346 protein-coding genes and 5 pseudogenes are annotated in these 404,347 nt (G+C 67.6%); 170 read left to right on the top strand and 181 right to left on the bottom strand.

Annotated features, from left to right (window positions below; genetic code table 11):
• Positions 1-334: 334 nt before the first annotated feature.
• Positions 335-1,807, bottom strand: coding sequence for a glycosyltransferase family 39 protein (locus tag G3I17_RS13750; protein ID WP_203590125.1), 1,473 nt, complete (start codon positions 1,805-1,807; stop codon positions 335-337).
• 188 nt (positions 1,808-1,995) lie between these two features.
• On the opposite strand from G3I17_RS13750, the gene G3I17_RS13745 reads away from it, so the two are divergent.
• The 4 genes from G3I17_RS13745 to G3I17_RS13730 all read left to right on the top strand — a co-directional run bounded on the left by G3I17_RS13745 (position 1,996) and on the right by G3I17_RS13730 (position 7,210).
• Positions 1,996-3,111: a GntR family transcriptional regulator gene (locus G3I17_RS13745; RefSeq protein WP_164596375.1), complete on the top strand. Its 1,116-nt coding sequence runs from the start codon at positions 1,996-1,998 to the stop codon at positions 3,109-3,111.
• Positions 3,112-3,175: 64 nt separating this feature from the next.
• Positions 3,176-4,783 carry a histidine kinase gene (locus G3I17_RS40710; protein WP_164596374.1) on the top strand — a complete coding sequence of 536 codons (1,608 nt, stop codon included), beginning with the start codon at positions 3,176-3,178 and terminating at the stop codon, positions 4,781-4,783.
• Positions 4,780-5,448 carry a response regulator transcription factor gene (locus tag G3I17_RS13735; RefSeq protein WP_164596373.1) on the top strand — a complete coding sequence of 223 codons (669 nt, stop codon included), beginning with the start codon at positions 4,780-4,782 and terminating at the stop codon, positions 5,446-5,448. The genes G3I17_RS40710 and G3I17_RS13735 overlap by 4 nt, the downstream gene beginning before the upstream one ends.
• Positions 5,449-5,665: 217 nt before the next feature.
• Positions 5,666-7,210, top strand: a complete 1,545-nt coding sequence (locus tag G3I17_RS13730) for an AAA family ATPase (protein WP_164596372.1) — start codon at positions 5,666-5,668, stop codon at positions 7,208-7,210.
• A 98-nt stretch (positions 7,211-7,308) separates the two neighbouring features.
• Here the strand turns inward: G3I17_RS13730 and G3I17_RS13725 are convergent, their stop codons facing one another.
• From G3I17_RS13725 to G3I17_RS13715, 3 genes are read right to left on the bottom strand one after another with little or no spacing between them, the layout of a single operon-like run.
• Positions 7,309-8,106, bottom strand: a complete 798-nt coding sequence (locus tag G3I17_RS13725) for an ABC transporter permease (protein ID WP_164596371.1) — start codon at positions 8,104-8,106, stop codon at positions 7,309-7,311.
• A complete protein-coding gene (locus tag G3I17_RS13720) occupies positions 8,103-8,750 on the bottom strand; it encodes a DedA family protein (protein ID WP_164596370.1) in 648 nt (215 codons plus the stop codon). The genes G3I17_RS13725 and G3I17_RS13720 overlap by 4 nt, the downstream gene beginning before the upstream one ends.
• The gene (locus G3I17_RS13715; RefSeq protein ID WP_164596369.1) at positions 8,747-9,661 is read right to left on the bottom strand and encodes an ATP-binding cassette domain-containing protein; all 915 of its coding nucleotides are present in this window, start codon (positions 9,659-9,661) and stop codon (positions 8,747-8,749) included. The genes G3I17_RS13720 and G3I17_RS13715 overlap by 4 nt, the downstream gene beginning before the upstream one ends.
• Before the next feature lie 223 nt (positions 9,662-9,884).
• Here G3I17_RS13715 and thrS (G3I17_RS13710) point away from each other — a divergent pair, with 223 nt between their 5' ends.
• Complete coding sequence (gene thrS, locus G3I17_RS13710; protein WP_164596368.1) at positions 9,885-11,909, top strand: threonine--tRNA ligase; 2,025 nt, start codon at positions 9,885-9,887, stop codon at positions 11,907-11,909.
• Positions 11,906-12,484 (top strand): HIT domain-containing protein, encoded by a 579-nt coding sequence (locus tag G3I17_RS13705; protein WP_164596367.1) that lies wholly within the window; start codon positions 11,906-11,908, stop codon positions 12,482-12,484. Before thrS (G3I17_RS13710) ends, G3I17_RS13705 begins: the two co-directional genes overlap by 4 nt.
• 89 nt (positions 12,485-12,573) lie before the next feature.
• Here the strand turns inward: G3I17_RS13705 and G3I17_RS13700 are convergent, their stop codons facing one another.
• Positions 12,574-13,503: a hypothetical protein gene (locus G3I17_RS13700; protein ID WP_203590123.1), complete on the bottom strand. Its 930-nt coding sequence runs from the start codon at positions 13,501-13,503 to the stop codon at positions 12,574-12,576.
• Between the two features lie 445 nt (positions 13,504-13,948).
• Here G3I17_RS13700 and pgsA point away from each other — a divergent pair, with 445 nt between their 5' ends.
• The 3 genes from pgsA to G3I17_RS13685 are packed head-to-tail and all read left to right on the top strand — an operon-like array spanning position 13,949 to position 16,744.
• Positions 13,949-14,776: a phosphatidylinositol phosphate synthase gene (gene pgsA, locus G3I17_RS13695; protein WP_164596366.1), complete on the top strand. Its 828-nt coding sequence runs from the start codon at positions 13,949-13,951 to the stop codon at positions 14,774-14,776.
• Positions 14,777-14,779: 3 nt separating this feature from the next.
• Positions 14,780-15,646: a phosphatidylinositol mannoside acyltransferase gene (locus G3I17_RS13690; protein WP_164596365.1), complete on the top strand. Its 867-nt coding sequence runs from the start codon at positions 14,780-14,782 to the stop codon at positions 15,644-15,646.
• On the top strand, positions 15,647-16,744 hold the full coding sequence (locus tag G3I17_RS13685) for a glycosyltransferase family 4 protein (protein WP_164596364.1): 1,098 nt from the start codon (positions 15,647-15,649) through the stop codon (positions 16,742-16,744).
• Positions 16,745-16,788: 44 nt separating this feature from the next.
• On the opposite strand, the gene G3I17_RS13680 is transcribed toward G3I17_RS13685, so the two are convergent.
• Positions 16,789-17,193, bottom strand: a complete 405-nt coding sequence (locus tag G3I17_RS13680; RefSeq protein ID WP_164596363.1) for an HIT domain-containing protein — start codon at positions 17,191-17,193, stop codon at positions 16,789-16,791.
• Between the two features lie 58 nt (positions 17,194-17,251).
• On the opposite strand from G3I17_RS13680, the gene G3I17_RS13675 reads away from it, so the two are divergent.
• From G3I17_RS13675 to G3I17_RS13665, 3 genes are read left to right on the top strand one after another with little or no spacing between them, the layout of a single operon-like run.
• Complete coding sequence (locus tag G3I17_RS13675; RefSeq protein ID WP_164596362.1) at positions 17,252-17,701, top strand: hypothetical protein; 450 nt, start codon at positions 17,252-17,254, stop codon at positions 17,699-17,701.
• On the top strand, positions 17,698-18,573 hold the full coding sequence (locus G3I17_RS13670; protein WP_164596361.1) for a tetratricopeptide repeat protein: 876 nt from the start codon (positions 17,698-17,700) through the stop codon (positions 18,571-18,573). Before G3I17_RS13675 ends, G3I17_RS13670 begins: the two co-directional genes overlap by 4 nt.
• Positions 18,570-19,814 carry an AAA family ATPase gene (locus G3I17_RS13665; RefSeq protein WP_164596360.1) on the top strand — a complete coding sequence of 415 codons (1,245 nt, stop codon included), beginning with the start codon at positions 18,570-18,572 and terminating at the stop codon, positions 19,812-19,814. The genes G3I17_RS13670 and G3I17_RS13665 overlap by 4 nt, the downstream gene beginning before the upstream one ends.
• On the opposite strand, the gene G3I17_RS13660 is transcribed toward G3I17_RS13665, so the two are convergent.
• Both G3I17_RS13660 and G3I17_RS13655 read right to left on the bottom strand, forming a co-directional pair.
• Positions 19,807-21,945, bottom strand: a complete 2,139-nt coding sequence (locus G3I17_RS13660) for an elongation factor G-like protein EF-G2 (RefSeq protein WP_164596359.1) — start codon at positions 21,943-21,945, stop codon at positions 19,807-19,809. The two genes, G3I17_RS13665 and G3I17_RS13660, sit on opposite strands and share 8 nt — an antisense overlap.
• A gap of 443 nt (positions 21,946-22,388) precedes the next feature.
• Complete coding sequence (locus G3I17_RS13655; protein ID WP_164596358.1) at positions 22,389-23,462, bottom strand: response regulator receiver protein; 1,074 nt, start codon at positions 23,460-23,462, stop codon at positions 22,389-22,391.
• A 149-nt stretch (positions 23,463-23,611) separates the two neighbouring features.
• Between G3I17_RS13655 and G3I17_RS13650 the strand changes: the two genes are divergently transcribed.
• Positions 23,612-24,871 carry a tyrosine-type recombinase/integrase gene (locus G3I17_RS13650; protein WP_164596357.1) on the top strand — a complete coding sequence of 420 codons (1,260 nt, stop codon included), beginning with the start codon at positions 23,612-23,614 and terminating at the stop codon, positions 24,869-24,871.
• Between the two features lie 59 nt (positions 24,872-24,930).
• The gene (locus tag G3I17_RS13645) at positions 24,931-26,832 is read left to right on the top strand and encodes a DUF2207 domain-containing protein (RefSeq protein ID WP_164596356.1); all 1,902 of its coding nucleotides are present in this window, start codon (positions 24,931-24,933) and stop codon (positions 26,830-26,832) included.
• A gap of 50 nt (positions 26,833-26,882) precedes the next feature.
• Here G3I17_RS13645 and G3I17_RS13640 read toward each other — a convergent pair whose 3' ends face one another.
• The 5 genes from G3I17_RS13640 to G3I17_RS13620 form a co-directional block, all read right to left on the bottom strand.
• Positions 26,883-29,243, bottom strand: a complete 2,361-nt coding sequence (locus G3I17_RS13640; protein ID WP_164596355.1) for a M4 family metallopeptidase — start codon at positions 29,241-29,243, stop codon at positions 26,883-26,885.
• 277 nt (positions 29,244-29,520) lie between these two features.
• Complete coding sequence (locus tag G3I17_RS13635; protein WP_164596354.1) at positions 29,521-30,048, bottom strand: ferritin; 528 nt, start codon at positions 30,046-30,048, stop codon at positions 29,521-29,523.
• A gap of 63 nt (positions 30,049-30,111) precedes the next feature.
• A complete protein-coding gene (locus G3I17_RS13630) occupies positions 30,112-30,534 on the bottom strand; it encodes a hypothetical protein (RefSeq protein WP_164596353.1) in 423 nt (140 codons plus the stop codon).
• A gap of 17 nt (positions 30,535-30,551) precedes the next feature.
• A complete protein-coding gene (locus G3I17_RS13625; protein ID WP_164596352.1) occupies positions 30,552-32,462 on the bottom strand; it encodes a DUF2264 domain-containing protein in 1,911 nt (636 codons plus the stop codon).
• A complete protein-coding gene (locus G3I17_RS13620; protein ID WP_343238295.1) occupies positions 32,459-33,535 on the bottom strand; it encodes a hydroxyacid dehydrogenase in 1,077 nt (358 codons plus the stop codon). The genes G3I17_RS13625 and G3I17_RS13620 overlap by 4 nt, the downstream gene beginning before the upstream one ends.
• 216 nt (positions 33,536-33,751) lie before the next feature.
• On the opposite strand from G3I17_RS13620, the gene G3I17_RS13615 reads away from it, so the two are divergent.
• Positions 33,752-34,666: a PAC2 family protein gene (locus tag G3I17_RS13615; protein ID WP_164596351.1), complete on the top strand. Its 915-nt coding sequence runs from the start codon at positions 33,752-33,754 to the stop codon at positions 34,664-34,666.
• Between the two features lie 61 nt (positions 34,667-34,727).
• Here the strand turns inward: G3I17_RS13615 and G3I17_RS13610 are convergent, their stop codons facing one another.
• Positions 34,728-35,186 carry a DoxX family protein gene (locus tag G3I17_RS13610; protein ID WP_203590122.1) on the bottom strand — a complete coding sequence of 153 codons (459 nt, stop codon included), beginning with the start codon at positions 35,184-35,186 and terminating at the stop codon, positions 34,728-34,730.
• Between the two features lie 155 nt (positions 35,187-35,341).
• Between G3I17_RS13610 and G3I17_RS13605 the strand changes: the two genes are divergently transcribed.
• The gene (locus G3I17_RS13605; RefSeq protein ID WP_164596350.1) at positions 35,342-36,190 is read left to right on the top strand and encodes an acyl-CoA thioesterase II; all 849 of its coding nucleotides are present in this window, start codon (positions 35,342-35,344) and stop codon (positions 36,188-36,190) included.
• 170 nt (positions 36,191-36,360) lie between these two features.
• On the top strand, positions 36,361-37,587 hold the full coding sequence (gene thrS / locus G3I17_RS13600) for a threonine--tRNA ligase (RefSeq protein WP_164596349.1): 1,227 nt from the start codon (positions 36,361-36,363) through the stop codon (positions 37,585-37,587).
• 147 nt (positions 37,588-37,734) lie between these two features.
• Here the strand turns inward: thrS (G3I17_RS13600) and G3I17_RS13595 are convergent, their stop codons facing one another.
• Genes G3I17_RS13595 through G3I17_RS40705 form a run of 4 tightly spaced genes read right to left on the bottom strand, consistent with a single transcriptional unit; the run spans position 37,735 to position 42,061 of the window.
• On the bottom strand, positions 37,735-38,592 hold the full coding sequence (locus tag G3I17_RS13595) for a MaoC/PaaZ C-terminal domain-containing protein (RefSeq protein ID WP_164596348.1): 858 nt from the start codon (positions 38,590-38,592) through the stop codon (positions 37,735-37,737).
• 1 nt (position 38,593) lies between these two features.
• Positions 38,594-39,937: a 3-oxoacyl-ACP reductase gene (locus G3I17_RS13590; protein WP_164596347.1), complete on the bottom strand. Its 1,344-nt coding sequence runs from the start codon at positions 39,935-39,937 to the stop codon at positions 38,594-38,596.
• Positions 39,938-39,965: 28 nt separating this feature from the next.
• On the bottom strand, positions 39,966-41,243 hold the full coding sequence (locus G3I17_RS13585; protein WP_164596346.1) for an acetyl-CoA C-acetyltransferase: 1,278 nt from the start codon (positions 41,241-41,243) through the stop codon (positions 39,966-39,968).
• A complete protein-coding gene (locus G3I17_RS40705; RefSeq protein ID WP_164596345.1) occupies positions 41,240-42,061 on the bottom strand; it encodes a TetR/AcrR family transcriptional regulator in 822 nt (273 codons plus the stop codon). The genes G3I17_RS13585 and G3I17_RS40705 overlap by 4 nt, the downstream gene beginning before the upstream one ends.
• Before the next feature lie 154 nt (positions 42,062-42,215).
• Between G3I17_RS40705 and G3I17_RS13575 the strand changes: the two genes are divergently transcribed.
• Entirely contained in the window at positions 42,216-43,499 is a 1,284-nt protein-coding gene (locus tag G3I17_RS13575; RefSeq protein WP_164596407.1) for an acyl-CoA dehydrogenase family protein, read from the top strand.
• A gap of 12 nt (positions 43,500-43,511) precedes the next feature.
• Here G3I17_RS13575 and G3I17_RS13570 read toward each other — a convergent pair whose 3' ends face one another.
• On the bottom strand, positions 43,512-44,336 hold the full coding sequence (locus G3I17_RS13570) for a hypothetical protein (protein ID WP_164596344.1): 825 nt from the start codon (positions 44,334-44,336) through the stop codon (positions 43,512-43,514).
• Between the two features lie 547 nt (positions 44,337-44,883).
• Here G3I17_RS13570 and G3I17_RS13565 point away from each other — a divergent pair.
• Positions 44,884-46,485 (top strand): hypothetical protein, encoded by a 1,602-nt coding sequence (locus G3I17_RS13565; protein WP_164596343.1) that lies wholly within the window; start codon positions 44,884-44,886, stop codon positions 46,483-46,485.
• Positions 46,486-46,770: 285 nt separating this feature from the next.
• Positions 46,771-47,820 carry a hypothetical protein gene (locus G3I17_RS13560; RefSeq protein WP_164596342.1) on the top strand — a complete coding sequence of 350 codons (1,050 nt, stop codon included), beginning with the start codon at positions 46,771-46,773 and terminating at the stop codon, positions 47,818-47,820.
• Between the two features lie 184 nt (positions 47,821-48,004).
• On the opposite strand, the gene G3I17_RS13555 is transcribed toward G3I17_RS13560, so the two are convergent.
• Together G3I17_RS13555 and G3I17_RS13550 are read right to left on the bottom strand one after the other, a co-directional pair.
• The gene (locus G3I17_RS13555; protein WP_164596341.1) at positions 48,005-48,265 is read right to left on the bottom strand and encodes a hypothetical protein; all 261 of its coding nucleotides are present in this window, start codon (positions 48,263-48,265) and stop codon (positions 48,005-48,007) included.
• A 914-nt stretch (positions 48,266-49,179) separates the two neighbouring features.
• The gene (locus G3I17_RS13550; protein WP_164596340.1) at positions 49,180-50,124 is read right to left on the bottom strand and encodes an alpha/beta hydrolase; all 945 of its coding nucleotides are present in this window, start codon (positions 50,122-50,124) and stop codon (positions 49,180-49,182) included.
• 188 nt (positions 50,125-50,312) lie between these two features.
• On the opposite strand from G3I17_RS13550, the gene G3I17_RS13545 reads away from it, so the two are divergent.
• Both G3I17_RS13545 and G3I17_RS13540 read left to right on the top strand, forming a co-directional pair.
• Positions 50,313-51,260: a WYL domain-containing protein gene (locus G3I17_RS13545; protein ID WP_164596339.1), complete on the top strand. Its 948-nt coding sequence runs from the start codon at positions 50,313-50,315 to the stop codon at positions 51,258-51,260.
• A 60-nt stretch (positions 51,261-51,320) separates the two neighbouring features.
• Positions 51,321-52,304 carry a serine hydrolase domain-containing protein gene (locus G3I17_RS13540; protein WP_164596338.1) on the top strand — a complete coding sequence of 328 codons (984 nt, stop codon included), beginning with the start codon at positions 51,321-51,323 and terminating at the stop codon, positions 52,302-52,304.
• 179 nt (positions 52,305-52,483) lie between these two features.
• Here the strand turns inward: G3I17_RS13540 and G3I17_RS13535 are convergent, their stop codons facing one another.
• Positions 52,484-53,764: an APC family permease gene (locus G3I17_RS13535; RefSeq protein WP_164596337.1), complete on the bottom strand. Its 1,281-nt coding sequence runs from the start codon at positions 53,762-53,764 to the stop codon at positions 52,484-52,486.
• A 130-nt stretch (positions 53,765-53,894) separates the two neighbouring features.
• Between G3I17_RS13535 and G3I17_RS13530 the strand changes: the two genes are divergently transcribed.
• From G3I17_RS13530 to G3I17_RS13515, 4 genes are read left to right on the top strand one after another with little or no spacing between them, the layout of a single operon-like run.
• Positions 53,895-54,842: a zinc ABC transporter substrate-binding protein gene (locus G3I17_RS13530; RefSeq protein WP_343238294.1), complete on the top strand. Its 948-nt coding sequence runs from the start codon at positions 53,895-53,897 to the stop codon at positions 54,840-54,842.
• Between the two features lie 4 nt (positions 54,843-54,846).
• A complete protein-coding gene (locus G3I17_RS13525; RefSeq protein WP_164596336.1) occupies positions 54,847-55,695 on the top strand; it encodes an ATP-binding cassette domain-containing protein in 849 nt (282 codons plus the stop codon).
• Complete coding sequence (locus G3I17_RS13520; RefSeq protein ID WP_164596335.1) at positions 55,692-56,576, top strand: metal ABC transporter permease; 885 nt, start codon at positions 55,692-55,694, stop codon at positions 56,574-56,576. The genes G3I17_RS13525 and G3I17_RS13520 overlap by 4 nt, the downstream gene beginning before the upstream one ends.
• Before the next feature lie 36 nt (positions 56,577-56,612).
• Entirely contained in the window at positions 56,613-57,191 is a 579-nt protein-coding gene (locus G3I17_RS13515) for a transcriptional repressor (protein WP_343238293.1), read from the top strand.
• Here the strand turns inward: G3I17_RS13515 and G3I17_RS13510 are convergent.
• From G3I17_RS13510 to G3I17_RS13480, 7 genes are all read right to left on the bottom strand, one after another.
• Complete coding sequence (locus G3I17_RS13510; RefSeq protein WP_164596334.1) at positions 57,161-57,760, bottom strand: hypothetical protein; 600 nt, start codon at positions 57,758-57,760, stop codon at positions 57,161-57,163. The genes G3I17_RS13515 and G3I17_RS13510 overlap by 31 nt on opposite strands.
• Positions 57,761-57,773: 13 nt before the next feature.
• Positions 57,774-59,534 (bottom strand): cytochrome c oxidase subunit I, encoded by a 1,761-nt coding sequence (gene ctaD / locus G3I17_RS13505; RefSeq protein WP_164596333.1) that lies wholly within the window; start codon positions 59,532-59,534, stop codon positions 57,774-57,776.
• Between the two features lie 35 nt (positions 59,535-59,569).
• Positions 59,570-60,355, bottom strand: a complete 786-nt coding sequence (locus G3I17_RS13500; protein WP_164596332.1) for an adenylate cyclase — start codon at positions 60,353-60,355, stop codon at positions 59,570-59,572.
• 83 nt (positions 60,356-60,438) lie between these two features.
• On the bottom strand, positions 60,439-62,271 hold the full coding sequence (locus G3I17_RS13495; RefSeq protein ID WP_343238292.1) for an amino acid permease: 1,833 nt from the start codon (positions 62,269-62,271) through the stop codon (positions 60,439-60,441).
• A gap of 107 nt (positions 62,272-62,378) precedes the next feature.
• Positions 62,379-63,545 (bottom strand): nitric oxide synthase oxygenase, encoded by a 1,167-nt coding sequence (locus tag G3I17_RS13490; RefSeq protein WP_239062525.1) that lies wholly within the window; start codon positions 63,543-63,545, stop codon positions 62,379-62,381.
• 82 nt (positions 63,546-63,627) lie between these two features.
• Positions 63,628-64,152, bottom strand: coding sequence for a hypothetical protein (locus G3I17_RS13485; RefSeq protein WP_164596330.1), 525 nt, complete (start codon positions 64,150-64,152; stop codon positions 63,628-63,630).
• Complete coding sequence (locus tag G3I17_RS13480; protein WP_164596329.1) at positions 64,100-65,401, bottom strand: globin domain-containing protein; 1,302 nt, start codon at positions 65,399-65,401, stop codon at positions 64,100-64,102. Before G3I17_RS13480 ends, G3I17_RS13485 begins: the two co-directional genes overlap by 53 nt.
• Positions 65,402-65,847: 446 nt before the next feature.
• On the opposite strand from G3I17_RS13480, the gene G3I17_RS13475 reads away from it, so the two are divergent.
• Together G3I17_RS13475 and G3I17_RS13470 are read left to right on the top strand one after the other, a co-directional pair.
• Positions 65,848-66,213, top strand: coding sequence for a DUF1003 domain-containing protein (locus G3I17_RS13475; protein ID WP_343238291.1), 366 nt, complete (start codon positions 65,848-65,850; stop codon positions 66,211-66,213).
• A 97-nt stretch (positions 66,214-66,310) separates the two neighbouring features.
• On the top strand, positions 66,311-66,739 hold the full coding sequence (locus G3I17_RS13470; RefSeq protein WP_164596327.1) for an FAD-binding protein: 429 nt from the start codon (positions 66,311-66,313) through the stop codon (positions 66,737-66,739).
• Positions 66,740-66,796: 57 nt separating this feature from the next.
• Here the strand turns inward: G3I17_RS13470 and G3I17_RS13465 are convergent, their stop codons facing one another.
• Positions 66,797-67,168 (bottom strand): hypothetical protein, encoded by a 372-nt coding sequence (locus G3I17_RS13465; protein WP_164596326.1) that lies wholly within the window; start codon positions 67,166-67,168, stop codon positions 66,797-66,799.
• A 302-nt stretch (positions 67,169-67,470) separates the two neighbouring features.
• On the opposite strand from G3I17_RS13465, the gene G3I17_RS13460 reads away from it, so the two are divergent.
• On the top strand, positions 67,471-68,151 hold the full coding sequence (locus G3I17_RS13460; protein ID WP_203590121.1) for an alpha/beta hydrolase: 681 nt from the start codon (positions 67,471-67,473) through the stop codon (positions 68,149-68,151).
• Positions 68,152-68,225: 74 nt separating this feature from the next.
• Here G3I17_RS13460 and G3I17_RS13455 read toward each other — a convergent pair whose 3' ends face one another.
• The 3 genes from G3I17_RS13455 to G3I17_RS13445 all read right to left on the bottom strand — a co-directional run bounded on the left by G3I17_RS13455 (position 68,226) and on the right by G3I17_RS13445 (position 72,173).
• The gene (locus G3I17_RS13455; protein ID WP_164596324.1) at positions 68,226-70,364 is read right to left on the bottom strand and encodes a DEAD/DEAH box helicase; all 2,139 of its coding nucleotides are present in this window, start codon (positions 70,362-70,364) and stop codon (positions 68,226-68,228) included.
• A gap of 414 nt (positions 70,365-70,778) precedes the next feature.
• Positions 70,779-71,543: a hypothetical protein gene (locus tag G3I17_RS13450; RefSeq protein ID WP_164596323.1), complete on the bottom strand. Its 765-nt coding sequence runs from the start codon at positions 71,541-71,543 to the stop codon at positions 70,779-70,781.
• 3 nt (positions 71,544-71,546) lie between these two features.
• On the bottom strand, positions 71,547-72,173 hold the full coding sequence (locus tag G3I17_RS13445) for a papain-like cysteine protease family protein (protein ID WP_164596322.1): 627 nt from the start codon (positions 72,171-72,173) through the stop codon (positions 71,547-71,549).
• 193 nt (positions 72,174-72,366) lie between these two features.
• Between G3I17_RS13445 and G3I17_RS13440 the strand changes: the two genes are divergently transcribed.
• Complete coding sequence (locus tag G3I17_RS13440) at positions 72,367-73,263, top strand: helix-turn-helix transcriptional regulator (protein WP_164596321.1); 897 nt, start codon at positions 72,367-72,369, stop codon at positions 73,261-73,263.
• Between the two features lie 3 nt (positions 73,264-73,266).
• On the opposite strand, the gene G3I17_RS13435 is transcribed toward G3I17_RS13440, so the two are convergent.
• The 4 genes from G3I17_RS13435 to G3I17_RS13420 form a co-directional block, all read right to left on the bottom strand.
• Positions 73,267-73,845 (bottom strand): maleylpyruvate isomerase family mycothiol-dependent enzyme, encoded by a 579-nt coding sequence (locus tag G3I17_RS13435; RefSeq protein WP_164596320.1) that lies wholly within the window; start codon positions 73,843-73,845, stop codon positions 73,267-73,269.
• Positions 73,846-73,908: 63 nt separating this feature from the next.
• Positions 73,909-75,120 (bottom strand): RNA polymerase sigma factor, encoded by a 1,212-nt coding sequence (locus G3I17_RS13430; protein ID WP_203590165.1) that lies wholly within the window; start codon positions 75,118-75,120, stop codon positions 73,909-73,911.
• A gap of 68 nt (positions 75,121-75,188) precedes the next feature.
• Entirely contained in the window at positions 75,189-75,530 is a 342-nt protein-coding gene (locus G3I17_RS13425) for a YciI family protein (RefSeq protein ID WP_164596318.1), read from the bottom strand.
• A 66-nt stretch (positions 75,531-75,596) separates the two neighbouring features.
• On the bottom strand, positions 75,597-76,466 hold the full coding sequence (locus G3I17_RS13420) for a helix-turn-helix transcriptional regulator (protein WP_164596317.1): 870 nt from the start codon (positions 76,464-76,466) through the stop codon (positions 75,597-75,599).
• 150 nt (positions 76,467-76,616) lie between these two features.
• On the opposite strand from G3I17_RS13420, the gene G3I17_RS13415 reads away from it, so the two are divergent.
• Positions 76,617-77,357 (top strand): aminoglycoside phosphotransferase family protein, encoded by a 741-nt coding sequence (locus G3I17_RS13415; protein WP_164596316.1) that lies wholly within the window; start codon positions 76,617-76,619, stop codon positions 77,355-77,357.
• 19 nt (positions 77,358-77,376) lie between these two features.
• Here G3I17_RS13415 and G3I17_RS13410 read toward each other — a convergent pair whose 3' ends face one another.
• The gene (locus G3I17_RS13410) at positions 77,377-78,012 is read right to left on the bottom strand and encodes a phosphotransferase (RefSeq protein WP_164596315.1); all 636 of its coding nucleotides are present in this window, start codon (positions 78,010-78,012) and stop codon (positions 77,377-77,379) included.
• Positions 78,013-78,078: 66 nt separating this feature from the next.
• Here G3I17_RS13410 and G3I17_RS13405 point away from each other — a divergent pair, with 66 nt between their 5' ends.
• On the top strand, positions 78,079-78,525 hold the full coding sequence (locus G3I17_RS13405) for a MarR family transcriptional regulator (protein WP_343238290.1): 447 nt from the start codon (positions 78,079-78,081) through the stop codon (positions 78,523-78,525).
• Positions 78,522-79,745 carry an epoxide hydrolase gene (locus G3I17_RS13400; RefSeq protein ID WP_164596314.1) on the top strand — a complete coding sequence of 408 codons (1,224 nt, stop codon included), beginning with the start codon at positions 78,522-78,524 and terminating at the stop codon, positions 79,743-79,745. The genes G3I17_RS13405 and G3I17_RS13400 overlap by 4 nt, the downstream gene beginning before the upstream one ends.
• An 83-nt stretch (positions 79,746-79,828) precedes the next feature.
• On the opposite strand, the gene G3I17_RS13395 is transcribed toward G3I17_RS13400, so the two are convergent.
• The 5 genes from G3I17_RS13395 to G3I17_RS13375 all read right to left on the bottom strand — a co-directional run bounded on the left by G3I17_RS13395 (position 79,829) and on the right by G3I17_RS13375 (position 85,942).
• A complete protein-coding gene (locus G3I17_RS13395; RefSeq protein WP_164596313.1) occupies positions 79,829-80,533 on the bottom strand; it encodes a class I SAM-dependent methyltransferase in 705 nt (234 codons plus the stop codon).
• On the bottom strand, positions 80,523-82,070 hold the full coding sequence (locus G3I17_RS13390; protein ID WP_164596312.1) for an ATP-dependent DNA ligase: 1,548 nt from the start codon (positions 82,068-82,070) through the stop codon (positions 80,523-80,525). Before G3I17_RS13390 ends, G3I17_RS13395 begins: the two co-directional genes overlap by 11 nt.
• 93 nt (positions 82,071-82,163) lie before the next feature.
• The gene (locus G3I17_RS13385; RefSeq protein WP_164596311.1) at positions 82,164-83,132 is read right to left on the bottom strand and encodes a Dyp-type peroxidase; all 969 of its coding nucleotides are present in this window, start codon (positions 83,130-83,132) and stop codon (positions 82,164-82,166) included.
• Positions 83,133-83,216: 84 nt separating this feature from the next.
• Positions 83,217-84,626 (bottom strand): aminotransferase class V-fold PLP-dependent enzyme, encoded by a 1,410-nt coding sequence (locus G3I17_RS13380; protein WP_164596310.1) that lies wholly within the window; start codon positions 84,624-84,626, stop codon positions 83,217-83,219.
• The gene (locus G3I17_RS13375) at positions 84,623-85,942 is read right to left on the bottom strand and encodes an MFS transporter (RefSeq protein WP_164596309.1); all 1,320 of its coding nucleotides are present in this window, start codon (positions 85,940-85,942) and stop codon (positions 84,623-84,625) included. Before G3I17_RS13375 ends, G3I17_RS13380 begins: the two co-directional genes overlap by 4 nt.
• Positions 85,943-86,359: 417 nt before the next feature.
• On the opposite strand from G3I17_RS13375, the gene G3I17_RS13370 reads away from it, so the two are divergent.
• Positions 86,360-87,319, top strand: coding sequence for a CPBP family intramembrane glutamic endopeptidase (locus G3I17_RS13370; protein ID WP_164596308.1), 960 nt, complete (start codon positions 86,360-86,362; stop codon positions 87,317-87,319).
• Positions 87,320-87,373: 54 nt separating this feature from the next.
• Positions 87,374-88,099, top strand: a complete 726-nt coding sequence (locus G3I17_RS13365) for an HAD family hydrolase (RefSeq protein WP_164596307.1) — start codon at positions 87,374-87,376, stop codon at positions 88,097-88,099.
• On the opposite strand, the gene G3I17_RS13360 is transcribed toward G3I17_RS13365, so the two are convergent.
• Entirely contained in the window at positions 88,091-89,548 is a 1,458-nt protein-coding gene (locus tag G3I17_RS13360) for a metallophosphoesterase (protein WP_164596306.1), read from the bottom strand. The genes G3I17_RS13365 and G3I17_RS13360 overlap by 9 nt on opposite strands.
• On the bottom strand, positions 89,541-90,638 hold the full coding sequence (locus G3I17_RS13355; RefSeq protein ID WP_164596305.1) for a hypothetical protein: 1,098 nt from the start codon (positions 90,636-90,638) through the stop codon (positions 89,541-89,543). The genes G3I17_RS13360 and G3I17_RS13355 overlap by 8 nt, the downstream gene beginning before the upstream one ends.
• A gap of 126 nt (positions 90,639-90,764) precedes the next feature.
• Between G3I17_RS13355 and G3I17_RS13350 the strand changes: the two genes are divergently transcribed.
• Positions 90,765-91,382 carry an SLATT domain-containing protein gene (locus tag G3I17_RS13350; RefSeq protein WP_164596304.1) on the top strand — a complete coding sequence of 206 codons (618 nt, stop codon included), beginning with the start codon at positions 90,765-90,767 and terminating at the stop codon, positions 91,380-91,382.
• Positions 91,383-91,459: 77 nt separating this feature from the next.
• Here the strand turns inward: G3I17_RS13350 and G3I17_RS13345 are convergent, their stop codons facing one another.
• From G3I17_RS13345 to G3I17_RS13330, 4 genes are all read right to left on the bottom strand, one after another.
• Positions 91,460-92,419 carry a sigma-70 family RNA polymerase sigma factor gene (locus G3I17_RS13345; protein ID WP_164596303.1) on the bottom strand — a complete coding sequence of 320 codons (960 nt, stop codon included), beginning with the start codon at positions 92,417-92,419 and terminating at the stop codon, positions 91,460-91,462.
• A gap of 363 nt (positions 92,420-92,782) precedes the next feature.
• On the bottom strand, positions 92,783-94,855 hold the full coding sequence (locus G3I17_RS13340; RefSeq protein WP_164596302.1) for a S9 family peptidase: 2,073 nt from the start codon (positions 94,853-94,855) through the stop codon (positions 92,783-92,785).
• Between the two features lie 76 nt (positions 94,856-94,931).
• Positions 94,932-95,735, bottom strand: coding sequence for an exodeoxyribonuclease III (gene xth / locus G3I17_RS13335; RefSeq protein ID WP_164596301.1), 804 nt, complete (start codon positions 95,733-95,735; stop codon positions 94,932-94,934).
• A gap of 20 nt (positions 95,736-95,755) precedes the next feature.
• Positions 95,756-96,223 carry a DUF2269 family protein gene (locus G3I17_RS13330; protein WP_164596300.1) on the bottom strand — a complete coding sequence of 156 codons (468 nt, stop codon included), beginning with the start codon at positions 96,221-96,223 and terminating at the stop codon, positions 95,756-95,758.
• An 84-nt stretch (positions 96,224-96,307) separates the two neighbouring features.
• Between G3I17_RS13330 and G3I17_RS13325 the strand changes: the two genes are divergently transcribed.
• A complete protein-coding gene (locus G3I17_RS13325) occupies positions 96,308-96,787 on the top strand; it encodes a MarR family transcriptional regulator (protein WP_343238289.1) in 480 nt (159 codons plus the stop codon).
• 1,167 nt (positions 96,788-97,954) lie between these two features.
• Here G3I17_RS13325 and G3I17_RS13320 read toward each other — a convergent pair.
• Positions 97,955-98,557 (bottom strand): TetR/AcrR family transcriptional regulator, encoded by a 603-nt coding sequence (locus G3I17_RS13320; protein ID WP_164596299.1) that lies wholly within the window; start codon positions 98,555-98,557, stop codon positions 97,955-97,957.
• 69 nt (positions 98,558-98,626) lie between these two features.
• On the opposite strand from G3I17_RS13320, the pseudogene G3I17_RS13315 reads away from it, so the two are divergent.
• The 5 genes and pseudogenes from G3I17_RS13315 to G3I17_RS13295 all read left to right on the top strand — a co-directional run.
• Positions 98,627-99,514: pseudogene (locus tag G3I17_RS13315) on the top strand (SDR family oxidoreductase); the annotation flags it as partial.
• A complete protein-coding gene (locus G3I17_RS13310; RefSeq protein ID WP_164596297.1) occupies positions 99,511-100,665 on the top strand; it encodes a saccharopine dehydrogenase NADP-binding domain-containing protein in 1,155 nt (384 codons plus the stop codon). The pseudogene G3I17_RS13315 and the gene G3I17_RS13310, both read left to right, overlap by 4 nt.
• A 4-nt stretch (positions 100,666-100,669) precedes the next feature.
• Positions 100,670-101,533, top strand: coding sequence for an alpha/beta fold hydrolase (locus G3I17_RS13305; protein WP_164596296.1), 864 nt, complete (start codon positions 100,670-100,672; stop codon positions 101,531-101,533).
• Positions 101,530-101,922 carry a YccF domain-containing protein gene (locus G3I17_RS13300; RefSeq protein ID WP_164596295.1) on the top strand — a complete coding sequence of 131 codons (393 nt, stop codon included), beginning with the start codon at positions 101,530-101,532 and terminating at the stop codon, positions 101,920-101,922. The genes G3I17_RS13305 and G3I17_RS13300 overlap by 4 nt, the downstream gene beginning before the upstream one ends.
• Positions 101,919-102,662: an MBL fold metallo-hydrolase gene (locus tag G3I17_RS13295; protein WP_343238288.1), complete on the top strand. Its 744-nt coding sequence runs from the start codon at positions 101,919-101,921 to the stop codon at positions 102,660-102,662. Before G3I17_RS13300 ends, G3I17_RS13295 begins: the two co-directional genes overlap by 4 nt.
• Here the strand turns inward: G3I17_RS13295 and G3I17_RS13290 are convergent.
• Together G3I17_RS13290 and G3I17_RS13285 are read right to left on the bottom strand one after the other, a co-directional pair.
• Positions 102,652-103,887: an MFS transporter gene (locus G3I17_RS13290; protein ID WP_164596294.1), complete on the bottom strand. Its 1,236-nt coding sequence runs from the start codon at positions 103,885-103,887 to the stop codon at positions 102,652-102,654. The two genes, G3I17_RS13295 and G3I17_RS13290, sit on opposite strands and share 11 nt — an antisense overlap.
• Positions 103,888-104,080: 193 nt before the next feature.
• Positions 104,081-104,602, bottom strand: coding sequence for a hemerythrin domain-containing protein (locus G3I17_RS13285; protein ID WP_203590118.1), 522 nt, complete (start codon positions 104,600-104,602; stop codon positions 104,081-104,083).
• 95 nt (positions 104,603-104,697) lie between these two features.
• Between G3I17_RS13285 and ddaH the strand changes: the two genes are divergently transcribed.
• On the top strand, positions 104,698-105,465 hold the full coding sequence (ddaH, locus tag G3I17_RS13280) for a dimethylargininase (RefSeq protein ID WP_164596293.1): 768 nt from the start codon (positions 104,698-104,700) through the stop codon (positions 105,463-105,465).
• Here ddaH and G3I17_RS13275 read toward each other — a convergent pair.
• Both G3I17_RS13275 and G3I17_RS13270 read right to left on the bottom strand, forming a co-directional pair.
• Complete coding sequence (locus G3I17_RS13275; RefSeq protein WP_164596292.1) at positions 105,445-106,404, bottom strand: tetratricopeptide repeat protein; 960 nt, start codon at positions 106,402-106,404, stop codon at positions 105,445-105,447. The genes ddaH and G3I17_RS13275 overlap by 21 nt on opposite strands.
• On the bottom strand, positions 106,397-107,767 hold the full coding sequence (locus tag G3I17_RS13270) for a DNA polymerase IV (RefSeq protein WP_164596291.1): 1,371 nt from the start codon (positions 107,765-107,767) through the stop codon (positions 106,397-106,399). The genes G3I17_RS13275 and G3I17_RS13270 overlap by 8 nt, the downstream gene beginning before the upstream one ends.
• A gap of 48 nt (positions 107,768-107,815) precedes the next feature.
• On the opposite strand from G3I17_RS13270, the gene G3I17_RS13265 reads away from it, so the two are divergent.
• From G3I17_RS13265 to ppk2, 10 genes are all read left to right on the top strand, one after another.
• Positions 107,816-108,619 (top strand): MBL fold metallo-hydrolase, encoded by an 804-nt coding sequence (locus tag G3I17_RS13265; protein ID WP_164596290.1) that lies wholly within the window; start codon positions 107,816-107,818, stop codon positions 108,617-108,619.
• A 106-nt stretch (positions 108,620-108,725) separates the two neighbouring features.
• A complete protein-coding gene (locus G3I17_RS13260; RefSeq protein ID WP_164596289.1) occupies positions 108,726-110,204 on the top strand; it encodes a glutamate--cysteine ligase in 1,479 nt (492 codons plus the stop codon).
• A 432-nt stretch (positions 110,205-110,636) separates the two neighbouring features.
• Positions 110,637-111,065, top strand: coding sequence for a universal stress protein (locus G3I17_RS13255; RefSeq protein ID WP_164596288.1), 429 nt, complete (start codon positions 110,637-110,639; stop codon positions 111,063-111,065).
• Between the two features lies 1 nt (position 111,066).
• Positions 111,067-111,684, top strand: a complete 618-nt coding sequence (locus G3I17_RS13250) for an HhH-GPD-type base excision DNA repair protein (RefSeq protein ID WP_164596287.1) — start codon at positions 111,067-111,069, stop codon at positions 111,682-111,684.
• 269 nt (positions 111,685-111,953) lie between these two features.
• The gene (locus G3I17_RS13245; RefSeq protein WP_343238287.1) at positions 111,954-113,204 is read left to right on the top strand and encodes an RNA polymerase sigma factor; all 1,251 of its coding nucleotides are present in this window, start codon (positions 111,954-111,956) and stop codon (positions 113,202-113,204) included.
• Positions 113,205-113,254: 50 nt separating this feature from the next.
• Positions 113,255-113,494 (top strand): DUF6412 domain-containing protein, encoded by a 240-nt coding sequence (locus G3I17_RS13240; protein ID WP_343238296.1) that lies wholly within the window; start codon positions 113,255-113,257, stop codon positions 113,492-113,494.
• Positions 113,495-113,560: 66 nt separating this feature from the next.
• A complete protein-coding gene (yidC, locus tag G3I17_RS13235) occupies positions 113,561-114,238 on the top strand; it encodes a membrane protein insertase YidC (RefSeq protein WP_164596284.1) in 678 nt (225 codons plus the stop codon).
• A 55-nt stretch (positions 114,239-114,293) separates the two neighbouring features.
• A complete protein-coding gene (locus G3I17_RS13230; RefSeq protein WP_164596283.1) occupies positions 114,294-115,244 on the top strand; it encodes a hypothetical protein in 951 nt (316 codons plus the stop codon).
• Positions 115,245-115,301: 57 nt separating this feature from the next.
• On the top strand, positions 115,302-115,946 hold the full coding sequence (locus G3I17_RS13225; RefSeq protein ID WP_164596282.1) for a class I SAM-dependent methyltransferase: 645 nt from the start codon (positions 115,302-115,304) through the stop codon (positions 115,944-115,946).
• Positions 115,947-116,033: 87 nt separating this feature from the next.
• Positions 116,034-116,942: a polyphosphate kinase 2 gene (ppk2, locus tag G3I17_RS13220; protein ID WP_164596281.1), complete on the top strand. Its 909-nt coding sequence runs from the start codon at positions 116,034-116,036 to the stop codon at positions 116,940-116,942.
• Here ppk2 and G3I17_RS13215 read toward each other — a convergent pair.
• From G3I17_RS13215 to G3I17_RS13200, 4 genes are all read right to left on the bottom strand, one after another.
• Positions 116,939-118,438, bottom strand: coding sequence for a HAMP domain-containing sensor histidine kinase (locus tag G3I17_RS13215; RefSeq protein WP_164596280.1), 1,500 nt, complete (start codon positions 118,436-118,438; stop codon positions 116,939-116,941). The genes ppk2 and G3I17_RS13215 overlap by 4 nt on opposite strands.
• Positions 118,438-119,139: a response regulator transcription factor gene (locus tag G3I17_RS13210; RefSeq protein ID WP_164596279.1), complete on the bottom strand. Its 702-nt coding sequence runs from the start codon at positions 119,137-119,139 to the stop codon at positions 118,438-118,440. Before G3I17_RS13210 ends, G3I17_RS13215 begins: the two co-directional genes overlap by 1 nt.
• An 84-nt stretch (positions 119,140-119,223) precedes the next feature.
• Complete coding sequence (locus tag G3I17_RS13205) at positions 119,224-119,772, bottom strand: hypothetical protein (protein ID WP_203590117.1); 549 nt, start codon at positions 119,770-119,772, stop codon at positions 119,224-119,226.
• Between the two features lie 155 nt (positions 119,773-119,927).
• On the bottom strand, positions 119,928-120,413 hold the full coding sequence (locus G3I17_RS13200; RefSeq protein WP_164596277.1) for a DUF456 domain-containing protein: 486 nt from the start codon (positions 120,411-120,413) through the stop codon (positions 119,928-119,930).
• 42 nt (positions 120,414-120,455) lie between these two features.
• Between G3I17_RS13200 and G3I17_RS13195 the strand changes: the two genes are divergently transcribed.
• Positions 120,456-122,438, top strand: a complete 1,983-nt coding sequence (locus tag G3I17_RS13195; RefSeq protein ID WP_164596276.1) for a glycogen debranching N-terminal domain-containing protein — start codon at positions 120,456-120,458, stop codon at positions 122,436-122,438.
• On the opposite strand, the gene G3I17_RS13190 is transcribed toward G3I17_RS13195, so the two are convergent.
• On the bottom strand, positions 122,435-123,064 hold the full coding sequence (locus tag G3I17_RS13190) for a LysE family translocator (RefSeq protein ID WP_164596275.1): 630 nt from the start codon (positions 123,062-123,064) through the stop codon (positions 122,435-122,437). The genes G3I17_RS13195 and G3I17_RS13190 overlap by 4 nt on opposite strands.
• Positions 123,065-123,152: 88 nt before the next feature.
• Here G3I17_RS13190 and G3I17_RS13185 point away from each other — a divergent pair, with 88 nt between their 5' ends.
• The gene (locus G3I17_RS13185) at positions 123,153-124,631 is read left to right on the top strand and encodes a PLP-dependent aminotransferase family protein (RefSeq protein WP_203590116.1); all 1,479 of its coding nucleotides are present in this window, start codon (positions 123,153-123,155) and stop codon (positions 124,629-124,631) included.
• 102 nt (positions 124,632-124,733) lie between these two features.
• Here G3I17_RS13185 and G3I17_RS13180 read toward each other — a convergent pair whose 3' ends face one another.
• A complete protein-coding gene (locus tag G3I17_RS13180; protein ID WP_164596274.1) occupies positions 124,734-124,970 on the bottom strand; it encodes a hypothetical protein in 237 nt (78 codons plus the stop codon).
• Positions 124,971-125,424: 454 nt separating this feature from the next.
• On the opposite strand from G3I17_RS13180, the gene G3I17_RS13175 reads away from it, so the two are divergent.
• Genes G3I17_RS13175 through G3I17_RS13165 form a run of 3 tightly spaced genes read left to right on the top strand, consistent with a single transcriptional unit; the run spans position 125,425 to position 128,659 of the window.
• Positions 125,425-127,509 (top strand): DNA topoisomerase IV subunit B, encoded by a 2,085-nt coding sequence (locus G3I17_RS13175; protein ID WP_164596273.1) that lies wholly within the window; start codon positions 125,425-125,427, stop codon positions 127,507-127,509.
• Positions 127,506-128,159 carry an HAD family hydrolase gene (locus G3I17_RS13170; protein WP_164596272.1) on the top strand — a complete coding sequence of 218 codons (654 nt, stop codon included), beginning with the start codon at positions 127,506-127,508 and terminating at the stop codon, positions 128,157-128,159. The genes G3I17_RS13175 and G3I17_RS13170 overlap by 4 nt, the downstream gene beginning before the upstream one ends.
• Before the next feature lie 41 nt (positions 128,160-128,200).
• Entirely contained in the window at positions 128,201-128,659 is a 459-nt protein-coding gene (locus G3I17_RS13165) for a VOC family protein (RefSeq protein ID WP_203590114.1), read from the top strand.
• A 16-nt stretch (positions 128,660-128,675) separates the two neighbouring features.
• On the opposite strand, the gene G3I17_RS13160 is transcribed toward G3I17_RS13165, so the two are convergent.
• The 6 genes from G3I17_RS13160 to G3I17_RS13135 form a co-directional block, all read right to left on the bottom strand.
• Positions 128,676-129,977, bottom strand: coding sequence for a hypothetical protein (locus tag G3I17_RS13160; RefSeq protein WP_164596270.1), 1,302 nt, complete (start codon positions 129,975-129,977; stop codon positions 128,676-128,678).
• A gap of 184 nt (positions 129,978-130,161) precedes the next feature.
• Positions 130,162-130,674, bottom strand: coding sequence for a carbonic anhydrase (locus tag G3I17_RS13155; protein ID WP_164596269.1), 513 nt, complete (start codon positions 130,672-130,674; stop codon positions 130,162-130,164).
• The gene (locus G3I17_RS42080; protein WP_203590113.1) at positions 130,671-131,612 is read right to left on the bottom strand and encodes a sucrase ferredoxin; all 942 of its coding nucleotides are present in this window, start codon (positions 131,610-131,612) and stop codon (positions 130,671-130,673) included. The genes G3I17_RS13155 and G3I17_RS42080 overlap by 4 nt, the downstream gene beginning before the upstream one ends.
• Before the next feature lie 45 nt (positions 131,613-131,657).
• Positions 131,658-133,334, bottom strand: a complete 1,677-nt coding sequence (locus G3I17_RS13145; RefSeq protein ID WP_164596268.1) for an MFS transporter — start codon at positions 133,332-133,334, stop codon at positions 131,658-131,660.
• Positions 133,331-134,041: an LppX_LprAFG lipoprotein gene (locus G3I17_RS13140; RefSeq protein ID WP_203590112.1), complete on the bottom strand. Its 711-nt coding sequence runs from the start codon at positions 134,039-134,041 to the stop codon at positions 133,331-133,333. The genes G3I17_RS13145 and G3I17_RS13140 overlap by 4 nt, the downstream gene beginning before the upstream one ends.
• A 4-nt stretch (positions 134,042-134,045) precedes the next feature.
• Complete coding sequence (locus G3I17_RS13135) at positions 134,046-137,759, bottom strand: DNA gyrase subunit A (RefSeq protein WP_164596266.1); 3,714 nt, start codon at positions 137,757-137,759, stop codon at positions 134,046-134,048.
• A 380-nt stretch (positions 137,760-138,139) separates the two neighbouring features.
• Here G3I17_RS13135 and G3I17_RS13130 point away from each other — a divergent pair, with 380 nt between their 5' ends.
• Both G3I17_RS13130 and G3I17_RS13125 read left to right on the top strand, forming a co-directional pair.
• On the top strand, positions 138,140-144,784 hold the full coding sequence (locus G3I17_RS13130; RefSeq protein ID WP_164596265.1) for a LamG domain-containing protein: 6,645 nt from the start codon (positions 138,140-138,142) through the stop codon (positions 144,782-144,784).
• A gap of 14 nt (positions 144,785-144,798) precedes the next feature.
• On the top strand, positions 144,799-150,501 hold the full coding sequence (locus tag G3I17_RS13125) for an RHS repeat-associated core domain-containing protein (RefSeq protein ID WP_164596264.1): 5,703 nt from the start codon (positions 144,799-144,801) through the stop codon (positions 150,499-150,501).
• A gap of 1 nt (position 150,502) precedes the next feature.
• Here G3I17_RS13125 and G3I17_RS13120 read toward each other — a convergent pair whose 3' ends face one another.
• Both G3I17_RS13120 and G3I17_RS13115 read right to left on the bottom strand, forming a co-directional pair.
• Entirely contained in the window at positions 150,503-152,479 is a 1,977-nt protein-coding gene (locus tag G3I17_RS13120; protein ID WP_164596263.1) for an FtsX-like permease family protein, read from the bottom strand.
• Positions 152,479-153,246, bottom strand: a complete 768-nt coding sequence (locus G3I17_RS13115) for an ABC transporter ATP-binding protein (protein ID WP_164596262.1) — start codon at positions 153,244-153,246, stop codon at positions 152,479-152,481. Before G3I17_RS13115 ends, G3I17_RS13120 begins: the two co-directional genes overlap by 1 nt.
• Before the next feature lie 109 nt (positions 153,247-153,355).
• Here G3I17_RS13115 and G3I17_RS13110 point away from each other — a divergent pair, with 109 nt between their 5' ends.
• Genes G3I17_RS13110 through G3I17_RS13095 form a run of 4 tightly spaced genes read left to right on the top strand, consistent with a single transcriptional unit; the run spans position 153,356 to position 156,189 of the window.
• Positions 153,356-154,660, top strand: a complete 1,305-nt coding sequence (locus tag G3I17_RS13110) for a sensor domain-containing protein (RefSeq protein ID WP_164596261.1) — start codon at positions 153,356-153,358, stop codon at positions 154,658-154,660.
• Positions 154,642-155,295, top strand: coding sequence for a response regulator transcription factor (locus G3I17_RS13105; protein WP_164596260.1), 654 nt, complete (start codon positions 154,642-154,644; stop codon positions 155,293-155,295). The genes G3I17_RS13110 and G3I17_RS13105 overlap by 19 nt, the downstream gene beginning before the upstream one ends.
• Before the next feature lie 26 nt (positions 155,296-155,321).
• Positions 155,322-155,735 (top strand): CoA-binding protein, encoded by a 414-nt coding sequence (locus tag G3I17_RS13100; RefSeq protein WP_164596259.1) that lies wholly within the window; start codon positions 155,322-155,324, stop codon positions 155,733-155,735.
• 31 nt (positions 155,736-155,766) lie between these two features.
• The gene (locus tag G3I17_RS13095; protein WP_164596258.1) at positions 155,767-156,189 is read left to right on the top strand and encodes a TIGR03667 family PPOX class F420-dependent oxidoreductase; all 423 of its coding nucleotides are present in this window, start codon (positions 155,767-155,769) and stop codon (positions 156,187-156,189) included.
• 45 nt (positions 156,190-156,234) lie between these two features.
• Here the strand turns inward: G3I17_RS13095 and G3I17_RS13090 are convergent, their stop codons facing one another.
• From G3I17_RS13090 to G3I17_RS13080, 3 genes are read right to left on the bottom strand one after another with little or no spacing between them, the layout of a single operon-like run.
• Positions 156,235-156,483 carry a DUF2630 family protein gene (locus G3I17_RS13090; RefSeq protein WP_164596257.1) on the bottom strand — a complete coding sequence of 83 codons (249 nt, stop codon included), beginning with the start codon at positions 156,481-156,483 and terminating at the stop codon, positions 156,235-156,237.
• Positions 156,480-157,247 carry an ABC transporter permease gene (locus G3I17_RS13085; RefSeq protein WP_164596256.1) on the bottom strand — a complete coding sequence of 256 codons (768 nt, stop codon included), beginning with the start codon at positions 157,245-157,247 and terminating at the stop codon, positions 156,480-156,482. Before G3I17_RS13085 ends, G3I17_RS13090 begins: the two co-directional genes overlap by 4 nt.
• A gap of 53 nt (positions 157,248-157,300) precedes the next feature.
• Complete coding sequence (locus G3I17_RS13080; protein ID WP_164596255.1) at positions 157,301-159,010, bottom strand: AMP-binding protein; 1,710 nt, start codon at positions 159,008-159,010, stop codon at positions 157,301-157,303.
• A 126-nt stretch (positions 159,011-159,136) separates the two neighbouring features.
• Between G3I17_RS13080 and G3I17_RS13075 the strand changes: the two genes are divergently transcribed.
• The gene (locus G3I17_RS13075; protein WP_164596254.1) at positions 159,137-159,715 is read left to right on the top strand and encodes a TetR/AcrR family transcriptional regulator; all 579 of its coding nucleotides are present in this window, start codon (positions 159,137-159,139) and stop codon (positions 159,713-159,715) included.
• A gap of 70 nt (positions 159,716-159,785) precedes the next feature.
• The gene (locus tag G3I17_RS13070; protein ID WP_164596253.1) at positions 159,786-160,565 is read left to right on the top strand and encodes an SDR family oxidoreductase; all 780 of its coding nucleotides are present in this window, start codon (positions 159,786-159,788) and stop codon (positions 160,563-160,565) included.
• Here the strand turns inward: G3I17_RS13070 and G3I17_RS13065 are convergent.
• Positions 160,552-161,859 carry an SLC13 family permease gene (locus tag G3I17_RS13065; protein WP_343238286.1) on the bottom strand — a complete coding sequence of 436 codons (1,308 nt, stop codon included), beginning with the start codon at positions 161,857-161,859 and terminating at the stop codon, positions 160,552-160,554. The two genes, G3I17_RS13070 and G3I17_RS13065, sit on opposite strands and share 14 nt — an antisense overlap.
• On the opposite strand from G3I17_RS13065, the gene G3I17_RS13060 reads away from it, so the two are divergent.
• Complete coding sequence (locus G3I17_RS13060) at positions 161,746-164,466, top strand: GNAT family N-acetyltransferase (RefSeq protein WP_164596251.1); 2,721 nt, start codon at positions 161,746-161,748, stop codon at positions 164,464-164,466. The two genes, G3I17_RS13065 and G3I17_RS13060, sit on opposite strands and share 114 nt — an antisense overlap.
• Before the next feature lie 117 nt (positions 164,467-164,583).
• On the opposite strand, the gene G3I17_RS13055 is transcribed toward G3I17_RS13060, so the two are convergent.
• Complete coding sequence (locus tag G3I17_RS13055; protein WP_164596250.1) at positions 164,584-165,096, bottom strand: DUF2087 domain-containing protein; 513 nt, start codon at positions 165,094-165,096, stop codon at positions 164,584-164,586.
• A 57-nt stretch (positions 165,097-165,153) separates the two neighbouring features.
• Here G3I17_RS13055 and G3I17_RS13050 point away from each other — a divergent pair, with 57 nt between their 5' ends.
• The 5 genes from G3I17_RS13050 to G3I17_RS13030 all read left to right on the top strand — a co-directional run bounded on the left by G3I17_RS13050 (position 165,154) and on the right by G3I17_RS13030 (position 170,909).
• Positions 165,154-166,230, top strand: a complete 1,077-nt coding sequence (locus G3I17_RS13050) for a P1 family peptidase (RefSeq protein ID WP_164596249.1) — start codon at positions 165,154-165,156, stop codon at positions 166,228-166,230.
• A 113-nt stretch (positions 166,231-166,343) separates the two neighbouring features.
• Positions 166,344-167,177: an ABC transporter ATP-binding protein gene (locus G3I17_RS13045; protein ID WP_203590111.1), complete on the top strand. Its 834-nt coding sequence runs from the start codon at positions 166,344-166,346 to the stop codon at positions 167,175-167,177.
• Positions 167,178-167,182: 5 nt separating this feature from the next.
• Complete coding sequence (locus tag G3I17_RS13040; RefSeq protein WP_203590110.1) at positions 167,183-169,081, top strand: FtsX-like permease family protein; 1,899 nt, start codon at positions 167,183-167,185, stop codon at positions 169,079-169,081.
• A gap of 72 nt (positions 169,082-169,153) precedes the next feature.
• On the top strand, positions 169,154-169,780 hold the full coding sequence (locus G3I17_RS13035) for a DUF5998 family protein (protein ID WP_164596247.1): 627 nt from the start codon (positions 169,154-169,156) through the stop codon (positions 169,778-169,780).
• A 4-nt stretch (positions 169,781-169,784) separates the two neighbouring features.
• A complete protein-coding gene (locus G3I17_RS13030; RefSeq protein WP_164596246.1) occupies positions 169,785-170,909 on the top strand; it encodes a nucleotide pyrophosphatase/phosphodiesterase family protein in 1,125 nt (374 codons plus the stop codon).
• Here G3I17_RS13030 and G3I17_RS13025 read toward each other — a convergent pair.
• Positions 170,906-172,408: a S8 family serine peptidase gene (locus G3I17_RS13025; RefSeq protein WP_239062512.1), complete on the bottom strand. Its 1,503-nt coding sequence runs from the start codon at positions 172,406-172,408 to the stop codon at positions 170,906-170,908. The two genes, G3I17_RS13030 and G3I17_RS13025, sit on opposite strands and share 4 nt — an antisense overlap.
• Before the next feature lie 234 nt (positions 172,409-172,642).
• Between G3I17_RS13025 and G3I17_RS13020 the strand changes: the two genes are divergently transcribed.
• Together G3I17_RS13020 and G3I17_RS13015 are read left to right on the top strand one after the other, a co-directional pair.
• A complete protein-coding gene (locus tag G3I17_RS13020) occupies positions 172,643-173,293 on the top strand; it encodes a thymidine kinase (RefSeq protein WP_164596244.1) in 651 nt (216 codons plus the stop codon).
• A complete protein-coding gene (locus tag G3I17_RS13015) occupies positions 173,290-174,132 on the top strand; it encodes a sulfurtransferase (protein WP_164596243.1) in 843 nt (280 codons plus the stop codon). Before G3I17_RS13020 ends, G3I17_RS13015 begins: the two co-directional genes overlap by 4 nt.
• 30 nt (positions 174,133-174,162) lie before the next feature.
• Here G3I17_RS13015 and G3I17_RS13010 read toward each other — a convergent pair whose 3' ends face one another.
• Positions 174,163-174,630, bottom strand: coding sequence for a GNAT family N-acetyltransferase (locus G3I17_RS13010; RefSeq protein WP_164596242.1), 468 nt, complete (start codon positions 174,628-174,630; stop codon positions 174,163-174,165).
• Between the two features lie 145 nt (positions 174,631-174,775).
• On the opposite strand from G3I17_RS13010, the gene G3I17_RS13005 reads away from it, so the two are divergent.
• Genes G3I17_RS13005 through G3I17_RS12970 form a run of 8 tightly spaced genes read left to right on the top strand, consistent with a single transcriptional unit; the run spans position 174,776 to position 182,952 of the window.
• On the top strand, positions 174,776-176,155 hold the full coding sequence (locus G3I17_RS13005; protein ID WP_164596241.1) for an extracellular solute-binding protein: 1,380 nt from the start codon (positions 174,776-174,778) through the stop codon (positions 176,153-176,155).
• Positions 176,156-176,161: 6 nt separating this feature from the next.
• Entirely contained in the window at positions 176,162-177,082 is a 921-nt protein-coding gene (locus G3I17_RS13000) for a sugar ABC transporter permease (protein ID WP_164596240.1), read from the top strand.
• Positions 177,079-178,044 (top strand): carbohydrate ABC transporter permease, encoded by a 966-nt coding sequence (locus tag G3I17_RS12995; protein WP_164596239.1) that lies wholly within the window; start codon positions 177,079-177,081, stop codon positions 178,042-178,044. Before G3I17_RS13000 ends, G3I17_RS12995 begins: the two co-directional genes overlap by 4 nt.
• On the top strand, positions 178,041-178,940 hold the full coding sequence (locus G3I17_RS12990) for an NAD(P)-dependent oxidoreductase (RefSeq protein ID WP_203590108.1): 900 nt from the start codon (positions 178,041-178,043) through the stop codon (positions 178,938-178,940). The genes G3I17_RS12995 and G3I17_RS12990 overlap by 4 nt, the downstream gene beginning before the upstream one ends.
• Positions 178,941-180,206, top strand: coding sequence for an enolase C-terminal domain-like protein (locus tag G3I17_RS12985; RefSeq protein WP_164596238.1), 1,266 nt, complete (start codon positions 178,941-178,943; stop codon positions 180,204-180,206). It begins immediately after the preceding gene.
• On the top strand, positions 180,203-181,066 hold the full coding sequence (locus G3I17_RS12980; protein ID WP_164596237.1) for a sugar phosphate isomerase/epimerase family protein: 864 nt from the start codon (positions 180,203-180,205) through the stop codon (positions 181,064-181,066). The genes G3I17_RS12985 and G3I17_RS12980 overlap by 4 nt, the downstream gene beginning before the upstream one ends.
• Before the next feature lie 54 nt (positions 181,067-181,120).
• Positions 181,121-182,395, top strand: coding sequence for an ROK family transcriptional regulator (locus G3I17_RS12975; protein WP_164596236.1), 1,275 nt, complete (start codon positions 181,121-181,123; stop codon positions 182,393-182,395).
• Positions 182,392-182,952, top strand: coding sequence for a GNAT family protein (locus G3I17_RS12970; RefSeq protein ID WP_343238285.1), 561 nt, complete (start codon positions 182,392-182,394; stop codon positions 182,950-182,952). Before G3I17_RS12975 ends, G3I17_RS12970 begins: the two co-directional genes overlap by 4 nt.
• A 1-nt stretch (position 182,953) precedes the next feature.
• Here the strand turns inward: G3I17_RS12970 and G3I17_RS12965 are convergent, their stop codons facing one another.
• Positions 182,954-184,048: a Gfo/Idh/MocA family oxidoreductase gene (locus G3I17_RS12965; RefSeq protein WP_164596235.1), complete on the bottom strand. Its 1,095-nt coding sequence runs from the start codon at positions 184,046-184,048 to the stop codon at positions 182,954-182,956.
• Between the two features lie 14 nt (positions 184,049-184,062).
• Positions 184,063-187,932 carry a glycosyl hydrolase family 28-related protein gene (locus G3I17_RS12960; protein ID WP_164596234.1) on the bottom strand — a complete coding sequence of 1,290 codons (3,870 nt, stop codon included), beginning with the start codon at positions 187,930-187,932 and terminating at the stop codon, positions 184,063-184,065.
• A gap of 110 nt (positions 187,933-188,042) precedes the next feature.
• On the opposite strand from G3I17_RS12960, the gene G3I17_RS12955 reads away from it, so the two are divergent.
• Both G3I17_RS12955 and G3I17_RS12950 read left to right on the top strand, forming a co-directional pair.
• Positions 188,043-189,323: an erythromycin esterase family protein gene (locus G3I17_RS12955; protein ID WP_164596233.1), complete on the top strand. Its 1,281-nt coding sequence runs from the start codon at positions 188,043-188,045 to the stop codon at positions 189,321-189,323.
• Between the two features lie 27 nt (positions 189,324-189,350).
• Positions 189,351-189,815 carry a GNAT family N-acetyltransferase gene (locus G3I17_RS12950; RefSeq protein ID WP_164596232.1) on the top strand — a complete coding sequence of 155 codons (465 nt, stop codon included), beginning with the start codon at positions 189,351-189,353 and terminating at the stop codon, positions 189,813-189,815.
• Here G3I17_RS12950 and G3I17_RS12945 read toward each other — a convergent pair.
• The 3 genes from G3I17_RS12945 to pepN form a co-directional block, all read right to left on the bottom strand.
• A complete protein-coding gene (locus G3I17_RS12945; protein ID WP_164596231.1) occupies positions 189,802-190,212 on the bottom strand; it encodes a hypothetical protein in 411 nt (136 codons plus the stop codon). The genes G3I17_RS12950 and G3I17_RS12945 overlap by 14 nt on opposite strands.
• A gap of 246 nt (positions 190,213-190,458) precedes the next feature.
• On the bottom strand, positions 190,459-191,895 hold the full coding sequence (gene sepH, locus G3I17_RS12940; RefSeq protein ID WP_164596230.1) for a septation protein SepH: 1,437 nt from the start codon (positions 191,893-191,895) through the stop codon (positions 190,459-190,461).
• A 212-nt stretch (positions 191,896-192,107) separates the two neighbouring features.
• Positions 192,108-194,564, bottom strand: coding sequence for an aminopeptidase N (gene pepN / locus G3I17_RS12935; protein ID WP_164596229.1), 2,457 nt, complete (start codon positions 194,562-194,564; stop codon positions 192,108-192,110).
• Positions 194,565-194,622: 58 nt separating this feature from the next.
• On the opposite strand from pepN, the gene G3I17_RS12930 reads away from it, so the two are divergent.
• Both G3I17_RS12930 and G3I17_RS12925 read left to right on the top strand, forming a co-directional pair.
• Entirely contained in the window at positions 194,623-195,567 is a 945-nt protein-coding gene (locus G3I17_RS12930; protein WP_164596228.1) for an aldo/keto reductase, read from the top strand.
• Positions 195,564-196,331, top strand: coding sequence for a peroxide stress protein YaaA (locus G3I17_RS12925; protein ID WP_164596227.1), 768 nt, complete (start codon positions 195,564-195,566; stop codon positions 196,329-196,331). The genes G3I17_RS12930 and G3I17_RS12925 overlap by 4 nt, the downstream gene beginning before the upstream one ends.
• Here the strand turns inward: G3I17_RS12925 and G3I17_RS12920 are convergent.
• Positions 196,328-197,293, bottom strand: coding sequence for a transcriptional regulator TrmB (locus G3I17_RS12920; RefSeq protein WP_164596226.1), 966 nt, complete (start codon positions 197,291-197,293; stop codon positions 196,328-196,330). The two genes, G3I17_RS12925 and G3I17_RS12920, sit on opposite strands and share 4 nt — an antisense overlap.
• Before the next feature lie 203 nt (positions 197,294-197,496).
• On the opposite strand from G3I17_RS12920, the gene G3I17_RS12915 reads away from it, so the two are divergent.
• Positions 197,497-198,909, top strand: a complete 1,413-nt coding sequence (locus G3I17_RS12915) for an APC family permease (protein WP_164596225.1) — start codon at positions 197,497-197,499, stop codon at positions 198,907-198,909.
• Positions 198,910-198,918: 9 nt separating this feature from the next.
• Here the strand turns inward: G3I17_RS12915 and G3I17_RS12910 are convergent, their stop codons facing one another.
• Entirely contained in the window at positions 198,919-200,133 is a 1,215-nt protein-coding gene (locus tag G3I17_RS12910; RefSeq protein ID WP_164596224.1) for a Cmx/CmrA family chloramphenicol efflux MFS transporter, read from the bottom strand.
• A 233-nt stretch (positions 200,134-200,366) separates the two neighbouring features.
• Here G3I17_RS12910 and G3I17_RS12905 point away from each other — a divergent pair, with 233 nt between their 5' ends.
• The gene (locus G3I17_RS12905) at positions 200,367-200,996 is read left to right on the top strand and encodes a rhomboid family intramembrane serine protease (RefSeq protein WP_164596223.1); all 630 of its coding nucleotides are present in this window, start codon (positions 200,367-200,369) and stop codon (positions 200,994-200,996) included.
• Between the two features lie 3 nt (positions 200,997-200,999).
• On the opposite strand, the gene G3I17_RS12900 is transcribed toward G3I17_RS12905, so the two are convergent.
• On the bottom strand, positions 201,000-201,923 hold the full coding sequence (locus G3I17_RS12900) for a threonine/serine dehydratase (RefSeq protein WP_164596222.1): 924 nt from the start codon (positions 201,921-201,923) through the stop codon (positions 201,000-201,002).
• A gap of 69 nt (positions 201,924-201,992) precedes the next feature.
• Here G3I17_RS12900 and G3I17_RS12895 point away from each other — a divergent pair, with 69 nt between their 5' ends.
• From G3I17_RS12895 to G3I17_RS12885, 3 genes are all read left to right on the top strand, one after another.
• Positions 201,993-203,873 carry a propionyl-CoA synthetase gene (locus G3I17_RS12895; RefSeq protein ID WP_164596221.1) on the top strand — a complete coding sequence of 627 codons (1,881 nt, stop codon included), beginning with the start codon at positions 201,993-201,995 and terminating at the stop codon, positions 203,871-203,873.
• Positions 203,874-203,938: 65 nt separating this feature from the next.
• The gene (locus G3I17_RS12890; protein ID WP_164596220.1) at positions 203,939-204,592 is read left to right on the top strand and encodes an SDR family oxidoreductase; all 654 of its coding nucleotides are present in this window, start codon (positions 203,939-203,941) and stop codon (positions 204,590-204,592) included.
• A 30-nt stretch (positions 204,593-204,622) separates the two neighbouring features.
• The gene (locus G3I17_RS12885; protein WP_164596219.1) at positions 204,623-205,057 is read left to right on the top strand and encodes an OsmC family protein; all 435 of its coding nucleotides are present in this window, start codon (positions 204,623-204,625) and stop codon (positions 205,055-205,057) included.
• 1 nt (position 205,058) lies between these two features.
• On the opposite strand, the gene G3I17_RS12880 is transcribed toward G3I17_RS12885, so the two are convergent.
• The gene (locus G3I17_RS12880) at positions 205,059-205,553 is read right to left on the bottom strand and encodes an Lrp/AsnC family transcriptional regulator (protein ID WP_239062475.1); all 495 of its coding nucleotides are present in this window, start codon (positions 205,551-205,553) and stop codon (positions 205,059-205,061) included.
• 93 nt (positions 205,554-205,646) lie between these two features.
• Between G3I17_RS12880 and G3I17_RS12875 the strand changes: the two genes are divergently transcribed.
• Together G3I17_RS12875 and G3I17_RS12870 are read left to right on the top strand one after the other, a co-directional pair.
• Entirely contained in the window at positions 205,647-206,501 is an 855-nt protein-coding gene (locus tag G3I17_RS12875) for an LLM class flavin-dependent oxidoreductase (protein WP_164596218.1), read from the top strand.
• Positions 206,498-206,923, top strand: a complete 426-nt coding sequence (locus G3I17_RS12870; protein WP_164596217.1) for a nucleoside deaminase — start codon at positions 206,498-206,500, stop codon at positions 206,921-206,923. The genes G3I17_RS12875 and G3I17_RS12870 overlap by 4 nt, the downstream gene beginning before the upstream one ends.
• Positions 206,924-206,973: 50 nt before the next feature.
• Here G3I17_RS12870 and G3I17_RS12865 read toward each other — a convergent pair whose 3' ends face one another.
• Complete coding sequence (locus G3I17_RS12865; protein ID WP_164596216.1) at positions 206,974-207,873, bottom strand: toxin-antitoxin system, toxin component; 900 nt, start codon at positions 207,871-207,873, stop codon at positions 206,974-206,976.
• A 156-nt stretch (positions 207,874-208,029) separates the two neighbouring features.
• Here G3I17_RS12865 and G3I17_RS12860 point away from each other — a divergent pair, with 156 nt between their 5' ends.
• Complete coding sequence (locus G3I17_RS12860; protein WP_164596215.1) at positions 208,030-208,479, top strand: GNAT family N-acetyltransferase; 450 nt, start codon at positions 208,030-208,032, stop codon at positions 208,477-208,479.
• Between the two features lie 8 nt (positions 208,480-208,487).
• Here G3I17_RS12860 and G3I17_RS12855 read toward each other — a convergent pair whose 3' ends face one another.
• Positions 208,488-209,438, bottom strand: coding sequence for a WYL domain-containing protein (locus G3I17_RS12855; protein WP_164596214.1), 951 nt, complete (start codon positions 209,436-209,438; stop codon positions 208,488-208,490).
• A gap of 113 nt (positions 209,439-209,551) precedes the next feature.
• Between G3I17_RS12855 and G3I17_RS12850 the strand changes: the two genes are divergently transcribed.
• The 3 genes and pseudogenes from G3I17_RS12850 (at position 209,552) to G3I17_RS12840 (ending at position 211,910) form a co-directional block, all read left to right on the top strand.
• Positions 209,552-210,127 (top strand): cysteine hydrolase family protein, encoded by a 576-nt coding sequence (locus G3I17_RS12850; protein ID WP_164596213.1) that lies wholly within the window; start codon positions 209,552-209,554, stop codon positions 210,125-210,127.
• A gap of 98 nt (positions 210,128-210,225) precedes the next feature.
• A complete protein-coding gene (locus G3I17_RS12845; RefSeq protein WP_164596212.1) occupies positions 210,226-211,056 on the top strand; it encodes an aminoglycoside phosphotransferase family protein in 831 nt (276 codons plus the stop codon).
• A 139-nt stretch (positions 211,057-211,195) separates the two neighbouring features.
• Positions 211,196-211,910, top strand: a pseudogene (locus tag G3I17_RS12840) (VOC family protein).
• A 24-nt stretch (positions 211,911-211,934) separates the two neighbouring features.
• Here G3I17_RS12840 and G3I17_RS12835 read toward each other — a convergent pair.
• The 5 genes from G3I17_RS12835 to G3I17_RS12815 all read right to left on the bottom strand — a co-directional run bounded on the left by G3I17_RS12835 (position 211,935) and on the right by G3I17_RS12815 (position 218,154).
• Complete coding sequence (locus tag G3I17_RS12835; protein ID WP_164596211.1) at positions 211,935-212,450, bottom strand: putative immunity protein; 516 nt, start codon at positions 212,448-212,450, stop codon at positions 211,935-211,937.
• 10 nt (positions 212,451-212,460) lie between these two features.
• Entirely contained in the window at positions 212,461-213,693 is a 1,233-nt protein-coding gene (locus G3I17_RS12830) for a DUF6596 domain-containing protein (RefSeq protein WP_164596210.1), read from the bottom strand.
• On the bottom strand, positions 213,690-214,016 hold the full coding sequence (locus tag G3I17_RS12825) for a YciI family protein (protein WP_164596209.1): 327 nt from the start codon (positions 214,014-214,016) through the stop codon (positions 213,690-213,692). The genes G3I17_RS12830 and G3I17_RS12825 overlap by 4 nt, the downstream gene beginning before the upstream one ends.
• Before the next feature lie 339 nt (positions 214,017-214,355).
• On the bottom strand, positions 214,356-215,045 hold the full coding sequence (locus G3I17_RS12820; RefSeq protein ID WP_203590107.1) for a hypothetical protein: 690 nt from the start codon (positions 215,043-215,045) through the stop codon (positions 214,356-214,358).
• 253 nt (positions 215,046-215,298) lie between these two features.
• On the bottom strand, positions 215,299-218,154 hold the full coding sequence (locus G3I17_RS12815; RefSeq protein WP_203590106.1) for a S8 family serine peptidase: 2,856 nt from the start codon (positions 218,152-218,154) through the stop codon (positions 215,299-215,301).
• 159 nt (positions 218,155-218,313) lie between these two features.
• Between G3I17_RS12815 and G3I17_RS12810 the strand changes: the two genes are divergently transcribed.
• From G3I17_RS12810 to G3I17_RS12800, 3 genes are all read left to right on the top strand, one after another.
• The gene (locus G3I17_RS12810; RefSeq protein ID WP_203590105.1) at positions 218,314-219,069 is read left to right on the top strand and encodes a class I SAM-dependent methyltransferase; all 756 of its coding nucleotides are present in this window, start codon (positions 218,314-218,316) and stop codon (positions 219,067-219,069) included.
• Positions 219,070-219,085: 16 nt separating this feature from the next.
• Positions 219,086-219,793: a VOC family protein gene (locus tag G3I17_RS12805; RefSeq protein ID WP_164596207.1), complete on the top strand. Its 708-nt coding sequence runs from the start codon at positions 219,086-219,088 to the stop codon at positions 219,791-219,793.
• An 88-nt stretch (positions 219,794-219,881) separates the two neighbouring features.
• Positions 219,882-220,259 (top strand): GNAT family N-acetyltransferase, encoded by a 378-nt coding sequence (locus G3I17_RS12800; protein WP_203590104.1) that lies wholly within the window; start codon positions 219,882-219,884, stop codon positions 220,257-220,259.
• Between the two features lie 271 nt (positions 220,260-220,530).
• Here G3I17_RS12800 and G3I17_RS12795 read toward each other — a convergent pair whose 3' ends face one another.
• The gene (locus tag G3I17_RS12795) at positions 220,531-221,664 is read right to left on the bottom strand and encodes a phosphotransferase (protein WP_164596206.1); all 1,134 of its coding nucleotides are present in this window, start codon (positions 221,662-221,664) and stop codon (positions 220,531-220,533) included.
• A 616-nt stretch (positions 221,665-222,280) separates the two neighbouring features.
• Here G3I17_RS12795 and G3I17_RS12790 point away from each other — a divergent pair.
• The 4 genes from G3I17_RS12790 to G3I17_RS12775 all read left to right on the top strand — a co-directional run bounded on the left by G3I17_RS12790 (position 222,281) and on the right by G3I17_RS12775 (position 226,872).
• Positions 222,281-223,276: a tyrosine-type recombinase/integrase gene (locus G3I17_RS12790; RefSeq protein ID WP_164596205.1), complete on the top strand. Its 996-nt coding sequence runs from the start codon at positions 222,281-222,283 to the stop codon at positions 223,274-223,276.
• Positions 223,277-223,330: 54 nt separating this feature from the next.
• The gene (locus tag G3I17_RS12785) at positions 223,331-223,969 is read left to right on the top strand and encodes a maleylpyruvate isomerase N-terminal domain-containing protein (RefSeq protein WP_164596204.1); all 639 of its coding nucleotides are present in this window, start codon (positions 223,331-223,333) and stop codon (positions 223,967-223,969) included.
• A 32-nt stretch (positions 223,970-224,001) separates the two neighbouring features.
• Positions 224,002-224,709 (top strand): UMP kinase, encoded by a 708-nt coding sequence (gene pyrH, locus G3I17_RS12780; RefSeq protein WP_164596203.1) that lies wholly within the window; start codon positions 224,002-224,004, stop codon positions 224,707-224,709.
• 177 nt (positions 224,710-224,886) lie between these two features.
• A complete protein-coding gene (locus G3I17_RS12775; RefSeq protein ID WP_164596202.1) occupies positions 224,887-226,872 on the top strand; it encodes a TetM/TetW/TetO/TetS family tetracycline resistance ribosomal protection protein in 1,986 nt (661 codons plus the stop codon).
• A gap of 41 nt (positions 226,873-226,913) precedes the next feature.
• On the opposite strand, the gene G3I17_RS12770 is transcribed toward G3I17_RS12775, so the two are convergent.
• From G3I17_RS12770 to G3I17_RS12755, 4 genes and pseudogenes are all read right to left on the bottom strand, one after another.
• Complete coding sequence (locus G3I17_RS12770) at positions 226,914-227,369, bottom strand: GNAT family N-acetyltransferase (protein ID WP_164596201.1); 456 nt, start codon at positions 227,367-227,369, stop codon at positions 226,914-226,916.
• A 3-nt stretch (positions 227,370-227,372) separates the two neighbouring features.
• A complete protein-coding gene (locus tag G3I17_RS12765) occupies positions 227,373-228,125 on the bottom strand; it encodes a putative protein N(5)-glutamine methyltransferase (RefSeq protein ID WP_203590103.1) in 753 nt (250 codons plus the stop codon).
• 36 nt (positions 228,126-228,161) lie between these two features.
• Positions 228,162-228,551, bottom strand: a pseudogene (locus G3I17_RS12760) (oxidoreductase); the annotation flags it as partial.
• A 97-nt stretch (positions 228,552-228,648) separates the two neighbouring features.
• Positions 228,649-229,539 carry a LysR substrate-binding domain-containing protein gene (locus G3I17_RS12755; RefSeq protein ID WP_164596200.1) on the bottom strand — a complete coding sequence of 297 codons (891 nt, stop codon included), beginning with the start codon at positions 229,537-229,539 and terminating at the stop codon, positions 228,649-228,651.
• Positions 229,540-229,651: 112 nt separating this feature from the next.
• Here G3I17_RS12755 and G3I17_RS12750 point away from each other — a divergent pair, with 112 nt between their 5' ends.
• The 4 genes and pseudogenes from G3I17_RS12750 to G3I17_RS40695 all read left to right on the top strand — a co-directional run.
• A complete protein-coding gene (locus G3I17_RS12750; RefSeq protein ID WP_164596199.1) occupies positions 229,652-230,638 on the top strand; it encodes a hydroxyacid dehydrogenase in 987 nt (328 codons plus the stop codon).
• Positions 230,635-231,789, top strand: coding sequence for an enolase C-terminal domain-like protein (locus G3I17_RS12745; RefSeq protein WP_164596198.1), 1,155 nt, complete (start codon positions 230,635-230,637; stop codon positions 231,787-231,789). Before G3I17_RS12750 ends, G3I17_RS12745 begins: the two co-directional genes overlap by 4 nt.
• A 9-nt stretch (positions 231,790-231,798) precedes the next feature.
• Complete coding sequence (locus tag G3I17_RS12740; RefSeq protein ID WP_164596197.1) at positions 231,799-232,605, top strand: TIM barrel protein; 807 nt, start codon at positions 231,799-231,801, stop codon at positions 232,603-232,605.
• A 2-nt stretch (positions 232,606-232,607) separates the two neighbouring features.
• Positions 232,608-232,790, top strand: a pseudogene (locus tag G3I17_RS40695) (carboxymuconolactone decarboxylase family protein); the annotation flags it as partial.
• A gap of 3 nt (positions 232,791-232,793) precedes the next feature.
• Here the strand turns inward: G3I17_RS40695 and G3I17_RS12730 are convergent.
• Positions 232,794-233,324 carry a TetR family transcriptional regulator gene (locus G3I17_RS12730; protein ID WP_164596195.1) on the bottom strand — a complete coding sequence of 177 codons (531 nt, stop codon included), beginning with the start codon at positions 233,322-233,324 and terminating at the stop codon, positions 232,794-232,796.
• On the opposite strand from G3I17_RS12730, the gene G3I17_RS12725 reads away from it, so the two are divergent.
• Entirely contained in the window at positions 233,298-233,666 is a 369-nt protein-coding gene (locus G3I17_RS12725) for an NAD(P)H-binding protein (RefSeq protein ID WP_343238284.1), read from the top strand. The two genes, G3I17_RS12730 and G3I17_RS12725, sit on opposite strands and share 27 nt — an antisense overlap.
• 686 nt (positions 233,667-234,352) lie before the next feature.
• Here G3I17_RS12725 and G3I17_RS12720 read toward each other — a convergent pair.
• The 3 genes and pseudogenes from G3I17_RS12720 to G3I17_RS12710 form a co-directional block, all read right to left on the bottom strand.
• A pseudogene (locus tag G3I17_RS12720) lies at positions 234,353-235,015 on the bottom strand (carbohydrate ABC transporter permease); the annotation flags it as partial.
• Between the two features lie 14 nt (positions 235,016-235,029).
• On the bottom strand, positions 235,030-236,079 hold the full coding sequence (locus G3I17_RS12715; protein WP_164596194.1) for a LacI family DNA-binding transcriptional regulator: 1,050 nt from the start codon (positions 236,077-236,079) through the stop codon (positions 235,030-235,032).
• 82 nt (positions 236,080-236,161) lie between these two features.
• The gene (locus tag G3I17_RS12710; protein WP_164596193.1) at positions 236,162-236,884 is read right to left on the bottom strand and encodes an SDR family oxidoreductase; all 723 of its coding nucleotides are present in this window, start codon (positions 236,882-236,884) and stop codon (positions 236,162-236,164) included.
• 53 nt (positions 236,885-236,937) lie between these two features.
• On the opposite strand from G3I17_RS12710, the gene G3I17_RS12705 reads away from it, so the two are divergent.
• On the top strand, positions 236,938-237,492 hold the full coding sequence (locus G3I17_RS12705; RefSeq protein ID WP_164596192.1) for a MarR family transcriptional regulator: 555 nt from the start codon (positions 236,938-236,940) through the stop codon (positions 237,490-237,492).
• Positions 237,493-237,575: 83 nt separating this feature from the next.
• Entirely contained in the window at positions 237,576-238,256 is a 681-nt protein-coding gene (locus G3I17_RS12700; protein WP_343238283.1) for an aminotransferase class V-fold PLP-dependent enzyme, read from the top strand.
• A 6-nt stretch (positions 238,257-238,262) separates the two neighbouring features.
• On the opposite strand, the gene G3I17_RS12695 is transcribed toward G3I17_RS12700, so the two are convergent.
• Entirely contained in the window at positions 238,263-239,720 is a 1,458-nt protein-coding gene (locus G3I17_RS12695) for an MFS transporter (RefSeq protein WP_343238282.1), read from the bottom strand.
• Positions 239,721-239,851: 131 nt separating this feature from the next.
• On the opposite strand from G3I17_RS12695, the gene G3I17_RS12690 reads away from it, so the two are divergent.
• Positions 239,852-240,502, top strand: coding sequence for a TetR family transcriptional regulator (locus tag G3I17_RS12690; RefSeq protein WP_164596190.1), 651 nt, complete (start codon positions 239,852-239,854; stop codon positions 240,500-240,502).
• Between the two features lie 115 nt (positions 240,503-240,617).
• On the top strand, positions 240,618-242,927 hold the full coding sequence (locus G3I17_RS12685) for an excinuclease ABC subunit UvrA (RefSeq protein WP_164596189.1): 2,310 nt from the start codon (positions 240,618-240,620) through the stop codon (positions 242,925-242,927).
• 54 nt (positions 242,928-242,981) lie between these two features.
• On the opposite strand, the gene G3I17_RS12680 is transcribed toward G3I17_RS12685, so the two are convergent.
• Together G3I17_RS12680 and G3I17_RS12675 are read right to left on the bottom strand one after the other, a co-directional pair.
• Positions 242,982-245,294: a M4 family metallopeptidase gene (locus tag G3I17_RS12680; RefSeq protein WP_164596188.1), complete on the bottom strand. Its 2,313-nt coding sequence runs from the start codon at positions 245,292-245,294 to the stop codon at positions 242,982-242,984.
• A gap of 302 nt (positions 245,295-245,596) precedes the next feature.
• The gene (locus tag G3I17_RS12675) at positions 245,597-246,397 is read right to left on the bottom strand and encodes an SGNH/GDSL hydrolase family protein (RefSeq protein ID WP_164596187.1); all 801 of its coding nucleotides are present in this window, start codon (positions 246,395-246,397) and stop codon (positions 245,597-245,599) included.
• Between the two features lie 233 nt (positions 246,398-246,630).
• Between G3I17_RS12675 and G3I17_RS12670 the strand changes: the two genes are divergently transcribed.
• Positions 246,631-247,773 carry an alpha/beta hydrolase gene (locus G3I17_RS12670; protein WP_239062474.1) on the top strand — a complete coding sequence of 381 codons (1,143 nt, stop codon included), beginning with the start codon at positions 246,631-246,633 and terminating at the stop codon, positions 247,771-247,773.
• Here the strand turns inward: G3I17_RS12670 and G3I17_RS41620 are convergent.
• The 6 genes from G3I17_RS41620 to G3I17_RS12645 are packed head-to-tail and all read right to left on the bottom strand — an operon-like array spanning position 247,770 to position 252,507.
• Positions 247,770-248,042 carry a DUF998 domain-containing protein gene (locus G3I17_RS41620; protein ID WP_203590101.1) on the bottom strand — a complete coding sequence of 91 codons (273 nt, stop codon included), beginning with the start codon at positions 248,040-248,042 and terminating at the stop codon, positions 247,770-247,772. The genes G3I17_RS12670 and G3I17_RS41620 overlap by 4 nt on opposite strands.
• Entirely contained in the window at positions 248,039-248,425 is a 387-nt protein-coding gene (locus G3I17_RS41615) for a DUF998 domain-containing protein (RefSeq protein WP_203590100.1), read from the bottom strand. Before G3I17_RS41615 ends, G3I17_RS41620 begins: the two co-directional genes overlap by 4 nt.
• Before the next feature lie 60 nt (positions 248,426-248,485).
• Positions 248,486-249,256, bottom strand: a complete 771-nt coding sequence (locus G3I17_RS12660) for an ATP-binding cassette domain-containing protein (protein WP_164596186.1) — start codon at positions 249,254-249,256, stop codon at positions 248,486-248,488.
• On the bottom strand, positions 249,253-250,020 hold the full coding sequence (gene cbiQ, locus G3I17_RS12655) for a cobalt ECF transporter T component CbiQ (protein WP_164596185.1): 768 nt from the start codon (positions 250,018-250,020) through the stop codon (positions 249,253-249,255). Before cbiQ ends, G3I17_RS12660 begins: the two co-directional genes overlap by 4 nt.
• 49 nt (positions 250,021-250,069) lie before the next feature.
• The gene (locus G3I17_RS12650) at positions 250,070-251,101 is read right to left on the bottom strand and encodes an energy-coupling factor ABC transporter permease (RefSeq protein ID WP_164596184.1); all 1,032 of its coding nucleotides are present in this window, start codon (positions 251,099-251,101) and stop codon (positions 250,070-250,072) included.
• 47 nt (positions 251,102-251,148) lie between these two features.
• Positions 251,149-252,507, bottom strand: coding sequence for an NAD(P)/FAD-dependent oxidoreductase (locus G3I17_RS12645; RefSeq protein ID WP_164596183.1), 1,359 nt, complete (start codon positions 252,505-252,507; stop codon positions 251,149-251,151).
• 181 nt (positions 252,508-252,688) lie between these two features.
• On the opposite strand from G3I17_RS12645, the gene G3I17_RS12640 reads away from it, so the two are divergent.
• Entirely contained in the window at positions 252,689-254,197 is a 1,509-nt protein-coding gene (locus G3I17_RS12640; protein ID WP_164596182.1) for a substrate-binding domain-containing protein, read from the top strand.
• 63 nt (positions 254,198-254,260) lie between these two features.
• Positions 254,261-255,007 carry a metallophosphoesterase gene (locus tag G3I17_RS12635; RefSeq protein ID WP_164596181.1) on the top strand — a complete coding sequence of 249 codons (747 nt, stop codon included), beginning with the start codon at positions 254,261-254,263 and terminating at the stop codon, positions 255,005-255,007.
• On the opposite strand, the gene G3I17_RS12630 is transcribed toward G3I17_RS12635, so the two are convergent.
• Genes G3I17_RS12630 through G3I17_RS12600 form a run of 7 tightly spaced genes read right to left on the bottom strand, consistent with a single transcriptional unit; the run spans position 254,999 to position 270,467 of the window.
• Positions 254,999-256,282: an MFS transporter gene (locus G3I17_RS12630; RefSeq protein ID WP_164596180.1), complete on the bottom strand. Its 1,284-nt coding sequence runs from the start codon at positions 256,280-256,282 to the stop codon at positions 254,999-255,001. The genes G3I17_RS12635 and G3I17_RS12630 overlap by 9 nt on opposite strands.
• Complete coding sequence (locus tag G3I17_RS12625; protein ID WP_164596179.1) at positions 256,279-257,793, bottom strand: amino acid adenylation domain-containing protein; 1,515 nt, start codon at positions 257,791-257,793, stop codon at positions 256,279-256,281. The genes G3I17_RS12630 and G3I17_RS12625 overlap by 4 nt, the downstream gene beginning before the upstream one ends.
• Complete coding sequence (locus G3I17_RS12620; RefSeq protein ID WP_164596178.1) at positions 257,783-258,565, bottom strand: GNAT family N-acetyltransferase; 783 nt, start codon at positions 258,563-258,565, stop codon at positions 257,783-257,785. The genes G3I17_RS12625 and G3I17_RS12620 overlap by 11 nt, the downstream gene beginning before the upstream one ends.
• Positions 258,566-258,618: 53 nt before the next feature.
• On the bottom strand, positions 258,619-259,590 hold the full coding sequence (locus G3I17_RS12615) for a TauD/TfdA family dioxygenase (protein ID WP_164596177.1): 972 nt from the start codon (positions 259,588-259,590) through the stop codon (positions 258,619-258,621).
• 32 nt (positions 259,591-259,622) lie between these two features.
• Positions 259,623-263,576: a non-ribosomal peptide synthetase gene (locus G3I17_RS12610; RefSeq protein WP_164596176.1), complete on the bottom strand. Its 3,954-nt coding sequence runs from the start codon at positions 263,574-263,576 to the stop codon at positions 259,623-259,625.
• 2 nt (positions 263,577-263,578) lie between these two features.
• A complete protein-coding gene (locus G3I17_RS12605) occupies positions 263,579-270,193 on the bottom strand; it encodes a non-ribosomal peptide synthetase (protein WP_164596175.1) in 6,615 nt (2,204 codons plus the stop codon).
• Positions 270,168-270,467, bottom strand: coding sequence for a hypothetical protein (locus G3I17_RS12600; protein WP_164596174.1), 300 nt, complete (start codon positions 270,465-270,467; stop codon positions 270,168-270,170). Before G3I17_RS12600 ends, G3I17_RS12605 begins: the two co-directional genes overlap by 26 nt.
• Here G3I17_RS12600 and G3I17_RS12595 point away from each other — a divergent pair.
• The 5 genes from G3I17_RS12595 to G3I17_RS12575 all read left to right on the top strand — a co-directional run bounded on the left by G3I17_RS12595 (position 270,351) and on the right by G3I17_RS12575 (position 279,757).
• On the top strand, positions 270,351-276,398 hold the full coding sequence (locus G3I17_RS12595; RefSeq protein ID WP_239062498.1) for a non-ribosomal peptide synthetase: 6,048 nt from the start codon (positions 270,351-270,353) through the stop codon (positions 276,396-276,398). The two genes, G3I17_RS12600 and G3I17_RS12595, sit on opposite strands and share 117 nt — an antisense overlap.
• A gap of 116 nt (positions 276,399-276,514) precedes the next feature.
• Positions 276,515-277,405 (top strand): M28 family peptidase, encoded by an 891-nt coding sequence (locus G3I17_RS12590; protein ID WP_164596172.1) that lies wholly within the window; start codon positions 276,515-276,517, stop codon positions 277,403-277,405.
• Complete coding sequence (locus G3I17_RS12585; protein ID WP_164596171.1) at positions 277,402-278,175, top strand: alpha/beta fold hydrolase; 774 nt, start codon at positions 277,402-277,404, stop codon at positions 278,173-278,175. The genes G3I17_RS12590 and G3I17_RS12585 overlap by 4 nt, the downstream gene beginning before the upstream one ends.
• Complete coding sequence (locus G3I17_RS12580; RefSeq protein ID WP_164596170.1) at positions 278,175-279,383, top strand: cytochrome P450; 1,209 nt, start codon at positions 278,175-278,177, stop codon at positions 279,381-279,383. The genes G3I17_RS12585 and G3I17_RS12580 overlap by 1 nt, the downstream gene beginning before the upstream one ends.
• Positions 279,380-279,757 (top strand): nuclear transport factor 2 family protein, encoded by a 378-nt coding sequence (locus tag G3I17_RS12575; protein ID WP_164596169.1) that lies wholly within the window; start codon positions 279,380-279,382, stop codon positions 279,755-279,757. The genes G3I17_RS12580 and G3I17_RS12575 overlap by 4 nt, the downstream gene beginning before the upstream one ends.
• 33 nt (positions 279,758-279,790) lie before the next feature.
• On the opposite strand, the gene G3I17_RS12570 is transcribed toward G3I17_RS12575, so the two are convergent.
• Together G3I17_RS12570 and lpdA are read right to left on the bottom strand one after the other, a co-directional pair.
• Positions 279,791-280,240 (bottom strand): group II truncated hemoglobin, encoded by a 450-nt coding sequence (locus G3I17_RS12570; RefSeq protein ID WP_164596168.1) that lies wholly within the window; start codon positions 280,238-280,240, stop codon positions 279,791-279,793.
• Positions 280,241-280,282: 42 nt separating this feature from the next.
• Positions 280,283-281,680, bottom strand: coding sequence for a dihydrolipoyl dehydrogenase (lpdA, locus tag G3I17_RS12565; protein WP_164596167.1), 1,398 nt, complete (start codon positions 281,678-281,680; stop codon positions 280,283-280,285).
• A gap of 253 nt (positions 281,681-281,933) precedes the next feature.
• On the opposite strand from lpdA, the gene G3I17_RS12560 reads away from it, so the two are divergent.
• Together G3I17_RS12560 and G3I17_RS40685 are read left to right on the top strand one after the other, a co-directional pair.
• Positions 281,934-284,060: a peptidoglycan DD-metalloendopeptidase family protein gene (locus tag G3I17_RS12560; RefSeq protein WP_164596166.1), complete on the top strand. Its 2,127-nt coding sequence runs from the start codon at positions 281,934-281,936 to the stop codon at positions 284,058-284,060.
• Positions 284,061-284,099: 39 nt separating this feature from the next.
• Positions 284,100-284,558: a PGPGW domain-containing protein gene (locus G3I17_RS40685; protein ID WP_164596165.1), complete on the top strand. Its 459-nt coding sequence runs from the start codon at positions 284,100-284,102 to the stop codon at positions 284,556-284,558.
• Here the strand turns inward: G3I17_RS40685 and G3I17_RS12550 are convergent.
• Positions 284,551-285,723, bottom strand: a complete 1,173-nt coding sequence (locus G3I17_RS12550; RefSeq protein WP_164596164.1) for an FAD-dependent monooxygenase — start codon at positions 285,721-285,723, stop codon at positions 284,551-284,553. The two genes, G3I17_RS40685 and G3I17_RS12550, sit on opposite strands and share 8 nt — an antisense overlap.
• Positions 285,724-285,821: 98 nt before the next feature.
• Between G3I17_RS12550 and G3I17_RS12545 the strand changes: the two genes are divergently transcribed.
• Entirely contained in the window at positions 285,822-286,505 is a 684-nt protein-coding gene (locus G3I17_RS12545; protein WP_164596163.1) for a TetR/AcrR family transcriptional regulator, read from the top strand.
• On the opposite strand, the gene G3I17_RS12540 is transcribed toward G3I17_RS12545, so the two are convergent.
• Positions 286,492-286,785: a helix-turn-helix transcriptional regulator gene (locus tag G3I17_RS12540; protein WP_203590099.1), complete on the bottom strand. Its 294-nt coding sequence runs from the start codon at positions 286,783-286,785 to the stop codon at positions 286,492-286,494. The two genes, G3I17_RS12545 and G3I17_RS12540, sit on opposite strands and share 14 nt — an antisense overlap.
• Here G3I17_RS12540 and G3I17_RS12535 point away from each other — a divergent pair.
• Positions 286,765-287,049: a hypothetical protein gene (locus G3I17_RS12535; protein ID WP_239062473.1), complete on the top strand. Its 285-nt coding sequence runs from the start codon at positions 286,765-286,767 to the stop codon at positions 287,047-287,049. The genes G3I17_RS12540 and G3I17_RS12535 overlap by 21 nt on opposite strands.
• A gap of 77 nt (positions 287,050-287,126) precedes the next feature.
• Here the strand turns inward: G3I17_RS12535 and G3I17_RS12530 are convergent, their stop codons facing one another.
• A complete protein-coding gene (locus G3I17_RS12530; RefSeq protein ID WP_203590098.1) occupies positions 287,127-288,266 on the bottom strand; it encodes an aminotransferase class V-fold PLP-dependent enzyme in 1,140 nt (379 codons plus the stop codon).
• Positions 288,267-288,292: 26 nt separating this feature from the next.
• Between G3I17_RS12530 and G3I17_RS12525 the strand changes: the two genes are divergently transcribed.
• Complete coding sequence (locus G3I17_RS12525; protein ID WP_164596161.1) at positions 288,293-289,051, top strand: glycerophosphodiester phosphodiesterase; 759 nt, start codon at positions 288,293-288,295, stop codon at positions 289,049-289,051.
• On the opposite strand, the gene G3I17_RS12520 is transcribed toward G3I17_RS12525, so the two are convergent.
• The gene (locus G3I17_RS12520; RefSeq protein ID WP_164596160.1) at positions 289,041-289,535 is read right to left on the bottom strand and encodes a GNAT family N-acetyltransferase; all 495 of its coding nucleotides are present in this window, start codon (positions 289,533-289,535) and stop codon (positions 289,041-289,043) included. The genes G3I17_RS12525 and G3I17_RS12520 overlap by 11 nt on opposite strands.
• A gap of 33 nt (positions 289,536-289,568) precedes the next feature.
• Between G3I17_RS12520 and G3I17_RS12515 the strand changes: the two genes are divergently transcribed.
• The gene (locus G3I17_RS12515; protein ID WP_164596159.1) at positions 289,569-290,945 is read left to right on the top strand and encodes an MFS transporter; all 1,377 of its coding nucleotides are present in this window, start codon (positions 289,569-289,571) and stop codon (positions 290,943-290,945) included.
• A 478-nt stretch (positions 290,946-291,423) separates the two neighbouring features.
• Here the strand turns inward: G3I17_RS12515 and G3I17_RS12510 are convergent, their stop codons facing one another.
• The 11 genes from G3I17_RS12510 to G3I17_RS12460 all read right to left on the bottom strand — a co-directional run bounded on the left by G3I17_RS12510 (position 291,424) and on the right by G3I17_RS12460 (position 303,787).
• The gene (locus tag G3I17_RS12510; protein ID WP_164596158.1) at positions 291,424-292,854 is read right to left on the bottom strand and encodes a polysaccharide lyase 6 family protein; all 1,431 of its coding nucleotides are present in this window, start codon (positions 292,852-292,854) and stop codon (positions 291,424-291,426) included.
• Between the two features lie 11 nt (positions 292,855-292,865).
• Positions 292,866-293,720: an AraC family transcriptional regulator gene (locus tag G3I17_RS12505; RefSeq protein WP_164596157.1), complete on the bottom strand. Its 855-nt coding sequence runs from the start codon at positions 293,718-293,720 to the stop codon at positions 292,866-292,868.
• The gene (locus G3I17_RS12500; RefSeq protein ID WP_164596156.1) at positions 293,717-295,150 is read right to left on the bottom strand and encodes a polysaccharide lyase 6 family protein; all 1,434 of its coding nucleotides are present in this window, start codon (positions 295,148-295,150) and stop codon (positions 293,717-293,719) included. Before G3I17_RS12500 ends, G3I17_RS12505 begins: the two co-directional genes overlap by 4 nt.
• Positions 295,151-295,164: 14 nt before the next feature.
• A complete protein-coding gene (locus G3I17_RS12495; protein WP_164596155.1) occupies positions 295,165-296,436 on the bottom strand; it encodes an alpha-L-fucosidase in 1,272 nt (423 codons plus the stop codon).
• A 5-nt stretch (positions 296,437-296,441) separates the two neighbouring features.
• Positions 296,442-297,308: a carbohydrate ABC transporter permease gene (locus G3I17_RS12490; RefSeq protein WP_164596154.1), complete on the bottom strand. Its 867-nt coding sequence runs from the start codon at positions 297,306-297,308 to the stop codon at positions 296,442-296,444.
• Positions 297,305-298,240, bottom strand: a complete 936-nt coding sequence (locus G3I17_RS12485; protein WP_343238280.1) for a sugar ABC transporter permease — start codon at positions 298,238-298,240, stop codon at positions 297,305-297,307. Before G3I17_RS12485 ends, G3I17_RS12490 begins: the two co-directional genes overlap by 4 nt.
• Before the next feature lie 2 nt (positions 298,241-298,242).
• Positions 298,243-299,568 (bottom strand): sugar ABC transporter substrate-binding protein, encoded by a 1,326-nt coding sequence (locus tag G3I17_RS12480; RefSeq protein WP_164596152.1) that lies wholly within the window; start codon positions 299,566-299,568, stop codon positions 298,243-298,245.
• Between the two features lie 378 nt (positions 299,569-299,946).
• Positions 299,947-300,501, bottom strand: coding sequence for a hypothetical protein (locus G3I17_RS12475; protein ID WP_164596151.1), 555 nt, complete (start codon positions 300,499-300,501; stop codon positions 299,947-299,949).
• A gap of 13 nt (positions 300,502-300,514) precedes the next feature.
• Complete coding sequence (locus G3I17_RS12470; RefSeq protein WP_164596150.1) at positions 300,515-301,744, bottom strand: ABC transporter permease; 1,230 nt, start codon at positions 301,742-301,744, stop codon at positions 300,515-300,517.
• Positions 301,744-302,436 (bottom strand): ABC transporter ATP-binding protein, encoded by a 693-nt coding sequence (locus G3I17_RS12465; protein WP_343238279.1) that lies wholly within the window; start codon positions 302,434-302,436, stop codon positions 301,744-301,746. Before G3I17_RS12465 ends, G3I17_RS12470 begins: the two co-directional genes overlap by 1 nt.
• Complete coding sequence (locus G3I17_RS12460) at positions 302,426-303,787, bottom strand: HlyD family efflux transporter periplasmic adaptor subunit (RefSeq protein ID WP_164596149.1); 1,362 nt, start codon at positions 303,785-303,787, stop codon at positions 302,426-302,428. The genes G3I17_RS12465 and G3I17_RS12460 overlap by 11 nt, the downstream gene beginning before the upstream one ends.
• A 236-nt stretch (positions 303,788-304,023) precedes the next feature.
• Between G3I17_RS12460 and G3I17_RS12455 the strand changes: the two genes are divergently transcribed.
• Positions 304,024-304,410 carry an RNA polymerase-binding protein RbpA gene (locus G3I17_RS12455; protein ID WP_164596148.1) on the top strand — a complete coding sequence of 129 codons (387 nt, stop codon included), beginning with the start codon at positions 304,024-304,026 and terminating at the stop codon, positions 304,408-304,410.
• Between the two features lie 88 nt (positions 304,411-304,498).
• On the opposite strand, the gene G3I17_RS12450 is transcribed toward G3I17_RS12455, so the two are convergent.
• Entirely contained in the window at positions 304,499-305,785 is a 1,287-nt protein-coding gene (locus tag G3I17_RS12450) for a cytochrome P450 (RefSeq protein WP_164596147.1), read from the bottom strand.
• A gap of 230 nt (positions 305,786-306,015) precedes the next feature.
• On the opposite strand from G3I17_RS12450, the gene G3I17_RS12445 reads away from it, so the two are divergent.
• Positions 306,016-307,362 (top strand): MFS transporter, encoded by a 1,347-nt coding sequence (locus G3I17_RS12445; protein ID WP_203590097.1) that lies wholly within the window; start codon positions 306,016-306,018, stop codon positions 307,360-307,362.
• A gap of 3 nt (positions 307,363-307,365) precedes the next feature.
• Here the strand turns inward: G3I17_RS12445 and G3I17_RS12440 are convergent, their stop codons facing one another.
• The 7 genes from G3I17_RS12440 to G3I17_RS12410 form a co-directional block, all read right to left on the bottom strand.
• On the bottom strand, positions 307,366-307,884 hold the full coding sequence (locus tag G3I17_RS12440) for an FxsA family protein (protein ID WP_164596146.1): 519 nt from the start codon (positions 307,882-307,884) through the stop codon (positions 307,366-307,368).
• Between the two features lie 73 nt (positions 307,885-307,957).
• Positions 307,958-309,523, bottom strand: a complete 1,566-nt coding sequence (gene lnt / locus G3I17_RS12435; RefSeq protein WP_164596145.1) for an apolipoprotein N-acyltransferase — start codon at positions 309,521-309,523, stop codon at positions 307,958-307,960.
• A gap of 541 nt (positions 309,524-310,064) precedes the next feature.
• Positions 310,065-310,466: a hotdog domain-containing protein gene (locus G3I17_RS12430; RefSeq protein WP_239062472.1), complete on the bottom strand. Its 402-nt coding sequence runs from the start codon at positions 310,464-310,466 to the stop codon at positions 310,065-310,067.
• The gene (locus G3I17_RS12425) at positions 310,463-311,221 is read right to left on the bottom strand and encodes an OAM dimerization domain-containing protein (protein WP_164596144.1); all 759 of its coding nucleotides are present in this window, start codon (positions 311,219-311,221) and stop codon (positions 310,463-310,465) included. The genes G3I17_RS12430 and G3I17_RS12425 overlap by 4 nt, the downstream gene beginning before the upstream one ends.
• A complete protein-coding gene (locus tag G3I17_RS12420; protein WP_164596143.1) occupies positions 311,218-312,801 on the bottom strand; it encodes a lysine 5,6-aminomutase subunit alpha in 1,584 nt (527 codons plus the stop codon). Before G3I17_RS12420 ends, G3I17_RS12425 begins: the two co-directional genes overlap by 4 nt.
• Positions 312,798-314,399, bottom strand: a complete 1,602-nt coding sequence (locus tag G3I17_RS12415; RefSeq protein WP_164596142.1) for an amidohydrolase — start codon at positions 314,397-314,399, stop codon at positions 312,798-312,800. Before G3I17_RS12415 ends, G3I17_RS12420 begins: the two co-directional genes overlap by 4 nt.
• 4 nt (positions 314,400-314,403) lie before the next feature.
• On the bottom strand, positions 314,404-315,519 hold the full coding sequence (locus G3I17_RS12410) for an L-erythro-3,5-diaminohexanoate dehydrogenase (RefSeq protein WP_164596141.1): 1,116 nt from the start codon (positions 315,517-315,519) through the stop codon (positions 314,404-314,406).
• Between the two features lie 144 nt (positions 315,520-315,663).
• Here G3I17_RS12410 and G3I17_RS12405 point away from each other — a divergent pair, with 144 nt between their 5' ends.
• Positions 315,664-317,133 (top strand): lysine 2,3-aminomutase, encoded by a 1,470-nt coding sequence (locus G3I17_RS12405; RefSeq protein ID WP_164596140.1) that lies wholly within the window; start codon positions 315,664-315,666, stop codon positions 317,131-317,133.
• 60 nt (positions 317,134-317,193) lie between these two features.
• On the opposite strand, the gene G3I17_RS12400 is transcribed toward G3I17_RS12405, so the two are convergent.
• Positions 317,194-317,988 carry a hypothetical protein gene (locus G3I17_RS12400; protein WP_164596139.1) on the bottom strand — a complete coding sequence of 265 codons (795 nt, stop codon included), beginning with the start codon at positions 317,986-317,988 and terminating at the stop codon, positions 317,194-317,196.
• Positions 317,985-318,545: a sigma-70 family RNA polymerase sigma factor gene (locus tag G3I17_RS12395; protein WP_164596138.1), complete on the bottom strand. Its 561-nt coding sequence runs from the start codon at positions 318,543-318,545 to the stop codon at positions 317,985-317,987. The genes G3I17_RS12400 and G3I17_RS12395 overlap by 4 nt, the downstream gene beginning before the upstream one ends.
• 130 nt (positions 318,546-318,675) lie before the next feature.
• Between G3I17_RS12395 and G3I17_RS12390 the strand changes: the two genes are divergently transcribed.
• A complete protein-coding gene (locus tag G3I17_RS12390) occupies positions 318,676-319,002 on the top strand; it encodes a DUF4288 domain-containing protein (protein WP_164596137.1) in 327 nt (108 codons plus the stop codon).
• Positions 319,003-319,049: 47 nt separating this feature from the next.
• Positions 319,050-319,403 (top strand): class I SAM-dependent methyltransferase, encoded by a 354-nt coding sequence (locus G3I17_RS12385; protein ID WP_343238278.1) that lies wholly within the window; start codon positions 319,050-319,052, stop codon positions 319,401-319,403.
• A gap of 120 nt (positions 319,404-319,523) precedes the next feature.
• Here the strand turns inward: G3I17_RS12385 and G3I17_RS12380 are convergent, their stop codons facing one another.
• The gene (locus tag G3I17_RS12380) at positions 319,524-319,964 is read right to left on the bottom strand and encodes an Lrp/AsnC family transcriptional regulator (protein WP_164596136.1); all 441 of its coding nucleotides are present in this window, start codon (positions 319,962-319,964) and stop codon (positions 319,524-319,526) included.
• Between the two features lie 266 nt (positions 319,965-320,230).
• On the opposite strand from G3I17_RS12380, the gene G3I17_RS12375 reads away from it, so the two are divergent.
• Positions 320,231-321,172, top strand: coding sequence for a 5'-3' exonuclease H3TH domain-containing protein (locus tag G3I17_RS12375; RefSeq protein ID WP_239062470.1), 942 nt, complete (start codon positions 320,231-320,233; stop codon positions 321,170-321,172).
• The gene (locus tag G3I17_RS12370; RefSeq protein WP_164596135.1) at positions 321,169-322,368 is read left to right on the top strand and encodes a M20 family metallopeptidase; all 1,200 of its coding nucleotides are present in this window, start codon (positions 321,169-321,171) and stop codon (positions 322,366-322,368) included. The genes G3I17_RS12375 and G3I17_RS12370 overlap by 4 nt, the downstream gene beginning before the upstream one ends.
• Before the next feature lie 38 nt (positions 322,369-322,406).
• Here the strand turns inward: G3I17_RS12370 and G3I17_RS12365 are convergent, their stop codons facing one another.
• From G3I17_RS12365 to G3I17_RS12350, 4 genes are all read right to left on the bottom strand, one after another.
• Positions 322,407-324,356 carry an ABC transporter ATP-binding protein gene (locus G3I17_RS12365; protein WP_275402449.1) on the bottom strand — a complete coding sequence of 650 codons (1,950 nt, stop codon included), beginning with the start codon at positions 324,354-324,356 and terminating at the stop codon, positions 322,407-322,409.
• Between the two features lie 122 nt (positions 324,357-324,478).
• A complete protein-coding gene (locus G3I17_RS12360) occupies positions 324,479-326,212 on the bottom strand; it encodes an ABC transporter ATP-binding protein (protein ID WP_164596133.1) in 1,734 nt (577 codons plus the stop codon).
• Complete coding sequence (locus G3I17_RS12355) at positions 326,212-326,814, bottom strand: TetR/AcrR family transcriptional regulator (RefSeq protein WP_203590096.1); 603 nt, start codon at positions 326,812-326,814, stop codon at positions 326,212-326,214. Before G3I17_RS12355 ends, G3I17_RS12360 begins: the two co-directional genes overlap by 1 nt.
• Before the next feature lie 42 nt (positions 326,815-326,856).
• On the bottom strand, positions 326,857-327,612 hold the full coding sequence (locus tag G3I17_RS12350; RefSeq protein ID WP_164596132.1) for a TetR/AcrR family transcriptional regulator: 756 nt from the start codon (positions 327,610-327,612) through the stop codon (positions 326,857-326,859).
• Positions 327,613-327,778: 166 nt separating this feature from the next.
• Here G3I17_RS12350 and G3I17_RS12345 point away from each other — a divergent pair, with 166 nt between their 5' ends.
• The 11 genes from G3I17_RS12345 (at position 327,779) to G3I17_RS12295 (ending at position 342,784) form a co-directional block, all read left to right on the top strand.
• On the top strand, positions 327,779-329,665 hold the full coding sequence (locus tag G3I17_RS12345; RefSeq protein WP_164596131.1) for an ABC transporter ATP-binding protein: 1,887 nt from the start codon (positions 327,779-327,781) through the stop codon (positions 329,663-329,665).
• 43 nt (positions 329,666-329,708) lie between these two features.
• Entirely contained in the window at positions 329,709-332,543 is a 2,835-nt protein-coding gene (locus tag G3I17_RS12340; RefSeq protein ID WP_164596130.1) for a DEAD/DEAH box helicase, read from the top strand.
• Positions 332,540-333,757: a hypothetical protein gene (locus G3I17_RS12335; protein WP_164596129.1), complete on the top strand. Its 1,218-nt coding sequence runs from the start codon at positions 332,540-332,542 to the stop codon at positions 333,755-333,757. Before G3I17_RS12340 ends, G3I17_RS12335 begins: the two co-directional genes overlap by 4 nt.
• 85 nt (positions 333,758-333,842) lie before the next feature.
• Positions 333,843-334,337, top strand: a complete 495-nt coding sequence (locus G3I17_RS12330) for a SigE family RNA polymerase sigma factor (protein ID WP_164596128.1) — start codon at positions 333,843-333,845, stop codon at positions 334,335-334,337.
• Positions 334,334-335,200, top strand: a complete 867-nt coding sequence (locus G3I17_RS12325; RefSeq protein WP_164596127.1) for a hypothetical protein — start codon at positions 334,334-334,336, stop codon at positions 335,198-335,200. Before G3I17_RS12330 ends, G3I17_RS12325 begins: the two co-directional genes overlap by 4 nt.
• A gap of 333 nt (positions 335,201-335,533) precedes the next feature.
• Positions 335,534-337,165, top strand: a complete 1,632-nt coding sequence (locus G3I17_RS12320) for an ABC transporter substrate-binding protein (protein ID WP_203590095.1) — start codon at positions 335,534-335,536, stop codon at positions 337,163-337,165.
• Positions 337,166-337,211: 46 nt separating this feature from the next.
• Complete coding sequence (locus tag G3I17_RS12315) at positions 337,212-338,165, top strand: ABC transporter permease (RefSeq protein ID WP_164596126.1); 954 nt, start codon at positions 337,212-337,214, stop codon at positions 338,163-338,165.
• Positions 338,165-339,043, top strand: a complete 879-nt coding sequence (locus G3I17_RS12310; RefSeq protein WP_164596125.1) for an ABC transporter permease — start codon at positions 338,165-338,167, stop codon at positions 339,041-339,043. Before G3I17_RS12315 ends, G3I17_RS12310 begins: the two co-directional genes overlap by 1 nt.
• Positions 339,040-339,999 (top strand): ABC transporter ATP-binding protein, encoded by a 960-nt coding sequence (locus G3I17_RS12305; protein ID WP_164596124.1) that lies wholly within the window; start codon positions 339,040-339,042, stop codon positions 339,997-339,999. Before G3I17_RS12310 ends, G3I17_RS12305 begins: the two co-directional genes overlap by 4 nt.
• Positions 339,996-341,018: an oligopeptide/dipeptide ABC transporter ATP-binding protein gene (locus G3I17_RS12300; RefSeq protein WP_164596123.1), complete on the top strand. Its 1,023-nt coding sequence runs from the start codon at positions 339,996-339,998 to the stop codon at positions 341,016-341,018. The genes G3I17_RS12305 and G3I17_RS12300 overlap by 4 nt, the downstream gene beginning before the upstream one ends.
• Positions 341,015-342,784: a gamma-glutamyltransferase family protein gene (locus G3I17_RS12295; RefSeq protein ID WP_164596122.1), complete on the top strand. Its 1,770-nt coding sequence runs from the start codon at positions 341,015-341,017 to the stop codon at positions 342,782-342,784. Before G3I17_RS12300 ends, G3I17_RS12295 begins: the two co-directional genes overlap by 4 nt.
• A gap of 32 nt (positions 342,785-342,816) precedes the next feature.
• Here G3I17_RS12295 and G3I17_RS12290 read toward each other — a convergent pair whose 3' ends face one another.
• The 3 genes from G3I17_RS12290 to G3I17_RS12280 form a co-directional block, all read right to left on the bottom strand.
• Positions 342,817-343,497: a GntR family transcriptional regulator gene (locus G3I17_RS12290; protein WP_164596121.1), complete on the bottom strand. Its 681-nt coding sequence runs from the start codon at positions 343,495-343,497 to the stop codon at positions 342,817-342,819.
• Between the two features lie 212 nt (positions 343,498-343,709).
• Positions 343,710-344,327, bottom strand: coding sequence for a class I SAM-dependent methyltransferase (locus G3I17_RS12285; protein WP_164596120.1), 618 nt, complete (start codon positions 344,325-344,327; stop codon positions 343,710-343,712).
• Positions 344,328-344,424: 97 nt separating this feature from the next.
• The gene (locus tag G3I17_RS12280) at positions 344,425-346,206 is read right to left on the bottom strand and encodes a M1 family metallopeptidase (RefSeq protein WP_164596119.1); all 1,782 of its coding nucleotides are present in this window, start codon (positions 346,204-346,206) and stop codon (positions 344,425-344,427) included.
• 134 nt (positions 346,207-346,340) lie between these two features.
• On the opposite strand from G3I17_RS12280, the gene G3I17_RS12275 reads away from it, so the two are divergent.
• Positions 346,341-347,894, top strand: coding sequence for an adenylate/guanylate cyclase domain-containing protein (locus G3I17_RS12275; RefSeq protein WP_164596118.1), 1,554 nt, complete (start codon positions 346,341-346,343; stop codon positions 347,892-347,894).
• On the opposite strand, the gene G3I17_RS12270 is transcribed toward G3I17_RS12275, so the two are convergent.
• Genes G3I17_RS12270 through G3I17_RS12260 form a run of 3 tightly spaced genes read right to left on the bottom strand, consistent with a single transcriptional unit; the run spans position 347,891 to position 350,179 of the window.
• On the bottom strand, positions 347,891-348,601 hold the full coding sequence (locus tag G3I17_RS12270; RefSeq protein ID WP_164596117.1) for a MerR family transcriptional regulator: 711 nt from the start codon (positions 348,599-348,601) through the stop codon (positions 347,891-347,893). The two genes, G3I17_RS12275 and G3I17_RS12270, sit on opposite strands and share 4 nt — an antisense overlap.
• Before the next feature lie 6 nt (positions 348,602-348,607).
• Positions 348,608-349,360, bottom strand: a complete 753-nt coding sequence (locus G3I17_RS12265; RefSeq protein WP_164596116.1) for an SDR family oxidoreductase — start codon at positions 349,358-349,360, stop codon at positions 348,608-348,610.
• A gap of 21 nt (positions 349,361-349,381) precedes the next feature.
• Positions 349,382-350,179 (bottom strand): GNAT family N-acetyltransferase, encoded by a 798-nt coding sequence (locus tag G3I17_RS12260; RefSeq protein ID WP_343238277.1) that lies wholly within the window; start codon positions 350,177-350,179, stop codon positions 349,382-349,384.
• Positions 350,180-350,302: 123 nt separating this feature from the next.
• On the opposite strand from G3I17_RS12260, the gene G3I17_RS12255 reads away from it, so the two are divergent.
• Positions 350,303-351,118, top strand: a complete 816-nt coding sequence (locus tag G3I17_RS12255; protein ID WP_164596115.1) for a metalloregulator ArsR/SmtB family transcription factor — start codon at positions 350,303-350,305, stop codon at positions 351,116-351,118.
• Between the two features lie 10 nt (positions 351,119-351,128).
• Positions 351,129-351,959 carry a helix-turn-helix transcriptional regulator gene (locus G3I17_RS12250; protein ID WP_164596114.1) on the top strand — a complete coding sequence of 277 codons (831 nt, stop codon included), beginning with the start codon at positions 351,129-351,131 and terminating at the stop codon, positions 351,957-351,959.
• A 29-nt stretch (positions 351,960-351,988) separates the two neighbouring features.
• Here the strand turns inward: G3I17_RS12250 and G3I17_RS12245 are convergent, their stop codons facing one another.
• From G3I17_RS12245 to G3I17_RS12235, 3 genes are all read right to left on the bottom strand, one after another.
• A complete protein-coding gene (locus G3I17_RS12245) occupies positions 351,989-354,103 on the bottom strand; it encodes a DEAD/DEAH box helicase (protein WP_164596113.1) in 2,115 nt (704 codons plus the stop codon).
• 152 nt (positions 354,104-354,255) lie between these two features.
• Complete coding sequence (gene soxR, locus G3I17_RS12240) at positions 354,256-354,735, bottom strand: redox-sensitive transcriptional activator SoxR (protein WP_164596112.1); 480 nt, start codon at positions 354,733-354,735, stop codon at positions 354,256-354,258.
• Positions 354,736-354,785: 50 nt separating this feature from the next.
• The gene (locus tag G3I17_RS12235; protein ID WP_343238276.1) at positions 354,786-356,063 is read right to left on the bottom strand and encodes an MFS transporter; all 1,278 of its coding nucleotides are present in this window, start codon (positions 356,061-356,063) and stop codon (positions 354,786-354,788) included.
• Positions 356,064-356,133: 70 nt separating this feature from the next.
• Between G3I17_RS12235 and G3I17_RS12230 the strand changes: the two genes are divergently transcribed.
• Positions 356,134-357,108, top strand: a complete 975-nt coding sequence (locus G3I17_RS12230) for a helix-turn-helix domain-containing protein (RefSeq protein WP_164596110.1) — start codon at positions 356,134-356,136, stop codon at positions 357,106-357,108.
• A gap of 36 nt (positions 357,109-357,144) precedes the next feature.
• On the opposite strand, the gene G3I17_RS12225 is transcribed toward G3I17_RS12230, so the two are convergent.
• Positions 357,145-358,272, bottom strand: coding sequence for a Xaa-Pro peptidase family protein (locus G3I17_RS12225; RefSeq protein ID WP_164596109.1), 1,128 nt, complete (start codon positions 358,270-358,272; stop codon positions 357,145-357,147).
• Here G3I17_RS12225 and G3I17_RS12220 point away from each other — a divergent pair.
• From G3I17_RS12220 to G3I17_RS12210, 3 genes are read left to right on the top strand one after another with little or no spacing between them, the layout of a single operon-like run.
• A complete protein-coding gene (locus G3I17_RS12220) occupies positions 358,271-359,107 on the top strand; it encodes an alpha/beta hydrolase (RefSeq protein ID WP_239062468.1) in 837 nt (278 codons plus the stop codon). The two genes, G3I17_RS12225 and G3I17_RS12220, sit on opposite strands and share 2 nt — an antisense overlap.
• A gap of 9 nt (positions 359,108-359,116) precedes the next feature.
• Positions 359,117-360,001 carry an SDR family NAD(P)-dependent oxidoreductase gene (locus G3I17_RS12215; RefSeq protein WP_164596108.1) on the top strand — a complete coding sequence of 295 codons (885 nt, stop codon included), beginning with the start codon at positions 359,117-359,119 and terminating at the stop codon, positions 359,999-360,001.
• 55 nt (positions 360,002-360,056) lie between these two features.
• Positions 360,057-361,661 carry an AMP-binding protein gene (locus tag G3I17_RS12210; protein ID WP_164596107.1) on the top strand — a complete coding sequence of 535 codons (1,605 nt, stop codon included), beginning with the start codon at positions 360,057-360,059 and terminating at the stop codon, positions 361,659-361,661.
• A 38-nt stretch (positions 361,662-361,699) separates the two neighbouring features.
• On the opposite strand, the gene G3I17_RS12205 is transcribed toward G3I17_RS12210, so the two are convergent.
• The 7 genes from G3I17_RS12205 to G3I17_RS12175 all read right to left on the bottom strand — a co-directional run bounded on the left by G3I17_RS12205 (position 361,700) and on the right by G3I17_RS12175 (position 367,872).
• Positions 361,700-362,884, bottom strand: a complete 1,185-nt coding sequence (locus tag G3I17_RS12205; RefSeq protein ID WP_164596381.1) for an FAD/NAD(P)-binding oxidoreductase — start codon at positions 362,882-362,884, stop codon at positions 361,700-361,702.
• A gap of 9 nt (positions 362,885-362,893) precedes the next feature.
• Positions 362,894-363,088: a ferredoxin gene (locus G3I17_RS12200; RefSeq protein ID WP_164596106.1), complete on the bottom strand. Its 195-nt coding sequence runs from the start codon at positions 363,086-363,088 to the stop codon at positions 362,894-362,896.
• Between the two features lie 19 nt (positions 363,089-363,107).
• Positions 363,108-364,322 carry a cytochrome P450 gene (locus G3I17_RS12195; RefSeq protein WP_164596105.1) on the bottom strand — a complete coding sequence of 405 codons (1,215 nt, stop codon included), beginning with the start codon at positions 364,320-364,322 and terminating at the stop codon, positions 363,108-363,110.
• A 110-nt stretch (positions 364,323-364,432) separates the two neighbouring features.
• A complete protein-coding gene (locus G3I17_RS12190) occupies positions 364,433-365,053 on the bottom strand; it encodes a TetR/AcrR family transcriptional regulator (protein WP_203590094.1) in 621 nt (206 codons plus the stop codon).
• A gap of 14 nt (positions 365,054-365,067) precedes the next feature.
• Positions 365,068-365,904: a citryl-CoA lyase gene (locus G3I17_RS12185; protein ID WP_164596104.1), complete on the bottom strand. Its 837-nt coding sequence runs from the start codon at positions 365,902-365,904 to the stop codon at positions 365,068-365,070.
• A complete protein-coding gene (locus G3I17_RS12180; protein WP_164596103.1) occupies positions 365,901-367,103 on the bottom strand; it encodes a CoA transferase in 1,203 nt (400 codons plus the stop codon). The genes G3I17_RS12185 and G3I17_RS12180 overlap by 4 nt, the downstream gene beginning before the upstream one ends.
• Positions 367,093-367,872: an IclR family transcriptional regulator gene (locus G3I17_RS12175; protein ID WP_164596102.1), complete on the bottom strand. Its 780-nt coding sequence runs from the start codon at positions 367,870-367,872 to the stop codon at positions 367,093-367,095. Before G3I17_RS12175 ends, G3I17_RS12180 begins: the two co-directional genes overlap by 11 nt.
• Before the next feature lie 129 nt (positions 367,873-368,001).
• Between G3I17_RS12175 and G3I17_RS12170 the strand changes: the two genes are divergently transcribed.
• The 5 genes from G3I17_RS12170 to hrpA all read left to right on the top strand — a co-directional run bounded on the left by G3I17_RS12170 (position 368,002) and on the right by hrpA (position 375,700).
• A complete protein-coding gene (locus G3I17_RS12170; RefSeq protein WP_164596101.1) occupies positions 368,002-368,997 on the top strand; it encodes a tripartite tricarboxylate transporter substrate binding protein in 996 nt (331 codons plus the stop codon).
• Positions 368,994-369,491 carry a tripartite tricarboxylate transporter TctB family protein gene (locus tag G3I17_RS12165; protein WP_164596100.1) on the top strand — a complete coding sequence of 166 codons (498 nt, stop codon included), beginning with the start codon at positions 368,994-368,996 and terminating at the stop codon, positions 369,489-369,491. The genes G3I17_RS12170 and G3I17_RS12165 overlap by 4 nt, the downstream gene beginning before the upstream one ends.
• Before the next feature lie 56 nt (positions 369,492-369,547).
• The gene (locus G3I17_RS12160) at positions 369,548-371,059 is read left to right on the top strand and encodes a tripartite tricarboxylate transporter permease (protein WP_203590129.1); all 1,512 of its coding nucleotides are present in this window, start codon (positions 369,548-369,550) and stop codon (positions 371,057-371,059) included.
• Between the two features lie 39 nt (positions 371,060-371,098).
• Positions 371,099-371,506, top strand: coding sequence for a universal stress protein (locus G3I17_RS12155; RefSeq protein ID WP_164596098.1), 408 nt, complete (start codon positions 371,099-371,101; stop codon positions 371,504-371,506).
• Between the two features lie 120 nt (positions 371,507-371,626).
• The gene (gene hrpA, locus G3I17_RS12150) at positions 371,627-375,700 is read left to right on the top strand and encodes an ATP-dependent RNA helicase HrpA (protein WP_203590093.1); all 4,074 of its coding nucleotides are present in this window, start codon (positions 371,627-371,629) and stop codon (positions 375,698-375,700) included.
• 44 nt (positions 375,701-375,744) lie between these two features.
• On the opposite strand, the gene G3I17_RS12145 is transcribed toward hrpA, so the two are convergent.
• From G3I17_RS12145 to G3I17_RS12130, 4 genes are all read right to left on the bottom strand, one after another.
• A complete protein-coding gene (locus G3I17_RS12145; RefSeq protein WP_164596097.1) occupies positions 375,745-378,396 on the bottom strand; it encodes a discoidin domain-containing protein in 2,652 nt (883 codons plus the stop codon).
• A gap of 183 nt (positions 378,397-378,579) precedes the next feature.
• On the bottom strand, positions 378,580-379,026 hold the full coding sequence (locus G3I17_RS12140; protein ID WP_164596096.1) for a helix-turn-helix domain-containing protein: 447 nt from the start codon (positions 379,024-379,026) through the stop codon (positions 378,580-378,582).
• A gap of 14 nt (positions 379,027-379,040) precedes the next feature.
• A complete protein-coding gene (locus G3I17_RS12135) occupies positions 379,041-379,667 on the bottom strand; it encodes a DJ-1/PfpI family protein (protein ID WP_164596095.1) in 627 nt (208 codons plus the stop codon).
• A 41-nt stretch (positions 379,668-379,708) separates the two neighbouring features.
• Entirely contained in the window at positions 379,709-380,560 is an 852-nt protein-coding gene (locus tag G3I17_RS12130; RefSeq protein WP_164596094.1) for an AraC family transcriptional regulator, read from the bottom strand.
• Positions 380,561-380,629: 69 nt separating this feature from the next.
• Here G3I17_RS12130 and G3I17_RS12125 point away from each other — a divergent pair, with 69 nt between their 5' ends.
• Positions 380,630-381,421 carry a phytanoyl-CoA dioxygenase family protein gene (locus G3I17_RS12125; protein WP_164596093.1) on the top strand — a complete coding sequence of 264 codons (792 nt, stop codon included), beginning with the start codon at positions 380,630-380,632 and terminating at the stop codon, positions 381,419-381,421.
• On the opposite strand, the gene G3I17_RS12120 is transcribed toward G3I17_RS12125, so the two are convergent.
• Complete coding sequence (locus G3I17_RS12120; protein WP_164596092.1) at positions 381,418-381,825, bottom strand: VOC family protein; 408 nt, start codon at positions 381,823-381,825, stop codon at positions 381,418-381,420. The two genes, G3I17_RS12125 and G3I17_RS12120, sit on opposite strands and share 4 nt — an antisense overlap.
• A gap of 273 nt (positions 381,826-382,098) precedes the next feature.
• On the opposite strand from G3I17_RS12120, the gene G3I17_RS12115 reads away from it, so the two are divergent.
• Positions 382,099-383,709: a family 20 glycosylhydrolase gene (locus G3I17_RS12115; protein ID WP_164596091.1), complete on the top strand. Its 1,611-nt coding sequence runs from the start codon at positions 382,099-382,101 to the stop codon at positions 383,707-383,709.
• A gap of 24 nt (positions 383,710-383,733) precedes the next feature.
• Here the strand turns inward: G3I17_RS12115 and G3I17_RS12110 are convergent, their stop codons facing one another.
• The gene (locus tag G3I17_RS12110) at positions 383,734-384,009 is read right to left on the bottom strand and encodes a protealysin inhibitor emfourin (RefSeq protein ID WP_203590092.1); all 276 of its coding nucleotides are present in this window, start codon (positions 384,007-384,009) and stop codon (positions 383,734-383,736) included.
• 448 nt (positions 384,010-384,457) lie between these two features.
• On the opposite strand from G3I17_RS12110, the gene G3I17_RS12105 reads away from it, so the two are divergent.
• Both G3I17_RS12105 and G3I17_RS12100 read left to right on the top strand, forming a co-directional pair.
• A complete protein-coding gene (locus G3I17_RS12105; protein WP_012921273.1) occupies positions 384,458-384,661 on the top strand; it encodes a cold-shock protein in 204 nt (67 codons plus the stop codon).
• Positions 384,662-384,753: 92 nt separating this feature from the next.
• Positions 384,754-385,257: a DUF6328 family protein gene (locus G3I17_RS12100; protein WP_203590091.1), complete on the top strand. Its 504-nt coding sequence runs from the start codon at positions 384,754-384,756 to the stop codon at positions 385,255-385,257.
• On the opposite strand, the gene G3I17_RS12095 is transcribed toward G3I17_RS12100, so the two are convergent.
• Entirely contained in the window at positions 385,238-386,092 is an 855-nt protein-coding gene (locus tag G3I17_RS12095) for an LLM class flavin-dependent oxidoreductase (RefSeq protein WP_164596089.1), read from the bottom strand. The two genes, G3I17_RS12100 and G3I17_RS12095, sit on opposite strands and share 20 nt — an antisense overlap.
• Before the next feature lie 256 nt (positions 386,093-386,348).
• On the opposite strand from G3I17_RS12095, the gene G3I17_RS12090 reads away from it, so the two are divergent.
• Entirely contained in the window at positions 386,349-387,140 is a 792-nt protein-coding gene (locus G3I17_RS12090; protein WP_164596088.1) for a class III extradiol ring-cleavage dioxygenase, read from the top strand.
• Positions 387,141-387,182: 42 nt separating this feature from the next.
• On the opposite strand, the gene G3I17_RS12085 is transcribed toward G3I17_RS12090, so the two are convergent.
• Entirely contained in the window at positions 387,183-388,169 is a 987-nt protein-coding gene (locus tag G3I17_RS12085) for an SMP-30/gluconolactonase/LRE family protein (protein ID WP_203590090.1), read from the bottom strand.
• Positions 388,170-388,289: 120 nt separating this feature from the next.
• On the opposite strand from G3I17_RS12085, the gene G3I17_RS12080 reads away from it, so the two are divergent.
• Positions 388,290-388,688, top strand: coding sequence for a hypothetical protein (locus G3I17_RS12080; protein WP_164596087.1), 399 nt, complete (start codon positions 388,290-388,292; stop codon positions 388,686-388,688).
• A 1-nt stretch (position 388,689) separates the two neighbouring features.
• Here the strand turns inward: G3I17_RS12080 and G3I17_RS12075 are convergent, their stop codons facing one another.
• Complete coding sequence (locus G3I17_RS12075; RefSeq protein ID WP_164596086.1) at positions 388,690-389,301, bottom strand: NAD(P)-binding domain-containing protein; 612 nt, start codon at positions 389,299-389,301, stop codon at positions 388,690-388,692.
• Between the two features lie 65 nt (positions 389,302-389,366).
• Here G3I17_RS12075 and G3I17_RS12070 point away from each other — a divergent pair, with 65 nt between their 5' ends.
• The gene (locus G3I17_RS12070; protein ID WP_164596085.1) at positions 389,367-389,717 is read left to right on the top strand and encodes a helix-turn-helix domain-containing protein; all 351 of its coding nucleotides are present in this window, start codon (positions 389,367-389,369) and stop codon (positions 389,715-389,717) included.
• Here G3I17_RS12070 and G3I17_RS12065 read toward each other — a convergent pair whose 3' ends face one another.
• Positions 389,718-390,221 carry a DinB family protein gene (locus G3I17_RS12065; RefSeq protein WP_164596084.1) on the bottom strand — a complete coding sequence of 168 codons (504 nt, stop codon included), beginning with the start codon at positions 390,219-390,221 and terminating at the stop codon, positions 389,718-389,720. It lies immediately after the preceding gene.
• Between the two features lie 103 nt (positions 390,222-390,324).
• On the opposite strand from G3I17_RS12065, the gene G3I17_RS12060 reads away from it, so the two are divergent.
• The 4 genes from G3I17_RS12060 to G3I17_RS12045 all read left to right on the top strand — a co-directional run bounded on the left by G3I17_RS12060 (position 390,325) and on the right by G3I17_RS12045 (position 394,195).
• Positions 390,325-391,137: an LLM class F420-dependent oxidoreductase gene (locus G3I17_RS12060; RefSeq protein WP_164596083.1), complete on the top strand. Its 813-nt coding sequence runs from the start codon at positions 390,325-390,327 to the stop codon at positions 391,135-391,137.
• Positions 391,138-391,224: 87 nt separating this feature from the next.
• Positions 391,225-391,836, top strand: coding sequence for a peptide deformylase (gene def / locus G3I17_RS12055; protein WP_164596082.1), 612 nt, complete (start codon positions 391,225-391,227; stop codon positions 391,834-391,836).
• A 53-nt stretch (positions 391,837-391,889) separates the two neighbouring features.
• Positions 391,890-392,999: an amidase gene (locus tag G3I17_RS40680; protein WP_343238275.1), complete on the top strand. Its 1,110-nt coding sequence runs from the start codon at positions 391,890-391,892 to the stop codon at positions 392,997-392,999.
• Positions 393,000-393,148: 149 nt separating this feature from the next.
• Positions 393,149-394,195, top strand: a complete 1,047-nt coding sequence (locus tag G3I17_RS12045) for a LacI family DNA-binding transcriptional regulator (RefSeq protein WP_164596376.1) — start codon at positions 393,149-393,151, stop codon at positions 394,193-394,195.
• Between the two features lie 343 nt (positions 394,196-394,538).
• Here G3I17_RS12045 and G3I17_RS12040 read toward each other — a convergent pair whose 3' ends face one another.
• Positions 394,539-394,919 (bottom strand): nuclear transport factor 2 family protein, encoded by a 381-nt coding sequence (locus G3I17_RS12040; protein WP_164596081.1) that lies wholly within the window; start codon positions 394,917-394,919, stop codon positions 394,539-394,541.
• A gap of 88 nt (positions 394,920-395,007) precedes the next feature.
• Here G3I17_RS12040 and G3I17_RS12035 point away from each other — a divergent pair, with 88 nt between their 5' ends.
• On the top strand, positions 395,008-395,778 hold the full coding sequence (locus G3I17_RS12035; protein ID WP_164596080.1) for a helix-turn-helix transcriptional regulator: 771 nt from the start codon (positions 395,008-395,010) through the stop codon (positions 395,776-395,778).
• Here G3I17_RS12035 and G3I17_RS12030 read toward each other — a convergent pair.
• From G3I17_RS12030 to G3I17_RS12010, 5 genes are all read right to left on the bottom strand, one after another.
• Entirely contained in the window at positions 395,768-396,610 is an 843-nt protein-coding gene (locus G3I17_RS12030; protein ID WP_164596079.1) for a carbohydrate ABC transporter permease, read from the bottom strand. The two genes, G3I17_RS12035 and G3I17_RS12030, sit on opposite strands and share 11 nt — an antisense overlap.
• Positions 396,607-397,524 carry a sugar ABC transporter permease gene (locus G3I17_RS12025; RefSeq protein WP_164596078.1) on the bottom strand — a complete coding sequence of 306 codons (918 nt, stop codon included), beginning with the start codon at positions 397,522-397,524 and terminating at the stop codon, positions 396,607-396,609. The genes G3I17_RS12030 and G3I17_RS12025 overlap by 4 nt, the downstream gene beginning before the upstream one ends.
• 10 nt (positions 397,525-397,534) lie before the next feature.
• Positions 397,535-398,854 carry an extracellular solute-binding protein gene (locus G3I17_RS12020; RefSeq protein ID WP_164596077.1) on the bottom strand — a complete coding sequence of 440 codons (1,320 nt, stop codon included), beginning with the start codon at positions 398,852-398,854 and terminating at the stop codon, positions 397,535-397,537.
• Between the two features lie 11 nt (positions 398,855-398,865).
• The gene (locus G3I17_RS12015; RefSeq protein ID WP_164596076.1) at positions 398,866-400,299 is read right to left on the bottom strand and encodes an aldehyde dehydrogenase family protein; all 1,434 of its coding nucleotides are present in this window, start codon (positions 400,297-400,299) and stop codon (positions 398,866-398,868) included.
• Between the two features lie 288 nt (positions 400,300-400,587).
• Positions 400,588-401,142 (bottom strand): TIGR03086 family metal-binding protein, encoded by a 555-nt coding sequence (locus tag G3I17_RS12010; RefSeq protein WP_164596075.1) that lies wholly within the window; start codon positions 401,140-401,142, stop codon positions 400,588-400,590.
• Positions 401,143-402,675: 1,533 nt separating this feature from the next.
• On the opposite strand from G3I17_RS12010, the gene G3I17_RS12005 reads away from it, so the two are divergent.
• Positions 402,676-403,602: a hypothetical protein gene (locus G3I17_RS12005; protein ID WP_164596074.1), complete on the top strand. Its 927-nt coding sequence runs from the start codon at positions 402,676-402,678 to the stop codon at positions 403,600-403,602.
• Positions 403,603-404,347 lie beyond the last annotated feature (745 nt).

Raw genomic sequence — 404,347 nt, 5'->3', positions numbered from 1 at the left:
TTCCATCGGCTTATGGCCCTGACTCAACAAGTCCAGCACCAACCGCCGACGCTCCGGCGACAACTTCGATCTCCCCACAACAGCCCTCCAACTCTGAAAGGCGTTGCGACAATCCCCTGACACCAGGGTCGCCAGGTGCAAGTTTGTTTCCACCTAAACCCTTCTTTCAAAGGGAACCTGGCTCGACTGGCGGGTTGTTCGGCGGCTGGCGAGCTGTGGCCGGCTTTGGGATGGGGGGGTGATCAATTCGCGGTGGTCAGTCAGACGTGCGGCTAGGGCAGCATGGCGCTGTTCACCGAAGGCGGTGAGGGTGCAGGGGGCGGGGTCAGGTTTGTTAGTAGTACCGGCGTAGGGCTGGCCAGGTCTCTGACCAGGGGGCTTTCGTGCCGGTGCAGAGGACTAGGGCTGTTCCCTGTTCTTCGTTGTCTGCGCTGATGCCGTTGTCCACTCGGGCTACTTGGGTGCAGTTGGTGAAGTTTGCTTCGTAGGTGGGGTTTCGTTCTTGCTCTATCAGGAGGACTGGGCCGTCTTGCATGTCGGAGGGGTGGGACCAGTCGTGGAAGCTCATGTGGCCGGAGTAGGGCTGGGGCAGGCCTTGGTCTGGGCCGTATTTGGCTAGGGCGCCTGCTTGGCCGTAGTTGCCGGCTAGGAGGACTGCGCGGGCTTGCTGGGCTTCGGGGATTTGGTTCCAGGCGTCGGCTACCGCGGTGGTGAGTTGGGGCCAGCCGATCTGTTCGCCTTGTTCGGCGTTGACGGGGATGACGAAGTTGACTGCTGAGGCCGGTAGGACGGGCAGGGTGAAGAGGGCTGAGGTTAAGGCGGTCAGTACTAGGCCGGCTGTCAGGGAGATGCGGCGGCGTCGGGTTGTTAGCCAGTCGAGGGTTGGTTGGCTACCGGCTGCGACTAGTACCAGGAGTAGAGGTAGGGCGTAGTAGGACTTGCCGCCGAGAGCCAGTACTACGACGCAAAGCACTGGGTAGGCGAGGGCGATGGCGCGGGCCCAGTGGAGGGAGCGCCAGAGGTGGAGGAAGCCGGCTATCCAGATCGGCACCAGGAAGGGGGATAGCTGGAGGAGTTGGAGGGGGACGAACATGATGCGGTTCTCGGTGCCGTCGTCTTCGCTGATGCCGCTGGCGACGGTTAGTTGGGGCCAGTCGTGGGTTGCCTGCCAGATCAGATTGGGGGCGGCGATGATGCCGGCGACGGCTAGGCCGACCAGGAGCCACGGGCTTCGTAGTACGGCGCGGGGGCCGGTGATGAGCACTGCGATCAGGAGTGCGGCCAGGGGTAGTACGACCAGGTACTTGTTCTCCAAGGCGATTCCGGTGGCCAGGCCGATGGCTACCCACCAGCGGCCGTTGCCGGTGCGGAGGAGTTTGATCGCGAGCAGGGCGATGGCCATCCAGGCGAGCAGGTCGTAGGTCGCGGTCGAGGCCAGGTGGCCGACGCCCATCACGAAGCCTGAGACCGCGGCGAAGGTGGCCGCGAGGATCTGGGCCCGGCGGGTGGCGTCGAATTCGCGGGCGATCAACGCCACTACGACGACCGTCAGCGCGCTGGTGATCGTCGAGAGCACTCGCAGGCCCATCGGGGTGGCGCCGAAGATGTCGGTGGACAGTCGCACGAGCAAAGGCGTCAGGGGTGGTTGGTCGACGTAGCCCCAGGCCAGGTGGTCGGCTGCGACCAGGAAGTACAGCTCGTCGCGATGGAATCCGTAGCGCCCCGACAAAGCTGTCAGTACTACGGCCAGCGCGGCCGCGATCGCGGCCACCGGCCGAGTCGCGAAACCCTCCCCAGCACGAATCATGGCGGCATGCTGTCAGTCCGCTGGGGGCACCGGGAAGCCTTCGCCGTCAGTCAAAAGGTGGTGATCGCTTCGCGCGGTCGCGACCCCGACAGGTTGGTATAGGTCAGCTTGCGCGACAGCGGCACTTGCCCCAGGTGACCGTGGCTGGTTTGGTATATCAACCCGAGCGGCCAGGGAGGCGACGAACTGTGGTCCTGCTGTACGAGCAGATCAGCACGCATGTGCTCGAGGAGATCCGGAGTGGCGTGCTCGGGCCGGGGGACCGGGTCGCCTCCGAAATGGAGCTGGCTGCGCAGTTCGACGTCAGCCGGATCACGTCCAAGCGCGCTCTCGAGGTACTACGTGAGGCCGGCCTGATCGAGCGGATCCGGGGCAAGGGCTCGTTCGTCGTCAAGCACCTGCCCGACCTGGAGGGCGTGACCGCGCCGCTCAAGGGAGCGCTCCGCCCGGCCCGGCGCAACCAGGTGCCGGGGTCGATCGCCCTCGTCATACCGGATGTGTCCGAGGCGTACGGGCTGGAGTTGCTGCAGTCGATCGAGGAGCGATGCGCCGAAGCAGGCGCGAACTTGATCGTACGGCGGACGCGCGGGCGTCAGGCGGATGAGGAACGGGCGGTGGAGTCCCTGGTCGCGTCAGGGGAGGTGGACGGGCTGATCGTCTTCCCGGTGCACGGTGACTTCTACAACGCGAGCCTGTTGCGGCAGGTGCTGGACGGGTTCCCGCTGGTACTCGTCGACCGGCATCTGTCCGGGATCCCGGTGTCTGCCGTCCATACCGACAACGTCGCCGCCTCGCGTGCGCTGACCGAGCGGCTGCTCGATCGCGGGCATCGGCAGATCGCGTTCGTCTCGCCGCCACCGTTGAACACGTCGAGCATCGAGGACCGGCTGGAAGGGTTCCGGACGGCGTTCGCCGAGCGGGAGCCAGGCCGGTACCAGGCGCATCAGCTGACCGAGTTGCGGAGTACGTTGCCGGGCTCGTTCACGCCGGAGAGCGTTTCCTCCGATCTCGAACTGATCCGGGCGTTCCGGCGGCGCTTCCCCGAGGTGACGGCCTTCGTCGCCTGCGAGTACAACCTGGCCAGGATGCTCGACCGGGCACTCGGGCGGCCGCGCGATCTGGTGATCGGCTGCTTCGATTCGCCGGGCGATCCGATCGCCGGGCCGCCGTTCCTGCATGTCCGGCAGGATCAGCGGGAGATGGGCAGACAGGCGGTCGACCTGCTGCTCGCCCAGCTCCGCGGCGAGTCGGTGCCGAAGTTGTCCCTGGTCCCGTTCCGACTGGTCGATGCCGACCGCAATTGAGGTGGCACCACCCACTGACTTTCGGCAGTACTGCGGGGAGCGCTCTCCTGTGTAGCGTCGGACTGTGAACTGGACGCGCGCGGGAGACGTCGGCCTCTGGGCCGGGCTCTCGTTGCTGGTGCTCGGGGAGAGCGGTGCCCGGCACGACCCGCTCTGGATGCGGGCCGGCTGCCTCGTCGTACTGGCCGCCGCGGTCCTCCTGCGCCGGTCCCGGCCTGTGATCGGTCTGAGCCTCGTGATCGCCACCGAGGTGGTGATCCTGGCCGTCAGCCTCGGCACCACGATCGGCGTTCCGATCGCGCTGATCCCGGCGATCTCCTTGCTGAGCTACGTTTCCGGGCGTCGCGAGAGCCGGCTGCGGCCGTTCGTGATCATGGCGTGCGCTCAGCTGGCCGCGTTCCTGATCCTCAGCCTGGCCGTGCATCCCGACGTACCGGTCACCGAGGCCGTGCTCAGCTGGCTGCTGGTCCTGCTGCTCTCGCTCCTGGTCGTCGTGCTGCCCTGGCTGATCGGCCGGTACCGCGCACAGCAGGCCCTGCTCGCCACGGCCGGGTGGGATCGCGCTGAGCGGATCGAGCGCGAGCACCGGCTGGAGATCGCCCAGGAACGGCTCAGAGAGCGCTCCCGGATCGCCGAGGACATGCACGACTCGGTCGGCCACGAGCTGAGCCTGATCGCGTTGCGGGCCGCCGCGCTGGAGGTCGACGCGGACTTGCCCGAGCGTCATCGCCGCGCCGCCACCGAGCTGCGCGAAGCCGCCGCCACCGCGACGGAACGACTTGGCGAGATCATCGGCGTACTACGTGATGGCGAGGCGTCCGTGGTTCCGGCCCAGGAGACGGTGGCGGAGCTGGTCGAGCGGGCGGCCGCATCTGGGTTGGCCGTGAAGCTCGTCCAGGAAGAGACTTCCGAGTTGTCCGCGATGGTCGACCGCGCCGTTCATCGCGTCGTGCAGGAGTCGCTCACCAACGCCAGCAAGCACGCGCCCGGCGCCGAGGTGACCGTGACCGTCTCCCAGGTGGGCGACCAGGTCGAGGTACGGGTGGCGAACACCGCAGCTCAAGGAGTCGCCGCGAGTGCGTCCGGCGGTCGCGGGCTCGCCGGCCTGGCTGAGCGAGTGCGGCTCGTGGGTGGAACGTTGAGCGCCGAGCCCCGTAGTACCGGCGGTTTTGAGGTGGTGGCGCGGATCCCGCGGAGTGGCGGGCGGCCGGAGCCTGAAGCGCCGGCCGAGTCCGCGACCGCCGACGAGCGGGCGTCTGTACGGCGAAGCGCCCGGCGCGGGCTGATCACCGCCGTCGCCGCGCCGGTCGCGATCGGCGCGGTCGTCGGACTCGTTGCCTTCGGCTACTACTTGATCGTCGGCCACAGCTCGATCCTGCGGCCGGCCGACTACGACGCGATCCAGCTCGGCCAGACGGCTGAACAGGTCGAGGACCGGCTGCCCGCGATGCAGATGGTGGACCCGCCGAGCGACAGAGTGCAGCAACCGAAGGAATGGAACTGCCGCTTCTACCGGCCCGACGTACCGTTCTCGATCACCTACGCCTACCGGCTGTGCTTCCACCACGGCGTGCTGGTGGCCAAGGACGTCGTCGCGACCGGATCCGTGCGACCCACCCCCGAAGGACAGCCCACCACCGAAGGACAGCCCACGACCGAAGAGACGCCGTGACGATCAGGGTGCTGCTCGCCGACGACGAGACGATGGTTCGCGCCGGGGTCCGGGCGATCCTCGGCTCGGACGACACGATCGAGGTCGTCGCCGAGGCTGCCGACGGGCAGGAGGCCGTCGCACTCGCCCAGCGCCATCGACCCGACGTCGCCGTGCTTGACATCCGGATGCCACGGATGGACGGGCTGGCCGCCGGCGCCGAGATCAAGCGGACCGTTCCGGAGACCGCGGTGGTGATCCTGACCACCTTCTCCGAGGACGCCTATATCGCGAAGGCGCTCGGCGACGGCGCCAGCGGGTTCCTGCTCAAGTCGGGCGACCCGCATGAGCTGATCGCGGGGCTCAAGGCGGTCGCCGGCGGCGCGGCGTACCTGTCGCCGAAGGTGGCTCAACGGGTGATTGCTGAGCTGGGCGCCGGTACCGGTGGTGGCCGGATGGCGCGGGCAGCGGCGGCGAAGGAGCAGGTCGAGGTGCTCACTCCGCGCGAGCGCGAGGTACTGGCTCTGGTCGGTGCTGGGCTGTCGAATGCTGAGATCGCCGGCCGGCTGTTCCTCGTCGAGGGCACAGTGAAGGCCTACGTCAGCGCCGTCCTCACCCGGCTGGCTGTGAAGAACCGTGTCCAGGCCGCGATCGTTGCCTACGAAGCCGGTCTGGTCACCGATTGACCGCTACCGGTCAGAGGCGGTGGGCGAGGGCCTTCGGCGGGCAGTATCCGGGTGGCCTGCCGACGCTCCGGCGGGTGACATCGCCTCGACACCCGGTCATGGGATAGTGGACCTCCCGGGTGGACTGCGCCTGGGATATCCATGCAATACACCCCTTCATCAGCCCCAGGGGAGCGGCAGCCCCGCCCCCTCCTCACAGAATCGGGGGATCTAGGTCGTGACCGACTCGCACAACTCCGGACAGCACAAGGACCGGGAAGCGGCAGCGGCCGAGGTCCGGAGGATGTGGCAGCCGACCCCGTCCTGGACCCAGCCGGATCCCAACTCAGCTCCGACCACGCCGCCACCTCCGCCGGCCGAGAACCCGCCTGCCAGTACTCCGCCGCGGAGCAGCCAGGCGACTCCCGACCCGGACGAGGTCGAAGAGGAGACAGTAGTGGAGTCTGCGTCGGAGGACAGCCAGCTTGACGCGCTGTCCCAGGAGTTCCCCGGTGACTCGTGGTCGCAGCCGGCGGAGACGCCGAAGACCGCGACGGACCCGTGGACCAAGCCGCCGGCCGCAGAGCCCGCCGCTGACCCGTGGAGCAAGTCGGCCGGCCACGAGCAGCCGGCAGGGGAGTCGTGGAGCAAGCCCGTCACCCACGAGCCGGTGAGCGAGTCCTGGAGCAGGACCGGCGCTCCGGAGCCGGCCGCTGACCCGTGGAGCCAGCCCGCTCAGGAGCAGGTCGCTCCGCGTGACCTGCAGTCGCCTCAGCTGTCCCCGGCCGCCCAGCACTTCTTCCCGCAGGGCATTCCGGGCCAGCAGTCGCAGCAGCAGCCTGAGCGTCAGGTCTCGTACCGCGCGGACGAGTTGCTGCAGGCTCTCCCGTTGCCGCGGGAAGCTCCGGCCGAGAAGGGTGTGCGCAGCGTGCTGCGGCTCAGGCCCGGTACGGGTGAGCGGCTCGAGCGGATCGCACGGGCCACCGCGGCGACTGCCTTCCGGCGGCCGGTCACGGTGACGATCGCGAACCCCAAGGGCGGCTCTGGCAAGACGCCGACCACGCTGCTGCTGGCCGGCGCGCTCGGTCAGGCGCGCGGTGGCGGTGTAGTGGCTTGGGACAACAACGAGCTGCGCGGCAACATGCACCTTCGCACGCACGACACGAACAGCCGCTCGACCGTGACGGATCTGCTGAAGGCGATGCAGATGCTCACCCAGCCGGATGCCCGGCTCGGCGACGTCGGCGCCTACCTGCGTCATCAGGTGTCGGGGCAGTACGACGTACTGACGTCTGCGACCACGACGTACGCGCAGATCGAGGCGAAGGACTTCGACCAGATCCACCGGCTGCTGAGCCGCTTCTACAAGGTGCTGGTGATCGACACCGGTAACAACGAGGGCTCCAGCAACTGGCGCGAGGCGATGAAGGCGTCCGACGTACTGGTGATCCCGATCAAGTGGAAGAGCCTGTCCTGCGCTGCCGCCGTGCAGATGCTGGAGGAGCTCGACCACCAGGGTCCGGACGCGCAGCGGTTGATCCGGCGCGCGGTCATTGCGGTCAGCAACGGCCCTGGCGATGTCAACAAGGAGGTCGAGAAGCAGCTCCGCCCGTACTTCGAATCGCGCGCAGCCGCCGTCGTCGACATCCCGATGGACCAGCACATCGCCGCCGAAGGCCCGCTGGACCACTCGGCCCTGCAGCCGGCCACCCGCCGCGCAGCTCTCGAGCTGGCGGCCAAGGTCGCCGAGCAGATCACCATCGCACTGAACGTTCCACGCTGACCCAGCCCGTCGGCGAGAAGCTGCGAACACCAAACGGCGGCCTCGGACATTTCTTGTCCGAGGCCGCCGTTCGATGTGTTCAAGGTGCTGACTTCTGGTCAGGCGTCCCGGCGTTGGAGGACCGTGGCGCCGGCCCATAGGCCGCCTACTGCCCAGGCCACCAGGACGAAGAAGCTTGCGGTGGGGGACAGTGGGTCGGTGGTGCCGGTCAGGTAGTTCTGGCCGGCGCCGCCGGGGAGCAGGGCGGCTAGCCAGGTCAGGGCGCGGATGCTGCTTTGGGCGAGCATCAGGGGGATGACGATCAGCAGCAGGAAGGCGGCTGTCAGGGTGCCGGCGGTGCTTCTGATGATGAAGGCGATGCCTGCGGTGAAGAGGGCGGCCAGGGTCAGGTAGGCCGCGACCGAGAGCAGGTCGACCACCAGGGTGGTCAGGTCCCAGTCGGCCCATTCGCCCATGGTCAGGCCGCCGGTGATTGCGGCGACGGCACCGAGTACGAGGGCGTAGGCGAACAGGACCGGCGCGAGCACGATCGCCTTCGCGAGTACTACGTTCCGGCGTACCGGGGTCCATTGCAGTGTGGAGCGGATACTGCCGGTCGAGTACTCCGACGTCACCAGGAGCATCGCGAAGGCGGCCACGATCACCTGGACGATCGTCATCGTCGACACCGCGACGCCACCGACGGCCGCCTTCTCCGCGATCTCGCCGGGTGGGAGATGTGTGTTGTCGTAGGCCGTCGAGAAGCCGAACTGGATCGCCAGCAAGCCGGTGAGGACGACCGCGGCCGCGACGTTCAGCCAGCTCGACCGGACCGTCCACAGCTTCGTCCACTCCGAGGCGGCCGCGTTATGTAGCCCGCTCGACCTTCGCTGGACGGTGATGGTTGCCGTGCTCATCGTTCTCCTGCCTCTACCAATTGGGGCTCAGCCTCGACCTGAGGTTCAGGGGTACGCCGCTTGTGCCGAACCAGCTCGACGATCAACGTCACGCCGAGGGCCAGACCGATGCCGAGCGCGACGCCCTTGAGCGGGTTGTCCTCGAAGGCCTTGCCGCCGATGTAGCCGACCAGCGCGCAGTACAGGCCCCAACTGGACGCTGCGAGAGCGGCGAAGAGCGAGAAGTTGCGGAGCGGATAGCGGACCGCGCCCATCGTCAGCGTCACGGCGGTCCGGCCGCCGGGGATGTAGCGGGCGACGATCAGTACCAGTCCGCCGCGCTCCTCGAGCGCGTTGCGCGCCCACCGCGACATCTTGTGCCGCTTCGTCCCCGGTTCGAGGCGGTCGAGCAACCGGCCGCCTGCGCCGCGACCGAGAACGTAAGAGAGGTGGTCGCCGAGGAAGGCGCCGGCCGCCGCCATCGCGATCACGAGGAGCAGGTCGGGCTCGCCGGTGGAGGCGGCGAAGACGCCGGCCGTGACGACGAGCGTCTCGCTCGGGATCGCGGGGAAGAACCCGTCCAGCGCGGCGAAGCCGAACAGGGCCAGATAGATCCACCACGACGACATCAGTTCCTGGGTGAAGTGCAGGATCGAGTCGCTCATCCCGCCACCACGCCGTACTGGACGCTGTCCGCGGTGAGCTCCATGTAGGCCTCCTCGAGCGAGGCGCGCTCGGTATGCAGCTCATGCAGCCGTACGCCGAGCTCATGCGCGAGGTCACCGATCCGCTCAGCCGGCACGCCGGCCACGATCAGCTGGTTGGGTCCCTCATCGACCTGATCCGCCTCGCCGGCCAAGCTGTCTCGCAGCAGGGCAAGCTCGGCTGGAGCTGGGATTCGGATTCGCACGGTGGTACGGGATGAGCCTGCGATGACGTCCGCGATCGGTGCATCGGCGATCAAGCGGCCGCGGCCGATCACGATGAGCTGGTCGGCGGTCAGCTGCATCTCGCTCATCAGATGGCTGGAGACGAAAACGGTCCGGCCTTCCACGGCGAGCTTGCGCATCAGCCGGCGAACCCAGCGGACGCCGTCCGGGTCGAGACCGTTGACCGGTTCGTCGAACATCAGTACTTCGGGGTCCCCGAGCAGTGCGCCGGCGATCCCTAGTCGCTGGCCCATGCCCAGGGAGAACTGTCCGGCGCGCTTGCGGCCGACCTCGTCCAGGCCGACGATCGAGAGCACCTCGTCGACCCGGCTGACCGGGATGCCGTTGCTGCGGGCCATCGCGATCAGGTGATTGCGAGCGGTACGACGCGGGTGCAGCGCCTTGGCGTCGAGCAAGGCGCCGACCTTGGTCAACGGGACCGGCCAAGCGGCGTACGGGCGTCCGTCGACGAGCGCGCGGCCGTCGGTGGGGGTGTCGAGGCCGAGGATCATCCGCATCGTGGTCGACTTGCCGGCGCCGTTCGGGCCGAGGAAGCCGGTCACCCGGCCGGCGGAGACGGTCAGATCCAGCCCGTCGACGGCCGTCGTGTCGCCGTACCGTTTGCTCAGTGCTTCGAGGGTGATCACGCGGAGCCCTTCTGATTCGCCAGTGTCACTGCGTCACTACGAACCTAGGAATCCGCGGCCTGCGAAACATCGGACTATCGGATTCACCCACCCCTGACTTTCGTCAGGTTTCCGGCGGTTGGCGTCCCCCTGTGGATGGGCCGCAGCAGTCCGCGAGCCGAGTCGATACCATCTGCGATGTGACGGCCCGCGCACGGCGGGGCGGCGTACTCGAGGAGTGAACGTGTCCGAAGTCAAGGTCCATCTGATCGGCGTCGAGGGCGAGGCTGAGCGGAGTGTGACCGAGACGACGACCGTCGGAGAGCTGTTCGCCGAGATCTTCGGCCAGGACCGCTCCGCCATCGCCGCCAAGGTCAACGGGGAGCTGCGCGACCTGGCCCGGGTGGTCGCCGACGGCGACGAGATCGTGCCGGTGCTGGCGTCGTCCGCCGACGGGCTGGCCATCATCCGGCACTCGACCGCGCACGTGCTCGCGCAGGCCGTCCAGGACCTGTTCCCGGACGCCAAGCTGGGCATCGGCCCGCCGGTCGAGAACGGTTTCTACTACGACTTCGACGTGGCGACCCCGTTCACCCCGGAGGATCTGACCAAGCTCGAGAAGAAGATGCAGCAGATCATCAAGGAGCGGCAGCGGTTCAGCCGCCGGGTGGTCTCGGACGACGACGCGCGCAGCGAGCTGGCCGCAGAGCCGTACAAGCTGGAGCTGATCGGTATCAAGGGCTCGGCGTCGGCCGATGCCGCCGAGGGTGCTTCGGTCGAGGTCGGCGCGGGCGAGCTGACGATCTACGACAACATCCGGCGCGACGACAGCGTCGCCTGGAAGGATCTGTGCCGCGGGCCGCACGTGCCCGCAACCGGGTACTTGGGCAACTTCAAGCTGATGCGCGTCGCCGCGGCGTACTGGCGGGGGAGCGAGAAGAACCCGCAGCTGCAGCGTATCTACGGCACCGCGTGGGACACCCGCGACGAGCTCAAGGCGTACCTGAACCGCCTCGAAGAGGCCGCCAAGCGTGACCACCGCAAGCTCGGCACCGAGCTGGACCTGTTCAGCTTCCCGGACGAGATCGGCTCCGGTCTGGCCGTCTTCCACCCCAAGGGCGGCGTCCTCCGCAAGGTGATGGAGGACTACTCGCGCCAGCGGCACGTCGAAGACGGGTACGAGTTCGTCTACACGCCGCACATCACCAAGGCGCAGCTCTTCCAGACCTCGGGCCACCTGGACTGGTACGCCGACGGTATGTACCCGCCCATGCACCTGGACGAGGAGCGCGGGCCGGACGGCGAGATCCGCAAGCAGGGCCAGGACTACTACCTGAAGCCGATGAACTGCCCGATGCACAACCTGATCTTCGACTCGCGCGGCCGGTCCTACCGCGAGCTGCCGCTGCGGCTGTTCGAGTTCGGCACGGTGTACCGGCTGGAGAAGTCGGGCGTCATCCACGGTATGACCCGGGCGCGCGGCTTCACCCAGGACGACGCGCACATCTACTGCACCCGCGAGCAGATGCGTGACGAGCTGCGGGGGCTGCTGAACTTCGTCCTCGGGCTGCTGGCCGACTACGGCCTGGACGACTTCTACCTGGAGCTCTCGACCAGGAACCCGGAGAAGTCCGTCGGGTCCGACGAGGTCTGGGAGGAGGCCACCAACACCCTGCGTGAGGTGGCCGAGGGCTCGGGCCTGGAGCTGGTCCCGGATCCGGAGGGCGCCGCGTTCTACGGCCCGAAGATCTCGGTCCAGGCGCGGGACGCGATCGGCCGGACCTGGCAGATGTCGACGATCCAGCTGGACTTCAACCTGCCGGAGCGGTTCGAGCTGGAGTACACGGCACCCGACGGCTCGCGGCAGCGGCCGGTGATGATCCACCGCGCGCTGTTCGGCTCGATCGAGCGGTTCGTCGCCGTCCTGACCGAGCACTACGCCGGCGTCTTCCCGCCCTGGCTCGCGCCGGTCCAGGTGGTCGGCATCCCGATCACCGACGGCCACGTGGACTACCTGTTCGAGATCTCGAAGCAGCTCAAGGCGGCCGGGATCCGGATCGAGGTCGACGCCTCCGACGACCGGATGCAGAAGAAGATCCGCAACGCGCAGAAGTCGAAGGTGCCGTACATGCTGATCGCGGGTGACGAGGACATGGCGGCCGGTTCGGTCTCCTTCCGCTACCGCGACGGCTCCCAGAAGAACGGCGTCCCGATCGCCGACGCCATCGCCGAGATCGTCGAGGCCGTCGAGAAGCGCGTGCAGGTATGACCGATCTCCCCGGCGATACGCCGTACGAGCTCGATGGTGTGGAGGAGCAGGACGGGGTCGGCGTGCCGGATCCGTTCCTGCGGCTGTGGACTCCGCACCGGATGGCCTACATCGTCGGGGAGAACAAGCCGACCACGGGCGAGGCGGGGAACGGGTGCCCGTTCTGCCGGATGCCATCGCTGTCCGATGTGGACGGGCTGATCGTGCGGCGGTCGACGGCGGCGTACGCGGTACTGAATCTGTATCCGTACAACCCGGGGCATTTGATGGTCGTGCCCTATCGGCATGTCGCCGACTACACCGAGCTGACGCCGGACGAGGTCAGCGACGTCGCGACGCTGACGCAGCAGGCCATGCAGGCGGTGCGGATCGTGTCGGCTGCTCATGGCTTCAACATCGGGATGAATCAGGGCGAGATCGCCGGAGCCGGGATCGCGGCGCATCTGCATCAGCACGTGGTGCCGCGGTGGGGTGGCGATGCCAACTTCATGCCGGTGATCGCGCAGACGAAGGTGCTGCCGCAGTTGCTGTCGGAGACGCGCGCGCTACTCGCGAAGTCCTGGCCGACTGCCTGACTTCGCGAAGGTCTACCTGATGTTGCGCCACACCTGACGCTGCGTCATCTAGTGCTGCGCCATCTGATGCTGTGTCATCTGATGCTGTGTCATCTGATGAAGAGCGGCAGGAGTGGGGCGACCAGGTCGAGGAGCGTTTCGAGGGGGATCTCGCGGGAAGGGTTGGTCAGGCCGCTGACCCGGACGACGCGCTTGCCCTGGCGGAAGACGAGTTCGCCCTGGTCGGGGAGGTAGTAGCCGGGGCGGCCGATGGATGAGAGCCTCGGCGGTGGTGGGGTGCGCTTGGCTTCGGGGATCGTGTCTGGGTTGAACGACTCGACGATCGAGAAGGTCGCGTCGAAGCTGCCCCAGATGCAGGTCAGCGCGCCGTTCACCCGGTAGTCGCGCCGGAGTAGCACCATGGTGCCGATGAACCGCTGGGCGCTAGCGGCCGACAGCTGGCACGCCGAGTCCGTCTGGCGTGCGCTGCGGATCAGACTCGGTACGACGATGCGCACCGCCTGGCTGATCGCGACCGCCTTCGCGCGATCGATCCCGGTCGGGTAGCGGTCGATGCCGCCCGCCGAGAGCAGCCTGACCGCGCGGTCGTCGACGGGGAAGACCACTCGCGAGGGGCTGATCCGGGCATCGGGCCCGAGCTCGGGAAGCAGCTCCAACGTCCCGGAGCCCGCTGCCAGCCGCTCGAGCGAGTCAGGCTGCTTCGGCAGGGCGGTCACGCCGACCGTCACCGAGCGCCCGTCCAGTACCAAGGTGCACAGATCGAGCGCCGGTAGCCCACCGTCGTTCCACGAGAACGGCTTGGCTACCACCGATACCCCGAGCTGCTTGGTCAACGGCCAGGCGACCGCAACACAGACATTCACCCCCGCCTCGCCCGCAGTCCCGTCCAGCCCTTCAGCCTGCGGCGGCGCCACCACGGTCGGCACGACCACAGCCGGCACAGTCACCGGCGCCGACGGCGGAGCCTCATCAGCCCGCCGCGCCACCGAACACCCCGCTACCGCCCCAACAACCACCATCCCCACAACCACCCGCCAAAGCCAACCACCGCGATGCCCATTCCACCCCACCAGCGCCCGCCAAGAGTGCGCAGCGCGGCGGCCCTCCGACCCCACAACCACCCGCCAGGGGCGAGCACCGCGAGGCGCATCCCGCCCGGCCTTCATCCGCGGGAGTGCCGGGGCTCCACCACCCACCAAGCCGCTGGGCGGCGGGTTGGCTGCGCCTGGTTGCTGCGGGTGGCGGGGGGAGTTGGCGGGTTGGTGTGTCGTGCAGGTGCGCTCGTCCGCCGGGCTGGGGGTGGGCGGGCTCGGGCGTGCGACTGTGGGCCGGGGCTCGGTCATACGGACCTCCCGTCGGCGGGTGGGCGTGAGGCTATTTTGCGCCTGTTGGCGGGGTCCGGGGAAGCTCTTCGGGGTGGCGCGTCACCGGCCGGTGGCTGGGCTGGACTACGATCGCGTCGCCATGCTTAACAGATTCCGGCAGTTCTGGACCAAGGTGATCGCACCGATCGCCAACCTTCTGCTCAAGCTCGGCGTGAGCGCTGATGCGGTCACGCTGGTCGGCACCATCGGCGTCTGTGCCGGTGCGCTGATCTTCTTCCCGCGCGGCCACATCTGGCTGGGTGCGGTCGTGATCACGTGTTTCGTCTTCTCCGATCTCATCGACGGCTACATGGCCCGCACCTCGGGTACGTCGTCGAAGTGGGGGTCCTACCTGGACTCCACGCTGGACCGGCTGGGCGACGGCGCGATCTTCGGCGGCCTCGTCCTGTACTACGCGGGCAGCGCCGGCGACACCCCGTGGATGGCCGGCGTCACCCTCTGGGCGCTGGTGATGGGCGCGACCACGTCGTACGCGCGGGCGAAGGCCGAGAGCCTCGGCCTGCACGCGAGCGGCGGCCTGGCCGAGCGCTCGGACCGGCTCGTCGCGGTGCTGGTCGTCGGCTTCTTCTCCGACGTCCTCAACCTCCCGATCCTGCTCAAGATCGTCCTCTGCGCCCTGGCCGCCGCGAGCACCATCACGGTCGTCCAGCGCACTCTGTCGGTCCGCAAACAGGTCCTCGCCGACCCAGCCAACGCCGGCCTAGGCACCCCAGCCGGTACGCCCGCTGGCGCGGGGAGCGGAGCCGCAACGGCGCCGACTGGCCCGTCCGCGGGGAGCACCGTCGGTACTGCGCCGACCGCAGCAGAATCGGACGGGGTGGCGCCGAGTGATCTAGGTCTGGGTGAAGGTTCGGCGGATGGCGGGACGGCTGGTCCTGGGTCCGGCTTGCCGCCTAGCTCCAGCTGACCTGTGGAGGCATTGCGGCAGCGCGCCGTCGACTTGGCGTTCGCGCTGGCCTGGGCGCTGACCCGGCGGTTGCCGGAGTCGGTCGTCACGGCGGCCTTCCGGCGCATCGCGGACTTCGTCGTACGGCGGGACGGGCGGGGCGTCCAGCGCCTTCGATCCAACCTCGCCGTGGTCCGGCCGGGCGCGACGCCGGCTGAGCTGGACGCGCTGACCCGGGCCGGAATGCGGTCCTATCTCAGGTACTGGCAGGAAGCGTTCCGGCTGCCCGAGTGGGATGACGAGCGCATCGTCGGCCGGGTTCGGACGGTCAACGAGAAGTTCCTCCGCGACGCGCACGACGCGGGCAAGGGCGTGATCTGCGCGCTTCCACATCTGGCGAACTACGACCACGCCGGCGCCTGGGCCGGCCGAACCGGTATGCCCGTATCGACCGTGGCCGAGCGGTTGCGCCCCGAGTCCCTGTTCGACCGCTTCGTCGCCTACCGGGCCAAGCTCGGGATGGAGGTGCTTGCCCTGACGGGAAGCGACGAGCACGTGTTCGGAGTACTGGCCGAGCGGCTGCGGTCCGGCGGTTTCGTCTGCTTGGTCGCGGACCGGGACCTGTCGGAGCGAGGCGTCCCGGTGAACTTCTTCGGCCGGCAGTCCCGGATGCCCGCTGGCCCCGCGGCGCTGAGCGTGCGGACCGGCGCCCCGCTGATCCCAGCGACCCTGCACTACGACGGCCCGGATCTCGTCATCACCTTCCACGACCCGATCGACCGCGCCGGCGGCCCGGCGAAGATGACCCAGCGCTGCGCCGACGCCTTCGCCATCGGCATCGCCGAACACCCGCAGGACTGGCACATGCTGCAGCGAATCTTTCTGGACTGAATGAAGATCGGCCTGGTCTGCCCGTACTCGCTCGGTACACCGGGCGGGGTGCAGAACCACGTCCGCGACCTCGCTGAGGCATTGATTGCCCTCGGCCACGAAGTGTCGGTACTCGCACCGGTCGACGACCACAAGGTCCCGCCGTACGTCGTATCGGCAGGTCACGCCGTCGGGGTGCCCTACAACGGCTCGATCGCGCGGGTGACCTTCGGGCCGCGGACGGCCGCGCGGGTGCGGAGCTGGCTGGCTGAAGGTGGTTTCGACGTCGTCCACGTGCACGAGCCGACGACGCCGAGCGCCTCGATCATCGCGCTCTGGGCGGGCGAAGGTCCGTTCGTCGCCACCTTCCACACCTGGCAGGTCCGCTCGCGGGCGATGAGTGCAGCGGCCGGGCTGTTGCGGCCCGCGCTGGAGAAGCTCGACGCCAGGATCGCGGTCTCGGAGAACGCGCGCTCGATGATGGTGCAGCACATCGGTGGCGAGGCCGTGGTGATCCCGAACGGCCTCTACACGGCTCGTTTCGCCGGCCGGATCCGCCCCGAGTGGCAAGGCGCCCACGGCACGATCAGCTTTCTCGGCCGGATGGACGAGCCACGCAAAGGCCTCGGCGTACTGATGGCGGCGGTACCACGATTGGTGGCGGCGCGGCCGCGGGTACTGGTGTTGGTGGCCGGCACCGGACAGGCCGACGACGCGCGTCGCGCGCTACCGGAGCACTGTCGCGACAACGTGCTCTTCCTCGGCGCGATCGACGACATCGCCCGCGCGGACATGCTGGCCGGGTCGGACGTGTACGTCGCGCCGCATCTTGGTGGCGAGAGTTTCGGGATCGTGCTGCTGGAGGCAATGGCTGCGGGCGCACCCGTCCTGGCGAGCGATCTCGCCGCGTTCCGGCAAGTGCTGGACGGCGGTCGCTTGGGCGAACTGTTCGAGCCCGGCAATCCGGACGCGCTGGCCGCGCAGGCATCCCGGCTGCTGGGGTCGCCGGACGAGCGCGACAAACTGCGCGAGGCGGGGCGCGCCGCAGTACCGAGGTATGACTGGGGCAATCTGGTCGGTGAACTCGTCGCCGTCTACGAGCTGGTCGCGCGCCGATAGCAGTCGAGGCGCACCTATTGCGTCCGCGATCGGCGTTCTTCAGCTCAACGGAGTTCGGCCGCTGTCGTGGCGATGGCGTCGAAGTCGCCCGGGGTCGGGTGCCAGGGGAGTTGGAGCGGGTCGTTCTTGTAGCGGGGGATGACGTGCAGGTGAGTATGGAAGACCGACTGCCAGGCGTCGGCGCCGATGCAGCTGAGCAGGTTGGCGCCGTCGGCGTCGAGGCGGTCGATCACCCGGGTGACCAGCGACTGGGCCAGCAGCGTCGCGGCGATGAGATCCTCGGGAGCGCTCTCCCGCAGATCGGCGGAGTGTTCGCGCGGGATGACGAGCAGATGGCCGCGGGTGGCGGGGTTGATGTCCATGAAGGCGATCGCCCGGTCGTTCTCGGCAACCTGCTGGGACGGGATGGTGCCGGCCACGATCCCGCAGAAGAGGCAGTTCTCGGTCATCTGGCCAGGCTAAACTGCGCAGGCCCGCTCCGATTCATCAGTGCCCATAGGGGAGCCCATGCCGGACGACCTGCTGCGCCCAACCATCGGCGCGGACGTCGACCTGTCCGTGCGTCCCTGGCGGTTGATGTCGCAGGCCTATGTGGCGTTCTTCGGCGGGGTCATCGCGACCACCGTGATCGCGTCGCTGAACGCACGCCGCCTCGGCGTACCGGCGAGCGGACGGCGGCTGATCCTGCTGACCGGTTTTGCCGGGCTGGTGCTCGCCGCGGTCGCGATCGCGTTGTTGACCGATGAGGTGACGGCCTCGTCGGGGACGCGGGTGGTGATCCGGGTGATCGCGATCCTGACCTGCCTGGTCCAGTTGCGGTTCCAGCAGCCGATGGATCGCGCGTTCCAGTTGCGCGGTACGGAGTACAAGTCGCTGTGGGGACCAGGGCTCGCCGCGGTGATCGGTTGCGGTCTGCTCGAGGTCGTCCTACTCGCACTGGTGGTGATCGCGGTATGAACGAGCCGACCGAGGCCAGGCTCCAGATGGCCGGCCACTGGTTGCAGATCGGCCATCCTGAGCGGACTCTCACGGAGCTCCAGGGGCTGTGGGGTGACGCGGCGCTCGACTACCGCGCGTTCCTGTTCCGTGGCGCCGCGCTACACGCGCTTGATCGCAACGAGGAAGCGATCTCCGTACTACGTGACGGACTGTCGCACTATGGCCTGTCAGTGCCGCTGCTCCAATTGCTCGGCTCCGCACTGCGGGCAGCCGGACAGTTGCAGGAGGCGGAAGCGGTCTACCTGCAAGGCCTCAGCCTGAACCCGAACGAGGCAGACCTGCTGCTCGGCTACGCGATGGTCTGCCTTGCTGCGGGCCAGACGGAGAAGGCGGCCGCCCTCGTCGAGCGTGCTGCGTCGTTCGCGCCTGAGAGTGCGTCGGTTTCGTCAGCGCGTGCGCAGGTCGCCTTCGCGCAAGGCAGGCACGAGGACATGCGCAGGCACAGCCAGGAAGCGCTCTCTGCCGATCCCGAGGATCCGGGAGCGCAGGCCCTGCACGGTACGGCGTCCATGCTGACGGGTGATGCCAGGTCGGGATACCGCTCTCTCGCCTCGGCTGCCGCGGCCAACCCGGCCGATGGCGACCTGCGGGGAGCGGCTCGCGAAGCCAAGCTGATCAACCACCCGCTGTTGCTGCCGCTGCGACCTTTCCAGCGGTTCAACCCGCTAGTGGTCTGGATCTGCGCTGTCGCGATCATCTACGGGCTGAGTGCGGCCGGCTTCGGTGCCTTGTCAACGATCTTCGCGATCGGCTGGTTCGCGTTCTGCGTCTACTCATGGGTCGCGCCACCGCTGGTACGCCGCCTGATCAACCGGAAATGGGGAACATGACGAACGACCGGATCTCCGCGCTGCGCAAGGCGGTCGAGGCCAGCCCGGACGACGTCCTGCTCCGCCTCATCCTCGCCGAGACGCTCGTCGCCGCGGACGAGACCGAGTCGGCCCTCGACCAGTACGTCGTACTGCTCGATCAGCAAGGCCTTCCGGCCGACCAGCTGGTACCGGTCGGTGAATTGGCCGCGGCCAACGGGCGCCTCGCGTTGCTGCGGGGCTGCCTCGAGGCGGCGAGGCAGGCGGGAGTCGTCGAGGGGACCGGGCGGCTGCAGCAGTTGGTCGATGAGATGGTCACCGAGCGCAGCGGCGTACGGGTCAAGGTCGGGCCCGAGGACGAACCGGGCTTCACGAGTGACGCGGTTGGGGAGACCACGACCTTCGACCAGGTCGGTGGGATGGAGGAGATCAAGCGGGTGATCCACCGGATGGTGATCCTGCCGCTCAGCCGTCCGGAGCTCTACTCGAAGTACGGGCGGAGGTCGGGCGGAGGCGTGATGCTCTACGGGCCGCCCGGGTGCGGCAAGACGTTGCTCGCGCGGGCGACCGCGGGGGAGTGTGGGCTGCCGTTCGTCAACGTCCGGATCGAGGACGTGATGGACCCGTACCTCGGGGTGTCCGAGAAGAACCTGCACAAGGCCTTCGAGCGGGCGCGGGCGAATGCGCCGTGTGTGCTGTTCCTCGACGAGCTGGACGCGCTGGCCTTCGCGCGGCACAAGCACGGCGGGTCGGAGTCGCGGCGGCTGGTCGACATCCTGCTGCAGGAGATGGACGCGATCGGCTCCAACAACGATGGGCTGCTCGTCCTCGCCGCCACGAACGCGCCGTGGGACGTCGACGAGGCGATGCTGCGGCCGGGGCGTTTCGATCGAGTGATCTTCGTACCGCCGCCGGACGAGCCTGCTCGCGCCGACATCCTCTCGGTGGTGCTGAAGGACGTACCGACAACTGGCATCGACTTGAAAGAGCTCGCCGCGCAGACGCCGATGTTCAGTGGTGCCGACCTTCGCGCGCTGGTCGAACGCGGGGTGGATCACGTGATCGACGAGGCCCTGGCGAACGGTGGTGAGCCGCCGTTGTCGATGCAGCACGTGTCAGCCGCGCTGCCAACGGTGAAGCCGTCGACTCTGGACTGGCTGCACCGGGTTCGCTCCTACATCGAGTTCGCCAACCAGTCCGAGCGTTATGACGACGTGGCGACCTACCTCCAGTCCAAGGAGATCCGCCGCCGGCTCAGCTGACGCTCGCCTTCATCCGCTGGACTGCTGAGTCCGGCATCGCTTCGTAGCGGCTGAAGGCGCGGGTGAAGGACGCTGCGCCGTGGGACAGGGAGCGGAGGTCGATGGCATAGCGGGTGATCTCCACCTGCGGGACTTCGGCCTTCACCAGAGTGCGGTCCTCGCCGACGCGCTCGGTACCGAGTAGGCGGCCCCTTCGACCGGACAGGTCACTCATCACCGAGCCGACCAGTTCGTCGGGGGTCAGTACCGAGACGAGATCGACAGGCTCCAGCAGATTCACCTTCGTCGCGGTCGCCGCCTCGCGAAGCGCCAGCCCACCGGCCATCTGGAACGCCATGTCGGACGAGTCGACGCTGTGCGACTTCCCATCGAGCAGCGTCACCCGGATGTTGACCATCGGATACCCGGCGCCGACGCCCTTCTCCATCTGCGCCCGGATGCCCTTCTCCACACTCGGGATGAACTGCCGCGGCACGGACCCACCGACGACCTTGTCGACGAACTCGAACTCCGATCCCTGCGGCAACGGCTCAACCTCGATGTCGCACACGGCGTACTGCCCATGTCCGCCGGACTGCTTCACATGCCGCCCGTGCCCCTTCGCCTTGCCTCCGAAGGTCTCCCGCAGCGGCACCCGCAGCTCGACGGTGTCCACAGTCACGCCGTACCGGTTGGCCAAGGCATCCAGTACTACGTCCGAGTGCGCCTCGCCCATGCACCACAAGACGATCTGATGCGTCTCGGGGTTCTGCTCGATCCGTAGTGTCGGGTCCTCGGCAGCCAGCCGCTGCAACCCGACCGACAGCTTGTCCTCATCGGTCTTCGCATGCGCCTGTACTGCGATCGGTAGCAGCGGCTCGGGCATCGTCCACGGCTTGAGCAGCAACGGATCGGCCTTGTCGGAGAGCGTGTCCCCGGTCTCCGCATGGGTGAGCCGGCCGATCGCGCACAGATCACCAGCGACCACCGTGGTGGCCGGCCGCTGTTGCCTGCCGAGCGGGAACGAGAGGGTTCCGATCCGCTCGTCCTCGTCGTGGTCGGCGTGGCTGTTCGCGGCACCGAAGAAGGACGTGAAATGGCCCGACACGTGAACCGTCGTGTCGGGCCTGATGGTGCCGGAGAACACCCGCACCAGGCTGACCCTGCCGACGTACGGATCCGACGTCGTCTTCACCACCTCGGCCAGCAACGGCCCGTTCGGGTCGCAGTCGAGCTTATTGCGCGGTACGCCGTGCGGCGTGAACACCTCGGGCAGCGGGTGCTCGGGCGGCGACGGGAACCCACTCGTCGCGACCTCGAGCAGCTCCATCGTGCCGACGCCGGTCCCGCTGCAGACCGGGATGACGGGGAAGAACGACCCGCGAGCAACCGCTGCCTCGAGGTCCTCGACGAGTACGTCCTGGCCGATCTCCTCGCCACCGAGATAGCGCTCCATCAGCGACTCGTCCTCGGACTCCTCGATGATGCCCTCGATCAGCGTGCCACGGAGTTCTTCGAGCTGATCGGCGTACTGCGGGTCGGGCGCGCGCGTGCTGCGTTTGCCGCGGTCGTACTCGTATTGCGTCTGCGACAGCAGACCGACCAGCCCCGTGCCGGCGGGGAGGTAGAGCGGGAGGACCTTGTCACCGAAGGCGTCCTGGGCCGCGGAGAGCGCGTTCTCGTAGTTCGCCCGGGCGTGGTCGAGTTTGGTGATCACGACGGCGCGCGGCATGCCGACCCGGTCGCATTCCTGCCAGAGCGCCTTGGTCGGTTCGTCGATGCTCTCGTTCGCCGCGAGGACGAAGAGAGCGCAATCCGCCGCCCTGAGGCCGGCCCGGAGCTCGCCCACGAAATCGGCATACCCAGGGGTGTCGATCAGGTTGACCTTCACACCGTTGTGGGGGAGCGGGGCGAGCGCCAGCCCGACCGACCGCTGCTGCCGGATCTCCGCGTCGTCGCAGTCGCACACCGTCGTACCGTCGACGACGGTGCCCGGTCTGGACAGCACTCCGGAGGCGACCAGCAAGGCCTCGACGAGAGTGGTCTTGCCGGCACCCGACGGCCCGACGAGCACCACGTTACGGATGGCGGCCGGGCTGTCCGCGACGGGAGCAGCACCACCGCCCTGGGAACTACTCGCCTTGTCTGCCATGACGTCCCTCCTGGTCCACCCACCATTCCCCCAACCCCCCACCCAACACAAGACCAAGCCACCCCTTCACCCGCACCCACCAACCCCGCCCTCACCAACTTTGCGCACGACCAGAGCACCCAACCCCTACAAGCGCTCACCCGGACCACAAGCCGAGCCCGCCGGCAGCACGCGCGCGCAGCCGACGTCGGCCCGACCCGCCCAAGCCCGGCGACGGGCGCGACCCGCCCAGGCCCGACCCGACCCGCCCAGGCCGACCCGCCAGGCCCGACCCGGCCCGCCCAGGCCGGCCCGCCCGGGCCCGGTGACGGGCGCGACTTTGTGCATGACGTGAGTGTTCTGGGCGTCGGTTGTTGCTCAGGTCGTGCACAAAGTCGCGGTGGCGCCGGGCTGTGGTTGGCGCGGCGGCTGTGGGGGAGGCGTAGGTGAGAAGGGGGCGTTGGTTAGGGGGTGGGGGTTAGGGCGGTGAGCATTGCTTGGAGGTCTTCGGGGTGGAGGCGGGTGGGCTTGGTGGTCAGTTCGGTGCGGAGGTGGGAGAGTTCGGCGGTTGTCTGGGCGGTCAGCTGCTGTTGGTGGGCGAGTTCGGCTTCGGAGCGGGCCAGCGCGGCTCGGAGGTCAGTGGTGGCTTCCTGGTGGGCTGCTTCCGCTCGGGCGGATTCCCGGTAGGCGGCTTCCGAGCGGCTGGCGGCGGCCTCGGCGAGCTGGCGGGCGGCGTCTACTTCGGCGATGCGGTGGCGCTCGGCTGCCAGTTCGGCGCGGAGCGATTCCAGCTCTGCTCGGCGCTCTTGCTCGCCTCGGAGAGCGGTGTCTCGGTCCAGCGATGTCCGCTCCAGGGCAGCGGCTAGTTCCAGGCGGTCTCGCTCGCCGTCACGTACTCGCTGTTCCGTGGTGGCCAGTACTGCGGTCGCCGCCTCCGTCTGTTGCGCGGCGTGCTCTCGCGCCTGTACTGCGTCGTCTCGCGCGCCGATCGCGTCATGGGCCTGCTGCCGGGCTGCGCCGAGGGCCTCGGTGGCGTCGAGCGCTTGCCGGGCTGCTGCGCCGGCTCGGTCGACGGCTTCGGTGCGCTCCTTGGCGGCTCTCTCGGCGGATGCCGTGGCCTGGCGGGTCCGGTGCTCGGCGTTCTCGCGGGCTTCCTCGGCGGTCAGTCGCGCTCTCTCCGCCTCCGCGACCTGTGCGTGTGCCGTCTCGACGGAGGCGATGGCCGCAGCCTCCACCTCATCCAGGCGGGTGGTCACCGCCAGGAGCGCTGCCGTCAGGGCGTCCACTGGTCCGCGGATCGTCTCCAGGTGGTCCCGCAGGCGCTCAGCGTCCAGCCGGAAGGTGCTGCTGTCGGCATCCAGCCCAAGCCCCAGTGCGCCCAGTGCCTCCCGCTCCGCCCTCGCCATCTGCGCACAGGTCCGCCCACCTTCCCAGCGGGTATCCCGGCAGAAACTCCTCGGTCTCCCGCCCTGCATCCCCGGCGCCGGCAGTTCTTCCCGGCACTTGCTGTAACCGCAGCGCCCAGTGTCCTCACTCATGCCCGTCAGCGTAGAGGTTAGGAGTTAGTAAACCCGGTAACTGATTCAGAGTTTTGGTAACCAAACTAAAACCCCACGAAACCAGTGTTTTGTTGGCGCGTGCGGCGAGCCGACCGAGCTGGACTGGGGTGGCAGGAGAGGATCGGAGAATGCCCGCAGATTTGGACGCCCTGATCGTCCTGGAGACGCTCAGAGAGACCCCCGCTGCGGTCGAACCGGCAGTGGACTGGCCAGGCGTCGAAAACCCGGCGGAACTACAGGCACAGATCGCTGATTGGCTAACGCAGTACGCGAACGCAGGCACCCGCAAGACCTACGCCTACGCGCTGGGCCTGCCACCCGCCTGGGTGGAGGCCCTCGAAACTCCCGGTGGAGTGGTCGCGAGTGAGGATCAGACGAAGGCTGGGGGGCGGGCGTCGGTGGGGGGCGGGCGGCCGCCGGTTGGGCGGTTGGGGGTGCTGCACCAGCTTGCTTGGTTCAGGTGGTGTGCTGGGCGGGGGATGGATCCCCGGGCGGCTACTGGTGGTGATGTGAAGGCTTGGTTGCACCAGCTGGATGCGGCGGGGGCGGAGAAGCGGACGAGGCAGCGGATGCTCTCTACCTTGTCGGCGTTCTACGGGCACCTCACCGAAGCCGGCGTAGTACCGGCCAACCCGGCGGCGCTCAATCGCGCCCGCCTCGGCCTGGGGAGCACAGCCCGGGATGCCTCCCCGACCATCAGGCTCACGGCCGGCCAGCTGAGAGCGCTCCTCGACGCAGCAGCCCAGCTACCCAACCGCACGCGCTACCGAGAGCTCTACGCCCGGCGCGCAGTGGCAGTAGTCGGCCTCCTCACCCTCGGCCTTCGAGTCTCCGAGCTGGTTGGTCTGGATCGCGACAGCCTCGTCCTGTCCGGGGGAGAGCCCATGCTGCGAGTGCTGGGCAAGGGCGGTCACCACCGCGAGGTCTACCTGACCGACCTCGCCGAGAGAGCGCTCACCGACTACCTGACCGAGCGAGACCGCACAGCACAAGCCGCCACCCCAGCACTGCGCGGCAGAACCAGCGCCAACCGCTCACCGATGATCGCCACCAAGGAAGGCGGCCCCTGCTCCCGCTTCGACATCAACGCCCTGCTGCGGCGGATCGCAGTACAGGCCGGCCCTGCCTTGGCCGAGGTCGCCGACCGCATCCACCCCCACGCGCTCAGACACGCCTACGTGACCATCGCACTAGAGCAGGACGCCCGAATCCAGCACGTCCAGGCGGACGTCGGCCACGCGACCATCGCCACCACCCAGTACTACGACCGCGGCCGCCGCACCCGCGACACCACGGCCGCCGACCTGGTCGCCGCAGCCATCCAAGCCGCCGGCACCGAAGCCGCGGCCCCACCCAGAACCGAGGCGGCCGAGCCGGAGGGGCATTGACGCGGCGCACCGGCCAGTCGCGCGGACTGACGGACCCTTGCCGTCGGTACTGTCGCGACATGCGTAGGGGATTCTTCACAGCTGTCGCGGCAGCCTTTTCCGGCCTGGTCCTGGCCGGCTTCGTGAGCGCCGCTCCGGCCACGGCCGGCAGCAATGGCAGCACTGACGTCGGCGACGTCGTGACGAAGCTGCAGCTCGACTACACCGTGACAGCCGACGGCGTGCTGCAGGTCAAGGAGACGATCGACTACAGCTTCGGAAGCTCCGGCCGGCACGGCATCTACCGCAACCTGATCACGCGGGAGGTCTGGGCCGACGACAAGTCGAAGGACCAGAAGTACGAGATCTCCAACCTGACGGTGACCAGCCCGAACGCCCCGGCTGCCTTCACCAAGGAGACGGAGAAGTCCAACGGCCAGCGTGACCAGAGCATCCAGATCAAGATCGGCGAGGCGGACAAGACCGTCTCCGGCCGGAAGGCGACCTACGTCATCGAGTACGACGTCCGCGGCGCGCTGCGGCACTTCGACGACCACAGCGAGCTGTACTGGGACGCGACCGGCAACGGCTGGGACGCCGTACTGCAGAACGTCATCGTCAATGTCACGGTGCCCGCGCCCGGCGTGCAATGGGCGAAATGTGTGGCCGGCCCGCCGGACGAAGCGTGTGACGGCGCGACGGTCACCGCCGGCAAGGGGGCGTTCCAGCAATCCACCGTGAACCGGCGGCAGGAGGTCACCATCGTCGCCGGGATCAAGGCGGGCGTCGTCAGCAACGACAAGCCGATCGTGGTCGACCCGCCGAGTCTCCTGGACCGCGCCGGTGTGACTGCTCCCGGCCTGGCGGGCGCAGGCGCGGTGTCGGTGGGAGCCATCGGCGCCGCCATCGCGTACAGCAAACGGGGCAACAAGGACCAGCGCTTCTCCGGGATGCCGCCGGGCGCCTTCCCGCCGGACGGGATGGTCGCGGTGCCGATCAAGGACGACCTGAAGGAGAGCCAGCTTCCGGTCGCGTTCTCGCCACCGCGGATCCCGGTCGCCGAAGGCGGTCTGCTGATCGACGCGACGGCGAACACCACCGAGACGGCCGCGACCTTGATCGACCTCGCGGTCCGGGGCGGCATCCGGATCGACAACACCGGTAGCGAGCAGAAGGCCGTGCTGCTGAACCCCGCGGTGGCGACGGCCCCGCACGAGCAGTACCTGATGCAGGGCCTGTTCCCGGGCCTGCAGCCCGGTGCGGAGCTGGTGCTGGAACGCCGGGGCGTCGGTGACACCTCGATGAGGCAGGCGCACGATGCGATGATCGGGCAGCTCCGCGAGCAGATCAGGCAACGCAACTGGTACGTCCGGATGCCGCGCGCCGGTGGCGGGTCGGCCATCTCGGGAGGCGCCAGGATCGCCTGCCTGGGCATCATCGGCACGTGGGTCTTCGGCGGACTCATCGGCGGCACGGCGATCGGTGCGGCCACCGGCGGCCTCGGCAGAGCCCTCACCATCGGGATCCCGGCGCTGGCAGTCCTGATCGCGATCATGATCTGGTTCGGAGTCCGGGGCCGAGGGCAACGAAGTGCCGCCGGTCGCGCGGTGACGGACCAGTTGATCGGCTTCCGGACCTATCTCGCGACCGCCGAGGCGGATCAGCTGAAGTTCGAGGAGGGCGAGGACATCTTCAGCAGGTACTTACCGTGGGCCATCGCTTTCGGGCTGGCCGACCGCTGGCAGCGCGTCTGCGCCCAGCTCGTCGCAGCCGGCCGGATCCCAGCGGATCCCTACTGGTACACGGGTCCGTCCTACTACAGCTCAGGTTTCGCCGCCGGCAACATCAGCCAGACGGTGGCCAACACGTTCGACCCGCCGCCTGCTCCCGCGGGAAGCGGCGGTGGCGGCGGCAGCTCCTCCGGCTTCAGCGGCGGCTCATCCGGCGGCGGTGGAGGCGGTGGAGGCGGCGGCTCCTGGTAGTACCGGCGTCTGGGCGACGAATCGACTGATCCGCCGCCCAGACTCGATGCTCAGGAAGTACTGACCTGCCAGCTGGTCAGCGGGATCGGGTGCAGCCCTGTGGCGCCGTTGAAGAGGTACTGCGCCGGGTTGGTCGCGTTGACGATCTGGACTGCCGTGCTGGCGCCGGCCTGGGTGTCGACCAGGTACAGGTCATCCCGGCCGTCCGCGTTGTAGTCGCCGGTGGAGAACGCCCATCGGGTCAGTGAGGTGAACGCGGTCGGTGTCGCTGCATGGATGAGGAACTGCTGCAGGTTCGTGGCGTTCAGGACGTGGTACGCCGTTTTGCCGCTGCCGGCGTCTTGCGTGTTGACGGCGTACAGGTCGTCGCGGCCGTTGCCGTCGAAGTCGCCGGTCTGGAAGGACCACAGTGCCAGATCCGTCCGGTGCAGTCCGGTGCCGGACTGGTTCAGGTAGCCGGCAAAACCGTTGCCGTTGACAACATGGAGCGACGTCGTGTTGGTGTTGGTGTCCTGGCTGTCGACGGCGTAGAGGTCAGGCCGGCCGTCGCCGTTGTAGTCGCCGACCGCGAAGGCCCAGCGGGTCTTGCTCACCAGCGGCAGTGGCGTCGCCGCATGCACCAGGAAGGTGGTGAAGTTGGTCGCGGCATCCAGGATGTGTACTTCTGTGCGGCCGCTCCCCGTGTTGCCGTTGAAGATCACCCACAGGTCGGGGCGACCGTCGGCGTTGTAGTCCGAGGTCTCGAAGGTGGTCGTGGTCTGGTTGCTGGCGCCGAGCGCAGTCGCCGCGTGGATGCCGAAGGTGGCGAAGTTGGACGCCCTGGTCAGCGAGTGGACCTCCGTCTTACCGCTGCCACTCCCGCTGGCGATGACGGTGTACAGGTCGCCGCCGGCCGGTGGATTGCCGCAGACCGCCGTACCGGCCGGAACGGAGATGGCCGTGAAGGCCGCCTCGATCCCGCGGCACTGGGCGGATCCGGCACCGTACAGTTCGCGGGCGCTGGTGATGGCGCCGTTGCGGGCATCCGGGTAGGTACTGCCGGAAGAGAGCTTGGTGGTGAGCGTCCGGTACCAGACCTTGGCCACGACATCGCGGCCGATCCCGGTGAGGGTAGCGCCGTTGCACGCGGTGCTCGTGTGGGTCACGCCGCCGATGACCTTGCTGCCGGTGCCTTCGGAGGCCAGGTAGAACCAGTGGTTCAGCGGGCCGGACGAGTAGTGCGGATCGAGCCCGCCTGTACTGGTGCTCCAGCAGTCGACGCTTGCGCCATCTCTGGACGGCTTGTCCATGTACCGCAACGGGGTGCCGTTGCCGTTGATGTTGATCTTCTCGCCGATCAGGTAGTCACCCGGGTCGGACGTGTTGTTCGCGGAGAACTCGACCATCGTGCCGAAGATGTCGGAGGTGGACTCGTTCAGGCCACCGGCATCGCCGGAGTAGTTCAGGTTGGCGGTCGCCTGGGTGACGCCGTGGCTCATCTCGTGACCGGCCACGTCGATGGAAGTCAGTGGCCGGGCGTTGCCCGCGCCATCGCCATAGGTCATCTGGGTTCCATCCCAGAAGGCGTTGACGTATCCGTTGCCGTAGTGAACGCGCGAGCGCGCACCCTGACCGTTGTTGAAGATGCCGTTGCGGCCGTGGACGAACTTGTAGTAATCCCAGGTCAGCTGGGCGCCGAAGTGAGCGTCGACGCCGGCGGTCTGGCGATTCGAGGTGGCGCCGTTGCCCCACACGTCATCGGCATCGGTGAAGGTGCTGCCATTGCCGGAGCCGCCGCCCGCATCGGTCGTGTAGTTGCCGCCGCGGGTCGGGTCGCTCATCAGATAGTTGCCGGGGGTGCCGGAAGTGCCGATCGTGACGGTGCCGGAGTACATCGAGTTTCCGGTGCCGGCTTTGATCTCGTCGTCGGAGGCCAGCAAGGCGCCGGTCTTCGCATCGATGTAGGAGTGCAGCACCGACGGGGTCTGGTCGGCCTTCACACCGGTGGTGACCACGTCGTACGCCAGCACGGGTTTGGCCGGCGTGACGTACACGACCAGCTTGCCCCGGTTGGCGGTGACCTTGAAGCCTGCCGACTGCGCGCCCTTGGCCAGTGCCGCCGATTCTGGCAGCGTCGGCTTTGTCGAGGCGACGCCGACTGACGTGGCGCCCCGGTTGTAGCTCACCTGGCTGATCGAGTTGCGATCGCGCCGCACGATCAGGTCGCCACCGACCACGGGCAGGCCGGCGAAGGTACGGTCGTAGCGGAGGAACTCGGTGCCGTCGGGGTCTTTGACGACATCGCGGGCGACGAGTCGCTCGCCACTGCCCAGCCCGAGAGCCGCGACTGTCGCGGCGATGGGGTCCGGCCCGATCTGGGCGGCTCCTGCGGGTGGCATCGCCAAACCCGCGGCAGCGACGACGGCGGCCACCACTCCAACTGAAGTCGATCTTCTCAAGACAGCACACTCCTCACGATGGGACGGATCGCGGAGTGACACCGTGACTTCAGTCCGTCACGAACGCAAGGCCCGGCGCGCATCTGCCAGGAACTGCCTAGCAAGCACACGGGGCTGCCCTGACAAGGTCAGGACATTGCTGCCTGGGGCGAGCGTTTGATGATGCCTAGGGCAAGCGTTTGACCGGGTGCCGCCCGGCCGCCGTGCGCATGACGGCGGCCGTGAGCGTACGCCGGCCGGTGGTGCTGGGTCAGACCTTGCCGCCGGCCGCAGTCGGGGCGGTCGGGTCGGAGCCGTCGTTGCCGACGACCTCGCGGGCGAGGAAGTCCTCCAGGTGGAACAGGTTGTCGCCGGCCCGCTTCGCGACGTTGACGAGCGTCGTCATCGCGGAGACCTCCTCGATCTGTTCCTTGAGGAACCACTGCATGAACTGCTCGCCGATGTAGTCGCCGTCGTCGCGCGCCGTCCGGGCCAGCGTCTCGATCTGCTTGGTGACGGTGATCTCCTGCTGGAGCGCGAGTTCGAGCGGCTCCAGCGCGGTCTTGAAGTCGCCGATCACCTCGCCGACGCCCGGGATCTGCGGCCGGATGTCCATGTCCAGCAGGTACTGCACCATCATCATCGCGTGGTTGCGCTCTTCCAGGGACTGCTTGTAGAAGTGCGCCGCGAGCTGCGGGAGGTCCTGGTCGTCGAACCAGACGGCCACCGCGGTGTACTGGTGGGACGCCGTGAATTCGTTCCGAATTTGCTCTTGAAGAAGTTTCGCGTACGTGCTCATGCAAGCCAATGTAGTGTGCGCGGAGCCATTTCTCACCGTTGGCGAGGCTTCCCTAACGGCGTGTCAACCCCCAGCGCGGACATGCGACCTGATCGCGGGAAGGTTGCCCAGCGGCGCGAAGTAACCCGCGATCCCGTGGTCGAAGGTGATCGCCGCAATCCCTTGCTGCAACCAGATCGGGGCCTGCGCGACCGCGTCGTCGGGGGTCAGCGCGAGCACCAGCACCTCGGCGTCGGCCGGGCTCAGCCCGTTCTCGATCGCGAAGCCGCGGGCGCGTTGCGAGGACGTGAACGCCATCAGGAACGGCTGCTCCTGATGCACGCCGACGAACGGCTGCGGGTTGTCCGGCTCGCCGCGCTGGACGAACCACCAGCGCTCCAGCGCGAATGTTGCCGCCCACAACTTTTCCTGGTTGGCCGTACCGGGGTCGGCCGCCACCGCCGCCGACAACGCGTCGGTGACCGCGGGCTCGATCGTTTCCGTCATGCCCCCACGGTACGAGGTCAGCGGTTCCCCATTCGCACGATCTCCGTGTCGTCGCCTGGCAGTGTGAGAGTGATCTCGTAACCGTCGACGGTGACCTGGATGGCCTCCGCCAGCGCTTCAGGGCGGATCGCGTCACGGGTCAGCAACACCGCGTGCACGAGGACGAGCGGTTCGCCGGTGTGCGCGGCGGTCAGGTACGGCGTGGCCGAGTGCGGACCGAAGGGGTTCGCCCCGAGATCGCGGTGCACCCCCGCCTCGTCGTACCCGTGCAGGTTCACCACCGCCGACATCAGCCCGTCGGAGTTCCGCGCCAACGCCCGGGCCGGTCCCTCGCCGGTCGTTGCTGTCGGCAAGGAGTCGCCGGCCACCGCATACCCGCCACTACGCACCAGTACTCCGGCAGGCCCGTCCACCAACGAGCAACGGATCTCCCAACCCCCGTGTACCACCGAGGCGATCTCGATCGGCCACGGTCCATCACTGCCGACCCACGCCTTGTGCCACGACGCCGCCGACCGCGAACCCACCCCGAGCCGCCGGATCCGCCCGCGATGGCTCGACTTGCCGTGCTGGTCGACGAGCGAGGTGAGGTTGTCCACTCGCTGCAGCGAGGCGGCATCCGAGATCTCAGGCCCCGCGTGGTTGGCGAACGCCAGCCGGTCGTAGTGCGGATCGGCCGCCGGCTCGATCCCGGAAGGCTCTGTCAACGGTTCGTGATCCGAGCCGTGGTTGATCAGCCTGACCACCTGGTCGTGGCGGCTCGCGTGCACCAGCCAGCCAGGCGCAGGCATCGCCCGCACTTGGTCAGCCTCGTCGAGCGGCACCGTATCTTCCGGGTCGGACCACACCGGGTGCTCCGGCGGTAGCAGCAGCCCGATGAAGCCCTTCGACGCCCAGTACGGCGAGCCGGGCCCGGAGTACGACTGCGTGGTCGGCAGGAACGTGTCGTACCAGCCGAGCGTCAGCAGCCCGCGCTCATCCGGTACGCCGTGCTGCACGAAGTGGCGCGCGATCCCGGAGCACAACCGCCGAGTGGCCCCAGGGCTCAGTGGCGTCGCGTCGAGGATCTGTCCCATCCAGTACGGCGCGGCAGCCGCCATCCGGTAAGTCAGCGACCGTCCCTGGTAGACCGGCGCTCCGTCGTTGCCCACCAGGTGGATCGCGTCCTCCAGGAACAGGCTCAGCCGCTCCCGATAGACCTTCAGCCGATCGTCGTACTGCGCACCCGGGGTCGCCGCCGCCATCCGGGTCCAGATGCCCGGGTACAGGTGCATGGCCCAGCCGATGTAGTTGTCGAACTTCTGCCCGTCGCCGTCGGAGTACCAGCCGTCGCCGACGTACCAGTCCTCGATCCGGTCGAGCCCTCCGTCAATGTCCTCTTGCGAGTACGGGGCGCCGACCGAGGCGAGGAACTGCTCGCTGACGACCTGGAACAGCCGCCAGTTGTTGTCGTGCGTGGTGGAGCCGATGAAGCCGCCGAGCCATTCGGCGACGTGCTCCTGGGCGCGGGTGTCCAGGCGATCCCAGATCCACTCGCGGGACTCGTGCAGGGCGACGGCGATCGCGGCCGCCTCGACCATCTGCTGCGAGCGCGGGGTGAGCCGCAGCCACGCCTCGGGGTGGTCCGGGTTCGCGCCGTTGGCGACGCCTCGCGCATACCGCTCGATCAGCTTCTCGCACCCCTCGCCGCGCACGCCCGCGATCCGGAAGGCGGCGAGCATGAACGATCGGGCGAACCCCTCCAGCTCGTCTGACGCAGTACCGGATCGGCTGGGGCGGCCGGGCAGGACGACGCGGGCGTTGCCGGGGGAGAAGTACGGGATCAGCGAATCGAGCAGGTGGTCGGCCAGTGCCTCCCAGTGGGCCCGCACCCAGCCGGTCTGGCGGGACAGCACGCGGTCGGTGTCAGGTAGCACGAGGCGGGTCATGCGATTCTCCCGAGCTCGGCGGGGCTGATGGCGTGCCGCAACGGCGTACCGGCGGCGAAGCGTTCCACCTCGCTGACCGCGAGCTCGCCGAGCCGGGCGACCTCGTTGCCGACAGCACCGGCCAGATGCGGGGTCAGGAAGACGTTCGGGAGGTCGAGCAGCGGCGAGTCGGGGGGCAGCGGCTCGGGGTCGGTGACGTCGAGGACTGCGTCGAGGCGTCCTGAGCGGCACTCCTGCTCGAGCGCGGCGGCGTCGACGATCCGCCCGCGAGCGGTGTTGATCAGGACCGAGCCGTCCTTCAGCAGGCCGAGCAGGCGGGCGTCGACGAGCCCGATCGTCTCCGGCAGCAGCGGCGCATGCACGCTCAGGATGTCGCTGCGGGTGAACAGGTCATCCAGTTCGACCAACTCCGCACCGAGGTCAGCCGCCTCGGCAGCGGTCAGATACGGATCACTGATCAGTACTTCGAGATCGAACGCGCGCAACCGCTCCGCGACCATCCGGCCGATCCGGGAGGCGCCCAGCAGCCCGACGGAGCTGCCGTAGCTGCCTGGCACAGCACTCGGGTCCGGGCGATGCCTGCTGACCTTGTACTCCGCGCCGAGGCGGAACGCGCGCTTGCCGCTGAGCACGATCGTGGCCACGGTGAACTCGGCCACCGGCAGCGCGTTGGCCACCACGGCCGAGGAGACCTGGATGCCGCGCTCGAAGGCGGACGGGTCGACGAAACCCTTCACCGAACCGGCGGCGTGGATGATCGCCCTGAGCTTCGGCGCCGCGTCGAGCACCTCGGGGGTGATCGCGGGGCAACCCCAGCCGGTGAGCAGCGCGTCGGTGGTGCCCAGCGCGGCTCGGATGGCGGGGTCGGTGAGGAAGGGGTTGCCGGCGCCGCGGGAGCTGTTGGCCGGCCCGACCGGGAGGACGTCGGTGATCCGCTCGAGGCGCTCGCGGACGGCAGGAACCAGGACGCGGGCCCGGCTGGACTCATTCATCGCCAGCATGACCGTCGGCCGGGTGGTGACCCTGGGCGAGGGCGGGGCGGAGGTTGGGGTCGGCTCAGAATCGGTGCGCACAAGAGCACGCTAGCAAGCGCTTTCCCAAATTGCTCGTCCGCGGGCATGTCTGACCGGTTTTGGACACCTTTTGACGGCGACGGCGCAGCGGAGCGCAGTACGGGGTGAGAAAGATCCCAGCAGGCGGAATTCCAGCCCGGCGCGCTGACGTTATTGAGAGAGAAGGCAGGATAGAGGGGCCGACCGCCCTGAAGGCCACTGAGAAGGAGAACGACGATGCTGCGACCGGACGACCTCTACGAGATCGTCGACGAGTCGGTAGCCACCGGCCCGGCGGCTGCGCCGAAGGTGCTGGTGCATTCGCTCGACGGGTTCATGGACGCCGGCCAGGCCGGCCGGGCGACCGCTGACCACCTGCTCGAGGTGCTGGACAACCGGCTGCTCGCGCGGTTCGACGTCGACCTTCTGCACGACTACCGGGCCCGCCGTCCCGAGGTGACGTTCGCCGAGGACCGGTTCATCGACTACAGCCCGCCGCAGCTGTCGCTGCACCTGATGAAGGACGACGCGGGCGTCGAGTTCCTGCTGCTGGAGGGCGTCGAGCCCGACAACCACTGGAACCGCTTCGCCGGCGCCGTGCGCCAGCTGATCGAGATGTACAACGTGACGCTGACTGTCGGCGTGCACGGCATCCCGATGGGCGTGCCGCACACCCGGCCGCTGGGGCTGACGTCCCACGCGACCCGCCCTGAGCTGGTGACGCGCTCGAACATCTGGGACGGCGAGATGCGCCTCCCGGCCAGCGCCGCGACGATGCTGCAGGTCCGCCTGGGCGAGGCCGGCAAGGACGCGATGGGCTTCGCGGTCCACGTGCCGCACTACCTGGCCGAGAACCGCTTCCCGGGCGCAGCGCTGGCTCTGGTCCACGCCATCTCGGCGGCGACCGGCCTGCTGCTCCCTAGCAAGGCTCTACTCGACGAGGCTGCCGTGACCGGCCGCCTGGTCGACGAGCAGGTCGAGGCCTCGGATGACGCGTCCTCGGTAGTGAATGCTCTGGAGACCCAGTACGACGCCGCCGCCGGCTCCGTAAGCCGCGGCAGCCTCCTCGCCGGCTCCACCCCGTCGGCCGACGAGCTGGGCGCCGAGGTCGAGCAGTTCCTCGCCGAGCTGAACCGCGAGGACGACAAGTAGGTACTACGTCAAAGCGGCTGGCGCACTCGAGGTGCGCCAGCCGCTTTTGCGTTGCCAGGGGTCAAGCAGAGACGGTCGCGCGCCCCGCAGTACTGCGGGTGAGTGCGTTGTCGACCGAGAACCGGCCGGCGCCGACCGCTGCTATCGCGAGCGCGAACAGGCCGAGTACTACGACCAGCTCCCAACCGCCGTCCGCTACGAAGATGCCGTTGGACATGTGGACGAAGAGGAAGGCGCCGGCCATGTCGACGGCGAGGAGGACGCCGGCGACCGTGGTGAGGACGCCGAGGATGAGGGCTGCCCCGCCGATGAGTTCGGCGGCGGCTGCGTAGTAGGCCGAGAGGGTTGGCGCGGGGACTCCCAGCTGGTCGAAGCCGGCGGCGGTGCCGTCCAGGCCGTTGGTGCTGAATTTCTGCCAGCCGTGGGCGATGAAGACGACGCCGAGACCGACGCGGGCGATCAGCAGGACCAGATCGCGAGAGGCATGGACGGGCCGGGTCAGCATGCGGAGGGGGCTCACAGCTACTCCTGTCAGTCGTGCGTTTGATGGTTGAGTGTTCATCAACTTACCGGGTGCGACCGAAAGCTCACCGAAAACACCCGCGTGAGGGGCGACACACACCGACTGCGAACGCGGGCGGCCCGTAGTACCGGGAGAAGCTGTCAGGATGAGGCATGCCCGAGTCCCTGGAGGATCTGGTCGAGCTGCTCGACCTGGAGAAGATCGACGCCGACCTGTTCCGGGGGCGGCAGCCGCAGACGTCAGCCCAGCGGGTGTTCGGTGGGCAGGTGCTCGGCCAGGCGCTGGCCGCCGCGGTTCGCACGGTCGATCCGGATCGCGTCGTGCACTCGCTGCACGGGTACTTCCTGCGCCCGGGGGACACGTCCGTACCGATCGAGTACCACCCGGAGCTGATTCGCGACGGCCGCTCGTTCAGCAGCCGGCGGGTGGTCGCGTCGCAGCGGGGCAAGACGATCTTCTACATGTCGGCGTCGTTCCAGGTGCCCGAGCCGGGGCTGGATCACGCCGATCCGATGCCGGGCGACCTGGTCCCGCCGGACGAGGCGCCGACCCTCGCGTCGGTGTTCGAGGCGGCGAGCGGGCGCAAGGCCGAGGACTGGAACAAGGAGTGGGCGGCGCTCGACGTCCGGCTGGCCGGGCTGACCGGGCGGCAGTTCTGGATCAGGGCCTCGGGAAAGCTCGCCGACGATCAGGCCTTGCATGCTTGTGTCCTGGCCTATGCGAGTGACCTGACGTTGCTCGGGGCAAGCTTGTTGCCGCACGGCATCATCATCGGCGACCGGCGGATCCAGCCGGCCTCGATCGACCACGCGCTGTGGTTCCACCGTCCGTTCCGCGCCGACGAGTGGCTCCTGTACGACCAGGCGTCGCCGTCGGCATCGGGAGCACGCGGCTTCGCCACCGGACGTCTGTTCAGCGAGGACGGGCGGCTGGTCGCGTCGGTCGCGCAGGAAGGCCTGATCCGGCCGATCGGGTTGGATCTGGACGACGAAAACCTTTGACCGGGTCTGCTAGCGTTGGCCGTATGAATCAGCGCGCAGTGGTGACGACAACGCCGAGGAACGTCCCGGCGCGCTGACAGCTGACTGTCGAATTTCGAAGCCCCGGGGCGAGTGCCCCGGGGCTTCGCCATGTGGACACTCGCCTCACTCGTCAAAGAGGAGTCCACATCATGTACGACCATCGCAAGCTCGGCCGGGAGCTCGGCCTGTTCGACTCGGATCCGTTGATCGGTGCGGGCCTGCCGTACTGGCTGCCCGCGGGTGCCGCGATCCGGCAGGCGCTCGAGCGGTACATCGCCGATGTCGAGCGAAGAGCCGGCTATCAACAGGTCTATTCGCCAGTGCTCGGCAAGCGTGAGCTGTACGAGATCTCCGGGCACTGGTCGAAGTACAGCGAGGATATGTACCCACCGATGTCCATCGGGGGTGAAGAGGTCGTACTGCGGCCGAGCCTGTGCCCGCATCACGCGTTGATGTTCCGGTCGCGGGCGCACAGCTATCGCGAGCTGCCCCTGCGGATGTCGGAGCTCGGTGGGCAATACCGGTCGGAGTTGTCCGGCGCACTGGGCGGGCTGACCAGAGTTCGTGCGATGCAACTGAACGACGGGCACATCTTCTGCATGCTGGAGCAGGTCGCCGACGAGGCGCTGGCCGCGCTCGAGCTGATCAAGCAGGCGCATCGCGATCTCGGGATCAGCGCGTCGGGGTACGTGCTCTCGCTGCCTTCAGAGGACGCACACTTCGGCGATCCGTCGAGCAAGTACGTCGGCGACGCGGAGAGCTGGGCGCTGGCCGCCGATCTCCTGCGTGACGTGCTGGAGAAGGCGGGACTCGAATACTCCGAGGAGCCGGGGGAGGCGGCCTTCTACGGCCCGAAGATCGACATCCAGATAGAGGACTCGGCCGGCCGCGTTTCGACCCTGTCGACCATCCAGCTGGATTTCCACCAGCCGGCCGCGTTCGGGCTGGAGTACATCGGCGCCGATGGCAACAAGCATCGCCCGGTGATGGTGCACCGCGCGATCGTCGGCAGCATCGAGCGCGCCGTCGCCCACCTGATCGAGGTCCACGGCGGCGCCTTCCCCGCCTGGCTCGCGCCGGTGCAACTCGTAGTACTGCCGATCTCAGACGCCGAGGAGAAGCCAGCTCTCGAGGTCGCCCGCCGGGCGGCTGATCGCGGGCTCCGGGTCGAGGTCGCCCATGCCGACGAGGGCACCCTGGGCGCCCGGATCCGCGAGAATCGGCTGGCGCCGTACCAGGCCGTCATCGGCGCCCGGGAAGTCGGGGCCGGTGCCCTAGCCCTCCGCCTCCGAGACGGCAAGCAGTTGCCCCCAGCACCAATCGGCGACGCCCTCGACCAGCTCGCCGCCGACTGCAACCCACTCCGGCATGAGTGACGCTGCCAGGCCCGGGTAGCAGCGCCTTCCCGTCCCGAGCGACAGGACATAGTCGGTTGTTCGGCCGGGTGCCACGCTCACGGAGGCGGCGGCCGGCCGCAATACCGGCACTATGTCCTGTCGCTCGGGACGGGACCGGGCGGCAGCTCAGCGTGGCTGGAGTTGGCCGATCAGGTGGGTGACTGACTGGTCCTGGTTGTAGACGGCGAAGTCGACGGCTTCGCCGGTACGGCGGTGGGCGAAGGTGGAGCGGGAGGGGAGTAGGAGGGGTTTGCGGAAGTCGACGCGAACTGTGTAGGCGTCGGGCAGGCCGCCGGAGCGCTGGATCGAGGCCAGGGCTGCGGCCTTGGCCCACATGCCGTGGGCGATCTGGCGTGGGAAGCCGAAGGCCTGGGCGGTCAGCTTGAACAGGTGAATCGGGTTGCGGTCGCCGGACGCAGCGGCGTACCGGCGGCCGAGGTTGGCGCGCAGGTCCCAGACGGCGGTCGGCTCGATCGCCGGGTCGGGGAGCAGGTCGGCGTGCGCCGAAGGGGTGCCCGAGGAGCGGCTCAGCAGGGTGGTCGAGTCGGTCCAGACGACCTCGCCGTCCACGCTGACCGAGCTGAGGATGTCGAACACCGTGCCCTTCGGATGTGGCCGCTCGGGGCCGCTGTGCACGGTGATCGACAGCTCGGCGTGCATCGGCAGCGGCTTGAGCTGGGTGATCGTGTTCGCCAGATGGACGATGCCCATCGGCTTGTACGGGAACGACGGGTCCGACATCAGATCCAGGTGCAGCGGGAACGCGAGCACATGCGGATACGTGACCGGCAGCGCAGGCCCCGCGCTGAACCCCGTCACCTCCCTGTACGCCGTGAGGTGGTCCTGGTCGACCAGGGCGCTCGGCAGCTCCAGGGTGAGCCCGTCGTGGTCCGGCTCGTACTCCGCTTTGCGCAGCGTCGCCTTGACCGTCCGGGCGTAGAGCGACCCGAGTCCCGGCGAATCGTCGTACCGGCGGGTGGGCATCTCAGGCGCCGAGCATGCTCTGGCCGCAGACGCGGACCACGTTGCCGGTGACGCCCGCCGAGGCCGGGTCGGCGAACCAGGCGATCGTCTCGGCGACGTCGATCGGCAGCCCACCCTGCTGCAGCGAGTTGATCCGGCGTCCCACCTCGCGGATCGCGAACGGAACCTTCGCCGTCATCTCGGTCTCGATGAAACCGGGGGCGACCGCGTTGATCCGGATCTGCCGGTCGGTCAGCCGCGGCGCGAGCGCCTGGACCAGGCCGATCACGCCCGCCTTGGAAGTGGCGTAATTGGTCTGACCGTTATTGCCGGCGATCCCGGCGATCGAGGCGACGCCGATCACCGATGCGCCTTCGTTGAGGCCGCCCGCCTCGAGTAGATGCATGGTGATCCGCTCGGGCGCCCGCAGGTTGACGTCGAGGACGGCGTCCCAGGCGTCGGTGCGCATGTTCGCCAGGCGCTTGTCGCGGGTGATACCGGCGTTGTGGACGACGATGTCGAGCCCGCCGAGCTCCGCACCGGCGGCCGCGATCCGTTGTGGGGCGTCGATCGCGGTCACGTCGAGCAGCAGCTCGCTGCCGCCGATCTTGGTGATCACCTTGCGGAGATCGTTGGCGTTCTGCGGTACGTCGACGCCGAGCACGGTCGCGCCGTCGCGCGCCAGGGTCTGCGCGATCGCGGCGCCGATGCCCCGCGCTGCCCCGGTGACCAGCGCGACCTTGCCGGCCAGGGGAGCGGTCGGGTCGTTGCCGACCAGGGGACCTGTACCGATCCGGGCGACCTGGCCGTCGACGTACGCGGACTTGGTGGACAGGAAGAAGCGCAGCGTCGAGTCGAGCTGGTCGTGCGCGTCCGGTGCGACGTACACGAGGTTGACCGTGGCGCCGCGCTTGACCTCCTTGCCGAGGGACCGGGTGAAGCCTTCAAGTGCGCGCTGCGCGATCTGCTGCTCGGGCGTCGCGGACAGCTCCGGAGTACGGCCGACGACGATCACGCGGCCCGCAGCGCCGAGCTGGCGGATCACGGGGGAGAAGAACCGTTGCAGCGACGTGAGGTCGGCGGTCGAGGTCGCGCCGGTGGCGTCGAAGACGAGTGCCTTCGGGCGCAGGGTGCTCGACGCGACGCCTTCGGCCACCGTACTGAAGGAGGCCCCGATGTCGCGCAGCAAGGCCTGGATCGCCTTGCCTGTATCGGTTTCGGTGATCGCGCCGAAGACGACCTGGCCGTCGATCACGGCGTCGCCGTCGGTCCAGCGCGGCAACGGGGTCGGGTCGGGGAGGCCCAGGTTCTTGACCAGCGTGCGGCCCAGCGGCGTACGGGTGAAGGTCTGGTAGCGATCCGTCATCTTCGGTGTGCTCCTGGTCATTGAAAAGTCACCGTTCGAGGATGGCGACGACGCCCTGGCCACCGGCGGCGCAGATCGAGATCAGGCCGCGGCCGCCGCCGTTCTCGTCGAGCTGCTTGGCCAGCGCGGCGACGATCCGGCCGCCGGTCGCGGCGAACGGGTGCCCCGCCGCCAGCGAACTGCCGTTGACGTTCAGCTTGTCCCGGTCGACCTCGCCCAGCGGGGCGTCGAGGCCGAGCCGTTCCTTGCAGAAGATCGGGTCCTCCCACGCCTTGAGCGTGGCCAGCACCTGGGAGGCGAACGCCTCGTGGATCTCGTAGTAGTCGAAGTCCTGCAGGGTGAGCCCGGCCCTTTGGAGCATCCGCGGTACGGCGTAGGCCGGAGCCATCAGGAGGCCTTCTGCGCCTTTCACATAGTCGACTGCCGCCGTCTGCGAGTGCGTCAGGTAAGCGAGGGGCCGCAGGCCGTGCGCGGCGGCCCACTCGTCGGTCGACAGCAGGACCGCGGAGGCGCCGTCGGTCAGGGGAGTGGAGTTGCCGGCGGTCATCGTCGCGGTCTCGCCCTTGCCGTAGACGGTCTTGAGCTTGGCCAGCTTCTCCAGCGTGGTGTCGGCTCGGAGGTTCTGGTCCTTCTCGAGGCCGAGGTACGGCGTGATCAGGCTGTCCTGGAAACCGCGGTCGTACGCCTTGGCGAGGTTCACGTGCGAGCGGTAGGCGAGCTCGTCCTGCGCCTCGCGGGTGATACCCCATTCGAGCGCGGTGAGGGCAGCGTGGTCGCCCATCGACTTGCCGGTGCGCGGCTCCGCGTTGCGCGGGATCTCCGGTACTACGTCCTTCGGGCGGACGCGGGCGAGTGTCTTGAGGCGGTCCTGGAACGTCTTGGCCCGGTTGAGGTCGAGGAGGACGTTGCGGAGCGCGTTGTTGACGGCGATCGGCGCGTCACTCGCGGTGTCGACGCCACCGGCGATGCCTGCGTCGATCTGGCCGAGCGCGATCTTGTTGCCGACCAGGATCGCGGCCTCCAGCCCGGTGCCACAGGCCTGCTGGAGGTCGTACGCCGGGGTGGTGGGCGCGAGCTTCGAGCCGAGGACGACCTCGCGGACCATGTTCCAGTCGCGGGCGTGCTTGAGGACCGCGCCCGCGACGACCTCGCCGAGCTCCTGGCCACCGAGGCCGGTGCGATCGACCAGGCCGTTGAGGGCGGCCGTGAGCATGTCGGAGTTCGAGGCGTGCCGGTAGGTCTTGTCCTGCCGGGCGAACGGGATGCGGTTGCCGGCGACGACGGCCACCTTGCGGGTCTCGGTCACTGGTTCTCTCCTGCGGTACTTGAGGGTGAGCGCCTGGCGGTGGCCTTGCTGGTCTTGCTGGACTTCGCCGGGGTGCGGTTCGTAGTACCGGCTAGTGCTTTGCGGCCTACTGCTGTGGCGAGCGTCGCCGTGATGGCCGTCTCTCTGACGGTGGCGATGTCGGCGTGATGGACTACTGGATGGCCTGGTACTGAGTCCTTGCCGGGAGCTGAGTCCTTGCCTGGTACTTGCCGCGACACGATCAGGCCCATTCGCGCCATGTGCATGGCGCCGAGGGTCTGGGTGTAGAGGTGGTTGGCCAGGTAGTCGGTGTCGACCTCGTCGAACACGCCGGTCCGCTGGCCGGCCTTGAGGATGGTGGAGATCCGGTCGAGCGCGGCCGCCATCGCGTTGCCCAGCTTGATCATCACGGGCTCGGTGATCTCGCCGAACAGCTGCTCGCCGGTGCGTCTGAGGAGGCTCATCGCGCAGTCGGCGAAGGCTGGGTACTCGAGGCAGAAGTCGACGAAGACCTCGCTGAGTGCTTTGAGCCTGTTCATGGGCGCTTTGCGGGGCGCGTCGACCTGCTGCAGCCGCTCGTCGAGCTCAGTGAGGTAGTCGACCAGGGTGAGCGCGAACAGCTCTTCCTTACCCGCGAAGTGCCGGTAGATGAGCGCCTTGTTGATGCCGACGCGCTTGGCGATGTCGTCGATCTGGGCGTCGATGGTGCCGCGCTCGTCGAAGAGCTCGCGGGTGGCCCGGATGATGTCCCGCTCGCGGTCGCGCCGACGCTCCGCCGTGGTCCGGCGGCGTCCGATCGCGAGCAGCGCGGAGCTCATGTACTGATCTTAGTCATATCGGTACCCCTGGGTGCAAACGATAGTTACACTCGTGGGTAACATCACTTTGGTACGACCACCCCTGCAGTCTGCTCCGGAGGAATCGATGACCACTTCTTCACCCACCGAGTCGCCGGCTCTGTCTGCCGATGTGATGGGCCTGGCCGGCGAACTCGCGGCCGAGCGCTCGAAGCCGGAGTGGCAGACCTTCAACCTGAACCTCAACGAGGAGCAGGTCGAGATCCGTGACTGGGCGCACACCTTCGCCGCCGACGTGATCCGGCCGGCCGCCTCGGAGTGGGACGAGCGCGAGGCGACGCCGTGGCCGGTGATCCAGGAGGCCGCGAAGATCGGGCTGTATGGGATGGACGCCAGCATCAACCTGTTCATCGACCCGTCGGGCTTGCTGATGCCCCTGGTCCAGGAGGAGCTCTTCTGGGGTGACGCCGGTATCGGCATGTCGCTCGTCGGGACCGGGCTCGCCAGCTCGGCCGTCTTCTCCAACGGCACCCCCGAACAGTGGAGCCAATGGCTTCCGCGCTGTTACGGCACGCCTGACGACGTACAGGTTGCTGCTTTCTGTTCGTCCGAGCCGGGTGCCGGTTCCGACGTGTCGGCGATCCGCACGAAGGCGACGTACGACGAGAAGACCGACGAGTGGGTCATCAACGGCCAGAAGGCGTGGGCCACCAACGGCGGCATCGCCGACATCCACGTCGTGGTGGCGACCGTCGACCCGTCGCTCGGCAGCAGGGGGCAGGCGGCGTTCGTCGTACCGAAGTCCGAGGTGAAGGGGCTGGAGCAGGGCACCAAGCTGAAGAAGCACGGTCTGCGCGCCTCCCACACCGCGGACGTCTTCTTCGACAACGTGCGGGTCCCTGCCGCGAACGTCCTTGGTGGCAAGGAGAAGCTGGACGCCCGGCTGGCCAAGGCTCGTGAGAACAATGGCGAGAAGGCCCGCGGCAACGCGTCGATGGCGACCTTCGAGATCACCCGGCACATCGTCGGCTCCCAGGCGATCGGGATCGCGCGGGCGGCGTACGAGTTCGCCCTGGAGTACGCGAAGGGCCGCGAGCAGTTCGGCCGCCCGATCATCGACAACCAGGGCATCGCCTTCAAACTCGCCGACATGGCCACCGAGATCGACGCTGCCCGCCTGCTCGTCTGGCGCGCCGGCTTCATGTCCGCGGCCCTGATGCGCGGCCAGCAACCCGACTACCGCCACGGCGAAGGCTCAATGGCCAAACTGAAGGCCAGCGAAGTAGCCGTAAAAGTCACCGAAGAAGCCATCCAAATCCTCGGCGGCAACGGCTACACCCGCGAATACCCAGTAGAACGCATGCACCGAGACTCAAAGATCTACACCATCTTCGAAGGCACCAGTGAAATCCAGCGCCTGGTCATCTCCCGCGCCATCTCAGGCATGCGAATCCGCTGACGTTTCCGCAGGTCAGAGGCTGATTCCAGGCTCTCTAACTGGCAGGCCGCCGTCCGGCTCCCCCGAGGTACTGGGGGAGCGCACGGCGGCCTGCTCCGTTGCTGCTCCGTGAGACCTCAGAGAGAAGATCGCGACCAGTCGGTTGTCCACGGACTTGCGCGCTCGCTCGTGCGAGGAAGGGAGCATGTGGGGGTAGTGCCGAAGCGCGTGCATCCCGTTCTCTCGGCTGGATGGAAAATGCTTGCGCCCGCTGGCGTCTCTTGTCGGCTGACGGATTACTCCGGCGTGGAACAGAGCTGGTTTCCAAACGAGTTCGTCGTACGTCCGAGACCGGATGTGTTTGTCGTCAGTCCAACGGAAGAGAAGCTTGACGGTATGCGGTCCGCCGTCGACCCTCTCCCAGGGCAGCGTGTGCGGCCGCGGTCCAACAGCCTCGATGTGATCCTTCAGGATCAGTGCCGTCCCATCCGACATCGGGACAGTCCGCTCGGTGTCGTTCTTCGGCAGCGCGAAGACGAACTCTCTCCCGAGCCTCTTCACCTGCCGCCGGACGTGGATAACCATCGCGTCGAAGTCGATGTCCCCTTCCGCGAGCCCGAAGAGCTCACCTTGCCGCAGCCTGCACGCCGCCCCAACAGCCGCGATCGGCCTGTACTGCGACGCGTGCCCCTCGACAATCCTCAGCACGACGTCATCGCCCCAGGCAAGGACCTTGCCACCCTTCGACGCCGGCACCTTCACCACCCGGGCCTTGGCCGGATTCCGCTTGATCGTCTCGTCATCTACAGCCAAATCAAGGCTCCCGTGCAACACCAGGAACGCCGAGCGCGCGAGCACGGCCTTGATTTGCGGGCGGGTTCGGTTGGTCGAGCCAGCTCGTGGTGCGTGGTTGGCGTCGGGGCAGCGTGGCGGGGGTGACATGGACACCGGGCATGGTCCGGAAGTTGGGTGTGGTCCGGATTAGGTCTTGACCCGGACCACTTGTAGTGCCGCTCGGTGACGACGGCGCCGACCCGTTTGGCCACAAAGTCGGCCGTCGAGGCCGTGGCTGTCGTTGAAGAAGAACCGAGCCGTCGGCAAAGTCTTAGAGCGCTTAGATGTGTAACGCTTCAGGTTTCGGTCCCTGCGCAATCGTTTGATTCCGGATCGCAGAGGCCGCGCACCCTCACCGCAGCAGTCGAGGCACAGGCAATTTCGTGCGCAGTCGTCGATGATCCCGCCCTGGCGGCTAACCGGGCCGGCGGTTGCGCTCGACGCGCCATTGACCGCTCTTCGGAGCGGGAGCATCCTGACGAGGGGGGCAATTGATTCTGGGGTGCGTCCGCCGTCGCGGCCGCGGTGGCACTTGCGTTGCTTCCCTATTCGAGTGGGGAGGGGGCGCAACATGTCCATTGGGAGCCAGAAGGATCTCGACCTGACCGAGCGAGCTGGACTTGCTGGCGAGGCCACATCGCAGGAGGTAGTCGCCGGAGCCGCCGGGGACACGGCTGACGCTGAGGAACACGTCGGCAATCTTGGCTTGGTATTTGGGGTTGGATTTTGGATCGCCCTTGGGCTCGCGTTCGCACTCGGGAACGACCAATCGCGTGCCTGGATCAACCACAATCTCGCGTGGGTCGTGGGCACCAGCGTTGTCCTCATCGTGATAGCGGCCGTCGTGATTCTGACCGACTGGGTGAAAGATCGCGATACGACTGCTCGAGCAGCTGTTCTGGTTCTGATCAGCTTGCCAGTTCTCGCCTTGCTCACAGCGGGTGCGTTGTTCATGCTTCCAGCCCCATGGCAGTTGATCGCGACGCGGTCGGTAATGTTGGTTGTGTTGATTACGACACCCGCCGCTATGTGGTGGCTCTTCTTAGCGCAGCAGCGCGCTAGCTTGCTGAACGAGTTTCTTACGAACCTTCAGAGACTTGGGCTTCTGGAAACACAACGTGTTGAGACAGCCGAAGCGCGCTCGACGCGAGTTGGAAGTTACCTGCAAAAATTCGAGGCGGCTTATGGCCGCCTTCCGACCGGAGTGCATGAGGATGTTCAGAAGCGCCGGTTTGAGCAATATTCCCCTGAGGACATGGTGCGCGCCAAAGCTCCACTGGCGAGCTCAGCGGTGCCTATTTTCATGCTGATAGTCGTGCTCGCGATCGGGTGGCTAATAACGTTGCCGCCTCTTCATGACTTTCCGCGCAGTTCTGTGGAGCCGCGTTGGTTGCTCACACTGGCGCCGAATGTCACGCCGGTGACTGTCGCCTTCCTGGGGGCATACTTCTTCTCGTTACAGATGCTATTTCGTCGATATGTGAGGACAGATCTACGCGGCAGTGCCTATGTGGCCGTCCTTATGCGAATTCTGCTCGCCGTCATTGGAATATGGGTGATCGAAGCTGTGGCATCGGAGCTGGGATGGAGTGGCAGCGAGCTCCTAATTGTTGGATTCGTAGTGGGCGTCTTCCCCGTGGTCGTGTGGCAGGTTATTCGCAATGTGGCGATGAAGCTCTTCAAATTCGCACTTCCTACACTTGACTCAACTCTCGCGCTTGATCGCATAGATGGGCTAACCGTTTGGCATCAATCACGCCTCGAGGAGGAAGATATTGAGAACGTTCCGAATATGGCCACCGCTGACATTGTGGACCTTCTGGTGAATACACGCATCCCCGCCGGGCGGGTAGTCGATTGGGTGGATCAATCGATTCTCCTCACTCAACTGGGCGCCGAGGATGTGAATAGTGATGAATCAAATTCGACTCGACGGCAGTTGAGTCGGCACGGCATTCGAACTGCTAGCACATTACTTAAGACTGCGGACGACAAGCGTACAGTTGCCGAAATCGCAGCATTCCAAGAAATGGCGAAAGACGGCACGGGGCAATCGGTAGTGCCATCGCTGATCTCGGCAGTTCAAACAAGTAGCAACTTGGCGCTGATACTGCGCTGGAGGGGCCTCGACTGCCCTAATCCAATTGATACGTGGCGGCAGCGAATGGTGTGAATAATGTCTATATCGCTCTGTCTCGAGTCGGTGCTTAGAGCGTATTATTGAACAGAAGCCAGAGTCCAGCAGATTGAGGACGACCTCTGCACCCAGCGGGATCACGGGTCCGGGGGAACGACGCCCGGCTTGTCGCGCACGACGACGGAAACCGTCGAGCTGCACGGCGACGACCCTGGGGAAGGGCGCCAATTCCAACAGCCGGCCGACTCTCCGTCCGATGCCTGCCGGTGTGAGCTGTCCTGCCGACCGATGACGTCGCGGGTCATTAGCAAGGGGGAAGCCATGCAAACGTTCAAAGGTCGAGACGTGCCGCCGGCGCCGCGCGTCACGAACGACGGAGACGTCGAGGAGAGGACGTACAACTACCTGCGACTGTCGGTGGTAGCCGTGATTGTGGCCCTGGGGGTCGCGCTGGTGATTGAGTGGTTCTCGGCTGACTGGTGCTTCCAGAAGTCGATCAGCGCCTACTACTACACGCCGGTCCAATTGGTGTTCGTGGGTGCGCTCGTCGCCATCGGCGTGTGCATGGTGGCGCTCTGGGGTCGCAATGCCGCCGAGGACGCCTTCTTGAATCTCGCCGGCCTGCTTGCGCCGGTCGTCGCCTTCGTCCCCGCGTCCAGGGCGACCAGGTGCAGCGTTGTGAGCGACACGGGTACGAGGCCGACTGAAGGGCAAGCGGCGCCGGTCGACGACGATGTGATCAAGGCTGCTCATGAAGCGATCGACAACAATATGGGCGCCGTCCTTGTGGTGGTCCTGCTCGGGCTCGCGCTCACGGTTTTGTCCCGACGCATGCGCCCGTGGTCCTCGGGGCAGTCGAAGTCTGCCAAGGCGGCATATCTGTCCTCGTACCTCCTGGCGCTCGCGACGTGGCTCGTCGGTGTGATCGTGTTCTTCATGGACCCCGACCTTCTCTACCGACGCGCTCACTTTTCCGCTGCGATCCTGTTCTTCGCCTGCGTCATCGTTGTGGTGTTCGCAAGCGCCTACGAACGTACGCGCACCGATGAGGAGCGAACGCGGGGAGCACGAGTGAGGGCCGCCCTGAAAGATCGGGACGCAGTGGTTGGCTACGCCATGATCCTCTCGATTCCGGTGATCGCCGCGACGGGGAGCGACTACTGGGTCTTGCTGGTCGAGGGGACGTTGATCCTCCTGTTCGGCACGTTCTGGCTGCTGCAGACCTACGACCACTGGTCGTTGATGCCACCAGTTGCGCCCGCCGCCGGCTTGGACGGCGACGGCCGAGAAGCGGGGCCGGCCGGCGGCGGTCCAGGACCAGAGCCGGATGACAGCGAGGGTCGGCGAGAAGGAGTTGGCGCCCCGATGTAGTCGGTGGTTTCGTGGAGGCGCGCTAGCGACGCAGGGGTGCGGCGTACGTCGCGAGCGTGAAGCCTCGGATCCGGGCGTTGGCGGCTCGACCGTTGGGGAACAGGGTGCACTCCTGGACCCATCGGCGCCGCAGTTCGCCCTGGAACCTGGGTCGGGGCCAGTCGTCGCGCACCTTGTCCACCAGTCAGCGATCGAGATGCCGGACGTGATCGCCAATTGCGTCCAGCAACGAACCCGTCAGGAGGTACCCGCCGAGTCCGTTCCCAGGATGGATCGAGAGGTGGCTGGAGGTCGCCTGGGCAACGACCTTGGAACGGCGCTCGTCCAGGCCGGCCTCCTGCGCGGTGGACAGGGCGTTCGCGGCGCCCAGTACCGCGAAGTCCATCGTCCGGTCAGCAGCCCGGTGCCGCGCAGCAGTGAAGCGACGTAGAGGAGTCTGGTTCAAGTGTTTTGCTGTCACGAGCGGCGAGCGCGGTCGCAAACTGCCAGGTGCGTTCCGAGCGAGAGATCCACTGATCGTCGAGCTTCACGCAGGCGAGCTCGCGAGTAGCTCTAACGCATTCCGTCATGGGTGGATCCGGGAAAGGCTCACTCTGCATTGCCGGATGAGGGGCTCAGCAGACTTCGCAGGCGGTAGCCGACAAGATCCGAGGCATACCGGCCCTGCTTCTTCAGAATGTTGTCATGGCTTCGCCCCGTCTTCGCCAGGCTGCGAGTTCGACGTGCTGAGATCCCGGAGTGAGGCTGCACGAGCTGGATGGCCACGAGTGCCGTTCTGCCGCATCGAGCGCGTCGTTCCGGGCCGACGAGGTCACGGTTATCGATGATCCTGGGCAGTCGGTCGGCGGCATCGGAGCCGGCGCACAACTTGACCGGACCGTCGCGGCCGGGTGTCCACGCATCCTTCGCCTCTGCCGTAAAGACGTTCCATAACTGCCTCACCTAGGGTTTGATCGTTTCCTACATTGTCGCTCAAAGGTTGCTGTAGGCAAGTAGCTTCTCCGTTGCAGTTCCGTGAGACGATGACAAACGACGATTACGGCCGAGCAACGTTGAGAGATAGACGCGCAGGTCAGACGCGGATTCGGCGCCTTCGGCGCGAACCGTCCGCGAGGCTGGAGGAGATCTACACCATCTTCGAAGGCACCAGTGAAATCCAGCGCCTGGTCATCTCCCGCGCCATCTCAGGCATGCGAATCCGCTGACGTTTCCGCAGGCCAGAGACCAATTCCAGGCTCTCCGGCAGACAGGCCGCCGTCCGGCTCCCGCGAGGTAATGGGGGAGCGTACGGCGGCCTGCTCCGTGACTGCTATGTGAGATCTCAAAGAGAAGATTGCAGCCAGTCTGCTTGACGAGGTGCTAGGTGGCGTCCCGCTGGTCCAGCCACTTTAGGAGCGCTTGGTTTGTTTCTTCTGGCTTTTCTTGCTGGATCCAATGACCGCAATCCAGGGTGACCACTTCCACATTGGGTACGAACTCTGTCAGGTTTTCAGACCTCTGGATCGCATCCCGGTCGCCATAGATCATGAGTGCGGGCTGTTGGATGATCGGGTTCGCGTCCGCCAGCAAGCGCCAGTTGCGGTCAAGGTTCCGGTACCAGTTGATGCTGCCCGTGAATCCTGATGATTCGAAGGCGGAGACGAAAACAGCCAGTTCGCTGTCGCTCATCAAGGGCTCGCCCAGTGGTGTTTCTGCGTTGGCGAGATTGATCATCACCATTCCCGGTGCTGGCGCTCCGAGTGGCGCGTTTTTTCGGTACATGTTGTGGAGGAACCGGAACGTATTCTCTTCCAATACGGCGTCCGCGACGCCTGGCTGCCGATTGAAGTGGACAAAATAGAAGTCGCCGCCAAGTATTTCTTCCATGAATTCGATCCAGGGCTTTTCTCCGCGCTCTTGGTAAGGCAAGCTCAGGTTGATCACTGAATTCACACGGTGTGGATGCAGCAAGGTCAGTCCCCAGACGACCATTGCACCCCAATCATGACCGACGAAGGTGGCATCTTCGTATCCGTAGTGATCGAGAAGTGCGACGAGATCACCCGACAAGTGTTCGATGTCGTACGCCGTCACTTCGGCCGGCCGGGACGAGTTGCCATAACCCCGCTGATTCGGGACGATGACGTGATAACCCGCCGCGGCAAGGGCGGGCATCTGATGGCGCCAAGAAAAGGCATGTTCCGGCCAGCCGTGACAGAGCACAATGGGCTTTCCTGCATTTTCTCGGCCTGCTTCGAAGACTTCGAGTTCCACGCCGTTGACGGAAATTAGGGTGGGCTCGGGAAAATCGGCTGGATCAAACATCGTACTTCCTCTTTATCTATTTCGGGTGATCAGGCGACGAAGGTGCCCGAAGATGGCGTCGGCGCACTCCGGAGCGGCCGAGGGCCGATACGGTCGTGGGTAGTGGGACTCGTCGGTGAGGTCATGTCGCCATCTTGCCGACCGAAAGCGGTCACCCCATGACCGGTTTATCTGAAAATGTTGTCGGCATGCGAACCGACCGGCTGGTGGCGACCCTCCTCTTGCTGCAACGGCGCGAGCAGGTGACAGCAGTAGAGGTCGCCCGGGAGCTGGAGGTCTCCGAGCGCACCGCCCGCCGCGATCTCGATGCCCTGGCCATGGCCGGGGTGCCTGTGTATTCCATGCAGGGTCGAGGCGGCGGCTGGCGCCTCGTGGGCGGCGCCCGCACCGACCTGTCCGGGTTGACCGCGAGCGAGGCCCGCGCCCTGTTTCTGGTCGCTGGCCAGGCCTCGGCTGCGACTCCGGCCGTGAAAGCAGCTCTGCGCAAACTCGTCCATGCCCTGCCGGAGCCCTTCCGGGTGCAGGCCGAGGCAGCAGCGTCGTCCTTGGTCATGGACCCGCAACGATGGGGGTCGAGCCGGGTCGAGCCCCGACCACCGCGCTTCCTCGACGAACTCCAGGACGCGGTGATCCGCGGCGTCCAGGTGCGGCTCGGCTACGTTGACGGCAAAGGTGGGGAAACCGGGAGAACGGTCCACCCGCTGGGCATCGTCGCCAAAGGTCCGTCGTGGTACCTCGTCTCCAACACCGAGGCCGGCCGGCGGACCTTCCGGATCGACCGCGTGTCGTCCGCCGACCCGACCGACGATCCCGTGCACCGACCCGAGGACTTCGACCTTGCCGAGAGCTGGCGCGAGATCGCCGACGAGGTCGAGCGCAGGCGAACGCCCCTCGAGATCCAGGCGGTATGCGCGCCCGACGGGATGGGCCTGCTCCGGATGATGCTCGGCAGTCGGCTCGAGGTGGGAGGATCCACGACCGACGGCCGCATCGAGGTCGTGATCCGCGGTTACAACGAGTACGCGCTCGCCGGCGAGCTTGCCGGGCTGGTCGAATGGCTCGAGGTGACCGGCCCTCCGGGTGTGCGAGACCACCTGACCTCGATCGGCAACGCGCTCGTCGAGCGATACGGCTGAGACCGGCACGAGCGCATGGCTGTTCTGGCATTGGTGTGGGGCTGGGGTTAATCTGCGGGAATGGTGCAGGGGGAGATTGACAGGGTCGCTGAGGAGACCGGGTTTTCTGGGGTGGTCTGGATTGATCGGGGCGGTGAGGTCGAGTTCGCGAAGGCGTATGGACTGGCCAACCGTGCGTACCAGGTGCCGAACTCGCTGGATACCAGGTTCGGTATCGCTAGTGGCAGTAAGGGGTTTACCGCTCTGGCGGTGGTGTCGCTGGTGCAGGACGGTGTGCTGGAGCTGAGTACCACAGCCAGATCCCTGCTCGGCAAGGATCTGCCGCTGATCGCGGACGATGTGACCGTCGAACATCTACTCACGCATACCTCTGGTATCGGCGACTACTTGGACGAAGAGGCTGACGGCGAGATCACCGACTACTTCGTCGGAGCGGCGCAGGAGTTGACTACTACCGAGGCTTTCCTGCCCTTGCTGGACGGGCATCCCACCAAGTACCGGGCCGGCGAACGATTTGGCTATTGCAATGGTGGTTTCGTGGTCCTCGCCCTGCTGGCGGAGCGGGCCAGCGGCGTTGGGTACCACGACCTGGTCCGGCTACGGGTGCTCCGCCCCGCCGGCATGACCAGGACCGACTTCCTCCGTTCCGACGAGCTACCCGCTGACGTGGCTGTGGGCTACCTGCCATTAGACGGTTTGGACCGCTCGAACGTCTTCCACCTGCCGGTACTGGCCACTGGCGATGGTGGCATCCACACCACCGCCGCTGACATCTCCACCTTCTGGCGCGCGTTTTTCGCCGGCGACATCGTGGATTCCGTCGAAGAGGTCGTCCGGCCACGCTGCGACGTACCCGCCGAGGAATCCAGGCGCTACGGTCTCGGCTTCTGGCTGCACGAGAGCACCGACACGGCGATCCTGGTCGGGTACGACGCCGGCGCGTCATTCAAGTCCACGCACGACCCACACACCGGCACCACCTGCACCGTGCTTTCGAACACCTCACCCGGCGCCTGGCCCATCGCCAACGCCCTCACACCCTGAAGACCGACACAGACTTACCTCGTCCAACTTCGGTACCAGGTCCTGGTTGAACGATCAGTCGGGGCAGCCACCCTGCCCGCCGGCTGACCGATTGGGCGCGGCCGTGTCATACGGTCGCGCCCACGATCTCCCACATCGGGGCTGTCTCACGGCGGGGAACTGCCGCTCACTTCCAGGACCTAGCGACGGGTTCGCACCGCTTTGCGGAGGCCGTAGGTGGCTGCTCCGATTGCTAGTACGGCGGCTCCTGTCAGGACTGAGTTGAGGGGGAGCGCAAAGGCGAGGACCAGGCAGCCGAGTAGGCCGGCGGCGGGGATGAGGCGTAGTGGGCGTCCTTCGTCCGGCCGCAAGGTCCATGCGGAGGCGTTGGCGATCGCGTAGTACGCCAGTACTCCGAAGGAAGAGAAGCCGATCGCGCCGCGGACGTCAGTGACGGCTGCGAGTACGGCGACGACCGCGCCGACTGCCAGTTCGGCGTGGTGGGGGACTCCGGTGCGCGGGTGGATGGCGGCCAGTACGGGTGGCAGGTGCCGGTCACGGGCCATGGCCAGGGTGGTGCGGGAGACGCCGAGGATGAGCGCGAGCAACGAGCCGAGGGCAGCGATGGCAGCGCCACCGCGGACGATCGGGGCCAGGCCGGGGACGCCTGCGGCGCGGACTGCGTCGGACAGCGGTGCGGTTGCTGTCGCGAGGCCGTCGGTGCCGAGAACGGTCAGTACGGCGATGGCGACTGCGGCGTAGACGACGAGCGTGATGCCTAGCGCGAGGGGGATCGCTCGAGGGATGGTTCGCTCGGGGTCGCGGACCTCTTCGCCAAGGGTGGCGATGCGCGCGTAGCCGGCGAACGCGAAGAAGAGCAGACCGGCGGCCTGGAGTACTCCGCCTGGCGTTGCGTCTTGGCCGATGGCCAGACGGGCGGCGTCAGTGGTCTCGCCGGTCAGGCAGACGACAACCACCGCAACCAGAACTGCAAGGACGATGGCGACGATCAACCGAGTCAGCCAAGCGGCCTTCTGGATGCCGGCGTAGTTCACCACCGTGAGCGCCACGACCGCCGCGACGGCCACTGCGTGGGCCTGGCCTGGCCAGACGTAGGTGCCGACCGTGAGGGCCATCGCCGCGCAGGACGCGGTCTTGCCGACTACGAATCCCCAGCCGGCCAGGTAGCCCCAGAAGTCACCCAACCGCTCGCGGCCGTAGACATAGGTGCCGCCAGAAGCTGGATAGCGCGCTGCCAACCGGGCCGAGGAAGTTGCGTTGCAGTAGGCAACGACAGCCGCCACCGCCAGCCCGATGAGAAGGCCCGACCCGGCGGCGTGCGCGGCCGGGGCCAGAGCGGCGAAAATCCCAGCGCCGATCATCGATCCCAGTCCGATCACCACGGCGTCGAACACACCCAACCGCCGACTCAAGCCACCGCCGAACTCCTCCACTCCGCCGCCCCTGTCGTCAGCCGCCATGGGGAGAAGCTATCGCCTTGACTACCGATCGCCTGCTCCGTGCCAGCACCAGCGCCAGGAAGTGAGGTATATGATAATGATAACGGTTACCATTACCTAGTCCGCCTGAACCTGTCAGATTGGTCATGTCGTGAATCGCAGATTGCTCGTCCTGCCCGCTGCTGTCGCCGCCGTCACTATGGGACTGAGTGCCTGCTCGTCGGGCACCGACTCTCCCGCTTCGGCCTCCTCCGGGTCGCCGTCGTCGGTCGGATCATCCGCCGGAGCGCAGATCAAAGTGGTCGCCTCGACCGACGTCTGGGGCGATCTGGCCAGCAGTATCGGCGGCGACAAGGTGCAGGTGACATCGATCATCACCAGCCCGGACGCCGACCCGCACGAGTACGAGGCCAGCACGCGCAACCAGCTGTCGCTGGCCAAGGCCACGGTGGTGATCGAGAACGGCGGCGGCTATGACGACTTCATCGACCGGATGTTGAAGAGTGCCAAGAACCCCTCGGCGACGGTGCTGAACGCGGTCACCATCTCGGGCAAGAAGGCCGAAGGCGGCGGGGAGCTCAATGAACACGTCTGGTACGACTTCCCTACGGTCAAGAAGGTCGTCGATCAACTCGAGCTGGCGTACGCGAAGGCCGCACCAGAAGACGCGGCGACCTTTCAGCGCAATGCCGACGCCCTCACTCAGAAGATCGATGGACTGGCGCAGCAGGAGGCCACCCTCAGGCAGAAGTACGACGGTCAGCCGGTGGCGATCACCGAGCCCGTGCCGCTATACCTGCTCGACGCGATCGGCCTGCAGAACAAGACGCCGGAGGAGTTCAGCGAGGCCATCGAAGAAGACAGCGATGTGCCGGCCAAGGTCTTGAGCGAGACACTGGAGCTGTACAGCAAGCACCAGGTCAAGGTGCTCGCCTACAACGCTCAGACCACGGGGCCGGAGACCGAGAAGGTGCTGAACGCGGCCAAGCAGAACAACATCCCGGTTGTGCCGGTGACCGAGACGCTCCCGAGCGGCAAGGACTACGTCGGCTGGATGTCGGCCAACCTGGACGCGCTCGCCACCGCCCTCGGCCAGTAGCCCCATGAGTTCTCAGAACGGTGCTGACCAACTCCTCCTGACCCTGGATCGAGCCGCCCTCGGCTTCGGATCCCGGACCCTCTGGGAGGATCTCGATCTGGCGGTCCATGGCGGAGAGTTGATCGCCGTACTGGGTGCCAACGGGTCTGGTAAGTCGAGCCTGTTGAAGGTTGTCCTCGGCCAGTTGCGGCTGCGGTCCGGAACCGCGAAGTTCCTGGGCTCGCCGGTGCGCCGCGGTGACCGGCGCATCGGTTACATCCCGCAACAGCGGCTGTCCGAGGACGGGCTACCGCTCCGCGGCCGCGACCTGGTTGCGCTCGGCGTCGACGGACACCGGTGGGGCATCCCGTTTCCCTCGCATCGTCGCCGTGAGCGGGTGAACCAACTGCTGTCGTCGGTCGGAGCCGAGGCGTACGCGACCGCCCGGCTGTCCTCGCTGTCCGGCGGGGAACAGCAGCGGCTGCGGATCGCCCAGGCGCTGGCGGCCGAGCCGCGGCTGCTGCTCTGCGATGAACCGTTGTTGTCTTTGGACCTGCCGCACCAGCGCCTGGTCAGCGATCTGGTCGACGATGCGCGCCGGCGGCTCAACCTCGGCGTACTCTTCGTCACCCACGACATCAATCCGATCCTGGACAAGGTCGATCGGGTGCTCTACATCGCCAACCACCGCTTCCGGATCGGAACGCCGGACGAGGTGCTGACCACTCAGGTGCTGAGCGATCTGTTCGATGCGCCCGTCGAGGTGATCCGGCACAACGGACGGATCCTGGTGGTCGGCGTTCCTGATCTCGACCCGTATCACCATCCAGGCGATGCCGCCGCGGCCGTGGCCGGGGAGCAGGTGTTGCGATGATCAGCCTGGAAACTTTCGGCACGATCTGGTCGGAGATCTTCAACTTCTCCGACTACTCGCAACTACTGCCCCTGTTGAAGAACTCGATCATCGCCTGCGTCGTGCTCGGCGTCATGGGAGGCATGATCGGCGTGTTCGTGATGATGCGGGACATGGCCTTCGCGGTGCACGGCGTCAGCGAGCTGTCCTTCGCCGGCGCGGCGGTCAGCTTGCTGCTCGGTACCAGCGTGGTCACCGGCTCGCTGATCGGCTCCCTGATCGCCGCCCTGCTGATCGGCGCACTCGGCACCCGGGCGAGGGACCGGAACTCTGTGACCGCGGTGCTGATGCCCTTCGGGCTCGGTCTCGGCATCCTGTGTCTTGGCCTCTACCACGGCCGGGCGGCCAACAAGTTCGGCCTGCTCACCGGTCAGATCGTGGCGATCGACGATCCGCAGATCAAGTCCTTGATCATCATTTCCACCCTGGTGGCCGTCGGCCTGGTGCTGGTCTGGAGGCCTCTGCTGTTCGCCAGCACCGACACCGATGTGGCCGCTGCCCGCGGCGTCCCGGTGGGCGTGATGTCGATCGTCTTCATGATCCTGCTCGGCCTCGCGGTCGCCGTCTCGGTGCAGATTGTCGGGGCGCTCCTGGTGCTCTCGCTCTTGGTCACACCCGCGGCAGCGGCGCTCCGAGTCTCCGCCTCACCGGTGGGCGTGCCGCTGCTGAGCATCATCTTCGCCCTCACGGCGTCGGTCGGCGGCGTCCTGCTGGCTGCCGGCAGTTCGGTCCCGATCAGCCCCTACATCACCAGCATTTCGTTCGCCATCTACCTGATCTGCCGAATCATCACGGCACGCCGACCGATACAGCGCAGGAACGTACTGGTCGCCGCCTCGTAGCCGACTGGTTGCCGCGGCTCGCGGTGGTCAGTGTCCGTGGACGTGATCGACGTGGGAGATGTGGTGGGTGAGACGAGATCGGAGGGCATCGAGCCGCTGAGCGCCGCCGACATCGGGCTGCGCCGCACGCGTCAGCGCACCGCCGTGCTCGATGGCTTGGGGCGCTGCCAGGACTTCGTCAGCGCGGGTGAGTTGCACGCTTTGCTGGCCTCGGCCGGCGTCTCGATCGGCCTGACCACGGTGTACCGAGCCCTGCACGATCTTGAACGGGTTGAGTTGGTCGACGTCGTCCGGGACGAGGCGGGCGGACGGTACTACCGGTTGCGGCCGGCTGCCGGTCACCGGCACTACCTGATCTGCCGCTGCTGTGGTCTCAGCCAGCCGGTCGACACCGAGGTGGTCGAGCGCTGGGCCGAGCGTCTCGCGATCGACACGGGGTTCGTCGAGATTGAGCACACGCTCGAACTCGCGGGTGTCTGCACAGCGTGCCTGTCCACCGTCAGCAAAGGCGACCCCCCGTGTCGCCAGCCGCCACACGACCAAACCGATCGCCAGAGCTGTCCGGAATCCTCGGGCAGGAACGGTCAGCTGTCGGTGGGTGGGGCCTCTGATTGATGCATTCTGAGGAAGCGGCTGGGGTCGCCGGCGGCGCTGGCGGTGGAGCTGAGCCAGGCGTTCAGGCCGTCGGGGTCGCGGCGTTCCAGCTCGTCGAGGCAGCGTTGGCGGGCTGTCACGATGCGGAGGCGGGCTGCCGGCGTGGTCGCCTGGTGGAGGTCCTCGAAGGTGTCATGCCATTGCCGGCAGAGCTGGGCTGTGCTGGTCACCGACTCATCAAGTTCCCCCCTGTGGGAGTCGCCGTACCAGCGGACGGCAGGCGGTGAGGTGATAACCAGGGTCAGGACCAGCAGCAGTACTACGGTGCCGAGGGCTAAAGCGAGGCCCGCGAGAGCCAAGAGGCCCAAGAAGGGCAGCGCGGCGAGAAGGCCTGCCTGCCCGCGGGTTCGCCGTTCTTGCTGGTCGCCGGTGGTATTCGTCGTGTGACCGACAGCCGCGGTCAGGCCAACGACGATGGTCAGCAGGACGAACGGGATCAACAGGTCGAGTGGTAGGACGATCAGTCCCAGGGCGATCCCTAGACCGCCGATCACACCGCAGACTGCGCGCCAGGCGAAGCTGTAGGCCATCGTGTCGCCACCCTCAGGTGCCCTTATCGGTCCCGGCGTTGCGTTCGAGGTTCTCGACCCGGCCCTGGTCCTCGCCGGCGTCCAGCAGGTTGTCCTGAGGAGCGCCGCTGTCCGGGTACTCCATCAGTGCGATCTCGGGATGATGCAGGTCGAAGGCCGGGCTCTCCGACCTGATCCGCGGGAGCTTCTCGAAGTTGTGCCGCGGCGGCGGGGAACTGGTCGCCCACTCCAGCGAGCGGCCCCAGCCCCACGGGTCGTCGACGCCGACCAGCGGCGCCTTGCGGGACTTGTAGACGTTGTAGAAGAACGGCAGCATCGAGACGCCCAGCAGCATCGCGCCGACCGTCGATACCTGGTTGAGGGTGGTGAAGCCGTCGTTCGCCCCGTACGTCGCGTAGCGGCGCGGCATCCCCTCGACGCCCAGCCAGTGCTGCACCAGGAACGTCGTGTGGAAGCCGATGAACAGCAGCCAGAAGTGCAGTTTGCCGAGCTTCTCGTCGAGCATTCGGCCGGTCATCTTGGGCCACCAGAAGTAGAAGCCCGCGAACATCGCGAACACCACGGTGCCGAAGACGACGTAGTGGAAGTGCGCGACCACGAAGTACGAGTCGGACAGCTGGTAGTCCACCCCGGGCGACGCCAGGAGCACCCCGGTCAGGCCACCGAACAGGAAGGTCACCAGGAAGCCGACCGACCACAGCATCGGGGTGTCGAACGAGATCGAGCCGCCCCACATGGTGCCGATCCAGTTGAAGAACTTCACGCCCGTCGGCACCGCGATCAGGAACGTCATGAAGGAGAAGAACGGTAGGTTCACGGCGCCGGTGACGAACATGTGGTGGGCCCAGACCGCGATCGACAGGGCCCCGATGGAGAGGGTGGCCGCCACCAGGCCGACGTACCCGAAGATGGGCTTGCGGCTGAAGACCGGCAGGATCTCGGTGATGATGCCGAAGAACGGCAGCGCGATGATGTACACCTCGGGATGGCCGAAGAACCAGAACAGGTGTTGCCACAGCAGTGGCCCGCCGTTGGCCGCGTCGAAGACGTGAGCCCCCAAGGCTCGATCGGCCTCGAGCATCAGCAGCGTGGCGGCGAGGATCGGGAAGGCGATCAGGACCAGGATCGACGTCACCAGGATGTTCCAGGTGAAGATCGGCATCCGGAACATCGTCATCCCGGGTGCCCGCAGGGTGATGATCGTGGTGACGAAGTTGACCGCGCCCAAGATGGTGCCCAGGCCGGCCATCCACAGTCCCATGATCCACAGGTCTGCGCCGATGCCCGGTGAGCGCGTCCCGCCGGACAGCGGTGCGTAGCCGGTCCAGCCGAAATCCGCGGCCCCACCAGGCGCCAGGAACCCGGAGAGGGTGATCAGGCCGCCGAACAGGAACAGCCAGTAGCTGAACATGTTGAGCCGTGGGAAGGCGACGTCGGGGGCGCCGATCTGGACCGGCATGATCACGTTGGCGAAGCCGATGAACAGCGGCGTCGCGAACAGCAGCAGCATGATCGTGCCGTGCATGGTGAAGAGCTGGTTGTAGACCTCTTCGTTCACGATCTGCAGACCCGGCTCGGCGAGTTCCGCGCGGATCAGCAGCGCCATCACGCCGCCGATCAGGAAGAAGACGAACGAGGTGATCAGGTAGAGATGTCCGATCAGCTTGTGATCGGTGGTGGTCACCCACTTGCCAACCGCACTGCCCAGGCTTCTCCGGCGCGGGAGCGCAGTAACAGCCGTCCCAGCACTGATTCGCTCCGCTAAGTCAGCCATCTGCGTCTCCCCTTGCACGATCCCTCTCAGGACGCTCAGTGTCCAGTCGCAGGCCGCAAAGAAACGTAGCTGCTCCGTGGGACGGCCCGGGCAGGTGACTTGGAGAAGGCTTGCAGTGTGGCCAGGGTCTTGGTCACCTCGCTGCCGCCTGGGAGAAGGCGGTGCCTTTCGAGGAAGTCCCGCCAGTCGGCCATCGCGGCGAATGCCGCGTGTGGCGGCACCCGGGTCGAGATCTCGAGGAGGCGACTACCGGTGGGGTACGTCCACAGGTCCACGGTCAGCGGATAGGGCAGGCCCGGCATATTGTGCCGTTCCTTCAGCGCCAGAACTGGGCCTAGAACCGTCAGGTCGTCGAGGGCGAGTCCGGCCGGTGCGTGCGTACTGAAGAACTGACGCTGTTCGGCGGTGAAGAGGTCGCTCCAGGGGAGACGTCCGGCAATGGCCTGCGCGATCGCGCCGGCGGTGGGTCGGCTCTTCAACGAAGCCGAGCAGACGAATCGGTCAGGCATCACATCCACGTCGACCTTGAAGCCCTTCTGACGCCGCAGGTCGGCATCGAGCTGGCGAGGAGCGGCAGGTCGCAGTTTGATGACCGCGTCGTCCTTGAAGCGGTGGATCCGTCGGACTCGAACTATCAGTCCGGCCCGGCTGAGGGCCAGATCGGGCGTGTCCAGGTAGAAGATCCGCCGCGGTCGTGCGCTGCGCAGATCGATCCGCAGAGCGGTCGATGCCCGCCGGATCTGATCGTCGGCCAGACAGAACTTCAGTTCGACGCTGTCAGCCGCGCCGACAAGCTCACGCAACAGTTGTGGCGAGGGCATGGAACTCATTCCTCGTGGGGATTGGTGATAGGACCGCGAGATCTGGCGGTCAGCGACCGCGGTACGGGCCAGGCTCGCCCGGGTCAGCTTCGGCTGATGGAGACCAGGGTTGGTGGGGTTTCGGCCTTCGGGTCGTTGTCCAGGATCCGGAAGCGGAGCCGGCAGACGACGGCGTCGGTGTCCCTGCGCAGCGCGTGCGCCAGTAGGGCGCCGCGGTTGTTCTGCAGGAGCCGCTGCCAGAGATGTTCCGGCTCGATCTCGGGGATCACCACGAACACGGTATCGATCTCGAGGTGCCGGATGTAGGTGATGATCGGGGTGGTGATCCGCCGGCCTTCGTCGTACAGGGCGATCAGTGGGACTCCCGGGTGCCACTTGTCCCAGTCGTCGAGGAGTCGTACGAAGGCGGCGACGTCGTCCGGGTCGCTGGTGTTCACTGCGTGCACCGCGACGACATCGTGGCCGAGGCCCTTGGCGACGGACAGGGCTTCGCGGGTGAGCTTGCTGACGGCGTGTACCGGTACGACGATGCGCGACCGCCGAGTGCTGGGTTTGTCCGGGATCCGGCCCAGTTCGAGGCGTTGGCCGATCCGGCGGTAGCTGCGGTTCACCGCTTCCATCAGCAGGACGAGGAGTGGCAGGGCGACCACGATCAGCCAGGCGCCCGAGGTGAACTTGGTTGCTGTCACGACGACGGCGGCCACAGCGGTGAGCAGGGCTCCGAAGCCATTCAAGGCAAGCTTGAGCTGCCAGCCGTCGGGGCGTTTGCTCCACCAGTGCCGGACCATGCCGGCCTGGGACAGGGTGAAGCCGACAAAAACCCCGATCGCGAACAGCGGTACCAGAGTGTTCATGTCGCCGCGGGCCGCGATCAGCAGGATCGCCGAGACCACGGTCAGGAAGCCGATGCCGTAGCGGTAGACGCGACGCTGGGCGCGAAGCGTGAACACGTGCGGGAGGAAGTGGTCTTTCGCCAGCAACTGGGCCAGGACCGGCAGGCCGCCGTACGAGGTGTTCGCCGCCAGCGCCAGCAGGATCACGGTGGAGAACTGCACGATGAAGTAGCCGACGCCATGGCCGAGTGAGGCGTCGGCGAGCTGGGAGAGGACGGTGACGCCTTCGACCGGCTTGATCTCGAAACGCTTGATCAGGACGGCCAGTCCGATCAGCATCACCGCGAGCAGGACGCCGAGTGTCAGTTCGGCGCGTTGGGCCCGGACGACCCGGGGCTTGCGGAACGACGGGACCGCGTTGGCGATCGCCTCGACACCGGTGAGGGCCGCGCAGCCGTTGGCGAAGGCCTTCAGCAACAGCAAAAGTCCGATGGTATGAACCTGACCGGCCTGCTCCGCGCTTCCGGTGGCGACCGCCGCCGGGCCCTCGCGGAACAGACCGGCCAGGATCACGGTCAGGATGGCGGCCACGAAGACCGCGGTGGGAACGATGAACATCCGCGCGCTGTTGGCGACCCCACGCAGGTTCACCGCAGTGACAAGTGCCAGTACGCCGAGCGCCAGCCAGACCCGGTAGCCGTACAGGGCGGGAACGGCCGAGGTCAGTGCGGCCACCCCGGCGGCCACGGAGACGGCGACGTTCAGGACGTAGTCGATCACCAGCGACGCGCCGGCGACCAGGCTTGCCCGGCGGCCGAGGTACTTCTTCGCCACGCCGTACGCGCCGCCGCCCTCGGGGAAGGCGGCGATCACCTGCCGGTAGGACAGCACCAGGACGAGCAGCAGCACTGCGATGGCGATCGTGACCGGCAGAGTCAGACCGATCGCAGCCCCGCCGCCGAGTGCGAGCACGAGCACGATCGCCTCGGGCCCGTAGGCCACAGACGCCATCGCGTCCAGCGAGAGGGCCGCGAGGCCGCCCAGCACACCGAGCCGATGCCTGTCGTCCTCAGCGTCCGTCACGCATCCACTCTCAGCCCTGAGCCTGCCTCAGTCCGTAACCCTCACGGACTACTCACGCAAGGATCAGCAAGACAAACACCGTTCTGACAAGGGCGCACCGCACTGTTTCAGCGGAATGCGGGCGGACCGCCCTGGAGGGCTCGGTGGGTGGCTTCGGTGTCGGTGAAGAAGTTGGGGAGTTGGGGGGTGGTGTTGTAGTGGCGGTGGAAGACCGGGGTCTGCGAGCCGGACAGCGGTGGGACGATCCAGGTCCAGTCGGTGGGGCAGCGGCGGCCTGCTCGTTCTTCTCGTTCCAGGTGGGTGAGGAATCTGCGGGACTCGGTGTGGTGGTCGGTGATGCTCACGTTGTTCAGGTGGAACGAGTGCAGTACCGCACGGTTGATCTCGACCAGGGCCCGGTCTCGCCACAGGGTTGACTCGGTCGAGGTGTCGAGGCCCATCCGCTCCGCGACCTCGGGGACCAGGTCGTACCGGTCGTTGTCGGCCAGGTTGCGGGCGCCGATCTCCGTGCCCATGTACCAGCCGTTGAAGGGCGCAGTGGGGTAGGAGACGCCGCCGATCTCCAGCCGGTTGTTGCTGATCACCGGGACCGCGTGCCACCGCATGCCCAAGTCGGCGAACCACCCCAGCTCGGGGTGCTCGAGCGGGACCTCGTGTACCGCCTGGCCGGGGAGCTGGAACACCCGCGGTCCCTCCTCGACGGTCTCCACGACGAGCGGGAGCACATCGAAGGCTCCCGGGAGTTCGGGCGGCCGCCACCCGCGCTGGATGAGTTCGCTGGTGAAAGTTCGGTAGCGGGGGTCCCCGAGGACTCGACCGTCCGGCTGCTCGTACCCGGCGTACCGGATGAGTTGCTCGTTCCAGATCCTGGGGGCGGGCCTGGTCGGCGTCTCGGGGGAGAACACGCTGATCATCGGTCGGATCTTGCCGTCGTTGTGGGCTACGCGCAGGTGGTCGAAGCACTGCGCGGCGACGTCGCCGGCGTCGGAGACGGTCCTCAGATCGCGCACCTGCAGGCTGTGCCAGTACAGCCGTCCGATGCAGCGTGCGTTGTTGCGCCAGGCGACGCGGGCGCCGAAGGTCAGCTCGTCGGTGGTGTGCCAGTAGGTCCCGGTGCGGTCGATCTCGCGTCCCACCTCGGCGATCCGTGGCCCGATCGACCCGGCCTGGGGGTTCTCGGCATGGAAGAGTTTGAGGAACTGCTCGGCCGCGGCCCGAACCGGCTCCGTGTCGGCACTTCCGGTACTTCGTTCGGCAACGGGCCCGCCTACCAGGTGGTCGACCCTAGCCCGGACCCTCCCGGGACCTGGTGACGCCCGCCGGCCGGTCCGGGAGGTCCTGCGCCACGACCCCATGTCAGGCAGGCCCGATACCGAAACCGCTCGGCCACCCCTTGGGACGGTCGGACAAAGGGGCACCCGCCGAACCTGGTTCCTCGGCCAGGGGCGTGGAGCCGAGCTGGTCGACCTCGGTGGCGAACGAGTTCACGATCGACTGCATCTGCGCCTGGGCCGTCTGTGCGTACGAACGAACCTGCTGCCCGGCCGTGTCCATGGCCTCCGCGACGATCTGGCGTTCGTGGGCGCGCGCCTGGCCGATGCGCTCGCGAGCGTCCCGGCTGACGTCCTGGACCATCTCCTCGACCACGAGCTGTGCTTGGCTGAACATCTGGACGACCTGTTCGTTCACCCGGTCGCCGGCCTGCTCGTAGTGGTCAAGCTCCGCCTGCTTGCGCTGCAGCTCGGCCCGCCCGCGCTGCAGCTCGGCCTGGAGGCGTTCGTTCTTGGCCCTGCTCTCGTTGAGCTCTCGCTCCGTGGCCTGTACCTGGTCAGCGAGCAGATCGAGGTACCCGTAGACCTTGCCCGCGTCGAGGCCACGCATCCGCCGCCGGAAGGTCTCTTCCCGGATCGAGCGAGGTGTCTGATGTGGAGAGCGGTGTCGGCGGTTGGTGATCGTCACTTGCTGTCCCCTGACCTGGTAGCGCCGGCCCGGCGGCGTGCTCGCCCGCGGCTGCGTAGTAGAAGTGCTCGTACTTGATGTGCTCGGGGCGCATGCCGGCGGCGGCCAGCTGCTCCAGCGTGTGCGCGACCATCTGCGGGCCACCGCACACCATCGCCGTACGCCCGGACAGCACCTGCCGGGCTGCGACCGTACCGACCTTCCCGCGCGTCCCGGGATAGGACGGGTCGTCGGACACAACCTCCGTGTACTGGAACCAAGGCCGTTTCTTGGCCAGGTCTCGCAACCGCGGGCGGTCGTAGAGGTGCCAGGGCATCCGTACCCCGTGGAGCAGGTGGACCAGGGGGCCGATATGCAATCGTTGCCACTCTTGGTCGATCTGCTCCAGGACAGCCAGGAGCGGAGCGAGACCCGTTCCTCCGGCGACCAACAGCAACTCCCTCCGGTCGCCTTCCCGCCGGGTCAGCCGTTCGCCGACCGGCGCCCCCAGCTTCACGATGTCGCCGGCCCTCAGGGACCGCACCACCGTCGGACTCACCTGGCCGCCGTCGACCTGTTGCACCTGCAGATCGATAGTGCCGTCCTGGCGCGGAGCGTTGGCAGGGCTGAAGTATCGCCACTGCCGGGGGCGTTGGGGGATCTCCATGGACACCGACTGGCCAGGGCGGAACTGGAACGCGCGCCTGGGGCGGACCGTCAGCAGGGTGAGGTCCATGGTCCGCCGCTCGGCAAAGACCACGTCGGCATCCCACCAGTCAGGACTGGACTCGGAGGATGTCTCCGCCGCCTCGACCATGATCCGCGCGACCACCTGATAGGCCGCGGTCCAGTGCACGGCGAGCTCCTCGTCCCACTCGGAGCCGAGGAAATGCATCAGGGTTGCGCACAGCGAGGCGCCGACAGCGTTGTAATGGTCCGCGACGACGGCGTACTTGCGGTGGTCCCGGCCGAGGTGTTGCAGGAAGGCCGCATCCTTGTCGATCTGCTCGGCGTGGCTGACGATCCTGCCGAGCGCGCCGACGAACTTGTCCCGTTGGTTCGACATGGAGAGCGGGAACATCGGCCGAACCTCGGGATGGGACACGAAGAGGTGCGAGTAGAAGTACAGCGGGACCTTTTCGCCGTGCTCCGTGACCCGGTCCCAGCTGTGTTGCAGGGCGTGTGCATCCATCGGGCTTCGCTATCCGGCTCGGAAAGGCAGCTCCTCGAGGGAATCGGACCGCCCGTCAGCGGGCACCATGGGCAATCGGTCGTCGGCAGCTCGTGCCGACGGGTGAGGCGTTGACAAGGGTTCCCTCCCAGTCCAGTCCCCGAGTCCTTCAAATCCTCCGACTTCTCCCGACCTACCCCCGGCCCAACGCGTCGAAACCGGCAGAGCGGACTCAATCGTCTCGAAAAACCCGACGGGTGGCTTCAGTGCGAATTCGCTGCCTGGGAACGAACGTTTGATGGTTGCTCTTGGCAATTACCCGCACCGTCGTACTCGGCGGGGCCGCTGTGGCGCTACCGTCGGGTTCGAGCGTGGAATCCTTGCCTGTCCATGGCTGGAGGCCGCATCCGACGTGCTCTGGAGGTCCCGTGCAGTCCGAATCGACGAACAGTCGCCCGCATCACCCAGTGGTTCTGGCTCACGAGGCGGAGCGTGCCGCTGACGTGCAGGTGCGGATAGCGGACGCCATCACTGCTTTCGCCGGCTCGATGGGGTTCGTCTACGTCCACGTCGTGGTGTTCGCGGTCTGGATGCTGCTCATCGAGTCCAGTCCCTGGCCGACTTTGACCCTGATCGTTTCGCTCGAGGCGATCTTCTTGTCCACCTTCGTGATGATCGGGCAGAACCGGCAGGCCGCTTTCCAGCAAGCGAAGGCCGACCACGACTTCAACGAGACGGAACTGGAGCTCAAGACGAACACCCAGCTGACTCGCGAGATTCACGCCCTCACCACCGAGTTGCACCGACGGCTGGTCGACGAGCCGAAGGGATGAGGAGCAGCGCCTGAGGCTCGCCGTCTGGGTGAGGTCACAAATGGTGGGGCGGTTTCGTCGGGTGTGCGTCCGAGCATCGCGCGACGGGAGTAATGGTATGAGCTCACCAGTGGAGACACTTCGCCAGAGTTTCGGCGGCGACATCGTCGAACCGGGGGCGGCGGAGTACGAGTCGGTCAGTGGGTCGGTGTTGGTTTCGGGTAGTCCGGCCTATGTGCTGCGGCCCGAGAGTGTTGGGGACGTACAGGTTGGCGTCAGGTTTGCCGGCAGCGTGGAGTTGCCGTTGTCTGTACGAGGCGGAGGCCACGCGTTCGCGGGCTTCGGTACCAACGATGGTGGCGTCGTGATCGACCTCAGCAAGCTTGCGGACGTGGAAATCGTCGACAAGGAACAGCACGCCGTACGGGTCGGTGGGAGAGTCGCCACGATCTACCCACCTGAGACCTATCACCGCCTCGCGGCGATCAAGCACCAGTACGACCCCGGCAACCTGTTCGCCCGCAATCACAACATCCGCTCTAAATAGCGCTCAGCGGCCAGTGAATCAGCAGCCACGTCATCGAGGGCGAATCGTCAGTCGCGATTACTGGTAGGGAAGGCGTTCCAATTTGGCTTTCCACTCCGCGAATGGCTTGCCTTTGTTGCCGACGAAATAGCTGAGGGCCCGGTCGTAGACGAACTCGGCTCCCTCCTTCTTTCCTTGTGAATCCTCGGAGGACCAGGATCCGACCTCTTTGAAGGTGCCGTCAGGAAGGAGCACGGTCACAGCCTGCTCCCAGTACTCCTCGTGCCAGCCGGCGTGGCTCCCCTTCTCGGTGTTCTTGTTCCGGGAGTCCACCCGCCAGCCGGTATAGGGAACTCCGTTCACCTTAGGGCTGATCATGGCCTTATTCCGGGATTGCATGGCCCCTATGGTCTCCCGGATGGTGTTCTTGAAGTCTGCCTCGTAATCCATGGTCCCCCCACGGCTCGGTCTGGTCAGATCCCGGACTGTAGACGATTGAGGCGTCCGTTGGCGAGGGCTCACGCTAATGAATCAAGAGGCTGGGATGGTGGATTGTCGCGGCCATCCAATTTGCGAGAATGTCAGGCGGGGTGGTCTTTTAGTTGGCGGTGGGAGGTGATGGCATGCGGCCGGGGCTGGCCGGTAGCCGTTGGGACACTGTCGGTGACTCAGTCAGATGACGTAAGCGGTGAGCGGCGTTGCGAACCTACCTTCGAGGTACCGAGTTCCGGTTCATCGAAGGAGAAGTGATCATGACCATTCGCAACGTCGTCCTCGTCCACGGCGGCTTCGTCGACGGTTCGGGCTGGCAGGGTGTGTACGACCTGCTGGTCGAGGACGGCTACCACGTCAGCATCGTCCAGAACCCGACGCTGTCCCTGGCCGACGACGTCGCCGTCACCAACAGGGTGCTCGACAGCCAGGACGGCCCGACCCTGCTGGTCGGGCACTCGTACGGTGGCGCCGTCATCACCGAAGCGGGTACGCACGAGAAGGTCGCGGCCCTCGGCTATATCGCCGCGTTCGCGCCGGACAAGGGCGAGTCGGTCGGCACGCTGGTCTCCGACCCGGCGCCGGGCGCACCCGTCCCGCCGATCCTGCCGCCCGCGGACGGTTTCCTCTTCCTGGACCGCGACAAGTTCGCCGACTCCTTCGCCGCCGACCTGCCGAAGAACCTCGCCGCCTTCATGGCCGACGCCCAGGTCCCGTGGGGCGTGGACGCCCTCGGCGGAGCGATCAGCGAGCCGGCCTGGCGAGTCAAGCCGAGCTGGTACCTGGTCGCCACCGACGACCGGATGATTCCCCCGCCGGCCCAGCGCGCCATGTCAGAGCGCGCAGGCGCCACGGTCGTCGAAGCCGCCGGCAGCCACGCGATCTACGTCTCCCAGCCCCAGGTAGTCGCAGACCTCATCAAGCAGGCAGCCGGAAACTAGCCTCAGCTGGATGGCCAGAACGAGTCCTGCTGGATCTTGAGGTCACCCGCGAGGGGCGCCCGGGGATCACCGGCTCAGCCGGCGGATTCGAGGGCGTTGGTGAGCAGGGTGACCAGGGCTTCGAGTTGGAGGTCGGCCGATGAGGTGACTTCCTCGTCGGAGCCGTCGAGGGCTCGGGCTGCCAGGCCGGCCTTGGCGTCGATCAGGTCGGCGATCCTGGTGTCGATGGTCTGGGCTGCGATGATGCGCCAGGCCGTGACGGGCTCTTCCTGGCCGATCCGGTGGACCCGGTCGATCGCCTGGGTCTGCTCAGCGTTGGTCCAGGAGAGCTCGGCCAGCACCACGTTGGAGGCGACCTGCAGGTTGAGGCCCACGCCGGCGGTCAGCAGCGAGCAGACCGCGATGGAGACCTCGGGATCGTTGACGAAGGCGTCGATATTCGTCTGGCGCTTCTTCGGGGTCTGGTCGCCGCGGATCGAGGCGTAGCGGATGCCACGCTCGGCGAAGAGCGCCTCGGCGGTGTCCATCACCTCGATGTGCCGGGCGAAGAAGACGACCTTGCCGACGTTGTGCGCGAGCTGCGCGGCGTAGTCGGCGGCCAGGCCGGCCTTCGCCTCGCCGATCCGGCGGACCAGGCTGAAGATGTTGTCGCCGGTCTTCGCCTTCGCCTGCTCGGTCCGTTCCCAGCCGGCCACCGCGCGGACCAGGTCGTGGTCGATGCCCTCGACCGTTACCCCGGAGGTACGGGTCTGCAGAGCTGTCTCGTACCGCTTGACCAAGCGCTCGGCGAGCTCGCGCTCGGCCGCGCGGATCGAGCGGCCGGCAGCACCGTCGAGCTCGACCGGCAGGTCGGCGATCCGGCGGGCCGGGATGTCGGCGGCGACGTCGACCTTGCGGCGGCGGACGATACCCATGTCGATCACGCAGGACCGGGCCGACGCGTAGAAGCCGGGGTCGGCCGGCGTCAGGTCGGTCTCGTCGAGCTTGGCCATCAGCTCGGCGCGCGGCGCCTTCTCGTCGATCCAGCCGAGGTACTGCCAGATCGCCCGGAAGTCGTCGATGTCGTTGATCAGCGGCGTACCGGTCAGTGCCATCAGCAGCGGGCGCACGGTCCGGGACTGGATCCGCTCGGCCAGCTGCAGCACGTTGCGGGAGCGCTGGGACTTCTTGTTCTTGATGAAGTGCGCCTCGTCGACGACCATCCCGCGCATCCCGAGGTCGCCGAGCCAGCCGACGTGCCGGTCGAGCACCTCGTAGTTGACGATGACGATGTCGGCGAAGCCGTCGATCGTGTCGCCGTCGCCCTGGATCACCGTCGCGACCCGCTTCGGCGTCCAGATGCCCGCCTCGCGCGCCCAGTTCGTCTTCACGACACTCGGTACTACGACCAGCAACGGGTAAGCGTTGGCCGCCTGCGCGGCGAGCAGCGCTTGAGCCGTCTTGCCGAGGCCCGGCTCGTCGGCCAGCAGGAAGGTCCGATGCCCCTCAGCGGCAGAGGCGACGAGCTGTGCCTGGTGGGGCATCAGCTCCCGGCCGCCCGGCAACTGCAGCGAGGCGGGCTCGGGCAGCGACTTGCTCGCAGACGCAGCGGCGTACTCGAAGGACTTCAGGAGCGGGTTGATCAGCTCCCAGCCGGACAGGCGTCGGGCCTGCGGCTGCCGTGGGACGGAAGAGGCAGCGCTGAAGTCTGGCGCAAGGAAGGGATTGGCGAGCTGGCGCGAGACGACCGACTGCGGGACGACCTGGCGAGGCGGCGGCGCGGCTGCACTCTGCGGCTCGATGACCGTCGGCTCGACGGGCTCCGGCGGCTCTTCACCGGCGGCGAGCTGCATCTCGCGCTTGAGCGCCGCGGCGGCCTCGGAGATGACAGCGTCCTCGGCGAGCAGTATGAGCAGCGACGGCTCGAGGGCGGCACTCTTGGCGAGGATCGTCGCGAGCCCGTCGAGGCGGCGCAGTTGAGTCGCGCGGTAGGCGTCGGTGGCCTTCGTATCGCCGTTGACCCGGGCGCGCTCCTCGCGTACGAGCAGCGCGACGACCTGGAACTTCGTCCGTACCGACGGCTGCACGTTCGATCGCTCGACGGCCGCCTCGATCTCGCGGACGGCGCGGGCGAGCACCGGGATCAGGCCCTCGGCATCGCGGGCAGGACGCCGTTTGCGGGGTGCAGCAGCTGTACGCCGGGCGCCGGGCTGGCGCTGGCCTCGTCGGGCCAAACTCTCCTCCTCAGAACTGCCCCGGCGTGTTTGCCGTGGCGGTACGTCGGCACCGCACGCCCTCGCGCGGCCGACAAGACGTCGCAGCAGGTGGTCCGGGCCGACCGATTGACAAGGCGGCCCGGGTACACCGCTACTGCGAGCGGTCGAGAGGTCGGACTCCGGCGGGGCCGGCCACCGAGGTGGAACCGAAGCGGTCCCAGTCAGCAAGCGCGGCCATCACAAGGGTGATCGGCGACGCTAGAAGCATCGCCGAGGTTTGGTGCTGACTCCAGCTTAGCCGTAGGAGGGTCCCGTGGATATTTCAGGAGGCAGAAGTCTCGAGGTTGATGAAATTGACCATGATCTTGACCTGGCTCGACCGGCAGCCGCTTGCGCCCGAAGGAGGGGTCTTCGGGCGCAAGCGGTCCGGGGTCAGGCGGTGCGCCGGCGGCGGGTGATGAGGGTGACGACGCCGAGCGCGATAGCTGCAGCCGCACCGGCCGCGAGGATCAGCCAGGCACCGGGGGAGTTGCCAGTCGAGGCGCTGGCGGTGACGTCGTAGCCACCGGCCGTGCCGTTCTTGGCGTAGGTGCTGCCGGCCTGCTTGTCGGCGTACCGGTTGCTGACCTGCTGCTTGTACGCCGTCAGGCTGATCGGCGCGCTCCCGATGGCCTTGGTGGCCTCCGGGTTGAGAGCCCGCAGGGTGCTGCCGGTGACGGCGTACCAGGCTCCGAGTTGCGGCTCGGTGAGCAGCTTGGCGCCGCTGGCGGCCGCTGCCATCGTCGCCTCGGTGTTTCCGGTGGCAACGTTGACGGGGTGCCAGGCGCCGGCCTGGTCGGGCGCGGTGAAGACGGTGAGCAGGGTGTTGCCCTTGGCTGCCGGCGTCGCGACGTACCAGAGGGTGCCGACGTCACCGGCGCCGGTGCGGACGAAGTCGGCGCTCAGCGCGTACACCGGAATGGTGTCCTGGTAGACGGCGAGCTTCGCGCCGGCGGCGCTCTTGGCTGACGATCCCGTGCGCTGGGCAGCCTTGGCCAGCAGTTGGGTCGCCTCGGTCGAGTGAGCGGCGGTCTTGGCGGCCGAGAGGTCGGGGCCGGGGGCAGGGGCGGCCGAGGCGGTTCCGGCGAGGGAGAAGGCGAGGACGGTGCCGACCAGGCCGGCCGCCACGCGCAGTACGTGCTGCTTCAGAGGCGTCATGGCTCAGGCTCCGATCCGGTAGAGCGAGTGCGTCCAGGTGAACTGGGAGTTGTTCAGGTACCAGTTGTAGGTCGAGTAGTTGTACCGGGGATCGCTGCCCCACGGGTTGTAGTACTCGATCGAGGAGTCGGAGGTGTCGTACCCGATGATGTCCATCATGTGACCGCCGCCGGCCTTCCAGCCGATCCGCGTCATCACCGGGCGGTTGGCGTTGATCTCGGTCTGGAGGGAGCCGAAACTCAGTGTGCCGCTGATGTAGCTGCCCTGGCTGATCCCGATCGACCGGAACGCGCGCTGGTCGTTGGCGAGCGTCGCCTGGTCGTTGGGGCAGATGCCGTTCAGGCTGTAGCCGAAGGCCAGGTTGCAGAACTGATTCTGCGAGTAGTTCTTGCCGTAGAAGGCCGCGATGCTGTTGCCGGTGGCGGCCCAGCACCAGTTGGTCTTCTGCTGCGACTGACCGTTGACCTGCAGGTACCGGCTGGCCAGGACCTTCGCGGCGACGGGTGCGACAGGGGTGGCTGCGACGGTTGCCGCTGCGGCCGGGGCGGGGGCGAGCGGAAGCAGTGCTGCCAGGCCGACGACGGTTGCCGTGAGCCACGACCTCGTACGGGGCGTGCTGACCCTCCTCATAGGGGCCTCCTTCACTGGGGCGGTGAGGGCACTCATCGTGATCACTCGCTCACGTCCGGACAAGCGACAACTCGGGCGTCGTTCAGCGGTGTGAACGGCAGACACGAGGTGAACGGGAAGGGACCGGTAGCTGCTCGGCCCGGTTGTGAACGTTTACACTGACGCCGACCCGGCCTCGGCAAGGGAGCGGACGATGACGGAAGCGCGGACCCACGTCCCCGACGTCGGCCCCGAGGCGTCGTTCGCCGATGCACTCCGGGCGGCGATCGCGAATCGCGGGCTGGCGCTGAACCGCATCCAGGCCAGACTCGCCGACCGCGAACTGCACGTCGGCGTCGCCACCCTCAGCACCTGGCAGAACGGCAGCAGGCATCCGCGGCCAGGTTCGCTGGCGGTCGTCACGGCACTCGAGGAACTGCTGGACCTGCCGGCCGGCTGGCTCGCGGTCCGGATCCCGCCGACTGTCGATGCTCCCACCCGCCCGTACGCCGTGGTCGCGAACGGGTCGACCCTCATCCGCCTGCTGGACGAAGTACGCCGGGATGCCCACGGCCGGCTGCGCAGCGTCACGGTGGTCGAGGAGATCGGTATCGGCGTGGACCGCAGCATGACGTCGAAGCGGGTGATCCAGGCGCTGGTCGCGGTCAAGGATGTGGATCGCCTGATCGTCGTCCACCAGGGCGAGGCGGGCTGCGATGTGACCCACATCGTGCCGCGCGGGCTCGCCGGTTGCCGGACCGGCCGGGTGGCTCGCGATCCCGAGGACGGCGCCGTACTCGGTGAACTGCTCCTCGATCGCACGTTGCTGGTCGGGGACACAGCCGTCGTCCACTACGAGATCGCCGATCTCACCGGGATCCCGTCGACTCAGTACTTCCGGTTCCACGAGTGGGCCGGCACCCATCACGTCCTCGAGGTCCAGTTCCACCGGGAGGCGATGCCGGTGCGGGTGAGCGAGTTTCGCCGCCACAACTCCGGCGGGCCTGACGTCCTGCGGCGCGAACTGATGATGACGCCGGACGGCCGCGTGCACGTCGTCGTACCGGCCGCCGACCGTGGCGTCATCGGCATCGACTGGGAGTGGGACTAGCGGCTACGGGACCACCCGGCCGCAGACCTTGAGGAGCAGGTCCTGTGCTCGGCCCGTGATGACTTTGCCGCCGGTGCCGTAGGACCAGTCGAGGTCGGTGGCGCGGAGTTGGGTGCCGGTGAGGTCGACCCCGAAGTACTTGAGGTGCTTGTCGGACAGGCCGCCCAGAACGATACCCAGTCGTTCGGGCGGAACAGTGCGGTCGATGCCCAAGGCAACGGTGATGTCCAGGCCGTGGATCACGTCGTGCGACAAGGCTCCTTCGAAGCCGCCGCCCGGAGGCTTCCACGGGTGATGAACGTTGGCTGCAAGGCATTCGGTGAGTTCGGTGGGCGAGAGTTCGGCCGTGTCGCGGCGGGCGAGGCGGTCGGCCATCGGGTTGAAGCGGCCGCGTGATCTGAAGAGCTCCAGCAGGATGCGGGGTGTCGAGTAGCGGTAGGGCATCGTCACGTGCGCGACCACCTCGCGAACGCGCCAGCCTTCGCAGAGGGTCGGTGCGTCCCACTGGGTGGCGGGTAGCTCCTTGAGCAAGGTCGCCAGGTCGTGGCGTTCGGCGGCGATCAGCTGTCTGATCTCGGTCATGGTTTGCATCCCTTCATACGTCGGTCAACTCACCGACGAATGGTTTGGCGCTGGACGGACAGGTCAGGGAGCGGTTTCTTCGATTCTTCTTTGGAGGAAGGCGCGTTCGGCGTCGGTGGTCGCGTGGGTGAGGGCTTCGCGATAGGCGGTGGCAGCCTCGTCGAGGCGGCCGGCGCGGCGCAGCAGGTCGGCGCGGGTAGCCGACAGCAGGTGGTACTCCGACAGGGTGCCCGCGGCAATCAATTCCTCGACGAGCAGGAGTCCCGCCTCGGGGCCTTCGGCCAGGCCGATTGCGACTGCCTGGTTGAGCCTGACGACGGGTGACGGCAGATAGCGCGCCAGTTGGCCGTACAGGCCGGCGATCTGCGGCCAGTCGGTGTCTGTGGTGTTCTGCGCGGTCGCGTGACAGGCAGCGATGGCGGCCTGGATCTGGTACGGCCCGGGCTCGCGTCGCCGGAGAGCGTTCTCTAGTACTTCGATGCCGTCGGCAATCTTCGCCGTGTCCCAGCGGCTCCGATCCTGCTCCTCCAGAGGGATCAGCCGGCCATCGTCGTGTTGCCTGCTGACGCTTCGGGCGTCATGCAGCAGCATCAGCGCGAGCAGCCCGGACACCTCGGGCTCGTCCGGCATCAGGTGCGCGAGCACTCGGCCCAGGCGGATCGCCTCGGCGCTGAGGTTTCGGCGTACGAGGTCTGCGCCGGCCGTTGCGGTGTAGCCCTCGTTGAAGAGCAGGTAGAGCACGGCGAGCACCGCGGGAGTTCGCTCCGGCAGGAGTTGCGCGGGTGGTACGCGGTACGGGATAGCCGCGTTCTTGATCTTCTGCTTGGCCCGGCCGATGCGCTTCTGCATGGTCTGCTCGTTGACGAGGAATGCTCGCGCGATCTCCGCAGTACTGAGTCCGGCGAGGGTGCGGAGGGTGAGCGCGACCCGCGCCTCCAGTGCCAGCGCCGGGTGGCAGCAGGTGAACATCAGCCGCAACCGGTCGTCCGGCACGGTCTCGTCGTCCGGTGAAGCTTCCTGTACTGCGTCGTCCGCCATCGCGGCCACCTCTCGTAGCTTGGCAGCACCTACAGCGTCGCGGCGCAGCCGATCGATGGCGCGGTTGCGGGCCGTTGTCGTCAGCCAGGCGCCCGGCCGGGTCGGGATGCCGTCGCGGGGCCAGCGTTCCAAGGCGATGGCGAACGCATCCTGCGAGCACTCCTCGGCGAGATCCCAGTCGCCGGTCACCCGGATCAGGCTGGCAACGACCTGCCCCCACTCATCCCGAAACGCCAGCCCGACAGCTCGCTCAACCTCCCCGCCATCTCGACCGGCGGCTTCGCTCGACTCGCCGTCTGCTCGGGTCACTGGGTGTTCGGCGGTGGTCCGTCGAGTACTGGGCGGATCTCGATCGTGCCGTAGCCGGCTGCCGGATGCTTGGCCGCGATCTCGATCGCCTCGTCCAGGTCGGCGCACTCGATCATGACGAAGCCGCCGACCACTTCCTTGGTCTCGGCGAACGGGCCATCGCTCAGCAGCAACTCGTCGTGGCGAACGCGCACAGTGGTGGCGTCGGTGGCGGGCGCCAGCCCGGCCCCACCTCGCACCACGCCCCGACGCTCCATCTCCTCGGACCAGCCGCCGCAGCCGTCATTGGCGTGCTCGGCCGCGGACTCGTCGCCGCAGATCATCAGTAGGTACTTCATGAAAGTCCTCCCTATACCCGACCGACGAACGGAACCGGCCTAGACGGACAGACTGTCAGCAGAAATCTAGTCGAGCTGCCGGAGGATCGCCGTGAGCTGCTCCTCGGCCTGCTGTGGCGGGAGAGCGGACACGGTCAGGCTGTCGAGGACCTGCGTGTAGGCGTCGAGGTCGTCGGGCTTGTCGAGATACAGCGCGCTGGTCAGGTGCTCGAGGTAGACGACGTCCGGCAGATCCGCCTGCGGGAAGCGCAGCACGCTGAACGCGCCGGCAGTTGCCGGATGGCCCGCGGCGCCGAGCGGGATGATCTGCACGGTGACATTCGGCCGATGGATCGCCTCGAACAGCGCGGCCAGCTGATCGCGCAGCACGACCGGCCCGCCGATCGGCCGCCGGAGTGCGGACTCCTCGATCACCGCCCACAGTCGCAGTGGAGGATCCCGATCGAGCACGGCCTGCCGCGTCTTGCGCAACGCGACGACCCGGTCGAGCTCCACAGCGGGGCGCTCGGTGCCTGAGGTGAGCGCGGCGACGGCTCGGGTGTACTCCGGGGTTTGCAGCAACCCCGGCACGAATTGCACCTCATAAGTGCGGATGAGGTCAGCAGCGGCCTCCAGCCCGAGATAGGCGTCGAACCAGTCCGGGGTCACGTCGTGGTACCGGTGCCACCAGCCGCGGTTGTTCGCATCGCGGGCGAGCTGCACCAGCCGATCACGCTCCTCGGCGTCAGTGACGGAGTACAGGGTGAGTAGGTCCTCGATGTCACGCACCTTGAAGCCGACCCGGCCGAGCTCCATCCGGCTGATCTTCGACTCCGACGACCGGATCGCCCAGCCCGCCTCCGGCCGGGTCACCCCGGCACGCTCCCGCAACCGCCGCAGGTGCGCACCCAACATGATTCGCAACGCGGTGGGCCCCGCCTCACTCCGCCCAGCCATATCCAAACTCTACCTCAGGATCGAACAACTGTTCCCATATACTCCGAACTGATTTTCGGGGCATGACCTGGGGCGTCGTGGACTGTGTTCGCTGTTGCGGGCCTGATAATTCCGGTGACGTCGGTGGGCATCCCCGCGACAATGGCAGACGTGGAGAAGATCGAGGTCGTCGTTGCCCATAGCGAGCGGGTGACTCTGCGCGTCGGCGAGGTGTTCCTGAAGATCGACTCCGATCAGACGAACATCGATGTCGAGGTCGAGGCGATCGCGCTGGCGCCGGTCCCGACTCCGGAGATCCTGTGGCGGAAGCCGCCTGTGCTCGCGATCGGCGCCGTCCCCGGGACGGCACTCGGCCGGCTGGGGGAGCCGTCGCCCGCGTCGCCGGCGGCGTGGGCCGCGGCGGGTGCCGCGATTCGGAGGTTGCACGACGCGCCGCTGCCGCCATGGCCAGGCAAGAAGAGCCGCGATGAGCTCGCAGCGGACCTCGACACGGAATGCGAGTGGCTGATCACGAGCGGCGTCCTTCCCGCCGACCTGGTCACTCGTAACCGCGAGATCGCCGAGGCTGCGCTCCGGCCATGGACGCCGGTGTTCACGCACGGGGACCTGCAGATCACTCACGTCTTCGTCGAGGATGACCAGGTCACCGGCATCATCGACTGGTCCGAGGCGAGCCAGGGCGATGCGATGTACGACCTGGCCAGCTTGACGCTCGGACACGAGGAGCACCTCGCCGACGTCGCGGCCGGCTACGGCACCGGCGTCGACCTTGACGTGATCCGCGGGTGGTGGTCGCTCCGCAGCCTGCTGAACTCCCGCTGGCTGATTGAGAACGGCTTCGACCCGAACTCGCCAGGCTGCGAGTTCGACGTACTGAGATCCCGAATGTGAGGCTGCACCAGCCCCCTGGTCAGTAGTTGCCTGAGACGCCCAGGTTGGTGAAGTGGGTGAGGAGCGGATCGTCGGGGTTGCCGCCGGCCAGTACTACGAAGTCGCGCGCGGCCGATTGGCCGCCGTACTGGGGGTTGAGCGGACCGGCGAGACTCCTGTGCATCAAGGCGAAGTCGATGTACGGATCGCCCAGACCGAGGCGGCTGACGTCGAGGAGGCCGTTGAAGCGCAGGGTGGCCGGGTCGACGAAGACGTTCGGGGCGGTGTAATCGCCGTGCGTCACGGCTCCGCGTGAGCCTGGGTAGGGGGAGTCGAAGGGGCACTCGGTCAGTGCGTGCAGTTGCCGGATTCCGTCCGCGACCGCAGCCAGTACTGCGGGACGCTCCGAGGCTGACCAGGGCTGGGAGGCGTCTCGGCCGGCCAGTACTGAGGTGAGCATCCATTCCTCCCCTCGGTCGAGAATTCGCGGGCAGGGGATGTCGGTGGTGCCGAGCCAGCCGAGCCGGTCGGCTTCTGCGGTGGTACCGGGTCCTGCCTTGTAGTAGAGGACTTCGGTGCCGCGTTCTAGCCGGACGACGGTCGCGTCGGAGCAGCCGAGGTTGATCGGTTCGGCAGTGGTGGCGCCGAAGCGATCCTTCAGGGGCTGTAGATCCACCTGGCGAAGGGTACGGGCTGGGGCTTGGATGAGCGATTTATTTAAGTTGCTTATACAGTTGTGCGCGTGAAAGAGAAGCAGGATCTGAGTGTCGGTGAGCTGGTCGCGGTGATGGGGGCCTTCACTCGGATGAATATCCGGCTGCCGGCCGTGCAGCGGCTCAGCTTCACCACCCTGTCTGTGCTGCACACGTTGGCGCATTACGGGCCTAAGCGGCTTGGTGAGCTGACTGCGAGCGAGCAGGTGACACAGCCGGCCATCACGCAGATCGTGACCAGGCTGGAGCGCGACGGGCTGGTCGAGCGCCGGCCGGATCCCTCCGACGGGCGGGCGGTGCTCGTGCACATCACCGAGCAGGGCACCGCGATCGTGAGCGGACGACAGGCCGACCGGATGGCGCGATTGACCTCGCTCGCCGACCAGCTGACGGCTGCCGACCGTACCGCCATCGAGGCCGCGCTGCCCGCGCTGACCCGCCTGGTCGAACTCCATCAGACAGTGGGTGACAAATGAACGACTTCCCCTTGGAAGCAACGCCGATCCACGTGCCGGACGGCGTCCTCGACGATCTCCAGCAGCGGCTGGCGCTGACCCGCTGGCCTGACGATGTGGGCAACGAGGACTGGTACTACGGCGTGCGGCGCGAGTACCTGCAGGAGCTGGTCGAGTACTGGCGTACGGAGTACGACTGGCGCAAGGCCGAAGCGGCGATCAACAGGTATGAGCATTACCGCGTCGAGGTGGATGGCGTGCCGGTGCACTTCCTGCGCAAGGCCGGAGTCGGGCCGAACCCGGTGCCGTTGATCCTGACGCACGGCTGGCCATGGACGTTCTGGCACTGGTCGAGGGTGATCGACCCGCTCGCGGATCCGGGAGCATACGGCGGTGATCCGGCCGACGCGTTCGACGTGATCGTGCCGTCGTTGCCCGGTTTCGGATTCTCGACCCCGCTGCCCGACCATCCGGAGATGAACTTCTGGAAGGTGGCCGACCTCTGGCATTCGTTGATGACCGAGACGCTCGGCTACTCGAAGTACGCGGCCGCGGGCTGCGATGTCGGGGCGCTGGTGACCGGCCAGCTCGGGCACAAGTACGCCGATGAGCTGTACGCGATGCACATCGGCTCCGGGTTGAAGCTCGATCTCTTCACCGGTGATCGAGGCTGGGACCTTAGTGGCGGAAACCCCATCCCGGAGGGCCTGCCACCCGCCGTCCACGCGCGCATCGTCGAGCTGGAGAAGCGCTTCGCCGTGCATCTCGCCGTCCACGTCCTCGATCCGAGCACGCTCTCGTACGGTCTGTCCGACTCACCAGCCGGGATGCTCGCCTGGCTCCTGCAGCGCTGGCGCAGTTGGAGCGACAACGGCGGCGACCTGGAGACCGTCTTCAGCAAGGACGACCTGCTCACCCACGCGATGATCTTCTGGGTCAACAACGCGATCGGGACCTCGATCCGCACCTACGCCAACAACAACCGCTACCCGTGGAGCCCTTCGCACGATCGCCACCCGGCCATCGAAGCGCCCACCGGCATCACCTTCGTAGCCCACGAGAACCCACCGGGTATCAGCACCGATCGCCGGGTCCAGCACTTCCTCGACAGCGATCGAGCCGGTTGGTACAACCATGAGAACCTCACGGCTCACCCCGTCGGCGGCCACTTCATCCCGTGGGAGATCCCCGCCGAATGGACCGCCGACCTCCGCAGAACCTTCCGCCCGCACCGCCCTTGAGTCAGACGGTGAATCAGTCGCTGAATCGGGCCTGAATCGGGCGCTGACCCACCCGCTGACCCAGGCGCGACTCGGCCGAGCGGTCAGTCGCGCAGGTACTCGGCCTGCCAGCGGTAGTTGGTCGCGGCGCTGGGGCTGGGCGAGCGGTTGAGCTGGATGAGCTTGAGGTCCGGGCCGGTGAAGGCGTCGATGGCTGCCCGGGTCAGCGGCCAGGGCGGACCTTCGATCGCGTCATCGGGAGTGTCGTCGTCTCGGGCCGAGGCGATGACGACCAGGGTGCCGCCGGGGCGAACGAAATCGCCGACGTGAGCGGTTGCCTCGGGTTGCAGGGCGATCGGCAGGGCCTGGACGGTGAAGATCTCGACGACGAGGTCGAAGGCGCGGTGCCACTCGGCCGGCGGGTTCAGCAGGTCTGCCACCTCGTACGTCGCCTTGGAGTCCGGGTGGTTGCGTTCCGCCGTCTCGACGGCGCTGGGGGAGATGTCGAACGCGGTCGTGTCGTAGCCCTGGTCGGCGATGAGCTCCGCGTCCCAGCCCGTCCCGGCGCCGACGATGAGCGCTCGCAGCCCCGCTCCGCTCGGCTCGGCGGTGTCGACCCAATCGACCAGCAGGGGATTCGCCGTCCCGCGATCCCACGGGATGACGGCGTCGCCTTCCGATGCGGCGGAGTACAGGCGCTCGAACCAGCCGGTCGGGTCGTCCTGCCCGAGTGACTCGCGGGCCAGGCGGCGTGACACGACGGTGGGGTCGACGGGTTCAGCGGCGGAGTCGACGGGTTCACTCGTCATCGTTCAGTCCTTCGCTCGGTTGGTGGATCGCTCGGACGGCCTGGACAGTGTCGACCTGCGAGGGGGTCTTGTCCTCGCGATAGCGCAGCACCCGCGCGAACCGCAACGCCATCCCGCCCGGATACCGCGTCGAGGTCTGCACGCCGTCGAACGCGATCTCCACCACCACCTCCGGCCGCAGGTGCACCGTGTAGTCGTCGCGGCTGACCTCGATCTCCTGGAACTTCTCCGTCTGCCACCGCAACAGCTCGTCGGTCAATCCCTTGAACGTCTTGCCCAGCATCACGAACTCGCCGGTCTCCTCGTCCCGCGCGCCCAGATGCAGGTTCGACAGCCAGCCCGTACGCCGTCCATGCCCCCACTCCGCCGCGAGCACGATCAGATCGAGCGTGTGCGTCTGCTTCACCTTGACCCAGCCGGACCCGCGCCGGCCCGCTTCGTACGGCACTGACAACGACTTCACCATCACACCTTCGTGCCCGCGTTTTACCGCGTCGGTGAAGAACGCCTCACCCGCCTCGGGGTCCTCGGTCACGAACCGAGGGATCCGGCGCTCCTCGGGCACCACCGTGCTCAGCCACTCGTGCCGCTCGGTCGAGTCGAGCCCGAGCAGGTCATGCCCGTCGAGGTGCAGGATGTCGAAGAAGTACGGCGTCAGCGGAACCGTCTCGGGTCCGGTCGCGGCGCGCGTCGCAGTACGGGAACCGGTGACCTGGAAGGCCTCCGGCCGTCCGTCCGGCCGCAAGGCGATCAGCTCACCGTCGAGAACGAGCTTCTGGGCCTTGAGCGAGAGCACCGCGCTGACCACCTCGGGCACCCGGCCGGTGATGTCATCGAGCGTGCGCGTGTAGACGACGACGTGCTCGCCGTCGCGGTGCACCTGGATCCGGATCCCGTCGAGCTTCCACTCGATCGCCGCCGGCGAACCGGTCTTGGCAAGCGCCTCCGCGATGCTCGTCGCCGACTGCGCCAGCATCGGTTGCACCCCACGCCCGACCTCGAGCCCGAACTGGTCGAGCCCGGCCTCGCCCTCGGTCAGCACGGCGACCGCGACCGGCGCAGCCGAACCACGCAACATGGTCGCCGCGCGAATCTTCTCCAGCGGAATCCCGGTCGCCTTGCCGACCGCGTCGGCCATCACGCCATCCAGCGCACCTTGCCGCAGCTCGCCGCTGACCAGCAGCCGCAGGAACTGCTGCTCGGCCGAGGTCGCCCGGCCGAACAACGCCTCCACCGCCTCCCGCCGCTTCGCCTGCGATCCCGCGCCGGCGAACGCGGACAGCTCGGCGAAAGCCTCGTCGACCTCTTCGATGGTCAAGGAGGGCGCCGCGGCCGGCGCAGGCGCGTCGGCGAGCGTCCGCCAGCCAACACCAGTCCGCCGTTGGCGCAGCTCGCCGGACAGGTAGGTCACGACGATCTCGGTCTCCACCGCCTCGGTCGCGGTGGTGAGCAGAGTTGCGATGAGGTCGGCCTTGGCGCGGCGCGACCTGGTCTGACTCAGCGAGGTCGAGGTGGCGACCACATCAGCGAGCAACATAGATCCAGTCTCACCCACGGCACCGACAATTTCCGGTGGCCGCCAGGGAACGCCATCAGCGGCCGCCGCCGTACGTGGGGCTGCTGTTTGTTGTCAGGGTGCGGGTGGCAAGTCGTCGATGAAGTCGGCGGTCGGGGTGTAGAAGAGCGTGCCCGTGACCGCGGTGGAGAAGTCGAGGATGCGGTCGTAGTTGCCCTCGGGCTCGCCGAGGAACATCCGGCGCAGCATCAGCTCGGTGACGCCCGGGTCCTTGGCGTAGCCGATGAAGTAGGTGCCGAACTCCTGGCTGCCGATCGTGCCGAACGGCATGTTGTCGCGCAGGATCTGCTGCTCGTTGCCGTCCTCGTCCTCGATCACGTTGAGCGCGATATGCGAGTTCGTCGGCTTCTTGTCGTCGTGCAGCTCGATGTCCTCGAGTTTGGTCCGGCCGATCACCAGCTCCTGCTGCTCGACGCTCAGCCCGTTCCACGCCTTCATGTCATGCAGGTACTTCTGCACGATCACGTAACTGCCGCCGGCGAAATCCGGGTCCTCGGCGCCGACCAGGACCGCCTCGTCGGCCTCGATGCCGGTCGGGTTCTCGGTACCGTCGACGAAGCCGAGCAGATCGCGCATCTCGAAGTACTTGAAGCCGTGCACCTCGTCGATCACGGTCGCGGCGCCGTCGAGCTCCTTCATGATCTGCTGCGCGAGCTCGAAGCACATGTCCAGCTGGCCGGCGCGGATGTGGAACAGCAGGTCACCCGGCGTCGACACGGCCTTGTGCTTGGCGCCCAGCAGCTCGATGAACGGGTGCAACGCGGCTGGTCGCGGTCCGCTGAACAGGCGGTCCCAGGCTTCCGAGCCGATGCTGGTGACGCACGACAGATTGCCGGCCGGTACCCGGAAGCCCACCGCGCGGGTGAGTCCGGTGACGCGTTCGAGCAGGTCGCGGGCCTGCTCCTCGCCGCCGGGATCGACCCGCACCACGAGGAAGATCGCCGATCCGGTCAGCGGTGTCAGGACGGACTGCGGCAGGGCACGGGTCGACGCCGTCGGTCCAGCGGTCGGATCGGTCACCATCGAGGACTCCTTCGCGAGATTCACAAGCTCACAGACAGGCTGGCCGGGCGAGAGCCAGCATGCAACAACCGCCGTCGTGGCGGCTCAGGTGGGTCGCATCAGGCGGTCCAGGAAGGCAATGAGCAAAGCCTCCCGCAGGCGTGGGGGAGCGAGGTCGAGGAGTGCGTTCACCGCGCCCAGGCCGTCCGGGATGACGCCGCTCAGGTCCAGGCCTGCGAGTTGGAGCAGGCCGTCGAAGGTGGCGTCGTCGAGCAACTCCGGATCGACCGTCCGGACCGCCTCCGCCAGCTCGGGCGCGACCTGCACGGGACCCGCCGCCTGCGCTGCGGTCACCGCCTGTTGGAGGGCTTCGATCAGCTCATCGAGCCGCGGAGCTGTCGCGGGGCTCAGCGAGAGGTGCAGCGACGCAGGCTGGCCGCGGAAGCTGAGCTGCGGCTGGGCGAACCACCCTTGCGAGACAAACTCGTCAGCGATGGTGAAGACGTCTGCCCGTTCGTCGGTCCGCACCGCGATGAGCGTTGTCGCCGGAGGTGCGACCACGGTCAGACCATCGATCGCGCCGGCCGCGTCGGCCAGCCGCAGGGTCGCGTCGTAGGTAGTACGGGCTAGTCGTTGGTAGCCGTCGTCACCGATGTGCTGGACGACGGCCCACGCGGCGGCGAGTGGTGCGCCGGATTTGGTCGACTGCATCGTCGAGTTGAGCATCGTGTACCCAGGCCAGTCGGCGTGGGCGAAGTACTGCGGCCGTCGCAGCCCGGGTGTCCGATGCAGCAGGATCGACGCGCCCTTCGGCGTGTAGGCGTACTTGTGCAGATCGACCGAGATGCTCGTGACTCCCGGTACTGCGAAGTCGAACGGCGCGACCTCGATGCCATCGGCCCGCAGATAGGGGAGGATCCAGCCACCGATGCACGCGTCGACATGGCACCGGATGCCGCGGGCGCTTGCCAGCTCGGCGACCTCAGGGATCGGGTCGACGACCCCGTGCGCGTACGACGGCGCGCTGGCCACCACGAGCACGGTCGATTCGTCGCAGGCCGCTGCCATCGCCTCCGGGTCGGCTCTGTAGATCGTCGGGTCCACGTCGACCACGACTGCGCGGACGCCGAAGTAATGGGCGGCTTTGTGGAAGGCGGCATGCGCTGTGGACGGCAACACCATGGTCGGCTGACTGACCGCGGCCGACGCGTCGCGAGCGGTCTGTACGGCCAGGAGGATCGACTCGGTGCCACCTGAGGTGACCGTGCCGACCGCCTCGCTGCCTTGCAACAGGCGAGCGGCCCAGGCGACCAGGTCGTTCTCCAACGTACGAAGGCTGGGGAACGCAGTCGGATCGAGGCCGTTCGTCGCGCCGTACAGGGCGAGCGCTTGGCGGCCGATCTCGTCCGCCTCGGCCAGACCGGAGTCGTAGACGTAGGCGAGCAGGCGGCCGCCGTGGGTCGGCAGATCGGCTTGCTGTAGCTCGCGGAGCTGAGCCAGCACGTCGTCGGTCATCGGGCCTCCAGAACCTCGTCGGCGGTCAGCCGGTAACGCCGCAGGGCGAAGAAGCTGACAGCGATCAGCAAAGCAGGTACCACCGACATTCCGATCACGATCGCCGTCACGGCCGAACCCGGCTGGATAGCGTCGCGGTTGGTCGACGAGACATACCCGCCGGCGGCCAGCACCAACGCGTACAGACCTGGTCCGAGGGCGAGACCGAGCGTCTCGCCGGCCGTCCAGATGCCGGTGAAAACACCAGCACGCCGGATGCCGCTGCGGGCCGCGTCCACAGCCGCCACGTCGGGCAGCATGGCGAGCGGGAACACCTGTACGCCGGTGAAGCCGATCCCGACGATGGCGGTGGCGAGATAGACGCACCAGGTCGGCACGTGCTGAGCGGGGATCAGAGCGACCGCGCCGAGACCGAGCACGGCCGAGGCGAGGAGGAAGCCCGTCCTCTTGCCGAATTTGTTGCCGATGGCAAGCCAAAGCGGGCTGACCAGGAGCGCCGGGCCGACCACGCAGACGAAGCCGATGGTGGCGGCGCCCGGATTCCGCAGGACGTAGCGGGCGAGGTAGTCGATGCCGGCGAGCATCGAGCCGATCGCGAGCGCTTGCAGCACCAGCGTGATGAGCAGCCAGCGGAAGTCGGCGGAGCGGGCGACGACGCGGAGCTGCTCGCGCAAGGTGCCGGTGGTCTCGCGAGTACTGCCGATTGGGGCGGATCGCGTCCCGTAGTACGCGCCGAAGGTGCCGATGGCGAGCAGCAGCGCGACGGCCAGGCCCATCACGCGGTAACCGTCGCGGCCGCCGATCGCGTCGCGGATGGCGGGCGCGCTGCCGCCGCTGATCAGGATCGCGATCGTCAGCACCGCCACCCGCCAGCTCATCATCCGGGTGCGTTCGGCGTAGTCGTCGGTGATCTCGGCCGGCATCGCGACGTACGGGACTTGGAAGAACGCATACGCCGTCGCGCAACCGACGAACGCGAGCAGCACCCAGGCGGCGTCGAACACCTTCGAATCGAGATCCGGTACTGCGAAAAGCAACGCGAAGCAAGCCGCGAGCGAGAGCCCACCTCTGAGCAGGAACGGCCGCCGCGGCCCTTGTACCGACTGATGCCGGTCGGAGATCCGGCCCGCCACTGGGTTGAGCACCACGTCGAGTGCCTTCGGCAACAAGACGATCGCTCCGGCGACCGCGGCGGCGATGCCGAGCGTGTCGGTCAGATACGGCAACAGCAGCAACCCAGGCACCGTCCCGAACGACCCGGTCGCCACCGAGCCCAGTGAGTACCCCACCCGGACCCGCACCCCCACAACACCCATGCGCGAAGCATGCCAGCCAGTCGGGCAGTTCACCCCTCTCTCTCATAGAGTCTGCCCATGGATCCCCACCAGGACCCGCCCTCCGCGGACCAGCCCCCCACCCCACCTCCCGCGGAGCCGACCCCAGCTACTCCGCCCGACGAAGCCGCCCCCTGGCAGGCACCTGGGCAACCGCCGGTACAGCCAACTGGCTGGCAGCCACCGGTGGGATGGTCAGCACAGCAACCTCCGCCCTACGGCGCACCCCCGCCGTACCAGGGGACACCCGCCCCATACCCGGGCGCTCCGTCTTACCCGGGTGCGCCGCCGTACGGCTACCCGCAATCAGGGCCGCCTGGGCCGTACGGGCAAGGGATGTACCAGCCCTACCCGCAGCAGCCTTATCCGCAACATCAGTTCGGCGTTCAGGAGCCTCGGGTGGTGCCGGCCGCAGCCGGTACGCCGTTCCATCGGCTGGCGCGGACGCCGTTGCACCGGTGGTGGCGGCCGATCGTCGGGAGCATCGTCCTCGCGATCGCCGCGGTCATCGCGACGTTTCTGGTCGTGGGCATCTGGGCGCTCATCTCGCCCAACGACCTCGCGGGGGCCGACGCAGGGGACGCGCTCTTCGAGAACCCGACCGAAGACCTCGCGATCAACCTGGTGATGCTCGGCATCCTCACCCCGCTCGTGCTGCTGACCGTCCGCCTGATCCAACGCCGTCCGGCCTTCAGCGTCGCCTCGGTACTGCAGAAGATCCGCTGGCGCTGGCTGGCGCTCTGCTGCCTGCCGGGCCTCGGCTACCTGATCCTGAACATCGCCCTCGGCAACGCCTTCGAAGCGCTCTTCCCGAACGTCGACACCGGCCCCGACGTCGCCGACGACGGCTCGTTCGTCGGCTGGGGCCGCTTTGTCGTACCGGCGCTGGTGGTCCTGCTGCTCGTCCCGTTCCAGTCGGCCGCCGAGGAGTTCGTCTTCCGCGGCTGGCTGGTCCAGGCAGTCGGTGCCTACGGCCCGGACAACACCGACGGCAAGCCCTTCGTCCGGCTCCTCAAGCGACTCTTCCGCTCGCCGTGGCCCGCGCTGGTGGTGAGCAGCGTGGCGTTCGTCTTCGGGCACGGCTACACCGGCTGGGCGATGGCCGACATCTTCCTGTTCGCGATGACCATCGGCTGGCTGACGATCAGGACGGGCGGGCTGGAGACCGGTATCGCGCTGCACACGGTCAACAACGTGATCGCGTTCATGATCCCGGCCGCCCTCGGCCAGCTCGACACCTGGTCCGACCAGGGCGGTGCACCGTGGCCGGTGTTCGTGCTCGATCTCCCGTGCATCGCCTTGTACGCCGTCGGTGTGCTCTGGCTGGCCAAACGGAACAACATCGCCCGGGTCAGCTGACCGGCGCGGAAAACCGGGCGAGATCTGTCGGTGCCGTCTGGCAAGGTATCCGCCGTGACGAACGTGAAGAGTGAACCGATCGAGGCCGTCCTGTTCGACTGGGGCGGCACCCTCGCGACCTGGCACGACATCGACCTGTACGACGTCTGGCGCTCCATCGCCGCGCTGGTCGACGAACATCGGGCCGACGAGTTGGCGGCCCGCCTCGTCAAGGCCGAGAGCTCGGTCTGGGCGCGCTCGCGGGACGAGCACTTGAGCAGCACGCTCGAAGAGGTCTGCCTGCTCGCCGAGGTGGAGCTGACGCCGGCCGCGCTGACGGAGTACGACCTGCGCTGGCACCCGCACACCGAGCTGGAGCCGGACGCCGTGGAGACGCTGACATCGCTGCGCCAGCAAGGCCTGAAGATCGGCGTCCTGTCGAACACGATCTGGTCCCGCCGGCGGCACGAGGAGATCTTCGCCCGCGACGGCGTGCTCGAGCTGCTGGACGGCGCCGTCTACACGAGCGAGGTGCCCTGGACGAAACCGCACCCGGAAGCGTTCCTGGCGGCTATGAAGGCCGTCGGGGTGACGGATCCAGCCAGCTGCGTGTTCGTCGGTGACCGCCTGTTCGACGACGTCTGGGGCGCCCAGAACGTCGGCATGCGCGCTGTCCACATCCCGCACAGCAACATCCCCACCGCACAGCTCGGCCCGCTCGAGGGCGCACCCGAGGCGACGGTCGAGCGCCTCGCCGAGCTGGTCCCGCTGATCAAGAGCTGGCAGGTGAGCTCAGCCTGACCCAGCCAGCGGCAGCGAGAGCCGCAGTAGATCCTCGAACTGCACCCCGGGCGCGAACCGGAACATCCGCAGGTCGAGCTTGCCGTCGGCCGGCGTGTAGACGCCGAGCGAGTTGTCGCGCATCTGGTTCCACAACCGGCCGACCTTGACGCCGCAGCTGCCGCCGCCGACCACGTGGATCGGCCGGCCCAACTCCCAGTCGCCAGTCTTCAGGCGCCAGGAGCGAGCCGTGTTCCCGACGAACGGCACATGCTGGTGCCCGTGCAGGATCGCGTCGAAGCCGGCCCGCTGCAGATCCTCGATCAGCTGGCCCGCGTCCAGGGTGAGGCTGACTGGGCGCAGTTCGTCCGGGTCCTCGACCAGCGGTGTCGGCAGGACGTGATGATGCAGCACGGCCAGTGAGATCGGCGCAGGCCCGCCGGGCTTGCGGACTTCGTCTCGCAGTTGCTTCGCGCGCTCCAGGAGTGGCCCGTACAGGTCCCGGCCGACGTAGCCGTATTCCATCGTGCTCTTGGCCCGGGGCCGGACCGAGTTGAGCGCGAGGACGAAGATGTCCCGGCCGTCCTCGGCGCTGAACCAGGCGAGCCGGTTGAGCTCCAGATCGGCGTTGTTGTGGATCAGCTGGAGGAAGTCGCGGAACGGTTGCTCGGCGGCGTAGTTGCGGGTCGCCTTGGTGCTGTCCAGTTCGATGTCGTGGTTACCGGGCACCACGACGAGTTGCTCGGGCGTGAGCCGGAGCTTGTCGAGCAGCGCTGTCACGAAGGCCTTGGCCTCCTGGAATCCTTTGCCCTGGGTGGTGATGTCGCCCGAGATGACGACCAGGCCGACCTGGCCGACACCCATCTGTTCCAGCCCGTCGGCGATGGCTTCGTCGAGCGTCTGCTGCAAGGTCGGCACGTCCCGCGCCAGCAACGGGAAGGCGTAGTCGTCGCCGAAATGCAGATCCGAGAGGTGCAGGATCGCCGACGACTTCAGCCGGACCGGCTTAGCCGCATACCGGCGGTACAACTCCGCGCGGGCAGGATCTTCGGCTTCCTCCGGGATGAGGAACAGCGTCGGCTCGCCTGTCGGGACGCTGCCGAACCGCCGTTCCCATTCCGCCGGACCGACCTGCTCGATCTTCGACAGCAGAAACCAGGCCGGAAACTGGGCGCCGCGGTAGTACTCGGGCGTGCGGCTCGGCTCCGGACTGCTCAGCCGGGCACCGTCGGGGCTGAACACGATCCGCCCGCAGGTCGCGACGTACCGGGTGTCCCGCTCCCGGTTGACCAGGCCGACCTCCACCGGAACCAGTCCGGTGAGAGCGCGCAGCCCGTCCAGCTGGTCGGCTTCTGAATCCTTCTTCCACCACGCCCACCAGGTCGCCCCGGTCTGCCCGATCAACGCGTCGTGGACCTCGACGGTCTCGGCCTCGAAGTCCCGGAAGCGCAGCACAACGGTCTCAGTCATCCAGGAGCTCCAATAGCCTCAGCAACAGCGTGATGTCGGCGGTGTCCTCGACGAGCACCTTGCGGACCCGCTCGGGCAGCCCGTCGGACGGACCTTCGAGCGCGCCCAGAAGGCGGGCAACGAACGGGCGGTCGCTGACCTGGCCGACCAGGTTTCGTGACGTCCACAGGTCAACCGCGGCGCATCGTGGGTCTCGCCTGCTGACCGAGTCGAGCACCAGACCCTCGACACCGGGCACGGTGCCGATCGTGGGGCCGGCGGAGGTCCTCGGCGCAGGATCGGCGCGTAACTTCACCACCTGTGCACCGATGACGAAGGTGGACCACTCCTCGGCCGGACCCGCAGGCCGGGGAGTCTCCGGTACTACGGACAGTTGCTCGACCTCGACGACGGCGAGGTCCGCCCGGCGCCACGGTCCGGAGAGCTGGATCCCAGCTGCCTCCAACGCGCGCGCCTCGAAGAGCGGTACGTCGTACTCGACGAAGTCGTGCAGGACCTCCACCCGGCCCGCGCTCGCGAGGATCGCGAGGATTGCGCGGCGGTCATGGGCGGCGGTCGGCCGAGTGCCTTCGCCGAGCAAGGGCAGGCAGAGCCGCCCACTACCACCGAGGGCTTCGAAAGCGACGGCCAGCCAGTCTGCGAGCGCCGGCCAGTACCACGGTGGGTCGAGCAGCACTCTGGCGCTGGCGGGCACCCGGGTGGTGCGGTCGATGGTGGTGGCGATGACGTCGGCCGCCGAGATTCGCGGGAAGCGCTGCAGCACGAACGGACTCTGGTCGACCAGCGTGTATCGACCCGTAGGCAACTCGTTGGCGACAGTCGGCGAACCAAGCAAACAGATGTCCGAGTCACCGAGCAGCTCGGCCAACGCTCTGCTGGTTCGGGGGGTGAAGAACCACTCAGCATCGAGGAGGTGCAGCTCGGGGGTGTAGGACACCCCGCGATATCCGCCGGTAGTACCGGTCGGCAGCGGCTCCTGCTCCGGTACCAGGTCGACCGGATAGGCGCCGCGGGCTTCCCGGGCGGTGTTGGTGAGGGCCTCCGCCGGTGTTTCCGACCCGGCCGGACCTCCGCGTGGGGCATACGTCAACGGATTCCTCCCCACCGCCTGCCGCAGGAATTGCGTAGGGCGTTGGCGACCATCGTGATCCGGGCGAAGGCCGATTGCAACCATCACTGGACCGGCGCTTTCTGCCGTGCCACGGTTCACCCTGTGATGACGAAGCTGACGCTGCCGCGCCGCCGTAAACGCCGAGACCTTCGCCCGGTGGCCAGCCCGATCGTCCAGCCTGCCGACTGGGCGGAGCCGGAACCTGCTCTGCATCGGCTCTACGTACTGGCCGAAGGCGAGGCCTTGGACGCCATCGACTGGTATCTGGAGGACAAGCGGACGAAGCGACGGGCTTCCCGGTTGCTGCGCGCCCTGGCGATCGTGCTCGCCTCGGCCGGTGGGATCTACCCACTCGCCGTGCGTGCCGACGCCGACGTCGCCTGGGGTTATCTCCTGCTCGGCGCCGCCGGAGTCTGCCTCGCATTCGACCGGTTCTTCGGCTTGTCGTCGGCGTGGATGCGCGACATGGCGACCGTGAACCGGCTTCGTGGAACGTTGTTGCGGTTCCAGCACGAATGGGCCGCCGCCGCATTGGTCGCCGCGGCGGGGGCCGATGAGGCGTCGGTACGGATGCGCCTTGGGTTGCTGCAGGCGTTCGCGGTCGAAGTACCGGCTCAGATCCAGCAGGAGACCGAGAGCTGGCAAGGCGAGTTCGCCTCGCTGGTCGGGCAGTTGGACGTGACCGGCTCACACTCGCCGCGGCCGGGCACTGAGGCTTCCTGACCCGAGGTGTCAGATTTGAAGAACCCCCGAGCCGTCGTGCTGGCTCGGGGGTTCTGTGGGGGAGTTGGTGGTGGCTGTCAGGCGGCCAGGCTCGGGTCCGCCATCAGGCGGAGCCGGCCCAGGGCCTCGCGTTCGATCTGGCGGACGCGCTCGGCGGAGATGCCGTGCACGGCGCCGATGTCGGCGAGCTTGGCCTGGCGGCCGTCATGCAGCCCGTAGCGGCGCCGGATCACGTCGGCCGACCGGGGGTCGAGCTGGTCGACCAGGCTGAACAGTCCTGACCGGTCCGAGGCGTCGGCCACCAGCTGGTCGGGGCCCGGCGCGGTCTCGGCCGCGATCAGGTCGCCCAGCGAGGTCTCGCCCTCGTCGTCGATCGGGTTGTCCAGGCTGATGTGGTCCCGGCCGATCCGGATCAGGTCGGTCACCCGCTCCGGGGTCAGGTCCAGCTCTTCGGCGATCTCGGCGATCTCCGGCTCACGGCCGAGCTTGCGCTCCAGCGTGCGCCGGGCCGACCCGATCTGGTTCAGCTGCTCCACCACGTGCACCGGCAGCCGGACCACTCGGGCCTGCTGCGCGATTCCACGGGTGATGGCCTGCCGCACCCACCAGGTCGCATACGTCGAGAACTTGAAGCCCTTGCGGTAGTCGAACTTCTCCACCGCGCGGATCAGGCCCGTGTTGCCTTCCTGGACCAGGTCCAGGAGCGGCATCTGGGACCGTCCGTAGCGGCGGGCGATCGAGACCACCAGCCGGAGGTTCGCGGTCACGAACCGCTGCTGTGCGCGCTGGCCCTCTTCGGCCAGCCACTCGAGCTCTTCCTCCGTCGCATATTTGGGCGCTCCGCCCTTCTTGCGTCCAACCCGCCCCTCGGCCAGCAGTTGCTCCGCGAGCAGACCTGCCTCGACCGTCTCCGCGAGCTCGACTTCTTCTTCCGCGGTCAGCAAAGGAGTGCGAGCGATCTCTTCCAGGTAGAGACCGACGCTGTCCTTACCGTCGATTCCTTCGTCCGTTGAACGGACACGAGCCGTGCGAGCCACCGAAACTCCCTTCGTCGTTACATGGAGAGCAACGCTCGAGTGAGGTTCAAGATTCCACGATGAGTGTGTAAACAGCCTGAACGTTCCCTGAGATTTCCCGGCACCCACATGCACCCGAAACCACCCCCTGCTGCACGCTCGGTGCCCCGGTTCTGCGCACCGCACACATGCTGTGCGCACAATCGGCTTGATCTGTGGGGTTTCCGGGCCGGAATAGCGCCTTGAATAGTTCTCAGGTTTCTTGCCGCGCAGCCTCGAATGGCTGCTGAATCAGCCATTCGGGGCCGTCAGATGTGTTGCACAACACATCCATGTTGCTCTCACACATTTCCAACGCTGGAAGTCCTCGCAGCCTTCCCGGGGTCAGGCCAGGCCGAGAGTGTCCAGCTCCCAGGCGAGGGTGAAGGCGACCTCGCGCCAGGCGTCGTACCGGCCGCTGCGCCCGCCGTGGCCGGCGTCCATCTCGGTCTTCAGCAGGACGTTGACGTCGCCGCTGGCCGTCGCCCGCAGTTTCGCCACCCACTTGGCCGGCTCGACGAAGAAGACGCGGGTGTCGTTCAGGCTGGTGATCGCGAGGATGCGCGGGTACTGCTGGGCCGTGATGTTCTCGTACGGCGCGTAGGACTTCATGTACTGGTAGATCTCGGGGTCCTCGAGCGGGTTGCCCCACTCCTCCCACTCGATCACGGTCAGCGGCAGCGACGGGTCGAGGATGGTCGTCAGCGCGTCGACGAACGGGACCTCGGCGACGATGCCGCCGAACGCCTGCGGTGCCAGGTTGGCGACCGCGCCCATCAGCAGGCCGCCGGCGCTGCCGCCCTGCGCCACGATCCGCTCAGGGCGGCTCCAGCCACTCTTGACGAGGTGCTCGGCCGCCGCGATGAAGTCGGTGAACGTGTTCCGCTTGGTCAGCATCTTGCCGTCGTCGTACCAATGCCGCCCGAGCTCGCCACCGCCCCGCACGTGAGCGATCGCGAAGACCACACCGCGATCCAGCAGCGACAGCCGCGGAATCGAGAACCACGGATCCATCGAGCTCTCATAGGAGCCGTAGCCGTACAGCACGACGGGCGCGTTCCCGTCCTTGGCGACATCCTTGCGAGCTACCAGTGATACCGGCACCTGAGTGCCGTCCGGAGCCGTCGCCCACTCCCGGTACTGCGTGTAGGCGCTCAGATCGACCCCGCCGAGCACTGGCTGCTGCTTGAGCAGTCGCCGCTCACCCGTCACCACGTCCACGTCGTACGTCGTCCCAGGCGTCACCAGTGACGTGTAGCCGAACCTGTACCGGGTGTCGTGCCACTCGTCATTGCGGCTCGGCGACAAGGTGTAGATCGGCTCGTCGAAGGTCAGTGCCTCGGGCGATCCGAAGGTGCCGCCCTCGCGCCGCATGATCGCCAGCTCGGTGAGAGCGTCGCGGCGCCGGTACAGGATGACGTGGTCGGCGAAGGCGTCGACGCCGAGCAGCCGGCTCGACTCGTCGCCCTCGATCAGCGTGGTCCAGTCACCGGGGGAGTCCAGCGGCGCCGTGGCCAGCGAGAAGTTGGACGCGTCGGCGTTGTGCACGATCAGGAGCTGGTCGCCCGCATGCTCGACGTCGTATTCGACGCCCTCCCGCCGCCGCGCCACCAGAACGAGCTCGCCGGTCGGGTCGGCGGCGTCGAGCAGCCAGGCCTCGCTGGTGAGCTTGCTGCCGAGGGAGATCTGGATGGCCTGCTCGTTGCGGGTCAGGTCGACGCCGACCCAGAAGCGCTCGTCCGGCTCCTCCATCACCAGGACGTCCTCGGTCTGGCCGAGGGAGTGCCGCCAGACCTGGTGCGGCCGCCAGGCGTCGTCGACCTTCGTGTAGAAAATGGTCGTGCCGTCGGTGGACCAGGCGGAGCCGTAGTGCACGTCGGGCAGCTCGTCCGGCAGCAGCTCGCCGCTGTCGAGGTTCTTGATCCGGAGCGTGAACCGCTCGTCGCCGATGAGGTCGACGGAGTACGCGAGCAGCCGGCCGTCGGGGGAGACGTCGACCGTGCCGAGCGAGAAGAACTCGGAGTCGCCGGCCAGCTCGTTGCCGTCCAGCAGCACCTCTTCGCCGTCGATCTCGCCGTCGGTCGCGGGCGGCTCGTCACCGGTCGCCTTCACCCGGCAGCTCAGCGCGTACTGCTTGCCCTCGATCGTGCGGGCGTAGTACCAGAAGCCACCGCTGCGGGCCGGCACGCTCAGGTCGGTCTGCAGGGTCCGGTCCGAGATCTCCGAGAAGATTGCCTCACGCAACGATTCCAGGTGCTCGGTGCGCGCCTCGGTGTAGCTGTTCTCGGCGCGCAGGTAGTCCAGCACCTCAACGTTCGTCTTGTCCCGCAACCACTCGTAGTCGTCGACGAAAACGTCTCCGTGGTGACTGCGTTCGATCGGCTTGCGGGCGGCTACTGGCGGCTTCAACTCGGACATGCCGGGAGACTACCCCGCAGCGCCCTCCGGCGTACCCCGGGTTTCCACAGGGTCTGCCTGCAAAGGCAACCAGTGCTCAGATTTCGTACGTCGCGACGACCGGCGCGTGGTCGCTCCAGCGCTCGGCGTACGTCGGCGCGCGGTGGATCACGCAGCCGGTCGCCGCGTCCGCGAGCTCGGGGGAGGCGATCTGGTAGTCGATCCGCCAGCCGGCGTCGTTGTCGAAGGCTTTTCCGCGCCACGACCACCAGGAGTACGGCCCAGGTCCGTCGCCGCCGAAGCGCCGGCCGAGGTCGACCCAGCCGGCCTCGAACAAACGATCCATCCAGGCGCGCTCCTCGGGCAGAAAGCCGCTCTTCTTCCGGTTCGCCTTCCAGGCCTTCAGGTCGACCTCACGATGCGCGATGTTGAGATCGCCACAGACCAGCACGTGCCGGCCGTCAGCGCGCAGTACCGACAACCGCTCGGTGAAGGCGTCCAGGAAGGCGTACTTCTCGGCTTGCCGCGGCGGTGTTTCGAACTCGCCGGTGAAGACATAAGTGCTGATCGCGGTCAGCGTCGAGCCGTCGTCGAGGACGACGTCCGCCTCGACCCAGCGCCCACTCCCGCTGAATCGCTCCGGCCCGATCTCGGCGTTCTCCTGCTTGATCGGCCGACGGCTCGCGACGGCGACGCCCGCGCGGCCCTTGTGCCCCTCGCTGGCTGGCTCCGCGTGCGCGATCTGCCAGTCCCCACCGAGAAGATCCCGCAGTACTTCGTCCGTCGCCCGGACTTCCTGCAGCAGCAACAGATCCGGATCGTGCTCCTCGAGCCACCCCGCCATCCCTCGCCGGTACGCCGCTCTGATCCCGTTCACGTTCACCGTCGCAACCTTCAGCACCCCGGAACCTTAGCTGGCGATCACACCCCGGTCGTCGAGCCGGGCCGGACGATCATCAGCACGGTGACGCTCGCCCACAGCAATCCGAAGACCCCGGTCGTCATCGACAGCCTGCGCGCCCGGGGGATTAGGGCCGCGCGAGCTGTTCGATCCAGCCCGGCCGTGGCGATCACCTCGGCCTGCAGCGGCAGTACCGCGACCACGAGTACTCCGGCCGCGACGGCGGTCAGCGCCATCGAGATGATCAGCCAGATCTCGCCGAGAACCCCGAGACCGGCACCGACGGCGATACCGAAGACAGGCACGGCGATCCCGCCGATCGCGTAGATGTTGCTGATCCGGTGCAGCACGCGTAGTACCGCCGTTTCCGGCTGATCGGCGGCCAGTTCACGGCGTGCGACCGGCGGGAACATACTCGCCGCGACCGTCACCGGGCCGATGAAAATGATGGCGGCCAGTACGTGCACGCTGAGCAGGATCTTGTTCATTCGTTCTCCCTGGAGGCCTGAGTTTCAGGCAGACTGTAACTCAGGTATCAGGCAAGCTGAAACACGTCCTGCGATGATGTGCTCGTGACAGCTGATCCGGCCCCCAGTGGCCCACCCGGCGGCGCACCCGAGGGTGCGGCCGTGAGCCCGTCGCTGCTGCTGATGATGCTGGGCCGTCAGCTCCGGGAGCAGGCTGACGCCGAACTGCGCGCCCAGGGACTGTCGATGCGCCACTTATCCGCGCTCGGGCACCTGGCGCATCAGCCTGGGCTCTCCTACAGCGAGCTGGCGCGACGCGACGGGATCACGGCCCAGAGCATGCAGTCGACGCTCCGCCAACTGCAGGACCTCGGCGCCGTGGAGCTCCTCACCAAACCCGGCCGCGGCCGAACCGCCGATCTCCAGGTCACCGAGACTGGCCAGGAACTGCTCGAACGCGGCCGCGCGGTACTACGAGCCGCCGACCAACGCCTGCTTGATGCCATAGGCAACGAGAATCGCGAGGTGCTAGCGGGGTTCGCTCTGCGAGCACTCGTGGCATTGAAGGCCGGTACGGCGAAGTAGGGCCGGCCTCGGCTCACGCGAGGACTGTGGATTCGTGGTGCTCGGCGTGAGGCTGGTGTGGATGCGTGGTGCTGGGCGTGGGGGTTGGGGTGGATGCGTGGTGCTGGGCGTGGGGGTTGGGGTGGATTCGTGGTGCTGTCCCGAGGTGGGTGTGGTTCGCGGTCTCCGCTGCGGGAGTGTCCTAGTCGAGACGATGAGCGTCAAGAGCGCTTCGCGTCCCGTCGGGATCGAACGAGTTCGACTCTTGACCCTCATCGTCTCGACCAGGGAAGGACGCAGCTATGTGGATCCCGCGGAGAGGTGTGAGCCAGGGGCCATCTTGGGTCAGGCCGGCCGGGTTGCGGGGAAACGACGGTGAGGTCGGCCGGGTTGCGGGGTCGGGCGGGGGTGGGGGTGGGGGTTGAGTGGGTAACTTTTGGTCGCCAGGTGCAAGTTTGTTTCCACCGCCGCGGGGTTGCTGGGGGCGACGGGCTGCTGTGCACACCTAACCCGGTAGGCAAGCGCTTACCTCGGTGTGTCGGGGCGCTCGCGGCGAGTTGTGCGTGCGTGCCGGTCCCGGTCGGTCCCCTCGACCAAACGCGACAGGTGTGTCTGTCGGTGATGGTGCTGTTTTGGGCGGTTTTGGGGGCTGGGTTCGTGTTGGTGGGGGTCGGCTGGCGGGTTGTTGTACCGCTAGCGTCTTGTAGGGCGCTAGTGGTCGGATAACGCGCTAGTGGCTGAGGAATCGGGGTCGCCGGGCCCGCCCGCACGCCGCCCGGGCGCGGTGCGGCGGGGCGGGGGCGTCAGGGGGCACTCGGATGGTGCCTCGCCGGGTGGAATCTTGGGTGCCTATGGTGCCCGGATGGTGGCCGGCCTTGGGATGGTGGTGACTCATCCATTGTGGTCAGTCTTTCCAGCGGCTCCGGGATAGCTGCGTCTTTGCCTGGTCGTGGTGGTGGGTGTCAAGAGTCGAACTTGTTCGATCCCGAAGGGACGCGCAGCGCTCTTGACGCGCATCGCCGCGACTAGGACCATTTCGCAGCCCGGCGACGCAATCCACAGCACCCTTGGCACAGCACCCCGAATCCACAGCACCCTTCGCGACAGCACCACGAATCCACAGCCCCTTGGCGACAGCACCCCGCAACCACCCGACGCCTCTCCGTCAGTCGGCCACCCAGGCACCCCTCAGGAGGCGTTCGGGCGAGCCGTGCCGAGGATCGCGTCGAGCGAGCGCTCGCAAAGGTGTTCCAGCTCCTCCGGTGAAACCGTCGGATTGGAGATCCAGGTGAGCAGGGTTTGCTCGACGTAGCCCTGCCAGCCGTGGCAGGCGAGTTCGACTGTGGGGGTGACGGGGATGCCGCGCTGGGCGACCGCGTTGATGACCCATTGGCTGAAGAGTTGTCGCAACTCGGAGTGCAGGGCCCGGATTGCGGGGTCGCCGGCTGCTGACATCAGCAAGGTGGCTCGGTAGAGCTGGGGGGCTTCGAGGACCGCTCGGACGAAGGCGCGGATCCCGCTGCGGAGTTGCTCGGCCGGTGGCAGGGAGAGGTCGGGGGCGGTTCGGAGCATCACCTCGGCGGCGGCTGCCTCGATCACGGCGTACTGGAACTTCTTCTTGGAGCCGAAGTAGTGGAACAGCAGTGCGGGGGAGACGCCCGCTTCGGCGGCGACGAGCTCGACGCTCAGTTCGCGGTGCGGGTCGGCCTCGAGGACGCGGCGGGCGGCGTCGAGGATCTGGGTCCGGCGCTCCTCGGGCTGCAGCCGGGCGGACGACGAGGTGTGGCTCACGGGGCCAGTGTATTGAGTAATCGGTCAACAAGCACTTACTGTTGAGTATCCACTCAACAGTCGGAGGTCACGATGGCTGGCAAGGTCGTACTCATCACCGGCGCGTCCCGTGGGATCGGCGCGGCCGTCGCTCGCCGGCTGGCGGGCGAGGGCGACACGCTGGCGCTGGTGGGTCTGGAACCCGATGAGCTGAAGAAGGTCGCCGAGGACTGCGGCCCGGATGCCGGGTGGTGGGAGGCCGACGTCACGGACATCGACTCGCTCCGGACCGCGGTAGAGGCGATCGCCGAGCGCTACGGTCGCATCGACGTCGTCGTGGCCAACGCGGGCATCGCGGCGCCGGGCTTCACCCGCAGCATGGACCCTGCCGTGTGGGAGCGCGTTCTCGACGTCGACCTGTACGGCGTCTGGCGGACCGTGCGCCTGACCCTGCCGCACCTGCTGGAGAGCAAGGGCTACCTGCTGCTGGTGTCGTCGCTGGCCGCCATCGTGCACATCCCCGGTCTGGCGGCCTACAACGTCGCGAAGGCCGGCGTCGAAGCGATGGGCGACAGCCTCCGCGCCGAGTTGAAGCACCTCGGCGTGGACGTCGGCGTCGCGCACATGACCTTCGTCGACACCGACATGGTTCGCGGCGTCGACGAGCATCCGGTGTTCGGCAAGGTCCGTACCGGCATCCCGTTGGTCGGCAAGACATATCCGCTCGAGTTCGCGGTGGACAAGTTCGCCCAGGGGATCAGGAAGCGCTCTCGCGTCGTCCACGTTCCCGGCTGGATCGGCGTGCTGAAGATCTTCCGCTGGGTCTTCCCGCACGTGATCGAGTTCGGCGCGCGCTTCAACGTCCCGAAGGCCGACCGCGCCGCGCTGGCCGATATCGAGGCCCGTGGCGCCGCCGCCTCGTCCCGCGCTTCCGGCGCGGGTGGCAAGGCTGACGCCGATAAGGCGTCCAACCGATGAGTCGCGAGTATGACGTGGTCGTCTTCGGCGCGACCGGATTCACGGGAGCGCTCACCGCGCAGTACCTCGCGAAGAACGCGCCGCCGGAGCTCCGCTGGGCACTGGCCGGCCGCAATCGCGCCAAACTGGAGGCCGTCCGATCCAAGCTCGGCGTCGAGGTTGACCTGCTCATCGCCGACGTCGAGGACGCCGCCTCGCTGAAGGCCGTCGCCGAATCCACCCGGATCGTCGTCACCACGGTCGGCCCGTACGTCCGGTACGGCGAGCCGCTGGTGGCCGCGTGCGCGGAAGCGGGCACCGACTATCTCGACCTGACCGGCGAGCCGGAGTTCGTAGACCGGATGTACGTCGCCTACAACGCGAAGGCGATCGAGACCGGCGCGCGGATCATCCACTGCTGTGGCTTCGACTCGATCCCGTACGACCTGGGCGTGCAGTACACCGTCGAGCAGTTGCCGAAGAACGTCCCGCTGAAGGTCGACGGCCTCATCCGGGCCGGCGGCAAACCATCCGGCGGCACGCTGCACACCGCGATCACCGCGCTCTCCCGCGGCAAGCAGAACCTCGACGCTCACCGTGCCCGTCGCCGGGCCCAGCCGCGCCCGAAGGATCGCTCGGTGAAGGTCGTGACGGGCAAGATCCACCGCAGCCAGGGCTTCTGGGCCGTGCCGCTGCCGACCGTCGACCCGCAGATCGTGGCGAACTCGGCGGTCCTGCTCGACGAGTACGGCCCGGACTTCCGCTACTCCCACTACGCCGCGGTGAAGCAGTTGCCCGTGGTCGCGGGAGGCATCGCCGGCCTGGGCCTGCTGGCGGTCGCCGCGCAGATCCCGCCCGCCAGGAAGGCGCTGCTGAGCAGGATCAAAACGGGTGAGGGACCGAGCGAGGAGCGCCGGGCGAAGTCCTGGTTCAAGGCTCGCTTCGTCGGTGAGGGCGGTGGCAAACGGGTCGTCACCGAGGTCTCCGGCGGCGACCCGGGCTACGACGAGACCGCCAAGATGCTGAGCGAGTGCGCGCTCTCGCTGGCACTCGACACGCTTCCCGAGACCTCCGGGCAGGTCACCACGGCGTCCGCGATGGGTCCCGCGCTGCGCCGGCGATTGGTTGCTGCAGGCATCAAATTCGAGCTCCTCGACATCGAGGAGTACTGAGCCGATGCGCCGGGTGACCAGCGCTGACGGTACGCGGATCGCCGTCTACGAGTACGGCGAACCGACCGCGCCCGTGCTGATCGCGGTCCACGGCTACCCGGACAACGCCTCGCTCTGGGAGCCGGTCGCCACGCGGTTGACCGAGCACTTCCGGGTCATCACGTACGACGTCCGCGGCGCGGGGGAGTCGGACCACCCGCGCAAGCGGGCGGAGTACAAGTTGGAGCGGCTCGAGGAGGACTTCCTCGCGGTGCTTGACGCGGTCTCGCCTGACCAGCCGATCCAGCTGCTGGCGCACGACTGGGGATCGATCCAGGCCTGGCACTTCGTCACGAGCGAGCGGCTGCAAGGACGGATCGCGTCGTTCGTGTCGATCTCCGGGCCGTCGCTGGATCACGCGGGCTACTTCCTCCGGCGACGCGGGCTGTCGCGTGACGGTCTCAAGCAGCTGGTGCACTCCTGGTACGTCTTCTATTTCCAGCTTCCGTGGCTGCCCGAACGCGGCTGGCGGAAAGGCTGGGCGCATCGGGTCTTCGGGCGGCTCGAGCGCAGCGCCGAAGGGACGAGTCCGGACGCGGGGGAGCGCTCTGTGGCGGACTACGTCAACGGGCTCAACCTTTACCGAGCGAACGTCGTACCGAGGTTGTTGCGTCCGCAGGAGCGGCGTACCGGCGTACCGGTGCTGGCTGTTTCGCCGGACGGGGACGCGTTCGTGACGACGCCGCTGCAGACCGATATTGCGCGCTGGGCGCCGAACCTCAGCGTGCAGGTGGTCAGGGGTGGCCACTGGATGCCCCGGAATGATCCCGGACTGGTGGCCCGATTGACCCTCGAGCACACCCGGCGGGTGGCAGGCTGGAGGGTATGAGAACGATTCTGAACTTGATCTGGCTGGTGCTGGCCGGTTTCTGGCTGGCCGTCGGCTACGTCGTCGCGGGTCTGATCTGCTGCGTCCTGATCATCACCATCCCGTTCGGCATCGCGTCGTTCCGGATCGCCGGCTATGCGCTCTGGCCGTTCGGCCGGACCGTGGTCGACAAGCCCGGTGCGGGCGCCGGCTCGGTGCTCGGCAACGTGATCTGGGTGATCTTCGCGGGCTGGTGGCTGGCGCTGGGCCACCTGGTCACCGGAATCGCCCTGTGCGTCACGATCATCGGCATCCCGCTCGGCCTGGCGAACTTCAAGCTGATCCCGATCTCTTTACTGCCGCTCGGCAAGGAGATCGTCCCCAGCGACCTCGCCTTCGCCGCTAGGTGAGTCAACCGGCGAGATCACTGACCGTCCTCGGCTCCTGCGGCGCGTGGCCCGAACCGGGCCGTGCGTGCGCAGGCTTCCTGCTCGAGTACGACGGTTTCAAGGTCGTGCTCGACCTCGGCTATGCCGCGTTGCCCCAACTGCTGAAGCACTGCCCCGAGGGTGCGGTCGACGCGGTGATCGTGACCCACCAGCACCCGGACCACTGCGTCGACGTGAGCGCGCTCGCCCGAGTGCGCTACTACCTCGCACGGGAAGCCCCGCCGATCCCGCTCTACTGCCCGCCGGGCGTTCTCGACGTACTGCGAACGCTGGAGCCGCGACCCGACCCGGCAACCGTCTTCGAGGTACGAGACCTGGCGGAGGCAACCGAGATCGGGCCGTTCCGGCTGGAGATCGCTCTCTTGCCGCACTATGTGACCAACCTCGGTGTCCGGTTGATTGCGCCGGAGTTGACCGTGGCCTACACCGGCGACAGCGGACCCGGTCCGGAGGTCGCCGCGCTGGCCGTCGGGGCTGACCTGTTCATCTGTGACGCGACCCTGCAGGGGCCTTCCCCGGAGACCACCCCGCGCTATGTGATGACGGCGATCGAGGCGGCGACGGCAGCTACCGGTGCGGCCCGTTTGCTGTTGACTCATTTCTGGCCGGGCTCCGACCGTACTGTCTCGGTGGTCGAGGCCCGGCAGGTTTTCGCCGGCGAAGTCATTGCCGCGGAGGAGGGGCTTGTTCTCAGTCTGTGATTCGGGCGTGGCGGAAACGGGACACCTGTAGCAAGAGGGCCTGGGCGACCATGATGGCGATACCGATCCACAGGGCCGGGCGGATGCCGAGGCGGTCGGCGAGAATGCCGCCGAGTGGTGCGCCGATCACGATCATGCCGCGGTTCAGTGAGCGCAGCGTCGCGTTCAGCCGGCCGAGCAGTTCCGGTGGCGTGGCGGATTGACGGTAGCCCATCTCGATCGGGCCGTCGAGACCGAGCGAGAGGCCGAACAGCAACTGGCCGGCGCAGAGCAACACGATGCCGCCGGCCGAGTCGCCGGCCAGCGGGACGGTGGCGTAGGCGATCGGGCTCACCCAGCGGCAGGCGATGATCGCCGGCCCGACGCCGAACCGGCGGCCGAACCACTCCGAACCGGTCGATCCGAACACCGCGCCGAGCCCCGTGGCGGCGAAGATGATGCCCACCTGGAGGCCGTTGAGGTCCATCTCGTCCAGGAGCAGGGCCAGCATGAGCGTGGTGATCATCCCCTGGGCGAACATCCACAGGTGTGAGCTCAGCGCGAAGGGCCGGAACGTGCTGCCGTGGTAGACCCAGGCCAGGCCCTCGCGGATCTCCCGGCGCAGGTTCCGCGGCTGATCCTTGCCAATGGCAACTTCGGGATGGAGCGGCCGGACGGTGGCCAGCAACACTCCGGAGAACAGGTACGAGACCGCGTCCACCAGCATCGCGAGCGGCGCGCCGAGCAGCGTGATCACGCTGCCCGCCACCGGCGGAGCGCCCGTTGCGGAGACGGCGCCGGACTGCTCCAGCCGGGCCCAGGCCACGGTCAGCAGCGGCTTGGGCACCAAGGCGGGCGGGAACGACTGGTGGGCGGCGTCGTACAGCATGGACACCGCACCGAAGGCGAAGACGACGCCGAGCAGCACCGGCAGGGTCAGGGCGTCGAACGCGGCCGCGATCGGGACCACGGCGAGGATGATCGCCCGGGCGAGGTCGGCGCCGATCAGGATGGGCTGACGGCGGTGCCGGTCGACGTAGACACCGGCGAGCAGGCCGAACAGCAGATAAGGCAGCCAGCCGGCCCCGCGAAGGATCCCCAGCTCGGTGACGCTCACGTCCAGGGTCTTCTCCGCGATGAACGGGATGGCGAGCATCGTGAAGGAGGACCCCGCGACCGAGATCGCGTCCGCCGTCCAGAACCGCACATAGCCGGGGTATTGCAGCAACGGGAAGCGGCGGCCCATCCCCGAACCCTAGTTGTGGTCCAGTCCAGGCCGGATCCCGCACCCTTGGGCACGGGCCAGTCGCGCTGACGCCGATTCTGGCGACTGGCCCGTGCTCAAGGCCGCAGGCTCCACCGCAGGACCCCGCCGAGCCGGCGGTGGGCGGCCGACCGGTCCCGGCCAGCTGGCCCGGCCGATCAGTTCAGGGGCGCGGTCAATTCTTTTGTTTGGCGGCCTCGACCAGTTTGCGGACGCTCTCGATCGAGCCGCAGCCGTTCTCGATCAGCCGGGCACGCTCGGCTGCGAAGACCTCGCCGAGCTTGGCGCGGACGTCCTCGCCGACATCGGTCTTCGCGGGGTTGAGAACGTCGCGTTCCTCTTCGTCGAGGTGGTGCGTGAGCGCCTCGGACAGCTCGTGCGTCTTCTCGCTGAACTCCTCGCTCGCGGTGTCCTCGACCTCCATCAACGCGAGCAGCGCCTCGTTGCCCTCGGCGTGCTCGTGCTCGGAGTGCTCCACCTCGTCGTCGTCGATCGCGTCCCGCTTGTTCAACGCCGGGTAGACCTTCGACTCCTCGGCCTCCGCGTGGGCGATCAGCACGGTCGCCAGATCCGCGAGCACAGCGGCGCGGTCGGCCTCGACGTCGCGAAGCTCACGCAAAGCCTCCTCGAACCAGCGGTGGTCGGCCAGGATCACCTGGACCACGTCACCACCGGTCTGCTGCAGGATCTTCGGCATTTCCGTCCTCCATGTCCGGCCGCTCCAGCGTTTCACTCCGACCGCCTGGTACCCGGACCCGCCCTGCGCATGCATCCGCGAGCTAATCTGCGCTGATGGTCACCGTCCGTGCACTCGTCCGCCGCCCGAGCCCCCGCCTCGCCGAAGGCCTGCTCACCCACCTCGAACGCGTCCCCGTCGACGCGGACCTCGCCGTACGGCAATGGCGCCAGTACGTCGATGCGCTGGCCGAAGCCGGCTGGACCACCGTCGAGGTGCCCCCGATCGACGACTGCCCCGACGGCGTGTTCGTGGAGGACACGATGGTGGTGTTCGGCGACCTCGCGGTGATGGCCCGTGCGGGTGCCGACGAGCGGCGCCCCGAAGCCGCCGAGGCGGAACGGGCCGTCGCCGCACAGGGCTACCGGATCGCCAGGATCACCGAGCCGGGCACGATGGACGGCGGCGACATCCTCAAGGTCGGCGCCACCCTGTACGTCGGGCTGGGCGGCCGCACCAATCAGGCCGGGATCGACCAGTTGCGGCAACACTTCACGCCACTGGGCGCAGAGGTCGTCGCCGTACCGGTCCGCAAGGTGCTGCACCTGAAGTCGGCCGTGACCGCGTTGCCCGATGGAACGGTGATCGGGTACGAGCCGCTCACCGACAACCCGGCCGCCTTCGCGAAGTTCCTCGCAGTACCGGAGGAAGGCGGAGCGCATGTCGTGCTGCTGGGGGAGGACCGGCTCCTGATGGCGGCCTCCGCACCCAGGACCGCCGAGCTGTTCCGCGAGCGCGGCTACACGCCGGTGGTCGTCGACATCAGCGAGTTCGAGAAACTCGAAGGCTGCGTGACCTGCCTGTCAGTCCGCCTTCGGAGCTAGCGTCCACCGGTCCCGGGCCGCCGCTGACAGCTCACGATCCTTCTTCTTGCCGTGGTTGTCCGCGGCGTCGCACGCCTCCAGCAGCATGCCGCGGAAGATTTCGGTGTCCGGGTGATCGGCGCCGAGTCCTTCGATGCCGTCGGCAAGGGTCAGCTCGAGCACCTGCACCCCGGCACCGAGCTGACCGGCGAACATCGTCGCCCGGCCCAGCGCCGCGCGCGTCCGCAGGACCTTCGGGTGCTGCCCGCCGAGTGTTTTCTCGTCCTGATCGAGCAACTCGGTCAGCACCTTCATCTCGGCCCGCGGCCCGCCGACCATCAGCTGAGCACCGGTCTCGCCTTCGACGGCGATCCGGGTCAGGTCGTGCCCGGAACCGAAGACACGGATCAGTTGCGGCGTGATGAGCTCGAACCAGCCGATCGCCGAGGCGTAGTCGCCAGTCGCCAGCAGCACCTGCGCGACCCGGAGCCGGACCTGGAGAGTCGCCGGGTCATCAGCTTTGAGCACCTTCTCGCAGGCCGCGAGCGAGGTCTCGTACAACGGCAGAGCACCGGCCGAATCGCGCGCGGCCCAATGCGCCTCAGCCTGCTCGTACGTCGCGTCGACCAGCTCGGGATGGTCCTTGAACTCCGACGCCGGCGGCTCCTGCGACAACGAGGCGGGCACCGCGGCCGGACGATCGAGCAACCGTCGGCCGACATAGCTGCGGCCGCCCGTCTTGATGATCCGGAACCGCCCGCGGCGGGCGACCGGGATCAGCAGGAAGGTCGAGTAGAGCGTGCGGACGGACGAACCACAGTCCGGGCAGACGTCGACGTGGCCGTAGAACCGGTTGCCGATCCCGCTCAGCCGGGTGATCGAATCCGGTGCTCGCCAGGCGGTCGACGTCGTGGTGCAGGCTCGGCAGAACGGGTACACCCCACCGCGGACGTCAGTCATTCGGCCCATCTTGGCCGGTTTCGGCTGATTTGTCGTCTTCGCCGCCTGACGGGTCGCCTGAAAGGGCAAGTTTGGCCAATTCCGGGTCGGTGATCGCGAAGGTCCGGACCGGGCCGGCCGGCGTCTGCGCGGTCTCGAACCGGACGGTGACCCGGCCGCGCCCGGAACCCCAGACCCAGCCTTCGCCGTGCTGCGTGTGCACCACGTCCTGGCCTGGGTAGTACCCGACCAGGCGGTCGCGTGGCCGCTCGGGCAACTCGATCACCTCGACCGGCGCGTCCTCGTGCTCGCTCTCCGTGAACAGATCATCCTGGATCCAGTCGGCGAGCGAGGAGACGCCGACGCCGAGCAACCGGATGCCGCCCGAGACGTCGCTGTCCTCGAGCAACCGCTTCGCCACCCGGGCGATCACCCGTGGGTCGTCGGTCGGCCCGGCCAGCGTCGAAGAGCGGGTGTGGGTGGTGAAGTCGTGCATCCGCGTCTTCACCGTCACCGTCCGGCCGGACAGCTGCGCCTTCTGCAGCCGCTCGGAGACGCGATACGCCATCCGGTCACCGATGGCCGCGAGCAACGACCGGTCGATGATGTCGGTCTCGAAGGTGTCCTCGATGCTGATCGACTTGGTCTCGCGGTCGCTCACCACCGGCCGGTCGTCGGAGGCGGTCGCGAGCCGGTACAGGCTCGAGCCGTGCGCCGAACCGACCTGCCGGACCAGCTCGTCCTCGTTCAGTTGCTGCAGGTCGCCGACCGTGCGGACCCCGGCCATACTGAGCCGCTGCGCGGTCGCCGGGCCGACGCCGGGGATCACCGTCACCTGCATCGGCGCGAGGAACTCGGCCTCGGTGCCGGCCGGTACGACGACGACGCCGTCCGGTTTGTCGAGATCGCTCGCGATCTTCGCGATCAGCTTGGACGTCCCGGCCCCGACCGACGCGGTCAGCCCGCCGGTGGCCTCCTTGATCGCCGCCTTGAGATCGTTCGAGATCGCTTCGACGTCGTCGACGGTCAGGTTGCTCAGCCCGGCCGCCGCCAGATCCACGAACGCCTCGTCCAGCGAGAGCGGCTCGACCAGCGGTGACAACGCGCGCATCTGCGCCATCACCGCCCGGCTGACCACTCGATAGACCTCGAACCGCGGCCCCAGGTACGCCGCGTGCGGGCAGCGCGAGCGCGCCTCGGCGGTCGACATCGCCGAGCGGACGCCGTACTTGCGGGCCTCGTACGACGCCGTCGAGACGACTCCGCGCAGGCCGATGCCACCCACGACGACGGGCTTGCCGCGCAGGGAGGGCTTGTCCCGCTGCTCGACCGCTGCGAAGAACGCATCCAGGTCGACGTGCAGGACGGACGGATCGGTACGCACGGCCCCAGTCTCCCCGGCGCCACCGACAATTCCTGGCAGGATCGCTCCATGAGGACCTTCCCCGCCTGGGACGACGGCACGACGGCCACCGGGCTCCAAGCATCAAACGCACAGCATCAGGTGCACTGGTACGACGACCGCACCGCGATCATCCGGCAAGCCTTGCGGACCAATTTCGAGGGCCCGTTCATCTACTTGCTGCTCGGCACCGAGAAGGCGCTGCTGCTCGACACCGGCACCGGCCACGCGGACCTGCGCAAGGTCGTCGACGAGTTGCTCGCCGGCCGCGACCTGGAGCTCGTGGTCGCGCACACGCACGGCCACGGCGATCACGTCGGCGGTGACGCACAGTTCGATTCCGTCGTCGGCAAGTCGGCCGACGAAGTCGCGCAGTACTTCGGTGTCACCGCCTGGCCGGACCAGATCGTCCAGTTCGAGCTGGGCGAGCGGATCCTCGACGTGATCCCGATCCCCGGGCATCACCCGTCGCACGTGGCGTTCTACGACCGCTCGACGCGCCTGCTGCTGACCGGCGACTCGTTGTACGCGGGCAGGTTGTACGTCTTCGACTGGCCCGCCTTCCGGGCGAGCATCGCCCGGCTGGCCGCGTTCGTTGCCGCGGGCAATCCGGTGGAGCTGGCGCTCGGCGCGCATATCGAGATGACCCGGCAACCCGGTGCCGACTTCGGGATGGGGGCCGACCAGCACCCCGGCGAACACGAGCTGCAGCTGGACCCCGCAGTACTGACCGAGCTCGCCGATGTGATGGCCGCGGCGGGGGAGACGCCGCACCGGATCGTCCGGGATCACTTCATCGTGTTTCCGCTCTCGGCGACCGGGGAACCACTGTGACCAGCCGGATCGGCGTACCAGCGGGTGAACAGCGACGCGACTCGGCTCACGCAACCGGCCCGGGTCGGGCAGACTGAGGCCAAGTACCCGACAGGGGGAGGCGCTGATGGGCGAGGAAGTCGACCGGGTCGAATTCACCCGGGCGGATCGGACCGCGTTCCGCGACCAGGTCCATCGCAATCTGGACGCGTTCGCGCGGATGCTGCGCGAGTCGCGGTTCGATTCCGAGCGGCCGATGACCGGGATCGAGATCGAGCTGAACCTGGTCGACGAGAACTGCGACCCGGCGTTCAAGAACTCCGAGGTGCTGAGCGCGATCGAGGACGACGCGTTCCAGACCGAGCTCGGTCAGTTCAACGTCGAGATCAACGTTCCGCCCGGCCAGATCGACGGTGATGGTCTGGACCGGATGGAGAAGTCCATCCGGGCGAGCCTGAACGCCGCCGAGGAGAAGGCGCAGCGAACCGGCTCGTCGATGGTTGTCGTCGGCATCCTGCCGACGCTGCTGACCGAGCACATCCATCGCGAGGCGCTCAGCACCAACCCGCGGTACGCGCTGCTGAACGACCAGATCTTCGCCGCCCGCGGCGAGGACGTGCAGATCGCGATCGACGGGATCGAGCGGCTCCAGGTCACCGCCGACAGCATCGTGCCGGAAGCAGCCTGTACTTCGACGCAGTTCCACCTGCAGGTCACGCCCGAGGCGTTCCCGCGGTACTGGAATGCGGCCCAAGCGATCTCCGGCGTTCAGCTCGCGATCGGTGCCAACTCGCCGTTCCTGTTCGGCAAGGAGCTGATGCGGGAGACCCGGATCGCCTTGTTCGAGCAGGCCGCCGACACCCGCACCCACGAGCTGAAGACGCAGGGCGTCCGGCCGCGGGTCTGGTTCGGCGAACGCTGGATCACCTCGATCTTCGACCTGTTCGAGGAGAACTCCCGGTACTACCCGGCGCTGCTGCCGGTCACCTCCGCGGAAGATCCGATCGCGGTGCTGGATCGCGGTGACACCCCGGCTCTTTCGGAGTTACGCCTGCACAACGGGACGATCTATCGCTGGAACCGCCCCGTGTACGACGTTGTCCGGGAGAAGCCGCACCTGCGCGTGGAGAACCGGGTACTGCCGGCCGGCCCGACAGTCGTCGACACGATGGCCAACGGCGCCTTCTATTTCGGCCTGGTCCGTGCCCTCGCCGACGACGAACGGCCGATCTGGTCGCAGATGTCGTTCAGCGCCGCCGAGGAGAACTTCCACGAGGCGGCCCGGCAGGGCATCGACGCCGAGGTGTTCTGGCCAGGCGTCGGTACTGCCCGCGCAACCGAGCTGGTATTGCGCCGGCTGTTGCCGATGGCATCGCGAGGCCTGGACGCGTGGGGCGTCGACTCGGCGGTCCGGGATCGCCTGCTCGGGATCATCGAGCAGCGCTGCCTGACCAACCGCAACGGGGCTTCCTGGCAGGCCGACGAGTTCCACCGTCTGTATACAAAGGGCTCTCACGGTCGTAAGGACGCGTTGCGAGGCATGTTGCGCCGCTACCGCGACCACATGCACGAGAACCTCCCGGTTCACGAATGGCCGATCGACTGAGCCGCCGGCTCGCTGGTTAACCGAGTAAGTCCGCGCAGACAACGAAGGACAGCGCCGGAACCGGGGTCAGCCCGGTGGAACATCCACGCCCTTGCCCAGGGCAACGGCGTACGGAAGCCAGCCCTCGTTGACGCCCCGGCGGTGAACAGGGGGCTGGCGCGCCGGGTCGCAACCCTGCAAAGGTGTGCGCCACGAAGGTTAGACCGTGGCAGGGCGGGTATGGAGTCGTGAACCGTTGGGGGACGGGGACCGGCGCCTTTGGATCGGGTGACGGCCTAGCTGGCACGGCCGTGTTGCGGGCGCAATCGCTCAAGCGTCACGGTCGCGACACAGATCGTGCATTTCCGCAGATGCCGGAGCGGGTTCAGGGCAGTATCGTTCGGAACGGGTCGACCGTTTCAGGTGATGGACACCCGGAGGTGAGGCAAGTCGATGACGACCATCGTCGTGGGTTATGTGCCGAAGGCCGAAGGGCGCGCGGCGCTCCGGCGGGCGGCAGAGGAGGCGAAGCTGCGCGACGCCAAGCTGGTGGTGGTGAACTCGCACCGGGGCGGACGCAGTTTCGACAGCGACGAGGCCGCGGCGAGTGACGCCGCGTTGACAGAGGTACGGGAGCAGCTCGACTCGACCGGCGTGCCTTACGAGGTGCGGCAGTTGGTGCGTGGACTCGATCCGGCGGAGGACCTGGTGGCCGTCGCCGAGCAAGTCCATGCGGAGTTCATCGTGATCGGCCTGAGGCGCCGGTCCCCGGTCGGCAAGCTCATCCTCGGCAGCAATGCCCAGCGGGTGCTGCTCGACGCTCCGTGTCCGGTGCTGGCCGTGAAGGCCGACGCTGAGCTGACCGAAATAGGGGAGGACTGAGGTGACTTCGACACGCAGCAAGAAGCTGTGCCTCGCACAGCAGCCCGACGCCGACGAGATGCTCAGCAGAGACGCGTTCGCGTTGCTGGTCGGCATGTTGCTCGACCAGCAGATCCCGATGGAGCGCGCCTTCGCCGGTCCGGTTGCGATCGCGCAACGAATGGACGGCCCGTTCGATCCGTCCACGGTGGCCTCCTACGACCCCGACGGTTTTGTCGAGGTGGTGGCCGGCCCGCCGGCGGTGCACCGGTTCCCGACCGCGATGGCGGCCCGGATCCAGACGCTGGCCAAGCATCTGGACGAGGAGTACGGCGGTAACGCGTCGGCGGTCTGGGCCGATGTGAAGAGTGGCGACGACCTGCTGGCCAGGCTGTCGGCGCTGCCCGGGTTCGGTGCGCAGAAGGCGAAGATCTTCGTCGCGCTGCTGGGCAAGCAGCTCAAGGTCCGGCCGCGCGGCTGGCGCGAGGCGTCCGAACCGTACGGCGAGGACGGTGCGTACAAGTCGGTCGCGGACGTGATCGACGTGGCGTCCTTGGTCAAGGTGAGACAGTTCAAGCAGGAGCAGCAGGTCGAGAAGCGCGTCGTCGCCCGGCCGCTCCGGCAGACCAGGAACAGTTGAGCGCTGGATGAAGCCCTAGCCGGTACCAGTGCAGACGGTGGACTGGTACCGGTCAGGCGCGCCGTTGAGGGGGTCGTGGGACGCCCGGACTTGGTGGCCGGATTACAATGAAGTGTTGCTGCCGCCTGACCAGCGCGGGGCCACCGACTCGCAGTACCCGCAATGCCGTATTTGCTGTATCAGAAACCCTGCAGACTGAATCGTCAGACGAGAGGTAATTCGTGTCGTCCAGCTCGTCCGAGAATCTCCCCGACGAGTCAACTCGGGCGGTGGCCGCCACCGCCCGCAGTACGACTCAACGGACCACCGCCAGTGTGAAGAAGACTGCCGCTCCCGCCAAGAAGGCTGCTGTGTCCCCCAAGGAGGACGGTATTCCCGCGAAGAAGGCCGCCGCCAAGAAGGCGCCGGCGAAGAAGGCCGTGTCCGAGGCGGGTATCGCGATCGACCCGAAGACCGGTAAGCCGCGCGCGCTGGACGAGGTCGACGAGTCCGACTTCTCCGCCGACGCCGTCAAGCCGCTGGAGAAGGAGCTCACCGAGGACCAGGGCTTCATCGTCTCCGAGGCCGACGAGACCGATGAGCCCGAGCAGCAGGTGATGGTCGCCGGTGCCACTGCGGACCCGGTGAAGGACTACCTGAAGCAGATCGGCAAGGTCCCCCTGCTGAACGCCGAGCAGGAGGTCGAGCTCGCCAAGCGGATCGAGGCCGGCCTGTTCGCCGAGGAGCAGATCAGCGACGCCGAGACCAAGCTCAAGGAGAAGGTCAAGGACGAGTACGAGTGGATCTCGGAGGACGGCCGGCGCGCCAAGAACCACCTCCTCGAGGCCAACCTGCGACTCGTCGTCTCGCTGGCCAAGCGGTACACGGGCCGCGGCATGCTGTTCCTGGACCTGATCCAGGAGGGCAACCTGGGTCTGATCCGTGCGGTCGAGAAGTTCGACTACACCAAGGGTTACAAGTTCTCCACCTACGCGACCTGGTGGATCCGGCAGGCGATCACCCGCGCGATGGCCGACCAGGCCCGCACGATCCGCATCCCGGTGCACATGGTCGAGGTCATCAACAAGCTGGCCCGCGTCCAGCGCCAGATGCTGCAGGACCTGGGCCGCGAGCCCACTCCGGAGGAGCTCGCCAAGGAGCTCGACATGACCCCGGAGAAGGTCATCGAGGTGCAGAAGTACGGCCGTGAGCCGATCTCGCTGCACACTCCGCTCGGCGAGGACGGCGACTCCGAGTTCGGCGACCTGATCGAGGACTCCGAGGCGATCGTGCCGGCCGAGGCCGTCTCGTTCACCCTGCTGCAGGAGCAGTTGCACGCCGTCCTGGACACGCTGTCCGAGCGGGAGGCCGGCGTCGTCTCGATGCGCTTCGGCCTGACCGACGGCCAGCCGAAGACGCTGGACGAGATCGGCAAGGTCTACGGCGTGACCCGTGAGCGGATCCGCCAGATCGAGTCGAAGACGATGTCGAAGCTGCGGCACCCGTCGCGTTCCCAGGTGCTCCGCGACTACCTGGACTGATCCGGTGTCATAGTGGAGGCATGATCGAGAGGGCACTCGCCGGCATCTGGATGCTGGCGATGCCTGCCCTCGGTCCCGACTCCGGCTTACTGGCCGTCGCCGTGTTCACGGCGGCGGCCGTTTTGCTTGCCGTCGTCCAGCTCTCCCGTACTGCGGCGCAGCGCCCGCTCTCGTCGCCGCTGCCCGCGCGGGTCAGTGCCACCCGCGCCAACTCCCGCCGGACGGCCTATCTACTGCTCCGCGATCCTGACGCGGCCGGGCGACCGCGCCCACGAGCACCGGGAAGGTAGCGAGTTCTCTCGCTGCCTCCGTCTCTGTTTCGGCAGAGCCCCCTTTCTGACTCGTGGAGTTTCGCCATGCCTGCATTTCTCGACGCGCCCATCAACGCCGCCTACCACCTCGTCAACGGAATCGCCACGACGATCGAACCCGTCACCGGCCTGTACGCCGCTGCCGTGGCGATCGTTCTCTGTACGCTCGCCGTCCGTCTGCTGCTGCTCCCGCTCAGCCTCGCCGCGATCCGGGGTGAGAAGTCGCGGGCGGTGCTGATGCCGGAGATCCGCAAGATCAGCGAGCGGCACGCCAAGGATCCCGAGCGGGTCCAGCGTGAGGTGGCCAAGCTCCAGTCGGAGTCCGGGAGCACCCTGTTCGCCGGCTGCCTGCCGATGTTCGCGCAGCTCCCGTTCTTCTGGGTGATGTACACACTGTTCAGCACCGCCGTCGTGGCCGGCCAGTCGAACCAGTTGCTCGCGGGAACCATCTTCGGCGCCCCGCTCGGGGTCCACTGGCCGATGTTCGCGACCACCCCGGCGTACCTGGGACTGGCGCTGCTGCTCGCCGTCGTCGCGTTCTTCTCGTCCCGCCGGCAGCTGCGTCTACTGGATGAGACCGCTTCGCCGATGGCTCGCAGAATCGCCCGCTTCCTGCCCTACGGCACCCTCGCCACCGCCGCCTTCATCCCGATGGCGGCGGGCCTGTACCTCCTGACAACGACGGCCTGGACGCTGCTCGAACGAACCTTCCTGCAGCGCTAGTCGCCTCCTGGCTGAACTCCTCGGCTGAGCCGCTTCCCGCCTGTAGGTTGCTGCTGTGGAGGAGCTGCCGTTGGAGCCGTTGCCTGGATCGCCGGTGCCGGTCACACAGATGCCGAGCAAGCTCGACACCGACGCGGAGAACTCGGAACTGCTCGGTGTGGTGCCTGCGGAGCAGGCGCTGGCAGCGTGGCTGGAGACTTGCCGGGCGCTGCTCACCGAGTCGCCGGAGTTGATCGAGACCCTCCTGACGGCCTTCAGGGACGGCACGACCCCGGACAGCCCCGGTACTGCGGCCCTGCAACGGTTGGGAGCGGTGAAGGTCGAGGAGGGCCGGTTGTCGCTGACGCCGCTCGGAGTGCGCGGACTGTTCACGCGCGGGCGGTGGGCCGATCCGCAGTACTGGTTGCTCGAGCCGGGGGAGTGGTGGCTGGACCTGCGGCAGGAAGACGTAGTCGCGTTCGTGACTGCCGCGTCGAAACTGTGCCTGGTCGATCAGGCGTCGGCGGTGCAGCGCTGGTTCGACGCGGCGGATCCGCTGGAGTTCGCCTACCAGCTGGTCACGATCGGCCCGCAGGTCCACGGAGCCGTGCTGAACACGGTCTACGGCTACCTGTTGCGGATCGGGCTCGACGCGGCGCCGGCGGTCGAGGAGTGGCTGGTGGTGGAGGAGTTGTCCGGGCTGGGCTGGCGCTGGTTCGACGCGATCGGCGCACCCCAGCCCGGGATCCCGACCGAACATGCGCAGTACCTGGTGAAGACGGAGATGGTCCGATCGCTCGACGACCTCCGGGCACTGCTCGACCGGTACGCCGAGTACCCGCCGGAGCCGCCATTGCCCGGGACAACGATCGATGAGCTGAGCTTCAGCATCCCGCTGCGGATCAGGACTCCCCGGATCAACGAACTGCTGCAGCGGCTGCTGAACGCCGACCTCGCCGAGCAGCCCGGTGATCGTGCCGCACTCGACTCGGTCATCGAGAACGCCCGGCGGCACTTCCTGCGGTGAGTTGCCGGACCAGCAACAAAGTTTGTCGGATCCGGTCGTACTGCGGATGCTTGTCCCATGACTGCCGACAACCGAACCGCCGTTGAGTACTGGAACGACCGCTACCGCGAGAGCTCGCGGATCTGGAGCGGGAAACCCAATGTGGAGCTGGTCAACCAGGTCACCGACCTGAAGCCGGGCAGCGCACTCGACCTCGGGTGCGGTGAAGGCGCCGACGCGATCTGGCTGGCCGAGAAGGGCTGGCAGGTCACCGGCGTCGACGTCTCCTCGGTCGCCCTCGAGCGCGCCGCGAAGCATGCGGAGGAGGCCGAGGTGGCGCAGCAGATCGACTGGCAACGGCACGAGCTCGGCAAGACCTTTCCTCACGGGACCTTCGACCTGGTGTCGGCGCAGTTCCTGCACTCGACGGTCGTCCTGCCCCGCGAGGCGATCCTGCGCTCTGCCGCCGAGGCGGTGGCGCCCGGTGGCGTCCTGCTGATCGAGGGGCACCTTGATTGGCCCGATGCGGCCAAGCACGGGCAGCACGCTGATCACCCGGAGATCCACTTCCCGACACCGGCCGAGGTGATCACCGATCTGGAGCTGGACGACGGCCGCTGGGAGATCCTGGTCAGCCGCGATCACGGGCGCGAACAGGTCGTCGACGGCAAGCTGCTGAAGCGCCGCGACTGCACGGTCAAGGCGCGCAGGCTCACCGCCTGATCGCGGATCGCTGCCCCGGAAGGTGTTCATCGCGTGGACAGTCCATGTTCACCATCGACCAGCCTGGTCCAGCGAATCTTGGTCGCTATGAGCACCCCTGATCTGGTCCACGAGCTCGGCTTCCGCGTTCTCGACGAAGAGGACGACGATCCGGTCCTGCTGCGCGCCGACGGTTCGGCGGTCGACACCTGGCGCGAGGGCTACCCGTACGGCGAACGCCTCGCGCGCGAGGTCTACGACCGGGACAAGCGGCTGCTGCAGATCGAGTTGCTCAAGCTCCAGTACTGGGTGAAGCGCTCCAAGCAGAAGCTCGTGATCGTGTTCGAGGGCCGGGACGCGGCGGGCAAGGGCGGCACGATCAAGCGGTTCATGGAGCACCTGAACCCGCGCGGCGCCCGGATCGTCGCACTGGAGAAGCCGACCGACCGCGAGCAGACCCAGTGGTACTTCCAGCGGTACGTCGCGCACCTGCCGGCCGCCGGCGAACTGGTGCTGTTCGACCGGTCCTGGTACAACCGCGCGTGTGTCGAGCGCGTGATGGGGTTCTGCAGCGACGCGCAGTACGAGGAGTTCATGCGGCAGGCGCCGGAGTTCGAGCGGATGCTCGTGCGCTCGGACACCCACCTGGTGAAGCTGTGGTTCTCGGTGTCGCAGGCCGAGCAGCAGACCCGCTTCATGATCCGCCAGATCGACCCGGTCCGGCAGTGGAAGCTGTCGCCCACCGACCTGGCGTCGCTCGACAAGTGGAAGGACTACACCGAGGCGAAGGAGGCGATGTTCCACTACACCGACACGCCGCACGCCCCCTGGACCGTGGTCAAGAGCAACGACAAGAAGCGCGCCCGCCTCGAAGCGATGCGGCACGTCCTGAGCCTGTTCGAGTACGACAACAAGGACCACGAACTGGTGGCCCAGGCCGACTCCAAGATCCTCGGCCCGGCGGCCCAGGTCTTCGAGCAAGGCGAGTCGACCAACCGGCAGTTCCCAGTGCTTTAGACCGCTACGGGCAGATGCACGGTGAAGGTTGCGCCGTGCGGTGTGGTGTCGGTGACGGTGACCTTGCCGCCGTGCGCTGCCACCAGGGCGGCGACGATGGACAGGCCCAGGCCGGAGCCGCCGGTGGCGCGGGTCCGGGCGGAGTCGGCTCGGTAGAAGCGTTCGAAGACCTTGACCTTCTGCTCCTTGCTCAGCCCGGGGCCGGTGTCGGCGATCTCGACGATCGCCTCGCCGTCGCGGGTGCCGACCGAGATCGTGATCGGTGCGTCGACCGGCGTGTGGTGGAGCGCGTTGCTGACGAGGTTGCCGAGCACCTGCCGCAGGCGCGCCTCGTCGCCGCTGACGACGGGCGCTCCGGAGTCCGGCAGGATCTGCAGCTTCATCTCGCGGCCAGGCTGAACCGCCTGTACGTCGTGAACCGAGTCGCCCGCGAGCGTCAGGAGATCGACTGGCTGGTGCTGCAGCGGTCGCTGCTGGTCGAGGCGCGCGAGCAGCAGCAGGTCGTCGACGAGCAGTCCCATCCGCTTGGCCTCGTCCTCGATCCGCTTCATCGTGGCCGGATCGGCCGCCGCACCCTTCTGCCGGGTCAGCTCGGCGAACCCGCGGATGGAGGTCAACGGCGTCCGCAGCTCATGACTCGCGTCGGCGATGAACCGCCGCATCCGGTCCTCCGACTGGCGCGCATTCTCCTCGGACCGCTTGGCCGCGTCCTCTGACCTGCGGGCCGCAAACTCAGACGCAGTCCGCTGCGCAAACGCCCCTTCGATCTGCCCGAGCATCTGGTTCAGTGCCAGCGACAACCGCCCGACCTCCGTCCGCGGATCCCGCTGCGGGACCCGCCGACTCAAATCCCCACCAGCAATGGCCACCGCGGTGTGCTCGACATCCTCCAGCCCGCGCAAACTCCGCCGTACTACGTACGTCCCAACCCCAGCGAGCAGGATTAGCAGGATGACGCCGGCGGCCACCTGGATGCCGATCAGCTTCTGCAGGGTCTGGCTCATGTCTCCGAGACTCTGGGCAACCATCAGGTAGCCGGCCCCGTTGGGCAATGGAGCTGCGACTACCCGGAAGGTCTCATCGCCTGTGGCCGCCGGCACACTGAACACCTTGGTGCCCATCCCGACCACCTGCACAAGCGTCAGCGACGGTAACTTGGGCTGCGCTGCGGACTGGTCGAGTGGCTGCCTGAACGGCCCCTCGGTGCGATTCCCGGCCGTGTCGAAGCGCTGGACGATGAAGACGCTCGGGAGCTTCGGACCGCCGCCCCGGCCGGCGTCGGGTGGCTGTGAATCCGGCCAGTTGTCGCGCGGGATGGTCAGCTGCTTCGCCGCGTCCTGCAGTTGGCCGTCCACTCGATCGATCATGTAGCCCCGCATGATGGTCGTCGCGACCAGACCAGAGGCCAGCAGCGCCGCCGTCACCAGCGCCAGCAGCATCAGAACGATGGTGATCCGCAGTGGATAGCGGTCGGTGATACGGCGGTGGCCCTGCATTAGTTGGGGCCTCGGGGGGTGCGGAGGACGTAGCCGACGCCTCTGACTGTGTGGAGGAGTTTCTGGTCGCCGGTGTCGACCTTGCGGCGCAGGTACGACATGTACGACTCGACCACGCCGGCGTCGCCCGCGAAGTCGTAGTTCCAGACGGCCGACAGGATCTGCCCCTTCGACATCACCCGCTCTGCGTTCTCCAGCAGACAGCGCAGCAGCTTGAACTCGGTCAGTGAGAGTTGCACCGCCTCGCCGGCCTTGAACACCTCGTAGCTGTCCTCGTTCAGCTCCAGGTCCGCATACCGAAGTATCGCGGGCTCTGTCGCCGTCTGCTCGCGATGCCCCGAGCGGCGCAGGAGAGCGCGTACCCGGGCGACCAGCTCGTCCAGGCTGAACGGCTTGGTCACATAGTCGTCGCCGCCGGTGTGCAGGCCGAGGACCTTGTCCTCGACGGCGTCGCGGGCGGTGAGGAACAGCACCGGTACGTGCCGGTCCTCACCGCGCAGCCGGCGGACCACCTCGAAACCGTCCAGGCCGGGCATCATCACGTCCAGCACCACGAGGTCGGGTTCGACCTCGCGTGCCTTGCGCAACGCCTCGGCCCCGTGCGTCGCCGTGGTCACTTCGTACCCGGCGAAGCGCAGGCTCGCGGACAGCAGCTCGACGATGTTGGGCTCGTCGTCGACCACCAGTAAGTGCGGGCTCATGCTCCCAGTCTTACGCCAACACGTGTGTGATCCCTGGGAGGTTCCTGGCAATCGGCTGTGAGTGTCCGCCTGGAGCAGGCTCGATCAGCGGGGTCCGCCCCGGAACCCCCACTTCTTCTGCGCCGCGTCGCGCTGGGTTCCGTCGCTGACGCTGGTCGCGGTCGACTTGCCGTCGGCGACGACCGCCGAAACGGTCACCTTGTTGCCGACCTTGATGCTGGCGATCCCGTCACGGGTGGCGTTGACGAGGGTGTCGGCGGTGACCACGTACTCCTTGCTGTAGCCGTCCGCGCTCTTCACCGTGATCGCGTCCTTGCTGACCGCGGTCACGTCGCCGTTCTGGGTCGCGACGGTCTGGTACCCGCCGCCTTCCTTCTCGACGGTGAACTCGCCGTGGAGCGATCGACCCGGCCCGAACTCGCCATGCCGGCCGGGACCACCAGGGCCACCAGGTCCCTCGGGCTTGGCTGGGTCGGCGGAGTTGGGCGCCGACGGCGAGGCGGACGGACTCGGGGTCGGATCGGCGTTGGTGGTCGCCCAGGCGACTCCGCCGGCCCCAGTGGTGACGACGACCGCTGCCACGGTCCCGACCAGCCGCCAGCGTTTGTCGGTGAGCTTCTGCTTCGACGCCATGCTGTACTGCCTCCCGGTACTGCGTACCAGGCTGGTCACCTGGTACTGGTCATCCCACGATCCGCGCCAGACCTGAGACGAGCCTCCGCCGCGCCTGGCAAAACCCTGTCAACCCGGACGCCAGGCTGACCGAGATCGCGCCGGACTGCTGGGGTTCAGACCAGGAAGAGCACGGCGACGAGCCAGACCGCGGCGGCCAGGGCCGTACCGATGAGCTCGATCAGGATCGACAGGCCGGTCGCGCGCAGGGCGTGTTTGGTCGAGGTCCAGGCCTGGTCGTGCCGGCCGAGGCGCTGCCGCTCGGACAGGTAGACGCCGAGCGGGAAGCCCACGAACATGCCGACCACCGGGATCACGAAGAACCCGACGATGCCGAGCACGACGCCGAAGAACATCGATCTTCGCGGTACGCCGGACTCGCGTAGCCGCCGCTCCGGCACGATGTACTTGACCACCTGGCTGGCCCCGATCAGCACGACGGCCGCTGACAGCACGATCCAGCCCGTCGCGCTCTGCTCCTCCAGCGCCCAGACCAGGATCGCGGCCAGGCTGAGGATGGCGCCGGGCAGCACCGGGATGACGATGCCGAGAATGCCGACGAAGATCACCACACCGACCAGGACCGTCGCGACGCTGTTCACGGGTCACACTCTGCCGCAATTCGGCGGTCTTAGTGTGGACCTATGCCTGACCTTCACGATCTCGTCACCACACTCGCTGCTCCCTGGGTGGTGTTGTCGCCGCGATCGGGGCAACTGACCGGTACCGGCGCGGAGGGTGTCTATGCGCGCGACCGCCGGATCCTGTCCCGGCTGGAGGTGTCCGTCGACGGCCGGCCGCCCAAGGCTGTGCAGGTCGACGAGCCCGCCGGGGGCACCACCCGGTACGGCGCTGTGCTCGAGGGTCTCGGCGATGACGGCCACGACCCGACGGTGACTCTGAGGCGCACCCGGCAGGTGGACGGCGATGGCGTCACCGAGCGCATCACCCTCGTGAACCGCTCTCACGACACCGTCGACTGCGAGCTGATTGTTGCCCTGGGCACTGACCTGGCCGGTACCGCGGCAGTGCGCAGCGAAGCAGCCGCCGACCTCCCACCCGTCGAGCCGACCTCCGACGCAGACGGTCTGCACTGGGAGGACGGCTCCGGGCTGCGGGCAAGCATCACCTTCGACCCGGCCCCAGACCTCAACCAGAGCTGGAGGTTGAAGGTCGAGCCCGGCCAGGAGACAACCGTGACGCTCAGGCTGACCGCGAGCTTCCCACCGGCCGGCGGCTTCAGCATCGAGCCGCCCGCCGCCAGACCGGCGTACGACGGCATCGAACTCGAGTGCGACGACCAACGCGTCAGCCGCTGGGTCCGCCGATCGCTGGACGATGTCGCGGGCCTGCAGTTGTCGGCCGACGGGGGAGAGCGCTATCTCGGCGCCGGCCCGCCGTGGTACCTGACCCTCTTCGGCCGGGACTCACTCATCTCCGCCGGCATGCTGATCCCCGTCGACCCCCAACTCGCGGCCGGCACCTTGCGGGCGCTGGCCGCCCACCAAGGCACCCGGGTCGACCTCGCAGCCGCCGAGCAACCCGGCAAGATCCCGCACGAGTTGCGCTCCGAGGTCGCTGACCACGGTGGCGGCCTCGTGCTCCCAGCGGCGTACTACGGGACGCACGACGCGACCCAGCTCTGGATCACCACGCTGCACAAGGCCTGGCGCTGGGGGATGCCGGCGGACGAAGTACGGGCGTTGCTCCCGAACCTCCAGAGAGCGCTCACCTGGATCCGTGACTACGCGGATCCTGACGGCGATGGCTTGCTGGAGTACATCGACGAGTCCGGCCACGGCCTGGCCAACCAAGGCTGGAAAGACTCCCGCGACTCCGTCCAATGGCCCGATGGCACCCTCGCCGCCGCACCGATCGCCCTCTGCGAGGTCCAGGGCTACGCCTACGCCGCCGCAATCGCGGGCGCCGAGCTGCTGGAGGACTTCGAGCTGGAGGGCGGCGAGAGCTGGCGTGGATGGGCTGCCGGACTCAGAGAGCGCTTCCGTGCCAGCTTCTGGGTCGACGGCTATCCAGCGATCGCCCTCGACGGTTCGAAGCGACCTGTCGCCGGCCCGGCCTCGAACATGGGCCATCTGCTGGGCACCGGACTGCTGGACGAGTCGGAGGAAGCTGCGGTGGCCAAGGTCCTGGCATCAGCCGATCTCGACAGCGGCTTCGGCCTCAGAACGTTGTCGAAGGCAATGACCCACTTCAACCCGCTCGGCTATCACACGGGCAGCGTCTGGCCGCACGACACCGCCATGGCCATCCAAGGCCTGTACGCGGCCGGCCACCCGACCACCGCGACGTCGTACGTACAAGGTCTGATCGCCGCCGCCGAGGCCTTCGACTACCGGCTGCCTGAGCTGTACGGCGGCGAAGGCAGCGACCAGGAGAGCAGTCCAACCCCATATCCACTCTCCTGCCGCCCCCAAGCCTGGGCCGCGGCCTCGGCCATCGCCGTCGTGATCGCGGCCCTGGGCATTACCCCGAACGTCCCCGGCGGCACCCTCGACATCACTCCAGCAGCTGAGCTGCCCTGGCAGCGATTGAAGATCGGCGGGATCCGTGTTGGCGACCGCACTTTGTCCATCGAGTTCAGTGACGGCGTCCTGACTCTCAACTAGACGAGGACACCGGCCGCGGCAATTGCCGCGATCGTCAGGTAGATGCCGGCGACGACGTACTTGGTGAGGCCGTGGAAGCGACCCGCGGTTCTGAAGCGGCGCGCCAGGGCGTTGGCACCGAGGGCGTAGGAGAGATCCAGGAGCAAGCCGATCGCTAGGACGGCGAGGCCCAGGAGGAGCATCTCGTTGCGGACCTGGACGGTGCCGGCGCCGTGGCTGGTGAACTGGGGGAGGAAGGCGAGGAAGAAGAGGGCGGCCTTCGGGTTCAGCAGGTTGACCAGGACGCCTTCACGGAACACCCGGCCGAGGGTGGTGACCTGGATGCCGCCGACGCCGGCCGAGCCCGACGGGCGAAGCGATCGGATGCCGAGGTACGCGAGGTAGCCCGCGCCGGCCAGCGAGATGACGGTGAAGACGAGCGGTGACGCCTGCACGACCGCGGCCAGGCCGAGGGCGGCGAGCAGGATGTAGACGATCGAGCCGGTCTCGATGGCGAACGCGGAGACCACTCCCGCGCGACGCCCCTGGGTCAGGCTGCGGAGCGAGATGTAGATGTTGTTCGGCCCCGGCATCCCGACCAGTACCACGGTCGCCCCGACGAACCCGAACGCCTGCCCGATTCCCATTCCCTGCCTCAATCTCTCGAACTGGACTGCTTGCACGGACTAGCCTGGCCGGATTGGCAGCAGTCCACCCGAGCCAATAGGGGGAGAAGTGGACCGTTCTGGAGATCCGGCCGTCCTCGCGGACCTGATCGGCCACCACCTCACCGGCGGGTCCGGTGGGTTGTACCGGCGTCTGGCCGATGCGATCGCCGCCCTGATCGGCAATGCTGAGCTCCCCATCGGCTCCCGGCTGCCCGCCGAGCGTCCACTGGCGGAAGCGTTGGCGATCAGCCGTTCGACAGTCGTAGCGGCGTACGACGAGTTGCGTGGGCGGGGGCTGGTCGAGAGTCGCCGGGGGAGCGGTACGACGGTCGCGCAGCTCGCGGCCAAGGGGAGATCGGGTGCCGACAAGCGGATGCCCGCCGGGTACGGCGAATCGCTGTTCCACCGGATCGCGCACGGGCCGAGTGAAGTGATCGCGATGACGTACGCCGTCGACCCCGGTATCCCAGAGTTGGCGGCCGAGGTGGAGGACCTGGCCCGCACTGAGCTGCCGGTGCTCTTGCAAGGTGTCGGGTATCACCCCCGAGGCCTCGAGGTACTTCGTGAGCGGATCGCCGAGCACTTCGCTGACTCCGGCCTGCCGACCAGCCCGGACGAGATCGTGGTGACCAGCGGAGCTCATCAAGCGATCGCGCTGGCGACGCAGATGTACCTGCGGACGGGAGCCGCCGTCGTGATCGAGCAGCCGAGCTGGCCGGGTTGCTTCGACCTCTTCGGTGCCGCCGGCGGGCGCGTGGTCGGCGTACCGCTGGACGATGCCGGCGTACGGCCGGATCTGCTGGCCGCCGCGTTCCGGGAGCATCAGCCGGCGATGCTGTTCGTGATGCCGACCTTCCACAACCCCACCGGGCGCCTGATGTCGGCAGCGCGTCGCCGGCAGGTCGCGGAGCTGGCGGCCAAGCACAACGTCGTGGTCGTCGAGGACAACGCGTACTCCGCCTGGGACCCGGCCGGGCCCGACGTACCGGCGCCGCTGGCCGCCTACGCCCCGAAGGACGCCGAGGTCCTCACGATCGGGTCGGTGTCGAAAGCCGTCTGGGGAGGTCTGCGGATCGGCTGGGTCCGAGCGCCGCGACCGTTGGCCGAACGGCTCGCGCGGCACAAGGCACTCGCCGATCTCGGCAGCCCCGTGATCGACCAGGCACTGACCGCGCGATTGTTACCGCGATTGACCGAGCTGACCGCGGCCAGGGCGAAATTGGCGACAGCGAGAAAGCAGTTGATGGGTCAGTTGCTGACGCAGCGTCTACCGGAATGGCACTGGGAAGAACCGGTCGGCGGTTCCGCATTGTGGATCCGGTTGCCGGACACGGATGCGCGGGTTTTCGGTCAGGTCGCACTGCGCCATGGCGTCGAGGTCGTTGCAGGGCGCGCAATGGACCCGACGGGCGAGCACGACGATTATCTGCGGGTGCCGTTCAGCTACACCCCGGAGGTGATGTCGGAGGCGGTCGACCGGCTGGCGTCGGCGTGGCGCGAGTTGCGGCGACACGGGCCCGCGGACGTAGTACCGGAGATCGTCTGAGCGTCGTGGCCCGCACATGACGGATGGTGGCCACCTGAAGCAGGTGACCACCATCGAAGCGTTAGGTGTTGGAAGCGCCCTCGTTGGCGCCGCGAGGCCGGGTTACCGGTCGCCCTCCGCAGGGACCGACTCGGCGGGCTTGTCTTCGAGCTTGCCCGTCTCGTCGTGAATGGTGATCGCGATGTTGCGCAGCTTGTCCGCGTGCTCCCGTCCGTGGTGGGCGCAGAAAAGTAGCTCCCCACCGCTGGTCAAGGTCACACGGACGTAGGCCTGCGCGCCGCAGCGGTCACAACGGTCCGCAGCCGACAGGGTCGAACTCGGGGCGAGTGCTGTAGTCACTTGAGGCCTCATCTCATCTAGTTCCGTACTCACCAGATAGCAACATCCTGACATGCGGATCACTTCCCGGTAGGGCCAGCGTGTCCGAATGTGAGACGAACCACCTGTTCCCTTATGACGCATATTGACGGGGAATCGTTTCGGATTCGGGTGATCTGCTGTTTCCAACGGGTGTCGGGCGTGTCTTCTTTCACTGTGCGCTACATGTTCGTCACTGGGTGCGCACGAACGGAGTGTCGAAAAACACTGTGATCGAGTCCGGATCGATATCTGCTGGAACACCTTTCTGGAGCAACCGTATCCGGTCCTGGGTCAGTACCCAGGACCGTTGCCCGATACACCAGCCACAACCGGGTGGCCCTGCCGGAGTTTGGGGGTGCGGCTGCGTAGGCTGTTCGCGTGCGATGGTTCCGGCCGCGCACGTTGTCTGCTTGTGAACCAGTGAAGGAGCCCTGTGGCCGCCCCGACGCCTCGCAGTACCGAGCTCGACCCGACGTACAACGCCCGCAACCTGTTGGTCCTCGAAGGACTGGAGGCGGTCCGCAAGCGGCCGGGGATGTACATCGGCTCGACCGACAGCCGCGGCCTGATGCATTGCCTGTGGGAGATCATCGACAACGCCGTCGACGAGGCGCTGGCCGGTCACGGCGAGCGGATCGACGTCATCCTGCACCGCGACGGCTCGGTGGAGGTCCACGACAAGGCGCGCGGTATCCCGGTCGACATCGAGCCGAAGACCAAGCTCAGCGGTGTCGAAGTGGTCTTCACCAAACTGCACGCCGGCGGCAAGTTCGGCGGCGGCTCGTACAACGCCTCCGGTGGTCTGCACGGCGTCGGCGCCTCCGTCGTGAACGCGCTGTCCGCGCGGCTCGACGTCGAGGTCGACCGCGGTGGCGTGACCTGGACCACCTCGTTCCGGCGCGGTGTCGCCGGCGAGTTCGACACCGAGGGTGCGGACGCGAGCTTCACCCCGGCGGTCGGCCTGCGCAAGGCGGGCCGCGCGAAGAAGGGCATGACCGGCACCCGGATCCGCTACTGGGCGGATCGGCAGATCTTCACCAAGGACGCCGCCTTCAACTACGACGAGCTGGTCACCCGGGCGCGGCAGACGTCGTTCCTGGTGCCCGGCCTCGAGCTGGTCGTGCGCGACGAGCGCACCGACGAGCCGACCGTCGAGTCGTTCAAGCACGAGGGCGGGATCAGCGAGTTCTGCGAGTTCCTCGCGACCGACCAGAAGGTCACCGAGGTCGTCCGGCTGTCCGGAACCGGTCACTTCACCGAGACCGTGCCGATGCTCGACGACGCCGGCCACATGACGCCGACCGACGTCGAGCGCGATCTCGAGGTCGACATCGCGGTCCGCTGGGGTGACGGCTACGAGACCGAGCTGCGCTCGTTCGTGAACATCGTGGCGACGCCGAAGGGCGGCACCCACGTGGCCGGCTTCGAGCGCGCGCTGCCGAAGGTGTTCACCAGCGCGCTGACCGGCACCCGGCTGCTGAAGAGCGGCGAGGAGCTGATCAAGGACGACGTGCTCGAGGGCATGACGTCGGTGGTGACGGTCCGGCTGTCCGAGCCGCAGTTCGACGGCCAGACGAAGGAGGTGCTCGGAACTCCGGCCGCGTCGCGGATCGTCGCGAAGGTGGTGCAGACCGAGCTGGAGGCGTTCCTCGGCTCGACCAAGGGCGTTCTGAAGGCCCAGGCGCGCGCGGTGATGGAGAAGGTCGTCGCGGCCTCCCGGACTCGCGTGGCGGCCCGGCAACACCGGGAGCTGCAGCGCCGCAAGACGGCGCTGGAGTCGTCGGCGCTGCCGGCCAAGCTGGCCGACTGCCGCAGCAACGACGTCGACCGCTCCGAGCTGTTCATCGTCGAGGGTGATTCGGCGCTCGGTACGGCGAAGCTGGCCCGGAGCTCGGAGTTCCAGGCACTGCTGCCGATCCGGGGCAAGATCCTGAACGTGCAGAAGGCGTCCGTCGGCGACATGCTGAAGAACACCGAGTGCGCCTCGATCATCCAGGTGGTCGGCGCCGGCTCGGGCCGCACCTTCGATCTGGAGCAGGTGCGCTACGGCAAGATCATCTTCATGGCCGACGCCGACTCCGACGGCGCGCACATCCGCTGCCTGCTGGCGACGCTCTTCTTCCGGTACATGCGCCCCCTGGTCGACGCGGGCCGGGTCTACACCGCCGTACCGCCGCTGCACCGCTTCGAGTTGACGAACCCGAAGAAGGGGCAGGAGAAGTACATCTACACCTACAGCGACGCCGAGTACCAGCGGAAGTCGGCCGAGCTGATGAAGAAGGGCGTCAAGTGGAAAGAGCCCCCGCAGCGCTACAAGGGTCTCGGTGAGATGGACGCGGACCAGTTGGCGGAGACCACCGTCGACCCGCGCCACCGGACCCTGCGCCGGATGACCGTCGACGACGGCGAGGCCGCAGCAGGAGTCTTCGACCTCCTGATGGGCAACGACGTCGCCCCGCGCAAGGAGTTCATCGTCCAAGGCGCCTACGAGCTGGACGAGAGCCGCATCGACGCATGACGCCGCGGCTGGCCTGTTTCGATCTGGACAACACCTTGATCGATCGGGACGGCGCGTTCCTCGCGTGGGCTCAGTGGTGGGGCCGGCGTGAGGGACTCGGTGCGGATGGCGTCGAGTGGTTGCTCGCTCACGACCAAGGTGGGTTTCGGCCCCGGGCTGACTTGTTCGCCGGGGTCAAGGAGCGGTTCGGGCTCGCAGCCGACGTGACCACGATGGTCGACGCCTACGACCGCGAGCATCCGCCGTTCGTCTCGGTGGCGCGGGCGGTGGTGGCTGGGCTCGTGTCGCTTCGTACAGCGGGGTGGCGGGTCGCCGTGGTGACGAACGGTGGCGTCCTGCAGCAGTCGCTGAAGCTGGAGCGGACGGGAATCGGCGCGGTGGTGGACTACTGCTGCATCTCCGAGGCGGTCGGCGTTCGCAAACCTGACCCGCGGATCTTCAAGATCGCCGCTACCCAGACGGGCGCGACACTCATCGGTGGCTGGATGGTGGGGGACCACCCGGCGTACGACATCGCCGGTGGGATCGCCGCCGGGTTGTCGACCGTCCTCGTCGGCAACCACCACCCGACGGCCGCGACACCACGCCGCGCACCCACCCGCCACTTCGCATCGGTACTACAAGCCTTCCCAGCAATCCTCAACTCCTGACCCGTGGCTTTCACCGGCCCGCCTGGTACAGGATGACCGCCATGAGCTACCTACCGCCGCATGGTCGTGTGCTGACGCCGTATGTGTGTTGCCGTGATGCCGCCAAAGCGATCGACTGGTACGGCGAAGTGTTCGGTGCTCGTCCGACGGAGACGCCCTTCGTCGGTGCGGACGGGCGGATCGGGCATGCTGAGCTGGAGATCGACGGGACCGCCTTCATGCTGTCCGACGCCTATCCGGAGGCCGGCGTCGCAGCTCCGGCCGACGACGGCCTTCCGACGTACGCGATGAACCTGTATGTCCCGGACGTCGACGAGACGGTCGCGCTGGCGGAGAAGGCCGGGGCGACGATCGAGAAGCCCCTCGCCGACACCTTCTACGGAGCCCGCGCCGCGACCTTCCGTGACCCGTTCGGCGTCCGCTGGTCGGTCGCCACCCATCTGCGAGATGTCGGCGAAGCGGCCCTGGACGAAGCCAAGGCCGCCTTCAAAGGCGACTGAGCGCCGACAGCTGGGCTTAGCCCAGGGCGGTGCGCAGGACGGAGTGCGCGCCCTGGACGATCTGGTCGCGGTTGGCCTCGTACGTCGGGTCGGTGATCGCGGTCTTGTTGGCGACGTCGAACTGCAGGACCGGGACGTGCAGGTGGCCGGCCGGCATCGACAGGTCGCGGAGGAGGGTGTTGCGGTAGGCGACCTCGTTGCTGAGGTAGCCGCCGCCGGCGCCTTCGGACGCGATCGAGCCGGGCGTCGGCCCGTCAGGACGGCGTACCGGCAGGGTCTGGCCGGCGGGGATCTCGAGGACCGAGGTGTTCACGCGGGTGCGGAACTGGGCGGGAACAGTGGCGCCCGCCATCCGCGCCAGCGGCAGGCTGGACGTGATCCACTCCGGCCCGGCGGGCATGCTCGGTGAGACGACCGGCGCGTTGACGGTGCCGCCACCCCAGAGGTTGTTGTTGTCGCCGATCGAGCTGACCGAGCGACGGCGCCCGTTGAACGCCTCCAGGTCGAAGATCCCGACCCGGCCCTGGCTCACGGTCATCACCAGGTCAGCGTGCTGCGGGCCGCCCCGGTAGTGCGGCGCGAGCGCGTTCTCGACCATGCTCTCGTCGAAGTCGGTGTAGCGGACCGGGAAGACGACGGTCTGGATCTCGTACGTCTTGCCGTTCACCTTCCAGCGCTGACCGTCCAGGGTGAGCGCGTTGGCGCCCGACGGGTTGCCGATCCGGATGTCGGCGTCCAGCGTGAACGGGTCGAACCCGGTGACCAGGATCTTCTGTACGCCGGGGGAGTACCGCGTGCTCGTGATCCCGCGAGAGGAGTACTCGAGGCTGCGGATCAGCTCCGCGCGTTCCGCCGTACCGAGACCGAAGTGGGGGTGCCACTGGCGGAGCGCAAGGGCCATCGAGATGCGGGCCCAGTACAGGCCACGGTCGTCGGTGGACGGCAGAGCGGGGGCCGCCTGCGGGTGTTGCGCGCGGTAGGTGGCAGTGCGCCACAGCACCTCACCCTGGACCCGGACCAGAGCGCTGGCTGCTGCACGGTTCGGTACTGCGCAGAGCAGCTTGCCGAACAGGGCCACCTGGCGATCGAAACCGGACCGGGCCAGGATCTCGGCCGGCACCGACGGGCCGCCGGCGACGCCGTTGTCGAGACGCTGCTCCTCGACCGTCCCGGCGACACCGGCGTCGAAGCAGGTCGGCTTGGTGGACAGGTCTGGCAACGGTGAGGCAGTCGCCTGCGGGGTGGCCGTCAGGGCGGTGGCCAGCGCCAGTGCGCCGAGCAGGACGAAGCGTGGAAGAGAGCTTGGGCGGAGTCTCATACGCGATGTCTATCAGATCTCCGGCGTCAGACCGAGAGATTCGAACAGTCTGTCTATGGCGCTGTCCACAGCGTTAACCACAGCTGTGGGTAGCGCTGCCCTGACTGCCTGTGGATCAAACCAGCAACCCGTCACGCGTACTACGAACTGGACACTGGCAGGGCCATCGTCGGCTGACGCAGCATCAGCTGATCTGGGTCAGCAGCCCCGTGTCGACGTCGTACATGAAGCCGCCGACCAGGATGTCGTCGCCGATCAACGGGTGTTCGCGGACGGCCGCGACATCGTGGTGCAGCGCCTCGAGCTGATCGGGGATGACGTTGAGGGGCAGGTAACCGGCCGGTTTGCCGGCGGCCAGTTCGACCTTGGCGCGCATCTCGTCCTCGGTCATCGAGGCCATCGCGCAGCGGGTGTGCGGGACGATCATGATCCGCCGGACGCCGAGTAGCTGGACGCCGAGGATCAGGCCGGTCAGGGTCAGCTCGGTGACCCGGGCGCCGGCGCTGCGCAGTACCTTCGCGTCGCCCGGCTTGAGGCCGAGCAACTCCAGCGGCGGGATCCGCGAGTCCATACAGGTGACGAAGCCGATACCGGCGTGGGCGATCCCGTCGAAGCCGCTGTACTGGAAGTTCCGGCTGTAGTCGGCGTTGGCGGCGAGTAGGTCCTCGAACCCGGTGAACTGAGGATCAGCGGTCATCGCGGTGCTCCGGGGGTGACTTTTGCGGCACGCAGGATCGACATGGCGAAGGGTTCCTTTCCGCAGGACTCCGGGCGGGGTGGATCGGCGGACTCGCTGACCACCTCGACGGTCCACCGGCGGCCGTCGCGGTGCCCGACCGTCACGGTCTCCGGGTCCTCCGCCACGACGCTGAGGGCGTCGAGTCCGGCCTCGCCGATGAGGTTGCGGACGGTGATCTCGGCGAGCTGGCCGCGCTTGGTCCAGGTGGACCGGCCGCGCAGCTTCTCGAGGACGATCTCACCGCGGTCGGCCGCGGTGAGAATGGCTGCGGCCGTCTCCTCGTCGAGCTGGCCGTACATGATCCCTGCGGGCAGCAGAGTAGCGGTCGGCGCGAACCGGTGCCCGCCCAGGTGGTTCGCCTCCCACACCCGCCCGGGTGCCTGGGCGGCCAGTGCCTGGACGATCGGCCGGCCGAGGATGGCACAGCACTCGTCGCGCTTGCCGTTCGTACAGACCAGAAGTATCGCCTGGTTGACCGGGGCAAGCTCTGGCAGCGACCTGATGGCGGCTTCGCGATCGCCACGGCTGACTGCGTCGAGGTCCAGCGCGGTCAGCATCGCCGGGTCGGCGACACAGCCGCCCAGCAGCCACGTCCGGCCCGGGACGGTACTGGCGACGTACACCTGGTGTGATCGCGGTACTGCGTCGGCGTGCTTGCCGGGGGAGCGGATCAGCCCGAAGCGGAGGTCGGCCTTCTTCGCGTCGGCATCGATCTTGGCCCCGAACTCCGGATCGAGATGGCTCTGCGTGGGCGCCTTGTTCCCCCACGGGCCGGGCTGCTCGACGACGAGCCAGCCGGTGGCGACAACCGCCGTACCCGGCATCGGCTCCTGCAGTTCACGGCAGAAGGTCGAGCACAGGCCCGGTCTGCCGATCGCCTTGTTTGTTGCGCTCACAAGTATCACGGTACGCGAGCGAACACCCTGTCCCCATGACCGCCATCACCTGTGAACAAGGTCGCGCCCGGCGGGTTGCCGGCCGAGCAGCAGGACGGCCAGGACGGCCGCCGCGAAGGCGCAGAACGCCGCTCCGGCGAAGATCGTGTGAACTTGTGAAATGCCTGCGTCGCGAAGCGCGTCGATGAACGGCCGGCAGCGGGCCTCGCTCCCCGGGCAGAGCTCGTTCGGTGACGGGATGTCGTCGACGAGCGTGTAGTAGCGGCGCAGCCCGATCGCGGTCAGCGCGGAGACGCCGACGAGCATGCCGACCATCCGGGCGACCACGACGAGGGCGCTGACGAGCCCGTGGCTGTCCGGCCGGGTGGCGCCGAGGATCGCGGTGTTGACCGGCGACAGGGCGAGCCCGAAGCCGAAACCGCAGACGAGCAGCACGATGGTGGCCGGTGCGTGCTTGAGCGCGTCCTTGTCCCAGAGCGTCATCAGGACGAACATGGCGCCCGCTAGACCGAGCCCGGCGCCAGTGATGAGGCCCAGGCCGTAGCGGCGCGTCAGCCAGCCTCCGGCGACGGCACCGAGCGGCAGGGCGATCAGGAAGCGCACCAGCATGAGTGCAGCGGCAAGCTGGCCGCCGCCTTGGGTGGTACGGGCGAAGACGGGGACGTCGACGAGTGCTGCGATCAGGGCGGCTCCGACGAGGAAGCTGACCAGCAGCGATCCCCACGCCGGCTTGGCACCGAGCAGGCCGGGCGGGACGATCGCTTGCGCAGTACGGCGCTGCCAGAGAGCGAAGGCGATGGCGAAGACAGCAGCGCCGACCAGCAGCCAAGGCCCGGCTGGTGCCATCACCTCACGCTCGGGGTCAGCTGTCGCAAAGGCCAGTACTACGCCCGCCAAGGCCAAGGCGAGCAGGAGGGCGCCGAGCAGGTCGACCTTCTTCACCAGATCCGCAAGGCTCGCGCGGCTCTTGAAGAGGATCATCGCGAGCCAGAGCACCAGCAGCACGAGCGAGACGACACCGATCGGCGTCAGGAGCCGGGACTCGCCACTGAAGGGCACGAACGGCAGGCCGAGAGTGATGCCGCTGGCTAGTCGCTCTGGCGCCGTCAGGGTGAGTCCGAGCGCTATGCAGGCCAGCAACCCGACGGCGGCCGACAGTGGAGGTCGCTGCAGTCCGCGGAGGAGCAGGGCGAGGACGACGGCGACTGTGAGGTTCAGCCAGAAGATGTAGCGCCAGTCGGCGATCGCGAGCACGGCAGCGCCGAGTAGCGGGCCCAGGACAGAGCCGAGCTCCTGGACTGCTCCCACGATGCCTAGTGGGAGTCCTCGCCTGTCAGCGGGCCAGAGGTCGGCCACTAACGCAAGGGTTGCCGGGACGAGACCACCGCCGCCGACACCTTGCAGGAAGCGTCCGGTGACCACCAGCGAGAGGTCGTACGCGCTGGCGGTGATGAGCGAGCCCACTGCGAAGAGGAGCAGCGCACCGACCAGGACCGGCGTACGGCCGACGACGTCGGCGATGCGGCCGATCAGGGGGAGTACTGCGATGTAGCCGAGCAGGAACCCCGAGACGATCGGGGCGGCCCGCTGCAGCTGATCTGCGGACAGGCCGACCCCGGCCATCATGTCGGGTAGCGCGAGCACGACGACGTACGTGTCCGCCGCCGCGAAGGCGACCGCGACCGACGCCAGGGTCAGCCGCGCCCTGGGGCTCGCGCTCACGGCTTGGTGATCTCGACCTGTTCGCCGTACTTGTCGAACGTGATGTCGTAGCTGCTGGTGGCGCCGTCGTAGTACGGGCCGGTGATCGTTGCCGACACCAACTGCTTGGTGTCCTTGTCGATCTTGAAGCTGCTCGGGAAGCTCTGGTCGGCCGGCGCCTTCGGGAAGATGCCCTGCAGCGTCTTGCCCTCGACCGAGCCGGTGACCTCGGTCAGCACCTTCGAGCCGTCGCGCGTCTCGCCCTTGATCTTGGCGTCCTTCAACGTCGGCAGGACCGCCGTCAAACCCTTGGCCGGGTCGAGCAGGATCGCCGGGTCGGGTGCACCCAGGCCGGCCAGCTGCGAGGGCGGCAGTTCGAGGAACTTCGACGTGAACGGCAGCTTCGCGTAGACCTTGCTGCCGACCGCGACCACCTCGGCGTCGATCGGCGAACCGGCGGCCCGGACCGTCAGCTTGCCCTTGAACGCCGGGGCGTGGGTGGCGACGCCGTCACCGCTGGCGAGCACCTGACCGGAGCTCGGCAGGTCGCGGCCGGTGATCACGAGGTGCACGCTGGCGGCCTCGTCGATCGTCTTCTTGACCTCGGTCAACAGCGCCACCGGGTCGTCACCGGTCTTGGCTGCGGCGTCGTCCTTGTTGTTGTCGCTGCAACCGACCAGGGACGCCGACAGCGCCAGGGCCGCGCCGAACGCGACGAGTCTCTTCATGGGATCAGCCTGCCAGGTCTGCGGCGCATGCCGCGATGGGCTGAGCCACCGGTACGCCGGAACCATCGCGGCGGGGGTCCAGCGGGGGAAGATCGACCGGTACGCCTGTGCTGGCGCTGGCCTTGATCGGAGCCGCTCCGGCGAAGGCGAGCAGCAGCCCGTCCTCACCCTTGAGCAGCCGGTGACAGCGGACACCGCCGGTCGCCCGGCCCTTGGCCGGGTACTCACTGAAGGGCGTCACCTTGACCTGACCGACCTCGGTGCCCGGCAGCGCGGACGACGAGCCGGAGATGGTGACCAGGTGCGCCTCCTTGGAAGTGTCCACGGCGCCGAAGTAGACCACCTTCGCGCCGGCCGACAACCGGATGCCGGCCATACCGCCCGCGGTGCGGCCCTGCGGACGGACCGCGGAGGCGCTGTAGTGCAGCAGTTGCGCATCGTTGGCGACGAAGACGAGCTCTTCCTCGCCCGTGGTCAGCTCGACGGCACCGACGACCTCGTCGCCGTCGTTGAGCCGGATGATCTCCCACGAGTCGCGGTTGCTCAGGTGGTCCGGGGTGACCCGCTTGACGACGCCGGTCGCAGTACCGAGCGCGACGCCGATCGAATCCGGGTCCATCGTGGTGAGCGCCAGAGCCTTCTCGCCCGGCTCCAGCGAGATGAACTCGGCGACCGGCGCTCCGCCTTGCAGGTTCGGCGCGGAGGCGGTCGTCGGTACGGCGGGGAGGTCGAGCGACTCCAGCCGGATCAACCGGCCGGCGCTGGTGATGAGCCCGTACTGGCCGCGGGCCGTGCTCTTGATCGCCGAGATGATCGCGTCGTGCTTGGCGCGGTCCTCGCCTGCCCCGAACGGCTCGACGCCGTTGGTGCGGGCGAGCAGCCCGGTCGAACTCAACAGGACCCAGCACGGGTCGTCGGTGACCTCGAGCGGTACGGCGGCGGTCTTGGTCGCGCCGGACGACTCCAGCAGGACCGTCCGCCGCGGGGTGCCGTAGGTCTTCGCGACGTCGGCGAGCTCCTCGGAGACGGTCTTCTTCAGCAGCGTCTCGTCGTCGAGGATCGCGGACAGCTTCTCGATCTCGCGCTCGAGCTCGGCCTTCTCGGTCTCCAGCTCCAGCTTGGAGAACTTCGTCAGCCGGCGCAGCGGCATGTCCAGGATGTAGTTGGTCTGGACCTCGGACAGGTCGTAGATGTCCATCAACCGGGTCCGCGCGGCGGCCGCGTCGTCGCTGGACCGGATGATCTGGATGACCTCGTCGATGTCGAGGATCGCGACCAGTAGACCGTCGACGATGTGCAGCCGGTCCTGCGCCTTCTTCCGGCGGTACTCGGTGCGCCGGCGCGTCACGTCGTAGCGGTGCTTGAGGTAGACCTCGAGCAGTTCCTTCAGGCCGAGCGTGCGCGGCTGGCCGTCGACCAGGCAGACCGCGTTGATGGAGAACGAGTCCTCCAGCGGCGTCATCTTGTAGAGCTGCTCGAGCAGCGCCTCGGGGACGAAGCCGTTCTTGACCTCGATCACCAGCTGGGTGCCGTGGGTCCGGTCGGTCAGGTCCTTGACGTCGGCGATGCCCTGCAGCTTCTTGGCCTGGACCAGCGTCTTGATCTTCTCGATCACCTTCTCCGGGCCGACCGTGTAGGGCAGCTCGGTGACGACGATGCCCTTGCGTCGCGGGGTGACGTTCTCGATCCGGGCGGTGGCGCGCATCTTGAAGCTGCCACGGCCGGCCAGGTAGGCGTCCCTGATGCCTTCCAGGCCGACGATCTTGCCGCCGGTCGGCAGGTCCGGGCCGGGGATGAAGCGCATCAGGTCGTCGACGTCGGCGCCCGGCGACTTGATCAGGTGCCGCAGCGCCTGGATCACCTCGACCAGGTTGTGCGGGGCCATGTTGGTGGCCATCCCGACGGCGATCCCGGCGGCGCCGTTCACCAGCAGGTTCGGGAAGGCGGCCGGAAGTACCGACGGCTCTTCTTCCCGGCCGTCGTAGTTCGCCTTGTAGTCGACGACGTCCTCGTCCAGGCCGTTCGTCATCGCGACCGCGGACGGCGCCATCCGGCATTCCGTGTTGTGGTTGACGAAACCACCGGCTACGAAGGAGTGGTCATCGCTGTCGACCCGGATCGAGTACACCGTCTCCGGTGCGCAGTCCTCGACCTCTGCGACCTCAACGAAGCGGTAGCCCGAGTCCATGATCGGAGCGACCACCGCCAGGACCTCGGGATCCTTGAACTTGGTGACCAGCAGGCTTCGGTCCGTCTGCCAGCGCTCGAACCGATCGAAGTTGTGGTTGAGCAGCCAACTCTTGCCCGTGCCCCGCCCGGGCCCGAGCGATTCGCGCACGAAGTCCGTGACGTAGGGCGCGTAATCCTTGGTGAGGCGGTGAGTGTACCGATGGTTCCAGCGCAGCAGGTCCCGCAGCTTGCGGCGCTTGGCGGTGAGGAATCCGACCCGCTCGGCGAAGGCGTGAATGTTGTGCCGGCCCGAGATCACCAGGCGATATTCACCGCGGGTGTAGCGGGTGAGGTTGCTGTGAACGCCGAACTCGAGAAGTAGTTCCTGTAGCTCGGCCGCCAGGACCTGGCTATGAGTGGAGTACTGGACAGTGGTTGAAGAGTCGTTGGCCCGTCGGACTCCACCGTCGCCTTCATACAGGGCCATGATGAACGCCCGCTTCAGGCCGACTGATCCACGCCAGACAGTTTCGGGGATGCGCTTCTCGGCCGCCTTCAGACCGATCAGCTCGGCAAGCGGACTCTCGCGGAGTTCGGTGAGATTCTGGATATCCAGTTCGTGGATAGTCCGCTTGGCGCGACGGGTCTTCCTGGAGTACACGTACCGCCGGCCGCCGACAATTGCGTCGTACGCGGCCAGAACATACCGGAAGTACTCCTCGTCCGTGTTGTTGAAACCTGCTCGTTCAGCGGATGTGAAGCCCTCCGAGACCCAACCGCCGAGCAGAGTGCCAAGCATCATCTCGTGAGCCATCGGAATATCGGTAGTCCACGCGTTGCGGGCGAGGCAGACCACCGTCCCCGGTGTGATCTCGTCCAGTCGGAGCCACTGGAACATCGGCACACCCGCCACCGGAACCAGGCACAGCACCGGGTGGTTGTGACTACCGCGCAGCGCGTGTCCGCTCTTGGTGACCAGCTTCTTGACGGGGTGGACCCCCGAGTTGAAGAACTTGGTTGCGCGAACTGGCTTGCCGTCCTTGTCCAGGACTTCCAGATCGATATCAGCTTCGGAGTTGTCCGGTAGATCGACCAGTTCCCCGATCCGGACCGATGCGCCGTCAGCCAGCCGGAGTCGGGTGTCACCGGTCAGGCAGTAACGCATCGCCGCCGGACCATCGTCCAGAGAGCCGAAGTTTCCGTGGCCGTCGATCAGCGGCAGCCGCATCGACCAGGGCTGGGCGGTCCGGACCAGCGCGTCGTAGATCGCGCCGTCGCCGTGTGGGTGGTACTTACCCATCACTTCACCGACGACGCGGGCGCTCTTCACGTGCCCGCGGTCGGGGCGGATGTTGTTCTCCGCCATCGAGAACAGGATCCGGCGCTGGACCGGTTTGAGGCCGTCCCGGGCATCCGGCAGGGCCCGGGAGTAGATCACCGAGTAGGCGTACTCCAGGAAGCTGCTGCGCATCTCGTCGGAGACGTCGACATCGAGGATGTGCTCCTCGAAGTCCTCTGGTTCGGCGGTGCTGCTGGTACGGCGTGCCATGCGGGTCTGCGTGCTCCTCGGTGAGACAGCAACTCCGTCGAGCTGCTTGGCGGCTGGGGCCCATTGTCACTGCAGGGGCCACCGGAACCCAGCACCGACCCGGGTGTCCGGCCGATTTGCCCTCCCGACGTACGCCGTACGGGGGGAGCCGCCGACGCGATGGCCGTCGATTAGACCACCTTCGAACTGTTTGGACCGAAGCCTCCCGAGATGAGCTACTTCCGCCGTTGGGGTGGGCCTGCCGGCTCGTGCCAAGGGGAGAGTGGGGCGCGCTGAGCGCTGCCACCAGCGGACTGGGGAGGACGCGGATGCGTTCGTCATGGCTGTTCGGAAGCCGATGGGCACGGAGCCGATGGGCAAAGGGGTTCGCCGGATCGATCGTGATCTCACTGGCGGCGGCGACGCTGCCAGTGGGACTGACCGCCGGTACGCTGCCGGCCGCCGCGACCGTGATGCCGCCGGCTGCCAAGCCGCCGGCGCCGAAGGTCTCGGTCGCGCCGGACGTGACCAAGGCCCGGGCTGCCGCCGCGCGGCAGGGCACCCGGGTGGAGGTCACTGCTCTGCGCGGGGAGGCGCAGACGGTCTTCGCCGAGCCGACCGGCGAGATGAACCTCGAGCTCACCGCCGTGCCGGTCCGCGCCAAGAAGGGCGATGGCTGGGCCGCGCTCGACACCACCCTGGTCCGCCGCTCCGACGGCGGCTGGGCGCCGCGAACGGCGACGGTCGATCTCGCCTTCAGCGGTGGTGGATCCAAGACCCCCATGGTCAGCTACGGCAAGGACGGCAAGCGTCTCGCGCTGACCTGGCCCGGTGTGCTGCCGACGCCTGTGGTCGTCGGCAGCACCGCGACGTACGCCGAGGTCCTGCCGGGCACCGACCTGGTGCTGAAGGCCGGGGGCTCCGGCTACACCCAGCACCTGGTCGTCAAGACGGCCGCGGCGGCGAAGAACCCCGCCCTGACCAAGATCCGGCTCGGGCTGACCACCAAGGGGCTGCAGCTCCGGGTGACGGCCTCCGGTGCGTTGGAGGCCCATGACACCAAGGGCGCGTTGGTCTTCGCCGCGCCGCCCTCGGCGATGTGGGATGCCGCCAACGGCACCGGGGTGGCCGGGATCGAGCTGGCCGCGACCTCGCTGACGCTGGTCCCGGACCAGGCGCTGCTGCGTGGCCCGAAGACGGTCTACCCGGTGACGATCGACCCAAACTGGAACACCTACGAGAAGACCTTCTGGACCTCCGTGGTCTCCGGCCACCCGAACCAGACGTACCCGAACACCAGCGCGGGCGGCGACACGATCGCCCAGGTCGGGCTCTGCAACTTCACCGGTTGCAACGGCATCGGCACGGCTCGCTCGTACTTCCAGTTCGACACCGGCGCGTGGGGACTGCTGGCCGGCAAGCGGCTGATGGGCGCCTGGCTGGACACCGCGGTGACCCACAGCCCGAACTGCACCGACCGCGAGCAGCGGCTCTTCCGCAGCGGCCCGGTCGACGGCGGCACCACCTGGAACAACATGCCGCAGGGCGGGCAGATCGCCACCGCCGTCGCGCCTCGTGCCAACGACGCCGGGAACTGCGGTGGCTGGAAGCAGTTCTCGTTCGGAGTGCCCGTCGACCAGATCAACACCGGTGGCATCTCGACGTACTACATCGTGGCCGGCAGCGAGTCGGACGCCGCGTACTGGCGCAAGTACGACCCGGCCGCGACGAAGCTGCGAGTCCGTTTCAACTCGGCGCCCGTCACTCCGCAGTGGCTGGCGACCGACCCGGGCCTGCCGGCGCCGTGCAAGTGGTGCAACGGCACGCCGTTCTTCAGCGGCAACACGATCCGGTTACAGGCGACCTTGGCGGATCCCGACAACAACAGCGTGCTCCCGCAGTGGGACATCTACACGAATGGAGCGGTGGAGAACCGGTACGGCGGGCTGCAGGCCTCCGGCGCGCGGCATGACACCACTGTCACGTTGTCCGACGGCGCGTCGATGGACTGGTACGTCCGCGGCTGGGACACCGATGAGGACACCGGCAACTGGCTTGACGCCAGTCCGTTCCTGCGAGGCCCTGGGCCGTTCGTAGTCGACAAGACCGCGCCGAGCTCGGCGCCCAAGGTCACCGGCTCGCTTTACCAGGAGGACAACCGGTGGCACGGCGGCATCGGTGTCCCCGGCAAGTTCACCTTCGAGCGGACGGCGCTGCCGTTGCCCGACTCCGGCACGGCGGACGTCGACCACTACCTGTGGGGCACCGTCAACCCGCCCAACACTCCGGTGGATGCCTCGGCGCTCGGTGGTACGGCGAGTGTCGAGTTCACGCCGACCGTCGACGGGCCGCAGGACCTGTTCGTGCAGAGCGTCGACCGGGCTGGCAACAAGAGCCCGGTCCGGACTGTCCACTTCTACGTGCGGGCGGGTAACGGCGCGCTGACCCGCTACCCGTTCGACGGTAGCGCCCAGGACGAGGCATTCCTCGGGGATCGCGACGGGACGCTGCAGAGCAGCCCGACGTACGGAACCGGAGCGATCGGCAGCGCGCTGCAGCTCGACGGGCAGGATGACCACTTCACCGCACCGAGCGGCGCGCGGACCGACAACAGCTTCACGGTCTCCGCGTGGGTGAAGCCGGACGGTGGGGCCAACCAGCGGATGGCCATCGCCTCGCAGCAGGGCAACCGGAGCAGTGGCTTCTTGCTCAACTATCGCGGCGACACGAAGAAGACGACCTTCTCGCTGGCCGGCTCGGACAAGGACGATCCGGCCGTTCACCTGGCCGAAGGCCCTGCGTTGCAGAGCGGCGCGTGGACCAACGTGACCGGCGTCTACGACCGGTCGGCCAACCGCATCCGGCTGTACGTGAACGGCGCCAAGGTCGCTGACACCCAACTGCCCGCGAACTTCGTCCCTTGGCAGGCCGCGGGCCCGCTCACAGTCGGCCGGGAGAAGTGGAACGGCGTCCTCGCGAATCCATGGAAGGGCGCGATCGACGAGGTCCAGGTGTACGACCGGGTGCTCACCGACGCCGAGGTACGGGCCGGGGTCGGCCGTGACAACGTCCGCACCGGTCAGTGGAAGTTCGACGAGCTGAGCGGCACGACCGCGCGCAACGACCTGGACGGCGGCGCCGACCTCGTCCTCACCGGCAATGCGAGACTGACCGGCGCCTCGGGTGGAGCGATCGGCGGCGGGTTGTCGCTGCCCAACGGCGACGCGCGCGACTACGCCTCCGGCGGCCCCGTCGTACGGACCGATCAGAGCTACACGGTCGGCGCATGGGTCAACCTGAGCAATCTGCCGTCGGACGGTAATACCCGTACTGCGCTGTCGGCCGAGGGCGGCGTCAACAGCGCGTTCCTGCTGGGCTACCGGGCTGCCGAGGGTGGCAAGTGGGAGCTGCACGTGCCTTCCACGGACACCTTGAACCCGCGGCCCGGCGACAGTGCCGTGCGGTCCGACGTGGCCGCTCAACTGAACACGTGGACCCACCTGGCCGGTGTGTATGACGCCCAGGCACATCAGCTCAGGCTGTACGTGAACGGAAAGCTGGCCGGTACGACGGCGCAGAACGCGGGCTTCGACGCGACCGGCCCGCTGACCGTCGGCCGCGGCAAGTGGGACGGCATCCAGACCAATCCCTGGCAGGGTGTGATCGACGACGTCCGGGCCTACAACCGCGAACTGTCCGGCGCCGAGCTCGAAGGCATAGTTGCCCGGAGCAACATCACGGCGGGGTCCTGGAAGCTGGACGGCAACGCGGCCGACTCGTCCGGCCGCACACCGGCCCTGAACGGCACGCTGAACGGCCCGCTGGACTGGACCGGCGGCCAGACGAACGTCCCGGCTGCGACCGACCTCGCGCTGCACCTGGCCGGCAACGGCTCGCACGTCGCCGCGCCGGCCGCGGTGCCGGACCTGCGCAAGAGCTTCTCGGTCGCAGCCTGGGCCAAGCTCGACGTCGATGCGAAGCAGGCAGCGGTGGTCTCCCAGGACGCCAGCCGGATCAGCTCGTTCGACCTGCACGTCTCCTGGGACAAGCGCTGGGTGATCGCGGTCCGAAGCTGCGACGCGACCGGCTTCTGCCCGGAGACCAGAGCCGTCGGCCCAGCGCCGCAGGTAGGCGTCTGGACTCACCTGGCCGCCGTCTACGACGCGTCCGCTGGGCGGCTGTCCCTGTACGTCAACGGCGTCGTCGCCGCAACGCAGGCCTACACCTACACCTCTGAGCAGCCGAGTACGACGCTGCGGATCGGCCGCGCGACCTCGACGGCAGGGGAGGCGGTCGATCTGTTCCCCGGAGCCATCGATGACGTCTCCGTGTACAGCCGGGTGCTGTTCGCCGACGAGATCCGCGCGTTGGCCGGGCGCGACTTGTCGCTGGCGCACAACTGGCGGCTGGACGAACCGAGCGGGCCGACCGCGGCGGATGCCGTCGGCGCCCGGACCGGCGCCGTGACCGGACCCACCCGGGTGCCGGGCCGGCTCGGCAACGCGCTGTCGTTCAACGGGACGAACGACGTCGTCTCCACGTCCGGGATCGACGTGGACACCGCGAAGAGTTTCACTGTCGCGTCCTGGGTCAAGCTGCGCGAGCTGTGCGACCCGGGAGCCGAGTTCGCCTGCCGGACCACGGCCGTCAGCCTCGATGGCGGTGAGACCAGCAAGTTCCGGCTCGGGCACGTCCGCGACGTCGACAACAACCAGTTCGGCGCCTGGACGTTCGAGCTGCCCGAGGCCGACGGGACGGTGACGAAAGCGTCCGTATCCGCGATGGAATCGGACGTGAACCAGTGGGTGCACCTGGTCGGCGTATACGACGCGCAGGCGCACCAGCTGTGGCTGTACGTCAATGCCACCCGGCAGGACGACGGCACGCTGCAGACGCCTTGGGCGGCCTCCGGCGGGCTCCAGCTCGGCCGGGGGAGAGCAGCGAACGCGCCGGCGGAGTACTGGCCGGGTTCGATCGACGACGTCCGGCTCTACACCGGCGCATTGGACAAGTCGCGGATCGAGAGCCTGGTCGCGTCGTACCCGGGTCAGGGGGGTGGCACCCCGGCGCTGCCGACCGATCCGGCGGCGTACTGGAAATTCGACGAGAACACCGGCACCACGGGTGCCGATGCCTCCGGCAACGGCCGGACCGCGACGATGAAGGGCGGCAGCAGCTGGATCGGCGGCCGCACCGGACCAGGCGCCTGGTTCGACGGGGCCAGTGGGTACGCCGAGACGGCGGCTCCCGTGGTCGACACGAGCAAGAGCTTCTCGGCGGCGGCCTGGGTGTACCTGAGCCAGGCTGGTCAGGGCAACAAGACTGTGCTCGCGCAGGACGGTAACCGGGTCAGCAGCTTCCTGCTGCAGTACAACAGCCAGGCTGATCGGTGGGCGGTCCTCGTGCCGTCCGCGGACCAGGACAACCCGACCGGCAACGTGCTGCTCACGTCGGCGCTGCCGGCCAGGAGCAACCTGTGGACCCATCTGGCAGTGGTCTACGACGCTGCGCCCGGATCCAAGCAGCTCAAGCTCTACGTCAACGGGGTGCTGTCAGCCGCACAGGTCGGGGTGAACCCGGTGAAGGCGACCGGCCCGACCACGATCGGCAGGGCCAAGTGGAACGGCGGCCCGACCGAGTACTTCCCGAGGGGTGTCGACGACCTGCGGATGTTCGGCCGGGCGCTGTCCGACGGCGAGGTGCGCAAGGTGCACGACGACACGGACTCCCCGAACTTCGGCTTCTGGCGGTTCGACGACGACTCGGTCCGCGACTCGTCCTGGCGCAACAACGCGGGCACGGTCAGCGGCGCCGTGTCGTACCCGGCCAGTTCGATCGCCGGTAAGGCGTTGCAGCTCGACGGCGCCTCTGCCGTGACGTCGCAGTTCTGGGGCGCTCAGCCGCAGGACAGCTTCACCGTCGCCGCCTGGGCCAAGCTCGGCCGCACCGACAAGGTGGCGACCGTGTTCGGCCAGGACGGCGACCGGATGAGCGGGTTCGTCGTGCAGTACCGCCCGAGCCTCGGCAAGTGGGTGTTCGGGACGCCGGGGAGTGACCAGGACGGGGCGATGTCGCGCTACGCGGTGTCGGCCCAGCCGGCGGTCGCCAACCAGTGGACCCATCTGGCCGCGGTGCACGACTTCGCCGCTCGCCAGTTGAGGCTCTATCTGAACGGTGTGCTGTCGGGGACCCTGAACGACGCGGTGCTGCCGCAGAGCTGGGGGTCGATCAGCATCGGCCGGGCCAAGGTCAACGGCGCCGCTGCTGACTTCTTCACCGGTCAGATCGACGAGGTGCGCACCGACCAGGGCATGGTCGCCGAAAGCGAACTCGCTCTGCGGGCGGGCTACCCGAAGGCAGCTCCCGCGCAGCTGGGTCGCTTCCTCAACGACGCGACCGGCGAGCGGTACACCGCCAACACCACCGATGCCGTACGACCCGGCTACCGCTACGAGCGTTCGCTGGGCGCACCGGTGGCGGCGGGGCAGAACACCAAGCAGATCGGCGAGGGTGTCCTGGTCTACAGCGTCCGCCCGACCAACCTGCCGGTCCAGCCGCTGTACAGCTGCCGCCAGGGCACAGCCACCTTCGACTCACTGGATCAGGCCTGTGAAGGCGGGACCCAGCTCGAGGTCGCGGGCTATGCGCCGGCCTACGCGCGGCTGGCCCGCTACTACAGCCCGACCGCCTTCGATCACACGTCGACGCCGGACAACGCTCCGGCGGGCTATCGGATCGAGGGTGTCCAGGGCTGGCTGACGAAGGTGACCGGTACGCCGGGCACCCAACAGTTGCTGGCTTGCCGCGATGGCATCGACAACTTCGTGTCGAACCAGGCCGACTGCGAGGCCAAGACCGTGGTCGGCCCGCTCGGCAGCAGTTGGACCCAGGCGCCCGCAGGCCTGACCAGTGCGCCGATCTACCGCTGTGCGATCAACGGCCAGCGCTTCGTCTCGCTCTCGGCCACCTGCGAGGGGCAGACGGTCGAACGCGCCCTCGGCTACACCCTGACCTCCCTGCCCGCCGTCACTCCGACGTTCGCCTGAAGCCCGGAGGAACCATGCGTCACTCCCGATTCCTGCCTGCCCGCAAACCCGCCGCAGTACTGGCCGCTGTGGTGCTCACGGCGACCCTGACGACGGCGATCCCGCCGACGGTCGCGGTAGCGGCCGGCGGCCCGTCCGTGCAGTTGCCCAACAGCACCTCGGTGCCTGCGACCCCGACGCCGATGACTCCGCGCCCGGCGGATGAGGCGACCACCCGCTCACTGCAGGGGAACCAGCCTGCTGCAGGCGCACCGCAGGACGGTTCAGGGACCTCCGCTGCCACCTCCCTGTCGCAGTCGGCAACGTGGTCGGTCTCGGCCCAGTCCGGTGACTTCAGCTGGTCGTACCCCCTGCGGGTGCCGCCCGTACCGGGCGGGCTGCAGCCGAAGCTCGCGTTGTCCTACTCGTCGTCGGCAGTGGACGGCCGGACCAGCGCGACGAACAACCAGGCCTCCTGGGCCGGCGATGGCTGGTCCCTCGACCCGGGGTTCATCGAGCGGTCGTACACCGGCTGCGCCGATGACAAAGAGGGCAGCACCAACGGCCAGAACACACCCGACCTGTGCTGGCGCTCCGACAATGCCACTGCCGCGTACGGCGGGGGCGGCGGCGCACTGATCCTCGGCGCGAACGGCTGGCGAGCCAAGCAGGACGATGGCTCCCGGGTCGAGCGGCTGACCGGTGCCGACAACGGCGACGACAACTCGGAGTACTGGCGGATCACCGACCTCAGCGGCACGCAGTACTACTTCGGCTCGCGCCAGGACTCGAAGGCGACCTGGACCGTGCCGGTGTTCGGTGACGACACCGGCGAGCCGTGCCACGGGGCGACCTTCGACCAGTCGTCCTGCACCCAGGCCTGGCGGTGGAACCTGGACAAGGTCGTCGACCCACACGGCAACGTGATGCTCTACAACTACGGGACCGAGACCAACACGTACGGCAAGAACGTCAAGGACGCTCCCGTGTCCTACGTCCGGGGCGGCTGGCTGACCTCGGTCGAGTACGGGCTGAACGACGCCGTCAACGCGCCTGCCTCGGGCCGGGTGGACTTCGCCGTCGCGGACCGGTGCGTGCCGGGCAGCACGTGCTCGCTGGACAAGAAGGAGAACTTCCCCGACGTCCCCCTGGACGAACGCTGCGACACGACCTGCAAGGATCACCACGTCCCGACCTTCTGGACCACCAAGCGCCTCGCCTCGGTGACCGCCAAGGTGCGCAGCGGTTCGGAGTACAGGGATGTCGACCGGTGGACGCTTGACCACCAGTTCCCCGACCCGGGCGACGGTGACAAGGCAGCGCTCTGGCTGAAGTCGATCACCCATACCGGCCTGGCCGGCCCGACCCCGATCACCTTGGACCCGGTCACCTTCGAAGGCGCCAAGCTGGCGAACCGGGTGCACCAGGCCGACGGCCTGTCGCCGATCATCCGCTACCGGATCACCGGCATCGTGTCGGAGGCCGGTGGCCTCACCTCCGTGAACTACGCGCCGCCGGACTGCCTGACCGCGCCGGCCAGCCCCGAGACCAACACCAAGCGCTGCTTCCCGGTCCGGTGGACCAAGAAGAACCATGCCGAGCGGACGGACTACTTCAACAAGTACGTCGTCGCTTCGGTGCTGCAGTCGGACCGGATCAGCGCCAACCCGCAGCAGCAGGTCAGCTACGAGTACCTCGACGGCGCCGCCTGGCACTACGACGAGTCCGAGTTCACCCCGGCGGACAAGAAGACCTGGAACGACTACCGCGGCTTCGGCCGGGTCCGGGTCCGGTCCGGCGTGCCGAACGATCCGTCCGGCCCGGTGACGATGTCCGAGCAGCGGTTCTACCGCGGCATGCACGACGACAGGCTGCCGAGCGGCAGGCGCACCGTGAACGTCGCCGACTCCGAAGGCGGCAGCCACCCGGACCACGACTGGCTCCGCAGCTTCCCGCTCGAGACGATCAAGTACCTGGGCGACAGCGAGACCGCGATCGGCAAGTCGATCTCGGTCCCGGTCTGGCAGGGTCCGACGGCGGTCCGCGGCGACTACAAGGCCTACATCGTCGGCCAGGGCTCGGTTCGCAACTTCACTGCGCTGGACGGCGGCCGTGGCTGGCTGAAGACCAAGTTGGAGACGGAGTACGACGACCGTGGCCTGCCGGTCAAGCAGAACGAGCTGGGCGACGAGAGCCGGTCCGACGACGACAAGTGCGTCCGTACGACGTACGTGCGCAACACCGGCAAGTGGATCCTCGGGCTGGCTTCCCGAGTGGAGACCGTCGCGGTCGACTGCGGCGCCACCGCCCAGTTCCCGGCCGACGCGGTCTCGGATCTCCGGACGAGCTACGACGGTCACGAACGCGACGTCGTGCCGACGGTCGGCGATGCCACCAAGGTGGAGCGGTTGGACAGTCACCCCGCGTCGGGACCGGTCTACGTCACCGACTCGACCCGCACCTTCGACGTGCACGGCCGGGAGACCAGCAAGAAGGACGCGCTCGGTCGCGGTTCCTCGGTCGGCTACACACCCGAGACCGGCGGACCGGTCACCAAGACGATGCAGACGGACGCCGCTGGACTGACTGCGACCGACACCGTCGATCCGGCGTTCGGCGGCGCGACGATGAGCGTCGACGCGAACCTGCGCAAGACCGAGACCGCGTACGACGCGCTCGGCCGGGTGACCGAGGTCTGGCTGCCGAACCGGCCCCGCGCCACGATGTCGGCCAACCAGCGGATCAGCTACTCGATCCGCCGAGACGCTCCGTCGGTGGTGACGACGACGAAGCTCGGCCCGACCGGCAAGTACACCAGCGAGAACATGCTGTACGACGGTCTGCTCCGGACCAGGCAGGTCCAGTCGCCGGCCGTCGGTGGCGGGCGAATCCTGACCGACGTCCGGTACGACTCACAGGGCCGGATCACGACGGCCACCCAGCCGTATTTCAACGACAGCGCGATCGACGACCAGCTTTGGAGTTCGACCGAGGCGGACATCCCGGGCCTGTCGCTTACCCAGTACGACGGAGCCGGCCGAGTGGCCGAGCAGATCTACCAGGGCGGCGTCACCGAGAGATGGCGGACCAGCACCCGGTACGGCGGCGACCGGGTCGACGTGACGCCCCCGGCGGGTGGCACCGCGACCAGCAAGGTCAGCAACCCCGACGGCCAGACGACCGAGCTGCGGCAGTACAAGGCAGCGACGCCGACGGGCGAGTACGACGCGACGACCTACTCGTACACGCGGGCCGGCAACCTCAAGTCGGTCCGGACGCCGGCGGGCAGTACCTGGAGGTACGAGTACGACCTGGCCGGTCGGCAGACCAAGGTGGACGACCCGGACAAGGGCGTCTCGACACTGGGCTACGACGCCGCCGGCCAGCCCACCACCCAGACCGATCCGCTCGGCGTCACCCTGACCAGCAGCTACGACCTTCTCGGCCGGAAGACTTCGGTCAAGAAGGGTGACACCGTCCTGTCGGAGTGGAGCTACGACACGGTCTCCCTCGGCAAGGGACAGCCGGCCACCAGCACTCGCTACGCGGATGGGAAGGCCTACAAGAGCGCCGTCACGGCGTACACGGCGCTCTACCAGCCGCTGCAGCAGACGACCACCGTGCCGGAGGAAGAAGGCGCGCTCGGCGGGACGTACGCGACGAACCTGAAGTACAACTTCGACGGGAGCCAGGCCAGCACCACCTACCCGGCGGTCGGGGACCTGCCGGCCGAGACGGTCACCCACACGTACGACGATGCCGGGCGCGCGCTGCGGACTTATGGCGGGCCGGCCGGCTCGACGATCGAGTACGCGCTCAACACTGAGTACACCCGCTACGGCGAGGTACAGCGTGTCCATCTCGGCGAGGGCGAGCAGCGGGCGTGGCAGTCGTACTTCTACGACGACAACACGCGGCAGCTGAACCGGACCGTCGTGGACGCAGAGGTGGCTCGGCCGATGCAGGCCGACGTCCGGTACACGCGTGATCCGGCCGGGAACGTCACCTCGATCTCGGACACCCCGCAGGACCAGCCGGGTGATGTGCAGTGCTTCCGCTACGACTACCTCAAGCGACTGACCGAGGCCTGGACTCCTACTGACGGTTGCGGCGCCGATCCGGCGACTGCGTCGCTCAGCGGGCCCGCGCCGTACTGGCAGTCCTTCGGCTATGACAAGGCCGGCAACCGGCTCACCGAGACCCGGCACGCGGCAGGCGGTGACACCACCCGGAGCTACGTGTATCCGCAGGCCGGGGGAGACCGTCCGCATTCGCTCACGTCGGTGACCACGACCAGCCCGGCGGGCGCCCGGACCGACACCTACGGGTACGACGCGCTCGGCAACACCAATTCCCGAAAGGTTGCCGGTGGCAACCAGGTGCTGAGTTGGGACACCGAGGGCCGGTTGGCCAAGGTGACCGACGCGGCCGGCGCGATGACCAGCTTCGTCTACGACAACAGCGGCAACCGGATCATCCGGCGTGAGCAAGGTGCTGTCACGCTGTCTCTGCCGGGCCAGGAGTTGAAGCTCGACGTGGCCGCCGGCACGGTGAAGGCGACCCGGTACTACCAGCACAACGGAGCCACGATCGCCGTCCGGACCGGCGCCGGGCTGAACTGGATCGCGAGCGACCATCAGGGCACCGCCCAGATCACCATCGGCGCACAGTCGCAGGCCGTGCTGAAACGCCGGCAGACACCGTTCGGCGCCGTTCGCGGCGGGAACGTCGCCTGGCCCGACGAAAAAGGTTTCGTCGGTGGCACCAAGGACGCCGGCACCGGGCTGACACACATCGGCGCCCGCGAGTACGAGCCCGACACGGGCCGCTTCATCTCGGCCGACCCGATCATCGACCTGACCGACCCGCAGCAGTTGCAGGGCTACGCGTACGCGAACAACAGCCCGATCACCTACTCCGACCCGACCGGCATGAAGTACTGCGGTGACGAGGGCTGCACCGAGACCTCGGTCGGCGGCGTCTGCCAGTGCAGCCCGCCTGGCGCACCGCTGTCGCCCGCGGTCATGCCGAACATTCCGCAGCAGCCGAAGGCCCAGAAGCCGACCGGGATCCAGAACCCGGGTCTCAGGAGGGTGATCAACCACATCTACCCGGCCGAGAAGGACATCAACTGGACGGGCAGTGGCAAGACCGCCGACGCCCTGCGCAACGAGCTACTGACCGGCCGGCCGACCAAGGACCAGTACCACGTGCAGCCGGCGTCCTCCGACCTGAAGGTGCTGGTCAATCTGCTCGAAACCGACGACGTCGCCCGGACCAAGGGCGGCCAGACGCTGACCGCGGCGGAACGGCAGATCGCGATCAACGAGGCCAGGGAACTGTGGGGCGCCCTCAACCAGACCGACCACGCCGGCGTCGTCACCCGCAAGTTGAGCGAGAACCCGGCCATGGCGGAGAACATCAGGACCACGATGGCGGCCACCTCCAAGACGCCCTCCTTCCGGCACGTGTCGGACGCCAAGTTCAACTACAAGGGGCCTCTGCACGGACTACCCAAATGGCATCCGGAAAGCGGCGCGACGACGCGCGGGCTGATGCGCGGGATGGGCGCGCTGTCCTATCTGCCGCTGGTCGTCGACCTGTCCCGTGGCACTGTCTCGGCGCCGGGCGCGAGCACGGAGCAGAAGCTCGTCGACGTCGGGTGCTATTTCGACGTGTCGAACATCTGCGGACCGGAGGGAATGCTGTCCAAGATGGGGCCGCAACCCGACGCCTGAGTTACTGAACCGCTGCCGACGGTTGGGAGCGACGGAGGATGACGGCCGTCGGCAGCAGTGCGGCGCCGACGGCCAGGGTGAGGCAGACCGCGCCGATGCCGAGCAGTGTCACCCAGGGCACAGTGGCTGGTACGTCTGACAGGTCAGCTGTCATCGCGCGCCGAATCAGCAGACCGACCGTGACCGTGATCGCCGTGCCGAGGCTCAGGGCGACCGCGCCGACCAGCGACGACTCCCACAGGACCATCCGGCGGATCTGGGCCGGTGTCGCACCGAGCAGTCGCGAGGTGACGAACTCGTGTCGCCGCTGCAGGCTGCCCATCAGTAGCGTGTTGGCGATCGCGATCGCGCTGTACAACGCGGCCGGACCGAGCAGCAGGATCAGGCCGCCCTGATTGCTCGTGCGCACGCCTTCGCCCTGAGCCTTCTCCCACTCAGTAGCCGGTACTACGTCCGCGCCGGTACCGGCCAGCTTTTCGTCGAGCTGCTGGGTGAGGGTTGCCGCGTCCACTCCGTCCGTGGGCTGGATGAACCAGCGGGTCGGAGTCGCTTGGGGAGCGTGCTCCCGGGCGAGCTCGAGGGGCACGAGGAAGTCCGGGCTCACCTCCATCGCGCCCTTGAAGATGGCGACGATCTCGAGCTGGCCGGCGGTGCGGTCGGCGAAGGTGACGCTGAGCTTCTCGCCGACGTGGTACTTCCCCAAGCCGGCCGCTTCCTTGCTCATGGCAACGGTCTTGCCGGTCAGCTTGCCGAGGTCGCCGGTGACCGGCTTGATCGCGCGGGTCCGGGTGGCGATCGCCGGATCGATGCCTTCCGCGCCCTCCAGCTCGGCGCTGTCGCGGTCGGTGCGGATCAGGTCGAGCGGGATCGCGCCGTCAACGAGCGCGACGCCCGGCGTACTGAGAATCCGCTCTCCGACGGTTGGCGCGTGCTCCGGCGCGGTCACGACGATGGGCGCGAGGACGGTGTCGCGGATCGTCGCGCTGGAGGCGTCGGCGGCGAAGCTGAGCGACAGCACCATCGAGCCGGCGATCGCGGAGATGCCCAGGATGGGCGCGGCGAGGGACGCGCTCCGGCGGGGTGCGGCGACCACGTTGCTGCGGGCCAGTCGTCCCGATACCTGCGTCCAGGCGACCAGGGGCAGCGCCCACAGCCGCGCGATCAGCGGTATGACGAGTGGCGCGAGCAGCGTCAGGGCGATCACCAGGAACATCGGCGTGAACATCGCCAGCGCCACGACGTCCTCACCCGCGCCCGGCCGGATGAAGGTCAGCATCACGATGGAGCCGGCCAGGACCAGCATCCCGAAGACCACGCGGACCGGTCCGATCCGCGGCGGTTCGAGGGCGGCCTCCCGGAGCGCGTCGACAGCGCCGATCCGGCCGGCCCGACGAGCTGCCGACCGGGCGCCGAGCATCGCGACGATCAATCCGGCCCCGACTGCGATCGACAGCGGCACCCACGGGTTGGCCGGTTCGAGCTTCACCGGCGCCAGGTCCGTGTACGAAGCTTTGGCCAGCAGCAGGGGAGTTGCCAGCTGAGCCAGTACTGCGCCCGCCAGCGAGGCCGCGACCGCGACGACGAGCGCCTCGCCCAGCACCATCCGCTTGACCTGCTTCGGGGTCGCGCCAATCAGCCGGATCAGGCCGACCTCCCGGCGCCGGGACGCGACGGCGAAGGCGAACGTGCTCGCGATGACGAAGATCGTGATGAAGCCGCTTATCACGCCGACCAGGCTGAGTACCACCTGCAGGCCGGTCGCGTCCTCGCCCGAGATCAGCACCCGCGCGGTCGTGGGTGGGTCGGCGTTGGGCAGGTTGACGGTGATGGAGTCGGCGGCCGGGCCGTGGTACGCGATGGTGGCGGCGGTCGCGGTAGCAGCCAGCCCGAGAAGGAACACACCGACGGCCAGCGCGACGAACGAACCGGCGTACAGGGAGAGGTGGCGGCGGACGGTCTGCCGGCTGAGGAAGAACATCAGCGCTCCAGGTCGCTCATGGCAGCGGCGATCTGCGCCGGGGTGCCGCGATCGAGGGAACCGGCGACCAGGCCGTCGGAGAGAAAGAGCACTCGCTCGGCGTATGCCGCCGCGACCGGGTCGTGGGTGACCATGACGACCGTCTGGCCCACGCGATCGGTTGCCTCCCGCAACAAGCCGAGGATCTGCCGGCTGGTGCTGCTGTCCAGCGCGCCCGTCGGCTCGTCGGCGAAGAACACGGCCGGCTGGGTGATCAGCGCCCGCGCGATCGCGACCCGCTGCTGCTGCCCGCCGGACAGCTCGGCCGGACGGCGCTTGGCCTTGCCTTCGAGGCCGACCTGGTCAAGTACGCGATGGACGTCCTCGCGGCGCGGCTTGCGGCCGGTGAGCCGGAGGGGCAGGGCGACGTTGTCGTAGACCGTGAGCGAGGGCAGCAGGTTGTAGGCCTGGAACACGAAGCCCATCTGTTCCCGGCGCAGCTCCGTGAGCGCGACCTCGCTGAGCCCGTGCAGGCTTGTTCCGCCGAGCATCACTTCGCCGGTCGTCGGCTGATCGAGCCCCGCCGCGCACTGCAGCAGGGTGGACTTGCCGGACCCGGACGCGCCCATGACAGCGGTGAACGAGCCACGGACGAAGTGGTACGTGACGCCTCGCAGCGCCTCGACCGCACCGGCCTTGGAGCGATAGGTCTTGGTGATCCCGTCCAGGAGCAGGGCAGGCGCTTCACTCGGTACGACGGTAGGGCGCGTCGGCGCGGTGCTGGTCATGGCTCCAGCAAATCGGTCGTGCAGCGTCCGCACCCTGGTCTACGGGGGACGCCTGGAGTAGCGCGCACGCTACCGACTTCCGGTCCCTCGCGGACCTAGTGTTGAGCGGGTGGAGAGACCGAACACGGCGTGGGCCGCCCTGGGATCGAGGCGGTTCCTCGTCTCGTCCTGGCCGTGGCGCAGCTATGCCTACCTGCTCAGTTCGGTTCCGATCGGCCTGCTGACGATCGTCTTCCTGATCATCGCGGGTGCGCTCAGCCTGGCGTTGAGCCCCGTCCTGATCGGCATCGCGATGCTGACGGCGTTCCCGCTGATCGGGGTCGCGATCGGCGGCATCGAGCGATGGCGAACCCGGCTGATGATCCCGGGCGGGGTCGCGAGTCCGCACGCGGCGATGCCCGCGGGGTACCGGCTGAGGGCGCGGTTCACCTTCCGGCGCCGGGAGCGCGCTTCGATGCGGGCGCTCGGCTACGGGGTGCTGCTCGGCGTCTTCGTCTGGCCGTTGAGCTTGGCGTTCGCCGGCTTGAGCGCGGCCGTGCTCGGCGTGACGCTGTTCGCGCCGATCATCGCCGCTGAAGCGACCATGGAGATGGGGCCGTGGGTCCTCGACAGCGGTCGGGAAGGGTTGCTCTTCCTCGTCGCCTTCGGGCCGCTCTGGTACATCGTCACGTCGTACATCCTCGGTGCGCTCGCCGGGGCTGAGGCCGAGTTGGCGAAGGCGCTGCTCGGGCCGCGGGAGGAGGAGTTGCGCCGCAATGTGGCCGCCCTGCGCCGGTCGAGGCTCGATCTGGTCGACGCGTTCGAGACCGAGCGGGCACGGATCGAGCGGCATCTGCACGACGGCGTACAACAGCGGCTGGTCGGGCTGACGATGACGCTCGGGCTGGCCGAGCTGGATCTGCCTGAGGGGGAGGTCAAGCGGCTGGTGGTGAAGGCGCATGGTGAGGCCGAGGCGGCGTTGGCCGATCTGCGCGAGGCGGTCCGGGGGATTCACCCGCGGGTGCTGGTGGATCACGGGTTGGAGGCCGCCGTCCGGGAGGTCGCCGATCGGAGCCCGCTGCCGGTGAGCGTGCGGATGGTGTTGCCGGAGAGGTTCCCGACACCGATCGAGGCGGCCGCGTACTTCGTCGTGAGCGAGGCGCTGGGCAATGTCGCCAAGCACGCCCAGGCGACCCGGTGCGAGGTCGAGGGCTGGGTGGCCGGCGACCGGCTGGTGGTGACAATTACCGACGACGGTGTGGGCGGAGCGACTCTCGGAGGCCAGCACGAGGGCGGCTCGTCAGCAGCCGGCGGGACGGGATTGACCGGGTTGGTGACGAGACTGGACGCGTTGGGAGGCACACTCGACCTGTCCAGCCCACCCGGTGGGCCAACCCGACTTCGGATGGAGTGCCCGTGCCGGCTCGACGACTGAGCATCGTCCTGGCTGAAGACTCATTGCTGTTGCGGGAAGGGCTGGCCAGCATCCTGGACCGGGCTGGTCACGAAGTACGCGACGCCGTCGGCGACGGGGACACGCTGCTGGCCGTCGTCCGCAAGGAACCGCCGGACGTCGTCATCACCGACGTGCGGATGCCACCCGGGCACAGCGACGAGGGTCTGCGTGCGGCCGCCGCGATTCGGGCCGAGCTGCCGCAGATCGGGATCCTGGTGCTGTCCCAGTACGTCGCGGATGCGTACCTCTCGTCGTTGCTGGAGACAACGACCGGGGGGATCGGGTATCTGCTGAAGGACCGCGTTGGTCACGTGACCGAGTTCCTCGCCTCGCTCGACCGGGTCGCCGAGGGAGGTACGGTCGTCGATCCCGAGGTGGTGCGCCAGTTGCTCGCCCGCCGGCGCGACGACGGGCCGCTGGCAGCGCTGACGCCGCGCGAGCTCGAAGTACTGGCTCTGATGGCCGAAGGACGGGTGAACGCGTCGATCGCCGAGCAGTTGGTAGTGAGCGAGGCAGCGGTGCGCAAACACGTCGGCAACATCTTCGCCAAGCTCAAGCTGGACGACGGGCGTGATCGGCGGGTGTCCGCAGTACTGACGTATCTGCGGAGCTGACTTGTGCGTCGAGGGAGGATTGTTGCGTGACGTGGGCTGACGAGAGCGACATCCGCAAGGTGCTGGCCGACTGCGAGACGTGGGCGGTCGTGGGCTTGTCGGGCAACACCCGGCGGGCGGCGTACGGGGTGGCCAGCTTCCTGCAGAGTCAGGGAAAGCGGATCGTGCCGGTGCACCCTTCCGCTGAGACCGTTCATGGCGAGAAGGGGTATGCCTCGCTCGCGGACATCCCGTTCCCGGTGGATTGCGTGGACGTTTTCGTGCGCTCCGAGCTGGCCGGCGACATCGCGGACCAGGCGGTGGGAATCAACGCGCGCGCTGTCTGGTTCCAGCTGGATGTGGTGGATCCGGAGGCCTACACCCGGACGACGGCGGCGGGACTGACGATGGTGATGAACCGCTGCCCGGCGATCGAGTGGGGACGCCTGGGTCCGTCCTGACCTGTTCCGGCGAGAACTTGAGGGGCCCGATATGTTCACGATCGACACTTCCACTGCTTTCGGCGCGCGGATCGAGCGTCAGCTGACCGACGAACAGGTCATCTGGCTGACCACGGTCGGCAAGTCCGGCACGCCCCAGCCGAACCCGGTCTGGTTCACCTGGAACGGCGAAGAGATCCTCGTCTTCAGCCAGCCGAACCAAGCCAAGGTCCACAACATCACCGGCCAGCCCCGGGTCGCCCTCAACTTCAACGCGACCCACGGCGGCGGCGACGTAGGCGTCCTCACCGGCGAAGCCCACCTCGACGGCAAACCGGCCACCGACGAAGAGCTCGCCACCTACAACGCGAAGTACGCGGACGGAATGGCCGGCCTGAACATCACGGCCGCAAACTTCCACCGCGACTACTCAGTCCTGATCCGAATCACCCCGGACAGACTCCGCGGCTTCTGAGTACTGCGGGGTGGGTTGGCCCAGGCGAACCCACCCCGGTTCTGTTCAGTTGAGGTAGCCCTCGACGACGTCGCCGGAGCGGGCTGTGGCGTCTTCGGGGTTGTCGCCGAACTCGCGCTTGGCGCGGCGCTGGCGCAGGAGGTCCCAGCACTGGTCCAGCTCGACCTCGAGGGCACGCAGGCGGGTGCGCTCATCGTCATCGTTCACGTCGCCGGCCGCGTGCTTGGTACGGAGTTCGTGCTCCTCGGCAACGAGCTCGTCGATCCGGTGGAAGAGGCTCTTGTCGTCGGTCATGAGGAAACGGTACGCCCGTCCGGTAGCGATGCCCGGGCCAGGAGCTCGGTCGTCGCCAGGATCGCCAGTGACTCGGCTGCGACCAGGCCGATCAGTACTACGAGTTGCAGCGCGGCCGCCGCGGTGGGTGACGCGCCGCCGAGCACCATCCCGACGAATGCACCGGGCAGGGTGACGAGGCCGACTGTGCGGGTCTGGTCGAGCGCCGGGAGCAGGGCGTCGCCGGCGGTCCGGCCGGCCACCAGCTTGAACGCGTCCGACGGCATCAACCCGATCGAGAGCGCCGCCTCGTACTCACCGAAGTGCGACCCGTACTCCGACAGCATCCGCCGCCCGGCGAGCGTGGTCGCGTTCATCGTGCCGCCGATGATGATCCCGCCCATCGGCAGCAGGGTGCCCGGATTGCGCGGCACCACCCCGGGCACGAGGATCAGCAGCAAGACGATGCCGGCGCTCGCGCCGATCGCCAGAGCGCAGTACGCGAACTGCCTCGGGATGATCGCAACCGCCCGGATCCGCCGGGCGCTCGTGATCGTCGCGACGGTCAGCATCACCGCGATGAACGCCAGCGCCCCGAGCGTCGACTGCAAGGCGAACCCGACCACCGCGCCGACGACGGCCAGCTGGATCACCGCGCGCAGCGCCGCCGTGACGATGCCCTTGTCATGTCGCAGCGACGCCAGTCGCGAGCCGACGACGGCGATCGCGATCAGCAGCGGCAGGACCACGACCGCGGCGACGCCAAGTCCTGTGTCAGTGGACATTGGCCCATTTGAGCACGGCGTACGGACGCTGTGCCGGATCGACGAGGGTGGGATCAGCCCGTGGTGAAGTCCGCCTCGTCGTAGGAGTGCTCGCCACGCTCACCGCTGTCCACCTTCGTGGCCTCGTCCGCGCGCAGCTCGACCCGGCGGATCTTGCCCGAGATGGTCTTCGGCAGCTCCGCGAACTCGATCCGCCGGATCCGCTTGTACGGCGCTAGGTGGTCACGGCAGAACTGCAGGATCTCCGCGGCGAGCTCCCGGGACGGCTCGCGCCCCCCGGCCAGTACGACGTACGCCTTCGGTACTGCGAGCCGGACCGGGTCGGGTGACGGGACGACGGCTGCCTCGGCGACGGCCGGGTGCTCGAGCAGTACCGACTCGAGCTCGAACGGGGAGATCCGGTAGTCGCTCGCCTTGAACACGTCGTCGGAGCGGCCGACGTAGGTGATGTAGCCGTCTTCGTCCCGGCTCGCGACGTCGCCGGTGTGGTAGAAACCGCCCCGCATCGCCTCCTCGGTCATCTCCTCGGCGTCGCGGTAGCCGCGCATCAACGGGACCGGCGGGGGAGCGAGCTCGATGCAGATCTCGCCGTCGTCGCCGACCTCGTCGGTGGCCGGGTCGACCAGGGCGATCTTGTACCCCGGGAGCGGCCGGCCCATCGAGCCAAGCTTGACCGGCTGGCCGGGCGGGTTGCCGATCTGCGCGGTTGTCTCGGTCTGGCCGTAGCCGTCGCGGATGGTGATGTCCCAGGCGTTGCGGACCTGCTCGATCACCTCGGGGTTGAGCGGTTCGCCCGCCGAGATGCACTCGCGGATCTTGACGTCGATCACGGACAGGTCGGCCTGGATGAGCATCCGCCAGACGGTGGGCGGCGCGCAGAACGTCGTCACGCCGTAGGTCTGCAGGACCTGGAGCATCTTCTCGGCGTCGAAGCGCGCGTAGTTGTAGAGGAAGACGGTCGCGCCGGCGTTCCACGGCGCGAAGACGTTGCTCCAGGAGTGCTTGGCCCAGCCGGGTGACGAGACGTTGAGGTGGACGTCGCCGGGCTGCAGGCCGATCCAGTACATCGTGGAGAGGTGGCCGACCGGGTAGCTGACCTGGGTGTGCTCGACCAGCTTCGGCTGACTGGTCGTACCGGAGGTGAAGTAGAGCAGGAGGGAGTCGCCGGCCTTGGTGTCCGGCGCGGGAACCGGGCCGTCGTAGCCACGCGACTCGTCGTAGTCGAGCCACTTGTCCACAGCCCCGCCGACGCTCACGCGAATGCACTGATCGGCGATACCTTCATACCGGGAAGCATCTTCGCTACTCGTCACGACGGCCCGTACTGCGCCGCGCGTGATCCGGTCGGCCAGATCGGCGTCGGTCAGCAGCGTGGTGGCGGGGATCATCACCGCGCCGGCCCGGATGCAGCCGAGCATCACCTCCCACAGCGGGACCGTGTTGCCGAGCACGATCAGCACCCGGTCGCCTGGTTCCAGCCCGGCCTGGGTGAGCCAGCCGGCCACCTGACGGGACCGCTCGGCCATCTCCGCATAGGTCAGCGAGTTGACCTCGCCGTCCTCCTCCACGATGGTCAGCGCGGCGACCTCGGCCTGCTCGACGGCGAGCGCGTCGAACCAGTCCCGGGCCCAGTTGAACCGCTCGAACACGGGCCAGCTGAAGTCCCGATAGGCGGTCTCGTAGTCCTCGCGATGCGCGACCAGGAAATCGCGCGCCGCACGGAACGCCCGAGTGTTCTCCGAGGTGCTCTGTTCCTCGCTCATGCCCCGCACTATTGCCGAGCCCACCCGGATCGGCAACGCGACATGGCGCACCCACGACCCCGCTTGATGGGCTACGAGTTGCCTTAGGTTCTTGACCTGCAGGTTTAGAACGCGTACTTTTCTGGCATGGGGCGACCGCGGACCTTCGAGCAGGATGTCGTGGTCGATCGCGCCATGGAGGTGTTCTGGCGCAAGGGCTATCGTGCGACGACGCCTCAGGATCTGATCGACGCGGTCGGGATCGGCAAGGGCAGTCTCTACAACGCGTTCGGGAGCAAGCGGGAGCTGTTCCGGCTGGCGTTGGACCGTTACCGCGATCAGCAAGCGACGTTGATCGACGAAATGCTGGCCGCTCCCGGCCCGGTCAAGCAGCGGTTGGCATCGGCGATGGAGTTGGTCATCGACCTGAATTTCGCGGATCCCGATCGACGGGGCTGCCTTGCGGTGAACACTGCGGCGGAACTGGCCGGCTCCGATCTGGCGGCAACGGATCAGGTCCGGGCGATGTTCGAGCGAACGACCGAGGTCTTCCTCGCGGCGATCCGGCTCGGACAGGCGTCGGGAGAACTCCGGAAGGAGAATGATCCGGAGGCGGTGGCCACACATCTACTGACGACCCTGGTCGGCCTGCAGTTGTTGTCCAGGACGTCCGGTGATCCCGAGCGACTGAAGCGGTCCGTGGCGCTGGCGCTGGCGCCGATCTGAGCTCCCGCTGGCCGGGGGTGGCTTCTTTTCAGGTTGTTTTGTACTCAAAGGTCTATAAAGAGGGGTTCTCATGCAGCTGGAGCTGAGCGGGAAGACGGCGATTGTCACCGGCGCGAGTCGCGGGATCGGGCTCGCCACGGTCCGGGCGCTGCGCGCCGAAGGCGTTCAGGTGGTCGGTGCCGCGCGGAAGCCCACGCCGGAACTGGAAGAAACAGGTGCGATCGCCGTACCCGTCGACCTCGGCACTCGTGCAGGAGCACAGTTCCTGATCGACGAGGCGGTGCGGGCCTTCGGAGGTGCAGACCTGCTGGTCAACAACCTCGGGGGCGGTGACCTGCTGACTCTGGCCGGGTTCGCAGACCTCGATGACGATGCCTGGGCAGATGCATTCGAGATCAACCTGTTCGCGACCGTCCGCGTCACCCGGGCGGCGTTACCTTGGCTGGTTCGTGACGGTGGCGCGGTCGTCAACGTGTCCTCGATCGGCGCGTGGCGTCCGGAAGGACCACCGCTGGCCTACAACGTCGCAAAGGCAGCGCTCAAGGCGTTCGGTCGAGGGCTCGCAACGGAGCTCGGGCCCAGCGGTGTCCGGGTCGTGACGGTTTCGCCCGGTCCCACCCGTACGTCGATGTGGGAAGGCGACAGCGGGCTGGGGGCCCAGCTCGCCGCCGCCGTCGGAGCGCCACAGGAGGCGATCGTGGCCGGCGCACCGGAGCAGGTCGGCATGGTCACGGGGCGCCTCGCCGAACCGGCCGAAGTGGCCGATCTGATCTCGTACCTGCTGTCGCCACGTGCGGCAAGCATCACGGGCTCGGACCATCTCATCGACGGCGGCGCTATCCGAGGCTGACGGCCAGTACTGCGCCGGTCAGCACGAGCGGGGTGAGGATGAGGCCGCGCCAGAGGAACGACCACCAGGAGATGTGAACTCCGGCGGCCCGGCAACGGTCTCGCCACAGCAGGGTGGCCAGCGAGCCCCAGAGGGTGAGCAGGCAGCCGCAGTTGACGCCGATCAGGAGCAGCATCATCCGGGTGCCGTCCGCCGAGGCGACCGGTTCCATCGCGAGGTACGCCGGGAGGTTGTCGACCGCGTTGGCGCCCAGTGCCGCCGTGCCGGTCAGCCGCAGGTGTGCTGCCAGGCCGCTCAGTTGGGTGCCGGCGATGTCGCTGAGCAGGCCTTCCAGCCCGTGGGCGGTCAGCGCGCCGACGACCAGGAACAGCCCGACGACCGTGACGACCAGCCGCCACGGCACCAGCGACCAGCTCAGCTCGGCGCGCCGGCGTACGGCGAAGAGAGCGACGAGCACCAGCGCGCCCACGCCGGCGGGCCAGGCGACGTCGATCCCGGTGACGAACGCGGGACCGAGTGCGAGGCACACCGCGGCCGAGCCCCAGAAGAGCACCTTGTCGTCCAGATCGGGCGTCGGCGGCACCTCGTACGTCCGGCGGAGGTCCGTTCGGAAGAGCACGGCCAGGACCGCGACGGTGATCAGGATCGCCGCGAGGGCCGGTCGCCAGCTCAGGCCGACGTAGTCGCGCAGCCCGAGACCGAGCCGGTCGAACTGGTGCAGCGCGAGCAGGTTGGTGAGATTGGACACCGGCAGCAGCATCGACGCCGTACCGGCCAGCCAGACCGTCGTGAACGCGAACAGCTTCGGCGGGATGTCGAGCTGGCGCGCCATCGCCAGGACGACCGGGGTGAGCAGTACGGCGCAGGTGTCCAGCGACAGCACGATGGTCAGCGCGGTCGCCAGCACGACCACGAGCAGCCAGAGCCGCCACAGGCGGCCACGAGCCAGATGAGCGGCTTCCCGGGCGGCGACATCGAAGACCTTTGCAGAGTCGGCGAGCCCGGCGATCACGGTCACGGCGACCAGGAAGACGAGCACCGGGGCGATCCGCTCGATCACGTCGAGTGCATCCGCCGGGCCGAGCAGACCGGTGACGAGCGCCCCGATGCCACCGAGCGCACTCAACCACCACATGGAATTGCCGCCCTCCGAAGTCCACCGAGTGAGTACGCTGGCCGCGTGACAGCGCCGGAGCAGCCTCAGCGACCGGCCCAGTATGTCCCGGAGTACCCCGAGGGCTATCCAGCGGAGTACGAAGCGGACGTGGTCCTGCGCGACGGGGCGACTGCACACCTGCGGCCGATCACGCCTGGTGACGCGGAGCTGCTGGTGTCGTTCTACGCGCGCGTCTCGGAGCAGTCGAAGTACTACCGGTTCTTCGCGCCCTACCCGCAGCTGTCGGACCGGGACGTGGCGCGCTTCACCCAGGTCGACTACGTGGACCGGTCCGCGCTGATCGTGACCGTCGGCGACGCGATGATCGGCGTCGGCCGGTACGAGCGCACCGGCCAGCGGACGGCCGAGGTCGCCTTCCTGATCGAGGACGCGCACCAGGGCCGGGGCCTCGGGCAACTGTTGCTCGAGCATCTGGCCCAGGCGGCGCGCGAGCACGGCATCACCCGGTTCATCGCCGAGGTGCTGCCGGACAACCGCAAGATGATCACCGTCTTCACCGAGGCCGGCTACAAGGTCGCCCGGGAGTTCGAGGACGGCGTGATCATGGTCGAGTTCGACATCGCGCCGACCGATACGTCGTTCGGCGTGATGCAGGCGCGCGAGCAGCGTTCGGAGGCTTTGTCGATCGCCCGGCTGCTGTCGCCGGCCGGGGTCGCGGTGATCGGCGCATCGCGGCGCGCGGGCACGATCGGCAACGCGCTGCTGCGCAACCTGCGCGACGGCGGTTTCCCGGGGCGGTTGTACGCCGTCAACACGGATACCCAGGCGAGCGAGATCGACGGCGTACCGGCGTACCCGACGATTCGCGACGTGGACGGCCCGGTCGACCTGGCCGTCGTCGCGGTCAGCGCCGAGCAGGTCGCCGACGTGATCCTGGACTGCGCGGCCAAGGGCGTGCGCGGTCTGGTCGTGGTGTCGAGCGGGTTCGCCGAGATCGGCGACGAGGGTCGGAAACGCCAGCGGTACCTGGTCGGGCTGGCCCGGTCGTACGGGATGCGCGTGATCGGGCCGAACGCGCTCGGGGTGATCAACACCGCTTCGGGTGTCAGCCTGAACGCGACGTTGTCGCCGCTGATGCCGAGCCCGGGGCGGGTCGCGTTCTTCTGCCAGTCCGGTGCGCTCGGTGTCTCGATCCTGGCCGATATGGCCGGCCGCGGGCTGGGGTTGTCGAGCTTCGTCTCGGCCGGCAACCGTGCCGATGTCTCGGGCAATGATCTGATGCAGTACTGGTACTCCGACGAGGCGACCGAGGTCGTCCTGCTCTACCTGGAGTCGCTGGGCAATCCGCGGAAGTTCAGCCGGGTCGCGCGGCGGCTGGCGGGGCGCAAACCGGTGATCGCGCTGAAGTCCGGTCGCGCCACCCAGGGGGTTCCGCTCGGCCACACGGTCCGCCGCAGCACGTTGCCATCGGCAACTGTCGACTCGCTGTTCCGGCAGAGCGGGCTGATCGGGGTCGACACGCCGGGGGAGCTGTTCGATGTCGCCCAGCTCGTCGCGCACCAGCCGCTGCCGAAGGGCCGGCGGGTCGCGATCGTGAGCAACTCCGACGCGCTGACGCTGCAAGCCCTCGATTCGGTGGCGGGTGTCGGGCTCGACATCGCGGGGGAGCCGCGCACGCTCAACGCCGAGGCGACCGCTGCCGACTTCGGGGAGGCGCTGAGCGAGGTGTTCGCCGACGACCGGGTCCACTCGGTCGTGGTGATCTTCACGCCGCCGGTCCAGTCGAACGGCGCCGAGGTCGCCCGGGTGCTCGCGGCAGCGGCCGCCGGCTCCGACAAGCCGGTCGTCTCCACGTTCCTCGCCTCCCGCAGCGTCCCTGAGCAACTCCGGGTCCCCGACGAGCACGGTGGTGCGGCGCGTGGCTCGATCCCGTCGTTCTCGTCCCCGCAGTACGCCGTGGGCGCGCTCGCCAAGGCGACGCAGTACGCGGAGTGGCGGCGTCGCGCGGACGGCCGGATCCCCGACCTGCCCGGTGTCGACACCGCCGGCGCGGAGGACTTCGTCGCGGAGTTCCTGCAACGCCACCCTCATGGCGCCGACCTGGACGATGCCGATCGCCAGCGGCTGCTGAGCTTCTACGACATCAGTGTGCTGCCGGCCTTCCCAGTCCTCTCAGCCGACGAGGCGGTCGCCCGGGCCGCGGACCTGGGCTTCGAGGTCATCCTCAAGGCGACCGCCGAGCAATGGCGGATGCGCCCGGACCTCGCCGACATCTGGCGCCACATCCACGACGAAGACGACATGCGCGAAGCCTGGGCCGAGATGACCCGCACCTTCGGCGTCGCCTCCGACCCCGCCCGAGCCCAGTTCGTAGTCCAGAAGATGGCCCCGCCCGGAGTCCCCGTGGTCATCTCCGCCCTGGAAGACGTTGCCTTCGGCCCCGTCGTCTCCTTCGGTCTCTCCGGCGTAGCCACCGATCTCCTGGGCGACCGCGCGTATCGCATGCCGCCTCTCACCACGGTCGACGCGGCCGAAATGGTCCGCGAAGTTCGCGCGGCCCCGCTCCTCTACGGCTACCGAGGCTCCGACCCGGTCGACATCCCGGCCATCGAAACCCTCCTCCACCGAGTCTCCCGCCTGACCCTGGACCTCGAAGAGGTGGTCCGCTGCGACCTCCGCTCAGTCCTGGTGGCAGCGCAAGGCGCGACTGTCCTCGACACCACCATCCGCATAGCCCCCAACGAAAAACCCCGCCAGGACACCCCGGCCCGCCGCCTCACCTGACGCCCTCACGCCCGGCTTGACCTACTCGGGCCGGCCTCAGCGATACCGGCCTCGGTGAACACCAGACGGTGGGGCAACCGCCTCTTAGCCGCTGTAGGCCATCGGCCCGAACGGGGCTCAGCTGGTGCGTTGGTAGATGGCGTCGGTGCGGGTGATGAGCTGGTTCTCGACCAAGAGGCGGCGGAGGGCTGCGTGGTCGGGGTGCCAGGCGTTGAGGATGGTGTTGACCTCGGACTCCGGGTAGCTGCGGCCGGGCTCGAAGGACTTCACGAGGTACTCGAGCACGATCCGGGTCTTCGCCGGGACGGTCGGGAAATGGGTCAGACGCCCGTCGCGGATGAAGGCGCGAAGAACGGCGTCGCGCGCCGGGTCCGGGTCCAACGGCTCGACCTCGCGACGGCCACTGCGGGCGGCCTCCTTGAAGACGTCCTCGACAGGGTGGAGGCCGTCGGCGGACGCCGTGAGCAAGCCGGTCTTGAGCAGGCGCTGGGCTGCTTTGCCGATGACCGCAGGGTCGAGGCCGGTGGCGGTGGCGATCTGGTGCGGGGTCCGGGCGCCGAGGACGACGGCGGAGTACGTGCGCAGTCTCGACGGTTCGGCCAGGGATCCACAGAGCAGGTCGGCGTTCATAGAAACCAACGTAATGGCGGCGGCAACCGGATTTCGGGCTGGTGCTAGACAGATCCCATGACGACTGAGCAGCCCGACGGACAGCGCGAAGATGCACGGCCGGGTCCGCACAACGCGATCACTGACGTGCCCGGCGTACTGGTGGGTCAGGTCGAGCGCACGGACGCGCCCTACCTGACCGGTACGACGGTGGTGCACGTGCCCGAAACCGCGGTGGCCGGCGTCGATGTCCGCGGTGGCGCGCCCGGCACCCGCGAGACCGACCTGCTCGACCCGGTCAACTCCAACCCCGGCGCGAACGCGATCGTCCTCACCGGCGGCAGCGCGTACGGCCTGGATGCGGCGTCGGGCGTGATGCGCTCGCTCGAGGAGAAGGGCCAGGGCATCCGGGTCGGCCCGGGGGAGTACGACGTCGTGCCGATCGTGCCGGCCGCGGTGATCTTCGACCTCGGCCGAGGCGGCGGATTCCAGGCGCGACCTGATGCCGACTGGGGTCGCCAGGCGCTCGAAGCCGCCACCGACGGCCCAGTTGCCCAGGGCAACCATGGGGCCGGCGCCGGGGCCAGGGTGGGCGGGTTCAAGGGTGGTGTGGGAACAGCCAGCGTCAGACTTCCCGACGGTACGACGGTCGGCGCGCTCGTGATCGTCAACGCCGCCGGCTCGACCGTCGATCCGCAAGGACTCCTCTACGGCGAGCGCTACGGTTTCGCAAACGAGTTCCCGGTGCTCCGTACCCCCACCGAGCCGCCGCCGGACCTGCCCGGCCGGATCCCCGGCATGAACACCGTGATCGCGGTCGTAGCCACCGATGCCTCGCTGGACAAAGCGGCGACCAGGCGGATGGCGATGGTCGCCCACGACGGCCTGGCTCGTGCGATCGACCCGATCCACACCCTGCTCGACGGCGACAGCATCTTCGCGCTCTCCACCGGCAAAGCGGCTCGCCTGAGCGTCACCGACCCAGCCGCGCTGCTACAGCTGGAGACGATCTTCTCTGCCGGCGCCCGCACGCTGTCCCGCGCGATCGTCCACGCGATGCTCGCCGCCGAAACAGTGGAAACCCCCGCCGGCAAGATGCTCAGCTACCGCGACGCCTACCCCTCGGCCTTCACTGACAACAGCACGAACGACTAGCCGCCCGTACGACCCCGGTACTACGCCCGGCGCCCCGCAGCCACCGAAAGACCTACGGAAGACCGGTCCTGGGACCGACGTTCCAGCGCCGGGATCCCGGAAAGCTACCGGGTATGAGCTACCCAGGTCCCCAGTACCCGCAGCAGGCCACCGGCACCCAGCAGTTCCAGCCCAACCCGGGCTGGACGCCGGTGCCCCACCAGGGCCCTGCAGCCCACGAGTCCACCCAGCACGCCCCGACCCAGCAGCTGACTCAGCACCTACCAACCCAGCAGCCTGGACAGCAGGTGGTGCTCTCCGGGCGCGGGCTGGTCAAGTTCTACGGCGAGGTGGTCGGCCTGGCTGGTGTCGACGTGCAGGTGCGCGCGGGGGAGGCACTTGCCGTCATGGGCCCGTCCGGCAACGGCAAGACCACGCTGCTGCACGTCCTGGCCGGCATCCTCAGCCCCGACCAAGGCGAGGTCTGGCTGTCAGGTGAGCGAGTAGACCAGCTGAACGACGCCGCCCGGACCGTACTGCGCCGTCGCCGCCTCGGCTTCGTCTTCCAGGACAACCAGCTACTCGCCGAGCTCCCGGCCGACGAGAACGTCGCGCTGCCGCTGATGGTCGACGGGGTCTCCCGTCGCGAGGCCATCGGCCGTGCCCGCACGATGCTCGCCCAGGTCGGCCTCGCGAACGAGGTCAGCCGCCGCCCCGGTGAGCTCTCTGGCGGCCAGGCACAACGCGTCGCCATCGCCCGCGCCCTCGTCGGCGAACCGCAGGCCGTCTTCGCCGACGAACCCACCGGCGCCCTCGACGCCACCACCGGCGCCCAGGTGATCGACCTGCTCGTCGGCGCCGCCACCCACCGCGGCGCGGCGGTAGTAGTCGTCACCCACGACGACGCGGTCGCCGCGCGGTGCCATCGGGTAGTACGGATCGTTGACGGCCGGGTGAGCGACCGGTGAATCCGATGACCGACCTGGGCCTGCGGTTCGTCCGCCGCCCGGGCCCTGGGGGACGCGCGGCCAACCTCGCGGCCCTCGGTGCCACCGCGATCGTCGCGCTACTTCTCACCTTCCTGATCGCAGGCTCACTCGGTCTGACCCACCGCTCCGACCGGATCGGCTGGCGCAACACCGACGACGGCGACGCGAAGTCGGCCGTCGGCGTCGTCAACCAGATCGACGACATGGCCGGCGGTGTCCCGCTGACCCGGTACGACGTGGCGATCAACAACCCGCAGAAGGACGCGGAACTCCCACCACCTCCCGGCCTGGCCAAGTCCCCCAAGCCCGGTGAGGTCTTCGTCTCGCCCGAGGTCGCCAAGCACTGGTCCGAGGACCTTTCCAAGCGCTACAAGATCGCCAAGCCCACCGGAATCATCACCGACAAAGGCCTGTCGTCGACCAGCGATCGGGTGATCATCCAGGGCGTCGAGAAGAACTCACCCGGCGTCGCGGCGGCCGACCACCCGAAGTACCTCGACACCTGGAACGGCAAGTCTCTCGATGAGCGGATGGCGACGCTGCTCGTCCTGGTCGCGTTCGGCATCACACTGGTCCTCTTCCCGCTGCTGAGCCTGGTCGGCCAGGCAGCCGGAGTCGCGGCCAAGCGCCGGGAACATCGCCTCGCCGCCCTCCGGCTCGCTGGAGCGACCAGGAGCCAGGTGCTCTGGCTCAGCGCGGTCGAACAGGCAGTACTCGCTTTCCTCGGCGCGATCGTCGGCGTGATCGGCTACACCGTGCTCACCCCGCTGATCGCCCGCATCCCGCTCGGCGGCGGCCGCTGGTACGTGCACGACCTCACCCCGAGTTGGTGGGTCGTCCTGATCGTCTTGATCGCAGTACCGGTTCTCTCGGTGATCAGCGCGCTGATCGGCCTGGGCCGGGTCAGCATCACCCCGCTCGGCGTCGTCCGCGGCCAGACCCGCAAGGGCACCAGCGCACTGCGCCTCGGCCTGCTGGTGATCGGCCCGATCATGCTCGCGATCCTCGGTACCGGTGGAGCGATCCTCCCGCTACTGATCGGCATCGGCCTGGCCGCCCTCGCGGTCCGCATCGTCGGTCCGTTCGCAGTCCAGGTGATCGGCAAATTCATGGCCCGGACGGCGAAAGGCCCGGTGGCGCTGCTCGCCGGGCGCAGGCTCGCCGACGATCCGAAAGCCGCGTTCCGCCCGGTCGCGGCGCTGGTCCTGAGCGGCTTTGTCACCGGCTTCCTCGCACTCTTCATGCCCTACGGCATGAACGGCGACGGCAAGGACGCGTCCTTCGAGTTCTACACCAAACAAGGGCAGGCGGTCGTGGTCGCCGAGGATGCGAAGAAGAAGCTGTCCGAGGCCGGGGTGAAGGGTCAGGTCACCAGCGGAGACGGGGTCGTGGACATCTCGGTCTCGACCGGTGACCGCGAGAAGGTCCGCACGGTTCTCTACGATCTGGTCCCCGGCAAGGTCCCGCTGACCGACGCCGAGAAGGACGACCAGGATGCCGGGATGTACAAGGACCTGCGACTCGGGGTGGCGCTGCTGCTCGGGCTCGTCTTCGTCACCGGCGCAGCGTCCACAGCAGCCGGCGCAGTCGGAACGGCCCTGGACCAGGCCGGCCCGGCGAGGGCGCTGCGCCGTTCCGGAGTACCGCTGAAGGTGATCGAGAGATCCGCCCGGCTCGCCGCCGTAGTACCGGTGGTCGGTGTCGGACTCCCCGTAGTCGGCTTCGGAGCGCTGACCGGACTGGCCTTGAGCGGAGGCGAAGTACTGACCCAGGGCAGCTCGGGAGTCGTCCTGCTCGTCGCCCAGGTGGTGATCGGCCTGGTCCTGGTCGCCGTCGCTGGAGCAGCCGGTGCACCGGTACTACGCAAGGCCAGCGTGGGCTGACCTGGTTCCACCACTGGCGTTATCCACAGGTACGGATCGGGCTCCGGGCCCGGCGCATGCAAGGATGAGGTCATGCGTGACCTCAATGCGCCGGTCCCGGAGCTCGCGGACGCCTCGTCCGAACTTCGCGACGCGATCGACCGGTGCGGCTACTACCCAGACGTCGTGACGGACTCCCTCGCCGTGGCGATCGCCGACGAACCGATCCGGGCGTTCGTGCTGCAGCACGAACCGACCTTCGACCGGGACGAGGTGCGGCGCCACATCACCATCTTGGCGCTGACGCCGAGCCGGCTGATCGTCGGGCACACCGACGAGCACGCCGCCGACGACCTGATCCGGGCGCCCTACGCGTCCACCTCGACCGAGGCGATCCCGCTGAACCGGGTGAACGCCGTGGTGGTGAACAGGGTCGTGCCGAATCCGGCCGGCTACGCCTCCAAGGCCTCGGGCGGCAAGTCCGACCCGGCGGCCGGTGGCGAGGTCGTCCTGACCATCGGCTGGGGCATGGTGAACCGGATCGACCTCGAGCCGGCCGTCTGCGCCGACCCGAACTGCGAGGCCGACCACGGCTACACGGGTTCCGTTGCCGCCGACGACATCTCGTTGCGGATCTCCGCGGCCGCCGACGGCCCGGCCGGTATCCAGCAGGTGCTCGACTTCGCCTCGGCCCTGTCGTTCGCCACGACCAGCAGGTAGTGCCGTGTCCGACCCGACGCCCATCCTGCCTGCATACGGCGGCGGGTCACTCGCAGACGTGCTGCCCTCGGTTGCCGGCGCCCTCTCGGTTCCCGGCGAGCAGAACGTGCTCGACCTGCCCACCGCACCCCGGTACGCCGTACTGCTGCTCGACGGCCTCGGCTGGAATCTCCTCCGGCGCAACGCGGAAGCCGCGCCGTACCTGTCATCCCTCACCGCTCGCAGCCTGACCGCGGGAGTCCCGTCGACGACAGCCGCGAGCCTCACCAGCCTCGGGACCGGCCTGCCACCGGGCGCACACGGGATCGTCGGCTACACCTCGATCGTGCCCGAGACGGGCGCGCTGCTGAATGCGTTGCAGTGGGACGCTCCGGTCGACCCGCGCCGCTGGCAACCGCACCAGACCGTGTTCGAGCGGATCGCTGCCGCAGGCGTCACCACCCGCAACGTCAGCAAAGCGCGCTTCGACACTTCCGGCCTGACCGCAGCCGCCTTCCGGGGCAGCAAACACCGCGGCGCCGACACCGTCGAGGACCGCCTCGACGCAACGCGCTTCGCCAGCCGCGAAGGCGACAAGTCGCTCGTCTACGTCTACGACTCTCAACTCGACTACACCGGCCACGGGCAGGGGAGTGAGTCGTGGCAATGGCGCAAGGAGCTCACCGCCGCTGACACCTTCGCCTCCCAGGTCAGATCAGCGCTGCCACGCGACGCCGTACTGATCGTCGTCGCAGACCACGGCATGATCGACGTCGCCCCCGAGAACCGGGTCGACCTCGACTCCGAGCCCGCGCTGACCGACGGAGTGCGCCTGATCGGTGGCGAGTCGCGCTTTCGCCACCTGTACTGCGTCGACGGCGCGACCGACGACGTACTGGCGACGTACCGGGAGCGGGTCGGCGACAAGGCCCTCGTGCTCAGCCGGGACGAAGCGGTCGGGCGTGGCTGGTTCGGTGCCGTCGAGGAGCGCGTCTCGCCACGGCTCGGCGACGTCATCGTCGCTTCGCTCGGACCGGTCGCACTGGTCGCCAGCCGTCGCTACCCGCAAGAGGCAGGCCTGATCGGCCTGCACGGCTCACTCACCCAGGACGAGATGCTGATCCCGCTCCTGATCGATTCAGGGAACTAGAAGCTCCAGACGTTCCAGTAGAAGCTTGCCTGGGCGGTCTTCGCCTCGGCGTCCCGCGCCGTCACGGTCACCTTGAACCGGCCTGAGCCCGGTGTCAGTACGCCGGTGATCCAGCCGCGCTGACCGTCGATGCTCAGCCCCGGCGGCAGCCCGGTCGCCGTGTAGCTGATCTCGCCCTTGCTGCTGAGGCCCTTCAGCAGCAGCGGTATCGCCGGAGCCCCGCCGAAGCCGATCTGCTCGGCCGGCTTGGTGATGCTCACCCCAGACGTCGGCGCCTTGCTGGCCGCCCCGACCGCTTCCGCGGCGTCGACCATGCCTTCGCCGTAGTACGAGTTCACCGCGTCCGCCCCCTTGCACTGGGCGACTGTGCTGGCCGGGCAAGGGATGTCATTGGCCTGCGCGGCGAGCCTGGCGCGGACCTGCTCGGGCGTCAGCTTCGGGTTCGTACTGCGAATCAGCGCAACCACCCCGGCGACGTGCGGTGACGCCATCGACGTACCGTCCAGGGACTGGTAGCCGCCGCCGGGGATGGTCGAGTAGACGGCCTGGCCGGGTGCCGCGATCTTGATCTTGCCTTCGCCGAAGTTGGAGAAGCCCGCCTTCGTCCCCTCGGGGCTGAGCGCCGAGACGACGAGCACGTTCGGCAGTTCGGTCGGCAGGCTGAGGCAGTCGTTGGTGATCGTGCGGATACCGGGTTTGGAGTCGTTGGGGCTGCTCGGGTCGCTCGTCTTCGCGGCCAGGTCGTAGTTCTCGTTGCCCGCGGCGGCGACGTTCACCACGCCCTTGGAGTCCGCGTACGCGACAGAACGCCGGACGGCCTCCTGGATCGCGTCCTGGTCCTGGTTGGTCGGGCACAGGAACATCCACGGATCGACGTAGTAGCTGTTGTTGGTGACCGAGACGCCCTTGTCGGCGGCGAAGACGAAAGCGCAGACAGTGTTCTCGGGGAAGAACAGTTGCTGGCCTTCGGGCTCGGCGACCCGGATCGATGAGACCTTCACGCCTGGCGCGACGCCGACCATGCCCTTGCCGTCCTTGGCGGCGGCGATCGTGCCGGCGACGTGGGTGCCGTGCGCGGCGACCGGTCGCCAGGCTCCCGGCCTGGTGTCGGCCTTGCCATAGGCGCAGGACGCCGACTTGCTCGCATCGAAGTTCGCCTTCAGATCCTGGTGCAGGTCGTCGACACCGGTGTCCAGCACGCCGACGGTGATCGCCTTCGATCCCGGGTTCACCGCCCAGGCCTTGTCGGCGCCGATCATCGTCATGTCCGGCCGGACCGTCTCGGGGGAGTTGTCGGGATTCTCGGTCGGAGCCGCCGGGATCGCCGGGTTGGCGACCGCGGCCGGGAGGTCCGAAGTACGGGTCGCTCCTACTTTCTGTACGCCCGGCACTGCCCGCATCGCGCCCGCGAAGCCCTCGTTGGCCGAGTGCACGACGAGCACGCCGATGGCGTCGTACGCCGCGTAGACCGTGCCCGCGTTGGCTGTGACGCCGGCCATCGCCGCGGTGGTCTGCTTGGGCGCGGTGATCACGAAGTACGCCCGAAGCCCCGCTTCGGCCCGGACGGGACCAGCCACCGACTGCACTGTGGTGGCGGTCAATGTCACGCAGAGCGTGAGGATCAGGATCAAGGCTTTGCGCACGCTCAAGTAGACCTCGGACCCGGTGCAGAAGAAAAGCCGACCCACCCCGGCGTACCTGCGGCTCCAACGACTTTGGCAGGATGGGCGCCCGTGGCTGAGCTGCTCTACTTCACCGGGACCATGGACTGCGGCAAGTCGACGCTGGCCCTCCAGATGGATCACAACCACGCGGCGCGCGGCCGGCTGGGCAAGATCTTCACCAGCAACGACCGGGCCGGCGAGTCCGTACTGTCGTCACGGCTCGGTCTGGAGGCCGAGGCGATCGAGGTCAAACCCGACTTCGACTTCTGGCAGTACGTCGTCGACGAGCTGACCCATGGCGGCAGGATCGACTACGTGGTGGCCGACGAGGCGCAGTTCTACCAGCCCGAACAGGTCGAGCAACTGGCCCGGCTGGTCGACGAACTGCAGATCGACGTCTTCTGCTTCGGCATCCTGACCGACTTCCGGGCCACTCTCTTTCCTGGGTCGGCCCGGCTGGTCGAGCTCGCCGACCGGATGGAGCTGCTCCAGGTCGAGGCGTTGTGCTGGTGTGGTGAGCGCGCCACCCACAACGCGCGCACCGTCGGTGGTGAGATGGTCACCGAAGGCGAGCAGCTGGTCGTCGGCGACATGGTCACCAACGCCGCGGACGTCGCCTACGAGGTGCTCTGCCGTCGCCACCACCGGCGCCGGCTGACCGCCGCCCGTGCTCGTGCCACCCTGTCACCCGAGGTACTCCCGTTCGGAGGCGCGCTGTGAACCCGCTGATCTCTGCCGACACCCTGCTGGCCAGCACCGACAAGCCGGTGCTGATCGACGTCACCTGGAACCTGTCGGCCCCCGCCGGGGCGCCGAAGACCCCGCCCGGACGCGACGCGTACGACGCCGGCCATCTGCCTGGCGCGCACTTCGTCGACCTGGACACCGAACTGGCCGCGCCACCCGGCGACGGCGGCCGCCACCCGTTGCCCTCAGCAACGACTGTCGAAGCTGCGCTACGCCGGGCGGGCGTCTCCGAGGACACCTCGGTTGTCGTCTACGACGCCGCCAACTCGATGGCCGCCGCCCGCGCGTGGTGGATCTTCCGGTACTTCGGGGTGCGCGACGTCCGCGTCCTCGACGGTGGCTTCGCCGCGTGGCAAGCCGCTGGGGGAGAGGTGAGCACCGAGGTTCCCGTGGATGCCGCGGGCTCCTTCGCCGCCAAAGCCGGCCAGGTCCCGATGCTCGACGCAGCAAGTGCTGCGGAGCTCGCTTCCACCGGCCTACTGCTGGATGCTCGTGCGCCGGAACGCTTCGCGGGCGAGGTCGAGCCGCTGGACAAAGTCGCCGGTCACATCCCCGGCGCGGTGAACGCACCCACCGCGGGCAACGTCTCCGCGGACGGCCACTTCCTGTCCGCCGATGACCTTCGAGCCCGCTTCGCCGCCCTCGGCGCCGATGGCTCTGCCGAGGTCGGCGCCTACTGCGGCTCAGGCGTCACCGCGGCCCACGAAGCCCTCGCCCTCCAGGTCGCCGGTATCGAGGCCGCGGTCTACGTCGGCTCCTGGTCCGAATGGATCACCGACCCGACCCGCCCGATCGCCACCGGCCCCGCCTGACAACCTGCAATACCGCAGCTGCAACTTCGGCTAGAGCTCGAGCAGCATCGTGTCCGAACCACCGCTGCGGCCGACCTTCCGAAAACCGAGTGAGCGGTAGAGCTCCGCGGCCTGGTTCTCGGGCTCGACGCTCAAGCTCAGCCGCCCGTACGGCGCCGCGGCCTCGATCAGTGCCGTCAGCAACGCCCGCCCGAGGCCGCGACCGCGCTGCCCCGCGCTCACCCCGACGCTGAGCTCAGGCACATCGTCGGCGACATATCCGTAGCCGGGCCGATCCGCCGTCAGTAGCCGAGCCCAAGCGGCGCCGACCGGCTGGTCGTCCTCAGCAATGAACCCGAAGTCGCCACGGCGCATCCAGCCGTCGAGATACCGCCACGCGTGGTCCTCGGCGGCCAGCTGCTCCAGCGTGAAGCGGGGCTGTCCGTCCCAGTTGTAGGCCTCCAGCAGCATCTGCTCGAGGAAGGCGCGGTCGGTGGTCTCGGCTGCTCGGATCAACATCTCGTCATCTTCTCCCGAACCGTGACCGGACTCGGCATTGATAAAGTAACACGCATGGTTTAACTTACTCGAAATTGGGCTTCTGTGGCCCAGACCACACCCCCTGAACCGCCCACTGGTGGGGGCGGAAACCTGAGGAGTTCCGATGACGAGAACGGCAAGGTGTGTCGCGGCCCTGACTTCGGCGGCCGCGCTGCTGATGGCGGCATCCTGCGCGGACAGCACTACGCCGGCGGCGGACAGCGCCGGCGCGATCGACGAGAACGCTCCGGTGACGATCACGGTCGGCAACAAGCCGAAGCCGGACAAGCCGGCCGACGTCGCCACGTTCGCCAAGAACGTCAAGGAGTTCACCGACGCCCATCCCAACATCACGGTCAAGACGACCGAGACCGCCTGGGACGCGCAGACCTTCCAGGCCCAGGTGGCCGGCGGCTCGCTGCCGACCGTGATGAGCATCAGCTTCACCGAGCCGCTGAACATGATCCCGAACAAGCAGCTCCCGGACATCACCGACGAGCTGAAGGTGGTCGACCTGACCAAGGTGCTGAACCCGGAGACGCTGAAGCTGGTCCAGGACGACAAGGGCCGGATCTACGGCGTACCGTTCGAGGCCTTCTCCGTCGGGCTCGCCTACAACCGGGCGTTGTTCAAGCAGGCCGGTCTGGACCCCGACAAGCCGCCGACGAACTGGGACGAGGTCCGGCAGTACGCGAAGCAGATCACCGAGAAGACCGGTAAGGCGGGCTACGCCCAGCTGACCAAGGACAACACCGGCGGCTGGATGCTCACCACCATGACCTACAGCATGGGCGGCACGGTCCAGAGCGACGACGGCAAGAAGAGCACTTTCAACGACGCGCCGGCCAAGAAGGCGCTGCAGTTGCTGAAGGACATGCGCTGGACCGACAACACCATGGGCACCAACTTCCTCTACAACCAGGAGGAGGCCCGGCAGGACTTCGCCGCCGGCAAGATCGGCATGATCATGCAGGCGCCGGATGCCTACGACATGGCCGTGAAGAACTTCGGCATGAAGCCCGCCGACTTCGGCGAGGGCGCGCTGCCGCAGGACGGTGGCCCGCACGGCACGCTGACCGGTGGCTCGATCAAGATGATCAACCCGAAGTCGACCCCGAACGAGATCGTCGCCGCGCTCAAGTGGATCAAGTACTACGAGTTCGACAAGTACACGAACCAGGGCATCGCGGTGCAGCGGGCCAAGGACGCTGTCGCTGACAAGAGCTTCGTCGGCCGGCCGGGCGTCACGCCGCTGAGCCAGGAGACCTACGACCAGTACAACGAGTGGCAGAAGCCCTACGCCAACGTGCCGGTCGAGCAGTTCAAGGGCTACATCGAGTCGACGAAGACGCTCAAGCTGCTGCCGGAGCCGTCGAACAAGGGCCAGGAGGTCTACGCGCTGCTCGACCCGGTGGTCCAGCAGGTGCTGACCAAGAAGGACGCCGACATCGACAAGTTACTCGCCGATGCCTCTTCGAAGATCGACGCCCGCCTGGCCCGGTAACCCACCATGGCCCTCCTCAGTCGACCTGCTGACCAGTCCCGCCGTGGTGTCACCTCCTGGTTCCGCTCCGGCGGGCTGAGCAGCATCATCTTCGCGCTGCCCCTGGTACTGACGTTCCTGTACTTCTCCTGGGGCCCGATCGTGCGCGGGCTGGTGCTCAGCTTCCAGAAGAACAACCTCGTCACCACCCCCGAATGGGTCGGGTGGTCGAACTTCAGCTACGTGCTGACCGACCCGCAGCTCCCGCAGGCAACGCTCAACACCCTGTACTTCGCTCTGCTCGCGCTGATCTTCGGTTTCCCGGTGCCGCTGTTCCTGGCGGTCTTCATCAGCGAACTGCGCAAGACCGGCTGGCTCTACAACGTGCTGTCGTACCTGCCGGCGGTGGTTCCGCCGGTGGTCGCGATCCTGCTCTGGAAGTTCTTCTACGACCCGGGCGGTTCCGGCCTCTTCAACACCGTCCTGGGCTGGTTCAACCTCGGTCCGTACGCGTGGCTGAACTCGTCGAGCCTGGCGATGCCGGCGATCGTGCTCGAGGCGACCTGGGCGGGTGCGGGAGCGACCGCGATCATCTACCTGGCCGCGCTCACCGGCGTCCGGACAGAGCTCTACGAATCCGCCGAGCTGGACGGCGCGGGGATCTGGCGGCGGGTCTGGCATGTCACCATCCCGCAGATCCGCGGCATCATCTTGATCATGCTGCTGCTGCAGCTGATCGGCACCTTCCAGGTGTTCACCGAGCCGTTCCTGTTCACCGGTGGTGGTCCGGACAACGCGACCACCACGATCCTGCTGCTGATCTACCGGTACGCGTTCATCAACGGGGACTTCGGGGCCGCGACGGCCCTGAGCGTGCTGCTCGCGCTCGTCCTGTGCGTGCTCTCGCTCGTGTACCACTTCCTCACCCGGCGTTGGAGCACGACATGACCAGTCTCCCGATCACTGAACAAGTCGCCGGCACCAGTGCGGAGGCGACCCCGGCCGAGCGGCGCAAGCGCCGTGCGGCCGAGGCCGAGGAGCGCGGCATCATCTCGACCGCGGACCGCCAGCGAACACTGGTCCGGTACGGGCTGCCTACGATCCAGGTACTGCTCTTCATCGGCGTGCTGGTCGCCGGCGTCGGACCGTTGCTCTGGTTGTTCAAGTCCGGGCTGTCCACCAGCCAGGACATCCTGCAGGGGCCACTCTCGCTGTGGCCGAGCGGCATCCAGTGGCAGAACATCCCGAACGCCTGGACCCAGGTCCAGATCGGCTCGTACCTGGGCAACACCGCGATCATCGCGATCGGCTCACTGGTCTCCACCCTGTTCGTCTGTACGACCGGCGCGTTCGTGCTGAGCGTGCTGCGCCCGAAGTGGGGACCGATCATCACCGGGCTGGTGCTGGCCACGCTGTTCCTGCCCGGCGTGATCTCGCTGGTGCCGCTGTACCTGACCATCCTCAAGATGCCGGTGTTCGGCTGGAACCTGCAGAACACGTTCTGGGCGGTCTGGCTGCCGCAGGCGGCGGGCGCGTTCAACATCCTGGTGATGAAGCGGTACTTCGACTCGATCCCGCGTGAGCTGATCGAGGCGGCGCGGATCGACGGCGCGAGCAACCTGAGGTTGTTCACGGCGCTGATCCTGCCGATGTCGAAGCCGATCCTCGGAGTGGTCTCGCTGCTCACGGTGATCGGTTCCTGGAAGGACTACCTCTGGCCGCTGCTGGTGCTGCCGGATCCGAAGCTGCAGCCGATCTCGGTGGCGCTGCCGCGGGTGGCGGACACCACTGAGATCTCGTTGCAGATGAGCGCGATGTTCCTGGCGGTCCTGGTTCCCGTGGTGCTCTTCTTGATATTCCAGAAGCAGTTCCTGCGCGGGGTCGGAATGTCAGGAGGCATCAAGGAATGACTACTTCACTGAACAAGGGAAGGAAGGAAGGCGAAGGGTTTGAGGGGCGCCGGGTGCTGGTGACGGGGGCGGCCGGGCGGATCGGGCTGGTGGCCACTCGTCATCTGACCGAGCTCGGCGCCCGGGTGACCGCGTTGACCAACGTCGAGGACGACGGTCTCAAGGCGGACCGGATCGTGATCGGTGATACCAGGTCCGAGGCGGACGTGGCGACGGCGCTCGAGGGCGCCGACGCTGTCGTCCACCTGGCCGCCCTGCCGCACCCGTCGGCTGGTACGCCGTACGACGTCTACACCGTCAACGTGGTGTCGACCTTCAACGTGCTGGCCCAGGCGGCCGTGCTCGGGATCGAGCGCGCGGTCATTGCCAGCAGCATCAATGCGTTCGGGGTGCCGTTCAACCCGGCCGACGTCCGGCCGGCCTACTACCCGATCGACGAGAAGATCCCGGCCGACGTCGCCGACTGGTACTCGCTGTCGAAACAGAACGACGAGAACACCGCACGGATGGTCTGGCGGCGCTGGGGGATGGACGTCGTGTGTCTGCGCTTCCCGCACGTGAACTCGCCGGAGGTGATGGAGCGGATCGCTGGCGGCGACCCGGCCGGCGGCGTACGGGAGGCCTGGTCCTACCTGGACACCCGCGATGCGGCGTACGCGATCGAGTTGGGGCTGACGGCAACCTTGTCCGGCGCCCACACGTTCTTCGTCACTGCCGGGACCACCAACGCGCCGTACGAGACCGAGGCTCTGCTCGACGCCTATGCGCCCGGGGTACCGCGGTTGCGGCGCTTCGTCGGGCGCGAGGTACCGATCGACCTGACCGCGGCCCGGACCGTGCTCGGTTTCCAGGCGCGGCACGAGCTCGACCTACCCACGAACCTCCTGGAGAGCTGAATGCCGCACGAGACCCCCGCCACCTTCGCCCAGCCCTGGCCGGTCCGCGACGACATCCGGATCAGTGCGGTCCGGGCGATCGTCACCGCGCCGCAGGGCATCCCACTGGTGGTGGTGAAGATCGACACCACCGAGCCCGGCCTGTACGGGCTCGGTTGCGCCACCTTCACGCAGCGCTGGAAGGCGGTCAAGACGTTCGTCGAGGACCACCTCGCCCGGCTGCTGATCGGCCGGTACCCCGGTGACATCGGCGACCTGGTCCGGCTGGCCGGGTTCTCCGGCTACTGGCGTGGCGGGCCGGTCACGAACAACGCGATCTCGGGTATCGACGAGGCGCTGTGGGACATCGCCGGCAAGCGTGCCGGGATGCCCGTCTACGAGCTGCTCGGCGGCAAGGTCCGGGCTGCCGCTGACACTTACATCCATGCCGGTGGCATCACCATCGACGACACACTGGAGCAGGCGAAGGAGTTCGTCGCGCAGGGCTGGCGGCACATCCGGCTGCAGGTGTCGACGCCGGGTGGCGGCGGGTACGGTGCACCGCGACTCGCGACGCTCTACCCGGACGCGCCGTACCGGAACGGCTGGAGTGCTCGCGACTACCTCCGTACTACGCCCGACCTGTTCGCGGCAGCCCGACAGTCGTTGCCCGACAACATCGAGCTGCTGCATGACGTGCACTCGCGGCTGACTCCCAAGGAGGCCGTGTTGCTCGCGCGTTCGCTGGAGCCGTACCGGCTGTACTTCCTCGAGGACGTCCTGCCGCCGGAGCACTGGGATCGCCTCCCCGAGGTGCGGGCCGCTTCGCCCGTACCGCTGGCTGTCGGTGAGTTGACCACCTCGATGGGCGACGCCGTGCGGTTGGTGCGCGATGGCGGCGTGGACTTCATCCGGTCGCACATCTCCGACATCGGCGGCCTCACCGCTGGCCGCAAGGTCGCCGATCTCGCCGAGCTCTGCGGCGTCCGTACCGCGTGGCACGGGCCGGGGGACACCTCGCCGATCGGTGCGGCCGCCAACGTCGCGCTCGACGTCAGCTCGGTTGCCTTCGGCATCCAAGAGGGCCACGTCTACAACGACGCCACCCACGAGGTCTTCCCCGGCACGCTACGGATCGTCGACGGTTGGCTGACTCCGAACGAGAAGCCGGGCTGGGGTATCGACATCGACCTCGAGGCGGCTGCGCGCTATCCCGCGCAACTGTCCGGCCATGACGAATGGGCGGCCGGCGTACGGCGTATCGACGGGGCCCTGGAGGCGCCGTGAAGTTCGCCGTGTTCACCGATTCGACGCCGGAGTGGACTCCCGCGGAAGCCGCGAAGATCCTGGCCGGGCAGGGCTGGCAAGGGGTCGAGTGGCGGATCACCGATCCGGTCGAGTCGGCGAGACCGACCTTCTGGGCCGGCAACCGGGCGACCTTCCCGCTGACCGGGCTGGAGTCGCACCTCGACGAGATCCGCTCCGTCACGCTGGACGCGGGACTGGGGTTCCCCGCACTCGGTGGATACGTAACGCCGAGGCAGCGCGTGGATGCTGAGCGCCTGCTGGCCGCGGCCGCTGCGCTCGGCGCCGGCCAGGTCCGCTTCCTCGGGCTGAACGCGGAGAAGGGGCAGACCTACCGGGAGGCCTTCGCGTTGTACAGAGGCGATTGGGAGTGGCTCGAGGACTGCGCCCGGCGGCACGGCGTACGGGCGTTGCTCGAGTTGCACCACGAGAGCCTCACGCCGAGCGCGTCCGCTGCCCGGCGGCTGGTCGAGGGGCTCGATCCGCGGTACGTCGGGGTCCTGCACGACATCGGCAACACGGTGATCGAAGGGTGGGAGGAGCCGGCCCACGCGCTCGATCTGCTTGGCGAGTATCTGGCGCACGTCCACGTCAAGAACGTCGCCTTCCACCTGGCCGCGGTGGAAAACGACGGCACGTTGCGCTGGGTTCCGAAATGGGTGCCGTTGCGTGAAGGCCGGGCCCACCTGCCGGAATTCTTCAAAGCACTCGCCGCGACCGGCTATGACGGCTGGGTGACGGTCGAGGATTTCTCGGTCGCGTTGCCGCTGCCGGAAAGAACGGCGGCGAATCTCGAATACCTCACCGGCCTCGCGCGTGCTGCGGGGTACGATCTCGCCTAGCTTGCGACTGAATTAGATGAGCGGGGAAAGTTATGGATAAGGAGGAGGTGGGCGATGGTCACGCCTGAGAGTGACTCGGCGGTGCTCGACGAGCCGACGCGTTCCGGCGCGAACCAGTACGACCTGGGCTCCTTCAACGAGGCCGTGATCATCGAGACGATCCGGCTGGCCGGCATCATCAGCCGCACCGAGATCTCCCGGCGGACCGGGCTGACCCAGCAGTCGGTGTCGCGGATCCTGCGCGTGCTGCTGCAGCAGGGCCTGCTGGTCGAGGAGAAGCAGGAACGCGCCGAACGCCTCGGCAAACCCCGTACTCCGGTGCGGTTGCGCTCCAACGCCGCCCATGCGGTCGGCATCCACATCGACCCCGAGCTGCTGACCGTCGCGGTGGTCGACCTGGACGGGACGATCGTGCGACGCGAGACGGTTGATCTGCCGGCCGATCTCGATGCGGTGCGGCTGGTCGATCTCGCCGCAGCCACCGTCACCGCCGCCTTGAGTATCAGCCAGGTGGACGCGGATTCGATGCTCGGGGTGGGCGTCGCGGTCCCGGGGCCGATCAATGCCGACGGCACCTTGCTCGACCTGCCGTTGCAGTCGGCCTGGCGCGGGCTGGAGATCAGGCACCTGTTGCAGGGCAAGCTGAATCACCCGGTCCTGGTGGAGAAGGACGGCACCGCGGCGGCGATCGGCGAGCGCTGGATCGGCCGGTCGGCGCGGGCCCGCGACTTCGCCTACCTCTACCTCGGGACCGGGGTCGGCAGCGGGCTGATCCTGAACGGCTCCATCTATCGCGGCCTGACCGCGAACGCCGGCGAGTTCGGCCAGTTGTGCGCCCTGAAGATGGGGGAGTGGGACGAGAAGACCGGGCCGAAGATGATGGCCGAATGCAATCCGACCGCTGGGTTGCCGGTGATCGCGGCGGGCTTCGGATATGTCGAGACGGACGCCTCCGCGACCGATGAGGCGAAACGCTACAAAGCGGTCTGCAAAGCCGCCGCGAGTGGCGACGAAGCGGCCGCGAAGGCGGTCACCCAAGTGGCATCGGTGATTGCGCAGGGTGCGGTCGGGCTGGTCGATCTGCTCGATATCGATTTGATCGTGCTCGGCGGTCCGGCGTTCGAAAAAGAAATCGCCGGGGTGTTCCTTTCCGAAATCAGCCGCGCGGTGAATTCGCACCCGATCGCGAAAGGCACCCGGACGGTCGCGGTCGAGGAGTCGATGCTGCAGGCCGACGCGGCCGCGGTCGGCGCCGCGTCGACGATCTTCCACGATGCGTTCACCCCGCGGGTGGGTGGTTCGAGTCAGGCTCGTAGGCTGCCGAAGTGACCCTCGACAGACCGCTGACCGCCGAGATCGAGCTGCGGGTGGCGTCGCTCAACGATGCCGCCGCCTTCGCTGAAGCACAGGTCCGCAATCGCGAACACCTGAAGCCGTGGGAGCCGGTCCGGACGGATCGCTGGTTCACGACAGCCGGACAGCTTGATCGGCTGGAGCTCCAGCTGGCGCGCTTCGAGAAGCGTGAGACCGTGCCGTGGTTCCTCTTCCAGGGCGATCGCGTGGTGGGGTCGATGACGCTCAACGACATCGTCCCCGGCCCGTTCCGCAGCGCGAGCCTCGGCTACTGGATCGACGCGAGCCTGCTCGGCAAAGGCCTGGCGACAACGGGAGTGCAAGCCGTCGCCGACCTCGCCGACACCGAGCTGCGCCTGCACCGGATCGAGGCCAGCACCCTCACCAACAATCTGGCTTCCCAACAGGTCCTGAAGAAGTCCGGCTTCGCCCAGATCGGCACCGCCCCCGACTACCTCCACATCGACGGCGCCTGGCGCGCCTGCCACCTCTTCCAGCGAATCCTCAACACCCGCCGCCCCGGCGAAGCCTGAGTCAGCTGGGTGGGAGGCGGATTCCGCGGCTGACGTCCACGTCGTCGTAGCGGCCTTCGAGGACGTCGAGGAACTTGACGGGGCGCTGGAGGGTTGAGGCGATGTAGACGGCGCGGACGGTGGCCAGGGCGTCGATCGCGTCGTGGACGGTGATACCGGGTTGTTCGCCGTTGCCGATGGCATCGAAGATGTCCGCGTACTGCGCGACGTGGCCGGCTGGACGTTCGGTGTCGATGGGATGGTCGTCCTCGGAGCCGTCGACGTCGAAGCGGCGCAGTACGTCGTCCTCGACCTCGGCGCCGCCTTCCGTGCCGTGCACCGAGACGCGGGTGCGCCCGCCGGGGAAGGCTGCCGTGGTCGCATGCAGCGTGGCGACCGAGCCGTTCTCGAAGGTCAGGATGGCGACGACGGTGTCCTCGACCTCGATCGACTGGTGTGCCGCGCGGAGTGCCTGCGCCTGGATGTTGACCGGCCGGCCCATGAACCACAACAGCAGATCGACGGTATGGACGCCCTGGTTCATCAGCGCCCCGCCGCCGTCCTGGGCCCAGGTGCCGCGCCAGCCTGCCGAAGCGTAGTACTCGTCGCTGCGCCACCAGGCAACCGTCGCGACGGCCGAGGTGAGTTGCCCGAAGCGGCCGGCCTTGATCGCCTCGGAGACCTGCGAGCTGCCCGGGTCGAACCGGTGCTGGCTGATCACCGACGACACGACCCCATGCCCGGCCGCCCGGGTGGCCGCCGCGCCGAGGCGGCGGGCCCGGGGGAGGTCGACGTCGAGAGGCTTCTCGATGACGACGTGCTTCTTCTCGTTGAGCGCCTGCTCCGCGAGCGCGGCGTGGGTCCCGCTCGGCGTGCAGATCGCGACGAGCGAGATGTCCGATCCCGACAGTGCCGCACCGAGGTCGCCGTACACCTGCGGCTCAGGTTGCCCGGCTTCCTTCAGCCAGGTAGCGAGAGCCTGCGCAGCGGCCGCGTCGCCGTCGACCAGTGCGGTCACGAAGGCGTCCGGCCGGGCCGCGATGGTGTCCGCGTGGGTACGGCCGATGATGCCGCAGCCCACGATGGCGACCTGGTGATTGTTCGTCGAGTCAGACATCTCGCCCCTTCAAGCTATTTCGTCGAGAAGTTCGCTGTCAGCACCTGGTCCGCGGTCACCGCCAAGGTGTACGACGCGTCGGTGGAGACCACCGCGCCGCCCACGGTCCAGTTCTGGAAAACGCTATCCGACGCAGGCGTGGCTGTCACGGTCACCTGCGCGCCGATCTCGTACGTCCCCGGCTCGGACTCGTTCCCGGCGATCTTCACCGTGCCGTTGCCGGCCGCCGCGACCGAGACGTGCCGCTGGACGACGTTGATCACCATCACGTTGTGCAGCGTCACCGGCCCGGTGCTGGTCGCGCCGTTGTAGCGGGCCAGGTTGGTCGCCTCGACGTCACCCTTGACGACCTTCACCGTGAAGCCGCCGTCGCCGAGGTTGTCGGTGCCCAGGTTGAACGCGTCCACCTGACCGTCGTTGACGACCAGCCCGTCGTGGAACCCGTACGCGAAGACGTTGAACAGGGTCAGGCCGCGAGCGCCGTCGACGGTGACGATCTTGGCCGTCTTGCGCATGTACTTGTCGATCACCAGCTCGAAGATGCTGCCCTCGTTCATCCAGTTCGGCTCCTGGTACCCGATCCGGGTGACCGCGTTGCCGTTGGACAGCACGCCCTCGATCCGCCCGCCGGTACTGCGCCCGACGGCGATCGCGTGGTCGAAGAACGCACCGGCGATCTTCCGGACGACGAACCCGTCGTTGCGGAAGGTGGTGAGGTCGACGCCGTTCCACGCGTTCGGGAAGCCCGCGTTGATCACGTACGTGGCCGAGCCGTTGCCGCGGACGGCGTACGGGTAGGGCACGACGCCCTCGGCCTTGCCCGGGTTCTGCTCGGGGTAGAAGACGCGCAGCCCGCGCAGCCCCGCCTTCTTGCCGCCCAGCGTCACGAAGGCGGTCGCCGTGTCCGGAGCGGCGGTGTTGCGTCCCTCGAAGGCGTGCAAGACCGTGTCGCCGCTGGCTCCGCCCTGATCACGGTTCGGAACAGCGGAGGCGCCGCGCAGTTCCACCTTCGCAGGAACGCTCAGGTGGCCACTGATCCGGTACCAGCCGGCCGGGAGGTACACGATCCCGCCACCGGCTCGGCCGGCCTTGTCCAGCGTCTTCTGGATTGCGTTGGTCGCGTCCGCGGCCGGGAGATAACCGACGCCGTGCGGCGCATCCACGACGGACAGAACATCCTCGGCCGGGCTGGGGAGCGCACTTTGGGTGTAGGTCGGCGCGGTGCCGGCCATCCGGTGCACGATGCCCGCGACAGTCCCGGTGACTGTGGTGCCGGTGACCTTCACATAGCCGCGGGAGTCGTTCTGGATCCCTTGATCGCCCTCCAGCAGGCCGCCGGCCAGGGTGAGCCCCCACCGGTCGTCCATCACGTCCACCTTGAGTGCCGTCCCGGTACGCCGTACGTCGGGCTGCAGGAAGCTCCCGGTGAACTGAGCACGCTGCCCGGCGACGACGTGGATGCCGATCTTGTAGTCGGAGAGCGTGATCTTGTGGAACTGGTCCCACTCGAGGTCGCCGAGCACCAGACCGGTGCCGTTGGCCCGGGTCCAGGCATCGAGGGTGGCACGGGCCGGTGGGTTGAAGGAACGGGCCGCGGCCCAGTACGCGTTGCTGAAGGTCACGTTCTCCCAGGTGCCGACGTCCGCGCCGTTGTACGCGCGGGCGCCCTCGAAGAGAGCGGTTCCCCGGATATTGCGGATCGTCGTCGACTCGTGCACCTGGCCGGAGCTGGGCGCGTTGCCGTGATCGTTGGGGAAGGTGCTGACCCCGATCCCACGGTACGAGTTGAGCATGGTGACGTCGGAGACGGTCGACATCATGTAGTTCTCGTTGCCGATCCAGGCGCCGCCGGGGATCTCGAAGGTGTAGCCATACGGGATCGGCGTAGTCGCACTCTGCCGCGGGTAGTACGTCGTCACGCCGATCACGCCGGCCGAGCCGCCGATCCGGAACAAGGACGGACCATCGTTGCCGGAGGCAAGGTCTGCGACGATGGTGGTGCCGTAGTCCCCGTGGTGGTTGCCAGGCTTGTCCGGATCGCGCCGGTCGCCGCGCAGGGTGCAGAAGGCGTGCACCTCGACGGTGTCGGTGACCAGGTACTTGCCGACCGGAAGCCAGACCGTGCCGCCACCGGCGTCCTGGCAGGCGTAGATCGCGCTCTGGATCGCCTTGGTCGAATCCGCGCGGCCGGTACGGTCCGCGCCGAACTCAGTCGCGTCGAAGTCGGCGACCACACCGTCCTCGGTCGGGTTGACCGTGTCGATCAGCTTCGGTTTCGGCGTCACGACCGGCGACTCGCGAAGCTGGAGCTCCTTGACCGTGAAGTTGTCGGCGCCGGTCAATGCGACCCGGACATAACGCGCCTCGACGGTCGCGAACCGGGTCTTGCTGAACTGGTTGGCACCAGGAGAACCAGTCCGGCCGACCGTGGTGAAGCTGCTGCCGTCGTTCGACACCTGCACGGTGTAATCGGGCGACGACGTCTGCGCCCACTCGACCCGGACATCGTTCACAGCGCGGGCCTCCTTGAGATCGACCTGCAGCCAGGAGTCGCCGGCGCCGCTCGTCCAGGTGGTCTGGTGATTGCCGTCATTGGCGTTCGCGGCCGCGTTGCCGCTGCTCGCGCTCGCAGTACCGGCTGATGCGAAGTTGGTGTCGACGATGGCGGAGTTGAAGGCGTCCAGCTTCGTCTGCAGCGCCTGCAACCCGGCCTTCACCTGCACGTCGGTGACGTTCGGGGTGGTCGCGACAGCGCGCGCGTCGTTGATCGCTTGCAAGAAGGTCGCCCGGCTGCCAACCGGGAACTGGCCGTCGCGGGATCCCTCGCGCGCGGCCTTCTGCACCCGGGCCGCCTCGTCGATCAGGTCGACCAGGCCCTCGGTGACGTCGAGAACAGTCGCCACCTTCGCCACCCGGACCGCCGCGACCTTGAGGTCGACCGCGCCGTCACCGATGTGGATCCGGAAGTCCGAACCGTTGGACCGGTTCGTCATCACCGCATCGCTCAGCGCGAACGTGTAGGTCTTCCAGGTCAAGGTGTTGCCATAGGTGATCACCTCGGAGTTCTTGAACATCTCCGGGATCGTCGCGCCGGGGGAGTCGTAGTGCAGACCGAACTGCCCGTTGCCCTCGTCGAAGTAGTCGATGCTGACCAGCACCAGGTTGTGGTTGTCGTAGAGGTAGGTGTCCGACACGTTCATGTACATGAAGTTCGTACCGGGCGCCGGCGCCGTCCGATCGGTCTGCCAGTACGCCCGACCGTCCTGTACGCCGGTGACCAGGTTTTCCGGCCGGTCGCCCGCGCGAGGCGAGATGCCGCTCTGCGCCGGCGAGGCACCGAGCGCGACCGACGCGCCCGCGGTACTGATCCGCAGACCCGCGACGCTGATGTCCTCGCTGCCCTGGACCCGAAGGTCGCCACCACCGAGGCGGTCGGCGAACTTGATGTCGTTCAACGCGAAGGTGCCGGTCTTCCATAGACCGGTGTTCTTCAGCTGTACGTCGTCGGCGCGCGCTGCGGGGTCGGCGGCCGCGTCGTACTGCAGCTGGAGCGTGCCCGTGCCGCTGTCGAGATAGGTCACGGTGACCACGACGTCATCGGTCTTCAGCTCGCCGACGTAGTCACCATCTACGTCGAAGGTGAAGTAGCTGGTGTCGGCGGCCTGGTTCGTCCGCCAATAGTTGCGGCCCTGGTCGGTACCGGTCTGCAGGCCGGCCGGGTCCGCACCGGCGGACGGCTTCACGCCGAGCGTCGTCGGGGTCGCACCGAGATCGGCGCCGACGCCGCTCGGATACATCGTTGCCGCGTAGGCCGGGGTCGCGACGAGCGCGCCACCCAGGAGGAGAGCGGGGACAAGCCCCGCTAGCAGACGTCTTGTGGACATGGCAGGGAAACCTCCGGTGGCGGGCCAGGAGCTAAGGTGCGTGTAAGTTAAACCATGCGTGTTACTTATTCAAGAGCGGGATGATTCGGTCGGCTGGATAGGCTTTTCCGGTGGCGACCGAAAGCTTGGCCGAGATCCAGCAGTGGCTGTCCAGTACTGCGCGCCCGCTGACGAGTCTGGTCGCGGGGTCGGCCGCCGAGGATCTGGCTCCGCTGGGCGAGGCGCTGGCCGGTGTGCGGGTGGTCGGGCTGGGCGAGGCGACGCATGGGACGCGCGAGTTCTTCCAGCTGAAGCACCGGCTCTTCGAGTATCTGGTCACCGAGCTGGGGTATTCGGTGCTGGCGACGGAGGCGAGCGAGTCGGCCGCGCCGGCCGTCGACGCCTATGTGCGCGACGGCGTCGGAGATGCGACGACCGTGGTGGCCGGGCTCGGCTTCTGGACCTGGCGGACCGAGGAGGTCGTCGCGCTGGTCGAGTGGATGCGCGCCTACAACACCGGGCGGGCGGCTGCTGACCAGGTCGGCTTCGTGGGGATCGACCCGCAGCGGTGCGCGGCATCGGTTTCCGCAGTACGGGAGTTTCTGTCGGCGTCGGTGCCTGATCGGCTGGCGGCGTTCGACGAGGGCTTCGGGTCTCTGTCTGACGCGCAGCCGGGGTCGGCGCCGGACAAGGACCGGTTGGTGGTCAGGGAGGCTCAGCAGCTGATCCCGTTCCTGGAGGCCAAGGGTGCTTCGGCCGAGGTCTTGCGGCACGCCCGGATTCTCGAGCGGGCCGGTGATCTGGTCAGCCGCGCGAAGGAGAACAAGGATCCTGCCGAGACGCTGTTCGCCGTGCGGGACACCTACATGGCCGAGGCGATCGGGCGGCTGGCCGATGAGGATCCGAAGCGGCGGATCGCGGTGTGGGCGCACAACGGTCATCTGGCGGCCAGCCGGCAGTCAGCGGAGCTGCGGCCGATGGGCCAGCACTTGCGGGAGCGGTTCGGGGCGGAGTACTACGCGCTGGCTCTGCTCTTCGGCTCTGGTGCGTTTCGCGCCCGCCGCCTGCGCCCAGGTCCGTGGCCGGGTCCGATGGACGGCCCGGTGATCGCCAACAACATCGACCGCGGCGGCTTCAACGCGCTCGAAGGCCAGCTCGCCGCGGCGACGCCCGGCGACCATTGGCTCAACCTGCGCGACGCCGACGCCGCGCCGGACGCGGTGAAGAGATGGCTGGCCGAGCCGCAGATGTTCCGCAGCTTCGGCGCCTACGTCCAACGCTGGACCTACCGGATGCAGTTCGCGCCGACACTGCTGACCCGGGAGTACGACGGCCTGGTGTACGTCGCGACCTCGACCCCGTCCGTACCGCTGCCCGAAAAGGAGACCGCCGCGAAATCCGCAGGCGGCTGAGCGGCCCAGACCGTTACCGTGACGGCCATGTGGACCGTCAACGACGAGGCGCCCGAGCGCCCAGACGTCAACGCCCTGATCCGTGGCTACTTCGCCGAGCTGACGGTGCGCTACTTCGACCGTCCGACCACTGACGCGGAGATCGACCTGACAGTCGCGGAGTTCCCCGCCATCGGTCTCGGCGTCTTCCTCGTACTCCGCTCCGACGGCGTCGCGGCCGGTCATCTCGGGGTCTACCCGACCGGCGAGCTCACCCGCTTCTTCGTCCACCCCGACCACCGGCGTGGCGGTGGCGGCCGGGCACTCCTTGCGGCCGCCGAGGACTGGGCCCGCTCACAGGGCCTTGCCCGTCTCTTCCTGGACACCCGCACCGATCTGGTCGAGGCACGGGCTCTGTACACCTCGGCCGGCTTCGCCGAACTCCCGCCGCCGGCCGGGACGCCCGGCCAGTTCCAGGATCACTGGTTCGAGAAAGTACTCACGCCACGCTGATGAGGGTGCGGCTGGGGGTCAGCAGCGGGAGCAGGGTGAAGAAGTGGGGGAGCGCGTCGGGGAGGCGGAGGCTGCCGGCTTCGTGACTGGTCCAGCCGAAGACGAGCTCGCCGTCCAGCACGTGCTCGGACAACGGCGTCGCGAACGCGCTCAAGGCGACGCGATCCGGACCGGTCTTCGGGTGGTGGTCACCGCAACCACACTCCGCGGCGATCACCATCGAGGTGAGCGCCGCGGGGGAGTAGTGCCGCAGCCGCAGCGTCGTACCGCGGGCGGTGAAGCGTGCGATCGTTGCGTCCGGCAACTGCACGAGCAGCTCGACCGGCACGGCGTGCGAGCCGGGTAGCAGGCGCAGACCGCGCGAGACGAGCAGGTCGGCCAAGGCAGAAAGGTTCATCGCTGCAATCCTGTGTGGCTGGTGTCGGCGGGCGGGCCTGGGGAAATGGCAGGGCCTCGTGCGCCTCAGACGGCGCGCGTCAGCGACAACAACAGCTACAACACAGCGAGATACGCATGCGCACGATCATGGCAGACCCTCACGCGCGCTGCCAAACACCGCCCGTCATCTGAGACGCCTGTCCGCGACAGCTGCGTGTGGCGAGCCCACCAGTGGTGGGCTCGCCACACACCTTGTTCGTAGGGGTCAGTCGGCTTTCTTGCCGAACATGATCTCGTCCCAGCTCGGCACGCTGGCGCGCTTGGAGGCGCGCTTGGCCGGCTTCTTCTTCTCCTCCGGGGCCTGAGCTGCGGCAGGCTCGGCGACGGGCTCGGCCGGCGCCTCAGCTGCAGGCTCTGCGGGCTTCGGAGCCGTCGGGCGTGGGTCGGCGGGCTTCGGAGCCGTCGGCCGTGGGTCGGCAGGACGGGGAGCCTCTGGCCGCGCCTGCTCCGGCCGACGCTCCTCGACCACCGGCGGCTCAGGCTGACGTACCTCCGGGCGGCGTACCTCCGGCTGGCGCTGCTCAGGCTCCCGCCGCTCGGGCTGACGCTGCTCTGGTTGGCGCTGTTCCGGCTGCTCCGGGCGGCGCTGCTCGGGTTGGCGCGGCTCGGGTGGGGTCATCCGGCGTTCGGCGAAGCGGTTCTCGGGGGCTGCCGCGCGCTCTTCCGGCGGGCTGACCGGCGGCGCCTCGACAGGGAGCTGAGCCGGGCGCTCGACCGCACGGACCGCCGGACGCAGCGTCGGCGGCGGCTCGATCGGTACGTCGATCAGGGTCGGCTCTTCATCCGGGCTCGGCACCGAGTGCACCCGTCGCGGCCCGCGCTCGACATCGCGCCGCTCCACGTCGCGGGCGGTCCCGTACTCCGGGTCGCGACCGTACCCACGACCCGTGTCCCGGTTCGCGTCGCGATCGGCCTGGGCCGCCCGCCCGCGCGGCAGGCTGATCGTGTCCTCGAAGCCGGCCTCGTAGCTGTCGGCGCCGTGGTCGGGCGCCAGGCTCAGGTCGAAATCGGCCACCGCGGTGAGCCGCCGCTCCGACGTCGGCTGCGGCGCGATCACCTGCGCCTGCTCACCGACCAGCCAGCGGGCCTCGTCGTCGTCCGGTACGGCGTACCGTCCCGGCGCGTCGTAGGCGAACATGGCGACCTTCTCGTCGTTCTCCTCGGCGAAGTACGACACCCGCACGGCCCAGCGGCCGTCGTCGCGGCGCCAGGCGTCCCACTCGGCCGAGGCCGGGTCGACGCCCCGGATCCGCAGCCGCTCGGTCACCCACGCGCCGAGGTTGCGCGTCGGGGCGTCACCGCCACCGCGACGGCGGACGGACGCGCGCTGGGCCAGGCTCGCGACGTGGTTGCGCTCGGCCAGCACCGGGCCGGCGAACGCCATCACCCGCTCCATCGGCATCTGGGCGACGGCAGCGACCGCCTCGGGACTCTCGCCGGCCCGGATCCGGGCCTGGATGTCTCGTGGGCGGAGCGCGCTCTCCATTTGAATCTCCAGCTGGCCGAGTCGGGCACGGTCGCCGCGCAGGGCCGCACGCAACCGGTCGTCGACCGGGACGGCGAACTCCTCACCCGTCTCTGCCAGCGCCAGGATGAGCTGTTTGCCATCCTGGCTCAGACCGACGAGCCTCGCCTCGCGCATTGCCTATGTTCTCCTGTGCGGTTCTTGACAGTCTCTCCCGATACCTGCGCCTCGACCAAGACCGGCGCGCCGTGCCCGCCGGTCATTGTGGAGGTTGCGTCACAAATCCCCATCTTGCCTGCTCAGAAGGGTCCTTGTCGTCACTTCAGTCACACTAGTCACAACCGCGCGTGATCCGGACACCGAGTCCCCGCAAACCGTCCGGAAACCGGTCAGTTCACCGGGTACGCCACACGGACCGCGAGCGCGCGCAGCAGGTCGTCGTGGTGATCCCCGACCGCCCGCCGGATCCCGGCCGGAACCTCCTCGTTCGCGATCAGGCCGGCTGCCAGCGCGACCACGCGGTCATCGATCTCGTAGGCCGGGAACGCCAGCTGCGCGGTCCTGGCGACCACCCAGCCCGAACGCAGTTTCTCGGTAGCCGCGATCTCCGCGAAATACCGGTCGACGTACGGCGCTGTCAGCTCGCGCTGGCCGTGGCGCCAGAAACCCTCGCAGGCGGCATACAACTCGTAGTTGGCGATGTCGGCGTCGGTGGTGATCTGCGCCCAGGCGCGCTCCTTCGCCTCTGCCGTCGGCAGGGCCGCGCGACACCGGGTCGCGTGCACGACACCCTCTGACGACGCGTCGCGGGCCAGTTCGGCGTCGATCCCGGCGTCGTCGACGGCTCCGAGGGCCGCCAGCGCCAGCATGACCAGCCACCGCAGATCGGCGTCGACGGCCAGACCTTCCGGTACGTCGTCGCCCGCGAGCCACCCGGTCAGCAGCTCCAGGTCGTCGGTCGTCCAGACGACGCCACGCGCGACGGCGAGTTGCAGGCTGCTCCCGGCCGGTACCGACTGAAGGCGCTCGGTCAGCGCTGCGGCCAGTCGTGCCCGGTACGGCTCGAGCGGGAGGTAGCGGCCCAGCAGGGACCTCGCCCAGCCGGTCATCGTGCCGACGGCGATGTCGCTGGTCTCCGTGGCCAGCGCGGCCAGTACGACGTCGAAGCCGAGTCGCGGATCGAGCTCGGCGTCGGCGGTCGCGTCGCGCAGGCTGTTCAGGATCACCGCGCGGGTCACGCCGTCCTCGATCTTCGGCATCACCGCCGTCAGCTTGCCCAGGCTCTGCGCGTCGAGGCGGATCTTCGCCCAGGTGTCGTCGCCCGCGTCCGGTACGACGACCGCGATCAACGGATCCAGCGCGACCTCGACCTCATCGGCGTCGAGCAGAACCGGTACGGAGCTGCCGTGGCCGGATTCGTCGTACCCACCGATGGTCAGCTGGTGCGGGCGGTCGGCCGGGTGATCGGCAGGAGCCTTGCGGTACAGCTTGAGGCCGGTGGCCGTGCGCTCGGCAGTGATCGTGTCCATGCCCGGCGTGCGGAGCCAGTGCTGTGCCCACGCCTCCAGGTCGACCGCGCCGGCCTCGGTCCACTTCGCGACCAGGTCGGCGAAGGTCGCGTTGCCGAACGCGTTCGCGCTGATGTGCGCCTTCACGCCGTTCAGGAACACCTCGTCACCGAGGTAGGCGTTGAGCTGCTTGAGCACCGCCGCGCCCTTGGCATAGGAGATGCCGTCGAAGTCGTCGAGCGAGGCGAGCGCGTCCTTGACCGCGTCGGCGGCGACGGGGTGGGTCGAGGACCGCTGGTCGGCCTGCTGGCCCCACCACTTGCGGACGAAGGCGAAGTCGATCCAGTTGTCGGTGTACCGCGTCGCGGTGGTCGCCACCCGGTGCGCCATGTACTCCGCGAATGACTCGTTCAGCCACAGGTCGTTCCACCACTGCATCGTCACCGTGTCGCCGAACCACTGGTGCGCCATCTCGTGCACGACTGTCCGGGCCCGGTTGCTGCGCTCGCCCTCGGTGACGGTCGAGCGGAAGACCATCTGGTCGCGGAACGTCACGCAGCCCGGGTTCTCCATCGCGCCGGCGTTGAACTCGGGGACGAAAGCCTGGTGGTACTCGCCGAACGGGTAGCGGTACCCGAACAGCCGGTGAAACTCGTCGAAGGCCTGGCCGGTCACCTCGAACAGGTCCTCGGCCTCGCGGTCGAGCGCCTCGGCCAGCGACCGCCGCGAGACCAGGCCGAGCGGGATGCCGTCGTGCTCACCGAGGATCTGGTGGTACGGACCGGCGACCAGCGTGACGAAGTACGTCGAGAGCGGCTTCGTCTCGGCCAGCTCCCAGCGGCCCGGCGACACCTGGGTCGCGGCGCCGTTGCCGAGCACGATCCACTCCGGCGGAACCGTCATCTTCATCCGGTACGGCGCCTTGAGGTCGGGCTGGTCGAAACAGGCGAAGATCCGGGGCGCGGCGTCCAGGAACGACATCGCGTACAGGTAGGTCAGCCCGTCGGCCGCGTCGACGCTGCGGTGCAGGCCCTCGCCGTCGTTCGAGTAGAGCATCGAGGCGACCACGACGAGCTCGTTCTCCGCGGTCAGACCGGTCAGCGCTAGCCTGCCGTCACTCAGACCCGCCACGTCGACGGGCGTCCCGTTCAGCGTGACCGAGGTCAGCACCTCGGGCCGCACATCCAGCCAGCTGGACTGGTTGGTGGCCGAAAAGACGATCCTGGTAGTGGATCCGAACGTCCGCTCGCCCTGGGTGAGGTCGAGATCGACGTCGTACGAATGGACGGACAGCGCGGCGGCCCGGGTGCGGGCGCCGTCGACGGTGAGACTCGGCATGCCGAGCACTCTATGCGGTCGCCGAAGGCTCCGGCAGAGCCATGGATACAGTTTGCCCATGACCGAGATGGAGTATCGCCAGCTGGGTGACTCCGGCCTCACCGTGAGTGTGGTGGGCCTGGGCTGTAACAACTTCGGCGGCCGGATCGACGCCGCTCAAGCCGGGGCCGTGGTGACCGCGGCACTCGACGCGGGGATCACGCTGTTCGACACCGCCGACGTGTACCGCGGCGAGCAGGGGTCGAGCGAGGAGATCCTCGGCAAGGCACTGGCCGGGCGGCGCGACGAGGCGGTGATCGCCACCAAGTTCGGTGGCGACATGAAGGGCGACAACGGGCCCGACTGGGGGGTGCGCGGTTCGCGCCGCTACATCCGCAAGGCGGTCGAGTCGAGCCTTCGCCGGCTGGGCACGGACTGGATCGACCTCTACCAGCTGCACGTGCCGGACGAGGTCACGCCGATCGAGGAGACGTTGGCCGCGCTGTCCGAGCTGGTTGCCGAGGGCAAGGTTCGCTACCTCGGCAGCTCGCAGTTCGCGGGCTGGCAGGTGGTCGATGCCGACTGGGCCGCGCGGACCGCGGGCGCCGAGCACTTCATCAGCGCGCAGAACCGGTACAACCTGCTCGAGCGTGAGGCGGAGGACGAGCTGATCCCCGCCTGCGAGCACCTCGGCATCGGAGTACTGCCGTTCTTCCCGCTCGCGGCCGGCCTGCTGACGGGCAAGTACAAGCGGGGCGAGGACGCACCCGCCGGCACCCGGCTGCTGAAGCAGCCCGAGCGGTTGGCGCGCGCCGACTTCGACAAGATCGAGGCCCTCGAGACCTTCGCGGCCGAGCGCGACCTCACGCTGCTGGACGTCGCCATCGGCGGGCTGGCAGCCCAGCCGACGGTCTCCTCCGTGATCGCCGGCGCCAGCAGGCCGGAGCAGATCGAGCAGAACGTCGCGGCCGGGCTCTGGGAGCCGACGTTCGAGGACTTGGCTGCCCTGGACGAGTTGACGTGACGCTGATCCTGCTGCCGCCGTCCGAGGGCAAGTCCGGCCGCTCGCGGGGCAAGGCGGTCCAGCTGCCGACGCTGTCGTTCCCGGAGCTCAATCCGGTCCGCGAGTCGGTGCTGGAGACGCTGGCCAAGGTGAGTTCGACGCCCGATGCGTACGGCGTACTGGGTGTCGGCGCCTCGTTGAAGAATGAGGTCGAGCGGAACACGAGATGGCGCTCCGAGCCGTCGGTGCCCGTGTCAGAGCTGTACTCGGGGGTCCTGTACGACGCGCTGGGCTACTCGACGATGTCGCCTGGCACCAAGCGCCGGGCCAACTCGCGGCTGCTGGTGATGTCGGCTGCCTGGGGTGCTTTGCGGATGGCGGACCGCGTACCGGCGTACCGGCTGTCGATGGGGACGACGCTGCCGGGGCTCGGGCCCCTCGCTTCGGTCTGGCGTGATCCGCTGGCGGCGTCGCTCGAGAAGGCCGCCGGCAACTCGGTGATCGTCGACTGCCGCTCGTCGACGTATGCCGCCGCGTGGAGACCCGTGGGCGAGCAGGCGGCCAAGTGGGTGTCGATCTCCGTCGTGCGCGAGCGCGGCGGAGTCCGTTCGGTCGTCTCGCACAACGCGAAGCACACCCGCGGTCTGGTGGCTCGCCACCTCCTGGAGTCAGGCAAAGACCCCGGTACGCCGAAGTCGCTGCACAAGCTGATCTCCGACCGCTGGAACGCCGAGCTCGAGCCGACCGGCGCAGCGTGGACTCTCACCGTGGTGGAGCACGACTAGCCCTCCGGTGGGGGGCTTTCCTCTCCCAGCAGCTGGCGGCGGTGTGCGTGGATGCCGGCCTGGAAGCGGGTGCGGGAGCCGAGCGTCTCCATCAGCTCGGCGACCCGGCGACCGACCGTACGGCTGCTCAGTGCGAGCTGTCGCGCGATCGCGTCGTCCTTGAAACCGGCCGCGAGCAGCGTCATCAGCCGGGCGTCGAGCGGGTCCATTCGGGCCGGCACCACCGGTACGGCCTGGTCCCACAGCAGCTTGAACATCTCGAGCAACGCGTCGAGCAGCGCGCAGGGATGGACGATGAGCGCACCCTCGACGAGCTGGTCGAGAGACAGCGGCAGCAGCGCGGCCGTCCGGTCGAACACCGCCAGCTTCATCGGCACCTGCGGATGCACCCGCGACGTCTCGCCGGCATCGGCCAAGCTGAAGGCCTTCTCGACCCCGCCCGGTACGTCGAGGGAGTCGGGGGAGTAGATCCCCCGGACGCTCACCCCTTCGCGGAGCAAACCACGGACTTGGCTGGCCGACTGCTCGGTCTTCGACGCGTACGGCGGCTGGTCGAGCACCAGGAGCTGTTCGCGCGTCCCGTTGAGCAACTGGGCGAACCGGGCCGCGATCGCTTCCTGCCCGATGATCACCTCGACCAGGTTCTCCGGCTGGTACTGCTCCTGCGTCCTGAGATCCGCAAGCATCAGCCGTGCCTCGTCCCGCACCCGGTCGAGCTCGGCCCGGCGGACAGCGACCAGCGCGTCGATCGCGACGTCCGGCCGGGTCGGCAGCAGCCGTACCGGCTCGTCTCCGGCCGTGGTCAGCAACCCGAGCTGCTCGAGCCGGGCGACCGTGTCGCGCAGCTCGTCCAGGTCGCGACCGAGCCGCTTGGCCAGGTCGTCCACGCGGCAACCCGGACTGGCCAGCAAGGCGCGATAGGCCTCTTCGTCCGGTGCATCCACCCCGACCGACTCGAGCACACGACCTCCTGATCGGTTCACACAAAAGCCGCAGCCAGTCTCGCTCCATCCGGGGGTCAGCGCGACCCCCTTTAGATCGTCACAATAGGCGTGGATCGACTACTCCCGGTCGACCCCTTGCGACCACACCGTGACCTGTGCCGACAGGCGGCTACGCCGATCCGGTGGGACGATGTGCCGATACCGAGAGACCTGGAGGCAGGATGAGCGAGAGCGCGAGTGCATCCACCGCGACGCAGGACCGCCCCGAACTGAAACGCGTGATGGGGCCGGGACTACTGCTGCTGTTCGTGGTCGGCGACATCCTCGGCACCGGCGTCTACGCGCTGACCGGCAAGGTGGCCGGCGAGGTCGGCGGCGCGGTCTGGCTACCGTTCCTGTGCGCGTTCGTCGTCGCGATGCTGACGGCGACGAGTTACCTCGAACTGGTGACGAAGTACCCGAAGGCCGGTGGCGCCGCGGTCTACACGCACAAGGCGTTCGGCATCCACTTCCTCACCTTCCTGCTCACCTTCGCGGTGATGTGCTCGGGGCTGACCTCGGCCTCCAGCGCCTCGAAGGCGTTCGCGGCGAACTTCTTCTCGGCGCTGAAGATCGATCCCGACCGCGGTTCGGTGCTGATGATCACCGCCCTCGGCTTCATGACGCTGATCGCCCTGGTCAACCTGCGCGGTGTCGGTGAGAGCGTGAAGGCGAACGTGGTGCTCACCATCGTCGAGCTGACCGGTCTGCTGATCGTGATCGGGGTCGGCGCCTGGGCGCTGGCCCACGGCGACGGCGACACCGCCCGGCTGACCCAGTTCAACACCCCGGACGGTGAGTCGCCGTTCAGCGCGGTGACGGCGGCGACGGCGCTGGCGTTCTTCGCGATGGTCGGCTTCGAGGACTCGGTGAACATGGCCGAGGAGACCAAGGACCCGGTCAAGATCTTCCCCAAGATCATGCTGATCGGCCTCAGCGTCACCGGCGTGATCTACATCCTGGTCGCGATCTCGGCCGTGGCGCTGGTGTCGCCGGAGGAGCTGAACAAGGGCGCCACGCCGCTGCTGAAAGTGATCCAGGCCGGCGCCCCGGACTTCCCGATCCAGATCTTCGCCTGGATCACGATGTTCGCGGTGGCGAACTCGGCGCTGATCAACATGCTGATGGCCAGCCGCCTGCTCTACGGCATGTCCCACGAGAAGGTGCTGCCCGGTCCGCTCGGACGCGTCCTGCACCGCCGCCGCACACCGTGGGTAGCGATCCTGTTCACGACGCTACTGGCGTTCCTGCTGATCGGGTACGCCGATCTGACCGCGCTGGGCGGCACCACCGCGTTCCTGCTGCTGTGCGTGTTCGCGATCGTCAACGTCGCCGTCCTGGTACTGCGCCGCGACCCGGTCGAGCACAAGCACTTCCACGCACCGACCGCGCTGCCGGTGCTCGGCGTCGTCCTCTGCGTCTACCTGGCCAGCCCACTGTCGGGCCGGGCCAAGCAGGACTACAAGATCGCCGGCTACCTGATGGTCGTCGGCGTCGGCCTGTGGGCGCTCACCTGGCTGCTGAACAAGTACGTCTTCAAGCGCAAGTCCGACTTCGACCCGAGCCACCTCGACCAGAGCGGCCCGGTCAACTAGGCGTACTGACTAGGCGACATCGGTACTACGTCCGGTCGGCACCACTGCGTGGCCGATCGGACGTGGCCGGCCGGCCACGGGGAGAGGCAGCAGCATGGCGAGCGCGACAGTGCCCAGTGAACCCAGACCGAGGACGACGGCGAGCCACCCGAGCGTCTCGTAGCCGGCACCGCTGCCGATCGCCAGCCCGCCGATCCACGGGCCGATCGTGATGCCGACGTTGAACGACGAGAAGTTGACCGCCGTCGCCAGCGTCGGCGCGTCACCGGCGAGGCTGAACACCCGCGCGTTGAGCGCCGGGTTCACCGCGAACCCGAAGCCGCCGAGCAGGAAGATCGCCGCGATCGCGACCACCGGCGTCGTCGCCCAGACCGCGAGCACGGTCGACATCGCGCACAACCCGCTGATCCCGATCGCCAGGGTGCGGAAGGGCAACGCATCGGAGTACCGGCCGCCGATCGTGATGCCGATCAGCGAGCCCACGCCGTACAGGGCGAGAACGGCCGGTACGGCGCCTGGATGCAGGCCGGTCGTCTCGGTGAGCAGGGGAGCGAAGTAGCTGAAGACCACCAGGATCGCGGCGGTGACGAGTGCGGTGGTGGCGTAGGACAGCCACAGCCGCGGGTTCACCATCGCGCGCAGCTCGGCGGACATCCGCGGTGTTCTGCTGGGATCGGGCCGACCGAGCGGGATCGTCGCCAGCACCCCGGCCATCGCGCAGATCGACATGACAGCAACCACCCAGAACGCCGCCCGCCAGCCGAAGTGCTGACCGATCAGGGTGCCGGCCGGCAGTCCGACGATCGTCGCGATCGTGAGCCCGCCGGTGACGACGCTCATCGCCCGCGCCCGCGAGGTGACAGGGACGAGCCCGACCGCCGTGACGGCGGCCACCGCCCAGAACCCGGCATACACGAAAGCGCCGACCACGCGGGTGACCAGCAGGATCTCGTAGTTCGGGGTGAGTGCCCCGGCGACGTGGCTCACCGCGAACAGGGCGAGGAACACCAGCAACGCCGTCCGCCGCGACCAGCGCAACGTGGCCACGGCCAGCACCGGAGCGCCGATCAGCATGCCGACCGCGAACGCCGAGATCAGCAGGCCGGCGGCCGGGATGGACACGCCGAGATCCTCCGCCATCTCCGGCAGCAGGCCGGCCAGCATCAGCTCGGACGTGCCCTGGGCGAAGATGGCCAGGGCCAGGATGTAGACAGCGATCGGCATTACGGAAGGTCCCCTCCGGCTTCTGGGTCGTACAGGGCGGCTCAGAAGCGGTCTGCCTCGGCCGGTGACGGCGAGTATCGCGACCGCTGTCATCCAGTGTGACCGAGCAACTACGATCACGCAGCGCCACGCCCAGACCCCGGACAGTCGTTGCAGCTTCCTGCAACTCGAATCAGGTGCGTGTCGCGGCCTGCGCTGCTGTGCGGTTTGGCGAGATCGGGCAGAGTTGGTGCATGAGCTACCCGACCCCAGCGCGACGCACCCGCAGCGTCGTCGACGGCGCCAAGATCACCAGCGGCCTGATACTGCTCGGCGTCCTGGTCGGGCTGATGTGGCTGAGCGAGATCGTCGACACCGCCCTGAACGGCAAGCTCGACCAGTACGGGATCCTCGCCCGCGACCCGGACGGCCTGTTCGGCATCCTCACCTCGCCGTTCCTGCACGGCGGGTTCGGGCACCTGATCTCGAACACGCTGCCGCTCCTCGCGCTCGGCGCGCTGATCGCCTTCAGCGGCGCGCTGCGGCTGTTCTCGGTGACCGCGATCGTCGCGACCATCGGCGGCCTCGGCACCTGGCTGACCTCACCGCCGCACTCGAACACGATCGGCGCGAGCGGCCTGGTCTTCGGCTTCGCCGGCTACCTGATCACCCGCGGCGTCTTCAACCGCCGCCTCGGCCAGGTCGCGATCGGCGTTCTCGTCGTCCTCATCTGGGGCGGCGGCCTGCTCAGCGGCCTCCTCCCACAAGACGGCATCTCCTGGCAGGGCCACCTCTTCGGCGGCATCGCCGGCATCTTCGCCGCCTGGGTCCTGTCCGACGACCGCCCGAAGGCCATCGCCGCCACCCCGCGTCCGGTGATCTGAGCGCTAGCCGATCGTTGAGAGGTCGGTGTTCGCGCCGCAGATGACTGCGACGACCCGCTCGCCTGGTGCCGGCTGGTAGGCGCCGGTTTGCAGGGCCGCGTACGTGACTGCGGCGCCGTGCTCGACGGCGAGCTGGTACTCGCGCCAGAATTCGTTGCGGGCGGCAACGATTGAGTCCTCGGTGACGAGCACCGACTGGACGCCGTTCGCCTGGACGGCCTCGAAGGCGAGGGCTCCGAAGCGGCGGGCACCGAGCGAGTCCGCCGCGACACCACCGACCTGTACGTCGACCAGCTCGCCTGCGTCGAGCGTCTTGGCCAGGGTGGGAGCCAACTCGGGCTCGATGCCCACCACCTGGGCGCGGTCGCCGAGGGCGGTCGCGATGCCACCGATCAGGCCGCCACCGCCAACGGCCACCAGCACGGTGTCGAAATCGTCGCCCAGATCCTCCAGCAACTCCAGCCCGATCGTCCCCTGACCTGCCACCACCTCCGGCTGGTCGTAGGCGTGCAGCAGCAACGCCCCCGACTGCCCGGCCTCGGCGACAGCCGCCTCATACGCCTCCGCGTACTCGTTCCCGATCTGCACGACATCGGCGTCCAGCGTCCGCAACCGCGCGACCTTCGCCGCGGGCGCATTGACCGGCACGAAGATCCGCGCCGGTACACCGAGCTCGCGAGCGGCGTACGCGCCGGCCAGACCGGCGTTCCCGCCAGACGCGGTGACGACGCCCTGCCCGGTGAGCTTGCCCTGCTCCTTGGCCACCAGCAACCGGTTGAACGCGCCACGCGGCTTGAACGAGCCGACGTGCTGCAGCAGCTCCAGCTTGAAGGTCAGCGTCGGCGACACCCGCAGTACCGGCGTACGGCGAACGCGGCCGTCGATCCGTCGGGCAGCGAGCTGGATGTCGTCACGAGTCACAGTCATGTGTCCCACCCTGCCACGCGGATCAGGACTACCGTGGGTCGAGCTTCACGATGAATTGGAGGCGACCAGATGGGCGCGTACGAGGACAGTCACCGCCGCAGCCTGACGGACCCGGAGGGGTTCTGGCTGGAAGCGGCCGGCGCAATCAGCTGGACCAGGCCACCCACGCGAGCACTCGACGACTCTGCGGCACCGATCTACCGCTGGTTCCCCGATGGCGAGCTCAATACGTCGTACAACGCGCTCGATCGCCACATCGAGGCCGGGCTCGGCGACCGGACCGCCCTGATCTACGACTCACCAGTCACCGGTACCACCCGCAGCTACACGTATACCGAGCTGCGCGACGAGGTGGCTGTCTTCGCGGGTGCGCTGCGCGGTCTGGGCGTCGGGGTCGGTGATCGGGTGATCGTCTACCTGCCGATGATCCCCGAGGCCGTGATCACGATGCTCGCCTGCGCGCGACTCGGCGCGGTCCACTCGGTCGTCTTCGGTGGGTTCGCCCCGAAGGAGCTCGCCGCACGGATCGACGACGCGACACCCAAGGTGATCGTCGCGGCCTCCTGCGGCATCGAGCCGACCCGGGTGGTCGAGTACAAGCCGATCATCGACACCGCCCTCGAACTCTCGGCCCACCAGCCCGAGTGGACCGTGGTGCTGCAACGCGAACAAGCGCTCGGGAAGCTCGGAGAGCGCGATCTTTCCTGGGAGAGCGCGATCTCTGGCGCGATCCCGGCCGATCCGGTGCCCGTCGCCGCGACCGACCCGCTCTACGTGCTCTACACCTCCGGTACGACCGGCAAGCCGAAAGGTGTCGTCCGCGACAACGGCGGCCATGCGGTCGCGCTCGCCTGGACGATGGGCGCCGTCTACGACATCAAGCCCGGCGACGTCTGGTGGACCGCCTCCGATGTCGGCTGGGTCGTCGGGCACTCCTACATCGTCTACGCGCCGCTGCTGATCGGCGCCACCACCGTGCTCTACGAAGGCAAGCCCGTCGGTACGCCGGACGCGGGCGCCTTCTGGCGGGTGATCTCCGAGCATCGCGTGAAAGCGCTCTTCACGGCGCCGACCGCACTCCGGGCGATCAAGAAGGTCGATCCCGAGGCGCGCGAGCTGTCGAAGTACAGGCTGGACGGGTTCAAGACGCTCTTCCTGGCCGGCGAGCGACTCGACCCCGAGACGTATCGCTGGGCTCACGACAAGCTCGGCGTACCGGTGGTGGATCACTGGTGGCAGACCGAGACCGGCTGGCCGATCGTCGCGAACCCGCGCGGTCTCGAGCCGCTGCCGGTCAAGCCCGGGTCGGCCACTGTGCCGCTGCCCGGGTGGGATGTGCAGGTCCTTGATGGCGCCGGTAGCCGGCTGCCTGCGGGGGAGGAGGGGTCGATCGCGATCAAGCTGCCGCTGCCGCCGGGCGCGTTGCCGACCCTGTGGGGAGACGACCAGCGCTACATCGACAACTACCTGAGCCGGTACGACGGGTACTACCTGACCGGCGACTCGGGGTACGTCGATGCCGACGGCTATGTCTTCGTGATGGGCCGGACCGATGACGTGATCAACGTGGCAGGGCACCGCCTGTCGACTGGCAGCATGGAGGCCGTCCTCGCCGCGCATCCTGCGGTGGCGGAGTGCGCGGTGATCGGAGTGCACGACGCTTTGAAGGGACAACTGCCGCGCGGACTCGTCGTACTGAAGGCGGGCACGACGATCTCGCCGGAAGCGCTGCAGGCGGAGCTGGTCGCCGCGGTACGCCGGGACATCGGGCCGGTGGCGGCGTTCCGGGAGGTGGCCGTCGTGGATGCGCTGCCGAAGACGCGGTCGGGCAAGATCCTGCGCAAGACGATGCGCGGCATCGCCGACGGCCGCGACGAACCGGTCCCGTCGACAATCGAGGACGCCGGCGTGCTGGACGCGCTCCGCCCGATCCTGCGGCACGACTCGTGACGCTCAGCGGCTGCGCCGGCACCGGGGGCAAACATGTGTATCGGTGGTGACTTAGGCTCGGGGGTATGCGAGTCGTAATAGCTGGTGGACATGGACAGATCGCGCTGCGGCTGACGAAGCTGCTCACCGCGGACGGGCACTCGGTCGTCGGGCTGGTGCGCAACCCCGCGCACGAGGCCGATATCGAGGCGGCCGGCGGCGAGGCCGCAGTACTGGACCTGGAGTCGGCCGAGGTCGACGACGTCGCCAAGGTGCTGGCCGGCGCGGACGTCGCGATCTTCTCGGCCGGTGCCGGGCCGGGCAGCGGGAACGACCGCAAGGACGCCGTCGACCGCGGTGCCGCCGGCCTGCTCGCCGACGCGGCCGAGCAGGCCGGCGTACGGCGGCACGTGCAGGTCAGCTCGATGGGTGCCGACCGGGCCGACGAGCTGGATCCCGCCGACGACTTCACGATCTATCTGAAGGCCAAGAAGGCCGCCGAGGACAACCTGCGCGCCCGCGACGGGCTCGACTGGACCGTGCTGCGCCCGGGATCGCTCACCAACGACCCCGGCACCGGTCTGGTACTGCTCGCCGACAAGACCGGACGCGGCAGCGTCACCCGCGACGACGTCGCGCTCGTCCTGGCGGGCCTGTGCAACACCCCCGGCGCGATCGGCCGCACCCTCGAGCTGATCGCCGGCGACACCCCGGCCGCCGAGGCCCTGGCCACCCTCTGACGTTGCCGCTGGCAACAGATTGTGACGGATATGGGCGACGACACCCGCCGGCAGGTGCAGTTCGAGCGCACCGCCAACAGCAAGTACGAGGTCCGCAACATCCGCGGCGGCAGCCTGTCGGTCGGCTCCGGCGGCGAGACCGACACCGACTTCACCCCGGTCGAGCTGCTGCTGGCCGCGATCGGCACCTGCTCGGCGATCGACGTCGACGTCGTGACGAGCCGCCGGGCCGAGCCGACCGAGTTCCGCGCGACGGTCAGCGGCGACAAGGTCCGCGACCCCGAGCAGGGCAACCGGATCGAGAACCTCGCGGTCGAGTTCATCATCACCTTCCCCGAGGGCGAAGACGGCGACAAGGCCCGTGAGGCACTGCCGCGCGCGATCAAGATGTCCCACGACCGCCTGTGCACCGTCAGCCGCACGGTGGAACTGGGCACCCCGGTCACGACCACCCTCTTCGGCTGACCTACAGCTCCGGCGGCGGCGCCTGGGGGCCTCGGTAGGGCTGGGTCTGGCTGTAGACGAGGTTGGTGGTGGTGCTGCCGAACTCGGTCAGCTCGTTGACGAGTTCCTCCAGGTGCGCCATCGACCCGGCCGCGACCTTGAGGGAGTAGCAGTCGTCGCCGGTCGTGCGCAGGCACTCCAGGATCTCGAAGCGGCGCTCGAGCAGCTTCTTCAGCGGGTCGTGCTTGTTGCCGGGATACTTGAGCCGTACGACGGCCAGCACCGCGAACCCCACCTTCGCGAGGTCGACGTCGGCGCGATAGCCGCTGATCACGCCGGTCGCCTCCAGCCGCTTCAACCGCTCCGTGGTCGCGGACGCGCTGAGGTTCACCCGCCGGCCCAGCTCGGTCAGCGGGATCCGGCCGTCGCGCTGCACCTCGACCAGGATCGCCCAGTCGGTCGGATCAACCTGACTGGGGTGGCGGGGTGGGGTCAGCATTTGTGGGGTCTCGGTCATCCAGCGAATCTACCGGTGAATCCACGGCCCCAAGGGCGGTTTTCGCCGAGGAATCTCTTCAAACGGGCCATTCCGGCTGGATAGCCTGAACGGGTGCAACTCGCCGTGAACGTCCCCAACTTCGGCCCCGGTACCGACCCCGGCCGGCTCCGCGACTGGGCCCAGACCGTCGAAAGGCTCGGCTACGACCGGCTGATGGTCTCCGACCATGTCGCAATCACGCCCGACGTCGCGGTGCAGTACCCGGCACCCTTCTACGAGCCCTTCACCACGCTCAGCTGGCTGGCCGGGTTCACCCGGATCGGCCTCGGTACGACGGTACTGATCGCGCCGTACCGGCATCCGTTGCTGGTCGCGCGGATGGCCGCCAACCTCAACGCATTGAGCGGCGGGCGCTTCGTGCTCGGGCTCGGGGTGGGCTGGGCGCGACAGGAGTTCGAGGCGCTCGGCGTCGACTTCACCCGCCGCGGCAAGCTCACCGACGAGCTGATCCGTGACGTCCGCACGGCATGGGCGAACGACGCCGACTACCGCGCCGGCCACATCCCGATCTGGGTCGGCGGTGGCAGCGACGCCGGGCTGCGGCGCGCAGTACAGCTCGGAGATGCATGGCATCCACTGCGCCAGCGCGTCGACTGGATGCGCGACAAGCTGGCTCGCCTGAAGGAGCTGGCCGACGAGGAGGGCCGCGCTGTACCAGGGTTTGCGCCGCGGATCATGTTGCGGCTCACCCCGGCGCCCCTGCCCGACGCGGAGCGGGTGGCGGGGGAGGGATCGATCGACCAGGTGCTGAGCGACCTGGAGGAGTTGCGGCAATTGGGTGCGGCGACCGTAGTGCTGGATCCCTTCGGTGGCGATCCGGCCGAGACCGAACGACCGCAGTACGCCTGGAAGGACCTCGCGACCGTCGCGGCGTCCTGGCAACGCAAAGAACTGGAGCAGTTGTGACCCCCGAAGCAGAAGACTTCCTGCGCCACGCGATCGCCCTGGCCGCGACGGCTCGGGAGTCCGGCAACCCACCGTTCGGCTCACTGCTCGTCGGCCCCGACGGCACGGTGATCGCCGAGGACCACAACACGAGCATCACCGAAGGCGACATCAGCGCCCACCCCGAACTCAAGCTCGCCAAATGGGCCGCCCGGGAACTGGACGCCGACACCGCAGCCGGCACCACGATGTACACGAGCTGCCAGCCGTGCGGCATGTGCACCGGCGCCATCGAACGCTCCGGCCTCGGCCAGGTCGTCTACGCACTATCCGGCGAGCAACTCAACGGCCTCAAGCCGGGCGGCGGCTTCGCAGCGGTACCTCAAGAAGGCCCAGCCCTGTACGACGAGGCCCGGGTGCCCGTCGACGGCTACTACGTCTGACGTGGCTTGCCCGCCCGGCCGCTCAACTGGCGGCCGGGCGGAGCGCAGTACTAGTTGGGCGCCAGGCAGAGGGTGTACTTCTTGGAGCGGCTCTCGTCGGTGTAGGACACGGTCGAGTCCTCGAAGCGGGCGCACTCGTCGCCGTTCGCGGTGCCGTCGATCCGGCCGACCACCTTGTAGTCCGCCTCGCTGGCGGTGCAGTCGACGACCTTCACGTTCGGCTTCGCCGCGGTGCCCTTGTTGTAGACGCACGAACCGACCGCGGCCGACGGCTCGCTGGTCAGGTTGGCGAGCGTGACAAGCAGCGCGATGACCACGATCGGGAGCAGCAGGCCGAGCGCGACCGGGCGCTTGAACAGCGGTTTGCCCGGATCCATCGGCCGGCCGGGCGCACCCGGCGCCGGCTCGGGCAGGTTCTTGAACTTCGAGTAGGTGCCGAGGTTCAAGAACATCGTGATCGGGTTGATGATCAACGACGCGATACCCCACCAGCCCTGCCACATGCTCTTCGCGGTCAGGTCGCGGGTCGCCGCCGTGCCACAGGTCTTGCAGAACGGACCCTGCAGCTTCAGGAAGCGCATCAACACGATGAAGCCCTGGTGACCGCGCACGGTCGCCTCGACGGCCGGCACTCCACCACAGAACCGGCACTGCAACTGCCCCTGCGGGTACTGCCCTGGTTGCGGCTGAGGCTGGTACGGCGGCTGCGGCTGCCCGTATGGGGGCTGACCGTAAGGCGGCTGGCCCGGCTGAGGTTGTTGGTACTGCCCGCCCTGCGGTCCACCCGGCCCGTACTGCGGGAACGGCGGCTGACCCTGCGGCTGACCCGGCTGCTGGTAGGGCGGCTGCGGCTGCCCGTATGGGGGCTGACCGTAAGGCGGCTGACCGGGCGGGGGAACATAGCCGCCACCGCCGGGCTGGAACGGCGGTTGCTGAGGGGGAGTGGTCACGAATGAATCCTGTTACTCGATTTGGGACATCACCGAACACCGCACCCTACTCATCGAAAGACTTCAGCCACCCACTCCGGTATGAAACGGTGACCTGATCGCCACCGCGCGTCATCACCCGGTCCCCATCCGTCACCGAACCTCGAAGGATGCTTGATGAGCGACTCCCTGAAACTGACCGTCGGCCCGCTAGAACCGGCCGACCGTGAGCGCTGGCAGCAGCTCTTCGCCGGCTACAACGAATTCTACGGACGGACCATGCCGGCCGAATTCTTCGACCATTCCTGGGCGGAATTCCAGGCCGGTACCCGCATTCACGCGCTGGCCGCCAGAATCGACGGCGAGGTGGCCGGCATCGTGCATTTCCTCACCCACGCGAGCACCACCTCGGCCGATTCCTGTTATCTACAAGACCTTTTCACCACCCCGGCGGCCCGCGGCCGTGGCGTCGGCCGGGCTCTGATCGCAGCTGTCACCGAGTGGGCCGCCGACAGGAACTGCGGACGCGTCTACTGGTCGACGCACGAGTCCAACGCGACCGCCCGCCGCCTCTACGACCAGGTCGCCGAGAACCGCGGTTTCATCCTCTACTCGATCCCGCTGTAGAGACTCGGCTAGGCCGTCCCGCTGTAGCGAGACGTGAGCTCCGTCCCGAGCCGCGCGAGCTCGGCCTGTACAGACGGTGGGTCCAGTACTTCGATCGTGGCACCCCAGCCGGCCAGGTTCTGGGCGATCATCAGGGGAGTGGGCGCGGTAAGGCGGAGCTTGATCCGGCCGTCGTCCACCGGGCCGACCACCTCGAGGTGCCGGCCATGGCGATCCTGCATCACCCAGACGAAACGCTCCTCGATCAGCAACGTCGCCGCCAGCAACGACCGCTGCTGCTCCATTTCCTCCACCACCCGGTTCCACGCCGTGGAGAGGTCGAAATCGGCCGGCCGAACAGCCGGTACGCCGGTGAGCTCAGCATCCTTGATCCGCTCGACCCGGAAGGTGCGCTGGCCCTTGTCGGTGCCGGCGATCAAGTACCAGATGTCGTCCTTGTCGATCAGGCCGAGCGGGTCGACGAGGCGCTCGGTCTCGCCGCGACCGCGGCCGGAATACCGGAGTCTGACCTTCACCCGCCGAACGACGGCGTCCTGGAGGCGGCGGACCATCTCGGGGCGTTCCTTGACGTGTTCGCCCCAGCGCGCCGGGTCGATCACCACCGCCTCAGCCGCCGCCTCGGCATCCGCGCGGAAGGTGTCCGGCAACGCCCGCACCAACTTCCTGAGCGCGGCCTTCGCCTCAGGCGCGACGGAGGCGGCCGGCCCGACGAGCAGGAACAGCGCCTGCGCCTCGGTCGCGTTGAGACCGCTCAGATCCGTCCGCGCCCCACCGAGCAGGGACCATCCACCGTTGCGCCCAGGCTGTGGATAGACCGGGATCCCTGCCGTCGACAAAGCCTCCAGATCCCGCCGGGCCGTCGCCACGGAGATCTCCAGCTCCTGAGCCAGCTCGGCCGCGGTCACCCGCCCCCGAGCCTGCATCAGCAGCAAGGTCGCCACCAGCCGGTCAGCACGCATGAACCGATCCTCCCAAACAAACTGCTCACCAGCTGACAACTTTGACTGAAAACTGTCGACGGGCCCTCCTAGCATTGGGGCCGACAGCAGCCGAGCGGGTGAAGGAGACAGCGATGACGACGCTGAACGACCGGCCGGGGTCCGCCCTGGTCGTGATCGACGTGCAGAACGACGTGATGGCGGGCTCGTACAACCGCGACGCCGTCGTCGCGAACATCGCCACCCTGGTCGACAAGGCCCGCGCCGACGATGTCCCGGTGATCTGGATCCAGCACTCCAACGAGGGAATGCCGATCGGCACCGACGGCTGGCAGTACGTCCCCGAGCTGAAGCAGGGGGAGTCCGAGCCCGTCGTGCACAAGCGCTACCCCGACTCCTTCGAGGAGACCGACCTGGAGTCCGTCCTCGCCGCCCAGCAGATCGGCCGACTCGTCATCGCCGGCGCCCAAACCGACGAGTGCATCCGCTCGACCCTGCATGGCGCCATCGTCCGCGGCTACGACACCCTCCTGGTCAGCGACGCCCACACCACCGAAGACCAATCCGAATGGGGCGCACCGACCCCCGACAAGGTCATCGCCCACACGAACCTCTACTGGACATACCACCGGGCCCCCAACCGCCAAGCAGGCACAACCACCACCGCAGAAGCAGACCTCCGTGGAACCCCATCTACAGAACCTGCCTGACACCACCCCACCTCGTCTCCGACGGGTTCGGCGTCGGCGGGTTGGTTCAAGCTCGGGGTGCTTCGGGCGGGGGTTCAGGTGATGGGCAGACTTGCGGCATGAGCATGGAGCAGCGGCAACGGGAGCTTCTGGCGGGGTGGTTGCCTCGGGGTGAGGTGGTGAGAGATCTCAGCTGGGGGCTGGTCGGGACGACCGTGCTCGAACTGATGCAGGACGGCATCCGGTACGTCGTGAAGGCGGGGGACACCGCCGACAGCCACATCGCTCGGGAGGTGCAGGCACATCAGTCCTGGCTGAAACCGTGGACAGCGCAGGGCAGAGCGCCCGAGCTCGTCCACGGCGACGAGGATGCCAAGCTGCTCGTCACTCGCTACCTGCCGGGGGAGTTGGTCCAGGGCACCGACCATGAGTACGCCCCCGAGACCTACCGCCAAGCCGGCCAACTGCTCGCGCAACTCCACGGCCAGCTCGCGATCGAGGGCGACTTCGAGGCAGCGGAAAACAAGAAGGCGCTCGCCTGGCTCGACAAACCCCACCGAATCGCGCCGGGCGTCGCGGACCAGCTCCGCGCAACCATCAGGTCCTGGCCGACGCCCACCACCTTGCTGGTCCCGACTCACGGCGACTGGCAACCCCGCAACTGGCTCATCCACGAAGGAACAGTCAGCGTGATCGACTTCGGCCGCGCCGGCCTACGCCCGGCGTACGCGGACTTCGGCCGACTCAGCGCCCAGCAGTTCCGCACAGCCCCAGCCCTCGAAGCTGCCTTCCTCGACGGCTACGGCACCGACCCCCGCGACCCCGAAACCTGGCAACGTCAACGCATCCGCGAATCAATCGGTACCACCGCCTGGGCCCACCAGGTAGGCAGCGAGCCCTTCGAACAACAAGGCCTCCGCATGCTCACCGAAGCCCTGACCCCACGCTGAGCCCGAGCCCACGCTGAGTCAGCCACGCGAGAGAATCGCCCCCCCAGCCACCAGATGCTGCGGCTCTTGGATCGGCGGGAACTTCGCGTTCTGATCAAATGAATTGCCTCATCCGGCGTCGGGCACCTAGCGTCAATGGATGACCTCTCACCTCGTCGCACTGTGCTTTGCCGCGAAGGACCCGGCCGGTCTCGCGCGTTTCTGGGGCGGTGTCCTGGGCCGGCAGACGGCCGAAGACGGCGTCACGATTCTGCCGACGGACGCCAACGGTTTCGCGATCCGGTTCCTTGCGACCGAGGCAGCCAAGACCGAGCCGAACCAGATGCACTTCGATCTGACGAGCAGCTCGCTGGAGGACCAGCAGAAGACGGTCGCGAGGGCGCTCGAGCTCGGCGGCCGGCACCACGACGTCGGCCAGCAGCCCGACGAGGACCACGTCGTCCTCGCCGACCCCGAAGGCAACGAGTTCTGCGTGATCGAGCCGGGTAACAACTTCCTCGCCGGCACCGGCGCGATCGGAGCCTTGTCGTCCGACGGTTCGCAGGCGGTCGGCTATTTCTGGAGCGAAGCGCTCGGCTGGCCCGCTGGTCTGGGACGAGGACGAGGAAACCGCGATCCAGTCACCGCAAGGCGGCTCGAAGATCAGCTGGGGCGGCCCGCCGGTAAGACTGAAGACCGGCACGAACCGGCTGCGCTTCGAGATCGCGCCACCCGCGGACAGCGATCAGCAGACAGAGATCGATCGCCTCGTCGCACTCGGCGCCAAGCACGACGACGTCGCAGCGGGGGAGGACGGCTCGGTGCCGATGCTCGACCCCGACGGCAACGAGTTCTCCGTACGGTCCTCCAGCTAGCCACTGGCCGGTGCCTCGGCGTACTCAGCAGTCGAACACCGACCAGCAGATATCGTTCCGCAACCGCTGATCGTCAAGGACGAGCTCGCGAATCGCCAATGGCAGCTGATCACGCTGCCATTGGCACTCGACTCGCCCAGCGGCCACGCCATCGCTTCCCGCTGCCGCGGCCCGTACGGACTTGATCGCATACGCGGCGGCGCCGAGGTCGTGCGCAGCGACATGCGCAACCACCCCAGCCTGGCCGGCGGCGTACGCGGCGAACCTAGCTGCCCCACGCAGGTCTCGGGCCGCGCCCATCGCATGGCCGCCCGCCGCCCGCGCCTCCATCATCTTGACCTCGCCACGCACCCAGGCACGGGCGTGCTCGATCGCCTGACGCGGCCGCGAGTCCTCCGGCTGAACCGACTCGAAGAGGTGAAGGACGTGCTCTGCGCACGATGCCGCCCAGAGCGCGAGGAGATGGTGATCCGAGTCGGCGAGGCTCCCACCGCGGCGGATCGTCACGAGACGGGGGTCTTGAATCTTCGGCAGGATCACGGTCGAAGTCCTAGCCGAGCTGGTCGCGGCGGCGGATGAGAAAGGCGGTCTCGGCGGTGTTGCCCGCCAGCTCGATAGCTTCCCCGTACGCCGCGCGCGACTCCTGACTGCGACCCACCCGGCGCAACAGGTCGGCGCGGGTCGCGTGGTAGGCGTGATAGCCGGCCAGCTTCTCCTCAAGGCGGTCCACAGCGGCCAGCGCAACCTCCGGGCCGTCCAGCTCAGCGACCGCAATGGCCCGGTTGAGGACGACGATCGCCGACGAGTCCAAGCGGACGAGCTGGTCGTAGAGCGCGACGACCTGCGACCAGTCGGTGTCACGGACATCGCGAGCAGAGGTATGCACAGCGTTGATCGCCGCGAGGATCTGGTAGCGCCCCGGAGCAACCCCGGTGGCCAGGCGCTCGCGCACCAACTGATGCCCCTCGGCGATCAGCACCGAATCCCAGGACCCACGGTCCTGATCTCCGAGGGTGACCAGCTCGCCTGTTGCGGAAACCCGGGCGGTACGGCGGGCCTCGGTGAGGAGCATCAACGCCAGCAGCCCGGCCACCTCACCGTCCTCCGGCAGCAAAGCGCGGATCAGGCGAGTGAGCCGGATCGCCTCGGCGGTCAGGTCGTGACGTACAGGATCTGTATCGGGGCCGGTGGCCAGATAGCCCTCGTTGAAGACGAGAAACAGAACGGCGAGTACGCCCGAGACGCGTCCTGGGAGATCCTCCGCAGACGGCACCCGATAGGGGATCCGGGCTGCCTTGATCTTGGCCTTCGCGCGGGTGATCCGCTGGCCCATCGCGGACTCCTGCACCAGAAAGGCACGGGCGATCTCGGGCACGGTCAGCCCGCCGACCATCCGCAGCGTCAGCGCCGTCCGGGTCTCCATCGCGAGCGCAGGGTGACAGCAGGTGAAGATCAGCCGGAGCCGCTCGTCGTCGATGGCACCGAGAGGCTCGGGTGGGTCGTCGCCGGACAACATCTGAGCCTCCTTGTACTTGTCGTCGCGCTTGTTCTCGCGCCGGATCCGGTCGATCGCCTTGCGGTTGGCGGTGGTGGTCAGCCAGGCGCCGGGGTTGGGGGGCGCACCCTCGGCCGGCCACCGCTCAACCGCGATCGCGAACGCCTCGGCCGCCGCCTCCTCGGCGATGTCCAGGTCACCGAACCGCCTGGTCAGGCCGGCGATCACCCGCGCCCACTCTTCCTGGTGCACCCGGGTGATCGCGTCCCTGACCTCGGCCTCGCTCACAGGAACGGCCGCACCTCGATCTTCCGGTTACAGGCCTTCGACCCGTCGGCGGCGAGCTTGAGCGCGGCGTCCAGGTCAGCGGCCTCGAAGACCCAGAAGCCGGCCAGGAACTCCTTCGTCTCCACGAACGGCCCGTCGGTGAACACCGGCTCGCCATCGCGGTTGTCGATGACCGTGGATGCGCTGGGCGCCGCCAGGCCACCGGCGAAAACCCAGTTGCCATCGGCTTGGAGCCGCTCGTTGAACACGTCGATAGCCGCCGACTCCTCCGGCGTACCGAAGTGGTTGGCATGCTCGGCGATCACGGAAACCAGGTACTGCATCAGATCAACTCCTGTGACTCGGAGCGCCCCCGGTGGGCGACTTCACCCCTGCTACGAACGGCCTCGCCCCTATCCGACACCAACACCCGGATTCCGCCAAGGACATTCCCGGTACCACCGTCGGTCGCACCGTGTAACGTGCTCGCCTCAGGCTGGGGACTGGGGGAGCTACCCGACCTTCTGGGGTCCCGCCACGATCGGCATCCTCTTGGTCATCGGCATGATCGGGATCGCCGTGGGGGGCGGCGTGTCGGCGATGCTGATCAATCTGTACCGCGGGGGAGAGAAGCAACCCGTCCTGCTGGCACCCCTCGCGCTCTGCGCGCGTGTCAGGCAGTCCTAGGCTGCGGCGAGGGCCTGGACGATGAGTTCGTTGCGGGCGTTCTGCCCGAAGGGGACCGTGGTGTGGACACCTTCGCGTAGGCACTGGGTCAGTAGAGAGGGTTTGGCAGCCAAGTACTCGGCCCAGCGGACGATACGCAAGTTCGGGTACTTCTTCTGGGCGTCGGACAGCTGAGAGTTGACCCAGCCGCTGTTGCGCTGGTCCGCGAGCTGAATTGACGCAGACTTGCCCGTCCGGGCGATCTGAACGTTGACCCAGACCACCGTGCGGTTCGGGCCGACGATCCGCATGGTGCGATCCACTTGGGCGGCGAAGACCGGCGGGTTGAAAATGTCGTTGGTTCCGGTGGCCATCAGGATCCGTCGTGGCATGCCGTACTTGAGCGCCCAGTTCTCGAGCGCGTCGACCGCAGGAGCCGTGGGCCGGCTCGACCAGTTGTGCACCGCCAGTGTGGAACCCGTGCGCTCCTTCAGCCGGGTCGCCAACGGCTTGCCATCCTGGACCGCGATGCTGTCACCGAACATATACACACCGTCATTGTCGCGGACGTACGCGATCGTGGCTGTGCTCGCGACCGCCCGGCTGAGGATCGTCCAGTCGCCCAGCTGGCCGGATCCGTAAAGATCGGCGGCGGAGGAGCTCTCGGCGGCCGCGACCGTCGCGACCGCCGCGACCGCCCCAGCCATCAAGATTTGCCGTCGATTCGGTTTCAGATTCCTCACGGTTATCCCCACAGGGACGAACTGTGAGGCACGGCGACCGCTTTGCGCAAGTCCGGTTCGAATGCTTCATCGTCTTGCAGCGTTGGGGATTCGGCTGTCACTGAGCGGCCGGGCAGGGTACAGACCGAGCTCTCCGCTGAGTCAAGATCAGATACCGAACAGATACCTGGATTGCAGCTTGTTGCAACGGGCAACGTGCGTCCGCCGCGGCTATGGATCAGCTGACCGTCAGGATCTTGTTCACGGTGAAGGCCTGCGCGTGATCCGCATCGGACGGGAACCAGACGCGGTAGGCGATCGTGCCGCGCACGCTGGGCTTGATTCCGAGCGCGTACGCCCCCGAGCTGCTCAGCTTCACGGAGGCGATCGACTTCCAGACCTTGTTCGAGTACTGCTGCAGATATACCAGTTGGCCGTAGTGCGCCGGCGCGACGTAGCCGCTGAACTTCGTCACCTGACCCAGCCGGATCGTTGCCGGTGTCAAAGTCGCCGAGATCGTCGGCGCCACCTGCACGGTGAGATCAGCACTCCGTGTTCCCATCAGGTCACCGTTGCCGGGGAACGTCATCATGAACACCGACGACACGGCCGGCTTGTATGCGTAACTGACTGCGCCGGTCGAGGTCGTTTTCAAAGCCGCCAGCAGCTTGAATGTCGACGAGTTCTTCGGCCGGACGTACAGGTTGACCGGCAACCCGGCGTACGCCTTGTTGTCGATCCGCAGCGTGCTCCCGCGCAGCGTGACAGTCCCGCCGTAGTTGATCAGCGTCGAGGTACTGCCGATGGCGGTCCTCATCCCGAGCAACTGCGTGACAGTCGTCGCGCTGACCTTGCCGCTTCGGTCCTTGACCCAGGCGCCGTAGGTATAGGTGGCCCCTTGCGCAAGGCCGGTGTTCTTGACCGCGGATGCAGTACCCGCGTACACCACCGTGCCAGTGGTCAATGTCGGCACCCGACTGCCGGCGTTGCGCCGGACGATCACCTGCTCGAAGTCGGACACAGCCGGGATCTTCCAGCTCAGGTTCGCGGCGAGGTAGGCGCCAGTGGCGTCGAACGTCAGCGCCGGGGGAGCCAGATCGAGCGTCGAGAACACACTGCTGAACGGAGCAAGCGCCGTGCCACCGGCCTCTTGGACGCCACTCACTACGATCCTGTACGGCGTGTTGTCCAGCAGCGGCATGGTCGGGGTGATGACGGCCTGCTTGGTCGAGGGGTCGTACGCGAGGGTGCCGCCCACTGTCGTACCGGTCTTGCCATGCACCAACCGAACCGTGCTGGCGGTAACGCTGGCTGCAACGACCTCCCGTGCAAATGTCACTGATGGGAGGCTGCCAAGCGGCTGGCCGCTCCCCAGGTCGGGCGGCAGCACGTCCCGCACGGGATAGCTGGTGGCTGGGTCGGAACCACCCGTGCCGTCCTCCTCGATGGTCAGGGTGTACGGCCGGGTGTCTCGTGAGCCGTTGTCGTTGCGGACGGCGATATAGGTGCTGCCCGCGACCACGCTGACGTCGGTCGCGGCCGTCAATGGTCCCCACTTCGGGCCACCGGTCGCCGGGTCCAGTTCCGTTGGGAACGGCGTGACCGCGTAAGCCAGTGACTTCAGATCGGCGTTGTAGATGTCGATCCGAGGACCGAAGTTCGCCGAGTAGTCGTCGCCGTTGAACTCCGGTCCGGTCAGCGACACCCTGAGGTTCCGGGCGCCGGCCGACGAGACTTCGTACCAGTCGATCTCGCCTTCCGTGCTGATCGTCGTACTGATCGAATGCGACAGCGGGATGGCTCGCTCAGGCTGGTCGTTGAGGTCGATCGGAGTGGTGGGGAAGTCCGCGGCCCACCGTCCCCCGAGGGCCGCATACGCGTCCAGAATTCCGGCTCCGTAGTACGGGTCGGTGCCCCGCGGACCCGCATCACGAGCAAGGGTCTTGAGCCGGGTCTGGATCTGCGCGGGGGTGAACGTCGGCCACCTGTTCTTCACCAATGCAACAACACCGGCGACGATCGACGCCGAACACGACGTACCGCTGCAGTACCAGTACGGAACGCCCTGGCTCATACTACGAACCCCAGTGCTGAGGACATCCCACCCCGGGGCGGCGATGTCGACCCACTCGCCGTACGAGCTGAAGTCGGTCAGAACTCCACCGGCGCTCGTCGCTCCAACGGCGATCACTTCGGGATAGGCGGCGGGGTACTGCAGCACCGCACTGCCGTCGTTCCCGGCAGCCGCCACCACGACGACACCTTTGGCGACGGCACGCTTGATCGCGTCGTGCAGGACCACGTTGTCGCCCGGGTTGCCGAACGGCATGTTGATGACCTTGGCGCCGTGAGCGACCGCCCAGTCGAGGCCCTCGACGATGTCGAGATCGTTGGCCAGACCGTTGGCGCCGGCGACCTTGACGGGCATGGCCTTGGCGTTCCAGCCGACACCGGCCACGCCGATGCTGTTGTTGGCGGTGGCGGCGATGATGCCCAGTGTCATCGTGCCGTGGCCGTTGTCGTCGATCGGGTTCGGCCGTGTGCTCGAGACCGCGTTGTAGCCGGTGACCAGTCGACCGACCAGGTCCGGGTGACCGGCGTCCACGCCCGTGTCGAGGACCGCGACGAGCTGGCTCCCGGTCGACTTCGAAACGTCCCACGCCTGCGGAACCCGGACAGTGTTCAGGGACGCCGCCTGACCAGCACCATTGACCACCGGATAAAGCTGATCGTTCGGCACTGCCGAGACCCTGCGTCGGTAGCTCAGCGAGGCCAACTCGATCGCCGGGTCAGCCTTGACCTTCTTGAGCAGCTCGGTGGCTGACATCTCGCCCTTGAGCTTGACCACGCGCGACGTCGCCGCATCCTCCGTGACGGCGCCGACCTTCGACGCCGCTGCCTTGCGAGCCGAAGCCGTTGCGTCGCTCTTGAACTTCACCATCACCGCGTTCGGTTCGTACTCCGGCTTCGCGGCGTTGTGACGCGCCGTAAAAGCCGGACGGTGAGGACCTGGCTCGGCCGCCGAACCGGACGAGCCTGTCAGAGCGACCAGCGAGCCCGCGACCAGGGCTGCCGGCAGGCCAACGCGCAGCAAGTGAGCAGGACGGACGGACAAGGCAGTCCCCAAGATCTCGGAGTGACGGTCGCCGGGAGTATGTCAGAGATCTGCTCCGGATCCCTCGCCGCACAGGTGTCCATAGCTGCAACCCGCAAACCAAAAGGGGGGAGCTGGCACCTCGGTGCTCTACGGTCGATGTCTAACTCTGACGACGGGATCGCAATGAAAGCTGATCACTACGACACGTTCGCCGAGAGCTATGCGCGGGAGAACGAGTCCAGCCTGTTCAACGCCTACTACGAGCGACCCGCGATGATCGATCTCGCCGGAGACGTGGCCGGCCGGAGCATCCTGGACGCCGGCTGCGGTGCGGCGCCGCTCTCGGCCGCGCTGCGCGACCGGGGCGCACAGCTCACCGCCTTCGACTCGAGCCCCGAGATGGTGGCGCTGGCGCAGGAGCGGCTCGGGACGGACGCCAGGGTGCTGTTGGCCGACCTCGCCGCGCCGTTGCCGTTCAGCACGGGGGAGTTCGACGACGTGGTGGCCTCCCTGGTGCTGCACTACCTCGAGGACTGGTCGGGCCCCCTGGCCGAGCTGCACCGGGTACTGAAGCCAGGTGGCCGGCTGATCCTCTCGGTGAACCATCCGGTGATCCGCCCGGTGGTCTACCCGAAGGCCGACTACTTCGCGACCTCGCCGTACACGGAGGAGTACACCTTCGACGGCCACGCCGCATCGCTGACCTTCTGGCACCGGCCGTTGCAGGCGATGACAGCAGCGTTCACCCGGGCGGGCTTCGCGATCTCGGTCATCAGCGAGCCGCCGTTCTCACCCGAGACGCCGCCCGACCTGCTGCCGCCCGACCTGGGGGACCACAAGTCGTTCCTCTGCTTCCTCTTCTTCGTGCTCGAGGCCAATACTGGACAACCTGCGGATCAATTCCCGGCGTAAAGTAGGTTCCCCGTCCATGGACATGATGAAGGGCGAGCAGATCGTCGCGGCAAACCTGACCGACTGGCGCAAGCTTGCCCAGGGACTGCATGCCCGCTACGTGATTGATGACTTCGGCACCGGCGCACGGTTCGTCGCCGCGGTGGGCAGCGCGGGTGACACGCTCGGCCACCACCCGCGCGTGTCGATCGGCAACGGGTACGTCGACCTCAAGCTGGTCACCGACGATGCCGTCTACCGCGACGACGAGGGCACCGAATACATCGTCGAATGGGTGACTCAGCAGGACGTCGACCTCGCGCGACGGATCACGGAGATCGCCGCCGATCACCAGCTCGACGCCGACCCGGCCTCGGTCAGCGACCTCGAGCTCGGTCTCGACACGGCCCGCTCCGCGACCATCGCCCCAGTGTGGGCCGCCCTGCTGACCGGGAGCGCCGAGGCCCAGGGCCGCGGGACCCCCGGCGACGAAATCCGGGACGCCACGGGACGCGTACCGAACCTGTGGTTCGGCGACGCCGACGAACACGAGACCCCGCGTCAGCGGTTCCACATCGAGGTCTATGTGGCGCCCGAGGTGGCCGGGCAACGGATCGCCGCAGCCGTCGCCGCAGGCGGGACCGTCGTCGATGACAGCAATGCGCCCTCGCTCACCGTGATCGCCGACCAGGACGGCAACGAGGGAATCGTCTGCGTCGACGTATCCGCTGCCAAGAAGGATTGATGGGCCCGAGCGCGGCCAGGGCGCGGAGGCCAACCGAGCTCTGAAGAAGGCCTACGTCGAGCAGGGCAAGGCGCACGCCGCACTGGTGATGGACGGCGACGAGGCCATCGCGTGGGCTGAGTACGGCACCCCGGTCGAGTTGCCCACCATCCACCACCGCAAGGGGTACGACGCCACCAAGACCGCGGATCCCGACTACCGAATCACCTGCGTCTTCGTCGACAAGCGCCACCGGCGACAGGGCGTGACGGAGCTGGCGATCACCGGTGCACTCGACCTGATTGCGCAGGCCGGCGGCGGGCGGGTCGAGAGCTATCCGCACGACCTGACCAACCAGACCAAGAAGATGTCGTCGTCGTTCCTCTACAACAGCACCCGTCGACTCTACGAGCGGCTCGGCTTCACCTACGACCGGCCCAAAGGGCTGAAGAACTGCGTCATGGTGAAAACGGTCGATCCTGCGTGAGGCTGCTTCTGATCATTTGGCCCACCGGCTGTCGGCAAGATGACGGTGGGCCGAGAGATCGCCGCGCAGAGTGACTTGAAACGCGCCTAGTGCGCAACCGGGGCGAAACCCGGCTGGCTTGACCAAGGAGCAGACGAACTCGGTAGCCGACGACCTTCAGACACTGACTAGGTTTCGGGCCGGCCCGCAGACGATCTGTTAGGGGCTTGAGGCGGGGGAGCGATCATCGAGGCCGCGGCAGGCGACCGGGCTCTGAGAGATCGGGCTGGGCTCACCGGCTCAATGCTGCGATAGCGCGCGCCGCCAGTCGTTCGGCGTATTCGGTGCTTCCTGGGTGCATCCAACCCTCGCTGATGGTCGGCATGTCGCCGTTGTTCACCGCCATCTGGCACTCGAGGCAGGCCAACCAGAGTGCTCGCATGTTCAGGATTCGGGGGAGCCTTTGGATCTCATCGTCGCTGAGCTGGACATGCTGACGGTAGCCGCGCAGGACGGCGTCGATGTTGTCCGGGTTGCCTTCGGCTGTAGTCCTTAGGAGCCAGGCGAGTGCGGGTAGTCGCGGCCCGCGCCCGGAGCCGGCCCAGCCTACGATCGTGAGCGTGCCGGGGATGCCGACGGCGGCCCAGAGGTGGTAGTTGCTGTGGGTGAGGGCTTCGGGCAGCCCTTCGGCGTCGTCAGCGTTCTCGACCTGGTCGCGCAGCCAGTCGAACTTCTCCCGACCGTCGAGGGTCACTTTGTCCTCGACACTGGCCAGAAAGCTCATCGCCGCGGCCAGATCCTGGTTCGGCCGGCCCACGTAGAAGCCGCCGTCGGCTTCCTCCGCACCCCCGTCTCTGGCGACCGCGCCATCTGCTGCGGGGAGCGCATGCAATCTCCCCAGCAGGCTGCCCAGTTCATGCGCGATCTCGGCGGATTCGCTGCGGCCGTGCTCGTCGGCCGGGCGTCCGCCGTCGACGAACTGGGTCACGACGACGCCGCTGTCGTCGAACATCGACACCGGATCATCGTGCGCGATCCGTTCAGCGGGAAAGTCGTGCGCAGCCAGGAACCGCAGGATCTCTGCGTCGCCCTCGACACGAGCGAGCTGGTCTGCCGGCGACGAGAACACCCGGGCGATCCATGGCGGACCGTCCTCCCGCCGGACCAGCAACGTCGATGGGTAGTGGCCCGGCCACGAGCCACGTGGCCGCGTGGCTGGGTCGTCGTCGATCGGTGCCAGCGAGCTGATCTGAATCCCATACCGCGTCTCAAGGTGGGTCTTGAGGTCGACGTGCTCGAACGGGCGGGTACGCGCGAACGGTGATCTGTTGATCTGTTCCAGATCGGCGAGTGCTTGGGTGTACCGCTGCCCGGTCTCGCGTGCCCGTTCGCGGACGGCGCGTTTGAAACTGCCTTGTTTGGTCATGACAAGCCTCCTCGACATGTCTTCGCCCCCCAGCGACGCGACACTCGATACAGGCCTGGACACGAACAGTTGGCCTTGAGGGTGGATTCCCCTTCGCCATCTCAAGGACCTCGCTGGGGCAGGTCCTCAGAAGCTGGGCGTCGGCCGACGCCAGACCCCATCCTGCTAACGGTCGTGAAGCAATGTCAACAACGGACTCTGCAACCCGCAGACTAGTAGTTGACATAATGTCAGTTATCGGACATTCGGGAGAAGGCTCAGGAGAGTGGCTGGGAGGCTCGTTCCGGGCTGATTTCGTCGTTTGCCCGAATGACAAGTTCTCTCAGCGGGCTCCACAGCGCGCGCCGTGACGACGGGACGTCCAGTGAACCGATGGGACGCAGCTGGATGGCGATGGGTACGTCAAAATCGGGTGGATTGGCTGAGTGGCCGTCAGATCGCTGAGATCTGTTGCATTTATCCCCCAGAGGCAAGCCGGCCTGCGCCAGCGGCACTCTCATGCATAATCACCATTATGCAGCAGGTTTCAGTGATTACTGTTGCCTTTAGCAAGTAAATTACCGGGGGAGTCAGCCGGCGGCGGCAAACTGTCGGTGGGGACCGATACAACTCCCCTATGAAGGTTCTCGCGGCTCAGTCGGCGTTCTTCGCTGCTCGGCGTCCCCGGAAGGACTCCCCCCACACCACAGACGCCTACCGCCGCGACCTTGCCGGCATCACCACCCGGCTCTGCGCCAACCTCGATCGGGAGCTCGAAGACCTGCTGGTCGACGAGCTCACCGCTCATGCCTTGCGGGCGGCTTTCGGTGCGTTCGCCGACGGGCACGCCAAGAGTTCCGTACTGCGCGCGTGGTCCACCTGGAACCAGTTCCTCACCTTCTGCGTGTCGGACAACCTCCTGGCCGGCAACCCGATGGGAGCAGTGGCCAGACCCAAGACCCCTCCCCTGTCCCCCAAGCCTCTGCGTGGCGAAGACACTCCAGAAGTCTTGCTGCGCTCAGTTGCCGATGGTGCCCGGCAATCGCGCGACCCTTGGCCCGAGCGTGATGTCCTGGTCATTGCCCTCGGCCTCGTCGCCGGTCTGAGGTCGGCCGAGATGCGCACGCTGACAGCGGATTCACTCGCCGGCCGCCCCGGTGAGATGCGGCTGCACATCCACGGCAAGGGCAGTCGCGACCGTTCCATCCCGGTCGAGCCGATCATGGCGAAAATCATCGAGACGTACGTCGAATCGTGCGCACAACGCTTTCCCCGCAAGCGATTCAGCCGTTCGACCAAGCTGCTGGTCGACCGCACCGGCGAGCCGATCGGCCGCGGCGGCCTCGAGTACTTGGTGAAGTCCTGCTACCGCTGGGCCGGTCTGCACGACCGTGTACCAGCGGGCGCGAATCTCCACGCGCTGCGCCACACGTTCGCGACCAGACTCGCCGAGGACGGCGCGACCGCGTCCGAGATCATGCGGCTGCTCGGCCATGCCAGCCTCGCCACCAGCCAGAACTACATCGAAGCCACCGGCCGGGAGCAACGCGCCGCCGCCGCGAGCAACCGCACTTATCGTTCCCTCGACCAGCTGATCAGTCCAGCGGTCGACGTGGAGCTACCGGTGGACTGATGGTGCCCGATCGGGCAACCACAGCAGACACCTCCGGGGGCCAGAATGTGAGGCGTGACCGTGATCAGAGACGATTTCCTCGCTGTCGGCAGGTCCGCCGCGCAACTCCTCCGCGAGCCCGCGGTTGCCGAGGCGTGGTCGAAACCGAGCGCCCTGGAAGGGTTCGGCGTCAGTGGGCTGGCCGGCCATCTCGCCTACCAGGTGCTCGCGATTCCCGACATCGTGGCCGCGCCGATCCCCACCGAGCCGACGATCACGGTGCTCGACCACTACGACCGGGTCGAATGGATCGACGCCGACCCGCAGGACGAGATCAGCATCCGGATCAGGTCCGGTGGTGATCTCGTCGCGGCAGACGGGTGCGTAGTACTGGCTGATCGGTTGGAGGCAGCACTCGAGCAGCTCAGCGCGGAGTTCCCGTCGATCGAAGACCGCCCGGTCCGGATCCCGTTGTGGGGACCGTGGTCGCTGATGCTCGACGACATGCTGCTGACCAGGCTGATGGAGCTGGCCGTGCACTCCGATGACCTGGCCGTCAGCGTCGGGCTGCCGACCCCCGTGCTGCCGCCCAGCGCGTTGGAAGCGGTGGTCGGCCTGCTCACGCGACTCTCCGTCCGCCGGCACGGAGCGACCGCTGTACTGCGTACGCTGGCTCGGGCGGAGCGGGCCCCGCTGATCATCACCGCCTTCTGACCCGCCGTTGATCAGCGCTGTGAGGAGATCCGATGTACCGAAGGCTTGTCATCAAGTTGTCCGGCCAGGCGATCGCGGGATCGGCCGAGTTCGGCTTCAACAGCGACAGCCTGACGCATCTCGCTCGTGAGGTGATCGCCGTGCACGACACCGGAGTACAGGTGGCCGTGGTGGTCGGTGGAGGGAACGTGTTCCGCGGCAACCGCGCCGAGGACTGGGGTATCGACCGGGTCGAGGCCGACAACATCGGCATGCTCGGCACGGTGATCAACGCCGTCCTGCTGCGCGGGCGGCTGGCGGCGCTCGGCGCGAAGGACGTCCGGTTGATGACCGCGATCCCGATCAACAACCTGGCCGAGCCGTACATCCGGTTGCGCGCGCTGCGTCATCTGGAGAAGGGCGGCATCGTGCTGCTCGCCTGCGGGAACGGGCAGCCGTTCCACACCACCGACTATCCGTCGGTGCAGCGCGCGGTCGAGCTGAGCGCGGATGCGTTGCTGGTCGCGAAGAACGGCACCGACGGCGTGTACGACGCGGACCCCAACAAGGTCCCGACAGCGCGCCGGTTCGACCGGCTCAGCTATCAGGAGGTGATCGACAAGGGCCTCGGCGTGATGGATCAGAGCGCGTTCATCCTGGCGCGCGATCACACCCTGCCGCTGCACGTCTTCGACATCGACCACGACGGCGCGGCGGCCGCGATCAGCTCCGGCGCGCACATCGGCACCCTGATCAACTGACCTCGAGCGGCGAGTTGTGCGGGGGAAAAACCAATTGCCGTCGGGGAGGGCTGGCTGCTGTACTCCTGAACGGCACCAAGTCCGCGAGTAGTTCACGTTAAGGAGCGCAGTCGATGCGACCTCACTTCATGTCCAGCCAGAAAGGTCACACCTCCTCTTCAAGGGACATGAAGCTACGTGCGAACACTGAACTTGGGAATCCTGGCGCATGTCGACGCCGGTAAGACCAGCCTGACCGAGCGGCTCCTCTACGCCGCCGGGGTGATCGACGAGGTCGGCAGCGTCGATGACGGCAACACCCAGACCGACTCGCTCGCGCTGGCACGCCAGCGCGGGATCACGATCAAGTCCGCCGTCGTCTCGTTCGCGATCGACGACGTGACGGTCAACCTGATCGACACTCCTGGTCACCCGGATTTCATCGCCGAGGTGGAGCGGGCGCTCAGTGTGCTCGACGGCGCGGTGCTCGTCATCTCGGCGGTCGAGGGTGTGCAGGCGCAGACGCGAGTGCTGATGCGGACGCTGCAGAGGCTCCGGATCCCGACCCTGATCTTCGTGAACAAGCTCGACCGGCGTGGTGCTCAGGCGCCGGAGTTGCTGACGAGCATCGCGGACAGGCTGTCGGCCGACGTCATCGCGATGGGCGCAGCCACCTGTCTCGGCGATCCCGGCGCTGCGTTCACGCCGTACGGGCGAGACGATGCCGGCTTCTCCTTCGCGATGATCGAACTGCTGGCCGAGCATGACGATCAACTGCTGGCGACGTACGTCGATGACGAGGGAGCGCTCTCGTACGACGGACTGCGCGCCAGGCTGGCCGAGCAGACGCAGCGGGCGCTCGTGCATCCGGTGTACTTCGGTTCGGCGATCACCGGCGCTGGTACGGACGCGTTGATCGCGGGGATCCGCGAGCTGTTGCCGGCGGCTGAGGGCGATGTCGAGGGACCCGTGTCGGGGTCGGTCTTCAAGGTCGAGCGCGGGCCGGCCGGGGAGAAGATCGCCATCGTACGGATGTTCTCGGGCGCGATCCGGACCCGCGACCGGCTGCGGTTCCACGGCGACCGGGAGTCGAAGGTGACGTCGATCAGTGTCTTCGACAGCGGTTCGGTGCTGACTCGTCCGGAGGTTTCGGCGGGGCAGATCGGCAAGCTCTGGGGGCTCGGCGATATCCAGATCGGGGACGCGATCGGCGTCGGCGGTAGTGCCTCGGGGAGTGGCTACTTCGCTCCCCCGACGCTGGAAACGGTGATCGCGCCGGCCAGACCGTCGGACAAGGGGAACCTGCAGGTCGCGCTCTCTCAGCTCGCCGAGCAGGATCCGTTGATCAACCTGCGCCAGGACGATGTTCGGCAGGAGACCTTCGTGTCCCTGTATGGCGAGGTGCAGAAGGAGGTCATCCAGTCGACGCTGGCGAGCGAGTTCGGCATCGACGTCACCTTCCGGGAGACGACGACGATCTGCATCGAGCGGCTGATCGGCACTGGCACGGCGGTCGAGTTCAACAAGCAGGATCCGAACCCGTTCCTGGCCACGGTCGGCCTGCGGGTCGAGCCGGCCCCGGTGAACTCAGGCGTCACCTTCCGCCTCGAGGTCGAGCTCGGCTCGATGCCGTTCGCGTTCATCAAGGCCGTCGAGGAGACCGTCCACGAGACGCTGCAGCAGGGCCTGTACGGCTGGCAGGTGCCGGACGCCACGGTGGTGATGACGCACTCGGGCTACTCCGCGCGCCAGAGCCACGCCCATGCGGTCTTCGACAAGAGCATGTCGAGTACCGCCGGCGACTTCCGCAACCTGACGCCTCTCGTTCTCGTGGCGGCATTGCAGCAAGCCGGTACGACGGTCCACGAGCCGATGCACCGATTCCAGCTGGAGACCCCGACCGAAACGGTTCGCGGTGTACTGGCGGCACTGGCCCGTCTCCGCGCGATCCCGCAGGTCCCGGCGCTGGCCGCCGAAACCTCAACCCTGGAAGGCGAAATCCCGGCAGCCGCCGTCTACCAGCTGGAACAGCAACTGCCGGCGCTCTCCCGCGGCGAGGCAGTCCTGGAATCGGCCTTCGAGCGCTATCACCCCGTCACCGCCCAGATCCCCACCCGTCCACGCACCGACAACGACCCTCTCAACCGCCGCGACTACTTGCTCCACGTCCTCCGTCGCGTATGACCACGATCAGGCAGTACTACGCACCTGCCCGGGCTGCCGGGTCAGAGGTCGACCGCGAGCGTGATCGACTTCGGGGCGAACCCGCGACTCTTGTACAGCGCCAGGGCGCCGTCGTTGTCCGCGTAGGCCGTGACGTGCAGCCGCGCAGCACCCCGTTCCTTGGCCCAGTCCACGAACGCGTCCACCAGCTGTCCACCGATGCCCTGGCCACGCAGCTCGTTGCGGACGTACATGCTCACCAACTCCGCCCTGCTGCCGGTCCACATCTCCGACGGTTCGGTGAAGGCCCCGATCAGGTGACCGCCGACCTCGTCACCGGCAACGAGCACCAGCGCTCGCGGATCGGTCAGCAGGTCCGAGCACCATTGAGCGCCGTGGGTCGCAGGCCAGTCGACGTTGCGCAACGAGTCGCGCGCAGCGCCGTCCTCAGCGAAGAGGGCTGCACTCGATGCGACCAGGCCGTCCAAGTCGTCGGTGGTGGCGGGCCTGATCTCCACGGGCTACTCCTTCGTGCCGATGACGACGGTGGCGTAGAACTCGTCGGAGGTGGTGATCCTTGCCGCCAATCCGTCCGCGGTGAAGGTGGCGGCGGCGATGGAGGCCTGCTTCTCGCTGGTCTCGGTAAGGATGCTGCCTCCGGGGGCCAGCCAGTGCGCGGCGTCGGCGCTGACTCGGCGGAGGATGTCCAGGCCGTCGGACCCGCCGTCGAGGGTGACCAAGGGTTCGTGGAGGCGGGCCTCGGTGGGGAGGAGGCGGATCTCGTCGCTGGGGACGTAGGGGACGTTCGACAGCAGGACGTCGATTCGCCCTCGCAAGGAGGGCGGCAAGGCGGCGTACAGATCGCCTTGGGAGACCTGGCCTCCGAGAGGTTCTACGTTGCGGCGGGCGCAGGCGACTGCGGCCGGCTCGAGGTCGGCGGCGTACAGGTCGATTGCGGGCTCGCCGGCATGGACGGCTACGCCCAGGGCGCCTGAGCCGCAGCAGAGGTCCACGACGACCGAGCCCGGCCGGGTGAGCCACAGAGCCTCTGCGACCAGGTGCTCGGTGCGGCGGCGCGGTACGAAGACGCCGGGGTCCAGGGAGATCCGCAGGCCGCAGAACTCGGCGAATCCGACCACGTATTCGATCGGCAGGCCGGCGACGCGTTGCTCGACCATTCGGGCGAGCTCGGCGTCGTCGGGCGCCGCGGAGATCAGCAGCTCCGCCTCGTCCTCGGCGAAGACGCAGCCGGCGGCGCGGAGAGTGCTGACCAAAGTGCTGACAAGGGCTGAAGTAGTGATGCGGTCAGATTACTTGAAGGCGTTCACGCCGGTGAGCTCGGCGGACAGCGTCCACAGCCGCGCGGCCGACGCGGGATCGACGGCATACGGCCGTACTCCGGGGGCGTCGTCGATCGACAGTTCCGCGATCTCGCAGTCGTCGCAGAAGACGCCGCCCAGGCCGTCGAGCTGTGGTGAGGTGGCCGCCCAGACCGAGGTGGAGGCACCGGCTTCGGGGCTCTTGAACAGATCCGGGTGCAGCAGGTTGCCCTCCTCGTCGATCCAGCCGAAACCGACCATCTCCTCGCGCTCCAGGTGCCGCTGCAGCGGGGTCAGGATCCCGCCCGGGTGCAGCGCGAACGCGCGGACGCCGGAATCCTTGCCCAACGCATCCAGCTGGACCGCGAACAGCGAGCTCGACAGGTCGGCCAGGTCCAGCTCGCCGATCTCGACGCCGGCCACGTCAGAGAGCGCTTCCTTGGCAGCGTCCGGGCTACGAACTAGAGCCGACTCTAGGTCAAGCATCTAGATGTGGGTTTGCCTTCAATGACTCGGCCAGGCGCTGGAGAGCGGGGTTGGGGCTGTCCGGGCTCCAGGCCGCGTGCAGCGTCACCGAGTGCGCGTCGGCCGCGTCGAGCTCGCGGTACTGGACTCCCTGCACGCCCATCGCCATGATCGATCGCGGGATGAGCGCGCATCCCAGACCGGCCCGGACCAGCGCGAGCATCGTCGGCACCTGCGAGGCGAGCTGGCTGACGGCGTACCGGTTCATGCCGATCATCGCGGCGCAGATGTCGTGCAGGTACTGCGATCCTTCGGGGCTGTAGCCGATGTAGTCGTCGGTCACCTCCGCCAGCGAGACCGCTCCCTCGCCCTCGGCGAGCTTGTGGTCGGCCGGTACGGCGAGAACGAGGTCCTCCGTGTGCACGGGCACCGAGTCGAACTGCGCCGGAATCGGTGGCCGGACGATCCCGAGATCGATCTCCAGATTCGCCAGCGCCTCGAACTGGTCCGGGCTCACCAGTTCGGTCAGCTCCGCGGTCACCGCCGGGGTCCGCTTGTTCACCATCGTCAGGAAGTCCGCCAGTACGGCGTACGCGCCGATCGCGGTGAACGCGATTCGCAAGGTACCGGTCTGTCCATCGGCTGCCCGGCGGGTTGCCTCCGGCGCGACCTCAAGAAGGGCCAGCACCCGGCGGCAGTGCTCGAGGAAGACGTCCCCGGCGGCGGTGAGCCGCACTCCCCTGCCGGTCCGGTCGAACAAGATGACGTCCAGGGTGCGCTCCAGGCCTTGGATCTGCCGGGTCAGCGGTGGCTGGGTCAGGTTCAGCCGCTTGGCCGCGCGGCCGAAGTGCTGTTCTTCGGCGACTGCGACGAAACCGCGCAACTGCTGGAGCGAGAGATCCATCTGATGCCCTCACGGTATCGGTCGATGCGGAAATGGGCTTGGACGAGCATAGCGGAAAGCCCTTACCGTCGAGCCTGAGAGTCCTTCGTGCCCAAGACCACAGGAGTCCCCCTTGTCCAAGCTTGCCGTCGTGATGACGCCCGAACGAGCCGCCGACGTATGCAGCCCGCAGACCCGGGCGTTGCTCGCCGAGCGGTTCGACGTCAGCTGGGCCGGGTCCGACCTGAGCCCCGAAATGGTCGCCGACCTCGCCGCGGGCAGCGATGTGCTGCTGACCAGTTGGGGTACGCCGCACCTGAACAAGGCGCTGTGGGCCGACGGCAACGGACCCAAGGTGGTCGCACACGCGGCCGGCACGGTGAAGAAGCTGATCGACCCCGCGATCCTCGACGAGGGCATCGCCGTCTTCTCCGCCGGGACCCGGATCGCCTGGTCGGTCGGCGAGTACTGCCTGGCCTCGATGCTCACGCTCGTCCGCAGACTCCCGCAGCTCGACCAGGCACTCCGCGCGGGCGGCTGGAAGCAGCCGCAGTTGCGCGGCGGCGAACTCGCCGGCCAGAAGGTCGGCATCCTCGGCGCCAGCTCGACGGCGCGCGCGCTGATCACTCTGCTCAAACCGTTCGGCTGCGACATCGTCGTCTATGACCCGTACCTGACGACCGAGCGCGCGCAACAGCTCGGCGTACGGACCGGTGAACTGGACGAGGCGTTGCAGTGCCGCTTCGTCTCGATCCATGTGCCCGATGTCCCGGAAACCCGCGGTCTGGTGACGCGGAAGCTGATCGAGCAGTTGCCCGACGGCGCGATCGTCGTCAACTCCTCGAGAGGTCCGGCCGTCGATCAGCCGGCGCTGCTGGAGCACTGCCTCGACGGCCGGTTGTTCGCCGCGCTGGACGTCTACGATCCCGAGCCGCCGAAGTTCGGCGCTGACGTCCTGGCCGCGCCGAACCTGCTGCTGACCCCGCACGTCGCCGGCGACACAGTTGACGGCCATCTTGCGCTCGCGGGCTATGTCATCGAGGACGTCCTCAAGTGGCTCGACGACGGTGTTCGTGGTCCGAGCTTCGTGGATCCCGCGGTCTGGGCGATCGCGGCATGAGCCCCGCGGGCAGCAGGATCAGATCGGTCGAGGTCTTTCCGGTCGCGGTGCCGTTCGCGCGGCAGTTCGTCCTCGGCAGCGGCGCGGTCGGCTCCCCCGACCAGGCTCCGGACCAGGCGACGGCGGTCGTCTTCGTGAAGCTCACGACCGAGGACGGCGTGGTCGGCTGGGGTGAGCAGAGAGCGCTCCCCAGCTGGAGCTACGAGACCGCCGAGACGATCGCCGTCGTGATCAAGCGCCACCTCGAACCGATCCTGCGCGAGCTGACGCCTTTCGACGTCGAGCTCTTCCACCAGCGGGTCACCAAGCGGCTGAGCCCGTCGGTCTCGAACGGCTTCCCGTTCGCCCGCGCGGCCGTCGACCTCGCGATGCACGACGCGGCCGGCAAGCTGGCCGGCGTACCGGTGCATGCGTTGCTCGGCGGGAAGCTGCACGACGAGATCCCGCTCTGCTCGGCGATCGGGGTCGGGGCGCCGGACGCGGTCCGGGAGCACGCCCAGCAATCGTCGGACTACGCGGCGTACAAGGTGAAGATCGGCGGTGATCTGGACTCCGACGCGGCCGCGATCGAGACGGTCGCGGAGGTGGCCGGCGCCAAACCGCTGTGGCTGGACGCCAACCAGTCCTATCGCCCCGCGGCGCTCAAGCAGTTGCTCGACCGGACCAGTCATGTCCGGACGATTCATTGCGTGGAGCAACCAGTACCGAGCACCGACACGCTCTCCATGCACCGGCTGCGCGAGCTGATCGACCTGCCGATCGCGATCGACGAGGGCAGCTTCACCGCACAGGACCTGGCCCGGGCGATCCGGCTCGATGCCGCCGACCTGGTGGTGGTGAAGATCTGCAAGGCCGGGGGCCTGCGGAATGCGCTGAAGACGGCTCAGGTCGCGCTCGCCAGCGGGATCGAGATCCTGGCCAGTGGTCTGACCGATTGCGGGATCGGCTTCGCGGCCGCGCTGCACCTGTTCAGCCAGCTCGACCTCGCGCTGCCCGCCGAGCTGAACGGGCCGGAGCTGCTGTCCGACCTGTACGTCGAGGGACTGACCATCACCAAGGCCGTCGCAACGGTCCCCACCGCGCCCGGTCTGGGCGTCCAGGTCGATGAGGAACGCATCCGCGCCGAGTCGATCACCTTGCTCTTCACCTGAGGAGTCGAAATGCCCGCCCTCGATTCCTGGACCACCCCACCGCCCCGGTCGACCTACAACTGGTCCGTCTTCACCAAGCCATGGTCCGGACTCCCTGGTGACGAGCTCGGCAAGCTCGTTGCCGGGCTTGGCTTCACCGGCGCCGAGGTCCCCGTCCGCGACACCGCCTTCGTCACCCCGGCCACCGCCGAGGCCGACCTACCGACCTTCGTCGAGCAACTGCGCGCCGAGGGCGTCGAGCCGATCAGCATCGCGAGCGACCTGTCGGAGAACGCGTTCTCGGCCTGTGCCAAGGCGGGTGTCCCGATGATCCGCATCATGGCGCCGATCGGCCCCGACGGGTACGCCGCTTCGGTATGCCGGATCAGGCGGGAGCTGGAGGATGCCGTCGCGCTCGTGGAGCAGTACGGCGTACAGGTCGGGGTGCAGCCGCATCACGGCAAGTTCGTCACGTCGTCGCTGGGTGTTCTGCAGTTGCTGGACGGCCTGCCCGATGAGTTCAAGGTCGTCTGGGATGCAGCCCACGACGCGCTCGCCGGCGACGACCCCGCCACCACACTGGAGCTGGTCAAGCACAGGCTGGGCATCGTCAATCTGAAGAACGCCAAGTACCTCCAGACTGACGAGGGTTGGAAGACGTGGTTCGGTCAGGCGGACGAAGGTCTGTCCGACTGGCGCGCGGTCTTCGCCAACCTCGAGGACTACACCGGCCCGATCTGCCTCACCGGCCAGTACTCCGACCCGGCGGTGCCCGTCGAAGACCGGTTGAAGGCCGACCTGGAGTTCGCTCAGGCAGCTGTCACATCCCCGGCCTGAGCTCCGAGGCCGCGACCCGGCTCGCCGACCGGCCGGATGCCGTCACCGACGAGATCTGGGCCGCGGCGGCCGACCATTTCGACGAGCCGCAACTCGCCGCGATCATCTTGATGATCGGCCTGACCAATCTGTTCAACCGCCTCAACACCATGGTCCGCGCCCCCGCCGGCGCCACCTGGAGCTGAGACTCAAGCCCTCGATCTGCGGGCCGGCTGTACTGCGGCCCGCAGGGCGGGGGCGATGATCCTGCGGACGTCGGCATCCGACATAGTGGCTGCCGGGCGCAGCGGGTTGAGGTAGCGGGTGAAGATCAGCCCGCCGATCACCGCGACCGTCGCGGTGGCCCGATCGGTAGCGCCGGGGCCGCGGAGAAATTCAGCAATCCGGCCGTGCACCTCACGTTCGAGGAACTCCTGCAGCACCTGCATCACGTCGGCGTCCTGCGGCGCCATCCGGGTCAGCTCGGCCAGCGGCTCGGCATCGGCCCACATCTCCAGGACGGCCTCCAGCAACCGGTCGGCGAACCCTTCCTGGTCGCCTGCCAGAGCGTGTGCCATCGCGGGCGACTTCCCGCAGCGGAACTGCATCGCCTCACCGAACAGCCCTTGTTTCGAGCCGAAGTGGTAGCTGATCAGCGCCGAGTCCACCTCGGCCGCCGCGGCCACCTTGCGGACGGTCGTCCCCCGGTAGCCGTGCTCCAGGAACAGGTCGTAGGCCACCGAGCCTTCTTCTTCAACAACGTTCTCGATCCGCTGGTCAACCGGGTGATGGCCCGCACTACCCACGACGACCTGCGGCGGATGGAGCAACTGGTGCGCGACAGCGAGCTCGACTGGACGATCGCCCGTCCGTCCGGGCTCTTCGACAACCACGCGGTCACGGCGTACGAAGTACAGGAAGATCAGGCCGACGGGCTGTTCACCGCACGCGAGGACCTCGCCGCCGCCCTGCTCGCACAGCTCGGCAGTGACGTGTACGCCGGTCGCGCGATGGCCGTCATCACCACCGCGGTGAAGCCGAAGCTCGTCAAGCTGATCTGGCAGGAGGCGATCAGGTCCTGATGGCGGAACCCTTTCGGGGACGGAGCTTTCGGGAGACGGGCCGGCGGTCCAGGGACTTGCCGGTCTCAGCTCGGCGTTGACCTGAGACCGGCGAGTCACTGATTCAGCCGGTGTGCCCAGCCGCAGGCTGGGGTGTCACCCGGTTGTGGTCAGCCCAGCTCGTTCAGCTGGGGTAGCTCGGCGCGAGGGTGACCCCACCTGTGGCGGGCTGATCGCCCATCCCACGGCCACCTCGGACGAACAACGTGGTGCCCCGCTCGGGTGCGGGTGCACCCTTGCCGAGGCGCAATGTGGTGGTCAGGCCGTTACTGAGCCTCAAGACCGCCACTCGGCGCGGTTGCCCGGACGGGATCGACGAGTTCACCTCGTGGACGCCGGTACAGACCGCCGGTTGGACAGCAGCCCGACCGAGTTGCGAAGTACCGTGACTCCTCACACCACGGCACCGCTCGGCGAGCTCTTTCAACGCTGACACAAATCCCCCTTTCGTTCCCCCGAGGAACAGTTGTTGACGGGACAACTGTTAGTACTGCGCAACGGTCCTGATTGCGCAGTACTGCGCAACAGTTGCCAGCACTTCCGGACCGACCAGGCACGGAAGTGATCCCGGCAGCCTTGCTCACGGTGACGGTCTTTTCAAGAGATGACCGCCCGAATCCCGCCTGCCGGAACTTTTGTCCAGCGAGCTACTGCCCACCGAAACCTGTGGTCGCGATTCCCTTGATGATCTGCCTTTGGAAAAAGAGGAAAACTATCACCAGCGGTAGCGCGGCGAGGATCGCGGATGCCATGTTCTGCGCATATTGCAGCCCATATGCGCTCTTGACTGTCTGCAGACCCACCGGAAGCGTCATCAGCTCGGCGTTCGTGGTCACGATGAAGGGCCAGAGGAAGTTGTTCCATGCGCCGATGAAGACGAAGATCGCTACCGCGGCAAGTATCGGGCGTGACAAAGGCAACACGATCGACCAGAAGACCCGGAGGCGATTCGCGCCGTCGACCCGCGCGGCGTCCTCGAGTTCGACCGGGATCTGGTCGAAGAAGCGCTTCAAAATGAGCACCATCGCGGGTGCGAACGCCTGCGGGAGAATAATTCCCCAATAGGTGTCGGCCAGGTCGAAGGCGAGCATCTGCCGGAACAGCGGCACGATCAGCAACTGGGGCGGGATGATGATCGCCGCGATGATCGCGGCGTACAGCCAGCGACGGCCCCGGAAATCCATCCGGTAGAACGCATAACCAGCCAGTGCCGACGTCGCCACGGTGATCAGCGTGATCGCGACCGAGGTGATCAGGCTGTTCCACGCCCAGGCCGGGAGGTCACCCGCCGTCAGCACCTTACGGCAGGCGTTCGACTTTGTGCCTAACGCCCGGTACTGGCGCGGCTGATGATCCGGTGCGGGATCATCACCCGGCGTGGGGTCGCGTCCTTGTCGGCCATCCGCTCACCGAGCAGGTCCAGGGCCGATTCGATGAACAGCCGGCGGTCGAAGTCGATCGTCGTCAGCGGCGGCACCGTGTACTGGCTCTCCAGGATGTTGTCGAACCCGGCGACCGCGCAGTCCCCCGGTACCGCGACCCCCGCTGTCCACAGCGCCGAAAGCGCACCGAAGGCGATCGTGTCGGTGAAGCAGAAGAACGCGTCTGGCAGTTCGTGGTCCTCCAGGTAGCGCCCGACCACCGCCACGGCGCCTTCCGGACTCCAGCGATCGAGGGCGATCTCCAACTCGGGGTCAGGCCCGATCCCAGCCTTGGCGAGGGTCTCGCGATAGCCGAGCGTCCGGAGTCGCGCCGCCGCAGTACCGGCTGCGTCGGTGGAGCCGCCGACCCGGCCGGTGCCGCTCGATCCACTGGGGATCTCCGGGGTGCCGACGGCGGCGATGCGGCGGAAACCCTGGTCCAGCAGGTGCTGCGTCATGTCGCGCGCGGCGGCGACGTTGTCGATCGCGACCTGGCTGACCATGTCCTGGTCGACGTCACCGATCAGGACGACCGCGGGCAACGGGCCGGCGGTCATCACGGCACTGTCGTCGAGGTTGACCGGGTTCAGGATGAGTCCGTCGACCAGATGCGCCCGGGCCTTGGAGAGCAACTCGAACTCACGCTTCGGTTCGGCCGCGGTCTGCTCGATCTGCACCCCCCAGCCACGCTGGTGCGCCAACTCGACGACGAGATGGGTGATCTCCGCGGAGTACGGCCGAAGCAGGTCGGGCAACGCCAGCCCGATCATCCCCGACCGCCCGTTGCGCAGGCCGCGAGCACTCATGTTCGGCACATAGTCGAGCTCGGCCAACGCCTGCTCGACCCGCTCCCGGGTCTCCGGCCGCACGAAAACCACGCCGTTGATGACGTTGGAGACCGTCTTCGGCGACACCCCGGCCAACTTGGCTACGTCCTTGACGGTGGCACGCATGGGCCCATTGTGTCGGACCGGGCGCGAAACAGCGGCATGGACCGGTGAACTTGATGGAGTGGTTCGCTGGGAAAGCTCTGGCTCACCGGGTGGTGAGGGCGCCGCCGTTGACGTGGAGGACCTGCGCGGTGATGTGCCGGGCGGCGGGTGAGGCGAGGAAGTGGATCGCCGCGGCGATGTCGGCCACCTCGCCCTCCCGCCGCAGCATGGTTGCCTCCAGCAACTGGTTGCGCCGGTCGGGGGTCATTCGGTCCTGGAAGAACTCGGTCTCGGCGGTGTAGCCGGGGGCGACCACGTTCGAGGTGATTCCGCGCGGACCGAGCTCTGTGGCGACATCCTGGTTCCAGGTGGCGAGCGCGGCTTTCGCGGCACCGTAAGAGCCTGCGCCGCGAGCGCCGGCGATGGAGCCGACGTGAACGACCGCTCCCCCATCGACGAGTCTCGGCATGAGGGCGGTGGTCGCCAGTACGGCGGTCAGGACGTTGGTGTCGAAGTTGGCCAGCCAGTTGTTCTTCACGACGGCGAGGTCGTCGTGACCGTCAGCCGCTCCGAAGTCGGTGTTACCGCCCGCGTTGTTGACGAGCACGTGCACCTCCCCCGGCAACTCGTCCAGCAGCCGGCGTACCTGCTCGGGGTCAGTGCCGTCGCAGACCACTGCCTTGCCACCGAGCTCAGCCGCCGTCTTCTCGAGGACCTCGGCCCGCCGGCCAGTGATCACCACCTGGTCTCCGTCTGCGCGGAACCGCTCGGCCACCGCTTTGCCGATCCCCGTACCGCCGCCGGTCACCACGATCGTTCTGGACACGCCAAGCCTCCCGTTTAGGTCTAAACGTTTAGAGCTAAATGTAGCATAGGCCCGTGGATTCCTATCCCCTCGACAGCGCGAGCCCCCACCCGGCGGCCGCCATCGCCGCGGCCTGGCAGCGTGAGCGACCCGGGACGCCGACCGATTCGATCGGGATCGTCACTCCCCTGTGGCGGCTGGCCAAACTGCTCGCCGACGACCGGCGCCGGGTGCTGTCCGACCTCGGCGTCGACCCCGCCACGCTTGACCTGCTCAGCGTCCTGCGCCGTGCCGGTACGCCGTACGAGCTGAGCACTCGCCAACTCTCCGAGCGCACGCTGGTCACCGCGGGGGCGATCTCGCAACGCGTCAGCCGGGCTGAGCAGGCCGGGCTGGTCGAGCGGCGTACCGAGAACGACGGGTCCCGGGCGGTGATCGTCTCGCTGACCGATGACGGTCACGCCCTCATCGAGCGGACCGTCGACCAGGTACTCACCCGGGAATCCGAGTTGGTCTCATCCCTCAGCGCGGGAGAGCGCGATCTCCTGGCGGACAAGCTTCAGGCGCTGCTGGATGACGTGACCGGCCGGGTGCGGTCAGATCCGGGCAAGCCGGCGAGCGGCAGTTGAGAGCTCGGCCGTGTCGGCGGCTGCGGCGAAGTTGAGGCGTAGCAAGGAGCCGGGCTTCTCAGTGGCGAAGTACCGAAGCGCCGGTGGCGGAGATCGGCCGGCACTGCCGCGAGCTCGACCTGCTGTACATCGTCGACGCCTGCCAGTCCGTCGGTCAGTACCCGATCGACGTCGAGGAGATCGGCTGCGACCTCCTCACGGGAACCTGCCGCAAGTTCCTCCGCGGCCCCCGCGGCTCGGGCTTCCTGTTCGTGTCGGATCGTGTCCTGCAGGCCGGGTACGAGCCGTTGTTCATCGACATGCACGGCGCCGACTGGACTTCGACCGGTGGTTACCGGCCGAGTGAGACCGCGGCGCGCTTCGAGGAGTGGGAGTTTCCCTACGCGACGATCGTCGGCTGCGCCGCCGCGATTCGGTATGCCCGTGCTGTTGGCCTGGGGGTGATCTCGCAACGGACCCCGTACCTGGCCGGGCTCTTGCGTGATGGGCTGGCCGTTCTGCCTGGAGTACGGGCGCTTGATCAGGGCGACCAGCTGGGCGGGCTGGTCACCATCGCGGTCGAGGGGTGGCAGGCCGAGGGGTTCAAGGCGGCGATGGATGCCCGCGGCATCAATTCGGCGTTGAGCTTCCGGCGGTTCGCCCAGTTCGACTTCGGCGACAAGGACGTCGACTGGTGCCTGCGGTTGTCGCCGCACTACTACAACACCGAGGACGAGATCGCCCGGGTCGTCTCAGCCGTGGCCGGACTCCGGGCAGCCCCGTAGCACCTCTCAGCTGACAGTGGCGGCCTCCGCCGTGGCGGAGTCGGGGGCCGCGTCCGTGCGCCGGGCTGGAATCAAGGCCGCGACAGCGAAGGCGGCCAGTGCGGCGCCGGACCCGATCGCCAGGATCACCTGGAAGGCTCCCTTCGACGGAACACTGACCGGTCCGAGGCTGATCGTCAGGTGGGCGAGGATGACGCCCGCGACCGCGCTCGAGACCGACGTGCCGATCGACCGCATCAGCGTGTTGAGGCTGTTCGCGGCCGCCGTCTCCGAGACCGGGACCGCGCCCATGATGAGCGCCGGCATCGCACCGTACGCGAAACCGACACCGGCCCCGACCACGGCCGAGACGATGACGAGTTGCCAGACCGCCGACATCGCGACGATGCCGAGCGCGTAGCCGAGGGCGACGACGATCGCGCCGATCATCAGCGTCACCTTCGGCCCCCTGGCCTTCGAGACCATGGCCGACAGTGGCGCGGTCGCCATCATCACCAGGCCGGACGGACCCATCACGAGTCCGGCGGTCAGCATCGACTGGCCGAGGCCGTAACCGGTTGCCTTGGGCAACTGCAGTAGCGTCGGCAGGACCAGCGACATCGAGAACATCGCGAAGCCGAACACCGCCGACGCGATGTTGGTGAACAGCACCTGGGGCCGCGCGGCAACCCGGAGATCGACGAGCGGTTGCGACATACGCCGCTCGTACCAGCCCCAGGCCCCGAAGACGACGACGGCCGCACCGAGCAGGCCGATGGTCCGGGTGGTGCCCCAACCCCAGTCGGCGCCCTTGGAGATCGCGAGCAGCAGGCTGATCAGACCGACCGAGAGTCCTGCCGCACCAACGACGTCGAACCGGCCGCCGGAGCGGACGGCGGACTCGGGAACGAAGGACAGCACCAGCGCGAGCACGATGACGCCCAGGCCGGCCGAGGTCCAGAAGAGCACGTGCCAGTCCGCGCGGTCGGCAAGGAATGCGGCGGCCGGCAGACCGAGCGCGCCACCGACGCCGAGCGAGGCGCTCATCTGGGCGGTCGCGGAGCCGAGGCGTTCGGCCGGCAGTTCGTCGCGCATGATGCTGATCCCGAGCGGGATCACGGCGGCGGACATGCCCTGCAGGATGCGGCCGATGAGCATCGGCGTGAGCGAGTCGCTCAGGGCCGCGACGACCGAGCCGGTGATGAGCAGCCCGAGGCTGACCAGCAGCATCCGGCGCTTGCCGTACATGTCACCGAGGCGGCCGGCCACCGGTACTGCGACCGCAGCGGCGAGCAGGGTGGCCGTGATGACCCACGCGGTACCGGACGCCTTGGCGTGCAGCAGCTTCGGGAGCTCGGGAATCAGCGGGATGACGAGGGTCTGCATCAGCGAGACCACGATGCCGCCGAAAGCGAGCACCGCCACGACGGCGGTGGGTTTCGGTGGGGCGGACACCTCGGCCGGATCGGCAGGGGCAGCAGGCACGGGGAGCCTCCGATTGACGTGCACGGGCGACTGAGCAACTAGCTTGGAACAAGGCATACATTAAGTCAGTCAGTTGACTTACGCAAGCGAACTGACAGACTGGACAAGAGATCGAGACGAGAGGTGAACTCATGACGGCGGCCGAGAAGACCGCGCGGGCCGACCGGGCTGGCGCCACCCGCGACGTGATCCTGGCGACCGCCGAGCGGCTGTTCGCCGAGCACGGCGTGTTCGGGGTGTCCAACCGGCAGATCAGCGAGGCGGCCGGGCAGGGCAACAACGCCGCGGTCGGCTACCACTTCGGCACCAAGACCGACCTCGTCCGCGCGATCGTCCGCAGGCACACCGAGCAGATCGAGCGACTGCGGGCGCGGATGCTGGCCGGACTCCCCGCTGAACCGGAGCTCCGCGACTGGCTGAATTGCCTGATCCGGCCGCAGACCGAGCACCTGGCCGAGACCGGTCCACCGACTTGGTTCGCGCGCTTCGGCGCCCAGGTGATGACGGATCCCGGGCTGCGCCGGATCATGGTCGAGGAGTCCTTGAGCTCTCCGTCACTGCAGCAGAGCATCGACGGGCTCAAGCTCAGCCTCCCGGCACTGCCACCCGAGGTGCGGCGTGAGCGCAGCGACATGGCCCGGCTGCTGATGGTGCATCTGCTGGCCGAGTACGAACGCGGCGTCGCCGAAGGGACGCCGGTCCTCCGCGCCACCTGGGACGACACCGCGACCGGGCTCATCGACGCGCTCGCCGGGCTGTGGACCGCGCCGGTCACCGGTTGACCTCGCACTAGAGGGTTCCTCCGCCGATACAAGGTTTGCATCGGCAGGCACGCTCGGCGGCGGAGCGTAGTACCGGAAAAGCCTCTATCGGCGGGTCAATGAGAAACTGGAACGTATGCCTGCTACGAATCAGCTCGACATTTCCGGTACCGAAGCCGCCGACAGCCACGACGTCATCCAGGTCCGCGGGGCGCGCGAGAACAACCTCGCCGGGGTGTCCATCGACATCCCCAAGCGCCGGCTGACCGTCTTCACCGGGGTCTCCGGATCCGGGAAGTCCTCACTGGTCTTCGACACCATCGCCGCCGAGTCCCAGCGCCTCATCAACGAGACCTACACCGCCTTCATCCAGAATTTCATGCCGAGCCTGTCCCGCCCGGACGTCGACTCGCTGCGCAATCTGAGCGCCGCGATCATCGTCGACCAGGAGCGGATCGGCGCCAACGCGCGCTCCACGGTCGGTACCGCGACCGATGCGCACACCATGCTGCGGATCCTGTTCAGCCGGCTCGGTACGCCGCAGGTCGGACCGCCGTCGGTGTTCAGCTTCAACCGGGCCGAGGGGATGTGCCCGGCCTGCGACGGTCTGGGCAAGGCGTCCGAGATCGACCTGGACGAGTTCGTCGACCGCTCCTTGAGTCTGGACCAGGGTGCGGTGAAGGTGCCCGGGTTCCAGGTAGGTACCTGGTACTGGCAGTTGATGGCGAAGTCGGGGCTGTTCGATCCGGAGCTGGCGCTCGAGGACTATCCGGCGGAGGTGTGGGAGCAGTTCCTGTACCAGCCGGCGATGAAGGTGAAGGTCGGGACGAGCAATCTGACCTTCGAAGGACTCGTCACCAAGGTGAAGCGGCAACTGCTGGCCAAGGATCGCGAGTCGATGCAGAACCATGTCCGGGTGTTCGCGGACCGGGCGGTGAAGCTGCCCCGGTGCCCGGACTGTGGTGGGGCGCGGCTCAACGAGGCGGCGCGGTCGGTGCGGATCGACGGGGTGGGGATCGCCGAGTGTTCGGGGATGCAGATCAGCGATCTGGCGCAGTTCATCGGTGGGATCAAGGAGGCGTCGGTCGGTCCGATGCTGGAAGGGCTGCGTGGAACGCTGGAGTCGATGGTCGACATCGGGCTGGGGTATCTCAGTCTTGATCGGGAGTCTTCGACGCTGTCCGGTGGTGAGGCCCAGCGGGTGAAGCTGGTGCGGCATCTCGGGTCCTCGCTCACCGATGTCACGTACGTCTTCGACGAGCCGACGGTCGGGTTGCATCCGCACGACATCCAGCGGATGAACGAGTTGCTCCTTCAGCTGCGGGGCAAGGGCAACACCGTGCTGGTCGTCGAGCACAAGCCGGAGACGATCCAGATCGCCGACTACGTGGTCGATCTCGGTCCGGGCGCGGGGCAGGCCGGTGGGCGGCTTTGTTACGCGGGCGATCTGAAGGGGCTGAAGAAGTCCGGGACGCTGACCGGGCGGTACCTCGACCACCGGGTCGGGTTGCGGGATCAGGTGCGAAAGCCGACGGGGCAGTTGCGGATCGAGGGCGCTTCGCTGCACAACCTGCAGGAGGTGAGCGTCGATATCCCGCTGGGGGTGCTGACCGTCGTCACTGGGGTGGCGGGGTCGGGGAAGAGTTCGCTGATCCATGGGTCGCTGGCTGGGCGGGACGGCGTGATCGTTGCCGCGCAGGAGCCGATCAGGGGGTCGCGGCGGAGCAACCCGGCGACGTACACGGGTCTGCTGGATCCGATCCGGACTGAGTTCGCGAAGGCGAACAAGGTGAAGCCGGGACTGTTCAGTGCGAACTCGGTGGGTGCTTGCCCGACCTGCAAAGGGCTCGGGGTCGTGTACACGGATCTGGCGATGATGGCTGAGGTCGCCTCGGTGTGCGAGGACTGCAACGGCGCGCGGTTCACGCCGGAGGTGCTGGCGTATCAGTTGCGCGGGAAGAACATCAGCGAGGTACTGCGGATGTCGGCGGTCGAGGCGCGGTCGTTCTTCGAGAAGGGGCGGGCGCGGGCGATCCTTGATCGGCTGGTTGCCGTGGGCCTCGGTTATCTGGGCCTGGGGCAACCGTTGACGACGCTGTCGGGTGGGGAGCGGCAGCGGCTGAAGCTCGCGATCCACATGGGCAAGAACGGGACGACGTACATCCTCGACGAGCCGACCACCGGGCTGCACCTGGCCGACGTCGACCAACTGCTCGCCCTGCTCGACCGGCTGGTCGACGACGGCAACACGGTGATCGTCATCGAGCACCACCAGGCGGTGATGGCGCACGCCGACTGGCTGATCGACCTCGGCCCCGGCGCCGGCCACGACGGCGGCCAGATCGTCTTCACCGGCATCCCCGCCGATCTGGTCGAAAGCAGCGCCTCCCTCACCGCCGAACACCTCCGCCGGTACGTCGGCGCGCCGCTGACCGTCGAGGTGTAGACGGTGAGAAGGCCCGGCGGACGGATCCGCCGGGCCTTCAGCAGCTGACTGGTACTAGCTGCAGGTGTAGATAGTGGCGTTGTCGAGCCACCAGTTGCCGGGGACCAGGTCGGAGAAGTCTCCGCCGTGGCCGTTCCAGCGGAACTTCAGCAGCTTGCCGCTGAACTGGGAGACATCCAGTCGGCTGGTCTCCCAGCCGCCCGAGTTCGCGTGCCAGGCGGCCGGTTGGTCAGGGAAGTTCGGGTCCACTGTCGGACCGTTCTTCCACGGCAGTGCCGAGGTGTCATGCCAGGTGGCGCCGTTGTCGTCTGAGTAGTCCATCGACCCGGTGCCGGTCGGCAGCCAGAAGATGAAGAACACGTTGTAGAAGTTGTACGAGTGCGTGAAGCGCAGGTACGTCTTCTCGTTCTTGATCTTCATCGCGTTCTTGGTCTCGACAGTGATGTTGCCGGCCGGGTCCGTGATCTGGCCGTACATCGAGTCGTCGCCGTCATTGGAGTACGAGGTGTCGACCTGCGCCGACGAATCGCCCTCACCCTTGCCGAGTACCCAGCCGGGGCTGCGGGTAACGACGCCGTCCGGGTACTGCTTGAAGCTGGTCGTGATCAGGTTCTTCACCTTGGCGCCGGCGGTGTCGCAGACCGGGGCCTGGGCCGGCTTGCCGACACCGGGCTCCAAATCGAGCTCGGTGGCCTTGATCGACTTCGCGACCTGGGCGCAGTCGGCGTTCGTCATGTTCGCCACGTCGTGCTTCTGCAGCACGTTGCAAGTGGACCGCAAACCCTCGGCCAGGTCACCGTAGTCGGCGCCGCTGGTCAGGATCTTCTGGGTCTCGTGCCACAGCGCCTCGGACTTCGGGATGCCGATACCAGTCACCGTCTGCCCGTTGAACGAGCCACCGTCGGCGATCAGATACGCCGTCTTGTTGCCGACGCCCGAGTTCAGGTGCACGCCACCGTTGTCTTGGAAGAAGGTGTCGTCGAACCAGTTCGTGCTGGTCATCTTGTCCGGGTCGCCGAACTGGCCCGGGTCCTTCATCGAACGGATCGCGCCGAGGCTCGAACCCTCACCCATCAGCCAGCGGTTGGCCGGGGTGTCGTCCGCGGACCCGTTGGTCAGGTCGACGAACTCGCCCATGATGTCGGACAGCGCCTCGTTGATCGCGCCCGACTCCCACAGGTAGGCCAGGCCGGCCGTGTGCTGGGTGACGCCGTGGGTCAGCTCGTGGCCGGTGATGTCGTCGGTGCTGACGCCTTCACCGAAGGCCATCTGCTCGCCGTTCCAGAACGCGTTCGCGAACGGGCAGCTACCTGCGACGCAGACCCGGACGGTGCCGCGGATCGCCTTGCCGAGGCCGTCGCCGTAGTCGACGCCGATCAGCTGGGTCAGGTCGGTGCCGAGTCCGGCGTACGTGTTCGACGTGTCGCCGAAGAACTCGAACACCTGGTTGACGTCCTGGACCGACGAGACGGGGCCACCCTCGACCCGGGTCGGAGCGAAGACGCCACCGCCGCAGCGGGCGTCCTCGTTACCGGTGACGATGTTCGTGCGGTTCGCGTCGCAGACGACGCGGCTGATGTGCTCGGCCAGGTCCCAGGCGAGGACAGCCTTGCCGGCCGACGCGTGCACCATGGCCTGCCAGCGGACGTCGCCGGGGCCGGACACGTCGTACAGGTAGACCGGGATGGCGACCGATCCGGGCTGCCGGGTGACGATGCTGAGGTCGAACCAGCGCGGGCCGACGAGCTTGGCGGTCAGGTTCTTCGCGTAGGGCTTGCCGCGCTGCTCGACCACGTCGATCGCGGCGGCCTGCGCCTTGGCCTTCGCGGCGTCGACGGCCTCAACCGCCGGGAACGCCCCGTACGTCGCGAGCGAGACCTCACCGTTGGCGGACTCGAGCGAGCCGGCCTTGTCCAGGTTGGTGACGATCTCGCCGCCGTAGACCGGGACGCCGTCGATGTTCTGCTGGAACTTGACCTGCGAGCCGAGCGTGCTGAGCGAGCTCGACGTCGCCACCAGGTCAGTCGGGCGAGCGCCGAAGTACGGCGCGATGGTGGCCACCTGCGCCTTGGCGACGGCGACCGCGTCGGGCTTGCTGGTAGCGGACCGGCCGGCCTTCGCGCCGACCGAGGCAGGTGCCTTCAGCGGGGTCGTGGGCCGGATGGAGTGGGCGCGACCGGTCGTGTCGCGCTTGGCGACCAGGCCCTTGCCGCCGGCCTTCGGAGCTCCGATGGTGCGGATCTCCGGGCTCTTGGCGGCTACGTTGTCGGCGGACGGAATGGGCGCGCTGTTCGCGAGCCCCGGAGCTGTCAGGCCGAGTGAGACTGCGCCGACCGCGAGGCCGGCGAGCCAGGTACGAGCTTTCACAGAAAGTTCCTCCCCTTGCTCTTCCTTACGCTGAGCGGGCGTAAGGGCTGCAATCTGTCATCCGCCGAATCCCGCGCGCGACCGCACGTGATCCATCTCACACCCAACCGTTTCCGGGTCTCACGGACGGTCACTACAGCGTTGAAACGTCCGCTCAGCGGGGCCTACACAGAGTGCTGGCACTGGTGCGTCGCGGCACCAGGAGGCCAATGGAACAAGGTCGTTTCGGCCCGTCATACCGGGGAACTCGCGGCCTGCGCGGGAGGGTGCGCAGGCCGCGAGTGGCCGATCTGGGCGGGCGGTTACGTGAGGTGGTCGTCGACGAGGTTCGCGAAGCCCGTCTGGCCGGTCGTGTTCGGGTGGTAGGACTCGCTGACCGGGTTGGACAGGCCGTTGATCCACTCGGGACTGCCGCAGACGGCATGCCCCACGAATGCCGACGTCGGGTTCACGAAGGTGAAGCCGACCGCGCCGGCGGCAGTCGCGAGCTTCGAGTTGAGCAGGTCGGCGGTCGCGTTCAGCCTGGTCATCTCGTCGGGGCTGAAGAAGGTGCCGGCGTTGCAGTCGGTCCCGTTGAACAGCCGTGGATAGCCGACGATGATCACCTTCGCCGTCGTCGCGCGGCTGCGTACCGTCGCGTAGAGGGTGTTGAGCCGGCCGGGGATCGTGTTGTTGATAGTCGCCTGGGCGGTGTTGACCGCGCTCGTGCAGTCGCCGAGCCAGGACGGCTTCGCGCACTCGGTGATCACCGACGAGAAGCCGGCGTCGTTGCCACCGACCTGGAGAGTCACCCACTTGACGCCGCTGTTCAGCGGGCCGAGCTGGTTGGCCGTCACGTCCGCGACCCGGGCGCCGGAGCAAGCGACGAAGGTGAGCGCCGCGCCGACGCGGCCGGCATCGAGGTACGGGTAGGACTTGGTCGAGCGCTGGCACGAGCCGCTGTCCGCGATGTAGGTGCGGGTGCCGACGCCCGAGGCGTACGAGTCGCCGAGGGCGACGTAGACCGGCGGCGCGGCATGGGCGGCAGTGGGAGTGAGGAGTGCAGCACCGAGAACTGCTGCGCCGATGAGTCCGGCAAGTGGCCGGGTGAAGTGAACAGTCATGGGGCGGACCGCCTTTGCGCTGGTTGGGGGGAGACCAAGGCAGGGTGAACTGTGAGTCACCATTCCTGACCAGCGAGTAACACGCAAGACCTCGGTAAGAAATTCACCGGCCTTTGCCCAACTCAGTAACTCCCGTTTCCCGGTCCACCCCTCGGTGGAACTTCGTCCCCGCCGGGATGGAGATCCGGCCGGATCGCGCCGTGAGACGGCCGCCCGCTGCCACCGTGATGGACATGTTGACCCGACGAATCTTCCTGGCCCTGATCAGCCTCGCCGTCGCGATGCCGACGGCAACCACCACGCAAGCCGCCTCGACCTCTACTTCACCCTCACCGTCGGCAGACCTCCGGTTGAGGTTGCCGGCACCGACCGGACCGCATCAGCTCGGGGTGAGAACCCTGCACCTCATCGAGAGGGGCAGAGTCGATCCATGGGACGGCAGCCCGGATCGCGAGCTGATGATCACCGTCTTCTACCCAGCCTTGACGACTCGCGGATACCGGCCGGCGCCGCAGATGACACCGAAGGCCGCCAATGCCTTCAAGGGGTTCGATGCCTGGGTCCACGGCCTGCCCGCAGGCGTGGATTGGGGCGCCACTCTGACCCACTCGTACGTCGATGCGCCACCGCTGCCGGTACGTCGTCCTGTCGTCCTCTACTCCCCCGGTGGCGTCGACCCCCGGACGCTCGGCACGGGCCTCGCCGAGGAACTCGCCAGCCACGGCTACACCGTCGTCACCGTCGATCACCCCGGTGAGACCAGCGAGGTCGAGTTCCCCGACGGCCGGCTGCGCGAGATCGAGATGCCACCCACGACGCCGACCGACCCCGTCCTGTCCCGCCTGATGATGACAACCCGGCTGGCCGACATCCGTTTCGTGCTCTCCCAGCTGAGCCGCCTCGGCGTACCGATCGATCCGCGCAGAGTCGGCATCTACGGCCACTCGGCCGGTGGCGCGACCGCAGCCCAGGCCCTGTACGAGAACCACCAACTGAAGGCAGCCATCAACCTCGAGGGCTACCTCGACTATCTGCCACTGCAACCAGGCGAACCGAATGAGCTCTACCCCATCGCCCAGCACGGCATCGATCGCCCGCTGCTCCTCACCGGCACGGACGGCTACCGGGACGCCCGCTTCGACAGTTCCTGGTCGGCGCTCCTCGCCCACCACGGCCCTGTACGTCGTACCGAGATCGCCGACGCCAACCACTCGGTCTTCAGCGACCTGGGCGCCATGGCGCCGCAGCTGCAAACCGCCGGGCTGATGAGCGCCGGTGACCGCGCCAAACTCGTCGGCACGATCGACCCGGCGCTCTCAGTTCCGCTGATCCGCCATACGGTCCGGTCATTCTTCGACCGCACCCTCAAGCGCTAGACGGCCCGCTGGAACTTGCGCAGTACCAGCGAGACCCAGCTCCACCCGACCGCGACGGCCGCGTAGAAGGCGAGCACTCCCCCGCCGGCCGAGCCCGACGCGATGCCTGCGAAGGCTGCCAGGAAGGAGACAGCGGTGACCACCGAGTACGCCGACCAGCCACGCTCCCCACCACGCGCGAACCGCCGGGCCAAAACGAGACAGCCGATGACGAAACCCAGAAACCCGATGCCACCCGCCGCGAAATGCAGGCTGCCGTGCCAGCTCATCGACACGGGCTGCCCATCCGGCGTACCGACTGGGAACCCAGCGCCGGGTCAGGAACGAACAGCCCGGCGGCGACCATGCTGACGCCGTACAGACCAAGCAGCCGAGGCGCCCAACGGATACCCACTGCCCGCCGGAGGCCCACGGCGCCGGCGATCAGCAGCACTCCGGTGATGACGAAGTTGGCGGACTGGATCCAGCCCAGGTCGCCGATGGCCAGCAGGCTCGCGGCGTGCTTGCGGACGTCGAAGCCATCCCGGGTCAGCGCCTGAGCGGCGACGAGGACGCTGAAGAACGGGCCGGCGATGATCCCCGCGGTCAGCAGCCGGCGGGTGGACGACGTGATCCTGGTCGAACTGGTCGAGGTCGGCGCGATGGTGGTCATGATGGTGTCCCTTCGGTTGGTCTTGCCAACGCGTCGAGCGGGACCTCATCAGATCGACAATCAGTGCTCCGGGCCGAGGACGGACAACGGGTCGAAGCCGTACGGGAGCTCCAGACGATGGGCGGCCATCAGGCCCGGGTCGGCCAGGAGCTCGCGGGTTTTGCCGTCGGCGACGATCCGGCCCGCGTCCATCAGCAGGCTGCGTTCGCAGAGCTGGAGGGCGTACGGCAGGTCGTGCGTGATCATCAGGAGCGTGACGTCGAGGCCGGACAGGATGTCCGCGAGTTCGCGACGGCTGGCTGGGTCCAGGTTGCTGGACGGCTCGTCGAGGACCAGTACTTCGGGGCGCATCGCCAGGACGGTGGCCACCGCGACCCGGCGGCGCTGGCCGTAGGACAGGTGATGCGGGGCGATGTCGGCGTGGTCTTGCATGCCGACCTGGACGAGGGCTTCCTTGACCCGGTCTTCCAGCTCCGCACCCCGCAGCCCCAGGTTCGCGGGACCGAAGGCGACGTCATCGCGGACGGTCGGCATGAAGAGCTGGTCGTCGGGGTCCTGGAAGACCAGACCTACCTTCCGGCGTACTTCGGGCAGGTGCTCGCGATGCAGATCCGAGCCGCCGATCTGGATCCGGCCGCTACCACTGCCACCCGCGACCGAGCCGAGGATGCCGTTGAGGTGCAGGACGAGCGTGGTCTTGCCGGCGCCGTTCGGACCGAGCAGAGCCACCCGTTCGCCACGCTGGACGGTGAAGTCGACGCCGTACAGCGCCTGCCGGCCGTCGGGGTAGGCGAAGACGAGACGCTCGACGTGGATCGATGGACCGCTCACAAGCCAGCAACCCTAGCCGTCACCGCGATGACCACTGCGAGCAGGGAGATCGCGAGCCCCTCGGCCCACTGATTGCGCGCCGCGCCTGATGCCGCGAGCTGGGGCATGCGGCCGGTGTAGCCACGCGACTGCATCGCCAGGTGGACCCGCTCGCCGCGCTCGAAGCTCCGCACGAACAGAGCACCTACGCCTGCGGCGACCGCCTTGAAGTGACCGGCCCGGCCGCCGGCGTACCCGCGTGACTCCCGGGCGATCCGCATCCGGTGCAGGTCATCGGACACCACACTCAAGTACCGGACCATGAACGAGAGGATCGCGACCAGCGTCGACGGCAACCGCAGCCGCTCCAACCCGGCGAGCAACTCGCGCGGCGCGGTCGAGGCGGACAGCACGATCGCCGCGATCACCCCGAGCGTCCCCTTGGCCAGCACGTTCCACGAGCCGAGCACGCCGGACTCCGACACCGACAGGCCCAGTACGTCGACCTGTGGGCCCGTCGCGACGAACGGCAGCACCAGGGCGAACACGATGAACGGCGTCTCGACGGCGAGCCGCCTCATCACCGTTGTCACCGGCAACTTTGCCAGCGCGACGGCGCCGGCAAGCAGTCCGGCGTACAGGGCGAAGGCCCAGAAGACGCCGGCCGGGGTGGACACGACAGCGAGTACGAAGACGAACAGCGCGACGATCTTGACCTGCGCGGGCAACCGGTGGATCCGGCTGTCCACCGCGACCAGCAGACCGTCGCCGGCTGAACCACTCATGACTGCTCGGGCCAGTCGGTCCACTCGCTCCAGGTGGAAAGAAGGCTCATCAGACGGCCTTGTCCACGCGGGCCGACGAGCGCAGGGAGGCGATCTTCGCGATCGCCAGTCCGAGGACGATCGTCACCAGTACGCCGATGATGCCGGCCAGCGCGCCCGACACCTGCGAGTTGCCGATCCCGCTCACGCCGTAGTCGGCCAGCGGGCTGCCCGCGACCGCCGAGTCCTTGGCCGCGCTCTCGAAGCCGAGTTTGGCGCCGACGAACTCGAGCCCGTCCGGGTGTGCACTCGCGAACAGGCTGATCACCCCGGCGACGATCAGCGTGGCCGCGATGCCGATCCCGTACGACCGGCCGGCCGGCTTGGCCGCGATCGGGCGGTCCGGCGAGACGGTCGAGCTGTTGCCATCGGCATCGACCAGGACGAGGTCGGCCTGTAGATGACGGGCGGCGTAGACGAGGTCGGGGCGGGTCGCGACGACCGCGCTCAGCACGGCGGCGGTGATCACGGCCTCGCCGAGACCGACCAGGACGTGCCAGCCGACCATCGCCGTGGCGAGTTTGCCGAGCGGGATGTCGACCGCGCCGCCGATTGCGTACAGGCCGGTGAAGCACAGCGCCGCGACGGGGACCGAGATGAGGGCACCGACGGTCGTCGCCGGTACGACGCTGCCGACGCGCTTGGGCAGCACCGTCAACAGGGCTCGCGTCACGAAGTACCCGACGAGAACGGTGATCAGACCCATCAGGGTGATGTTCGTGCCGAGCGCGGTCAGCCCGCCGTCGGCGAAGAGCAGGCCTTGGACGAGCAGCACGGTCGACATCACCAGCACGCCCGTCCACGGCCCGACCAGCGCCGCGGCGAGCGCACCGCCGAGCAGGTGTCCGCTGGTCCCGGCGCCGACCGGGAAGTTGACCATCTGGACGGCGAAGACGAAGGCTGCGGTCAGCCCGGCCAGCGCCGGGCCCGTCTCGCGGATCTCCCGGTTGGCGCGCTGCAGGCTGAAGCCGACCGCGCCGGCGGCGATCAGGCCGGTCGCGATGGAGGTGGGCGCGTCGAAGAACCCGTCAGGAACATGCATGCGGACATTCTTGATCTAGTTGCGACCCGATCGCAACAAGGCGCCGATTACAGCTCCTTGACGGCGTCCCCGATCGCCCGGTGAATGGTCGGGTATGCGTAGATCATCTGTTGCAGAGAGTGAACCGGTACCGCGGCGTGCACCGCCAGCGCGAGCGCACCGAGCACCTCTCCGCCGGTCGGACCCGAACTCGTCGCGCCGACCAGAACGCCCCGCTCATTGTCCATGATCAGCTTGATGAATCCCTCGTTGCCCGCCTTGTGAATCCAGCCACGAGTCGAGGACGGCACCTGGGTGATCCCGGTCCGTACGTCGAGACCCTGCTCGCGCGCCTGCTTCTCGGTCAGCCCGACCGCCCCGATCTCCGGATCGGTGAAGGTCACCCGCGGCATCGCGTGATAGCTCGCGACCGGCGCGTCCGCCGCGCCGAGCAGGTCGAGGACGGCGATGTTGGCCTGGTACATCGCGTTGTGCGTGAACACCCCGACGCCGGTGACGTCGCCGATCGCCCAGACCCCGTCGCCCGCGCGCACATGCTCGTCGACCTCGATCCGGCGCGCCGCGGGGTCGAGACCGACCTGGTCGAGGCCGAGATCCTTGATGTCCACCCGGCGTCCGGTTGCCACCAGCAACTTCTCGCCCGAGACGGTGTTGCCGTCCGCCAGCGTGAGGGTGAATCCGTCGCCGTCGTGGCTGACCGACTTGGCGTGCGCGCCGATCCGGAAGGTCACGCCGTCTCGCTCCAACGCGGCCTGGGCCAGGTCGCTCGACTCGGGCTCCTCTGCGGCCAGTACCCGGTCAGAGCCTTCGACCACGGTCACCTGTACGCCGAATCGCGCAAAGACCTGCGTCAGCTCCAACCCGATCGCGCCACCACCGAGCACCAGCAACGAGGCCGGTAGCGTCTCGACCTGGATCGCGTCCTGGCTGGTCCAGAACGGCGTACCGGCCAGTCCTTCGATCGGCGGGACGACAGGGACCGTGCCGGTGGCCACGATGATGCCGCGGCTCGCCTCGAACTCGCGATCGCCTGACACCACCCGGCCCGGACCGGTGATCTTGCCGTGGCCACGGACGAACGTCACACCCTTGCCGACCAGGCGATCGACGGCGACCTTGTCGTTCCAGTTGTCGGTCGCCTCATCGCGAATCCGCTTGGCGACCGGGGCCCAGTCGGGAGCGATCGTCGCCGTACCGGCCATGCCGTCGACGCGGCGGGTCTCGGCGATCAGGTTGCCCGCGCGGATCATCATCTTGCTCGGGATGCAGCCGAAGTACGGGCACTCACCGCCGACCAGGCGCGGCTCGATGCCGACCACGGTCAGTCCCGCCTGCGCCAGCCGGCCGGAGGCCTCCTCGCCGCCGACGCCCAACCCGATCACGACCACGTCAACCTGTTCAGCCATAAGGCCAATCTTGCAGAAGGTGGCGGCCTCGCCAAGGCCTGTCCGGGTGTGTCAGCGAAGGGTAAGGGAACGATTGCAGCGGGACATTCAATTGTTGTTCACGTGGTCGCCGCCGGCGCTGCCTACGCTCGCTGGTCCGCCGACGGATGCTGTGGGGGCAATGAATTCCGCCTTGGGTTCGATGAAGGTACTGACCGTGGACTTCTCCGGTCTCGGGGATATCAACCTGGAGACCGTGATCGCGGCCACCGCGCTGATCGGCACGGTGATCGTCTGGCTGGTCGACCGGTACTTCCTGCGCCGCAAACGCCTCGTCTACCGGGTCCAGGTGGACGCGCCGATCGGGGTCTTCCCCAGCTCGCACATGGTCGACGTCGAGGTCCGGTACCAGGGCGCGGTCGTCCCGGATCCGAGCATCGTGCTGCTGCGCGTCGACAACGCCGGCGGCATGGACATCGAGCCGCACCACATGCACGAGAAGGTGTCGTTCGCGTTCCCGGACCGCAAGATCGTCGGCCTGGAGGTGACCGAGGCCAAGCCCGAGGCGCTCGGCGAGATGCTGCAGCGCCAGCTCGACTCGGAGAACTTCATCGAGACGAGCAAGCTGATCTTGCCGAGGACCGCGATCAACCGCGGCGACAGCTTCAAGTTCCTGCTCGTACTGAGCGGGCGCGGCGATGGCGTCACGCACTCGGGCTATCTGGCCGGCGGTTCCGCGGGCGGCGGGGTGTACCACGAGCCACGGCCACGCGGACCGGGCCGGCGGACGCTGATGTTCGGCGCGTTGTCGCTGGTGCTCGTCGGGGCGCTGGTCGCGCTGTTCGTGGTCGACGTACTGCAGCCGCCCGACAACTGCTCATCGGGTCAGCTGCGGATCGTCGGATCGACCGCCGTGGAGCCGACGATCAGGGAGCTGCGCAGCGCGTACTCCACCGAGTGCACAAATGCCGACATCACGATCGCGGCGAACGGCAGCCGGAGCGGAACGCGGCTGCTGAACGAGACCGGCGCCAAGGACGCGGCCGCCGCGGAGAAGCTGATCGCGATGTCGGACGGCCGCGCCGAGGAGTCGTCGGATCTGCAGGGCATGCCGGTCGCGGTGGTCGTGTTCGCCGTCGTGGTGAACCGGTCGACGGACGTCGCGTCGCTGTCGTCGGCGCAGTTGCGCGACATCTACGCCGGCCGGGTGACCAGCTGGAAGCAACTCGGTGGGCGCGATCTGCCGATCCGGATGGTTTCGCGGGTCGGGCCGGACTCGGGGTCGCGCCGGACCTTCCGCGACAAGGTGCTCGCGGGCGATCAGGAGCTGGGCATCACCTCGGACGACTGCCGCACCAAGGACGACCCGGTCGCCAAGCACCACCGCTGCGAGGTGGGTACGACGGAGGAGTTGCTGGCGCGCGTCAACGACATCGAGGGCGCGATCGGGTACGCCGAACTGGGCGGCTCGCGGAAGTTCCCGGCGATCACGGCGCTCGCGGTCGACGGCGTCGTACCGGAGGCGGCGAAGGTGGCCGACTCGTCGTACAAGTTCTGGGAGGTCGAGTACGCCTACACGTACAAGACTCCCGGTGCCGATTCGCTGCAGGAAGCGTTTCTCACCTACCTGACCTCGGCGCCCGCCAAGCCCGTCCTCGAGCGCGACGGTCTGGTGCCCTGCCCCGATCTCCCGTCATCCTTCTGCGGTTAGCGCTGACTGCGACCTTCCCTAACGGTAGGTTTGAGCTCTGTCATTAGCTCGTGGGAGGTTCGGATGTACGTGATCGCTCATCTCAGTGACCCGCACCTGGATGGGTCCTCGGTGCCCCGGGACCGGCTGCGCAGTGTCCTGGACTACCTCAAGGCGTTCTCGCGCCCGGTCGATGTGGTGCTGGTGACCGGGGATCTCGCCGACCACGGGCTCCCCTCGGAGTACGCGGAAGTCGCAGCCGAGTTCACCCTCGACGTTCCGGTGCTGCTGTTGCCCGGCAACCATGACATCAGCGCCCCACTCCGCGCCGGCCTCCCCATCGACTCCCCCGGCCAGGGGCATCCGGTGCACCAGGTGCGGGACGTCGGCGAAGCCCGCTTCGTGCTGCTCGACACCTCGGTACCGGGTGAGGACCACGGCTTGCTCAGCGCGGAGTCACTCGAGTGGCTGACCGCAGTCCTCGATGAGCCTGTGGACGGGCCGCTCTTCGTGGCGTTCCACCATCCGCCGAACAAGCTTCAGCACCCGATCCTCGACCAATGGATCCTCCAGGACGCCGAACCGTTCGCCGCCGTGCTCCGCGGCCGGCCGATCACCGCCATCCTCACCGGCCACGTCCACAACGGCATCTCGACAACCTTCGCCGGCCACCCGCTATTGGTTGCCCCCGGCATCAGATCCACCGCCCCACTACCTTTCGAGCCGGCCGCGGCCAACGGCCTCGTCGACACCGGGGCCCCACCCGGCCTGGCCCTCCACATCGCCGCCGAAGGTCAACCTCTGGTCACGGTCTACCGCGCCCTAGCCTGAGTACTTCGCTGCCGCGTCCTTCGCAGTACCGGCGGGTGGCGTAGTTGCGGCGATTCGCGTAGCCATGGGCAGCAGAAGGCCCGTCAGCGCGAGCCCCGCGCCTACCGCCACCCAGCCGGCCAAACCCCACTGCACACACGGATAGGCGAGCAGTGCAGGAGCGATGGCCTTCGCTCCGCCTCGTCCCAGCGCGAACATGCCCTGGTACTGGCCCTGGGCGTGATCAGGTGCGAGGTCGAAGCTGAGACCGAACGACGAGGCGGACTGGAAGAGTTCTCCGACAGTCAGCAGTGCGGTGCCGACGACAAAGCAGGTGATGGCAATCCAGGCAGACAGATAGCCCGCCGTACCGATCACCGCACAGGCCAGCAGGAGAATTCCTCCAGATCGGCGTCCGACGGCTGCGGCAGACGGGATGGAAACCACGCCCCTACTGGCCGGCACCTGGAGTAGCACCACCATGGCTGTGTTGATGATGAGAAGAACAGAGATGAGCCACGTAGGCGCGACGCCCGTGTGCAGTAGCCACAACGGAACCGCGAAGGTAAGGACCTCGAAATGCAGGCTGAGCAGCGAGTGCAGGGCCGTGACGGTCAAGTAGCGGCGGTCTCGCAACGATTCCCAACGGCCAGACCCAACCGGCTTGGGGACCGGCGGTAGCTGCGCAACCCACAGGAGCACCAGAGCAGCGCCAACCGGCGCAACGGCGATGCCGACGATCATCAGCCGGTACGCCGCCTGGCTGTCAAACGCGAGGAGGATGCCAGCGGCCCCTGCCCCGACTGCGACCCCTGCGTTGGTCACGGAGTGCAGATAGGCGCGAAGCTTCACGCGATCGGTTCCGCCGACACCCGCGATCAGTGCGCCGCCGGCGGCTCCGCCTCCGATGTCGGCACCGGCCACCAGAATCGCGGCGGCGAGGAACGCCTCGAATGAACCGGCCCACAGGAAGAGCAACGTTCCGCCGGCGCGAACGAGGAGCGTCACGATGCAGAGAGTTCTCGCGCCCAGCCGGTCGGCCAAGTGTCCGATGGGAAGGCCGAACCCCAAGGCGAGCAGGCCGGAGATGGTGAGGCCGAGCGCAACTTCGTGGCTACTGAGCCCGACGCCGCGGATGAAGTAGACAACCCCACCGGCCGCGAACATCCCACTGCCAACCGTCGTGATGAAGCCCCATAGCGCAAGCGGACCCCAGGCCGGATTCGGAAGTAGTAGCCGACCCAACCCGCCACCGATTCGAGGCCGCTGACCCGGTACTGCGTCGTCGCTGGTCACGTCCTCACCATTCCCTGGACGATGGGCAGGGATTCTTGCTGAGACAACGCGGCTCGATCGACCTTGCCGCTGGCCAGGAACGGCAGCCGCTTCAGCACCGTTATCGCGGCAGGCACCAGATGGCTTGGCAGCAACTCCGCCAGATACTTCAGCAGCTCGACCGGGGTCGGTCGACCACCGGGTACCGCGACCACGTACCCGGTCAGGGAGGTACCGTTGAATTCATCGACCGTCGGCAGCACCACGGCCTGGCTGACCTCGGGGTGCCGGCACAGGAGCGTCTCGATCTCGCCGGGCTCGACGCGATGGCCGCGGACTTTCAGCTGACCATCCGCTCGCCCGATGAACTCCACCGCACCGTCGTCCAACTGGCGCACGACATCGCCGGTCCGGTATGCCCGACTCCCGTCATCGAGGAAGATGAAGCGCTCGGCAGTCAGTTCGGGCGATTTCCAGTAGCCCTGGGCGAGGCCCGCGCCCGAGACGAGCAACTCGCCGGTCTCTCCCACCGGCACTGGCTGGATCCGCTGATCGACGACGTGGATCCAGGTCGCGGCGATCGGTCCTCCGATCGGCACTGAGGCAGCGGCCCGATGAGCTGACCGCGGGACCTGCGCTACCTCATGAGTCAGCGAACCTACCGTCGTCTCGGTCGGTCCGTAGTGGTTGATGATTCGGCAGTCGCCGAGTCGGCGCACCGAATCCACCAGGTCCCAGCGGGCGGTCTCTCCGCCCAGCACCAACGCCCGGCGTGGCAGAACGTCGGGGTCGGGATAGTCCAGCAGAGCAGATAGGTGCGACGGCGTGATCTTCAGATAGTCGATGCGATGGTTTTGCATGTACGCAGCGAAGTCCACTGGATCACGAGCGACATCAGTAGACACAAGATGTAGGCAGCCGCCGGAAATCAGGGCCGGAAACACGGCAGTGTTTCCGAGGTCGGTGGCCAAACTGGTCACCGAGGCGAAGGCGCCACCACTTGCCGGGCAGTCCAGCAGATCAACGATGTAGCGGGAGTAGTTGGCCAGTCCGGCCCCGGTGACCGCGACACCTTTTGGAGTGCCCGACGAGCCGGAGGTATAGACGATGTACGCCAACTCCGAGTCGGTTGCCTCGGGCATAGTCGTGACGGTCGGCAGTTGAGTCATGTCCACGACGTCGCCCCGAACTGCGGGCCTTGGCCGATCTGTGAGGACAACCCTCGCCCCGGAGTCCGCCAGCTGTCCGTCCTGTCTGCTCGCCGGCTGCTCCAGGTCGACGCAGAAGTAGGGTGCGGCAACGCGCATCGTCGCCAGGATTCCCGCAATTTGTAAGGTGCCGCGGTCAGCCATCACTGCTACCGGTGTGTCACCGGGCGGATTCGTCGCGCGCAGGACCCGAGCGATACGTCCGGACAACTGGTCCAGCTCGCGGTAAGTCAGACTGCCGTCTTGGGCGACCACGGCCGGCCGATCGGGCCACCGACCGGCTTGCTCTTCGAACAGCCGGATCACCGATACTTCAGCTGCCATCCAGCACCCCTGCGGCGGAGACCGGGAGGTCCGAGTTGTGGTAGTCGCCAACATGCCGGAATCCCATCCTCAGGTACACCGGTAGGCCGTCCGGGGTGGCCTGGAGAACCGCGGTTCGCGTCTGCGCCGACGTGGCGCCGAGGAGCGCTTGCTCGGTCAGGGCCCGACCGTAGCCCTTGCCGCGATGCTCGGGCCGTACGCCGACGAAGTAGGCGCCCGCTGTCTGCCCGTTGCTGACTCCGACGCTGATGGCAACGCAATCTCCCGCCACCATGCCCAGATGAAACTGGAAGTCCTCATCCACCAGCGCCTCGGACGAGACCAGCTTCTGGATCAGCGCGGGGTCGTGCTGATAGCAGGCCCCGGCGCAGTTGACGAATGCCTGAAGGTCTCCGAGGTCGCCGGCGGTGACGAACTGCAGTCCGGCCACCGGCGTCGGTGCGCGACCCTGTTCGACGTCCCTGCTCAGAATGGGATACAACGGCTGGGATTCGCCGTGCCGTTCCCGGCTGAACTCCTCGGCTTCTGGGCTCTGCGCTTCGCACACGATCCGCCAGGGAAGGCCGAGTTTCTCGAAATGAGCAGCCGCTTCGGCGATGGTGGACGACCCTTCCATGCCCGGGTCGCAGTGAAGCTGGTTGAACGGAGCCGCCGGGATGCCAGTGGTCACCAACAGCCCACCGGCGAGTTGGTCGACCTCTCCGCCGGCTGTCCGCGCCATCTGGGACCAGAACGCTTGATGGTTGCGGTGCATACCGCGCAGGTCGATCACGAGTCTCCTTCTTCCACCGGACAGAATCACTTCACAAACGGCCGAGGCCGTGGTCACAGTACCGGCTCGACCTCGGCGAACGACATCATGTTGCCGAGGGCAACTAGAAGCTTCCGCTCCCCTGTGTACGGCTGCCGGGCGTGCGAGACGGAGAGGTTGTCGACCAGCAGCAGGTCGCCCTTCTCCCAGTCGAAGACCACCTCCAGGCTCTCGTACGCCGTGAGGATCGACGCCATCCACTCGTCGGAGATGCGCTCGGCAGAACCCAGGAAGCAGTCACGTGGCAGATCATCCTCGCCGAACAGTATCTCCAGCGCCTCTCGCGTGTCGGAGTCCAGACAGGATGGATGCCAGTGAGCCACCTGGGCGAACCAGGTCGGCTGGCCGGTCGCGGGGTGTCGGACCGCGGCCGGCCGGTGGCTTCGGGTGCGCAGACCTCCGCCTTGCAGCCACTCCCATTCAAAGAGGTTCTCTGCAAGATGAGCCTCTATTTGCTCTTTGTCGTCGGTGCCGAAGATCTGCTGCCAGTCAAGGCCGACGCCAGTCCCGTAACTACGGGCATACGTCACACCGGCCGTCGCGAAAGCCTCCCGCACTGCTGGATCCAGCGCACGCCACAGCCGGCGGTTGTCAACCAGCGGCGTCTGGCCCCCGCTGGCCGCAGGTACCGCCGCCGCGAACAAGAGTCTGCTGGGCCAGCGATGATTGAATGAATTCTCAGTGTGCCAGAGCAGTTTCGACGACGAGCTGTATTCGACCGGCGTATACACATTCTTCGCCACCGCATCGTGGGCATGCTCACCGTTCTCGTCGAACAGGTCCCGGCACAGTGCTTCGGCTGCCTGTCCCATGGCCTCGGCCGTATCCACGCCGAAGCCACGGAACAGGAGGGCGCCATGCTTGTCCAAGGCAGCATCCAGCTCACCGGCATGGTCACGAACCAGGTCGATCAGGTCGCCCCCGTCCGGGTGAACGACCAAAGGCAGCGGCTCATCGGGATGCAACTGGGACGTTGCGAATGCCATGCTATGCGGTCCTCTCGCCGGGTAGATGAAGGTCAGATGGAGTCACACCACTGCGATGCTTCGACCAGGGTCTTCGCCAACTCTGGAGCGAACGCCTCGATGTTGCTCCCGTTCATCACGGTTACGTGGTTGCCGGGGGCGTCGATCACGCGCAGACGGCCACCTGCGGGCATCGACCAGCCGAGCTGCGGATCCGGGTCCGGGTTCTGTTCGGCGCGAACCAACGTCGTACGAGGTGGCAACTGACGTGGCCGGTAGGCCCGGTAGGCCTCATTGCAGGCCGCGTAGACGGCGAGGAACCGGTCCAGATCGGCGACCTCGAAACCGGGCGGCAGCGTACCGGCCGATCTGCCGAGCTCCACCACGTGATTCACGCGATCGTCCGGAGCGACGGCCGAAAGTTCCGCGGCACTCAGCCCCGCGACGTGGCCGTTGCTGATGAACTGCGCCACTCCCGAGAGGAAGGCGGGGTCCTGCGGATCCATGGTGCGCGGTGATGCGTCGTTGGTGCCGGTATCGACCATGATCAACTCGGCTACCTCTTCACCCAGGTCGATGAGCTGGTTCGCTATCTCCAGCGCCACCATGCCGCCGAACGACCAGCCGGCAACGATGTAGGGCCCAGCCGGCTGCTGAGTACGAATCGCCTCGGTGTAGGTCGAAGCCATCCGCTGGAGGTCGCCGATCGGCTCTTGATCTCGTTCCAGTCCCCGGGCCTGCAACCCGTACATGGGGAAGTCCGAACCGATGCGCTCAGCGATGGGCACGTACGACAAGACATTTCCGCCGGCAGCGTGAACCCAGAAGGATGCCTGCCGGTCACCCGAGGGCTGGATTGGGACCAGGCTGGTCCACTCGATCTCGCCATCGCTGCGGAGCATCGCGGCAATGGTCTCGATCGTCCCGCCGCCGAGCAGCGAAGACAGTGGCAATGCTCGTCCGAAGGCCTTCTTCAACTGCGCCATCATCCGAACCGCGAGGATCGAGTGTCCGCCGAGTTCGAAGAAGGGCGTGCGGACGTCGATGACGTCCAGCCCGAGGAGACCCTTCCAGATGACGGCCACCCGCAACTCCACGACGTCGCGCGGCGCGATGTTCTCCGCCTGGTGACCACGGTCCGCCGAGAGCTCGGGCTGGGGCAGACTGCCACGATCGATCTTGCCGTTGACCGTCTGCGGGACCGCATCGATACGTACGAAGTGATCGGGAACCATATGGAGCGGTAGTTGGACCGCGAGATTCGTCGTGAGCCGTTCGATCAAGGCGGACCAGACTGCCTCGGGGTCGGGCACCACATATCCCACCAGGCGTTCGTCATCCACCGCACGCTGCCAGCGGCCCACGAGGCAGTCCTTCACCTGAGGATCACGCCGAAGGGCGGTTTCGATTTCGGCGGGCTCGATCCGGTAACCACGGACTTTCAGCTGGTCGTCGTTGCGACCGAGATACACGAGGTCCCCGCTGGGCAGCTTGCGGACCAGGTCTCCGGTGCGATACAGGCGGGTTGGTGCGTCAGTGTCGCCACCGGGTCCGAAGCGCTGCTCGGTAAGGTCCGCACGCCCGAAATACCCATCGGCCAGACAGACGCCGCCGATGAAGAGCTCTCCGGTGACGCCATCCACAACCGCATCACCTCGCTCATCCAAGACATGCAGCACCGCACCCGGTATCGCGGTGCCGATCGGAATCCGGCCGGCCAGATCCTGTTCAGCCTTGACCTCATGGACGCAGCAGCCGACCGTCGCCTCAGTCGGACCGTACTCGTTCAGAACGACCGTCTGCGGGCTGATTGCCCACCATGCCCGGACGACGTCCTCCGGCAGTTGCTCTCCCCCGACCACCAAGCAGCTGATCTGGCCTTGGGGGGGCCTGGCCTCGCAAGCCGCCACCAGCATCCGCAGATGGGAGGGTGTGACTTTGACGAAGTCGAACGAGCGCCCCTGCGCCAACAGTTCGGCGACGCCGTCGATGCCTTGCCGACTGGAGATCAGGTCGACCGGCCGCCCAGCCGCAAGTGGCGCGAAGAGACTTGTGATGGTCAAGTCGAAGCCGATCGAGCTGTAGAGGGGCGCTCCGCCGGCGCCGAAACACAAGTAGGTCTCGACTGACCAGTCCAGGTAGTTGGCCAGCGACCGATGCGAGACGACCACTCCCTTGGGCTCACCTGTGGAGCCGGAGGTGAACAGCAGATACGCGGTGCTGTCCAGATCGATGTCCGGCAGCGGCAGTGCCCGGGCGGGAAGCTTTTCGCCCTCCCGTCGCAACGTGGCAGGGGTGACGCCACGGATGGGGTCGGCTGCCGAACTGACGATCATCAGGTCCACCGCGGCGGTCTGGAGGATCCGATCGACGCGCTGATCGGCAGCACGATGATCGACCGGAACGAACGCGGCACCTGCCCGCATCACGCCGATGATCGACTCCAGCAGCCCAGGTTCGTGATCCAGCGTCACGGCGACCCGGCAGCCGGCGCCGATCCCTCGTCCGTGCAGTGCCGCGGCGATCAACGATGCGCCCGCATCGAGTTCGGCGAACGTCTGCAGGTCATCGCCGTGCCGTAACGCCACAGCATTCGGCGATCGCAGGACTGCGGCGTCGAAACTCGCCAACACGCTGACCAAGGGGCGACTTGGCGTCGGTTGGGACGTGATTGGACGGCGGATCCGGGTGGCGTGCAGGAGCGCCCCGACGCAGGCCTCGGCGTCGGCGCCGATCAGGCTGTCGAGCAACTCCGTCAGCTGGTCGGCCGCCCAGGCGATGTCGGCGGCCGCGAAGCGGCCCGTATCGAAAACGAACCGCAGCTGCAACGACTCACCCGGAACGACGGTGAGATTCAGTGGATAGACCGTCCGGTCGTACGCTCGCGCCTCGCTGAGTCTCAAAGCCGGGTCCGGCGACCCGAGGGAACGATCGAACGGGTAGTTCTCCACCGTCACGAAAGTGGAGAAGATCGGCTCGCCGACCGGAAGGTCGCTCCAGCGCTGGACCTGGGCCAGCGAGCTGTGCTGGAAGACGCCGACCGCGGAGATCTTGTCCTGCACCTGCCGGACCCAGGCCGTGGGAGACAGCGAGTCGTCGACGAAGACCCTGACCGGCAGCACATTGACGAAGTTGCCGACGATCTGCGACACGTCCTCCAGATCGGCCGGCCGGCCGGCCATCGTGACGCCGTAGACGAGATCTCGTGAGCCGGTGAGGCGATGCAGGAGCAGCAGATACGCGGCATGCAGAACGCTGCTGACCGTGACCTTCTGGCGCCGGGCCCACGACTCCAGAGCCGCGGTCCGATCAGGGGGAAGGGTCACCCGGAATTCGCTGTCGGCGAATCCGGTCCGCCAGTCGGTGGAGAGCAGTCGCCGGTCGATACCGAGATAGGAACACTCGGTGAATCCGGCGAGCTCGCGGGTCCAGAATGCCTCAGTCTCTGCGGCATCTCGTCCGGCTACCCACTCCGAGTAGGTGTGGAAGCCGGTCGCCGCGGTGGCCTGGAATTCGTTGTCGCGATAGAAGCGGAAGATCTCCTGGAACAGCACCCCCAGGCTCCAGCCGTCGATCACCAGGTGATGGATGGTCAGAACGAACAGCCATTCGTTCGGCCCGGTCTGCAGCAGACTCGCCCGATGGAGCCCGGGCCTTGCGAGATCGAGACCATGGTTCCGGTCGTCGGCCAGCCACTCCTCGACGATCTGCGGCGACTCGCCGACCAGGTCGACGGTCTGCCAGTCAGCGGTCAGATCCCTGACCACGACCTGTAGGGGATGCTCGAGGCCTTCCCATCGAAAGCAGCTACGCAAGGAGTCATGCCGTTGGACGCCGGCCTGCCAAGCCTGTCGCAATCGCTCCGGGTCAAGAACGCCCTCGAGACGGATGGTGAGCTGGTTCAGGTACGCCGGCGAGTCGGGCGTATAGAGGGCGTGGAAGAACATTCCCTCCTGACCAGGGGTCAGGGGGAAGAGGTTCTCCAGATTCGACTTCTGGCGTACCACGGTCAGAGTCCTTCCATCAGTTCGTCGAGAACCGACTGATCCAGATCGGCCAAAGGGAAATCCGCGGGCACGAGCGAGTGGCCCGAGGTGGTCAGGCAGAAGGTGCAGATCTTCTCGATCCACGCCGCCCAGCTGTCTGCCACCAAGGCGACCTGCTCGGGCGTGATGCGGTCCGCGCGGTAGTCCCAACGAACATGGACCCGGTTCGCCAACGTGAACGCAGTGATGTTGAGTGCGAGCCCACCATCGGCCGGCAGGCTGGCATGGTCTCCCAGGGCGTGCGTGGACAGACTGATGCCTTCCACCGAGGACTGCAACGCATCGAAGCGGCCGAGGTAGTTGAAGCGGACATCAGCGCCGCCTTTCAGATCCTCGCCGGCGAGGTACCGCAAGGCCCCGTGCCCCTGACCAGAGCCAGGCAGCCGGCGCACTGCGTCCTTGGTGACCTGGAGGAGCTGCTCCGTCTCAGGCGATGCCCGAAGCAGGATCGGGTAGAGACTGGTGAACCAGCCGATCGTGCGATCGAGCACGTGACCTTCTGCGATCGCGTCACGACCATGGTGCTCCAGCTCGACGACGAGCTCGCGCTGAGCCGAATCGCCGAGGACGGCCGCAACCAGTGCGGCGATCATCACCTCCACCGGCTCTACTCCATAGCCGCCAGGCACCTCCCGTAGAACAGACTCGGCAAGGCTCTCGGACAACACACTGGAATGGATCTGCCGTACTGGCGTCCCGGCCGGTTCCAGCCACGGTATGCCGCGGCCGGCCTGCTCCTGCCAGTAAGCGAGCTGCCGCTTGGCCGGCACAGAGCCGGACCACTGCTGTAGCGACTCGACCCAGTCACCGTATGACGTCGTCTTGGCAGGGAGCGGGATCGCTTCGTCGGCGGGTGTTCTCAGACCACGCAGGAGGTCATCGAGCAGCACATTCCAGGAGTAGCCATCCATGCACAAGTGATGGCCGACGAGGAACAGTTTGCCCGTCCCGTCCGCCAGGCCGATCCAGACGGCGCGGAAGACCGGTCCCGCGCTGACGTCGATGGTTCCGTGCGTCGCGCTGACGATGGCCTCGATCTCGTCGGCCGTGGGGTGGGCGGTGTCGATGCTCACCCGGCTGACCGTCGATGCCGTAGCTGCCGGGCCGTAAGCCTGACTCCATCGCCCGGCACGCTGAGTGAAGCGCGCTCGAAGCATGTCGTGATGGCTCACCAGGGCGTCGACGGCCCGCTGTAGCACTGTCTCCCCAGGGTCGGCGGCGAAGTCGAGCATGAGCGACTGCGGGAAGCGGTTGACGTCTCCGAGCCCTAGTTCGAACATCCATTGCTGGATCGGCGCCAGTGGGATGTCGCCCGCCAGTACGTCCTGACTGGTTGTCCCGGATTCCGATTCAGCAGCGGCTACCGAAAGTACGGACCGGACGGTCTGGTGATCGAAAAGATCCTTGGGACCGATGCCGATACCGGCCTCCCGGGCGCGCACGACCACCTGAATACTGGTGATCGAGTCACCGCCGATGTCGAAGAAGTTCTCGTCCGGTCCGACGGTCTCCAGGCCCAGCACGGCAGCCCAGATCGCTGTCAGCGTTCCGAGCCGTCCATCTTCCTCGACTGGATCCGGTTGATCGACCGGGGAGCCGGCTTGCCAGACCGGGTCCGGCAGGCCGTTGCGATCGATCTTCCCGGTGGATTGCCTCGGCAACTCGGCGAGCGCCTGGATGGAGGCGGGGACCATGTACTCGGGCAGACTGATGCGCAGATGCCGGCGGAGCTCACCGGCCAGGTTCAGCAACTGTTCCGCCGGCGCCGGCGTGATGTAGGCGGCCAGCCGGGAGATTCCCTGGTCATCGGTGCGCAACACGACCGCTGCGGTACCGACGGCAGGGTGGACCGCCAGCGCGCGCTCGATCTCGCCCAGTTCGATCCGGTATCCCCGCAGCTTCACCTGATCATCGCTGCGGCCTAGGAACTCCAGAAGTCCGTCGGAGCGTTGCCGCACGCGGTCACCGCTGCGATACAGAGTTTCACCCGACCAGTCGATGAATCGCTCTCGGTTCAGATCCGGTTGGTTGAGATAGCCGAGCGCGACGGCATCGCCGCCGACGCACAGCTCACCTGGTATCAACGGCGCAACCGGGCGCCCGTCGTCGTCCATCACCCAGACCTTGCGGTCCCCGATCGGCCGGCCGATCGGCACCGAGGTCCAGTCCCGCGGCACGTCAGGTGGAATCACCTGACAGGTGGTGAACACCGTGCATTCCGAGGGACCGTAGCCGTTGATCAGCCTGCTCTGCGGATAGAGGCGGCGGAAAGCGCGGACGTGCCGCAGCGAGGCCGCTTCGCCGCCGATCAGAACCTGCTGGAAGCCCGCCAGCGCGGCCGGGTCCGCATCGACGATCGCGTTGAAGAACGCCGCGGTCAGCCAAACTGTGTCCGCACCCCCGTGTGCCTGATGGCGAGCGAGATCCTCTGGCCCCGAGATACCCGCGGGGACGAAGTGGCATCGTCCGCCGGACAGCACCATCGACCAGAACTCGAGGGTCAGTGCATCCCAGGAGGTCGACGAATGGGCGAGGAACGTGGTGCCGGGACCGAAATCGGCATAATCCACGTCACGCCAGAATCCGGCGATGCTGCGATGCGGCACCAGGGTGCCCTTGGGGGTGCCCGTCGATCCGGACGTATATGTCACATACGCGACGTCGTCCGGTCCGGGCCCCTGGACGGAGGGCTCGAGGGTGGCAGTCCGGTCGATCTCGTCCAGGTCGACGACGTCGATTCCAGTCCTGCTCGCGTGGTCCAGATCGTGTTCGTTGGTCACGATGACCTTGCAGCCGGCATCCGCGATGATGAAGTCGATCCGGGAATCGGGAAGAGCTCCGTCGATGCAGACGTACGCGCCGCCGAGTTTGACCACACCCAGAACTGCTGCCGCCAGGTCGAGACCTCGGCCGAGCATCAGTCCGACCAGGTCGCCGGGCCCGACTCCCGCCGTACGCAAGGCCGCCGCGACGGCATCCGAGCCGCGATCGAGTTCAGCGAATGACCAGGTCTTGTCGCCTGCGGACACTGCAGGTGCCGACGGCGTATTGCGAACCACCTCGCGGAAGAGAGCCGGGACAGTCGTCGCGGACCTGACTGCTTCACCGCTGGTGAGTGCGACGACGGTGTCCGTCGGTATCGGCAACGGCTCGGTCGTAGCGGTGGTCCTGTCGACCAGCGAGTCCAGCGCCTTCGTCAGGCGTTCCAGGAGAGCCCCGACCGTAGCCGGGTCGATCACCGAGGTGGCATGGTCGAGTTGAAGTTCGATCTGACCGGATCGCTCTGTGGCGACCAGGCGGAGGTCGTACATCGACATGCCGGTGTCCAGCGACAGCGGCTCTACCTCGATTCCCGGTAGCGCCACCGTCGGCATCGGGGCGTTGTGCAGGACGAAGGCCACCTGCGTCAGTGGAAGGGCAGCAAGGCTACGTGGGATCTTCAGGGCGTCGACGATGCGATCTATGGGCACGCCGACCGCGGTCATGGCCTCGAGAGTGGCATCGCGAACGTCGCGGACCAGGTCGGCGAACGGCAGGCGGGAATCGAACCGGACGGCAATCGGCAATGTGTTGACGAAGACACCGACCATCCCTTCCAGCTCTGGCCGGCTACGGTTGGCACTTGGCGAGGCGATGACCATCTCGTCGCTTGCGCCGTGCCGGTGAAGTAGCGCGGCATAGGCGGCAAGGAGGACCGAGTGGACCGTTGCACCACATTCTCGAGCCAGCCGTCCGACTGCCGCCGTGACCTCAACGCCGAGGGTCGATCGAACCGTCCCGCCCGCAACCACCTGCTGATCGGGGCGGGCGCGATCGAGGATGATCGATGTCGATGTCGGATAGGCCGCTAGCCGGCCCGTCACGTCGGCCAGTTGGCGCTCGAATACCTGACTGTTCGTTTGCTGCCGCTCGGCGAGAGCAGCAGCACGGTAGCTCGCGACTGCCGGAAGTGAGTCTCTTTCGCCGCGATGCTCAGCGGCGTAGATTTCCATCACCTCGGCCGCGATGATTCCCATCGACCAGCCGTCCGTACAGATGTGGTGCATACACAGATAGAGAAGATGCTCAGACTCCCCGAGCTGGAAGAGTTCGAAGCGGAACAACGGCGCACTGCGCAAGGTGAACGGCTCGACGAACGAACCGTGCATCAGTTCGCGGGCGATATTGAGCCGGGCTGCCGCTGTCTCACCATCGACGTCGGTGACGGGTAGCTCCACTCGCACCGCGTCCAGAACCCGTTGTACCGGGCGACCGTCCGACTCGGCGAAAACGGTACGCAGCGGCTCGTGCCGATCAACCACGCGCTGGAGTGCGCTTCTCACCAATGCGGGGCTGACCGGCCCGATCAGCGTGTACGCCGCTTGGATGTGATGCTCGGGTCCACTGGTTCCGAGCCGGTCCTGGAACCACAATCGTTCCTGGGCGAACGACAGCGGCCATTCCGCGGGGACGTCGACCCGGGCGACGGCGTCGTCGGTACCAGGCCCTTCGCTGACCCTGGCGGCAAGCCCGGCGACTGTCGGGGCTTCGAAGATGTCCCGCAAAGTCACCTGGAGACCTGATGCGCGCAGGCGGGTGACCACCTGGTTTGCCATCAGCGAGTGCCCGCCGAGATCGAAGAAGTTCGCGTTGGCCCGGATGTCCCGCCGATCCAGAACAAGGCCGAACACCGCGGCGATCGCAGCTTCTTTCCCGTCCTGGGGACGGTCACCGTCGTCAGGACGGGCAATCAACGGCGCGCTGGTACTTCGTAGCGCGACTCTGTCGATCTTCCCGCTCGGGGTAAGGGGGAAGTCTTGTAGGACCAGGCACGCGGTGGGCACCATCACGGCGGGGAGCAGCTGAGCGCATCGCGCGAACAAGGCGGAGACGTCGAGCTGCGAGCGGTGCGCAGGCCGGGTGAAGGCGGCCAGACGCTCATGGCCGGGTGTGTCGCCCTGCACCAGGACGACGACGTCAGCGACCTCGGTGTCGGCGCGAAGCACCGCCTCGATCTCTCCCAGCTCGATGCGGTGGCCCCGGAGCTTGATCTGGGAATCGCGCCTTCCGTGGAACCGCAGTGCTCCGTCCGCATCGAAGGCGGCCAGGTCACCCGTGCGGTAGACACGTCCCGAGCCGGCGAACGGATCAGACGTGAATTTGGCAGCGGTCAGCTGCGGCTGGTTCAGGTAGCCGTCTGCGACTCCGGCGCCACCGATCCAGAGCTCGCCGATCGAGCCGGGTGGCAGGCGATTGCCGTCGTCATCAACGACGTACACAACCTCACCTGCGAACGGCCGGCCGATCGTCACTGCGTGCTCGACGGATGACGTGAGCTCGCAGAACGTGCTCCAGATGGTCGTCTCAGTCGGCCCGTAGACATTCCAGACGCGACCGGACCGGTTTCGTAGCTGCTCGGCCAGGTCGGGAGCCAACTCTTCACCGCCGCACAGGACTTTCAGTTCTGCAGTGCAGCGCCACCCGGACTCGACGACAGCTCGCCACATCGTCGGGGTGGCCTGGGCGACGGCGAGCCCGCCCTGATCGAGCCGTGCTGCGACAGCCGCAGGATCCTCGGCCACTTCGGCCGAGGCGAGCTCCACGATTCCGCCGTGACACAGCGGAAGGAACAGCTCGAGGGCAGCGATATCGAACGACGGTGTCGTCAGTGCGAGCCAGGTCTCCCCCGGTGCGAGCCGCACGATGTCTTGCGCGGAGACCATCATCTGCAGCAACGCGCTCTGACCGACCTGAACGCCTTTCGGGCTGCCGGTCGAGCCTGAGGTGAAGATGACGTACGCCGCAGCCGCCGGTTCCCAGAGCTGCCCCTGCTCACTCATCGGGTCTTCCGAGCGGCAGTGCTCAACGACGATCGTTTGGTGGTCCTCGGTCCTGAACGAGTCCGAGGACCCGGTGATGAGCAGCTTCGCGCCCAACTGCTCCAGGACCAGGCGATTGCGGGACTCCGGAGCCTTCGCGTCGATCGGAACGTACGTCCCACCGGCACGCATCACGCCAAGCAATGCGGCCAGCAACCCGGCATCGCGATCCGTACTCACCGGGATCAGGTCACCAGTGCGGCAGCCGGCTGCCCTGAGCGCTGAGGCTACCTGGGTGACCCAGGCATCAAGAACGCCGTAGGTCCAATCACCATGGCGGTCCCTGCAGGCGATCGCGTCAGGATCCTTGGCGGCGCGGTGACGGAACATCGCTTCCACCGTGGCGGGTGTGGTGAGTGACATACGAATGAGTACCCCTCGGACCGATCGGAGACATGACGTGGAACTGGCTTCACGCAGCTTCCACGAATTGCAGTTCGCAGCGAACGCCTCAATGCGTTCTGAACCTCGGCGACGACCAGCGAAATGCAGGTGCCGGATAATTTCGGTGCCGATACGGCCCGCCCTCCGGACGAGAGTAGGTGCTGAACAATCAGTAGTCCAACTTTTTGCACGTTCCTGCAACCGCGCCAGGTCGGCGCGCTGAATATGAGCTAGCTCACGTTGCTTCCGGGTCTGGGCCATGGCACCGTTCAGGGCTGCACCGGTGGAAAAGCGGACCCGTCCAACCGCGTCAGATATACCCATCAATGCTTTCACGTGCCAACTCTGAACTCAGTGCGATGGCGCCCTTAAGGTTTTCGGGCGAGCGTCTCGAATAGAATGGCAGGTCAGGATCAGTACCAACGAAACCTCGACTGGTGAGCATTCGGGACCGTATTCGGCACTCCGCCCACAGCAGCACGGAATCTGGTTTCTGGAGCATCTCTTTCCAGGTACAGCCGCGAACAACATCAGCTTTCGCGGCTGGCTCGAGGGCCCCCTTGACGGCGCCGCGTTCGGCCGCGCCGTCAAGACCTTCGGTGAGCGCCATACGATGTTGCGAGTCGGTATCGTGGCTGGTGCTGACGGTCCGCGTCATGCCGTCGGGACTGCATCACTCTGCCTCGGCGACGCCGTTGCGGCCACCGATGCGGAGGCACTGGCACGCAGCGACGAACTGATCCGGACACCATTCGATCTGACGATGGCTCCGATGGCGCGGATTACGCTGACACAACTGAGGCCGGACCGCCATCTGCTCACCTTCGTCGCCCATCATCTGATCTGCGACGGCACCTCACTCGGCATCGCCATGCGTGAACTGGGGGCCCTGTATGCGGCCGAATCGACCGGTGAGACGAACCCGCTCGGCCAGTCCGCGCCGTCCTTCTTGGACCGCTCCAACACCGATGCCGCTCCGGCAGACCTTGCCTGGTGGCGCGGGCAACTGGACGGGGCGGACCCCCTCGACCTGCCGACTGATCGACCCCGCGCGCCCGGCCGCGGTCACGGCGGCGACGCGGTTCCGATCCAACTCTCCGTCGAGTTGTCATCGTCGATCCGCGCACTCGCCCGGCAGTCGGTCGTCACTCCGTTCGTCGTCATCCTGGCCGCATTTCAGGCGGTGCTGCACCGATTCACCGGCCAGCCGGACATCACCATCGGCGCACCACATGCCGGCCGCAATCGCGACAATCGCGAGGTCATCGGCATGTACGCCAACATGTTGCCGTACCGGGCAATGATGGATGCGGGCCAGACATTTCAGGAACACCTCGCGAATACGCGTTCCGAGGTTCGTGGTGTTCTTGCTCACCAGCACGTTCCATTCGAAAGTCTGGTCCAGGAACTGTCGACTGCCGCTGACCTCAGCCGGAGTCCGGTCTTTCAAGCCGCGCTGGTTTTCCAGAACTTCTCGGTCCCGCTGGACACGTTTCCCGGAGTGGTGCTGATCCCAGTCGAAGTTCCCACGCTTGGCACCCGCTACGACCTCGAACTCGAGCTTTGGGACAGCAATGCGATCAGTGGTCGCCTGATCTTTGCTCCAGACCTCTATGACATCGGAACGGCAGAGGCTATCGCGGACGGATTCCGCACATTTGTCGAGCACGCCGTCCACGCGCCCGCGACGCCGCTGTCGGCTCTCCGAATAATGCCGCCGAAGGCCCGCACCACCTTGGAGGCCTGGTCGACCGGTGGTCAGGCCGATCTTCCCACCGGAGCGGTGCCCGACCTCGTCGACGCCATCGCCGCTGCTCACCCCGGTGCGGTCGCGCTGACCGACGGCTTCCAGGACGTGAGCTATGGAGAGCTGATACAGCGAGCGGAACAGTTCGCCCAGCGACTTTTGCGGGCCGGGGTTTCACCAGGCTCCCGCGTTGCCCTCTGTGCCTATCGGTCGATCGATGTCGTCATCGCACAGTTGGGCGTCCTCAAGGCCGGTGCAGCGTACGTGCCCATTGATCCGGCTTACCCGGAAGACCGCATCGCCTTCATGTTTGCTGACGCCGACGTCGCACTGATCGCGGTTCAGGCGAGTCTGTCTGGCCGGTTCTCCCAGTATGGGCGGCCTATGTTGGTGCTGGACGCAGCGGCAGTCGACAACGACTGCTCACCACCGATCGGGCTCCCTGCGGTCCGTCCTGAAGATCTCATGTACGTCCTGTACACCTCCGGAACGACCGGGCGCCCCAAGGGCGTCATGGTGGAGCATCGCAACGTCGTACGCCTGGTGTCGTCTGCCGACTACATCAGCCTCAGCGGGGAGTGCGTCCTGCTCTACTGCTCGCTGGCGTTCGATGTCTCGACCTTCGAGATCTGGGGCCCCCTCGCCAACGGCGGCCGGGTGGCTATTCCCCCCGCGCACCACTTGTCCGCACAAGAGCTGGCCGACTGGGTGCGGCGCCTCGGCGTGACGACGATGTGGTTGACGGCTGGGCTCTTTACCCAGGTAGCCGATGCGGGCGTAGATCTTTCCGGCGTCCGCCAACTGCTGGCAGGTGGCGACATCGTGCCACCGGAGCAATGCCGCAAGATCCTCCGAGCAAATCCCGAGATGAGACTCTTCAACGGCTACGGACCTACTGAAGCCACCGTCTTCGCCACCAGTCACCAGATTACGGCGACCGATCTCGACAGCGGCTCGGTGCCGATCGGACGACCGATCGGCCACACGACCACCTGGGTGCTCGACCCCGCGATGAACGCGGTGCCGGTCAGCGCCGTCGGCGAGCTGTACATCGGTGGCGACGCCGTTGCCCGCGGCTATTTGAACCAGCCGGATCTGACGGCTGAGCGCTTTGTTCCGGACCGGTTCTCAGGTGTCCCGGACGCCAGGCTCTACCGGACCGGGGACATGGTCCGGTGGCGGCCCGACGGTGTGCTGCAATTCCTCGGCCGGATGGACCGCCAGGTCAAGGTGCGTGGCTTCCGCATCGAGCTCGGCGAGGTGGAGGCGACCCTCGCGGGTCACCCGCAGGTGGGGGAAGTCACCGTCCTGGTTCGAGAGGACCGGTCTGGAGACAAACGACTCGTGGCCTATGTGTCTTCAGACGGGCTGCTTGACACCTCGGACCTGCGTCGGCACGCCGCCACACTGATGCCCGAATACATGGTTCCCGCCTCGATCGTAGTTCTCGACCGTTTGCCCCTCACAGCGAACGGCAAACTGGATCGCAAGGCTCTGCCCATGCCCGAGTATGCCCCGAAAGCCTCGACGATCGCGGCGAGGTCGCCGCTCGAAACCGTCTTGTGCGGCCTTTTCGAGCAGGTCCTCGGCGTCACGGGAGTAGGTATCGAGGACGACTTCTTCGCCCTGGGCGGACACTCGCTCCTTGCGACCCGTCTGATCAGTGCCATCCGCGATGCGCTGGGTGTGGATGTGTCCATTCGCGCGGTCTTCGAGGCACCGACGGTGGAGACGCTTGCCCTGCGGGTCGAAGCGACAGGGCTGCTCGAAGAAGCGGGGTCGCGCCGTCCCGCGCTGACAGCCACGATTGCCAGGCCGTCCCAGGTGCCGCTTTCGTTCGGCCAGCAACGCCTGCACTTCCTCCGGCAACTGGAGGGCCCCACCCCCGCCTACAACATCCCGGTCTCGATCCGGCTGCATGGGGCTCTGGATCCCGACGCCCTCGAATCCGCTCTGGGCGATGTGGTTGCCCGGCACGAAGCTCTACGCACGGTCATCGGCGGAACCCTGGAGCTACCCTGTCAAATAGTGCTGGACGTTCCTGATCCCCAGTCACTGCTGACCCGGAAGTCGGTCACCGAGGACAGCCTCGCCGCGCACCTCGATGCGGCGGCACATCAGCTGATCAATCTCTCGACCGACCTGCCAGTTCATGCCTGGCTGTTCGCGGTGCGGCCGGATTATCACGTTGTCAGCCTTGTCCTTCACCACATCGCCGGCGACGGGTGGTCGATGTCCATCTTGGGCCGCGACCTGTCGATCGCCTATGCCGCAAGGTACGGGGGCACAGCGCCGCAGTGGCCCGAGTTACCCGTCCAGTACGCCGATTTCGCCATCTGGCAGCGATCGCTGCTCGACACTGCGAACGGCGTTGTGCGAACTCAACTCGAGCACTGGACCACCGCATTGGCCGGCCTGCCCGAATACCTGACTCTGCCAGGAGCGACAGGCAGCGACGCCGAGCCCACCTACCAGGGCGCCTCGGTTCCATTGGAGATCAGCCCGGACAGTTCGCAGCGCGTCGCCGCACTTGCCGACGCCTGCGGTGTCACCCAGTTCATGGTCATGCAAGCAACCGTGGCGACCTTGCTGATGAAGCTCGGGGCCGGAGCCGACATTCCACTCGGCACACCGGTTGCCGGGCGGACCGAAACGGTACTTCAGGATCTGGTGGGGCTGTTCACCAACACGGTGGTATTGCGAACCGATGTCTCCGGTGATCCGACGCCCCGCGAACTGCTGGCCAGGATTCGCCGGACGGACACGGCCGCATTCGCCAACCAGGATGTCCCTTTCGAACTGCTGGTCCAGACACTCCACCCAAGTCGGACTTCGTCGCGTCATCCGCTCTTTCAGGTGATGTTGTCCTACGACAACAACGCGCCGGCCTCGGTCTCGTTGCCCCACATCGTGGCCGAAGCCGAAGAACTGCCGCTCAACGCCACGAAGTTCGATCTGCAGTTCGCCTTCCGGCAGTCAGGCGAAGGAATCAGCGGAACACTGAAGTACGCGGTGGACCACTTCACGTCAGGGGTTGCTGCCGCGATGGCCCAACAGTGGAGGGATGTGCTGGAGGCCGTCACGGCGGATCCGGACCTTCCGCTGTCCAAACTGGCCGGCAGTGTCGAACCAGCCGATGACGGGCAGGCAGCCCTCGTTCCAGAACCCGCCCAGGGCGAGGACGTTCCCTACCTGGAACCGCGCTCAGCTGTCGAACGGGTGATCGCCGATACCTGGGCGGAGGTGCTGGGACGAGACAGAGTCGGTGTCCACGACAACTTCTTCGGTATCGGCGGGCATTCGCTGATGGCCGTCCGGGTCTCAGGCCGTCTGCGGGGAAGGCTGGAGACCCGGGTTCCAGTACAGATGATCTTCGAGCACCAAACCGTGGCTGAGCTGGCCGAGGCGATCTGTGCGAGCGAGGATTCCGCCGGCCAAGAACCAGAACCGATACCGCTACTGCCGCGATCCGACAGTCCGGGGCAGCTCCTGCCGGCGTCCTCTGGTCAGCAACAGTTGTGGTTCCTCGATCAGCTGGATCCGGCCGGCGGTACGGCCTACAACCTGCCGGCCGCCTTCCGCATCGACGGCCCGCTTGATGTCGCCGCCCTCGAGTCGGCCGTCGCCGGCGTAGTCGAGAGGCATGAGGTGTTGCGCACCAACTTCGTTTCGACCGAGACAGGAGAGCTCCGGACCACACCGTCCCAGACCGGGGCCCCCGACCTCCCTGTCGTTCACCTCGACGGAGCTGGGCGGACGGCCGTGGATCGGCTGATCAGTGCCGAGGGGCGCAGACCGTTCGATCTGGCCAGGGACCGCCTTCTCCGCACCCGGCTGCTTCGAACCGGACGGGATGTGCACGTACTGCTTGTGACGACCCACCACATCGTGGCCGACGGCTGGTCCTTGAACGTTTTCACCCGCGAACTGGCAGCTCTGTATGCGTCGATCGTCGACAAGAGCGCCCCGATTCTGCCCGCACTGCCGGTCCAGTTCGCGGACTTCGCCGCGTGGCAGCACGAGCAGTTGCGCGACGCGGGACGTGATCGGCAGATCTCCTACTGGCGTGAACAACTCCTCGGAGCACCGCCGTCGGCTCTGCCAACCGACCGGCCCCGACCCGAGCGAATGACCTTCACCGGCGACACGACGGTGTTCGAGGTCGAGGACGATCTGGTCTCCGGACTCGAGCGGCTGGCCCGCGAAGAAGGCGCCACCGTGTTCATGGTCTGTCTGGCGGCCTTCTGCATCGCCCTGCGTTCCCAGAGCGGGCAGGACGACATCGTCGTCGGCACCCCGATCGCAGGTCGGGCCCGGCCGGAGGTCGAGTCTCTGATCGGCTACTTCGCCAGCACTATCGCATTGCGGAACGACCTCTCAGGAAGGCCGTCCTTTCGTGAGCTGATCAGGCGCGTCCGCCGGACAAGTCTCGACGGGTTCGCCAACCAGGACGTCACGTTCGAGCGCGTCGTGGAAGTGCTCAGTCCTCCACGTGACCCCGGGCGCAGCCCGGTCTACCAGGTGATGTTCGCCTACCAGAACGCTCCCGGAGCCATCCTCCGGCTCAGTGACGACATCACCCTGACCCGCATCCGGACTGCGCGAACGTCATCGATTCTGGACCTTGCCTTCATCCTCTCCGAGGATGGCCGCGGCGGGTTGCAGGGCAGCGTCGAGTTCAATACGGCGCTCTTCGACCTGTCCACGATGAATCGGCTGGTGTCCCAGTTCATGGGTCTGCTGCCTTCGATACTCGCCCAACCTGACCAGCCGATCGATGGGTCACTGGTGTGACTATTCCTGCCGTCTCACACATCCAGCGCATCCGCACGGGAGCCCGATCCGAACGGCTCCGGGATGTACTGCAGAGCCTGCCCGGGCCGCGTAGCAGGATCCATTTCCCCGACGCGATGGAGGCGGCCGACAAGCTGCTCATCGAAGAATGGAACGAGGCCGGCTGGGTCACCTCGGCCCATCCGTTCCATCTCGAGCAAGCCGACGGTATCCAGGATTTCGACACCTTCGCTCCAGCCTCCTACGAAGGCCTGGACGGCGTGAATCTCGTCGCGGTGAAGAAGGGCTGCACCGATGAGGCCATCTTGATCGGCGCCCACCACGACACGGTACGCGACAGCCCCGGTGCCTGCGACAACGGTGCGGGACTCGCGGCGCTGACCGAGATAGCACGGCTCCTCGCCCATGTGCCGCTACGAAAGACGGTGATTCTGGCCGCGTTCGACCTGGAGGAGATCGGGGTACTGGGATCACCTCAACTGCTTCCCTGGCTCACCACCCATTACCAGGTCGATAGTGCCGTCATCCTCGAGTCGATCGGATTCGTCGACGACAGGCCCAGTACCCAGTCCATACCCTCCGGTTTCGGTCTGCTCTTTCCTCGCCAGACACTGAGGATTCGGCTGCGACGACGTCGCGCGGACTGGACAGCCGCGATCTACCGCGGTTCGGCGAGACCGGTCGTGGAGACGCTACGTCGCGAGATCCGTGCGATAGCGGGGCCTAACTCGGTCCTGACGCTGCGAGATCCGCTGGACCGGCCGCTGGTAGGCAAGCTGCTGAGGCGTCTGCTCCCTTCTCTGAAGAACTTGACGCGGAGTGACCACGCAGCCTTCTGGGCCGCCGGGATACCCGCGGTCCAGCTGACAGACACAGCCAACTTCCGCGGCAGTCATTACCACCGCGAGACTGACACGGTCGACACCATCGACTTCGAGCACTTGCGCAGAATCACAGCAGCTGTCGCGGCCACCGTCGTAACGCTTGCGGTCGAGGTGCCATCGTGATCGGCAGCAACTCGAAGGCCCTGCACTCTGTCGCCCCGACCCAGCCGGTGGCCGGGGCCAGCCACTTGATCTGCATTCCCTATGCCGGTGGTGACGTCCGTGCCTTTCGCAACTGGCCGGCCGCCCTGCCATCGGTCGGCGTGCATATCGCCCAGCTCCCCGGCCGGGGCAGAAACTCGGCCAAGCCACTACCGCGCAGCATTGGCGAGGTTGTCGACGATCTCAGCGCAGCGGTCGACGCGCTGCCGGACGGCAACCTGGTGATATTCGGCCACAGCCTCGGGGCACTGATCGGGTTCGATCTGGCGCTACGGCTCGAGCGATCGGGGCGAGCGGTCGATCGCTTCTTCGCCTCTGGTTGCAGTGCACCGGGCACCCCGAGGATCGGCTATCACCACCATACGGATACGGAGTTCCTGAACCTGCTCCGAACGCTCGGCGCCACCCCACGAGAGTTTTTCGACGAGCCCGAACTGCAGGATTTCTACCTGCCCGTGCTCAGATCAGACTTCCGGCTCGCGTACGACTACCGCCCCGATCGGGATCACGTGCTGACCTGCCCAATCGATGTCCTCTACGGCGAGGACGACGGCGACACACCACTGGCGAGCGCAGACGGCTGGCGCTCACGGTCCACGGGAACCGTAACCTTCACACCTTTTCCCGGCGGGCACTTCTTCCAGGACCAGTTCGAAGAACCCATCCTTCGCCGGCTGGCAACCGTTCTGTCCCCCGACCATGCAGAACTTCAGGAGTGGAGCAACCGCTGATGAGTACTCCGCGCCACAGCATCCCGTTCAGTCTCATCGACCCTGCCGTCCATCCTGACCCGGACAGTTGCGAAGCCTGGAAGACACTTCGAGCCGAACATCCGGTCAGCTGGTGCGAAGCCACCGCCGACGCTCCCGGATTCTGGGTTGTCACCCGCTACAAGGACATCGCGGCCATCTACCGCGACACTGCCCAGCTCAGCTCGCAACAGGGCAACATGCTGGGAACGCTCTTGTCGGGTGGCGACTCGGCCGGCGGCAAGATGCTGGTCGTCACCGATCCCCCACGCCACAGTGCGGTTCGCCGCATTCTGCAAGGCGGCTTCTCCGCACGAGCGATGACCTCCGTCGTCGACAGCGTCCAAGCGGCTACCAGAGAACTCGTCGCGGCTCTCGCCGCGGCCGGGCGAGGTGACTTCGCAGTCGACGTCGCCGCTCAGATCCCGCTGATTGCGATCTGTGAACTGCTGGATGTTCCTCAGACGGATCGATCGACAATGCTCCACCTGACCATGACCGCAATGGGTTCGGACGGCTCGCCGGAGGCCGAGGCCGAGGCGGTGGTGGCGCAGCGGGACATCCTCCTCTACTACGCAGGTCTGCTCCCCCAGCGGCGGAAGTCGCCAGGAGTAGACGTCGTCAGTCTGCTGGCCACACAGGAGGTGGACGGCAAACCGCTCACCGACGCCGAAATCTTGCTGAACTGCTACAACATCATCATCGGCGGAGACGAGACGACACGCCTTTCGTCTGCAGGTGCGGCGCTGGCAATGATCGAGAATCCGGCGGAATGGGCGCGGCTGAAAGCCGACGAAAGTCTGCTCGACTCAGCCGTGGAGGAAGTACTGCGTTGGACGACGCCCGCGACGCATATCGGGCGAACCGCGACCGCGGACATCAAGATCCGTGATGTCGAGATCGCGGCCGGTGACATCGTGACGCTGTGGAACATCTCCGCGAACCGCGATGAGGACATCTTTCCGGAGCCCTATCGCTTCGACATCTCCCGCACGCCCAACAAACATCTGACACTGGGACATGGCCCTCACTTCTGCCTCGGCGGTCCGTTGGCCAGGGTCGAGCTACGGCTGATCCTGCAGGAGTTGCGAGAGCAGGTCACCTCACTGGAACTCGACGGCCCGGTCGAGCGAATCAGGTCCAGTTTCCTGACCGGAGTGAGCCGGCTCCCCGTAGGAGCCAACCGATGACCACGTCGACACCCTCGGCCACGCAGATCACCGAGAAGCTCCACGACTACTACACGATGGTTGACAGTGGCGACATCGATGGCCTGGTCAACCTGTTCGCCCCGGGCGCCACCTATCAGCGCCCCGGTTACGACCCGATCGTCGGTCGACGTGAGCTCCATAGTTTCTACAGCAGCCAGCGGGTGATTCAGTCAGGGCACCATACGATCGTCAAGATCCTCGTCGACGCCAGTGACGTGGCCGTCGAAGGCGAGTTCGAGGGCAGGCTGAAGAACGGACAAACGGTGGAGCTGCGTTTCGCCGATTTCTTCCGGGTCGATGAGGAACTGTTCTTCGACGTCCGCAACACCTACTTCTTCTCACCTCTGGTCTGACCTTCGAGACCTCTATGCCCCCGACCTGCACGGTCAGTGTTGTAGGCCGTCCCAGGACCAGCGTGGGACGGTCAGGTCGGTGGGCACCTGGTCGTTCGGGCCGTGGTACCTGGCCATGCTGACCGTGGTCGACCAGGCGAAGTAGTCGTGGAGGACTGGTCTGACCCGGTTGTCCGCGGTGAGGCCGATGTCGGTGAGGGCCTGGTCGAAGCAGGTGATGGCTCGGCGGTCCATGTCTTCGTGTGGGCCGTTGCCGCTGTGCATCAAGACGACTGAGCTCTCGGTGCCGAAGGACGACGTGTACGCCGGCGGGCCACCGAGGGCCTCGATCCAATAAGCGGCGAGGCGGTAGGTGTGGTCGGGGTGGAAGCCGTGGCTGAATGCGTGGCTGACCACCTCGTCGGCCAGCACCCGGGCATGCCAGGCTGCGGCCAGCTGGACCAGACCTTCGTCACCACCTGCGGCGTCGTACACAGTCTCCATCTCCAGAGACTGGCATCGACCGCCGCAGGCGGCAACCCGGGATCAGAAGTTGATCATGTGCCCTTCGAGGCCGTGGAAGGCCTCTTGCAGTGCCTCGCTCAGCGTCGGGTGGGCGTGCACGTTGCGGGCCAGTTCCTTGGTGGTCAGGTCCCACTTCTGCGCCAGGGTGAGCTCGGGGAGCAGCTCGGTCACCTCGGGGCCGATCAGGTGCGCGCCGAGCAGTTCGCCGTACTTCGCGTCGGCGATCACCTTGACGAAACCGTTCGGGTCGCCCAGACCGTGGGCCTTGCCGTTGGCGGTGAAGGGGAACTTCGCGACCTTGACGTCGAAGCCCTCGAGCCGGGCCTGCTCCTCGGTCCAGCCGAAGCTGGCGATCTGCGGCTGGCAGAAGGTCGCCCGCGGGATCATCACGTAGTCGAGCTCCATCGTCTCGACCCCGGCGATCGTCTCGGCCGCGATCACCGCCTGCGCCTCGGCCGCGTGGGCCAGCATCAGCTTCGCGTTCACGTCGCCGATCGCGAAGATGTTCGCCACGTTGGTGCGCAGGAAGCCGTCGACGCCGATCGCGCCGCGCTCGGTCAGCGCGACCCCGATCTTGTCCAGGCCGTAGCCATCGACGCGCGGCTGGAAGCCGATCGCCTGCAGCACCTTGTCGGCCTCCAGCGTCTGCTGGGCGCCGTCCTTGCCGGTGACGGTGACCTTCACCTTGTCGCCGGAGTCGTCGATCGAGTCGACCCGGGTGCCGGTGAGCACGTCGACACCGAGCTTCTTGTACGCCTTGGCGAGCTCCTTGGAGACGTCGATGTCCTCCAGCGGGACCATCCGGTCCAGGAACTCGACGATCGTCACCTTGACGCCGTAGTTGGCCAGCACGTAGGCGAACTCGACACCGATCGCGCCGGCGCCCGCGATCACGATGCTGCCCGGCAGCTCCTCGGTGAGGATCTGCTCCTCGTACGTGACGACCCGCTCGCTCAGCTGGGTGCCCGGCAGCAGCTTGGTGGTGGCGCCGGTGGCGATGATGCAGTTGTCGAAGGTGACGGTCTCGGAGTTGCCGTCGTTCAGGGCTACGTCGAGCGTGTTCGCGTCGACGAACGAGCCCCAGCCGTCGAACTCCGTGATGTTGTTCTTCTTCATCAGGAAGTGCACGCCCTTGACGCGGCCGTCGGCCACCTTGCGGCTGCGCTGCACCGCCGTCGGGAAGTCGAAGCTCACCTCGCCGCTGATGCCGAAGGTCTTCGCCTCCTTCCGGAAGATGTGCGCGAGCTCGGCGTTGCGCAGCAGCGCCTTGGACGGGATGCAGCCCACGTTCAGGCAGACACCGCCCCAGTACTTCTTCTCGATGATGGCGGTCTTGAGCCCGAGCTGGGCAGCGCGGATCGCCGCGACGTACCCACCCGGACCTGCGCCGAGGACAACAACGTCAAAGTGCGAGGCCATACCGGAAATCCTAGTCGCTGGCGCCAGCGCTTCCGGCCACGGGCCAGCCCTCCGGGCCCAGAGGTGACGACGGTCACCATCGGGCAGTGTGTCCTGCCTCATCGTCACGGACCGTGACCTGGGGTTCCGTCCGGACCTCGGGACGCCTACTGTGGGGCAGGCACGGGGGTGTTCTCCTTCCGTGCGCGCGTGAGGCGCCCCCTGTAGGCAGACTCGAGCCAGGGATTTCGGTCACGAGGACATTGGGGGCTCGATGCTGGGGAACGCCCGGAGGCTACGGCTTGCCGGAGTCATCGCGCTGGTGGCAGTGGTCGCACTGCCCAGCTATGCCGCGTTCGCCGACCCCACCCTGCCCCCGCCGGCCTCCGTCACCGATGTGAACCGCTCCCTCGAGCAGCTCCAGGCCGAGGCAGCAGCCATCCAGATCGACGTCGCCAAGGCCACGGTCGCCTACACCAACGCCCTGAAGATCGCGCAGACCAATGAGGCCGCCGCCAAGAAGGCAGAGGCGTTCGCGGCCAACACCCAGAGCAAGTCGCAGAACGAGCGCCGCCGCCTCGGCCTGCTGACTGCCCAGGCGTACCAGCTGGGCATCCCGACGATGCTGGGCACCGAGTCGATGCTGTGGTCGCTCGCATCCGTCGCGGACAACCTGCAGGAGATCGCCGACCGCCAGTCCGCCATCAGGCAGCTCGGCAGCACCCAGGTCGCGCAGTACAAGGCAGCCACGGCAGCGGAGTCGACAGCTGGTACTGCGACCGCTGACGCGGCGGCCAAGCGAGCCGAAGCCGACAAGACCAACAAGACCGCCAACGACCTCGGCAAGGCCGTCCGGGAGAAGGCAGCCAGCGCGGCGATGGCCATGGAGGGCCAGCTGGCTGACCTGGCCGGTGCCACCCAGCTGTCGAAGCAACTGCAGACCACCCGCAACCAGCAGGCACTCGCCAACTGGCAGACCTACCTGGCCGAGCTGACCGCGGCGAAGATCAAGCCGCCGGCCGCCGCCACCATCAAGAGCCCCTTCGAACTTCCGGCCGGCCTGCTGCCGCTGAAGGTCGCCAAGGCTCCCGTGCCGGGTGCAGCGGCTGTCGTCAGCGGCGGGCGCGCACTCCGGGTGCTGTCGGCCGAGACGATCCGTGCGGTCAACCAGGCCTTCTCGCTCGTCGGCAAGCCGTACGGCGTCGGCGGGACCGGCCCGGACAAGTATGGATGTCTCGGCGCGGCCCGTGCCGCCTGGCAGCCGTACACGAGCCTCGCGGGGCTGGCGAACACCGTCTACGCCAATTACCAGAAGGTCGCGACCTCGCAGATCCAGCCTGGCGACGTCCTGCTGATGGGCAGCAAGTCCGTCGGCCTCTTCCACGTCGGTATCGCCCTGGACAACGCCGAGATGATCGCCGCCGACGAGGCCAAGGGTTCCGTGGCGGTCGGCTCGATCCCCGACAGCCTGTACGCCGCCCTGCGGCCGACGCTCGGCAAGCCGGCCGACCCGCAGGTCGCTCCCGCCACCACGGCGAGCGCGTCCGCGTTCCGCTGCGGCAACACTGCCACCTCGATCGACGTCGGCACCGGCGCCTGGACGTGGCCGCTGGCCGAGGGCACCTACGAGATCGGCACTCCGTTCGGCCAGTCGGGCGCCATGTGGTCCACCGGCTACCACACCGGGCAGGACTTCCCGGCTGCCGTCGGTACTCCGGTCCGCGCGGTCACCACCGGCATCGTGAAGATCGAGCACCCGGCCTGGGCCGGCAACTTGGTTCGCATCGACCACGGCAACGGGCTGGAGACGCTGTACGCGCACCTGAGCCGGATCGACGTGGCCGACGGCGCACGCGTGACGGCCGGGCAGCAGATCGGCGCAGTGGGCACGGAAGGCAACTCGACCGGCCCGCACCTGCACTTCGAAGTACGGCTCGGTGGAGACGCCGTCAACCCGATGCCGTTCCTGGCGACCGGCGGCACGAGCACCGGCTGGGGTGGCTACAGCAACGGGCTGATCCCGGCCTCGCAGCTGTGTGGCCTCGGCAACGGACACATGCTGCGCTGCGACGCAGCAGCGGCGTACCAGCAGCTCTCGGCCGCGTTCCGGCAGTCCTTCGGCAAGAACCTCTGCATCACAGACTCCTACCGTTCGTACTCGGCACAGGTCGACCTGTACGGCCGCAAGCCGTCCCTGGCCGCACTGCCCGGTACGTCGAACCATGGCTGGGGTGTGGCCGTGGACCTCTGCGGCGGCGTCGACAAGTTCGGCACAGCCCAGTACCAGTGGATGGTCTCCCACGCCGGCGCCTACGGCTGGGTCCACCCCAACTGGGCCAACCAGGGCGGTAGCCGGGAAGAGCCGTGGCACTGGGAGTTCGGCAAGCCCCGGAGCGCCTGACTGCCGGGGAAAGGACCGGTGAGCACGTAGGCTAGTGACGTGGCCGAGCAGACCAGTCCCGACCGCACGGACGACAACATCACGCTGGACGCCCAGGATGACCGCTGGGAGTGGCGGCGGAAGATCCGTGCGAACCCGCGCAAGCTCCTGATCTACCGGATCGGGGTAGGTGTCGTGGGCGGCATCCTCCTGATCGCGGCGCCACTGACCGGGTGGTTGCCCGGACCGGGCGGGATCCCGTTGTTCATCGCGGGCCTGGCCGTGCTGGCGAGCGAGTTCGAGTGGGCCCAGCGGGTGCTCTACCGGGTCAAGGACTGGGTCAAGGCACTCACGACCTGGACGGGCAAGCAGCCGGCCTGGCTCAAGGCGCTCGGCACGCTCGCCCTGTTCATCTGCGTGCTCATCGCGATCTGGCTCTACATGGCGGTCCTCGGCGTACCGGGCTGGTTGCCCGACTCGTGGGAGACGTTCCTGCACAAGCTGCCGCTGCTCAAGTGACGAGCTCGTAGTCACGGATCACGAAGTCGCTACTGATCTTCTCGCCGACCCGCAGCATCTGGTTGAGCAGGAACGGTGTGCCGAGTAGCCGGTTGCGAGCCGCGATCCCGAAGCGGGTCGCCGGCGCCAGGAACTTCCCGGCGCGATTCCCGCCCGACTGACAGACCTTCACCGGCTTGCGCAGCTGACGCTCGTACGCCGCAAACGCCGCCGCATGGTCGCCACCGGCCGCCGCCAGCTCTCCGGCGAGCACGTAGGCCGCGACGATCGCAGTGCCGGTGCCCATGCCGCCGACCGTCGCGCCGTAGCCCGCATCGCCGACCAACGCGACCCGCCCGTCGGACCAGCGATCAATGTCCACCCGGCTGATCGAGTCGAAGTACAGCTCGGTGCAGTCGTCCAGACCGTCGAGCAGCGCAGGCACCTTCCACCCGAGTCCGGCGTACGCGGAACGCAGGATCTCCTTCTGCTGCTCGGGATTGCGGCGGTCGTAGGTCAGCTCGGGTGCGGCGAAGATGAACATCGCCCCTGCCCGCCGCGGATCGCGATGATCCATCCCGACGCTCGCCAGCTTCCCCGGCACGTTGTACATCAGGCCGTCCCGCTCGATCCCGAAGTCGTTCGGCAGATCCCAGCCGGCGATGTAGTACCCCAGATGACTGACGAAGTCCTGCTCCGGACCGAACGTCAGCCGCCGGACGACGGAATGCAGCCCGTCGGCACCGAACACCAGGTCGAACGTCCGCGCCTCGCCGCGCTCGAACGTCACGTCCACACCGCCGTCGTGCTGCTCGAGCGAGGCGATCGAGTCACCGAACACGTACTCCGCCCGGTCGCGGCTGTGCTCGTAGAGGACCTCGGACAGCTCCGAGCGCAGCACCTCCAGCTCTCCCCCGGCGAACTCGGGCGGCAGTCGCAGCAACTGCCGGTCGGCCTCGGTGACGAACCGCATTGCTGTGCCGCCCGTCTGCCGGGCGCGCAGGTCGTCGAGCACCCCCATCCGCTCGAGCACCATCTTGTTCGCGCCGCCGCGGAAGTCGACGGCATAGCCGCCCTTGCGCAGCGCCGGTGCCAGCTCGACCACGGTCACCTCATGCCCGTACCGGCCCAGCCAGTACGCCAGCGCCGGACCGGCGATACTCGCCCCCGAGATCAGGATCTTCATCTGGAACCCCTCCTTGAACAACTGTGTCCGCCAGACACTGTTTCGATAATGTGTATGGTAGACACAGTTCGGGAACGATCACAACCCGGGGAGCCACGATGATCAACCTGCTCTGGGGTGACCCACCGCCACCGACGCGCGGCCCCAAGCCGGCGATGACCGTGGAGGGCATCACCACGGCGGCGATCACGATCGCCGACCGCGACGGCCTCGACGCCGTCTCGATGCAGCGCGTCGCGGCCGAGCTGTCCTTCACGAAAATGGCCCTGTACCGCTATGTGCCGGGCAAGGCCGAGCTGGTTTCGCTGATGACGGATCGCGCGATGGGCGTGCCCCCGCACCACCCACCGCAGCCGTGGCGGCAGGCGTTGATGGACTGGGCCCTCGACCTGTACGCCGCCTTCGAGCGGCACCCCTGGCTACTGCTCTCGACCGTTGGCCGGCGCGCACTCGGGCCGAATGAGCTCACCTGGATGGACTTCGGCGTACGAGCGCTGATGGAGACCGGACTGAACGGCGGCCAGCAGCTGGACGCACTGATGACCATCGCCGGGCAGGTGCGGACGCTGGCCCACCAGACCCTCACCCTGACCGGCGGAACGGTCGGCATGTCCGAGGAGAACCTCACCTCGGCACTCGCCGAGATCCTGGCGAGTCAGCCCGACCGCTTCCCGGGGCTCGCGACCGCGATGAAGTCGGTCGAGGGCAGCCAGAACCAGGGGCTGACCTTCGGTCTCGAGCGGTTCCTGGACGGCCTCGAATTACTGATCAAGCGCGGGTGAAGCGGGCGCGATATGTGGTCGCACTCAACCCGTAGTGGGATTTGAAGCGGCGGGCGAAGTAGTTCTGGTCGGGCCAGCCGACCGCCTCGCCGATCCGGCTGATCAGCTGGTCGGTGTGCAGCAGACGATCGGCCGCCAGCTCGACACGATGGCGGGACAGGTAAGCCATCGGCGGCAACCCGGTCGACGACTTGAACAACCTGACCAGATACCCGGGCGCGAGATGCAGCTCCGCGGCCAGCTCGGTCAGCGACCAGTGGTGGGCCGGGTCCGACTCCATCAGCCGCATCGCCGTCAGTACGGCCGGAGGCTGTACTTCCTGCCCGGCGACCAGAACGCCACCGTCCAGCTGACCCTCTACAACTTCTCCAGCCAGTTCACCACCCAGTACAACCTGCTGTTCATGAACATCCTGCTGATCACCATCCCGCCGCTGGTGATGTTTCTCTTCTTCAACCGCCAGATCGTCGCCGGCATGACCGCCGGCGCCGTGAAGGGCCAGACCCTGCGGACCAGCAGACAGCCCTGCGGCTGCTTCTCGTAGTCCAGCGGGGCATGGGTGAAGGTCGCGACCTCACTGAAGCCGGCGGAGATCAACAACGCCGTGATCTCCGACGGAAATCAGAGCAGTGCGGGCAGCCACTCGGCGAGGCGCTGGTAGTCCTGGAGGCTGTTGTAGGCGTGGGCTGACAGCCGGATGAAGACGCGGTCGTCGAAGCCCGTCAAAGTGATCTCTGCCTTCAGCTCAAGAGACACCTTCTCCTTGAAGGCCTCCCCCGCGTCCGGCGACCGCTCGCCCGGGAAGGGCAGCTCCACCAGGCGCATCGTCGCCGCGGGACGTGCCACCTCCGCGACCGACGTACCAAGTGCCTTGGCGACGAGCTTCGCGCCCTCGTCGATCAGTCCGGACAGCTCGGTACGGCGGCGCGGCCAGTTCAGCTCCTCGAGCACCCGCAGCGACTCGGGCGCGGCGATCCACGCCGCATAGTCGGCGGTGCCTTGCTGGTCGAACCGCTCGGGCAGGCGCTCGTCGTACTCCGACCAGCTGACGATCAGCGGCAGCGTCGCAGCACGCCACTTCTCGGCGACGACGAGGCCGGCCGTCCCACGCGGCGCGGACGGCCACTTGTGGAAGTTGCCGGTCCAGAAATCGGCGCCCTCCTCGGCGGGCGCGTCCAGCAGGGCGGGCGCGTGGGCGCCGTCGACGATCGAAGGGATGCCATGCGACCGGCACAAGTCGGCCAGCCGGCGGATCGGGAAGACCATCGCCGTCGCCGAGCTGATCTGGTCGACGATGAACGCCGCGGTCCGGTCGTCCAGCGCCGCCTCCACGGTCGCGACCACGGAGTCGTCATCGGCCTCCAGCGGTACGTCGACCACGACCACCTCGGCCTGGTTGGCGCTGGCGAACCGCTCGGCGGCGTACCGGACCGCGCCGTAGGCGTGATTCGTGATCACGATCCTGCTGCCCGCAGGGATCGGGATCGCAGCGAGCGAGGCCGACACGCCGGCGCTGGCGTTGGGGACGAGCGCGAAGCCTTCCGGGTCGGTCTGCAGGAAAGCGGCGAGCTCCAGCCGGCTAGCGGTCACACGCTCGGCGACCGAGCGGAACCAGCGCATCGGGTTCGCCTCGGTCTCCGCGCGCAGCATCGCCAGCAACTCCTGGGTGCGGCGCGGGACGGCTCCGAACGAGCCATGGTTCAGGTGCAGGACGTCGGGGTCGAGGGTCCACAGGTCTGGGCGGGGGCTGAGTACCGTCACCACTCGAACGGTACATACTTCTGGGCGTGTACCCCTACCTCGACCACGAGGGGCCGATCGCAATGGCCCACCGCGGCGGCGCATTGCACCCGGAGAACCGAGGCTACGAGAACTCGATGCACGCGTTCGAGCAAGCGGTCGGGCTCGGGTACCAGTACGTCGAGACGGACCTGCATGCGACCAGCGACGGCGTGGTTGTCGCCTTCCACGATCACCGGCTGGACCGAGTCACCGACCGGACCGGAGTGATCGCCGAGCTGCCCTGGTCGGAGGTGCGGCAGGCGCGGATCAACGGGCACGAGCCGATCCCGCTGCTGTCGGAGGTGCTGGAGCACTTCCCGAAGACCCGCTTCAACCTGGACATCAAGGCCGACAATGGCGTCCGGGCGGCGGCTCAGGTGCTGCGCGACCACGATGCGATCGACCGGGTCTGCGTGTCGTCGTTCTCCCAGGCCCGCGTCGAGCTGGTCAGGCGCGAACTCGGCGAGCGGCTCGCCACCGGCTTCGGGCAACGCGAGATCGCCCGGCTCCGCTTCGCGCCGTACCGGATGGCGTCGCGAGGAGCTTGCCTGCAGATCCCCGAGTACTACGGCCGCCTGCGCGTGCTCACGCCCGGGCTGCTCCGGCGAGCGCATGCCCTCGGCAAGCAGGTGCACGTGTGGACCGTAGACGACCCGGCCGCGATGCACCGGCTGTTCGACGCGGGCGTCGACGGGCTGATCACCGATCGGACCGACCTGCTCCGCGACGTGCTGATCGAGCGCGGCCAGTGGGTCACACCGTGAAGGACAACCAGGTATCGGGCTCGACGTCGGGCTTGCCCGGGACCGGCCGCTCCTCGTCCTTGTAGCCATCGACGGCCGCCTCGGCGGCCACCCGGCGCCAGAACCCGGCCGCGCCGGGGTTGCTCTCCTGGAACGCGATCTCCCAGTCGCCGGGATGCTTACGTAGTACCGCGAGAGCCGCCTCCCACCCGACTTGCTGCCGCCGGGCCGCCCGGACGACGAAGAACTCCCCCATCACCCGCAGCCCGCTCACCAGCCCGCGGACCAGGACGAACCCGGCGACCTGGTCACCCTGCCTGACGAGGTAGCCGCAGCGGTCCGCCTCGCTGAAGAACGACTGCAGCCGCTCGCTCCTGAACAGCCCGTCCGCCTCGGGATAGTTGCCCCGGAACTCGGACAGATCGTGCCGGTACAACTGCCAGAGCCGCTCCGCCAGCGGATGATGTTCAGGGGTTATCGGCTGAAGTGTTATCGAAGAAGGCACCGCGTCATCCTCACACCTGCCACACTCCTCCGCATGGGAATTCTCTCGGCCCCGGCGAGTGTCGACAAACGTGAGTACTGGGGCTTCAGCCTGTACGACTGGGCCAACTCCGGCTACGTGACGACGGTCGGCACGGTGCTGTTCGCGCCGTACCTCACCTCGGTGGCCGAGACCGCCGCCTGCGGCCGGGTCGGTACGACGGAGGACCCGTGCTCCACGAACCTCAGCGTGCTCGGGCTCGGCATCTCGCCTGGCTCGCTCGCCTTCTACGTGGTCACCGTCGCCACCTTGCTGTCGGCGCTCATCCTGCCGATCGTCGGCGCGATCGCGGACCGGTCACCGCGCAAGAAGCTGCTGATGTGCGGCTTCGCCTGGGCCGGCTCGCTCGCCGCCTGCTGCATGGTGTTCGTCGCCGACGGCCGCTGGGCGCTCGGCGCGTTACTGCTCTTCCTCGGCAACCTGTGTCTCGGCTCTTCCCTGGTCGTCTACGACTCGATCCTGATCGACATCGCCGGCCCCGACGATCGTGACGACGTGTCGTCGCGGGCGTGGGCCTTCGGGTATCTCGGTGGCTTCATCCTGCTGGCGCTCAACCTCGGGGTGGTCACCGCGCACGACGCGCTCGGGATGGACCAGGCGACCGCGGTCCGGCTCAGCCTGCTCAGCGCGGGACTCTGGTGGGGGCTGTTCACTTTCATCCCCTACCTGAAGCTGAAGAACCGGCCGGCGGCCAACCTCGTACCGGTCGGCGACGGCAACCTGATCCGGCAGAGCTTCGGTCAGCTGTTCGCGACGTTGAAACACGTCCGGACCTACCCGCAGACGCTGCTGTTCCTGGTCGCGTACCTGTTCTTCAACGACGGTATCCAGACCGTCATCTCGGTCTCCTCGACCTACGGCGAGAAGCAGCTCGGGTTCGAGACCCAGATCCTGATCATGACGATCCTGCTGGTCCAGTTCATCGCCTTCTTCGGCGCGCTCGCGTTCGGCCGGTTCGCCCGCCGGTACGGGACCAAGCACACGATCATGGGCGGGCTGGTGGTCTGGATGCTGATCGTGATCGCCGGCTTCCTGCTGCCCGCTGAGCAGATCGCCCCGTTCCTCGCGATGGGCGCCGCCATCGGCATCGTCCTCGGCGGCACCCAGGCACTGTCCAGGTCCGCCTTCAGCCAGCTGATCCCGAAGGGCCGCGAGGCCGAGTACTTCAGCCTGTACCAGGCCGGAGAACGCGGCACCTCGTGGCTCGGCACCCTCGTCTTCGGCCTGGTACACCAGCTCACCGGCTCCTACCGCCCGGCGATCATCGCCCTCGGCCTCTTCTTCGTGATCGGCCTGGTCCTGCTCGCCCGCGTCGACATCCGCAAGGGCATCGACGAGGCCGGCAACACACAGCCGACCGTTCTCGTCTAGCCCGGCAGCGGCCTTGGGCGAGGGTCGGCGACGGCCTGGCGAGGTTGGTGTGGATCCGGGGTGCTGTCCCGAGGTGGGTGTGGTTCGCGGTCTGAGCCAGGGGCCATCTTGGGTCCAGCCGGTCGAGTCGCGGGCGAATGATGGCAAAGCCGGTCGGTTCGCGGGTGACGATCGCAGGAGCGGTCCGCCAATCTTGGGCCCGACTAGCGCCTTCTTTTACCAATGGCGTGCTGTAGCACGCCATTGGTAAAAGAACCCGATAGTGGCCAACCCCACACGGCCAGCCGTGCCATCCAAGCCCGGGCTACGGGCTCGCCGGGCATTGGAGGCTGGCCAGTCATCGTGGCCGGTCCTTCCAGCGGCTCCGGGATAGCTGCGTCCGTCCCACGACTAGGACACTCACGCAGCCCGGCGACGCGATCCAGGCCTCCCTTACCGTCAGAGCGCCCCGAATCCACCCCAGCCAGCCGCCACCAAATCAGGCAGCCCCCGGCCCCACGTCAGCGGCGGTGAGCGGGCGACGTACCGGCTGGGCGGTTAAATACTCATCGGCGCCAACGTCATACGGCGCCGACCGTGCATGACCGTCCAAGTCGTCACCGACCTCCCCGGCATGATTCACACTCACCGCGTTGATCGCGGCGCTGCCCGAGCCGAGCCGATAGATGCCGTCGCCACCCGCGACCAACTTGGGATCGGCCCGACTGAAGCCAGACGACGGGATGTTCCCGTTGGAGGCCGAGCCCCACAGGATGTTGCCGGACCAGGTGATGCCGGACTGATACGGCAGATCGGTCAGCGACCCACTCGCGCCGACCAACAGGTTGTCGGTGATCTTGCAGGCCAGCGGCGCGAGCGTGCGCTGGCTCTCGCCGACGACCGCCTGGCTGTTGTTCCGCAGCGTGTTGAGCGTGATCGTCACCCGATCAGGAGCATCGTTGCCCTTGCGGGAGTCGGCGGACTCACCGACGAAGTGGTCGCGGACCGTACCACTGCCCAGCACGATCCCGGCATCACTGACATCGCTGACGTAGTTGTTGATGATCAGATGGTCGTTGCCATAGATCCTGATCCCGTTCGCGCCGGACAGCAGATAGTTGCTCTCGACCCGGTTGTCGTTGCCGTGCCGCAGGACGATGCCACCGGTCGACGACCGCAGCGTGTTGTACCGGATCGTGTTGCCGGACGACTTCACCGAGATACCCTCCGGATCGCCGTTGGCGCGCTCGAACAAGTTGTACTCGACCGTCGCGTCGGCGATATCCAGCGCGCGGCTGCTCACCCCGAGCCGGATCGGCTCACCCCCGTTGGAACCGCTGAACGAGTGGTCCCGGAAGTAGTTGCGCAGAATGTAGGTCCGCTTAGCCATCACCGTGCTCGACGGGCCGTCTATCACCAGGTAGCAGCCGATCGTGGACTTGTCGTGGAACACATTGCGGTCGACCTTCACGTCGTCACCGCGAACGACCAGCCAGTGACTGGCGGCCGAGCCGAGCTGGAAGTCGTTCCGGGTGATCCGGATCCGGGTGCAACTGGACGGCAGATCCAGCGAGCTGGTCTGCTTGAAGACGAACCCGCTCACCGTGATGTACGACGAGTTCGACATCACGAAGCTCTGCGACCCGGTCAACGTCACCCCACCGCGGGTCTCCGCCTGGATGATGATCGGCGACGCGCTGCTGCCGTTGCGCCCGGAGACCGTGATCGGCGAGCCCGACGGTACGGCGTACGAACCGTTGGCCAGCGTGATCGTGGTACCGGCGGTCGCGGAGTTGATGGCGGACTGGAGTTGGGACAGGGAGGTGACCACCGCGGTCGTCCCGGCGGCGGACGGTCCCGGTCTTGGTAACTGCAAAGCGGCGAAGGCAGCGACACCGACGCTGCCGGTCAGAAAGGCACGACGATCCATGGCAAGTCTCCTCAACCGTTGGGGCGGTACAGCTTTCGGTACTCGCTCGGCGTCACCGAGCTGACTTGGCGGAACACTTTCGAGAAGTACGACTGGTCCATCCCGACCGCAGCCGCGATCTCCTCCATCGGCCGGGTGGTCGACGCGAGCTCGCGCTGCGCCCACTCGATCCGGGTCCGTTTGATGTACTGCTTCGGCGACAGTCCGAACTCCGTGCGGAAGCGCCGCACGAACGTCGCCAGGTCCTGGCCGAACTGCGCAGCCAGCTCCTCGACCGACAAGGGCGTGTCGAGGTTCTGCTGGATGTACTGGACGACGCTGGTCTCCTCCGTCTGCTGCTGCGCCAGCCGGACCGACCCTGGTGGCGCGCTGTCCAGGTAGTGCGCGAACAGCGCGGTCAACGCGGATCGCAGTCGCAGCGGCGTCGCCAGACTCGGTGGGTCGCGGTCGGCCGCGCCCACCTGCTCGAACAGCGTGGCGGCCTCTTCCGGTGCCTTGCTCTTCACGATGTACGGCAAGGTCAGCAGCTCGCCGATGTCCCGGTCGCCGACGAGCGCCGAGAAGTGCAGCCAGTGCTTGCGGAACACGTTGTCGCTGATCGTCTCGTAGGACACCGGTACGTCGGCCGGCAGGAAGCAGAGCTCACCCGGTTTCGGGAACAGCTCCTGCTCCCCCACGACCAGCCGCCCCTCGCCTTCGAGGATCAGGTACAGCCGCGAGAACGGATCGGGCTGCAGCGGCCGCGACCATTCGCGGTGCACCTTGGTGATCCTGGCGGCGACGACGAGGTCCAGCCGTAAGCGGTCCAGATGCGTGCGGATCAGCTCCTCCTCACGCCGGGTGTTAACGGGCGCCTGGGTCGTCATGAGGCGTTCGGGCCGACTTCAGTCGCCGTCAACGGGCGCAGGCAGGGCTCCCTGCGGGAGTACTCGTCGGCCCCGACATCGACACGGCCGGTACGGCGGTCGCCGTCCAGGTCGGTGCCGACGTCGCGGTACGAGCGGCTGGCGCCGTTGATCGCCGGGCTGCCCGCGGTCAGGCGGCGGATGCCGTCCGCTCCCGCCGCCAGCTTCGGATCGGCCCGGGTGAAGGTGCCCGCGGGCGCGTTTCCATCCGCCGCCGCACCCCACTGGAGGTTGCCGGACCAGCTGATGCCCTCTTGGAACGGCATGTTCACGTGTTGCCCATTGTCAGCCACCAGAAGATTGTCGGTGATCGTGCAACCGAGCGGCGGCAGGGTCCGGTGGCTCTCACCGCTGATCGCCGTCGTGCAGTCCAGCACGGTGTTGAGCGCGAGCTGCACACCGTCCGGAGCGTCGTTGCCGCGCCGCGACTCCGGCGTCTCGCCCGGGAAGTGGTCGCGTACGTTGCCGCTGCCGAGCACGATGCCGGAGCCGGCGATCCGCTCGAGGTAGTTGTTCACGATCCGGTGGTCGTTGCCGTAGATCCTGATCCCGTTCTTGCCCGACAGCAGGTAGTTGCCCTCGACCCGGTTCGCGTTGCCGTGCCGCAGAACGATGCCGCCGAGGCTGTCGCGGATCGTGTTGTGCCGGATGACGTTGCCCGACGACTTCACCGAGATCGCCTCCGGGTCACCGTTGGCGCGCTCGAACAGGTTGAACTCGACCACCGCACCGGCCGTCGACAAGGCCCGCGGGCTGACCCCGAGCCGGATCGGCTCACCGCCGTTGTCACCGGGGAAGCTGTGGTCGCTGAAGTGGTTGCGGAAGATGTGCACCCCGCTGGCCATCGCGTCGGTCCCGGCGCCCTCGACGCCGAGGAAGATCCCCAGCGTCGTCTTGCCGTGGAACGCGTTGTGGTCGATCGTCGAGTGGTCCGCGCGGACCATCACCCAGTGCAGGCCTTCGACATCGGCCAGCTGGAAGTCGTTGCGGGTCAGCCTGATCCGCCGGCAGTCCGGCGGGAGGTCCAGCGTGGTGCTCTGCCGGAACCCGAAGCCGCTGAGCGTGATGCCCGACGACCCGGTCAGCACGAAACTCTGCTCACCGGTCAGTACGACGCCGCCCGGCGACTCGGCCCGGATCGTGATCGGCAGCCCGGGCCCGCCCCGCTTGCCGGTGATCGCGATCGGCGCCCCGGCCGGTACGGGGTAGTGGCCGTCGGCAACGGTGATCACCGTGCCGGGGCCGGCGGTGGCGATCGCCCGGCGGAGTTCGTCGAGCGACCGGACGTGGCGGCGGTCGCGCGACCGCGCTGAGGCGGGTAGTACTGCGGTCATGGACACTCCGGCTAGTCCAGCGACTGTCCCAGCGGCGAGAAACGTACGGCGGTTCATGTGGTCTCCAGGGATCAGGCGGAGGGAGAGAGGAACAACTCGATGACGGGTACGGCGACCTCGGGACGGCGTACCGGGAGTTGCAGGGTCAGAGTCCCGGCGGGCTGGCCGCCGGGCTGGGTGTTCTCGTGGAGGCGGCTCAGGTCGGGCTCGACCAGGTGGATCTCCGAGGCGTCCGAGAGCAGCTGCGCGTAGCGGACTCGCCCGGCGAGTCCGGGCAGGTGCACGTGTTTGAACGGCCAGCTGAACAGGTGCAGATAGAGCCGGTCACCGTTCTGGGTGTAGCGGCAATCCGGCGGTGCGACGTACTCCGGAGCGCCACAGCCGCGGATCGAGCGCTCGTGCAGCCGCATCCAGTCACCGATCGCGGCCAGCGTTCCTTCCGCTCTAGGGTCGATCAGCCCGCGTCCGGTCGGGCCGACATTGAGCAGTAGGTTGCCGTCCTTCGAGACGCCGTCGATCAGCATCCGGAGCAGCAGGTCCGGGCTCTTGTAGTCAAGGTTGTCGCGGTCGTAGCCCCAGCTCCCGTTGAGGGTCTGGCACGCCTCCCACGCGATCGGACCTTCAGGACCGGTCATCGGGCCGGCCGGCTGGTACTGCTCGGGCGTCACGAAGTCACCGGGCAGCCCGGTCCGGTCGTTGACCAGGATGTCCGGCTGCAGCTCCCGGACCATCGCGAGCAACTCCTCGGCGCCCCACTCCTCGGCACCCTTGCCACCCCAGGTCTGCGGGCGGCCGGCGTACGAGAAGTCGAAGAACAGGTAATCGATCTGACCGAAGCCGGTCAGCAGCTCGCGGATCTGCCCGTGCAAATACGTCCGGTACTCCGCGATGTCTCGCCCGGCTGCTGCTGCCTTGGCGGCTTCGTCATCGCCCTGCGGGTGCAGGCCGTCGATCGGGAACGACGGATGATGCCAGTCGATCAGCGAGTGGTAGAAGCCGACCTTGAGCCCCTCGGCCCGGCACGCCTCGACGAACGGCGTCAGCAGGTCCCGCCCGTACGGCGTATTGGTCACCTTGTACTCGGTCAGCGCACTGTCCCACAGGCAGAAGCCGTCGTGGTGCTTGGTGGTCAGGACGACGTAGCGCATGCCGGCCGTGCGGGCCGACCTCGCCCACTCGCGGGGGTCGTAGAGATCCGCGTCGAAGCGTTCGAAGTACCGGTCGTACTGCTCGTCGGTCAGCTGTTCGCGGTTCTTCACCCACTCGTGCCGGGCCGGCAGCGCGTACAGGCCCCAGTGGATGAACATCCCGAAGCGTTCGTGGCGGAACCATGCCTTGGACATCTGGCTCACCCCTTCAACGCACCGGCGGTCAGGCCGCGGGCGAAGGAGCGCTGGAAGAAGAGGAACACGAGCACCGACGGCAGCAGAGCGAGCAACGACGCGGCCATCACCACACCCGGCGTCACCACCGGGTCGATCCGCAACGTCCGCAGCGCCAGCGGCAGCGTGTACGCCTTCGAGTTGGTTGCTACCAGCAACGGCAGCAGGTACTGGTCCCAGATCATCGTGAAGCCGAACACCCCGATCACGCCGAGGGCGGGTTTGCACAGCGGCAGGATGATCTGGGCGAAGATCCGGAACTCGCCGGCGCCGTCGATCCGGGCCGCCTCCTCCAGCTCGCGCGGCACGTCCTTCATGAACTCGGTCATCACCAGGATCGAGAACGCCCAGGCGCCGAGCGGCACGATCATCCCGGCCAGCGTGCCCATCAGGTTGAGGTGCACGAGCGGCAGGTCGGCGAGCACGAGCGTCAGCGGCAACGCGAGGATCTCCTCGGGCAGCATCATCGTGGCGAGGATGGCGACCATCACCAGGGTCATCAGCGGGAAGACCTTGCGAGCCAGGGCGTAGCCGGCCAGGACCGAGACCGCGACCTGGAGCAGCAGGCCGAATCCGACGACGAAGAACGAGTTCGCCAGATACCGCAGTACGCCGTGATCGAAGGCGACCTTGAAGTTGTCCAGCGTCGGGCTCTTGGGGATGATGCTGAGCTGCGTCGGGTCGGACACGTGGTTGAACGAGCTGACCAGGAGCGCCAGCAGCGGGCCGGCGAACAGCACGAACAGGGCCGTGTAGACGACGAACTTGATGGCCCGCGCGGCAGGGCCCTTGCTTTCGGTGAGACCCAGCGCGGTCTCGGTGGCGGCACTCATACGGATCTCCTCCTCCGGAGCAGCTGGACGCAGACGGTCAGCACGAGGGTCGCCACGAAGAGCAGCACCGCACCCGCCGAGCCGACGCCGAGCCGGTTCTGTTCCAGCCCGAGCTTGTAGATCAGGGTCATCACGACTTCGGTGGAGCCGTTCGGCCCGCCGTTGGTCAGCAGGAAGACCTCGGTGAAGCTGCGGAACCCACGCACCGCGGCGAGGACGAACAGAATCGCGAAGACCGGCCGGAGCCCGGGCAGCGTGACGTGCAGAATCCGCTGCCTGGTCGACGCGCCGTCAACGGTCGCGGCCTCGTACAGCCCGCGATCGATCCCCGCCAGCCCGGCGAGGAAGATCATCATGTCGTACGGCGCACCGCGCCAGATCCCGGTGACCGCGATCGACGCGAGCGAGGTGTCCGGGTCGTTGATGAACCCGGACGGGCCGAGCCCGACCAGACCGATGAGCTGGTTGAGCAGGCCGTCACTCGTCGGGTGGTACATGATCCGCCACAGCTCGGCGACCACGGCGATCGGTACGACGACCGGCAGGAACGCCGCCGACCGGATGAAGGTGAGCTTGCGGGTCTGGCCCTCCACCAGCAGAGCCAGCCCGAAACCGAGCGTCATCGAACCGAACGTCTGGCCGATCGCCAGCAGGATCGTGTTCCAGGTCGCGGACCGGAAGCCCTCCGACGACAGGATCTCGCTGTAGTTCGCGGTACCGACCCAGGTGTTGCCGAGATAGGGCCGGACGTCCTGCACCGACATCGAGACGGCCTGGGCCATCGGGATGAACTTGAAGTACACGAAGAGGATCAGCGCCGGCGCCAGGAACAGCCACGGAATCCACCACTTACCGCCTCGTCTGGGCTTCGACCGGGTGGCGGTTCGGGGCTGCTGCCTGGGAACCGCTTCCGGTGGCGCTGCTTCCTTCACGCTCACGAGGCGCCGATGCCTTGCTGGCTGAGCGTCGCGGCGAGTTTGCCGTCGAGCTTCGACATCTCGGCCGTGATGTCGAGACCGCAGTCGGCGATCAGGGCGTTGATGGTGTCGGCCGAGGCCTGGCGGACGGGCGTCCAGTTCGGGATGGTCGGCGCGTACCGGGCGTGGTCGCGGTAGACGTCGGCGTACACCTTCCAGCGCGGGTCCTTGCGGATAGTCGTCACGTCGACGGTCTTGTTCACCGGCAGCTGCACATTGAAGGCCTTCTCGCCTTCCATCCCGACCTTCTGCCCCTCGGCGGAGATCACGAAGGAGGCGAAGGCGTTCTGCGCGGCCTGGTTCGCCGACCCGGCCATCAGGTACGCGCTGCCACCCTCGGCGAGCACGGTCGAGTCCTTGGCGCCGGCGGGGACCGGTACGACCTCGTACTTGTCCTTGCCGAGCGACTTGTCGAAGCGCGGCATCAGGTACGGGCCGACGACGTACATGCCGGTCTTGCCCGCCTCGAAGGTCTCGTTGGTCGGCGGCGTGTCCATCGTCGCGGCACCCGGCTGGATGACCTTCTCGGTGCAGGCCAGGTCGCGGAACCACTTGGCGGCGGCCACCGACTCGGGCGTCGACATGGCCGGCTTGTAGTGCCCATCAGGCTGCTTGGCGATGAAGTCACCGCCGGCGGCCCAGAGGAAGTTCGAGAAGTACCAGGACGCGTACCCACGTTTCGTCGATCCAGGGACGGCCAGCCCGAAGGTGTCGTTCTTGCCGTTGCCGTCCGGGTCCTGCGTGGTGAACGCCTTGGCGAGGGCGGTCAATTGGTCCCAGGTCTTCGGCACGGGCAGCCCGGTCTTGCTCCGCCAGTCCTTGCGGATCAGCAGCGCGCTCGCCTGCGCGGAGTACGGGACGCCGTAGGTCTTGCCGTCACCGGCCTTGGCTGACGCGAGTGCCGACTCGAGCAGCTGGTCACTGCCCTTGATCGCGCTGAGGTCGACCTCGCGGACGATCCCCTGGCTGACCATCGTGCCAAGCTGGGACGAGTCGTTCATGACGATGTCCGGCAGGTCCTTCTGGGCGGCCCGCTGGGACAGCTTCGTCTCGAAATCGTCGAAGATCGCGGTCACCTCGACCTTCTGCCCCGTCTTCGCCTCGAACGCGGCGACGAGCTTCTTCATCCCCTTCTCCCCGTCGCCTCCCGGGGTGGTCCGCGTCCACAGCTCCAGCGGAGCGTTAGGGTCCTGCTCGACCTCCGGCGCTCCCCCGTTGCTGCAACCAGCAAGCGCGATCGCCGCTCCCAACCCCAACGCAACCCATCTCAACGACCTGGCCATTGCCTTCTTCTCCTGTCGACGAAGAGGCGATTTGTACTTTTTGCGCCTCATTTCGTCGGAAGATAGCGCTTTCCAAGCCCACCCGTCAATGATTCGTCGGACGACCAAGACCCACGAACCGCCACCCCGCCCATGAGAGCGCGACCAAACCCACGCCACCCCCGGCCCCCCTCGGCGCCTCCCGGCGGCCCCTCGGTGGTACTCGGTGGTACTCGATGCGACTTTGTGCACGACGTGAGCGAATCAGGCCGCTGAAAACGCTCAGGTGGTGCACAAAGTGGCCCGGGCATGGCCAGGTGGTGCACCAAGTGGCCCGGGCATGGCAGCGCCGCCACGCCCGGTGGGCGTGGCGGCGGTGTCGGGGTTAGGGGTCGGGGGCTAGCGGGTGGAAGGGGTTGCGCCTGGGGTGCGGCCGAAGCCGGCGGTGGCGCCGCCTTCGCGGACTGTGCTGGCGGTCAGCGTGCCGTCGGTGGTCTCGCCGCTGACGACCACCTGCTGACCCGCCTTCAGGTCCGCGGCAGTGCCCTTGGTGGTCGTCTCGATCGACGTTTCGCCGGTCAGCTTGATCGTGACGTCGCCGCTCTGCGTCTTCACGACCAGCTGCGAACTCGAGGCCGACACGACAGTGCCGATCGCAGCACTCCCCTGCCCGCCACCGGGCGCCTGGCCCTGGCCTTGGCCGCGGAACCCGCCGTAACCACCAGCACCAGCACCGGGTGCGCGGCCACCAGCCGCCGCGGCCGGCACGTCGTCCTTGGCGAAGGCAGCATGCAGGCCGGCGCCACCGGCCAGGCCGATCGCCAGCACGACCACGCCGGCAAGCACGGCAGTTGCCGCAGGCAAGTTCAGCGTCTTCTTCGGTTTCAGTGCCTCGCCGACCTCTTCGTCGGTACCGATCTGGGTGAATTCGTCATCGGGGTGGGGCGTGCTCATGAGTGAGCCTCTCTCATTCGTGGCGGAGTGCATCGATGGGACGGAGACCGGCAGCCCGATGGGCGGGCATGCTGCCGAAGAACAGACCGACGGCGGCAGAGACGCCGAAGGCCAGAGCAATCGAGGAGGGAACCAGCACCGGCTGTACTCCGGCCAGCTGGAACCGGCTGACGATCAGCGCGGCGATCACGCCGACAGCGCCGCCGATCAGACTCAGTAACGTCGCCTCGATCAGGAACTGCCCGAGGATCGCCCGCCGCCGGGCGCCGAGCGCCTTGCGGATGCCGATCTCACGGGTCCGCTCGGTGACGGTGACGAGCATGATGTTGGTGACGCCGATCCCGCCGACGATCAGGCTGATCGCGGCCACCGTCGCCAGCAGCGCGGTAAAGGTCGCCGCGGTGTCCTGACTGGTCTGCAGGATCTGCGCGGAGTTGGTGATCCGGAACGGCGACGTCTGGGTGGCCGGCACCTGATGCCGTGCCGTCAGCAACTGCGTCACCTCGGCCTGCGCGGTGTCGACCTTGTCCTTGTCGGCCGCCTGGATCACGATCTGCGACAAAGCGCCGTACCCGGCCTGCGTCGCGCGCAACGTGCTGATCGGCACGATCGCCATCGCGTTCGGATCGGTGAACCCGGTGGTGTCCTTCGAAGCCAGCACACCCAGTACTGCGAAGTCGACCGCGCCGAGCTTGATCGTCTGACCGACCGCCGACGTGGGCCGGCCGAAGAGCTCGGTCGCCGCCGTCTGGCCGAGCAGGACGACGCGCGCGCTGGTGTCCACATCCTGCTCGGTGAACGCCCGGCCGTTGGCGACCGGGGTGTTCGTCGCCGGCATGTACTCCGGGGTCGTACCGATCACCTGGTTGACGGTGTAGCTCGTGTCGCCGTTGGTCGCAGTACCGGTGCTCGTCATCACCGGAGCGACCGCGGCCACGTCGGGAGCGAGCCGGTCGTCGGACAATGCCTCCGCATCGGCCACCGTCAGGCTGTACTGCTGAGCCGACGGGCCGGCCTGGCCGCGCTGGAAGCCGCCGCCCCCGCCGGTGGTCGAGACGGTCAGCAGGTTCGTCCCCATCGCCTCCAGCTGGTCCTGGACGGCCTTGCCCGAACCATTGCCGACGGCAACCAGAACGATGACCGCGCCGACCCCGATCGAGACGCCGAGCACGGTGAGCAGCGAGCGCAGCTTGTTGGCGCCGAGACCGCGCAAGGCGGCCCCGAACAGGTCACGAGGTGACATCAGCCGGTCACCTCGTCGGCCACGATCCGTCCGTCGGCGACCCGGATCAGCCGCCGGGCCCGCCGGGCGACCTCGTCCTCATGGGTGATCACGACCACGGTCCGGCCCTCGGAGTTCAGCTCGTCGAACATCCCCAGTACTTCGTCCGTCGAGTGCGCGTCCAGGTTGCCGGTCGGCTCATCCGCCAGCAGGATCCGTGGCCCGGTCGCCAGCGCACGGGCGATCGCGACCCGCTGCTGCTGACCGCCCGAGAGCTGATTCGGCCGGTGGTCCTCGCGATCGGACAGCCCGACCAGCTCCAACGCGCGACGAGCCCGCCGGCGCCGTTCGGCCTTCTTCAGGTGGGCATAGGTCAGCGGCAGTTCGACGTTCGCCAGCGCTGAGGTCCGCGGGATGAGGTTGAACGACTGGAAGATGAAGCCGATCTTGCGCCCGCGCACGAACGCCTGCTGGTCCTCGGACAGCCGGGCCACGTCGGTCCCGTCCAGCCAGTACTCGCCCCGGCTCGGTACGTCGAGGCAGCCGAGGATGTTCATCAACGTCGACTTGCCGGACCCGGACGAGCCCATCACCGCGACGTACTCGCCGGCGTCCACCTGCAGCGACACTCCGCGCAACGCATGCACGGCGGTCTCGCCCATGCCGTATGTCTTGGTGACCTCCCGGATATCGATCAGGGCGTCAGCGGCCACGGTTCGCCCCCGCGCCGGTACCCGCACCGGGGAACTGACCGCCGCCGGGCTGCGCCGGAAGTTGCCCGGTCCCGGTCCGCCCCTGCCCCTGGCCCGTGCCGCCGGCAGTGCCGATCGCACCCTGGATGAGCTCGATCTGATCGCCCTCGTCCAGCCCGGACTTCACCTCGGTGAAGCTGTCACCCCGTACGCCGATCTGGATCTCGCGCGAACCGCCGCCGTTGGCCATGGTCACCGTGTAGGTGGTCCCGCTGGTCACGATCGCCGTGCTCGGGACGTACAGCGCGTTGGTCGCCTTCGCCGTCTGGACGGTCACGTTCGCGGTCTGCCCGATCCGCGCGGTGGCCGGCACCTTGGCGAGCGTGAAGGTCGCCGAGTACGAGACGACGCCGTTGGTCGTCGTGGGAGTCGGCGAGACCGAGGTCAGCGTCGCTGTGAGGGTGTTGCCCGGCTCGGCGTTCAGGGTGACCGTCGCGGCCTGCTTGGCCTTGACCTTCACGGCATCTGCCTCAGGGAAGGCAGCGACCACCTGAAGCGTCTTGAGGTCGGAGATGTCGGCGAAGCCGGTACCAGTGGCAGTGCTCGTCGACGAGCTGGTACTGCCGCCGGCTGTAGCGCCCTGCCCGGTCGAACCTGTGGAACCGGTCGAACCACTCGACCCGCCGGCCACAGAGCCGACCGAGCCGTTGATCGCGGTGATGGTGCCGGCGATTGGCGCCGTCAGAGTGGTGTTGGCAACGTCGGACTCGGCGGCCTCGAGGCTCTGGTCGGCCTGTTCCTTGTCGGCCTTCGCCCGGGCGAGACTCGCCTTGGCGTTGGTGACCACGACCTCAGGGCTCTGGCCCTGGCTCTGCGTCTGGGTCTGGGCCTGCTGGCCCGGGGTCGGAGTGGGGGTCGGCTCGGCCGCGGCGGCGTCCGCCTCGTCCTTGGCGTCCTCGGCGTCGTCCAGGGTCTCCTGGGCGGCGGTCACCGAGTTCGACGCCGCGATCTGGTTCTGCTCGGCGATCCGTACTTCGCGCTGCGCGGCGGCCGGGTCGATCCGCGCGATCGCCGCCCCCTTGGCGACGACCTGCCCCACCTTGACCAGGACGGCCGTCACCGTGCCCGACGTCGCGAACTGTGGAGAGGCCGACTGGGAGCTCTGCAACGTGCCGCTCGAGCTCACCCCGGCGGTCACGTCGCCCCGCGCCACCGCCACGGTCGGGCGGGTCGTACCGGCCGCTTCCGACTCGCCGCGGAAGAACAGCAGGTAGGCGGTTGTTGCAATGGCGAGGACGATGGCTATCAGGGCCACGTTCAGCATGCTGAGGCCACGGAGTTTGTGCCGTGGGAGGAGACTGGCTTTGGTCACGAACGCAGACGCTAGGGACCTTAACTGAGGAATGGTTTCCGGCAACCTGGCAACTGGCTGTGAAGATCAGGCGGAGAACGAAGTGTGTGCTGCGACACACAGTAATTCGTGAACGTCCGATGACAGGGTGTGATGACGGTGCTGTCAGGTGCGTACCTGGGGCTCGGGCATGCCAAAATGGGAATGATCCGGGTCGGCCGACCGTTGTCTCGGATGACGAATCTCGGAGGTTTGACATGTCTAATCGCGTTCTGCGTGGTTCGGGGCTGGGTGGGGTCAGCTTCGAGGATGACCGCGGCGTCGAGTTCGCGCCGCGCCAGATGATCACTTACGACTGCCCGCGTGGCCACGTGGTCGAGGTCACGATGGCGCACGACGCCGAGGTACCGGCGATCTGGGAGTGCCCCCACTGCGGTAGCGAGGCCGCTCGTTCGACCGGTGAGAAGCCGGAGCCGAAGCAGGAGAAGCCTGCCCGGACGCACTGGGACATGCTGCGCGAGCGTCGGAGCATCTCGGAGCTCGAGGAGCTGCTCGCCGAGCGCGTCGCGTTGCTGAGGTCCGGCGAGATCGGCCCGGCGCACCTGCACCGCGCCCGCAACACGACCAGCAAGCGCACTGCCTGACGAACCCCGAACGGGCCGTCACCACATCATGTGGTGACGGCCCGTTCAGTTGTCCCGGGCGGGGTGGTGGCTCCGCCGCGGGAGTTGCTCAGACTTGGTCAGGCGGAAAGACCGAGACCGGCAGCCCGGCCAGACCGTGCAACAGGGCGCTGCTGGTCCACCGCACGTCATCGGCCGGTACGGCGAGCCTCAGGTGCGGGTACCGGGCGAGCAGCCGCTCCAGCGCGATCTCGATCTGCATCTTGGCCATCGGGATGCCGATGCAGTAGTGCACGCCGTGCCCGAAGGAGAAGGTCCCCTGCGGGCAGCGGTTGACGTCGAGCCGGTCCGGGTCCTCGAACTTGGTCTCGTCCCGGTTCGCCGAACCCCACGACAGCGCCAGGATCTGTTCCTTCGGGATGGTCACGCCGGCGATCTCGATCTCGGCCTTGGTGAACCGGAAGGTCCCGACCGAGGCTGCCGGGTCGAACCGCATCAGCTCGTCCACCGCCGCCGGGATCAGGGACGGATCGGCGCGCAGCTTCTCCAGCTCCTCCGGGTGGGTGAGCAGGTTGAACACGCCGTTCCCGATCGAGTGCACCGTGGTGACGTGGCCCGCGGTCACCACGATGAAGATCATCCCGACGATCTCGCCCTGGGTCAGCTGGTCCCCGTCGAGGTCCATCCGCAGCATCTCGCTGATCATGTCGTCACCCGGGTCGGCCCGCCGGGCGTCGATCAGCGCGTTCGCGTACTCGGTCATGTTCTTCGACGCCGACGCGACCTCCTCGGGGTCCTGACCGGCCCCGGTCAGCGTGCCCGACCACTTCCGGAAGTTCTCCCGGTCCTCTTCCGGCATCGCGAACAGGTCGCAGATCGTGCCGAGCGGCAGCGGCCAGGCGAACTCCGCGAGCAGGTCGACGACCGGCGCCTCCGCCAGCTTGTCCAGCAGCTTCTCGACCGCCACCTCGACCGAGGGGCGCAGAGCCTCCTGCCGGGCCGGGGTGACCGCCTTGATCGCCAGCTTGCGCAGCCGGGTGTGATTCGGCGGGTCGCTGTTCAGTACGTGCGCCGCGAGGTCGTCGTCGAAGCCTGGCTCAGCCTCTTCCTCGTCGGTCCTGGTCGAGTGCATCGGCGAGCTCAAGGTGGAGTGCTTGGCGTACATCTCGTTCAGCCGGCGCCCGTCCTTGCCGACCCGCGGGTCCATCGCCAGCGCCTTGCAGTCGGCGTACCGCGTCACCAGCCAGACCTTTGCGCCATGCGGGAAGATCACCTCGTGCACCGGCCCCTCACCACGGAACCGGCGAAGGTAGTGCGCCTGCCGCTGGACGAAGTCCTCGCCCAGCTCTTCGATCGTCTGGACGGCCTCGTCCGGTTGCACTGCCTCATCTGCCATATTCGGGTTCCCTCCCTAGTGGCACGCGGGCTCCAGGCACCCCCGCTCCGCGTCGCCTTCACAATGGGAGAGGCGATCGGGCGGCCGGTTCTGATACACGGGGGCGCCCCTGTTCGGCAATGCCTCTACGGGCAGTACGGCGGATCTGTATCAGCGGACCGGTGCCGGTCGCTCAGTAACCGTGAGCAGCGGAAGTCGCTGGGGTGGGGGAACAGAAAGGTGAATCGCCGATGAGCGGTGCAGTAGCAGGCGTGGGTGGGACGGGTAAGCCGTCCAGGCCAGGGGTGTTCGAGACCTGGGCGCAGACTCCGCGCGAGGCCAAGGCGCTGCTGGCCGGAGTGTTCGTCAGCAAACTGGCCTCCTTCCTGCAGATCTTCCTGGTCCTGTTCCTCACCCACCGCGGGTTCTCCGGCAGCCAGGCCGGCTGGGCTCTCGGCGTGTACGGCGCCGGCGCCGTCCTCGGCACCGCGATCGGCGGCTGGCTCAGCGACCGGCTCAGTCCGCGCTCGGCGACGTTGATCTCGATGATGGGGTCCGCCGTCCTGATCGCGTCACTGATCTACATCAAGTCCTACCCGCTGCTCCTGCTGGCCGTCCTGCTGGTCAGCGCGGTCGGTCAGTTCTACCGGCCGGCGGCGCAGTCGATGATCACCCAGCTCACCCCGCCGGACAAGCTGGTGATGGTGACCGCGATGTACATGCTGTGCGTGAACCTGGGCACCACGGTCGCGCCGCTGATCGGGGTCGCGCTGGCCGAGATCTCGTACAACCTGCTCTTCTGGGCCGAAGCGCTGGCCGTTCTCGCCTTCGGTCTGATCGCGCTGGTCGCGTTGCCCAAACCGGATCGCAGCGCTGCCGCCGTGGCGGCCAAGGAGAAGGCGGACGCGGCCGAGCCGCCGATCCGCGGTCGCTACATCGACGTGCTCCGCGACTACCGGTACTCGCTGTTCATGCTCGCCTTCTTCCTGCAGGCGGTCGTCTACGTCCAGTACACCGCCGCCCTGCCACTGGCGATCAAGGCGGCCGGGCAGAGCATCTGGTGGTACGGCGCGCTGATCACCATGAACGCGATCATCTGCGCGACCTGCCAGATGATCGCGACCAAGTTCGTCCAGGGCTGGCCGATCCGGGTGGTGCAGCTGACCGGCTTCACCCTGGTGGCGATGGGCTACGCGATGTACGCGATCGACATGCTGCCGGTGTTCCTGATCCTGGGCACGCTGTTCTGGACCCTGTCGGAGATCGTCGGGGTGCCGACGATGTTCGCCTATCCGGGCATGATCGCGCCGCCACACCTGCGCGGCCGGTACATCGGGGCGATGCAGACCATGTTCGGGCTCGGGGCGACGGTCGGCCCGGTGCTCGGGGTGCTGCTGTTCGAGCACATCGGCCAGCGGGTCTGGCTGTGGATGACCCTGATCGAGGTCGTCGCCACCGTGATCGGCGCGATCGGCATCCGCCGCGTGATCAAGCCCGGCCCACCGCCGTCGGCGCCGACCCCCGAGACCGTGATCGAGCCACCGGCCGGACTCGCGGTCGACTCGTCCCCCGAGGCGGCCACCGACCGGCTCACCTGACGGCTATTTGTCGGTCGGCCGATCCGGGTCGATGACCTCACCCTGTACGACGTCGTCGGCGGCGGCGCGCTCGCGATGAGCGCGCTCGGCGTCGTCGGCGGTGGGAGGCCGGAAGGTGCCGGGCATGAAGCCGGTGATCGGGTTGCCGCCGAGCTGGCCGGCGATCCGGCGGCTCAGGAACGACGAGAGCACCTTGCGCGCGAGTGGCCGGGTGAACGGCAGGACGAAGAAGAAGCCGAAGATGTCGGTGATGAACCCCGGCGTCAGCAGCAGCGTCCCACCGACCAGCACGAGGGCCGCGTCGGCGAGCTCCTTGCCCGGCATCCGCGCCGTCTGGGTGGCCTCCTGCAGCGCGTTCCAGGCGCGCCGGCCCTCCCGCTTGATCAGCCAGGCGCCTAGCGCGCTCTCGAACAGCAGCAGTGCAACCGTCTGCCAGCCGCCGATCACCTGACCGACCTGGATGATCACGTAGATCTCGATCACCGGCACGACGAGCAACGCAACCGCGATGAACCAGGGCATGCTCACACCATTCCTCTCTTTGCCCACCCCACCGCCCCGGTCGGCTTACTGTCAAGCAGCCCAGCACGGGCTGCTAGACGGGCACTTTTTCACGGTCGGGGGTCGCGGTGGGTGGGTTGCCGGGGTCCTCGGTGCGTGGCTTGCGCCGGGCCAGCAACGCCAGTACTGCTCCAAGGATGCCCAGGCCGGTCAAGACCCACTGCGGCCAGCCGCCGAGCCTGGTGGCCAGCGTCTCGCCATCGCGGACCGGCACCTTCGCGACGTACACGTCCGGGACGAACTGTCCGGACTTGTGCTCAACCTTGCCGTCGGGGTTGATCACGCCGGAGATGCCGCTGGTCGAGGCGATCAGTACGGTCCGGCCGGTCTCGATCGCGCGCATCCGGGTGATCGCGAACTGCTGCTCCGGCTGCCCGGTATCGCCGTAGGTCGCGTTGTTGGTCTGCACGATCAGGATCTGGGCGCCACCCTTGGCCACGTCGGAGACCACGTTGTCGTAGGCGAGCTCGAAGCAGATCAGGTCGCCGTACGTGACGCCCCTGATCGGCATGATCCCGGGACCCTTGCCAGGAGCGGTCTGGCGGCCGATCATCTCGAGGCGCTTGATGTAGGGCAGCAACTGGTCGCGGAACGGGATGTACTCACCGAACGGCACCGGATGGCGCTTCGCGTACCGCTGGCCCGGGCCGGTGGCCGGATCCCAGACGATGCCCGTGGTCTGGCGTTCGTTCTCGCCGGGCCCCTCGGTCACCGCGCCGACCAGGATCGGCACCTTCACCGCCTGGACGGCCGTCTCGATGTCCTGGCGGGTCTCGGCGTCCTTGTACGGGTCGATGTCGGTCGAGTTCTCCGGCCAGATCACCAGGTCGGGTTTGACCTGCGAGCCGGCCTCCACCTGCTTTTGCAGGTCGAGGGTCGCGTTCATGTGGTTCTTGGTGACCGTCCGGGCCCGGCCGAGGAACTCCAGCCCCTTGCCCGGTACGTTGCCCTGCACCATCGCCGCGGTGACGGTCTTGCCGTTGCCCTCGGTCGACAGCGTGACCAGCGAGCTGAGGCCGACGATCGCGAACCCGGCGACGAGTGCCACCGCCCGCAGGCTGAACGCGCTACGGCGACGCAGTACTGCGTAGAGGAGGACGCCCAGCAGGGCCACGACGAAGCTGAGACCCGCGATCCCGACCAGCGATGCGAGCTTGCCGAGCGGCTGGTCGGCGAAGGCCCAGGCTAGCCGGCCCCAGGGGAATCCGCCGAACGGGACCGAGCCGGTCGCGTACTCGGTCGCCACCCATAGGCACGGCACCCACAGGATCCAGAGCTTGTGCTTCAGCGTCTGACTGGCCAGTGCCCCGAAGACTCCGTAGAAGAGCCCTTCGAGGATGGCGAGCGCGATCGCGGCGTCGCCACCGATCACGGTCAGCCACGGCACCAGTACGGCGTAGTACGTGATCCCGAAGCCGGCGCCGACCAGGAAGCCGCCCTTCATCGAGACGCCGTTCAGTGTGGCGAGCAGGAGCGGCACGGCGACCAGCGCGAGCCACGGATGGTCGTGTGGCTCATAGGCGAGCCCGAGCAGCGCACCAGCACCGACCGCGACGGCAACCCTCGGCAAGATGCGCCCCAACGCCTTCAGTCGCTCCACAACCACGCCCCTTCGCCTCACCACCCGACTGCCACCAGTCGGACGACGGTACAACGTCCGGTGGGCGCGGATATATCCGGTCAGTAGCCGGGAGATGTCCGCAGCTGGAACCGAGACCGGCGGGAACCGGAAAGAGGGGGAAAAGGAAAGAGGCTCGGCGCTCCTTCGGACCAACCGCCGACTCGCTGGATGCGAGCCACCCGGTTGTTGTCTACTGGGCGCCGAGCCTCTTCCACCTCTGCCCCGCGGGGGGCTAACCACCGGCGATCTCAGCCCCCGTCGACTCAAGCCTGGCACTGGCCTGGTCAGCGTCGCGGGATCATCCGGTGGCCGAACTTCTTTGAACCGTTGAAAAAACGGGTGGTGACGACTCCCAAAACGATGCTCGTTCGCAGCCGTGGTGTCAACCTTTCCGGCGGCGACTTGAAGTCGTTGTAACACATTTGCCTGCCCTGACAGGACAAACGAGCAAGCGCCACCGGCGTCACGTTACAGAGTCGTCTCGGCACTCCACGTGATCGTTACCCAGGGCAACTAATCGTCACGCGACCGGTACGACGACGGTCCCGGTCGCGCGGGTGATCACCAGCGGCTCGGCCAGCACCTCGGCCGCCGATTCCGACAGCTCCGTCCGGCCACGGCAGACCACCGTCGCGACGAACTCGAGCTCCCGGCTACGGTTGCCGACCCGGGAGATGGTTGCCTTGACCTCCACAACGTCACCGGCCCGCAACGGCTGAAGGAACTGCACGTCGGAGTAGGAAGCGAAAAGTCCTTCATCTCCGTCGGCCTGGATGCACACCTCGGTCGCGACGTCGCCGAACAGGCCGAGGACGTACGCGCCGTCGACCAGGTTGCCCGCGTAGTGGGCGTGGCTGTAGGGCACGTAGCGCCGGTGGGTGGCGGTCAGGCCGATAGTTGCCCGCGACATCTTTTGGGTCATGCACTTCTCCGAACCGGTACGTGCTTGCGACGGGTGACGAGGGCATCGACCAGATAGCTGGCCACCTCGCCAGGGGTGGTACCGCGGCCGAACACCCGGTCGACGCCGAGCTCCGGCGCCATCGCCTCGGTGAAACGGGGGCCACCGGCAACCAATACCGGTCGGGCGTCCTCGGCGTACGCCTCCCGGAAGGCCGCCGACATCTCCTTGGTGTTGAGCACGTGCGCCTCCCGCTGGGTGACGACCTGCGAGACCAGGATCGCGTCCGCCTTCTCGGCCTTGGCCCGGCGGACCAGCTCCGGTACCGCGACCTGGGCGCCCAGGTTGACCACCTTCAGCTCCCGGTAGTACTCCAGGCCTTTCTCCCCCGCGAAGCCCTTGATGTTCATGATCGCGTCGATCCCGACGGTGTGCGCGTCGGTGCCGATACACGCACCGACGACCGTCAGCCGGCGGCGCAGGCCCTTGCGGATAGCCAGGTTCGCGTCCTTCGGCGAGAGCAACGGGTAGTCGCGCTCGATCACCACCACCTTGTCGGTGTCGACCAGGTGGTTCACCGGCCCGTAGACGACGAAGAAGGTGAAGTCCGGCCCCATCGGCTTGGCGTGCACGACGAGCGCGGGATCCATCCCCATCTTGTTCGCCAGCTGGATCGCCGCGCCCTCGGCGCGCTTGTCGTGCGGGATCGGCAGCGTGAACGACATCTGCACCATTCCGTCACCGGTCATGTCCCCGTAGGGCCTGATGATGCTCACTGTCCCGCCTTCGATTGTCCGGTCTCCAGCAGTTCGATCGCCGGGTTGTAGTACTGCGAAGAACGGCGGGCCACGCCGTCGAGCCCGCGGCCGGCGTCCTGCGGGCGCTTCATCAGCCCGAAGGTCCCGTCGCCGATCGCGTTCAGCAGACCGTCGTCGACGATCCGCTCGAGCAGTTCCACCGACTCCCCCAGCACCTGCCGGGCCCGGTTCGCGATGAAGCCGTTCGGCGCGGGATGGAAGTCCTCATGAAGGTTGCCGGCGGCACCCAGTACGTAACGGACGTTCTGCAGCGCCAGGTCGCGGTCGGAGATCCACGGCGTGACGACCGCCTCGGTCATCATCCCGACCAGCAGGATGCCCTGACCGGTCAGCGCCCCGACCAGGTTGAAGAAGCCGTCGAGCAGGTAGCCGCGGAAGACGTCGCCGGTCATGTGCCGCGTCGGCGGCATCCACTTCAGCGGCGCGTCCGGGAACAGCTGCCGAGCCAGCATCGCGTGCGCGAGCTCCATCCGGAACGAGTCCGGGATCTCCGGCGTGATCTCGAACGCGTGCCCCAGCCCGAGCTGCCAGTCCTCCAGCCCGGCCTCCTTGGCGAAGAACTCGTTCAGCAGCTGCGACACGGTCACCGTGTGCGCGGCGTCGACCGCGTCGGCGGTGGTCAGGTAGTTGTCCTCGCCGGTGTTGATGATGATCCCCGCGCGGGCGTGGATCTGCCGGCTGAACCGCTGGTCCACGAAGGTACGGATCGGGTTGATGTCGCGGAACAGGATCCCGTACATCGAGTCGTTCAGCATCATGTCCAGCCGCTGCAGGCCGGCCAGCGTCGCGATCTCCGGCATGCACAGTCCGGACGCGTAGTTGGTCAGCCGGATGTAGCGCCCGAGCTCCCGCGACGACTCGTCCAGCGCCGCCCGCATCAGCCGGAAGTTCTCCTGCGTCGCGTACGTCCCGGCGAACCCCTCACGCGTCGCGCCCTCAGGGACGTAGTCCAGCAACGACTGCCCGGTCGACCGGATCACCGCGATGATGTCCGCGCCGGCCCGGGCCGCTGCCTGCGCCTGCGGGATGTCCTCGTAGATATCGCCGGTGGCGACGATCAGATAGATCCACGGTCGCTGCTCAGGATCCCCGTGCTTCTTGATCAGCCGGTCGCGCTCAAGCCGCCGCCTGTCGACCTTCTTCAGTCCGGCGGCCGCGGCCTTCCGCGCGGCGTTCTGCGCCCGAACGGCGTCGCGTCCCTCCGGCAGCCGGAACGTCACCGACCCGGAAGCGGCCTTCTGGGCGAGGACGGACAGGTCCTCCGCCTCGCCTCTGAGCAGCGCGTCCCAGACCGGCAACGCGAGCCCATGCTCCAGGCCGACGTCGGCTCGCACGGTGTCGGCGAGCCGGTTCACCCAGGGAATGCCCTCGGTGTCGGCACCGGCCAGGCCCGCCAGGCGCAGTACGGCGCGCTCGACCGAGACGGTCGTGTGTTGCTTGGCGATGTTGACGATCGGGCGCCCGGCCTTGCGCGCCAGGCTGCGTGCTTTGCGCACGGTGACCGGATCTAGGTCGAGCTTCTTCACTGCACGGGTCACGACGACCATCCTTCGGATTCATACACGACACGACCACCGACCACAGTCCGCCGACAGCTCGGAACGGGTGCTTCATTACTCAAGTCCGGTAGCACCGGAACCCCTGCACGCGGATCGGTCGACCACGCGGCGACCCGCTGATCCGGGGTCTGTACGACGAGGTCGGCGTCACTCTCCCAGACCGCATACGTCGCGGCTGCCCCCGGCGAGAGCACTCCGGCGTCGTCGATCCCAGCGGCCCGCCAACCACCACGCGTGTGCGCGGCGAAGGCGGCCCGGACTGTAATCCGCTGCCGGGCGTCGCGGTGGAACGCGGCAGCCCGCACCGCTTCCCACGGGCCGACCTCCGTCACCGGAGAGTCCGACCCGAAGGCCAGTACTACGCCCGAGCGCGCGAGCGAGCCGAAGGGGTTCATCCCCACCCAACGGCTGCCGACCCGTTCGGCGTACATGTCGCTCGGTCCACCCCAATGGCGATCGAACATCGGCTGGACGCTGGCGACGACACCACACCGCGCCAGCGTGGCGATCGCGGTGTCGTCGACCATCTCGACGTGCTCGAGGCGGTGCCGCGCGGCCACGAGAGCCTGCACCCCGACCTTCTCCGCGGCGAGCTCGAACCCCCGCGCGATGTTGTCGAGGGCCAGATCACCGATGCAGTGGAAGCCGGCCTGGAGGTTCCTCTCCGTGCAGGCGATCACGTGGTCGGCGATCTGCTCGGCCGTCAGGTAGGCGTGACCACAGTGATCCGCGAGGTCCTCGTACGGCGTTCGCAGCGCGGCCGTCCGTGATCCGAGGGCGCCGTCGGCGTTGAGGTCGCCAGCCAGTCCCGCGAGGCCGTAGGTGGTGACGTGTTCGAAGACGCCGGGCTCACCCCAGTACAAGGTTGCCGAGAGCCCCAATTCGTCGGCGGCCTGGCGGACGAGCGGCAGCTCCCACAGCGGCCCGATGTGCGGTGCGGCCATTTCGTGGAAGGCGCCGACACCGCGCGCGGCCATTGCCTTGACGGCCGCGCGGGAGTCGGCGAGCCGCTGCTCGGGGCCGACCAGCTCACTCAGCGCATCGCGGACATCGTGGTGCGCATCGCGTTCCACCCGGCCGGTGGTGTCGTACCCGGCTTGAGCCTCCAGGCCCGGCACGACTGCGGCGAGAGAGGACGAGATGACGCCGGAGTGGCCGTCGACGCGGGACAGGTAGACGCGGCGGCCACCGGCAGCACGGTCCAGCTCCTCGGAGGTCGGTGGGCGGTGCTCGGGCCACTTCGTCTCGTCCCAGCCGGAGCCGTCGATCACGGCATCGGGTCCGAGGTTGGCGGCGAAGGCGGCGAGGCGGTCGAGCGCCTCCGTGAGGTTCGTCGTACCGGCGAGGTCGAGGCCGGTCAGCAATGCACCCGTTTGGGCGGTATGGACGTGCGCGTCGACGAACGCGGGCGCGACGAGTTTGCCCCGCAGGTCGACGACCTCGTCCGCGCCGTTCGCGTACGAGGCCGCGCTGGTGTCGTCGCCGAGCCAGGTGACGACGCCGTCGTCGAAGGCGATCGCGGTCGCGTGGGGGTCGGCGGGTGAGTAGACGGAACCGTTGGTCAGAAGTGTGCGCACAGGGCTAATCCTGCCCCTCCGCCTGCAGCCTGCCCTCGAAAAGGCGCCGGACACCCGGCTCGGAGCGCAACAGCTCGATCGCGTAGTCGGCGTGACCGGGCACGTAGCCGTTGCCCACCAGCATCGTCACGTCGGCCGCGAGGCCTTCCGCGCCGAGCGCAGCGGCGGAGAACGAGGTCGCCATCGAGAAGAAGATCACCGTGCCGCCGGCCTTGGTGGACAACACCGCGCCATGCTCACAGCCCGGCACGTCAACGCAGACAACCGTGATGTCAGCGGCTCCCCCGCCGCCGTTGCCGGCGGCTTCACCAACCTCGTCGTCCGCGCCGGTCTGCTCCAGGGCGCCGGCTACCGCCTTGGCCAGCGCGACCGGGTCACGGGCGTCGGCAAGTGCGACGGCATCGGCCAGACCCGCGTCCTCCAGCTTGTCCGCCTCGGCCTGGAACGGCACGACCCCGATCGTCCGGGCCGCGCCTGCGGCCCGCGCGGCTGCCAGCGACAGCGAACCGCTTTTGCCTGCGCCGCCAATTACTGACACGACAGGCATTATGCCTTTGTCGACATATTGGCGGACCACGCGAGCGGTCAGCGCGGGTGCTCCGCAGACGTCCATCACGGCCAGCGAGAGCTTCGGAACCAGGTCGTCCGGGAGCTTGGCGACGATCGAGCGGGCGAAGAGAATCGCGTGCCCCTCAGCCGGTACCTGCTCGCTGCGGCCGTCCCACCTCGCGAGGCCGTCGGTGATCCGCAGCGGAGTCAGGGTCAGCGAGACCAGCGTCGCGACCCGGTCACCCTTCTCGATGCCGAGCGGCGAATCGGGGCCGACCTCGTCGACCGTACCGACGAGCATGCCGCCCGAGCCGGTGACCGGGTTCTGCATCTTGCCGCGCTCGGCGACGATCCGCAGTACCGCCTGTTTGACCGCCTCGCCGTCGCCACCGTGCGCCTCGGCCAGTTGCCGGTACGAGGCGGCGTCGAGATTCAGCCGCTCGACCGAGATCCGCACCTCGTCGGGCCACAGCTCGGGACGGTCGTCCAACTGCTGGGCGGCCTGCGGTAACACTCCGGCGGGTGCGATGACGCGATGCAGTCCGACCGGCGAACCGGTGCTGTCGGGCACGGGAACTCCTTGGGTGACGACGGGCAAAATACTAGCCTGGAGGCTGTGTGGCGCAAATCTTGCGGTGTTCTATTGCATATACCGTAACTTCTATCGCTATCCTCACATGAGACCGACACCGTCGTAGAGCCCCCAGGAGGACTCGTGACCGATCTGATCAGCCCGGAGCTTGCGGCTGCCGCCTTCAACGAGCAGCCGTACGTGTACCGCCGGGCCGACCTCGTCGAGCCCGACTGGACCCGGATGCCGGGGTTCAAGGACGTCACCGCCGAGGAGTGGCGCTCGGTCCAGTGGCAGCGCTCGCACTGCGTGAAGAACGTGAAGCAGTTGCGCGACATGCTCGGCGACCTGCTCGAGGAGCGCGCCTACGAGGACCTGGCCCGCGACCAGGCCGAGCGCGCGACGATGTCGATGCTGCTGCCGCCGCAGATGCTCAACACGATCGTGCCCGACGGCGCAGCCGCCGGCTACGACTACACCGAGGCGTTCTACGCCGACCCGGTCCGCCGCTACATGCTGCCGATGTTCACCGACCGGCGCACCGACTGGGCGTCGCACCCGCACGCGACCCGGGACTCGTTGCACGAGCACGAGATGTGGGCCACGGAGGGGCTGACCCACCGGTACCCGACCAAGGTCCTCGCGGAGATCCTGCCCACCTGTCCGCAGTACTGCGGTCACTGCACGCGGATGGACCTGGTCGGCAACTCGACCCCGGTGATCGACAAGCTGAAGTTCACCATCAAGCCGCAGCAGCGGCTGGACGACATGCTCGACTATCTGCGCCGCTCCCCCGGCGTCCGTGACGTCGTGGTCTCGGGTGGCGACGTGGCGAACATGCCCTGGCCGCGGCTGGAGGCGTTCCTGACCAGCCTGCTGGAGATCGAGAACATCCGCGACATCCGGCTCGCCACCAAGGCGCTGATGGGGATGCCGCAGCACTGGCTGTCCGACGATGTCCGGGCCGGTGTCGAGCGGGTCGCCCAGCTCGGCCGCAAGCGTGGCGTGATGATCGCGATGCACACGCACGTGAACGCGGCCCAGTCGGTCACCCCGCTGGTGGCCGAGGCGACCAAGGCGATGTTCGAGGCCGGTCTGCGCGACGTCCGCAACCAGGGCGTCCTGATGCGCGGCGTCAACGATTCGGTCCCGCAACTGCTCGACCTGTGCTTCGCGCTCCTCGACGGCGCGACCATCACGCCGTACTACTTCTATATGTGCGACATGATCCCGTTCTCCGAGCACTGGCGGGTCTCGGTGAAGGACGCGCAGCACCTGCAGCACGGGATGCTCGGCTACCTGCCGGGCTTCGCGACCCCGCGCATCGTCTGCGACGTCCCGTACGTCGGCAAGCGCTGGGTGCACCAGTTGTCGGAGTACGACGAGGTCCGCGGCATCTCGTACTGGAAGAAGAACTACCGCACCGGGATCGAGCAGCAGGACCCGGAGGCGTTGAACCGCACCTACGAGTACTACGACCCGATCGACACGCTCCCCGTCGAGGGCCAAAACTGGTGGAAGCAGCACGCCGGCGACTCCCTGGCCGAGGCCGAGCGGCGGGCCGCGGCCTCCCGCAACGCCGCGGAGTCCCAGAAGCTCATCCAGATCAGCTGACCCGACTGTCCCGCTGGTGTCGTCCGACAGGGGATGACGACACCAGCGGACAGTCGAATCTCAGGGCTTCAAGGTGATGCTGACCGTACTGCCGTCCCGATAGGTCACCTGCAGCGGTACGCCGACCTCGTCCGCATGCTTGAGGTCTTTACCCGGCAGCCACAGAGCGAACTGGCCGCCGGCGACCGTCCCGTTGACCTTGCCTCGACTGGGGCTGCGATACGTGACAGCGATGACGTCTGCGCCCGCGTAGCCCATCGCCATCGATACGTACTTCCCGTCGATAGAGCTGGTCCCGAAGTTGGTCAGGCTGAGCATGCGGCGGCCTGGGCGTTCAGCCGCTGCCACCGACCCGTAGGAGCCGCCGAACCCCCCGTCCTTGGGGATGCTCCTGTCGTTGAGGCACTCGGCGGCGAAGCCACCGGGGCCGGTCAGGACCACCAGCGTGGTGGAACCTCGTCGCTCGGCGATCACCGTGGTCGCCGTCGGCAGGCGGCCCCGGTCGGGGTCGGGGGCACCGGCGACGGCCGCGAAGAGCTTGGTGCGGCACAGGTCGGAAGCGGTCGCACTCTCCTTTGCCGACAACGGCGTGGGGGTCGCGGTCCAGCTGGCGAAGGCCTGGTCCCCGCCGAGCAGCGACGGTACGACGAGGGCTGCTGTGGTCGTCGCAGCGACCAGGCCGGCGGCCAGGACGTACCGCTTGGTGCGGCTCTTCCGCGGCGGGACGGTAGGCAGCGCGGGGTCGGTGGCGAGGATGCGCTCGAGGTCGGTGAGCGCGCGGGGGCAGTACAGGTCGACGTCGCCGCCGGCCGGGTCCAGGGTCTTCAGGACAGCCAGTTCGTCGATGCGGGTCATGAGGTCTGCCTTTCGGGGATACCCGTCGAGGCGGGTGCTGTGCGCGGGAGGTGGCCGAGCTGCAGGCGCAGGGCGCGCCTGGCCCGGCTGAGGCGCAGCCGGAACGCGACCGGCGAGATGCCGAGAACCACCGCGGCCTGGGGTGCCGCGAGGCCCTCCAGAACTGAGAGCGCCAGCGCTTCCTGGTGGACGGCGGAGAGCTGGTTCCAGGCGGTCTTGAGGTCGAGCTGAGCCGCCACCAGGTCGGAGTCGCCGCCTGGCGGCGCGACCGTCGTCTCCGCGAGCCGGACGGCGAGTGCCACCTGGCGTTCAGCGCCGCGGCGGGCGTTCATCATCGTGTTGCGGGCGATCCCGAACAGCCAGGCCCGGGCGTCGAGCGGATTCTGCGGTACGTCGTCCAGCCGGCGCCATGCGACCAGGAAGGCCTCCGCGACGATGTCGTCGGCGTGGGTGGGATGGGCCCGGCGCCGGGCGAACCGGATCAGGTCCGCATACGCAGCCTGGTAGAGCGCGGTGAACCGGGCCTCGCGGTCGGGAGCGCGTGAAGGGTTGGTCATGATCCGTACCTGTCCAGCACAGGCTCAAGTGTGTCGCGCCACCCGGTCACTTCCGGCTCCGGCGATTCCCCGCCGGTACGGTCCTGAGGCGCTAGTGTCAGCAGCCAGGGAATGGCGGGGGGTGGGGACCATGGGGTGGTACAGCGTTCGCTGCATCTTTCAGCTGAACGGGATCCGGGCAGACGATTCGCCGTACGAGGAGCGCATCACGCTCTGGCGCGCGGACGACTTCGACACCGCGATCGAGCTCGCGGAGAACGAGGCGCTCGACTACATCGAGGACACCGACTGGGCCTATCTGGGGCTGGCGCAGTGCTTCTACCTCGGTGACGACGTCACCCAGATCCTGCAGGGCACGGAGGTCTACTCGCTGATCCGCAGCAACTCGCTGCCGCCGGAGAAGTACCTCGACTCCTTCTTCGACACCGGCACGGAGCACCAGCGCAGTACGGACTGAAGCTCGGCAAGCACTGGCTGGTCTTCTGAGTCGCTAACCTCCTCCGCGTGACCGACCACCTCGCCGCCACCAGAGCCTCGTACGACGCCGTCGCCGATAACTACACCGAGTTCGTGAACGGGTTGCTGGAGGGCCTTCCGATGATGCGCGCGGTGCTCGGCGCATTCGCGGAACTGGTCGACGGCAAGGCCGCCGAGATCGGCTGCGGGCCCGGCAACATCACCAGCCATCTCGCTTCGCTCGGCCTGGACATCCGTGGCATCGACCTCGCGCCGCGGATGGTGGAGATCGCGCGGGCGCACGCATGTGGGCAACGACGAGCACAACCGGCCGGATGTGGCCTACGGCGGGGTACCGGTGACGTACGAGTCCTACATCCAGCCTGCGGAGCGAATTGTTGAGCTGGTCCTGGCTGCCGGGTTCACGATCACCGCGCAGTTGGTCGAGCCCGGGCACAAGCCTGGCCGGTCCTATCTGTCGCTGTTCGCTCAGAAGGACTGAAGTACTAGAGCGCAGGAGGACTAGAGCGCGGGTGGGCGGCGCTCGTATGGCGTGCTGAGGACGATGGTCGTCGTGGTGGAGACGTTGGCGCGGGCGCGGATGACGGCGAGCAGGTGCTCCAGCGCGCCCGGCGTGGCGACCCGGACGATCAGGACGTAACTGGAGTCACCGGCCACCGAGTAGCACGACTCGATCTCGCGAACCTCCCGCAGTCGCTCCGGGGAGTCGTCCGGCTGCGAGGGATCGATCGGCCGGATGGAGATGAGCGCGGTCAGCGGCAGGTCGAGCGCGGTGTGGTCGATCGTTGCCGCGTACCCCAGAATGATCCCCCGCTGCTCCAGCCGCTTGACCCGCTGATGCACCGCCGACGTGGACAACCCGGTCGCCTTCCCCAGGTCGGTGAAACTCATCCGCCCATCAGAAGCCAGCAACGCGGCAATCTTCCGATCCAGGTCCTCCATGCGCAGACCCTACTCCGAGAAACCGTTCCCCAGCATCCACACCCTCACCGCTGGACAGGGAAGTCGGTGGGCCCGCTCGCGCCCGCTCCCACGTCGCCGCTCAGACTCAGATGGCGCTGCAATGGCGTCTGCGCCGACCATCCCTCAGCTCCGCCCGCGCAGCACCCGGCTGGCGAGGAGCCCTGTACTCGTCGTCTCCGGCGTCTACCGTCCCGACCGACAGGACATAGGCGGGAACCGGCCGCCGGATGTGAAAGCATCGCCGCATGGCTCAGAGGTTGATGTTGCTGGATACTGCGTCGTTGTACTTTCGCGCCTTCTTCGGGGTGCCCGACACCATGAAAGCCGCCGACGGTACGCCGACCAACGCGATCCGTGGGCTGCTCGACTTCATCGCACGACTGGTGGAGAACCATCAGCCGACCCACATCGTCGCCTGTTGGGACGACAACTGGCGGCCTTCGTGGCGGGTCGCGCTGATTCCGTCGTACAAGGCGCAGCGGGTCGAGTTCGTCGCCACGGGCGGTGAGCAGGTCGAGGACGTACCCGACCGCCTCGAAGTACAGGTGCCGTACATCCGCGCCTGCCTCGAAGCGCTCGGCATCGCGATCGTCGGTGCGGCCGACCACGAGGCCGACGACGTGATCGGCACCCTGTCGCACCAGGCGACGATGCCGGTCGACATCGTCACCGGCGACCGCGACCTGTTCCAGCTGATCGACGATTCGCGCGGCATCCGGGTCGTCTACACCGCGGCCAAGGGCGTCGGCCGCGCTGACGTGTACGACGAGAAGGCGTTGCTCGCGAAGTACGAGATCCCCGCCAACCGGTACGCCGATTACGCGACGCTTCGTGGCGACGCGTCGGACGGTCTGCCCGGCGTCAAGGGGGTCGGCGAGAAGACGGCCTCCTCGCTCGTCACGGCGTACGGGGATCTCGACGCGATCCGCAAGGCCGCGGCCGACCCGAGTACGCCGATGTCACCCGCCGTCAAGCGCAAGATCCTCGACTCCAGTGATTACCTCGACGTCGCGCCGAAGGTCGTCGCGGTTGCCAAGGACGCGCCCGTCGGCAGCTTCGACGCGGCGATGCCGACCGAGGTGCACGATCCCGAGAAGTGGCTCGACCTGGTCGAGCTGCTCGAGCTCGGCGGCAGCGCCCAGCGTGTGATGTCCGCGCTCAAGCTCGGCCCGAAGGGAACTGCATGACCAGCACGCTCGACCTGGCCGGCAAGTACGGCGACGGCATCATCGAACTGCGTCGCGCCCTGCACCAGGTCCCGGAGTACGACCTCGATCTCCCGAAGACGCAGCGCCTGATCCTGCAGGCGCTCGAGGGTCTCGACCTGGAGATCACCCTGGGCAAGGAGCTCTCTTCAGTCACCGCCGTACTCCGCGGCGGAGCCGGCCCAGGGCCGGTCGTCTTGCTTCGTGGCGACATGGACGCGTTGCCCGTGACGGAACGCGTCGACGTGCCGTACAAGTCGACCCATCCCGGGTTCATGCATGCCTGCGGCCATGACCTGCACGTCGCCGGCCTGGTCGGGGCGGTGCAGATCCTGCATGAGCTGCGCGACCAGCTCGCGGGCGATGTCGTGTTCATGTTCCAGCCGGGTGAGGAGACCACCGGCGGGGCGCCGATCATGATCCGCGAAGGTCTCCTGGAGGCGGCCGGGCGGCGCGTCGATTCGGCGTACTGTCTGCACGTCCAGTCGGCCGGCGATCCGCTCGGCGTCTGGAACAGCAAGGCGGGCCCGCTGATGGCGGCTGCCGACCAGCTGAGCGTGCGAGTCGTCGGCGCCGGCGCGCATGGCTCCGAGCCGTACCGTGGCAAGGACCCGATTCCGGTCCTGTGCGAGATGGTCGGCGCGCTGCAGACGATGGTGACGCGGCAGTTCGACGTGTTCGACCCGATCGTGCTGACGGTCGGCAAGATCGCCGGCGGCACGAAGGAGAACATCATTCCCGACGACGCCTTCTTCGACGCGACCATTCGCAGCTTCTCGGTCGAGGCGCAGGCGAAGGTCCAGGAGTCGACCGTCCGGCTGGTCGAGAACCTCGCCGCCGCCCACGGGCTGACCGTCGAGGCCGACTACCGGGTCGGCTACCCGGTCACGGTCAACGACGAAGCGGAGTACGTGTTCGCCCGGCAGGCGATCGTCGACCTGTTCGGCCACGACCGCTTCCGCGAACGCGCCCACGCCGAGTGCGGCGCCGAGGACATGTCGTTCGTCCTCAACGAGGTCCCCGGCGCCTACGTCAACCTCAGCGCCTGCGCCGCGCCCGACTACCAACACGCCGCCGACAACCACTCCCCCTTGGCCGACTTCGACGACTCGATCCTCCCCGACGCCGCCGCCCTCCTCGCAGAACTAGCAGTCCGCCGCCTGGCCCGCGGCCTCTGACTGTGGCAAGCCCACCTTTGGTGGGCTTGCCACAGATGCTAGAGGCCTTCTTCTTCGTCGTCGTCCCAGCGCACCGGTGGCCCTGCAGGGACAGGTGGCTGTACTGCGACCAGTTCGTCGTCGATGTCGACAACTGCGCCGCTGAATTGGGCGTTGTAGAGGCGGGCGTAGGCGCCGTTCAGGGCCAGCAACTGCTGGTGGGTGCCTTGCTCGACGATGGAGCCGTCTTCCATTACCAGGATCAGGTCTGCGTCGCGGATCGTGGAGAGGCGGTGGGCGATCACGAAGCTGGTGCGGTCCGAGCGTAGGGCGGCCATTGCACGCTGGACGAGGACCTCGGTGCGGGTGTCGACCGAGCTCGTTGCTTCGTCGAGGATGAGGAGTTGCGGGTCGGACAGGAAGGCCCGGGCGATGGTGAGCAGCTGCTTCTCACCGGCGCTGACGTTGCTGCCTTCCTCGTCGATCACCGTGTCGTAGCCGTCCGGCAGGCTGTGCACGAAGCGGTCCACGTACGTCGCCTTGGCGGCGGCGAGCATGTCCTCCTCGGTCGCCTTCAGATTGCCGTACAGGATGTTGTCGCGGATCGTCCCGCCGAACAGCCAGGTGTCCTGCAGCACCATCCCGATCCGCCGGCGCAGGTCGTGCCGGGTCAGCTCGGTGATGTCGACGCCGTCCAGCGTGATCCGGCCGCCGCTGATCTCGTAGAACCGCATGATCAGGTTGACCAGCGTCGTCTTGCCGGCCCCCGTCGGCCCGACGATCGCGACCGTCTGCCCTGGCTCGGCCACCAGGCTCAGGTCGGTGATCAGCGGCTTGTCCTCGGTGTACGAGAACGACACGTGCTCGAACTCCACCCGCCCACGCGACTCCGACAGCTTCGCCGGCGTCGCATCCTCCGGCATCTGCTCGGTGGCATCCAGTACTTCGAACACCCGCTCGGACGAGGCCACGCCGGACTGCAACAGGTTCGCCATCGACGCCACCTGCGTCAGCGGCTGGGTGAACTGGCGGGAGTACTGGATGAACGCCTGTACGTCGCCCAGCGACATCGACCCCGACGCGACCCGCAGGCCGCCGAGCACCGCGATCACCACGTAGTTGAGGTTCCCGATGAACATCATCGACGGCATGATCAGCCCGGAGATGAACTGCGCGCCGAACGACGCCTGGTACAGCTCCTCGTTCTTCTTGGCGAAACTCGCCTCGATCTCCTTCTGCCGGCCGAACACCTTGACCAGCTCGTGGCCGGTGAAGGCCTCCTCGATCTGGCCGTTCAGCGCGCCGGTGTGCCGCCACTGGGCGACGAACCGGCTCTGCGAACGCTTCGCGATCGCCGCCGTCAGAATCATCGAGATCGGGATCGTGACGAGCGCGATCAACGCCAGTACCGGCGAGATCACGAACATCAGCGTGACCACACCGATCACCGTCAGCAGGGACGTGAGCAACTGGCTCAGCGTCTGCTGCAGGCTGGTCGAGATGTTGTCGATGTCGTTGGTGACCCGGCTCAGCAGCTCACCGCGCGGGGCGCCGTCGAAGTAGCTCAGCGGCAGCCGGTTGAGCTTGTCCTCCACCTCGGAGCGCAGCTCGAAGACGGTCCGCTGAACCACGCCGTTCAGGATGTAGCCCTGCATCCAGGAGAGCAGGAACGAGCCGACATACAGCCCCAGGACCAGTAACAACACGTTGCGCAGGGCATCGAAGTCGATACCTACCCCCGGGATCAGATCGATCCCGCTGAGCAGGTCGGCCATCCGGCTGTCGCCGGAAGCCCGGAGCTGGTCGATCAGCTGTTGCTTGCTGAGCTCCTTGGGTAGCCCCTTGCCGATAGCGCCGGCGAAGATGATGTCGGTGGCACGGCCGAGGATCTTCGGGCCGAGCACCGACAACCCGACGCTGGCGATCGCGAGCAGGACCACCCCGAAAACCTGCAGCCGGTGCGGGCGCAGCCGCCGGAGCAGCCGTTTGGCGGACGGGCCGAAGTTCATCGACTTGTCCCCCGGGATGCCACCGGGCGGGCCGAACGCGCGCCCGGTGGTCGGGCGGTCGGTCGCCTTGACCGTCTCGGCCGGCTGGTCCTCGCCGGCGGTGTCTACCACCTTCTGATCCGTCATGCTGCTTCCTCCGCGGACCGCTGGGACTCCACGATCTCGACATATGTCGGACAGGTCTGGAGAAGTTCGTCATGGTTGCCCCTGCCGACTACTCCGCCGTCCTCGACCACGATGATCTGGTCTGCGTCGATGATCGTGGACACCCGCTGGGCGACGATCACCACGCAGGCGTTGGCGGTGACCGGCGCGAGCGCGGCCCGCAGCCGGGCGTCGGTGGACAGGTCGAGCGCGGAGAACGAGTCGTCGAACAGATAGATCTCCGGTTTGCGGACCAGCGCCCGGGCGATCGCCAGCCGCTGCCGCTGACCACCGGACACGTTCGTACCGCCCTGCGAGATCGGCGCCTCCAGGCCCAGCGCCATCCCTTCGACGAAGTCCTTGCCCTGGGCAATCGTGAGCGCGTCCCACAGGTCCTCGTCGGTGGCCGCGGGGTTGCCGTAGCGCAGGTTGCTCGCGACCGTCCCGGAGAACAGGTACGGCCGTTGCGGGACCAGACCGATCCGCTCCCACAGCGAGTCCGGCTCGATGTTGCGGACGTCGATACCGTCCACGAGCACCCGGCCGCCGGTGGTGTCGAACAGTCGCGGCACGAGGGACAAGAGGGTTGTCTTACCAGCACCGGTACTACCGATGATGGCCGTCGTCTGGCCAGGCGACGCGGTGAAGCTGACATCCCGTAGTACGGGCTCGGCCGCGCCGGGGTACTCGAAGGTCGCGTTCTCGAAGACGAGCTCGCCGGCGCCGGTGAACTGCGTCATCGGGGTGACCGGCGGGCGGACCGAGGACTCGGTGTCGAGCACCTCGCTGATCCGGTCCGCGCAGACCGCGGCGCGCGGCACCATGATCATCACGAAGGTCGCCATCATCACCGAGAACAGGATCTGGATCAGGTAGCTGATGAACGCTGTCAGCTGGCCGATCATCATCGCGCCGTTCTCCACCCGGGAGGCGCCGAACCACAGCACCGCGACGGTGGACAGGTTCAGGATCAGCATCACCACCGGGAAGACCAGCGCCATCAGCCGGCCGGCCGAGATCGCGGTGTTGGTGACGTTCGTGTTCGCCTCGCCGAAGCGCTCGGTCTCGTGCGGCTCGCGGACGAAGGCGCGGACCACCCGGATACCGGTGATCTGCTCGCGCAGCACCCGGTTGACCGAGTCGATGTTGACCTGCATCTTGCGGAACTGCGGCACCATCCGGCTGGCGATCAGGCCGATCGATGCCGCCAGCAACGGTACGGCGACGGCCACCAGCCAGGACAGCCCGACGTCCTCGCGGACCGCCATGAAGATGCCGCCGACCATCGTGATCGGCGCCGCGACCAGCATCGTGCAGGTGGTGACGACCAGCATCTGCACCTGGGTGACGTCGTTGGTACTGCGGGAGATCAGCGTCGGCGCGCCGAACTGGTTGACCTCGCGGGCCGAGAACTCGCCGACCCGGTGGAACACCGCCGCGCGCACGTCCCGGCCGAACAGAGCCGCCGTCTTCGCGCCGAAGTAGACCGCCGCCACGGTACAGACGATCTGCACCAGGCTGATGCCGAGCATCCAGCCGCCGTTCTCGACGATGTAGCCGGTATCACCCTTGGCGACGCCGTTGTCGATGATCTTGCCGTTCAGGCTGGGCAGGTAGAGAGAGGCGATCGTCCCGATCAGTTGCAGGACCACCACCATGGACAGATTGCCGGCGTACGGGCGTAAGTGCGTACGCAGCAGGCGAAGTAACATCAGCGATCCCCGGGTTCGTGGAGGCGGACACCGTCGAGCGCGAAGTCGACGATCTCCTCGGCGGTCATGGTCCGGCCGTCCGAAATCAGTGGGTGGGTGGCGGCGAAGGTGAGCAGCCGCAGCCGGTGGACGACCTCGTCGAGCGGCAGCCGCAACTGCCCGGCGTCCGGCTGGAGGATGTCGGCGAAGGCCGCGTCGGCGCGGACGCCGTCCGCTCGCGCCTTGGTCCGCTCGTCGGGATCGCCCTTCCAGTCCGGCCGCTGGTGCATCCGCATCGCCATGAAGAGCTTGAAGACCTTGCTCAACCGGGACTGGGCGATGCCGACGGCGACGATCATCCGCTCCCGCAGCGGCAGCAGCCGGTCGACCTTGGCCAGCGCCTCGATGAACGGCTCGACGTCGAACGCCGTCTTGAAGGTGGCGTCGATCAGGGCGTCCTTGCTGCCGAAGGCACGGAAGATCGTGCCCTCCGCGACGCCGGCGGCCTCGGCGATCTGCCGGGTGCTCACATCGACGCCGTACTTCTCCAGCAACGGCAGGGTCGCCTTGACGAGCGCTGCGCGGCGCTCGTCGGGTGGCAGGGGTGTCGCTCGTGGGCTCACCCGGCCGAGACTAACTGAGTGAGCACTCACTCACAACTGCATTCACCGGTCCCGGAGAAGTGTCGCGATTCCGTCGAGCACCCGGGCCAGACCGAACTCGAAACCGTGGTCCGAGTCGTACGGCGCGTCGAACTCCTGACCGACCGTAGTACCGACGCGGGACGCGAGCGGGTATTTCTTCGTGTCGCCGATCTTGTCGAGCAGCGGCTCATGCGCAAGCCACCACTCCTTGTCAGTGATACCAGAACTCCGGATCACCTGGACCGCTTCGACCGCACTCCGTACTGCGCCATGCACGTACCCGTTGACCAAGGCGACGGCCGCATCCATCTCGACATCGGTCAGACCGATCCCCTCGACGGCCCCGAGTTCATACTCGTACTTCGCCATCACCCCCGGCCCGAGTGGCGGCCGGCTCACCGCGACCTGCAGGAGCCACGGGTGCCTCAGGTACAGCTCGCGGATCTCCCGGGCGACCTCGTCGAGCCTGACCCGCCAATCGCCGGCCACCTCGCGCAGCGGCAGCTCGCGGTACGCGGTGTCGACCATGACGTCGATCAGCTCACCCTTGCCGGGCACATAGCGGTACAGCGTCATCGCTCCGACACCGAGCTCGTCGGCGACCCGCCGGATCGACATCGCCGCGAGCCCCTCCGCGTCGGCGATCCCGAGCGCGGCGTCGACGATCTTGCCGACCGTGAGCGCCGGCTTCGGCCCCCGCGTCGGCTTCGACTGCAACCCCCAGAGCAACTCCAGACTCTTCGCGGGGTCCCCGCTACCGCTGTATTCCTGGGTCATGTGCAACTTTCTCCGGGATTGGCTACACTCGTACGGCTACTTCGTACAGCGTACTCAATTAGGTGGGGAGCTTGACCTCTAGTTCTGTTGAGGTTCTAGGTTCGGAAACTGTCGGTGGTCGGGTGGATCATCGTCTTCGTCTTGTCCTCGACACCGGAGCCACACCGTGAGTATGGAAATGACCGCGTGGAACTCGATGTACCACGCCATGCACGCCCAGGACGAGAAACGGCCGTTCTCGAAGGCGACCCTCAAGCGAATCCTCGCCTTCGCCCGGCCGCACAAGCGCCAGCTGCTGCTGTTCCTGCTGCTCAGCATCGGCGCCGCGATCCTGGCGGTCGCCACTCCGGTGCTCGCGGGCCAGGTGGTGAACGCGATCGTCGACGGCAAGGAGTTCGGGCTCGTACTACGGCTGGCGATCCTGATCGCGCTGATCGCGGTCGCCGAGGCCGGCATCGGGCTGCTGACCCGGTGGTTGTCGGCCGGTATCGGTGAAGGGCTGATCCTCGACCTGCGGACGGCCGTGTTCGACCACATCCAGAAGATGCCGATCGCCTTCTTCACCCGGACCCGGACGGGCGCTCTGGTGTCCCGGCTCAACAACGACGTGATCGGAGCACAACGCGCCTTCAGCGACACGCTGTCGGGCGTCGTCAGCAACCTGGTGACGCTGGTGCTGACGCTCGTCGTGATGCTCGGGGTCTCGTGGCAGATCACCTTGCTCGCGCTCATCATCCTGCCCGTCTTCGTGATCCCGGCCCGCCGGATCGGGGCACGGCTGGCCGGGCTGCAACGCGAAGCGGCCGACTACAACGCGACCATGAGCACGCAGATGACCGAGCGGTTCTCGGCGCCTGGCGCGACCTTGGTGAAGCTGTTCGGGCGACCGGCTCGCGAGTCGCACGAGTTCGCGGTGCGGGCCCGCCGGGTGCGCGACATCGGCGTCCGGACCGCGATGGTGCAGTGGGTGTTCGTGACCTCGCTGACGCTGGTCTCGGCGCTGGCGCTCGCGGTCGTCTACGGGCTGGGCGGGTTCTACGCACTGCGCGATCAGCTCGACGCGGGTGCCGTGGTGTCGATGGCGCTGCTGCTGACCCGGCTCTACTCGCCCTTGACCGCGCTGGCGAGTGCGCGCCTAGAGGTGATGACCGCACTGGTCAGCTTCGAGCGGGTCTTCGAGGTGCTTGATCTCGAGCCGCTGATCCAGGACAAGCCGGATGCCGGTGTGGTGCCGGCCGGGCCGGTGTCGGTCGAGTTCTCGAAGGTGCGGTTCGCCTATCCGTCGGCGGACAAGGTCTCGCTGGCGTCGCTGGAGGAGGTGGCGAAGCTCGACACCCGCGGCGGCGTCGACGTGCTGCACGAGATCTCCTTCAGGGCCGAGCCGGGACAGATGGTCGCACTCGTCGGATCATCCGGGGCCGGCAAGTCGACGATCGCGCAGCTGATCCCCCGCCTGTACGACGTGGACGCGGGCTCGGTGAAGCTCGCCGGGGTCGACGTCCGCGATGTGACGGCGGAGTCGCTACGAGACACGCTGGGGATGGTGACGCAGGACGGTCACCTGTTCCACGACAGTCTCCGGGAGAATCTGCTGCTCGCTCAGCCCGAGGCGTCCGAAGCTGACCTCTGGGAAGCCTTGCGGCGGGCTCGGCTCTTCGACCTGGTCCAGGCGCTGCCTGACCAGCTGGAGACGGTCGTCGGCGAGCGTGGGTACCGGTTCTCCGGTGGTGAGCGGCAACGGTTGACGATCGCGCGGTTGCTGCTGGCTCAACCGCGGGTCGTGATCCTCGACGAGGCGACCGCAGCGCTGGACTCGACCTCCGAGGCCGCAGTACAGGCGGCGTTGGCCGAGGCGCTGGAAGGGCGGACGGCAGTGGTGATCGCGCACCGGCTCTCCACCATCCGGGCGGCCGACCAGATCCTCGTGATCGAGGACGGGCGGATCGTCGAGCAGGGCACCCACACGGAGTTGCTGGCCGCCGCCGGGCGGTACGAGGAACTGCACCGGACACAGTTCGACCAGGCCGGAGAAGTTCCGGTCGGCGCGGTCTGATCCGTTCAAGACAGGTTGATCCATTCAAGACGGGGAGAGCAGTTTGGCTGGGTATGTGCACGCGGGGGCGTTGGCCGGTCTGGCAGCGGTGTTCATCCCGGCCGATCCACCGCGGGACAGCAAGGTCGCCTTCTGGGATCCCTCCGGAGGCGACCTGCCGCTCGGGGTCGGTGAGCAGTCGACCCACGAGCTGGTGACGAAGGACGGCGACGCCCTCGTCATCCGCGCGACCAAAGTCATCGAGCTGTCGATCGACCGGGCCGTACCGGTGCTCGGCCGCATCCGCACCACCCCCGGCGCCCACCCGGCAGCAGCATTCTGGGGAGCCGCCTCGCTGATCGCCCTCCAGCTCGTAGCCCGCGGCCGCCTGCTCCCGGGCGTCTCCCCCGCCGGCCACGACACCTGGCGAGCCGGCCCCCTCGACACCACCGACGTCGACCGAATCCTCCACCTCGCCGAAGCAATCCCCTTCCAGGCCAGATGCCTCCCACTCCCCCACACCACCACCCCGCCCGACAACTCCGGGCACCCTGCGCAAGCGGCAGCGGGGTTGCGGTTGCCTGTTGGGGAGGAGTTGGTTCGGCAGTTCCTCGATGCTGTTGCTGATGGGATGCCTCGGTCGCCAGGGGCGGTGAAGGCTCATGGCACCGGGTTGTTCGCGGCCAAGGCGCCGCAGCAGGCATCGCGGTTGCGCGGATGGGCCGACGAGGTGTCGGCCGGGCTCGATACCGGCGTGCGGATCTCGCTCAGGATCGAGATGCCCGAGTCTCTCGCGTTCCGGGCCGTCGTCCAGCTGCACAGCTTGAAGGATCCGACGCTCGTACGGGATGCCGCCGACGTCTGGGCGGAGGACGTGAGCGGCTTCGGCCCCCGCGCCCGCATCGACGCCACACTCGCGATCCGGCGGGCGGCGCGCGTTTGGTTGCCTTTGGCGCGCTTGCTCGATTCCGCAGTACCGGATCGGCTCGAGCTGGCAGACGAAGAGGTTGCCGGCCTGCTCGCCACCGGCGCGCAGCGGTTGTCCGCGGCCGGCGTCGAGTTGCACTGGCCACGGAGTCTCGGGCGCGAGCTGACGGCCCGCGCCGCGATCACCTCGGCCGACGGTCCGCCGTCCGACATGCCGAGCTTCTTCGGCGGCGACGGCACCCTCGACTTCAGCTGGCAGGTTGCCCTCGGCAACGACCCGCTGACCGAGGCAGAGCTGGACCGGCTCGCCGAGGCGACCCGCCCGGTCGTCCGGCTGCGCGACCAGTGGATGCTCGTCGACCCCGAGCTGGCCCGCAAGGCACGCGAACGCGTCCTCAAACCGGTCACCGCGATCGACGCGCTCAGCGCCGCCCTCACCGGCACCACCGAGCTGAACGGCCAGCAGGTCGCCATCACCCCGACCCGCTGGCTGGACGAGCTGCGCGCCAAGATCGCCGACCCCGAGCGCTCCCAGGACCCGATCGAGCCGCCCGCCGCACTCCAGGCAACCCTGCGCGACTACCAGCTCCGCGGCCTCCGCTGGCTCGTAAGGATGACCGACCTCGGCCTCGGCGGCTGCCTCGCCGATGACATGGGCCTCGGCAAGACGATCACCCTCATCTCCCTCCACCTGCACCGCCAGCTCGCGGCCGGTAGCGCCGGCCCGACGCTCGTGGTCTGCCCCGCCTCGCTCCTCGGCAACTGGGAGCGCGAGATCCAGCGATTCGCGCCAGGCACGCCGGTCGTGCGGTTCCACGGCTCCGGCCGCTCACTCGAAGGCGCCGACACCGGGTTCGTGCTCACGACGTACGGGACTCTCCGACGCGACGCAGCCCGGCTGGCCGAGCACCGCTGGGCCCTACTCGTCGCCGACGAAGCCCAACACGTCAAGAACCCCACCTCCGGTACTGCGAAGGCGCTGCGCACGGTCCCCGCACTGGCCCGAGTCGCCCTGACCGGTACGCCGGTGGAGAACAACCTCTCCGAGCTCTGGGCCATCCTCGACTGGACGACTCCCGGACTGCTCGGCCGGCTCAGCGTCTTCCGCACCCAATGGGCCCAGCCGATCGAAGCGGACAAGGACGAAGCCGTCGCCGAGCGCCTGGCGAAACTCGTCAAACCGTTCCTGCTCCGACGGCGCAAATCCGATCCTGGGATCGCGCCCGAGCTGCCGCCCAAGACGGAGACCGACCAGACCGTCTCGCTCACCCGCGAGCAGGTCGTGCTCTACGAAGCGACCGTCCGCGAGCTGCTCGACGAGGTCGCGGCGAGCGACCAGATGGCCCGGCGCGGCCTGATCGTGAAGCTGCTGACCGGGCTCAAGCAGATCTGCAACCACCCGGTGCACTACCTGAAGGAAGGCGACGACGCCCGGCTGGCCGGCCGCTCCGGCAAGCTCGAGCTCCTCGACGAGCTGCTCGAGACGATCATCGCCGAGGACGGCGCGGTGCTCGTCTTCACCCAGTACGTCGCGATGGCACGCCTACTCGAACGCCACCTGGCCGACCGCGGCATCCCCACCCAACTGCTCCACGGCGGTACTCCGGTGCGCAAGCGTGAGGAGCTGGTCGATCGGTTCCAGGCCGGCGAGGTCCCGGTGTTCCTGCTGTCGCTCAAAGCGGCCGGCACCGGGCTCAACCTCACCCGGGCCGACCACGTCGTGCACTACGACCGCTGGTGGAACCCGGCTGTCGAGGACCAGGCGACCGACCGCGCGTACCGGATCGGCCAGACCAAGCCGGTGCAGGTGCACCGATTGATTGCCGAGGGCACCATCGAGGACCGGATCGCGGCGATGCTGAAGAGCAAACGCGCGCTGGCAGACGCAGTACTGACGGCCGGGGAGGCTGCACTGACCGAGTTGACCGATACCGAGCTGGCCGATCTGGTGGAACTGCGAGCAGCCCGATGAGCGGCGAGCAGGCCCGCGGATTCCCAGCCTTCCCGGCGCACGCGGGGCGAAGTACACGCGGGAAATCGTGGTGGGGGCGCGCCTGGGTGCAGGCGCTCGAAGACACGTCACTCGACAACGACCAGCTCCGCAAAGGCCGCCGTACTGCGAACTCCGGACAGGTCGGCACGATCACCATCAGCCCCGGGCGACTCGCCGCCACGGTTTACACGCCCGAAGCGGTCTATGAAGCCGTGGTCGAGATCGATCAACTCGGCGAGGGCGAGTGGTCCCGTTTCCTCGACCAGGTAGCAGCTCGCGCCGGCCACATCGCGGCATTGCTCGACGGCGAGATGCCCCACGACCTGGTCGAGGCCGCCCAAGACGCCGGCGTACCGCTGCTGCCGGGCATCGGTGACCTCGATCCGAGCTGCACCTGCGACGGCTGGGAGCTCCCCTGCCAGCACGCCGCCGGCCTCAGCTACCAAGCCGGCTGGCTCCTCGACGAAGACCCCTTCGTCCTGTTCCTCCTCCGCGGCCGCTCCCGCGAGACCTTGCTGGAAGATTTGCAACACCGGACCGCCGCGCCGCCGGCGCCCGAAATGCTCGCAGAAGAAGGCCTGCTGGCATCGGTCGCGGTGACTCACGAGGCCAAGCAACTTCCCGACCTTCCCCCACTCCCACCGAAGATCGCAATCGAGGACCTCGCGGTCGCCGGCACCCGACCCCTGCCCGAGCTGGAGCCGACCACCCTTCCGCTTCTGGTACTCGACGCCGCCAGGCGAGCACGCGCGCAGCTCAACGCGCTACTGTCCGGCGTCACCGACCCGTGGATCCTCGACGAGTGGCAGGACAGCGTCCGCCTCGCGACCGACCACCCCGTACTCCGCGAACGACTCGCGGCCGCGTGGAACCGGCCGGCCGAGCTCGCCCTCGGCGTACGGGCCTGGTCGTACGGCGGCGCGGCCGCGCTCGATGTCCTGGAGCACCGATGGTCGCCTGACCCGGGCGACCTCGCCCGCGCCCGCACCGAGTTGCTCGCGGCCGCCGACGACGACCTCGCGATCACCTCCGACCACAACCACCTCACCACCTCGGGCTCCGTCTGCTGCCAGACCCGCCTGGACCACAGCGGCCGCTGGCACCCGTATCAACTCGTCGACGACGAATGGCACCCCGCCGGCCCACCCGACCGCGACCCCACCATCGCCCTCGCACCACCGGACAACTGGTAACGGCCGCCGCCCCGCTCCAACTGTGGATGCAACCAACTTGACCCCCGGAGGCGTGTCTAACCCGGTATCAAGGATGGGGGAACAGATGAGTGATCGGGACGCCGCGTTCGAGGCGTACTTCACGGCGCGTTCCGGCGCCATGCGCAGCACGGCATACCTGCTCTGTGGCGACTGGCATCGGGCGGAAGACCTGGTGCAGCAGACGTTCACGAAGATCTACCTGGTGTGGCGCCGGATCGAGCGGCGCGAGGCAATGGACAGCTACACCAGGCAGACGCTCGTGCGTACGTTCCTGTCCGAGCGGCGCCGGGGGTGGTTCCGGCACGAGGCGGTCGGGTCCCCGCCGAGTGATCGGGCGGCGCCGTCGGCCGATTTTGCCGAGGAACGGCTCGTGTTGCTGGAGGCACTCGTGAAGGTGCCGCCGAGGCAACGCGCCGTGCTGGTCCTGCGGTACTGGGAGGACCAGTCCGTCGAGCAGACGGCCACGCTGCTCGACTGCTCGAACGGGAATGTCAAGAGCCAGGCCGCGCGCGGGCTGGCGACGCTGCGCGGTCTGCTGGAAGAGGAGAGGGTTCGATGAACGAAGAGGATCTCAAAGTGGCGTTGCATGACGTGATCGTGCGCAGCAGTCCACCGTCGTCGATGGATCCTGCGCGTGCTCTCGACCAGGGCCGCCGGGTGCGCAAGCGGCGCAGGGGGGCGTGGGCCGGGGCCGCCGTCGTGACGCTGGTGGTTGGCGTCGGGGCCGGTCCAGCACTGGTCGCGAACCTTACCGGCAACGGGTCGGCCGGCCAGATGGTGGCCAGCGGCACCAGCACGACAAAGCCAGTGCCGACGCCGCAGCCGGTCTCCACCGTGGTACCGACAACGCGCAAGACTGGCGACCCGTGGCCTGAGGGCCAGGTCGACCGCACGGCGACCGCGGGTCCACGCGCCGTCCGGGCCGTGACCCTGATGCAGGACCTGAGCTCGTCAGTGCCGCCAGGGTTCAGCACGCCGAACCTGAAGTACCCGGACGGTCGCCCGATGAGATCGCCGCAGGGGCAGTATGCGTCCAGTGACGGGGAGCCGGACTACTGGGAGTACACGGCAGCCATCCCGGTGCAAAAAGACGACAGGGTCGGCCAGTTGCGGGTGCAGTCGACCACGCCTGACGGCAAACCGGCGACGGACCCATGCAAGCTGGCGCAGAAGTTCTGGGGCGGGACCGGTAGCTGCACCATCGTGGACGTCGACGGCAAGAAGGTCGGCGTGGTGACGACCATTGGGCGCGGCAGCTACGACCAGTGGGCCGCCTACCGGCACGACGACGGCACCGTTGTGTATTTGGCGCAGGCCAAGAAGAGCGACCGCGCAGGGCTATCGCCGCTGACCCAACCGGTGTTCACCGACCGCCAGCTGGCCGAGCAGGTGACGTCGCCGAAGTTCAAGATCAGTACCTGATCACGAGCCCGCCCACGCCGTGCACAGGGCCGCCGCGCGGGCAGAGTACGGCTCCCGCCCAGACCGAGCTGGGCGGGGGCCCGAGGGGCGCTGGTAACTCCACGTCCCGGCGGGCACGGTCAGTTGCCCGCTCACCTGGGGGCTGTGATGCGGGGTAAAAGGTTTCGGCAAACTCGCCGAATCACTTGCGCAGGTGCCTTGTATACATGAAACAGTCGACGGAACCGCTCCTACCGGGAGGACGAAATGCCCCGTCGAACTCCGCTGCAACTGAACCGCTCCAGTTGGCTCCCGCCCTTTCCAAGCCAGCAGAAATCAGAACCACGCCGGCTGGTGTCACGCTCCGCAGCCGTGGCCGGGGTGGTCGCGCTCGCGATCATCGGCGCGGCGTGTTCGCCGGTGGAGCCCGCTGGCGACCAGAGCAGTCAGACGGGCAGCACGGGACAGGACGTCTTCGGCGACGCGGCGGATCCGGCGGCCGTGAAGAACGGTGGCACGCTGACCGTCGCGCTGTCGGCCGACCCGGACAAGCTCGACCCGACGCTGTCGCGCAGCCTCTACTCGCGGTACGTCTTCCACACCATGTGCGAGAAGCTGTACGACCTCGGCCCGGACGCCAAGCTCGTGCCGCAGCTCGCGACCGCGCTGCCGACCATCGCCCCCGACGGTCTGAGCCTGACCATCCCGTTGCGGGAAGGCGTGAAGTTCGCCGACGGCACCACGCTCGACTCCGCCGCAGTGAAGCTGTCCATCAACCGCGGTCTGACGCTGGCCGGATCCGGCCGCAAGAGCGAACTCGGTCCGATCAGCTCGATCGACACCCCGGACGCGAAGACCGTGGTGATCAAGTTGTCCAAGCCGTTCGCGCCACTCACCGCCGCCCTCGCCGACCGGGCCGGCATGGTGCTCAGCCCGGCCGCCGTCGACAAGCTCGGCGCCGACTTCTCCACCGCTCCGGTCTGCGCCGGCCCGTTCAAGTTCGCCAGCCGCGTCGCGCAGAACTCGATCAAGGTGGTCAAGGACCCCCTGTACTACGACGCCGCGAAGGTGCACCTGGACGCGATCGAGTACCGGATCATCACCGACTCCAGCATCCGCTCGGCCAACCTCCGCTCGGGTGACGCGCAGGTCGCCGACTCACTGTCTGCGCAGGACGCGCCGACGCTGCAGAAGGACGCCAGCCTGAGCGTGCTGCAGTCGCAGTCGCTCGGCTACCAGGGGCTGACTGTCAACATCGGCAACGCGAACGGGATCGGCAACCCGCTCAAGCAGCTCGACACCCCCGTCGCCAAGGACCCACGGGTCCGGCAGGCGCTGGAGGCGTCGATCGACCGCGAGGCGCTGGTCAAGTCGCTCTTCAACGGGCTGAGCGTCGTGGCCTGTTCGCCGATCTCGCCGAAGAGCGAGTTCACCTCCGATGCGGCGCAGAAGTGCCCGGCCCACGATCCGGCGAAGGCGAAGGAGTTGCTCGCGCAGGCGGGCGTCAGTACGCCGTACAAGGTCTCGATGATCACCTCGAACAACCCCGACAGCCTTCGGCTTGCCCAGGCGTTGCAGGCGATGGTGAAGGAGGGTGGGTTCGAGCTGGTGATCAAGCCGGTCGAGTACGCATCCCTGCTGGACCAGCAGGACCGTGGTGACTTCGAGCTGCTCCAGCTGGGCTGGTCCGGGCGGGTTGATCCGGACGCGAACATCTACAACTTCGTCGGTACCAGCGGCAGCCAGAACGTTGCCGGGTACAACAGTCCGGAGGTCGACAAGCTGCTGACCGACGCGCGGCAGTCGAAGGACCAGGCGCAGCGCGTGCAGCTCTACGGCCAGGTGGTCACGAAGCTGCAGCAGGACGACCCGCTGATCTACCTGTACCGGCAGCGCAACCTGACCGGCGTCACGAAGAAGGTCCTCGGCGTCCAGACCTACCCCGACGGCGTGATCAGGACCGCGTTCGCCGGCTACGCCAAGTGAGCCCCCGCCCGCACGGCTCCAGTGCCGCAGGGTCACGGGAGCCGGTGTGAAGCGCTATCTGCTCGGCCGGCTCTGGCAGTCGCTCGTCACGTTGCTGCTGGCAACGATCGTGGTGTTCCTCGGGGTCCGGGCGCTGCCCGGCGATCCGGCCCTCGCGCTGGCCGGGGAGGATCGCGATCCGGAGTCGTTGCGCGCGATCCGGGAGCAGTACGGTCTGGACGACTCTCTGCTCGTCCAGTTCTGGCAGTTCGTCAGTCATGCCGCTCGGGGCGATCTCGGTCGCTCGATCAGGACGGGAGAGAGCGTCGTCTCCCTGCTCTCCAGCGCTCTCCCCGTGACCATCGAGCTCTCCGCACTGGCGATCGCGATCGCCGCACTGCTCGGCGTCGGCGCCGGAGTCGTGGCCGCCGTACAGCGGGGTCGTCCAGCAGAGTGGGCCGCCAACGCCCTTGCCCTGCTGGGTTTGTCGGTGCCCAATTTCTGGCTCGGGCTGATGGCGATCCTGTATCTCTCGGTCGCTCTCGGCCTGTTCCCGGCGTCGGGTTTCGTTCCGTTCTTCAGCGATCCGATCGCCAACCTGCATCACCTGGTTCTCCCGGCGTTCATCCTAGGTACCGGCCTGGCCGCCGTGATCATGCGCCAGACCCGTTCCTCGATGCTGGACGCGCTGTCCGCCGACTACATCCGCACGGCCGAGGCGAAGGGACTGCCGCCGCGAGCGGTGATCGGCCGGCACGCGCTGCGCAACAGCCTGATCGTGGTGGTCACGATCGTCGGCCTGCAGCTCGGCGCTCTCATCTCCGGCGCCGTCGTGACCGAGCGGATCTTCGCACTGCCGGGCTTCGGCAAGCTCACCGTCGACGCCGTCTTCCAGCGTGACTACCCGGTGATCCAAGCGGTCGTACTGGTCACCGCGACGGCGTACATCGTCATCAACCTGCTCGTCGATCTCCTGTACTCCGTGATCGACCCGCGCATCCGGGTACGAGGTGAGGCGTGATGGCCGTCGCTGACCTCGCCACCGCTGCGCCAACCACCTCCCGTCGCCGCAAAGTGATCCGGCGGATGCTCCGCAACCCGCTCGCGATCGCGGGTCTCGTCGTCCTCGCCATCGCCGTCATCGCTGCCGCCTTCGCGCCCTGGCTGTCACCCCAGGAACCGACGCTGACTCACCTGGATCGCGCCTTCGCACCTCCCGGTACGGCGGGCCATCTGCTCGGCACCGACGACCTCGGCCGGGACGTGCTGTCCCGGATCATGTTCGGCCTGCGCGCCTCGCTGCACGTCGGGCTGCTCGCCGTCGCGACCTCGCTCGTGATCGGTGTACCGCTCGGGCTGATGGCCGGGTACTTCCGCGCGGTCGACGCCCTGATCTCGCGGTTCACGGATCTCGTCCTGGCGTTCCCGTTCCTGATCCTCGCGGTCGGCCTGGCCGCGATCCGCGGTGCGAGTCTAGGCAACGCGGCGATCGCGATCGGGATCGCGCAGATCCCCGGCGTGATCCGGATCGTCCGCTCGGAGACGCTGCGGCTGAAGTCTCTCGACTTCGTCGCTGCGGCGATCGTCGACGGCGCGGGCGACGTCTGGGTGCTCGGCCGGCACATCCTGCCGAACGCCGCCTCGGTGATCATCGTCCAGGCAACGGTCGCGATCCCGGCGGCCATCCTCGGCGAGGCCGTGCTCTCGTTCCTGGGGCTCGGCATCCAGCCGCCGGCGCCGAGTTTGGGCACGATGCTGTCCGACGCTCAGCAGTTCGCAACCCGCGCCCCCTGGGCCGCGGTGATGCCCGGCCTCGCGATCATGCTGCTGACGCTCGCGTTCAACATCGTCGGCGACAGCCTGCGTGACGCACTCGATCCGAAGGCGAGCCGCCGATGACCGGATCAGTTCTCGAGGTCAAGGACCTCTCCGTCACCTTCCGCACCGAGGACGGCCCGCTGTCGGCGGTCGATCGGGTCAACCTGCAGGTCGCCGACGGCGAAGTGCTGGCCATCGTCGGCGAGTCCGGCTGCGGCAAGAGCGTGACCGCGATGAGCCTGGCCGGTCTGCTCCCCCGTTCCGCGACGGTCGACGGCTCGGTCCGGCTGGACGGCGTGGAGCTCATCGGCGCGGACAAGCGGACCCTTCGCTCGATCCGCGGCCGCGAAGTCGCGTACATCTTCCAGGAGCCGATGACCTCGCTGAACCCGGTCTTCACGGTTGGCTACCAGATCAGCGAAGTGCTCCGCATCCATATCGGCCTGTCCCGGAAGGCAGCGCGAAGCCGGGCGGTCGAGCTGCTCAAACTGGTCGGCATCTCGTCGGCCGAGCGCCGGGTCGACGACTATCCGCATCAGTTGTCCGGCGGGATGCGTCAACGCGTGATGATCGCCATGGCCGTCGCCTGCGACCCCAAGGTGCTCATCGCGGACGAACCGACCACCGCGCTCGACGTGACGATCCAGGCCGGCATCCTCGACGTACTGCGGGCACTACGCGAACGGCTCGGCACGAGCGTCGTGCTGATCACCCACGACCTCGGGGTCGTCGCTGACCTCGCCGACCGAGTAGCAGTCATGTACGCCGGACGGGTGGTCGAGACCGCCGAAGTACACGAGCTGTTCGCGAAGCCTCAACACCCTTACACAGCAGGGCTCCTGGGCGCTTCGCCATCGGCAGGCCGCCATGCGGGGACCGACCGGCTCAACGAGATCCCCGGCCTCGTACCGGTCCTGGCCGAGCAACCCGACGCCTGTACCTTCGCCGACCGCTGTCCCCGAGCGATGGACATCTGTACTACGCAGCAACCCGTGCTGACCGCAGGCGTGGCCTGCTGGAACCCGGAGGGCAGATGACCGAATACGCGCTGGAGCTCGAGAACCTCGTCATGCACTTCGGGCCGGTCCGTGCCGTCGACGGCGTCTCTCTGCGGATCCCGAAAGGTTCGGTGGTCGCTCTGGTCGGAGAGAGCGGTTCCGGGAAGTCCACAGTCGGTCGCTGTATCGTCCGCTTGCTGGAACCGACCGAGGGCACGGTCCGGCTCGCCGATGCCGACATCACCCACCTCAACCGTCGCCAGCTGCGCCCGCATCGCCGGGACGTGTCGATCGTCTTCCAGGACCCAGCGGGCTCACTCGACCCACGGCTGTCGGTCGGCGACATCGTCGGCGAACCACTTCGCCTCATGCGCCAACGGGGAGCGCTCCCTGCCGAGCAGCGGAACATCCCCTCGACAGTGGCCGACGCGCTTCGTCGAGTCGGGCTCCGGCCCGAGGTCGCCCAGCGATCGCCGCACGAGCTGTCTGGCGGCCAGCGGCAACGCGTGAGTATCGCCCGGGCGTTGATCTCGTCGCCCCGGCTGTTGGTGGCTGATGAGCCGACCAGCGCGCTCGACGTGTCCGTGCAGGCGTCTGTACTCAACCTCTTGGCCGATCTGCAGCGCGACCTCGGGTTCGCCTGCCTGTTCATCACGCATGACCTGTCGGCCGTTGAGTACCTGGCCGATGAGGTTGCTGTCATGTATCTCGGTCAACTGGTCGAGCAAGGCCCGCGAGAGCGCATCTTCGGCGTACCGGCTCATCCCTACACGCAGGCGTTGTTGTCGGCGGCGCCGGTGCCGGATCCGTCCAGGCAGCGAGTGCGGCGTCCGGTACTGCTCGGGGACGACCTACCGTCAGCTATAGACCCGCCACCGGGTTGCCGGTTCCACACCAGGTGCCCAGTAGCTATCGACAAGTGCAGGAGCGTCGTACCGGAGTCCAGGGTGATCGGCGAAGGTGGGCACCAGGTCGCTTGCCACCTGGTGCAGGACGATGGCAGTGGACCCGACGTACGCGATCAAGCAGACACCACAGCACGAGGAGTTGCTCGATGACCTTCACCACCCGGCCCACTCTGCGCGGCACGTTCGGGATGGTCTCGTCCACCCATTGGCTGGCGTCACAGTCGGCCATGCGGCTACTGGAGCTCGGTGGCAACGCCTTCGACGCCGCAGCGGCCGCTGGGTTCGTGCTCCACGTCGTGGAGCCACACCTGAACGGTCCTGGGGGTGAGGTGCCGGCGATCATCGCTACGGCGGCCGACCCGACGCCACGGGTGCTATGCGGGCAGGGGGCGGCTCCGGCGGGCGCGACGATCGAGCACTTCCAGGGACTCGGGCTGTCGCTCATACCGGGCTCGGGGCCGCTGGCGGCCGCAGTACCGGGGGCTGTTGATGCCTGGTTGCTGTTGCTGCGGGACCACGGGACGCTGCCACTCCGGACAGTGCTGGAGCCGGCGATCGGGTACGCGCGCAACGGGCACCCTGTGATCGGCCGGGTCGGCGACACGGTCAACACCGTCCGGGAGCTGTTCACAGAGCACTGGCCGACCTCTGCCGAGCTGTGGTTGCAGGGCGGGAAGGCTCCGAAGACCAACGAGTTGTTCCGCAATCCGGCGTACGCAGACACGCTCGAGCGGTTGCTGGTCGCCGCCGAAGAGGCCGGTGCGGATCGCGTGGCTCAGATCGAGGGCGCTCGCCGGGCGTGGCGCGAAGGGTTCGTCGCGGAGACGATCGACAGGTTCTCGCGGTTGCCGCATCGCGATTCGAGCGGTGCCGACCATGCCGGGTTGATCACCGGTGACGACGTGGCGTCGTACGAGGCGAGCTGGGAAGAGGCGGCCACCTTCGACTGGCACGGGCATACGGTCGCCAAGACCGGTCCGTGGGGTCAGGGGCCGGCGCTGCTGCAGTCGCTGGCGGTCCTGGCCGAGTTGGGTGATCCGTCGGGGCTCGATCTGACCAGTGCTGACGGCGTTCACACGATCACGGAGATCACCAAGCTGTCCTATGCGGATCGGGAGGCTTGGTACGGCGATGGCGCCGACGTACCGCTCAAGACGCTGCTCTCACCGGGGTACGCCGCTGAGCGGGCTGCGCTGGTCGGCGCGACGGCGTCGTACGAGCTGCGGCCGGGGGGTCCTGACGGGCGTACGCCGCGGCTACCGGCGGTCGTGTCGGGGGTCGTGGGCGATGCGAGCACCGGGGAACCGACCGTGTCGTCGGATGGCGTCACGCGCGGCGACACGTGTCATGTCGACGTGATCGATCAGTGGGGCAACGTCATCTCGGCGACTCCGAGCGGCGGATGGCTGCAGTCGTCGCCGACGATCCCCGAGCTCGGCTTCTGCCTGGGCAGCCGGTTGCAGATGTTCTGGCTGGAGGAGGGACTCGCGTCATCTCTCGCGCCCGGCCTGCGGCCGCGGACCACGCTCACGCCGACGCTCGTACTACGAGATGGCGCGCCCGTACTCGCTTGTGGATCACCTGGTGGCGACCAGCAAGACCAGTGGCAGCTGCTGTTCCTCCTGCGACACCTTGCGGGCGGGCAGGACCTGCAGGAGGCGATCGATGCGCCTGCTTGGCACACCACCGCGTTCCCGTCATCCTTCTATCCCCGTGCTACCGACCCAGGCAACCTGACGATGGAGAGCCGTCTGGGCTCGACCGTCCGGGACACGTTGATCAGCAAAGGCCACCAGGTCGTCGAAACAGACCCCTGGAGCCTGGGCCGGCTCTGCGCCGTCTCCCGCACTCCAGACGGTGTCCTGGCCGCGGCCGCCAACCCCCGAGGAATGCAGGGCTACGCCACCGGCCGCTAAGTGACAAGCCCACCAGTGGTGGGCTCGTACACCTAGCGAGTCGGCGGGCCGGCTAGTGCGGCGTTTGCGGCGGCCTCTACGTGGTCGCGGGCTGCTGTCGTGGCGGCCTCGCGGTCGCCGGCGGCGATGGCGTCCACCACCCGGATGTGCTCTTTCCACGAGTGCGGCGCCCGCTGTGCGGCGCCGAGGCGGAAGACCCAGTGGACGTGGTGATACATCGCTGTCGACAGCGACGCCAACCACCGGTTGCCACTGATCTCGATGACCGCGACGTGGAGTGCGCTGTTCAGCTCGGCCACCTGATCGAAATCCTCGGCCTCGGTCGCGGCACTCGCGTCATCCAGCAGCTTCCGCAACCGCGCGACGTCTTCCGCGCTCGCCCGCTCAGCCGCGAGCCCCGCAGCAAGAGTCTCCAACTGCTCCCGTACTGCGAACAGATCCTTGATCGCCGTCTCGTCAAGCGTCGCCACCACCGCACCACGCCGCGGGAGGATCTCGACGAACCCCTCGGCCTCGACCACCCGCAACGCCTCACGCACCGGATTGCGCGACACCCCGAAGTCGTCCGCCAGCCGGTTCTCGGTCAGCCGCTCACCCTGCGCGTAGTCACCGTCGACGATCCGCCGCCGCAACTCAGCCAGAACCTGGTCCCTGAGCGCGAGGTGATCACCCCCGATCGTCCGCGCCTGATCTCCCCCGTACCGCTGATCCACCCCGAACTCCCCTCCTGGCTTGCCATGGTTCGGCAGCACCCTACCCGCCAGGCCGACCACGAGCCCGCATCCACAGCTCCGGAAGTCGGTGGCCCGCAGGGAAGCGGCTTGGCTACGTTGCGAGCCTGAACATCACGATCACCGCCCTGACCGATCTCGCTGACCAACCCTCCAGCCGCAGGCTGCCTGGCCGGCGTCCGACGCCGACGGCCTCAAGCCGAGGTGGCGATTCCGAGGCTGAGCGCCCCCATCGGCTTCGGCGCCCCCGGCTCGTAGAACTGGTCGAGCTCGACAATCTCGAATCCGGCATCCCGCACAGCGTCACCGACCTTCCTGGTGAGATGACAGCCGCCGAGCATTCGCTTGTTCATCGGCTCCAGCCTGCGCTGCCAACGCACCACCGACTCGTCGGGTGCGTGCCCGTGCTCCAGGAAATGCAGTGTGCCACCCGGCCGTAGCACGCGTCGTAGCTCCAGCAACGCGGCTTCGAGATCGGGGATCGTGCACATCGTCCAGGTCGACAGGGCAGAGTCGAAGGTGTCGTCGGGGAAAGGCAGCGCCTGCCCGTCGAGGCCTGATCGCTCCACCGGCACGTCGCTCTGCGCCACTCGTTCGGCCGCGAGCTGCCACGCCAGATCCGCGGGCTCGACAGCCCTGACGCGTGTGACCGCCGCGGGGTAGAACGGAACGTTGTGCCCGGTCCCGAAGCCTATCTCGACCACCTCGCCGACCAGATCGGCGCAGACCTGGGCACGCTTCGGCCGCGCCGACTTGGCGCCGCAGGCAACGTTGATCAGGCGGGGCAGTACCCGCTCGGTGTAAATCCCCATGACTGCCTCCGTCGTCGACGACCTCTACAGCGACAGTAGGCCGCACGGAGAACGGCTCATAGGGGCAGGCTCGGGTGAGTGGCACCCAGCCAAGCGGTCAGCGCCTGAGGATCTTGAGCACCGCGGAGATGGTGATCGGGTGGTAGCCGGGGCGCGCGGTCGCGAATACCTGGCTCGCGAACTCCCGGCCGCTCTCCGTCCTCACGAGTGCCTTGTAGACGGGCAGCACCAGCTTCATCCGTCCCACGCGGGTCAGGAAGCTGGCCAGTTCGTCGTACGCCGGGCTGTAGGTGCTCGCGGCAACGATCGAGTACCACCGGCGCGCGATCTCCCCGTTCGCAGTACCGGTGAGCGCGTACTCCCGGTCCAGTTGCTGCAACTGCTCGGCCGTCAGCACGTCGGGAGCAGCGTCCAGAAAGCGCAACCACTCCTGCGTAGTCCAATGCTTGGCACCTTCGGGCACCTGACCGGTCGAGAGCCAGCGGTCGCGGGCCCCGTCGACCACCTCGAAACGCGCAGAGACCGCTCTCTCGGCAAAGGCCGGGATGCCTGGCTCGTCCAGCCACGCGGCCACCTCCGCAGCCGTCACCACCCCCGGGCGCTGGTCCAGCAGGTGCTCGCGCAGATGCCCGGCGAAGTCCTCCGAGTTGATGCTCTGGAACGCGAACCGGTCGAAGTACCCGCGCAGGAAGGGATCGAAGACCTCCCGCGTGAACCGCCCCTCCAGCCAGGCCAGGAACCAGCGGCCCTTGAGCGGCCCCAACCCGGTCGTGCCGTGGTACTGCGACCGGTGGTTGAGCCCCGGCAGTTCCACCGCCTGCTCCGCCGCGGAGAGCGGATCCAGCTTCACGACCGTCGCGTGCTGCTTGATCGCGGTCTCCATCACCGCCAGCTCGGTGCCGTAGACGGCCTCCACGACCCGGTTCTCGACGTACTCCGTGAAGCCCTCGTTCAGCCAGATGTCGTCCCAGCTCTCTTGGGTGACGAGGTTGCCCGACCAGCTGTGCGCTAACTCGTGCGCGACCACGCTGACCAGGGACTTGTCGCCGATCACCACGGTCGGGGTGGCGAACGTCATCCGCGGGTTCTCCATCCCGCCGTACGGGAAGGACGGCGGCAGGACGAGGATGTCGTAGCGGCCCCACCGGTACGGTCCGAAGAGCGCCTCGGTGACGCGCATCATCTCTTCGGTGTCGGAGAACTCGGTCGCCGCCCGCTTGGCCATCTCGGGCTCGGCCCAGACCCCCGCGCGCGTCCCGATCGGCTCGAACACCAGGTCGCCGGCCGCGATGGCCAGCAGGTACGACGGGATCGGCTCGGGCATCACTACGTCGTACGACCCGGTACGGCGCGACTCGGTGCCGTTGTCGGCGCTCATCAGCACCATCAGCTCGGGCGGAGCCGTGACGTGCGCCGAGTAGCTGAATCGCACGCTCGGGCTGTCCTGCACAGGAACCCAGCTCCGGGCGTGGATCGCCTGGGACTGGCTGAACATGAACGGCATCATGCCGCCGGCAGTCATCGACGGCTCCAGCCACTGCAGCCCGGTGGCCGTCGGAGCGGTCCGGTAGCTCACCCGCACCCGCTCGTGCTGCCCGGTCCGGATCGTCAGCGCAGAGCCCAGCTCGTTGTCGGGGACCGACAAGCTGTACTCCAGCGGCTCCCAGTCGCCCTCCACCGTCTCGACCGCACCCTCCACGGCCAGGATCGTCAGATCCCGGGTATCGAGGACCAACCGGTCGCCCGGGCCACTCCAGGCGAGCGTGTGCGTGGCCGTGCCGGACAGCACCTTGGCGGTGAAGTCCAGGTCGAGTTCCAGCGCGAGATGGGTGGTGCGCACCAACGCCGGTTCGGCGTAGGAGTGGCGATCGTGGCTCACAGGGGCTCCCGAGGCAGAATGTCGTTCGGAGGACATTACCCACGCAATGGCTCGATGACGCGGCCGATCAGCGCCACGGGCAGCAACGTGCCAAAACCGGTTCAGACGGGCAGCACCAGCAGACTGGGGACAGCATGTCGCAGCGCCGGCCGGAGCTAGCTCTGCAGCGCAAGCCGTACGGATCCTGGCTGCTCGGCCCAGCCGGCCAGAGCCCGCGGCAGCTGCGAATCCGCGGCCAGTTGCTGCTGACCGTCTTCTCGCTAGGCACCAACATCATCGGCTCGTCGGTCGTCTTCCTGCTCAGCGTGTTCGTCCTGCCCGGCCCACCGCCCAACCACGAGCTGCAACTGGTCCGGGCGATCGTCTTCCCGGCGTACTTCCTGCTGGCGCTGCTGGTCGGCGCGATCTGGAGCACCCGGTACGCCCTTCGCGCGACCTCCTGGGTGCTGGAGGACCGGCCGGCGACCCGAAAAGAGCAGATCACCACGCTGCAGCTGCCATTGCGGCTGACCACGATCGAAGTGTTCCTCTGGCTCCTCGGGACGGTGCTGTTCAGCCTGCTCGCGCTGATCTTCCAGCCGGACAACGTGCTCCGGATCATGGTCACGATGTTCGACGGCGGCATCGTCACCTGCGCCGCGTCCTACCTGCTGACCGAGTTCGCGCTCCGGCCGGTCGCCGCGAGAGCGCTCGCTGAGCAAGCGCCACCGCGGCGGCTGCTCGCGGCCGGGTTGAAGGCGCGGACGATTTTCTTCTGGGCGGTCGGATCCGGGGTGCCCGTAGTCGGGCTGATGCTGACGGCGGCGCTGGCCCTGGTCGAGAAGGATGTCTCGTCGACCAGGCTGTCGGTGATCATCCTTGCCCTCGGCACCGTTGTGCTCGTCTGTGGCTGGCTGCTGACAGCGCTCTCTGCCCGGTCGGTGGTCGCGCCGGTTCGCTCGGTGCGCAATGCGCTCGCGGTGATCGGTGACGGGGAGCTGAACGTCCGGATCCCGGTCTTCGACGGCACCGAGCTCGGCTCGCTTCAAGCGGGCTTCAACCGGATGGCCGCCGGGTTGCGCGAGCGGGAGCGGATTCGCGATCTCTTCGGGCGATACGTCGGGCCTGAGGTCGTACGGGAGGCATTGGCCAGCGATGCGCTCGGTGGTGAGGAGCGGTTCGTCGCGGTGCTCTTCGTCGATCTGGTCGGCTCGACCGAGCTCGCCGCCGTCCGGCCGCCGACCGAGGTGGTGCAGCTGCTCAACAGGTTCTTCGAGCTCGTCGTCGACGAGGTGGATCGTCAGGGCGGTTTTGTGAACAAGTTCGCGGGCGACGCGGTGCTGGCCGTCTTCGGCGCGCCGGCCGAGCTGCCAGATCCGGCAGGGAGCGCTCTCCAGGCGGGCCGGGCGTTGGCCAGGCGACTGGCAGAAGAGTTGCCTGAGGCAACAGCTGGGATCGGGATCACCGCCGGTACGGTCGTCGCGGGCACGGTCGGCGACGTGCGCCGCCACGAGTACACCGTCATCGGCGACCCGGTGAACGAGGCCGCCCGGCTGACCGAGCTCGCCAAAGCCGTTCCCGGCCGCCTGCTCGCCTCGATGACAGCCGTCCACGAGGCCGCCCCCGTCGAAGCCGCCCACTGGAAGGCCGGCGACAAGGTCACCGTCCGAGGCCGCAACCGCCCCACCCAGCTAGCTATTCCGACCTAAACCTGCCCCGCGCTGCCCAGGTAGTCGTGGAGCATGGCAGCGCCGTGAATCATCGCCCTGGTCCGACGATCGTGGGCTGCTCGTCGCTCGGCCACGGCAGCGCGTAGCGCCTCGGTGCTTCCAGTCTGGCGGAGCCCCTCCAGCACCGGGCGGATCTGGTCGAACCCGTACCGCCCACGCCGCAGCATCGCAATGATCCGCGCATCCCGCACCTGCAGCGGCCCATACCGCCGGTACTTCGTCCCCGCCTCCCGCACCGGCATGAGCAACTCCGCCGACTCCCACACCCGCAGGGTCGACGTCCGTACGCCGAGCTGAGCCGCCAACTCCCCCACCAGCAAGGGCGGCCCACTGATCACCGGCACCCCGTCGAGGAACTCCTCGGCCGCCTCCCCCAGCGCCTCGCTCGCCACGTCAGTCGCGAGCCGCTGCTCGTGCAACGCGGCATGACTGGCATCGAGCAGCCGAAACGCCAACGCCTGGTGACCGTCGTGCACCGCTTGCATGATCGCGGTCGCTGTCCCATTTCCGAACCCGGGGGCCAGCGCGCGATACGTGAGCATCGCCTGCAGATGCACTTCGTCGTACTGGCGATAGCCCGACTCGCTCCGCGGCACCTCGGGCAGAATGCCGACCGATTCGTAGTTGCGGACCAGTTGCGTCGAGATGCCGGCGCGTCGCGCCAGATCGACCGGTCGCAGTCCCATCCGCTTCTAGCGCCCGCCGGCCACGTCGACCATCGAGCCGGTCATGTAGGACGAGCGATCCGAGGCAAGGAAGGCGATCAGCTCAGCCACCTCTTCCGCCTTGCCCGGGCGACCGAGCGGCGGGGTCGTGCCGATCCGCTCGAGCCGCCCCTCCTCGTGGATCTCGGTCTCGATCAGTCCCGGCCTGACCCCGAGCACGCGAATACCTTCCTTCGCGACCTCGTTCGCCAACCCGATCGTCATCGTGTCCACCGCGGCCTTGCTGCTCGCGTAGTCGACATACTCACCCGCCGAGCCCAGCACGGCGCCCCGCGACGACACGTTGACGATGACTCCCCCAGCCCCGCCATTCGCCGTCGACATCCGGCGTACCGCGGCACTCGCGACCAGGAACGCCCCGATCGTGTTGATCCGGAAAACCCGCTCCAACCGCGCCAGGTCGTAGTCGGCCACCCGGCCACTCGGCGAGACGACACCCGCATTGTTGACCACGGCACCGATCGCCCCGAGCTCGCCGGTCACCGCGTCGAACAGTCGCTCGATCTCCTCAGGCTCAGCCACATCAGCCTGTACGGCGTACGCCCGCCGCCCGACCTTCTCGCAAGCCGCGACAACCTGCTCGGCCGCTTCCGACCGAGTGCGGTAACTGACTCCGACATCCCAGCCATCGACCGCCAGCGCGATCGCCGCCGCCGCGCCGATGCCGCGACTTCCACCAGTGACCAGGGCGGTTCCCCGCCGCGCTCCGTTCTCAACCATGACGCCAGCCTTTCACGCCCGTCACGTCACCGCCGGCGGCCTCCCCATCCCCAGCTGGACCTCGTTGTCGGCGAACCCCAGGGACCGGTAGATCCGGATCGCGAGGTAGCCGGGATCAGCGACCATCACCAGCGTGTGCGCGCCCAACTCGTCGAACCCGTAGCGCGACGCCCGATGGACGAGCGTGCTCGCGATCCCCCGGCCCCGGTCTTCGGGATTCGTCTGTACGTGCTGGAAGCGGGCGACCCCTGACCCGTCCGACGCCAGCCCGAGCGATGCCTGCAACCGATCACCGTCGAAAGCGCCGAACCACTTCGCCTGCCCAGCCTCGCAGAGCCTTCGCTCCGCCTCGGCCCGGCGCCGGCTGAACACCCGGTACTCCTCGTCGACCTTCATCGTGGCGCACGTCAGGGAAAGCTCGAGCAGCTGCTCCCAGTCGTCGTCGCTGGTCAGGAACCGGTACTGCGAAGTGTCGTTCGGCCGGGCCGGCTCCTGAACCTCGGTCGCCGTCATCACAGTGCTGCGGTCGATCTCAAGGCCCAGCGCCTTGACCTCCTCCTCGCTGCCGACGACTCCGTCCGTCGTGTCGAGGCCCAGGGCGAGGTGCTCCGCCTCCGGGAACTCACGCCGAAACGTCTCCTGCCGCGCGACCGCGTCACCAGGCCCGAACGGAGTACGGAAGAGCAAGTAGTTGCCCCACCAGAAGGCCGGGTTGGCCGGCGTCCGGACGACGACGTAGTCGCCTTCGTCCGTCAGCACGGAGCCGCTCAGCTGCAGCAACATCAGATCGGTTCGGTAGCCGAGGCTGGTGAAGTTCACCTCTCCATCGTCAGTACGACGTCAAGACGATTTGTGCGACGGCTTCGAGCAACCCTTTGACATGCAGCTAGTTGGCTGCCTATTGTGGTTAGGCAGCCGGTTGGTTGCATGAATGGAGTGGTGATGGCTGACGAGGTGTTCCGGGCGCTGGCCGATCCGAGCCGGCGGAAGCTCCTGGACAGCCTGAACCAGCGCAACGGCCAGACGCTGAGCGAACTGTGCGCCGGGCTCGAGATGGCGCGGCAGTCGGTCAGCAAGCACCTCGCGGTGCTGGAGAGCGCGAACCTCGTCACCACGGTCCGGCGCGGCCGGGAGAAGTTGCACCACCTGAACGCCGAGCCGATCAACGCCATCGCCGACCGCTGGATCAACCGGTACGACCGCCGGCGGGCGCACCTGTTCGCCGATCTCAAAACAGCATTGGAGACAACACCAGTGAGCGACAACGACTTCGTCTACACGACCTACATCAAGACCACGCCGGAGCGGCTCTGGCAGGCGCTCACCAATCCGGCCTTCACCCAGCAGTACTGGGGTGTCCAGCACCAGACCGACTGGAAGGTCGGCTCGCCGATCGACTGGGTGATGGGCGACGTGACGATGTCCGGGCCCGGCCAGGAGGTGCTGGAGTACGACCCGTACCGGCGGTTCGCGATCACCTGGCACCACATCACGCCGGACTTCGCCAAGGCGACCGAGATGAGCGACGAACTGGCGGCCAGGACCAGCGCCGAGCCGCTCTCCCGGGCGAGCTTCGAGCTGGAACCGGACGGCGACCAGGTGAAGCTGACCGTGATCCACACCGGCTTCGAGCCCGGCAGCGAGATCCGCGCGATGATCGGCGAAGGCTGGACCCGCCTGATCTCCGACCTCAAGACCTTCGTCGAGTCGACCGAGTTCTCCGAAGCAGTGGCGTCTGAAGCCGAGAAGGTCGGCTAGCGTTGAAGGCGTGCCGAACAGCAATCGTCTAGGTGAGTACCTGCGGGCAAGGCGTGAACTCGTCCAGCCGGAGGACGTAGGCCTGCCACCCGGCGGAAGGCGCCGGGTGCACGGCCTGCGCCGGGAAGAGCTGGCGCTACTCGCCGGCATCAGCAGCGACTACTACATGCGACTCGAGCAAGGTCGCGACCTGCACCCGTCGGATCAGGTTCTCGACGCCCTGGCCAAGGTCCTCCAGTTGAGTCCCGACGCGACCGCTCATCTGCACGAACTCGCCCACCCGGTCGGCAGACGCGAGTTGGCCGGCAGCGTCGACGACGTGCCCCCGAGCCTGCTGCGGCTGATCAACAACTGGACCACGACCCCGGCGTACGTCCAGGACAAACTGCTGAACATCCTCGCGTCGAACCCGATCGCCGTCGAGCTGTCCCCCCACTACTTCGCCGGCACCAACCTGCTGCGGGAGGTCTTCCTGGATCCGTCTCAGAAGACCTTCCGGCCCGAGTGGGACCTGATCACCACGAACGGCGTCGCAGCACTGCGGGCGCAGGTCGGCTCCAACCTCGACGACCCCGATCTGGTGGCACTGGTGGACGAACTGTCAGCCGGCAGCGACCGGTTCCGCGAACTGTGGAACCGGCACGACATCGTCGCCAGGATCAGCGGTGTCAATCGCTTCGATCACCCCGACGTCGGACACCTCGACCTGCACGCCGAGAAGCTCCAGATCAACGGCCCCGAAGGCCTCACACTGTGCATCTTCCACGCCGACCCCGGCACCCCCAGCGCCGAAGGCCTGGCCCGATTGACCGCCCGCCTCATCAACACCCTCACCCACTGACGCTCCCCGACGGCTGCACCGCTTGGCAGCTACGGCCTTCGATGGATCAGCAGCGGTAGTACCGCTGCTGCGCCCGACTCCCGAAGCTTGGCGGCAGCGACCGTGATCGGCCACTGTGACGACGAGGCATCGACGACCAGCAGGACCGAGCGTTCGGTGATGGCTTGGACAGTCGCCGGGTCGACGGAAACTCCGTCTCGCCAGACCTTCGCTTCCTCGGCTGAGGAGAGGTCGTCGGTGAACGCGGAGCCGTCGACGGTCAGCTCGGCCCGTTCCAGCCGGCCGATCTCGGCCAGGTGATTGGCGACCTCGCTCACCAACTGGCGATGCCCAGCCGCCGGAAGCGTCACCACGACCTCGGGACGCCGCGACCACGCATCGCGCCATCGCGACAGGGCAGCCACACAACCCACCTTCAGCGCATCCAGGGCAGCAGGCTCCGGAGTGGAGCTGAAGACCGAACGGATCACCTCGCGCCATTCAGGCGCGTCTGCGTAAACAATGCTGCGACCTGGCTCGGCCATCAGCGCCGGCGGGATCTTTCCCTTCGCACCGAAGGCGCCACCCGGCCACATCTTCCGCGGCTCCAGGACGTGCGTCTCCCCGCGGAGCAGCCGGGTGATCGCCTGCACGGTCTCCGGGTCGGGTTTTGCGGTCAGCGGATCCGGCAGCAGGCCGAGACAGACCGAGCAACGGCCGCAGCGCTCGGCCGACGGGTCGTCCAGCGACTCCTGCAGTAGTTGCATGAGGCAACGTTCGCCGCGAGTGTAGGCGCGCATGATGTCGGCCTCGCGACGCCGTACCGAAACGATGCCGTCGTAGTGGGCCGCGTCGAAGGTCCACTCCGCGGCGGTCCGCACCCAGCCGCGCTCGACTCGCTCGACGGCGCCGTCGACAGCCAACTGCTTCAGCATCAGCTCGACGCGGCCCCGGCGCAGGCCGGTCTCCGCTTCCAGTGACGGCACGGTCGCCGGCTGGTCCGGCCCATAAGCCTCGAGCCCACGCAGCAACCTGTTCACCTGGTCCGGCTGCGGAATCGTCGCGGTGGCGAAGTAGTCCCACACGCCCGCGTCGGCATCGGACGGCAGCAACGCCACCACCGCATGGTCGATGCCACGGCCGGCCCGCCCGACCTGCTGGTAGTACGAGACCGGCGACGGCGGCGAACCCACGTGCACGACGAACCCGAGATCGGGCTTGTCGTACCCCATGCCGAGCGCCGAGGTCGCGACCAGCGCCTTCAACTCGTTGCCACGCAAGGCGTCCTCAAGCCGCTCCCGCTCCCCCGCCTCCAGCCCACCCGTGTACGCCGCGACGGGAACCGCCGCGCCATGCACCTCCTGGATCGCGGCGGCCAGCCGCTGAGCATCGGACACCGTCAACGTGTAGACGATGCCCGATCCGGGCAGCTTCGGCAGTTGGTCGACGACCCAGGCGAACCGGTCCAACGGCGACAGCGCATCGACCACGGCCAGTTGCAGGCTTGAGCGCGCCAGCGGACCTCGTAGTACCAGTGTTGACTCGCCCAGTTGATGCGCGACGTCATCGGTCACCCGCGCGTTGGCCGTCGCGGTCGTCGCGAGCACCGGGGTTTGCGGGTTGAGCTTCTGCAGCACGTCGGACACGCGCCGGTAGTCCGGCCGGAAGTCGTGCCCCCAGTCCGAGACGGCATGAGCCTCGTCGATCACCAACAGACCGATCTGGCCGGCCAGTCCGTCGAGCACGCGCCGACCGAAGCCAGGGTTGGCCAAGCGCTCCGGTGATACCAGCAGTACGTCGATCGCACCCGAGCGCAGGTCGCTCTCGATGCCGGACCAGTCGTCCACGTTCGAGGAGTTCAGGGTCGCCGCCCGCAGCCCAGCCCGCCCTGCCGCACCCACCTGGTCGCGCATCAACGACAGCAACGGCGAGACAACCAGCGTCGGCCCGGCCCCCTCGGCCCGGCGGATCGCCGTCGCCGCCCAGTACACCGCTGACTTGCCCCAGCCGGTCGCCTGGACGACCAGCACCCGAGCATTCGGCTCGCACAACGCCGCGACCGCGGTCTCTTGGTCAGCCCGAAGACTCGCGCCATCCCCAGCGATCGCGCGGATCACTCCCGCAGCAGTCGCCGCCCGCTCATCCGACAGCTCGATTTCACCCATGCCACCGACCCTAGACGCCACCACCCCCACCCCGCGCGCCCCCACCAGCCCCCTGTGGAAAACCCACCCGAGCAACCCCACCTCCCTCCCCAACCACATTCGGCGGTTAACCGCCGAAATGCCGCGGGAGGGTTGGGGCGCGCTGCGGTGGGTCAGCGGCAGCCGGCGGGGTGGCAAGGGGTGCCGGCGGGGTCTACCAGGCGTTGCGGGCCGGGACCTCGAGTGGAAAGGGTGTCGTAGGGGTTGGCCAGAGCGCAGCGGTCCAGGGAGAGGCAGCCGCAGCCTATGCAGTCTTTGAAGTCGTTGCGGAGTTGCTCGAGGTGCACGATGCGGCGGTCCAGTTCGGCTTGCCAGGACTCGGAGATGCGTTCCCAGTCCTGCCGGGTCGGGGTGCGGTTGTCCGGCAGGAGGGCGAGGATCGCGGCGACCTCGGCGAGCGGGATGCCGACGCGCTGGGCGATCCGGATCATCGCCACCCGGCGCAGGGTGTCGCGCTTGTACCGGCGCTGGTTGCCCGGCGTCCGGCGGCTGATGATCAGGTTCTGCCGCTCGTAGAAGTGCAGCGCGGAGATCGCCACCCCGCTGCGGTCGGCCAGCTGGCCGACCGTGAGCTCGCCCGGTTCGCTGTCCACTAGTCGCCCTCCGCTCGAACCTCAACCAATGTCGAGGCTAGCCGAAGGGATCACGCCACGGCGATCCGGCGTCCGATACTCGCCGACATCAACGCGGCAGCCGCACACAGCCCGCCAGCGAGGTACCAGGCCAGGTTGTAACTGCCCTGTACGTCCCGGATCATGCCCGCGCCGGTGGCCGCGATCGCCGCGCCGATCTGGTGCGAGGCGAAGACCCAGCCGAACACGATCGGCCCGTCCACCCCGAACCACTCCCGGCACAGCGCGACCGTCGGCGGCACGGTCGCCACCCAGTCGAGCCCGTAGAAGATGATGAACACCCAGACACTCGGCTGAGCAGTCGGCCCGAGCAGCGACGGCAGTACCAGCAGTGAAAGCCCGCGCAGCGAGTAGTAGGCGATCAGCAGATACCGCGGATCCCAGCGGTCCGTCAGCCACCCCGACGCGATCGTGCCCGCCACATCGAAGATCCCGACCAGGGCGAGCAACGAGGCCGCGGTGGTCGGCGGCATCCCGTGATCATGAGCAGCCGTCACGAAGTGAGTGCCGATCAAGCCGTTCGTGGACGCCCCGCAGATCGCGAATCCGCCGGCCAGCATCCAGAACGCCGGCCGATGCATAGCCATCCAAAGCGCACTCAGAGCCCGTACTCCGCTATTGCCGGTCGCCTCGACCCGCTGCCCGGCAGTGCTCCCCTCCGGAGCGCCATAAGCCCGCAACCCGACATCACTCGGGTAGTCACGCAAGAACAGCAACACCAGCGGTACTACGGCCAGCGCGGCGCCAGCCGCGACCAGTGCGGGCAGCCGCCACCCGTACGAGGTCGCCAGCCGAGCGATGAGGGGAAGAAAGACCAGCTGCCCAGTCGCACCGGCGGCGGTCAGGATGCCGGTGACCAGTCCACGGCGCTCCACAAACCAGCGTCCCGTGATCGTCGCGACGAACGTCATCGACATGGACCCGGTACCGACGCCGACGAGCAGCCCCCAACAGAGCAGCAGTTGCCAGGACGAGTTCATGAAAATGGTCAGACCACTGCCGAGCGCGATCAGTACCAGCGCGCCGCTGACCACCTTGCGCAGCCCGAGCCGGTCCATCAACGCGGCGGCGAACGGCGAGATCAGGCCGTACAGCAGCAGGTTGATCGATACCGCCGACGAGATCGTCGCGTGCGACCAGCCGAACTCCTCGTGCAACGGGTCGAGCAGCACGCTCGGTACGGACCGGAAGCCGGCAGCGCCGATCAAGGTGATGAAGCCGACGGCAGCGACGGGCCAGGCGCGGTGCAACCGCCGCCGGGCCGTCTTCTTCTCCAGAATCTCTGTCACCAGGCGAGTGTGCGGGAGAATTCTTCGCCGAACCAGTGGCCAGAACGACACCATGTGTCAAGATGTGGCCATGGGTCCCCACATCACACCGCACAAGGTCGCAGTACTGGCCCTGGAGCCCGTCGTCGGCTTCGACCTGACCATTCCCCCGACAGTGCTCCGCGAGGCCACCACGGCCGACGGCACCCACCTGTACGACGTCAAGATCTGTGGACTGCGGACAGCCCCGATCCGCGCCGGAATCGGGTTCAGCCTGATCCCCGACCACGGCCCGGAAGCGCTGGCCGAAGCAGACACGGTGATCATCCCAGGGACCTACATCCCGCAGCCGCGGCACGAAGGCACCCTGCCCGACGACCTGGCCGCAGCACTCGCCACGATCCGGCCCGGCACCAGGATCGCCTCGATCTGCACCGGGGCCTTCGTGCTCGCCGCCGCCGGTCTTCTCGATGGCCGGCCCGCGACGACGCACTGGCAGCGCGCCGACCTGTTCCGCGCGCTCTATCCGAAGGTGCTGCTCGACGAGGACCTGCTCTTCATCGACGACGGCGACATCATCACTTCGGCCGGACTAGCGGCCGGCCTGGACCTGTGCCTGCACCTGATCCGCCGCGACTTCGGCAGCGAGGTCGCCAACAAGGCCGCCCGGCACTGCGTGGTGGCGCCGTGGCGTGACGGCGGTCAATCACAGTTCATCGACCGCGTCGTACCGGACGAAGGCACCGACGGTACTGCGCCCACGCGAGCGTGGGTGCTCGAGCGACTCGATCAGGAGATCACCCTTGGTGCGATGGCCGCGCGGTCCCGGATGAGCGTGCGCACCTTCAGCCGCCGCTTCAAGGCCGAGACCGGCCAGTCGCCGGGCAACTGGCTCCTTCAGCAACGCGTCCGGCACGCCTGCCACCTCCTCGAGACGACCGACCTCTCAGTCGAGCGCATTGCCGAGGCAGCCGGCCTGGGCACAGCGGCCTCGCTCCGGCATCACCTCCGCAGCGAGGTCGGCATCCCACCACTCGCCTACCGCAAGACTTTCCGCGCCAGTTGACTCTGTGGCTATGTCTGCCCCACCGCCCCGGTCAGGTCAGAGGATCACCAGCTCGTGCGGACGCTGGTTGACCGACTCCACACCGTCTGCGGTGACGACGACGATGTCCTCGATCCGGGCGCCCCACCGACCCGGCTGGTAAATCCCCGGCTCGATGCTGAACGCCATGCCTGGTTCGAGAATCAGCGCGTTTCCACTGACAATGTACGGCTCTTCGTGCACGTCGAGCCCGATCCCATGTCCGGTCCTGTGGATAAAGAACTCACCGAACCCCGCAGCCGCGATCACCTCGCGCGCCGCGGCGTCGATCGACTCCGCGCTGACACCTGGGCGCACAGCATCGACCGCCGCTTGCTGAGCCAGCCGCAGTACTTCGTACGTCGAAGCGACATCCGCGTCACGCGGTTCGCCGACGGCGTACGTCCGGGTGGAGTCCGAGTTGTACCCCTCGGGGACCGGCCCGCCGATGTCGACCACGACAACATCGCCCGACTCGATCACACGATCCGACAGCGAGTGATGCGGGCTCGCGCCGTTCGGGCCACTTCCGACGATCACGAACTCGGCCGCGAGGTGCCCTTCCTCGACGATGGCCGCGGCGATGTCCGCGCCGACCTCCGCCTCCGTCCGCCCGGCCCGCAGCCACTCGCCGACCCGCGCGTGCACCCGATCGATCGCGGCGCCCGCCTTGCGCAGGGCATCGACCTCGGCCGCGTCCTTGCGCATCCGCAGCTCCCGCACGATCGGTCCGGCGAGCATCTGCTCCACGCCGGGCATCGCCGCCCGCATCGCGAGCACGTGCAACGCCGGGGTGAAGTCGCTGACCGCCACGCGATCGGGCTTGCCGAGCAGGTCCGCGGCCACGGCGTACGGGTCGTCGCCGTCGACCCACGTGACGATCTCGACGCCGAGCTCGGCGGTCGGGACGTCTGCGTACCCAGGCGCTTCCAGCTTCGGTACTACGAGAGCAGGCGGCCCGTCGGCGGGGATGACGAGGGTGGTGAGGCGTTCGTGCGAACCGCCTTCACGGCCGAGCAGGTACCGCAGATCGGAGCCCGGGGCGATCAGCAACCCGGTGCCGGCGGCGGCTTCTCGGGCGCGCTCCAACCGGGCGCGCAGTACGGCGGAATCTGTCGGAGGCAGGTGCGAGGATCGACGTGACATGGGTTCGACGGTACTGCGAGAGGGCATCACGATGGCGCTTCACCACGTCACCTACGGCGAAGGCACCCCGGTGCTCGCGCTGCACGGCTGGACCCCCGACCACCGGTTGATGACCGGTTGCCTGGAGCCGATCTTCGCGGACCGTCCCGGCTACCGGCGGCTCTACCCGGACCTCCCCGCGATGGGCCAGAGCCCAGCCGGCGACATCGACAGCTCCGACGGCATCATGGCCGCGCTGCGGGAGTTCATCGACGACGAGATCGGCGCCGAGCCCTTCGTCCTGATCGGCGAGTCGTACGGTGGTTACCTGGCGCGTGGCCTGGTCGCCGAACGGCCCGGCCAGATCCTCGGTCTCGGGCTCATCTGCCCGATCGGGGTCGCCCTGGAGCAGGCCGACCGGACCGTGCCCGACCACGTCACGCTGGAGTGCGACCCGGCCGTCGTCGCGACCCTCACCCCAGAGCAGGTCGAGGAATTCGCCGGGATGGCCGTGCTGCAGACGGCGGACACACTCAGGCGGTACCAACGAGACGTCGAGCCAGGGCTGAACGCGGCCGACGTCGAGGCGATGGACCGCATCCGCAAGAGCTGGGCGCTCACGATCGCGCCCGAGAGCGGCCCGATCTACACCCGCCCCTCGCTCATCCTCTGCGGCCACCAGGACTCCATCACCGGGTTCGAGGATCAGTACTCGCTGCTCCCCCACTACCCCCGCGCCTCGTACGCCGTGCTCGACCGCGCGGGCCACAATCTCCAGTTCGAGCAACCCGCGCTGTTCGCGGTCCTGATCGCCGACTGGCTGGAGCGGATCGCCAGCGCGCCTACCAGTCGGTAATGTCGAGGTATGGAGACCGGGAAGCGTCCGTTCGGCTGGCCCCTGCTCGTCGCGTTGACCAACGGGCGATCCAGGATCCCCGACGACCGGCTGGAGTTCGCCGTCCGCGGCAAGGTCGTGCTGGTGACGGGCTCGTCGTACGGGATCGGCGAGGCGACCGCCAAGCGGCTGGCGCGCGCCGGTGCGACCGTGCTGCTCCTGGCGCGGACGGCCGAGCAGCTCGAGATCGTCGCCGAAGAGATCCGGGCAGCCGGTGGCAAGGCCTTCGTCTACCCGGCGAACCTGGCCGACCCGGCAGCGATCGAGGCAGTCGTGGCGAAGGTGCTGGCCGAGCACGGGCACGTCGACGTGCTGGTCAGCAACGCAGGTAAGTCGATCCGGCGATCGGTCGCGGACTCCTACCAGCGCTTCCACGACATCGAGCGGACGAACTCGGTCAACTACCTCGGCCCGGCCAAGCTCGTCCTGGAGCTGTTGCCGTCCATGCGCGAGCGCGGCTCCGGCCACATCGTGAACGTGTCGACCGCCGGAGTGCGGACTCCACCACTCGCCCGCTGGTCGGCGTACCTGGCGTCGAAGAGTGCGTTCGACATGTGGTTGCGGTGCGTTTCGCAGGAGGTGCGCGACGACGGGGTGACCACCTCGACCGTCTACATGGGGCTGGTCCACACCCGGATGAGCTCACCGACACCCGAGCTGAACAGCCTGCCCGGTTTGAGTCCGGAGCAGGCCGCCGATCAGGTCTGCTCCGCCGTCGCCGACCGGCCGCACAACATCACGCCGCCGTTCGTCCGGCCGGCCGACGCCTTGGGCAACCTCTTCCGGGTGCCGACCGACCGGCTGTTCGAGCAGTACTTCCGGCTGACGAACCGGGCCCGCAAGGACGACCAGTGACGACCCGGGCCGACTGATGAGACCGCGGCGGTTGGCACCACGACCGATCGGGCCGATGCGACCGCCCGATTGGCTGGTGCACGCCGCCGGTGAGCTCAGCGGCGTCTCGGTCGCCCTGATCAAGTCAGGCGTGTGGCGTTCAGCGCGGCCGGCGCACCTGGTGCCGATCGAGCGGGCGTTGCGCCAGTGGGGTCAGTCGATGGCGGCGCTCGGCGCGATCGCCGCGATCCGGTTTCCCGACCAGCCCGCGGTGATCGACGAGCGCGGCACGATCAGCTACCGCGAACTGGATCGACGGTGTTCGCGCCAGGCGGCCGCGCTGCGGGCGCAGTACGGGATTGTTGCCGGGAGCAAGGTTGCGGTGCTGTGCCGCAATCATCGGTGGTTCCTCGAGGCGACCCTGGCTGCCTCGCGACTGGGCGCCGATGTCTTGTTCGTCAACACCGAGTTCGCGCCGCCGCAGCTCAAGAGTGTGCTGGAGCGGCACCGGCCGGATCTCCTGATCCACGATGAGGAGTTCGCCGACGCAGTGGGCGACCTGCCGAGCGTGGTGGCTTGGGGCAATGGCGAGGTGACGCTCGACCAACTCGCCGACAGTGATGCACCGGAGGCGCCGAGACCCGACAAGCCCGGTCACATCACCATTCTCACCTCTGGGACCACGGGCGCTCCCAAGGCAGCCCCGAGAGCACCGACCGCGTGGGGTCTGGCCGGCCTCACCGCGAGCACGCTCAACCGGATCGGATTGCGCGCCGGTGAGCCGATGGTGATCTGCCCGCCGCTGTTCCACGGGCTGGGTCTGCTGAACTCGATGCTCGCGTTGTTCCTCGGCTCCCCGCTGGTCCTGGCCCGCCGGTACGACGCGGCCGCGGTGCTCGCGTCGGTCGACACCAACCGGGCCGGCGCGATCGTCGCAGTACCGGTGATGTTGCAGCGGATGCTCGACGTCGGACCGGCCGCGATCGCCGAGCATGATCTGCGCTCTCTTCGGGCGGTGATCTCGGGCGCAGCCGCCTTGGGACCGGCACTGGCCGAGCGGTTCATCGCGCAGTTCGGTCCGGTGCTGTGTGATGCCTATGGGTCCAGTGAGATCGGAATCGCGACGATGGCGACCTCGCGCGATCTGATCGAGGCGCCGGGCACCGTCGGGCGGCCCTGCCTCGGGAGTACGGTGCGGATCCTCGGCGATGACGACCAGCCGGTCGCGACCGGAGTGACCGGCCGGATCTTCGCGGGTGGCGGGCTCGTCTTCGGCGGCTACTCGGACGGCAGCAGCAAGACGGTCGTCGACGGGCGGATGAGCACGGGCGACCTGGGGCATCTCGACGCCGCCGGGCGGTTGTTCGTGGACGGTCGCGAGGACGACATGATCGTGTCGGGTGGCGAGAACGTGTACCCGGTCGAGGTCGAGGACTGCTTGATGAGTCACCCGCACGTCGTCGAGGCGGTGGTGGTCGGCGTACCGGATGAGGAGTTCGGTCAGCGCCTGGTCGCGTACGTCGTACCGAACGCAGAGGTGACCGAGGACGAGCTGATCCAGCACGTCCGCGCCAACCTCGCGCGGTACAAGGCGCCCCGCAAGGTCGTGCTCGTGGAGGACCTCCCCCGCAACGCGACGGGGAAGATCCTCCGCAACAAACTCGGCGAGCAGGAGAGCTGAGCGCCGCACCGACCTCGGGCCAGACGGTCGGTGTAGGCCTACAGGCTTTCCGTTTCCGTGGAACTCCAAGGAGTTCTTCGGGCGACGTGCTCGCGTAGCACCCGGGCTTGGCGCGGGAGGTTCCAGGCGAGCGCGCCGGTCACCCGCTCGCCGTCGCCGTACAGCGCGGCGAACCGGCCGTCGGCGGGATCGCCGGCGACGATGCGGAAGTCGAGGTCGTCGCCGGATCTGCCGTAGACCTGGATCTTCACGTCGTACTGGTCTGTCCAGAAGTAGGAGACCGGCTCGAACGGAATGCTCTGCCCCAGCAGGTTCTTCGCCGCGGCGGTCGCCTGCTCGGTCGCATTCATCCGATGCTCCAAGCGTCGGCGGCCGACACCGGGGTGGTCCCACGAAGCCACGTCACCGGCGGCGACGACGCCGGGTGCGGCAACGCAGTACTGGTCGCACTCGACACCATCGCCGATGACCAGCCCACTGCCGGCGAGCCAGCCGGTGGCCGGTGTCGCACCGACCGCGACAAGGACCAGGTCGGCCGGTACCTGCGAACCGTCGGCGAGTTCGACACCGGTGACTCGGCCCTCGTCGCCCGTCAACGCGCTGACCGCTATGCCGCAGCGGACATCCACGCCGTGGCCCCGATGCAGCTGCGCCAGCAATGAGCCCATCTCGGCGCCGAACTGCCTGATCATCGGTGCGGGCAGCGGGTCGATCATCGTGACCGCCAGGCCAAGCTCGCGAGCCACCGCCGCCACCTCGGCACCGAGGAAACCTGCGCCGACGATCGCCACCGTCCGGGCTTGTCGAAGCCCGTCGCGAAGGGCCAGCGTGTCGTCGAGCGTGCGGAGCAGATGCACCCCAGCCAGGTCATGTCCGAACGGCAGCCTCCGTGGAGTCGCGCCGGTCGCGATGACCAGACCGTCGTAGGCGAGCACGCGGCCGTCGGCGAGAGTCACCTTGCGCCCCAACGCGTCGAGCGCGCTGGCCGCAGTACCGAGGATCCACGCTGCGTTCAGGTCGGCGAGCAGTTCGTCGGAGCGCAGTACGATCCGTTCCTTGTCCCAGGCGCCGCGGAGAATCTGTTTCGACAGGGGCGGCCGGTCGTACGGCGAGTGTCGCTCCTCGCCGACGATCGTCAGCTCCCCCGCATATCCCTCGCGCCGCAACGCCTCGGCCGCGGTGAGACCCGCGGCCGAGGCACCGACGACGATCACGTGTTCCATCACGCGCGGCTACTCCGCCACCGCGATCGCGAGCGCCGGGCAGATCCGCGCGGCTTCTCGCGTACCTTCCTCGGCGCCGGCCTCGGGCGTCTCCTCCAGCAGGACGGCGATGCCGTCGTCATCGCGCTGGTCGAAAACCTCTGGCGCCGACAGCACGCACTGTCCGGAACCGATGCACTTGTCCTGATCGAGAACGACCTTCATCTCAGTTCCCTTCTCTCGTTTACCAGGTCACCGGCAGCGCGTGCACGCCGTAGATGGCCATGTCGTGCTTGAACGGCAGCTCTTCCACCGGAACCCCGAGCGCGAGGGTCGGGATCCGCCGGTACAGGGTGCTGTAGACGACCTGCAGCTCGACCCGGGCAAGTGGTTGCCCAAGGCACTGATGTACGCCGTACCCGAAGGCGACGTGGTGGCGGGCAGAGCGGTGGATGTCGAGCTTGTCCGGATCCGGGAAGGCTTCCTCGTCCCGGTTCGCGATCTCGGTCGCGACGATCACGCCCTCGCCCTTGCGGATCACCTGTCCGTCGATCTCGATGTCCTCCAGCGCCACCCGCCGGCGCCCGTTGTGGACGATGGTCAGGTAGCGCAGCAGCTCCTCGACGGCGTTCGCGACCACCTTCGGGTCATCGGTGGCGCGGAGCGCGTCGAGCTGGTCGGGGTTCTCCAGCAGGGCAACGGTGCCCAGAGCGATCATGTTGGCGGTCGTCTCGTGGCCGGCGATCAGCAGCAGCAGGCCCATGTCGACGACGTCCTCGATGCCCAGCTGCCCGGTCCGCAACTGCTCCACGATCAGGCGGCTGAGGAGATCGTCACCCGGCTCGTCGTCCTTGCGCTTCACCAGGCCGCGCAAGTACTCCCGGAGTTCCTCGCTCGCTGCCCGGCTCTGCTCAGCGGTGTTGTCCCGCCGGAGCAGCGTCTTGCCGAGCCGGTGGAAGAGGGTGCGATCGGCGTACGGGACGCCGAGCAGTTCGCAGATCACCAGGGACGGCAGCGGCAGCGCGAGGGCTTCGACCAGGTCGACGGGCTTCGGGCCGGCCAGGATGTCGTCGATCAGGCCGTCGGTGATCTCCTGGATCCGCGGCCGCATCGCCTCGACCCGCTTGATCATGAAGTCCGCGGTCACCAGCCGGCGCTGGCTGGCGTGCTCCGGATCGTCGCGGACGATGAAGGCGTTGAACTGTCCCCGGTTCTGCGACTGGGCAGCATTCGTGAACGGGAATCCGTCGTTGCGCGGGTCGGAGCTGATCCTCGGGTCGGCGAGGAGCTGACGGCTGTGGTCGTACCGGGTCACCATCCACGGGGTACTGCCGTCCCAGAGGTTGACCCGGGACAGCGGATCCTCCGCCTGCAACCGGTCCAGCTCCGGCGGCGGATCGAACGGGCAGCCGCCACGAGCCATCGGATAGGCCGGCAGGTCCTGAATGATTTCGGACATCGTCGCTCCCCAGAGTTACCGAACGAATGTTTTCTTACTGAACAAACGTTAGGTAACTTGGGTCCGCGGAACCAGGCAGTGAGATTGAGATCACAGTAAGTGAGGGAAGGTCAGGCGAAGATCAGCGAGACGAGATCGTCGAGGAAGTCTTCACCCGGCTGCTCGATCCGGACCCCGTCCAGCAGCGCGGCCCGCCCGTACACGCTCACGAAGACCAGTGAGGCGGCTCGCTGACTAGGGACCCGGAGCGTGTGCCCGGCCTCTTCGCAGCGATCGAAGGCGGCGATGAAGCTCGTGAACACCTCGAGCAGCGGACCGTTGATCGGGCGCTCACCACTGACCGCCCGGCGGGTGGCCTTACCGAATAGCAACCGGTAGTGCCCCGGCTTGGCGTCGGCGAAGTCGCGGTGAGCGTGGACCTGGGCTCGCACCCGGCCCATCACGTCCGCTGGGTCGAGGCTCTCGTCGGCCTCGCTCATGGCCTTCACCAGCAGCCCGAACTCGTAGTCCACCAGGCCGTCGATCAACGCGGCCCGGTCCGCGAAGTGCTGGTAGATGCTGGCCGGCGCGATCCCGACCGCGCGGGCGACGCCGCGAATGGTCAGACCGTCTTCGCCACCCAGCTCGGACAGCAGCCGGCCGGCGCCTTCCAGGATCTCGACGCGCAGCCGGTCGCCCTCGCCCCAGCGGTTGCGAACCCGCTGCTCGGTGATGGTCTCGTCTTCCGGCATTTCGTCATTCTGCCTCAGGCGTGGCCGTCAACCGGTGAACCTTCCGACAACTTCCGCGGTGGCGCGCCGGTGTAGGTGGCGGTGATGCTCTTCGGCAGTGGGCCTTTGATGCGGGTCGGGTCGAGCTGCTGCTCCCGGGCATGGGCGAGCAGGCCGACTGATCGCGAGAGGACGAAGAGGCCGCGCGCCAGTTCGGGAGCGAGGCCGAGCTCTGCGTAGATGGTCGCGGTGGCGCCGTCGACGTTCATCGGGATCGGCTTCTTGCCTTCAGCCAGTACTGATTCCAGGGCCAGGGCGACTTCCAGGTAATGGCCTTCGACGATTCCGTCGCGGGCGGCGCGCTCGATCGCGTGCATCAGCGGGTCGCGTCTTGGGTCGATCGGGTGGAAGCGGTGGCCGAAGCCGGGGATGAAGGCCTTGCGTTCCTTGTACTCCGCTACGAGCGCCCGGGCCGCCTTCGTCGGCGACTCGCCGGCGTCGACTGCTGCCTTCAGTTCGTGGAGGACCTCCATGCACTGCTGGCCGGCCCCGCCGTGGACGTCGCCGAGGAGGTTGACGCCGGTCGCCATCGCGTTGTTGAGCGCGAGGCCGCAGGAGGCCGCCATCCTTGCCGCTGCGATCGAAGGCGCTTGGGGTCCGTGGTCGACCGCTGCGACGAGAGTGAGTTCCAGAAGCCTGGCCTCCTCCTCGGTCGGCAGCTCACCGCTGACCATCAGCCAGATCAGCTGCGGAAAGCTCACCCCGCCGATCAGCTCCTCGATCGCGTAACCACGCAGGCGAATCGTTCCCGGCTCGATATCGGTGATCGAGGTCGCCCACCAGTCCGCGGCTTCCTGGGCCTTGTCCGTCATACAGCTCCCCGCTCGTGAAGGCTGGAGATCTCCTCGGCGGTGTAGCCGAGCTCACCGAGGATCTCGTCGGTGTGCTCACTCAACCCCGGCGGCCGCCCCTTCGGCCCGACCGACTCACCGTCAACATGAACGCTGCTTCCCAGCACCTGCAGTGAGCGTTCTCCGCCGGGAAGTTGTACCTCGTGCAGCAGCCGGCGATCAGCTATCTGCTCCAACGACAGCGCCTGTTCCACAGTCAGGACCGGCGCAACCGGCACGCCGCTGTCTGCCAGTAGGTCGTCCCACTCCGTCGCAGAGCGCTCTCTGAGGGTCTTCTCGAGTTCTTGCTTGAGCTCCAGACGATGCTGTTTGCGCGCCTCCCGGGTAGCGAAGCGGGGGTCCTCGATCAGTTCCGGGCGGCCGAGCGCAGTACAGAGCTCGACGTACTGTTCCTGCTTGTTGGCCGCGATGTTCAGCGCACCGGACGCCGTCTCGAAGGTGCCCGACGGCGCAGAGGTGACGTTCTCGTTGCCCATGGCCCGTGGTTCGCGCCCGCCGATCACATAGTCGGACACGACCCAGCCCATCGCCGCGATCGCGGTCTCCAGCATCGACACGTCGAGGAAGCTGCCGACGCCCGTCCGAGAGCGCTTCACCAGCGCCGCCGAGATCGCGAACGCCGCCGCATACCCACCGAGCGTGTCGGCGATCGGAAACCCCGTTCGCGTCGGCGCCGTCTCCGCGGTCCCCGTCACACTCATGATCCCGGACAGCCCTTGGATGATCTGGTCGTACGCCGGCCGCCCGCGCATCGGCCCGGTCTGCCCGAAACCGGAGACCGCGCAGTACACGAGCCCGGGGTTCAACGCCTGCAGAACCTCCCACGAGAACCCGAGCCGCTCCAGCACACCAGGACGGAAGTTCTCCAGCAGCACATCTGCCTCGCGGACGAGTCGCTCGAAGACCTCTTTACCAGCGGGCGATTTCAGGTCCAGCGTCAGAGAGCGCTTCCCCGCGTTCTGCGCCAGGAATGAGATCCCCAGCCCCGCCTTGCTCAGCGCGGGATCAGCGCCGAGATTGCGCGCCAGATCCCCCGACCCCGGCACCTCGACCTTGATCACGTCCGCGCCCATCAGCGCGAGTTGATACCCCGCGAACGGACCGGCCAGCACGTTCGTCAGATCCAGCACGCGCACCCCGGCCAGCAGGTCAGGATGCACTGAAACCGCTCCAGCCACTCGAGGTGATCGTCATGGCACAGCGGCGTACGGCGGTCAGATACCCCGGCAGACGCTCATCGCTGAAGCGCGTCGTCGGACCGCCGACCCCGACAGCGGCGACCACGCGCCCATCGGATCGGAGTACCGGAGCGGAAACGCCCGAAGCGCCCAATTCGCGCTCTCCGTGTGTCACGGCATACCCCCGCTCCCCCGCCCGTACTGCGGCAAGCCGCAACTGCTTGGCGAAGTCTGTGCCGTGCGGCGACTCAGCAGCGACCGCGTCGATCACTGACGGATCCTCAGCCAGCACAGGCGGATCGCTCAGCAAGACGCGCGACGCAGCGCCACCCCACAACGGAAGAGCAGAGCCGACCGCGATCGTGTGCCGGACACTTAACGTCCCTTGAGCTTGCGCGAGACACACGCGCGTCCGCCCGACCCGGATGTAGAGGTTGGCCGTCTCGCCGGTCTCGGTAGCCAGTCTGTTCAGCGCCGCGCGCACGGCCGGCGGGATCTCCATGCTCGCGCTGCTCAACCGCGACCAGCGCAAGAAGCCCGGCCCGATCGCATACCGTCCCGGCCCCGTCGAGGCGACCAGCCCGCGTTGCTCCAGGGTCGTCACCAGGCGCAGTACGGTCGTCTTCGGCAGGCCGCTCGCGACGGTCAGCTCGGCCAACGTCCAGAGCGGGTGCTCGTCGTCGAAGCGCTCGAGCAGATCCAGCGCCCGGTGCACGCTGCGCACCCCCGGCAGCTCGCCCTCAACATCCATCCCCGCACCCCTTCCGCTCCCTGCGCGATCTCCCGACGATAACCCGCCGGTCCGCGGAACGGAATCTATGTACCTCCAGATGGAATGCTGCTACGGTCCCGTTCAGGCCTGTGACAAGGAGGTACCCAGATGCCACGATCCGTGATCGTCGCCGCGGGGGTGACCGTCAGCCTGCTGCTCAGCGGCTGCTCGGCCCTGGAGGGCGGCAGCGTCGCCGGCGACTTCCCGTCCCGCAACGTCGAGATCATGGTCCCGGCCGCTCCCGGCGGTGGCTGGGATCTGACCGCACGCCAGCTCCAGCACGTGATCCAGGAGGACGGCTTCCTGCCCGGCCGGTCCGTCTCGGTCGTCAACGTGACCGGCGCCGGTGGTGCGGTCGGGATCTCCAAGCTGGTCACCAAGAACCGCAAGGACCCGCACACGCTGATGATCACCGGCCTGGTGATGGTCGGCGCGCTGACCCTGAACCAGTCGAAGATCACGATCTCCGACACCACCCCGATCGCCACCATCACCGCCGAGCAAGAAGTACTCGTGGTGAAGGCCGACTCGCCACTGAAGTCCCTCAAGGACCTGGTCGACAAGTACCAGGCCGACCCGACCTCGGTCAGCTGGGGCGGCGGCACGATCGGCGGCACCGACCACATCACCGCCGGCACTCTGGTGAAGGCCGCGGGCGCCGACCCGTCGAAGGTCAAGTACATCTCCTACTCCGGCGGCGGCGAGGCGACGGCCGCGATCCTGTCCGGCGACGTCACGGTCGGCATCTCCGGGCTGAGCGAGTTCGAGGAGCAGATAACAGCCGGCAAGATGCGCGTCCTGGCCACCACGGGCACCGAGGCGATGACGGTCGCCGGCAAACAACTCCCGACGATGAAGTCCGAGGGGTACGACGCAGAAGTACTGAACTGGCGCGCGATCGTCGCCCCGCCGGACATCCCCGACGCGGACCGCCAACGGCTGATCGAGTTCGTCAGCAAGGCCAACAACTCCCCCGAATGGGCCGAGATCCGCAAGAAGCAAGGCTGGACCGACTTCTTCAAAACCGGCGACGACGCCAAGAAGTTCATCGCCGACGAAACCACCCGGGTAGAGGCCCTGCTGAAGGAGCTGGGGATCATATGAGCACAACCGAGGAACCGGTGAAGGCCTCCGAGGTGGAGGTTGAGGCCTCCAGGCTGGTGCGGATCATCGCGGCTGTCGTGCTGGTGGTGTTGAGTGGCACGTTCCTGGTGGGCGTGTTTGATATTCGGAGTCCGAAGGGGCTCGATCCGGCGGGGCCGCGGTTCTTTCCGTTGCTGGTCACGGTTGCCTGGTTGTTGCTCTCCATCGGGTATCTGGTCGAAGGATTGCGTTCAACCCGCATCAAGGGCGACGGCGATCGCAGCTGGTTCGAGCCGGTCGCTCTGTCCGGGTTGCTGGTGCTCTACGCGTTCCTGGTCGTACCGCTGGGCTACCTGATCTCGACGGCGTTGCTGTTCTTCGTCGCGGCGCGGGTGCTCGGGAGCCGGCAGGTCGTCCGCGACATCATCGTCGCGGTCGTGATGGCGGTCGTCGTCTACATCGCGTTCACCCAGTTTCTGGACATCTCGCTGCCGGAGGGGGTGCTGGGGCTGTGATCTCTCTGGCCGTCTTCGGCGATCTCCTGCACGGCTTCGGAACCGTTCTGCACCCGATGAACCTGCTCTGGGCCGTTCTCGGCGTCACCCTCGGCATGCTCGTCGGGATCCTGCCGGGGATCGGCCCGGCGCTCACGATCGCGCTGCTGCTGCCGATCACCTTCAACTTCTCCGACCCGATCGGCGCCTTCATCATGTTCGCCGGCATCTACTACGGCGCCATGTACGGCGGGTCCACCACCTCGATCCTGATCAACACCCCCGGCGAGTCCGCCTCGGTGGCGACTGCGATCGAGGGTCACAAGATGGCTCTCAAGGGTCGCGCCCGGGCCGCACTCGCGACGGCGGCGATCGGGTCGTTCGTCGCGGGCACGATCTCGACCGTGCTGCTGACGTTCGTCGCCAAGCCGATCGGCAACCTGGCCAGCCAGTTCCAGTCGACCGACTACTTCGCGATCACGCTGCTCGCGATGGTCGCCGTGACGGCTCTGGTCGGCCACTCGCTCATCCGCGGCCTGCTCTCGCTGACGGTCGGGTTGTTCATCGGGCTGATCGGGCTCGACAGTCTGTCCGGTGCTCAGCGGTACACGTTCGGTACCTTGCGGCTACTCGACGGCGTCGACGTGGTGATCGTCATCGTGGGTCTCTTCGCGATCGGCGAAACGTTGCACGTGGCATCGAAGTTGCGCAGTACGCCGGAACGGCCCGCAGTACTGGAGAAGGGCCGGCTGCGGACCGGGTACCTGAACAAGGACGACTGGAAGCGCTCATGGGCGCCGTGGCTGCGGGGGACCGCGCTCGGCTTCCCGTTCGGCGCGATCCCGTCCGGCGGCGCCGAAGTACCGACGTTCCTGAGCTACACGATCGAGCGGCGGCGCGCGAAGAAGGCCGGCCGGAAGCATCCGGACGAGTTCGGCGACGGCGCGATCGAAGGCGTCGCTGGTCCCGAGGCGGCGAACAACGCGTCCTTCTCCGGTGTTCTCGTACCGCTGCTGACGCTCGGCCTGCCGACGTCGGCGACGGCTGCGGTGATGCTCGCCGCATTCCAGATCTTCAACGTGCAGCCCGGACCGCAGCTGTTCGAGGACCAGGGCACGCTCGTCTGGACGCTGATCGCGTCGCTCTACATCGGCAACCTGATCCTGCTGATCATGAACCTGCCGCTGATCCAGATCTGGGTCCAGGTGCTCAAGGTGCCGCGGCCGTTGCTGTACGCCGGGATCCTGGTGTTCGCCTGTCTCGGCGTCTACTCGCTGTCGGGTTCGGGGTACGAGGTTCTGATGGCGCTGCTGATCGGCGTGGCCGGCTTCTTCATGCGCAAGCTCGACTTCCCGATCGCGCCGGTCATCCTGGGCGTCATCCTCGGACCCACGATGGAAGAACAGTTCCGCCGCTCGCTGGTCATCTCCAACGGCGACGCGAGCGTGTTCTTCACCCGCCCGCTCAGCCTGGTCATCATCGTACTGACGGTGCTCGCGCTCTTCGTCCCGTACCTGCCGCGGATCGTCGCCCGGATCCGCGGCACGGAGGCGAGCCGGGACCGGCTCACCTTCGGTGAAGACGACTGATGGGTTCGGTGAACGCCCAGTGATGAGAGAGTGGGCCTCGTGAAGATCCTGGTGGGCTACGTACCGACGCCCGAAGGCGAGGCCGCTCTCGAGGCCGCCGCCACCGAAGCCGAGCTGCGCGGAGCTTCCGTCCTGCTGCTCAACACGAGCCGCGGCGACGCCTATATCGACTCCCGCTACGCCAACAAGGCCGAGCTCGACACCGCGGAGGCCCGGCTCCGCGAGCGCGGCGTCGAGGTGACGATCCAGCAGGCCGTAGGCACCGGCGACGTCGCCGCCGAGCTACTCAAGGCAGCCGAAGCCAACGACGTGACCCTGATCGTCCTCGGCCTGCGCCGCCGCAGCCCGGTCGGCAAACTGATCCTCGGCAGCACCGCCCAACGAGTCCTCCTCGAATCCCCCGTCCCCGTCCTCGCCGTGAAGGTCCCCTCCTCCCGCGACGACTGATCAGGCCCGGACCGAGGTGGTCGCCGCCTTCCTCTCGTACCTGTCCACGAAGCCTGTGGCAGAGCGCTCACGGTAAATCCGTGGGAGTCGATGGAGGAGAGACCTAAACTGGTCGGTGACATGCCTGATGCCCGGACCGAATCGCAGAGTCCTATCCCAGCTACCGGTCCTTCCCAGGATCCCGGTCGGCCTCGACGTCCCCGCCGCCGGCGCAAGAAGCCGGCCGGTGCTGTAGCCGCACCCGAGGCTGGTGCTTCCTCTTCTGAGCCGAGTACTACCGGGGTTGCCGAGCTGGCCGCCCGGCTCGAAGGGTTGACCAGCGTCGACCGGGAGCAGCTCGGGCGGCGGCTGGAGCGGTTGCGGGGGTTGCGGGAGGAAGCGAAGCGGGAGAACGCGCTCTCCGACATCACCGCGCGGATCGAGCAGGCCGAGCGCCGGGTCGAGCAGCGACGGCTCGCCGTACCGGAGATCACCTATCCGGAAGAGTTGCCGGTCAGTCAGCTCAAGGACGACATCGCCGCGGCGATCAGGGACCACCAAGTGGTGGTGATCGCGGGTGAGACGGGCTCCGGCAAGACGACCCAGATCCCGAAGATCTGCTTGGAGCTCGGCCGTGGGATCCGGGGCATGATCGGGCACACCCAGCCGCGGCGGCTCGCGGCGCGGACGGTGGCAGAGCGGATCGCCGAGGAGCTCGACACCGAGCTCGGCGACACGATCGGGTACGCCGTCCGGTTCACCGACAAGGTCAGTGAGCGCTCTCTGGTCAAGCTGATGACGGACGGCATCCTGCTCGCCGAACTGCAGCGCGACCGCGAGCTGAGCCGGTACGACACGCTCATCATCGACGAGGCGCACGAGCGCAGCCTGAACATCGACTTCATCCTCGGCTACCTCAAGCAACTCCTCCCCCGCCGCCCCGACCTCAAGGTGATCATCACCTCGGCGACGATCGACCCCGAGCGGTTCGCCGAGCACTTCGCAGATGCCAAGGGCACTCCGGCCCCGATCGTCGAGGTCTCCGGGCGTACCTACCCGGTCGAGACCCGGTACCGCCCGATCAACGACCCGGACGACCCGAGCACCCTCGACCGCGACCAGACCCAGGCGATCCTCGACGCCGTCGACGAACTGGCCGGCGAGGCGGCGGGCGACGTACTGGTGTTCCTGAGCGGAGAACGCGAGATCCGCGACACCGCCGACGCGCTGACCGACCACAATCTCCGCAACACCGAGATCCTGCCGCTCTACGCCAGGCTCTCGAATGCCGAGCAGAACCGCGTCTTCAAGTCCCACGGCTCCAGCCGGCGGATCGTGCTCGCCACCAACGTCGCCGAGACGTCCCTGACGGTCCCTGGCATCAAGTACGTGATCGACCCCGGCACCGCCCGGATCAGCCGCTACTCGCACCGCACGAAGGTCCAGCACCTGCCGATCGAGCCCGTCTCGCAGGCCAGCGCCAACCAGCGCAAGGGCCGCTGCGGCCGGACCAGCGACGGCATCTGCATCCGCCTGTACTCCGAGGAGCACTACGAGGGCCGTCCTGAGTTCACCGACCCCGAGATCCTCCGTACCAACCTCGCCTCCGTCATCCTGCAGATGACCTCGATCGGGCTCGGTGACATCGCCGCGTTCCCGTTCATCGACGAGCCGGACAGCCGCAGTATCACCGACGGCCTCCAACTGCTGACCGAGCTCGGCGCGGTCGACTCGGCCAAGGCGGGCGACCGCACGCGCCGGCTGACCCCGGTCGGCCGGCAACTGGCGCAGATCCCGCTCGACCCGCGGCTGGCCCGGATGATCGTCGAGGCCGACAAGCACGGCTGCGTCCGCGAGGTGATGGTGATCGCCGCCGCGCTCTCGATCCAGGACCCGCGCGAGCGCCCGACCGACGCCGAGGCGCAGGCGACCCAGGCCCATGCCCGGTTCCGCGACCCGAACTCCGACTTCCTCGGCTTCCTGAACGTGTGGAACTACGTCAAGAAGCAGCAGAAGGAGCTGTCCGGCAACCAGTTCCGCCGGATGTGCCGCAGCGAGTACCTCAACTACCTGCGCGTCCGCGAGTGGCAGGACATCTTCGCCCAGCTCCGTCAGGTCGCCGCGCAGATCGGCGTCACGCTCAACTCCGGCGAGGCCGCCGACCCGCAGGCCGTCCACATCTCGCTGATGTCCGGCCTGCTGTCCCACCTCGGCCTGAAGGACCCCGCCAACCAGCACCAGTACATCGGTGCCCGCGGCACCAAGTTCGCGATCTTCCCCGGTTCCGGGCTGTTCAAGAAGCCACCGCAGTTCGTGATGGCTGCCGAGCTCGTCGAGACGTCGCGGCTGTGGGCCCGTGTCAACGCGAAGATCGAGCCCGAGTGGGCCGAGGACCTCGCCCAGCACCTGACCAAACGCACGTACTCCGAACCGCACTGGGAACGCAAGGCCGGCGCCGTGATGGCCTACGAGAAGGTCACCCTGTACGGCGTACCGATCGTTGCCCACCGCAAGATCAACTATGGCGCGGTCGACGCCGAGGTGTCGCGGGAGCTGTTCATCCGGCACGCGCTGGTCGAGGGCGACTGGGACACCCACCACAAGTTCTTCCACGAGAACCGCAAGCTGATCGAAGAGGTCGAGGAGCTCGAGGAGCGCACCCGGCGCCGCGACCTGCTCGTCGACGACGAGACGCTGTTCGCCTTCTACGACGAGCGGATCGGCGCCGATGTTGTCACCGGGCGGCATTTCGACACCTGGTGGAAGACGGCGCGGCAGCGCGACACCGACCTGCTCGACTTCGAGCGATCGCTGGTCGTCCGGGAAGGCGCCGAGGTCAAGGAGGAGGAGTTCCCGCTGACCTGGTCCCAGAACGGGATGACCTTCGATCTCACCTACGCCTTCGAGCCGGGAACGGACGCCGACGGGGTGACCGTGCACCTACCGCTGCTGGTGCTCAACCAGGTCACCGCCGACGGCTTCGAGTGGAGCGTGCCGGGCTTCCGCGAGGAGCTCGTCACGACGCTGATCAAGTCGTTGCCGAAGGCGATCCGGCGCAACATCGTGCCGGCGCCGGACCATGCCCGCCAGATCCTCCCGCTCCTCGATCCCGCATCGGGTCCGCTCATCGACGCGATGGCGCGCGAGCTGCGCTCATTGCGCGACGTGCTCATCGAGCCGGAGGACTGGGACTGGTCGCGGGTGCCCGAGCATCTGCGGATGACCTTCCGGGTCGTCGACGACAACGGCAAGACGGTGGCCGAGGGCAAGGACCTCGCCGCGCTGAAGCAACGGCTGAAACCGAAGACCACGGCTGCCATTTCGCAGGTAGCGTCGAAGGTGGTCAGCGGGCTGGAACGTTCCGGCCTGACCGACTGGACGTTCGGTGATCTGCCGCGCAGCTTCTCCGAGCACCGCAACGGCCTGACCGTAGCGGGTTATCCGGCGTTGGTCGACGAAGGCAAGAGTGTCGCCATCCGGCTGCAGGAGACCGAGCGCGACCAGGCCGCCGCGATGTGGAACGGCACCCGCCGGTTGTTGCTGCTCACGATGCCGTCGGTGATCGACGTAGTACAGCGCAATCTCACGAACCAGCAGAAGATGACGCTGATGGCCGGCCCGCATCGCAACGTCGGGGACCTGCTGGACGACGCGATCTCGGCGGCGGTCGATCAGCTGATGGCCGCGGCCGGTGGCCCGGTCTGGAACCTCACCGCGTTCTCGTTCCTCCGGGACGCGGTCCGCTCAGATCTCGCCGACACCGTCCTGACGATCCTGCAGCAGGTCGAGCAGGTTCTCAGCAACGCGCGCACCGTGGACAAACTGATCTCCCGCTCGTCGAGCCCGGCGCTACTGGCCGCGCTGTCGGACGTACGGGGTCAGCTGGAAGCCCTGGTCCACCGCGGTTTCATCACCGAGGCCGGCGCCAAACGGCTGCCGGATCTGGCCCGCTACCTGCGCGGTATCGAGCAGCGGCTCGACAAGATCGGCGCCAACGCGATGCGCGACCGCTCCGGCATGGCCGTAGTACAGAGCCTCACCGACGAGTACCAGAAGCGCCTGCGCGCGGTCCCCACCGGCAAGTACCCGAGCCCGGAGCTCCTCGAGGTGAGGTGGATGCTCGAGGAACTCCGGATCAGCTTGTTCGCGCAAACCCTCGGCACGCCGTACCCGGTCTCGGACAAACGCATCCGCAAGGCACTGACGACGTCGTAGGTGCGCCCGGAGAACCCGCCAGAGCTCTCCGGACGCAACCTGTCCTACGGGTAGCTCACCACATATCGCTGCTGGTTCGCGGTGTTCGCGGTGCCGCCGGTGTTGTTGATGACGTTGGCGATGGTGCCGACGCCACCGAGGGAGACCGAGACCAGGTCGTGGAAGCGGACGCCCGGTGTGTCGGGGACCTCGAAGGAACGGTCGACGACGAGGGCCGGGTTCACCTGGAAGAACGAGTAGCTGCCGACGCCCCACGCCTCATGGCTGGTGACGTTGTTTGCGACCTTGTACGCCGCCCAGCCGCGCGTCCCGCCACCGCTGGTCCAGGACGCCTGGTCCGGCGGGTCGTACGGGAACTCGTTCTGGTAGAAGTACGTCCTGCCGCCGTTGCCGTTCCACACCGTCTCGTACTGCTGGTAGTGCTCGACGAACAACCCGTACATCGTCACGTTGTTGCCGTTGACAATCAAACCGTTGGCCGCCGTGTTGACGTTCCAGCCGGTCTGGGCGCCGTGGTCCGCGCGCCACAGCCACAGGTGGTCACCGATCACGTTGTTGCTGTTGACCTGCAGGCTGACCGTCGCCCTGCCGAGGTGTTCGCCGCCGCCGATGCGGACGAACACGTCGTGCAGAGAGGTCGGGTTCGTCGTGTGGTCGGCGTTCGAGCCGGCCTGGCCGACCTCGACCAGGACCGGCGTGTTCACCGGGCCGGCGTCGATCAGCAGCCCGCCGAGCTTCACCCCGTCGACGTCCGCGACCGAGATCACCGTCTTGCCGGTGTCGGGCGTGAGCGTCGCCATTCCGATGCCGAGGACAACGGTGTTCGGCTTGGTCACCTTGATGGTGTCGTTCAGGTGGTAGACGCCGGGCGTGAAGAGCAGATGCTTGCCCTGGTCAAGCGCCGCATTGATGGTCGCGATCGGCGTCGACGGCTTCGCGACCAGGAACTGGCTCAGCGAGATCGACGAGCCCGCCGCGGGTCCGTGCGACCAGCTGGTGCCGGACGAGTTCTGCCGAAGAGCCGGTACGAAGACGTTGTAGCTGCCCGCGTTGTCGACGTACAGGAACGGCTTCTCGCGGATCTGCGGGGTGGTGCCCACGACAGTGTGGGACGGGTTCGGGAAGTTCTGCACCGGTCCGCCGGTGGTGCCGACGAAGACCATGTTCCAGACCGAGCCGGCCCAGCTGCCGAACTCGGAGTTGCGCGACAGCCACTGCTGCTGCGAACCCGAGACGACCCGGTTGTCGATCTTGGTGTCGGCGAACAGGCCACCGCTGGCCCAGCCGTCGCCACCGCTCCAGAGCTGGATCTCCGGCGCGCCCTTCAGGTGCATCCGCCGGTACGGCGCCGCCTGCGCGACCGCCCACCGCTCGATCTGCCCCGCGGGCGGAGTGACCGCCATGTTCTCCGCGGAGCGCCAGAAGTTCTGGGTGGCGTTCTGCTTGTTGTTCGGGTCGTCACCCTGCTGCAGCCAGTCGGCCTCGACCCGGACGTGCCCGTTGATGTTCACGTCGTCCGGCGACAGACCGAGGCCGGCCACCTGGGTGTTGAAGCCGAGGTTGACGTCAGCGGTGTAGGTGCCGGGCTTGAAGAGCAGCGCGTTGCGCTCGGTGCCGAACTGGTTGGTGTGCTGTTGTGCGGCGACCTGGTCGAGGCGCGCCTGCATTTGCGCCTGCGGGGTCGCCGGGGTGAAGACGTCGACATTCGGGCCGAGGTCGGGGTTCATCGGGTCGGTCGGCGGGATCACCGGTCCGCTGCCTCCATCGGTGGTGTGGACGACGAGCTCCCACAGCGAGTAGCCGTACGCCGTACCGCGCTGCGTGCCGTTGACCCGCAGGTACCGGCCGCTGCCGGTGACGTCGAGGGTCTGGTTGCCACCGGTGCCGGTGGTCGTCGTGTAGATCGGGTTCCACGGGCCGGCCGCGTTGTCCGAGACCTGGAGCTGGAACGCCTTGCCGTACGCCGCTTCCCAGTTCAGTCCGACCTGGCAGATCGTCTGGGTCGTGCCCAGGTCGACCTGGATCCATTGCGGGTCTGTTGCGGCGCTCGACCAGCGGGTGCCGGGGTTGCCGTCGACGGCGGCCGATGCGGGCGTACCCCCGTTCTCGGTGCTTGAGGCCGTGGCCGTCTTGCCCTGCGCGGTGTTGGCCGTGCCGCAAGCGGTCGGGCCGCCGTCAGTACCGCCGTACACCTGGAACTCCCAGAGCGAGTAGCCATAGCCGGTACCACGCTGTGTGCCGGACATCCGGACGTACCGGCCACTGCCGGTCACGTTGAGCGTCTGAACGCCGCCCGTGCCGGTGGTAGTCGTGTAGATCGGGTTCCAGGGGCCGCCCGCGTTGTCGGACACCTGGAGCTGGAAGGCCTTCCCGTAGGCCGCCTCCCAGTTGAGCACTACCTGGCTGATGGCCGAGGTCGACCCGAGGTCCACCTGGATCCATTGCGGGTCGGTCGCGGCGCTGGACCAGCGGGTCGCGGGATTGCCGTCGACGGCGGCCGAGGCCGGAGTACCGCCGTTCTCGGTGCTGGACGTGGTGACGGGTTTGCCCTGGGACAGCAGCGTGACGGCAGCCTGAGCTCTGCCGCCCGGTGCGACCACCAGGGCCGTGGTGATCAGGAGCGCGGCTGAAACCAGGATCAGCCAGCGCCGGAGGACGGCCGGAGAGCGCGCTCCGGCCGGTGGGGAGATGTGCATGAAGGAACCAATCAGGAGAGGGGACGGGGCGGCATCCCGTGCACTCGCGCCGGTGATCGACCGGGCGCCGGATGCACGTCTTCCTGCAGGGATGAGAGAGCGCTCTCTCAGAGATTGCGGGCCGAACCCCCGACTGTCAAGGGAACGTTCCCCGAGATTGGTTCCGGAACTTCCGTCAGGCCGTCAATCGGACAGATCCAAGGCGTCCAGCGCCTCGGAGAGCTTGGCCAGCGCCGCTACCGCCTCGGCCAACTGCTCGGCGCCGAGGACGGCCGCGAGTTCAGTGGCGTGCTTGGCGTGATGCGGGCTGATCGCGGTGATCGCAGCCCGGCCTTCCGGCGTGACCGCCACCAGCTTGGCGCGGCGGTGGGCGGGATTGTCGCGGTACTCCGCGAGGCCGCGCTCGGCCAGGACGTCCGCCGTACGTTGCACCGCCTGGCGGGTGATGCCCATCTCGCGGGCGATCGCGGACACCGGCAACGGCTCGCCGAGCACGGCGCCGAGCACCTGCCACCACGTCGCCGTCACTCCAGCCGGCCGAGCCAGATGCTCGGCCAGCTCGAGGAACTGTCCGTTCAGCTTGAACGCCGTCAGCGCGGCAGCACTCAGCAGTTCTTGGTCGCGGCTCACAGCAAAAGATCCTGTCAGGCCGACATCAGCTCGTAGAAGCCGGCCGGATCCTGCTCGCCGTACAGCTTGTACCAAGAGTCGAGAATCGGCGCCTTGTAGAGGTCCAGCTGCGCGAAGATCGCCCGGGCGAACTCGACCGGAGCGTTGGCGCCCGCGGTGATCAGACCGCGATCGGTGACTGCATGCTCTTCCTTGTAGAGCTGCCCGCCCTGATAGCCGCCGAGGCTGTCGAGGAACGCCGCCGCGTTGCTCGTGTGCTGCCGATCGTCCAGCAGCCCGGCCATCGCCAGCGCGCCCGTCGCACCACAGATCGCCGCGACCGGTACCCCGGCATCGAGGAACTCGCGCGCCTTCTCGACATACGGCGTATAGGCCTCGGTCGCGAAGAGATCGTTCCCCGGCAGGATCAGCATCGCACTGTCAGCAGGCTTGAGCTCAGCCAGCACCGAGTCAGGCAGCACCCGCAACCCACCCGCTGTGGTGATCTGCTCGAGCCCCGCACTGACGGTCTGCATCTTGAAGCGCCCGGGCGTCTGATGCCACGCCCCGTTGTTGATGTGAGCGGTGACGAACCCGACCTCCCAGTCGGCCAGAGTGTCGTAAACAGCGAGATGGACGGTCGCATTCTCGTTCGCAGTCATGACAACATCTTGTCATCACGACAACGTGTTGTCAAGATGCTCTACGGTACGAAGGCGCGTTGGGACTGGCGCCGGAAGGCGCGCGGGGAGATCGCGTGCGCGGTCGTGAAGCAGCGGGTGAAGTAGGACTGGCTGGAGAAACCGCAACGGGTGGCGATCTCGGCGATCGGCGCGGAAGTTGCTGCTAGCAACGATGCCGCCTGCTCCAGCCGGAGGTCCGCGACGAAGTCGGTCGGGGTCATCCCGTATGCCGCTCGCAGCGTGCGCGACAGGTGCGCGGGGCTGACTCCGGCGAGGTCGAGCAGCCGGGGCACTCCCCCGCGCAGGTTCTCCTCGGCTCGCATCGCCACGCAGGCCCGCGCCAGCCAGTCGGGAGCCTGATTGGCGGAGGCGCGCGCCGGCAGCTCTTCGGGCGAGACCTGCGGCAAGAGGTCGATCCAGAACCGCATCAGATCGAAGTGCTCCGGCTCGCCGGCGAAGCGCTGGAGAGCGCTCTCGAAAACCTCGGCCGCCGCCGCCGGGTCGCGGGTCTGGAAGACAACGGGTTGCTTGGCGGCATCCCAGCTGCCGGTCGGGTTCGTCCTGGTCAGGTTGAGGAAGCCTTGCCAGGCCGAGCTCGGGAAGGCGACGTTGATGAACTCCAGGCCATCGGGTGCCGATCCCCGGATCGCATGCCGGTCGCGCGGCCGGACCAGCACGACATCACCAGCAACGAGCGGCAGCGTGCCGGTCTCCAGAAGATGTTCACCGGCGCCGGCGGTCACGCCCATCAGCTCGTGGAAGTCGGCATGCGTGTGCAGCTCGGAGTCCCGGGCTCGCGGCGCGAATCCCACCCGCGCCGCGTGGTACGGCCGGCCGAGCGCCGACCACTCGAATCGCAGCACCTGACTCATATCAACAAGCTACAAGTTTGCGTCAGCGCATTGCTAGTCCCCGAGTTCCGTCGCCGTCACGCTGACGTTATGACTTCAGTCGCGGAGAACCAGGTCAGCGGCGACGCACTGGCGACCTACCAGCGTGACGGCTGGGTCATCTTTCGCGAGGTGATCGACGAGCACCTGATCAAGGAAGTTAATGATCACGTCAACTGGTTGCAGGCCAAGCACCCGGACGTGCGGCCCGAGCAACTCGGCCACGTCTTCCTGCGTGACGACCCGTTCTGGGTGCGACTCGTCAGCGACCCGAGGCTGGTCGAGATCGCGTCCGTGTTCGTCGGACCCGACCTCGCACTGTTCGCGTCGCACTACATCTCCAAGCCGCCGTACTCCGGTCAGCCGGTGCTCTGGCACCAGGACGCTGCGTTCTGGCCGCTCGACCCGATGAGCGTGGTGACGTTGTGGCTGGCGGTCGACCACTCGACCCCGGCCAACGGCTGCGTCCGGATGATCCCCGGCAGCCACCTCGGCCCGGTCGCCGCGATGCGCGACAACGCGTCCGTCGAAAGCGTGCTGGGCAAGGAGATCGCGGTCGAGGTCGACGAGTTGCAGGCCGTCGACATCGTGCTCGCGCCCGGCGACGTCGAGGTCCACCACCCCAACATCGTGCACGGCAGTACCGCCAACACCTCGGCGGACCGCCGCTGCGGACTCACGATCCGCTACATCCCGACCTCCACCAGGATCACCGACCCCGAGGTCCCCTACCCCAGCGCGTTCCATCTGCAGGGGTCCCCGGGGGTGAACAGCTACCAGCCGCGGCCCCGGTACGTCGAGGGCCGCGACTATCCGTTCACGGGTAGGTCGGAGTGGATCTAGACCGAATCCAGGCAGATCCGGAAGGGGTGGCCGGCCGGGTCGGCGTAGATGCGCCAGCCGCGGGAGCTCTCGGCGGGTGGTGCGTCGACCGGGTCGAGTGGTTCGGCGCCGAGGGCGACGACCGTGGCATGTCCGCTGGCCAGGTCTTCGACGACCAGGTCCAGGTGAAGTTGATGTGCGTCCGTACCCGGCCAGCTGGCCGGTACGTAGTCCTCCGAACGCCGGAAGCCGAGCGTCGACCCGGGGCCGGTCAGGCTCCGCCAGTCGTCGTCTCCGTGCTCGTCGATGTCCAGTCCGAACAGCGTCGAGTAGAACCGGGCAAGCTCGAGCGGGTCCGGGCAATCCAGCACCACCGAGCCGAGCCGCCCGGCACTGGTGCCCGGCTGCTCTGCCACCTGAGTCATCTGTCCTCCAGCTTCCTGTTCAGGAAAGTCCTTTGTGTCCAGGCCCGTCTTGTTCAGAAGGCCCGGCCGCAAACAATGGCAGGTCCGACCGACAGTTCGCATCTTTCGACACGCCTTGTTGATCAGTCACAAATCCCGCTGGCGCGGGCGGGCCTCTTCGGTGGCTCAGATGCCGGACAGTCGCTCGCCGTCGCAGCGCGGTACGGGTGAGTAATGGAGGGAGTTTGCTGAAAGATCTTGACTCATGGAGTGAGCAGACGAACACTTCCGGTCATGACACGACTCGCCCGCCCTAGTCGTCGGGTCTCGCTGGTAGGCCTCCTCGCGGCCGCCCTGCTAGCGACTCCCCTGATCGCCATGTCCACGCCTGCCGCCGCTCAGCCGGTGGCAGCCCCGGCGCCCGCGCTGATCCCGAAGCCGACCTCCCAGCAGGCTCTGGCCGGCCAGGACTACTCCCTGAAGCCGTGGAGCGTCGTCGGGGTCGACTCCAGCTCCAAGGAGCGTCGGGCGGCACAGAAGGTCGCTGACCAGCTCACCTCCCAGCTCCGCCGCTCCACGGGCTACCCGCTGCCCGTAGTACCGGTCGTACCGGGCCTGACCGACATCAAGCTGTCCACCAACGGCCCCACCTCGCTGGGAGCCGAGGGGTACCAGCTACGCGTCGACCGCAAGGGCGTCAGCGTGACCGCTGCGACCCCTGAAGGCCTCTTCCGCGGTGTGACCACCCTGCGACAGCTACTGCCCGCCAAGGCCGACGCCGGGACGCGTCAGGCCGGCCCCTGGAACCTGGCCGGTACTGCTATCGCCGACTCGCCCCGGTTCGGCTACCGCGGCACCATGCTCGACGTCTCCCGGCACTTCTTCTCGGTGGCCGAGGTCAAGCGCTATATCGACCTCGCGTCGCTCTACAAGCTCAACAAGTTCCACATGCACCTGGCGGACGACCAGGGCTGGCGGATCCAGGTCGACTCCTGGCCGCGCCTCACGACGTACGGCGGCAGCCTGGAGGTCGACGGCACGCCCGGCGGGTCGTACACCAAGGCCGAATTCGCAGAGATCGTCCGGTACGCCGCCGATCGCTATCTGCAGGTCATCCCCGAGATCGACACCCCTGGGCACACCAACGCCGCACTGGCGTCCTACGCCCAGCTGAACTGCGATGGCGTCGCCCCGCCGCTCTACACGGGCACGGAGGTCGGCTTCAGCTCGCTGTGCGTCGGCAAGCAGGTCACGTACGACTTCCTGGGCGACGTGTTCCGTGAGGTGGCTCAGCAGTCCCCCGGTGACGTCATCCACCTGGGTGGAGACGAGGCGCACTCCACGCCGCACTCGGACTACCTGACCTTCGTACCGAAGGCCGCTGCCCAAGTCACCAAGCAGCACAAGCGGGTGATGGGGTGGCAGGAGATCGCCGAGACGCCTCTGCCGCCGGGCAGCATCGCGCAGTACTGGGGCACTGACGACGCACGGTCGCAGGAGCTCGCTCGCAAGGCAGCGGCCCAGGGCGCCAAGGTCGTGCTCTCCCCAGCCAACCGGGCCTACCTGGACATGAAGTACGACGACAGCACTCCGTACGGGCAGGACTGGGCCGGTCTGGTCAGCGTGCAGACGGGCTACGACTGGAACCCGTCCACGCTCGTCCCGAACCTGCCGGAGGGCGCTATCGCCGGCGTCGAGGCGCCGATCTGGACCGAGACGCTCGACAACCTCGACAAGCTCGAGTACATGGCCTTCCCGCGTCTGCCGGGCATTGCCGAGCTGGGATGGTCGCAGGCCTCAGCACTCGACTGGACGGCCTACAAGGACCGCCTGGGTGCCCAGGGGTCGCGGTGGGACGCCCTGAGCGTCAACTTCTACCGCGCGCCTGAGATCAACTGGCGCTAAGCACTGACCACGCACCGCCTGGCTCTAGGACTGCAGCACGCGATCCAGGAGCCAGGCGGTGTCTGCGTCCAGGTCCTGCTCGGCCACGGTCAGCTCGGTGGGCTCCCCCGCGCCGGTGTCGTGGACCTGGAGGCGGTAGACGTACCGATCGGGCTGCGGACGGCCAGAGCCCAGTCTTGCCCCGTCCAGGCCGCGGGCGACCTGCTCCAGACGCTCACTGTCCGGCTGGGCCGAGGTGTCCAGCTCTCCGCTCGCCATCAGCCCGGCGAAGCCACCGCTGCGTACCACTTTGAGGATCACTTGCCCACCATTTCCTGCGTGTCGCCCGATGTCCAGAGCCGCACGACACGCCGGAGAATTTCGGCGCCACGGGGCAGCGATCACCCGGCGTACAGGAGCCTTTGTCCGACCTTGTCTGCCGAACAGACCGCCCGGTGGGCGGCGTACCGGGGTGAATCAGCAGGTCGGCGGGGGTTTCGTTGTCTTCACCCCCGGCTCCGGCAGGCCCCGGGCACTGCGAGCGCACTTTCACACTCCGTGGCGATCGGCAACTTTCCGCGACACGTGTTCCCGATCACCCCCCACACGAGCCCCTGGATCGGCTACAGTTATCGCGTTGCAGTTTTGGACTCCCACTGACTTTTGCTGTGCTGTACGGCCGGTTTCGTCGTCTGGGGCCTTTCGGCGACACGCGGTTCATGAGGTGTGGATCGCGTCTTGTTACAAGCCATCAAGGAGATAGACAACAATGGCTGTCGGTACCGTTAAGTGGTTCAACGCTGACAAGGGCTTCGGCTTCATCACCCCGGATGACGGTGGCGCGGACGTGTTCGCGCACTACTCGGCCATCCAGACCTCGGGCTTCCGCTCGCTGGACGAGAACCAGCGCGTCGAGTTCGAGATCACCCAGGGCCAGAAGGGCCTGCAGGCGGAGAACATCCGCCCGATCTGATCTGCGGATCAGTCCTTCTAAGAACTGAATAACGAGAGGGCCGCACACCACCCGGTGTGCGGCCCTCTTCAGTCTGCGGGATGCTGTACCGCGTGACCGACGAACACTCGCCGCCCGCCGCCAGCTATCAGCGGCCGGATGAGGACGCAGGCGAGCGGCTGGACCGCCAGTGGATCGAGCTGCTCCAGGAGCTGCGGCTGGCCCAGACCGGCACCCAGATCCTGTTCGCGTTCCTGCTCGGCATCGCCTTCACGAACGTCTTCCAGGACGCCGACGCGTTCACCCACGACGTGTACGCCGGCACCCTGGTCGCCTCCGCACTGGCGACCGGCCTGTTCCTGGCCCCGGTCTCGTTTCACCGGATCGTCTTCGAGCACAAGGTGCGCGACAAGATGATCCCGATCGCGGGCAAGATGACGAGCGCCGGCCTGGTCTTCCTCATCCTCGCGATCTGCGGCGGTCTGCTGCTCGCGATCGACGTCGTCCTCAACCGAACGAGCGCCATCATCATCGTGGCCGTCGTTCTGGCCTGGTTCATCGGCTTCTGGTACGTCCTGCCGGCCTGGGTCCGCCGCGCTAGCGCAGCCGCGGAATGACCTCGGCGGCGACCTGCTCCAGTACTTCCTCAGTACCGGCGTAGACGCCCTCGGCGCGGGGCCAGTGGGTGATGACGTCGGTGAAGCCGAGCTCGGCGGCGCGGCCGACGACGTCCTCGAAGGCGGCGACGCTGCTCAGTGAGTAGCGGGCCGAGTCCAGCGCGAGGTATCGATCGAGGGGGCGGCCTTCGAGCACGTCGTCCAGGCGGTGGCTGAGGTCGCGGACCGAGCCGAACCAGCTCTCGAAGTCGGCCGACTTGAGTCCGGTGGTCACCCAGCCGGCGCCGTACCGGGTCGCCAGGCGCAGCGAGCGCGGGCCGTTCGCGGCCATGATGAACGGGATCCGGGGTTGCTGGACGCAGCCCGGCGACGTGCGCGCGTTGCGCGTCTCGAAGTACTCGCCCTTGAAGTCGACCTGGTCGGTGGTGAGCAGCTTGTCGAGGAGCTCGGTGAACTCCTCCAGCCGGTCGACCTTCTGCCGCGGCGTCAGGTCGTCGCCGCCGAGGATGGTGGAGTCGATCCCACCACCCGAGCCGATGCCGCAGAGGAAGCGGCCGGCCGAGATGTCGTCGAGGGCGAGCAGTTCGCGGGTCAGCGTCAGCGGGTGGCGGAAGTTCGGTGAGGTGACGAAGGTCCCGAGCTTGATCGTCGAGGTGGCCAGCGCCGCCGCGGTCAGGGTCGGCATCGTGCCGTACCAGGGTGAGTCCTGCAGACCACTCCAGGTCAGGTGGTCGTAGGTCCAGGCGTGGTCGAAGCCGAGCTCCTCCGCGCGCCGCCATTTCGGCTCCGCCTCGGACCAGCGGTACTCCGGCAGGATGGTGATTCCGAATCGCATGATCCGCACCCTAGTGCCTGCGACTTCGCCCTAGTCGTCACCGGCAACACCGACGACACCCCACCAAAGCCCTAGCACGACGCCTCCCCAGCGGCGCCATACCCACCACTTCGTGCACCGGCTGAGCGTCTGGACGCGAGATCCATGCCTAGCCGGTGCACAAAGTGGAGGTATGGGGGTGGGGGGTGGAGTGCGGGAATAGGTTGAGGGTTCAACTAGGTTGGTGGGGGTACGACCTTCTGAGAGGACCCCAACGATGAGTGACAACCTGCTCCGGACGCCTGTGCTCTACCTCAGCCACGGTGCTCCCCCGCTGGCGGATGACCGGCTGTGGACGGCGGAGCTTGCTGGGGTTTCGGCTGGGATCGGCAGGCCGGCTGCGATTCTGATCGTGTCTGCGCATTGGGAGGCTGCGCCGCTTACGCTGGCTGCGACCGAAACTGTGCCGCTGCTCTACGACTTCTGGGGGTTCCCGGAGCGGTACTACCAGGTGCAGTACGCCGCTCCGGGCGCGCCTGAGCTGGCCAACCAGGTGCGGAAGCTCCTCCACTCCCCCGCCACCCCGGTGTACGACGACCCGAACCGTGGGCTCGACCACGGCGCCTATGTGCCGTTGAAGGAGATGTACCCCGACGCGGACATCCCCGTGCTCCAGGTGTCGATGCCGACCCTCGACCCGCAGGAGCTGTTCAGCATCGGACGCAAGCTGGCCCCCCTGCGCGACCAGGGTGTGCTGATCGTCGGCAGCGGCTTCACCACGCACAACCTGAGTGCGGTCAACCTCGGCGGGCCGTCCGACGCGGCAGCGCCGACCTGGTCGGTCGAGTTCGACGACTGGGCCAAGCGTGCGTTGGCGAAGCAGGACGTCGACTCGCTGATCGACTTCCTGCACAAGGCGCCGGCTGCGGGTATCGCGCACCCGCGCACCGAGCACTTCGCGCCGCTGTTCGTCTCCCTCGGCGCTTCCGAGGACTCACTCGGTACTGCGGAGACCGTGGTCGACGGTTTCTGGTACGGCCTGTCCAAGCGCTCCTGGCAGATCGGCTGACCCCAAGCTCAGAACCCAAGCTCAGAACGCAACCCACGCGAGCTACCGCGCGGGCGTCGGGAAGGTTGCCAGATGGGCGGTGCCGATGCTGCCCAGCCAGACCTTCCCGTCACGCTCGCGAACACCGGTCGGCATCCGGAAGTTCGCGTTCTTGCCGCGCAGATCGTGTACGAGGTTGCCCTCGTCGTCGTACGCCTGGATCTCGATGATGTCCGCGGCCTTCGGCTTGAACGCCTCCGGCAGCGCCCACACCAGCTTCCGCAGTACCGGCTGTTTCGGCAGCAGGAGGTCCAGCAGGGCGTTGCGCGGTGAGCCGACCGCGACCCAGATCAGCCCGTCCGAGCCACGCGAGATGTTGTCGGGCAAGCCGGGAATCATCGCGACCAACTCCGGCTCGGCGCCGGCAGCGGTGAGGTCGAGCTTGAAGAGGCCGTAGCTGGCGGTCTCGACGAAGAACAGCGTCTTCTGATCGCCACTGAGCGCGACGCCGTTGGGGAACGACCGGTTCGTCGCCAACCGCGTGACCTCGCCGTCCGGAGTGAGCCGATACAGACTGCCCGTACTGGAGTGCTCGAGCAGATCGGCCATCCACTCCTCGACCCCGAACCGGGTGGACGAGTCGGTGAAGTAGATCGTGCCGTCGGGCAGTACGTCCGCGTTGTTGCAGAACTTCATCGGGCGGCCGTCGATCTCCCCCAGCAGGGTCGCGATCCGGCCGTCCTGGTCGAGCGTGAGCAACCCGCGATGGGCATCGCAGACGAGCACCTTGCCATCGGGCAGCCACTCGAGCCCGAGCGGTCGCCCACCGGTGTCGGCGAGGACCTTGATCGTCGTCCCGTCCGCGCTGACGCGGAGAATCCGCCCGTCCAGCAGACCGGTCAGGACGCTGCCGTCCTCATCGATCAAAGTGTCTTCAGGACCATGACCGGGCAACGCGACGGTCTGTACTTCGATCGCCCGCGGCTCCCTGGTCGGCGGTACCGGCGGCGGGGTCCAGCGAACGGGGGCGATGCTCGACTTCGGACTCATCCCCGAACCCTAGCCGGTCAATCGTTTTGACCCTCCTCGAAACCCACCCGATCCGACCCCGACGGCTGCCGATACTGACGGCGCGCTGGAAACCCCGGCGCTGAACGAGGGGAGAACACAGTGGCATTCCGAAAGGCGAGCGCGCTGGCCGTCGTTGGCACCGTGGCGGTCCTGGCAGCAGGCTCGGTGACGACGGCCTCCGCCACACCGACGACCTCCGCCGCACCGGCGGCGACGTGCCACGCGAGCAGCGGCAACCTGTACTGCGGGAACAGGGCCAACGCGGCGATCTACAAGAGCCCGCGGTACGACACCGCGAGCGGCAACCCGATCGAGATCGTCGACTCGCTCCGCTCCGGTTTCAGCTACTTCAAGTGCTACACGATCGGCCAGCCGCACGGGGGCGGCAACAGCATCTGGTACCGGACCTACGGCGACGACAACGGCGCCTGGGGCTACGTCCCGGCCGTCGACGTCTGGACCCCGCAGGATCCCTTCCCGGGTGTCGGTTTCTGCTGAGTCACGGGTGGACGGTGCCGAAGGCCGCGGCTATCGGTGGGAACAGCGAACGGGTATCGGCGCCGTCCACCCACAGGCCGATCGCGAGCGCAGCCGTTGCCTCTAGCAACCGCGCTCTGACCAGGCCGCCCGCTGCTACGGGGGTGCAGCCGAGCGCCCGGATCAGCTCCGCGACCCGCTCGTTCGCGGCCGGGTGATCGCCGCAGTACGGGACACCCAGCGGCTCGCCTTCGAAGCTGTGCGGCGCATCTCGCCAGACCGCGTCGGCGGCGAGGTTGAACGCCTTCACGACGTGGGCGCCAACCGCCAGATCCGCGACCTTCTCCGCTATCGCCGGAACTGCCAGCACGAACTCCCCCGGTACGACGGCGTTCGTGCAGTCGATGAGAGTCCGCTCGGCAAACCGCCCGGTGGCAGCACCGACGCCGGTCAGCACCTCCTCGACCGCCTCCGCGCGGACCGCCAGCAGCGTGACGTCACCGAATTCGCTTGCCTCCAGCAAGGTTGCCGGCGCTTCGCGGCGCCCACCGGCCAGCACCTCATGGCCTGCCCTCACCCACTGACCACCGAGCGCCTTCGCCATCAACCCATTGCCAAGAATCCCGATTCGCATGCCCGCAAAGCTAGGCGATCCGTTCCGCACCTCCCGGTGCCTTTCGGCGCAGGCACAATGGAGAGGTGACGGACGCGCCGCAGAAGTTCTTCGCCGACTGCCAAGCCAGAGTCGCCGCCGACCTGATCAGCGGGACCTGGTCGGCCGTGGTCCTCTACGCGCTCGCTGACGGACCCGTCCGGCCCGGCGTCCTCCGCGCCCAGATCGGCGGCATCAGTCAGAAAGTACTGACCGAGACGCTCCGGCGACTCGAGCAGCACGGTCTGGTCCAGCGCGACCGGTACGCCGAAGCGCCGCCGCGGGTCGAGTATTCGTTGACCGTGCCCGGTCGGGACCTGTTGATCCCCATCCGTGCCCTGGGTGACTGGGCCGACAAGCACGCGGAGAGCCTCATGGACGCGGCCGACACCGCCTGACTACTCGCCCGTCGAGCCGTCCAGCCGCTCCCGCAGCAGGTCGGCGTGACCATTGTGGCGGGCGTACTCCTCGATCATGTGGGCCAGCACCCAGCGCAGGCTGTACGGGCGGCCTTCGTCTTCGCCGATGTGACCAGGCTCCAGCTCCGCGACGACGGCTCGCGCCCGCTCGACGGCCTCGTCGTACCGGCGGAGGTCGGCGGAGAACTGTTGTGGGTCGAGGCCCGTCCAGTCCCCCTCGGGGTGCTCGGGCGACGAGTAGGCGTAGACGACCTCCTCGTCGGTGAAGGTGTCGACGAACCAGCCGAGCTCGACCTCGGTCAGGTGCCGAAGCAGGCCGTGCAGCGTCATCGAGGAGGGCTCGATCGCCGCAGTGCCGAGTTGCTCCGGAGTCAGTCCCTCGCACTTCCAGCGAAGCGTCGCGCGCTGGAAGTCCAAAAAGCCGACCAGGGTCTCCTTCTCGCCGGCTTCGGTGGGCGGGTCAGGTCGTCCGTTGAGATCCATGTCCGGAACCTACCGGCCGCCACCGACAACCGGCCGGATCACCTGCGGGCTCACCTGCCGGGCCCATCCGGAGGATCCTCCGATACGGCGTACGCTGGTCGTCATGACATCGACTGACTCCCCACGTCCGTATAGCAAGTATCCGGTCCGGATCGGCGTCCAGGTTCAGCCCCAGCACGCCGAGTACGCCGACATCCGGCGGACCGTCGCCGCCGCTGAGGAGATCGGCGTCGACGTGGCCTTCAACTGGGACCATTTCTACCCGCTGTCGGGTGAGCCGGACGGCCTGCACTTCGAGGCCTGGACCATGCTCGCGGCCTGGGCCGAGGCGACCGAGCGGATCGAGATCGGCTGCCTGGTCACCTGCAACACGTACCGCAACCCGGACCTGCTGGCCGACATGGCCCGGACCGTCGACCACATCAGCGACGGCCGGCTCATCCTCGGCATCGGCTCGGGCTGGTTCGAGCGCGACTACGACGAGTACGGCTACGAGTTCGGTACTGCGGGCGGCCGGCTAGACGCCCTGGCCGAGACGCTGCCGCGGATCGAGCAGCGCTGGGCCAAGCTCAACCCGAAGCCGACCCGGGACATCCCGGTGCTGATCGGTGGCGGCGGCGAGAAGAAGACCCTCAAGCTGGTCGCCAAGCACGCGACCATCTGGCACGGCTTCGGTGACGCCGAGACGATCGCGCACAAGCACGATGTGCTCGACGCGCACTGCGCCGCGATCGGCCGCGACCCGGGTGAGATCGAGCGCTCGACCGCCGTCGGCGACAAGCGTCCCGAAGAGCTCGGCAAGGCGATGCTCGACATCGGCACCCGGTTGTTCACGGTGAGCACGTCCGGCCCGGACTACGACCTGGGTCAGCTGCGCGAGTGGGTCGCGTGGCGTGACGAGGTCAACCAGGCCTGAGTCGCTGCGCGTCCGTAGTACCGGGTCCGTGCCGGTACTACGGACGCGCGCGTCGGTGTGACGCCTGGATTCGCTAAGATTTCAGCCATGTCTACGCTGCCTACAGACGGTTCGGTGCGACCCATCACCCGATGGGGTACGGACGTCATGCACCACCTGAACCAGCCGGTCACCGACTTCGGCGAAGAACTGCACACCCTCGTCGCCGACATGGTCGCGACGATGAACGCCGCCGAGGGCGTCGGGCTGGCCGCGAACCAGGTCGGCGTGGATCTGCAACTGTTCGTCTTCAGCTGCCCGGACAAGAAGGGCGTCTACCAGCAAGGGGTCGTCTGCAACCCGGTGCTGGACCTGCCCGAGGGCAAGGACCGTCAGCTCGACGAGGGTGACGAGGGCTGTCTGTCGCTGCCCGGCGCGTTCACCAAGTGCGCGCGGCCCGACTTCGCCCGCGTCAGCGGTGTCGACGAGAACGGCGAGCCGGTCACGTACGAGGGCGACGGACTGCTCGCCCGCTGCCTGCAGCACGAGACCGACCACACCCAGGGCATGGTCTTCGGGGATCGGTTGTCGCGGAAGTACAAGAAGCGCCTGTTCGCCGAGGCCGAGGAGTTCGCTCCCGACTACCCGGACGACTGGCCCATCTCCCCGATGCTCAACCAGGAAGAGCACGACCACAGTGACGAGGGGCTCAACGCCTGATCAGGCGGCTGCTCGAGGAGCTTCGGGCGGGTCACCGTACTGCGGTCGACGTCGTGTCGGAGGCGCTGGACGGCGTCGCTCGCTGGGATCCGGTGCTGCACTTCATCGATTCACTCGACGCTGCTGATGCCTTGGCGCGGGCTTCAAGGGTTGACCTGAGGTTGCCGTTGGCCGGCGTCCCGTTTCTGATCAAGGCCCGTACTCCGGTTGGCTCGCCCATTGTCACCAGGTTGCTGGCGGCCGGCGCGATCCCCTTGGGCACCTCGACCCGCGCCCGGCCTGGGGCAGTGTCGCAGACCTTCGGGTGGAACGGGCGTGACTTCACGCGCAATCCGTGGGATCTGTCTCGCTCGCCGGGCGGGTCGTCGGCCGGCGCTGCGGCTGCGGTTGCGGCGGGCGTCGTACCGATCGCTACTGGTGGAGACAGCGCCGGGTCACTCCGGATCCCGGCGTCGTTCTGTGGCGTGGTCGGCTTCAAGGGGACAGCTGGTCGGGTGCCTCGCGCAGATGGGCGATCGCTGGCCGGCCTCACCGTTGGCGGGTTCATCGGTTCGTCGCTGGAGGATGTGGTGCTGGCAACCAGCCTGGTCAGCGGACCGGACAGACTGGATCCCGGCGCCTTGCCGCGTTGGCCGGAACCTGCGCTCGGGGCCGGACCGTGGCGAGTGGCCTATCGGTCCACGCTGAGCTCTCTGGCCACTGATCCGGCGGTCGACGCGGTGATTCGCGGAAGCCTTGCCACGCCCGGCGTCGTCGTCGTACCGGACGTGCCGCTCGACTGGGTGGCGGTTGATGATGCGTGGCTGAGTCTGCGAGATCTTGACGCGGGACAGGCTGTTGCTCCGTCGGCGGTGCGCTCGGCGGTGGATGTACGGAGCCACAACAGCACTGCGCTCGCTGATCTCTTCAGCCAGGTCGACGCACTTGTCACGCCGACCTCGTCGAGGGTTGCACACGAGTACGACCAGCACGAGGAGAACCTGATGGTGGTTGATCAGTGCTGGGGCTTCAACGTCACCGGCCATCCCGCGGTGAGCGTGCCGGTCGGGCTGGTCGACGGGCTGCCGGTCGGCGCTCAGGTCGTCGCGCCGCACGGCCGGGACGACGTTGCGCTATCCGTGGCGGCACGGATCATGAGGCCGCTCTGGCTGCCCGGCCGCTGAACGAGTTGCCGCTTGTCCGGTATCGGCAACGCGCATTATGAGGCCGCTTTCGCCGCCCGCCCGCTGAACGAGTCGCCGCTTGTCCGGTATCGGCACCGCGGATCCCGCGGAAATCCCGCTCGCGCCGATAAACTGCGGAAGTGAACGGGATGCTGGGTGACTCGGGGATGAGGCGACCCGTCACGCTCGACGACGTCGCGCGAGCCGCCGGCGTCTCCCAGCCGACCGCCTCGCGGGTGCTGAACGGGAGCTCGCGCAAGGTCGCCGAGAGCTATCGCGAGCGGGTGCTGGAGGCAGCGCGCGAGCTCGGCTACACCCCGAACCTGCCCGCCCAGGCGATGGCCCGCGGCACCTCGCGCACGATCGCGCTGGTGATCAGCCTGATCTCCGACCCGTACTTCTCCGCGATGGCCGCCGAGATCATGAAGCAGGCCGAGGCGATCGGCCTGCACGTCTCGATCGCCGTCACCGAACGCCAGGCCGACCGCGAGCTCGACCTGGTCCGCGAGCTCCGCGGCCAGCAACCCCGCGCGATCATCCTGGCCGGCACCGGGTACGTCGACCCGCCGTCGGAGCAGCAACTCGTCGACGAGCTGCACCGCTACGAGGAGACCGGCGGCCGGGTGGTGCTCATCAGCCGCTCGGACCTCCCCTTCGAGACCGTCGACTTCGACAACCACGAAGGCTCCCGGCAACTTGCCCGCGAGCTGGCCGGCCTCGGCTACGAACGCTGCCTCGTGCTCGGCAGCGGCACTCCCCTGCTGTCCATGAGCCAACGCGTCGAAGGCTTCGTCACCGGCCTGGTCGAGTCGGGCGTCGCCGATGCGGGCACCCGGGTCCACTACCCCGGCTTCAGCTGGGCCGGCGCCCGCGAGTTCATCCTCAGCCTGACCGACGCCGAAGTACGCGACCTCCAACTCGTCTTCGCAATCACCGACGACATGGCCCTAGGCGCCCTCGCAGGCCTCCGCGAACGCGGTCTCCGCATCCCCGAGGACGTGGGGGTGGCCGGCTTCGACGACATCTCCACGCTACGCGATGTGGTCCCGAAGCTGACCACAGTTCACGTGGCCCTGAACGCCGTCGCGCAGGAGGCGATCTACCGGGCGACGACGACCGACGACGAACTGACCCGCCGCACGGTTCCTGCTTACCCGGTCATCCGCGCCAGCACTCCGCCCATCTGCCCTTCCTAGTTGAGTTTACCGGCGGACGCTCGCACCGGGCGGCGGTTATCCACAGGCTGCCGTGATCGTGGCAAATCTCAGCTCGGCCGGCCTCATCACGGCAGGTCCTGGCCGGCGTTCCAGCGACCGTAGGTACTGCGGCGTGGAAGTACGCGTTAGTGCTGGCCGGGGGCGGCTACGTGGAAACTACTTGCCGCCAGGTGCAAGTTAGTTTCCCATCAGTGGCGGCTGGTGGCGCCGGGCGCTGGCCGGGCGGTTAGGTGGAAACTACTTGCCAGGTGCAAGTTAGTTTCCCATCAGTGGCGGCTGGGCTCCACGCTGCCGTCTACAGCGGGGCGGCAACATCGTGGGGTCATTGCTTCCACCAGGTCAGGTGGGACTCGGCCTCGGTGGCTGGCTCGATGAGTTCCCAGGCCTCGGCGATCTGGTGGTCGGCGATGCGGAGGATGTCGACGACTGCGATGGTCGGGCCGCCGCCGGGAAGGTGGCGGCGGGTGTGGACGATGACGTGGTCTTCGTCGGACAGGAGGTGCAGGATCTCGACCTCCAGCTCCGCCAGCGGAGTCAGCGCGTTGCCGACGTCGGTTAGCCACTCTGTCTTGGTGCGGGTCAGAGCGTCGGGGCGATGGTGACGGAAATCGTCGCTGAGCAAGGGTTCCAGGGCCGTGACGCCGCCTTCGCCGATGAGTTGGCTAAGTGCCTGCTGGACTAGTTGTCTGTTCTGCGTAGTCATGAGCAGCAGTGTTGCGGCGGCTCGCGCCGGTTGTCGATGAAGTCGCATTTCATCGACAGCCGGTCCGGGCTGAGTAGGCTCGATGACCATGGCAACGGTTGGAGAACTCCTGCGGCAATGGCGGCACCGGCGACAGCTCAGCCAGCTCGATCTCGCGATCGCTGCTGACGTCTCGGCCCGGCACGTCAGCCTGGTCGAGACCGGTAAGTCCCAGCCGAGTGCCGAGATGGTGCTGCGGCTCGCGGAGCAACTCGACGTACCACTGCGTGAGCGCAACGGCCTCCTCCTCGCAGCCGGCTTCGCGCCCCGGTACGCCGAACGCCCACTCGACAGTACGGCGCTGTCGGCGGCGCGGGCTGCGGTCGAGCGGGTCCTGCGCGCGCACGAGCCCTACCCGGCGCTCGCGTTCGACCGCCACTGGGACATCGTGATGACCAACCGGGCCGTACCTCCGTTCCTCGCCAGCGTCGCGCCAGACCTACTCCAACCGCCGATGAACCTGCTCCGGCTCGGCCTGGACCCGCGCGGCCTCGCCGCTCTCGTCGTCAACCTCGCCGACGTACGGACCGTGTTCCGCTCCCGGGTACGGCGTCAACTGGCTGCCGCGCCGGATGCCCGGCTCGCCGCGCTCTATCGGGAACTGCTGGCGCCCGAAGCGCCCGGCGAGACCCGCGAGCTAGTCGAGGCCGAGGTCGTGATCCCGATGATCATCCGCATCGACGGCGTCCAGCTGCGGATGTTCTCGACGATCACGACCTTCGGCACTCCACTCGACCTCACCCTCGACGAACTCGCCGTCGAGTCCTACTACCCGGCAGACGCCGAGACCGCCGAGTACTTCGAACGCACTAGAGCTTGACGCCGCCGCTGATCAGGTCGAGTTTCCAATAGCGTTGCAGGCTCAGGAACAGGATCCCGAGCGGGATGATCGAGACCAGGACGCCGGCGATGACGATGGAGTACTGGGCTGCTTGGCCGCCGGTGATGATCATCAGGCCGTAGAGGCCGAGGGTCAGCGGGTAGAGGTGGTCGTTGTTGAGCATCACGAACGGAAGCAGGAAGTTGTTCCAGATGCCGATGAACTGGAGCAGGAAGACCGTTACCAGAGCCGGCAACATAAGTGGGGCGCCCACCAAGCGGAAGATGCGCCATTCACTGCCGCCATCGATGCGGGCCGCTTCCATGATCTCGTCGGGGACCGAGGCCTCCGAGTAGATCTTGCAGAGGTAGATGGCGAACGGGCTGACCAGTTGCGGTAACAAGACCGACGCGTAGTTGTTCGTCATTCCGGCCTTGGCCAGCAGCAGGAACTGCGGGACTGCCAGCAGGATCTGCGGTAGTAGCACCGCTGCGACGATTGCCCTGAACAACAAAGTGCTGCCAGCGAAGCGGTACTTTCCCAGGGCATACCCCGCTGCGCCGGCGATTGCCGTTGACAACAAACCGCCGCCGATCGCGTAGATCACCGAGTTCAGTACCCAGCGGCCGAAGATGCCGTGGTTGTAGCTGAACAGGGCGTCCAGGTTGCTCCAGAACCCGCCGTTGAAGGAGGGCAGGAAGGGCGCCGTCGAGAACAGCTCGTCGTTGGTCTTGGTCGATGCGATCACGATCCACAGCACCGGCAGTACGCAGTACAGGGCACCGATCAGCAAGATCAGCGTGGGCACCCAGCGGGTGCGTTGGCGCGTCATCTGGTCTGCCTCCGGGCGATCCGACGGCCGACGGCCGAGATCAGTACGGTCGCGGCCACCGTCATCGTGATCAGCACGAACGATGTCGCGGCCCCCTCGTAGATGCTGTTGTTGACAAAGGCATCGGTGTAGACGCGCATCAACGGGACCCAGGTCGACGAGATCGCGTTCGCCAGCGGCTTCAGCGTCGTCGGCTCGTTGAACAGTTGCAGCGAGCCGATCACCGAGAACAACCCGACCATCGCCACCGCCGGCGCGATCATCGGCAACTTCACCCGTACCGCGATCTGGAACTCCGACGCGCCATCCAGCTCGGCCGCCTCGAAGAGCTCCTTCGGCAGACTCCGTACCGCGGTATAGAGGATCACCATGTTGAACCCGACGACACCCCAGACGGCCACGTTGGCGACGCTGAAGAAGATCCCCTTGGTGCCGAAGTAGTTGATGACATCACCACCGATCGGCGACGTCGCCGGCAGGTACATGAAGCCCCACAACAGCGACGCGACCACCCCCGGTACGGCGTACGGCAGGAAGATCGCGAGTCGCGCGAACCCGACCAGGCGTGCGCGTTTCGCGTCCAGGCAGAGCGCGAACAGCGTTGACAACAGCACCGTCAGCGGTACGCCGAAAGCCGCGATCAGCAACATCCGGCCGAGGCTCGACCAGAACTCGCTGTCGCTCAGGGTCGAGGTGTAGTTGGAGATCCCCGCCCACACCTCGGTCGGCTTGCCGCCGCCGAGCAGCCCCTTGCCGACCTTCATCCGGCGGAAGCTGAGGAAGATCGCGTAGATCGCCGGGGCGATCGTGAACAGCAGCAACAGCACGACCGCGGGCGTGACCAGGGCGATCGGCAGCAGCCCGCCACGGCCGCGGGACTTGCCCGCGGCCGTGGCGGTGCGTGGACCGCTCATCTCAGCCGGCTCATCCCGCGACCTGGAAGCCGAGCTTCTTCATGTCGCTGACCGTTGCCTCTTGCATCGTGTCCAGTGCCCCGGAGAGCGCTGTCTTCTTCTGCAGCGCGGCGCCGAACGCGTTGGAGTAGGAGTCGAAGGTGACGTTCGCGTTCGGACCCCAGATGTCGAAGGTCCGCACGCCCTTCGCCGCGGTCGCCATCAGCGAGTTGTAGTCGGGCTGCGTCGACATGAACGGCGGCGGCGTCTTCAGGGCAGGCAGTTGCTGACCCTGCGGCGAGGCCGGGAAGGCCTGTACGTTCTTGATCAGCGAGTTCATTCCCGCCTCGGACGAGTTCATCCACTCGACGAACTTCGCGGCCTCGGCCGGGTGCTTGGAGTTCGCCGTCACGGCCTCGGTCTCGCCACCCCAGATGCCGACCGTGGCGTCACCGGCGGTCCAGGCGGGCAGCGGCGCGGCGGCCCACTTGCCGGCGGTGTCCTTCGCGATCGACGGCAACTGGTTCGGTCCCCACTGGGCGCCGACCCAGCCGACGATGTTCCCGTTGTTCATGTCGGTGTTCCACTGCGCCGACCAGTTCGGCTGCGGGCTCACCAGCCCCTTCTTGATCAGGTCGTCCCAGTAGTCCGCGACCTTCTTGCTCGCGGCATCGTTGATGTTCACACTCCATGTGTCGCCGTCGGCCTTCCACCAGTTGGCCCCGGCTTGCTGCGCGAGCCCGGCGAACCAGCCCGGGTCAGCGGCGGTGAAGTTGCCGATGTACTTCTTCGGGTCGGCCTTGTGGATCGCCGCGGCCGCCGTCGCGTACTCCGCCCAGGTGGTCGGCGCCTTCAGCCCGAGCTTGTCGAAGACGTCCTTGCGGTAGAAGAACACCATCGGGCAGACGTTCTGCGGTACGCCGTACGTCTTGCCCTCGAACTGCACCTGCGACAGCGAGGCCTTGTCGTACTTCGTGTCCAGCCCCTTCACGTAATCGTCGATCGGGACGACGACCTGGTTCGCGATCAGCGCCGGCAACGCCTGGTACTCGACCTCGGTGATGTCGGGATTCGTACCGGCCTTGTTGTTGGTGATCAGCTTGTTGTAAAGGGTGTAGCCGGTGCCGGACGGTTTGCTCAGCTTGACCTGGATGTCCGGGTTGAGCTTGTTCCAGTCGTCGACGACCTTGTCCATGCCGCCGTCCCAGTTGACGTAGGTCAGCGTGACCTTCTCGCCCTTGGTCGCGCTCGAGCCGCCACCGGCGGGAGTCGCGTTGTCGTCGTTGCTCGAGCAGGCGGCCAGCGCCAGGGCGAGTACTACGCCGAGTGCGGCGCCTTTGCGGAGATTCATCGGGGATTTCCTCATTTCGACGCCCAGCCGGGGTATTCGGTGGGGGTGGTCTGAATGCCGATCCATTGCCGGTGCGTGTACCCGGCCAGCTGGCCTTCGCCGCCGTGCCGGGCGTACCCGTCGTTGACGTGCACCTCGTTGCTCTTGACCTTCTGCGCGAACGCGAGCCCGCGCATCGGGTCGCCGGTGAAGACGGAGTTCATCAGCGTGCGATGACGGTTGACGAGATCGAGCGCCTCGGCCTCACTGTCGACCACGGTGATCGGCATCACCGGGCCGAAGATCTCCTCGGTGAACACCGGCATCTGCGGGGTCACCCCGGTCAGTACCGCGGGCTGGTAGAACAACCCGTCGTACGTGCCACCGGTTGCCAGCTTGGCGCCGGCCTTGATCGACGGCTGGACGAGTCCTTCGTGGAATCGCTTCAGCTGCTTCTCGCTGATGATCGGGCCGAGATCCACCTCGTCACGCAGCGGATCACCGACCTTCAACTTGGCGACCCGCTCGATGACGGCCTCGGTGAAGTCGTCGGCGATCGAGCGCATCACGATGTGCCGGCCCGCGGTGATACAGGTCTGGCCCTGGTACCAGAGCGACGACCAGAGCGCGCAGCTCACCGCCTGGTCGAGGTCTGCGTCGTCCAGTACGACGAACGCGTTGTCGCCACCCAGCTCGGTCGCCGCGGCGCGGAAGTTCTTGCCCGCGAAGCTCGAGATCTGCTGGCCGACGTCGAAGGATCCGGTGAAATGGATGAGGTCCAGGTCCGGGTGCTCAGAGAGCGTTCTCCCGGTCTCGGGCCCGTCGCCCGGCACCACGTTGAAGACACCGGCCGGTACGCCGGCCGCCTTGGCCGCCTCGGCGAGGATCTGGCCGCCGGCGATCGGAGTCAGCTCGGCGGGCTTGAGTACTACCGCGTTACCGTATGCCAGGCCGGGCGCGAGCGCGCGCATCGCGAGGCTCATCGGGTAGTTCCAGGGCACGATCAGGCCGATCACGCCCAGCGGCACCGCCCGGGAGAGCGAGATCTTGCCGCTCTTGTACGGCGGGAGGATGGCGCCGGCGTTCTCCGTCAGCTGGGTGGCCGAGTTGAGCAACTGGGTGACCGACTGCCCGAGCTCCTCCTCCGCCTTCTCGGAGGTACCACCGGTCTCCCGGATGATCAGCGTGATCAGCTCGTCGTGCCGCTTCTCCAGCTCCCGCGCGAACGCCCGCAGAATCTCGCTCTTGGTGTTGGCGTCGACCTCGGCCCACTCGGGCTGGGCCCGACGGGCGCTGCGGACCGCCCGGTCGACCTGCTCGGCCGACGCACTCCCGTACCGGGCGAACGGCTTCCCGGCCGCCTTGTCGAGCACCGGCACCCAGTCCGACGCCGGCGGCTCACACCACCCGTCGATCCAGACCTGCGCCTCGTAATCCCGCAACCCACTCGCAGGAACCGACCTCATCGGCGTACCTCCACTCGAACCTACTTAGGAATGCGCTTTCCCGCAGGATTGCGCATTCCCGGTGTTGGGTCAAGAGGTGGTCAGCTAGTACGTCGGACGCCCAGGCCAGGCTCCTCCGTCGCCCAGCTCCCCACCCCCAGCGAGGCGATCCTTCGCCGCACCTCGTCTGCCTGAAAGCCGCTGACGGGGAGTGCCGACCTCGTTGCAGAATGCTCTCGGACTAGCCCGAAGTTGCTGGGGTGCTCGCCTGTAGCTGGCGTCACAAGTAAGCGCCAGCCGGGCTCGGGGCTACGGGCGTCGGCCGAAGGCGTCGAGTAGGCGGGACTGGGGGGAGGCAGTGGGTGGGACGGTGTTGGTGGCGCCGGTGCCGAAGACGCCCATGGCTCGCATGTCGTCCAGGTGGGGTTCGACCATGGACCAGAGGGCGTCGACCAGGGCGGGGTCGAGGGTTGGGTCCAGGCCGGCGCCGATCGCGATGTCCCAGGCATGGAGCACTACGTCGCCCAGGCGGAAGCGGACGAAGGTTTCGTAGCTGATGTCGCCGCTGAGGTGGTGGAGTGGCGCGGTCTGGTCGGCGGTGGCGAAGGCGACCTGCTGGGCTTCGCAGGAGTTGGCTACTGCGGCGAGTGGGTCGTCGCCGAGTTGGTCGGCGTCCAGGCCGGCGACTGAATCCGCTGCTGAGGCGCCTGACAGAAGGCGGACGGCGAAGACGTTGCCGCCTACAACATGATTGACGACTTCGCGGACGGTGACGTCCGCCGGTGTCGGCTTGTCCCAGTGTGTCGACGGCACGGAGCTGACGATCCGGGTGAGCTGCGCGCCGGCTGCTGCGAAGAGGTCCACGAGCAGGAGGCTATCGGCTGGCCGACTCACACTCCGGAGATTTACGTCGTCGTCAGCAATGTGACGAGTTCCCGTTCAACTCCCCTTTCTAGGCTGCGGGTAACGGTCGCGAACGATTCTTCGCTCGACCACTGAACGGCTCGCATAACGCCTCAGCGAGCGCTTGGCTTGGACTCTGGTACTACTACGATCGGATCACCGACAACGTGACTCCTTTTCTTCATCACCATCAGCGCGCCGGCCAAGACCGGCACCACCCGCTAGGGAGTGATCACCTGAGCCTCATCTCCTCGAGTGAAGCCTTGGTACAGGCGGAAAACAGCCAGTTCTTCCTAACCGTCGGCACTCAGACGGCGAGCTGAGCCCGATCTACTCCGGCGCCGACGACTTCCTTGAGGTGGGAGGGCTCCGTGTTGTGCATCAGTGCTTTCAACAACCACCACGCGGCGGTCCGCCTGGAGCACTTGTCGGCAGAGCCGCCGGAGGTGGGCGACTGGGAGCGGAAGCAGACCGTCGTACTCCGGCGAGGCGCTGGTCCAGCCGAAGCAATTTCGCTGATGGGGCGGACTGCCTGCGAGCTGGACCTGGCCATTGCTCACGGAGAGCCTGTTCGAGCCAGGATCGCCTGCCGTGGTCGAAGGGATGTTGTGGACATCGCGACCTCGGAGCCCGAGTCACCATCGGGCGTGGAGACCTGGCTTGTTCAGTTCTGGACTCCCGGCGCCTAGCGTCCATGGCCGATTTTCTTTGATCTGTCGGGCGATCGCAGTCGTAACTCTTCTAATGCTTACAACACAGCCGTCGAGCAGGTTGTCCCGATCGAGGCGATCTCACGAGTAGTCGGGCACGCAAGCACCGTTGCCGAGAGGGTCTGCCTCCCAGGTCAAACTTAGAGGCCCTCTCCCAGCCGGGAGAGTGCCTTTAACCTGCGGTGGAGCTGAGGGGATTCGAACCTCCGGCCTCCTCGTTGCGAACTCGGGGCAGCATGGTCCAGGGCAGGCCATCCAAGCGTGCATGGTGGTCGGCCATCGACCGGCACAGACCATGCTGGCCACCCTGGTTGCTGTACTTCGCTGCTGTACAGCAGTCCATAATTGCTCACGCTCTGCTGTCCACCATCCACCGCTCGTTGACACTCACGCGTCAGCTAGCTTGTATCGAACACCCGTTCTACTGTTGTTCGCATGGGCGGCAACAAGCGGTATCCACGACCAAAGCCTCCGGACCCGCTCAAGCGACACTGCTGGGTCCTCGGCGACAACCGCGGGAGACGCGGTCCATGGGTCGGCCTGATCCTAGAGTGGCAGAAGATCAACTCAGAAGACTGGATCGCTCGCGTGATCTACGTGCGCAACCCGCAACCCGCAACGAGGCGAGGCCGTCGAGGAGTGGCTCATGGCAGGCATGCTCAGGCCGGCCGATTCCTCGACATTCGAACGGGTAGCCGACGAAGCCCACTACATCGATACACGCGGCCTCTAGCTATGGCACCTCAATGCAGGCATCCTGTGCCTGATCACAATCGGGGGAAGCGTGGATAAATTGGCATTGCTTACATCTGACCAGTGGGCGACGGTTGCCGCTCTTGGAGCAGCGATACAGGGAATTGCTTCGGCATTGACGGTCATTATCGCCGTAGTCGCAGCGAAATATGCGTATAACCAAGTGACACAAGCGCGCACCCAGGTCGAAGAGGCTCGAAAGTCCCGCTTTGACCAAGCAGAGCAGGCAAGGGCTCAGGAAGAGGCTGCATCGAAGCGCGAGTTCGAACGACGCCAAGAGCAAGAAAAGCGGGAGGAACGCCGCCAAGAGGAGCTCGCCCGTCCGTTTGTAGTCGTAGACTTTGAACCAAGTCCGGCATGGGGCAACGCATTCAATCTGGTATTTGAGAATGTCGGTAAGACACTTGCAAAGAATGTTCGATTCACCTTTGATCCAGCGCTAAAGAGCTCGCAATCGGGGAAGCCATTCGATCTAGCCGATTCTGAAATCATCAAGAACGGCATCCAGGCAATGCCGCCGGGCAGGCGGATCGAGGCGTTGTTCGATCTGTCACACGAGCGATTCAAGACAGATCTTCCGATGAAATATCGAGTGAGGGTCGATTCTGAAGATGCGGCTGGGCGAGCACAGGAGCCTCTGGAATATGTTCTAGACCTGGGATTCCGCTATAGCCTGGGGCGCATTGAGGTCAAGAACATTCACCACGTTGCTAAATCGATGAAAGAGATAGAATCGGCCGTCAAGAAATGGACGGCGCACTACAATGGCCTAAGAGTCTGGGTTCGCGACGAGGATGCCTACACGGCCGCAGAGGCAAAAGACTTCCAGGACTGGAAAGCGCAGGAAGAATTGAATGACAAGATTGCTCGCGCTCAGGCCGCAGGAGTGCCACTCTCTGAGTTAGACGACTTTGAGCGTGAGGCCGATTCGCCGGAAGACCCCGAGCCTTCCCAATAGAGGCATTGACGCTTACGTGTCAAGCGCACGGGCAGACCTGCCGCATCGCCCCGATAGCTGCCGACCTTAGGTTTGGTTCGGTGCGGGTCCAGGGGCGAGCTTGCTCGATCGCGGAGCGACGCCGGAGGCGCCCTTGACGCGGGCCGGAGCGGACCGTCCCTCCCATGATTGCTAGCGGGGCGATGCGGTAGCTCCGGATCAGACGGCAGGCCACCTGGACCAGGGCGGCGGGTAGCCGGCCAGTTGGCGAGGTAGGTGAATCGACAGGGTGTCGATCGTTGATGGCGAGTTCTGCTGTCTGCGACCGGCACCCTTGGCACGTGTGCGCCAAGCCGACGGGCGACGGGGACGACGAGCCCTTAGGCGAGGAGCCGGAGGTTCCCCCACTCCCCCGGTCCTGTGGTGGCGGCGCGCTTTCGGGCCCTGGAGGGGCCCGTCTTGAAGACGTAGAGAAACTTGTCAGGCGACAGAACCACCCGAGGTCTCAGAAGGCTCGTGGCCCTAGACGGCATGGACGGACTGGAGGCGTGATGGACGCCTACTGCTGTACTTCGCTGCTGTACGGCACGGAAAAGGCCCTCCCCGATTGCTCGGAGGGGCCTCTGACCTGGGTGGAGGTGAGGGGATTCGAACCCCTGGCCTCCTCGTTGCGAACTCGGGGCAACACGGTCGTCAGGCGTCACTCAAGGCTGAACGAAGGTCGCGCCCGGCATGTCTTGGCCATTGCCAGTTGCCCCGGTTGCTG

Source organism: Streptomyces sp. SID13031 (genome assembly GCF_010548305.1).
Taxonomy (GTDB): Bacteria; Actinomycetota; Actinomycetes; order Propionibacteriales; family Kribbellaceae; genus Kribbella.
Note: the sequence above shows the minus strand (reverse complement) of the source record. Positions and strands in the feature narration are given on the sequence as shown.

Excerpts from the sequence above, each read along its gene's own strand:
- G3I17_RS13750 (WP_203590125.1), bottom strand. The coding sequence starts at position 1,807 with ATGATTCGTGCTGGGGAGGGTTTCGCGACTCGGCCGGTGGCCGCGATC.
- G3I17_RS13725 (WP_164596371.1), bottom strand. The coding sequence starts at position 8,106 with ATGAGCACGGCAACCATCACCGTCCAGCGAAGGTCGAGCGGGCTACAT.
- G3I17_RS13720 (WP_164596370.1), bottom strand. The coding sequence starts at position 8,750 with ATGAGCGACTCGATCCTGCACTTCACCCAGGAACTGATGTCGTCGTGG.
- G3I17_RS13705 (WP_164596367.1), top strand. The coding sequence starts at position 11,906 with ATGACCGATCTCCCCGGCGATACGCCGTACGAGCTCGATGGTGTGGAG.
- G3I17_RS13700 (WP_203590123.1), bottom strand. The coding sequence starts at position 13,503 with ATGGTGGTTGTTGGGGCGGTAGCGGGGTGTTCGGTGGCGCGGCGGGCT.
- pgsA (WP_164596366.1), top strand. The coding sequence starts at position 13,949 with ATGCTTAACAGATTCCGGCAGTTCTGGACCAAGGTGATCGCACCGATC.
- G3I17_RS13685 (WP_164596364.1), top strand. The coding sequence starts at position 15,647 with ATGAAGATCGGCCTGGTCTGCCCGTACTCGCTCGGTACACCGGGCGGG.
- G3I17_RS13680 (WP_164596363.1), bottom strand. The coding sequence starts at position 17,193 with ATGACCGAGAACTGCCTCTTCTGCGGGATCGTGGCCGGCACCATCCCG.
- G3I17_RS13675 (WP_164596362.1), top strand. The coding sequence starts at position 17,252 with ATGCCGGACGACCTGCTGCGCCCAACCATCGGCGCGGACGTCGACCTG.
- G3I17_RS13670 (WP_164596361.1), top strand. The coding sequence starts at position 17,698 with ATGAACGAGCCGACCGAGGCCAGGCTCCAGATGGCCGGCCACTGGTTG.
- G3I17_RS13665 (WP_164596360.1), top strand. The coding sequence starts at position 18,570 with ATGACGAACGACCGGATCTCCGCGCTGCGCAAGGCGGTCGAGGCCAGC.
- G3I17_RS13660 (WP_164596359.1), bottom strand. The coding sequence starts at position 21,945 with ATGGCAGACAAGGCGAGTAGTTCCCAGGGCGGTGGTGCTGCTCCCGTC.
- G3I17_RS13655 (WP_164596358.1), bottom strand. The coding sequence starts at position 23,462 with ATGAGTGAGGACACTGGGCGCTGCGGTTACAGCAAGTGCCGGGAAGAA.
- G3I17_RS13650 (WP_164596357.1), top strand. The coding sequence starts at position 23,612 with ATGCCCGCAGATTTGGACGCCCTGATCGTCCTGGAGACGCTCAGAGAG.
- G3I17_RS13645 (WP_164596356.1), top strand. The coding sequence starts at position 24,931 with ATGCGTAGGGGATTCTTCACAGCTGTCGCGGCAGCCTTTTCCGGCCTG.
- G3I17_RS13635 (WP_164596354.1), bottom strand. The coding sequence starts at position 30,048 with ATGAGCACGTACGCGAAACTTCTTCAAGAGCAAATTCGGAACGAATTC.
- G3I17_RS13630 (WP_164596353.1), bottom strand. The coding sequence starts at position 30,534 with ATGACGGAAACGATCGAGCCCGCGGTCACCGACGCGTTGTCGGCGGCG.
- G3I17_RS13625 (WP_164596352.1), bottom strand. The coding sequence starts at position 32,462 with ATGACCCGCCTCGTGCTACCTGACACCGACCGCGTGCTGTCCCGCCAG.
- G3I17_RS13615 (WP_164596351.1), top strand. The coding sequence starts at position 33,752 with ATGCTGCGACCGGACGACCTCTACGAGATCGTCGACGAGTCGGTAGCC.
- G3I17_RS13605 (WP_164596350.1), top strand. The coding sequence starts at position 35,342 with ATGCCCGAGTCCCTGGAGGATCTGGTCGAGCTGCTCGACCTGGAGAAG.
- thrS (WP_164596349.1), top strand. The coding sequence starts at position 36,361 with ATGTACGACCATCGCAAGCTCGGCCGGGAGCTCGGCCTGTTCGACTCG.
- G3I17_RS13595 (WP_164596348.1), bottom strand. The coding sequence starts at position 38,592 with ATGCCCACCCGCCGGTACGACGATTCGCCGGGACTCGGGTCGCTCTAC.
- G3I17_RS13590 (WP_164596347.1), bottom strand. The coding sequence starts at position 39,937 with ATGACGGATCGCTACCAGACCTTCACCCGTACGCCGCTGGGCCGCACG.
- G3I17_RS40705 (WP_164596345.1), bottom strand. The coding sequence starts at position 42,061 with ATGAGCTCCGCGCTGCTCGCGATCGGACGCCGCCGGACCACGGCGGAG.
- G3I17_RS13575 (WP_164596407.1), top strand. The coding sequence starts at position 42,216 with ATGGGCCTGGCCGGCGAACTCGCGGCCGAGCGCTCGAAGCCGGAGTGG.
- G3I17_RS13565 (WP_164596343.1), top strand. The coding sequence starts at position 44,884 with ATGTCCATTGGGAGCCAGAAGGATCTCGACCTGACCGAGCGAGCTGGA.
- G3I17_RS13560 (WP_164596342.1), top strand. The coding sequence starts at position 46,771 with ATGCAAACGTTCAAAGGTCGAGACGTGCCGCCGGCGCCGCGCGTCACG.
- G3I17_RS13550 (WP_164596340.1), bottom strand. The coding sequence starts at position 50,124 with ATGTTTGATCCAGCCGATTTTCCCGAGCCCACCCTAATTTCCGTCAAC.
- G3I17_RS13545 (WP_164596339.1), top strand. The coding sequence starts at position 50,313 with ATGCGAACCGACCGGCTGGTGGCGACCCTCCTCTTGCTGCAACGGCGC.
- G3I17_RS13540 (WP_164596338.1), top strand. The coding sequence starts at position 51,321 with ATGGTGCAGGGGGAGATTGACAGGGTCGCTGAGGAGACCGGGTTTTCT.
- G3I17_RS13535 (WP_164596337.1), bottom strand. The coding sequence starts at position 53,764 with ATGGCGGCTGACGACAGGGGCGGCGGAGTGGAGGAGTTCGGCGGTGGC.
- G3I17_RS13525 (WP_164596336.1), top strand. The coding sequence starts at position 54,847 with ATGAGTTCTCAGAACGGTGCTGACCAACTCCTCCTGACCCTGGATCGA.
- G3I17_RS13520 (WP_164596335.1), top strand. The coding sequence starts at position 55,692 with ATGATCAGCCTGGAAACTTTCGGCACGATCTGGTCGGAGATCTTCAAC.
- G3I17_RS13510 (WP_164596334.1), bottom strand. The coding sequence starts at position 57,760 with ATGGCCTACAGCTTCGCCTGGCGCGCAGTCTGCGGTGTGATCGGCGGT.
- ctaD (WP_164596333.1), bottom strand. The coding sequence starts at position 59,534 with ATGGCTGACTTAGCGGAGCGAATCAGTGCTGGGACGGCTGTTACTGCG.
- G3I17_RS13500 (WP_164596332.1), bottom strand. The coding sequence starts at position 60,355 with ATGCCCTCGCCACAACTGTTGCGTGAGCTTGTCGGCGCGGCTGACAGC.
- G3I17_RS13485 (WP_164596330.1), bottom strand. The coding sequence starts at position 64,152 with ATGCGTGGCCTCGACGCGGGCAAGGTCTACGGGTACCTCGATCTGCTC.
- G3I17_RS13480 (WP_164596329.1), bottom strand. The coding sequence starts at position 65,401 with ATGGATGCACACGCCCTGCAACACAGCTGGGACCGGGTCACGGAGCAC.
- G3I17_RS13470 (WP_164596327.1), top strand. The coding sequence starts at position 66,311 with ATGAGCTCACCAGTGGAGACACTTCGCCAGAGTTTCGGCGGCGACATC.
- G3I17_RS13465 (WP_164596326.1), bottom strand. The coding sequence starts at position 67,168 with ATGGATTACGAGGCAGACTTCAAGAACACCATCCGGGAGACCATAGGG.
- G3I17_RS13460 (WP_203590121.1), top strand. The coding sequence starts at position 67,471 with ATGACCATTCGCAACGTCGTCCTCGTCCACGGCGGCTTCGTCGACGGT.
- G3I17_RS13450 (WP_164596323.1), bottom strand. The coding sequence starts at position 71,543 with ATGACGCCTCTGAAGCAGCACGTACTGCGCGTGGCGGCCGGCCTGGTC.
- G3I17_RS13445 (WP_164596322.1), bottom strand. The coding sequence starts at position 72,173 with ATGAGGAGGGTCAGCACGCCCCGTACGAGGTCGTGGCTCACGGCAACC.
- G3I17_RS13440 (WP_164596321.1), top strand. The coding sequence starts at position 72,367 with ATGACGGAAGCGCGGACCCACGTCCCCGACGTCGGCCCCGAGGCGTCG.
- G3I17_RS13435 (WP_164596320.1), bottom strand. The coding sequence starts at position 73,845 with ATGACCGAGATCAGACAGCTGATCGCCGCCGAACGCCACGACCTGGCG.
- G3I17_RS13425 (WP_164596318.1), bottom strand. The coding sequence starts at position 75,530 with ATGAAGTACCTACTGATGATCTGCGGCGACGAGTCCGCGGCCGAGCAC.
- G3I17_RS13420 (WP_164596317.1), bottom strand. The coding sequence starts at position 76,466 with ATGGCTGGGCGGAGTGAGGCGGGGCCCACCGCGTTGCGAATCATGTTG.
- G3I17_RS13400 (WP_164596314.1), top strand. The coding sequence starts at position 78,522 with ATGAACGACTTCCCCTTGGAAGCAACGCCGATCCACGTGCCGGACGGC.
- G3I17_RS13395 (WP_164596313.1), bottom strand. The coding sequence starts at position 80,533 with ATGACGAGTGAACCCGTCGACTCCGCCGCTGAACCCGTCGACCCCACC.
- G3I17_RS13390 (WP_164596312.1), bottom strand. The coding sequence starts at position 82,070 with ATGTTGCTCGCTGATGTGGTCGCCACCTCGACCTCGCTGAGTCAGACC.
- G3I17_RS13385 (WP_164596311.1), bottom strand. The coding sequence starts at position 83,132 with ATGGTGACCGATCCGACCGCTGGACCGACGGCGTCGACCCGTGCCCTG.
- G3I17_RS13380 (WP_164596310.1), bottom strand. The coding sequence starts at position 84,626 with ATGACCGACGACGTGCTGGCTCAGCTCCGCGAGCTACAGCAAGCCGAT.
- G3I17_RS13375 (WP_164596309.1), bottom strand. The coding sequence starts at position 85,942 with ATGGGTGTTGTGGGGGTGCGGGTCCGGGTGGGGTACTCACTGGGCTCG.
- G3I17_RS13360 (WP_164596306.1), bottom strand. The coding sequence starts at position 89,548 with ATGACTGAGACCGTTGTGCTGCGCTTCCGGGACTTCGAGGCCGAGACC.
- G3I17_RS13350 (WP_164596304.1), top strand. The coding sequence starts at position 90,765 with ATGACGAAGCTGACGCTGCCGCGCCGCCGTAAACGCCGAGACCTTCGC.
- G3I17_RS13340 (WP_164596302.1), bottom strand. The coding sequence starts at position 94,855 with ATGTCCGAGTTGAAGCCGCCAGTAGCCGCCCGCAAGCCGATCGAACGC.
- G3I17_RS13330 (WP_164596300.1), bottom strand. The coding sequence starts at position 96,223 with ATGAACAAGATCCTGCTCAGCGTGCACGTACTGGCCGCCATCATTTTC.
- G3I17_RS13310 (WP_164596297.1), top strand. The coding sequence starts at position 99,511 with ATGAGTCGCGAGTATGACGTGGTCGTCTTCGGCGCGACCGGATTCACG.
- G3I17_RS13305 (WP_164596296.1), top strand. The coding sequence starts at position 100,670 with ATGCGCCGGGTGACCAGCGCTGACGGTACGCGGATCGCCGTCTACGAG.
- G3I17_RS13300 (WP_164596295.1), top strand. The coding sequence starts at position 101,530 with ATGAGAACGATTCTGAACTTGATCTGGCTGGTGCTGGCCGGTTTCTGG.
- G3I17_RS13290 (WP_164596294.1), bottom strand. The coding sequence starts at position 103,887 with ATGGGCCGCCGCTTCCCGTTGCTGCAATACCCCGGCTATGTGCGGTTC.
- G3I17_RS13285 (WP_203590118.1), bottom strand. The coding sequence starts at position 104,602 with ATGCCGAAGATCCTGCAGCAGACCGGTGGTGACGTGGTCCAGGTGATC.
- ddaH (WP_164596293.1), top strand. The coding sequence starts at position 104,698 with ATGGTCACCGTCCGTGCACTCGTCCGCCGCCCGAGCCCCCGCCTCGCC.
- G3I17_RS13275 (WP_164596292.1), bottom strand. The coding sequence starts at position 106,404 with ATGACTGACGTCCGCGGTGGGGTGTACCCGTTCTGCCGAGCCTGCACC.
- G3I17_RS13265 (WP_164596290.1), top strand. The coding sequence starts at position 107,816 with ATGAGGACCTTCCCCGCCTGGGACGACGGCACGACGGCCACCGGGCTC.
- G3I17_RS13260 (WP_164596289.1), top strand. The coding sequence starts at position 108,726 with ATGGGCGAGGAAGTCGACCGGGTCGAATTCACCCGGGCGGATCGGACC.
- G3I17_RS13255 (WP_164596288.1), top strand. The coding sequence starts at position 110,637 with ATGACGACCATCGTCGTGGGTTATGTGCCGAAGGCCGAAGGGCGCGCG.
- G3I17_RS13240 (WP_343238296.1), top strand. The coding sequence starts at position 113,255 with ATGCTGGCGATGCCTGCCCTCGGTCCCGACTCCGGCTTACTGGCCGTC.
- yidC (WP_164596284.1), top strand. The coding sequence starts at position 113,561 with ATGCCTGCATTTCTCGACGCGCCCATCAACGCCGCCTACCACCTCGTC.
- G3I17_RS13225 (WP_164596282.1), top strand. The coding sequence starts at position 115,302 with ATGACTGCCGACAACCGAACCGCCGTTGAGTACTGGAACGACCGCTAC.
- ppk2 (WP_164596281.1), top strand. The coding sequence starts at position 116,034 with ATGAGCACCCCTGATCTGGTCCACGAGCTCGGCTTCCGCGTTCTCGAC.
- G3I17_RS13215 (WP_164596280.1), bottom strand. The coding sequence starts at position 118,438 with ATGCAGGGCCACCGCCGTATCACCGACCGCTATCCACTGCGGATCACC.
- G3I17_RS13210 (WP_164596279.1), bottom strand. The coding sequence starts at position 119,139 with ATGAGCCCGCACTTACTGGTGGTCGACGACGAGCCCAACATCGTCGAG.
- G3I17_RS13205 (WP_203590117.1), bottom strand. The coding sequence starts at position 119,772 with ATGGCGTCGAAGCAGAAGCTCACCGACAAACGCTGGCGGCTGGTCGGG.
- G3I17_RS13195 (WP_164596276.1), top strand. The coding sequence starts at position 120,456 with ATGCCTGACCTTCACGATCTCGTCACCACACTCGCTGCTCCCTGGGTG.
- G3I17_RS13190 (WP_164596275.1), bottom strand. The coding sequence starts at position 123,064 with ATGGGAATCGGGCAGGCGTTCGGGTTCGTCGGGGCGACCGTGGTACTG.
- G3I17_RS13170 (WP_164596272.1), top strand. The coding sequence starts at position 127,506 with ATGACGCCGCGGCTGGCCTGTTTCGATCTGGACAACACCTTGATCGAT.
- G3I17_RS13165 (WP_203590114.1), top strand. The coding sequence starts at position 128,201 with ATGAGCTACCTACCGCCGCATGGTCGTGTGCTGACGCCGTATGTGTGT.
- G3I17_RS13160 (WP_164596270.1), bottom strand. The coding sequence starts at position 129,977 with ATGAGACTCCGCCCAAGCTCTCTTCCACGCTTCGTCCTGCTCGGCGCA.
- G3I17_RS13155 (WP_164596269.1), bottom strand. The coding sequence starts at position 130,674 with ATGACCGCTGATCCTCAGTTCACCGGGTTCGAGGACCTACTCGCCGCC.
- G3I17_RS13140 (WP_203590112.1), bottom strand. The coding sequence starts at position 134,041 with ATGAAGAGACTCGTCGCGTTCGGCGCGGCCCTGGCGCTGTCGGCGTCC.
- G3I17_RS13135 (WP_164596266.1), bottom strand. The coding sequence starts at position 137,759 with ATGGCACGCCGTACCAGCAGCACCGCCGAACCAGAGGACTTCGAGGAG.
- G3I17_RS13125 (WP_164596264.1), top strand. The coding sequence starts at position 144,799 with ATGCGTCACTCCCGATTCCTGCCTGCCCGCAAACCCGCCGCAGTACTG.
- G3I17_RS13120 (WP_164596263.1), bottom strand. The coding sequence starts at position 152,479 with ATGTTCTTCCTCAGCCGGCAGACCGTCCGCCGCCACCTCTCCCTGTAC.
- G3I17_RS13115 (WP_164596262.1), bottom strand. The coding sequence starts at position 153,246 with ATGACCAGCACCGCGCCGACGCGCCCTACCGTCGTACCGAGTGAAGCG.
- G3I17_RS13095 (WP_164596258.1), top strand. The coding sequence starts at position 155,767 with ATGTTCACGATCGACACTTCCACTGCTTTCGGCGCGCGGATCGAGCGT.
- G3I17_RS13090 (WP_164596257.1), bottom strand. The coding sequence starts at position 156,483 with ATGACCGACGACAAGAGCCTCTTCCACCGGATCGACGAGCTCGTTGCC.
- G3I17_RS13085 (WP_164596256.1), bottom strand. The coding sequence starts at position 157,247 with ATGTCCACTGACACAGGACTTGGCGTCGCCGCGGTCGTGGTCCTGCCG.
- G3I17_RS13080 (WP_164596255.1), bottom strand. The coding sequence starts at position 159,010 with ATGAGCGAGGAACAGAGCACCTCGGAGAACACTCGGGCGTTCCGTGCG.
- G3I17_RS13075 (WP_164596254.1), top strand. The coding sequence starts at position 159,137 with ATGGGGCGACCGCGGACCTTCGAGCAGGATGTCGTGGTCGATCGCGCC.
- G3I17_RS13070 (WP_164596253.1), top strand. The coding sequence starts at position 159,786 with ATGCAGCTGGAGCTGAGCGGGAAGACGGCGATTGTCACCGGCGCGAGT.
- G3I17_RS13055 (WP_164596250.1), bottom strand. The coding sequence starts at position 165,096 with ATGAACGCCGACCTGCTCTGTGGATCCCTGGCCGAACCGTCGAGACTG.
- G3I17_RS13050 (WP_164596249.1), top strand. The coding sequence starts at position 165,154 with ATGACGACTGAGCAGCCCGACGGACAGCGCGAAGATGCACGGCCGGGT.
- G3I17_RS13045 (WP_203590111.1), top strand. The coding sequence starts at position 166,344 with ATGAGCTACCCAGGTCCCCAGTACCCGCAGCAGGCCACCGGCACCCAG.
- G3I17_RS13040 (WP_203590110.1), top strand. The coding sequence starts at position 167,183 with ATGACCGACCTGGGCCTGCGGTTCGTCCGCCGCCCGGGCCCTGGGGGA.
- G3I17_RS13035 (WP_164596247.1), top strand. The coding sequence starts at position 169,154 with ATGCGTGACCTCAATGCGCCGGTCCCGGAGCTCGCGGACGCCTCGTCC.
- G3I17_RS13025 (WP_239062512.1), bottom strand. The coding sequence starts at position 172,408 with ATGGCCGGCGTCACAGCCAACGCGGGCACGGTCTACGCGGCGTACGAC.
- G3I17_RS13010 (WP_164596242.1), bottom strand. The coding sequence starts at position 174,630 with ATGTTGATCCGAGCAGCCGAGACCACCGACCGCGCCTTCCTCGAGCAG.
- G3I17_RS13005 (WP_164596241.1), top strand. The coding sequence starts at position 174,776 with ATGACGAGAACGGCAAGGTGTGTCGCGGCCCTGACTTCGGCGGCCGCG.
- G3I17_RS13000 (WP_164596240.1), top strand. The coding sequence starts at position 176,162 with ATGGCCCTCCTCAGTCGACCTGCTGACCAGTCCCGCCGTGGTGTCACC.
- G3I17_RS12995 (WP_164596239.1), top strand. The coding sequence starts at position 177,079 with ATGACCAGTCTCCCGATCACTGAACAAGTCGCCGGCACCAGTGCGGAG.
- G3I17_RS12990 (WP_203590108.1), top strand. The coding sequence starts at position 178,041 with ATGACTACTTCACTGAACAAGGGAAGGAAGGAAGGCGAAGGGTTTGAG.
- G3I17_RS12985 (WP_164596238.1), top strand. The coding sequence starts at position 178,941 with ATGCCGCACGAGACCCCCGCCACCTTCGCCCAGCCCTGGCCGGTCCGC.
- G3I17_RS12975 (WP_164596236.1), top strand. The coding sequence starts at position 181,121 with ATGGTCACGCCTGAGAGTGACTCGGCGGTGCTCGACGAGCCGACGCGT.
- G3I17_RS12965 (WP_164596235.1), bottom strand. The coding sequence starts at position 184,048 with ATGTCTGACTCGACGAACAATCACCAGGTCGCCATCGTGGGCTGCGGC.
- G3I17_RS12960 (WP_164596234.1), bottom strand. The coding sequence starts at position 187,932 with ATGTCCACAAGACGTCTGCTAGCGGGGCTTGTCCCCGCTCTCCTCCTG.
- G3I17_RS12950 (WP_164596232.1), top strand. The coding sequence starts at position 189,351 with ATGTGGACCGTCAACGACGAGGCGCCCGAGCGCCCAGACGTCAACGCC.
- G3I17_RS12945 (WP_164596231.1), bottom strand. The coding sequence starts at position 190,212 with ATGAACCTTTCTGCCTTGGCCGACCTGCTCGTCTCGCGCGGTCTGCGC.
- sepH (WP_164596230.1), bottom strand. The coding sequence starts at position 191,895 with ATGCGCGAGGCGAGGCTCGTCGGTCTGAGCCAGGATGGCAAACAGCTC.
- pepN (WP_164596229.1), bottom strand. The coding sequence starts at position 194,564 with ATGCCGAGTCTCACCGTCGACGGCGCCCGCACCCGGGCCGCCGCGCTG.
- G3I17_RS12930 (WP_164596228.1), top strand. The coding sequence starts at position 194,623 with ATGACCGAGATGGAGTATCGCCAGCTGGGTGACTCCGGCCTCACCGTG.
- G3I17_RS12915 (WP_164596225.1), top strand. The coding sequence starts at position 197,497 with ATGAGCGAGAGCGCGAGTGCATCCACCGCGACGCAGGACCGCCCCGAA.
- G3I17_RS12910 (WP_164596224.1), bottom strand. The coding sequence starts at position 200,133 with ATGCCGATCGCTGTCTACATCCTGGCCCTGGCCATCTTCGCCCAGGGC.
- G3I17_RS12905 (WP_164596223.1), top strand. The coding sequence starts at position 200,367 with ATGAGCTACCCGACCCCAGCGCGACGCACCCGCAGCGTCGTCGACGGC.
- G3I17_RS12900 (WP_164596222.1), bottom strand. The coding sequence starts at position 201,923 with ATGACTGTGACTCGTGACGACATCCAGCTCGCTGCCCGACGGATCGAC.
- G3I17_RS12895 (WP_164596221.1), top strand. The coding sequence starts at position 201,993 with ATGGGCGCGTACGAGGACAGTCACCGCCGCAGCCTGACGGACCCGGAG.
- G3I17_RS12890 (WP_164596220.1), top strand. The coding sequence starts at position 203,939 with ATGCGAGTCGTAATAGCTGGTGGACATGGACAGATCGCGCTGCGGCTG.
- G3I17_RS12885 (WP_164596219.1), top strand. The coding sequence starts at position 204,623 with ATGGGCGACGACACCCGCCGGCAGGTGCAGTTCGAGCGCACCGCCAAC.
- G3I17_RS12880 (WP_239062475.1), bottom strand. The coding sequence starts at position 205,553 with ATGACCGAGACCCCACAAATGCTGACCCCACCCCGCCACCCCAGTCAG.
- G3I17_RS12860 (WP_164596215.1), top strand. The coding sequence starts at position 208,030 with ATGAGCGACTCCCTGAAACTGACCGTCGGCCCGCTAGAACCGGCCGAC.
- G3I17_RS12855 (WP_164596214.1), bottom strand. The coding sequence starts at position 209,438 with ATGCGTGCTGACCGGCTGGTGGCGACCTTGCTGCTGATGCAGGCTCGG.
- G3I17_RS12850 (WP_164596213.1), top strand. The coding sequence starts at position 209,552 with ATGACGACGCTGAACGACCGGCCGGGGTCCGCCCTGGTCGTGATCGAC.
- G3I17_RS12845 (WP_164596212.1), top strand. The coding sequence starts at position 210,226 with ATGAGCATGGAGCAGCGGCAACGGGAGCTTCTGGCGGGGTGGTTGCCT.
- G3I17_RS12825 (WP_164596209.1), bottom strand. The coding sequence starts at position 214,016 with ATGCAGTACCTGGTTTCCGTGATCGCCGAGCATGCCAACCACTTCGGT.
- G3I17_RS12820 (WP_203590107.1), bottom strand. The coding sequence starts at position 215,045 with ATGGCTGGGGCGGTCGCGGCGGTCGCGACGGTCGCGGCCGCCGAGAGC.
- G3I17_RS12810 (WP_203590105.1), top strand. The coding sequence starts at position 218,314 with ATGTCTAACTCTGACGACGGGATCGCAATGAAAGCTGATCACTACGAC.
- G3I17_RS12805 (WP_164596207.1), top strand. The coding sequence starts at position 219,086 with ATGGACATGATGAAGGGCGAGCAGATCGTCGCGGCAAACCTGACCGAC.
- G3I17_RS12800 (WP_203590104.1), top strand. The coding sequence starts at position 219,882 with ATGGACGGCGACGAGGCCATCGCGTGGGCTGAGTACGGCACCCCGGTC.
- G3I17_RS12795 (WP_164596206.1), bottom strand. The coding sequence starts at position 221,664 with ATGACCAAACAAGGCAGTTTCAAACGCGCCGTCCGCGAACGGGCACGC.
- G3I17_RS12790 (WP_164596205.1), top strand. The coding sequence starts at position 222,281 with ATGAAGGTTCTCGCGGCTCAGTCGGCGTTCTTCGCTGCTCGGCGTCCC.
- pyrH (WP_164596203.1), top strand. The coding sequence starts at position 224,002 with ATGTACCGAAGGCTTGTCATCAAGTTGTCCGGCCAGGCGATCGCGGGA.
- G3I17_RS12755 (WP_164596200.1), bottom strand. The coding sequence starts at position 229,539 with ATGGATCTCTCGCTCCAGCAGTTGCGCGGTTTCGTCGCAGTCGCCGAA.
- G3I17_RS12745 (WP_164596198.1), top strand. The coding sequence starts at position 230,635 with ATGAGCCCCGCGGGCAGCAGGATCAGATCGGTCGAGGTCTTTCCGGTC.
- G3I17_RS12740 (WP_164596197.1), top strand. The coding sequence starts at position 231,799 with ATGCCCGCCCTCGATTCCTGGACCACCCCACCGCCCCGGTCGACCTAC.
- G3I17_RS12715 (WP_164596194.1), bottom strand. The coding sequence starts at position 236,079 with ATGCGTGCCACCGTCAAGGACGTAGCCAAGTTGGCCGGGGTGTCGCCG.
- G3I17_RS12690 (WP_164596190.1), top strand. The coding sequence starts at position 239,852 with ATGACGGCGGCCGAGAAGACCGCGCGGGCCGACCGGGCTGGCGCCACC.
- G3I17_RS12685 (WP_164596189.1), top strand. The coding sequence starts at position 240,618 with ATGCCTGCTACGAATCAGCTCGACATTTCCGGTACCGAAGCCGCCGAC.
- G3I17_RS12675 (WP_164596187.1), bottom strand. The coding sequence starts at position 246,397 with ATGACTGTTCACTTCACCCGGCCACTTGCCGGACTCATCGGCGCAGCA.
- G3I17_RS12670 (WP_239062474.1), top strand. The coding sequence starts at position 246,631 with ATGTTGACCCGACGAATCTTCCTGGCCCTGATCAGCCTCGCCGTCGCG.
- G3I17_RS41620 (WP_203590101.1), bottom strand. The coding sequence starts at position 248,042 with ATGAGCTGGCACGGCAGCCTGCATTTCGCGGCGGGTGGCATCGGGTTT.
- G3I17_RS41615 (WP_203590100.1), bottom strand. The coding sequence starts at position 248,425 with ATGACCACCATCGCGCCGACCTCGACCAGTTCGACCAGGATCACGTCG.
- cbiQ (WP_164596185.1), bottom strand. The coding sequence starts at position 250,020 with ATGAGTGGTTCAGCCGGCGACGGTCTGCTGGTCGCGGTGGACAGCCGG.
- G3I17_RS12650 (WP_164596184.1), bottom strand. The coding sequence starts at position 251,101 with ATGCATGTTCCTGACGGGTTCTTCGACGCGCCCACCTCCATCGCGACC.
- G3I17_RS12645 (WP_164596183.1), bottom strand. The coding sequence starts at position 252,507 with ATGGCTGAACAGGTTGACGTGGTCGTGATCGGGTTGGGCGTCGGCGGC.
- G3I17_RS12640 (WP_164596182.1), top strand. The coding sequence starts at position 252,689 with ATGAAGGTACTGACCGTGGACTTCTCCGGTCTCGGGGATATCAACCTG.
- G3I17_RS12635 (WP_164596181.1), top strand. The coding sequence starts at position 254,261 with ATGTACGTGATCGCTCATCTCAGTGACCCGCACCTGGATGGGTCCTCG.
- G3I17_RS12625 (WP_164596179.1), bottom strand. The coding sequence starts at position 257,793 with ATGGCAGCTGAAGTATCGGTGATCCGGCTGTTCGAAGAGCAAGCCGGT.
- G3I17_RS12615 (WP_164596177.1), bottom strand. The coding sequence starts at position 259,590 with ATGGCATTCGCAACGTCCCAGTTGCATCCCGATGAGCCGCTGCCTTTG.
- G3I17_RS12600 (WP_164596174.1), bottom strand. The coding sequence starts at position 270,467 with ATGGCGCTCACCGAAGGTCTTGACGGCGCGGCCGAACGCGGCGCCGTC.
- G3I17_RS12590 (WP_164596172.1), top strand. The coding sequence starts at position 276,515 with ATGGAGGCGGCCGACAAGCTGCTCATCGAAGAATGGAACGAGGCCGGC.
- G3I17_RS12580 (WP_164596170.1), top strand. The coding sequence starts at position 278,175 with ATGAGTACTCCGCGCCACAGCATCCCGTTCAGTCTCATCGACCCTGCC.
- G3I17_RS12575 (WP_164596169.1), top strand. The coding sequence starts at position 279,380 with ATGACCACGTCGACACCCTCGGCCACGCAGATCACCGAGAAGCTCCAC.
- G3I17_RS12570 (WP_164596168.1), bottom strand. The coding sequence starts at position 280,240 with ATGGAGACTGTGTACGACGCCGCAGGTGGTGACGAAGGTCTGGTCCAG.
- lpdA (WP_164596167.1), bottom strand. The coding sequence starts at position 281,680 with ATGGCCTCGCACTTTGACGTTGTTGTCCTCGGCGCAGGTCCGGGTGGG.
- G3I17_RS12560 (WP_164596166.1), top strand. The coding sequence starts at position 281,934 with ATGCTGGGGAACGCCCGGAGGCTACGGCTTGCCGGAGTCATCGCGCTG.
- G3I17_RS12550 (WP_164596164.1), bottom strand. The coding sequence starts at position 285,723 with ATGAAGATCCTGATCTCGGGGGCGAGTATCGCCGGTCCGGCGCTGGCG.
- G3I17_RS12545 (WP_164596163.1), top strand. The coding sequence starts at position 285,822 with ATGATCAACCTGCTCTGGGGTGACCCACCGCCACCGACGCGCGGCCCC.
- G3I17_RS12540 (WP_203590099.1), bottom strand. The coding sequence starts at position 286,785 with ATGGAGTCGGACCCGGCCCACCACTGGTCGCTGACCGAGCTGGCCGCG.
- G3I17_RS12515 (WP_164596159.1), top strand. The coding sequence starts at position 289,569 with ATGGGAATTCTCTCGGCCCCGGCGAGTGTCGACAAACGTGAGTACTGG.
- G3I17_RS12510 (WP_164596158.1), bottom strand. The coding sequence starts at position 292,854 with ATGGATCGTCGTGCCTTTCTGACCGGCAGCGTCGGTGTCGCTGCCTTC.
- G3I17_RS12505 (WP_164596157.1), bottom strand. The coding sequence starts at position 293,720 with ATGACGACCCAGGCGCCCGTTAACACCCGGCGTGAGGAGGAGCTGATC.
- G3I17_RS12500 (WP_164596156.1), bottom strand. The coding sequence starts at position 295,150 with ATGAACCGCCGTACGTTTCTCGCCGCTGGGACAGTCGCTGGACTAGCC.
- G3I17_RS12495 (WP_164596155.1), bottom strand. The coding sequence starts at position 296,436 with ATGTCCAAGGCATGGTTCCGCCACGAACGCTTCGGGATGTTCATCCAC.
- G3I17_RS12490 (WP_164596154.1), bottom strand. The coding sequence starts at position 297,308 with ATGAGTGCCGCCACCGAGACCGCGCTGGGTCTCACCGAAAGCAAGGGC.
- G3I17_RS12480 (WP_164596152.1), bottom strand. The coding sequence starts at position 299,568 with ATGGCCAGGTCGTTGAGATGGGTTGCGTTGGGGTTGGGAGCGGCGATC.
- G3I17_RS12475 (WP_164596151.1), bottom strand. The coding sequence starts at position 300,501 with ATGAGCACGCCCCACCCCGATGACGAATTCACCCAGATCGGTACCGAC.
- G3I17_RS12470 (WP_164596150.1), bottom strand. The coding sequence starts at position 301,744 with ATGTCACCTCGTGACCTGTTCGGGGCCGCCTTGCGCGGTCTCGGCGCC.
- G3I17_RS12455 (WP_164596148.1), top strand. The coding sequence starts at position 304,024 with ATGTCTAATCGCGTTCTGCGTGGTTCGGGGCTGGGTGGGGTCAGCTTC.
- G3I17_RS12450 (WP_164596147.1), bottom strand. The coding sequence starts at position 305,785 with ATGGCAGATGAGGCAGTGCAACCGGACGAGGCCGTCCAGACGATCGAA.
- G3I17_RS12445 (WP_203590097.1), top strand. The coding sequence starts at position 306,016 with ATGAGCGGTGCAGTAGCAGGCGTGGGTGGGACGGGTAAGCCGTCCAGG.
- G3I17_RS12440 (WP_164596146.1), bottom strand. The coding sequence starts at position 307,884 with ATGCCCTGGTTCATCGCGGTTGCGTTGCTCGTCGTGCCGGTGATCGAG.
- G3I17_RS12430 (WP_239062472.1), bottom strand. The coding sequence starts at position 310,466 with ATGACCCAAAAGATGTCGCGGGCAACTATCGGCCTGACCGCCACCCAC.
- G3I17_RS12400 (WP_164596139.1), bottom strand. The coding sequence starts at position 317,988 with ATGACCCGCATCGACGAACTGGCTGTCCTGAAGACCCTGGACCCGGCC.
- G3I17_RS12395 (WP_164596138.1), bottom strand. The coding sequence starts at position 318,545 with ATGACCAACCCTTCACGCGCTCCCGACCGCGAGGCCCGGTTCACCGCG.
- G3I17_RS12390 (WP_164596137.1), top strand. The coding sequence starts at position 318,676 with ATGGGGTGGTACAGCGTTCGCTGCATCTTTCAGCTGAACGGGATCCGG.
- G3I17_RS12380 (WP_164596136.1), bottom strand. The coding sequence starts at position 319,964 with ATGGAGGACCTGGATCGGAAGATTGCCGCGTTGCTGGCTTCTGATGGG.
- G3I17_RS12375 (WP_239062470.1), top strand. The coding sequence starts at position 320,231 with ATGGCTCAGAGGTTGATGTTGCTGGATACTGCGTCGTTGTACTTTCGC.
- G3I17_RS12370 (WP_164596135.1), top strand. The coding sequence starts at position 321,169 with ATGACCAGCACGCTCGACCTGGCCGGCAAGTACGGCGACGGCATCATC.
- G3I17_RS12365 (WP_275402449.1), bottom strand. The coding sequence starts at position 324,356 with ATGAACTTCGGCCCGTCCGCCAAACGGCTGCTCCGGCGGCTGCGCCCG.
- G3I17_RS12360 (WP_164596133.1), bottom strand. The coding sequence starts at position 326,212 with ATGTTACTTCGCCTGCTGCGTACGCACTTACGCCCGTACGCCGGCAAT.
- G3I17_RS12350 (WP_164596132.1), bottom strand. The coding sequence starts at position 327,612 with ATGACCCAGGAATACAGCGGTAGCGGGGACCCCGCGAAGAGTCTGGAG.
- G3I17_RS12335 (WP_164596129.1), top strand. The coding sequence starts at position 332,540 with ATGAGCGGCGAGCAGGCCCGCGGATTCCCAGCCTTCCCGGCGCACGCG.
- G3I17_RS12330 (WP_164596128.1), top strand. The coding sequence starts at position 333,843 with ATGAGTGATCGGGACGCCGCGTTCGAGGCGTACTTCACGGCGCGTTCC.
- G3I17_RS12325 (WP_164596127.1), top strand. The coding sequence starts at position 334,334 with ATGAACGAAGAGGATCTCAAAGTGGCGTTGCATGACGTGATCGTGCGC.
- G3I17_RS12310 (WP_164596125.1), top strand. The coding sequence starts at position 338,165 with ATGGCCGTCGCTGACCTCGCCACCGCTGCGCCAACCACCTCCCGTCGC.
- G3I17_RS12305 (WP_164596124.1), top strand. The coding sequence starts at position 339,040 with ATGACCGGATCAGTTCTCGAGGTCAAGGACCTCTCCGTCACCTTCCGC.
- G3I17_RS12300 (WP_164596123.1), top strand. The coding sequence starts at position 339,996 with ATGACCGAATACGCGCTGGAGCTCGAGAACCTCGTCATGCACTTCGGG.
- G3I17_RS12295 (WP_164596122.1), top strand. The coding sequence starts at position 341,015 with ATGACCTTCACCACCCGGCCCACTCTGCGCGGCACGTTCGGGATGGTC.
- G3I17_RS12285 (WP_164596120.1), bottom strand. The coding sequence starts at position 344,327 with ATGGGGATTTACACCGAGCGGGTACTGCCCCGCCTGATCAACGTTGCC.
- G3I17_RS12275 (WP_164596118.1), top strand. The coding sequence starts at position 346,341 with ATGTCGCAGCGCCGGCCGGAGCTAGCTCTGCAGCGCAAGCCGTACGGA.
- G3I17_RS12270 (WP_164596117.1), bottom strand. The coding sequence starts at position 348,601 with ATGGGACTGCGACCGGTCGATCTGGCGCGACGCGCCGGCATCTCGACG.
- G3I17_RS12265 (WP_164596116.1), bottom strand. The coding sequence starts at position 349,360 with ATGGTTGAGAACGGAGCGCGGCGGGGAACCGCCCTGGTCACTGGTGGA.
- G3I17_RS12255 (WP_164596115.1), top strand. The coding sequence starts at position 350,303 with ATGGCTGACGAGGTGTTCCGGGCGCTGGCCGATCCGAGCCGGCGGAAG.
- G3I17_RS12245 (WP_164596113.1), bottom strand. The coding sequence starts at position 354,103 with ATGGGTGAAATCGAGCTGTCGGATGAGCGGGCGGCGACTGCTGCGGGA.
- G3I17_RS12230 (WP_164596110.1), top strand. The coding sequence starts at position 356,134 with ATGGGTCCCCACATCACACCGCACAAGGTCGCAGTACTGGCCCTGGAG.
- G3I17_RS12220 (WP_239062468.1), top strand. The coding sequence starts at position 358,271 with ATGGGTTCGACGGTACTGCGAGAGGGCATCACGATGGCGCTTCACCAC.
- G3I17_RS12225 (WP_164596109.1), bottom strand. The coding sequence starts at position 358,272 with ATGTCACGTCGATCCTCGCACCTGCCTCCGACAGATTCCGCCGTACTG.
- G3I17_RS12215 (WP_164596108.1), top strand. The coding sequence starts at position 359,117 with ATGGAGACCGGGAAGCGTCCGTTCGGCTGGCCCCTGCTCGTCGCGTTG.
- G3I17_RS12210 (WP_164596107.1), top strand. The coding sequence starts at position 360,057 with ATGCGACCGCCCGATTGGCTGGTGCACGCCGCCGGTGAGCTCAGCGGC.
- G3I17_RS12205 (WP_164596381.1), bottom strand. The coding sequence starts at position 362,884 with ATGGAACACGTGATCGTCGTCGGTGCCTCGGCCGCGGGTCTCACCGCG.
- G3I17_RS12200 (WP_164596106.1), bottom strand. The coding sequence starts at position 363,088 with ATGAAGGTCGTTCTCGATCAGGACAAGTGCATCGGTTCCGGACAGTGC.
- G3I17_RS12195 (WP_164596105.1), bottom strand. The coding sequence starts at position 364,322 with ATGTCCGAAATCATTCAGGACCTGCCGGCCTATCCGATGGCTCGTGGC.
- G3I17_RS12190 (WP_203590094.1), bottom strand. The coding sequence starts at position 365,053 with ATGCCGGAAGACGAGACCATCACCGAGCAGCGGGTTCGCAACCGCTGG.
- G3I17_RS12185 (WP_164596104.1), bottom strand. The coding sequence starts at position 365,904 with ATGACGGACAAGGCCCAGGAAGCCGCGGACTGGTGGGCGACCTCGATC.
- G3I17_RS12175 (WP_164596102.1), bottom strand. The coding sequence starts at position 367,872 with ATGGATGTTGAGGGCGAGCTGCCGGGGGTGCGCAGCGTGCACCGGGCG.
- G3I17_RS12170 (WP_164596101.1), top strand. The coding sequence starts at position 368,002 with ATGCCACGATCCGTGATCGTCGCCGCGGGGGTGACCGTCAGCCTGCTG.
- G3I17_RS12165 (WP_164596100.1), top strand. The coding sequence starts at position 368,994 with ATGAGCACAACCGAGGAACCGGTGAAGGCCTCCGAGGTGGAGGTTGAG.
- G3I17_RS12160 (WP_203590129.1), top strand. The coding sequence starts at position 369,548 with ATGAACCTGCTCTGGGCCGTTCTCGGCGTCACCCTCGGCATGCTCGTC.
- hrpA (WP_203590093.1), top strand. The coding sequence starts at position 371,627 with ATGCCTGATGCCCGGACCGAATCGCAGAGTCCTATCCCAGCTACCGGT.
- G3I17_RS12145 (WP_164596097.1), bottom strand. The coding sequence starts at position 378,396 with ATGCACATCTCCCCACCGGCCGGAGCGCGCTCTCCGGCCGTCCTCCGG.
- G3I17_RS12135 (WP_164596095.1), bottom strand. The coding sequence starts at position 379,667 with ATGACTGCGAACGAGAATGCGACCGTCCATCTCGCTGTTTACGACACT.
- G3I17_RS12130 (WP_164596094.1), bottom strand. The coding sequence starts at position 380,560 with ATGAGTCAGGTGCTGCGATTCGAGTGGTCGGCGCTCGGCCGGCCGTAC.
- G3I17_RS12125 (WP_164596093.1), top strand. The coding sequence starts at position 380,630 with ATGACTTCAGTCGCGGAGAACCAGGTCAGCGGCGACGCACTGGCGACC.
- G3I17_RS12120 (WP_164596092.1), bottom strand. The coding sequence starts at position 381,825 with ATGACTCAGGTGGCAGAGCAGCCGGGCACCAGTGCCGGGCGGCTCGGC.
- G3I17_RS12115 (WP_164596091.1), top strand. The coding sequence starts at position 382,099 with ATGACACGACTCGCCCGCCCTAGTCGTCGGGTCTCGCTGGTAGGCCTC.
- G3I17_RS12105 (WP_012921273.1), top strand. The coding sequence starts at position 384,458 with ATGGCTGTCGGTACCGTTAAGTGGTTCAACGCTGACAAGGGCTTCGGC.
- G3I17_RS12095 (WP_164596089.1), bottom strand. The coding sequence starts at position 386,092 with ATGCGATTCGGAATCACCATCCTGCCGGAGTACCGCTGGTCCGAGGCG.
- G3I17_RS12090 (WP_164596088.1), top strand. The coding sequence starts at position 386,349 with ATGAGTGACAACCTGCTCCGGACGCCTGTGCTCTACCTCAGCCACGGT.
- G3I17_RS12085 (WP_203590090.1), bottom strand. The coding sequence starts at position 388,169 with ATGAGTCCGAAGTCGAGCATCGCCCCCGTTCGCTGGACCCCGCCGCCG.
- G3I17_RS12075 (WP_164596086.1), bottom strand. The coding sequence starts at position 389,301 with ATGCGAATCGGGATTCTTGGCAATGGGTTGATGGCGAAGGCGCTCGGT.
- G3I17_RS12065 (WP_164596084.1), bottom strand. The coding sequence starts at position 390,221 with ATGGATCTCAACGGACGACCTGACCCGCCCACCGAAGCCGGCGAGAAG.
- G3I17_RS12060 (WP_164596083.1), top strand. The coding sequence starts at position 390,325 with ATGACATCGACTGACTCCCCACGTCCGTATAGCAAGTATCCGGTCCGG.
- def (WP_164596082.1), top strand. The coding sequence starts at position 391,225 with ATGTCTACGCTGCCTACAGACGGTTCGGTGCGACCCATCACCCGATGG.
- G3I17_RS12045 (WP_164596376.1), top strand. The coding sequence starts at position 393,149 with ATGCTGGGTGACTCGGGGATGAGGCGACCCGTCACGCTCGACGACGTC.
- G3I17_RS12040 (WP_164596081.1), bottom strand. The coding sequence starts at position 394,919 with ATGACTACGCAGAACAGACAACTAGTCCAGCAGGCACTTAGCCAACTC.
- G3I17_RS12035 (WP_164596080.1), top strand. The coding sequence starts at position 395,008 with ATGGCAACGGTTGGAGAACTCCTGCGGCAATGGCGGCACCGGCGACAG.
- G3I17_RS12030 (WP_164596079.1), bottom strand. The coding sequence starts at position 396,610 with ATGACGCGCCAACGCACCCGCTGGGTGCCCACGCTGATCTTGCTGATC.
- G3I17_RS12025 (WP_164596078.1), bottom strand. The coding sequence starts at position 397,524 with ATGAGCGGTCCACGCACCGCCACGGCCGCGGGCAAGTCCCGCGGCCGT.
- G3I17_RS12020 (WP_164596077.1), bottom strand. The coding sequence starts at position 398,854 with ATGAATCTCCGCAAAGGCGCCGCACTCGGCGTAGTACTCGCCCTGGCG.
- G3I17_RS12015 (WP_164596076.1), bottom strand. The coding sequence starts at position 400,299 with ATGAGGTCGGTTCCTGCGAGTGGGTTGCGGGATTACGAGGCGCAGGTC.